We start from the raw sequence: 461,373 nt of genomic DNA on the forward strand, positions 1-461,373 counted from the left end.
CCTCATCAAAACCATTGAATATCAGAATCTTTACAGAAGGAAAATTTCTATCCATCGAAAATAACCTTCAAGTAAGAGAACAGCTTAAAGAAAGTGCGGGAATTGGTTTAGCAAACATCGTTCAGCGGTACGCATTACTTACTAAAGACAATGTATTTATAGAAAAAACAGAACAGACCTTTAAAGTCAAAATACCAATATTAATAGAAAAAAAATCTCAGACAATGACAGCTTACACCACACAAGAAACAGAAAGTATTGCTTACGAAAAAGCAGTAAAAAGAGTAAAAGAAATTAAAGGATTCTACGGAAACTTAATCTCATATTGCATTATCATTCCGTTTTTGGTAATCCTTAACCTAATCACTTCTCCAAGAGAACTTTGGTTTTACTGGCCAATGCTTGGATGGGGAGTAGGACTTCTGGCTCACGGGATGAACGTCTTTGCAATCGGAAAAAATTGGGAAGAAAAGAAAATCCAAGAGATAATGAATAAGGATAACTTCAAAAAATAATTACGATGGAAAACCACATAAACAATTCGAGACTAAAACTAGCCAAAGCTAGAATGGAGGAGGTAAAAGCTTTTTACACGATGTTGGGTGGATTCGTAATTCTGATGCCTTATTTAATCTTTGTTAATCTAAAATCAACGCCTGATTTTCACTGGTTTTGGTTTCCGATAGCAGGATGTGGAATCAGTATTTTCGGATATGCAATTTATCTTTTCGGAGGAAAAAACTGGGAGCAGAAGAAGATTCGTGAAATAATGAATAATCAAAATAACCTTAAAAACTAATCACAATGGAAATCATCAATAAAGAAAATCCACGTTACGAAATGGCTGTGGAAAGAGTACAAAAAATCAAAAAATTCTACAAAAGTCTTCTCGTTTTCGCCATCGTATTTGGAATCGTTTATGGGATTAAATTTGCAAAATATGGATTGAATTATATTTCAGTATTTGAAGTATCGTGGATTTTCATCATTTGGGGATTGATTTTGGCAATCAAAGGAATTAAGCTGTTTTTCTTCAATTCCGATTGGGAAAGAGATATGATTAACAAAGAACTCAAAAAACAAAACAATGGAAATTATTAACAAACAAGACGATATCAAATATCTTGAAGCCAGAAGAAGAGTGAAAAAACTGAAAGGATTTTATACACATTTGGCGATTTACATACTTGTCAATTTGTTGATTGTGTTTATTAATATTCAAGATTTAAAACCTGGCGAGAGTTATTTTCAATATAAGAATTTCATTACATTATTCTTTTGGGGAATTGGTTTGGTAGCTCACGGATTGAGTGTTTTTGTTCCGCAGTTTGTTCTCGGAAAAGATTGGGAAGAGCGAAAAATTCGGGAAATAATGGACAAGAATAAACATAAATGAAATGAACATCATCATTTTTTATTTACTGATGGGAGCTTGGCTTTTTAGCGAGGTCTTTTATAAAAGCCAAATGTCATCCAATAATTCTGACCAAAAAGGGAAGGACAAATCTTCTCTCAGCTTGCTTTGGATTGTAATCATTTCATCAATATCGCTATCAATTTTTGTTGCTAACATTCATTTTGAAGATTTTAGTTTAATGATTACAACCCAAAATTGGATAATTTATCTTGGACTGATTGTCTTATTTATCGGGATTTTGACAAGGTTTTTAATCATAAAATCTTTAGGCAAATATTTTACAGTAGATGTTACGATACGAGAAGGTCATCAAATAAAAAAAGATGGAATATATAGTGTTTTGAGACATCCTTCATATTCTGCTTCTTTGCTAACGTTTCTTGGTTTAGGTTTGTTTTTGAATAATTGGGTTGCATTATTTATAGCATTTATTCCACCATTTTTAGCATTTTTGTATAGAATTAAAATTGAAGAAAAAGCTCTTATAGAACAATTCGGGCAAGATTATATAGATTATAAAAAACAGACAAAAAAATTAATACCATTTATTTATTAAACCAATGAAAATAAGAACGATAATCATCGAAGACGAAAAACCGGCTGTCAGAAGACTTGAAAAATTATTAGGTTTATTTTCTGATTTAGAGTTAGTTGCAAACCTCAATTCTGTGGAAGAATCGGTTGATTGGTTTCAGGAAAATGAACATCCGCAATTGATTTTTTCAGACATCGTTTTAGGTGACGGATTATCGTTTGATATTTTTGATAAAGTCTCAACCAAAGCTTTTATCATTTATACAACGGCTTTTGACCAATACACATTGAAAGCTTTCAAACTCAATAGCATCGATTATCTTCTGAAACCAATTGAAGAAGAAGATTTGGCAAAAGCCATTGAGAAATTCAAATCGTTCTTGCCGGAACAAGGCGCTGTTAATTCACAGGAAATCAGGCAAATTGTTAAAAAAGAGCAGGCAACACTTTCCAGAATTTTGGTAAAAATCGGTTACAATCTGAAAGTCGTTTCCATCAATGAAGTCAGCTGTTTCTACAGCGAAAATAAAATTGTCTACCTCCAAACCAAAGAACGGACTTATCCAACAGATTTCACTTTGGACGAACTGGAAAATGTGTTGGATGAAACCAAATTTTTCCGTGTAAACAGACAATTCATCATCAGCTCAGATTACATCAAAAATATTCACACGTCGCCAAATTACAAAGTTGAATTGGAATTCCAACCCAATGAAGAAATCTCGGTCAGCAGAGAAAGAGTGAAGGATTTTAAAGATTGGCTGGCCGGAAATTAAAAAAACAGACTTTTCGGGAATTCCGTAAAGCCTGTTTTCAATATTTAATTCTAATTACTTCTTAAGAAATCACGCCACTTCCAATCAATTCATCATCGATACACCACGAAGCAAATTGTCCTTCTGCAATCGCAGACTGCGGATTTTCAAATTCCATATAGAATCCATTTTCGAATTGATAAATCGTTGCTTTCTCCAAAGTTTGTCGGTAGCGGATTCTCGCCATAACCTCCATAGATTCTCCGTTTTTCAACCTCAAATCTTCACGAACCCAATGAACTTCAGAATTATCAATTTTCAAAGCGCTTCTGAAAAGTCCCGGAAAATTTCTTCCTTCGCCCACGAAAATAATGTTGTTTTCCATTTCTCTGGAGATAATGAAACAACTTTCTTTGTGTCCACCAATTCCTAAACCTTTACTTTGTCCGATGGTGAAAAACTGTGCACCTTGATGCTTGCCAATCACTTTTCCGTCTTCTTTTTTATAATTGATTTTCGCTGACAGATAGTCCAGCTCTTCTAATTTTGAAGAAAAAGTTGGAGTTTCTTTATGGAATTCAGCAAAATCATTGAAAATTTCTACAATTTCACCTTCTTTCGGAACCAATTGTTGCTGAAGAAAAGTCGGTAAACTCACTTTCCCAATGAAACAAAGTCCTTGAGAATCTTTTTTGTCAGCGGTTACCAAACCTTGTTCTTTCGCAATTTCACGAACTTCTGGTTTTGTTAATTCTCCGATCGGGAACAACGCTTTCGACAATTGGTCTTGACTCAATTGACATAGGAAATAACTTTGGTCTTTGTTATTATCTTTTCCAGCCAAAAGATGAAAAATCTCTTTTCCATTTTCATCAATTGTTGAATGAACTCGTGCATAATGTCCGGTTGCAACTTTCTCAGCACCAAGCGATAAAGCCGTTTTCATAAACACATCGAATTTCACTTCGCGATTACAAAGAACATCGGGATTTGGTGTTCTGCCTTTTTGATATTCGTCAAACATATAATCCACAATTCGCTCCTTGTAGAGCTCGCTCATATCGATGACCTGATAAGGAATTCCTAATTTTTGTGCGACAAGAAGCGCATCATTACTGTCTTCTATCCAAGGACACTCGTCCTCCAAAGTTACCGACGCATCATTCCAGTTGCGCATAAAAAGTCCGATAACCTCGTGACCCTGCTGTTGCAAAAGATAAGCAGTCACGCTAGAATCTACGCCTCCGGAGAGGCCAACTACTATTTTCATTTAATTTCAATTTTACGAAACTCTTGACGGGAGTTCTTAGTTTGATTGCGCAAAAGTACAACTAAAATATTCGCTAAAAAACCATAATTTTAGACATTGAGAAAATCGATAGTGTGAAATAAGCGATAATAATTTTAATTTGGGCAACTATTCCGCCTTCCACTCCCGCTATTTTGCCATCGCTTTTCCAGCTACAAAAATGAGCTCCGTTCAAGTCGGGTTGCAAGCAATTCGGTTTTTCAAATTAGGTTGATAACATTAAAACTCAAATATTATGAAAAAACATTTCACTTTATTATTGATGCTGATTAGCTTTTGGTCGTTCTCTCAAATTGCAATGAGTTCCGGAACTCAAACCAATCGTTGGACTTTTGGTGGTGGCTTAGGCGTAGGATTCGGGAGTAATTCTTATTTTAATCTTCAGGTTTCTCCAAGGGTAGGTTACAAAATCACAGACCAATTGGAAGGTGGAATCATCGGAAATGTTTCCTGGCAAACTTCTGATTATTATAAATCAACAATGTTTGGCGTTGGCCCCTTTGCTAATTATTATTTTGCCCGTTCGTTTTTTGTTGGTGCCAATCTTCAACAATATTTTATTAACTCGAAAGAAAAATTCTCTGGTTATAAATACAATACAGATGAAACTGCGCTTTATATTGGTGGAGGCTATATGCAGAGTTTAGGAAATAATGCGTTTGCACAGTTTGGGATAATGTACAATGTGCTTTGGAAAGAGAGAAGCAGTATTTTCAGTAGTGGATTTATTCCTAGTGTTGGATTTGTGGTAGGGCTATAGAAAAAGCCCTCTTTAGTATCACCATTTGTGTTTAGAAATATTAAGAGGGCTCTTATCTGAGATTGCAAATGTAGAAGGAAAAAACGAAGAAAAAATTTACATTTGTTAATTTCCGCGTAAAATTCTTTTTTTTATTCTACTTAATGAGACAGGAGTGATTCCCAGAAGGGATGCTACATATTTTGATGGTACTTTTTTCAAAACTTCGGCATTTTCTTCCAGATGTTTTTGATAACGCTCTTCAGGATTCAGTAAAACAAAATCCTCAATATTATTTAGTAATATTCCAATCATCATAAGAAACATATTTCCACGCAAATTATTAAGTGAAATGCTTTTCTGAGCGCCTTTGTCTATGGCATCATAAGTCAATTCGAAAACCTCTGTTTCTCCCACAGATTGATAATAAAATCTTGAAGGACGTTTAAAAATAATCCCGCCATAGTTACCGACAAAGCTTTTTTTATTATGAAAAAGCATTGTTTTCTCTGTACCATTTTCCAAAAGATGATAGACTCGGATAATACCACTTTTAATGAAATAAACTTTGGTATTGTTGTCGCCAGGAGAAATAAAAATCTCGCCCGACTTGTACTTTTTAAAATCTATTGATGGCAATAGTAATTCTAAATCCTCTGGAGTAAGTCCGGGAATATTTCTTAATAAATAATCTTTTAATTCCTTTGTCATATTGATATAAAAAGACCACCTAAAATATTTAGGTGGTCAACTTATTTTAATTTTAGTCTTTAATACTTTCTTTAGTATTTTTCTCTTTCTGAGTTTTTCCTTCCAGCCCGTCTTTAGCTTCGTTGACTTTCAGAATAACCGTTTCTCCTTCACTGAATTGCTTATTAACAAGCATTTCTGCCAAAAGGTCTTCGATGTATTTTTGGATAGCACGTTTAAGCGGTCTTGCTCCAAAATCTTTGTCCCAACCTTTTTCTGAGATGAAATCTTTGGCTTCCTCTGTCAACTCTACTTTGTAGCCCAATTTTTCAAGTCTGCTGTAAAGTTTTCCAAGCTCGAGGTCGATGATTTTCTTGATATCTTTTTGCTCCAAAGAGTTAAAGATAACGATGTCATCAATTCTGTTAAGGAATTCCGGCGCAAACGCTTTCTTCAAAGCACTTTCGATAGTAGACCTAGCTCTTGCATCAGAATTGGTTTTCTTCGCATTAGTCCCGAATCCAACGCCATCACCAAAATCTTTGATATCTCTTGTTCCGATATTGGAAGTCAGGATGATAATTGTATTTCTGAAATCGATTTTTCTTCCTAGAGAATCGGTTACGAAACCTTCATCCAAAATCTGCAACAAAATATTGAAAACATCTGGATGTGCTTTCTCGATTTCGTCAAGAAGTACAACTGCGTAAGGCTTTCTTCTAACCGCTTCCGTCAATTGTCCACCTTCTTCATAACCTACGTATCCTGGAGGCGCTCCAACCAATCTGGAAACCGCAAATTTCTCCATGTACTCACTCATATCGATTCTTACCAAAGCTTCATCGGAATCAAATAATTCTCGAGCCATAACTTTAGCCAATTCGGTTTTACCAACACCAGTGGTTCCAAGGAAAATGAACGTTCCAATTGGTCTGTTCGGGTCTTTCAATCCGGCTCTGTTTCTCTGGATAGCTTTCACTACTTTTTTCACAGCGTCTTCCTGACCGATAACTTTTCCATTAAGTTTATCATCCATCTGAGCTAGTTTATCCAACTCATTTTTGCCAACTTTGGTTACTGGAACACCACTCATCATAGAAACAACTTCTGCAACACTCTCTTCAGAAACTTCTTCTTTTTTCTCCTTGACATCTTTGTCCCATTGTTCTTGGGCAAGATTCAATTCGATTTGAAGTCTTTCCTCTTCGTCTTTCAGTTTTCTAGCTTCAAGATAATCCTGAGCTTTCACAGCTTTTTGTTTCAATTCCTTTACTTCTTCGATACGAGCTTCGTGGTCGATGATTTCTGTAGGAACTTTCATATTCTTGATATAAACTCTAGACCCGGCCTCGTCCATCGCATCGATTGCTTTGTCCGGTAAGAATCTGTCTGTTATATATCTTGCTGTCAAATTAACACAAGCATTGATGGCTTCATCAGAATAATGAACATTATGATGGTCTTCGTACTTATCTTTGATTTGATGAAGGATTTGAATCGTTTCTTCAATAGAAGTTGGTTCAACCATTACTTTTTGGAAACGACGCTCCAAAGCTCCATCTTTCTCAATGTACTGTCTGTATTCGTCAAGAGTTGTAGCACCGATGCATTGGATTTCTCCCCTTGCCAAAGCAGGTTTGAACATATTGGATGCATCTAAACTTCCTGTAGAGCTTCCCGCACCTACAATCGTATGCAACTCATCAATGAAAAGAATGACATCTCTGTTTTTCTCCAATTCTGTCATTATCGCTTTCATTCTCTCTTCGAATTGTCCACGATATTTGGTTCCTGCAACAAGACTTGCAAGGTCAAGTGTAATCACTCTTTTGCCATAAAGAACTCTGGAAACTTTTTTCTGCTGAATTCTCAAAGCCAGACCTTCCGCAATGGCAGATTTACCAACACCGGGCTCACCAATCAAAAGTGGATTGTTTTTCTTTCTTCTTGATAGAATCTGAGAAACTCTTTCAATTTCTTTTTCACGACCAATAACTGGATCCAATTTTCCATCTCTTGCAAGAGATGTCAAATCACGGCCAAAGTTGTCCAAAGTTGGAGTCTTACTTTTCTGGCCACCAAGATTCCCGGAAGGTTTCTTCATCTGGCTATAAGGTTCATCCTTCTCATCGTCATCATCGTAAGCACTGTTTTGTGGCAATTGATCGGTGTTTTTCAACATCGTTCTATAAGCCTTTTGAACAGCATCATAATCGATATCATAAGCCTGAAGAATGCTGGATGTCGGGTCTTCCTGCTTGTACAATATTCCTAACAAAAGATGTACAGTATTGATATCTGCAGATTGATATTGACGACATTCTAATTCTGACCTTTTCACAGCCTGGTCTGCCATTTTTGTAAAAGAAATGCTTCCCATATTAGCAGTGAAAGGATTACTGTTCACAGCACTTAGGGTTTCTATTTTTCGTTTTATCTGAGTGAGGTCTGCGCTAAGACTTTCAAGAATCTCTTTCGCAGAATTTTCAGTTTTGATAATTCCTAAAAGGAAATGTTCAGTATTCAGAAACTCACTCTGCAAACGCCTTGCTTCATTTTTGCTTTGCTTGAACACGCGGTTCAAACCGTCTGAAAATTTATAATCCATAATTAAAATTATACACTAAGTTATGTTTTTTATAATCAATCCTACAATAAATATTTGTAAAATTTAAATATTTGGTTGCAAATAGATTGCCATTAGAAAAAAATGGACTTTATGACCTGATTTTTTTATCATTGCAAAATTGATTAGGTTTGTGATACTCAAAAATTAGCCCATGGAAAACTGGTCAGAATATGTTGGATATTTGGCTTCTGCTTTTATAGTTGGAGGCTTTTTGCTAAAGAATATTACTGCCATCAGAACGATTAATTTGTTAGGATGTATTTGCTTTGTGATTTATGGTATTTTTAGCGGAATGCTTTGGCCAGTGATTATTCCGAACGGAATTCTCGCTTTTGTCCAGATTTATTATATTTTAAAAAAAGACTAATATGAAAGTCATTGTAAGTGTTTTTAATAACCTTTACACAGACCAGCGTGTAGAAAAATTCTGTAAAACACTTTATGATAATGGTTATCAGCCTATTTTAATTGGCAATAACTGGATGGGAAAGCCCGAAATGGAAAGACCCTATCCGTTTTTCAGGATTGATTTGAAGTCCAAAAAGTTGAGATTTGCCTACATAGAATTTCAGCAAAAGCTCTACAAAGAAATCAAAAAACATGCTGACAATAAGACCATTTTATTAGCCAATGACTTGGAAACAATAATGCCAAATTATCTGCTTTCTAAAAAATTGAGAATCCCAATAGTTTTTGACAGTCACGAGATTTTCACAGAAATGCCAACAATCCAAGGGCGCTGGGTAAAAAATGTGTGGAAAAAAATCGAAAGCACTTTTGTTCCGAAAATCAAGAAAATGATTGCTGCAAGTGATTCCTACGCCAATTGGTTTGCGAAAGAATATAAAATCAATAAACCGATCGTTATCAATAATCTTCCAAGAAAAATTGAATTTAAAGGTACGACTGAAAATTCAAAAAAAATCATTCTTTATCAAGGTTGGTTGAATTACTCCCGAGGAATTGATAAAGCCATTATTGCAATGCAATCAATTGAAAATGCGGAGCTTTGGGTTGCCGGCGGAGGGCCAATGGAGACTGAATTTAAACAAATTGCTATTCAGGCTAATGTTTTAGATAAAGTCAAATTTCTTGGGAAATTATCTCCGGATGATCTTAGGAAATTGACACCGAAAGCTGATGTTGGAATCAGTATTGAGGAAAATAATGGATTGAGTTATTACTATTCTTTACCAAACAAAATCTCGGATTATATCCAATCGAGAATTCCTGTTGTTGTATCAGATTTTCCGGAAATGAAGAATATTGTGAACACTTTTGGTGTGGGAGAAATTATTGAAAATCATTCTCCTGAACATCTTGCAGAAAAACTAAAAATTGTTCTGGAAAAAGGAAAAGCCGCTTATCTTCACAACCTAAATGTAGCTGCAGATGAACTTTGCTGGGAAAATGAGGAAGGTAAAATCCTCAAAATATTCTCTGACTGTAAAAAAGAATTAGAACACAGCCATTAACCTTCTGCCTTTTCTGTCATCTAAAGATTGTATGATTTTTGATGATTAATCTTTCTAAAATAATGAATATGAGAGCTTTTATATTAATGATAAGTTTTGCGATGATGACAATGAGCTGCGGAAGTCAAATATATCTTGACCCGGTAACATTGAACTCTGCAATACAAAATAAAGAATTCGATTTCAACGCAACGAAGGCATTTCCAACAAATTATGATGTCATTAATGTTTTGAATTCGATGCCAGGTTCAACAGGGACTCGAATTTTGAACCTTGACCCAGGCTACGGTTTTAACCTGAAAAAAGATTTGTTCAGTGTTTATCTGCCTTACTTTGGAAGAGCTTTTACGGCTAATCCCGGCGATGCAAACAACGGCGGGTTAAGATTCGAATCTAAGGAGTTTACGGTAAAACAATCTGCTACTAAAAAAGGAAATACACTTTTGGTCATTACACCAAGAGATGCAAAAGAGAATTATGTTTTCAATTTGGAAATCTTCAAAAACGGAAGTGGATTTTTATCAATTCGATCTGATAATAGGCAGCCAATCAGTTTTGACGGAAATATTTCGGCTCCAAAATAATTAATTCCCCAATAATTTTTTAACAAAATCACTGGCTTCGGAACTTGGATTAGACAACAGTTCTGAAGCATTTTTTTTATGTTCTTGGAAAGAATTTTCTAATGAGTGGTCGTTTTTAGCTTTCTCAAGAATATATTCTCGTACCCAAAATTCAAATCGTTTCTGAGCCTGATTTTTTCTGGTTTCGAGGAAAGTTCCATTCTTCGTTTTCAAAGAAATATAGTCCTCGATTTTATCAAAAACTTCCTCCAATCCGGTTTTTTCCAAAGCAGATCCAAAGAGCACTGGGATTTTCCAGTTTTTTTCTTTTGGTGTTATGAATTGCAATGCTCTTGTCAATTCCGTTTTCGTCATTTTAGCTTTAGATAGATTTTCGTCATTGACTTTATTAATGAAAATCAAATCCGCCATCTCCATTATTCCACGTTTGATTCCTTGTAATTCGTCGCCAGTTCCGATGACTTTCAGAAAAAGAAAAACATCCGTAATATCATTTACCAAAGTTTCACTTTGACCAACGCCAACCGTTTCAATCAAAATATAATCAAAACCTGCCGCTTCACAGATCAAAAGACTTTCAAAGGTCGTATTCGCAATTCCACCTAAAAATCCGGAACTCGGACTTGGCCGGATAAACGCATTCGGGTCTTTTGCCAGTTCTTCCATTCTGGTTTTGTCGCCAAGAATACTTCCTTTGTTGATAGAAGAACTTGGGTCAATCGCCAGAACAGCGACTTTTTTACCTTGCTCAATCGCGTATTTCCCAAAGCTTTCTATAAAGGTGGATTTTCCAGCGCCGGGAACACCTGTAATTCCGATTCGGATAGAATTTCCGGTAAACGGTAAAATTTCTTTTAGTAATTGATCGGCAATTTCCCGATGTTCAGGTTTTTTACTTTCAACTATAGTAATAGCTTTTCCCAAAATCCTTTTATCAGAAGATTTGATTCCGTCGATATAATCTTGTAAACTGATTGTTTTATTCATTAGGAATTTGGAATTATTACAAATTAGGATTTAGGTAATTTTCGGAATCTTATATTTTCTATTTTTGATAAGAATAAAATCCAAAAATATGAAAAAAACGATATATGTCTTATGTTTTGTAGGCGCTATTATCTACTCGTGTACAACAAAAACAGTGGCGACCTCAACAGCTTCTATCAACACGAGCGAAGAATACGTAACTAAAGGAAAAACTGTATTTGATCAGCATTGCGGAAAATGCCACGGACTTCCGGAAGCTTCTGACCACACGCCGGAACAATGGAACAAGATCATCGCAAGAATGGCTCCGAAAGCAAAACTAAATGCGGAAGAAACCAATTGGGTTTTAGCTTACGTAACGGTTAACGCGAAGAAGTAAATTTTGGGCAATCCCTCTCCAAGGCTTTAGCCAACGCTCGGGTCGGGCTATCCACTCATATCTTTTGCTTTTCCCAAGCTAAATCTTACCCGAAAAGCAAAAGGATAACCGTTACTATCCCTATTGCGTCCATTATTGTGTATAAAACAAAAGGAAACCATTAATAGGTTTCCTTTTTCTTGTTGCTTTTCACTTTACTTTTGGTTTTCTTTTTCTTGGGCATTTTCTCTTTGATGACTTTTTCTTTACTCTTCAAAAAGTCCAACATCGATTGGTCATAAGCAAAATTATTAGCTTCTTTCAAAGTTTCCAATGCTTTCTTAAAATCCATTTTTATTTCAAACAAATGTGATTTGTGGATTAGAATTCTACATTTGTCAATTCCTTTTATTTTTAAAGAATAGATAATCAGCTTTTCTGCTTCCTCAAAATCTTCGTTATCCAAAAGACATTTGATATAATATTTTGGCGTATTCAGATTCGTCACATCACATTGCAATGCTTCTTCGAAATAGAGTTTTGCTTTTTCATAATCGATAATCTGTTCAGAGTAGATTCTTCCCATCAGACAAAGCGAATCTGCATCTTCGGGGTCGTAAGAAAGCGCATAATTCAACGCTTCAAGACAATCCGGCAAGCTGTATGGATAATTATCCAACGCTTCGAAATAATATTTACTTTTAGTTAAGGTCATTTCTGTAGTTTTTTAATTCGTTTTTCAGTTGATTTCTTTCTTTTTTGAAAGATTTTTCCTGATGATTCTTTTTAAAATCGCTTCCCGAGAATGTTCTAATCGGATTTCCTCTCTGAACATTTAAATGATTGTTCCACGTTTCCTGCAGTTGTTTTTCCAATTGTTGAATATGAAATTCCATCACTTTTTCTTTTAATCGAATAATGGAAATTTTCTTATTCTCCAGTTGCGAACGGGAATCCTGAACAAAAACACTTTGTCCGGTTCTCGGATAGGTTGCACGAACTGCGGTTTCCACTTTGTTTACGTTTTGTCCGCCGCTTCCTTGACTTCTCATCGTCTGAAACTGAATTTCCTTTTCATTAAATTCAATTTTCTCCAAACCTTCCAGTTCAAAAATCCCGATAAACCAATTGCTTCTTTTATGAAATTTCCTGAAAGTACTTTTCCCAATCCAAAGAATGCTTCCAAGCCAAGATTTTAAAAATTCATTTAAATCTTTTCCTTTTAATAATAAGGTTGCAGATTTCAAAGTAAGGTTTTCATCACCATTTTCGCGATGAATGATTTCGTAATCGATTTTATTTTGTTTTACTTCCTCAAGGAAAACCTTCAGAACTTTGGCAACTACCCATTGACATTCCAAAGGTCCTCTTCCCGAGGTGATTTGTATTATTTTGTCCATTGTTTTTTAATTTGTCGTCGGTTGATGGTTGTCAGTTGATGGTGTTAAAAATCCTAACAACCATCAACCAAAAACTAACAATCATTTTACTTATCCATTCTCACAATTCGAGGTTGGAAAGTTCCCATAATATCCACCAATTCGCTTTGAGCGTTCATCACTTCATTGATGTCTTTGTACGCCATCGGTGCTTCTTCGGCATTTCCGCCCATCAATGTGACATTTTTGAGTTTTAATTCTTTTTTAATGTCATTTTGAGTGAAACGGTTTCTGCATTCTCCTCTCGAAAAAGCACGTCCCGCTCCGTGTGAAGCAGAGTTCAACGAATCCGGATTTCCTTTTCCACGAACGATGAAACCTTTTGCGGTCATCGATGCGGGAATCATTCCCAACTCATTTTCGTTGGCTGGAGTGGCACCTTTTCTGTGAACTATCACTTCTTTTCCGTTGTGGATTTCTTTCCACGCGAAATTGTGATGGTTTTCAATTCTGGCTTTCACTCTACCGCCGACAGCTTTTACCAATCTTCTGTGAATATCGTCGTGACAGGCCGAAGCATAATCTCCTGCGAGATTCATCGCCGTCCAGTATTCTAATCCGAGATGTGTGTTCAAATCCAGCCAGGCAAAGTTTTGCGCTTCTTTTGGCAACGGACATTGTTCTGTCGCCACTCTCGAATAATACTGAGCGATTTCTGCTCCCAATCCACGCGAACCGCTGTGAGAGAGAATCCCGAGGTATTTTCCTTTTGGAAGGTTGATTTGTTCGTCTTCTTCCGAAATTTCTACTTCCCCGAATTCCACAAAGTGATTTCCACCGCCTGAACTTCCCATTTGTTTGATGGCTTTTCCTTTTAATCTTCTCAAAACCGGAATTAAACCGAACGTATCTCTGTCGAAAATTTCGTGGTCGATGTGAGATTTGTGCGTTTCATACATTCCGAATTTGGTGTGTTCGGCAAGCGCTTTTTCATATTTATCTCGCGCGCCGTCCAGATATGAAATTGGCGTATCCAAAATACTGAGACTCATTCTGCAACCGATATCCATCCCGACTCCGTACGGAATCACAGCATTTTCTACGGCGAGAACACCACCGATTGGAAGTCCATAACCGCTGTGTGCATCGGGCATCAAAGCGCCTTGCGTTGCTATGGGCAGTTTTAATGCGGTGTACAATTGGTTTTTTGCTTCATCCGAAATATTGTTTCCGAAAATTTGAAATGAAGCTCGGTTGGTATTGAGCATTCTTTTTTCAGTTTTCTTGGATGACAACAAAGCTTCTGCGATTTGTCCGAAAGTTAAATCTTTCTCGAAGTTCTCCGGATTTTGCTGGATTTCCTTGAGAAGAGATTTCACATAATGAATATTTTTGGTTGCAAAATTCCTCTTCATCACTTCCAAAGCGATGTTGACGCTTTGGTTGTTTGGATAGCCTAATTTTAATATATCTTTTCCTTTTAGTTTTAAATTTCCCATTTTTTTGATTTTAGATAATAGATGTGAGATGTTAGACATTCTCGCATCGAATATTTGAACCAACTATATTTTTAGTTGATTGCTTTTTTGTCACAATAATTTTATGACAAATGTTGATTTGGAGCTGAAATCCTTAGCCCCGATTGTAGTGGAAATCCTTTTTTTTGGCGTTGGCTTGAAAAAAGCGACGGCAAAAAAAGATTGCAACGAAAAGCGGGAAATAGCTCCTAAAAAAAATTATGATTTCGGGGAAACGTTTTGAGTTTGAAATATTGCGCAATAAAAAACCCGAAATCTTACGACTTCGGGTTTTGATATTTCGATATACTGTTATTCTAAGAATGTACCAACCCACGAAGCCTCGCCTTTGCAAAAGGCAATCCTACTGACGTATATAGATTGTATTTGAACATTGCTTCGTTGTTTTTTTGTTGGTTGAACTTGATTCTCAGGTGCAAATATAAAAATAAATTTTAATTATAAGATTTTAAGACAAAAATTTCTCCAAAATCTCCACCGCACTTTTCGGCAAATTAGTCCCAGGACCGAAAATATGATGCGCTCCGTTTGCGTACAAAAACTCATAATCTTGCTGAGGAATTACGCCACCAACAACGATTGTAATATCATCTGCACCGAGTTTTTTTAATTCTTCCACAACTTGCGGAACCAAAGTTTTGTGGCCAGCAGCCAAAGACGAAACTCCCAAAATATGAATATCATTTTCCACGGCTTGTTTCGCAACTTCTTCTGGCGTTTGGAAAAGCGGTGCAACATCCACATCAAATCCCATATCGGCAAATGCGGTTGCTACTACTTTCGCACCACGGTCGTGACCATCTTGACCCATTTTTGCAACCATAATTCTCGGTCGTCTTCCTTCCTGGTCTTCAAATTTTTGACTTAAAGCAACGGCTTTTTCAAAGTATTCATTTTTGCTTGCATTCATTGCGTAAACTCCTGATATGGTTCTGATATTGGCTTTGTAACGTCCGAAACTTTCTTCCATTGCATCGCTCATTTCGCCAAGTGTTACTCTTCTGCGAGCAGCTTCAATACAAAGCTCAAGAAGATTTCCGTTTCCTGTTTTGGCTGTTTCTCGGATTTTGTTTAAAATTTTTTCGAAGGCTTCTGGATTTCGTTCGGCTTTAATTTTTTCTAATCTTTCGATTTGTTTTCTGCGAACTTCTGTATTATCGATGTCGAGGATTTCGATTTCGGTTTGTTTTAAATCTGATTTGAAGGAATTGATTCCGATGATGAATTCTTCTCCGCTGTCAATTTTTGCCTGCTTAATGGCTGATGCTTCTTCGATTCTCATTTTCGGAATTCCGGCTTCGATGGCTTTTGTCATTCCGCCTTCTTTTTCGACCTCATCGATGTACTTCATCGCTTCATCAATCATTTTTTGAGTCAGAGATTCAACTAAATGACTTCCGCCCATTGGGTCAACAACGTCGCAGATTCGACTTTCCTGCTGAAGAATGATTTGGGTATTTCTGGCAATTTTTGCGGAATAATCTGTTGGTAAAGCAATGGCTTCATCCAAAGCATTGGTATGCAAAGACTGTGTTCCGCCTAAAGCCGAAGATAAGGCTTCAATTGTTGTCCGTGTAATATTATTAAAAGGTTCCTGTTCCGTTAAACTCCATCCAGAAGTCTGAGAGTGTGTTCTTAAGGCTAAAGATTTCGGATTCTGAGGATTGAATTGTTTCAGAAGATTTGCCCAAATATATCTTGCCGCTCGCATCTTGGCGATTTCCATAAAATGATTCATTCCGATGGCCCAGAAAAAGGATAATCTTGGGGCGAAATCGTCAACGTTCATTCCTGCTTTTATTCCGGTTCTTACGTATTCTAGGCCGTCGGCTAAAGTGTAGGCCATTTCCAAAACCGGTGTTGCACCAGCTTCCTGCATATGATAACCTGAAATTGAAATGGAATTGAATTTTGGGATATTTTTTGAAGTATATTCGAAAATATCGGCGATGATTTTCATTGATGGAGTAGGTGGATATATATAAGTATTCCGCACCATAAATTCTTTCAAAATATCATTTTGAATCGTTCCTGACAATTTATCCTGAGAAACACCTTGTTCTTCTGCAGCAACAATATAGAAAGATAAAATCGGAAGAACTGCGCCGTTCATCGTCATCGAAACTGAGATTTCATCTAATGGAATTTGGTCAAACAGAATTTTCATATCCTCGACAGAATCAATTGCAACACCCGCTTTTCCAACGTCGCCAACGACTCTTGCGTGGTCGGAATCGTAACCTCTGTGTGTTGCCAAATCGAAAGCTACGGAAAGACCTTTTTGTCCCGCCTGAAGGTTTCGTCTGTAAAAAGCGTTTGATTCTTCTGCCGTAGAAAAACCTGCGTATTGACGAATGGTCCAAGGTTTCTGAACATACATTGTAGAATAAGGACCTCGAAGAAAAGGCGCAATTCCAGCAGAACCGTTCAAAATGCTTTTGTTTTTTATATCTTCTGCGGAATATTTTGATTTAAGCTCCAATCCGTCTTTTTCAAACGTATAATTTTCTGAATTCGAATTGAATTCAATGTTTTGAAAATCAGGGTTTTGGTTTTTTATTTTGTGGCGCATTTTTTCTTTTATCTTCTGAAAGTAAATGTAATAAATTTTGAAACTGTGATGAACCACAAAAGGCACAAAAGTTTTTGTAATAATTTTAAAGGGATATTATAATAATTATTTCTGTGATTCTTAGACGCAAAGGCACAAGAGGGTTTTATGCAATTCTACGTTTTAAGGCACAAAGATTTGACTTCGTCAAATTTTATTATAGTGTTCTTTTTGAATAGCTTTTGTGTCTTTATGTTTTCTATAAAGCGACAATTTGTCATTATTTTTTTGATGGTCTTTTTTTTGAGAAACATTGGATTGACGGCGAAGCTGCGACAGGGATAGTAGTGGAAATCCTTTTGCTTTTAGGTTTTTCGTTTCGTTCGGAATGACAAATGTTCTAAAAAGCAAAAGATTGCAACGGATAGCCCGGTGACAAAATAGCTTTGGAAAAGCTTTGGCTTTTGGCAGTCGCCCACATCATAATTGATAATCGATGAGTGATTGTGATTCGGGAATTGAAATTTTAAGTAAAATAAAAAAATAATATAATATGTCAATAGGAAGTATTAATGTGTCGGTGGAGAATATTTTTCCGCTGATCAAGAAGTTTCTTTACAGTGATCACGAGATTTTTCTTCGTGAATTAATCTCGAATGCGACGGATGCAACGACGAAGTTGAAACATCTGACCGTGATTGGTGAAGCGAAAGTGGATTATGGAAATCCAATCATCGAGGTGAAAATTGATAAGGAGGCAAAAACGCTGACCATCAAGGATCAAGGTCTTGGGATGACGGGCGCGGAAGTTGAGAAATACATCAATCAAGTGGCGTTTTCAGGCGCTGAGGAATTCCTTGAAAAATATAAGGATTCTGCGAAAGATGCGGGAATTATTGGACATTTTGGTCTAGGATTTTACTCGGCATTTATGGTGGCGGAGAAAGTGGAAATCTTCACAAAATCTTACAAAGAAGATAGCAAAGCGGTTCGTTGGATCTGTGATGGAAGTCCGGAATATACTTTGGAAGAAACCGAAAAATCCGACAGAGGAACGGAAATCGTGCTTCATATTGCAGAAGATTCTTTGGAGTTTTTGGAGGAATCAAAAATCCGTGAGCTTTTGACGAAGTATAATAAATTCAATCAGATTCCAATTAAATTTGGAACAAAAACGGAGACTTTGCCTTTGCCGGAAGGTTCTGCGGAAGATGCAAAACCAGAAACAGTTGAGGTAGACAATATCATCAATAATCCAAATCCGGCCTGGACAAAAGCGCCGAGTGAGCTGAAAGACGAGGATTACAATAATTTCTACAGAGAATTGTATCCGATGCAATTTGAGGATCCGTTGTTCCATATCCATTTGAACGTGGATTATCCGTTCAATTTGACGGGAGTTTTGTTCTTCCCGAAATTGGCGAATAACCTTAATATCGAGAAAGATAAAATTCAATTGTATCAAAATCAGGTTTATGTGACGGATGAGGTGAAAGGGATTGTTCCTGATTTCTTGATGCTACTAAGAGGTGTGATCGATTCTCCGGATATTCCGCTGAACGTTTCCCGTTCATACTTGCAGGCTGACGGCGCAGTTAAGAAAATCTCGTCTTACATCACGAAAAAAGTGGCGGACAAAATGGTTTCACTCTTCAATGAAAACCGTGAAGATTATGAAAAGAAATGGAATGACATTAAAATCGTGATCGAGTACGGAATGATCTCTGAAGATAAATTCTACGAAAAATCTGACAAATTTGCGCTTTACCCAACGACAGACGGAACTTATTATCTTTGGAATGAATTGATTGACAAAATCAAGCCAACTCAAACAGATAAAGATGGAAAAACTATCATTCTTTATGCTAACAATGCTGATGAACAACATAGTTATATAGAATCTGCAAAAGAAAAAGGTTATGAAGTTCTGTTGTTGGATTCTCCGATTGTTCCGCATCTCATCCAGAAATTGGAAGCATCGAAAGAGAATGTTTCTTTTGCTAGAGTGGATGCAGACCATATCAATAACCTTATCAAAAAAGATGAGCCTAAGATTTCTAAACTAAATGATTCGGATAAAGAGACTTTGAAGAAAGAAATCGAAGAATCGATTAATGACCAGAAGTTTACGGTTCAATTAGAAGATCTGGATTCTACAGACGCACCGTTTACTTTGACTCAGCCGGAGTTTTTCAGAAGAATGAAAGATATGCAGGCAACCGGTGGAGGCGGAATGTTCGCAATGGGCGGTTTCCCTGAGATGTATAACTTGGTGGTGAATTCTAATTCAAATTTCGCTGAGGAATTGTTGAAAAAAGAAAATGCTGATGAGAAGAAATCAATGATTAATCAGGCTTTGGATTTGGCAAAATTGTCTCAGAATCTTTTGAAAGGAAAAGAGCTGACGGATTTTATCAAGCGTAGTTTTGAGAGCTTGAAGTAAAACTTAGAAAGTAAATATTTGAGAACCATTATAGTTATTCTATGATGGTTTTTTATTTTGAGATAGATTTTATTACGTCAAGTTTTGTCGTTGCCTCAAATTAGCTTTGCTTTTAAGAGATAACTCTAGCGAAAATTTAACTATTAAAATCTTATTTATGAATGATTTGTTACATAACATTGAAGAATTTGATGAAGAAAGTCAAAGGCTTCTTCGTGGTATTGCAACCAGTGTCAGTATTATACGATTAGATGAACTGGAAAGAGGAAGTTATGGAAAGGGAAATGACCCTTTTGAAGGAATAAGGACAAATAAAACTTTTCAAGAGATTTCCAACGAATATGCACTTTCAAGACCTTTTGGGAAAAAGAGCTCTTTTTATTATCCAACAGCAGCAGATTATGATGCATTATCTAAAAATTTTTATACTGGCGGAATTAATTATGAACTTCTAGCAAAAGATTTAAAAGACAATTTGGGACAGATAAAAGATTTTCTATTTGACTCAGAAAAATATTTATTGGAAGATAAAACTATTTATTCTGGTTCTTCTTCATTTGGAACTCCTATATTTAGTAATGTTAAAAATAATAAACCCTTTTTATATAAAAGGGATGATAGAGAAGTCCAAGCTAGTTTTGATGTATCTAAATTGAATATCAGAAAGAATCTATTGAGTAATTCTTACAACTTTGGGATTTATTTTGATAATTACAAGGTAATTTATAATCTCAATTTTATCTATAAAGACGGCGAAGACAAAAAATTCTCTGATACGCAAACAGATAAGACAGAAAGTCCATATGATTTTAAGTTGAATCATGAGTATTTTGCAATAAAGCTTTATACATAAAACTCTGAAACGTTTATTGAGTTTTTGCGAATTATAAAAGGAAATTCAGCAGCCGAGCAGATGAAAAAAGACGTCATCCGATATTATAAACACTTCTTTGCAACTGCTAAAAGCAATCCTAATATTATTGATGCTTTATATGAAAAGATTCCTGATTTTGTTTTAGAAACCCTTACAGATGAAATGCTTTGGAAAGATTTTGTTTCTCTTTCTGAAAGTGCAATTGATACATCTGGGACTAATGAAAATATTTCTGTCATTAATCTGCTGAAAGGAATAAAAAACGGAACTTGGTGGGTCAACCAAATCAACAATAATCCTTCTATTATAAGAAAGGTTTTGAATAAACTTACAGCTAAATATCTTGAAGAATTTATTATTGAATTGACAAAAGTAGGAAGTAAGGTCTGGAAAGATTCTGATTATCAAAATGCGATTACTTATTCTCTTGAAATGAAAGACACATTGAAAAATGGTGTTGTTGAAAACAGATTTGTTTATTGGACTGGATTTTTGGAAAAAGAAAAGAAATTTGAAGTCGGTTTTACCATTCATTCTTATGAAGATGGAAATTGGGCACCTTCAGAAAGTGGTTCTCAAACATTGGGTATAAATGAAGCCTTCACCCCTTTGAGAATACCAGACGATAAAGAAGCATATTTTATACCAACCATTGTTGCTAACTATTTTACTGAAAAACAAATGGATGAAGACCGCTGGACGGTTTTGAACAATATTGCAGCAGGCTTATTACCAGAGTTTGAAGCCAGTGCTTTTAAAAGCTTCTCTTCTTTAGCTACAAAATTAAGATATTCGAAGTATTTAAGAGTTTTAGGAAAAAATCCTGCTTTTCAGAAAATATTAGTTGAACTTTCCAGCACAAGGTATATGGCAAAATATTTATCTTTGGAAGAGGAAGCGGCAGTAAGGCTTTATAAATCAGCATATTATTCTAATTTAAACAGAGCTTTAAGGGGCGAAATTGCAATGACAGAGGAATATAAAGTGTATAAAGAACTACTAAATAATGCTTTAAAAAAACTACCAAAAACTAGTTCTTCTACTTTTTACAGATTAGAGAGAATGTCTCCTGAAATGCTGAAGAAAGAATATGTAGTTGGTAAGGTGATAGAGAAAAAGGGTTTCACATCTTCTACTTATGATTATATGTCTGCAGAAGAAATGATGTATGATGATTTAGGTTTTAATGTATTAATAAAAATCACAGGTAAAAACGGGAAGAATATAGAAGCGACCTCATTATTAAATGCTGAACGAGAAGTGCTTTTTAAGAGTAATACAAAGTTTATAGTTGAGGAAATTAAACCGATACCAAATCCAGTTAATCCAGGTGAAGATATAATGTTTATTAAATTAATTGAAAAATAGAAATGGAAAATATTAAAGAAAAACAGAGACTAGAATATCTACTGTCAAGAAACGAAGTTTTGCGAGAAAAATTATTTTTTGGTGTTCCGAAAGATTTAGATAAGTTTAAAAAAGATAATGAAATTGAATACAAAGAGTATTATTCTAATACAGAAGAAATAAGAGCATTGAAATTAGAATTAATGACACCTGAAGAGAAGTTAGAATACTATCGTCAAAAGGAACTAGCTCAAGAGAAATATAAAAACATCTAAAAAGAAAAAGGAACTCAAATTTGAGTTCCTTTTTTATTATTTGATTTTCGAAAGCACATCTACCGTTTCTTCCAGATAGAAATCTCGTTCAAGATTTTTTCTCCAGTTTTCGGTTTTCTTAGCAAATGCTTCGTCTTTTTTAATTCGTTCTGCTTCGTCAGGATGAATGGTAAATTTCAACCCGTTATTGAATTTATCCAAACCTTTGAACTTGTCAATCTGCGCTTTACGCGTTTTCATCAGCTCATTGAATTTTGTTTGGTTCAGAGTGATGGTTTCTTCTTTATCAAGCGCTTCCTTCCATTCAGCAGATTCTTGTAACATTTTATAATTGTTGTTATCCACCAATTGTTTGTCTAATTCTGCTTGCAATTGAGGAACATTAAGTCCGGTCAATTTTTTATAAGAAGTCGTTTCGATTTTGTCCCAAGGCAAAGCGAATTGGTCAAAACGTTCTCCAACTTCTGCATAAGAGAAGAAATCTTTCATTTTAAGATCCGCTTCTACACCTTTTCTCTGAGTCGATTCTCCGGAAACTCTGTAGAATTTTTGAATCGTCAGTTTTAAAGCTCCGAAATCGTCGTTCGTATTCAGAAATCTGTTAAGCTCTACAAAAGTCTGAACCGTTCCTTTTCCGAAAGAACTTGGCGAGCCAATCACAGCCGCTCTTCCATAATCTTGGAAAGCTCCCGCAAGGATTTCTGAAGCGGAAGCCGATAATTCGTTTTGCATCACTACCAACGGACCTGTCCAGATTGGCTCATTCGATTTATTACTAAGAACTTGGATTTTTCCTCTGCTGTCTTTTACCTGAACATAAGGACCAGCGTTCATAAATAACCCCATAATGTCACCAACTTCGGTTAAAGAACCTCCGCCATTGCTTCTAAGGTCAAGGATAATTCCTTCTACATTTTCTTTTTTAAGTTTGATTAATTCTGCTTTGATGTCGTCAGAAGCATTTCTACCTGTTGGGTCTTCAAAATCTACGTTGAAACTTGGCAGATAAATGAATCCGTATTTTTTACCATTTTTAGAATTAACAACAATACTTCTTGCAAAAGTATCTTCAATAGCTACTTCTTCACGAATCATTGTTACTTCCTTGATGGTTTTATCTTTTTTCTCAACAGTCAAAGTTACAGGTGTTCCTTTCTCACCTCGGATTAGTCTTACAGCTTCGTCAGATAACATTCCGACAACGTTAACGGGTTCTTCGTTTGGTTTTGATTTTACCTTAAGGATTTTATCGCCAGAAGTTAATTGTTTTGATTTCCAAGCTGGCGCACCGATTGTCAATTCTCCAAGATATAAATAACCTCTTTTTTCTTGGATTAAAGCTCCGATGCCAATCACTTTTCCAGTGAATTGCATATCGAATTCTTCTTTATTTTTCGGAGAGAAATAATTGGTGTGCGGGTCAAAAACTTCGGTATAAGCATTCATATAAACTGTAAACCAGTCCATCTTTTTTCTCTTCTTGAATCTTCTGAAAGAATCTGTAATCAAATCTTTAACTTCTGCAGTCGCTTTTTCACGCTTCTTTTCCATAGAAAGTGGCGCGTATTTTATCGTATCTGGAAGTTTGTTGTTTACAACAGAATCTTTTTTCTTTTTCTGAGCTTCTTCTTTACTTGTCAATGTCTCAATTTCCTGAAGGATATTATACTTGATGTATTTTTTCCATTCTTCACGCTGTTGTTTAGCATCAACAGGATTAACTCTTTTCTTTGGTTCGATGGTTAAAACATCATCCTCATCCAAATTGATTGGTTTGGAAAGGATATCCTGAGTCATTTTATCAATCTCATCTACACGCTGATAAAGTCTGTCAATTGTGAGTTTATAGAAAACAAGATTTCCTTGGTTAAGGTAATCATCCAGTTTTGTGTAATGCTTTTTGAACTCATCCATATCAGATTGCAAAAAGTATCTTTTGGAAGCATCTACGCCTTCAAAATATTTATCATAAACATCCTGAGAATAAGCATCGTTGATAGGTTTTGGACTATAATGAAGATAAGAAAGAGTATTTTTCACGCTTACCATAATGGTCTGCATTTTTTCATCATCATTTTGAGGAGAGTTGAAACAGAACATCAGCGTCATCAGCGGCGCAAACATCAGTAGTTTCTTGAACTTGATTTTTTTGAACATATATTTTTAAATCTGTACTTGGATTAGTATTTTTTTTCGTTTTGAATGTTACGAAGATATTCAAAAACGAAACCAAATTTAACACCTTATTTTAATTAAAGTATTATAAATTGGTTATTTTTGAAAGAATTATGAAAATATCGCAAAAAGCGAAAAAAATTAAATAAAATTTATGAGTAAACCATTGATACTGGTAACCAATGACGACGGAATTACTGCGCCGGGCATCAGAAAATTAATTAGCATAGTCAACCAAATTGGAGACGTTATTGTCGTAGCACCCAATTCTCCTCAAAGTGGAAAAGGTCACGCCATCACCATCAACTCAACTTTAAGTTTCGAGGAACTGAATCTGGATGGGCCTCAAAAAGATTTCTCCTGCTCAGGAACGCCTGTGGATTGTGTGAAAATGGCTTTGGACAAAATCCTTCCAAGAAAACCGGATTTGGTAGTTTCTGGAATCAACCATGGAGCGAATTCTTCTATCAATGTTATTTATTCCGGGACGATGAGTGCGGCCGTGGAAGCTGGAGTGGAAGGTTTACAAGCCATCGGATTTTCACTTTCCGATTTGAAGTGGGAAGCAGATTTTGACCAAGCTGAAGATTTTATCAAAGATATTATTCTGAAAACTTTGGAAAATCCAATGCCAAAAGGTGTTGTTTTGAATGTTAATATTCCGAAATTAAACAAGGAAGAAATCAAAGGTATTAAAGTTTGCAAACAAGCCAACGCCAAATGGGAAGAAAGTTTTGATGAAAGAACCAATCCGCACGGAAGAAAATATTACTGGTTGAGTGGTTATTTCAACAATATGGATGAATCCGAAGATGCAGACGAAACGGCTTTGACAAATGGTTATATCAGTATTGTACCTGTGAAATTCGACTTGACAGCTTATGAATATATGAACGAACTCAATTCAATTTATAAATAAAAATGAATGGAGTTTATCAGACAATATTTGCTTTCGAAGGGAATTCCGCTTACCGAAGAAAATTGGAGGCCTTTTGTAGAGAAAAACTTTAGAAAAGAATACAAGAAAAAAGATATAATTCTGAACAAGGGAGAGGTAGATAATTATCTGTCTTTTGTAGAAAAAGGAGCTGCAAGGCTTTTCTTTATGAAGGAAAATAAAGAACTAACGATAAGGTTTGTATTTCATAATCAATTTCTTACGGCTTATGATTCTTTTACTCAAAGAACGCCGTCAAGATGCGATATAGAAGCGTTAACCGATATGGTTGTCTGGCAAATCCATTATGATGATTTGCAGGAAATCTACAAGTCTCAAGCGATTGGTAATTTGATTGGTAGATTGACTGTTGAAGCGCTTTACGTTGAAAAACTTAACAGAGAATTTTCTTTTCTAAGTGAAACTGCCGAAGAAAGATATCTTTCACTTTTAAAAGAGCAGCCGGATCTTTTTCAAAAAATCCCATTGAAACATATTGCTTCTTATATGGGCATTACGCCACAGGCACTTAGCAGAATCAGAAAACGAATTTATTAACCATGGTTCATTTTATTTGAACTAAATTAAGCATATTTTTGCCTAAAATCAATTCTGATTAAAAATCCGAATGAGGGAAGAAAGGCGTTTAGAGAGATCTGAATGCTTTTTTTAGCAATGATAGAAGGGTAGAAACTAATAAAAAAAAACCGCTAATCTAATTAGCGGTTTCTATTTTTATATTAATTAAAAGCATTGTCATAAGTCATTGATGAAAAATCGATTTTCAGAATGGCTTTAGAATCTATTGATGCTCCGTTGCATTTGGCAGGAATCCACGTTTTACCAACTTTTGTTGCGGCGTCTTTCAAATCTTTAAGGAAAGGCTCGCTGTTCGCCACTTTTGGTCCGGCTTCAACTTTAGACAAAATTCCGTCTTTGTTTATGTCAAGTTTTACAAAGAACAATCCATTGATTGAATAAGTACTCCAGTTGACATTTTGCTGCAATTTTTCTTTCAATTCTTTGATATATTTATCCGTTCCGCCAGGATACCTCAAACTTTTGAACTGAGAAGGGTTACAAGACTCGTCTTTTATTTGATAAATTCCTCTTATATTGTAAGTTACGGAACTTGTAGAAGCATCCGCCATAGGAATGTCGATATTCAAGGATTCTTCAACGTCGTTATTTTGAGCAAAAGCTAATGTAGATATCAGCAGGCTCAATGAAAATAGTATTGATTTCATAGTATTTGATTTATAATAATTTTAGAAAGAAATTTTATGCCAAAATAATTCTGATTAGCAACAAATTACAAAACTTCAATCTGGTTTTTTAATAAATCTTCAAATTCGTCTCTTTTTCTGATAAGATGTGCTTTTCCGTCCAAGAACATTACTTCCGCTGGCTTCAATCTCGAATTGAAATTCGAACTCATTTCAAAACCATAAGCACCTGCGTTTCTGAAAACAATCACATCGCCTTCTCTCACCTCATTAATTTTTCTGTCCCACGCAAAAGTATCTGTTTCACAGATGTTTCCAACCACAGTATAGATTCTTTCCGGACCTTTTGGATTAGATAGATTTTCGATAATATGATAAGAATCGTAGAACATCGGACGGATCAAATGATTGAAACCAGAATTCACACCAACAAAAACTGTCGCAGTGGTTTGTTTGATGACATTAGATTTTACAAGGAAATGTCCACTTTTACTTACCAGGAATTTCCCAGGCTCAAACCAAAGCTGGAATTTTTTTCCTGTTGATTCTTCGTGTTTTTTGATGGCAGCATTTACTTTCTTTCCAAGAGATTTCACATCCGTTTCGATGTCGCCATCCTGGTAAGGAACTTTGAAACCGCTTCCCATATCCAGATATTTCAGATTTGGGAAATGTTCTGCCAATTCGAACATAATATCAAGACCTTGAAGAAAGACGTCCGGATCTTTGATCTCGCTTCCCGTGTGCATATGAAGCCCTTCAACATTAATGTTGGTGGATTTCATAACACGTTCGATGTGGCGAAGCTGATGAATGGAAATTCCAAATTTGGAATCGATGTGACCTGTCGATATTTTATAATTTCCTCCTGCAAAAATGTGCGGATTGATTCTCACAAAAATCGGATAAGAACTACCGAATTTATTTCCAAATTGTTCCAAAATCGAAATGTTATCGATATTGATATGAACATTCAGAGACATTGCTTCCTCGATCTCTGCAAGGTCCACACAGTTTGGTGTGAAAAGGATTCTGTCGTTGGAGAAACCAGCTTTCAGACCTAATTTCACTTCATTGATAGAAACACAATCAAGAGATGCGCCCAACTTTTCGACGTATTTCAGGATATTGATATTGGTTAAAGCTTTTGCTGCGTAGAAAAATCTGGTGTTCTTCGAGAAAGAAGAAGTCAGTTTTTCATATTGCTCACGGATGGAGTTAACATCATAAACGTAAACGGGTGTCCCGAATTCTTTTGCTATATTTAGCAAGTCCTGATTGGTCATAATCTTGATTTTTTAAAATAAAAAGGCAGATTCTTATATAAAGAGTCTGCCGCAATAGATATCTTATGCACGCAACTCTTTATACATTCCAAACCTTAGAGAACCTTACAGCTCCCTTTTTTCCGATTTTGCTTTGTTTAAAATATTGCATTGCTTTTGTTAAAATTTTTCGCAAAATTAGAGTTTATCTGTAAATCCTGCAATGTTTTTATTTCAAGATTTAAAATTAGGATAATAGAAAGATTATTTTTTCTTTGTTGGTACTAAATAAACAATTCCGATATTACTTTTAGGAATTCCATCCAGAAAATTATTTGTGATTCTTACGTTGTATCCATAAATCACTTTTACACGCATCAAACCAAATCCAATTTCCGGTCTAAAATATAAATTAGAATTTTTAAAGTCTGTAAAATAAATAAGGTTAGCTCCTAATGCCATCGCTCCAACTCCTCCGGAAACCCAACCTCCAATTTTTGGACCGATGATAAAGTTTTTTCCAGTCAGTAAATTAACTTAAGTCGAAACAAAATAAGCAGAAGAAAGCGGGTGATGACCATCGGTTGAATTCTTGTATTTTGCTAAACCAACTTCTGCAAAAATAGAGTTTTTCCAAAAATTAATTCCTGTAAGAACTGTTAGTCTTCCTGTTTGTAGGGAATCTTTTAAGGATTGAGCAGAAATATTGATGCTCCGAAACATAATAATTAAAACAAAAAACCGAAGAATTCTTTTCATCAATTTTTATTTTTCAGGAAGCGGAGAAACGTCATACTCATTTCTCAAAAGTGCCAACTGCAAATCATTCTGCAACTCCTGTGTAAATCTAGGCACAGGCAACATCAGCTTTTTGATTTTCTCCAAAGACTGAATCTGATGATATAATTCGTAAAAACCAAAACCAGTTAATTTGCCTTTTTCCAAAACCAAAAATGATTTTTCGCCCAAAGTTCTTCCGGATGAAGACCAGATTTCATTCCTTCCTTTGAGATTGATTTTCTGAGTGAATTCTACCAAATCTTTCAGTTCTTCTCTTGATTTGATGTAATTGATTGCCTTCAAACCTTGTGTAAAACTCTTGAATTTCAGCAAAGGTTTATCTTCCTGAAGTTTAATTTTCTCAAGAATATATTTGTTCTTTCTGTAAAACAATCCGAAAGTCAATTGTTGCCTTTTTTGTATGCCTTTGTTTTGCATCATTAGTTTGGCAATCAAATCAGTTCCTGTGAGTTCGTAGGAAATTTTTTCTGTCTCTTCCTGTATTTTTTTATACTTCTCTTTATCAGAATCAAAAATCTTCTTGGCAGATTTATAAAGGTCTTCCACCACATCGGAACTAATGATCTTTCCATCCGAGTTTTGGAAATACAGAATTCCTCTTTCGTTTGGCAAATCTTCCGTCAAAATCTGAACTTTGCTAATGTAGTCTTTCTCTAGATTTTCTTCCTGCTGTGATTGGATTATTTCGTTGTTTTTGTCTTTGATAATCAGTAATTTAAATAAATCCAAAGTTGCTCTAGCATCGCCACTTGCACGATGAGCTTCACTCAATGGAATTCCGATTGACTTACAAAGTTTACTTAAGGAGTAACTTTTCTCATCCGGAATCAGATTTTTAGCTAATGGAATTGTGTCTAAAGTTTTAATTGTGAATTCGTAACCGAGACGTTTGAATGACTGGCGAAGCATCCTGTAATCAAAATCGATATTGTGACCAACTAAAACAGAATCTTTGGTTATTTCGACAATACGTTTGGCAATTTCATGAAATTTTGGAGCAGTAATTACCATTTTTGAGGTAATTCCAGTCAGCTTTTGCACAAAAGAAGAAATCTCACTCTCGGGATTCACGAGTGAGATAAATTGGTCCGTAATCTCGTGACCATCATAACGATAGATGGCAATCTCGATGATGCTTTCTTTCCTAAAAGGCGCTCCGTTACTTTCTATATCTATTACTGAGTACATCTACATTTTTCCTTCTACAAAGTTAAGAAACTTGAGAAACTTCCTTTCTCAAACATTTTGTTGTTGATCAATTCTATTTTCTTTATGGAACTGACAGGCACAATAGTAACAATTTTATGTCCTTTTTCAACGTAAAAAAAATAAGCACTGTTAGAATCAATTAGGTAAATGTCTTTTTGACTTCCAGAGTCATCTGTAATCCTGTGTTTGATTTTCATTTTGTTGTTGACAATCCTGTCTTTTGCTGTCATACCAGTTCCCAAACCACCTCCAAGAAAGAAAGAAGCAACCATAAATGCCACCGCAAAGTAAACTTGCTTTTTGATGTGAAGTTTCAAATCCTCCTCTGTTGCATTGGGATTTTTTTTAAAAAAGTTCTTACCAGCTACAGAAAAACGAACCCATTTTCTATGACTGTTATTTGCAAGGAAATTATAATACAGGACAAAGCCTATGATTAAAATTATTAATGATATTAAGATGATAGGCTGGGACGTAAGTTCGGCAATAGGACTTATCAAAATATCCATTATTGAAGAATATTTCAGAAAATTAACGCCCAACATATAGAAAAAAACGCCGTCTCTTAATATTCCTAAAATAATGAGGTATAGATAGCCTAAAGGCAAAAGTGTCTGTAGTTTTTCAATTATTTTGTAGTCCATTAGTTATTATAGTTTTCTTAAGGTAACATCCCTAAAACTACATTTAAGTTTTGAATCTTAAAAATGTTATAATAACAAATTTACGTTATAAACTGTGGAAAGCTATACTTTCTGTGAAAAATTATTCTTTAATAAACTTTGTACGATATGCTTTTTTATCTGTGATGACATTAATCAAATAATTCCCGACTTTCAAATTTGAAATATTAATCTTATCATTTATGCCAGATGAAGCTTTTATTATTCTTCCACTTACATCAAGAATCTCTACCTTTTTTATTTGTTCTTTTGTTTTGATGCTTAAGATGTCTTTGGCAGGATTTGGAAAAAGTGATAGTTCATCAGTTTGAATTTCTTTCACCGACAGATTGGTATTATTGTATCGCAAAATCACATAATCCTGATTTTTTATGTTAGGAACATTAGGATTAGGCAAGGTTGTGACAGATCCTGCAACAATCACTTTTCCATTATTTGTAACTAAAACTCTGGAGGGAAATTGCTCTTTGAAAACTGGAGTAGAGACATTGGTTATGGCCTCTCCATTTGTTCCAAATGTTAAAGCTTTGGTATAATCTGGATTTACCTTTGCTGTATAAAATGCCATCTGATTAGTTGTTTGGCCAATGATCTTTGAATTTGTCATCAGAAAGCTGCCGTCAGATGATATTGCACTTTGAGAAAAATTTTGGTTAAATGGATTTTTTATTTTTCCACCAGTTCCAAAAGTATTATCCAAGTTTCCGTATCGGTTGATTTTGAAAAAATCTCCACTTATTACGAAAAGAGTTTCATTATTTCCTTTTGGAATTACCAAAGAAATATTAGGATTAGCATTGGAATTACCATAATAGAATTCAGTTGTCCCATTGATGCCATAAGAAGCAGGACTTCCATCAAGATTGAAGGCAGATACAGATATGTTATAATTGGGCATTCCGCCTTCTGAATAATTAATTCCGTAGGCATAGATTTTATTATTCAACAATTGTATTTTTTGGATAAGATTCGTTTTACCACCAATATCTAGAATTATTTTACCATCTGAATTCCAGTTATCATCAAAACTGCCATCCATATTGGCTCCGATTATGAAAATATCCTGATCAATATTTCCAGCAATGTAAATTTTGTCGTTGTAAACTTCCAGACAAGTTACAATTTTGTTATTGCCACCTCCTATTGCAAATCTTGCGATTCCATTAGTTCCGAACGTAGTATCAAGAATACCATTGGGACTGATTTTTATCGCAATGATATCTGCACTGAGATTTGTAGAGTTATTACCGTGACCTGCAATTAAAAAACTTCCGTCTGATAGTCTAAGTAATTTTGATGCAGTAAGAAACAAGTTTTTATTATTCGTATAGGTAGAATAGCTAAAAAAACCATTATTTCCGAAGGTAGAATCTAAAGTTCCATCCATATTCAGTCTGAAAACAGTGCAATAGATTGGTTCGAAAAATCCTGAACTGCTGAAAGATTTTCCTAGATAAACAGTTTTTCCATCGGGTTGCTCTAACACATCATAAATAATCTCTGTATTGCTGTTAGGATAATTAAACACAGTATCTAAAAATAACTTACCATCTTCTGAAAAAGAAGAATCTAATACACCATCCTGAGAATAGATGATAATACTGGCAAAGCAAACTAATGAAATGAATATTTTTTTCATGGCTGTGTGTTTTTATTTGAATTTTTTGATTTTATTATTTGTCATACCTGTAGCAACTGCTCCTTCTTGGTTACTTCCGCCAACCAATATTTTATTGTCAGAAGTAAGATTTATGGCAGTGATTTCTTCAAAAAAATCAATTGAATTGTTGTCAAGATAATCAGAAACGACGCCGTTATTTTTAATTCCGAAAGAGTTGTCCAATGTTCCGTTGAGATTGAGTCTTAAAATAAAACCGTGTATTTCACTGCTTTTTCCAATAATTAATAGTTTGTTATCTGGCTGAACAGCAATGGTAGAAAATTTTAGGTCATTAGGACTTTGAGTTCCATAACCAAATACACCATTGTTGCCATACGACAAATCTGAGGTTCCATTAGATAATATTTTTTCCACTAATATTCTGTAATTAAAATCTGTTGACTTTTCTGATATCAAATAAACATTGTTAGAAACATCAATTACGATTTTTTTAAAGACTTCATAATAATCTGGATTATAATCTTTTTGAAAAAGACCATTATTCCCAAAAGAGGATATCGGCTGACCTTCCAAATCATAAAGATAAATTGAAAGCTTATGTAGACTATTATCTATGTAAACTGTTGCGATGCTGTTGGCACCAACATATAATTTATTCTCATCAGGAGAATATACTGAGTACTGTGACGGTACTTCTATGTAACCTTTGTTTTGGGCAAAGGAATAATCAATACTTCCGTCTGCGTTATATCTGTAAAGGATTGGTTTCGTGGTTTCACTATCATTTGTGAAATCTACGGAAGCAGAAGCATAAAGTTTTTTATTATTTTGATTGAATTTGAAACTAGTGGTGTTGTGTTGGTATATATTTTCAAATTTCTTATATCTATAGTTGGCTTGAATTTTTCCTGATTCCTCAATCAAAGACCCATAAGCAACGACGGCCAATTGCTTGTTTTCTAAAATATCAAAATCACCGACTGGGATGTCATTGAAAAAACCATTGTTGGCAAAGGTTTTATCAAGCAATCCTGTAGGAAGATATTTGTAAAGCCCTTGTGGATTCAAAACATAGAATTTACCATCATCTTGCGAAATTATCTTTCTGATTTTTTTATCAGATTGACTGTTATCCTCCTGTCCACAGCTACTATTAAATACCAAATTGTTAAAACTTCCCCATAATAGTAATGCTTTATTTTCTCTACAAAATCCTACACCTATAGGAGAAATTTTGGTATTATCATTAAAATAGCCAGCTACAAGATAATCGTCATAATAGCTTTGATTGACGACAGTATTTTGTTGGGTTGATGCAGTCCCACCATTTTTGTCGTAGCTGTCTACAACCGAATTTTTATAATTTCCGGATGTTTTATAGCCCAAAATAATGATGTCTTCTAAGCTATTTGTATGAATGTAGTTTATTACATCTTCTTGTGTTCCAAAATTGATGACCTTTTTTCCTGTTCCATTGAAACTTGTTTCTAAGCTGCCATTACTAGTCAGCTTGACTACTGCTGCATCTATCTTACTGTTTGTATTGGTATCGCAAAATCCTGCGAGTAAAATTTTCCCATCGGATAAAACTTTCATGGTATTTGGTCTGTCATTTTTGCCAAAAAAATCGATGATTTTTATCCCATTATTGCCAAAAGAGCTATCTAAAGTTCCATCTGGGTTAAATCTTGCCGCAAAAAAATCTTCTTGAACACCATCAAATGTATAACCTGACGCTAAGATTTTATTGTCGGATAATATATTGAGATTTTTAATTTCAGATTTTTGTCCTAATTCTAGAAAAATAAATCCTTTTTGATTAAAATCCTTATCAATTCGCCCGTTGTTAAAATAATACTTAACGATGACTGCCTTTTTACCAGCTCTTCCACCGATAATAATTTTATCATCTTTAATGTCAATGGCATTCGCAACATCGTCACTTGTAAAATCTGTCACTACTTTTCCGTCTATACTAAATTCTGTTTCACTATCTATAGATGCGGTAGAGGCACTCAGTCTTACTAATGCAATGCTTTTATTACTGTCATCAATAGAATAACCCGCCAGAACAACCTTATCCTTGTAGTATTTTATAGCATTTGCTCTGGAACCGTTATTTCCTATGGAGACAGCCTTCCGAGCGAGTAAACCATTAGAATTTGTTGCATAATAGTAAAAAGCATCTTTAGAGGGAAACTTTAATGCTGAACCATTACCCTCATTAGAGATATTGGTTATGGCATTACTATAACCAGCTATGTATAAACTGTTATTAGTATAATCGATAGATGTTGGAACTTCCTTGAGGTAATTGTCAACGTAGTTATATTCTCCCAAGCCAAAATTGGATTCTATAATTCCTTGTTGGGAAAATAAAGAAAAGGAAATGCTATGGAAGAGTAAAAGAATATATTTTTTCATTTGTGTTATTTTTTAATGATTTTAATGGATTCTGAATAGTTTTCACCAGAGAATTTTAGGACATAATTTCCTTGTTTCAAAAAGGATAAGTCTAAAATCAAATCACCAGAAAAATTTGTGTTCTTACCATTAAGGCCATTTCTTATAAATCTTCCTGATAAATCATAAACACTGATGTCTAAGTTTTTGTTTTGAGTGTTTTTGATTCTGACATTTAAGGTGTTTTTTACAGGATTTGGGTAAGCCAAGGTTATGTTGCGTTCAGAAGAAGGGTTGTCAACATTCAGCATGATGTTATTCAAAAGTTTGAAGACTAAAATGTCATCATTATAAGTTGCTCCACCATAGATACTGCCGTCTTCAGAAATTTGAATATTTTTTAAAATTGCATTACTAAAAGTATTTTTAAAACTTCCATTGTTTGCAAAATTGGTGTTCATAGAACCGTCAAGATTATAGCTTCCTATCCAAAGGTCTTTTGAAGAGCTTGAATATTGAGATCCTGCTAACAATAATTTTCCTTTATAAAAAGCAATATCATTAATGTCGAAAAACTTTCCGTTCCAGCATGGGAAGTATCCCGAAACATCAAAAAAAGTCTTTACTAAGTTTCCGGTATTAAGGTCTACTACCAATATGTTATCATTGCAGTCTTGTATATGCAAAATCACATAGGCATAATTTGAGACAGTATCAATAATCATTTTTCTCAAACTTCCAGCGCTGTAATAATCAGACATAATATATTCAAAATTAAAATTCGGATCCACGCTGCCATCCTGATTGATTTTTTTAAGAATGTTGTATCTGTATTTAGTCGTGTTATTTACAGTGACTTGTTTTGTGCTATTGGCCGCAAGCAATATTTTTCCATCATTTAACAAAATAGCATCGGCTATGTTTTCGTAGTCACCAAAATCATAAACTTGAACACCTTTGTTTCCAAAAGAAAAATCTGAAAAGCCATCCTGAGTAAATTTCTCGATATACAAATCAGTTGTGTTTCCACCAAATGTGTAAAATTTACCATCAGAAAGTTTTAATATTTTGTTAGTTGCTCCCGAAAAAATTTCCTGTTTACCATTAAAAGCAAAAAGAGAATCTAACTTTCCATTAGCTTCAGTCTTTATTAAACCTTTGTCTGTGAGGAAAAGTAATCTTCCGTCATCATATTCGATAAGATCTTTTGGACTGGTGTAAATCTGATACGAGTCAAAATTATTAATGACTTTACCTAGATTACCAAAATCAGCATTAAAACCATTGTTCGGATTGAGCTTCAAAACACTTAAGCCGCTTTTATAATAAAGATAGTCTGTGATATTGGTATATGATGTTGCAATGATAGAATGATCGGACATTAATTTAATCTTTCCGGTTTCATCATAGCTTTTGTACCAGTAATCGGTAACCAGATATCCTGATTGGTTAAAGTTAGTGTCTAAATACTGCGTTTGACCCGATACTTTTAAGCATAAAAATACCAATAATGCAATTGTAATTTTTTTCATAATGTTTCATTTGTATTTAGTTTTTTGGAAATAAGAATGCCTCTAATTTTGGAAACCAAATAATGGTTTCTGCCTTGTTGATTGTTTCCCATTTCATAGTATGAGAATACCCAAATAGTCATCAGAGTGATTGGTTTTAAGCCTTTCCGTCTGATAATATTATAAACTTTAAAGGTTTGAAAATCTGCACTCCAAAGAAAAATAGGAGTGATAAAGAGAAAATTGAGTTTGTTTCCATAATTTGTGTTGTTTGTTGTAAAAATATAAAAAAAAAAGAGGCTGTGTCAAAAGGGCAGTCTTTTTTTGTATTATGTTGCAAAAAAGATTTTTCATTTTTGTGTTTAAAAAAACTTTGAAAATCGGAAGATAAAAGTTTAAAAAGCAGTTTTTTCAGGCTGCTTTTGACATTTTCTTGAGGTTGTGGGCTATCGCAAGTATGTCGATTTCTACCTCGACCTTATTTTCCCCCGAAGCATAAATCGTTTAAAATTTTTGTTGTGTTTGAGTGGGGCAAAAACAGGTTCAACATCGTGACATCGCTGTTTCCGTAGCCTTATACCTTTTTTAGTACAAAGAAGTTTGAAAACCTTTTGCCTGATTTCTGCCAGTTCGGGATTGTTTTTGTGAAGTAGTTATTTGTCCTGATTTTTGATCTTTCCTGAAGTAATTGTATTTCACATAAGCTTTTATTTTATTAGATTTCAGTAAGTTATAGTTTTCTTCCGAGCCATATCCTGCATCCGCTACCAGCTCTTTCGGAACTTTATGATATCTTTCTTTAAAGCCCTGTAAATGAGATTCCAACGTTTTGGTGTCGGTAGGATTGGGATGGATGGAATAGTGTAAAACAAATTGTTTATTGGTGGAAATCTGCAGGTTGTAAGCCGGTTTTAGTTGCCCGTTTCGCATATGATCTTTCTTCTCTGCATAAAGGTAGCATCTGTGTCGGTTTTGGAATAAGAATTTCTACCCTCCAATATTCCCTGTTGTTTCTTGTATTTATCTAAATTGGCAGCCCAGTTTTTCTTAGCATAACTGAGTTTCTGCCGAACTTTTAAAGGCACTTTTTTTATCTCTTAAAACCTCATTGATCTTTGTGATGGCTTGATTTACTTTTTCAGAATCAATCTCTTTAAAATCAATACTTTCTGTATCGTGAAGCTCATCTTTAGCAGCTTTTTCCGCATAATTCCAAAGTTCTTCCAGCTAATGGGAAATTCTCTCTTTATGCTTTTTGATGGCTTTTCCCCAGACAGAAGTATCGCGGTTGGCATTGGCTTCTATCTTTGTGCCGTCCACAAAAGTGGTTTCCAAACTCACCAAACCTTCTTTTTCCAAAAGCAGAACAATTTGTGTGAAAATGGCTTTAATCTCATCCTTCAATCGTTCACTACGAAATCTGTTTAAGGTATTATGGTCGGGACGGCTCATCGCTGAAGGCCACATAAAATGGATGTTTTCTTTCAGAGCCTGCTCCATTTTGCGGCTTGAATAGATATTACTCAAATAGCTGTAAATTAAAAACTTTCAAAAGCATTTTCGGATGGTAGCACGAGGTTCCGCCGGGTTTGTAGGTTTTGATCAAGCTTTTAATATCAAGCTCATCAATAATGCCTAAAACTATTTTCACAGGATGCTTTTCGTCAATCAACTCCGATAAATTCGTAGGAAAAAGCAAATTTTCTTCGGGATTGTAATCTTTAAAGACTACTTTTGAAGCACTTAACACACAGCAAATTACAAAATTTGCTACAATTAGGAAGCGAAAGCTTTCCTTTTTTATGAAAAAGGCTGCCTCACTTTTGAGACAGCCTCGTTTATTTTTTTATTTTATTCTTGCGAGATGCATCACCTGATTATCCTGAGAAATCAGAAGCGAATCGCCTTTGGTTTCAGCCGAAATCGTATTTCTTTCATAGAATTCTCCCTCTGAAGTTTTCTTTTTGAAATCCAAAACAAATTTGTTATTATTAGCTTCCAAAGTAATGGTTTTTGATTTCCCATTATCGGTAAAAGTCGCCTTTGCTCGGCTTCCGTCAACAGCTTTGTAAGGAACCGAATATTCCTGTACTTTCTTACCGTCCACAGTTTTTTCCATAGAAGTAGTTGTTACACTATCGATTTTACCATTCTCATCAGTAACAGTTGTTTCTGTGGAATAAGATTCGGAAGTCATTTTAGTATCATTTTTTTTGCAGGAAACTAATGCTATAGCAACTGCAAAGCCAGAAATTAAAGTGTTTTTTTTCATAGTTATAAAGGTTTTAAATGAGTGATTTTTTTTGTATCAAATTGTTGTCCAAAAACAAAAAATCCCGAAACTAATTTCGGGATTTTTATCATAATAATTGCTATTTTACTTTTTTAGGGATTTGATTCCCATTTCGAACAATGCAAAACTCAAAAGATCAGCATTTTCACCAATTACTTGTTCTGTAGAACGGCCTGCGCCGTGACCTGCATTCTTCTCGATTCTTAACAAAATTGGATTGTTACAAGATTGTTTTTCCTGCAACTCAGCGCCGAACTTAAAAGAATGTGCCGGCACCACTCTGTCATCGTGATCACTTGTGATAATCATTGTGGATGGATAGCAGGTTCCTGCTTTCACTTGATGAACCGGAGAATAAGACTTCAGATATTCGAACATTTCTTTGCTGTCTTCTGCTGTTCCATAATCATAAGACCAACCAGCCCCTGCCGTGAATTTGTTATACCTCAACATATCCAAAACCCCAACACCTGGGAAAGCTACTTTTGCCAAATCTGGTCTGATGGTCATCGTAGCACCAACCAGAAGTCCACCGTTGGAACGGCCGGAAAGCGCCATATATTCCTTCGTAGTATAACCTTTCGACTGTAAGTATTCTCCAGCAGCAATAAAGTCATCAAATACGTTTTTCTTTTGTTGTTTAGTTCCTGCATCGTGCCATTTTTTACCATATTCTCCACCGCCTCGGATGTTTGGAACAGCGTAGATTCCGCCATTTTCCATCCAGATGGCATTCACCACAGAGAAACTTGGCTGAAGACTGATGTTGAAACCTCCATAGGAATAAAGGATTGTTGGATTTTTCCCATCCAGCTTAGTTCCTTTTTTGTAGTTGATCATCATTGGAACTTTGGTTCCGTCTTTTGATGTGTAGAAAACCTGCTCAGAAACATAATCTTCTGGATTGAATTTCACTTTCGGTTTTTGATAGATTTCTGATTTACCAGAAGCAACATTGTATTTATAAATCGTTCCAGGTGTGATATAATTGGTAAAAGAATAGTAAATGTCTTTATCTTCTTTTTTACCTCCAAATCCGGAAACAGTTCCTTTTCCTGGCAACGTGATTTCTCTGACCAATTTTCCTGTTTTATCAAATTGCTTTACAAGGCTGATTGCATCTTTCATATATTTCCCGAAAAAATAGCCGCCAGCTTCAGAGATGCTCAATACATTTTCCGTTTCTGGGATGACATCTTTCCAGTTTTCAGGACTTGGATTTTTGATGCTCACTTTTACCAATCTCATATTCGGTGCATCTTTGTCCGTGAAGATGAACAAGTCGTCGCCTTGCGTATCTACAATATCAGCATTGATGTCAAAACCTTTGTTGATTTGGACAAAATCGCCTCCGTTTTTCAAATCTTTGATAAATAACTCATTTCCATTAGTTGCATTAGCTCCGGAAATAATCAGGAATCTTTGGTCTTCTGAAACATCAGCCGAAATATATCTTCTTGGTATTTTTTCACCACCAAAAATCAATTGGTCTTCAGACTGTTTTGTGCCGAGTTTGTGGAAATAAACTTTGTGCTTATCCGTCATTCCGGAAAGAACTGTTCCTTCTTTCGGTTTGTCGTAGCTGGAGTAATAGAAACCTTCGTCACCTTTCCAGGCAATACCACTAAATTTCACATCAAGCAACGTTTCATCAATTTGTTTCTTGGAAATCGCATCGATAATGATGATTTTGTTCCAGTCACTTCCGCCTTCTGAGATAGAATAGGCAGCAAGATTTCCTTTTTTGTTGAATGATAGATTGGAAAGTGATGTGGTTCCTTTCTCAGAAAAAGTATTGGGGTCAAGGAAAACCTCGATATTTTTGGTCTTAAGTCCGGTTCTGTAAATCACAGATTGAGCCTGCAAACCATTATTTTTGGAATAATAAGTATAATCGCCTTCTTTGAACGGTGCAGAGATTTTTTCATAATTCCAGATATCTCTCAATTGACTTTTGATGGTTTCTCTGAAAGGGATTTTGGAAAGATAATTCTGGCAGTACGCTACTTCTTCATCCACCCATTTTTTAGTCGCATCGGAATCGTTTTCCAAATCGCGATAAACATCTGCCACCTGAGTTCCGAAATAGTTATCGACTTGAGTTCCTTTTACGGCCTTGGGATAATTTGATTTTGACATAGATTGAGCTTGGACACCAACATAAAAAACAACGGCTGCTGTTGCAAAGATTGATTTTACTTTCATTTTTAATTTTTTGAATGTTTCCAAAAATAATGAAATTCTTTGGACAATTATCGAACGAGGATCAAACAAAGGATATAAAAACAGATATAGAATGGATATACAACTATCGAACAAAGGATATACAAGGGATATACAACCAACTACATTATATTAAATAAAAAATTAACTGTCTGAATATCATAAATTTACAACATTGATATTATCGCTCGGTTTAGCTGTTAGAAATCAAAAATTCCCTCGCCAAAGACGAAGGAATTTTAATGAATATGAATGTTTATATTTTATTTCTGACTAAGAAAATATTCTGCTTCTGCTTTTCCCCATTTTGGGTCAAGAGACGATTTAGATTTGTAAGTATTGAACTGCTCAATTGCTTTTTTGAACAACTCGGCGCCCTTTGTTTTGCTACCACCGAATTGCTCCGGCGTGAAATAAGCATCTTCTGCCTGCAAAACTGTAATTCTAGGATTACTCGGATCTAGTTCCTGGGCTTTAGCCAATGCTTGTTGTGCAACTGGAGCTTCGCTCATATATCTGGACATCGGGTCTGCCATCATTCTAAGTCCGCTGGTCATTTTTTTCAGGATAAAAAGCTCGGCATTGTTTGGACTGAGAGCTTCTGCCTTGGCAATATATTTCTCTGCATCGGCGGCAACTGCATCTAAACCAGATTTATCATCTCCTCGCATCAGGATTCTTCCCTTTTGGATGGTTGCAAATGCGGCATAATAATACGGCAACCATTGTGTATTTTCCTTAGTTCCGATTCTGTCAAAATCGTTGGCTAAAGCTGTGAATTCGTCTGGTGTTTTGTGATCTTCCACTTTAGCGATTTTCTCTGTCATTGCTTTTTCAAAAGCTGTTTGTGCAAATGTGATTGTACTTACAAAAAGTAATGCTGCTGTTAAGATTAGATTTTTCATTTGGATATTTTTTAATTGTTTATTTTAAATTTCTGATTCAAAGATAGAATGAGTTTTTATTCGTTGAAATTTTATTCTACCGAACTGTTATTTTTGATGTCTGAGCTGTTGATTATTTAAAATTCTCGCCGATTTAGCTGATTGGATTAGTTAAGAAATTTGCTTGATTAGCTCAATCTGCGAGATAATAAGTCCTTAAAAAATTTGACTAATATACTTTGAAAAGATATACAAAAGAATCTAAGTCTTTTATCTTTCTTCTAATCATCACAAATTATTATTAATTGCATCATTCGTTTTATCAACCCCGAAACTTACAAATACGCCTACAAAAACAAACGTGTTAACAGGCGGTCTAACAGCTGTTCTGCTATTTCCGTCTGCAGAATAATTGTATCCGTAAACATTCTTATTTCCCAAAATATTATTGATGCTCAAAACAAATACTGTAAACGATTTCGAATCTTTCTTTCCAACACTTGGAACATAATTAATACTGATATTCAGTCCGCTGTAATCTTTCAGTTTTCCTTGATGGCGAACGATATTCTCTCCATTTTCTGAAACTAAATCGTAATAAGGTCTTCCTTTCGAATAAGTGTAAGATAAATTAAATCCTGTTTTCCAGTCCATCACAAACTTCTTAGCCACTGCATTGAATGTATGTTTTGAAGCAAAATTAGGCGCTAAACTAAAAGGATAGTTTAAAAAGTCTCTTTTAGAATCCAGATAGGAATAAGTCAGCCAATAATCGATGTCTTTGAAGGTTTTCTTGTCTCTCCAGAATAATTCGATTCCTTTCGCAAAACCTTTTCCTGCATTATTGTTCGCAATCTGATAATATTGGTTATTTGCCGAAGAGACATTGTCTGCCAATGAAATGGTTTTGATCAGATTATCGTATTTTTTATAAAATGCTTCAAATCTCAAGCTTCTCCCATCCGAATTTTTCTGAATCTGAAAGATATAATGGTCTGCTCTCTGAAAATCAAAATTCTTGCTGTAAAGATATTTGCTTTCCGGATTTTGATAGAAGATTCCGTAAGCCAGAGAAGTTGTCCAGTCTTTGGAAATCCTGTAAGCTAAAGCCGCTCTTGGTGAGAAATTCCATTTACCGAGATAAGAAGAATGTTCTGTTCTTGCTCCTATTTTTGCCGTTAAATTATTAGAGAAGATCAAATCGGTTTCTGCAAAAGCAGACGTAATCAAATCATTATAATTTCTTTCGAAAGTTCCATATTTCATATTTTCATCAGCATTATTCAGTTCAAATCCTGCTCTCAAAATGCTTGCTCTATTGATTTTTCTTTCGATAACTGCTTTTGCATTGATGTAATTGGATTGGTTGTTGATTGGCGTATTAGATAGCTCAACATTATCTTTAAAAGTCACAAAATTCAAGCCGCTGGAATTGTATGTATAAGACGTTCCGATATTCAAAAGATACTTCCCGAATTTCTCTCTATAAGACAGGTTATGATACATATTCTGACCTTTCAGACTGACCATATTTTTGTCAGAATCGGGCTCCAAACTTTCTGAACCAACAGCCATTTTGTTTTCATCTACGCTTCCATAATATTTGATAAATCCTCCTTTTTTAGTTTTGATTCTGAAGTTCCCATCGAATCCGTAACCTTTCGGATATCTGTCAAAATCTGTATTGAAGTTGAACAGTTTCCCCATCAATCCGAGATTAGAATAACCGCCTGCAACGCCCCAGGAAGCTGTTTTTTCCTGATTAAGTTTCTGATAATTGGCACTAAGGAAAATCGGAGAAACGCCGAAGTCAAAAGAAGTTGTATCGGGCAAATCCACACTTTCCAAAATCAGAACTGATGACAAAGCCTGCCCATAAACTGCAGAATATCCGCCACTTGAAAACACATTGCCTTTAAACAAAGATGTGTTGAAACGGTCTCTCCCGGCAATTCCCGGAACAGAATTGGTAAAATAATTATTGACCAGATTGCCATCCATAAAGATTTTGGTTTCCGCACCCGTTCCACCACGCACAAACAAACCTTCACTCTCTCCCACTTTCTGAACGCCCGGTAGATAACCTAAAGCGGATGAAATCTGTCCGTTGGCACCAGCTGTTGTATAAACATCCAAAGGCGTCAGTAAAGCCGTCGCGCGTTTCTTGTCACTAGCTTCAATACTTCCAGCAGTAATCACCACCGCATTGATTTCACTAATTTGCTCTTTTAGATTAGCATTCATAGAAATATTTTTTCCTTCAATCTTTACAGGAAGTTCAACTTCATCATAATTTTGTCCTGAAAAAACCAAAGTTTTATCCCCAGTTTCTGTGGTAATAAAAGTGTAATTTCCACTAGCATCTGTAGTTGCTCCGTCGTAAGTATCTTTGAGTGTTACATTGATGTCTTTCAATGCTTTATTCTTATAAGTCACTTTTCCGGAAATGGTAATTTGTGACCAAATATTGATACTTAATAAAAATAATAATAGACCGATGATTTTACCTTGAGTTTTCATATGTAGTTTATTTATTGCTTTTTTAAGGTCATATGGAATCACTTATCATCATAGAAACTTGTGTTTCCAAATTATTGTGATTTCATATCTCTTAATTTTGGTTCAAAGATATTTCGGCGAATGATAATATTAAATTAATTATGACCGAATCGTAGAAATTAATAACCGAACCGTCAATGTTTCACGTAAAACATTAGGTTTATAATATTGGCTTTAAATTTGTTATATCGGAAAAATAACAATTAACTTTAAACAAATAAACTAAACATATGAAAAATTTAATACTTCTTGGTATTGCAGGACTTGCTCTAGCTTCTTGCACAACAGTTTCAAAACAATACATCGTACGTCCAAAATCTCACACGGAGACTCAAGGAACAGTAGCTTTAAAACAAAAAGGCAGTAAAGTTGAAATGGATTTGAGCGTTTTCAAACTCACACCAGGCTCGCACGCCGTTCATATCCACGAATTTGGAAACTGTAGCGCAACCGACGCATCATCTGCTGGTGGACATTGGAATCCATCAAAAGACGACCACGGAAAATGGGACACAGAACACTTCCATATGGGAGATATTGGAAATCTGGAAGCTGATAAAAACGGGCAAGCACAATTGATCTTTACTACGGATAAATGGTGCCTTGGATGTGATGACCCAATGAAAAACATCATTGGAAAAGCAATCGTAATCCACGCAGGAGTTGATGATTTCCATACGCAACCAACTGGAAATGCGGGTGGTAGAGTTGGATGTGTGGAGATAAAGTAAATTGGACTTTTTAGATAATAGACGGATAGATGATAGATTTTCATTCAAAGTCTATCATCTAGCCGCCTATATTCTTTTGAGTATATAACTATATTTCAAAACTTTGGAAAGCATCGATAATATGATGGATTTCCAAAGTTTTTTGTTTGTTTGGAAGCACCGAAATAATATCAAATCTGACTTCCTTATCAATATTATTTTCTTCGATAAAATAATTAGCTGCGGAAATTAACAATTTGATTTTCTTTTTATTAACAGCTTCCTGGGGTTCCAGAAAAGCATCTGTATTTCTGGCTTTTACTTCTACGATAATGATTTGATTTTCAAATTCTGCGATAATGTCAACTTCAGCTTTTAAGTAACGGAAATTGCGAACCAGAATCTTGTATTGATTCTTGATTAAAAAATCAACTGCTAGGTCTTCAGCTATTTTGCCAAAATCGTTGTGGTCAGCCATTGTAAATTATGATTGATGAAACTCAACAATAATTTTTTTACCAACTTTCATATTGATTTCTGAACCGATGATTAAAGGTCTGTTATCAAAAATATGACCGTTTGGAAAACCAAAAACCGTCGGGAAATCATATTTGGAAACTCTTTCAGCAATCAATTGATATGTAAATGAATCGAAGGATTCTTCATATTCTTTGTTGTCGGTTTCGCTTCCCATATTGGTCATTCCGCCAACGATTAGTCCTTTGATTTTTTTGAAAACCCCTGCCAATTCCAGACTCATAATCATTCTATCCAAAGCGTAGAAATTCTCGCCGATATCTTCTATGAATAAAATTTTATCTTTAAAGTCAAAGGAATATGGAGTTCCTAAGAGCGCATAAACCAAAGCTAGATTTCCACCAACCAATATTCCAGATGTCTCTCCTACTCTATTGTTAGCATTTGAATCAATTTTATAATTGAGTTTTTTGCCTTTCAGAATATCGAAAATCAACTCGTAACTTTCTTCTGTAACACCAAAACTTGAAGTCTTAATCGTCTGTCCGTGGATAGATGCAAAACCTTTCTTCAACAAATAGCTTTGAATCACCGTATTGTCAGAATAACCGATATACCATTTTGGATTTTTCTTGAATTCAGTCAGTTTCAAATCCTGCAAAAGATGCTGACAACCATAACCTCCTCTCGAAGCCCAGACCGCAGAAATCTCTGAGTCGTTTAAAGCCCAATTGATATCATTTATCCGCTGTTTTTCTGTTCCGGCGTATGAATAGCCGTTTTGGTATTTTGTGTAGAGATTTTCGCCTAAAATGGGTTCGTATCCTTTTAACTTGATTAATTCTAAAGTTTTTTCCAATTGTGGCATCTTAACAGAACCAGCTGGCGAAATAATGGCTATTTTGTCTCCCTTTTTTAAGGATTTTGGGAAAGTTGTATTTTGCATTTGTGTTGAATTTTGATGATTGGTTTTAAATCCTGTCATTCCGTATGAACCTCAATAGTCTAGATTCCTACGCAATGATAAAAGTATGTTTTTATATTGTCACTTATTTTATGTTGAATCTGCAGCCCGACTTGAGCGGACTCTTCGAGAGCCTCAAAGTGACAATTAGGAGCCCTTCGATAAGCTCAGGATAAACTACAAGTGGATAAAGCTGCCCCAATTTTACTTATCTTTTCTTCGGTTGTTGCTTCTCGGCTTTTTCTAATTTCTCGTCAAACTTATTGAATTTTTTGAAGCTTTGAAGGAAAATAAAAAAACTGAACAACACCAAAATACAACCAACTGCTTTCCTGATTTTGTTGGCAACACGTTGATTAAGTCTATCATGGAATTGTTTTGCTAAAAGGATCTTGGAAAGGTCAATTAACAAATAAGTTCCAATTACAATCCCAATATAAAGTATAAAATCCTGCACTTTTGGATAGGCATTTCGAACGGAAACTACTGTTACGAGCCAGAAAAGGACAACTCCGATGTTCAGTAAATTGAGTAAAAATCCGTTCAAGAATGTTTTGAAATAATTTTGGTCGATGAGTTTTTCTTCGCCTTCGATGTGCATTTTGGTTCTAGAGAGAAGCATATAAATGGCATAAATCAAAATCAAAAATGCTGAAATCCGATAAAATCCGGGATGTTTATCTATCAAACTGACCAAGTCTGCACTGGCATAATAACTGACCAGAATACAAAGAAGGTCAGCTGAAACTACGCCAATATCCAAGGCAATGGCATGTCTGGGACCTCGGGAAAAACTGGTTTCTATCAGCAGGAAAAAAATAGGTCCGATGAAGACCAAACTTAGCATTATTCCTAATCCGACAGCGTATAAAATGAGTTCTAACATTCTTAGTTTTTTGTGGAAAATCAAAATGTATCTTGTGAAAGACGAAGACAAAAATACATTTTACTTTTTAATTAATTTCATTACACAATTTAAACTTAAAATTTTTCAACCACATAGTCTCACATAGTTTTTGGATTTAAAACAGAAAAGCTAAAATAGAAATGATTCTACTTTAGCTTTATTCTATGTGTCTATTAGGTTAATATCTACTCCACAATCTTAAAATCCAATTGTTTTGCAATCAGATTCGCTTTTACCACTTTGATTTTCACCTCGTCTCCAAGCTGGAAAGTGTTTCCCGTTCTGGAACCGATAATCGCATAATTCTTAGCATCCAAAGAATAAGAATCATCCACCAAATCGCGCAGTTTTATCATTCCTTCTGCCCCATTTTCAGGAATCTCTACCCAAAAACCATATTCTGCAACACCAGAAATAACGCCTGAGAAAACTTCGCCAACGTGGTCTTCCATAAATTTGACTTGCATAAATTTGATGCTTTCTCTTTCCGCTTCAGAAGCCAATCTTTCCATTGCCGAACAATGTTTTGCCTTCTCTTCCACTTCCTCTTTATTTGGAGATTTTCCACCGTCTAAATAATGTTGTAACAATCTGTGCGCAATCAAATCCGGATAACGACGAATTGGCGATGTAAAGTGAGAATAATATTCGAAGCCAAGTCCGTAATGTCCAATTGGGTCTGTGGAATAAACAGCTTTGCTCATACTTCTCATTGCAAGCGTTTCAATCATATTTTCTTCGCCTTTTCCTTTGACATCGCTCAATAATTTATTCAAAGATTCAGCAACTTTTTGGGTATTTGCCAAGTCCATTTTGTAGCCGAAAGTTCCTACGAAATCTCGTAAAGCTGTCAATTTCGCTGGGTCTGGGTCATCGTGAATTCTGTAAATGAAAGTGTTTCCAGTTGGTTCATTTCTTTTGTTTAATGAAATAAATTCCGAAACTTTTTTATTGGCCAAAAGCATAAATTCCTCAATCAAATGATTAGAATCTTTACTGACTTTGAAATAAACGCCAATCGGTTTGCTGTTCTCATCAAGGTTGAATCTAACTTCGCTTCTGTCAAACGTAATTGCACCATTTCGGATACGTTCCGCTCTCATTATTTTGGCTAATTTATCTAGTTGAAGAATTTCCTCAACCAAGTCTCCTTCTTTGGTTTCAATTTTTTCCTGAGCTTCTTCATAAGCAAATCTTCTATCGGAATGGATAACTGTTCTACCAAACCATTGTTTATGGATTTTTGCATCTTCATCCAGTTCAAAAACGGCTGAGAATGTGAATTTATCTTCATTTGGTCGCAAAGAACAAACATCATTACTCAAAACTTCCGGAAGCATCGGTACTACTCTATCCACCATATAAACCGAAGTTGCTCTAGCGTAAGCTTCATCATCCAAAATAGTTCCCGGTTTCACATAATGCGAAACGTCCGCAATATGAACGCCAATTTCCCAAAGTCCACTTTCTAATTTTCTGATAGACAAAGCATCATCAAAATCTTTGGCATCTTTTGGGTCAATCGTAAATGTCAGAATATCACGCATATCCCAGCGTTTCGCTACTTCTTCAGCATTGATACTTCTGTCAATTTGGTCTGCGTCGTGTTCTACTTCCGGCGGGAAACTATAAGGCAAACCATATTCAGCCAAAATAGAATGGATTTCTGTTTCGTGGTCTCCAGGAGCACCAAGAACTGTTGTGATTTCACCTTCCGGATTCTTGCTTCCTGGTTTCCATTCCAACATTTTTACAATGACTTTATCGCCGTCTTCTGCTCCATTGAAATGGTTTTTGGAAATAAAAATATCGGTATTAAGTTTTTTCTTATCCAAAACTACAAAACCGAAATCTTTGTCCGCAATTTTCTGAAAAGTTCCAACAAAAACTTCTTTTGCTCTTTCCAGAACTTCTACCACCGAACCTTCCAGTTTTTTACCTTTGAAATTGTAAGTTACAATTAGGACTTTATCTCCTTGCAATGCATCTTTTACGTTTTTCTGATGGACGAAGATATCATCATTGATTCCATCAACCTTTACATAAGCATTTCCGGATTGGTTGAAATCTATAACACCTGTCAAAGTTCCTTCTATATTGAGATTGACAATATATTTACCTTTCTCGGTTTCTTTGATTTTCTGAGTTGCCAAAAGTCTGTGAAGCGCCTGAATTACAAGCTCTCTTTGTCTTGGATTTTTATAATCTATTCCTTCCGCAATCTGTTTGTAATTATAGATTTTGGATGTTTTCTTGCTCATAAAACGAAGAATTGTTCTTCCTAAATCCAGAAGTTTTTGTTCGTTTTTATGACTTATATTTTTTTTGTTTTTCATTGATTAAAATTTAAAATTCATCTTCATTTATATCCAACAACAATAATCCTAAAAGCAGGATCTAATTTTTATTAAAGATAAAATAAAATAGGGGAGTTTGGGAAACCTTTGTATTAATTTATGGTTTCGTGAGAAAGAACTTTCTCTGTGAAATGCGTTGCAAAGATACAACTTTAAAAATAAAGCCTGTAATCTTAGCAATTACAGGCTTTTATGTTTAGCAAAATGCGATTTTGTCCACTCTGTTCTGATGTCTTCCACCTTCAAAATCCGTCGTCAGGAATTTATCGACAATCTCGAATGCCAATTCTTTTGCAATGAATCTCGCAGGAATCGAAATCATATTCGCATCATTGTGTTGTCTTGCCAATGATGCAATTTCCGGCATCCAGCAAAGCGCACATCTTATTTTCTGATGTTTGTTTGCTGTAATTTGAACACCATTTCCACTTCCACAAATCAAGATTCCTAATTCGTTTTCTCCATTTTCTACAGAACTTGCTGCAGGATGTACAAAATCCGGATAATCTACAGAATCAGTAGAGTAGGTTCCAAAATCTTGAACTTCGTACTTACCTTCGAGGTATTTTTTTATTAATTCTTTGTATTCAAAACCGGCGTGGTCTGCGGCTATTGCTATCTTTTTCATTGCTATTTTATATTATTCTTTTATTTCAGTATAAAATTACTACATATTTTGTAATTGTTGGCATAGTATTTTAATATAATCATCAATAATATTTTGAATTAATTATTTAAATATCAATGATATAAAATTTATAATGATAATTAATTAAACAAAATTTATAATCATTAATAAAAAGATAATAGAATGTTAGAAATTGTTAGAAAACCTGTGGATAACTTCTGTCAAATATTTCTTTTAAAAGTTGAACAAATTTTGTAATGAAAACTACCAACTAATTTTTTAACAAAATTTTTAGAAAACTTTTATTGGAGATTCGATTCGTTTATCCGCAAGATAGTTTTGAATAAGAGAGAAAATTCAGAATTATAAACAATTGTTGATAACATTATTAATTAGTTGATTAATAGAATCTTAATTATGTTAAAAAAGTCTTAATTAATTCACATTTCCTGTGACAAAATATTCCCGATTTATTTATCCGCATACTCTCTTCTACAACAATATACTACAATCTTATTTTTTTATAAAAAGAAAAAGAAAGTTGTTTATGAATGTAAAATGGCTTTGTGGATTTTTTTTGAGAATAAAATTTTTAAAAGGAAGGAATTAGTTTTAAATTTGTGAAACAAAGAGAGGAGGATTGATTTCGAATCTCGGTAAAAACCTTAAATTATATTTTAAATGAAAACAATAAAAGATTTCGATTTTAAAAACAAAAAAGCTTTAGTAAGAGTTGATTTCAATGTTCCTCAGGATGAGAATCTTAATGTAACTGATAATACAAGAATTACTGCTGTAAAACCAACTGTAGATAAAATCTTGGCTGACGGAGGTTCTGTAATCCTAATGACTCACTTAGGTAGACCAAAAGGAGAAGTGAATGATAAATACTCTCTAAAACACGTTTTGAGCGAGGTTTCTAAGGTTCTTGGTCAGGAAGTAAAATTTGTGGAAGAATCAGTAGGAGAGAAGGCAGAAGAAGCTGCTAATGCTTTGCAGCCTGGAGAAATTTTATTATTAGAAAATCTACGTTTTCATAATGAAGAAGAAAAAGGCGATGAATCTTTTGCTGAAAGGCTTTCAAAATTAGGTGATGCTTATGTTAATGATGCATTTGGAACTGCTCACAGGGCGCACGCTTCTACAGCTGTAATTGCCAATTTCTTTCCTTCTACTAAATTTTTCGGTTTACTGATGGAAAAAGAACTGGTAGCAATTGATAAAGTTTTGAAATCTGGTGAAAAACCTGTAACTGCGATACTTGGAGGTTCTAAAGTTTCAACGAAAATCACAATTATAGAAAATATTCTTCCAGCAATTGATAACTTGATTATTGGTGGAGGAATGTCTTTCACATTCATCAAAGCACTTGGCGGAAAAATCGGACAATCTATTGTTGAAGATGATAAATTGAATCTTGCTATCGAAATTCTTGCAAAAGCAAAAGAGCATAACGTGAATGTTTATCTTCCGACTGATGTCGTGATTGCCGATGATTTCAACAACGAAGCTGAAAGAAAAGTGGCCGATATCAGAGAGATCCCTGAAGATTGGCAAGGTTTGGACGCTGGTCCAAGATCCAGAGAAATCTTCAATGATGTTCTTTTGAATTCAAGAACGATTTTGTGGAATGGTCCAATCGGTGTTTTTGAAATGCCTAATTTTGCTGCTGGAACTATAGCTTTAGGAGAAAGTATTGCTGAAGCTACAAAATTAGGAGCTTTCTCTTTAGTTGGAGGAGGAGACAGTGTTGCTTTTGTAAAACAATTCGGTTATTCTGATAAAGTGAGTTACGTTTCAACAGGAGGTGGAGCAATGTTGGAAAGTTTGGAAGGATTGGAACTGCCAGGAGTTGCTGCAATTAACAAATAGAAATTTACTTTTCCAAATAAATATTTAAAACCGACAAATTTTTGTCGGTTTTTATTTTATCTATACTTGAATAAGTTTCAGTAAAAATTTTTTAAGAGATTCTCAGCGACTTTAATTGAAAATTAAAAATGACTGAATATTTTCTAAATTTTGTATTTATTAACAATTTTTGAACAAAACGCCTGAAAATTGGCTTTCAGAATTGTATTAAAAATCGATTTTCTATTTTTTTTCGATAATATATATCAAACTTGAAAATTCGTTCGAAAAAAGCGCTTTTACGTTAGAAATCGTTCCGTGAACGACTGCTTTTAACCAAAAAAGAGGTGATTTTTTATATTTTTCACTCAACATTGAGATATAAAATGAATCAAGTAGGAGAGGTTTGATTTTTCTTAATTTCCAATCTGGATTTTTTGAAATGAGAGTTTCCATTCCGTTTTTTGAAAAATGGTAGATGTGTCTTGGAACATCATACGCTGCCCAAAATTCTTTATAATGTTTCGCATCGTAAGAAGTTGGATTAGGAACGGCAATTATTAGCAAACCTTTTTCTTTTAATTTTGAATGAAAGATATCCAGCATTTCTTTCTGATTTTCGATATGTTCGAAAACGTGCCATAATGTAACCGCATCTAAACTTTGACTTTCTATTGAATTTAAATCATTAATAATTTTTGCTTTTTGAGTTTTATTTATTGCTGCATTTCTGGCATCTGAATTGGGTTCAAACCCAAAAGTTTCGAAATCCTTCTCAATATATTTTACAAATTCACCGGCACCGCAACCATAATCTAAAACTTTAGAACCTTTTTTAATTCTATCAACAAGTATATTTTTTTTGTATTGAAGATTAAAAGACTGTAGAAATTTATATAGTTTTTCTTTCAAACTTCCTGAATCCTGATGGTGCGAAATATAATCTTCACTCTCATAATATCTGGAAATATTAGAAGGAATAGGGGAGGTTTTGAAAACACCTTTTGTTTCAGTTCCTATAATTTCAAATTCTTCTTGTGTAAGAAAATGGTCTTTAATTTTCATAAATTAATTCAAAGTTTTTAAACAAAAAGAACAATGAAAAATAACATTGTTCTTTGGAATGTTTCACGTGGAACATTTGTAATTTTATCTACCCAAATATATCAAAAGTACATTAATATCAGCTGGAGAAACGCCGCTGATTCTTCCTGCTTGTGCAATAGTTTTGGGTTTTACTTTACCCATTTTTTGTTTAGCTTCTGCAGAAAGAGAAGTGATTTTTGAATAATCAAAATCTTCCGGAATTCTGATTGTTTCTAATCTATTTAGTTTAGCAACATTTTCCTTTTCTTTCTCTATGTAACCTTTGTATTTGATATTGATTTCAGCTTGTTCTCTTATTTCATTTTCATAAGTAGAAGCTACATCTTTTATAGCTTCAATCCCTTCTAATTTTTCCAAAGTCATATTTGGACGTGTCAAGATTTGAGCAGCTCTGTAAGCTTGGTCAACAGGAGAGGATTCAATCGTTTCAAGAATGGGATTAATAATTCCTGGTTTAAGAGAAGTTTCTCTAAGGAAAGTCTCTAATTCATCACTTTTAGCAATTTTTTCTTCAACTTTTCTTAGTCTCTCTTCTTTTGCTAAACCAAGATTATAAGCCTTTTCAGTTAATCTAATATCAGCATTATCTTGTCTAAGTAGTAATCTGTATTCAGCTCTGGAAGTGAACATTCTATAAGGTTCTTCAGTTCCTTTCGTAATCAAATCATCAATTAAAACACCGATATAAGCTTCATCACGATTAAGAATAAACTCTCCTTTGTCGTGAACTTTATTATGAGCATTAATTCCGGCAATTAAACCTTGTCCGGCAGCTTCTTCATAACCCGTTGTACCATTGATTTGACCAGCGAAATAAAGGTTTTCAACCAGTTTTGTTTCTAATGTATGGTTCAATTGGGTAGGAGGGAAGTAGTCGTATTCTATGGCATAACCAGGACGGAAAACTTTGACATTTTCGAAACCTGGAATGTGTTTCATCGCTTTGATTTGAACATCTTCTGGAAGAGAAGAACTGAATCCATTCACATAAATCTCTACAGTTCTCCAACCTTCTGGTTCTACAAATAATTGATGTCTGTTTCTCTCCGCAAAACGGTTGATTTTATCCTCAATACTTGGGCAATATCTTGGGCCTAAACTCTGAATAGTTCCATTAAACATAGGGCTTCTATCAAATCCTTCACGTAAAATATCGTGCACAGTCTCGTTGGTATAAACGATATGACAGCTTAATTGTTTGGTTAACTTAGGAGTATCTAAATAACTGAATTTCTGAGGATTTTCATCGCCTTTTTGTTCTTCCATTTTAGAATAGTCAAGGCTTCTTCCATCCACACGTGGAGGTGTTCCAGTTTTCATTCTTCCAGCTTCAAAACCTAAAGAAACCAATTGTTCTGTGATTCCGAAAGCTCTTGGTTCTCCCATTCTTCCACCACCTAATTGCTTATCTCCGACGTGAATCAAACCGTTAAGGAAAGTTCCGTTCGTTAAGACAACAGATTTAGCTTTAATTTCGATTCCAAGGGAAGTTACAACACCCTCGACTTTATTATTTTCAATAATAAGGCTTTTTACCATATCCTGAAAAAAGTCAAGATTAGGCGTATTTTCTAGAGTTAAACGCCATTCTTCTGCAAACATCATTCTGTCATTCTGTGTTCTTGGAGACCACATTGCAGGGCCTTTGGAAAGATTCAGCATCTTGAACTGGATTGCAGATTTATCAGCTACAATACCGGAATAGCCGCCCATTGCATCGATTTCCCTTACAATTTGTCCTTTTGCAATACCTCCCATTGCAGGATTACAACTCATTTGTCCAATGGTTTGCATATTCATTGTGACAAGAAGGGTTTTTGAACCAAGATTAGCAGCAGCAGCAGCAGCCTCGCAACCAGCGTGACCTGCTCCAACTACAATTACGTCATATATTTCGCTTATCATATTCTATATTTTAAAGGTAATGTTTCACGTGGAACATTGACCGTAATATTGGAACTAGCCCCGATTGTAGCGGTTACCCCGCAACTAGCTTTGGAAAAAGCATTGGCGTGAGGAGTATGAGCGGAAAGCGGGAAATAGCTCCTAAAAATTTTTAAATTGATTGATATAAAAATCTTCTTTTGCTCGCATTTGAGTCTCTTCTTCCTCGGTTTTATCCTTGTATCCGCAAAGATGAAGAATTCCGTGAGCCAAAACGCGATTGAATTCTGATTCAAAGTTTTGAGATAGGGTAGAAGCGTTGTCCAAAATGCGCGGCAAAGATACGAAAATATCTCCCGAAATGGTTTTTCCCTTTACATAGTCAAATGTGATGATGTCTGTGTAATAATCGTGGTCGAGATAATCCTGATTAACTTTGAGAAGATACTCGTCGTCACAAAATATATAATTGATTTCACCGAGCTTCTTGTTCTCTGCCTGAATCAAGTTTTCCAGCCATTCTGATGTGTTTGAATGGATTTCTACTTTATCAATTTTTTCAAAAAAATAGTTTATCATATTTTTAAAACCAATGCCCTAAGATGACACTGAAAACGCCTTTATGTTTGTTAAGAGATTTGCTGAAGTTGACTTTTATCTGACCGAAAGGAGATTTGTAACCTGCGGTAAGACCAATTGAACTGTAATTAAGTTTAACTGCATCTTCAAATTTGATAGTGCTGAACATATTTGCAAGACTGAAATTTCCAATTAAAAAATAATTTTTACTGAATCTAAGCTGAAAATCATTAGAAGCAATAAAAATATTATTATCAACTAATGAAGCAAACTGGTATCCTGCAAATTGTTTATAATTGGCTATAGGTTGTTCAAAAATTCCTCCAACTCTATATTGATAAAAAGAAGGAAGGTTGTCTCCAATTGTAATCCCTCCATATAAATTCAGACGATATGTGAACATTTTTGAAATGTAAAAATTCATCTTGATATCTGCTTTTATATTAATGGGTTTCTTCTCTAAATCTGAATTGAAAAGATCTATGATTTTTCCTTCAGCATTCAGGTAAAAACCTTTTGTCGGAAAGTCGCGGTCGTTTTGGGTATCGCTTTTTAAGAAGACATACGGATTGAGGTATTTTTCTACAATTTTATTGGCACCGTTTCGTTCGCTTTCAAAATAGTCGTGGCTCAAACCTCCTCCAATTGCAAACTTGTCTTTCCAAACAGACTGAATAAAAACTTCGTTTCTGAACCAATCCCAAGTTTCGGTTGTATTATTATCAAAATTTTTCAGATCGAATGTCATTCCTGAAGAATATAGTCCAAAACCCGGAATATATCCGTTATCTATAAAGTAGTTGAAATAATATCTCGGATTATCACCAATTACTACATCCAGGGATAAATTAGAATTTCTAAATAACAAACGCTTCGCTGAATAATTGAGCAACAATCCTGTCTTGAAAACTTCGTCGTAATGGAGCCCGAATTTCAAAAAATGACGAGATTCATCTTCTGTTACATATAATTTGAGATAACTGCTGTTATTTTCCTGTACGATATCGTAGTTGATGAATTTATAATTGTTGGTTGCATATAATTTATCAATCATCTTATTCACGCTTCCATAAGTCTGCATAGAAGGTAATTTAAGCCCCATTTTTCCACGAATGTAGTTGGACTTATAAATCCGTCCGTTTTCCACCACAAGGCTGTCTATTTTATAAACGCTGGAATAAATAGGATTGATTGATGACCTTATTCTTTCAAAATTTCGTTTCGGTAGCTTGTCCAGAATATCAACATATTTTTGGGCTTCAACATAACCACTGTCCAGGATTTTCCTTTTATCATCATAACTTGTAGCAGTCATTCCGGTAAGATCCGGTTTGATGTTGATATCCGTGTACTTATATTGGTTAAGTGTTTCTTTTTTAATATTGATATCAATGATTTGATTCAGGATAGAAATTATACTGGTCAGATTCTCACGTTTTGCCAAAGGCTGATTGAGGTCAACACCGATTACAATGTCAATTCCTTTATCTTTCAAGGGCTTTGAAGGGAAATTAACCGTCATTGCGCCATCAACATAAATACTATCACCAACCTTTACAGGATCCAAAAGTGATGGAAAAGCAGAACTTGCCATAATTGATGAAACCAAATCACCATTCTCAAAAATCTTCATTTGACCACTTTCTATATTGGTTCCGATACACATAAAAGGAATTGGAAGCTTAGAAAAATCATCAATATTAGAAACATTTCTAAGTAATTCTTTCAGCAGATAAACATTTCTCTGACCTGTGCTAATAGAAGAGGGAAATGTAATCTTTCCGTTTTTGAGAGGAACGGTAAACAGATATTTATCAACGCTTTTATTGAAAAAACTGGTTTCGCGACGAGTTTTTGGATCTGTAATCAATGAATAAAAATCGGTGTCCATTACGATCTTTTCGATGTCTTTTCCTGTATAGCCAGAAGCGTAAAGCCCACCAACAATTGCACCCATACTGGTTCCGGAAATATAATCGATTTTAACACCGAGAGAATCCAGAACTTTCAAGACTCCAACGTGTGTAAATCCTTTTGCGCCTCCGCCAGAAAGAGATAATCCAATCTTAGGATTTTTTGGAATGACAAGATTTTCTTTTACCTGAGAATAACTCATCAGATAAGCTAAAAATGGAATCAGATAAAAGAGTTTCTTAATCATTTTTAATTTTTTATATAAATTCTTTTTACTCTAGGAGAAATCGAAGTTAATACTTCGTAAGTAATTGTACCACAATATTTTGAAAATTCTTCAAGAGTAGGATTTGAATTAAAAATCGTTACAGAATCGCCTTCTTTTGCCACAACATTATCCACGTTAATCATCATCATATCCATACAGATGCTTCCAACAATTGGGCAGAGTTTATTATTAACGCCTATATTTCCGACTTTATTTCCAATCAAACGTGGAATTCCGTCCGCATAACCAACCGGAATGGTAGCAATTTTTGTGTCGTGTTCAGCTTTGAATCTTCTGCTATAACCTACTGATTCTCCATTTTTTACATCCGATATCTGAGAAATAACAGTTTTAAAACTTACAGAATCCTGAAGTTGTTTTTTGATACTTTTATCTGGATTTTCTCCAATCATTCCAATTCCAATTCTTACCATATCATATTGATAATCAGTATAATTGGTAATTCCAGAAGAATTAAGAATATGCCTGATTGGCTGATAACCCAATTTATCAATTAAATAGCTAGAATTTTTTTCAAAAGTTTTTAATTGATTCAAAGTAAATTCTTTTTCGTCTGGCATATCAGAAGAAGATAAATGACTGAAAATACTTTGAACTTTGACATTCATCGAGTTTAATTTTTCAGTTAATTCATCTAATTCAAAATCCTTAAAACCAAGGCGATGCATTCCCGTTTCCAGCTTGATATGAATCGGATATTTCTGCTGATTTCCGGATTTTATCAATTGTTCATTGAATAATTCCAGAACTCTTAGACTGTAGATTTCAGGTTCCAGATTATATTCGATGACACTATCATAGCTGTGCTGTTCAGGATTCATCACGATAATTGGCGTTGTGATTCCCTTTTTTCTCAATTCAACACCTTCGTCTGCAAATGCAACACCAAGATAGTCAATATGATGATGCTGAAGAAATTCGGAAATCTCATAACTTCCTAATCCATAAGCATTTGCTTTTACCATTGCCATCATTTTGGTTTCTGGTTTTAGTAGAGATTTATGAAAATTAATGTTATTAAGAATTGCATTCAGATTGATTTCCAAAACCGTATCGTGTTTTCTGAGTTCAAGAATTTCTTTGATTTTTTCAATCTCGAATTTTCTTGCACCTTTAAGTAAAATAACCTGGTTTTCGATTTCATTAATCACTTTACTTTCAATAAATTGATTGGTATTATTAAAAGTAAAAGTCTCAGAATTAAATAGTTTATAAAATGAGCTTATTTCTTCTCCAATTAGAAAAACTTTATCAAATTTCTGTTCATTAACTAACTCAGAAACTTCAGAATATAATTCTTCCGAATTCTCATTAGAATCTAAGATATCTGTAAGAATCAGAGATTTTTTTGGTTTGTTATATTCACCGATAAACTGAAAAGCAATTTTCAAAGAATCCAAATCCAAATTATAAGAATCATTGATAATCAGATTATTTCTAATTCCTTCGATGCTTTCAAGACGCATTTCAATCGCTTTAAGTGCATCTATTTTTTCTTTGATTTGAAGATTTGATAAATTGAACTGTTTCAGAATTCCAATCAAAGCTAAAACATTAGTTAAAGTCGCTTCATCTCTTTGATTGATTGGCTGAGAAAATTCTTCCTCAAAATATTTGACTTTAATATCCTGCGTTCGGTCATTAACATCAGAAATTATGGAAATATCATTATTGTTTTTTAAACCGTACGATATTAATTTTTTACTTGAGTATAATTGATTGATTAATTTGTCTGTCAATTCGTTATCAGAATTATAAAATATAATTTCCGAATGTTTGAACAACTTTAATTTCTCATTAATTAATTCTTCTTCGGAATTGAAGTTTGCAGAATGTGCAGTTCCAATATGCGTCAATAATCCAATCTTTGGGTGGAAAACATTTTCCTGTTTTTCCATTTCGTTCGGCTTGGAAATTCCAACCTCGAATATTCCTAATTCGTGCTTTTTATCGATTTGCAACAATGACAAGGGCAAACCGATTTGAGAATTAAAACTTTTTGGACTTTTAACCGTAACAAACTCATTAGAAAGACATTGATAAAGCCATTCTTTAAGAATTGTTTTTCCATTACTTCCCGTAATTCCAATAGAATTAATATTAGAATGCTCAAAATGATATTTGGCAAGCGTTTGTAAAAATTCGACCGAATTTTTTGTAATGATTTGATTGATAGAAAGATTATCGATTTTATTTTCAGTAATAATTGTATCGATTCCTTTTTCGATGACAGTCTCGATATATTTCTGTCCAGAATTTTTTTTTGTGCTTATCGCAAGAAACGCAGTATTTTTTGTAGAATAAATCGTTCGGCTGTCAAAAGCAATATTTTTGATTTTGATATCTTGATTTCCAATCACTTCGGAGTTGGTAATTTCTGCAATTTCTTTTGCTGTATAATTCATTGATTATCAAAAAAATAAACTAATTAATTTCATTATCTTTATTAAGAACTTCATCCACAAAAACTCTTCTACTAACTGCATCATAAGCTTCCGTTTCTCCAAGTTCCACCAATTCCTTTCCTGCAGAAGTTCTCATCGAATAATTGGCAAGATTTCCTGTTCTTTTACAAATCGCGTGAACTTTGGTCACATATTCTGCCGTTGCCATCAGATTCGGCATTGGTCCAAAAGGACGACCAAGAAAATCCATATCCAACCCGGCAATCACAACCCGGATTCCGTTATTTGCTAATTGATTGGCAACATCTACAATGCTTTCGTCAAAAAACTGCGCTTCATCTATCGCAACCACATCACAATTAGAACCCAACAAAAGAATCTCAGAAGGACTTTCCACAGCTGTACTTCGGATTTTAGTCTGATTATGGGAAACAACATCTTCCTCAGAATAACGCGTATCGATTTTCGGTTTGAAAATCTCGACATTCTGACCGGCCATTTCTGCACGACGGAGTCTTCTGATGAGTTCTTCCGTCTTTCCGGAAAACATAGAACCGCAGATAACTTCCATCCAACCGCTTTGTTTGGAATGATTAATTGTATTTTCTAAAAACATTATTAATTTAGCAAAAAATTGTTTTAAAATTTATAAAAGAAAAACTTGATGAAACCTTTATTTAGGAACAAAATTGTTCTTAAATTTATAAACATCAAATTTAAGTAAAAATTAATAAGATATATTATGCAAAACCTGCAAGATAAATACGAAGAAATTTTCGGAGAGATTAAGAATCTTTTGTCAGAATTATCAAAATCTGATACTTATGAAGCTATTTTGGCGAAAGAAAATGAAGTCAATCAGCTTTATCAAAAATTTTCTTTTCTTAAAATTTCTCAGAATTTTAATTTTTCGTCAACCGAAGTTGAACCATTACAAATTATTGATAACCAATTTACAAACGTTGATTCGGATTTGATTTCAGTTGAAGAATTTGAGGAAGAAAATAAGGTTGCTGAAATCATTGTTGAAGAAACCGAGGTTCACGATATTTTCGATGATGTTCCGGAAGTAGAAGAAGTTCATTCTTTTACAGAAATTGATGAGCAAGAACATTCTCAAGAAAATGTTGTTGAAGAAATTTCCAATTTTGCAGAAATAGAAACAGAAGAAAATCTGGTTGAAGAAACTATTGAATCTGAAAAAAATGATTTGATTGAAGAAGTTTCTAATCAAACAGAAGAAATTGCAGATGAAGTAGAACAAAACTCCGCAGTTGAAAATGAGACTGATACTTTTGAAGAAAGTCTTTTAGAAGAACCAACTGAAAAATTGGAACCTATGCAGGACAGCCAGTTTTCTTTTGCAATGACGAAAGAAGAGCCAGTTGCAGAAGAAACTTCGCAGGATGATTATGAAGCAAGATTAGCCGAAAAAGAAGCTAAGCTGAAAGAACTTGAGGAAAACAGAAGAAAAATTGTAGAATTTTCCAAAGAAAATACTCAGTCAAAAGAAAAATCTCAAGAAGTTTACGAATCAAATTCTGATGAGCATCACGATAAAAAATTCAAATTAGCGAATATCAAAGGTCTCAAAATTGCCAAATCTTTGTTTGATGATGACCATTTGGAAGAGACAGAAAAACCGGCTCCGGTTCAAACTTCCGGAAGTCTCCTGAAAAATAATGTGCCGACAGATTATATGGAAGCACCGAAACCAAAACCAGAATTCAAGCTTGACCTGAATGACAGAATCGCATTTTCTCAATATCTTTTCAATGGAAGTCAAAGTGAACTGAATCAAGTTGTTTCTGTTCTGAATTCTTTCAATTCTTTGGATAAAGCTCAGGAATTTTTGAGTGATATCTATTACGAAAGAGATTGGAAAAAAGTTGATAGCTATGCGCAGAGATTGTGGACTTTGGTTGAAAATAGGTTTTTGTAGATGAGCGGTATTCTTTATTTTGTTCCGACACCCGTTGGAAATCTGGAAGATATGACTTTCCGAGCTGTGAAAGTTCTGAAAGAAGTAGATTATATTTTGTGTGAAGATACAAGAACTTCCGGTGTTCTTCTCAAACATTACGAAATTTCCAAACCTCTGAAATCCTATCATTTACATAACGAACATCAAGCCACGCAAAAAGTAATTGATGACCTCAAAAATGGCCAAAACATTGCCATAATTACTGATGCAGGAACTCCAGGAATTTCGGACCCAGGTTATCTTTTGGCAAAAGCTTGTGCGGATGAAAATTTGGAAATGATTTGTCTTCCTGGCGCAACAGCTTTGATTCCAGCGCTTGTGGTTTCCGGATTGCCGAATAATGAGTTTCTTTTTGCTGGATTTCTTCCTCAAAAAAAAGGAAGACAAACCAAACTAAAACAATTGGCTGAAGAGAAAAAGACAATCGTTCTTTACGAAAGCCCACATAAAATCAATACAACACTTGAGCAAATCAAGGAATTCTTCGGAGAAGAAACTAGAGCAAGTTTGAGTCGAGAAATTTCCAAAAAATTCGAAGAAACTAAACGAGGGACAATCAATGAGTTAATTGAATTCTCGAAAAGCAAAACTTTAAAAGGTGAAATTGTTTTGATTGTGAATAATTCAATCTAAAAAATGAATTTTCTTAAACTCATATTTCTGTTTTTTCCAGTTTTTTTCTTCACTCAAGTCAGTTATGAAGGGAAAATTGGTAATTATCCAATTGAATTGGTTCTTAATATTGATGGAAAATTTGCTGATGGAATTTATATTTATTCAAAATTCAATGAGCCAATTTCTATTAAAGGAATTATTGAGAATGGACATTTAATATTATTTGAATTGGATGGAGATACGAGGAAGGCAAAATTCTATTTTAATAACTTTAAAGATGGAAAAGAAGAATACCTGGGAACTTGGACAAATCTCAAAACAGAAGTTCAATTGAATGTCTATTTAAAGAAAAAAGCAAATCAAAAATCATTTTTACAATCAGAAAGTACTAAGCAATTTTATTTCAGAGGAACTGAAGAAAATGAAGAGAATTATCTTTTAATTATCGATAAAAAAAGCAATCAAATTTTTCAGAAAATGAAAATGGAAGAATGTAGTTTTGATGGTATTTATGATGTTTCGGTTGGGGATTATAATTTTGATGGTTACGAAGATTTTTCCAGCTGTGTGCAATCTTATGCAGGTCCAAACACTTCAAAAACATATTTTTTGTTCGATAATAAAAAGAATGAATTTTTTGCAAGTGATTTTTCTGGAACTTCTTTGGAATTTGATGAGAAAAATAAATTGATTACAGAAACCAATCAGTGTTGTGCAGGAGCATCGATTGTTAAAAATATCTATAAAGTAAAAGAAAACAAGATGGTTTTAGTCAAAGAACATTGCTATAAATGGAGCGAAAAACTTCAAAAGCATATTGAGAAAAAACCAAAGGATTGTCAATAATTCTTAAAGTATTATTTTTGCCATAACAAATTTTAGAAAACATTATAAAAATATATGGGATTACTACAAGGTAAAGTTGCAATTATCACAGGAGCAACGCGTGGAATCGGAAGAGGAATTGCAGAAGTTTTTGCCAAAGAAGGTGCAAAAATCGCATTCACTTATGCCGGTTCTGTGGAAAAAGCTAAAGAACTGGAATCGGAATTAAGCAAAATAACAGAAATCAAAGGATATCAGTCAGATGCTTCGGATTATGACGCCGCTCAAAAATTAGTTGAGGATGTGTTGGCAGAATTCGGAACAATTGATATTTTGGTAAATAATGCAGGAATCACCAGAGATAATTTGATGTTGAGAATGTCAAAAGACGATTGGGATACGATTATCAAAGTTAATTTGGATTCTGTTTTCAACTTGACAAAAGCGGTTATTAAACCAATGATGAAAGCAAAATCCGGTTCTATTATCAATATGACTTCGGTTGTTGGTGTGAAAGGAAATGCTGGACAAGCAAATTACGCCGCTTCAAAAGCTGGAGCAATTGGTTTTACTAAATCTATCGCTTTGGAATTAGGTTCCAGAAATATCCGTTGCAATGCTATCGCACCAGGTTTTATTGAGACTGAAATGACAGCTGCTTTGGACGAAAAAACGGTTCAGGGTTGGAGAGACGGAATCCCAATGAAAAGAGGAGGGCAGCCGGCAGATGTTGCCAATGCGTGCGTTTTCTTCGCAAGTGAATTATCTTCTTACGTTACAGGTCAGGTTCTGAATGTTGACGGAGGAATGTTGACTTAAGGTATTGAACTTTAATTTATAAAAAATAAAACCGACCTTTCTTGGTCGGTTTTTTGTTAAATCTCTTACAGATTTTTCATTTAATTTTCTTAATCAACACAGCGTCATTTTTATCCAAATAATTGGTTCTTATGAATAATCTTCCATCTTTCTCGGATAGAAAAAATGTGCTTTCATTTTTTCCTTCAAACACACCAGATTGAACTCCCAAAATAAAATCTAATTCATTATTTTCATTTCCCATTTTCCAAAATTCGCCTGAAAATGCTGCTTCTTTATCCGTTTGCTTATCTTCATCATATCTCCAAATCAAGATACTGCTGTCATCAGGAGCGTCAATTTTCAATGATAATTTTATTGGATGGATAGATTTGCTTTTTTCGTCGAAATATTCTAAATAATATTCACCTTTCCATTTTTTTAAACTTTCATCATCGAGTTGTGTTTCATCAATTTGTTTTCCTGAATGTGGAGATTCTTCGTCAGGTTCTTCGGTATTGGAAGTTTCCGCATTTTCATTATGGATTTCCACGGTTTCTGGAGTATTTGTAATATTTCCTGCTTCTGAAATAATATTGTTTTCTTTATTTTTTTGCTAATATTTGTAATAAAAATATCCTCCAAATTCTCCAATAAGAATCATTAAAAGTATTGTAAAAGCTTTTTTCATTTGTGTTTTTTTAAGATAAAGGGCAAACAGCCTAGTCTAATTTTGTTATCGGAAATTTTGGGTTTTCATAATTTTCTGGAACTACCATTTCTGTTTTTATCCAATATTTTCCATTTTTTTCGTAAAGTTTGAAATCATAATTTGTATAAGGATTGTTACCATCGTACAATTTTTTCGGACTGAAAAAAATGCTGTCTGCAACGTTTCCTCTTGCAACGAATTTTCCTTGTAAACGGTAGCCAGCATCTTCTTCTACCTTATCATCTTCAATGTTTTTATAATAAATGTGAGCTTTTACATCTTCAGGATTTGGTGCTTCTATCTCGATGAAAGCTCTATAAGGTCCTTCTCCCTGCGCTTCTATACATTCGAAAAAATAATTTCCCTTCCATTTTTCAAAATCTTCGTTAGAAATCGTTTTACCTTCAACTTCGTCCAATTCAAATTCTTCGTACTGGTTGCCGGACTGTAATGTCATCGGAACAAGATTTTGATTTATACTGATAGAATCTATTGGTATTTTTTCATCATAAAGATATTTTCCTATTGGAGTATTCTCCAAAACTCTAAAACTGAGCAGAAAATATACTGTCATAAAAGAAAAAAGTAAAGTGAGCGAATAAATTAATGTGTTTTTCATCGGTTTTTAATAAAAAAACAAATTTACATTTTTTTGGTCTCAGCTAAATTCCTTTTCCTTTTCTTTACAAAAAGCTTTTTTATAGAAATTATGACAAACAACGGAAAGAATTACAACAATATTTTATTGGTTTTTGCTTTGGAATCCGAAGCAGGGAAAGAGTTTGAAAAATTCAATAAAGTATTTGTAGGAATAGGGAAAGTTAAAGCGACTTATAATCTTACAAAAGCTATTCAGGAAGTGAATCCGGATTTGATTATCAATCTGGGAACTGCCGGGAGTACAATTTTTGACAGAGGAAGTGTTGTGAATTGCAGCCGGTTCATTCAGAGAGATATGGATGTCAGAGCTTTGGGTTTTCAGAAATTTGAAACACCTTTTTCCAATGAAACAATTCTCCTGGAATATGGATTAATTATAGAACATCTCCCCAATGGGATATGCGGTTCCGGAGACCAGTTCGAAATGGAACATATCAATCCGGAATACAATGTCATCGATATGGAAGCTTTTGCGCTTGCCAAAATTGCAGAATATGAGAATATCGATTTTCTATGTCTGAAATATATTTCTGACGGAGCAGACGGAAATGCGGCCGATGATTGGACGCAAGAGGTGAAAAAAGCTTCGATTGCGTTGAGAAGAGAACTAGATAATCTTTAATAGAAAACCAGCCGAATTTGGCTGGTTTTTTTATTTCTTGTTCAAAACTTTATCATAAATCTTCTTGACCTGCAAATCTCCGAAACCAAACATTCCTAATTCTTCTTGAAATTTTTTAAAGACAGAATCAAAATCTGTCAATCCGTTTTCAATTTGATTTTTAATAAAATCTTCCGGCTTAATATTGATATAAGCTTCGATAACTTCTTTTAAAAATTGAAAGCAATCGGATTGATTTTCAGATAATTGTTTCAAAGAATCGATATCATTATTTTGATAAGCTTTCCAAAGATTGAGAGTTAATTTGATATCATTTTTATTAAATAAAACTCTAGATTTCAAAGATTTTTCCAAATCAGAATTGTCTGAATCTGCAAAACCTTTCCAATGATTTTCAGAAGCTGTTTTAGGAAAAACTCGATAGATTTTTAAATCTTTAATAGTTGAGAGTAAAGAAACACAAAACCACAAATTAATCTGACAAAACAAATCATCTTCAAACCAAAGATTGACTTCGGAATCTTCAGAAATATTCAGAACTTTTTCAAATTCCGAAACTGATTTTTCATAATAACTTTCCTTGGAAACATTATAATCTTCAGAAATAGATTTTGCTCTTATTTCCCAAAATTCTTCTAAGGATTCAGCTTTCAAATTTCCAGAAATCAAAGCCTCACGACAAACAATTATCCTTCCTTCGATTGAAGTTTTCTTCAAATCTTCAGCAAGATAGTCGCCATTGGTTATGTGAAAGATATTCTTCAAAAGTTATCCGTTAAAAACCTGATTTTCCTGCTCTTGAACTCGGATAAAAGTTGTTCTTTTAGACAATTCTTTCAACTTAGATGCGCCGACATAAGTACAAGTCGAACGAACGCCTCCCAAAATATCTTTTACTGTTTCTGAAACTGGACCTTTATAAGGAACTTTCACCGTTTTTCCTTCGGAAGCACGATATTCTGCAACACCTCCGGAATGTTTATCCATCGCTGTTTGAGAACTCATTCCATAAAATAATCGGAAAGTTTTTCCATTTTCTGTGATGAGTTCACCGCCACTTTCGTCGTGCCCGGCAAACATCCCTCCCAACATTACGAAATCTGAACCGCCACCAAAAGCTTTGGCCACGTCTCCAGGTACTTTGCAGCCTCCATCGCCGATGATTTGACCGCCTAAACCGTGAGCAGCATCAGCACATTCGATAATTGCAGAAAGTTGAGGATAACCAACGCCTGTTTTCACACGAGTCGTACAAACAGAACCTGGACCAATTCCAACTTTGATAATGTCAGCACCAGCCAAAATCAGTTCTTCTACCATTTCGCCGGTTACAACATTCCCAGCAATGATGATTTTATCAGGAAAATTTTCTCTTGCTTTTTTTACAAATTGAACAAAATGTTCGGAGTAGCCATTCGCAACATCAATACATAAAAACTGAATTTTGGGATTGGCATCCAGAATCGTTTTGATTTTTTCTTCGTCAGCTTTTCCAGTTCCTGTGCTCAATGCAATGTATTGGTAGAAGTCATCGTTTTTATCTTTCAGAAAATCAGACCATTCCTGTACAGAATAATGCTTATGAATTGCTGTAATGATTTTGTCTTTGTAAAGCGCCTCTGCCATTTCGAAAGTTCCGACTGTGTCCATATTGGCCGCAATCAACGGAACGCCGCTCCATTTTTTCTGAGTATGTAGAAAAGTGAATTCTCTTTCTATAGTCACTTCTGAACGGGATTTGAGTGTGGAACGCTTCGGACGAAACATCACATCTTTGAACCCTAACTTGATTTCGTTTTCTATTCGCATACATCAAAATTAGCATTTATTTTTTTGAATTGGGATGATATTGAAACTGATTTTTGCCTTAAATTATAAAATCAATATTTGTCATTCCGTAGGAATCTCAACAGTCTAGATTCCTACGGAATGACAAAGTAATGTTTGATGACAAAAGTTGATTGAATGCTGAATCCGCAGCCCGGCTTGAACGGAAATCCTTTTTTGCGTTTACAAACATTCTCGTGAAATGGAAATCGTCTGCAAAAAAGATTGGGAGTGGAAGACGGAAATAGCTGCCCAAAATATTCAATTAAGAATCTCTATTTTTGTTATTGTGAAACATCTTGTCATTATTGGTCTCGTCATTCCGGAGCCTGCTTCTACAGCTGCAGGTCACAGAATGATGCAGCTCATCCAATTGTTCTCGGAAGCGAATCACAAAATCACTTTTTTGACAGCTTCCAACAATATCGAATTCTCAGAAAAAATTGAAATCGAAAAAATTGAAATCAACAACGAAAGTTTTAATGAAAAAATAAAAAAACTCAATCCTGATATTGTGCTTTTTGACCGTTATGTAACAGAAGAGCAATTTGGCTGGCGGGTTTCTGAAAATTGTCCAAAAGCTTTGAAAATTATTGACACAGAAGATTTACATTTCCTTAGAGAAGCAAGGCGAAAAGCTTTTGTTGAGAAAAGGGAAGTTAATAATGAAGATTTGGTTAATGATATTTTCAAGAGAGAAATAGCTTCGATTTTGCGTTGTGATTTGTCTTTGATTATTTCGGAATTTGAGTTTCAGTTGTTGACGGAGAAATTTAAAATCAATCCGAATATTCTGTTTTATATTCCGTTTTTAACTGAAAAGATTGAGAAAAATAAGACTTCTTTTCAAAAAAGGCAACATTTTGTAAGCATCGGTAATTTCCTCCACGAACCTAATTGGCAAACTGTTTTGAAACTGAAATCTTTTTGGAAATCAATCCGAAAACAACTTCCGGAAGCAGAACTTCATATTTATGGTGCTTATGCTACGGAAAAAGTTTTCCAGTTGCACAATGAGAAAGAAGGATTTTTGGTAAAAGGAAGAGCAGACGATGTTGAATCACTTTTTAATCAATACAGAGTTTTACTAGCTCCCATTCCTTTTGGTGCAGGATTGAAAGGAAAACTTTTGGAAAGTATGCGGTTTGGATTGCCCAATGTAACGTCATCAATTGGTGCAGAAGCAATGCACAAAGATTTGCCTTGGAATGGTTTTATCGAGGATTCTGATGAGGACTTTGTAGAAAAAGCAATTGAGTTATATAAAAATGAATCTTTTTGGAATCAGGCTAATGAAAATGCTTTTGTGATTTTGAATGAAGTTTTTGATAAAAAATTATACGCCAATCAGTTTTGGAAAAAAATTTCTAAAATTGAGAATCATCTGGAAAATCATCGGACAGAAAATTATCTCGGAAAAATCCTGCAACATCATCAATTGAATTCGACAAAATATATGAGTCGGTGGATTGAGGAGAAAAATAAAAAATAAACTATCGATTATGAAAATTTGTAAGAACTGTGGTCATCGTTTTGAAGGGAAATTCTGTAACCACTGCGGACAAACTGCGGAAACCAAAAGACTCAATTTCCAATATCTGAGACATCAACTAACGCACAGTCTTTTTCACATCAATGCTGGTTTGTTTTATACAATCAAACAATTATTTCTAAGACCGGGACACGCTATCAGAGATTATCTTGAAGGAAAAAGAGTGGATTACGTCACGCCATTTTCGTTTGTTCTGATATTGACAGGGTTTTATATTTTGCTTTGTCATTGGCTTCACATCAACTTATTCTCAGCATCAGAAGAGTCTTTGAAATCCGGAATTGGTTCAGGAAAATCTTTGAACCTTGATGAATGGTTTTTGTCGCATTTCAGTTGGGTAACTTTGGCTACTATTCCTTTATATACAATGGGAACCTGGATTTGCTTTCATAACAAAGGTTACAATTTTGTAGAATATCTTGTTCTGAATACTTACAAAGCTGGGCAGAGGCTGATTGTGCAGATTGTCTTTTTACCGTTTATTTTCCTGATCAAACATTCTCTCAATATTGGAACTGTGATGCTGATTGTTTATTTGATTGATTTGGGATTGCACTTTTGGACGAATCTTCAGTTTTTCAAACCAATGAAGGCGTTAAATATTATTGTTAGGTCAATTTTCAGTCATTTGATTATGACAATATTGGTTGGATTAGCGGTTTTAATCTTTATAGTTGTGATGTCATTATAAATTAATCGAATTATGAAACAAAAACTGGCGTTATTTCTCGCAATTTTAGGATGGATATCAATTATCCTGCAGTTTTATTTGATGATGGAAACAAGAACCATTTCCAGGCTTGAATCTGTCATTCGGTTTTTCAGTTACTTTACGATTTTGACTAATATGATTTTAGCGATTTCATTTTCTGTTCAGGCGTTCAAAAAGGAGACAATCAGAATTTTGACGCCTATTACTGTTTACATCACTATTGTTGGCTTAGTTTATCAGATTCTTTTGAGACACACCTGGAGCCCGACTGGACTTCAAATGATTGTTGATGAACTATTACATACTATCATTCCAGCATTGGCGATTATTTATTGGTTTTTCTATGAGGATAATAAACTTAATTATAACCAAATTCCGAAGTGGCTGATATTTCCTTTGTTGTATTTGTTTTACATTCTCATTCGTGGACATTATTCAGGTTTTTATCCTTATCCGTTTGTAGATGTATCAAAATTCGGATTAAATCAAGTATTGATCAATTCGGGGCTTTTAATCGTTGTGTTTATTTTATTCTGTGCTCTTTTTGTTTGGATCAAGCAACCGAAATCTAAAGTGATAGAATAAATATTAGAATTTTAAAGAAAGAAAAGGTATATAAAAACAAAAAACCACTAGACTAATCTAGTGGTTTTGCTCCTCTTGCTGGGCTCGAACCAGCGACCCTCTGATTAACAGTCAGATGCTCTAACCAACTGAGCTAAAGAGGAATGTTTCCATTTGCTTTAAGCGTGTGCAAATATAGAAACTTTTTTTATACTTCCAAAAATTTTTGGAGAACTTTTTTTAATTTTTTTGACTGAAAAATTGCGCTACGACCTTAACTATGTCATTTCCAAATATTAACGCCATAAGGCCTAATAAGAAAATTACACCTACCATTTGCGCATTTTCCAAAATTTTCTGCGGAACTGGTTTTCTTGTGATGATTTCCCATAATGTAAACAAGACGTGACCACCGTCTAATCCTGGAATTGGAATTAAATTAAGGAATGCCAACCAAACAGAGAACATCGCTGTAAAGCCCCAGAAAAACTCCCAATCGATAGAAAAGTTTCCATCCTTGCTTTTTTCAACGTGCATATTATTCACGATGGCGATAGGACCTCCAACCTTTTTATAACCTTGCGTTTTGGTATTGAAAATAATTTTAAACTGCTTAATCTGCATTGCCAACACATCAATAGTTCTGGTGAATCCTCTTGGAATTGCTTGTAAGAAAGAATAATTTTTCGTGGTCTCGCTTTTGTTCAGATAACTTTGAGCCAATTGGAAGTTAGGACCAAATCCTAATTTTCCTTCCTGATTTGCCTTAGCTTTGATTGTAATAGGTTGATCATTTCTAATAATATCTAAACTGATTTCTCCTCCTTTATTTGCCTTTAAAGCATCGGTAACTTGGTCATAGAATTCTGTTTTCTGTCCGTTTACGCCAACAATTTTGTCTCCTTTTTTCAACCCAGCTTTTATTGCAGGCATATTTGGAGTTAAAGTATCGACCACAGCAGGGAAACGATTCATAAAATAAAGTTTTGCCTCGTTAGCGTGTAGAACTTCAGCAACACCATCCTCATTGATTGGGAAAGTCACTTCTTTTCCACCTCTTAGAACAGTTACGTTATCAGCAAAAAGCATATTAACGGTTGAGGTTTCCATTCTTTCTGCTGGTTTTCCGTCTATTTTCAAGATTTTATCTCCTGTTTGCAATCCCATTTTTTTACCAGCGTCAGAAACCGCAATTCCATTCTCGAATTTCGAATTATCGTGATAAGTTTCTCCTGTGAAGTAAGACAGGCAAGAGTAGATCAACCAGGCTAAAAAGAAATTAACCGTTACACCACCCAACATAATAATGAGTCTCTGCCAGGCCGGTTTTGCACGGAACTCCCAAGGTTCAGCAGGTTTAGAAAGCTGTGCAGTGTCCATACTTTCGTCCACCATTCCGGCAATTTTCACATAACCACCCATTGGCAACCATCCGATGCCATATTTTACACCTTCTTGCTTTCTCCAATCGCTGTCCGGTAATTTGGAAACATCGATCGGTTGTGTTATTTTTTTGCCATTGATTTCAACCTCTTCTTCAGTAGGCTGATTTTTTGAAAAGAATTTATATTGCCATTTTCCATTGATTTTCTTCATCGCGAAGATGGAAAAATACGGGTCAAAAAATAAAAAGAATTTGTCTACTTTGGTTTTAAACCATTTCGCTGGCAGAAAGTGCCCGATTTCGTGTAAAGTTACAAGGATAGAAATGCTCAGGATAAACTGAAATATCTTTAATGCTAATTCCATTAATACATTTTAAAATTATAGTTGTCAAAGGTAATCATTTAGTCAGAAACTATACCAATGTAAAAATCAACCTTTTCTCTGCCAAAATAGCATTTAATAGTATTGATGATTTGGGCAGCTATTTCCGCCTTCCACTCCCGCTATTTTTTGCCATTGCTTTCCAGCCACAAAAAAATGAGCTCCGTTCAAGTCGGGCTGCGTGCGATTCGACTTCAAATAATATGTTTAGGATTCAATGGAAATCAGTAATTTTAATCCTATTTAAAATTGAAATTATGTCAAATATCGAGATGATAATCGAGGAAAGAGCAGCTGATATCGGCAATTTTTTGGTTGGCAGATTGTTGCCGTTTTCTCAGAAGAGAAGCATTGGACCATTTGTGTTTATCGATCATATGGGACCGGCTGCGCTCAAGGATTATGAAAATATGGATGTTCCGCCGCATCCGCACATTGGACTTTCCACACTTACTTTTTTGTTTGAAGGAAGTATAATGCACAGAGATTCCATCGGCACAGAAATCGAAATCAAAGAAGGTGCTGTGAACTGGATGACTGCAGGAAAAGGCGTCGCTCATTCCGAAAGAACGCCAGAATATCTTAGAACCACCGACAAACATCTTCACGGATTACAGATTTGGGTCGCACTTCCAAAAGAATTGGAAACTATGGAGCCAGAGTTTTTCCATATCAACAAAGAAGATATCCCAAGTTGGATAGATAATGGCATTAATTATAAATTAATCGCAGGCGAAATCCTTGGAAGAAAATCTCCTGTTCCGGCTTATTCGCCTCTTTACTTTTTGGAAGTGAAGAATACACTTCAGGAAGACAGAGAAATCATTCTTGGTGATTACCTTTTTGGAGAATCATCACTTTACATTCTGGAAGGAAACATCGAAAGCGAAGGCAACCTTTATAACCCAAAACATATTTTGATTGCGAAAGATTCCAAGCTTTGTCATTTTGTTTTGAAACCAAATTCCACGGTTTACATCTTTGGCGGCGAGCCTTTTCCGGAACCAAGATATATCTACTGGAATTTCGTTGGAACTTCCAGAGAAATTATAGAAGATGCCAAAACAAGATGGCAGAACCACGAGTTTCCAAAAGTCATAAATGATGATGGTTATGTTCCGCTTCCGCCACAGAATAAAAATATTAAGCTGAAAGAATAAACTAATACAACAAAAAGCATCTGGATTCCAGATGCTATGTTTGATTAATATCTCTAAGTTTGCGCTTCTAATAAAAATTTAAAGTCAAGCATCGTCAAAACGAATATGGATAAGTTCAGCTTTTTAGAAATCACTGCTTGCATTGGAATTTTCGTCATTCTATTTCTTGCCTTGTTTTTGCTGACTGTGAAAACGAAACATAAATTAGGAAACCGACTTTTCGCTTTTTTTCTTATCGGAAATGCCATAGATGCATTAAAATTTTTGATGCGAGAATTTCCGGTTAATTATATCAATCTCGAGGCATTTCGGTGGAGTTTTGTGTATTTGGTTCCGGCATTGTTTTACCTTTATGCATTATCCGTCTGCTATTCTAATTTCCGTTTAAAAAAGAAACATGTATTGCATGCAATTCCATTCGTTGCGTACAATTTGTATCTGATGTGGGGAATTTATTTTGTAGACAGACCTTCTAAAATACAGTTTATTAACGGCATGAATGATATGCCTTTGATGCAGTTTTTTCAGTTTCTTTTTGAATTTATGTTTCAAGTTTATTTCATCGCGTCATTTTTGGTGATTAGAAAATCTAAAACGGTTTATCTTCAAAATTATACGAATCCAAATATTTCTGTACTCAATGCCCTACATAAAATAACAATTCTCTACTACTTTTTGCATTTCATAGTTCTTGTAAGATGGTTGGTCACTTTTATCTTTGGTTCAGGCGAAATTCGGGTATGGGTTGTAACACTTGATGGGTTTGCATTTTTAATTTGTACTTGTTGGTATTTATTTATTGCACTAAACAATCCGGAATTTTTTCGAGGTGTAAATTCACAGTTAAAAGTTATTGAAGAAATTATCCCGAAACAAAAGTCTTCTCCTATAGTTGATGACGAAAAAAATAGACAAATAGAATCTTTAAAAGATTTTATGATTAAAAACGAGCCTTATCTGGATTCATCGTTGACGATTCAGGATTTGGCAGAGCAGGTGAAAATGCCGGTTAAAGATTTATCGGCTTTGATTAATCTGTATATGAACAAACATTTTTTTGATTTCATTAATGAATATCGAATCGAAAAAGCGAAAGAAATATTGAAAGATTCTTCACAAAAAGACCTGACAATTCTGGAAATTCTCTATCAGGTTGGTTTCAATTCTAAATCTTCATTCAGCACTTCTTTTAAAAAACACACCGGAAAAACGCCTACGGAATTTCGGAAAAATTCATTTTAAGCATCGAATTTATTGAAAAATGAGTTCGACTTTTTTTAATCGGTCGTGTATTCAAGCATTCTGGCGCATCTTTGCATCAAATTATAAAATCAAAATCGATTATGAAAAATTTTCTGTTTGCATTTTTGGTGCTTTCATCACTAAATATTTTTGCGCAAAAAAACGTATCCAATTCAAATAAAGAAAAAGCAAAGAAAATTGATTTGATAATTAATAAATATCACGATTACAATCTTTTTAATGGAAGTGCGTTGGTTGTTCAAAACGGCGAAATTGTATTGCAGAAAAATTATGGAAAAGCAGATAAGAGCTGGAATATTGATGCAACTTCTGACACCAAATTCAGAATTGGTTCCGTAACGAAACAATTTACAGCAATGCTGATTATGCGGTTAAAACAAGAAGGAAAAATCAAACTTGATGATAAAATCAGCGATTATCTGCCTTGGTTTAGCAAAACGGTTGGAAGCAAAATTACCATTCATCAATTATTAACACATACTTCCGGCTTACCGAATTACACCGACTTTCCTGATTTTAAAACAAAAATGGTTTTCGAAAATTTGTCGGGAAAAGATTTTGCAGTTAAATATTTCAAAGATAATCTGGGATTTGAGTCTGGAACTAAACAGAATTATTGTAACACCGGATATTATTTGCTGGGATTAATTATCGAAGAAATTACCAAAAAACCTTACGAAGAAGTTCTGAAGGAAAAAATATTTGATGTCATAGGAATGAAAAATACTGGCATTGAAAATCCGAAAGAAATCATTTCAAATTATGCCCAAGGTTATGATTTTGATTACGATGGCTATCAAAAAACAGATTACATTAATATCAAAACTGCTGTATTTTCTGCCGGTGGAATGTATAGCACGGCAAATGATATGCGAAAATGGGATGATGCTTTGTACACGAATATTTTGTTAAATGAGGAGAACAAAAAAATATATTTCACGCCAAATTTAGGCAATTACGCTTACGGTTTGGTTGTTCAAAAACATCAGAATTTTCTAAGTTCGGGAAAAGAGATTACAACAATGGCGCACAGTGGCGGAATCAACGGTTTTTCCTGCAATATTGCTAGAATTCCAGAGGATAAAATTTATGTGATTTTGCTTGATAATACCAGAGCTGGTAAAAGAGGCGGACAATTAGAAGCTATTATTGATGATGTTTTCGGGATTTTATATAATGCAAAAGTTGATGTACCGAAACCATTAATCATCTTTGAAGTTTATAAAAAAATGAAATCGGAGTCTGTAGAAATAGGAATTGAGTATTTGAAAGACTTAAAGAAAAACAAATTCGATTCTTACAATTTCAATGGTTTTGAAAATGAACTCAATAGATTGGCGTACAAATTTTTAGGCGAAGGAAAACCTGATGATGCTTTGAAAATCATTGATTATGCGGTTTCAGAATTTCCAAAATCATCTAACATTTATGATACGCGGGGCGAAATTTATTTCATTAAAAAAGATTACAACGCTTCCAAAAAGGATTATCAGAAAACGTTGGAATTGAATCCCAATAACGATAATGCCAAAGAAATGCTTTCAAAAATCAATCAAATCCTGTCTCCAAAAAATTAATTAAAATGAAAAAACGATTTTTCTTATTATTACTAACTGTTTTATTTACAAATACGCTTTCTGCCCAAGAATTAAATAGTCCAAAAGAAACAAAAAAGGTACATCAAAATTCGACTGAACAAAAATCAGAAATCAATCAAATTGATTCCTTAATGGCAAAATCTTACGAAAGAGGTTTGTTCAATGGTAATGTCCTTATTTCTAAAAATAATAAAATCATCTATCAAAAATCATTTGGTTTTACTGATGAAACGAGACAAACAGCTCTAACTGATAAATCAATATTTAACATTGGTTCTATTGCAAAGGAGTTCAATGCTGTCGCAATAATGATTTTAGTTGAGCGTGGTCTTCTTAATCTTGATGACCCGATTTCAAAATTTAATTTAGGCTTGCCTAAATGGTCAGAAAAAGTCACCATTCGACATTTGATAAATTACGCCAGCGGAATTCCTAAAATAGAGTCGGGGCTAAATCCGGTAAGTGATGCAGATGCGTGGAAGATTTTGAGAAGCAGTGATAATTTATTGTTTGAACCTGGAACAAGTTACAAATACGATAACGGCAATGTATTTTTGCAAAGAAGAATCATTGAGAAGATAACTGGAGTATCATTTCAAGAATTTGTCATTAAAAATATTGTTAAACCATTGAAAATGACCAATTCGGCATTTGACCCAAAATTTGGTTATAAAAACCGAACATCTTGTTATGATATGGACAATGTCCGATGTCCAGAAATGAATTTCATTAGTGGATGGCTTTGGGTAGATATCAATGATTTATATAAATGGATTGAAGCGATGAACTCTAATCGTTTAATATCCAAAGAATCCTTTCAAACACTTTTGAATAATCCATACGCAAAAGATGAAGGTGGTTCACTTGGAAGATACTTTGAAAAAGAAGAACTACAAAGACACAATGGTGTATCGTATAAATTTGAATCCATCTTTTTAAACGATTTTAAAAATAATATTACAATAATTCTAGTGTCCAATAATCTAAATAGAGTTTGGGATTTAGGGTATACTATTCACAATTTAATGTTAGGAAAAGATTATGAAATCCCTAAAAAATCTGTTTATCAAGCGATAAGAAAGGAATCGCTCTACGACATAAATACAGCGATAGAGATATACTATTTACTCAAGAAAAATTCTAAAAATGAATATAGCTTTGAAAACCCAGGTGAACTTAATAAATTAGGATATGAATTATTAAGAGGCGGTAAAAATAATGAGTCAATAGAAATATTTAAATTGGCTACAAAAGAGTTTCCTAAAGAAGCCAATCTATTCGATAGTTTAGGAGAAGCCTATTTTACAAATAAGCAATACGATTTAGCATTAGATAGCTATTACAAAGCAATCAGTCTTGGTGGAACCAACGGTAATGCGGAAAAAATGATAGAAAAAATCGGGAAGGAAATGGGTAAGTAATACCTACCCGAATGTAATAAACATTTTTCTGAGTTGTCTTATTAATTAGAAATCAATTATTTATATATGAAAAAACTAAATCTAATCCTGCTGCTTTCTTTATCATTGAATGTTTTTGCGCAGAATGTAAAGGATAAAATAAAATCATTCGAAGACAACCTGCTAAGTTGGGATAAAACGAAAACAAAAAAATGGACTCTAAAAGAAAGAATGGCTTTCTACAATATGAATGCGGTAAGCATTGCGGTCATCAAAGATTATAAGGTAGAATGGTCAAAAGCTTATGGTTATGCAGACGTTGCTGAAAATAGAAAAGCAACCCCGCAAACACTGTTTCAGGCTGCGTCTATTAGCAAGTCTATTAATAGTCTTGGCCAGCTAAAATTGGTGGAACAGGGAAAATTAGGTTTGGACGATGATATCAATAATTATTTAAAAAGCTGGAAATTTCCATATGATTCTGTTTCAAAAGGGAAAAAAATTTCTATTGCAAATCTGTTGAGTCATAAAGCAGGTTTGTCTGTTCACGGTTTCGGAGGGTATCAAAAAGGAAAAGAATTACCTACCATAATACAAATTCTCGATGGACAAAAACCAGCCAATTCCCCTGCGGTTAGGTCTGTATTTGAGCCTGGTACAAAGTTTCAGTATTCAGGCGGCGGAACGACAATTTCACAATTAATTCTTGAAAATACTACAGGAGAAAAGTATGAAGATTATATGTGGAAAAATGTTTTAACTCCATTAGGAATGAACGAAAGTTCTTACAATCAACCACCTTCTCAGGATAAAGAAAAATTACTTGCAACGGCTTATAACAACGGAAAAGAAGTAAAGGGCAAATATCACATCTATCCTGAAAAAGCAGCGGCTGGTTTATGGACCAACCCAAATGATCTGGCAAAATATATCATTGAAACACAATTGTCATTATTAGGGAAATCAAATAAAGTCTTATCAAAAGAAATGTCTGTAAAGAGAGTTGAGAACAATTATGGTGTATTTCTGAATGATTTCAAAGACACAAAATATTTTGCGCACAGTGGTGGAAACGAAGGTTTTGTTTGCTATTATATTGGAAGTGTTGAAGACGGAAACGGTCTGGTTGTAATGACTAACGGTAATAATTTTAAATTAATCGATGAAATCCTTTTAAGTATTGCCAGTTTGAACCAATGGAAAAATTACCCAATTGAACCTCAAAAAGAATCCATTGCCTTAACGATTAGAAAAGAATGTTTAAAAAATGTTGACAAAGGAATTGCGTTGTACAAAGAATTAAAAAGAACGAAGCCGAACGACTACAATTTTTCCAATGAAAATGAACTCAATGAATTAGGATATGAATTTTTGAGAGATAATCAATTAGACACAGCACTTAAGATTTTTGATCTGAATGTGAATGAGTTTCCAAAATCGGGTAATGTATATGACAGTCGTGGTGAAGCTTATTTTAATAAAAAAGAATATGCGTTGTCAAAAAAGGATTATCAGAAATCATTGGAACTTGATCCTGCCAATCACAATGCGAAAGAAATGGTTTTGAAAATAGAGCGAGAAATAGGGAAGTAAAATTGCCCACTTAGTAAAAACAAAAAAGCATTCCAGAATATCCGGAATGCTTTTTTATTAAGTTGTGATTGAGTTTAGAAAGAATAAGAAACACCGAAACTTCCATTGTTTCCGGCTTCTATAAAAGCACCCCAGTTTTCTGTGAAAAAATATCTTGCACCAAGATAAACGCCCAAACCGAAGTTTCTGCCGGCTACACCGACATTTAAACCAGGATAAATATCAATTTCTGAAGGTAAAGCCAAGGCTTCCTGCAAGTGGAATCCGATACGTCCAAAAACAAAAGGATTGTCTTCGTCTTCATTAAAATAAACGTTCGCACCACCACCAACAGAGATGAGGTTAGAAAGTCCATAATCATAACTTGCAGTAGGTCCGGTTCCAAATCCCCAAACATTGATTCCGGCTTGTGCCTTTTGGTCGCCGGCACCTTTCCAAGCCTGTGCAGAAGACAAAACGCCAGCCAACAAACCGATGGTCAATAGCAATTTTTTCATAATTTATCGATTGAATTTAAAATGGTTTTCCATATCAAAAATAAAACCACTATCTAAAAAACGACCGTTATATTATTTTATTATTCTGGATCTTTTCTGCTTTGATTGCCAAAAGACATCAACAGATAAAACAAAAATGGCAGAATGAAAATACTTCCCAGAAGAAGAGCCCAGCCAAGAGCTTCAATAGTTTTCGGCGCCGCACTTTCATCAAACAAAGAAAGATGACCGCCGTTGGCAAAAAGAATAATATTAGGATTGTGTTGATAAGTAGCAGCAACCAGAATCATTATAATCTGAAATCCGCCATAAATCCTAACCAACAAAAAATGACCTTTTTTAATGGCCTCGTTGGTAAACAATAAACTGATTGTTGCCAATGTGATGGCGATAATTCCCAAAGCTTTTGAGAAAATCCATTTCAATAATGGAATATCAGAATAATGAGCACTTACGAAAACTAAAACTCCCGTCACTACAACATAAATAGCTGTTTCTCTTGCCTTTTTTTTCATAATTGGCAGCGCATCACTGAATCTCGCTTCGTGAAGAGAAAACAATGAAGCCAGATAAGCACAAAGTGAAACGGTGAAAAATCCCACACAAACCCCGAAAGGATTCAGCCAACTGAAAATGTAAAGACTCAGAAAATCTTTTGCTTCAGTATCAATTGAGCCAGAAATAGTTGCCGCTGCAATAATTCCTAAAAAAAATGGCGTCAACAGACTGGAGTAATAGAAAATTTGTGTGTAAATTTTTTGCCAGTTATCTTCTACAGCATCATAATTTCTGAATGTAAAAGCCGTTCCTCTTGCAATAATCCCAATGAGCATCAGAACCAGAGGAATATGAAGATAAGTCGAAACTGTTGTGTAAATCGTAGGAAATCCAACAAATAAAATCACGACAGCAATAATCAGCCACATATGATTCGCTTCCCAAATTGGTGCGATGGATTTGGACATTATCTTTTTCGTTTGGTTACGATAAGATTTTTTGGAAAATAGTTCGATAATCCCTGCTCCGAAATCTGCGCCACCCGTAATCACATACAAACAAATTGAAACCCAGAGAAATGCAATAACTACGTAAATCATTATTTCTTGTTTTTAGGATTATAATTAGGGTCAGTAGGGTCGTATAATTTTGGAACCATCTTGAGTTGTCTTAATAACAAGAAGATGATAATCAGTGATAATGATATGAAAATCAATGTGAAGAAATAAAACGAATATTGGATTCCCGGCATCGGTGTTACTGCGTCAATCGTTTTCATAATACCGTAAATAATCCAAGGCTGTCTGCCGACTTCAGTCACTGTCCAACCTGCTTCCAGAGCGATATAACCAAAAGGAATTGCTGCAACGAACATTTTCAAGTACCAGCTTTTTGTCAGCCATTCTTTCTTCCAAAATGTTGCAATGAGGTAAATAAAGCCAATCAACATCATCACACTTCCGAAAAATATCATAATCTGAAAAGCATAATGAACAACTGCAACTGGTGGCCAGTGGTCTTTTGGAAAATCTTTCAGTCCTTTCACTTCCGCATCAAAATCGCCCCAAGCCAGAAAACTTAGAACTTTCGGAACTTTTATAGCATATTTGATTTGTTCATTTTCCTCATCCGGAATTCCACCAATCACAAAGCTTGCACCTTTTTCAGTTTCGAAATGCGCTTCCATCGCCGCCAGTTTTATAGGTTGCCGCTCAGCTACAGATTTGGCTGCAACATCACCACTAATAGGAGCAAGCAAAGCCCCGATAATAGCAAATCCAGCAGAAATTCTAAAGGCTTTTGTATGAAAGTTGACATTTTGTTTTTTCAAAACCATCAAAGCGTGAATCCCGGCAACTGCAAATCCGGTAGCAGCAAAAGCAGCAACAGTCATATGAAAAGCCTGTGGAAACCAAGCCTCATTGAACATTGCTTTTATAGGATCTATGTTAAGATATTTTCCATCTATATAATCAAAACCTGCGGGACTGTTCATCCACGCATTAGCTGCAACAACCAAAATCCCCGAAGCCAATCCGCTTACACCAACAACAACGCCGCAAAACCAATGGAACCATTTATTGAATTTTTCCCATCCATAGAGAAAAAAACCAATCGCAATTGCCTCAATGAAAAAAGCTGTTCCTTCCAGAGAAAAAGGCATTCCGAAAATCGGACCGGCGTGTTCCATAAATTTGGGCCACAACAACCCCAACTCAAAAGACAACATCGTTCCGGAAACAGCTCCGGTTGCAAAAAGAATTGCTACACCTTTGCTCCAGGCCTTGGTCAGTCCTTTATAGACTTCGTCTTTGGTTGTTAAATATTTGTAATGTGAAAAAGCCATTAGAAAAGGCATTACCATCCCGACACAGGAAAATATGATGTGAAAGCCCAAGGACATTGCCATTTGAGATCTGGCGGCTAGAAAATCATCCATAATCTACATTTTGCTTCTGTAAAGTTAAGTTTAATTCCAGAGTCTCATTTATGATTTGCCAAGACAATTATCATACTTTTAATATTATCGAATGGAAGTGAGGTTTGGTGGCAACACAATTTTGCATTTAACATAATATTAATGCTTATATATCCTTTGTTCGATGCTCGTTCGATAAGAGACTGTATGATATCAATTTTAGAATGAATGATTTATCTCATAGAATTACTGAAAAAGTCCTTGAATTTTATAAAATTAACTGAAAATTTATGATTTTTTTAAACTTTCCGATAATTTTCATTGGAGGGAAAGTTCTATATTTACCTTTTACCAAAACTAATAAAACATTAAAACATATTTATGGCAATTAATTTACAGAAAGGACAAAAAATTGACATCGGGTTAACCAAAATGACGATCGGATTAGGCTGGGATCCTAATGAGGGCACAGGTCACGATTTCGATTTGGATGCATCAGCAATTATGATCGATTCCAATAGAAAACTGGTTGGTGAAGATTATTTTATTTTCTATAATAATTTGAAGTCTCCGGATGATGCACTTACTCACACAGGCGATGATCCAACCGGTGGAAACAGTGATGGCGACGATGATGAAGCGATTATAATTGATCTTGAAAAAGTTGATTCCAGAGTAGAAGAGATTCTTTTTGTAGTTACCATTGAGGATTTTGAAAGAAGAAAACAAAACTTTGGACAGGTGCGTAATTCTTACATCAGAATTGTAGATAATTCTAATAATGAAGAGATTGCAAAGTACGAATTAGACGAGGACTTTTCAATAGAAACAGGTGTTGAGTTCGGAAGACTTTACAAAAGAAATGGTGCTTGGAAATTCGAAGCTTCAGGTATTGGATATAAGGCAGATTTAGGCTTTTTCTTAGAAAAATATTACAACGGATCCATCATAAAATAAACACATTATGGCTATCAACCTACAAAAAGTTACCATTGAAAAACAAGGTGACACACACTCCATTGATCTTACAAAAAAAGACAACAACAAAGAAATCGTCATCAATCTAAACTGGTCACAAGGCGAAACTAAAAAGGGTTTTTTCGCAAGTCTATTAGGTGGTAATAACGCAATCGATCTTGATCTTGGTTGTTTCTACGAGCTGGAAGATGGACAGAAAAATGTAATCGACGGCGTTCAATTTGCCAAAGGAAACGGTGGATCTAGAGACAGACTCACCCGACAAGGCAGATATACAGATGCGCCTTGGGTGTGGCATACGGGCGATGATAGAGGTGCAGCAGCAGGTTCTGGAGAGAACATCATCGTGAACCCAAATAATAGCATCAAAAGAATGGTCATCTATTGTTTCATTTATGATGGCGTTGCAAGATGGGCAGAAACGAATGGCGTTGTAACCATCAAGGTTTCTGGGAATCCGGATATCGAAGTTGAAATGGGTAAACAGAACGACACCAAAAAATTCTGTGCTATTGCGGAGATTCTATTTTCGCCAACTAGTATGCAGGTGAAGAAACTGGTGACTTTCCATAATTCACATAGCGATTGTGATAAGATGTACAATTGGGGAATGCAATGGGCAGCTGGTTCTAAGTAAATTGTTTGTGGAGATAGATATAGATTCTTACGAGCATTTTTCTTTTGACCTTTGGTTGACAATGATCAAATCAAATCCAGATTTCAAAGCGAAAAGAGATACTTTATTCAGAGATTTTTTTTCCATTGATAAGGACATTGATGAGGTCAGGAAAGTGATAAGGAAATACGATGTTTTATTCAATAGAATATCAGAAAAAACAGGCAATCACATTGAGAGAGAAGAAGTGTTTCTTTTGATGCTGGATGCTTTGGGAAAGGATATTGAGACCGTTGATGACAATCAATTAAAACAATTTTTCCAGCAAGTGGATGAATTGTTTTTAAATAATAAGCCTGTCCTTTTATGGGAAAGTATTGAGGAAATATTAATCAAAATCAAAGAGAAAAACAAAACGGCAAGCATCTTGAGTAACACAGCCTTTATACACGGCGACTCATTGAGGAAAGTTTTGGAACATCTTGGTTTAGCGGATTATTTTTCTTTTATGATTTTTTCTGATGAAGTGAAAGCTTCGAAACCAAATCTTCGGGTTTTTGAAATAATGTTTGATGAAATCAATACTTTCAGAACTCTCGAAAAGAAAGAAATTTTACATATCGGCGACAACAAAACCGCTGATTATGAAGGCGCAAAAACATTTGGGGTCAACTCAAAATTGGTGAAATTTTAAAAAAGTTATGAAAAAAAGATTTAGTTTACATAAAATTGAAAGTGAACTTAAAAGCCCTTTTGATGAGGGAAGTTACAGTAAATTTAAGTTTGGAGATACGGCTGTAGCAAAGCAGTTTGCGAAGGAATTGTTCGAAGGTTTTATTTCAGAATTCAAAGATGAATTATTGGAGCAGGAAGAGATTATTCTTTTCCCAAGTCCTTATCATTCTATCCCGACAGCTTCTAATTTTCTTTGTACTTACTTCAAAGAACAACTTAATTTTTTCCTTTTCGAGAACGGGAAACCTGCTTGTCTGGAAGGTAAAATCCACAGAAAACAGACTTATGTAGAAGATTACGGCAATATGAGTTATGAGGAAAGAATTAATCTCATTTCCAATGATACTTATTATATCGATAAAAGCTTTGTTGATGGGAAATTCTGTTTGTTTTTGGATGATATCAAAATTACAGGAAGCCACGAAAATACAGTGGATAAAATCCTGAAACATTACGATGTCAATGGCGAATTCATCTTTGTCTATTTTGCGGAATTAATGAACAAAGACATCCATCCGAAAATCGAAAATCATTACAATTATTTCAAAGTTAAAACGACTGAAGATTTGATTGAAGTCATTAATGGAAAGGATTTTCACTTCAATACGAGAATTACAAAATACATTTTGCTAATGCAGGATTCGGATTTTGAGAATATTTATAATAATATCTCAGAAGCTAAAAGAAACGAAATCCTGAGCCTCGCAATTAGCAACAACTACCATTTGGTAGAAGAATACAAACAAAATATTAATAAATTAAAAGATAAAATACAATGGCAATTAACTTACAAAAAGGACAAAGACAAAACATTAACGCTCCAAAATTCACTATAGGATTAGGTTGGGATGCTAACAATTCATCTACCGGAGGTGCTTTCGATTTGGATGCTTCGGTTTTTGTGTTGGGCGAGAATAAAAAAATAGTTTCGGACGAGTTTTTTGTTTTTTACAATAACTTACAAACGCCGGACAAATCCGTGACACACACAGGTGACAACCTAACTGGAGACGGCGATGGTGACGATGAACAAATCAAAATTGACTTGACAGGAATCGACCCAAGAGTTAAGGAAATCATCGTGGTTGTAACCATTCACGAAGCGGATTCCAGAAGTCAAAACTTTGGACAAGTAAGAAATTCTTTCATCAGAGTTTTCAATACTGATACCAATGAAGAGATTTTGAAATACGAATTGGACGAAGATTTCTCAATAGAAACTGCTGTGGAATTTGGTAGAGTTTACGAGAGAAACGGCGAATGGAAATTCGAAGCGGTTGGAAACGGACAAAGAGAAGGTTTGGCTAAATACTTAAGTTTATATCAATAATGGAAATGGATTTACCTCAAGTAACAAACGCTGTCATTGATAAAAATGGCAATGTAGATTTGGCGCAGCTTCCGTCAACGGATGTTCAGAAATACGACAGTCTTTCTGGCTCATTAGACGAGCAAAACCCGAATTCGATTATCAATTTCGGGTCGGAATTACAGAATTCTTTGGCTAACCAGAGTGATTCTTTCCTCAATAATGTTAGAAAATCAAATTCTGGAGAAGTTGGAGAATTAATCAATAAATTATTGGTTGAGCTCAACTATGTAGATGTTGATGAAATCGAGGGAAGTTCTGTGAAAAAATTCCTGAAGAAGATTCCGTTTTTGAGCAAAATGGTTTCATCTGTAGAAACTTTGTTTGTGAAATATGACAAAATCGTCAATAATATTTCTGACATTTCGAATAAAGTAAATGCAGGAATCATCAATTCTACAAAAGATAATGCCGTTTTGCAAACGATTTTCACAAGTAATATCGAGTCTGTAAAAAAGATTGAAGATTACATCATTGCGGGAAGTCTCAGAATGCAAAAATCCAGTGAGGAATTGGCTTTGATGGAAATCAATGCGGCACAATATCAGGATTATCAGATTTCTGACAAGCGAGATTTCATCGCAAGATTGGACAGAAGATTGGCTGATTTGAAAGTCGTTCGTTTCATTATTTTGCAATCGTTGCCTCAAATCAGATTGATTCAGAATAACAACGTTTCTATTGCTGAAAAAGCGCAGACGATTTTAACGACCACGCTTCCGGTTTGGAAAAACCAATTGACTTTGGCCGTTGCAATGCACCGTCAACAGCAGAATATTGATATTCAGAAAAAAGTGTCATCTACAACGGAGGAGATTCTGAGAAAAAATGCACAAAGATTACAACAGAATACAATAGATGTTACCCGTGCGAACGAGCAAACTATTGTTTCCATAGATACGCTTCGTGATACGACCAGCACATTGATTAGTACTTTGAACGAGGTAAAACAAATCCAACAGCAGGGTGCACAATCCAGACAACAGCTGGATGTTGAGTTGAAAAATCTTGAAGACACTCTAAAAAAGCAAATTCAAAATTCTTAAATTAAAAATTGAGTCCAGAGCAAACTATTTTAAAGAACAGTAAAAAAAGAATACAAAAACTAAAGCTTCTAAGTAAGTTTTTTCAGAAGGAAGACCTTATCAATATTATCATAAAAACCGAAGTGATTCAGTCTTATTTTGAGTCCAAATCCATTGCAGGTTTGGATATCAATAAGTTGGAATTGTTTCATATCCAATATACTGATAGTCTGATAGTTCTTCTGGATAAAATCAAAAAACAAAAGGAAGCTGGGATTCTTACGGCTTATAAAGAGATTGATGCGAACGAAGATTACATCGCATCATTCATTTCGCAGGAAAAAAATGGCCGTGATTTCAATACTGAACGGAAATATCAGAATGCTTTGGTTTCGGATTTTTTAAGGTCTATTTATGAGAATTTGACGGATATCAGAACGCCGATAGATTACAAAAAGGTTAGGAATCTTTCTAATTTCTATGCTCAGGATTATTACAGAAAAGAAGCGAAAATAGACTGTTTGCTGAGTTTGCCCGATGTCAGATATTATGAATATGATAATGTTGATATCGAGCGAAAATTATTGGGGAAACTGAATTCTAATAACTTCAAAATCAGATTTATCTGTGGTTATATCATTAGCAATCAGATTTTTGAATTATTCCGGATTGTAGATACGAATGAAGATTTTATCTGGAATCTGCAGACCAACGAGTTTTATATTTTGGCAGAAGATATTGCTCTGTTGCTGGACCGTTCTCCGAATACTTCTTCCAAACGTTCTATCGTGAGCGATTTGAGAAACAGAAACGAAGAACTCAAAACAAAAGCGGAAGATATGAAAACCGAACTTCCTGAAGAGGTTATCACACTTTTGGAAAAATATAAAGAAACATTGGACAGTCAGGAAGTCCTGAACCAAGTCATAAGCATCGACGAGGAACTGAATATTCTCAACTCGATGCTGAATTTAAACTTAAATAATAAAATACAATAAAAATGGCAATTAACTTACAAAAAGGACAAAGAATAAGTCTTGTAAAAGAAAACGGGAGCACATTACAAAACGTTTGTGTAGGCGTTAACTGGGGCGCAATCGAAAAGAAAAGCTGGCTGGGAAGCGTTACAAAAGAAGCAGTAGATTTGGATGCAAGCTGTCTTTTGTTTGATGACGCAAAAAACTCGTTGGATGTTGTTTATTTCGGACAATTGAAATCGAAAGATGGAGCTGTAAAACACAGTGGAGACGACCTTACGGGCGATTTGTCCGGCGATGATGGTTTGGACAATGAAATCATTACTTTAGATTTTTCTAAATTAAGTTCTAATGTTCAGTCTGTTGCATTTGTTTTAAATAGTTACAAAGGTCAGGACTTCGGGACAATTCCGTTTGCATCCATCAGAATTTACGAAGGAACACCAAGCCGAGTGAATGAGGTTTTTGCGACTTACAATATTGCAAAAGGCGATAATTTTGGAGGTCACGTGGCAATGGTAATGGGCGTTTTCTACAAGAAAAATGGAGAGTGGAAATTTAATGCAATCGGAGAACCTACGAGAGATAAAAAATTACAGGACACTGTAGAAACTGTGAGACAGAATTATTTATAATTTTATCAAAATCAATGTCTAAATAAAAACTAATAACTATGTCAATCAATTTACAAAAAGGACAAAAAATTGACCTTAGAAAAAGTTCAGGAGAGGCTTTGACCAATTTTTGCGTCGGTGTCAACTGGGGTGCGATAGAAACTACCAAAGCTGGATTTTTAGGATTCGGAACCAAAAAAGTAGTGGAAGATGTCGATTTAGACCTCAGTTGTGTAATGCTGAATCAGAATGGTGATTTAGTGGATTGGATTTATTCGCCGGAGTACAACGGCTGGCTTTCTCAGAACAATTTTCCTTTGGGTAAATTATCCTCAAAAGATGGAGGTTTTAAACATAGCGGAGATGACAGACAAGGCGATGTAGGAGGTGATGATGGTTTGGATAACGAGATTATTTCCGTAGATCTTGGACGTGTAAGTCCAGATGTGGATAAGATTTTTTTCTTCCTTAATATCTATTTGAATCAAGGTCAGAATTTTGACTTTGCCCAAATCCCTTTTGCAAAAATCAGAATGTATGAAGGAACGCCAACCCGTGTGAACAGCGTCCATTCGACTTATGATATCGTAACGGATTCTAGCTACAGAGGAAAAGGCGCTTTGATCTTGGGTAAACTTTACCGTAGAAATGGCGACTGGAAATTTGATGCCATTGGAGATCCTTCGGATGATAAAATTTTTGTTCAGACCATTCAGAGGATTACACAAAATTACAAATAACCAAATTTTATATGAGAAGATTACCCGTTTACTTATTGTTGGACACATCGGGCTCAATGTCTGGCGAACCGATTGAAGCTGTAAAAAATGGCGTTCAGATGATGCTTCATTCTTTGCGTCAAAATCCTCAAGCGATTGAAACGGCTTATGTCAGCATCATTACATTCGATAGTGAAGCTAAACAAATTGTTCCGCTTACCGATCTTGCATCATTCCAAATGGTGGATATCAAAGCGCAAAGCACAACTTCATTAGGTGCTGCATTGGGATTATTGGCAGACAAAATGGAAATCGAGATCACAAAAACGACCACCGAGCAAAAAGGAGATTGGAAACCTCTGACTTTTCTAATGACAGATGGTGTACCGACGGATGATTGGCAAGCTGGTTTTAATAAACTTAAGAACGTCAACAAAGGTTTGATCGTAGGTTGTGCTGCTGGTTCTGGTGCAGATGACAGTATTTTAAAACAAATAACGAGTTCTGTTGTGAGATTGGACAATGCAGATTCCGAAAGTATTTCCAAATTTTTCCAATGGGTAACCGCATCCATTTCTACCACATCAACCAAAGTAGAAGAAACAGGAATTGATTTCGTGGGATTGGATCAGCTGCCACCACCACCATCTGAACTGGTAATCGTATCATAGTTATGAACAGAAGACTGTTAGCTTATTTTTTACTAGACACATCTGGATCGATGCGAGGCGAACCGATTGCTGCGCTTAACAATGGCTTTAATGGCCTGATAAGTATGCTGCGCTCTGATCCTCAGGCAATGGATTCTCTGCATATTAATGTGGTTACGTTCGATCGGGAAGTTAATAATCTGATTCCGTTAGTTGACTTGGCAAGTTTTCATCCTGTCGAGATCAAATGTCCGGACAGTGGGCCTACGCATACAGGTCAGGCTTTGGAAATGATTTATGACCTCGTCAATAAAGATTTGATTAAGGGATCTTCTGACAGGAAAGGCGATTGGAAACCATTACTATTTGTTTTTACAGATGGTAAACCTTCTGATCTGCAGAAGTACAGAGAAATGATGCCCAAAATTAAGTCTTTGGATTTTGGTGTGATTGTAGGTTGTGCAGCAGGACCTAAAGCAGAAGTAAGTTTTCTTCAGGAATTAACAAGTAATGTGGTAAAATTGGATACGACAGACGCTTCCACTTTGACGACATTTTTCCAATGGGTAAGTTCATCCATCGAAATGGGCAGTAAATCGCAAGGCACAGGAGAATCTATGACGCTTCCGCCACCGCCGAGTGAACTCAATATTATCGTATAAAAAACCAAATGCTATGAGAAGATTACCAATTTATTTCCTTCTGGATGTTTCAGAATCGATGATTGGCGAGCCGATAGAACAAGTTCAGGAAGGTATTGCAACCATTATCAAAGAACTCAAAACTGATCCATACGCTTTAGAAACAGTCTGGATCTCTATTATCGGTTTTGCAGGAAAAAGTAAGACGATTACGCCTTTGCAGGATGTGATTGCGTTTTATCCTCCGAAAATTCCGATTGGCAGCGGAACTTCTTTATCAAAAGGTTTGGAAGAATTGATGAATGCCATCGACAGAGATGTTGTAAAAACAACTTACGAAAGAAAAGGCGATTGGAAACCGATCATCTTTTTATTCACAGACGGGATTCCGACTGACGATTCTGAAAAGGCAATCAATCGTTGGAATAATGATTACAGAAGCAAAAGCAATTTGATTATAATTTCAATTGGCGATAATACCAATCTCAATTTGTTAGGAAGATTGTCCGATCAGGTTTTGTTGTTCAATAATACCGACAGCAATTCCTATAAAGAATTCTTCAAATGGGTAACGGCTTCCATAAAAACGACAAGTGAAAATATTAATAATACCAACAAAGAAGGAATCGATTTAAGCAAATCAAATCCTGACATTGTTGAAAAAATCGATTTGACCAAAAATCATTCTTTGCCAGATAATAATTTTGTTGTCCTCAGTGGAAAATGCTCTACTAATGACAGAATGTATCTGATGAAATTTAAAAAATCTTTGGAAGAATCAAATGTTCCGGGATTTCAGACCAGATTTTACAAGATAGAAGGCGCTTATAAGATCGATGAGAATTCTTACAGAGAATATTCTGCAGATTCCGTAACTTCAAACAAGATATCAAGCGAAGAATTGTATGGCAATCCGAGTTGTCCTTCGTGCGGAAACAATTTTGCTTTGGCAACTTGCGTTTGTGGCGGAATCCATTGTATTAACGGCGATGGAAATGCAAAATGTCCTTGGTGCGGAAACACCGGATTTTACGGGATGGCAGAAGGCGGATTCGATATTAATAGAACTTTGGGATAAGAATGGAAAATTTTTTAAATAACATTCTAAAAGAACATCAAATTGAGAGGAATAAAATAGTTGATGCAACGATTTTAAAATTGATGCACAATGCAAAAGTGTCAGAATTATCTCAATCAATTACAGATTTAAAATCCCAAATCCTACAAATTTTCAATATGAATAAAGCTAAAGAAGAATTCAAAGAAGCACAAATCTATATTCCAAATGCCAATGCCAAAAAGGAATATGTTTTTACATTTGATAGGTCTTCCTTTCCTTTGATTAAGATTAATGATATTAAAAATCTGGATCAGGTCGGACTTCAGTTTGACGCAGAAAAAGCCTGTATTTTTGGTACTCCAACCAATGCAGACCAAATCGATATTGTGATTGAATTCTTTAATATTGAGGATGAAAATCTGGAAATAGAAATCAAAACTATTCCTTTCATCGTCAATGCAGACCCAAAAGACCTTTGGCTAAATAAATCAAGTCCTATAGACAGCCGTTTTCCAAAAGAAGAAAACTTGACTTATTCTTCTCAATTTTTGGATAAAAAAGTTGTGGTGGCTTCCAAAAGAGGAAGGTCTCACGCACACGAGGGAACTTTTCGCGATGATGATTTTTTAGTGAAAATTCTTCCTGATGATTGGGCTGTTGTCACAGTTGCTGATGGAGCAGGATCTGCAAAATTTGCCCGAGCAGGGTCAAAATTTGTAACCGAACATATCGTAGAAAGTTTTAATAAAGAAACTTTTTTACAGAGTTTATCATCAGAAGTATTGAGTTATTTCGATGTTCAATCAGCTAATGATATAAAAATAAAAAATAAAACATTCATCGTGAATAGTCTTTACAAAAATGTAAAACAACTTCACGAAGCTTTAAACCAATTCGCAGATTCTGAAGAAATCAATATCAAAGACCTTCATACGACTTTAATCTTTGTTTTAGTTAAGAAATTTGATTTTGGTTATGTTGTTCTTTCATTTGGCGTTGGCGATTGTCCAATCAATGTCATTGATGAAAACGAGGGAAGTGTAAAACTTCTGAATTTTCTGGATGTTGGAGAGTTCAGTGGTGGAACAAGATTTATCACAATGTCTGACATTTTCAGCAGGCCAGATATGGCAGACCGATTTGGAATCAATTGTTTCAATGATTTCTCAAAATTAATTCTGATGACAGACGGAATCTATGATCCGAAATTTGTCGTGGAAAGTAAATTAGAGAATTTAGAAAGCTGGAAAAATTTCCTCAGAGATTTGGATGGCGAAAATGAAGATCAAATAAAAGTGGATTTTGCAGAAGATCAGAATATCGAAAGTCAATTATCTGACTGGATGGATTTCTGGAGCAAAGGCAATCACGACGATAGAACATTAGCTATAATTTATTAAGATTATGAGTACAATCCGAGTTAATTCTATCATTGATCCATCAAAATCTTATGAGTATATAGACGATGGAAATCCGAAAAGAGGTGGTGTGAAAGATGTTTATTTTTCACCTGACCGAAAATATGTGGTTGCGTTTTTCCGAGATCCACTGGATTTTAATCAAAAAGATAGAATCAAACGAATCGTTTCTCTTTATCTGGAAAACATCAAAAAGGGAAACAGTGCGGATTATTTCTTGGACGAGATTTTCCGTTGGCCTTCTGATGCTGTAGAAAAAAATGGAAAAATTGGGGTCATTGTTCCGATTTATAATTCCAAATTCTTCTTCAAAAAAGGCTATTCCAGAGATGAAACGATTAAAGGCGGAGAGAAAGTAGGCAAATGGTTTACAACACCATCATTCCGAAATAATCAATATCCGTTAGCATTAGATAAATCCGAATTGGGAGATTGGTTGAGTTATTTTCAGATTGCAATCAATATTTCCCGAGGTGTGAAAAAAATGCACCAAATGGGATTGGCGCATTCGGATTTGTCGTATAATAATGTTTTGGTAGATCCGGTAACGAAATCAGCTACAATTATTGACATCGATGGACTTGTAGTTCCTGGATTATTTCCACCAGAAGTTATCGGGACAGCAGATTTTATTGCGCCTGAAGTTCTTAAAACCAAGCATTTACCACTTCAGGATTCTAATCGTATTTTACCTAATCAGAAAACCGATTTGCACGCATTAGCGGTTTTGATCTATATGTATCTGCTCAGAAGACATCCTTTACGTGGCGGAAAAATTTGGGATTTGGATTCGGAAAGAGATGAGGTTTTATCGATGGGAGAGAAAGCAATTTTCGTGGAAAGCTCTACTGATACGACCAATCGTGTAAAAGTAGATCATCTCAAAAAGTGGAATCTGTTTTGGGGCGATCCTCAGAAGATTCCATACACAGTTACAGGACCTTATCTGTCAGAATTATTCAAAAGAGCTTTTGTCGACGGTTTGCATAATCCAATGTTGCGACCAATTGCTAACGAATGGGAAACCGCATTGCTAAAAACCGTAGATTTGATCCAGCCTTGCAGCAACCCGAATTGTGATGAAAAATGGTATGTTTTTGATAATACATCGAAGCCGAGATGTCCGTTCTGCGGAACTCAACACAAAGGAACTTTGCCGGTTGTCGATTTGTATTTCAAATTCAAGGATAATGTCTGGAAACCTGAAAATCACAGATTAATGGTCTATCACAACCAATATCTTTTCAAATGGCACGTTTCTAAGAAAGTCATCCGGAACGAAAGTTTGACAACTGAAGATAAAAAACCGGTTGGCTATTTTACTTTTCATCAGAACAAATGGGTTTTGGTGAATCAAAGTTTGCCGGATATGAAAGATATAACAGAAAATAAACCAGTTCCCATCAACTCGATGGTAGAATTGACCGATGGAAAAAAAATAATGTTGTCCGATGAAGAAGGCGGACGATTAATGTACATAACTTTGACAAATAAATAATTAAAATAAACATGGAGAAGAGTATTATCGATTTACATCCAGGTCTCGTAATAGGGTTTGCTATCGTGGTGATAGTAATGTTATTGCTGGATCTTGGAGTTTTTAACAAGAAAGCACACGAGGTGTCTTCCAAAGAAGCGACAATCTGGACCATTGTCTGGATTTCCCTATCAATGGTTTTTTCGGGTGTTGTGTATTGGGTTTTCAATCAGGATGTGGGCGGACACGCTTTGGCAATTGAAAAATTCACCCAGTTTCAGGCCGCTTATTGGATAGAAAAAGCGTTATCAGTCGATAATCTTTTTGTATTCATTCTCGTCTTCGGATTTTTCAAAGTTCCAAGACATCTGCATCACAAAGTCTTGTTTTGGGGGATTATTGGGGCGTTGATTTTCAGAGCGATTTTCATTTTCGCAGGTGTTGAATTGATTGAATTAACCTATTTGCCAGAGATGAACGTTTTCGGACATCCGGTTAAAATCAATGTTGTTATGACTCTTTTTGGATTATTTCTGGTCTATGCAGGAATCAAATCCTGGGGCGGCGGAGACGATGACGATGAGCAGGATTATAGTGAAAGTGCCGGTGCAAAATTAATCAAAAGCTTCTGGAAAGTTTCAGATAACTACGATGGAGACAAGTTCTTCACTGTACAAAACGGAATCAAAATGGCAACACCACTTTTGGTTGTTGTTGCGGTGATTGAGTTCACGGATGTATTGTTTGCAGTGGATTCTATTCCGGCAATCTTTGCCATTTCAAAAGATCCATTTATTCTTTATACGTCTAACATTTTTGCGATTTTAGGATTGAGATCTTTGTATTTCTTGCTATCCAACTTCATCCATATGTTCAGCAAATTACCTTATGGATTGGCTGTGATTTTGAGTTTCATTGGAGTGAAGATGTTGATTTCTCCTTGGTATCATATATCGTCCCCAATTTCATTAGGAATTGTTGGCGGGATATTAATTTTATCAGTGCTGATTTCAATAATGTTTCCAGAGAAAGAAGAAGCAAAATAAAATATTCAAAAAGCTAGGATTAGCTTCTGTATAAACAATGAGAGTGGTATTAGATATCACTCTCGTTTATTTTTATGACCTATTATTTGTCAAAATCGGTAACTCAAAATTTCAATATTCTCATCATTCTTTTATTGCAAAACAATTGTCATATTATGTTAAAAACAATTTAAAACCAAATGGCTAATTTTTCGTAAATTTGCAGGTCTTATAAGAATTTCTTGTAAGTTGATTTTAAATTTAAAACCTTAAAGAATGTTACCAAAAATAAATCCTATTCAGACTTCCGCCTGGAAAGCTTTAGATCAACAATTTGCTAATAACGATTTTGAGTTGAGAACCTTGTTCCAGTATAACCCGAATCGTTTTCAGGAATTTTCATTAGAAACAGAAAATTATCTTTTTGATTATTCTAAGAATTTGGTTGATTCTAAAACTTTGGATTTATTACTGAAATTGGCTGAAGAAACTCAGTTGAAAGAAGCTATTGGAAAAATGTTTTCTGGCGATAAAATCAATGAGACTGAAGGTAGAGCAGTTCTTCATACGGCTTTGAGAGATTTTTCTGATAAAGAAATTTTGGTTGACGGGGAAAATATCAAACCAGCAATCAAGAAAGTTCTGGATCATATGAAATCTTTTTCAGAATCAGTTATTTCTGGTTCTCACAAAGGTTTTACAGGTAAAGAGATTACAGATGTTGTCAACGTAGGAATCGGTGGTTCTGACCTTGGACCGGTAATGGTTTGTTCGGCATTGAAGCATTTTAAAACAAGATTGAATGTTCATTTCGTTTCTAATGTAGACGGAAATCATATGGTTGAGGTTGTTAAAGATCTTAATCCCGAAACAACTTTGTTCATTGTGGCTTCCAAAACTTTTACGACTCAGGAAACAATGACCAATGCCAATTCTGCAAAAGAATGGTTCCTGAAATCTGGTGCTAAAGATGAAGACGTTGCAAAACATTTCGTAGCATTATCAACTAATATCGAGGCTGTCAAAAAATTTGGGATTGCGGAAGAAAATATCTTCGAATTTTGGGATTGGGTTGGCGGTCGTTATTCCCTTTGGAGTGCGATTGGACTGAGCATCGTTTTGTCTGTTGGTTATGAAAACTTTGAACAATTATTGAAAGGTGCAAACGATACAGACATTCATTTTCAAACTAAAGGTTTTAAGGAAAATATTCCTGTTTTGATGGGTGTTTTAGGTGTTTGGTACCGTAATTTTTATGCGGCAGGAACTTATGCGATTTTGCCTTATTCTCAGTATCTTGACCGTTTTTCAGCTTATCTTCAGCAAGGTGATATGGAAAGTAACGGTAAATCTGTAGACAGAAATGGCGAGTTTGTAACTTATGAAACAGGACCAATCATTTGGGGAGAACCTGGAACCAATGGTCAGCACGCGTTTTATCAATTGATTCATCAGGGAACAGAATTGATTCCTGCAGATTTCATCGCTTATGCAAAATCTCCTAATGAAGTAGGTGAGCATCAGGATATTCTTTTAGCTAATTATTTTGCACAGACAGAAGCTTTGGCTTTTGGTAAAACAGAAGATGAGGTTTTTGCTGAATTAAAATCATCTGGCAAATCTGAGGAAGAAACAGAATTCCTATTGCCTTATAAAGTTTTTGCAGGAAATACACCGACGAACTCTTTCTTGTTTAAAGAATTGACGCCGTTTTCATTAGGACAGTTGATTGCTTTGTATGAGCACAAGATTTTTGTTCAAGGTGTGATCTGGAATGTTTTCAGTTTTGACCAATTTGGTGTTGAATTAGGAAAAGTCCTGGCAGGAAAAATCCTTCCGGAATTGGATGCTGAAGGTCAAGTTGAAACACACGACAGCTCTACAAACGGATTGATCAATTTCTATAAATCTAACCGATAAAATATAAAGGTGAAGTGTTGGGAAAGGAACATTTCATTTTTTTTCAAAATAAATCTAAAAAGTAAAAAGAAAGAAAAATGGCACAAATTCTAGATGGACTGAAGGTCTCAAAAGAAGTAAAGGCTGAAATTAAGCAAGAGGTTGAAAAAATTCTTGCCAACAATAGAAGAGCGCCACATTTGGTTGCGATTCTGGTTGGTAACAATGGTGCGAGCAAAGCTTATGTCAACAGCAAAGTGAAAGATTGTGAGGAAGTTGGATTCAGTTCTTCATTGATTAAATTTCCGAGTACGGTTTCAGAGTCGGAATTGTTGGAAAAGATTGATGAGTTGAATAAATCAAAAGCTGTAGACGGTTTCATCGTTCAATTGCCTTTGCCAAAACAGATTGACCAGGAGAAAATCATTATGGCGATCGATCCGAGAAAAGATGTGGATGGTTTCCATCCGGAGAATTTCGGGAAAATGGCTTTGGAAATGGATACTTTCCTGCCGGCAACACCATTTGGAATATTGACATTATTGGAGCGATATAATATCGAAACCAAAGGTAAGAACTGTGTAATCATCGGTAGAAGCAGAATTGTGGGGAAACCAATGAGTATTTTGATGGGAAGAAAAGATTTCCCCGGAAACTCTACAGTTACGCTAACACACTCTTACACAGAACATATAGAAGAATATACAAAACAGGCCGACATTGTGATAACGGCTTTAGGTGACCCGAATTTCTTAAAGAAAGAAATGATCAAAGAAGGTGCAGTTATCGTAGATGTTGGGATTACAAGAGTAGATGATAACTCTGAAAAAGGGTATCATCTTGCGGGTGATGTGGATTTTGACAGCTGTGCAGAAAAAGCTAGTTGGATCACGCCAGTTCCGGGAGGAGTTGGGCCAATGACGCGAGCAATGCTGATGAAAAATACAATCATTGCCTATAAAACGTCAGTTTATAATGACTAAGGAAGAAGAAGATATTTTATTAAAAGAAGGTAAAATGCTCCCTGTAATGGAGCATTTTTACACTATTCAGGGAGAAGGATTTCACGCAGGGAAAGCAGCCTATTTCATTCGTTTGGGCGGATGCGATGTGGGTTGCCATTGGTGTGATGTGAAGGAGAGTTGGGATCCAACCCTACATCCGTTGATGAATACGGAAGAAATTGCAGAAACGGCAGCCAAGTATTGTAAGACGATTGTTCTGACAGGAGGAGAACCTCTGATGTGGAATCTTGAAATCTTAACTTCGAAGTTAAAAGAGTTGGGTTGCACTATTCATATTGAAACTTCAGGAGCTTATCCTATGAGTGGACATCTGGATTGGATTACATTGTCGCCTAAAAAAACAGGACTTCCGTTAGCCGATATTTATAAGGAGGCGAGTGAGTTGAAAATGATTATTTTCAATCAAAACGATTTTAAATTTGCTCAGGAACAAGGCGAAAAAGTGAATGATGACTGTGTACTTTATCTTCAAAGTGAATGGAGCAAACGTGATGCGATGTATCCAAAAATAACAGATTTTATTTTAGAAAATCCAACATGGAGATCTTCTATCCAAACGCATAAATATCTGAATATTCCTTAAATTTGATTTATGCAGAGACTCCGATATTCCCGATATTTCAAAGCATTTGTGATTTTACTGGATATGATTCTGGTATCATCAGTATTTGTAATTTACTATTGGAGGAATTTTGAGGTTAAGTATGATTCGGATTCGCTGGAGCAGAATATTTTATCAATTTTAGTATTGTGTTTCTTTTGGTTGCTACTAAGCGGAAGAACAAGACTTTACCATATTCCCAGAAACGTAACGTACACGATTTATCTGGAACGGATTTTTGTCCACGTTTTTTTCTTCTTTATTGGCGTTGTGATGCTTGGGAAAGTTAGTCAGAATGATTTCCTCAAAACAGAACGATTTTATCTGGCTGGGATTTTGTTGCTTGTAGTAATACCGATTAAAAGTTTCATCTATTTTCTTTTGAAATATATCAGGAGTAAAGGTATTAATCACAGAAACGTGATGTTTATAGAAGAGGGAACTTCTTCTAATGTACTTAGAGATATCATCAATCAGAGAAAAGATTATGGATATAGAATCTACGATTATCCGCAAGGAAATTACGATTTATCCAACATGGTAGAATTCTGGAAAGACAATGGAATTCATACCATCTTTTTGCCGTCAGAACATTGTTTGGATAAGCAGTTTGAGAATGATCTTTTCCGTCAGGCAGAACTTAATAAAGTGAAAATCTCTTTAGTTCCTAATATTATTCAGAATCAGTTTTTTGAGTATGAATTCAATTATATAGAAACAGTTCCTGTATTATCACAGGCAAAATATCCATTGGATTTTTTTACCAATGCCAGTGTTAAAAGACTTTTCGATATTTTATTTTCGTCGATTGTTTTGATTGGAATTTGCTCTTGGCTTTTCCCGTTAATCATTTTATTAATAAAAATGGATGGATCCAAAGGATCAGCATTTTTTGTCCAGAAAAGATATGGCTATCACGACGAAGTTTTTAATTGTTTGAAATTCAGAACAATGAGGTCTGAAGATAATAAAGCTCAAAGTACAACTGCCGTAGATGACAAAAGAATCACTAAGGTTGGAAAATTCTTAAGAAAAACCAGCTTGGATGAGATGCCACAATTCATCAATGTGCTGATGGGCGATATGACTGTTGTAGGACCAAGACCTCATATGCTTTTGGTAGATGATTTTTACAAACCCAAAATCAGCAGATATAGCCTCAGAAGTATGGTAAAACCCGGAATTACTGGACTGGCACAAGTCAGCGGTTTGAGAGGAGATGAGGGTGATATGAATATCGGAATGAAAAAAAGAATCCTTGCAGACTCATTTTATGTGAGAAACTGGAGTTTTAGTATGGATATTGTAATCATTCTCAAAACAATGTTTTTAGTAATCATTGGTGACAAAAATGCACGGTGATATTAATAATAAGAAAAGCACTAATTTAGCCGTATGGTAAAACGATTTTTTGAATCTATTGGAGAATATTTCATGCTGTTGGGAAAAGTCTTGAGCAAACCCCAAAAGAGAAATGTTTATATGAAACTTTTGGTGAGAGAATTTTACGATCTTGGAGTTAACTCTTTCGGATTGGTACTATTTACATCATTTTTCGTGGGAGCCGTTGTTGCTATTCAGATGTTCAATAACTTCGATGCTTCATCATTCCCCATTCCTAATAGTTTTGTAGGCTATGCAACAAAAGTGGTTTTGATTCTAGAATTTTCGCCAACTATTATTTCGGTAATTCTTGCTGGGAAAGTAGGCTCTTATATCGCATCCAGTATTGGAACAATGCGTGTAACGGAACAGATTGATGCTCTTGATATTATGGGTGTTAACTCACCGAATTTCCTGATTTTGCCAAAAATTGTAGCGAGTGTGGTTTTCAATCCTATTCTGATTGCAATTAGTATTGTAATTGGGATTTATGGAGGATACATTGCAGGAGTTGCTACCGGAAGCTGGACAAAAGCAGATTATATCACCGGAATCCAAATGTATATGCCATCTTATTTTATTTGGTATGCCTTTATGAAAACAGCAGCTTTCGCCTTTTTAATTGCAACTATTCCTGCTTATTTTGGATACAACGTAAAAGGAGGTTCTTTGGAAGTTGGACGGGCAAGTACACAAGCGGTGGTTTGGACGATGATTTCTGTAATCATCATGAATTTATTATTAACCCAAATGTTCCTGAGCTAATGATAGAAGTAAAAGAATTAAGAAAGAGTTTTGAGGAGGTTGAAGTTCTAAAAGGTATCACCACAACATTTGATACCGGAAAAGTTAATCTTATCATTGGACAAAGTGGATCTGGTAAAACCGTTTTTTTAAAGTCCCTTTTGAATGTTTATGAACCATCCAGCGGAGCCATTTTATTTGACGGGCGTGATATTATGACAATGTCGCGAGAAGAGAAACAAGGCTTGCGTTCTGAGATTGGAACCGTTTTTCAGGGAAGTGCGCTTTTCGATTCTATGACCGTGGAAGAGAATATCAGTTTCCCTTTGGATATGTTCACGAATCTCACTTATCGTGAGAAAAAGAGAAAAGTTCTGGAAGTAATTGGGAGGGTTAATTTGGATAAAGCCAATAAAAAATATCCGTCAGAAATTTCTGGAGGAATGCAGAAAAGAGTAGCGATTGCAAGAGCAATTGTGAACAATCCGAAGTATTTATTTTGTGATGAACCCAACTCTGGATTAGATCCGTACACTTCTAATGTTATAGATGATTTACTTTTAGAAATTACTAAAGAATATAACACCACAACCATCATTAATACACACGATATGAACTCTGTGATGACCATTGGTGAGAAAATCCTTTACCTGAGATTAGGCATCAAAGAATGGGAAGGCAACAAAGATATATTGGCAACAGCAAAAAATAAAAATCTGATAGATTTCGTTTATTCTTCAGAGCTCTTTAAACAGCTGAGAGAATTTATGTTAGAAAATAATCAAACAAGTTTAATTAATGATAAACCAGAAGACAATGAAAAAAATAATTAGCACGATCGGTGTATTAGCAAGTGTATTTGCTTATTCGCAAGTAACATTTGGATTGAGAGCAAACGCTTTGTTAGACACATCATCTGCAAGTTGGGAGAACTTCAAAGGATCAATCAACCAAGCAGTAGATACAAAAGGAGATAACTCAACAGGTTTTAATGTTGGTTTAGCTGCTAAAATTGACTTCCCCGTTAGTGGATGGTTTGTAATGCCGGAAATCTATTATACTTCTTTCAAAAAAAGTGTTGAAACTACTGGAGATGTTGAGATAAAAGCGAAAAGTAACCGAATTGATGTGCCTGTTTTAGTAGGTCACAACTTTCTGTTAGGAAAATTAGCGGCTTTTGTTGGTCCTGTTGCATCTTACAACCTTTCAACAGACAATACTTATGCTGACTTTAAAGAAAATGGAACTAAAGATTTTACTGTAGGTTATCAATTTGGAGCTCAAGCTACTCTTTCAAAATTTGTAATTAATGCAAGATATGAAGGTGCTTTTTCTAAAGACAGCAGAAAGTTCATCAATACGGTTGCAGATGCTTCTGGAAACAATACAGAAATCAGATATGATAACCGTCCAAGTATGTTTATCGTAGGTATCGGTTATAACTTCAAATAATCATCAAACGATTATATAAAATGAGAAGGCTGGAAAGTTAATTTCCAGCCTTCTTCATATATAGACCTTAAAAATTCACAAATTCAATTCTTTGTGAGAAATTGATTTTGTTATACAAAAGTAAAGGCTATCAATGTAATTTCTTTTAACGCAATAAACAAAAAATAGAACAATATTAATATGTTTTGTTTATTTTTGTTTCATAATAACATTAACTGGAATGAAAGTTATTCTTGAACATATTTCTCCGGATGAAAACAGTTCTTTCAAAGTACTGCATATTAAAGATGTTCCAATCTCTGAATTGAACTGGAAATACCATTATCATTCTGAGATTGAGATAGTTTGTGTTCTTCACGGAAAAGGAACTAGACACGTTGGTTACCACAAAAGCCATTTTGAAGATGGTGCTTTGGCTGTGATAGGTTCCAATATTCCACATTCTGGATTTGGGTTAAATGCTACTGATCCGCACGAAGAAATCGTAGTTTTGTTCAAAGAAGAGATACTGTCATTACCAGAGGGGGAAACTGATGCTAATTCAATCAAGAAATTGTTGGAACTATCCAGATATGGCGTTCTGTTTTCTTCTGAAGTTAAAATGCAAATCATTCCAAAACTTAAAAAACTCGCTGCATCAGAAGGTTATACCAAGTATCTGTTGCTTCTCGAGATTCTCTTTGAACTCTCCAAAACCGAAGATTTTGAATTGATGAATACCGAAGTGATGCCTTACACCATCGTTTCCAGAAACCGGACAAGGTTGGAAGCGGTTTTCACCTACGTGGAAAATGGTTATCAGAATGAGATTGATATTATGCAGGCAGCAGACTTGGCAAATCTTACAAAACCGGCTTTCTGTAATTTCTTCAAAAAAGCAACATCATTAACGTTTGTAGAGTTTGTCAATCGATATAGAATTGATAAGGCTTGTATTCTTTTATCCCAAGAAAAAAGCATAGCAGAAAGCTGCTATGCTACAGGTTTTAATAATATTACTTACTTTAATAAGACCTTTAAGAAATATACCAAGACAACGCCTGGACAATTTATCAGAAATCTGTGATTTTAAAGATTTCCGTTATTAAGATTTTCACTTTTTTGTCTCTCCAATTCCGCTTTTTCTTTTTGTAAAAGCTTGAATTCTTGTTGAATTTTGGCTTGCTTTACCGCATTACCCTTGCTTACATAACCAACTAATCCTCCGATAATTAATCCGATTCCAATCCCACAAAGTGATCCGTAAACGACTCTTAGGTCAACTGCCATATCATTTAAATAAAATAGCAGTGCGCCTAATCCGAATAAAATAATTCCAATAACTACTAAACTTCTCATAGTTTTAAATTTTATCTAAATTAACTAAAAAAAGTTTACAATTTTCCTCCGGCTGCTTTATAATATTCCAGTGCTTTTGGCATATCAGCATTTAGGTCAGCTATTCTGTTTTGTGGATTCGGGTGAGTGGATAAGAATTCCGGTTGTCTGCTACCAGTAGAAGAGGCTTCCATTCTTTGCCAGAAAGCCGTCGCAGTTCTTGGATCGTAACCAGCCATGGCCATTAGTTGCAATCCCATTTCGTCTGCCTCAGATTCCTGTTTTCTTCCGTAAGCTAAAAGTCCAACTTGAGCTCCGATTGGATAAACTTTTTCAAAAACGCCTGCCCATTGGCTGTTAGACATTGTTCCGCCTAAAAGACTTCCGCCATATTGAGCCAGCATCGCCTGCGAAATTCTTTCGTTTCCGTGTCCAGCCAAAGCGTGAGAAACTTCGTGCCCCATTACCACGGCAACACCATTATCATCTTTACACACAGGCATAATTCCGGTATAAAAAGCTACTTTTCCACCAGGCATACACCAAGCATTCAGTTGACTGTCTTGAATCAAATTAAATTCCCAATTATACCCAGTCAAAGCAGACTCACGACCGATTTGCTTATAATAAGCATAAGCCGCATTTTTAATTCTGGCACCAACATTTTTTATCCGGTTAGCATCTGCCGTTCCGGTTACAACTTTTGCTTTGGAAAGTGTTGTCTTATATTCTGATGCAGCAGCAGTTGCGATTTCAGAATTATTAGCAATCTGGATAGATGATCTACCTGTAATTGGGTTAGTGACACAAGCAGTAATTCCTAGTGTCGCAATTACAAAAGCTGAAGTTTTTAAAATTTTCATCGTTTATTTTTTAAATGTTTTACAAGTTTTATTCCAAAGATTTACTCTTTATTCAGGAATGCATCCCAGCCTTGTGCTGTAAACGGAATCAATTGATTTGAACCTCTTGCTACCAAGAAACTGCCTTGTGCTTCTTCAGTTGCATGACCGATGATAGTAAAGTCTGGATGATTCTTAATTTTATCGAAGTCGGAAGGCGCGATTGTGAACAATAGCTCATAATCCTCTCCACCATTAAGTGCTGCCATTGCAGGATTAAGATTCAATTCGTCTGCTGTATGGATTGTAGATTCATCCATCGGTAATTTCTCTTCATAAACATTGAAGCCGACTTTAGATTGATCAGAAAGATGCAAGATCTCAGAAGCCAATCCATCAGAAACATCAATCATAGAAGTAGGTAAAATATCCAATTCTTCCAGTTTTTTCTTGATATCTGTTCTTGCTTCTGGTTTCAATTGTCTTTCGAGGATATAATCATAACCCTCCATTTCAGGTTGCATATTGGGGTTTGCCAAATAAACGGAGTGTTCTCTTTCCAAAATCTGAAGACCAAGATAAGCACCACCCAAATCTCCAGTTACAACTAAAAGATCATTCGGTTTTGCACCATTTCTTTTAATGATTTTTTCTTCATTTTCAAGACCAATCGCCGTAACGCTAATCACTAAACCAGCGTTGGAACTCGTTGTATCTCCGCCAATTAAATCCACTTTGTATCTGTTGCAAGCCAAAGCAATTCCGGCATAGATTTCTTCCAAAGCTTCAACTGGAAAACGATTGGAAACCGCAACGGAAACCAGAATTTGAGTTGGTGTTGCATTCATCGCAGCAATATCGCTGAGGTTGACAACAACAGCCTTATAACCCAAATGTTTCAAAGGAACGTAACCAAGATTGAAATGAACACCTTCCGCCAACATATCTGTTGAAACAATTACTTTTTGATTTTCAGAATCGATGACAGCAGCGTCGTCACCAATAGAAACTTTGGTCGAGGTTTGAACAACAGGGAAATTCTCTGTCAAATGTTTTATTAGACCAAATTCTCCAAATTTGGAAATAGGCGTTAATTCTTGAGATTTATCTTCTAACATAATTTTTCTAATTAATTTTCAAAAATGGATGCATTAACATTTTCTGGTCGGAACGGTAATGTTTTCAAATATTCTCTTGTGATGGTTTGCACATTTTCAGATTTGTATTCGTTCATCACTTCCATTATATCATCTGGCGGCGTTGTCGTTTTTCTTAACATCATATCAATCCAAACGCCTGTTGCTTCGGCTGTCGCACAGTGCGTTCCGTCTGGCAGATAAAATTTGTGAACGAATTGATAAATTGATCCGTCTTCAGACAAAGCAGCAACTTCCAGGGCTACAAAAACTGTTTGATCCGCATAGATTTCTTTGAAGAAAGAATAGCGTTCGTGCAACATTACCGGACCTACACCCCAACGGTTCAGTTGAGTCAATCCGATTTTGTTTTTATTGAGGAAAGCCATTCTTGTTTGTGAACAATAATCAACATAGGTTGAATTTCCAAGATGACGATTCGCATCAATATCACTCCATCTCACTTCAAATTTATGGTAATAAACAGACATTTTTTTCAATTTTAATATTCTTCAAAATTAACCATTTGAGGTGGATATTAAAAATGTAATTTTGTGCATCGAATATAAAGTGTCGAAGACGCGATATGTTGGTAAAAAATATATTACCATATCAAGTAGAGCTCCGAAGGAGCGACATATCGGTTTCATAGAAATTAAAATTGATGTCAAAGAAGAAAAGAATAATTATCATTGGCGGTGGAGCAGCGGGTTTTTTCACGGCAGCCAATCTTGACGAGGAAAAATTCTATGTCACAATTCTAGAGCAAAACTCTGATGTTTTGCAAAAAGTGAAAATCTCCGGCGGCGGAAGATGCAACGTGACGCACGCTTGTTTTGACCCAAGAGAGTTGACTCAATTTTATCCTAGAGGCAATCGGGAATTGCTCAGCGTTTTTACCAAATTCCAGCCAGGCGATACAATGGATTGGTTCGAATCCAGAAATGTACCTTTGAAAATCGAAAAAGATAACAGGATTTTCCCTGAATCCGATTCTTCGCAAAGTATTATGAATGCTTTGATCAATGAAGTTCGAAATAAAAATTTTGAAGTTAAAAATCAGGTTTCTGTTACCGAAATTATCAAGGAAAATGAAACTTATTTAATTAAAACAAAACAAGGAGATTTCATAGCCGATATTGTGATTTACACAACCGGAAGCTCGCCAAAGTCTTTGAAAATTATTGAGAATCTTGGACACAAAATTGTGGAACAGGTTCCATCGTTATTCACATTCAATATCAAAAATAATTTGTTGAAAGACCTGCCAGGAACAAGTTTTGAAAATGCAGAAATCAGAATTCCGAGTTTGAAAACGGAAGAATCCGGACCATTGTTGATTACACATTGGGGACTTTCTGGTCCTGCGGTTTTGAAAATTTCGGCTTGGGAAGCCAGAACTTTAGCAAAGTTGAAATATCAGTTTGAAATTGAAGTTAATTTCATTTCGAAACCAATTTCTGATGCAGAGGAAGAATTAAAAGAATTCAAAAATCAAAATCCTAAAAGATCTATCGGACAATCGAAAATATTTGATGTGACGAATCGTTTTTGGAGTAAAATTCTGGAAATCAATCAAATTAATCCCGAAAAGCAAATTGCTAATCTTTCCGGTAAAGAAATGGCTTTGATTCTTGAAAATCTTTGTCAGAAAAAATTATTGGTTACAGGCAAGTCAACTTTCAAAGATGAGTTTGTAACTGCAGGAGGTGTTGACCTAAAGGAAGTTAACTTTAAAAATATGTCTTCCAAAATTTTGCCTGATTTTTATATTTCTGGCGAAGTTCTTGATATAGATGCAGTTACGGGTGGTTTTAATTTCCAAGCCTGTTGGAGTGAAGCTTGGTTGATTTCTCAACATCTGAACGCTTTGTAACGAAATCTTTTATTAAATTTGAAAAATAAATTTGAAAATGAAATATTCAAAAAATGTTCTGAAAACACTTCTGTTAGCCGTGTTTTTTTTAATGGTTTCTTGTAAGACGACTGTTGTATCTCCAAACAAACCGATGTACGACAATACGTTAGAACTTTACAAAAAATACTCTATCCAAACCAAAGATGCCAAGACTCAGAAAATCGAAGTTTTGAAAGTAGATGCCACCAAAATATATGGAAAAAATAAAGCCGGAGAAATGGTTGAAATTGAAAGAAGCGAAGTGCGTGAAATCAAAAAACCAGATGTTTTAGCATCCATTGCTATTGTTGTAGCAGCGGTTGCAGCCGTTATTTTTGTTCCGATTTAAAAAAAATGCTTGGTTTAGCAAAATCCAAGAATTTTATCTTAAAAATAATTGTTGCAATTACTTTTATTTATTTTTTTTGGCTGATGCTGAACATTACTTTAGATTATGTTCCGATAGCTTCTGATGTTAGTTTCTTAATGATCAAACAGACAGAAGTTACTTCCCGACCGGCATATCTCCCTATTTTTTACATACACGTATACAGCAGTATTTTCGCTTTGTTGGCAGGATTTATTGCTGTTTTTTTTGATAAAAATTTAAAATACCTTCATCGTTTTTCTGGTAGAATTTATGTTTTTGTAACGCTGATTTTTTCCTCTTTATCAGGAATTTATATTGGCATTTTTGCCAACGGCGGATGGACAGCAAAAGTCTCGTTTGTTTTGCTTGGGATTCTTTGGTTTTATACGACCTACAAATCTTATTCAGAAATTCGGGAAAAGAATATTGTCCAGCACAAATTCTGGATGTGGCGAAGTTATGCTTTGGCGGTTTCTGCCATCACTTTGAGGATGTGGAAAGTTATTTTAGTATATTTATTCCAGCCCAATCCAATGGACGTTTATCAGGTTATTGCTTGGCTTGGATGGATTCCGAATTTGTTATTAGTAGAATATTTAATCAAAAAACAAAACCGATGAAAAGCTTAAATCTAATTTTCGCAAGTGTAATTTTGGCAACCTCTGTTATTTCCTGTAAAAAAGACACGAAATCCGAAGAAAAAACAAAAACGGATTCTTTGGCTTCTAAAAAAGAAGTGGAGCAGGAATTTCATAAAGATTGGTACGGAATCTACACCGGAGATTTCAACTCAAAACCAATTACAACGGAGTACGGTAATCAAATTGAAGAGTACAAAAAGATATCAGTCAAAATTAATAGAATCACAAAAGACAGCGTTTATGGTTATTCTGTTGTGAATGGCAATCAAAGACCTTTGCGTGGCATTCTGAATGGAAATACTTTGGGTCTTGTCTTAGATGAACCTGGAAGTGATAAATCGGATGGGCGTTTTCAATTGAAAATCAAGCAAGACAGTTTGGTTGGAGATTGGTCTGCTTACAACAAATCTGATGTGAAATCGCCAGAGAAAACCGTAAAGCTTATAAGAAAAGAGTTTGCCTACAATCCAAATTTTATGCTTTCTAAAAAAAGTTATGAAGAAAGTGATTACGAAAATCCCGTAGATTGGAACGGTGGAAAAGTGAAAACGGAATCTTATGTGAATGATGAAGGTAAAACAGAAACTTACGAAAATACATTCTACCGAAGTGCTTCCGAGAAGGTTTTTGTCATTAATGCCTCCAAACAAAAATTAGCTGAAAAAGATTTGAAAAACCTTCGCAAATTAGATCTTCAGATTATCAGAAATACCGTTTTTGCGCGCCATGGTTATTCTTTCAAAAAAGCAACTTACCGCCAATTTTTCGAGAATACAGATTGGTATGTTCCTGTTTCCAGCAATGTAGATGCTGAACTTTCACCTTTGGAAAAGGAAAATGTTGCTCTTCTTGCCCGCTTGGAAAAATATGCTGAAGATCATTACGATACTTTTGGACGATAGAATTTTTTAGTAAAATATTGTTTTTTGATGAAATGATGAAAAAGTACCAAATCCGGTTTTTGTTTTTTCTCATCGTAAATTGTTTATATTTAGGCTCTTGTAAAAAACAGTCAGAAGATCCCTTCCTGAACAAGCTGTTCATTTCCAAATATACGCACGACACCATTTGGACTGTAAATATGGTTGATAATGTCGATATTATAAACAATCTCACAAAAGAGCTTGAAAAAAATGATTTTTCAATTTACGCATATAAAGTGGAAGAAGACAAACCAGAATATAGTTTTGTGTCGGATTGCGATAAGCAGATACAGTATGACCTCGAAAAGACAGGAATGCGCTCTTATTCTATAAAAAGCAATTTGGAAAGCGTACGATACAAGAGACGAGATTATTCTAATAAGAAATTCAGACGCTACAATTATGAATTCAATGTGTCTGTTTACGAATTTGAAAACGAAAAAGTTGCTAGTAATCAATTTGAAATATTAGAAAATGCAAGCAATTCTGGTCAAGGCTATTGCAATAAAATCTTCAACACAAAATTTGTTCTCAAAAAAAATGAAATATTCGAGTTCTCAACTATGGATGAAAAATCTCTGAATGCAATGCGCAATTATGCTTATTTCATTAAAAATCAATAATTTAATTTGACTTAAGTTTAACTGAAACGATTTCTATAATATACAAAACTACACATCCAGCAAAATAGCAGAGAATATCGATCCAGCTAAATGAGTTGCCAAGAACGATCATCATTACGCGATTGTCTTTGAAGCCCATTAATTCCCCGAAGTGAAAATATTGGGCAAACTCAATCAGGCAGGAAAAAATGAAAATTCCGATAATCAGTTTTGTTGAATTGAAATCGAAGAATGCTTTGATGAAATAATACATTAACATTACTACAAAAACATCGCCCAGATAAGCTCTTACAAAGAACCAATCTTTGAGTTTTGTAGCGATTAGAACTTCTACTATAAAAATGAAGATTGCAATCAGTAAGTTTTTGTAATCAAATTTAAAATTAATTTTCAAGGAATTGTTTTTAACTAAAACAAAAAATCGAGACAATTATTACCTCGATTTTTTTATTTTTTCACTTTTATTGTACAACCAATCGCAACTGTTTTCTCCGTCTTGACAGGTTCATTTTTCAAGAGCTGATTTACAGCATCCTGAACATAATAGTCTGAAACGTCATTTGGATTTTCGTAATTGTTATCGATCGTTCCAATATATTTCACGATATTTTTTCCGTCCTCTTTTTTCAAAATATAAACGTGAGGTGTTTTTGTAGCACCGTAAATCGGATAGATTTTCTGGCCTTCATCCACCAAATAAGGAAACGTGAATCCTTTTTCCCTTGCTCTCGTCTGCATCTCTGCAAAGCCGTCCTGTGGCTGAACTGCCGGGTCGTTTGGATTGATGGCAATCACAGGATAACCTTTGTCTTTGTACATTTTGTCCAGCGCAATGATTCTGTCTTCATACTTTTTCGCATATGGACAATGGTTGCAGGTAAAAACAACGATAAAACCTTTTGCAGACTTGAAATCGCTTAATGAAACCATTTTTCCATCCACGTTTTTCAGTTTGAAATCTGTTGCTTCATCGCCAACTTGGTAACCGGAATTGTAAACTTCGGTAAAACTCAATAATCCCAAAATCAGGATTATACCAAAGGAAAGGCATTTTATTTTTTTCATTTTAAATATTTTTATGGATTGTAATTTTTGTTAATTGCTGATTCTAGCTCTTCCAAGGACATTTCGCCATTATTGAAGAACACTTTTTCGCCATTTTTATAGAAAAACGTTACCGGAATCTCGCCTTCCCAATCTTTCTGGAATTTCGGAATCCAAGTATTCATCCTTTTGTTATCATCCAAAATCACAACTTCTGCAGTCAGGTTTTTGGCCTTGATAAAATTGATGACTTTCTGTTTATCTCTTGCCATATCCAAAGAAACCAACAGCATTTTGAAATTTGGATTTTGAGAATATTTTTTATTCACTTCAATGAAATGAGGCAATTCTTTTACGCAAGGCGCGCAAGTCGTTGCCCAAAAATTAACCACAACAAATTTGTCCTTCTGCTGTCGAATATGTTTTTCCAAATCTTCATATTTAATCAAAGAGACGTCTTTCTGAATCTGAGCATTCATCACAAAAGGAAAAATCAATAACAAGAATTTTACTAAAGTCTTCATATTCAAATTTAAAAAATACTTTTGATAATTTAAGTTATTGAATATCTTTGGAAAAAAATAACGATGAAAAAAATCTTATTACTATTTGTTTTATTATTCAGCGTTACAGCTTTTTCGCAAGAAAAAAATGAAAACGAAGTCTTTGAAGCTGTCGATAAAGCGGCAACTTTTGAAGGCGGAATTTCTTCTTTTAGAAATGAGTTTGCAAAAAATGTTGACACTAAAAAAGTGCAGGGAAAAGGAACTTTTCGTACTGTTATGACTTTTGTTGTAGAAAAAGATGGAACTATTTCTGAATTAAAAGCCAATGGAGAAAATCAAAGCTTTAACGAACAGGCGGTAAAAGCCATGAAAAAAATAAAAACAAAATGGTCTCCGGCAAAAAAAGATGGAACCACAGTAAGGTCAAGATTTAAATTTCCGGCGGCCATCAATATTTAATAATGATTTTCGGTTTGATTTTTGAAAATAGAATCTTAACCAAATCTTATTGTTATGAAAAAGCTATTATTCATCGGAGTATTGTCATCATTAGTTATTAGTTGTGTTCCTGACAAAGACAAACGGGACAAAAGAAAAGCAGACCACAGCGCAGAACATATGAGAAACAAAGGTGTAGATTCGGCTGCTTTATCCCCCAATAAGAATGCTGCAGATACTGTTTCTACGAAAGAGTCTGGAAAATAGAATTACTTTCCAATCATCTTTTTAATCGCATTCAACTTCATCAACGCTTCAATTGGTGTCAACGTATTGATGTCAATTTTCGTCAATTCTTCTCGGATGTTTTCCAAAACAGGGTCATCCAATTGAAAGAATGAAAGCTGAAGATTTTCTTCGGTCACTCGTTTTATTTTCTCTCCGGAATCTTGAGTTGTTCTTGTCGATTCCAAAGTTTTAAGAATCTCATTCGCACGATTAACCACTTTGGAAGGCATTCCTGCCAACTTCGCAACGTGAATACCAAAACTATGTTCACTTCCGCCGGAAATCAGTTTTCTGAGGAAAATAATGTTGCCTTTCGCTTCCTGAATGGAGACGTGAAAATTTTTGATTCTTTCAAAGTTCACAGACATTTCATTCAGTTCGTGGTAATGTGTTGCAAACAAGGTTTTGGGTTGTGTAGGATGCTGATGAAGATATTCCGCAATGGCCCAAGCAATGGAAACACCGTCGTAAGTGGACGTTCCGCGTCCGATTTCGTCCAGCAAAATCAAACTTCTGTCGGAGATATTATTAAGGATATTTGCGGCTTCATTCATTTCCACCATAAAAGTGGATTCGCCGGCAGACAAATTATCCGTTGCACCAACTCTTGTAAAAATCTTATCCAAAGTTCCAATCTCTGCGTGTTTCGCCGGAACAAAACTTCCGATTTGAGCCAATAAAGAAATAATCGCAGTTTGTCTCAAAATCGCCGATTTACCGGCCATATTCGGTCCGGTTACCATAATGATTTGTTGAGAATCTCTGTCCAGAAAAACGTCATTCGGAATGTAAGATTCTCCGAGTGGCAAAGATTTTTCAATGATTGGATGTCGTCCTTCCTGGATGTCGATTGAAAAAGAATCATTCAAAATCGGTTTTGTATAATTATCTTCAACCGATAATTCAGACAAACCAACTGCACAATCTAATTCTCCGACCAATTTTGAATTTTCCTGCAATTGGTCAATATAAATCAGAACATTTTCACAGACATTTCTGTAAAGTTCCAATTCCAATTTTCCAATTTTTTCTTCAGCGCCTAGGATTTGGCTTTCGTATTCTTTCAGCTCTTCAGTGATGTAACGTTCTGCGTTTACCAAAGTCTGTTTCCGAATCCAATCTTCCGGCACTTTGTCTTTATGTGTATTTCTAACCTCGATATAATAGCCGAAAACACCATTGAAATCAATTTTCAAACTTGTAATTCCGGTTCTTTCGATTTCACGCTGACACATTTCGTCCAAGAAACCACGACCTTTATTTTGAAGATTTCTCAAATGGTCGAGTTCTTCCGAGATTCCTTCTCGGATGACATTTCCTTTGTTGATGTTCACGGGAAGTTCGTCATTCAGATGCTCATTAATCAAAGTAATTAATTCTTCAAGATTAATGAAAGGGTCAATCCAAGCCAAAACATCAGGAAAATTCAGAAGTTTTTTTCTGATTTCATTAATATTAATGATACTTTGACGGAGATAACCTAATTCTTTCGGTGAAATCTTTTCAGCGGCTAATTTTCCTATTAATCTGTCCAAATCTGAGATGCCTTTCAGCAGATCTTTGATGTCATATTTCAAAGAATCTTCTTTATTCAGGAATTCAATAAGACTTAACCTTCTGTTGATGTCACTGATATTTTTTAAAGGTAAAATCAATCTGCGTCTCAACAATCTTCCGCCCATTGGCGTACAGGTTTTATCGATGATATCAAGAAGTGATTTCCCATTATGATTAGCAGAATAAACAATTTCAAGATTCCTCAAGGTGAAGTTATCCATCATCAGATAATCATCTTGCGGAATCACTTGGATTCTCGTAATATGCTGCAACAATGCGTGGTGTGTATCTTCAACCAAATAAGCAAAAATGGCTCCTGCAGCCGTGATTCCCAACTTAGAATCCTCGATCCCAAAACCTTTCAGAGATTGTGTTTTGAAATGCGACGTCAGTTTTTCGTAAGCGTAAGGATATTTGAAGGCCCAATCTTCCAGCTTGAAAACATTTTTATTTTTCAACTGATTTGGAGTCTCAGAAGTTCTTTGATAAATAATCTCGCTCGGGTCAAAAGTATGAACAATATGAAGTAATTTTTCAAGATTTCCTTCACTCACGAGAAATTCGCCAGTAGAAACATCCACAAGTGCCATTCCGTATTTTTCTTTTTCTTTATGAAGAGAAAGCAGGAAATTATTTTTCTTAGAAGTCAGAACCTGGTCATTGAACGTAACACCTGGCGTAACCAATTCTGTAACACCACGTTTTACAATTCCTTTGACGGTTTTTGGATCTTCCAATTGGTCGCAAATCGCCACACGCATTCCGGCTCTTACCAATTTTGGAAGATAAGAATCCACCGAATGATGGGGAAATCCGGCCAGTTCAATATGACCTTCGCCATTGGCTCTTTTGGTCAAAACAATGCCAAGAATCTGTGACGTTTTTATCGCATCTGTCCCAAAAGTTTCGTAGAAATCCCCTACTCGGAACAATAGCAATGCATCAGGATATTTCGCCTTAATTGTATTGTATTGCGTCATTAACGGAGTTTCTTTCTTTGCCAATTGTCTGAATTTTAGAAGCGCTAAAATACGAAATTAATAACCAGAAAAAAGAAGGATATTTTGCAGAAAATTATTTTTTCTTCAACTCTTCCAGAGCTTTGGAGCTTTTTCTGTAAGCCCATTCTTCTTTATATTTTACCCATTTTGCCTTGAAGATTTTTCGCATCAGCTTATCCGTGTATCGCATAATGAAAACGTGATAAAGCATACTCAGAAACTTTGAAGGACGATTGGGCAATGCTCTGATAGACAAAGAAAATCCGGGCTCAAGATATCGGTTGTAATGCCAGAAAGCACCAGGAATAAACAGAGCGTCGCCGTGTTCCATCAGGATTTCGGTTCCGGTTGCGTATTTCAGAGCGGGATATTTCTTGTAATCCGGATTGTCGTAATCAATCTCTTCTATGGTATGAACGGACAGTGGAACTTTATAAAGTAATTCATTTTGTTTCTGATCAAAAAGTAAAATCCTTTTTTTACCACCAAAATGCACGTGGAAAAAGTCTCCCAAATCCACATCGTAATGCATCAAAACGTGCGCTTCACTTCCTCCAAAAAATAAAGTAGGAAGTCGTTTAAAGAATTTCATTCCCAAATCCGGATAAGTAAAGTCTTTCAGTAATTCCGGCAATCTGTCGGTGATGATGTAAAAAAAGATCCTGAGGTCGGAAGGTTTACTTTTAATAATGTCAATATAATCCTTCATCTTCATATTAGTTGCTGGTGTGTCAGAGCTTTTGCTGGCGTCAGCAGGTTTGTTGTCATAGATGGGGACAACCTGGTCACCGGCTTTTTCACGGATATAATCCAGATTCCATTTTTCGTAAGCGCCCCATTGTTTTGCAAAACCTTTTATCAGAAGCGGTCTGTGCGGTTTGAAATATTTTTTTTGAAAATCTTCTTTATCAATGTGTTCTACAACGTCAACAGGATTCAGAATCATATTAATTGGTTTGATTCAATAAAAATAATAAAAATGTTCTTTTCAAAAATTAATAAAAATAAGATTCATCAAAAGAAAATTAGGAATAATCCGTTTAATTCTTAAATTTAGCTAATGAAAAAATACCTTTACCTCTTTCTTATATCATTCTCTCTGACCAATTGCTATACTTACAAAGTTAGCACAGAGACGGATGAAACAATGCAGGACAAAAGTGAACCGAAGAGAAAACCTGAGCCACAGGTAAAATCTAATATGCAGCAGCTTGCCGTGAGCGCAATGGCTGATGATGGTCAGGCGAATCCAAAAGTCAATTCTAAAGGTCCTCGAAATGCTAAAATCAATAAAGAAAAAAAACCAAAACCGACTAGCATTACAGAAAAGTTGGAGGCGGGAAAATTTTTTAAAATTGATGTAGCGGACAGAAGCTACAAGATACAGGTCGACAAATGGGAAAGTGACACGTTGGTAGCACATGTTATCCATAAACCGAAAAAGATTCTTAAATTTCATAAAAACCAAATCAATCAATCTACCATTGCAGAAAGACGTTTTTCTCAGCCGGTAGCCGACATCATTACTGTTACAGCGTATGCAGGAATTGGTGTTGGAATTTGGGCTTTGGTTCGATAAGGCTTCAAATCGATTTAGAAAATCAAGCATTTGTTTAATTTTAAATCGGAATCATAAATAATATCAGTTAAAAATTATTTATAGTTAATCCAAATAACCTCATATTTGTATCTGTAAAAAGTTCAAATAATTTAAATTCTAAGTTTTTGAATATAATCTATTGATTCACAATGAAAATCGAACAAATATATACTGGTTGTCTTGCTCAAGGCGCTTACTACATCACTTCTGAAAACGAAGCCGCAATCATTGACCCGCTAAGAGAAGTGAAGCCCTATCTTGAGCGTTTGGAGAAAGATAAAGTAAAACTTAAATATATTTTCGAGACACATTTTCACGCAGATTTTGTTTCGGGACATCTTGATTTATCAAAAAAAACTGATGCTCCAATTGTTTTCGGACCAACGGCGAAACCAGATTTTGAAGCAATTATTGCAGACGATAATCAGGTTTTCGAGATAGGAAAAATCAAAATTAAAGTTCTTCATACGCCAGGACATACTTTGGAAAGTTCGACTTTTCTTTTGATTGATGAAAACGGAAAAGAAACGGCTATTTTCTCTGGTGATACCTTATTTTTGGGTGATGTTGGAAGACCGGATTTGGCTCAAAAAGCGGGCGAAATCACAGAAAAAGATTTGGCTGGAATGCTTTATGAAAGTCTTCAAACCAAGATTTTACCTTTAGATGATTCTATCACTGTTTATCCTGCTCACGGTGCTGGTTCTGCTTGCGGAAAAAATATGCAGAAAGAAACAGTGGACACTTTGGGAAATCAGAAAAGAACAAATTATGCGCTTAACCAACCAAATAAGGAATCTTTTATTAATGAAGTTCTTGACGGATTAACTGCGCCGCCAAAATATTTTGGGATGAATGTCGCAATGAACAAAGGCGGTTACGAAAGTTTTGACCAAGTTCTGAAAAAAGGAAATAATCCTTTGTCTGTAGAAGATTTTGAAACTGCAGCAGAAGAAACCGGAGCTTTGATTCTGGACACAAGAAGTGCATCTGTTTTTCATAAAGGCTTTGTTCCCAATTCTATCAATATCGGAATCAAAGGTGATTTTGCACCTTGGGTTGGAGCGATGATTGTGGATGTTCAACAACCTATTCTTTTGGTTTCTGACGAAGGAACGGAAGAAGAAGCGATTACCAGATTGAGCAGAGTAGGATTTGATAATGTTTTAGGCTATTTGGACGGAAGTTTCGAAGCTTGGAAAAACTCTGGTAAAGAAACTGATGAAATCAAAAGGATTTCCGTAGAAGAATTTGCGGACGAATATTCTGATAATGTGAAAGTTGTCGATGTCAGAAAAGAAACAGAATATGAAGCTGAACACATCAATGAAGCTTACAGTAAACCTTTGGCTTATATCAATGATTGGGTGAATTCTTTAGATAATTCTGAGCATTTTTATATCCATTGTGCAGGCGGTTACAGAAGTATGATTGCGGCAAGTATTTTGCAGTCAAGAGGTTATAGAAATTTTACTGAAGTTGACGGTGGATTCAATGCGATCAAGAAAAATGAGAAATTTCCATTGAGCAATTTTGTTTGCCAAGGTAAAACTTTGTAGAATAAAAAGGGCTTCGAGAGCCTCAGCCTTACAAAGCGGAGTTAAATTTCAGTACCCTAAAATGTTATTCTGAACCTGTTGAAGAATCCTAATAACTAAAATCTAATCTCTAATATCTTTTTATTTTGTCACAGAAATTTCAAGAATTAATACAATCCGAACGTCCTGTTCTCGTTGATTTTTTTGCTACTTGGTGTCAACCTTGCAAAGTTCAGTCTTCCGTTTTGAATTCTGTGAAAGAACAAGTTGGCGAAAAAGCAAGAATCGTTAAAATTGATGTTGACCAGTTTCCTTCGATTGCATCAGAAAATGGTGTTCGCGGTGTTCCGACTTTAGCGATTTTCAAAAATGGAGAATTGCTTTGGAAAGAAAGCGGAGTACACGATGTTAATTCTTTGGTTGGGTTGTTGAAACAATATTCTAATTGATAATTATATTTCCGCTAGAATCATAATTAAACCCCCAATCTTGTACTTTTGTTGAAGTGATATTTCCGTAATAGTCATACTTAATTTCTGTGTATTTTCTAAAATTATTTTTAGAAATCGAACGATAGAAGAACTCATCCAGAAGATATAATCTTTTCCAAGGATTATAAGAATTGTCGTAATCTTCGAAAGTACGAACTATTTTCTCTTTAGTATTTATGCCGTCTTTTTGAAAAATATATTCAGACTTAGTTAAATTACCTTTTGAGTCATAATAGAATTTTTCCAAATATGTCGGAATGTAGTCATCCGGAGGATAATATGGCATTTTCGGCAAAGTCGTGAGTATTTCGGTTAATTTACCAGATTCATACTTGTATTGTTGTTTTTTGTAATTGTATTCGTGACCGTCTTCAAATTCTCTTTCAAAAATTTGGTTATTATTATTCAAAATAAAATATTTGGAATTTTTTGGAACTGTAAAATCAGGTGATGATGAAAAATTTTCTATTAAGACTGTATTTCCGCTGTAAACCAAAGTTGTAAAAACTTTATTTGAAAAGGAACTATCAAATCCTGTTGAGCCAGAAACAGGTAAAAAACCTCCCGTTTTTTTTGTTAAACGCTTGTCATTATCATATTGAAAATAAACATTTAAGTCCATATTACTATTAAATGTAAAACCTGAATATAAGACAAGGCTGCTCATTTTTGTAATTAATGGCTCATTATTTTCGATAATTTCATCTTCATTATCTCTTGAGCAAGAAAACAGAATAAAACTTAAAAAGAATAATGTAAAGATGTTTTTCATTGGTTAAAGCTTTTTTGCAAAACTAAGGAATAATTTCAAACTCATCTCTCTCATTCAAAAAAGGAAACTTACTTCTAAATTCCTTCAATTCATCCAAATTCCATTCAGTTGTGATGAGGTTATTTTTTCTTTCAGAGATTTCTCTTCCATCAGGAAAATAGACTAATGAGCTTTCTTCATATTCAAGATTATAACCATCAAAGCCAATTCGGTTTAATCCAAAAAGAAAAGCCTGATTTTCAATTGAACGTGCTTTTAGCAGAGATTTCCAAGCTTCAACTCTGGATTTTGGCCAATTCGCGACGTATAAAATCGCATCATAATCATTCTGATTTCTCGAAAATACAGGAAAACGTAAATCAAAACAAACCTGTAAAAGAATTTTAAATCCTTTATAGTCAATGATTTTCCGCTCAGTTCCCGCAGTATAAATTTTATCTTCTCCAGAGTAAGAAAACAAATGCCTTTTGTTGTAATATTCGTAATTCCCATTTGGAAAAACAAAGTAAAATCTATTATAGAATTTCCCATTGTCTTCAACAGAAACACTTCCTGCGACAGCCGAATTTTTGCTTTTAGCAAACGACTTCATCCAGGTTAGGGATTCTTCATTTCTGTCCGCCACTTCATCGGCTTCCATACAGAATCCTGTGGAAAACATCTCTGGCAAAAGAAATAAATCCGCTTCTGTTGCAGCAAATTCATTTTCAATTTGTTTGAAATTTTCTTCTTTATTTTTCCAAGCAATATCGAGGTTCAATCCTGCGATTTTAAGTGTTGACATACTTCAAAAGTTTACTGCAATTTATGATTTTAAATTATTATTGAAATAAATTGTAACCAACATTTCGGAGCTTCGCTCCTCCATTTCCTTGTTATACTTCTCTACCAATATTTCGAGACTTCGTCTCTTTATATAAATCCATTTTTGTCGGTCTGAGGTTTTCGAAGATTATTTAGTAACATATAATCATAATAAAGTCTTAATAAAAATCGTTCAAAATGGACTGTTTTGCGTTAAAGTCTCCTAAAAATTAGTTAAAAAAAATGATTATAAAGGACTGAAAATGATTTATATATAATTTTGCCCCACTAAAATAAAAAAACCTAATATTTATAATTAATGAAGAAATTCCCATTATTGTTATGCTTAGTTTATTTAGTAACTACTTCTTTTTATCTTGCGAGTTCTGAGGATTTTTCTCAGCCCAAGATAAGTATCAAAGAAATTAAACTAAGTCCCAAAAAGAATTTCTCACCACAAAATCCAGCAGAAGAAATCTACAAAGAACTTCAGTTTACGGATGAAACATTGAATTTTGAAGTCTTCGAAAAAGCGTTTTTGGGATTTCAAAATTTAAAGAGCTCCGGAAAATTGGAACCGTCGGCTAAGTTGCTATCGGTTTGTGATTTTAGTTTGTCTTCTAATAGAAAACGACTTTGGGTCATAGATTTGGGTGAGAAAAAAGTGTTGTTCAATACATTGGTAGCACACGGAAAAGGAACGGGCGAAGAGTTTGCAACAAGCTTTTCCAACACAGAAGATTCGCATCAGTCGAGTATGGGTTTCTATGTGACAGAACAGACTTACAATGGTGACAACGGCTATTCTATGAGATTATTCGGAATGGACAAAGGTTATAACGATGCCGCTTTGGAACGTTGTATCGTGATGCACGGCGCCAAGTATGTAAGCGAGGATTTTATCAAATCTGAAAAAAGGTTGGGGAGAAGTTGGGGTTGTCCGGCGGTTCCGATGAGTTTGGCAAAGCCTATTATCAATACGATAAAAAACAGAACTTGTTTATTCATTTATTTTCCAGACCAAAATTATCTGGCAAGTTCTCAATGGTTAAAAAATGTGGAGAAAACTGATTCAATACTTGATTCTCCAAAAGAAAATATGGCAACGAATTAAGAATTAGACTCTCGCTGATTGTGCAGAATTAGCTTATTATTAGTAATCAAACCAATCTGTGAGTTGATAAAAAATAAAAACCCTTCAGAAAACTCTGAAGGGTTTGTTTTATTAAGGATTCTTTACTAGCAATCTGAAACCTTCTCCGTGAACGTTGATGATTTCCAAACCTTCATCATCTTTCAGAAGTTTTCTCAATTTTGCAATGTAAACATCCATACTTCTTGCTGTGAAATAATTTTCTTTTTTCCAGATTTTTCTCAATGCCAAATCTCTAGGCATAAAGTCGTTTCTGTGGATGCAAAGCAATTTCAGAAGTTCATTTTCTTTTGGAGAAAGCTTGTATTCATTCTCGCCAACTCTCAGTTGTCTCAACATAGAATCGAAGAAAATATTACTGATTTTAAATTGCTCTTGGTCCTCGTTTTCCAAAACGGCACTTCTTTGTAGAATAGCTTTGATTTTATAAAGAAGTAACTCCGTATCAAATGGTTTTGTAATGTAATCATCCGCTCCAATTTGGTAACCTTTCAAGATATCTTCACGCATATTTCTTGCGGTCAAGAAAATGATCGGTGTGTTTTTATCAATTTTCTTCACATCTTCTGCCAAAGAAAATCCATCTTTTTTTGGCATCATCACATCGAAAATGCAGATGTCAAATTCTTTTTCTGTAAACTCTTTCAATCCCATTTCTCCATCGGTTGCCAAAGTAACCTCGAAGTTGTTGATTGTCAAATAATCCTTAAGAACTGCACCAAAACTCTGGTCGTCTTCTACTAATAATATTCTGTTGCTCATAGCTTTTTGATTTAATGATTAAGTTGAAGAATATGGATTCTTCGTTTAGTAATATTTTGATTTGTTGTTTAAAATTTGATTTCGATTTTTTACTTTACATTTTAGTTCTGCTTCATTCAAATCAGATAATTGTTTATACTATTGGAAGTTTTATCGTAAACGTGCTTCCTTTTCCTTTATGAGAATCTACGTGGATTTGACCTTTGTGATTCTCAATAATCTTTTTCACGTAAGACAATCCAAGGCCTTGCCCTTTTACATTATGAATGTTTCCGGTTTCTTCCCGGAAGAATTTTTCAAATATTTTGGTTCTGTTGGTTGATTCCATTCCCATTCCTTTGTCCGAAATTTCTATCACGTACCAGTTTCCTTCGTTTCTTGTGCTCACCTTTATTTCAGGAGTTTCAGGAGAATATTTGTTAGCATTATCAAGAAGATTGATCAAAGCATTCGAAATATGAAATTCATCGATTAGGAAATTATATTTTGTGGCATTAAACTCTGTTGTCAAACTTCCGTTTCTTTCATTAACGATCAGTCGGAAAGATTCTGCGATGCTTTTTATCAATTCCCTTACATTGGTTTCTTTCAGGTGAAGAGGCATTTCGTTTCTTTCGAGCTTGGACATATTCAAAACGGTCTCTACCTGTTTTTTCATTCTCAGATTCTCTTGCTTTATCAATCCCGAATAGTATTTGACCTTGTCTGGGTCTGTCGCAATTTTATCATTGGCTAAAGAATCCGTTGCAACGGAAATCGTTGCCAAAGGCGTCTTGAACTCGTGAGACATATTGTTGATGAAATCGGTCTTAATTTCCGCAATCTTTTTCTGCCTCATCATATAATTGATTGAGATAATATAAATCCCCAAAATCGTCAATAATGAGATGAAGGTTCCCAGCAACATCGGCAAATTATGCTTTACCAAAGAATAATCTTTTCTGGGAAAAACGATTGCCAGCGTGTAAAGCGTTCTGTCTTTGCTGTCCGTAAAAAGCGGATAGGTATAATTGGTTTTGTCTTTCTGGTCAAGATAGATGTTGTTTGCAACAGTCGTTAACTGATTGGTTTTGTTGATGACACCAAAGCCAAATTTTGTATCAATCCCTTTGAGTCTCAGTTCTTTTGAGATGACGGAATCAATCGTTTTGCTGTCAACACGTTTTTCTATCGGAAGATTGGTTGCGCTCAAACGTGCAAATTCTTTCATCTGATAAGAATTATTGTCGATATCTCTGCTGATATTGGTTGTCAAAGGTTCTGGCGAGCTTCTTTTCAGTTTTAGTTGACCTTCGTCTTTGTAAAGTTTTGTCGTGTACAAAGTATCACCTTTTGCCGAAACCGGAATATTCTGTTTCTCAACAATGCTGGTCTGGAAAAGGATATTAGAACGGTTGGCCGAATCGGAACTTTGCTGGATATAAGTTTTAACAGGCTGGTTAGAAGAGGCTAAAACTTCTTTTCCAACATTACTATAAGTTTCATTCCAATACTTGTTGACCTCGATTTGATTCACTTTCTGAGTCGAAGTTTCTAATGCTGAATAAACCTTGTTAGAAAAATCCTGCTCAAGAGATGTATATAATTCTTTAATCCAATATAGCTGCAGTGAGACGAAAACCACCAAGGAGATTGTCATAAATACAGATATGATAGGAATAAACTTATTGTTCATTATAATTTTTGATTTTGAAAAGTTAAAATTACTCTTTTTAAGAATATCTCGATAATAATAACGCGATGTAATTATTAAATATTTCTTAAAATCAAGTTTTTTAACATTTTATTGTGAATAATCAAAAATGTTGCCATAAGAAAAGTTTGGTGTGATTTTTTTATATTAATTTTATAAAAAGCAAAGTTATGAACTCAGAAATTGTTTTTAATAAGGATTTCGACAGTGGAGTTTACGTAATGAAGGTTTACAAAGCTGATGTTTCCACCCTTTGGGATTATTTTACAAAGTCGGAATTGATTGATCAGTGGTGGGCACCAAAACCCTGGAAATGCGAAACCGAAAAAATGGATTTCCAAGAAAACGGAATCTGGTTGTACGCAATGAAAGGCCCAAACGGCGAAAAAGAAATGGCGTTGGCGAATTACGAAGAAATAATGCCTCACAGAAGTATTGCGTGGACAGATGCTTTTGCTGATGACAAAGGAAAAGTAAGAACAGATTTGCCCCAAACTTCTTGGCTGATCGGTTTCACAGGAATTGATGAAGGCACAAGAATGACTTTCAATCTGCATTTCAACTCTAAAGAAGAAATGAATCAGCTTATCGAAATGGGTTTTGAAGAAGGTTTCAAAATGGGATTGAATCAGTTGGAGGATATTTTGGAAGAAAAATATTCTAAATAGTTTGCTCGCAGATTTAGCGAATAATAACTTTGAAAAATCTGTATTATTTGCTAAATCTACGAGTATAAAACTTTATTCCAAATCAATCTCTTCATCAATAAAATACTGGATAATCGCTTTTTTCATTAGAAGCGATTGTTCGTTAGGTTTCAGTTCTGGCAAATCATCCAACTTTTCAAATTGTGGCCAGCCATCTTCATAATGCGTGAATTTGTAGTAGCCAAACGGCTCAAGCAACCTGCAAACGGCAATATGAACCAAATTGACCTTATCATCTTTGGTGAATTTCTGTTGCCCACTTCCCAATTCCTGAACGCCGATAATGAATAGAAATGTTTCTATTGGCGGATTTTTCTCGGTTTGAAAGTTGACTTCAAAGAAATGTTCTATTTTTTTCCAGATTTCGGATTCGTTCATTTTTTATTTACTTAAATTTTGTCCAGATTTTTCTTCTCAACTTTGGCATTAAAAACCAAAACTCTGGCTAAAATTTTAAACCAGAGCTTTAGTAATCTTACTGCGAATTTACAAAAAATGAATTTTAGTTCACGACTTCTAGAATCATTGCTGTTTTGGCCGGAATATCTATCGTATTTTGAAAGTTAAAATCTTTTCCGGAAATAATATCTTTTGCTTTGAAGCTATTAGAAATCATTTCATTATATCGATTAAGGTCTAAGGTTACTTTATCATTGTTTTTGTTGAGTAAAACCATCACTTTTTGATTTTCTGTGTATCGGAAATAAACATAAACGTCATTGTTTGTCGGCGCATAGTGTTTGAATTTCCCATTGGCAATTGCATCACTCGTTTTTCTCCAATTAAGCAAATTGGTAAAATATTTCTTCGCTTCTTTTTCTTCATTGGTTAATCCTGTTTCTGTCACAGCATTTTTAGAATCACCTTTCCAGCCTCCGTAGAAATCGCTTCTTCGTTGTCCGTCGCTTCCGGCTTTGTCATTGGTCATCAGAACTTCGGTGCCATAGAAAAACTGTGGCGTTCCGCGCATCGTCATATACATCGCTATCCCGAGTTTCCAGTTTTCAAAATTTTTATTGAGACGGGAATAGAATCTGTCCAAATCGTGATTGTCTGGAAAAATCAATTGGTTATCAGGATGTGGAAAAAGGAAATCGTTTGCTACACTTTCGTAAACTTTTCTCCAGGAAGAAAACCAGCTACTTTTTTCATTGAGCGCAGAAACTATATTGTCATTCATAGAAAAATCCATCATCATCGGCATATAACTTTTGTAACCATCATTGTTTTTCTTGTCGATTTGCCAGTAAGAAGTCTGAGCGATATTACGTGACATTTCTTCAGCAACGATGTTCATTTTCGGATATTCTTCCAGAATGGCTTTTGTCCAATCTGCCAGAAAATTTTTGTCAGAATAAGAATAGGTATCAACACGCAATCCGGAAAGTCCAGCGTACTCAATCCACCAGATGATATTCTGGGTCAGATATTTTGCCAATAAAGGATTTTTCTGGTTAAGGTCTGCCATATGACCATCGAACCAACCATTGAGATATTCCTCTTTGTCAATTTCGGTGGCGTAGAGGTCTGTGATTGTGGTTTTAAGGTGATTGGTTCTGATTCTGTTCTTCGAATCAGGATAATTAATCCAGCTTTGCTCAGGCAAGTCTTTGACGAAATAATACTCTGAACCACAGTGATTAAGCACAACATCCCAAATCAAACTAATGTTTCTTTTTTTGGCTTCTGTGGATAGTTTTTTCAAATCTTCATTAGTTCCAAATCTTGGGTCAATCTTGTAAAAATCCGTCGCTGCATAACCGTGATAAGAATAAGTCGGCTCATCATTTTCAATCAAAGGTGTGTTCCAAATCTGAGTATAACCCAATGACTTGATGTAATCCAAATGATTGATGATTCCTTGGATATCACCGCCGTGTCTTGCATCTTCATTGTTTCTGTCAAGTTTTTGTTCCAAAGTTGTTTTGACAATGTCATTCTTTTCATCACCATTTGAAAATCTATCCGGAACAATCAGAAGAATCGCATCTTTTGAACCATAACTTTCCCGATTGGCGCTGTTAGTTTCCCGAGCATAAATTGGAAAATCTTTTGTCAGAACAACTTTTTTGTCCTTTGAGAATTTGATTTTTACATTTCCAGCTTTTGCTTCAGGGCTGATTTGCAAGGTCAGAAACAGATAGTTCTTGTTTTCAACCGTTTTATTTTCAGTAATGGTAATTCCGGGATAAGAAATCGCAGGCTGTAAATCGGAAATGTCCTTGCCATAGATTAACAACGTGACCGAATTGTTTTTCATTCCAACCCACCAATTGGCAGGCTCAATCCGTTCAATCTTTTGAGAAAGGATGAGATTGAAACTGATGAATAGTAAAAGTATTGCAAGTGATTTTTTCATTTTATGATTGAATTTGAGATTGTTATTTTTTCAGAAGAAATTCCAACGGAATTGAAAACCGTTTGCTCCAGGAACTTTCGCTGTGGTCTGCCGATTCAAATTTTTTGGTTGCCGAGTTATTTTTGTCAAAGCCTTTCTCCTTCATTATCTGGTCAACTTTGTTCTGATGTTTTTCGTAATGGCTGTCCAATCCCTCGGTTCCAAAATCGAAATAGATTTTATGGGTTTTCGGATTCGGGAGTTTTTGTTGGAGATAATTTTCAAAAGCAGAAGGGATTTCGTCATTAGAAAGGTCTGTGATTCCAATCCAATGAGTCGAAAGACTAGCTGAACCACCAAAAATCTCTGGATATTCGCAAATCGCATACATCGATATCAGTCCGCCCATACTGGAACCGGCGATGTAGGTATTTTCCCGGTCTTTCAGAGTTGGATAATTTTTATCAATAAAAGGTTTTACTTCTTGTACAATGAATTTCAAATAGTTATCGGATTGAACTTTTCCCAGAAAGTATTTTTCAAGCGTCTGATTTTGCAATTCTTTAGATAAACTTTCAAACGGTTTTTGCGGAAAATACTCCGAATGCCGGGTTGCTCCGGTATTCCATAATCCGACAATGATGCAGTCTTTCAGTTTGATTTTTTTGCTCAGTTCTGTATAACTTTCATCCACTTTCCATTCGGAATTATTCCAATTGATTGACCCGTCGAAAAGCATCTGTCCGTCGTGCATATAGAGAACAGCGTATTTTTTATTGGGATTAAAATTCTCAGGCAACCAGATATCGACATTTCTCGGAGCAACATATTTCGAAGGAAAATTGTTGACTCTGATGATTTTGCCGGAACTCACAGCAGGAATCGAAGTCTGAATGACATCTTTGTAGCGGTCTTTGATATCGACATATTTCTTGATGGCTGTTTTATATTCGTCAAGATTTTTTGGCTTTCTCCAATCCGGGTCCGGAAAATTGTTCTCAATGTAAGTCCAGTCTTTTCCTGTGAAAAAATCGTCATCATAAGTGCAACCTGTCAAATCTTTGAAAGGTTTGAGGAAAATATAACCGTCAAAAAAATCCTCCATTTTGAAATCAGAATGACAAAAACTGAAAAAACTATTGTCTCGTAATTTCCCGACAGGCGTATTAATCAAATCAAAAGCAATCTGAGGATAATCAAGTTTCTGAAGCGCATTTTCCAATTCTCCATTCGCAGGCGAAACATAAGCCGGATTGTATTGCGTTTTGGAAAACATCGGCGTGTGAAACATAATATTGAAAATCTTTCCAGGCATTAGCTTGTAAAGACGATTTCCAACCATTCCTTCATCATAATCACAGAAATCATCGTTGTTCACTTTCAAAATTGGCATTCTGTACTTTGTGAAAACGTGAACGTGTCCCATATAAATCAAGGCTTTTTCATTTTTCTCAATGATTTCTTTTTTAATGATTTCCGTTCGGAACTGGTCAGGCGTTCCCAGATTAAAAACCGCTTTCATATTCTCGGGCGTTCTTGCGCCACCTTTCAAGTTTTCCCAACGGTATTGATAGCTCAAATTGACGATTCGGAATTTTTTCGCATCAGCTTTTAAGGTTTTATTGAATTCCCAAACTGCCTTGTAGATGTCAAAATATTCTTTGTAAGCCCAACCCACATTGTAATAAAAGAACAAATCTTTTGCTTTTCGTTCATCAAATATTTCTGAATTCAGCAATTCGTCCAGTTCTTTTTGCTTTTCAAAAGACCCGAATTCCATACAGAGATTGTAAACGCCAGCTTGATATAATTCTGGAATAATGCTCTTAACAAAATCAAGGTTTTCCTTCACAGCGTGGTCTTCTCCCAACAAAACGAGAGGATAATTTTTGAATTTCGGAACGAGATAATCTTTAGGACTTTTTGGATGTTGCTTCAGATATTCTACAGCTTCAAGCGTTGGTTTATTTTCCTGACCGAATCCTAAAACCGGAAAAAGAAATGCTAAAAATAAAAGTGAAAATTGAATAGGAAGTTTCATTTTTTAGTTTGAATTTTGAACAAAAATATTTCTCCTTTCCTTTTACTACAAGGCTTTTGGACAAACGACAGGTTATTCTGTACAAAAAACAGACTTAGAAATTACTGAAGATTGTTTTAGGATAAATAATTACATTTGGAGAAGATTAAAAAGTATGAACCAATCGTTTTCTGAACATTTCAAATCAAAATTTTGGCTGAAACACGTTTTATATTGGACGGCGTTTGTTCTGTTTTTTGGATTTGTTTGGGGCGTTTCGGATGACAATTATTTACGGAATATTTTGATTCAGATATGTTGTCTTCCTTCGCGGATGTTGTTGGTTTACGTCACGCTTTTTTATCTCTTTCCGAAGTTCTTCAATCAGAAAAAATATTTCAGTTTCTTTGTTTCGTATTGCGTTTTGGTTGCTTTGATAAGTGTGTTTGTCCAGCGTCCATTGTTTCTTTATTTTATTCAGCCGAACTTTCTTCCGGGTTTCAAGAATTCCGGTTTTTTTATCCTATCAGAAATAGTGAATACGGCTTTGGACATCAATATTGCTGCGATGATTCCGATAGCTTACACTTATCTGACAACCATTGAGAATCTCCAGAAAAATAATTCGGAGCTGAATGAAGAAAATAAATTATTAAAGGAAGACTCTGTAATTCAGGATAATAATGATGAATCTTACATCAATCTGAAAATTGATAAAAGTGTGAGGAAAATTAAAATCAATGATATTGTTTTTGTGGAAAGTCTCCGGAATTACTGCAGAATCAAACTGAATGATTCGGAAATCACGGTTCTTAAAACATTGACATCAATTCAGGAATTATTGCCCGAATCAAAATTTGTCAGGATTCATCGTTCTTTTTTGATTAACAAAGACAATATTACCTCTGTTTCTCCCAGCAAGATTGAAATCAATCATATGACAATTCCTGTTGGGAGAAAGTATAAAGATGAGGTTAAAAAGAAGATGTTATTGGTCGATTTTTAGCAAGAATGCATATTCCAAAGCGATTTCCTTCAAACTTTCGAAACGTCCGCTTGCACCGCCGTGTCCAGAACTCATATCGGTTTTGAAAATCAGAATATTGTCATCCGTTTTCAATTCTCTTAATTTCGCTGTCCATTTTGCTGGTTCCCAATATTGAACCTGAGAATCGTGGAATCCTGTGGTAATTAAGATATTAGGGTAATTTTTAGCTTCGATATTATCGTAAGGCGAATAGGATTTCATATAATCATAATATTCCTTTTCATTCGGATTTCCCCATTCGTCGTATTCTCCTGTGGTCAAAGGAATTGTATCGTCCAACATCGTCGAAACCACGTCCACGAAAGGAACCTGCGCCACAATCCCGTTAAAAAGTTCCGGATTGTAATTCATCACTGCGCCAACCAAAAGTCCTCCGGCACTTCCGCCCATTGCATAAAGGTGTTTTGGCGATGTATAATTCTCTGATATTAAATATTTTGCAGCATCGATGAAATCAAAAAATGTATTTTTCTTCTGAAGCATTTTTCCGTCCTCGTACCATTCGCGACCAAGATATTCGCCGCCTCTGATGTGTGCGATTGCATAAATAAAACCTCTGTCCAAAAGAGATAATCTCACGCTGGAAAAACTTGCATCAACGGTGTGTCCATAGCTCCCGTATCCATAGAGTAGAAGTGGTGTGTTTGCTGACTTTGATGTGTCTTTGTGATAAACCAAAGAAATGGCGACTTCTTTTCCATCTCTTGCAGTTGCCCAGATTCTTTCTGAGATATAATTTCCTGCGAAGAATTTACCACCCAAAACTTCCTGTTCTTTAAGAAGTACGGTGGTTTTGTCTTTCATATTATATTCGAAAGTAGAGGCTGGTTTGGTTAATGATGTATAACCGAAACGCAAAATATCAGTATCAAACTCCAGATTGATGCCAATGTAAGCTGTATAGGTCGGGTCGGAGAAGGGTAAATAATAGGAGTTATTGTTTTGATTATCAATAATGTTAATTTGTAAAAGACCTTTTTCGCGTTCTTCGATTACAAAATAGTTTTTGAAAATCTCAAAACCTTCCAGCAAAACATTTTCTCTGTGCTGAATAAAATCCTGCCAGTGTTCCATTGACGGCTTATCAACTTTAGTTTTTACTATTTTGAAGTTGGTAGATTCATCTGCGTTGGTAATGATATAAAAATCATCTTCGTAATGCTCCACCGAATATTCCAAATCCTCTGTTCTTGGTTGGACAATTGTCCAGTCTGCAAAAACATTATTGGCCGGAATAAATCTCATTTCATCTTCATTAGTGGATGAAGCAGCGATGAAAATGTATTCTAAAGATTTGGTTTTAAAGACGCTAACATCAAAAGTCTCATCTTCCTCATGGAAAATCAAAACGTCTTCAGAAGAATCTGTTCCTAATTTGTGACGGTAGATTTGAAATGCTCTGAGACTTTCATCCTTTCTGATGTAGAAAACGTGTTCGTTATCATTGGCCCAAACCGCTTTTCCGGTTGCATTTTCGATAACATCAGGATAAAGTTCTCCGGTTTTAAGATTCTTAAAATAAATCTTGTAAATTCTTCTCCCAACATTATCGGTAGAGTAGGCCATAATATCGTTGTTCACGCTAATAGACATACTTCCAGTTTCGAAAAAAGCTTCGCCTTCTGCCAGAATATTGACATTCAGTAAAATCTCTTCTTCATTATCCAAAGATTGAAATTTTCTGGAGAAAATCGGATACTCTTTTCCAGCTTCATAACGTACGATGTACCAATAACCGTTGAAGAAATAAGGCAAAGACTCGTCGTCTTTTTTGTATCGGGATTTCATTTCCTCATACAAATCGTTCTGAAGGTCTTCTGTATCCTTCATCACAAAATCTGTGTAAGCATTTTCATCCTCCAGATATTGGATGACTTCCGGATTTTCACGTTCATTCATCCAGAAATATGGGTCATTTCTTTTATCGTTATGGATTTCTAGAAGTTTATCTATTTTTTTAGCTTTTGGAGCGTTCATTTTGAAATTGATATTTATTAAAACCACATAGGCACATAGAATTAAAATATTTTGATTTGAACTTTAGAATTATATTTAAGTTTCAGAAACTATGTGTTTATGTGGTAAAAAGTTTTCTGAAGTGATTTTTTCAGATTTTAACAAATTTAAACAAAAAACCATCCCAAAAATTAGGGACGGTCTTGATTTATGTGGTCAATAATTATTTATTGATGCTTTTGATGTATTTTTCTATGGCCATTGTCATAGATGGATTTTCTTTGGTTGGAGCCATTATATTAACTGTCAATCCTGCTTCTTCTGCAGCGGCTTGGGTAGTAGTTCCAAAAACAGCAATTTTTGTATCTTCTTGTTTGAAATCTGGGAAATTAATTCCTAAAGATTTGATTCCCTGATGACTGAAAAACACCAACATATCGTAATCTTTGATGTTGATATCTGTCAAATCACTCGGAACAGTTTTATACATTATTGCTCTTGTCCAGTCTAGGTTAGCAGCATCTAAAACCTTAGGAATCTCAGGTGTTAAGACATCAGAAGAAGGTAAAAGATATTTCTCAGACGGATGCTTTTTGAACAAAGCTGCTAAATCTGAAAAGTTCTTCTCACCAAAGCTGATTTTTCTTTTTCTATAAACAATGTGTTTCTGCAAATAGTTGGCAATTGCTTCTGACTGGCAGATGTAACGCATAGAATCCGGAACGCTGAATCTCATTTCCTCAGCAAGACGAAAATAATGGTCAATCGCATTCTTACTCGTGAAAATAACGCCTGTATATTGCGTCAGGTCTATTTTCTGAGTTCTGAGTTCTTTCGCATCCACTCCTTCTACGTGTATAAAAGGACGAAAATCGATTTTGATTTTCTCTTTTTTCGCTATTTCCAAATAAGGTGAAGATTCATTCGGAGCGGGCTGTGACACTAAAATAGATTTGATTTTCATCTTAAAATGTGTATGTTACATTCAATAAAATAAGAACTTCCAAAGTACCAATACCGGTACTATTTGAAGCGTGCAAATATACAAAAATTTATAATACCAGTTTTCCGGCAAAATGGATTGTTTGTGGAATAAGTATATTAAGTTTTTCAAAATAAAAGAAAAAATAACCAGACCAATGATGAAATAAAAATACTTCACCAAGTCAACCGGAAAGTAATAAAGCGCAAATGATGCCACAATGAAAGCGATTGACTCCAAAAAGTAAAATTTACTCGAAACCAATGTCAGGCCTTTCAGATTTTTACCGCTTCCAACGCTGGAGTAGAAAAAGAAAGTCAGAATGTTTCTAACAATGTCAAAACTTAACAAAGTCAAAAAAGTAAACCCGAATTTATTAATTTCAAAACCAAACAAGTGAAAGTCGGATAAAAACTTTGGAACAATCGGAACAAACTGTGATAATAAAAGCGCTGTCATCACACATTTTACGATAGAAATGATAACCCAGGATGGTGTGAGGTTGTTAGAATCTTCAATTTTTTGAAGTAAAAAATCCTTGATGTTGGCCTCTCTCTGGAAAACAGACAAAAGGATAATGTATATAAAGATACTCCCAAGAATACAATATATCACCCAATCGTTATGTTCCGCGATTCTAATCAACTTCAAAAATTTTTGCAAAAATAGGAATTAGATGTGAGCTATTCGATATTTCATATCAATTAAATGGTAAATTATCTGTTGGCTTTTGTTAATAATTATATCCAAAAATATATTTTCAGAATAGCAGATAAAATTGTGATACTTCTGCTAAAACCAATGGTTCTTCTGTTCAGTCGTTTCAAATGGTTTCTCAACGTGAGATCTATTCTTTCAATGCCATTCGTTCCATATCTTTTGGTGTTATGAATCGATTTCGGAATCAGATATTAATAGTTCTTCAGTTGGTCTGTGAATATTGTTGCTGCTCTGGCATTCAATAAGGTTTTCACAACAGCGTTGAGAGTTTGATTATTTCTTTTTCCAATATAGAATGCTGCGGTTTCTCTCGTCACCTTATCAATTGCATAAACCAGCCACATCGGGTTGCTCTTTTTCATGATAAAAAACCGTATCTCATCACGTTCATAAGTCTTTCCGAATGATAGTACAGGAGGTATAATATTTTCTGCTATGTTCTTAATTCTTCTGAGCAATGTCATAATAGAGATTTTTAAAACCCTTACCACAGAACGGATACCAAGACCTTCTTTGGTTAATTGGATAATTGATGGATTGATATTAGAGTGATAAGCTTTATAAGTATAATAATCCAAAAATCTCTTGTGACATTCTTTACAAATATATTGTTGCTTTCTGGTTTTTGTAGTTCCATTTCTAATGATTCTGCCTGAGTAGCAAAATGGACAAATTCTTGTATCACTAACTTTAGTACATCTATGATGATTCTCAATCATTTGCAATCTGTTTTTTCTCCAAAAATAAACGAGAGCAAGCTTACCTACTCTCGTTTTTAAAATTTTTAATTATTATTTTAATTGGTTTCCAATAACTTAATATTTAAAATCATTACCATCACTAACTTTCGAACATTACCGGTTTCAGATCGACTCTAAAAAAATTATAAAATTGGTTAATAAAATATCAAAAGGTATTTTATAGCTGTCCGATTTATATTTTAGTCATAAGCTTCTCGTTTCTTTGATAAACAATTTTTTCAACATCTATAATTGTACTTTGCTAGAAGTCCTATTTTTATAGTGCCGCAATAAATAGTCGTAAACAATCATTTCAAACAATCGCTGATTTGAAACAAATGTTCTGTTGATATGCATATGGAAAATGCTTTGGAAAAATCCCGATAATGGATTTTGACTGCTTTGAATGACACTTTTAATAGCATTATTGCTCTCACTAATATTTGAAATAATTAGATTCCTAATATCAACGAATTCATTAGAATTTACGAAATCTAAATATTGGGGTTTAAATAATCTGAATTTTTGATCTAATTGTCGGTTGAGGTTTTTATCAGCATTAAACTCATTCTTAAAGGCGGTATTGTAATCGCTGATCCATTCTAATTTTTCCTCATTCGATAGTTTTATTTCTGAAAGAAGCATGTCAATGTAAAACATTGAAACCATAAGCTTTTCTTCATCATCATAATCCAAAAAATTTAAAATCAATTCACTGCTTTTAAAGAATAAATGTTCAGCATATTCAATTGTACTTTCTCCATACCTTTCGATTTCCCGAACATAAGAATCTATTACGAAATTTGATATTTCTCCTGAAGCAATGAAATCTTTAATTACGCTATTTATATTCTCTAAAGCGTTTCGGTATGTAAGTTTTAAACGCAGTCTTAGATGGGGTATAGGATCAGTATAACGGATAAAGAACCATTGATTTATATACTTTTTTTCCTTAAAATATTTCAATAACGGAATAATCGCTTCTTGTAGAATGCCATCAGAAGTCTTTACACCAGTATATATTTTTAGATAAAGCCATTCACTTCCTGGGAGAAATTTTCTAATTGTCATTAATTAAAATTTTTATAAATCGGAAAAATAAATTGATGCGTGAAATTGTGGTGCTCATTGTACAAAAATTCTTCAATGATAATCTCTTTTTCATTTTTTACAGAACTTAAAAACATGACTAACAAATCTTCGTTTTCCAGATTTACCAACAGAGTATTATCAGATTCAACCCATTGAATCCATTTTGGGATTTGTCTCTTTTTTCTCCAGTCTTCTATTTCTTTTATTAATAAATATTTATTCTCATTATTTAGTAGGGAGACGAAGTGGTTTATTTCTTCGGGATTTACTTTCCATTGGGATTTTGACAGAATGATATTTTCATACGTTACTCTTGGCAGAAAATTATAAATATGAGCCAAACCTCCCCAATTAAAAGAAAGACTTGAACGTGTGTTTTGCATATTCAAATCACAAAGAAAATGATAGATCGGCAGAGAGTTAGAAGAATAATTATGCGCGTTGGTCAAATAGGGTATTATCTCTTTATTGTGTTTTTTTGAACGCAATATGACCTGATTATTTTTTATTGAAATATATAAGTCATCAACTGTAATTTGCTGCTCATCAGGCAAAAGAGATTTCGCCAGGTATGGAATTTCGTAATTTCTTACTTCGGGTCTTCTGAGAATATTCCCGATTCTGGATTCAGGAAGGTGTATGATCTCTGCATGGATCTGATCAGGACTTAGCTTTTCTTCTTTCATAGCAATTTCTTCTACCAGTTCCTGGATTTTTGATTTTTCTGAACAGAATCTTGCTAATAATTTTCCGGCATTTCCACTTCCGCCATTTAAAAATAATATTTCTTGGTTATTTTCTGAAATAATCTCTGTCATAAAAGACATCGTTTCCGGCAAATCGTCCCAGTTTTCTTCAAAGCATTTGAAATCATTATCCGAAAGTTCTATTGTACTTTTTCTGTCTGAGATGGCTTCCTGAATTTTTTGATTAAGAATGATCTGAACTGTGTTAAGTTTAATTTCCAATCCTGCCTTTTCTTTAGATGTGGGAATTATCAGATCTTCTAAGTACGGATGAACTCCTTTGGTATCAAAATCCTGCCGATAACCGGTTCCGGCTTCTGTGTCTAAAGCAAAAGACAATGAAACTTCTTCAGATTCAAATCTGTCATAAAATGTTTTTTTGAATTTTTCTAAGTGGGTATCATTATTTTTTTGTGTGAGTTTATTGAGAAATGAAATGCCTTTTTTAAGCGTTTTTTTCCAGTGAAAAGACAAATTTATTTCGGTATCATAATAAAGATCTGTCTGGAAAAGGTATTTCTGTTCATAATCAACGTTTAATGATTGGATAAGTTTTTCGATTTCAGAATAGGAAGAAGCTGGATTTCCAAAACAAGAATCCAGGCCGTTGATTTTATTTTGAATTGAAATTAGAATATCTCTTTCCTTTTCTGCTCCAATTTTATCTAAAACAGAAATAATTGATTCTGAAAAATCAACGCCTTCAACATTCGGTTCAAGCTCACTTACCAAAACCTGATTGTCAATAAGTTCTTCTAAAAATTCTAAAGCTTCTTCTGAAGATATTGCATCATTAATAAGAATATCTTTTATCTGATACAAAGTTTTTCCCTGTTTGGAAAAATTTAATATTTGTTCTAATTCTTCTGAAAGTGGAGCAGAGGAGATAATGTAATCCCTTTTCCCGTCATTGTTTTCATATTCCACAAATCGGATTTTGTTGCCAACTTTGTAGATGCTGTTATTTGGAAAGAATAATAAATTATTTCTTATTCCAGATAATTTTTCAAGAGACTTTGCTAACGAAACAAGAAAATGCATATCCAGTTTTGTGTCACGAATAAGTCCTCGCAAAGTCGGATTATCATTCTCAAATTGTCCCAGACCAACACCCGAAAACAAACCAAAAGGTGTACATCTGTTGCTGATTCGGCCGTAATATTTTAGTATTGTATTTTTGAGTTTTGTAGGCAATTCTTTTCGTGAAAGATGCCATCGGTTTATCTCGTCATATAAGTAAGGAGAAGCTAAATAAACAGCTTCCAGAAACAATGGATCTTCACAGATTTCATAGAACTTTTTATCTTCTATTTTATCCTCTGAAAATATAGTCTGAAATTGATTAAAGGGAAACAAAGGACTTCTAAAAACATAATTTTTACAGAATTGATAAGGAAATTGAGGCATATTATTGTTCTGTAATAGGAAGTTCTATGTAACTGTCATTAAACCATTTGATTTCCAAAAGTTCTTTTGCATCCGCCATAGTTTCATTGCTGACATCTTTGCCTGTGCCATAGTTAATTTGCCAAAGAGGACTTTTATTAATCCCTGCCAGTAATAATAATTTGCTGCCTTTCTCAATTTTTTTACTGATAAAGGAAGTATTTGTAATAGATAGACTTTCCTTTTGATTAGGTATCAGCGCTTGTCTTTTTGCATTGTTTTTTGAATAACTGGCTCTTCCTGTATAGGATGAGAGCAAAAAATACTTTCCATTAGGAAGAACTTCATATAAAAAAAGGGAAATATCACAGTCTTTTTTGTTAATTGAAAAACTTAAATCTCCCGAAAAGCTGCCAGTAAATTCGGCTTCTTTCGTGAAAGGCAGGGTTTCATATTGTAAATAATTTCCTGTATTCAGTAAGCTATCAGTTACGATATTGTATTCGTAACGTAATTGTTGATCCACATCTTTTCTATCTGATAAGTCCACACTCAGATTTGAGAATTTTTGCGGTTTACTTTGGTTTTCGGATAAAATTAAATTGTCACCTAAATAGTATTTCTTTTTAGTTCTCTCAAAACCGGACATAGAATCTGCGCTTTTCCAAACATTTTTTCCTATCACTTCATAATTGATCTTACCTTTTAAAAACTCAGGCTTCTGCTTGTCTTTCAAAATATAGTCAAACCACTCAAAACAAATCTTATTAAGGTTAATATTTGCTACTTCATCAATCTTTAATCCTTGAACTTCATTTTTTATAAATCCTTGTCCGCCAGAATGATTGTATGGGCCGATAATCAGATAATGATTTGCCTTTTGATTATGTTTTAGATGATTGTTATAATAAGATAAGGCGCCAATCTGGTCATCATCAAAATAGCCTGTTGTGGTCAATATGGGGATGTTGATTTTTGAAAATTCCTTTTGGTCAGGTGTCATACCTTGCCAATAACTGTCATAAGAAGGATGTTGAAGCCATCGTTGAAATATTTCGTTACTATTTCCACTAATAGAATCAAGTTTTTTGAATGCCTGTCCGCTGGAATACCATTTTTTGTATATATCCTTCCACTTGTCTTCATCAGAAAAACGCTCATCATTGGTAGTTTTGTTGACGGTTACATAATCAAGCCATTTCGCCATATAACTCATAAAAACATTGTTTACCATCGGATAATCAATGCCTATTCCTACAGCGACTTGTGGTATAATAGTTTTCAAAGCCGGATGTAATTTTTTGGCTGCCGCCCATTGGCTGAATCCCAAATAACTACCGCCTATCATCCCGATTTTTCCGTTGCTCCAGGGTTGTTTTATGATCCAGTCAATTACTTCGTTGATGTCTTCAGCCTCATGTTCAAAAGGTTCAATTTTATCATTACTTAAATATTTTCCTCTTGCATTGATGTAAACGCACATATAGCCGTTGCTTGCGATCTCTTTTGCATCATTGATATCATCGGGACTGGAATAAATTGTATTGACAACAATTGTAGATTCCGGTTTTTTTATTTTATTGTTTAAAACGACCCTGATACTGATTGAATTTTTAGACCTTGTTTTAATAACAATACTATCTTGCACCAGATAGTGTTTTTTATCCTGCTCCTCAAGAAATTGTCTTGCGTATTTAAAAGATGCTTTTGAGACAACATAAGAATTGTATTTTTTACACAATAATATTGCTGTATTTATGTCTACGTTTTCTTTATTATTAAATCTGGATTGCAATAGATCATAGACTTCTTTTTTTGCCTGGTCTGCATCAATATTGAAATAGTTGGATAAGATTATTTGGGATCTTACTGGTAACGATATATACTTTTTATGCAATTCTTCTTTGTACGTATTTGCGAAACCGTTTTTGCTTTTAGAATTTTTTAAAGCATTGATATACACCTCATATTGCATTCCCATCGCACTGGCAACTGCAGGACTGCTTTTGATATAAATATTTCGTACGGAATCTATTTGTTTAAGTGCCAGATCATACTTTTTTCTAACCATGTTTATTCTGAAAAGATTATCATAATATGTTGCAGAATCTTCTTCGTGATATGAATTGATAATTTCAGAACTTAAGTAATCTAATAGCAGGTTTATTTTAGTAGAATCTGTTTTTTTAAATTGATTAATTGATATTTTTTGAGAAAATACAATACAACAAAATAAAATGTTAAAAAATATGAGGCATTTTTTCATTGAAATTTTATATACTGGAAGTTAAAATACAAAAATCAGTAATCTATTTTTAAATTACTGATCTGATTACAAAAAACTGAATTATTTTCTTACGCTGTAGTTACAGTTTTAGGAACTTTTGTTTTATCCTTAATTGTTACATCAGGATCTGCACCACCCTTAATAGAATTTAAGTTGGTTAGTTTTGCTAATTGCAGTTTTTTTAGTGATAGCTTTTTTTCGGTAATAGTTTGTTTTTTCATTATGTATAGAAATTTTCTACAAGGTAGCTCACTATATAATTACACTAAAAAAATGATTGTCGATATTGATCAATTTCGATAATAACTTTTGTTTCACCTTTGATTATCAGGTGATTATTTAGATTTTTCTTGCAGGAGTTTAATATAGTAAGAAGGCAGAGTTCCTGTCATTTTTTTAAATGCATTAGAAAATGATTCGGAATTGTTGAATCCAATATCATCTGCAATAGCTGAAATGGTATATTTTCTGATTTTTTCATTGTTGTTTAATTCCTCAACGATATAATTAATACGTAATTCATTGAGATATTGGGAAAAATTCTTCCCCTTAATTTCATTGACAGATTTTGACAGATAATCACGATTTGTACCCAAGGTTTTTGCTAGACTTTCAACTGTAATATTCTTTTGAAGAAAATCTTTGCTGATTTCAAATGCTGTTAATTTTGATTTTATATCTTCTCTCTTCTCACCAGATATAATATTTTTCACTTTTTCTTCTTTAGGAATATCTCCCTCGGTAATTTTATTTTCCTGAATAGACAACGACGACGTTTCTTGCGACTTCTCCAATAAAAGCTCAGCCTGTCTTTGGTATTCTTTTATTTTCTTTTTATTCTCTCTGTATATGTATACTAAAATGAAAATAATTACAAATCCAAATGCTAATACGCCATATAATAATTTATTTTTATTATTAAGATCAGTAATCAGATCTTCTTTCTGTTCCAACAAAATTGGAGTATCATATTTTTTGTATATCTCCTTGGATAAATATTGTTTGCTGTTATTAATGATACTATCTGCATGAAAAAGTTTGTTGATGTACTTCAGCTGATTCTCCTTATCTCCTTTCTTTTTATAGTAATCTATCAGCATCTCATAACCATTTCTTGCAACAGGTTCAAAATCATTTGATGTAAATGAAAGAGAATCCGATTTTGTGAAATAGCTTACTGCTTGTTCTTCTTTCCCAATTTCATTATTAATCTTACCTAAATAATAATATAAAATTGAAAGGTTAGAGTAATCTTCATTTTTTAGAAGTTGTTTTTCTATTTTCAGAAAATTGTAAGAAGATGCCGGATAATTTTTAAGATAATAATCTGCAATACCAACAGACATAATCAAATAGGGGTAATGAGTACAATCCTTATATTTTTTACATTCGGAAATACCAAGATTTGCATAAAGTTTACTGCTTTTATAATCCTTATTTTTATTATAAGCATTTGATAGAGAAAAAATTGAACCTATGTAACTTTTAATATCTTTTTCTTTGGAGTTTATTTTTCGTTTTTCATAATTATAATATTCAGCAAAAAGAGATAAAGCTTCTTTATTTTCCCCTGTTTCAATTTTTAAAATACCGATCAGCTTTTTAATGTAATAAAACTGATCGGTATTTTTATTTCTACTTAGCTTTTGTGCCTCAATATATTGATCTAAAGCTTCATTATATTTAAAACTGTAATTAAATAGGATGCCTTTGATGATATAAGCTTTCGCCGGATATAAGTTGGTATCGATATTTTTGGTTAAAGTTATCAGGGTGTCGGCATAAGGGTGTCCGTTCTCGGATTTTAAGCCTTTGATATGTGCAATTTTATAGTATCCATCGTATAGGAATTCTTTATTTTTTTCTTGTTTTGCTTTCTTTAATATGGTGTTTGCATACAATTCCCCTTTATTATTATCAATACGAAACACCCTGTCATAATCATTTTGTAATTGGCTGAAATTTCTATTTTTTAAGGAATCAGGTATTTGGAATTCTTTGATACTTTGTGAAAAATGAAGAGATGGTAATAAAATTGAAAGAAAAAGTAAAAAAAAGTATTTCATGAGTTATTCTAATAAACAAATTTAACTAAATAATTTCATTTTATATTGCATTGGCCGGCAACGTAATATAAAATTGCTTAAGTCGAAATTTATCAATGCCTAATAATTCTGGTCGAAATTTACCAATCACGGTATACTTGTTTTGTATTTAGAAAAGGATCTACACATATTTGCCATAACAAAAAACATAGATGCTTATATAAAGAACAAAAATTTGGAATACGCAAATTATTAACTTTTAAAATAAACAATATGAAAAATCTTAAAAAACTTTCAAGAGTTGATTTGAAAACACTAGCAGGGGGTATTACTGGCCGTAAATGGAAATGTTGTGTAGTTGGTGGAGGATGTAGTGGAACTCAAACAGGAGACTTTAGTGTTTGTAATAAAAACGGTGGTATTGTAGTTTATGCCTAAATATTATTAAAAAAATAGAACCGAATGCTTTTTTTATATGTGTACAGTATAAAAATTGACATAAAATGCTGATCAGCAAAAGCCCAATGCCAGGGTTTGTATGGCTAAAACAAATTATTAATTTTAAAATTTAACAAAATGAAAAATCTTAAAAAACTTTCTAGAGCAGAGATGCTAACAGTTAATGGTGGAACCTGGGGCTGGTGGGCGTGTTGTAGCGCTTCCGCTTGTAGCACAGCAACTTATGGGAATTCTACTGATTTGGTATGTGTAACCAAAGGAACTTCGCTACGAATGGTGGCTAGTCCAATATAATTAAAAGGCTGTTTTACAACGGTGAAACAGCTTTTTGTTTATTATTTACAATCGTAGTTTTCTCATTTTAAAATCATAAACTTTTTTTTATGCAGTATATAATTTTTTTGTTCTTTTTTCCTTTAATGTGTTTTTCGCAAGATATTAGATTTACATATAATTACAATTTTGTTTCTGATACTTTGAAGAAAGATTTTAATTCAAATGAAATAGTTGTCTTAGACTTTTACAATAAAGAGCAACGGTCTGTTTTCACCGGAATAAAACATATTATATCTGATTCTATTATGACAGAAGATTTTAAAAAAGGGATTATGTCATATCCTGATACTTCAACTAATGTAAGATATGTTGTTGAAAAATTCAACAATAAAAATCTAGTATTTTTCTATACAGCTGATCATATGCCCGACCCTGTTTTAAAAGTTATAGATGAAAGACAAATTAAATGGCAAATTTCTAATGAACGTTTAAAAATACTAAGTTACTCAGCTCAAAAAGCAACAACTTTTTTTGCTGGAAGACATTGGACAGCTTGGTTCACATCTGAAATTCCTATTTCTGAAGGTCCATATAAATTTCATGGATTACCTGGGCTTATTTTAAAAATTTTGGATGAAACTAAAACTCATTCATATGAAATTGTATCTGTTCAAAAGCTGAAAACTAATTTTTTTATTTTGAATGATAATGCTTATAAAAATGCAAAACAAATTACATTAAAAGAATTCGAAAAAATACCAGATAATCCATATGAACGATTTAAAATATTGGCTTTAGCCGGAGAACTTATTTTTAAAGACGATGAAGATAAACAAGTTTTTTTAAAAGATGTAGATGCTCAAATAAAAGAAAGCAAAAAACATGACAATAATCCAATTGAGCTTTTAAATAAAAAATAATGGGATCGAAGCAAATTATTTCTAAATTAGGCATTAATTCACAAGAGTTTAATTTTCAGTTCCAATCCCACCCAGATTATCCTTCTGTACTAGCTTTCAGTGATACACTTAATTTTTTGAGTGTAAAGAATGAAGCTTACGAATTAAAGAAAGAACATTGGGAGGAATTGCCTGAGGAATTTATCACAATCTATAATGATAATTTCGCTTTAGTGAAAAAAGAAGAGTCTGGGATAAAAGTTTTTTCTGATGACGTACAAAATGTTTCCAAAGAAAAACTTTATGAAAATTCAACAGATTTTGTTCTACTGTTTGAGAAAGAAAATATTTCAAAAGAGAAGAAAATTTTCAATTTTTATTGGTTGTTTAATGGGTTTTTAATTTTTATTTTTGGATATTCTTTATTCTTTTTAAATTTACAAAATACACTTTTCAATCTACTTTCGATAGTAGGATTGTTTATTTCATTTGAAATCATTCGCAAAAAATTCGGGGATAAGTCTACCATTATTAAAAATATATGTGGAAGTAGTGCAACAAATACAACCGCTAAAAATGATTGCAATAAAATTATAAATGCGGATAAAACCGATATTCTTGGATTGAAATTATCGGATCTTGGTTTATTATATTTTAGCGCATTATTGGTTTTGGGAATTTTCAGCCCTTTTACAGATTCTGTCCTAAAATTTTTGTCGTTTGTTTCCTGTTTAGTAATTGCTTATTCACTTGTGATACAAATTTTTATAGAAAAGGTTCTTTGTAAGGTTTGTTTATTAATCATCGGTATTTTAATTGGGCAAATTATTATTTCTTCTTTATATTTTGGAAATGCGATAATATTGAATACTATTGCGTTGTCTGCATTAGCATTTTTAGTTTTATTTTTCGCATTGGTATTCATTAATAACCTTATAAAGCAAAAAGAAGAATATAAAAAATCCGATATTAAAAACTTAAAATTTAAACGTAATTATGGAATTTTTAAACGGGAATTATTAGAAAAAAATCGAATAATTTTTCAAAGTACAGAAATTTTCCGACTTGGAAAATCTGATGCACGACTTCACATTTCTTTGGTTTCAAATCCATATTGCGGTTTTTGTAAAGAAGCTCATAGTATTTTGGAAAAACTTTTGGAAAAGTATCCTGATGATATTTCTGCGCAGATCCGTTTTAATTATTTTCCGGATGCAGCCAATTCAAATTATAAAAATTTAATAAATGATTTCTTGTACGTTTATAATAAAAAAAATAGAGAGCTTATAAAATCCGTGGATTATTGGTTTGAGCATAAGAACGAAAAAAAATTAAGAGAATATTATAATTCTCAATTACATAATTCTGATTTGACTGAAATTCTAAATATATCTATTGAAAATGAAGGCCAAGGCCTCAATTTTACTCCAGTTTTCTTAATAAATGGATATCCGTTCCCAGACAAATACGATCGTAAAGATATTTTCTATTTTGTGGAAGAACTACTTGAAGACGAAGAAATCATAAATGAAGCATAAAAATTTTCCTTTCTACCTCCAACCCGACACCAAAGACTGTGGCCCTACCTGCCTTCGTATCATCGCCAAATACTATGGTAAAACCATTCCGCTGCAACAGGTACGAAATCTTTCCGAGACCACAAGAGAAGGCAGCAGTTTACTGGGACTTAGTAATGCCGCGGAGAACCTGGGTTTTAGGTCCCTTGGAGTTCAGATAGATTATAATACATTGGTAGAGGAAGTTCCGTTTCCGTGCATTATCCATTGGAATAAGCAGCATTTTGTAGTTGTTTATAAAATTGACAAATTAGGTCAGGTTCATATTTCCGATCCAAGCTATGGATTGATAACCTACGGAAAAGAGGAATTCATCAAATCTTGGATTGGAGAGAATGCGGGTGAAGCTACAGAAGAAGGTATTGCTTTAATTCTGGAAACCACGCCTGCTTTCTTCAAAAACGAATTTGATGAACAGGAAAGCAAAGCCACTTTTTCCTTTCTGTCGAAATATGTATTGAAATACAAATCTCTTGTTATTCAGCTTGCAGTCGGACTTTTAGCAGGAAGTTTAATGTCTCTGATCCTTCCTTTCCTTACCCAAAGTATTGTAGATGTCGGGATCCAGAACCAGGATCTTAATTTTATCTACTTGGTTCTGCTTGCACAGGTTCTGCTTTTTTTAGGAAGAATGGGAATTGAGGTTATAAGAAGCTGGATTTTGCTGCATCTCTCTGCCAGGATCAATATTTCCATCATCTCAGATTTCTTTATAAAATTAATGAAACTTCCCATAAGTTTCTTTGACACCAGAATGACGGGAGATATAATGCAACGGATCAACGATCATCACAGGATTGAGCAACTTTTGACAACTTCCTCTCTCAGCACATTATTCTCTCTTGTTAATCTGATTATTTTCAGTATCGTATTGCTATTTTATGATTACAGGTTATTTCTGGTTTATCTGATTGGCGCTACCTTATATATTGCATGGATTACATTTTTCCTTAAAAAACGAAAAGAACTGGATTACAAAAGATTCTCTCAGATCTCTCAGGAACAGAGTAAAGTGATAGAGCTTATCAACGGAATGCAGGAAATAAAAATGCACAATGCAGAAAAGAAAAAACGTTGGGACTGGGAGTTTTTGCAGGTTAAATTATTCAAAATCCAGATCAAATCTTTGTCATTGGAACAATGGCAATCTGTTGGTGGAAACTTCATCAACCAGATAAAAGATATTCTGGTGAGTTTTCTTGCTGCCAAATTAGTTTTGACTGGAAGCCTTACGTTAGGAATGATGCTTTCTGTACAATACATTGTCGGACAACTGAATAGTCCGCTAACACAGCTGATTGATTTTATCAAGCAAACCCAAGATGCTAAGATTTCACTCGAGAGATTGGGAGAAATTCACGATAAAGAAGATGAAGAAAGCGCCGAAGAACATTTTACTTCCGAAATTCCCCAAAAAGATATAGAAATACAGAACATGTCGTTTCGATACATAGGTTCAGATGCTTTTGTTTTTGAAAATCTGAGTTTAAATATCCCTTATCAAAAAACAACGGCCATTGTTGGAGCCAGTGGAAGCGGGAAAACAACTTTATTAAAATTATTAATGAAGTTTTACGAACCTAATGTTGGAGATATCAAATTGGGAAGTACAAATCTTCAAAATATTTCTCCAAGAATCTGGCGGAATCATTGCGGCGTTGTGATGCAGGACGGTTATATTTTCAATGACACGATTGCACAGAATATTGCAGTAGGAGAAGATTATATTGACAAACAAAAATTAAGGAAAGCTGTAGAAATTGCAAATATCAAAGATTTTGTTGAAGGCTTGCCACTAAGCTACAATACGAAAATCGGAAATGAAGGTGTTGGCGTAAGTGGCGGGCAGAGACAAAGATTGTTCATAGCCAGAGCCGTTTACAAATCCCCTGAATATATCTTTTTTGATGAAGCAACTTCTGCTCTTGATGCCAACAATGAAAAGGTAATTATGGAAAATCTGGAACAATTCTTCAAAGGTAAAACAGCCGTTGTGATTGCTCACAGATTATCTACAGTAAAACACGCCGACAAAATTATCGTTCTGGACAAGGGAAAATTAGTAGAAGAAGGGAACCATTCGGAATTGGTTGCAAAAAGAGGAGAATATTATAGACTAGTTAAAAATCAATTGGAACTTGGAAACTAAAAAAGACATATTAGATAACCTGCAACTGCGCAGTGAAAGTGTACAGGATATTCTTTCGCAACCTCCTAATTGGATGATTCGTTGGGGAAATACATTGGTGTTGGGGATTTTGGGAATGATTTTATTGATGAGTTACTTCATAAAATATCCCGAATTTGTCCCATCTTCCATTATTGTAACCTCGCAAAATCCACCTGAAAAATTAGAAGCAAGAATCAACTCTAAAATCGAAAAAATATTGGTTAAGAATCAGCAGGAAGTCAAAAAGAATGACATTTTGATGATTTTACAATCTACAGCCAATTATCAGGATGTTTTAAGACTCAAAAAATTAGTAGACTCCATTTCTCCTAATCAGATTTTTTCTTTTCCGATTAACGAAACCTCGAACTTCAAATTAGGTGAATTACAGAGTGATTACAATACTTTTGCAAAGGCTTTTCAGGATGAGAAATTATATGCTAAACTACAACCATATGCGCCAGAAGATGTTGCTGCTAATCAAGGATTATCGGAATATAATGGTAGAATTGCAACTTTAAAACAACAACTTAGCCTCGAGAATGCAAAATTTGATCTTAGCAAAAAGAATTTCAGTCGTTCGCAATCCTTATTCGATCAGGGTGTAATCTCAAAGATGGAATTGGAAAATGAGAAAATAAAATACCTACAGGCAGAGCAGAATGTTAAGACTATCAATATTTCTCTATCTCAAATGCAGGAGGGAATTTCCAATTTTAATAAAACCAAAAGCGGTGCTTCTATAAACGCACAAAAAGATAAAAGTAATTATGCTTCCCAAACCTTGCAAATGTTAGAGCAATTAAGAAAATCTCTAAAACAATGGGAGCAATCTTATTTACTCATCTCTTCCACAGACGGACTTGTAAGCTTTCAGCAATTTTGGGGAGAGAATCAATTCATCAAAACCAATGACGTAGTTTTATCCATTTTGCCGACAGAAAAAATGGCGATTGTAGGAAGAATGCAAGTTCCTTCAATAAATTCCGGAAAGATAGTTCCCGGTGAAAAAGTATTTATAAAATTGGATAATTACCGCTTTCAGGAATATGGAATCGTAGAAGGAAAAGTACAGAATATTTCTCTAACTCCTGATGATAAAGGAAATTATTATGTGAATGTCATTCTTCCGAAAGGGCTTAAAACGTCTTACAATAAACGTCTTCCTTTTGACAAGGAACTGAAAGGCAATGCAGAAATTGTGACCGAAGATCTAAGATTGATCGAACGATTTTTCTATCAGATAAGGAAATTGCTGGGAAATCAAAATAGTTGAAGGATCTAAATTTATATATCCATTAAGCCTTATTTACCAATAATACTAGATCAAAATTTAGCAATCTCTACTTGCAAAACTGTACGAAAATTTCTACTTTTTACTACGTAAAATTTTTATAATGGATTTTACCACTTTTTGCAAATGCCCTATTCAAGACCTTTCACAAGATGCTATAGCGAAACGCTTATCAATAAAAGGATGAGAAGAAGTTACAAAAACCTCTCTCTCCGCCGATCACATAACCCAAGTCGGTTAAAGCCATCGCCCGGATGTGGTCGTCCTCATTGCCCCCGAAGTTCTTCTCCCATTGAACATTGCCATTCTTATCCAGTTTTACAATCCAGTAATCCCCCTCACCAAATTGTCCGTCGTTTAGAATAAAATCCTAATTTAATATCTTCTTTTGTCATGCTGAGCGGAGTCGAAGCACCTGAATTACTATTCGGATTGCCTGTACTTTGTACTTTAGACATTGTACTTTCTACAGGTGAACTACGCGAATAGATTCCCATCAACACTCCACCATCTTTCGTCGGGATCACTTTCTCCACCTCATCCAGGCCTTTGCCGCCTAAAATCATTTGGTTGATCATCTTTCCCGTTTTATCTAGTCTGGTAACAAAAACATCTTTAGAACCATATCCTAATTTAGGATGATTCGTGGAGCCTGCAACAACAAATCCTTCATCAGTGGTATGGGCAACGTTTCGCGCTTCTTCGCTATACCGAGTACCGATGGTCTTCTGCCATTCTTCTTCTCCATTTTCATTAATCTTGATGAGCCAGATATCGGACGCACCATTAGATTTATCTTTCTTATCCAATGCCTGCGGCGAATAGGAAGTTCTGCTAGTAAAAATCTACCTTCTCGGGTAGAAACGGTAGAACTGAGATAGTCGTGCTGATTACCTTAAAAGTATTTTTCCCAAACATTCTGACCTTGTTGGTCTAGTTTGAGAATATAGTAATCGTAACCTTGATTAGTTGAAGGTTGACCGTTGTTGGTTGATGGATTCTGGTTATTCTGGATAGAACTTCCCGAAACAAGATATTGTCCATCAATCGTTACGGTTAATCCGGAAAGGAAATCATGGGTATTGGACTCAATGTTTTTTTGCCAGGAAACTTTTTGTGAAAAAAGCACGGCAGAAGACAACAGCAATAGCGTGGTAGAAATCTTTTTCATATTTGAGTTTTCTTATTAGTTATGGTTCACGGTGCAATAATAGCACAGCAATGCGTCAAATCTTGTCGCATTATAATTCGTATGCAAAAATAATATTATTTCTTAATCCCCAATTACGGGAAAACCGTAAAACACAAACTTTTACAGCATCTTTTCGGAAATAATGCTGCCATCAAACAGACATCGAACCAACATCGAACAAAGGATATACAACGGATATAGAATGGATATACAAGGGATATACAACCACTCATATTATGTTAAATGAAAACATCACAATCAAAACATTAAAAAAATATTTGCAACTACAAGCCCTTGGTGTCAGAAAGTCACACTGAGCGAAGTCGAAGTGTCTTAAACACTCTATCACTATCAATCAAGAATCACTGTCAGGCTGAGGTTCTCAAAGCCCATCATAAAAACCAATGTTTGATAAGCGAAGCTAAAACACAACCCAAACAAAAACTTTGCGCTTTTGCGTTTAAAAACACCTTAAAAATCCAACAGCATAACACTGTCACACTGAGCGGAGTCGAAGTTTCTTAACATTTCACCATCAATCAAAAAACAAAGTCAAGCTAAAGCTCTCGAAGCCACATAAACAAAATTCCTTGATGAGCGAAGCGTCCTTGCGCCTCCTAAAACATACCCACCAAAAAAAACTTGCGCCTTTGCGTTAAAAAATATTCAAAAAAAATAAATCACGCCACCTTTTGTCGCCACACCCAAATACTTTTGACCCATCAGCTGATACAAAACAATTTTCAACAAATCATTAATTAAAAAAACATCTATTATGGGAAAATTATACGACTCATTACTATCAGGCACTTCAGGACGCGCAGGGCGTATCGTGGTAGCCAATGTTTCCGGAAACGAAATCTCCAGAATTCGTCCAAAAAAACGCTCGGGACAACCAACAGTCAAACAGCTTCTGATTCAGAACCGGATGAAAAAATGCGCCCTTTTTATGCAGTCCTACCGTGGTTACGCCTGCAAATACTTTGGAACCCGTACGGGGATGAAATCCTCTTATAATCTGGCCATGACCAATCTGATGGAAAACTTCAAGATCAATTATGCAGATGAACTATCACACCCGATTATCCGATGCTTTCTTTTTCCAAGGGCAACCTCTTAGCACCGGTTCCGCTTGCTTTGAACCTGGCTACAGCAAGCACACTGGAGGTCACCTGGCAGGATAATTCAGCAGGAAACACAGAAAGGGAAAACGATTTTTTACAGATTCTGGTGGCTATTGAAGAAGAGGATATCTCCATCTTTGTAGAGAATGCTGCAAAACGTTCCGATGCCGCTTATACGGTTAACCTGCCAATCAACTTTCAGAACAAACCGCTTCATATCTGGATGGCTTTCCGGACAGAAGGTGGCGAAATGGCTTCCAACTCGCAATATGCAGGAACTGTTTCTTAAAACAAAATCAGTCGTGGGATTTCTTACGGCTGATTTTTTTTATCTATTTCCGAGTCTGAACTGAAAATAATAAATTCTTAATATTAAAAGTTTGTTAAATATTAGTTTATTACGCTACAAACCTTTATTTTTGTATTGTTATTGATTCGGTCTATTGAAATTAGAAATGATTTTAACGAATATAAATAACAATAAATCAACGTTGAATGGCAAAGTCATACGAAGCTATTTTCGAGAATAACAAAAAGTGGGTGGAGTCTAAAATTTCCGACAATCCGGAATATTTTCACGAACTCGCTAAAACACAAAACCCCGAGTATCTCTACATCGGATGCTCCGACAGCCGGGTAACGGCAGAAGAGATGATAGGAGCTAAGCCTGGTGATGTGTTTGTTCACAGGAACATAGCCAACGTCATCAACACACTGGATATGAGTTCTACGGCAGTCATTCAGTACGCTGTGGAACATCTGAAAGTAAAGCATATCATCGTGTGCGGGCATTACAACTGTGGTGGTGTAAAAGCAGCGATGACTTCACAGGATCTTGGTCTTCTGAATCCCTGGCTGAGAAATATCCGAGATGTATACAGACTACATCAGGCAGAACTGGATTCCATCGGTGATGAAGACAAAAGGTATGACCGTCTTGTGGAGCTTAATGTTCAGGAGCAATGTATCAACGTCATCAAAATGGCTTGTGTACAGGAACGTTATATTTTGGAAGAACAACCCGTTGTCCACGGTTGGGTGTTCGATCTTAGAACAGGAAAAATAATCGATCTCGAAATCGATTTTGAAAAAATATTAAAAGATATTCAGAAGATCTACAACTTGACAGATTCTGACTGGGTAATGAGCAGAAAAAAATAAGCTCAAAAATATATGAAGTATTTAAGTATCATTACATTAACGATTTTTCTCAACTTTACGGTTCTGCCTAGTCTGGCAGCAATCTTGGGTTGGGATTTGCCGAGAACTAATGTTGTGATCAGTGAGGAAGAACATTCCCACTCCAACAATACGATCATTATCTACGAAAAAACCATTCCTAAAACAATGGATATCCACGATTTCCTGAAGTTTTATGAAGCGGATACACATAACAAAATCGCTGTAAGCTGGGAATCTACGCTATACTTTCCACCATCTCTCAGCATCTTCTCTCCACCTCCGGAAGCATAAATAACATTTCTGTTTTTTCTCAGAAAACGCTTGAGCATTGGCTGTAATCACACAGCGAAGAGCATCTGCTGTTTTTTGAATTCATTTTAGCCAATTGTTATTGGTTATCAATTACATCTGTTATTTATATTGATGTTGTCGCCTTTAGGTCAGGTTACGACATCATACAAACTTTATTATTTTCTTATGAAAAAGTCACAATCTTTGTTTGGAGGAATCAAAGAGAACTTTCCATCCGGTCTTGTCGTATTTCTTGTGGCATTACCATTATGTTTAGGTATTGCATTGGCATCCGGAGCTCCTCCATTATCCGGTATTATTGCAGGTATTGTTGGAGGTATTGTAGTGGGATCAATCAGTAATTCCAACATCTCGGTTTCAGGACCGGCAGCTGGTCTTACGGCTATTGTTTTGGTAGCGATTACCGATATTGGTGCATTCGAGTTATTTCTTTGTGCCGGGATTATTGCCGGAGTGATTCAGTTGATTCTAGGTTTTATCCGGGCTGGAAGTATTTCGAATTATTTCCCGAATAACGTTATCGAAGGGATGCTAGCCGGGATTGGAATCATTATCATTTTGAAACAGCTGTCACACGCTGTGGGATTTGATAAGGATTATGAAGGGCATCAATCCTTATTCGATAGTGGTTTTAATATGGGTTATTTCACCGAATTATTTGCAGCCATCCATCCGGGTGCTATCGTAGTGACGTTAGTATCAATGGGAATTCTTCTGGCTTGGGATAATGTAACAGCCTTGAAGAGATTGAAATTATTACCTGGAGCATTAGTAGCAGTGATTGCCGGAATTTTGATGAATGAGTTTTTCAAATTATCAGGAAGCTCATTAGCGATTTCGCCAGAACATTTGGTAACACTTCCTGTTCCAACGACTTTGGACGAATTCAAGAATCTGATTACTTTTCCGGATTTTAATGGATTCACCAATCCTAAAGTTTGGATCACAGGAGCAACTATAGCAATTGTTGCCTCAATTGAAACTTTGCTTTGTATCGAAGCTTCAGACAGACTGGATGTAAGAAGAAGAATCACAGATACCAACCTTGAACTTAAGGCACAGGGAATTGGAAATTTAATCAGTTCATTTATTGGCGGATTACCAATGACATCCGTAGTTGTAAGAAGCTCTGCCAACGCAAGCGCAGGTGCAACGTCTAAAGTTTCAGCAATTATCCACGGGGTTCTGTTATTGATTTGTGTTTTAACCATTCCTGTTATACTTAATTTAATTCCGTTAGCAACATTAGCTGCGGTATTGATTTTGGTAGGATATAAACTGGCAAAGCCGGCAACTTTCAAGCATTTTTGGCACAACGGAAAATATCAGTTCATCCCATTTGTAGCAACTGTAGTAGCTGTTGTAGCAACGGATCTTTTGAAAGGAGTGGGGATTGGCTTATTAATTTCGATTATTTATATCTTACAGGGAAATATGAAACGTGCTTATTACCTAAGCAGAGAAACATTGAACGATGCCGATGAGATTACCATCAAATTAGCAGAAGAGGTTTCTTTCCTGAACAAAGCAGCCATCAAAAAGACTTTGAAGAATATCAAGTCTGGTTCCAAGGTAATTATCGATGCCAAGACGACTTCTTACATAACAACAGATGTATTGGAAATGATTCAGGATTTTGCCAATGTCAGAGCCAAAGAAGAAGATATAGAAGTAGAGTTAATCGGCTTCAAAACGTCGTATAGAGATTATGCGAGCGACCAGGATTCTCACGTGGTAATCAATCACAAGAGAGCAATGTAAATCAATTATTTATTATCAAATTTTAACAAACAAAAAGACACATATTTAAACATTTTAAAAATATGAAAGCACATACATCAGAAACACAGGCAACCATTACTCCGGAAAAAGCTTTGGAAATCCTTAAAGAAGGAAATGCAAGATTCGTGAACAACCTGAAAGCTAACAGAGACCTTTTAGCACAAGTGAATGACACGCGCGCAGGACAATGGCCGTTTGCTGTTATATTAAGCTGTATCGACAGCCGAACTTCCGCTGAACTAATTTTTGACCAAGGTCTGGGAGATATCTTCAGTGTAAGAATCGCTGGTAACTTTGTGAATCAGGATATTCTTGGCTCTATGGAATTTGGCTGTAATGTAGCAGGTTCTAAATTGGTTGTCGTTTTGGGACACTCCAAATGCGGAGCATTGAAAGGTGGTCTGGACGCTGCAGCTATCGAAGGAATGGGAATGGACAATTTGAATCATTTGATAGGACATTTTGACCCAATCATCAAAAATATCATTAAAGATGGTGAAGAACGTTCTTCCAAGAACGAAGATCTTCTGGAAAGATTGAATCACCATAATGTAAAACACGCCATAGAAGACATCCGTGAACAGAGCTCAACTTTGAAAAGGCTGGAAGACGAAGGTAAAATCAAAATCGTTGGCGCAAACTACGACGTCGAGACGGGCGTTGTAACCTGGATATAGAAAACATTTTTTCTTCATACAATTAGGGTGGTAGGCCGGGTAATTTATTATCCGGCTTACTTATTTACCGTTGAATGAAGTCATTGTATTCTGTACGCCTGCAAAAACAAAAGACAAAGCTGCCTGAGAAAACTTATCGATTCTTTCAGGTAGTTTTTCTCTTTCTTCCTCATTCCATTTTCCTAGGACATAATCAGCCTGTTTTCCTTCTGAAAAATCTGCTGATATTCCGAATCGTAATCTGGTGTAATTTTGGGTATTGAGTTGTGCCTGGATACTTTTTAATCCGTTATGACCGGCATCAGAACCTTTCATTTTCATTCTCAAAGAACCGAAAGGCAAAGCCAGATCATCTGTGATAATCAAGATATTTTCCAACGGAATATTTTCTTTCTGCATCCAGAACTTAACCGCATTTCCGGAAAGGTTGACGTAAGTATCTGGTTTTAGAATAAAGACTTTTCTGCCTTTATATTTACCTTCGGCCAAAAGCCCAAAGTTGGAAGATTTGAAAGGCGCTTCTATTTTCTCAGCAATCTTTTCAGCGACTTTGAAACCGATATTATGTCGGGTTTCTGCATACTCTTCCCCTTTGTTCCCGATTCCGACAATCAGATATTTCATTATTTATATAGGAAATTTAATTTATCACCGGCATTAGAAGTCATCTCTGTAGGGTAGCTATCAGAGTTGTATTGATATGTCATTGTAAGAGATTGAGACATTCCCATTGCTGTAACTTTGATAGTTTTGTAGTTATTTGCAGAAAGCCCTAACATACCTTGATTAGAAGTATTATAATGCGTTGATAAAATATTGTAAGCTAAAGGTAACGAAGCAAAAGGATTTTTGTTCGTATCATAGTTGCTTAATGCAGATTCAATAACAATTGGTGGAATTGTAATAGGACCAGCGCTTGCAGTAGTCGTTGCCAATTTCCAGTTAGAAATATTATTTCCGGCATAAGTCAGATTACTTGTCACTTCATATTCTAAAATGAATTGTCCAGGATTATCAGGATCTTCAGCATTCATTTTAGTTAGAACCTTTGTAACTTTTTCACCGCTATATGTCATATCTGTTGTTGATTTATACAAAAGTTTTCCAGCAGATTCTGTAGTTCCGCTGACAGATTTTAATTTCCCAGAATCATAAACTAAATCCAGTTTCGTGAGTTTTGTTTCGCCAGATTCTACATTGGTAATATCCATATGTGTAATCTGATTATTGCTATTGTATGTCAGAACGGCATTTTCATTACCATCGTCAAATTGACTTTTAACTGATGTAAGTTTGCTTCCCGTATAGATATAATCTACAGTCGTTTTTTCTCCGTCAGAATCAACACCAGAAACTTTACTTAAAAACCTAGTTGTGGTCGATCCACCATTGCCACCTCCTGTATTAGTACTCGTATCATATTCAACGCCTCTTAAAAAATCTCCATTCACATCCTGATTAGGACTGCAGGATGACAGGATAAAAAATCCGAATATATAATAAAGTATATTTTTCATTGCTTAGTTTTCTGTTTGCAAAGTTAATTTTTTAAAATAAATATCTATCAAGCCAAAATCCTATTCAAAACCAGATTTACCTCATCCACATTTGTCACATTATCTTTCCGCATCATCAGCTGGTTGTTCTTTTCTTTTAACGTAGCTTCGGATGGATTTTGTGTGAGATAAGATATGATTTTTTTGAATTTCTCGCTTTGGTAAAATTTATCCTGAGGATTCGCAGGGAAATAACCTAAGAAAACTTTGTTTTTAACCACTAATTTATCAAATCCAATTTCCGCCGCCAGCCATTTCAGCTCTACAGATTTCAGAAGATTAATTGCTTCACTTGGCAAATCTCCAAATCGGTCTTTCAACTCATTTTCAAACTGTTGCAGTTCTTTAGCATTCTGAATATCAGCCAATTTCTGATACAAAGACAAACGTTCTTCCGTAGAGCTCACATAATCGTCCGGCAACATCAATTCCAGATCCGTATCGATATTCACTTCCTTGGTTGATTTGAAAAGTTTGTTTCGGTCTTCTTCATTTTCAAAAAGATTCTCAAAATTCTCATCATCTTTCAATTCTTCGAGAGCTTCCTGCATCATTTTTTGATAAGTCTCGAATCCCATTTCGTTAATGAATCCACTCTGTTCTCCACCAAGCAAATCTCCGGCTCCTCTGATTTCCAAATCCTTCATCGCAATCTGAAATCCACTTCCCAGATCTGAGAATTGCTCAATCGCTTCCAGACGCTTTCTCGCATCAGAGGTCATCATATCAAACGGAGGCGTTATCAGATAACAAAACGCTTTTCTATTGCTTCGGCCAACTCTACCACGCATCTGGTGCAGATCTGCCATCCCGAATCTATGAGCATCATTAATGAAAATTGTATTGGCATTCGGGACATCTACGCCACTTTCGATGATGGTTGTAGCGACCAAAACATCATATTTTCCTTCCATAAAATCCAACACATTCTGTTCCATCTGTTTTCCTTCCATTTTGCCGTGTGCGGTAATGACTTTTGCATCAGGAACCAATCTTTGGATTAATCCTGCAATATCTTTCAGATTTTCGATTCTGTTATTGATGAAATAAACCTGTCCGTCTCTCTGTAATTCGTAGGAAATCGCATCTCGCAGAATCTCTTCGTTAAAGCCAACAATACTCGTCTCAACAGGTTGACGGTTTGGCGGAGGTGTTTTGATCACGGATAAATCTCGTGCAGCCATCAATGAGAATTGTAAGGTTCTCGGAATTGGTGTTGCAGTTAATGTCAACGTATCGACATTGGTTTTCATTGTTTTCAATTTATCTTTGACAGAAACTCCGAATTTATGTTCTTCATCGATAATCAATAAACCGAGATTCTTGAATTTCACTTTATCCGAAGCCAACTGATGAGTTCCAATCACAATATCGATTTTTCCGTCTTTCAAACCTGCCAACGTTTCAGATTTCTGTTTTGCAGTTCGGAATCGATTCAAATAAGAAATATTGACCGGAAAATCTTTCAGTCTGTCTTTAAAACTTCTGTAATGCTGGAAAGCCAGAATCGTAGTTGGAACCAGAATTGCCACTTGTTTGCTGTCCGTCGCCGCTTTGAACGCCGCACGAATCGCAACTTCTGTCTTTCCAAATCCAACGTCACCACAAATCAATCGGTCCATCACACCTTCATCTTCCATATCTTTTTTGACATCAATGGTCGCTTTTTCCTGGTCCGGCGTATCTTCGTAAAGGAAACTCGCTTCCAACTCATTTTGAAGATAAGAATCCGGTGAATATTGGAAGCCTTTAGCGGTTTTTCTTTCCGCATATAATTTAATCAAATCAAAAGCGATTTGCTTGACTCTGGCTTTCGTCTTCTGTTTCAGGGACTTCCAAGCAGGCGAACCGAGCTTGCTGAGAACGATTTCTTTTCCGTCCGGACCGTTATATTTTGAAATTTTATGAAGGGAATGAATACTCACATAAAGCAAGTCTCCATTTTTATAACTCAGTTTGAAACATTCCTGAATTTTTCCGTCATTATTGACTTTCACTAATCCCATAAATTTCCCAATTCCGTGGTCGATATGCGCAATGTAATCACCAACTTTCAAAGACATTAAATCTTTGAGTGTCAACTGCTCCGACTTCGCAAAAGTGTCTTTGGATTGGTAACGCTGATATCGGTCAAAAATCTGATGGTCGGTATAAACCAGAATTTTGTTTTCAGAATCTACAAAACCTTCGTGCAATTCGGATTTGAAACTTTTGAACGGAATCTCGTGCTCTAATTCCTCAAAAATCGATTCTAATCTTTCCTTTTGTTTTTCACTAGAAAATGAAATCCATGTGTCAAAACCCTGACTTTGTTTCTCTTCCAAATCTTGGATCAACAATTCGAAATTTTTATGAAAACTCGGCTGTTGTGTTTGGCTGAGTTCTATATTATGAATCTTTGGAAGTTCAAATTGCTGAGAGCTGAAATCAATCGTTTTGAATTTGATTAATTTATTCTGAAATTCCGATTCCGAAATGAATAGTTCGTCAGGCGTTCTATGTTTGATGTCTTTGCTTAATGTCTCAAATTTTTCTAATGCTTTTTCGTGAAAATCCCTGATTCTTTTAGTGGAAAGGTAAAGATTCTTTGAAACTACAAAACTGTCATCCGGCAATAATTCAAACAAAGAAACCTTGCTCCCGGAAACTGAAAAATTCATATTGGAAACCAACTGGAATTCATCTATTTTATCTAAAGAAAGTTGAGATTCTATATCAAAAGTTTTGATGCTTTCGACCTCATTTCCAAAAAATGTGATTCGGAAAGGTTTCTCATTAGAAAAAGAAAAAACATCCACAATTCCGCCTCGGACAGAGAATTCTCCCGGCTCTGAAACAAAATCTGTTTGGTTGAATTGATAATGATTCAGCAACTCATCCACAAAATCAAAATCCAATTGGTCGCCGACTTTTATCTGATGAGAAATTGCTTTGAAATCTTCCTTTTTCAAAACTTTTTCAGATAACGCACCAATGAAGGCAACAATCACTTTTGGTGATTTACCCGAATTAAGTTTATTGATAACCTCGGTTCTCAGAACAAGATTCGCATTTTGGGTTTTCTCAACTTGATAAGGTTCAAGATGTGTTGCGGGAAAGTACAGAACGTTGTCCTTTCCCAACAAATCTTCCATTTCTGCATTCACATAAAGCGCATCTTCTTTGTCATCAACCAAATAAAGAATGGTTTTGTTCTGAGTCAGAAAAAGTTCCGAAGCCAAAATTGAAACCGCAGAACCCGCACTTCCTTTGACCGAAATATGCTGATGTTTTGATATTTGTGAAAAAATCTCGTTCCCGAATTGTTTCTGAAGTAGGTCAGGAAGCAGATTTTGATTGATTTTTTTTAATTCCATTAATATAGGTATAAACGCAAAAAGCGATTCCGAGAAAATTTCGGAACCGTTATTTGTGTTACAAAGATACTATTTTTCAAAAAAATTAGTTTTAATTTTACGACCTTAAACTATGTGCATTTGAAATTCGGTTTCAAAATATTATCCTTTTTCTGTCTGTTATCTATTCTTTTAATGCAATGTAAAGATGATGACGCCAACATTTTCCGTGCTTATGTGGAGGGAAAATTCACTTATTCTGATGGGAAATTTTTAGAAGAGCCTATTCATCTTATCGTCGATAAAAAAATAATCGCAGAAAGCTTCCCGAAAGAAAGCGGAAGTTTTGTTTTGGCCGGACCTTATGACAAAGGTTCTTACAAACTTCAACTCAAGGATTTTAAAATCAAGTCTTTTTCTACCGATACGCCGGGTTGTAAAATATCCAGCGATTCTCTCAGCATCGAGATTCCGGATGGGGTGACATACGTTATTTTCAATGATATTACTTTGAAATAATGAAGAAAATTTTACTTTTTTCTTTAGTCTTAATATCGATCTCTACTTTTTCTCAAAGAAGAAAAAAGCAGGATTGGACAGAAAATGTCCGTTCTTCCATAGACCCGCACGTTAAAGTAATGACTGTACTTGGTGATAATTTTCTCAAAGACACTTTTGATTATTTTTATGGTTTCGGGATTGGCGGAAATTTGAATCTTTATAAAAACTTCGGACTTGGTGTAGAATACACTTACTTCTTAGCTAATGTGAAAAATGCTGAAAAATTCGGTTATCTAGGTGCGCCTTCAATGAACAATTTTGACTGGTATGTTTTTCATAAAGATAAAATCACAGAAGATTTTTTTGTGGAAGAAATCGTAGGTTATAGTACGTACCGAATGAAAAGTCCTTATCTCGACAATTCCGGCAAATTTTCTGAAGGAAATGGCGGACTCAATTTCGGTGCAAAAGCTATTTATACCATTGATAACGAAGGTTTTCAACAGGTAGTCTTCGGAACCAAACTTAATTTCTACAATGCTAAAATCGGAAATCAAAATCCTGATATCGCCGATTATTACTCCAAAGCACTATTTCTCAACTTCAGTTTAGCTTATCGTTATAATTTTTAAGCCGTTTTTAAGTTGTTATAATTTCTGGTTAAAGTTTTTTATTCTTAATTTTAAATCAATTAATAATATAAATTTGTTGAATCAAAACGACACCAAAATGAAAAATTTACTTACAACATTGTTGTTAACATTCGGATTAGGAATGGCTACAGCACAAACAACACCAGCTGCTGCAACTGCAACAAAAAAACAAGCTCAAAAAACAGAGAAGAAAGCAACAAAATCTGTAGAAGCTCAAGCTGCCAAAGTAGCGAACACGCCTGATGTAAAAATGAAAAAAGACGGAACTCCGGACAAAAGATACAAAGCCGCAAAAACGTTGAAAAAGGACGGAACTCCTGACAAACGTTACAAGGTCAACAAATAATTATCCTAATCAGTGAAGAAGAGAAGGACAATTAATTTTTCATAACTTTTATTTTTTTAAGACTTTACAATATTTGTGAAGTCTTTTTTTTGGTTCACGATTTGATTATATCTCTACATCAATCCATAAAAAATATCGTTATGAGCCCAAAACCAATGCTAACTCTGTCGCAAGTTATGGAGAAGCTTAGAGAAAAAGGAATTACAGATGAGATAAGAATGACAGAAGATAAAAGATTTGTCATCTCAGGAACAGAAAAAACCCATCGTGCAGAAGATTTGAAGATTATCCGTGTTTACAGATTCGAAGGGGCGAGTGACCCGGACGACAACGTTGCTCTTTATCTAGTAGAGGATGTCTATGGCAACAAGGCGATGATCATCGATTCTTACGGTGCCAATAGTAATTATGAAGGTCGTGAATTCGATGATTTTTTAAAATCTCTACCGACAGAAGAAAAAGAAGAATATGATTTCTAAACAAGAATCCATATATTAATAAAGCTTCTCTATTTTGAATAGCTTTATTTTTTTATTAAATTTTGATAACGAGAAGCGACTTTTTCAAACCATCTTCTATGCCTTTCCAATAGAAGTTGAAGAACGAGCGTTCTTTGTTTCGTTCCACATAAATATCTACAGATTCAGGGAACTTCTGAGAATCTTTTTTCACGACCAGATTGGCAATGGCTGACAAGAATTTCTTTTTCTCTTTGGTATCTTTATCCAGAACGCTCACCTTTAAATCTTTGTGCGTGATTCTGAATTTTCCATTCATAATATCATTATTGCCCTTGAAATCATAATTGAGACTTGTAATCGTTCCCGTCGCAGTGATGTTCATATAAGGTTTGATGAACGGATTGATGTCATTCGCCGGAAGATTGTTGATATAACCGCCAATTGTAAACTGATCACGCATATTTCCTGTGTCAAAGTTCCAATTCACCTTCATCGGAGAAACGCCCATAAACTTACAATTGATAACTATCGGAACTTTAGTATTAGCCCCTTTTTGTTTATTTGAATTAAGGTTTTTAACGTTCATGTTGAAATCCGTAAAGAACACTTTTCCAGGTCCGTTAGAATCCGGCTTGTCTTCTTCGTACACCAATTTGGACTGAATAAGATTCAGATTTTCAACAACTAGAGGAAATTTTATTGTTCGTAATAATTTGGAATACAACAATTTTTCTTTCGGATTATCTTTCGGGATTTTGCTTCGGAAAATGTTCGCATCTACCTGATGAAGCTTTACTGTTTTAAGAGAAATATTCGGTTTGTCATTTTCAAATTTCCATTTTAATCCGCTTAACTGAATTCTGTTTGCAGAAATATCAAATAAGTCATCTTCCATCGGGATCATTCTTACAAACTCTGCTCTGGAAATTTTTGGATTTAACTTAAAATTCAATAAATCAATATTTTGCGGAGTCATATTGAAGGTTGACAAATTCATTGTGTAATATTCTCCCGCATCGTAAAAAAACTTCTTTCCTGTGATTTTATAATCCTGATAAGTAAAAGGAATTTTACTTTTCGAAGTTTCTTCATCCATCAAAAAATCTTTGATATTCGCATTGAACTGAGCTAAAGAAAGTGATTGGTTTCCATTGGATTTTAAAATCGATAATTTGCCATTAACAATATCTAAATTCTGAAAATCAATATTAAAGTTTGACTTTTTATCATTTGACTTAACAATTTTATTATCACGATTTTGGATGATAAATTCCGGTTCCTGGATCTTTGCATTTTTAAGACTTAATTTTGTTTTGCTAAAAATCAAATCATCAAAAGAGAGATTCTTGCTTTTGATATGAAAAAGACTTTTCTGATTTTTGAAACTCTTCTCCCAATCTTTGAAATCCAACATCGGTTTCAGTTCAAAATCATTGATTGACAATTGACCATTATTGGTAACAACTTTGGAAGAATTGATGGAATAAGCCGGACTCATCAAAAAGAAAAAATCATTGGCCGTGATTTTATAACTGTCCAAAGCAAAAGGCAATTCGCTGGGATTATCGTTGAGACTTAGATTTTTAATATTAAGATTGAGTTTTCTTGATGAGAAATATTTTGTTCCGTTGAATTGTGTCACATCAAGATTTCCGTTTTCTATTTCGATATTTTTGATGAAAAAAGGAGTTGCTTCTTTGGCGACTTTATCAACTTTCGGTTTGGATAAGCGGATTTTTAAATTGGGATTTTTCAGCTTGATAGAATTGGCTTCGATTTGATTATCTTTTAACAATTTAACCAAGCCTAATCTACTGATATACAAATCTTCCAAAGTTCCATCCAAGGCTACGCCTTCCAAATCATCCGGCTGTTTTGTTTTGACTTTGATTTGGTTTGCAGAAATGCTTCCGCTTAAGATTTCGACATTCAGAGATTGATAAGAAATCTCGTAAGGTGTTTTGTTTTTGAGGTAATCAGGAAGTTTGTATTTTAACCAAAGACTGAATCCGATATTCAGCAATAGAGTCAAAGCCAAAAGACTACCAAGAACGATCAGTGAGATTTTTAAAGTTTTTTTCATCGAATTTTTTCTAGTTAATTGATTACTAAAAACCGTTCCAAGTTTAGAGACTCAGTTCTATCACATAACCTTCGTGTCCTCTAACATTGATGAAATCATCTCCCTCAAAATAAAGATATTGCCCTTTGATACCTTTCAAAACGCCATTGAATTCTGGTTTTTTGTCCAAGGTAAAGACATTGATTTTTTCCGGTTTCTCATAAGGAAAATCTAATTTTACAACATTATCTTCTGTTACTGCAAATTTCTTGAAATCGTTGGGAAAGTATTCCGCAATTTTGTTTCGGAAATCAATCAAGTCCAAAGTATCTTCATAATCATCCTGAAGCATTTTTTTCGGATTGGTTTTGTCGGCAATGTGTTTTTTCAATTCAACCTCAATCATTCCGGCTTCATAACGATTATCCGTAACTGCAATTGGCAAAGCGAAAGTGGCGCCTTGGTCAATCCAACGTGTCGGAATCTGATGTGTTCTTGTCACACCAACTTTCACATCGCCCGTATAAGCCAGATATACGATATGCGGAACCAGTTGAATTTCCTTTTCAACCTCCAAATCTCTCTCTGCAACACCAAGATGTGCTGTCGATAATTCCGGACGAATGATTGTATCGCTGGCATAAGGACTTTCGAAAAAGCATTTTTTGCAAAATCCCATTCTGTAGACTTTTTCATCGCTTCCACAATTCACACATTCGTAACCGATATGTTTGATATGAAGTTCTTTCCCGAAAAGCTGATTCATATTAATCAAATCACCTTTCAGATTGAGAAAATATTGAATCGGTTGTCCGTTTTGGGAAATCATTTTTAGAATTTGTCCGGAGAATTGCATCGTTTAAAATTTTAGTAAAAGTACAGAAAAAAAGGTTATTTTTGTTCAAAACACAATTGTAATGGATGACCTGCAAAATGTAAGAAAGCATTTTACTTTTTTATTAAATTACGTTTTAGACTGTTCTAAAAAATCATTTTTGAGTGCAGATGATTTGGTTTTAGTTTCTAATGAAGTTAAAAATTTTAAAAAGTATATTCAAAAAGCGAATATCAATAATGATTTGAAGGAGAAATTGGATGAAATTCATTTTAATTATTCCTCAACCAGAGCCGATCTCTCATCTTCCTTTCTCGTGGCAATCTTAGTAATTTTCACCTTAGGTCTTTATCTTATTTTTATGAAAGTTCAGGAATTGGAAAGAAAACGGCTGCTAACCAGTTTTCTAAATAGATATGAAGATTTATTAAAACTTTTTTAGACGGATTAAAATATTTGCTGAAATAAACATTTGATAATTTTTAATTTGATTTTTAATAATAGATTTGTCAACTTTTAAAACATTTTATATGAAAAATATTTATGCATTCTTATCATTATTAATAACCTCATTCTTTTTTGCACAAACAACAATCTATTCAGAGAATTTTGGAAATCCTGCGGCTACAACTCTTTTAACTGCATATACAGGTTATCAAAATAGTGCTCCAATTACTTATTCTGGCACTGCTGATGTAAGAACCTCTATGCCATCAGACTATACTGGCGCTAGTGGACAAGGTTGTGTTTTCATAGCTGGTGTTACAACAGCCTCTGGTAACCCGGCAAAAACTTTGATTATTAGTGGAATCAACACCACAAATTATCAAGATCTTACGCTTTCTTTTGGTCACCAAAAAGGAACCAACGTAGCAAGCAACGAATTAAAGGTTGAAGTAAGTTCTGACGGAACGAACTGGACACCGCTTACTTACTCGAGACCTACTGGTTCAGGAACTTCTATCTGGATTATAGTTACTCCAACCGGAACAATCCCGGCAACATCTAATCTGTCTATAAGATTTACAAATCCTTTGGATTCCAATGTTGGTTTCCGTGTAGACGATATCAAATTGACAGGAAATCAGACTTTGGCAATAAACAATGCTAAGAAAGAAAAATTCAACATTTATCCAACTGTCGTAACCAACGGAATAATCTGTGTGACTTCTGCAACCAATCAGACCAAGAAAGTAACTATTTATGATTCTACTGCAAAATTGGTAATCAGCAGAGGAACTGATAAAGAAATCAATGTTTCTCAACTTCCAAGCGGAACTTACGTAATGAATGTCGAAGAAAATGGTGTGGTTGAATCTAAAAAATTTATTGTTAAGTAAATAATTAATAAAACGATATTAAAAAGAATCTCTGAATAAGGGATTCTTTTTTTTGTTAAATCCTTATATTCGCAACACAATTGATGTTATGAACTATTTAGTTACCGGCGGAAGCGGATTTATTGGTTCTCATTTAGTAGAACAACTTTTAAAAAATGGACATTCTGTCATCAATGTTGACAGCTTCGACGATTTTTATCATTATAAAATTAAAGTTCAAAACACTCTAGACTCTTTAAACAATAAAATTGGGTTTAGTTTTACTGATAAAGAATCTGACATCAATAATCTCGTATCCTTGACAGGATCAGAATCTTACCAACTTTGTTATCAAGACATTCGTGATAAGCAAGGTCTTGAGGAAATATTCAAAAAACATAAAATTGATCTGGTAATTCATTTGGCGGCTTTAGCAGGTGTTCGGCCTTCTATTGAAAGACCTTTGGACTATGAGGCGGTAAATATCCGTGGAACTCAGAATCTTTGGGAACTTTGTAAAGAATTTGGAATTAAAAAATTCGTTTGCGCTTCATCATCAAGTGTTTACGGAAACCAAGAAAAAATTCCGTTTTCTGAATCTGACAATGTAGACAATCCAATTTCTCCTTATGCAGCAACCAAAAAAAGTGGCGAAATCTTAGGTCATGTTTATCATCATCTTTATAATATAGATATGATTCAGCTTAGGTTTTTTACGGTTTATGGACCAAGGCAAAGACCAGATTTGGCTATTCATAAATTTACTAAATTGATTTTTGAAAATCAAGAAATCCCTTTCTACGGCGACGGTTCTACTGCCAGAGATTATACTTTTATTGATGATATTATTGATGGAGTTCTAAAGTCTATAAATTATCTTGAGAATAATAATGATATTTATGAGATTGTAAATCTTGGGGAAAGCGAAGTTATTACTTTGAATGAAATGGTTTCAACATTAGAAAATGCCATTGGCAAAAAAGCAGTCAGAAAAAATCTGCCAATGCAAGCCGGAGATGTCATAAAAACCAATGCGGACATCACAAAAGCCAAGTCTCTGATTGGCTATAATCCGACCACAAACTTCCAAAATGGCACAAAAAAATTTGTGGAATGGTTTTTGGGAAATCGGCAATAACAGATCTCTGATAACAGAAATTTTGGAAATAAGATGAATTTATTTTTAAATATTATTGAAAATCAGTAGAAATATGTATAAAGTATCACCTAATTTTTTACTTTTGCAAAAATTTTAAATTATGTATTGGACATTAGAATTAGCTTCATATTTAAGCGATGCACCTTGGCCGATGACCAAGGCAGAATTAATTGATTACGCCATCAGAACAGGAGCACCTATGGAAGTTGTAGAAAACCTTCAGGCCATTGAGGATGAAGGAGAAATCTATGACGCTATCGACGAAATCTGGAGCGATTATCCTACAGACGAGGATTACCTTTGGAACGAAGACGAATATTAAGTCAAAAATAAGCTGAACTATAATAGATTTAGCTTAAAAATATATCACACAACAAGTGTAAATTAAAACGCTTTGGATTCTTATATCCTAAGCATAAATCAGAAATTTATGAGTTTTTTAAATACCGTTCTTAAAAGTTTTTTGGGAGACAAAAATGCAAAAGATCTTAAAGAAGTAAAAAAAGTTGTCGCAAAAATAAAAACAGTAGAATCTGGCATCCAATCATTATCTGATGATGGTTTGAGAGATAAAACTGCAGAATTTAAGGAGAAGATAAAATCTGCAACGGCTAAGTTTACAACCCAAATAGACGACATAAAAGAGCAAATAAAAAACTCAACCAACGTTGACGAAAAAGAAGCGCTTTTCAACAAGATAGAAGGTCTTAAAAAAGAATCTTACGAGGTTGAAGAAAAAGTTCTTAACGAGATTCTTCCGGAAGCTTTTGCTTTGGTAAAGGAAACTTCAAGACGTTTGGCACAGAATGGAGAAATCCGTGTTAAAGCGACAGATAAAGACCGTGAATTAGCAGCTACGAAAGATTTTGTTTTTCTAGATGGTGATATTGCTGTTTGGAAAAATACTTGGGATGCTGCTGGAACTCCAGTTGTTTGGGATATGGTACATTATGACACACAGTTTATTGGTGGTGTCGTATTACATTCCGGAAAAATTGCAGAAATGGCAACTGGTGAAGGTAAAACTTTGGTTGGAACTTTACCAATTTATCTTAATGCGCTTCCAGAAAGAGGAGTTCACGTTGTAACGGTCAATGACTATTTGGCGAAACGTGACTCAGCTTGGATGGGGCCATTGTATCAATTCCACGGATTGACGATTGATTGTATCGATCTTCATCAGCCTAACTCAGATGCCAGAAGAAAAGCATATCAGGCAAGTATCACTTACGGAACAAATAACGAGTTCGGTTTTGATTACTTGAGAGATAATATGGTAACCAATCCTACTGAATTAGTTCAGGGAGAATTGAATTTTGCCATTGTCGATGAGGTTGACTCTGTCTTGATTGATGATGCAAGAACACCATTGATTATTTCTGGTCCGGTTCCTCAGGGTGACAGACAGGAATATGATGTTCTTAAACCTTCTATCGACAGAATTGTTGAAGTTCAGAAAAAAACCGTTTCTGGTATTTTTAATGAAGCTAAAAAACTAATCGCCAACGGAAATACCAAAGAAGGTGGTTTCAAATTGCTTCAGGCTTACAGAGGTCTTCCTAAGAACAGACAATTAATCAAGTTCTTGTCAGAAAGTGGAAACCGAGCATTGCTTCAGAAAGTTGAAGGTCAATATATGGCGGACAACAACCGTGATATGCCAATCGTAGATAAGGATCTTTATTTCGTAATCGATGAGAAAAATAATCAAATCGATTTGACGGATAAGGGTGTAGAATATATGTCTGCGGGTAATGAGGATCAACAATTCTTTGTTTTGACAGACATCGGGACAGAAATTGCTGACATCGAAAAGAAAAACCTTTCCAAGGAAGAAGAATTCGCTGCAAAAGAAGAATTGTATAGAGAATTTGCTGTAAAATCTGAGCGTATTCACACGATGAATCAATTGCTTAAAGCTTATACCTTATTTGAGAAAGATGATGAGTATGTTGTAATTGACGGCGAAGTGAAAATCGTAGATGAACAGACGGGTCGTATTATGGACGGTCGTCGTTATTCAGACGGACTTCACCAAGCAATTGAAGCTAAGGAAAATGTAAAAATCGAAGCAGCAACTCAAACATTTGCGACGATTACTTTACAAAACTACTTCCGTATGTACAACAAGTTGGCTGGTATGACTGGTACTGCGGAAACAGAAGCTGGAGAATTCTGGCAAATTTACAAATTGGATGTGGTGGTAATTCCTACCAACAGACCAATCCAAAGAGATGATAGACAAGATTTGGTTTTCAAAACCAATCGTGAAAAATACAATGCAGTAATCGAAGAAATCGAGAGATTGACCTCGGCAGGAAGACCTGTTTTGGTTGGTACAACTTCGGTTGAGATTTCTCAATTACTGTCAAAAGCATTAAGTTTAAGAAAAATCCAACACCAAGTACTGAATGCGAAGCTTCACAAAAAAGAAGCGGAAATTGTAGCTGGTGCTGGTGGGTCAGGCGTTGTAACTATCGCTACGAATATGGCTGGTAGAGGTACCGATATCAAACTGAAAGCTGAAGTTAAAGATGCCGGAGGTTTAGCAATCATCGGAACAGAAAGACACGATTCCCGTCGTGTTGACAGACAGTTAAGAGGTAGAGCTGGTCGTCAGGGAGATCCGGGAAGTTCTCAGTTCTATGTTTCCCTTGAAGATAACCTGATGCGTCTTTTCGGTTCTGAAAGAATCGCTAAGATGATGGACAGAATGGGTCATAAAGAAGGTGAAGTTATTCAGCATTCTATGATTTCCAAATCTATCGAAAGAGCTCAGAAAAAAGTTGAAGAGAACAACTTCGGTGTTAGAAAAAGATTGTTGGAGTATGATGACGTGATGAACAAACAGCGTGACGTGATCTACAAACGTAGAAAGAACGCATTGTTCGGAGATCACTTGAAATACGATATCGTGAATATGATTTACGATACTGCTGCTGCGATTGTTTCTCAAGCCAAAGCAACTGGAAATTATAAAGATTTTGAATTCGAGATCATCAAGCACTTCACAATGGAGTCACCAGTGAGTGAATCAGAATTTGGAAGTTTACAAATCCCTGCACTTACAGATAAAGTATTCAAAGCTGCTAAAGAAGATTATGACTTAAGATTGAATCTTCTTAAAGAAAATGCCTATCCAATTATCGAGAATGTTTACCTTAACCAAGGTTCTATGTTCAAGATGATCCAGGTTCCTTTCACAGATGGCATTAAAACAATGACTATTGTTACGGATTTGAAAGAAGCTTACGAAACCAAATGTGAATCATTGATCACAGATTTCGAGAAGAATATCTCTTTAGCAATCATCGATGAAAACTGGAAAACACATTTAAGAGAAATGGATGATTTAAGACGTTCTTCTCAAGGTGCAGTTTATGAGCAAAAAGATCCATTAGTAATTTACAAACAAGAATCTTTCTATTTGTTTAGCGAAATGGTTGACAAAGTAAATAAAGAAATTGTTTCTTTCCTTTATAAAGGCGAAATCCCTGCTTAAAAAGAGATTTAAAATATAAACAAAATCCTGTTGAGAAATCAGCAGGATTTTTATTTGGACTAATTCTTAATAATCTGATAAAAATCACAATTATTGTTAATTTAGAACAATTAAAAATAATACCTTTGCAAAAAATTATTCCCTTAATGAAGAAACTAATTGTGAGTGCTGTGGTTTTAACTTCCACTTTCGCTTATGCTCAGGAAAATGATACGATTAATAAAGCCAGTGATATAGATGAAGTTGTGGTTCACGGTTATATCACCAGAGACAGAGAATCTGTAAATAAGATGCCTTTGAAGGAAATCGAAAACCCTCAGGTTTACAATACGGTTAATAAAAATGTTATTGCAGAGCAAGTTGTTACGAACTTCAATGATGCTCTTAAAAACGTGACTGGTATTGCAAGATTGTGGGAATCTACTGGTAGAGGAAATGATGGTGGGGAATATTACACAATGAGAGGTTTCTCTCTTCAGCCAACTTTGGTTAACGGAATGCCAAGTTTAAGTAATGGAACACTTGATCCTGCAGGAATTGAAACTATCGAAGCTATCAAAGGACCATCTGGAACTCTATACGGCGGAAGTGTGATTTCTTATGGAGGATTAATTAATGTAATCACTAAAAAACCATATAATTACTTCGGTGGAGAAGTGAATTATATTAATGGAAGTTATGGTCTCAACAGAATTAGTGCTGATGTTAATACGCCATTAAGCAAAAATCTATTTGCAAGAGTGAATGCTGCTTATCAGAAAAACAACACTTTCCAGGATGCTGGTTTTAACGAATCTTTCTATATCGCTCCTTCTGTGAAATTTGTGGCGAATGACAGATTAACATTCTATGTAAATACGGAAATCAAGACTGCTGAGTCTTCAAATGCTCCAATGATTTTCTTGAATAGATATGCACCACTTTCTTTTAATTCGATCGGCATTTTCAAAGAAAATTATAAAAAATCTTACACTAGCGATGATTTGACAATTAATAATAATTCTTTTAATTTGCAAGCAAGCGCTATTTATAAAATATCAGACAATTGGACTTCAAAAACAATTGTTTCCAGAAGTAATACAAAAAGTAACGGATATTATCAGTATCTATGGGATCAATCTAACGGTGGAGATTTCGAGAGATTCATATCTAAAGTAGGTGGAGAGACGAATACGACAGGAATACAACAAAACTTTAATGCCAATTTTAACATTGGTAATCTTAAAAATAAATTGCTAATTGGTCTAGATTATTTCCAAAGAGATTTTATTCAAGCTGGAACTGGATATGTGGGTTATGGAATGGTTAATTTAATCAACCAAAGCGATACAAAAGCAGGTCTTTTATCAAAAGCAGGAGTGGACGCACGATTAGCAGGTACATCTGGAAATCCTGAAGAACCCGCTGCATCTCAATTGCCTAGTAATGCAGAAGCAAAGATCTACAGTGCTTATGTGTCTGATGTTGTGAATATCCTTCCAAATTTATCAGCTATGTTAAGTCTAAGAGCAGACCATTTTACAGGAAGAGCAGATGCTTATGCAACCGAAGACTCTAAAGCAAAAACTACTTTCTCTCCTAAATTTGGTCTGGTTTATCAACCTATCCAAGATAAGGTTTCAATTTTTGGTAATTATATGAATGGTTTCCAATATATTGGTCCTCAAAGCATAACAGATGCTGGTGGACAACCTACAAATGAATTAAGATATTTTGATCCGGAGCACGCAAATCAGTGGGAAATTGGAACTAAAGCAAATTTAGCCGGTGACAAATTCTCTATTACTGCAAGTTATTACGATATCAATGTAAAAAACAAGGTAATGGGTAATGGTGTAGGTACTACTCAAGGAGGAGAAGTAGATAGTAAAGGTTTTGAAGTAAGTGTTTTAGGAAGTCCAATTCCTGGAATGAACTTGATTGCGGGGTACAGTTATAATGATAGTAATGTTGTAAAAGGAGACGAAGGATATCCTGGCAACAGAACGGAAGAAGCAGGACCTAAAAACTTGATCAATTTCTGGGGAACTTATAAAATCCAAAAAGGATCTCTCGAAAATTTTGGAATTGGTTTCGGTGGTAATTCTGCCAGCAGATTTTATACACTAAACCGAGGAAACATTGGTGCTTTCCCACTTCCGAGCTACATCATTATGAATGCTTCACTTTCTTATACAGAAAGCAAATACAGCATCATCCTGAAATTAGATAACATTGCCAACAAGAAGTATTTCTCTGGTTGGTCAACAGTTACACCGCAGAGACTTAGAACTCTATCTCTAAGCCTGAATTACAAATTCTAAAACAATAAAAGGCTAAGTTTGCAACTTGGCTTTTTAGATATTTATGAAGAAAAAACATCATCATAAGAAGAAACCAGGGGTCTTTAAAAAATGGTCAGCCAAACTACATTTGTGGTTTGGCTTATCCATTGGTATCCTGATATTTATTATTTCGATTACAGGAGCTCTTTATGTTTTCAAGGACGAGATAGAAAACTTTACCCGTAAAGAATACATCTACCACAACGAACAAAATATAGAGTCCAAAAAAGTCATTCCGATTCGCGAATTGGAGAAACTGGTAGATCAACAAACCAAAGAAAAATATCCAATCCACTGGGTCAATGTTCCGATTGACAAAAAAATGTCTTATCAGTTTTATTGGTATGAGCATCAGCCGGATCAATGGAATTATTTTGATGAATTTCCGATTTACAAATTAGCTTACGTTAATCCATATAATGGAAGAGTTCTGCAGGTTTATGATGAGAAAAACGGATTCTTTGCCATTGTAAAGTCCATCCACTGGAGTTTTCTTTTGAAACAAGACTGGGGAACTTATGTGGTTGGGATTCCGGTTGTTATATTTTTGATAATGTTAATTACCGGAATTATACTTTGGTGGCCAAAAAACAAAGCCGCAAGAAAACAACGCTTCAAATTCCAATGGAAAGACACAACGCAGTGGAAAAGGAAGAATTATGATTTTCATAATATTCTAGGTTTTTACTCTTCTATTTTTGCTTTGATTCTTACGATTACAGGATTGTTCTACGCTTTCTTTGTGGTTCAGGCAATGATTTACGTCGTATTTTCCGGAGGAGAAACAGTTTATCCTGATTTTTCTAAAATCACGACCAAAGCACCAATTGAAATGAGAACCGACAAAACATTGGATAAAATTTCCGATAAAGTGATTGAGCTTTATCCTGATGCGTTTGCTTTTTCTTTGGACTTAGGACATCCGCATATTGATGATCACGAGCATCCACATTTCGAAGTTTATGTGAAACATCTTTCTTATTCTTATCACAAAAGCAGTAGTTTGATTTTTGATGAGAATTCTGGAGAGCTATTACACAGACACGATCCAAAAGATAAAAATTTTGGAGAAAAAACGGTGGCTGCAAATTACGATATTCACGTTGGAGCTATATTAGGATTGCCAACGAAAATCATTGCTTTTATTGTGAGTTTGATTATTGCATCGATGCCAATTACAGGATTTATGATTTGGTGGGGAAGAAGAAAGAAAACACAAACAAAATAATTGATATTAAAACCTGAATTAAATCATTCGGGTTTTATATTAATTTTAATTCATACTATTTTAGTATAGATTATTTATTTTCTACATTTGCTCATTAATTTTAAACTATGAGCAGACCTTCGACTTTTTGGGGAAAGGCAATCTTTGTCTTTTTCATTTTGTCATTCACATTTTCTTTTGCACAAAATTCCATCTACGGAAAAATTCTTGACAGCATTAATAATAAATCTATCAGCGGTGTAAAAATATCATCGAAATCGGATAGGAATTTATCAATACAAACAGACCAAAATGGAAATTTTGTCTTGAACAATATCGATTCATTTCCTTTCGAATTAAAAATCCAGAAAAAAAGTTTCGAAACAAGATTCGTATCAATAAAAGAAATACCTACAGATACTTTATTCATAAAACTTCTTCCAAATGATGTTGTAATCACAGAAGTTGTTGTAACGGCAAGAAGAAGAGAAGAGACTGCACAGCAAGTTCCGATTCCTATCAATGTAATATCAGGGAAAAAAGCGGAAGAAACGGGCGCTTTCAATGTCAATCGATTGAAAGAATTTGTTCCATCTGTTCAATTTTACAGCTCAACGCCTAGAAACACAAGTCTCAGCATCCGAGGTTTGGGCTCAACTTATGGTTTGACGAATGACGGACTTGACCCAGGTGTAGGGTTTTACGTTGACGGTGTTTATTATGCAAGACCTGCAGCTACAACTTTAGATTTTGTCGATATAGAAAGAATCGAAGTTTTGCGAGGCCCGCAGGGAACTTTGTTTGGAAAAAATACAACTGCAGGAACTTTCAATGTTACGACAAAACAGCCAAGTTTTACAACTGGAGGAACAGCTGAAATCAGTTATGGAAATTATGGTTTCATTCAGGCAAAAACTTCTGTAACTGGAGCAATTACGGATAAATTTGCGAACAGGTTTTCTGCATCAGGAACTCACAGAGACGGAACAATTTATAATTCAAGAACCAATCAGGAGCTTAATGATATTAATTCAATCGCCATCAGAGACCAATTATTATACAAACCGAATGAAAATCTGAAATTCATTCTAACCGGAGATTACAATAGATTAAGAGCCAACGGATATGCGCAGGTCATTGCCGGAGTTGTAGCGACCAAAAGAGCGGCTTACAGACAATTCAATAATATAATTTCTGACCTTGGCTATACTTTGCCAAAAATCGACCCATTTAACAGAACTGTTGATACAGACACACCTTGGAAAGCTGAGCAAGATATGGGCGGACTTTCTTTGAATGTTGAATATAATCTCGGAAAAGGAAAAATTACTTCCACCTCAGCCTGGAGATTCTGGAATTGGAATCCTTCAAATGATAGAGATTTCACAGGACTTGCAGCTTTGGCAAAATCACAAGCACCAAGTAAGCATCAGCAATGGAGTCAGGAAATCCGTTGGTCCGGAAACATCAGTGAAAAATTGAGTGGTGTTTTTGGAGTGTTTGGAATTTGGCAAAGATTAAGAGCCGATAAAAACGGACAAATTGAAGAAGCAGGAAAAGACCAATGGCGTTTCTCTTTGAACTCAACAGACCCATTAGTAGTTGATAGATGGAAAACACCCGGACTATTGGAAGGATACGGAATCAAGTCTTATCCAAGTCTCAATTCCTTCAGTGGAGCAGTGTTTGGACAACTGGATTGGGCTTTTACCGAAAAATTTAGTTTATTACCTGGAATTAGAATTAATTATGATAAAAAAGAAATTGATTTCAAAAGAATCACTTATGGAGGATTGGAAATTTCTGATGATAACCCTGACAAAGATGCTCTGCAAGCAATTAAAACTTCAGTTTACAGCAATCAGGAGTTCAATGCATCAATTGATGATACTAATTTTTCTGGTCAATTGACTTTAGCTTATAAACCAACTAAAAATTATAATCTTTTCGGAACTTTTTCAACTGGCTTTAAACCTGTTGGACTTAATCTTGGAGGACTTCCTACGGACAACGGAAGAGTAATGACAGAACTTGCTGTTGTAAAACCAGAAAGAATTCTACATTATGAAATCGGGCTTAAATCTCAACCACTTAAAAATTTGATTTTCAATTTAACGGTTTATAATTCTGATATCAAGGATTATCAGATACAAGTTCAGGCAGAAAGTTTGCAACTTAACAGAGGTTATCTTGCCAATGCACAAAAAGTACAAGTTCGAGGCATTGAAACTGATATTTCTTATACATTCAACAACTTTTATTTCTTCACGAATTTGGCTTATACAGAAGCGATTTATAAAAAATTTACCAATGCGCCGCCAGCTTTGGAAGATACAGGCGGTGTCAATTATGTTGATATTTCAGGTGGTGTTTTGCCTGGAGTTTCAAAATGGGCAGGTTCAACAGGTGGAGAATTTAATTTTGCAGGAAAATTCTTGAAATATGAAGGGGATTATTTCTTTGCTTTGGACAGTTATTATCGTTCAACTTTTTCATCCAGTCCGACTCCGTCTAAATTTATGAATGTTGCCGGATATGCTTTATTCAATACAAGATTTGGTTTCCGAGTGAGACAAGGCGTTACAACATATATATGGGTAAGAAATATTTTTAACAGAGATTATTTTGAACAATTGCTTCCAGGAGCTGGGAACGCCGGACATTACGCTGGCGTTTTGGGAGACCCAAGAACTTTTGGATTAACGATAAAAGTCAGCTTCTAATTTTAAAATTAAATTAATATTTATAACATATTACATTGATTTTCCCTAAATTTAGGGTCTTAAAAAATTAAAAATTAATGTCATTAATTGATTTATCTAAGCAAATAGCAATAGGAATAGATATTGGCGGAACTAATACTAAATTTGGTTTGGTCAACCATCGCGGAGAAATCCTTGCGAAAGGAAGTATAAAAACTGAAGATTACAAGCAGGTAGAAGATTTTATCGATGCTTTGTACACCAATATCAAACCTCTTATAGATGAGGTCTCTAATAATACGACTTTAGATGGGATAGGTGTTGGTGCGCCAAATGCTAATTATTTTAAAGGTACAATTGAATTGGCTCCCAATCTTCCTTGGAAAGGCGTTGTTCCTTTTGCGGAATTGATGAAAGAAAAATTCGGAGTTCCCTGCAAAATGACCAATGATGCTAATGCGGCCGCTCTTGGAGAGATGATGTTCGGAGCAGCAAGAGGGATGAAAGATTTCATAATGATAACACTTGGAACAGGTGTTGGAAGTGGAATCATCAGCGGTGGAAATCTAATCTACGGGCACGATGGATTTGCTGGCGAACTAGGACATACAATTGTGAAACCTGGAGGAAGAAAACACTGGAGCACTGGTTCTGAAGGAAGCTTAGAATCTTACGCTTCTGCAACGGGAATTGCGATTACGGCAAAAAAATTCCGTGCTGAGTTTCCGGATTCTATGCTGAATCAATATCCTGAGGAATCTATCAATTCCAAAACAGTTTTCGAGTGTGCTGAAAAGGGAGACCCAACGGCAATCGAAGTTTTCAGATATACTGGACAAAAATTAGGAGAAGCGCTTGCAAATTTTGTAATGTTCTCTTCTCCAGAAGCAATATTGTTATTTGGTGGTGTTATCAAGGCTGGAGATTTCCTGCTAAAACCTGCCAAATTGCATATGGAAAGAAACCTGCTTCCTATCTTCCGCTCAAAAGTAAAATTGGTTTTCAGTGAGTTGGATGAGGCAGATGCAGCTATATTAGGAGCAAGTGCTCTTGTATGGGAAAATAAATAATTGATATTCATAAATCCTTTGATGTTTCTTTTTGATAGGAATAATTTTTGCTATTGATGACAAGGAAAATCAAAGGATTTTTTCTTTCTGAAAATGAATCGTTATTTATTATTAATACTTAGTTTTTTCCTCATCAACTGCAATGGGCAGGAGAAAAAAACAAAACCTTTAACAAATCAAAAAATGGATAAGAACAATTTGGAATATGCCACTTTGGCAGGCGGATGTTTTTGGTGTGTAGAAAGTTGTTTTCATATGCTGAAAGGCGTAGAATCTGTAACTTCTGGTTATTCTGGAGGTCACAAGGATAACCCAACTTATGAAGAAGTTTGTACCGGAACTACCGGGCATGCAGAAGTGGTAGAAATTGCCTTTGACCCAAAGATTATTTCTTTCAAACAATTATTGGAAGTATTCTGGTTCCTTCATAACCCTACGACGCTTAACAGACAAGGAAATGATATTGGAACGCAATACAGATCATCAATTTTCTATCATTCTGAAAAGCAAAAACAAGAGGCGGAAGAATCGATGAAAGAATCTGAAGCAAAGCAGGAATGGAACGGAAAATATGTAACAGAGATTGTCCCTTTCAAAAAATTCTGGCCTGCGGAAGCTTACCACCAGGGCTATTATAATGCTAATCCAACTCAGCCATATTGTAGTGCTGTCGTGGGACCAAAAATTCAAAAATTCAAAAAACATTTTGGAGAAATGGGTTGGCTAAACGAAAAAGCGGAGAATTAATCTCCGCTTTTTTTTATTCAAATTTTTATTTCGTTTTCCATTCCTGATTACGTTTGTTTTCCGAACGCTTTTGCCCATTATCAATATTATAAGCCAAACCAATTCCTAAGGTTTGCTTCAACTGTGTTTTCTTGATTTGATTATGATCATACAATAGATCCAAAGTGACGTTGGTCGATATGTACTTGTTGACTTTCATATTCAGAATTCCGGAATAGGACAAAACCAGTCTTTCCGGATGGTCTAGATAATTAGAAAAAACCGAAGCATTGTTTTGCAATGTAATATTTTCCATCAACTTTACTTTGTACTGCGCCGTCCCCAAGAAACCAAATTGGAACAGCATAGAATCGCCGTCATTCTTCAGTCCATAATTCCCTGCCCATTGCAAATCTTTGTCCAAAACAAAAGTAAATCTTGCGTTGGCAGGCCGCAATGTCATTGTGAAATTATCGCTGGGTTTATAAGTAAAACCTGCTCCCACATTAACATAGCCAGGAGACATAAAATTGGATATTTTGGAAGCTTCGGGATTATTACCATCCTCGTAACCTGGAGCAAATTGAGAAATCAACCCAGCCCCAACTGAGGCATACCAATTTCCAGAAATTTTGCGCCCATAATTGGTAGAAAGATTAATCACATCCTGCGTTTTCCGGTTTCCTACGCCTTGGGTATTATTCATCCCATAACCAAGAATAATGAGATTTTCCCAAAGATCTTTGTCTTTCTCATAAGTCATATTGTAATTGACTCCAGCCTGCCAGCCAATATTATTAGCACCACCGGCAACCCAATTGGAAAATGCCGATTGATTGAGCATTAATGTATTTTGTCCGATAATAGACCAAGCTTTGGTAGAATCTTGCACAGGCTGTTCTTGTGCATAGGAACTTAAGGCGAATAAAAGGCTTACTGATAATAGAACTTTCTTCATATTTATTTGTTTTTGGTTAAACAAATATAATAAATAGAAGAATGATTAGTTAATGAATGGCTTTATAACACCTGTATTGCTATCTCTGTCAACCTTATAACCCAGATTATAAGTAACGCCAACTCCTAACGTTTGCTTTCTTTGTACTTTCTGAATCTGGTCGTGATCATACATTACATCTACCGTTACAGAAGTCGTAATGTACTTGTTGAATTTTAGATTAAGAGCGCCGCTGTAATTGATATCAACTCTTTCCGAATGTTCCAGATAATTACTGAAGAAATTGATTTGGTTCACATAGGTTGCATCTTTGAAAAGTTTAATTTTATAAAGAACATTCACCATTGTACCAACCTCAGCTCTCATACTTTGCCCGTCTCTTTCCAAACCATAGTTGCCTTTGGTTTGAAGTTTTTTATCCAATACGAAGGTGAATTTCCCATTCAAAGGACGAACAATCAACTGGAAATTTTCATTGGGGTTATATGAAAGACCAATACCTAAATTAAGGTAACCTGGCGCCATAAATTTAGAAATTCTGTTATCATAAACCGGATCTGGTGTTGCAGAATAATTGAATCCCGGCGTGAACTGTGATAGAAACTGAAAACCGGTTGACAAATAATAATGCTGCGCCAACTCATAGCCGTAATTGGTCATAATGTTGATGTAATCATCTGTTTTTCTGGTAGATTGACCTGTAGAAGAAACAAAACCGTAACCTAACTGGATATTATTATCGAGATAATGTTTATCTTTTTTATAGACAATATTGTAATTCACCTTTCCAATGACACCAATATTGTTATTCCCTCCAGCATACCAATTGGCAAATGATGACTGGTTGAAAACTAAAGTATTTTGCCCAAATATAAACCAACGTTTCAATGTAGGTAAAGTCAAAATAGATGATGGTGTTAGCGGGCTTGCATCATTGTTAGGAACAATCACAACGCTATTATTGATTTGCACTTCATCTCTTTTCAAAGATTTGATATCAATAATCCTCGGATTGGAAAGACTATCAAGATCTATAGATGTAGAGTCCCATTTTTTTTGACCGATAGAGTCGATGATTTTCTGATAATCAGTTACCTGTGCATTAAAGAAAATGCCTAATAATAGGATAAACAACACCAATACCTTTTTCATTAAGATCTAAATTTTAAACAAAAATAATAAAACTAAATTTCTAATAATCTGACTTTATAACCAAATTCACATTTATTGACCTGTTTTTTACAGACAAAATTACCTTTTTTCAAAATTGGCTGTAAAATTGAGAATGTAAAATCAATGTTTTTAAAATCCTTCAATTTGCGATCTATTTTAGTACCAATTATTATGTTGGTTCTGATGTGGAGTTTTTTCCTGTTACAAAACATTGGATTTTTCCAAGGTTGTAATGGAGCTTTGATTCCTCTGATGCCGGAAGGACTAAAAGGCGTTCTCCTCGCTCCACTTTTACACGGAAGTCTGGATCACATTATCGGAAACTCTATGCCGATTGCGATTCTCTTATTTTTACTTTTCGAATTTTATTCTAAAATAGCATTCCGTGTTTTTTTTATTGGCTGGATTGCAGCAGGATTATTGGTTTGGATGTTGCCTCCTATTGATATTACTACCGGAGAATGGAACTACAGCTGTATTATTGGCGCCAGCGGATTGGTTTACATGTTGGCATTTTTCATTTTTTTCAGTGGTGTTTTCCGTTGGAATATGAAATTACTGACCATTTCTATGGTTGTAGCTTTGTATTATGGAAGTTTGATTTGGGGAATTTTTCCGGAAGAATTTTTCTCCAATCTGGAAGAGCCGAGCAGAATCAGTTGGCAATCACATTTAGCAGGAAGTATTACTGGAGTTATTTTGTCAATTATTTTCAGAAAAATTGGCGATAAAAAAAAGAAATACATCTGGGAATTCCCTAATTATTATAACGAAAAGGATGATAAAATCTGGCAAGAGTATATGGCCAATCATCCCGAAGATTTCGAAGAATTACCTCAATTGAAACAAGAATCTATTTGGGATTATCTGGATGAAATTCGGAAAAGAGAAAAATAATTCTTAATTTGGTCATAACACAAATGAGCTATGACTTCCGAAGAATATCTTTACATTCTTGCGCTGAAACAGTGCAAAAACATTGGTAACATCAATCTTAAAAAGCTGATTGCAAATATCGGCTCAGCCAAAAAAGTTTGGGAATCTTCTACCAAATCTCTTCTTTCTACATCCGGAATTGGTAAACAAACAATTCAGAATATCGGGAATAAAGAATTTCTGCTCATTGCTGAAAAAGAAATTAAACTTTGTGAAAAACAAGGCATCAACATTATTTCTCAAACTGATCAACTCTATCCAAAACATCTTTTGAATTGCGACGATTCTCCCGTAGTTCTTTTTTACAAAGGAAATCTGAATCCTGACAGAAATCCTGTTAGTATGGTTGGAACCAGAAAAATGACTTCTTACGGAAAGACTTTTATTCAGGATTTACTTGCCGGATTATCGGGTTCTAAAGTTTCGACAGTCAGTGGTTTGGCTTTAGGTGTGGATTCTTGCGTTCACGAAGAGTCTTTGAAAAATAAAATTCCAACCATTGCTGTTTTAGCACAAGGTTTAAGTTCGATTTATCCTGCCAGGAACAAAACTTTAGCCAATAAAATTCTTGAAAATAACGGCGCACTCATAACTGAATATGCCTCTTTCGAAGGAATGGCCAAAGAAAATTTTTTACAAAGAAATAGAATCATCGCCGGATTTTCTTCCAATCTGATTGTCGTGGAAACGGCTTACGGTGGCGGCTCTGTTACCACTGTGAGTTTTGCCAACCAATACAATCGCGATATTTTTGCGTTGCCAGGTAAAATTACTGACATTTACAGTCAAGGTTGTAACCAGTTGATATCTCTTAACAAAGCCGAACCGATTGTCGATATCAATTCATTAATAAAAAATCTAAATTTCATTCCTCAAACCGAATTATTCCCCAAAGAAGAAGCCAAAATTGAAATTGATCCGGAGAAAAAAGATCATCACAAAATTTTAGCAATTATGACAGAAAATAAAACGATTTCTTTAGACGAATTAGCAGAAAAATCGGGCATTTTACATCACAAACTTTTGCCAATTCTTCTTGATTTAGAGATATATGGCTACATCAACTGTCTTTCCGGACGACAATATCAATTAAATTAACAAAACCTACATTTTCGAAAATTGAAGTTATTTAATATTAAATTCAAATATTGTTAATACAAAAGATGTAATTATACATTATGCAAAAAACTTAATCAATATCATTAAATTTTTAATAAAAATCAAAATATTACTTGCGAAATTCGAAAAAGAAATTAAATTTGTTGTCATAATTGTACAACAATGGAATTATTTAACGTTGAAGAAAAGATTCAGGAGTTTATGGCAAAAATCGAAGCCAAAAACCCTAACGAACCCGAGTTTATCCAAGCTGTAAAAGAAGTTGCGGTAACCGTAATCCCTTTCATCGCTACGAAAAAAGAATATACCGGAATGAAGCTCTTAGAGAGAATGGCAGAACCGGAAAGAGTAATCATCTTCCGTGTGCCTTGGATTGATGATAAAGGAGAAATTCAGGTAAACAGAGGTTTCAGAATCCAGATGAATTCTGCAATCGGACCTTACAAAGGTGGAATCAGATTCCATCCAACGGTAAATCTTAGCGTATTGAAATTCTTAGCTTTTGAGCAAGTCTTCAAAAATAGTTTGACAACATTGCCAATGGGCGGTGGAAAAGGAGGTTCTGATTTTGATCCTCAAGGAAAATCTGATATGGAAGTTATGCGTTTCTGCCAAGCTTTTATGATGGAACTTTGCAAACACATCGGTCCGGAAACCGATGTTCCTGCAGGAGATATCGGAGTTGGCGCAAGAGAAATCGGGTACCTTTTCGGAATGTACAAAAAAATCAGAAATGAGTTTACCGGAGTTTTGACTGGTAAAGGTTTGGCTTACGGAGGATCTTTGATCAGACCAGAAGCAACTGGTTATGGCGTTGTTTACTTCGCTGAGCAAATGCTGAAAACAATCAACGAAAAAATTGAAGGTAAAACGGTTGTAGTTTCAGGTTTCGGAAACGTGGCTTGGGGTGTTATCAAAAAAATTAATGACCTTGGTGGAAAAGTAGTTACTATTTCTGGCCCAGATGGTTATGTTTATGATAAAGACGGAATCTCTGGAGAAAAAATCGAATATCTTCTTGAACTGAGAGCTAGCGGAAACAACAGAGCTGAGGATTATGCTAAAAAATATCCGGAAGCACAATTCTTCGCTGGGAAGAGACCTTGGGAAGTAAAATGTGATATTGCTTTCCCTTCTGCAACTCAAAACGAATTAGATCTGGATGATGCAAGAGCATTGGTTGCAAATGGTTGTCTTTGTGTAACCGAAGCGGCGAATATGCCTTCGACTTTAGACGCTATCAATTATTTCCTGGATAATAAAGTATTATTCTCTCCTGGAAAAGCGTCTAACGCTGGTGGTGTGGCTACTTCCGGATTGGAGATGACACAAAACTCTATCAGACTGAACTGGACTTCCGACGAAGTAGATGCGAGATTGAAAGAGATTATGATTGGCATCCACAAAGCTTGTAGAGATTACGGTAAAGAAGAAGATGGTTTTGTAAACTATGTAAAAGGTGCAAACATCGCAGGTTTCGTAAAAGTAGCTGAGGCAATGTTGGCTCAAGGTGTAGTTTAAACCAATTTCACTTGTTATAAATAAAAATGCAACTCAATGATTGAGTTGCATTTTTATTTATTTTAGAATTGAAAACAATTACTTAGGCAATCCTCTTTTCAAAGCATAATTGGCTCTTGCGATTGCTTTTTTCTCTTTCCAATTCATATAATTAGCTTTGAAATTTTTCTTCATAAAATTATCAAAACCTCTTTGCACTGTAAGATTCCAAAGGGAATTGACTTTTACAGCAAAACTTTTATCCCAAGCTCTCAGAGAAAGAGAAAAACTTCCGTCCAGATATTTCATCCAGTGCCACCAACCTGTTGGCATAAAAAGCGTATCGCCGTGCTCCAAGAAACATTCTATACCTTCTACACCATCCAGTGCAGGGAAATTCTTGAAATCCGGATTCTCTATATCGTAATCTTCCAAAGCATAGGTCGCATATGGCAGACAGTACAACCTTTCTTTCCATTTATAATCAAAAAGAAGAACATGTTTTCTACCATTGAAATGCGTGTGGAAAATATGCGCCAAATCTATGTCATAATGCAAGAAAGTCACAGAACTTTTACCACCGAAAAACATACTTGGATATTTGTCCAGAAAACCACCCATCAATTCCTTTGGAGAAATATAATCATTCAGAATTTTTGGAGCGTGTTTTATGGGATCAAAGAAGAAGATTCTAAGATCAGTCGGTTCTCTTTGGATGAGGTCGATATAATCAGCAAACTTCATCTCGGTAGTCGGCGCATTGATTGGAGCCGCAGGATCCGCTTTTGCACTGTCATACAAAGGAACAGTTACATCGCCTACAACTTCCTTTATATAATCCATCGTCCATTTTTGGTAAGCCGGCCAGTTTCTCGCCATATTTTTTATCACAACAGGCTTGCGTGGTTTGAGATACTTTTCCAGAAAATCTTCTTTAGAAATATCGTCTACTATATCAATTGGTTTTAGAATGATTCCCATATTAATGTAATATTAAGGCACAAATTTATTAAATTAATGTTTCCGAAGAGAAAAAACATTTCCTTTATTTATAACAATTACAAATAGTTTAAATCTATATTATAATTTCTGATTTATAAATTAATCAGTCATTTAACTTTTTATCTTTTTTGCACTCCAAAAAAAACTTTGTAACATTTTGCAATTTTTAATTACTAACTATTTAGTGATACAATTACTAACTATGAAAAAATTATTATCAGTTCTATTTATCCTATCTTTTTCTATGATTGTTTTGGCACAAAAAACAATTTCCGGAGTGATAACCGATGCCGATGGAAAACCGCTTGCAAGCGCAAGTGTAACAGTTGAAGAACCAGGAAAAAATGCAATCCTAGCATACGGAATTTCCAATGCAAAAGGGGAATACAAAGTTTCTGTAAACTCATCGGAAGGTAATCTGGATTTAAAAATTAAAGCCTTTAATCAGAAACCAATTACACAAACTATAAAAAACGAAGATCAAAAACTGAACTTCTCAATGGATTCTCAGGCTACAGAAATCCAGGAAGTGAGACTTAAAACAAAACTAATCACCAAAAAAGGCGACACCATTTCATACGACTTAAAGTCTTTTGAAAATAAAAATGACAGAACCTTAGCTGATGTCTTGAAAAAAATCCCAGGGATTGAGGTTAACAAAGATGGAACTGTACTTTATCAAGGTGAAGCGATTAACAAATTCTATGTTAATGGAAAAGACTTGATGGAAGGCGGTTATGGAACAATCAATAACTCGTTGCCAAAAGATGCTGTTTCCAAAGTAGAGGTTTTGGAAAATCACCAGCCGGTAAGTATTCTTAGAGATAAAGTTCCTTCTGAACAAGCTGCTCTTAACATTAAGCTAAAAAAATCTGTAACAATGACCGGTCGTGGAGAAATTGGAGCAGGCTTCAGTCCATTACTTTGGAATGTGAAATTAACACCAATGTTTTTTGGACAGAAAAATCAATGGGTTGTTAATTACAAGGCTAATAATAATGGTGAAAGTGTTGAGAATGAAGGAAATCTTTTATCTTTTGGCAGTAGATGGGAAGGCAGAAGAAGCCAAGTATCAGCAAACCGTTGGCTAAATGTAGAACAAGCTCAAACACCAGATTTACCAGAAAAAAGGTATTTATTGAATAATGTTCATTTTTTCTCTGCAAACCTATTAACAAGTCCTTTCAAAAATAAAGAATGGGAACTAAAACTAAATGCTAATTACACCAACAATGCTATTGAAAGAGATTCATATTCTAATGAAATATTAGTTAACGGATCTAATATAGAAAGAACGATACATAATGATTTCTATACTAATAAAGCTAAAGGGGAAATGATCTTTACAAAGAATGCAAAAAAAGGCTTCTTTAAAAATACTACAACGTGGACAGGAATGTGGTCAGATAACCAAGCTGATGCTTTTAACCAAATAAGTGCGGACGAAAACCTTAATGCTCCTACATTTAACTTTACAAACTCTTTAAGCACCATATTGCCTTGGAAGGATAAGTTATTCAATGTAATGAGCTATGTGAGTATCCAGAATGATAAACAAACATTAAGTTCGAGACCAGGAAGATATTCTAGCTTTGTCCCAGACCCATTATTTAGCACTCCTGAGCAATTTATTCCGAATAATTTTGAAGCATTACGTCAGTATATTTCTTTAAAAAGTATTAATACAACGCATTCTGCATCAGTTGGATTAAGCTATAGAAAATGGACTTTTACGCCAGAAGCTGGAATTAGTGTTAATTTCAATTCAATGAAATCAAATCTTAATGGAATTAATGGGAATGAATCAACTTTATATGGTTTGGATTATCAAAACAACATCAATTGGAATGAGGTTCAGCCTTATACACAAGTAGGTGTTAATTACAAATCTCAAAATATAAACTTGAATCTAACACTCCCAGTAAACTTTTATGGAATTGATTATAACGATAACTTAAGAGGAACAGGACAAGCGATCAATAAAACCAGATTTGAGCCTACTATGTTTGGTTCTTATGATTTTGCATCGTTTTTCAAACTTTGGATTTTTGGAAGTATTGCTAATAGTTTTGGAAATTTTGGAGATTTATATGCTGGAAATATTCTTACAAATCCAACCTTTGTACAAGTTAAGAGTTCTCAACTTCCTGAGACTACATCTAGAAATGCAAGTTCAAGATTAGAATATAGAAACCCGCTTAATAATTTATTCTTTAATGTAAGTTATAGAATAGGGAACAATACTAATAATTTGGTTACCAATCAGAGAATATCACCAAACGGAACAATCCTGTCAGAAATACTGGAAAGAGATAATACATCTACATCCAATAGTCAAAGAGCAGAAATAGGAAAATATTTTCCAAGTTTCAAAACAAACTTCTCTGTTAATTTTACGAATAGCAACAGTAAAAATTATAGTATGATAAGTGATGTGAATGAAGATTTTGAGACAATCAATGAAAGATTTTATTCAATTAAAAATGAGGGTCAAGCTTTTGGTCTCAAATTCAATAACACATATTTTAGCTGGCTAAGCGTAGATTATAATCTAACAATGAACTGGAGAAAAAGTACAGATAACTCTAGCAATTTAACCAATAAAAACAGTGATTGGAATCACAATTTAGCTACATATATCTATCCTTCGGACAACCATACTTTCGGATTTATATGGGATGATATAACAACAACTCTTGCTATGGAAAGCTATAGAAATTCATTTTTTGATGTTTCCTATCAATATACTTGGGTAAAAAAGAAAATTGATTTTGAGTTTAAGTGGTTAAACATTGGAAATAAAAAAGTTTATGAAACTATTTCTGTGAATACCCTTACCAACTCTATAAGAAGAAACACGTACAACATCCGTCCAAGCCAGTTTATGTTCACTGTAAAATTCAACTTCAAATAACACACTATTTTATTATAACCAAAAAGGTAGCGCGATTTTTTTCGTCTGCCTTTTTATTTTTCTTAATTTTAAATCACTAAATCTTTAGTTATGAAGAAAACATTTTTATTATTGATGATTACTTTGAGCTTAGCATCATTTGCTCAAGGAACAAGGATTATGTATGAGTACAAGTTCGCTTCTAATCTCGAAAAGAAAGATTCGCTTGAGACAGAATTGATGTATCTGGACATCAAAAAAGACGGCAGCAAGTTCTACAGCAGGCAGAAATTTGTAAGTGATTCTACAAGAGATGCCTATTTTAAAAAGCAAATTGCAACAGGTTCTACCAATTTTAACTACCGTGGCGGAAATGGAGGCAAAATTGGATATTCGGTTTCCAAATCTTATCCGGATTTCAATATCGTTTTACATACCGGTATTGGTAACTCTAGATTCAGTGTTAAAAATGAAAATCCTATGGCCTGGAAAATACTTCCTGATAAGAAGACAATTGATAAATTCGAAGTTCAAAAAGCAACGCTCGACTTCGGTGGAAGAACCTGGACGGCTTGGTTTTCTCAGGATTTTCCTTTTCAGGACGGACCTTATAAATTTTCAGGATTACCAGGTTTGATTTTGGAAATGGAAGATTCTACTGGAACGCATATATTCAAGTTTGTTGGCAGCAAAAAGTTTGATGAAGTTGAGAAAATTGAAAAAGAAGAAATCGGAAGTACACGTGGCGGGATTGTTGTAAAAACATTCGGTGTTCCTGGCGGAAAAGAAATCGAGGTTTCTGAAGAGCAGTTCAAAAAACAGTGGAAAGAATACAAAAATGATCCTGTAAAAGATACACGCCAGATGCTATCACAAGGAAATATGAAGCTAACGCTGAATATTGATGGAAAAATGATGTCGGAACCTTCAGAGGTTCTGCGGGCAATGGAAAAAAATCAAAGAGAGGAAATCAAAAATAATAACAACAAAATTGAACCAGCTCTTTACCCTTAATTAGACATAAAACACTATTTTTATAGTCCTCTTTCGAGAGGACTTTTTTGTGTTAATTTTTAAAAATTTAAAATGAGTTATTTACCAAAACTTAAAAATATAAAAGCTTTCGTTTTTGATGTCGATGGCGTGTTTACAGATGGAAGCGTTTACCTTTTGCCAGACCAGAATATGTCTCGTGTGATGAGCGTTTTGGATGGTTATGCGGTGGTTCAGTCTCTGAAACAAGGTTACATCATTGGCATTATCACTGGCGGAAATGACCCAATGGTGAAAAACAGGATGGAGTATCTTGGCATCAAAGATTATTATGCTAAATCTTCTCACAAAGTTTCTGATTACGAAGATTTCAAATCCAAATATAATTTACAAGATTCCGAAATTCTAATGATGGGTGACGATATTCCGGATATCGGGATTATGAAATTAGCTGAGATTTCTGCTTGTCCAGCGAATGCAGTTCCGGAAGTGAAAGCCATTTCAGATTATATTTCACCAATTTATGGAGGCAAAGGAGCTGTGCGTGATGTGATAGAACAAGTGATGAAAGTTCAGGGAAAATGGAATCTGGACGAAGAAACAAAGTCAGCTTAAATAATTGAAAATGAAACGATTTATCGTTCCATTTGACCATTGAAAAATAGAAATAAGCAAATGAAATTATTACTCGCTTCCAATTCACCTAGACGAAAAGAATTATTATCACAATTAGGTTATCAATTCGACATCGTTAAAATCGATGTTGATGAGTCTTATCCTTCTGACTTGAATCCGAATCAAATCGCAGAATATGTCTCAGCCAAGAAAGCAAAAGCTTTCGATGTTAATGAAGACGAAATTCTTTTGACTTCGGACACCATTGTTGCATTAGACCAAAAAATTCTTCTTAAACCAAAAGACGAGAATGAAGCTTTTGAAATGATAAAAAGTCTTTCGGGAAAAATACATCAGGTTTATACAGCTTTTACAATCAAAACATCGGATTTGGAAATCAGTAAAACGAGTAAAACTGATGTGGAATTTTCTGAGATTAGCGATGAAGAAATTAAATTTTATATCAACAATTATAAACCTTTTGACAAAGCCGGATCATACGGAATCCAGGAATGGCTGGGAATGGCAAAGATCAAACACATTTCCGGTTCTTTCTATTCTGTGATGGGTTTTCCAGTGGATTTGGTTTACGAAGAACTCAAAAAACTGAATTGTTTTCCAAGCAATTTGTAAAACTAATAGCTTTAGATAATTTTCCTTACAAAATTTCGTTATTTTTACAGATTCAACCAGAAATTTCATTTTGAAATAATTAGATGAGAAAATATTTACTAATCATACTTGCCGTCGTAAGCGTAATTGCCTGTAACCCGCGCCACAAAAAGAAAAAAACTAAAAGTGGTCCTATTAACCGGTTTATGACGTTTCATAATACTTTATTCAACAGTAGAGAATCTTTTCTTGCCGAGATGGAAAGCAGAGACAAAGCGCACGTTGACAACTTTTACGATCCTTATATTTCTGTTTACACCACAGAAGATAATCTTACTGATGTCCAAAATGGTACAGTCGCAACAGATAATTCTGATTCTGGGCCAATGCCACTAAGAGGAGCTACCAGAAATACTTCTCCAGATGGTAACGAAAGAATGGGAGGCGCAAATCCCAATAAAAAAGGCGCTACAACATTACAAATTACCGAAGCTAAAGCACTGAAAACTATTACCAAATATTCAGTTCTTGTAAACAGCGTAGAGAAGAATAAAAAGATTTTTGACGCTTATATTTTGTTGGCAAAGGCAAGAATGTATCAAGGTAAATATTTGGAATCTCTGGACGCATTGGGTTACATTTTCAACACAATGAGCAAGGATAAAAGATTGCCTTTGGCGAGAATTTATCAAGCGGTTAATTATTCTAAACTAAAAGAATATTATCGTGCTGATGAGGTTTTCAGAGATTTGGAAGAAGATCCGAAGATCAAATTAACCAAAGAACACAAAAGAATTCTGAAAGTTTATCAAGCTGATAATTTCCTGAAATGGGGCAAAAAAGAATTGGCTGCTGAAGTTTTGGAAGAAGCCTTTACTTATAACAAAAACAGAAAAATAAAAAGCAGAATCGCCTATTTACGCGGGCAAATTCTGTCAAATCTTAATAGAAAGGATGAAGCCAGAGAATCTTTTGCTGCAGCTTACAAATATGCAAACAGCTATGAATTTGAGGTTAAATCTCAGATAGAAATCGCTAAAACTTTTGATGGAAAAGCCGATAGCTACGATGAGGCGATGGCTTACCTTGCTAAAATTGCCAAAAAAGGAACTTATGCTTCCCGTAAAAATGAGTTGTACTACGCAAGTGGATTAATTGCTACTTCTGCCACAAAAGATTCTATCGCTGATTCTTTCTTCAGAAAAGCATTGAAGGAAAAACAGTCTGATCCGCAGATTCGTGGACTAACTTATTCCGAATTGGCTAAAAAATATTTTGCAAAAGACGACTATTTGACTGCCGGTGTTTACTACGATAGTGCATTAGCTGTGATGACTTATAAGCCTGAAAAAGACAGATTGACAGATCTAACAGCCAATATCAAGAAGCTTTCTAAGAATTATTACGTTGTTAAAAAGAATGACAGTATTCTGAATCTTTCCAAAATGAGTCTTGATGAAAAAAGAGAATATTTCACAAAGTATATTGAGAAAATCAAACAGAAAGAAGCAGTAGAAGAACTGGAAAAGAAGCGTGCTGAACGCAGCAAAGGTTTTGATAATTCGGATTATAATGCTAATTCTATTTTCGCTAATAACTCTACGGATGCTGGTAGCTTCCAAAATTTTGGAATTAATACCGGAGGCTCAACTTTCTATTTTGCTAATGCCAACAATATCCCAAGAGGAGAAACATCCTTTAAACAAACTTGGGGTAACAGAACTTTGATGGACAACTGGCGTTATTCGGCAAAAACGACAACGATTGAAGAAATGAAGAATGAAGCTTTAGGTATTGCTAATGCGCCGGATCCGAGACGTTTGGAGCCAGAATTTTATATTGAGAAAATCCCAACTTCTCCGGAAGAATTGGGAAGATTAAAAAAAGACAGAGATACTGCAAGTCTTGGGATGGGAAGGATGTATGAGTCGTTTTTTGGAAATACCAAACTGGCAACTAAAACTTTGTATGACCTTGTAGATAATAAACCAGATGAGGAAACCGATTTGATGGCGTTGTACAATATCTTCATCTTCAATTATGAGAAAAATCCGGCTGATGCAGAAAAAGCAAAGCAGTTGATTTTAGAAAAATATCCTTACACTTCTTACGCTGAGTTTGTGAAAAATCCGAAAAACAAGGATTTCAACAAGTCATCAGAAGATGTGGAAAAACTCTATGCGGATGCTTATACGCTTTATCTGACAGAAAAATATGCTGAGTCCAATACAATGATTGATAAAGCTATTGCGGACAATCCAAAGGATGCGCTGGTTCCTAAGTTTTACTTGTTGCAAGCCTACAATGCTGGAAAAACTGCTGGAAAAGAAATAATGATATTACAGTTGGAACAAATTGTTCTCAATTATGGTAAAACACCGGAAGGTAAGAAAGCAAAAGATCTTTTGAAATATCTGAAAAGTGATGTTAAGCTAGAACTTACAGATGAAAGCGGAAATGCAATATCTCAAAAACCGCAACCAACAAATACCGCGTCTGAAGAAGCAAAACAAAGATTGAAACAACAATTGGATGCTAGTGAAGGTAGTGTAGCTTCACCCGCCACTCCTTCGATCAGCAGACCAGGAACTCCTGGAGGTAATGAAACAAATACTCAGCCTCAGCAAGTTGAATTCAAAACAACCAAAGCAGAGCAAGTTAAGAAAAACAAATAAAAAAGAGAGCAATTCAAATTGCTCTCTTTTTATTTTATGCTTTGTCCAATTGAACTGTGAAGTGTCTCAAAATCTCTGGTTCTCGTTTGATTTTGTAACCTTTTGTGATGTCGTTTCTTCTTTCAAAAACATTGATTACTGCTGCAGCAACATAATCCATATGATTATTCGTGTAAGTTCGTCTTGGGATTGCCAACCTCAGCAACTCCAGTTTTGGATAGCGGTTTTCTCTTGTTTCCGGATCTCTGTCAGCCAGTAAAGTCCCGATTTCTACGCCACGAATTCCAGCTTCTTTATAAAGCTCTATTGCCAATGTTTGAGCAGGGAATTCTTCTCTTTTGATATTTGGTAAGAAATTCAGTGCATCTATGAAAACAGCGTGTCCACCGATTGGTTTCTGAACAGGAATTCCGGCTTCCATCAATTTGTTTCCTAGATATTCTACTTGAGAGATTCGGCTTTCCAGATAAGGAAACTCTGTCGCCTCATCTAGTCCTGACGCTAAAGCTGACATATCTCTGCCAGCCATCCCACCGTAAGTAATGAAACCTTCGTAGATGATTGTGAAATTAGAAGCTTGTTCAAAAATTTCTCTGTTCTTCAAAGCGATGAATCCGCCAATGTTTACCAAGCCATCTTTCTTGGAGCTCATCGTCATCCCGTCACCGTAAGAGAATAGTTCTTTGCAGATTTCTTTAATGGTTTTGTTTTCCTGACCTTTTTCTCTTTTCTTTATGAAGTAAGCATTCTCAGCAAACCTCGCCGAATCAAACAAAACAGGAATTCCGTATCGGTCAGACAGTTCTTTTACCGCTTTGATGTTTTTTAAAGAAACTGGCTGTCCGCCAGAAGAATTGCAAGTAATCGTAATCAGACAAAACGGAATCTGTTCTTTCGGATGAGCTTTGTAAACCGCTTCCAGTTTTTCTAAATCCAGATTTCCTTTAAAGGGATGAAGGTCATTGATGTCAAAAGCTTCATCAATTGTACAATCTACGGCGTGCGCTTTTCTGATTTCTATGTGACCTTTCGTTGTATCAAAATGAGAATTTCCTGGAACAATGTCGCCTTCTTTTACCATTACTGAGAATAATACATTCTCAGCTGCACGACCTTGGTGTGTTGGCAATAAATAAGGAAAACCTGTGATTTTTTCAACCGTTTGTTGCAACGCTTCGAATGATCGGGAACCAGCATAGCTTTCGTCGCCAATCATCAATGCGCCCCATTGTTTATCGCTCATTGCGCCCGTCCCGCTGTCTGTCAGCAAATCGATGAAGACATGGGAACTTCTGAGGTTGAATAGGTTATAGTTGGCGTTTTTCAGCCATTCTTCGCGTTGTTCTTGAGTAGATTGATATATTTCTTCGACCATTTTGATTCTAAATGGTTCTGCGTATGGTAATTTCATAATAATGAATAGTTAAGAATGAATAATTAATTTTTAAAAGTTGAAATTAATTGACAAAATTTATTAAAAGTACAAACCCGCAGCCCGACTTGAGCGGAAATCCTTTTTGTTTTTTTGCTAAAAAATAAAAAGATTGGGAGCGGAAGGCGGAAAAAGCTGCCCTAATAAAAAATGAAATTAATTTCGGAAAGGATTGATAATGAACAGAAACATTCATTATTAATTATTAATTAAAAACTACTCCGGCGCTTTGAAAACGTTGTCGTCTGAATGGAAGCCGGCAACACCTCCACTAACTGCAAATTTCATGGCTTCAGCGGCGCTCATTCCGGATACTTCTTTGACGTTATTGAATTTGGTGATGATGACCCAGCCGGAAACCGCGTAGGAATGGGGCAGATAAACGGCGATCATTTGGTCAAGATTAACAACGGACATATCAGCTTGTGTCAAAAATCCAATTCTCCAGATTTCAGGATTCTCATTCGTTTTGACCCAAACCGGAACATTGAATTTTTTCTTATCTCCAACGAAAGATCCAAGAACATCTTTTAGCGAAGTGTAGAGAAATTTGATTCCTGGGATATGTTCCAAAACATAGTCCACACCGTCAACAATGAGCCTTCCAATAATAAATTTGTTACCAAAAAACCCAATGAATGTGGTTCCGAAAATTACGATGAAAAATATAAGTCCTGGGAATTTTCCCGAAACTGAAGGCACCAAATTATCAATACTACTCACGACGCTCCAGATGACCCAAACCGTGATGGCAAGAGGCCCAATAATAATCAATCCCTGAATAAAGGATCGTATAAAGAGTCGAAGATAATCGTTGAGATTTCTGTCCATTTTAGATTTTAGCCGTGGATGGTTTCTTTGTTACCGTAGGATTTCATAATGCTAGCCTCGTATTCCAGCCATTCTTCCCAACGTTTGTTCACAGTTTCCGGGTCGCCCAATTGTCTTGCAAACCCGATAAAGGCTGTATAATGATTGGCTTCTGAAACCATCAGGTCGTGGTAGAATTTCTTAAGTTCTTCGTCTTTGATATTTTCTGTCAAAACCTTGAAACGTTCACAGCTTCTGGCTTCTATCATCGCAGCAAAAAGCATCTTGTCAATAATCTGATCTTCTCGCTTACCACCTCTTACCAGAAACTTCACAAGGTCGTTCACATAATCGTCTTTGCGGGTTCTTCCAAGAACGCCACCTCTTTTCTTGATAATCTCGTGAACCTGATTGAAGTGATCCAATTCCTCCTGTGCAATGGCCAATAGTTCGGTTACCATTTCTGTATATTCTGGAACCATGGTGATAAGGCCGATGGCATTGGTCGCTGCTTTTTGCTCACACCAAGCGTGATCGGTAAGAATCTCTTCCAGATTACCTTCTGCAATGTTAGCCCAACGTGGGTCTGTAAGAAGTTTAAGACGGAACATTTTATATTTTTTGTAAAAATAAGGATTTGATTGATTGTTATTAAATATTTTGTTAATAAAAAATTATTTTTTGAATTCAACTGCCATATAATTATACTATAATTAATTATATTAAAAATTGGCACAGATGTTGAAAAATTATCATCAACCAAATAATAAAATTATGAAAAATTCAATCATTATCAATCGTTCTAGATTATTTCTTTTTAGCTTCTTAACGTTTTTCTCATCTGCTTTGACATTCGCTCAGGATTCAGCCGTTGTAAAAACTACTAATGTAACCACAACTTCTACGGAAGAATGGCAAACCAATCCGACTTATTGGATTATTGGTGGCGTGGTTCTTATCATCATCGTCGCAATTGTAGCGATGAGCGGAAGAAAAAGAAATGATTAAAATTTATAAAGCGCTTTTAGGAGCGCTTTTTTTATGGATTTTTCGAAGTTGTCTTTTCCCTCAAAAATTCCAACACCATCCAACCCAAATCATCTACTTTTTTCAAACCTTTGGAAATCAAAAACGCTAAGAAAATATTCAGTGGATAAATAATCAATACCAACAGATACCAAGGCAGAGAATCTTTCATCGGAACAACAAGGAAATAAATCAAAGATGAACTCATCCCTTGAGCAAAATAAAAGAAGATTGCATTTTGTCCTACATTTGTAATGAAATTTGATTTAGTGATTTTCAATCGGTTATAGAAAACGAATAAAGTTACTAATGAGAATAGTGTCCAAATAATGTAAGGAATCTTCGGTGGGAATTTTTGTTTGTTGAGTTTATAGAACATATCGCCTCCGTAATTCCAAAACATCCAAGCTAAAGCAACAGCTACCAATCCGTACAAAACCGGAACCATTTTCGTTGGAATCATTTTGCCTTTCATTCGGTTTCCAATCAGGAATACAGCCATATAAAATGCAACATAACCGCCTTGCCCATTAGGATAATATTGAGGAAACAAATTGAATATTAAAGTTAAAGCCACACAAACACCAATAAACCAATTGATGTGTTTTGGGAAAAATCTCAGAATCAAAACACCGAGAACTGTCAGGATATAATAAACTTTCAAATACCAAAAACTTCCCATCACCACAGGAAAAGTATCACAGTTGGAGTACTCGTGCAAATACCAATTTCCCAAAATCTGCCATTGCGGTTCAGACGAAATACTTCTCGGAACATATTTGCTTCCAAATGTTGAATAGAAATCTTTGAGCCAATCAAAAGAGAAAAAACTTAATCCAAAAACTTTGAAAAAATAATCGAGGAAAAACAGAAACGTTACAAAAATCATATAGGTAATTTGCAACTTCAGCAATCTGTAAAGTGTCTTTTCGATATTATTCCCAGACGTGATTCCGCTCAATGCGTAAAACAACGCTACATCAAAAACCAGAGAAAAAACGCGCGCTTCCACCGGCATATAAAACTGTCCGCTCCAAAACGCCGTGTGGATAAATATAATGGAAATGGTTGCCAGTCCTTTGGCAAAATCAATATAGAGGTCTCTTTTCATTAAATGTGATTTAAATATCAATAGGATTGAGCTTTAGCCCATTCACAAAAGTAACAACATTAGAGGCTTCAGCCAAAACATATTATAAATTTCGGCTAAAGTCATTTCGTAATCTAATTTTACCATTGGGCTAAAGCCCAAAGCTATTGATATCCGTTATTGTGAATCGAATTTCTATTTATAATTATTTAACTTTCATCGCTCGATTCTTATCCTTATTTTTGAAAGTTCAATTCTAGAGATGTCAGATATCATTCAACTTTTACCAGACCATGTTGCCAATCAAATTGCTGCAGGAGAAGTCGTGCAAAGACCAGCTTCTATTGTCAAGGAATTATTGGAGAACTCTGTGGATGCGGGTTCCAGTAAGATTCAGCTCATTATTCGTGATGCGGGGAAAAACTTGCTTCAGGTTGTTGATAACGGAATTGGAATGTCTGAAACTGACGCCAGATTAGCTTTTGAACGTCACGCAACCTCTAAAATCCGTTCGACGGAAGATATTTTTAAAATTGCGACCAAAGGTTTCCGTGGAGAAGCTTTGGCTTCTATTGCTGCAGTTGCTCAGGTAGAACTCAAAACCAAACAGAAAGACGCGCCAGTCGGAACGAATATTTATATTGAAGGCGGAATTTTCCAGTTTCAAGACCCGATTCAAACCGTTGAAGGTTCCAATTTTTCTGTTAAGAATTTGTTTTACAATGTTCCTGCGAGACGCAAATTTTTGAAGAATGACAATGTAGAATTTCGTCATATCATCGATGAATTTCAGAGAGTTGTTTTGGCTCACGAGAATATCGAGTTCGAAATGTTCCATAATGATGAACCTGTCTTCAAACTAAGAAAAGGCGGTCAAATGCAACGCATTATTGATGTTTTCGGGAGAAAGTTGCAACCGCTTTTGATTCCAATCAAGGAAGATTTGGGTTGGGCCAATTTGCAAGGTTATGTTGCAAAACCAGAAGGCGCGAAAAAAGTCCGTGGTGAGCAATTTTTCTTTGTCAATGGAAGGTATTTCAAAAGTCCTTACTTGAGCAAAGCTGTTCAGGAAGCATTTGATGGATTATTACAACCAGGTTATATTCCTTCATTTTTTCTTTATCTGGAAATGGATCCGGAGAAAATAGATGTGAATATACATCCACAAAAAACGGAAGTTAAGTTTGAAGACGAAGCTTTGATATTCGCTTTGATGCGGTCTACCATCAAACGTTCTTTGGGAATTTATAACGTTGCGCCAAGTCTCGATTTCGAAAGAGATCCAAAAATGGAAGCATTTTTTTCCCCGACGCCAAGCAAAAGCAATTACAGTTCGCCAATGCCTTCTTCCATTAATGTGGATAGAGATTTCAATCCATTTTCTGTAGAAAAAACCACGGAAGAAGAAAGGATTAATCTTGCCGAATTATATCAGGCAACAGCCACTGCGGCACCTTCCAAAATCAACCTTTTTGAAGATGATGATTTGGACGAAGATCTTTTCCGATTGCCCAACGGTTATTGGCTTCTGAACAAGGACGGACAAACTTACATGTTGGATTTGGGCAGAATGCATCGTGTGTTGATGTCTTCTCATCAGGAAAATCTGCCGACGAAAAAAGCGGGGCAAAGTTTGTTGTTTTCGTTAGAATATCATCTGAATGAAATCGAAAAAAACAAATACAAATCCATCAAAAAATATTTGCCGGATTTTGGTTTCGAAATGACTTTGGCTCAGGAAAATGTATTGAGAATCGAAACCGTTCCGGAAGCTTTGAAGGAATCTCAGGTTATCAAATTTCTGGAAAAAATATTCGAAGTTTTGGAATACAGAACCGAGGAAGATTTCTACAAATATTTTGAATACCAATGGGTTAAGCTGAAAACTAAATCAAAATTCGATTTCATTTATAAAACTGAGGTTGAACAATTGGTAAAAGATTTTATCGACCTTGGTTTCCCACAATACACCGTAAACGGAAAAAAATGTTGGATGGAAGTTCCGTTTGACGATTTTAAAAATAAATTTTAAACTATGTTTCCACAAATAACACCTGTTACCCGAAATATAATCATCCTGAATGTCATCTTTTTTGTAGGTACATTGTTACTTGGGAATTTTAACATCAATGTTGATGCGCTTTTAGCAGGATATTTTCCCTTATCTCCAAACTTCAGGTCTTGGCAAATTATTACGCATATGTTTATGCACGGAAGTATTATGCATATTGTTTTTAATATGTTGACGCTTTACAGTTTTGGACCAGTTTTGGAGCAGGTTTTAGGACAAAAAAAATTCATTATTCTATATTTTGCTGCAGGTTTAGGTGGTTTCGTTTTGTACAATATTTGGAACTATGTTGAAGTAAGTCAAATCACAAATTTTTTAACTAGTCAAGCTTACGATATCCACGAAATTTATAAGTACGCAGACATTAACTACAGTGGAGAGATGCCAATTTCTTCTAATTCTGAAGCTGTGAGAGACTCTGCTCAAAGTCTTTTTAATATATTGAGAACACCAATGGTTGGAGCCTCAGGCGCAATCTTCGGAATCATTGCAGCGTTTTCTACATTATTTCCAGATGCCAAGTTGATGTTTATGTTTATTCCTTTTCCTATTAAGGCAAAGTATCTAACACCTGTTATTATTGTGGTTTCAATCGTTTTGGGATTTGGACAATTCAGTGGCGATAATATTGCACATTTTGCCCATCTTGGAGGCGCTTTGATTGGTTTTCTTTACATCAGAAACTGGAAAAAACACCGAGACAGAATCCAATAAATGGGAATCATTCGATTAATTTTAACGGTATTTCATCTGATAATTATTGCTCTGCTTTTCGGAACAATAATTAATGCTTACATCCCGCCAAATGTTTTGGGGTTTCTTAATCTTTTATCATTAGGATTTCCGATTCTCATTATTATTAATATTATTTTATTGATATTCTGGATTATTACTTGGAAAAAAAGAGCGGTGGTTTTTCTTGTTTTATCTTTATTTTTTATCATTCCTACGAGACGCTGGATTAATTTCACACCTACGAAAACCGAAACTCCGAATTTGAAATTGATTTCTCTCAATGGGAAATCAGGGAAATTTGGAGACGAAAGCATTTATAGTTTTCTTAATAGTCAAAATGCTGATGTCGTTCTCACACAAGAATATAGAAGTGCTGAAAATCTTAAAGGCTTTGAATATTTTGAAAGAAATTTTCCCGTTGTTAAAATCCAGTCAAGATTTCCGATTGTAAAAAGCGGAATTGTAGAAACTGATGCAAAAAACGGACGTTGCATCTATGCTGATATCAGGGTTAATGAAAAAATTATTCGATTTGTGAATGTTTACATGGAACCTTTTTACTTACAGAAAGATATGGTAAGACCCACTAAAGATATGAATGTGAATGAAGAAAAGGCCAAGAACATTCTGCACAAACTTGTTCCAACTTTCCGAAAACATCAAAGTCAAATTACTCCAATAAAATCATTTTTGGACAGTTCGCCTTACCCAATTATTCTTGCCGGAGATTTCAACTCGGTTCCAAATTCTTATGAATATTACACCTTATCTGAAAATCTGGAAGACACATTTCTAAAAGTCGGAAAAGGAAGCGGAACAAGTTTCCACGATTTCAAATTTCCTCTGAAAATCGACCACGTTTTCGCATCAGAATCCATCGAGCCTATCAGTTATAAAGTAGACAGAAGTGTCAGAATCTCAGACCATTTTCCTGTGATTGCTGAATTTTATATCAAATAATTTTCGATATTTGTTGATATGAAACAATTCTATTTCTTTTTGATTCTTGCTTCAATGTTATCTTGTTCAAAAAATGCACCGGTTCTGAACAATTCAGACCAATTGGATGCTGCACCACAAATCACGTATGATACAACAGCTATTGATTCTTTTGGTCCGGGTGCAACTTCCGAAGCTGTGATGGCAAAAATCAATGCTGTGGCGATAAAACGAGAAAAAGATAGTCTTGCCGCGATTGCAAAAGTTGAACAGGAAAAACTCGACAAAGAGAAAGCAAAAAAAGAAGAAGAAAATAAAACAGACAAAAAAACCGAGGACAAACCTACTGAAGAAGTAAAAACGAATTAACAACCGTTATATACTTCTCACAAAATCATCCAGACTGTCTTCTTCTTTCAGCATCAGTTTTTTCTTTAGACGATAGCGCCCGTTCTTGACTGTTTCTCCTGAGACATTCAGTATTGTAGCCACCTGCTTTGTTGTCATCCCCATTTTGAAATAGGCGCACATCCGCATATTATTCTCTGTAAGATCTTTGCATATTACTTTCAATTTATTAAAAAAATCAGGATGCACTTCATTAAAATGATGAATGAACTTGTGGCTTTCTGCTTGTGTATTGAGATTATTTTTCACCACTTCTATGATATTGTCATAGATTATCTGCTTTTGATTTTCTCCATTGGCTTGACCAGCTTTATGTAGAACTTCTTTCAGCACAGTGTTTTTACTTGAAAGCATTAAAGAGTATGATGCAACCTCTCTTTTTTTTGCATCCAATAATTCTTTATGTTTTTCTTCCTGAAGCTGTTTTAAATTTTTCTCATAAAGCAATTGTTTTTGAAGCGATTCTTTTTCAGACTCTCTAATAATTGCTTGTTGTCGCCTTTTTTGATAGAAAATAATAAGGAAAGCTGAACCTAAAAGAATAATGAAGATAGAGGAGATCAAAGTTATCAGGAATCTACGTTTTTCCAACATTGTATTTTGTTTAGAAATCACGACTTCTTTCTCCGCCGATGCCAGAAAGGTTGACATGTAAGTTTGGTAAGAATCGATGGTTTTAGAGTTACTAAGGATTTTTTCCTTTTGCTCATTGTATTTTTTCAGATAGATAAAAGCTTCTTTTGTATTACCTTTCTTCTCAAAAATCAATGATTTAATCTGATAAACCAAGGACAACTGTTCTACGTCTCCTGTTTCAATAGATAACTTTTCTGCTTGATCAAGGTCTGATTCTGCTTTTTCAAAATTGCTGTTTCCCAAGGCATAAGAACCTAAATTAATTAGCAAAGATGTGGTAAACGATTTGTTATCAATTTGATTTCCAATATTTAAAGCTTTACCAAAATAAATATTTAACAAATCTTCTCGATTTTCCAAAGAATAACAACATCCGATATTAAGATAAACCACTGCCAACAGACCCAAATCATTCAGCTTTTCTACTACAGGAATTAATTTTTCCAGTTCTTTCAATGCGATTTTGCGACCATTATTGTCAAAAGCCTGACTGCTGTAGAGATTGATAGCAGACTTATAATATTCTGCTTTTGGAAGCGCCTTTACCAAGGACTGCTTAGAAAACTGGCGTGACATATCATAGTTCCTCGTCCTAAAGCAGATAATTCCGAGTAATTGATTGATCCTGGCCACAAATAATTGATTTCCTATTCTTTTATAAATTATTAAAGCTTTTAGAGAATTGGTAAAACTATCTGTGTAATTGCCGGTAATAGCATTATTTAAAGCTAGGGCATGAAGCAACAATGCATTTTCGAAAGGAAATTTATTTTCATCAAAAATCTTGAGTTTAGAATTGATTTTAGAATTAATTTCCAAATCCGATTTACCTTGCGCATAATTAGCCACCGATTCCCAATATAGATATTGCGGAATTAGCTCAGAATGTGTATCGGCAATCTTTTCCAACCTGGATAAAAGATTCCTCGTTTCTTTATTTTGGATGAAGGCTTTCCTATTAATTTCAGAAGCAATAGTATTAAAATTTTGCAAATAAGTTGAACAAAAAATATTGGTAAAACTTAATAAAACAAAAATCGAACTCAGAAAAAAACGCATTTTCATAATACGCTGATGAGATATTTAATCAATAACATATTGACGGACAAATTAAAAAAACTTAAAGTAGATGAAAGGTAAGGAAAACATTTAATTCGACTGATTATCAACCATAAATAAAATTCCACATATCAAAGATAAGCAATATTTTATGAGATGCACACTCTTTGCACACCTCCTTTTTTTGTCCAAATGATAGTTTTCCCAATACTTTTGTGAAATATTTCTAACAAAGTAATTACATGCAAAGAATCAAATTTATTTTTTCAGCATTTGTATTTTTATTGATATCTTTTAATACAAAAGCTCAGTTTTCAGGATCAGGGAACGGAACGGAACAAGAACCTTATCAGATCTCTAACTCAACCCAATTGGATGAAGTCAGAAATTTTCTAGGGCAAGCCAATAGCAATATCCATTTTGTAGTGATGAACGATATTGATTTAGCTTCATTAATCGCCGATAAATATCCCATTGTAGGATGGGAACCAATAGGAAATGCAAGCGATGTGGAATCAACCTCATTTTATGGCTCATTCCAAGGAAATGGATTTACAATTAAAAACCTTTGGTTCTCGAGAACCGAAGCAGATAATCTAGGGTTATTTGGTGTTACCAAAGATGCTATTATCAACAATCTGAATATCCAACTTTCAACCTCTGGCATCATAGGAGGAAATTATGTCGGTATTCTTGCAGGACAAAGCGAAGGAGGCAGTATCACAAATGTAAAAACATTTGGAACAATCACTGCTTTAAGTTATTCCGGTGGACTTTTAGGAAGTTCAACAGGTAATACTTTAATTCAAAATAATTCTGCTAATGTAATCATTAATGCTACAGGTAGCTATGTTGGCGGATTGATTGGGGAAAGCTCATCGCTAGTAAGCGACTGTCAGTCTTCCGGCGAAGTCAATACAGAAGGAGATAACGTAGGTGGATTGATTGGAAAAACATCAGCCGAAGTTTCAGGTTCTAGTTCTTCCAGTAATGTTAAAAATACAGGCGGTTCTTTTACAGGGAACTTTATGGGAGGATTAATTGGTGTTAATCAAGCACCAGTTAATAACTCTAACGCTTCAGGAAATGTAACGGGAATCAGTACACTTGGTGGGTTAGTTGGAGATTCTTATGCACCTATCAGTAATTCTTATGCCACAGGAAACATCACAGGAAGAATGTGGGTTGGTGGTTTAGTCGGTGCTTCTGATTCAGTTACTAATTCCTATGCAACAGGTATCGTTTATACAGACCAAAAGATTGGAGGTGGATTAGTTGGACAATCCTATGGAGCAATTACAAGTAGCCACGCAAGCGGATTTGTGAGCGGAAGTCAATCACTTGGAGGATTAGTTGGGGTTATGGGAGGCACTGTTTCTTTTAGTTATGCGACTGGAAATGTGACGCAAATTGTTTCCGATAGCACTCCGGAAGGAGGTTATGTTGATATAGGAGGTTTGGCAGGCTCTAGCTTCAGTAATTCTTTTATTGAAAACTGTTTTGCTTCTGGTGATGTAACGGCAACTGACAATACTGCGATGTATGTTGGCGGTCTGATAGGACTTAGTAACGGTATTTCTAATAGTTATGCTTATGGAACAGTGACCGGCGGATATTCACTCGTGGGAGGTTTGGCTGGAACTACTTGGGCTCCGATTGTAAATTCTGCAGCTCTTAATCCTTGGATTAAATCTTCAGCAGAAGGAAATCTTAACAAAATCCACAGACTAGTTGGCGATATAGAGTTTGAAACAGAAGTAATTAATAGTTATGCGCTTGATAATATGCTGGTTAACGGTGCAATTGTTACCGATGGTACCAGTGATTTTTGGTCTGGAGAAAATAAATCTATTGAAGAATTCCAAAAACAATTAACGTATGGGAATGGATTGAATTGGGATTTCGAGAACGTTTGGAAAATACGCGAAAACCACGGATATCCTTACCTGCAATCAAGCGAGTATCTTACAAGCATCATCTCTTCTGATATCAATAATAAAACTTGGGGAGCTGTTTCACCAATGGGAATTGTGGCTGTAAATGACGGTTTATCCAAGACTTTCGAATTCTCTCCAGCTGATGGATACGAGATAGAATCCGTTTTAGTAGACAATGAAAACATTGGAAAACCAAATAATTATACTTTTTCAAATGTGATAGAAAATCACACAATAATGTTGATTTTCAAACTAAAACAACTCGGTACAGACGAAATAAAAAACAAAAACATTACTGTTTATCCTAATCCAACTGCAGATTTTATTTATGTTTCTGGAAACAAAAAAATTACATCTCTGGAGCTTTATAACAGCAATGGACAAAAAGTTTTGAAAACTAGCGACAGTAAAATGGATTTAGCTCCCGTAACAGTTGGAGTTTATATCTTGAAAATAGTTACAGAAAATGGTGAAATCTCTAACAGCAAAATCATAAAAAAATAAACGGCATTTCAATTCAAATTCAATAAAAAAACCACCAAATTTTGGTGGTTTTGTCTGTTATCTAGTGTCTAGAATATTTCAGTCTATTTGTTATAAAGCTCTTCAACCTTATCCCAATTAATCACATCAAAAAACGCAGACACATAATCTGGTCTTCTGTTTTGATAATTCAGGTAGTAAGCGTGCTCCCAAACATCCAATCCAAGAATCGGAGTTCCTTTTACATCAGCAACAGGCATTAGTGGGTTATCTTGATTCGGAGTAGAAGAAACAACTACAGAACCATCAGCGTTTTTAACTAACCAAGCCCAACCAGAACCAAATCTAGTTTTAGCCGCATTAGAAAAATCTTCTTTAAATTTCTCAAAACCACCGATTTTCTCGATTTCAGCTTTCACGCTTCCAACTGGCTCTTTGCTTCCGCCCGGAGTCAAAAGTTCCCAGAAAAGTGAATGGTTGTAATGTCCGCCTCCGTTATTTCTCACGGCTGGTTTATCTGTACCTGTTTTTTGGATTTCTTCAAGAGATTTTCCTTCAAGGTCTGTTCCTGCAATTGCATTATTAAGATTATCCACATAAGCTTGGTGGTGCTTAGAATGGTGGATTTCCATTGTTTTCGCATCGATTGTTGGTGCCAACGCATCGTATGCATAACCTAGTTTAGGTAATTCGAATGCCATAGTTTCGCTATTTATTTGTTAATAATAAATGAATTGCCCAAAAATACTCAATAATTGTTCCTAAAAACAAGAATCACACTCATTTTATAAATATTTAACATCGAAATTTTTAATAAATTTTGCCGTAACTTTGACACATTCTAAATAATTAAAACAACAAGATTAATTATTTGGGCAGCTTTATCCGCCTTCCGCTCCCAATCTTTTTTGCAGACGGTTTCCAGTTCAATAGAACTTGAGTACAAGCAAAAAAGGATTTCCGCTCAAGTCGGGCTGCAAACATTCAACGTTTAATTATTGATTTTAAATTTTGCAATTAGTCTAAAATCTAGCTTCTAACATCTAAAACAAAATGTTCGACATCAATCATATCAGAGCACAATTTCCAATTCTGAATCAACAAGTTAACGGTAAACCACTAGTTTACCTGGACAACGCCGCAACTTCTCAAAAACCGATTTCAGTCTTAGAAACTTGGAAAAAATATTACGAAACCATCAACGCCAATGTTCACCGTGGCATCCACACCTTGAGTCAATTGGCGACAGAAGAAATGGAACTTTCCAGACAGAAAATCCAAAAGTTCATCAACGCCAAACACGACTACGAAGTGATTTTCACCAAAGGCACAACAGAAGGAATCAATTTGGTGGCTTATGCATTGACGAATCAAATAAAAAAAGATGATGAGATTATCATTTCCTATCTGGAGCATCATTCCAACATTGTTCCTTGGCAGATGCTTTGCGAAAGAACTGGTGCAAAACTGAAAGTCATTCCAATGGATGAAAACGGAATCCTTCAAATCGATGTTTTGGATTCTTTTCTTAATGAAAAGACTAAAATTGTATCTCTCAATCAGGTTTCTAACGCCTTGGGAATCGTTAATCCAATCGAACAAATCATCGAAAAAACAAGACGACTTTCCAATGCTTACGTTTTGATAGACGGCGCACAATCTGCTCCACATTTTAAAATTGATGTTCAGAAATTGGATTGTGATTTCTTCGTTTTCTCGGGACACAAAATGTACGCACCAATGGGAACTGGAATTCTTTATGGTAAAGAATCTGTTTTGGAAAATCTTCATCCATTCCACGGTGGTGGCGAAATGATTGCAGTTTGCAGTTTCGAGAAAACAACTTATGCCGGCTTGCCTTTCAAATTCGAAGCTGGAACACCTAACGTTGGTGGAAATATCGCTTTGGGTTCAGCTGTTGATTTCATCAATCAAATTGGTCACGACAGTCTTCAAATTCACGAAAACGAACTTCTGACTTACGCTCAGAAAAAACTTCTGGAACTTGACGGAATCAAAATTTATGGAGAAAAAGCCAACAGAACTGGTGTTGTTTCTTTCAATCTGGAAGGCGCAGGAATTGCTTCTGACACAGGAATGATTCTCGACAAAATGGGAATTGCTGTGAGAACCGGACATCATTGTACACAACCAATTATGGATTTCTTCAATATTGCCGGAACTGTTCGTGCAAGTTTTGCAGTTTACAATACTTTGGAAGAAATTGATATCTTGGTCGAAGGTGTGAAAAAAGCACAGAGAATGTTGGTGTAATTTATATAAAAGTATATTTCTCGCAGATTAGGCTAATTTTGCAGATGAACTTTATTGAAAATCTGTTTAATCTACTGAATCAGCGAGAATAAATAATACTTACAACCCTTTCAGAGTTTCAAACTCTGAAAGGGTTTATTATTAAACTGACAAATTGTATTATTTTTTCTGATGGCATAGCTCTTGCGAAATTATAATCCAACATAGAACCAGATTGATTTTCTAAGAAATATAGAGAATCAATCTTTATATCAATTAAGATTAATGACAATATGTCATCAACTATATTATGACAGAATTTGAAAATATCAATTTTGAAGAGATTCTTGACGAAGGTCTTGGAATAATTGCTGAAGAAATTAATTTTTCTGACTTCGATACTAAGGAAAGTGATGAATCTCAAAATCTTTTCCCGATTCTTCCCGTAAGAAATATGGTAATGTTCCCCAAAGTGGTAATTCCAATTACAGCAGGAAGAGAAAAATCCAAAAAATTGCTGGAGGAAGCTCAAAAGGAAAATAAATTCATTGGAATCATCAGTCAGAAAAATCCGAATGAGGAAAATCCAACTGAGAAAGACCTTTACACTATCGGAACTTTGGCAAAGATTATCAAAATCATCAAACTTCCGGAAGGCAATATTACAGCTATTACGAGAGGTGTTCAGAGATTCAAAGTCAAAAAAATGGTTTCTCAGGAGCCTTATTTTCTTGCTGAAATCACAAAACAAAAAGACTCTCAACCAAAAGATAAAGAAGAATTTTCTGCATTGATGGACAACATCAAGGATTTGGCAGAAAAAATCATCAACATCGACCCAAACATTCCGAATGCGGCGCAGTTTGCTCTTAAAAATATTGACGGACAGGAAGATTTATTGAATTTCGTTTCAGCCAACGGTAATTTTTCTTCGGATAAGAAACAAAGATTGCTAGACGAAAAAACCTTGATTGGACGTGCAAAAACATTGTACGAATTGATGCACGACGATTTCCGTCATTTGGAACTGAAGAATCAGATTCATCAGAAAACAAGCAAAGACCTTGATAAGCAACAACGTGAATATTTCTTGAATCAGCAAATCAAAACGATTCAAGACGAATTAGGTGGCGGTGCAGAATCTGACGCAGACGAATTCAAGAAAAAAGCTGAAAAAATAACTTGGAACGCCGAAGTTGAAAATCATTTCCAAAAGGAACTTCAAAGACTTCAACGCCAGCATCCTAATTCTCCGGACTATAATGTTCAGAGAAATTATCTGGATTTTTTCACAGACTTGCCTTGGGAAAAATATTCCAAAGATCATTTTGATTTGAAAAAAGCAGAAAAGCTTTTGGATAAAGAACATTTTGGACTAGAAGATATCAAGAAAAGAATTTTGGAACACATCGCGGTTCTGAAATTAAAAAACGATATGAAGTCGCCAATTCTTTGTTTGGTTGGTCCTCCGGGAGTTGGTAAAACCTCACTTGGGAAGTCGATTGCGGATTCTTTGGGAAGAAAATATGTTCGAGTTTCTCTTGGCGGATTACACGACGAAAGCGAAATCCGTGGACACAGAAAAACTTACATCGGAGCAATGGCGGGAAGAATTCTTCAATCCATTAAGAAATCCGGAACATCGAATCCTGTGATTGTTTTGGATGAGATTGATAAAATCGGACAAGGTATTCACGGTGACCCAAGTTCAGCGTTGCTAGAAGTTCTTGACCCTGAGCAAAATAGTAATTTCTATGATAACTTCTTGGAAATGGGTTACGACCTTTCCAAAGTGATGTTTATTGCGACAGCCAACTCACTTTCGTCTGTTCAACGTCCGCTTTTGGATAGAATGGAAATCATTAGCATTGCAGGTTATACTTTGGAAGAGAAAATCGAAATTGCTAAAAGACACTTAATCAAAAAACAACTTCAGGAAAATGGTTTGGATGCTAAATCCTTAAAACTAGGAAATACTGAATTGAAACATATTATCGATGCTCATACTTCGGAAAGTGGAGTAAGAACATTGGAGAAAAGAATTGCTGGCGTTGCCCGTTGGGTCGCTTTGCAGTTGGCAATGGAAAATGAATTTGACCCGAAAATCTCCGTTGAAAAGGTGGACGAAATCCTTGGAGTTCCAAGACCAAAAACTTTAGCTGAAATCACAGATGTTCCGGGTGTTGTAACTGGATTGGCTTGGACAAGTGTCGGTGGTGATATTTTGTTCATCGAAAGTATTCTTTCCAAAGGAAAAGGCGGACTGACAATGACCGGAAATCTTGGAAACGTGATGAAAGAATCTGCAACGATTGCATTGGAATTCATCAAAGCTCATTATGAAGAATTAGGAATTTCTGAAGAAGATATTGAGAAGAAAAACATCCACGTTCACGTTCCGGAAGGCGCAACACCAAAAGATGGACCTTCTGCCGGAATTGCAATGTTAACATCAATGGTTTCAAGCTACAAAAACAAAAAAGTGAAATCTCATCTGGCAATGACCGGCGAAATTACACTCCGTGGAAAAGTGTTGCCTGTTGGCGGAATCAAAGAAAAATTGTTGGCTGCAACTAGAGCAGGAATTAAGGAAGTAATTCTTTGTGAGGCTAATAGAAAAGATGTTGAGGAAATCAAAAAAGATTATCTTAAAAATCTAAAAGTTAACTATGTCAGTAATATGAGCGAAGTGATTGAAATCGCTTTGAAATAAACTTTAGACTTAATTTTATAAATATTATCCGTTCAGAAATTCTGAGCGGATTTTTTTATTTTCAAATTCAATCCAAAATTTTTATAAATTCGTCAATTATATCGTTTCATATGAAAAAAATTTATTCCGGATTTTTATTTTCTTTGCTTTTTCTGAATTCCTTTAATGCTCAGGAAGTTCTTCCAAAAGGTTTGACACAAGAAGAAAAGCTTCTTCTTCCAAATTATAAGTTTACAGAAACCAAAAGAACACCTGCTCCGACTTCTCCTGTAAGAACATCGGCTCAATGGGAAGAAGTTGAATATCTGGTTATTAGATGGACCACTCAATACCAAAATATTCAAAGGCAGATTGTACAGGCTGCTGTTAAAGAATGTAAAGTTCTGATTGCCACAACTTCCGAAAATACAGTTCGCACTTATTTGACAAACAATGGCGTTGACTTAACGAATGTCCGATTTCTGAATGCCAATACAAACAGTATCTGGATTAGAGATTACGCTGCGAACACGGTTTATTCTAATGATGTTGGAGAACGTGCTTTGGTAGACTGGATTTATAATCGTCCGCGTCCTTTGGATAATACTTTGCCGACAAGTCACGCAGCGTATGTCGGCGTTCCTCTTTATGTGACCGATACTTCACCCAACGATTTGGTAAACACAGGAGGAAATTTTATGTCAGACGGAATGGGAAATGCATTTGCATCGAAATTAATTTTGGATGAAAATAAAACCGGAAATTCTTACGGCGTAAGTGCAAAAACCGAAGAACAGGTCGATAAAATTCTCAAAGATTATATGGGAATCAGTTCTTATCGTAAAATGACTGTTTTGCCTTACGACGAGATTCATCATATTGATATGCATATGAAATTGTTGGATGAGGAAACGATTCTTGTGAGCCAATATCCGGAAGGCATTGCAGATGGACCTCAAATCAAACAAAACATCGATTATATTAAAAATACCTTCAAAACACCTTTTGGAAATGATTATGACATCAAATGGATTCCGGCTCCGGCAAGTACAACCGGCGCTTATCCGAATACCGGCGGAGCATACAGAACTTATACGAATGCCGTAATCATTAACAAAACTATTTTGGTTCCAACTTATCGTCCAGAAGTGGATGAACCGGCTCTCAATATTTATAAACAACTGATGCCGGGTTACACGGTTGTGGGGATAGATGTTGACAACTCTGGCGAGGATTTGATAAGTTTAAGTGGTGCGATTCATTGTATTACGCACACGATTGGCGTGGCTGACCCGCTTTGGATAGCACATTCTAAAATTAAAAATGTCAATAGTTTAAGTGTTCCTGTGGAAGCTCAAATCAAGCATAATTCCGGAATTGCTCAAGCCAAAGTTTTTTGGAGAGAATCCGGTGATATCGGTTTTCAGGAAACGAGTATGAATAATTCTGTTGAAAGCAAATGGACTGCTAATCTTTCCCTTCCTTCAACCTCGAAGAAAATCGAATATTATATCTGGGCTCAGGCCAATTCCGGAAAATCTATAACGAGACCTATTGTTGCTCCGGAAGGTTATTGGACATTTGATGTGGCTCAACTTTCTGTAGAAGATTTGAACAGTAAAAACATCGAAGGACCTTTTCCAAATCCTGCCAATAATAAAGTTTCATTTAATTTTAAAAATATCTGCGGAGACATCAATGTTTCTATTCATAATGTTCTTGGACAAAAACTTTCTGAACAAAAAATAAATAGTAGTAATGGAACTATTTCATTAGACTTAAATCCAAAATGGAGTGGCGTACTTTTGATAACTTTGGAAGGAAAATTTGGAAAAGTGACAAAGAAATTAATCAAGAAATCTGATTTGAATTAAGACTAACTTTAAAACTATATTATATGAAAATTGTAAAATTCGTTCTTTGCTTACTTTTCGGATTTATGTTTATCAATGCCGGATTAGACAAGTTTCTGCATTATATGCCAATGCCGGAAATGAAACCGGAGCAAATAAAATTGTTTGCTGCTTTTGGAGAAATCGTTTGGTTGATGCCATTAATTGGTTTAGTCGAATTGATTGGAGGAATATTGTTCATCATTCCAAAAACCAGAGCTTTGGGCGCAATAGTTATCTTACCCGTACTGGTAGGAATTGTACTTCACAACTTCACTTTATTTCCAACAAATGAAGGTAGAATTATCGCAGTTATTCTTTTATTAATCAATATTTGGGTACTGATTGATAACCGAGAAAAATACAAAGCCTTATTAAGCTAAAAAATAAAAGGGAAGATTGATTTAATCTTCCCTTTTCTATTATAATTGCTCAATTGCTTTTACAACTCTATCTTTGTCAACAACCATCGCTTGGATATGTTCTCCAGAAAATTCTAAAAACTGTTTAGGTTCTGGTGCATTATTATAAATGACTTGCCCGTGTTCAAAAGGAACTGTCGAGTCGCCTTTGCTGTAAAGAAATAATTTTGGAAGTCCTTTCAAAGCTTTAACATCTTCTTTCGCCGAGTAAGGAGAAATCACATATTTCTCAATAACTTCTTTCATTTCCGGTTTAAATTTGATGGCAATATCTGTGAAAGAGGACATTCCGCCGTCCAAAATCAGTCCTGAGATTTTAGCCTGATTATCTTTAGCCAGGTGTGTCGAAATCTGAGAGCCCAAAGAAGCTCCATAAATATAGATTTTTGTATTCTTGATATCTTGTCGGGTCAATAGATAATTGAACATTTTTTGACCATCTTCTGCCACATTCTGGTGTGTTGGTTTTCCTGTTGATTTTCCGTAACCTCTAACATCTACCATTACAACCTGAAATCCATCTTCAACCAAGGGTTTAGTAATATATTGATAAGTGGAGATATTTCCTGCCGCTCCATGGAAAAATAAAATGGTTTTTGAGATTGATTTTGATTCTGGCTTCAAAACAACTGCTGTAATGGTATCATTTTCTACAGGCAGACTTACATTTTCGATATTTTTGAATTCCAAAGGTTTCATTTCTTTTTTTGGCTGATAGAATTTGTCATCCATTTGAGCTCTAGAAAAAAATGATAATAAAATTAAGAATAGAGAAAAGAATACTGATGTTTTCATTGTTTTAAATTTATTTGATGGTTCAAAAGTAGAATGCCTGAACATCAAAAAGAAAATTATCCGACCGAACCTGCGAAAACTCCGACCGAACTGTAGAATTCTCGGATAAAAAAAGAGACTTAATTAATTAAGTCTCTTTTAATTTATATTGATGAAATATTAATCTTTCATTCTTGCGATAACGTCCAAACCACCTTTGGTCTTATCTCCGATTTTACAAAGGATTTCTGTATCCAAAGGAAGGAAAACATCCATTCTGGAACCAAACTTAATGAATCCGAATTCGTGTCCTGCTTTCGCCGTATCCTGAACATTACAATAGAAAACAATTCTTCTCGCCACATAACCCGCAATCTGGCGGAAAACCACTTGATGATTGGTCAAACTTTTTACAGCGACTGTAGTTCTTTCGTTCTCTGTAGAAGATTTTTCGTGCCACGCAACCAGATATTTTCCTGGGTGGTACTTTTTGTAATTCACTTCTCCACTAACAGGGTAACGGCAGATATGAACATTCAGCGGTGACATAAAAATAGAAATCTGAATACAGTTAGCTTTCAAAACCTCATCTTCGAAAACTTCTTTTATCATTACCACTTTTCCGTCAACAGGGGCGATTACATTTTCTGTGTGGTCCAAAATAGCTCTTGTAGGAACTCGGAAAAACCAGAAAATCAATCCTAACATCACCAATAATGGAATTAGAATAACCAAAGACCATAATTGTAAATAATAAATAGATATGGTTCCGATAAATGCAATGAACAAAATTGCAACAATCAAGGTTCCTTTCGATTCTTTATGAAGTTTCATATAATTAATTTTAAACCAATTTTTCTAAAATAAAATATAAGTAAATAACCGGCGCACAAATGATAAAACTGTCCAATCTATCAAGAATACCACCGTGACCCGGAATAATATTTCCACTGTCTTTAACCGCAAAACTACGCTTTAACTGACTTTCTACCAAATCTCCCAACGGAGCGAATACAGAAACAAGGAATCCAACAATCATCCAATTCCCTCTCAGTTCAGGGAAATATTGTTCTACAAAGAAGCCTAAAACTAATGTCAGAATTACACCCCCGGCAAAACCTTCCCAAGTTTTTTTAGGCGAAATTCTTGGTGCCATTTTATGTTTTCCGAAGAATTTTCCTGTGAGATAAGCAAAAGTATCACTGCTCCAAATCAAAACAAAAAGCATAAAAACTTCTAAAGTAAAAGGCTTACTTGGATCCAGTGTACTAAATTTTGGCAACCCTAAAGCAAAACCAAAAGGCAAAGCCAAATAAACGACTGTGAAAATCAGTTTACCATTCTCGAAGTAAAGTTCTCTGGAATATTTGAAAAGAGTAATCGCTGCAATTGGAATTAACGCCAAAGACAACATCTCGCTGAAGTTATAATCAAAGAAAAAACCGTGATAGAAAAAGCGTTTCGTGAATTTGTAATAGATAAATGCAGCAATAGGGAAAACCAGCCATTTGTAAATGCTGTTATCAAATTTCATAATCTTGATACATTCATAAAGTCCTACAACTAGGAAAAATGTTATCAAACCATAAAAAAGATATTGCTGCTTGACTTCTGGCAAAAAGCTGCTGAACAGATATTCTCCCAAAGGTGTGGTACAAATCGCTATTACCAGAACATATACAAGTCCTGAAATAGAACGCTGAATGAAATTTTTATCCAAAACTGAAATTTAATCTTCCAGCAAAAGTAAGAAAAGTTTGGTATTATCCTTATTAGGAGTATCCAATTTGGACTGGCTTCCGCTGATAGAAGTCAAATTCTTAAGGTTTCCTGCACGTTTTACCTTCATCATCGCTTCGTTCAAATTGCTCGCAATCTGAGAAACATTGGCCATAATGATGATTTTGCTTGGTAGGCGTGAGGAGTGATAATGAAGAATATTATTATGAGAAAGCATTATTCTGCCATCAAAAGCAATCAGATATTCGCAAGTGATAAAAGCGGCGTCGTTATCTTCTGTGAGTTCAGGAGAGTTTGTTGTTTTGATAACATCCAGAAAATTTTTCAAGTCCTGATCCCAGCAAAACACGTTATTAATTTGCTCGATTTTTACAATCTGATTAAGCGTCTGCAAAGCTTCTGACTCATCAGCACAATAATTGAAAAAGCCACCAGAATGCGTAAAAAGCTGCGCAAATTTATAATCCAAATCTGCATCACGAAGCTGATCCGCCAGTTTTGTTACATCTGGTTCGACCTCTTCGGGCTGGTTCATTATCTTATTTACGATTTTCTTAAACAGACTCAATTTCTGTGCTTTTTTTATTAATTATTACAAATGTAAAGAATTATTATAATACTCTAAAAACCAAAACTTTATTTTAATAAAAAAATCCTAAATTATTTAGGACTTTTTTATTGTATTTTCAATAGATTTAGAATTAACTCTCTGTATTCAAGACATTTCCAGCGTCTGCAGGATTATCTAAACTGGATACAGGTTTTTCAGTTAATTCCGGATCCCAGGCACGTTTTCCAAAGATTTCTTCTAAGTCTTCTCGGAAAATTACCTCTTTTTCCAAAAGTTTACTTGCCAAAGCATCTAACTTATCTCTATTTTCAGTTAGAATTGTAACCGCTCTTTGATATTGAGTTTCTATTAACTTCGAAATTTCTTCGTCAATCAATTTTGCGGTTTGCTCAGAGTAAGGTTTTCCAAAACTATATTCAGACTGACCTGAACTGTCGTAGTAAGAAATGTTACCAACCTTATCGTTCAGTCCATAAATTGTAACCATAGCCTGTGCTTGTTTCGTAACTCTTTCAAGGTCAGACAAAGCACCTGTAGATATATTTCCGAAAACAGCTTGTTCAGCTGCTCTACCTCCAAGCGTTGCACAGATCTCATCCAACATTTGCTGAGTTGTTGTCAATTGTCTTTCTTCCGGAAGATACCAAGCTGCTCCAAGAGAGCGTCCTCTAGGAACAATTGTCACTTTAAGAAGTGGCGCTGCGTGCTCTACCAGCCAAGAGATCGTTGCGTGACCAGCTTCGTGGAAAGCTACTCTTCTCTTTTCTGAAGGTTTGATAGCCTTATTTTTCTTTTCTAATCCACCTATGATTCTGTCAACAGCATCCAGGAAATCTTGTTTGTTAACTGCTTCGTGAGAGTTTCTTGCTGCGATAAGTGCAGCCTCATTACAAACATTTGCGATATCAGCTCCACTGAAACCTGGTGTTTGCTTTGCCAAGAATTCTCTATCGATAGAATCGTCTAACTTGATTTTTTTCAAATGCACATCGAAGATTTGTTTTCTCTCGTGCAATTCCGGAAGGTCTACATAGATAGAACGGTCAAAACGTCCAGCTCTCATCAATGCTTTATCCAAAATATCAGCTCTGTTAGTTGCTGCCATTACGATGACATTCACATCTGTACCGAAACCATCCATTTCTGTAAGAAGTTGATTCAATGTATTTTCACGTTCGTCATTGCCACCTTGGAAACCACCTTTTCCTCTTGCTCTACCAATCGCATCAATCTCATCGATGAAGATAATTGCCGGTGATTTTGCACGAGCCTGAGCAAAAAGGTCTCTAACTCTGGAAGCTCCAACCCCAACAAACATCTCTACGAAATCTGAACCTGAAAGTGAGAAGAACGGAACTTTAGCTTCCCCTGCAACAGCTTTCGCCAATAAGGTTTTACCAGTTCCCGGAGGACCTACCAAAAGAACACCTTTCGGAATTTTACCTCCCAATTTTGTATATTTTTCAGAATTCTTCAAGAAGTCTACAACTTCCTGAACTTCTTCTTTAGCACCTTCCAATCCTGCAACATCTTTGAAAGTAACTTGCAGTTTGTCTTTCTCATCAAATAATTTAGCTTTGGATTTTCCGATACTGAAGATTTGTCCGCCAGGACCTCCAGCACCACCGCCCATTTTTCTGAAAATAAAGAAATAAATCAATGCGAAAAATCCTCCCCAAATCAAAACCGTGAAGAATATCTCAGACATTCCGCTTTGGCTTTTTCCAAATTCCATTGTAGCTTGTTTCGGAAGTTTGGAATTGATTGTATCAAATTTTTCCTGAAAATATCTCAAATCACCGTAAGTCAATACAAAATCCGGATTAGGCTTGATATTGATTACAGAAAGCGGATCGCTTTTTTTCTCTCCTTTTTCTAATTCTGCCTTTGCTGCTTTGGTAAGATAAACATCGGCTTTGGAATTGTCCTTGAAGACCATTATCTCGTTTACCTTGCCTTGTTGCACAAGACTGTAAAAATCTTTTTCATCTATATTTTTCACCATAGAATCTCCCAAAAGTCCTGGAAGAAATATCAGTAAAATAAGTCCCAACAAAACCGGTATAAACCAATTGAATCCTTTGTTATTCATTCTTATTTTTTAAAATTGTTGATGCAAAACGCATCTGTTTTTAGCTTTCTATTTTCGTGATTTTGGCATCTCCCCAAAGTTCTTCGATATCGTAATACTCGCGGATTTCTTTTTGGAAAATGTGAACCACTACAGAAACGTAATCTACCAAAACCCACATAGAGTTCTCAGTCCCTTCTACGTGCCAAGGTCTGTCGTTGAGTTCGTTTCTAACTTTTTTTTCTACGTTACCAGCGATTGCAGAAACTTGCGTGTTTGAGTTTCCACTGCAGATGATAAATGTACCTGCTGCTGCATTTTCTATGTTTGATAAGTCGAAGATTTGAATGTCTTCTCCTTTTGTATCTTGAATCGCTTCTACGATTTTGTCTACCAATAATTGTTTTTCTGTACTTTTACTCATTCAAAAAATTGTCTAATTTGCAAATTTATTGATTTTTATCTATTTATCTCCCGTTTTCCATCGCAATAATCTCTTAAAGTTTTCATAAATGAGCCGCATTATACATCTTGAAGAATGTTTTTCTACCAATGACGAAATTTTGTCTCTTTTAAGTGATGACGAATCAACTGCCGTTTTTACTTTTAATCAAACCAAAGGTCGTGGACAATATGGAAATGAATGGCGAGTAATTCCGAATCAGAATCTGGCTTACAGTATTGCTGTAAAATCTTCTAAAATCAATATCTCTGGTACATCCCTCAATTATTATACCGCTATTATTGTTCGGGATTTCCTTGCCAATCTGACCAATGCCAAGGCTAAAATAAAATGGCCAAATGATGTTATCCTCAACGGAAAAAAAGTTTGCGGTATTCTTATCGAAAAAAAGAAAATTAATTATCAGGAATTTTACATTTTGGGCATTGGAATCAATATTTTACAAGATGATTTTTCCCATATTCCTAAAGCCGGTTCGGTTTTGACTACCACAGGACTCAATTTTGACATGACAGAATTTGCAATTCAATTTCATCAAAGTGTGATTTCAAGATTAGAAAACTTTCCTTCTGAAGAGGAAATTTTGGATGATTACAACCAGAACCTGTTCAGAAAAGAAGAGATTTCGGTTTTTGAGATAAATGATGTGCGCCAAAATGGCATAATACAAAATGCTGACAAAAATGGTTTTCTTTGGATTGATTTAGAAAATGAAGGCTTGCAGAAATTCTTTCATAAAGAAATTGCGTTGCTTTATTGATTTATTTGAACGCAAATCTCGCAAAGATTTTATTCCATATTACATTTATAAGTTTGCAAAGGCACTTACGCTCAGCAAAAGTGTAAAATTTGAAAATCTTGAAGTTACTGATTTGCTCTTTTAATGTAAAGATAAGCTGCAATCGGTGCAAAAACGATGTTGGGAAGCCACATTGCCAATAAAGGCGTGAGTGTTTTGTTTTCGGAAACGACATTCAGAACCTGAAAAGAGAACACAAATAAAAATGCCAAGGCAATTCCTAACGCCAAGTTCAAACCTAATCCACCACGTTTTTTTTCAGATGACAAAGACAATCCTAAAAATGTTAAAATAATAATAGAAACCGGCATTGACGTTCTTTGATAAAGCTCATTGTAAAAGGAAGTTACGTTATTATTCCCTTTCATTCTTTCACGCTTTATCATCTCCAATAATTCTGGCGTTGTTTTGTTTTGAGCTACCAGTTTGTCAGGAAATAATTCGGACGGTGGTAATTTGAAATCCTGAATCTTAGTTGGTCCGCTTCCAAGAATCTCGGTATTATCTTTTTTGACCGTTCGCTCTGTATAATTGCTGATGGCAAAATTCTTTTTGTTTGCGTCCCATTGGATGTCCGTCGCGGTAATCTGATAAATCAATTTCTTATTTTTATCAAATTTCTGATACATGTAACCAGTTCCCCGGTTTTCCTTTTTGTTGTAGCTGTTGACAAAAATATATTCGCTGGGATTGATGTTGGAGGCAATGCTCATGTTTCCCAGAAGTTTTTCTTTATTAATAGCGTTGTAGGTGTAAGGCTCCAAAACATTTTTCTTGATATTGGACCAAGGTAAAATGAAGTGATTAACTGCTAAAGTGATAAACGCAATCAGCAAAGAAGTCACAAGATAAGGCCTTGCAAATCTATGGAAACTAGCTCCACTACTTACAATAGCAACAATCTCTGTGTTATTCGCCATTCTGGAAGTGAAGAAAATTACGGTAATGAAAACGAGAATCGACATAAATGTCAGAATCAAATTCATAATCCAAAACGGATAGAAATTCAATAAAAAATAACCAACCGTAAATCCGTTGCTCTCAATCCTTGGGGTTTTTGCCTGAACGTCCACCACCATAATAATCACAGATAACAACACCAACATAAAAATGAGGGTTCCCAAATATTTTTTGATGACGTAAAGGTCTATGATTTTCATCTAGTTATAATTGATAAATGATGATTGATAATTGATTAAATCTTGATTCTTTTTACTTTTTTCTTGTCTTTTTACAGCCTTTGCTTCAACTGCGGAATAACCTGGTCTTTCCACTGATAAAAATCGCCTGCAACAATATGTTCTCTAGCCACTTTTACCAAATCCAGATAAAATGCCAAATTGTGAATCGAAGCAATTTGTTTTGCCAAATATTCTTTCGCTACAAAAAGGTGACGTACATAAGCTTTGCTGTATTCTTGGTCCACATAGCTTGTTCCAAACTCATCCAACGGTGAAAAATCTGCTTTCCACTTTTCGTTTTTCATATTCATCACTCCTTGCCAAGTGAAGAGCATTGCATTTCTCGCATTTCTCGTCGGCATTACACAATCCATCATATCAACACCAAAACCAATACTTTCCAGAATATTCCAAGGAGTTCCAACACCCATCAAATATCTTGGTTTATCTTTTGGTAGAATGTCTGTTACTTCGTTTGTGATTCTGTACATTTCGTCTTCAGGTTCACCTACGGAAAGTCCACCAATAGCGTTACCTTCTGCTCCAGCTTCTGAAATTACCTCAGCCGAAATTTTCCTTAAATCTGAATAACAAGACCCTTGAACAATCGGGAACAATCTTTGTTTATGACCGTACAACTCTTTATTTTCTTCAGTCCAATCGATACATCTTTTCAACCAACGATGCGTGAGTTCCATTGAGGTTTTCACAGCATTATAATCACTCGGATAAGCAATACACTCATCAAAAGCCATAAAAATATCAGCTCCAATCTGTCTTTGGATTTGCATAGAAACCTCTGGCGACATAAAATGCATACTGCCGTCGATATGTGATTTGAATTTCACACCTTCTTCAGTGATTTTTCTGCTTTTTGCCAAAGAAAAAACCTGATAACCGCCAGAATCCGTCAAGATTGGTCTGTCCCAATTCATAAACTGGTGAAGTCCGCCCGCTTGCTCCATAATATCCATCTTGGGACGAAGCATCAAATGGTAAGTATTTCCTAAAATAATCTGGGCTTTTATATCTTCTTTCAGTTCTCTCTGATGAACGGCTTTCACCGATGCAACAGTTCCAACCGGCATAAAAATCGGGGTTTGGATTTGTCCGTGGTCTGTCGTAATGACTCCAGCTCTCGCTTTGGACTCTGAAGTTTTTTCGATTTCAAAAAATTTCATTCGTATATCTTAATTTTCGCTTCGGTTATTATTTTACCGAATAGAACTTGATTTCCACAACGATTATCTCGCTTGTGCAGGAACAGTTCCGTTTGCGTTAGTTTCTTTTAATTTTTTATTGATGTAAGCTTCTGCTTTTGGGTCTTTTGACTTGATGATGTCCTGAGCTTTATTCATAATATCTTTCAAATCTTCCGGCTTCGTCATATAATATTTATAACTGTCCGAAAATAATTGACCTTTGATATTATATTTCTTAAGAATAAATCTCGTCGCATTTTCCGTATTGATATTTCCTCCGATGTTATAACTCTGGTCATTGATGGCAAAATCTGCAATAATCTCAGACATTTTCTCTTCGGGCAAAATATGTTCAGGTTTCTGTATTGCTTCTTCGCAAGACAACACGCAGAAAATCATTGATATATAAAATAAATATTTCATAATCACTACAATTTTCCGATGAGGTTTTTCCATTTGAGATTCAGAACACCAAAAACGGCTTCCTGGATGATGCCGCCATTCATTTTGCTTTCACCTTCTGTTCTGTCTGTAAAAATAATTGGAACTTCTACAATTTTCAGGTTTTTCTTGAAAACTCTATATTTCATCTCAACTTGGAAACCGTAACCTTTCAATTTGATTTTGTCTAAACCGATTGCTATCAATGTTTCTTTTCTGAAACAAACAAATCCCGCAGTCGTATCGTGAATAGGAAGCCCAAGAACAAAACGTACATATTTCGAAGCAAAGTAAGACAGCAAAACTCTTCCCATCGGCCAGTTCACCACATTCACACCCTGCGAATATCTGGACCCAACGGACATGTCTGCATTTTTGCAGGCTTCATAAAGTTTGATTAAATCCTTCGGATTGTGAGAAAAATCGGCATCCATCTCGAAAATGAAATCATAATCATTATGAATTGCCCACTGAAATCCGTGAATATAAGCTTTGCCCAATCCATCCTTGATTTTCCTAACAGTCAAGTGAAGCTGAACCGGATATTTTTCCCGCAAACTTTTTACAATTTCCGCAGTTCCATCCGGAGAAGAGTCATCTACAACCAAAATGTGAAAATCCTGTTGCAAATCAAAAACCGCCGAAATGATTTTTTCGATGTTTTCTTTTTCGTTGTAAGTTGGAATTATGACAAGTTTCTTCATCCTAGAAATAATTCGCAAAGATAATCTTTAATCGCTAATGATTTTTTGATGGATTGTAAATTAACTTTTTTTAATAGAAAAAGCTGTGGCTTATCAAAGATTGATTTTTAAGTGGGGCTTCGGGAGCTGGTAATGTTTCAAAGTTAGTTATAAGTGTGATTTTTTATATTAACTCATTAAAAATCAAATAAAATAATAATTAATAGATTTAAAAACGAGAGTAGGAATTACCTACCCTCGTTTATTTTTGGAGAAAAAATAGAATGCAAATGATTGGGAATCATTATAGATATGTCAAAGTTAGTGATACAGGAATTTGTCCTTTTTGTTATTCAGGCAAGATCATTAGAAATGGGACTACAAAAACCAGAAAACAACAGTATATCTGTAAAGGTTGTCATAAAAGGTTTTTGGACTATTATACTTACAAAGTTTATCACTCTAATATCAATCCATTAATTATCCGTTCTATTGCAAGAGTATTACAAATATCAGCTACGACATTGCTCAGAAGAATTAAAAATATAGCATAAAATATTGTACCTCCTGTACTATCATTCGGAAAGACTTATGAACTGGATGAGATGCGATTTTTTATCAGAAAGAAAAGCAACCCGATGTGGCTGGTTTATGCTATTGATAAGGTGACGAGAGAAACCGCAGCATTCTGTATTGGAGAAAGAAATAATCAAACCCTGAACGCTTTAGTGAAAACTTTATTGAATGCCAAAGCAAAAATGATATTCACCGACCAGCTGAAGAACTATCAATATTTAATTCCAAAAGTGGTTCACCATTCCAAAAGATATGGAACGAATAGGATTGAAAGACTGAACCTCACTCTGAGAATACATTTGAAATGGTTGAACAGGAAGAAGATCTGTCTTAGCAGAAGTCATATCATTCTATCTGCTGTTTTGAAAATCTACTTCTGGCACTAAACTTTATTATTAATATAATTCTCCGTTGCATTGGCTTTTGAAGAAATAACAGCGGGATTACCAACCACTACAGAATTATCAGGGACATCTGTTGTGACGTAAGCATTAGGAGCAATCAAAACATTATTACCGATAACGACATTTCCTACAATAACAGCGTTTGGACCAATCCAGACTTCGTTACCAATCACAGGAACGCCTTCATTTTTTCCACGATTAGCCTGAGCGATGGTTACACCTTGAGCAATGTTGCAGTTTTTTCCGATTTTAGCCTTTGGGTTAATGACCAATTGTCCCCAATGTCCAAGATAAAGTCCTTCGCCAATCTGAGTCTGTGGGTAGATCTGAAATCCGTATTTGATTTGGTAATGCCGCAGGATCAGCTTGTAAAGTGAGCCAATGATTGATTTTTTGTAATGCTTTTGTGTTTTTCTGAAAATATAAATATAATGCAGATTGGGGCTGAAACACTTTTTCAGAATCTGAAAAGATGACAGATATTTTCCACTTTCCCTGTAAAAATCTTTTTGAATAACAGAATAACCCATTGGATAAAATTACAAATTATCAATGATTTCCATTATCGAATGGACAGAATTTTCCAAATTGAAAGGCATCTCATAATTCTGCAAGTTGTCCTGATAGGTTTGGAAAGTTTCAGGATTGTTTAAAGCCTGTTTCATTCCGCTATAGATTCCCTCTTCAGAATTTTCTGTAATTAAGCCTAATTTCCCGCCTTCTAACATTTCTTGTACGCCGGAAACATCGGTTGCAATAATGTTCTTTTTTAAAGTGATTGCTTCAAACAAAACAGTTGGAAAGCCTTCGTAACGGGAACTCAGAATATAAAAATCTGCTGCTTTGAAATAAGGATAAGGATTGTCTGTAAAACCCAGCATTATTGCTGATTCATCAACTGCTAATTCTGTTTTCAGCTTCTTTACATTTTCAAAATCGTAGCCGTCGCCTACAATCAATACTTTATGCTGGAAACCTTCATCCAAAAGTCTTTTATGAACTCTTAGTAATCTGTCGAATCCTTTCTGAGGGAAAACCGTGCCTACGGAAATGAATAATGGATTGTTATTGGTTGATAATTGATGGTTGATGGTTGATGGAAGTTCGGACTGAGATTTGGTGAGAATTTCATCGGTGTCCAAAGGATTATAAATTCTAATAATCTTTGATTTTTCTTCTTCGGTTTTTGCTAACGATAAAAAAGTGTTCTGAATCTTTTCAGAAATTACCATCACCTTGTCATAATTGAAAAAGCGTCTGATTTTTTCCGGCGTGTAGCCACTCACTTGAGTCAGGTCATTGTGGATCCACATCAGTTTTTTGGAGGACTTCAACGGACTGTTCAGCACTTCGTCCATAAAACCGTGGATTGCGGCAAACTCGATGTCGTATTGTTTGTTCTTGAGTTTTCTTTTGTAAAGAATCTTTGGATATTTCTTCAGCAGCTGCTGATAAACAACACGGTATATTTTTTTAGGAATATCTTTTGGGCGGTTGGTCGTGATCATCTCGCCACGGTTGAGGAACATTACATTCACCCAATCAGGAACATCTGTCAGATATTTTCCCGAATAGAGATTCAGTAACAGATCGACTTCGTATTTGTCTTTAGGAAGGTTTTTTAAGAAAGTCACCAGAACTTTTTCTGCGCCACCGTGACGAAGAGAACCAATTCTGATAAGGATTTTCTTTTTCAAATTTTAGAATTCTAAAACTCCCGCTCCCCAAGAATAGCCAACGCCAAAACCTGCTACCATGACTTTGAATCCTTCTTTTATTCTGCCTTGTTCAAAAGCCAGTTTCAAAGCGATAGGAATGCTTGCCGAGACTGTGTTGCCAATATTTTTCATATCAACAAAAAATTTTTCTTCAGGAATATTACAAAGGTTTCTGAGATAATTCAGCATGTAAGAACTCGCCTGGTGGAAAACAAATAAATCAATCTCATCCAATTTGAGTTTATTCTTTTTAAGCGTATCCTGAATCAAATTCGGGATGTTTTCTACAGCAAAAGTGAAAATCTTTGGTCCTTTCATAAAAAGGGTAGGCTGCTCTTCTGTTTTGTTTCGGGAAGCTCCTTTTTCTACAATCAGATTGTTGAAACCACTGCCGTCTGTCCCTACAGAAAATTGATAATGCTCTTTAGAATCATCCTTTTCAACAATAGTTACGGCTGCTCCGTCTCCAAAAATAGTTCTGTTGGATTTATCACTTTTATCCAAAAATTTGCTATAAGTTTCGGAGGTCACCAATAATATATTTTTTGCAACGCCAGAAGCGATAAGCCCTTGAGCAAGGGTTAGTCCATATACAAAACCAGAGCATCCAAGATTGAAATCCAATGCGCCAATGTTCTTGGCAAGACCTAATTTGTCTTGTAAAATACAGGCTGTCGTGGGTAAAAAATAATCGGGACTCTGCGTGCAGAATAAAATAAAATCTACTTTGCTTTTGTCGTATTTTTTGAAAAGTTTCTCACAAGCCTGAACTGCCAAATCCAAAGCCGTCTCAGACTCATCAGCAATATGTCTGGACTCTACACCAATCTTTGCCTTGATTTTTTCGGCGCTCCATTCCGGAAACTCTTTCGAAATATCCTCGTTGGTTAATATATTTTTGGGCAAATAATACTCTATTGCTGCAATATTAATCATTATACTCTTTCCTAAATTTTTGCAAAGATAAGCATCTTAAAAATAAATATTAGGATATGAATAGTTTTTGAATGATTAAAATTAATAAATCATTCTCTTATTTTACTGGTTTGTAATGGTGAGGCAAGTTTTCGTGGATGTATTTATCAAGCTGCGGTCTGTTTTTTTCCAGTTCGCGGGGATATATAACGTTATTCTGCAGTGCTTTGTCTCCATATTCTTCTATAGTACATATATATTTTGCAGGAGTTCCTGCAAACACTGTGTTGTCTGGCATAGAGGAGTTAAGAACCGATCCTGCTCCCAGAATACAATTGTTACCCATCTGAGCTCCCGGAAGGAAGATGCAGTTATTGCCAACAAAGCAATTATTGCCGATTTTTATTCTTCCAAAATTTCTTGCATCAGCATATTTTTCCATACTGCGTATGACATACATTGCACCGTCGTGATTGATGAATGTACAACCTGCGGTAATCTTTGTGTGATCTCCAATTTCTATCAAATAAGGTTCTGAACCGAAAGCAGGAGCTTCTATGAAAATGACATTTTTTCCCACTTTCATGCCGCGTGATTTACAAATCTCTATATAAGCATTTTTATAGATGTCTTCCCAAACAGTATGGATTTTTAGAATGATTCTGTAAATGAAATTCATTAGTTATTTTCCAGCTAAATTAATCAAGATATTTTCTACGGCATCAAAAATCTTCTGATTGTCAAATTGCTTTTCAGAATTTTTTAAATTGTCCTTTAAGCTGTTAATCAGGTTTTTATTGGTCATAAATTCTTTCATTGCATTGTAAATCTCCTCCGAATCATAATTGATAAGGAGTCCGTTCTCCTTATGGATTATCATTTCCGGAATGCCACCAACAGCAGTCGAAATAATAGGTTTCTGGAGAATGAGAGTGTCTGCAATAATCAAAGGCCAGCCTTCTGATTCGGACGGCATAATGAAAAAGTCTGCATTTTTTACATAAGGATAAGGATTGAGCAAAGATCCCATTAGAATAAAAGATTGGTCTACACCTAATTCTTTTGCAAGATTTTCAAGGTTTTCTTTTTCTTCGCCGTCACCAATAATAATAATTTTGTGAGAGAATCCGTCTCTAATCAATTGAGAGTGGACTTCAATCAGTTTTTTATACCCTTTTCTGGAATGCAATCTTCCAACAGAAACAAAAACAGGATCAGAAGTCTTAAAGTCCGGAACAAATTCTGTCGCTTTTTGCTTAATCTCTTGGATTGGAATTGCATTAAGAATGACTTTATTTTCAGGCAAATCAAGGTTAGGATAAGTTGCTTCTAAAATATCTTTGGTCTGTTGTGATCCAAAAATGAAATAATCAAACTTTGGGATCTGACTCAAGATTTTTGGAACAAGAGGTTGTAATTTTGGAAAAGTGATGTCTGAATGGAACCATCCTATCTTTTTCGATCTGTGATTTGAACTCCCCAGAACAGGAGCAAAATCTGAATAAGTTGATGCGATTTCTACATCAAATTTTTCATTCAGATAAATTTTGTCAACCCAAGTCGGAAATTTTTCAAAGAATTTAATCTTTAAACTTCTTAATGAAAGTTGAATCTTATGGATCGAAGGGTTAGTCGAAAAGTCTTCTCTCCCTTTATTCATTTTAATATAACGAATATGAGAAGGAACTTTGTCACGCAGTTCGCCCTGATAAAGGCTAACGATATAGGTAATGTCAAACTTGTTTTTATCAAGATTTTCCAGAAGGCTCAGAATAACTTTTTCTACGCCTCCTATTTCCATTGAGCGGTGTCGGAAAAGGATTTTGATTTTTCGATGCATTTGTATTTTTCAAAAAAAATTCTCAAAAAACAAATATAAGCATTGTTTGTGCAATTCTTTTGTATTTTTGCAACTCAAAACATATTTGTATGAGTAAAATCTCCGAAATTGCATCTACTTTCTTTGCGTATCTGAAACGCCCGGATCTTTATCCTGAACTTAGAAGAAAAATCTGGAAAAATATATTCAATAGATCTTCTGCTTTACGAGGTAAGGAAGATGCAGAAAAGTGGTGTGCATCCTTGGCCATCTCGGAAAAAGATTTTATAGAAAATGTTTTGAAGACATCTTTTATCCCGTTTGAGAAGCTATTTCCTCAGGAGTTTGCAGATGCGCTTCAGGTTCAGGCAAAAGCACCTGTGAAATTAGGAGGAGCAGGATCTTTAAGTGTTATCTATTATATTAATGAATTTACCAATGCTCAGAAAACTGTTGAAACAGGTGTAGCTTATGGCTGGTCATCTTTTGCAGCTTTGGCCTCATTGGTTCACAGAAACGGAACACTTTACAGTTCGGACATGCCGTATTTACTGCAAAATCAAAGTGAAGATTTCGTAGGTTGCGTCATTCCGCAGAAGTATAGAAATAATTGGGATCTTTATCGTTATGCGGATAAAGAATCCTTACCTAAAATTTTCGGTAAAGCCAATTCTTTTGATGTGGTTCATTACGATAGTGATAAATCTTATAATGGCAGAATTTGGGCTTACAATCTATTATTCAGTAAGGTAAGAAAAGGTGGGATTTTTATGAGCGATGATATTGGAGATAATGCTGCTTTTAAAGATTTTTGTGAGTCGAAGAATCTGCAGCCTTACATTGTAGAATTTGATGGTAAATATGCGGGTCTTATTATAAAAGACTAGATCTAAAATAAAAAACTCCGAAAATTACTTCAGAGTTTTTTTATTCTGTCTGGCAGCCCATATTTTCATACTGTTTCCGGAATTGGTCTGCCCATTTTTGGAATTCTGGAAATTTGATTTTATCAGCAACAAATTTCTTAAAGTAATTCAAAGAGAAGTCTTTAGGGAAATTTTCCATAGCATCAAATTCACCTCTCAGCCAAGCTTCATTGATTAAATGATTGAATAGGTTGACATCAAAATCGAAACCATATTCGTGATAGGAATTAGTAGCGGATGATTGGAAAGTGGTTTTCATCGATTCTGTTTTCAGCCTTGAAATAAAATTTGGGTTTTGTTGATGTTTTTTATAAAAAACAGATGCATTCGCTAATTGTTTTTTTTCGTCAACTTTTCCATCCATATTTTTCCATATTTCTAACCAATAGTCTTTTTTGTAAAACCCCATCAATATGGAGTTAAGTGACCAATATTTTAACGGTGTCAGATTATCTACGATTTTTAATTTGTAAAGAATTGTGAAAAATTTGTACTGATTATGAAAAAAAGCTTCCATTAACTTTTTGTTTAACAGCAAAAGATCCTTCGGTTTTGCAGATTCAATCTCATTTGAAATGGATTTTAAAATCAGATCTTTTCTTTCATTTTCATTACCAAGCCAACCTAACTTAAGCAGATGGATATCAAATTCTCGGGCTTGTTGTTGTAACGCCTCTAGATTTACAGGTTTTGTGAACCACACGTCATCCTCTGTTACAATGACGTAGTCTGAAGCATTTTTAACATTCTCGTACCAGAATTTGGTGGGAATTTTTATACCATTAATAGGCTTGCCGGAAAGTAAATTCTCTCCAATAGCATTAACTTTTTTATCATAATTGTCCGATAAAAGAATCTCGACATCAGGATGCCTTTTGCGAATCTGATCTAAAAATTTTGCAGGTGTTCCATCATCCAAAATTTTAATTTTGAAATCTCCGGACACATATTTTTCGATGGAAGAGATACATCTGTCCAAATAAAATGGACGGTTGAAAGACTTAATAATTATATCCATTACTGCAGCTTTCTTTGGATTTTTTTAAAAAAAGTGTTTTGATTCTTAAAAATGAACTCTGGCAGGTCATTTATATCCTGAATATTTTTACCATATAATCTTCCAATATTTCTTCTTTTTGCTGTGTCTAGAATTACTTGTTGCCAGTTTTCATTCAGTTTACCTTTTTTGGATTTTTCCTGTGAAACACCTTTTTCGTGCAATCTATAATAATATAAAGCCTCATTAATGAAAGTGAAATTGCCAATCTCATATAATTTTAAGTACAAATCCTGATCAACGGCTGAAGTGAGTTCCGGATTGATTCCTGATGTTTTGTTATAAGCAGATTTTTTAAAAGTAAAAAAGTGATTAGCTTCTAAGAAAATATTGAAAAATTTCTGATCACCATTTTTAATGGCTCTTGATTGTGGGAAAAGTTTTAAATGATTAAGATTACTATCGCACAACAAAAGCCTAGAATAGGTTACTACATTTTTTTCTGTATGATTTTTCATACTTCTTTCTATTGCATTTTCAGATATTGCATCATCGGGATCAACAAAACCACAAATCTCTCCTTTTGCTAAATCTATACAACGTTTTTTTGTAAATCCCACACCTTGGTTTTTGTCATTTCTATATAGACGAAACCTTGAATCATCTCTCGTGAGTTCTTTTATTTTTTCAAAAGAGTCATTGGTAGAACAATCATCTACCAAAACGACTTCAAAATCTTTGCAAGTCTGGAGCGTAAGACTTTTGTAACAATCTTTGAAATATTCAAAATTATTGTAGTGCGCAATTAAAACAGAGAAAGTTTTCATCATTTAATAATATGCTCAAAATTAACAAAATAATCTTAGATTTGTGTCTTAATATTGCTATATGTGCGGAATTGCAGGGATTGTTAGGAAAAATATTCTTGAAGAAAATTTTTATAAAAAGACTCTGAAAAATATGACCGATTCTATCATCCATCGGGGTCCGGATGATGAAGGTCAAGAGTATTTTCAAAACTGTTTTTTAGGTTTCAGAAGATTAGCTATTGTTGATCTTTCCAAAGATGGTCATCAACCAATGTATTCTAATACAAAGAATGAATGTATTGCCTTCAATGGTGAAATCTACGGCTACCGCGAACTGAAAAAAAATTTATCAGAATATCCTTTTCAAAGCAATACCGATACAGAAGTTATTCTGTCTTTATATCAAAAGCATGGTTCCGAGCTTCCTAAGCATCTCAATGGGATGTTTGCAGTTGCAATCTGGGATGAAAAAAATCAAAAGCTGTTTTGTGCAAGAGACCGTTTTGGAGAAAAGCCTTTTTATTATGCTATTGGAAAGAATGGAGAATTCATTTTTGCTTCTGAAATCAAAGCCATTCTTGCGTCGGGATTGGTTGATGAAGAGCTGAATAGTGAAGCCCTCTATCATTTTTTGAGGCATATGTATGTCGACAGCCAGCAAAGCATCTATAAAAATATCAAAGTTTTACCTCCTGCCCATCAGCTTATTTATAATGACGGAGAAATTAAGATTTCTCAATATTGGAATTTTCCAAATAATGAATTGCAAATCTCCGAAGAAGAGGCTATTGCTAAGTTTAAAAATTTAGTTGAACGTTCTGTTGAAAAACAGTTAGTTGCAGATGTAAAAGTTGGCGCTTTTCTCAGTGGAGGTTTAGATTCTGGAACTTTGGTTGCCCTTTCTTCACAGAAAAATCAAAACTTGATAACGTTAGGCTTTCAATATGAAGGTGATTGGGACGAAATGCCAGATGCAAGAAGTATTGCTGAGAAGTATAAAACGGCTCATAAAGAAGTTGCACTTCAAAATTCTGAAATCTCCACAACTTTGGTTGAAGTTCTTAAAAATATGGATGAACCAATTGCAGATACTGCAATTTTGGCTACCTATACTATCTGCAAAGAGGCGGCAAAAAATATGACTGTTGTAATTACAGGTAACGCCGGGGACGAATTATTTGGTGGTTACGGATGGTATCAAAAAGAAAAAGAAATTCTAGAAAAAGGTAGCGCAAATTCTGCTTTTTTACCAATGTATAAAATCGGTTCTACAATCAGCGGGAAGTTAGGTTTAGAAAAGTCCAGACAATATTTTCTGGATAAAATTTTCAGAGCCAAATTCCCTGATATCGTGGCTTATCAAAAAGGAAAGGTTCATAACAATTTTTCTAAGGAAGAAACCTCATTATTGCTCAAGATCGATTCAGATTATGAGCATCAGTATCCATTTGAACTAGATAAAAATAACCTGAACACCTGCATGAAAATGGATCTTACAAATGTCATCTCCGGAGATTATCTTGTAAAAGATGACCGTATTGCCATGATGCATTCCATCGAACTGCGAACGCCTTTTTTAGATAAAGAATTAGTTGAATTTTGCTCTGCACTTCCTGCAAAATATAAAGTTAATTCCAGTCAAACAAAAATGATATTAAGAAAAGCATTTGGTAACTTATTGACTTCAAATATTCTGAATAAAAAAAAGCAGGGATTCGGAGCTCCAATTGTAGATTGGCTAAAAATCTCTGAAATGGAAAAATTGACAACAGAAATTCTCAAAAATCCATCTTCAAAAATATTTACCAAATTAAATTTTAGTGAAGTTCAGAGGCAGTTGAACTACAATTACAAACATTGGTCGTTATTGGTTTTAGGAATCTGGATGGAGGAGCATTTATAATTTGACTATAGTTCGGATTGCTTTTTCAATTTCTTCGATGTGTTTTTTCATCGAAAAATTTTCGAGAATAAATTGTCTGCCATTTTGCCCAAATTCTTCGATAAGTTCCGGAGAACGCAAAAGTTCTTCCATTCTATTTCCCATTTCTTCCCAGTCATTTTCATCCACAAGATAACCGGTTTTTCCATCGATTACTGTATCAACAATCCCTCCGTGTTTTGTTGAAACTATCGGAAGTCCTGCTGCAGAAGCCTCCAATATTGCTACTGGTGTACCTTCTGCATCCCCAATAGAAGTTGTGACAGAGTGCTGGATAAAGATGGCACTTTTGGAAAGCAAATTAATTTGTTCTTCAGGTGAAATCCAACCTACAAATTCTACTGAATCCTGAATACTCAGTTGATCAACGAGATTTTTTGTGTCTTCAAAAAGTTCACCGTCACCAGCAAAAGTAAGTTTTGCATTAGGGAAGTTTTTTAAAACTTTATGAAATGCTTTAATTGTTGAAAGGGGAGACTTCATCTCTGCAAATCTACCTATCGCAATGAATCTTTTCGATGAATAATCTGGATTGATCTCGAAAAACTCATCTCTAGCACCAAGAGGAGAGAATATAATTTGACTGTCTAAGAAGCCAACATTCTTCAGCTTAGGAATCATATTTTTTGCAACGGGTACAACAATAGATTTATAGTTGGCCAATTTTCTATATTCCTGGTGGTTTTTTTCTACAACTGCATCCTGATGGATTTCATATCCCAAAACATTAGCAACAATAGGAATATTCAATTCCTTACATGCTTCTCTTATTGCTGATCCGGTATTCATAAATTCAGCTAAGACACAATTTACTTTCTCTTTTTGTAGAATCTTCTTGAACCTGTTTTTGATCAACTTATCCAGTTTTGTCTGATTTTTTAGTGATAACAAGGAATACCAATATCTAAGAATTTTTTGTTGTTTCTGAGATGTCCCCATATAAAAATAAGGAATAAAACCTCCGAAAAGCACTATTTTTGCAAAAGGTAAATATTCTATATAATTTCTGCTAAAGGTTCCCATTGGTTTCAATCTCCCGTTTGTTGCAATGGCAATTTTTATTCTCTTATCCATTAGAAAAATTTGCGTTTATAATAAATGAAACTCTCTTTTAATGAAAAAAGGATATTGAAAAAATAGTTTTCTCTTTTCAGCAATTCTTCCAGTTTTTTTTTGTTATTATAGATTTGATTTTCAAGATTATTTAAAACATTATTCCTTTCGGAAAAATATTCTGTTAACAAGAATAACATTTCATTTGTAGTTTCTAGCTGTTTTGTTTTGGAAAGAGATGACTGTATCCCAACACCTTCTCTATAAACTGCAAAAATATTTGGGAAATAAATAATATTACCTTTTTCTGCCAATAGCATCCATAGTGGATAATCACCAATTTTAGAAGTCATTACTGTGGTATCATAGTGAACTAGATTATTTCTAAATACTACACTCGGTGTATTGATATAATTAATCTTTGAAAGGTTTTCTATATTACTAATGGTTACTTCATTTTTACCTTCATGATGAGGTAATATGATTTCTTCATCATTCCTAAGGTATTTCACCCTATGATATGAAAGAGAGATTTCCGGATTTTTTTCTAAAAAATCAACTTGAAACTGTAACTTATTACTATCTATCCAATAGTCATCTCCCTCACATACGGCGATATATTTTCCTTTTGCTTTATTCAAAGAATCTTGAAAATTAAGAATAGGACCAAGGTTTTCTATATGCTTTATATATTTTACAGAAATATTGGCTGGAGCAGATGGAACTATTCTATTAATAATTTCATCGGTATTATCTGGTGAGGCATCATTAGAAATAATCAATTCTACAGGAAAATTGGTTTTTTGCAAAAAAACACCTTCAATTGCTTTGGAAATATAACGTTCTTGGCCATAAGTAATCATTATGACACTAAGCATTGGTGAATTATTTTTCATGGGCAATAGTAGATAACTCGATTATATTTTTGATTATCATATTAGCCGGAATATCTTTATGAATAAGGCAACCTGCACCAATAATACAGTTATCACCAATCGTAACACCTTTCAGAACTGTGACATTACTCCCCAACCAACAGTTCTTACCGATTTTTATAGGAGAAGATTTGAATTTGCGATGTTCAACAACTTTCCCATTATATTCGTGGTTGTGATCGTAGAGTTTTACGCCTTCGCCAAACAAAGTGTTTTCCCCGATTTCTATTCTTTCTATAGCATTAATAGAACAATAATTATTCATAAAAACATTCTCTTCCAGAATAACTGTCGCGTTTTCTCCCAATACAAAATTGCAATAGTTTCTAAGATTAACCCGACTGCCAATCAACAAAGAAGCAGACGGATGAATAGAAAAATGAGAATAATTCCCAATTCTGAATGCGTTCCCAATTTTGGAATTTTTGTTTTTTCGGACGACCTCGAGAGAATTCTCTTTCAGTATTTTAAAAATAATTTTGGAAAATAAGCCCATTGTGTTTCTATTAATGCAAAGATACTGTTATGCCAGATTTTTATTTCTATTTTTGCCTAAATTTAATAAAATTAAAATACACCTGATGAGTCCGCTTGTTACAATCGTAATTCCTGTCTATAAAGTTGAACAATTCATTGAAAGATGTTTGCAGTCGGTTGTTAATCAGACCTACAAAAGTATTGAATGCATCTTGGTGAATGATGTAACACCAGATTCGTCTATGGAAATTGCTGAGAGATTTATTCAGAGAAATCCGGATTATGATTTTATTATTTTCAATCAGCCAACCAACCAAGGTTTATCTATGGCTAGAAATGCGGGAATAGATCTGGCAAAAGGAAAGTATATTTATTTTCTGGATAGTGATGACGAGATCACAGATTATGCGATTGAACATCTTGTAAAGCTTGCAGAAGAAACCAATGCAGAAATGGTTTTGGGACAAAGTGTCTGTATCAATGAAGAAGAAAACTGGAAAAGAAATTATTTCCCAATCGAATCTAAAATAGATATTCTGGAGGGTAACAAAGAAATTGTCTGGAACTTTGTGAAAGGACAATATCCTGTAATGGCTTGTGATAAGCTTGTAAGAATGGATTTTTTAATGAAACATCAATTGTATTTTGTGAAAGATCTCTTTTCTCAGGATGTTCTTTGGAGTTTCCAGAGTATGCTGAAGTTTGAAAAAATTGCGTTCCTTAGAGAGAATACTTATCTATATTATTTCCACGGCGCTTCAATTATTCATAATAGGGGGGAGAAGCATTTTGGGAATTGGATTACGATTGCGTCTTATATGGACAAGGCTTATCGTGAAGAGAAAGATGCTTACAACAAGAAATTAATTTTGGAATATCTGGTTGATTTTAAAGCAACAACTTTACAAATGAATTGGAAAGCGCAGAAAAATGAAAAGCTATGGAAAAGAAGCTACAAAGCTTATAATCAAATGAAATCTTTGAGTGTTACAGATTATTTCTCTTCAAATTATTCTGCAAAACTAAAAAAGCAGGACTTATTTTATCGCCTGCCTTTGTTTGTCGGATATAACTTTTTCCGATGGAGATTTGACCGCTGATTACAGTCTTTTTACGCCATCTTCTTTTGCCAAAATTCCTTTTACATCATAAATAATTCCTTTTTCGGATAGAAGATTTTTGATGTTAAGATCTTCGAATTCTTTATGAGAAACTGCTAAAACTACAGCATCATATTTTTTGAAAGGTGTTTTTGTGGAAGTTTCCAAACCATATTCATGCTTGACTTCTTCCGGATTAGCCCAAGGATCATAAATTGAAACATTGATTCCATAATCCTCAAGATTTTTGACAACATCTACGACCTTTGTGTTTCTAACATCAGGACAATTTTCTTTGAAGGTAAAGCCTAAAACCAAAACATCAGAACCATTAACTTTTAGATCCTGCCTTAGCATTTGCTTCACCGTTTCACTGGCTACGTATTGTCCCATAGAATCATTCATTCTACGTCCAGCTAAAATAATTTCCGGATGATAACCAAATTCCTGAGCTTTCTGAGCCAAATAATAAGGATCTACACCAATACAGTGCCCACCAACTAAACCTGGTTTGAATGGTAAGAAATTCCATTTTGTGCCGGCAGCAGTTAAAACATCGTGCGTATCAATTCCCATCAAGTTGAAAATCTTTGCCAATTCGTTAACGAATGCGATGTTAATATCTCTTTGAGAATTTTCTATCACCTTAGCCGCTTCTGCAACTTTAATCGTTGGCGCCAAATGAGTTCCTGCAATAATCACCGATTTGTAAAGATCATCTACGATTTTTCCGATTTCCGGAGTAGAGCCGGCAGTTACTTTTAATATTTTTTCAACGGTATGAAGTTTATCGCCTGGATTGATTCTTTCCGGTGAATAACCCGCAAAGAAATCAATATTGAATTTCAATCCCGAATTTTTTTCCAACACAGGAATACACTCTTCCTCTGTTACACCAGGATAAACTGTCGATTCATAAATTACAATGTCACCTTTTTTAAGCACTTTAGCAACTGTTTCACTGGCTTTGTAAAGTGGCGTAAGATCCGGACGATTATTTTTGTCAACAGGCGTCGGGACGGTTACAACATAAATGTTAGAATCTGCAATATCTTCAAATTTATTGGAACAGAATAATCCTGTTTCTCCAAAATTTGGATTGTTTGGAACCAATGCAGATTTCAACAAATCATCTTCGACTTCCAACGTATCATCTTTTCCTGCGTTGAGATCTGCAATTCTTTTTTCATTAATATCAAATCCTACAACAGGATATTTTGTAGAAAATAATCTTGCTAAGGGCAGACCTACATAACCAAGACCTATGATTGTAATTTTATGATTCATTGTTTTATTTAAGATTGTTCCAGTACCATTTTACAGCTTCTTTCAAACCTTCTTTCATAGAGTGTTTTGGCTGATATTCTAATAAATTTTTTGCTTTGTCGATACTCGCAAGAGAATGCGGAACATCACCTTTTCTATAATCGCCGTAGATAACTTCTACTTCTGCAATTTTAGGGTCGAAATCGGATAGGTATTCTTTTAGATTACTTACAAGATCATTGAGAGTTGTTCTTTCTCCGAAAGCTGTATTGTAAACTTGATTTACAGATTCTGAGTTGTCGGAAGTTAAAGCCAAAAGATTCATCAAAATAACATTGTCGATGTAAGTAAAATCTCTTGAGTATTCTCCACCGCCGTTGATAACAGGAGATTCGTGATTCATCAATTGCATTACGAATTTTGGAATAACAGCTGCATAAGCGCCGTTTGGATTTTGCTTTCTTCCAAATACATTGAAATATCTCAAACCAATGGTGTCAAAATCATAAGTTCTTTTGAAAACATCAGCATATAATTCGTTGACATATTTTGTAATCGCATAAGGCGACAATGGTTTTCCAATTTTATCTTCAACTTTTGGAAGACTTTCAGAATCGCCATAAGTTGATGAACTTGCAGCATAAACAAATCTTTTAACGTTGGCATCTCTAGCTGCTACAAGCATATTAAGAAATCCACCCACATTCACGTCATTACTTGTAATGGGGTCATTGATTGATCTTGGAACAGAACCAAGCGCTGCTTCGTGCAATACAAAATCCTGGTTTTCACAAGCTTTTTTACAATCTTCCAAATTGCGGATATCGCCTTCAATTAATTTAAAATTCGAATGGTCTTTTATGGATTCCAGATTTTCTCTGAAACCTGTGGAGAAGTTGTCAAGGCAAGTTACATTTGCGCCTAGACTTATAAGTTCTTCACAAAGATTGGAACCAATAAAACCAGCTCCGCCTGTGACTAAAATATTTTTACTATTAAGTTTATCTTTAAAATCGTTCATAGTTTAAGAGTAATATTTCTCTAAGATTCGGCAAAGATAAGATTCTTTGTTATTAAGATTGTTAATTCTAAAATAATCTTCAACATCGGGAATGTTAATATCATAACCAGAGCCGTTTTTGATAAGATTAAGATGAATCTTAGTGTCGTAAAAACGTTCAATGATTTCTAATATTTCAATGATGGTATAATTTTGAACATAAGCCACATTCACTATTTTATTGAACTCTGATTTTTCAATTAATTGAAAAGTAATGTTCTTAATATCTTCTGCATCAACTAAATTTCTTGTTGCTTTTGTATGAACATTAATCGTTTCATTATTATTGATGGAACGGATAAGATAATTCATTAATAAGTTAGGATTACCACCTTTTCCAACGGCATTACTTACTCTTAGAATCAAATATTTTTCGCAGGAACTTTTGATTAATTGTTCCATTTTGAGTTTATGAAGAACATAATCACTTCCTGTTTTGGAGGAATCGTAAACGCTACATGTTGAGAAATAAATGAATAACTTTTTGGGGTATTCCGATATTGTTTTTCTGATGAGGTTTTCTTCTCTCAGAAATTCTTTCGGACGATCTTCTAACGAATTAGAAACTCCAGATGCAAAGAAAATAGTATTCTTATAATCATTTTCTTTGAATAAAGAAGCTATTAGACCGTTGCCTACAATCATTTTGTAAAGTGTTTTTTTTGTTGAATTTGCTTTTAAGCAAGTGATTAAGATTATGATCTTAAGATATTTTGAAAATTTTTCAGAACCTCTCTCCGATAAGTGAATCAAATCTGAAAAGTAAGTTTTGTTATAGCTAAAATATGTAAAATCTATGAAATCAATATTACAATAGTTATATTCATAATACTTTTTAAAAGTTGGGTGTTATAATCTGAAAAATTATTTGCGTTTGAATTTTTGGGAAAATTAGTTAAAATTAATTTTATTTTATTGATCCCCACAAAATTTTACAACCTTAATATGTTTTTTTACAATCTTTGTATTTATTGAATTCTTGCCAGTTGAGTCGCTTAACAATACAATATTATTCTTTTTACTCCTGGCTTTTGTCAGCCAATACAAAGCAAAAACTAGGGGTAAAATATCGCAAAACTAACAGAATTAAATAGCATAAATTAGTCCTCCAACACTTTTTTGATATGCTCAATGGTAACTTTATTATCCATCCATTGCAGATAATCAGATTTAACTCTTGAGGCTAATGACTGCAAAAGTTTACGATTATCATATAGACTGATAATTTGATTTTCTATTTCTCTAATATCACGATTAATGAGAAAGCCGTTTTCAGCATTTTTTATTCCCATCAATGGCAAGCCAACTTTTGTAGATATACTAGGAACTCCGGACAAGCTCGCTTCACCATACATAGATGGGCCGGAATCTGCGTCAGAAGCAATAATAATAAGATCTACATCTTTGTAAAAAGTGAATAGTTCTGTGTATGGACCAGAGAATTTGGTTTTTAATCTGATATCTCTTCCTGTTTTTTTTACATTTTCTATAGCAGGAACAATATATTCTTCAAAACCTTTCATGCTCCTCGTAGGGTTTCCTGTCCAGCCTATAGTTAGAAAATCATTTTTGCCTACATTTTTGTTTTCAACGAAGTTTTCTTGACCATAAATACCGTAAACAAAATCAACTTTATTAGTCAATTTTTTATATCGTGGCAAAAGATTGCCACCACCCACGATGAGTCTATCATAAGGTTTAATATATTTTTTAAAAAATTCTTCCAGATTCAGTAGGTTTCTATCAATATCATTTTTTACATCATTGTTAGGACCTTCGTGAGGAAATTTGTCTGTAAAGATGCCAACAATATTTTTATCAGCAGTAAAAGGGAATTCTGCCATATACTGGAAATAATAAGCCATTTCGACTTTAATATCAAAATTCTTTCTGGTTGTCAATTCTTTTGTAAGATCTGTTTTATATTTATAAACTTTATCATTAATATATCTCGGATAATAATATTTTGCACTTTTGTGAATGAAGTGCACAGATTCATTTTTATTGAGAAATTTAAAAAACCATAACTTAATAAGACTTTTAATATTATAAGTTATTCGGAATATTAAGCTTTTAGAATTATTTTTTTTGATGGAATAATCATCATCATAAGCTATAAAACAGTCATAATCTTTTAGTAAAAAAGGCAGCCAGGCTTTTATCATAAACTCGTATGCCCAATCTGGTCTGTCCGCAATGAAAAGCAATGTTTTTTTCATTATTGTAATCTTACATTATAAAATTGAGCAACGGAAGGATGGCCAACATGAAGTATAACCTCATTTCCTAAGCCTTCATTACCACGACAAACACAAAATTCTTTTGGAAGTAAATATGGATAGTTGCCAGTTTTCCATGCTGCTTTCCACATCACAATTGATGCACGAGAAGGTTCCTTTTCCATTATTTCACAACAATTTTGATAAAATATTTTTCCCACTTCTGATTTTTTAGAAAGAGTCATCGGCGTAATATTACTAGTTGTTCCAAAACCTTTACTTTCATCAGTTATAGGAATTGTATCAAGAGATGTTTCGATTTCAAAATTCATACTCTGGGCGGAACTGTTTGGAACACAGAAGCCAAATTTCTCTGTCAGATAAATCAGGCTGTAAACATTGTCATTCAAAACATACATATCAGAATCAATGGAAATTGCAATATCAGCTTCTGATTCCAGCATCCCTTTGAATTTGTAATAATCTGCCAAATGATAAAAATGTCTTTTCAGATTTTTTTTATCCTGCAGAACAGGATTTTCAATTTTTTTCAGATTGATACCTTCTATTTTCAAATCAAAATCTGAGTAAACCGTATATTTTGCATTAGGAAAATATTTTTTCAATGTGCTGAGACTTGGGTCTAATCTTAATTGCTGACTGAGATCTGCACCACCTGCGTTCACTCTTTCTTCATTAAACTCACTAAAAATGAATTCAATTGATAATCCTGATAAAAATTGATTTAGTTTTTCATCATTGATTTTGAATGGTTTGAGGTTTGTCAAATTTTTCTCAGAAAAGTTTTGTTTTGGCAACTCTTTTTGGGTTTTCTTTCTTCCCAACAAAACAGCAGTCGCTTCTCTTACTCTCCATATTAATGTTCCTAGCATTTGTAGATTTTAAAAAATAATTCAATTTCCATAATAGGAAATACTAACTTTCAACACTCTTTTTAATTTTTGCAGGTACCCCGGCAGCCATCGAATTTTCCGGAACGTTATTTCTGACAACCGCTCCGGAAGCTATAACCGAATAATCTCCAATCTCCACATCAGGAAAAATAATAGCGCCAGCTCCAATTTTTACAAACTTTCCAATTTTACATCTCCCTAACAAAGTTGCGCCAGGAGAAATTTCACAAAACTCTCCAATCGTCACATCGTGAGTAATGATAGAATTATAGTAAACAATGGTTCCTCTTCCAATTTGTACATCATTGGAAATTCTTACACCTCCTAAAATATTAGAACCATCTCCAATTTCAACACCGAAGCTTCCTATTTCTGCAAAATTACTAATAGATGATATCAATGTTCCGCCAAGATTTTGGAATTTTTCAGTCAGTTGATATCGTAATTGGGGATTTCCAATTCCTATAACAAATTCAGTTGAGGTTTTTTCAAAAAGTTCTTTAGCTTCTTGTTCGCTTTTCAAAACTTTAAATTGATTGTAAAGAAAATCAGGAATATCCGAGGATACATCATCATAGAAATGTAAGTTTTCTGTTTCATCTTTTTGATGAAAAATCTCCAAAACTTCTTTGGCGAAACCTTTTGCTCCTACAATCAACATATTTTAATTGTTTTGAATTCTTAGCATCAACCTAGAAATCATATCTACTTCCTCCAAAGTCAAATCGACATAAAGCGGAAGACAAAGCACACGTTTTGCAATATCTTCTGTAATTGGCAGATTGCTTTCAGATTTTACATAAGGTAAAGAATTGGCAAGCGAAGGATAAAAATATCGTCTTGTATAAATCTCATGGAGCTTAAGATGTTCAATGATTTTCAACATCAGTTCTTCACTCTCAAAAACGATGGGGTAGTAAGAGAAATTATTTTCAGAATCAGAATGCCAAACAGGTCTTACAGCTTTTAGATTATGTAATTTTTCATCATATCTTTCTGTAATTTCCTTTCTTTTTTTATGAATAGAGTCAATGTATTTCAAATTTGCCAATCCCATTGCAGCATGAAATTCTGAGTTTTTTCCGTTAAGTCCAAGTTCTGCAAAATTCTCAGGCCCGTCAAATCCAAAATTTCTAATATATGCTAGTTTTTTTAGTAACTCGGGATTTTTTGTAATGACTAATCCACCTTCTATTGAGTGGTAAAGTTTGGTTGCATGAAGAGAACAAGTGGAAATATCGCCGTATTCAAAAATAGATTTTCCATTGATTTCTACTCCAAAAGCGTGCGCCGCATCATAAATCACTTTCAAGTTATTTTTCTTTGCTATTTCCTCAATCTTCACAACATCGCAAGGATTTCCATAAACGTGTGTTGCTAAAATTGCTGAAGTTTTATCAGTAATTGCAGCTTCAATCTTATCCGCATCAATATTTAATGAATCTTGGTTAATATCGACAAAAACAGGCTGGCAGTTTTCCCAAACAATAGAACTTGTAGTCGCAACAAAAGAAAAAGGTGTTGTGATAATTTCTCCTTTCAGGTTCAATGCTTTGATAGCCATTTGTATAGCAACTGTTCCATTAGTCACAAATAGTAAATGACTGACTTTCAAAAATTCCTTTAGTTTCAGTTCGAGGTCATTGGCAAGCGGACCCATATTGGTAAGCCATTGTCTTTTCCAAATCCCTTCCAAATAATATTGATAAACTTGTTGGGGCGGTAAAAATGGTTTCGTTACTGGAATCATTGTGCTTTAAAATAAAAAATAGTTTAAATATTTATGTAAAAGTACAAAGATATTTGTCTGTTTGAAACAAATAATCCTTCAAATTTTATTATTTGATAAAGTATTTTTTTGTGTTTCTTAAATATTAATAAATTTGTAGAAATGAAAACGTTTTTAACCATTTTTACTCCTACTTATAACAGAGCTTATATTCTTCCAAAATTATATGAAAGTTTAAAGACTCAGACCAATAAAAATTTTGTTTGGCACATTGTAGATGATGGTTCTTCCGATGAAACAAAAATGTTGGTACAAAATTTCCAAAATGAAGATCAGATAGAGATACAATATTTTTTTCAGGAAAATATGGGGAAACATTTTGCAGTTAATCAGGGGCTGAAAAAAACAGAAACTGAATTTTTCTGCGTTATTGATAGTGATGATTATTTAGCTGAAAATGCGGTTGAAGAGATGGAATCACTTTCTCATAAAATAAAAAAAAATGATCAAATTGCTGGCTTTACTTTCATAAGGTTTTCTGAAAAAATAAATTATGATAAAGCAAAATATGGAAAGAATGAGTGGATCTCTTCTAGGAGAATAAATTATGAATGGGAATTTCCTGGTGAAATGATATTTTGCATCAAAACAAATGTTCACCAACAATTCTATTTCCCCGAATTTGAAGGTGAAAAGTTCTGCCCAGAATCATTAATTCTCAGGAGAATAGAAAGGCAATTTAAAATATTAGTAACAGATAAAGTTCTGGCTTTTGGTGATTATCTTGAAGATGGCTTAATGAACAACTACTATCAACTTCTTCTGAAAAGCCCCAAAAGTTCTCTACTGAATATCAAAGAACGTTTTCAAGATGAAATATCTCCAGAAGAAAAGTCCAATCTTGTAAAAACCTACTGGGATATTGCCTCAAAAACCAAGCAGCCATTTTTCACGAAGTTTTTTGGTATCAATCCTTTTCTTATTTTAAATTTTCTGATCAATAAAAAGCTAAAACATCAATGAAAAAAATATCTATTGTTATTCCTGTCTACAACGCTGAAGATTATATTCTTAGATGTCTGGATTCTATTAAAAATCAGAGCTACAAAAATTTTGAAATTATTCTTGTTAATGACAGAAGTTCTGATAATACATTAGATGTTTTGAATCGTTATAAGCTTATAAACAACGATTTAGATGTAAAAATATTTACAAATGAGAAAAACTCAGGTCCCAGTATTAGCAGAAATTTGGGAATCGAAATGTCAACAGGAGAATACCTGTTTTTTATAGATGCTGATGATGATTTGGTAGATTCTACCGCATTAGAAAGTCTTATTAATAAAACATACGATAAACCCGATATTGTAATGGGGGGAAATAATTTTTTTGTAGATGGTAAGTTGACAGTTAGCAACTATCACACGCTTAAAAATAAAAAAGAAACTTATATAAATAATGAAATTCTAAATGGTTTTTTCTCAACAGAATGGGCTTCTGTTGTTTGGAACAAATTATATGATATTCAGTTTGTAAAAAAAAACCATCTGAGATTTGCGGAAAGATTACTCCATGAGGACGAGTTATGGGTTTTTCAGGCATCTGCACTTGCGCAAAAAGTCAATTTTGTAAATAAAAAGACTTACAATTATTATTATTCTAATAAAGGTTCTATTACTGCAAATGTTGGTATCAAAAACCTGAATGATTATAAAGCAATTTTAAAAGAAAAACTAAAATTTTCCGAGGAGTACGATTTATATGATATTAATAATCAAACACAAAATTATGTCAAGAATTTTGCAAAAAGAATTTTATTAGCAAAAGTAGCATTGCTGGATTATAAAACCTTCCGAAGTTTTTATTCCGATCTTAAAGAAGATTTCAAAAACTATTTTCCTGCAAAAGAAGAGTTTAGTTTAAATTCTTTATTGGCATACTATCTTTATAAAATGAAGTTTGATAAGGACTTCTTCTTGTATGGTAAATTTCCAAAATATATCAATCCGCTTTTGAAAATCTAATCGATATATTTTCTCTCGTAATTTCTTTTGCGATAAATCAAATTGTAGATTTTGTCTTTGAAATTTCTCAGCATTGTTCCTGGTTTTCCGTTGTAGAATTTAGAGTATTCATCAAAATATTTTGCCATATTCTGGATTTCCTCAGAAACATTTTCGGCCAGATATTTTTTCTGCTCACTGAAACTCAAATCCGTATTGGTATTGCTGATTCCAGTTTTTTCGAAGATACTTATAAACTCGTTAATATACTTTTGAGAAATATTATGATGAATAAAAATATCCATCATAAAAGTCCAGTCAGAAGCAATTCTATTACCCTCATCATACATCCCATATTTTTCGAAAAGTTCTTTTTTGAAAAAAGCCGACTGATGGCAGATTGGTTCTTTCAAGAGTGACCCAACAGTTATTCGGGACGGTATTCTATATTCATATTTTTTACGGTTTTCCAGCTCATAATAAGCATTTCCGTAAATAATATCTTCGTTATTAAAATGAGGTACTATTTTTTCTAAAATTTCCGTTGAAGAAAAACGGTCACCACTATTCATAAAAATCAAATAATCTCCTTTTGAGTTGGTAATTCCTTTGTTCATTGCGTTATAAATTCCTTTGTCAGGTTCGCTGATCCAGAAATTAATTTGAGACGAATACGACTCTAATAATTCTTTGCTTCCATCATTAGAATTACCATCAATTATAACAAATTCAAAATCTTTCCAGGTTTGCGAAATGATACTTTTAATCGTTTCTTCCAAACCAGATTTGTTGTTATAAGCTACAGTTATGATAGAAATCAGAGGTTGATTTTGCATAGAATTATTATGAATATTTATAGAGACGGAGAGAAAAATCTCTCCGCTATTTTGTTTTTACATTATTTTCAAATCTTCCTGCATCATTTCTTTTACAAGACTGGCAAGATCATATTTTGGTTCCCAGCCAAGTTTTGTTTTTGATTTTGTAGGATCTCCAATTAATAAATCAACTTCTGTGGGTCTGTAATATTGAGGATCAATTTTCACAACAGTTTTACCAATTTCTAATTGATATTCCGGATTGTTACATTTTGCCACTTTTGCCACTTCATTTTCATTCTTTCCTTCAAATGTTAATTCTATTCCTGCTTCTGCAAAAGCCATTCTTACAAAATCTCTTACGTAAGTCGTTTTTCCTGTTGCAATTACATAATCTTCTGCTACATCCTGCTGCAGAATTCTCCACATCGCTTCAACATAATCTTTGGCGTGCCCCCAATCTCTTTGTGCATCAAGATTTCCAAGATAAAGAACTTCCTGTTTTCTTTTTGCGATTGCTGCGGTTGCCATCGTTATTTTTCTAGTTACAAAAGTTTCTCCTCTTCTTGGAGACTCGTGATTGAAAAGTATTCCGTTGCAAGCATACATATTATAGGCTTCACGATAATTTTTAGTAATCCAAAATCCGTAGATTTTCGCTACACCGTAAGGAGATCTTGGATAGAAAGGCGAATTCTCATCATAAAAACCAGCAGCATTTTTATTTTCTTCCAAACCACCATAAAGTTCTGATGTTGAAGCCTGATAGATTCTGGTTTTCTTTTCCAAACCAAGGATACGAACAGCTTCCAGAATTCTCAAAGTTCCTATTCCATCTACATTGGCCACATATTCCGGAGAGTCAAATGATACTTTCACGTGCGACATTGCACCAAGATTATAGATCTCGTCTGGCTGAACTTCTTGGATGATTCTAATGATGTTTGTAGAATCTGTCAAATCGCCGTAATGTAATTTGAAATTCACATGATTTTCGTGCTGATCTACATAAAGATGATCGATTCTCTGAGTATTGAATGAAGATGCTCTTCTTTTGATTCCGTGAACTTTATAGCCTTTTTCTAAAAGTAGTTCTGCCAAATAAGAACCATCTTGCCCTGTTACGCCTGTTATTAATGCCGTTTTCATCTATTTTGTTTTGTATTTGTAACCTCCTATTTCGTTAATTATTTTGTCTTTCGTAATCGTTTCTTCCGGATCATAGATGTGATAATAAGGAACTTCACCCATTACACTTGCCCATTGAGAAAATGTTGAAGGTGCACCTAAAAGATAATGTGCCTGAGACATTAGGTATTGATCTTCGATTGGTCCTTCTTTGGACTGAATTACATTTCCAAATTCTTGTATATATCGCTCCAAATCAAAATTTTCATCATTGGTACAAATCAGAAATTTATAATTTTCTTTCGGGAGGGATTTTAGAAATTCTTTTATTTTCTTAATGTAAAGATCATCATCAAAGAAAAATTTTCCTTCCATAAAGTCTTTATAATCGCCTCTCCTGATATGAATAATGATGATTTTTTCATCAGTATTATGCTGAAGATATTTTTGCCTCAAAGTATCTTTATCAACTTTTGGTTCAAACAGTTTTTGATAATGTCTGATATCTTCTTCTCTGTAAAGATCATTATTAAAAAACCAACCGTAGCAGAAATTGACCAAATAATCTTTTTTTACTAGCTCTCTATATTTTGGAATCTCTCTTTCGTCATTAAAGCCGATAATACAATTTGGATTAAGTTTTCTGTAATATCGATTATATAAAAATTTCTTAACTATATAAGGCGTTTTTGGGGATTCTGGAAGATTTGGAAAATCCTTACAATATTTCTCTGTGAAAGTCGGAGAATAAAAAGTCACATCATTTCTTCTGCAAAACGCATCTGCGTGCATAAACTGGAAAAGATCATTTCCACGACCACCACCTAATATAGAAAGACAAATCAACATTTAGTTTTTAAATTTTTTCTCATAAACATCTCTAATACCTTCTTCCAATTCTATTTTTGCTTTCCAACCCATATCATTGATTTTTGTAACATCCATCAATTTTCTAGGTGTTCCGTCCGGTTTTGAAGTGTCCCAAACAAGACTGCCTTCGTAACCAACAATTTTCTTTACCAATAAAGCTAAATCCTTAATGCTGATGTCTTCGCCTATACCCACGTTAACGTGTCCAAAATCATTATAATTCTGCATCAGAAAGATACATGCTTCCGCAAGATCATCGGAATGTAAAAACTCACGAAGTGGTGTACCTGTTCCCCAGACTACAACTTCCGGATGATTTTGTTCTTTAGCTTCGTGGAATTTTCTTAACAAAGCAGGCAAAACGTGAGAATTATTCAAATCATAATTGTCATTGGGCCCATACATATTGGTTGGCATTGCCGAAATGAAATTAGAATTGTACTGACTTCTGTAAGCATCACACATTTTGATTCCCGCAATTTTGGCAATAGCGTATGGTTCATTGGTTGGTTCCAAAGTTCCAGTTAATAAAGAATCTTCCTTCAAAGGTTGAGGAGCCATTTTTGGATAAATACAGCTTGAACCTAAGAACAAAAGCTTTTTAACATCGTTGGTGTGAGCCTGATGAATCACATTGTTCTGGATCATCATATTTTCATAAAGAAACTCTGCTCTGTATGTGTTATTAGCTTGGATTCCACCAACTTTTGCTGCTGCTAAGAATACATATTCCGGTTTTTCCTGTGCAAAAAAATCTGCAGTTTGGTTATAATCTCTCAAATCAACTTCATTGGAAGTTCTTGTGATAATATTCGTAAAGCCCTGCTTTTCCAATGCTCTTAGAATTGCACTTCCTACTAGTCCGCGATGACCGGCAACATATATTTTGGAATTCTTTTTCATTATTTTTTTATTCTATAATAAAGTTTTTTTAATTGGCTTTTAAGTTTGTTGTCTGGGACATAATCCAATCTTCTGCTTGCTTTTAGAATTTGATCTGGATAGTCACCTTCACTCAATTCATCTTTAACTAAGATATTAATTTTGTCTTCGTAATATCGAACAATTATTGATAAAACAGATTGGTCGTGCCGATGTGATGAAAATTCGGAACTTTGTTTTTCAAAAAGCAAAGGATCCGCTACGAGATCAGGACGAAGGATCATCACATCCAGCCATTGTTTTATAAGCATCATTGTATCAGGTGTTTTCTTTACGATGATGAATCCTGCCATTAACTTATTTTTTTCTAACCACGTTTCATTGTCAAAAATGGGTTGAAAAGTTTCTTGCAGATTTTTTTTCATCCAATATTTTAACTTAGGACTGTCATTAAAAGCAGGGTTAAATTTGCTAAAAGCATAATTACGGTTTTCACTGTATTGGTAGAAGATAGCGTTTTTATGATTCAGTATTTCTAATTCTGCCTTCCAACCATCAGGGTTTTTTAGTTCACATCCAGAATCTGAATAAACCAGAAGATCTCCGTCTTTCAATTTTGAAAGACTGTCATATATAACATAAGCTTTCCATATCCAGAAACCTCCTTTTTTCTTATCTAAAAACAAAGGAGAAGATTGAATGGATAACGGTAAGTCCTTGTAATCATATCGCTGTGTTGCATCGAAGATATTTAAAGATTTGGCTTCTTCGATAATTCTTTTAGCAGAATGAACGAAAGCGTTGCTACCATATGTTATGAATTTTTTTTTCATATTACCAATATGCAGAGAAATCTAATTTGTCAGTAGTTGCAAAGTCAGGGGTTTCCTCTCTCGAAGGTCTTATCCAATAATCATTTTTAAAATGAAATATATCTTTCCAACCTGTGGTTTCCCAACGTGTACCAATAATTCCAAAAAGTAGCTGAGTAGCACCACCAAGATGAATTGCTTTTTTGCCACGACGCTTGGCGTGAGCTGCAAGATGGAAACCATATGGTCCACAACCTATAATTGCTATGTCATAGTCTTCCTCATCCATCTGTGACTTCATAAAGTTTAGAACTTCAAACCAATCCTCAAATTTATTTTGATTGATACCGAGAAAGGTATGAAATGTATTGATCGTTTTTAACTCAAATTGAGGCAGAACATTCTTATCTTTAAAAAGCAGTTCTCTTTTTTCGTACTGTTCCTGTATACTTTTCGTAAATGGATGTATGACGAGAATTTTTTTATTTTTAAGAGTTTTGCTCCATGGATTCTTGTGATAATAAGGTTCAAGATCCTTTAGATCTACAGTAATCAATTTTTTTGGATAATATTTTTTAACTCTTTTCTCACTTTCCTGCCAAGAACCAAGAATATCCAGACATTCTATATCCTGAAGGAAAAGCTTAGAAAATTTTTCTATGAGTTGATACCTATCTTCATTTTTTTTAGAGAATAGATTAAGTTTATCAATAGCTTGTTCGTTCCATCCAAAATTATTAAAATCACCTTTAATGTAATCCAATGTTTGGAATATCTTAGGTTTTTTAATTTCCAGATAATTGGTTAAAACGTCGAGTTCGATTCCTCCAAATCGAGCAATCATACTTGACTTTGAGCTTAGAACCTCCCTTTCAATAGCATCCGAAGCTTCTTGTTCTGTGAGATCTGATGCAAATGTATGCGCAAAATAATCGTTAAAATTAATTTTGTTCCTATACGTATATGATCTTCTGAGTCTCTCGATAAGCCAATTCATAGTCAAAGTTATTTTAGATATAACATCCCGGCATTATCAATCATAAATACCCATCCATTTTTCATTGGAACGCCCTCAAACTCTACCTTTATTTTAGATGTTAGTTCCATAAATGTTGTTTTACCTGGGTCGCAAAGCGTTAACGACATATACATGCTCCCTTTATTTATATCAGCAGGTAAAGTGATAGTTCTTTCTAATGAAAATTCGCCCGGTTCAAACTTTTGGGTTTTACCACCATAGTGGGAAGGACTGTAGAATGCAAAAGGGGTATCATAATTATTAAAGAAAAAGCTTTCAACATCAAAATGCATAGGTTCTTTTATTTGCCCCTTGATTGATATATTAATCTCATTAACATCATTCGGAATGAAAAGCGAGGTTTGAGACGAGCCGTTAATTTGTATATCATCTATTATAAGGGATGGGGATTTTGTCTTGACATAGTCCATCAAAGAGTTTCCCTCAAAAGAATTACTATTAGAATAAAGTTCAACACATCTATCGATGTTTCCTTCATAATTCAACGTTCCCTTATCTAAAAAGATTCCTTTATTACAAAGCTGCTTGATAGATGCCATGTTGTGGCTGACAAATAGGACGGTTCTCCCTTCTCCAGAGCTTACATCCCCCATCTTTCCCAAACATTTTTTCTGAAACTCCAGATCTCCTACCGCTAAAACTTCATCTACAATTAAGACTTCTGATTCCAAATGTGCAGCTACTGCGAATGCAAGACGCACATACATTCCTGAACTATAGCGCTTTACTGGCGTATCAATGTATTTTTCTACACCTGAAAAATCTACAATTTCATCAAATTTTCTTGTGATCTCTTTTCTCGTCATACCAAGAATTGCACCGTTCAAAAATACATTTTCACGACCTGTCATCTCCGGGTGAAAACCTGTTCCTACTTCTAACAAAGAAGCAATTCTTCCACTAGTATATATTTTTCCAGTAGTTGGTTTTGTAACCTTACTGAGTAATTTTAATAAAGTTGATTTTCCTGCACCGTTTCTACCAATAATTCCTACAGCATCACCTTGCTCTATTTCAAAATTGATATCCTTCAAGGACCAGACATAATCACTTCCACCTTTTGTTGTTCTGTCATTAACTTCTCCAATCCTTAAGTAAGGATCCTCTTTTCCTCTCACCCTGTGCCAGAAACGATTGAGATCGTGAGATAAAGTCCCCGTTCCAACTTGTCCTAGACGGTATTGTTTAGAAATGTGTTCTGCCTTTATTGCGATAGGTTTCATTTTTGTGTTTGTGTTAATTGGTTCCAGTTGCCCGAGAAGTTGTTTTATTATACAGTATCCATAAAACCCTTTTCAACTTTGTTGAAAATGACGGTTCCGATTGCTAAAATAATGAGAATGATAACTGAACTGATAATCAGCATCGTTGGACTAAAATCGCCGACACCCAGCCAAGCATATTTAAAACATTCAAAAATTCCTGTTAGAGGATTATAAAAAGCTATTGTTTTAAAAATCCCTTTTAAACTGGAGACAGGATAAATTACTGGTGTCGCGTACATATAGAGGCTCACTCCGAATGATAAAAGCATTTGAAGATCACGATATTTTGTAGTCAATGATGAAAATATCATTCCCAGACCTAAGGCAAAAAGTGCCATAAGAGCAATTAAAAATGGTGTTGCTAAAATCCACCAACTTGGTTGTACCTCACCTTTAAATAAATAATAGAAGAATACTACCAGGAATAGCATCATTTGTACGCCTAACCTCATTAGATTTGAAAAAACAATTGAGATTGGCATAACCAAACGAGGGAAATATACTTTTCCAAATATGCCTGCATTTGCAGTAAAAACATTGGAAGTAGAGGTTAAACAAGTGGAAAAATAATTCCACAAAGTAATTCCCGATAGATAAAACAAAATTTTTGGTGCGCCATCAGTTGATAATTTAGCAATATTCCCAAATACAATAATATAAACAATTGTTGTGAAAATAGGATTAATAAAAAACCAGATCGGCCCCAGAATCGTTTGTTTAAAACTAGAAACAAAGTCTCTTTTTACGAACATATAAACCAGATCCTTGTATCGCCAAACTTCTTTAAGATTAAGATCAAAAAGTGAATGACTGGATTCAATCGTTTCTGTCCATTCTTGTTTATGAGAATCACTCATTTGTGTCTATATTAAGTTTATTTTATAAGGTTTTTTAGATACTCACCATATCCGCTTTTACCATATTTTGCTGCTGTTTCCAGAAGCTTTTCTTCATTTATGAATTTGTTTCTGAAGGCAATTTCTTCGATACACCCGATTTTGAAACCTTGTCTTTTTTCAATGACACTTACAAATTCTGAAGCGTCCTGAAGAGAATCGAAAGTTCCTGTATCTAGCCAGGCAGTTCCCCTATCCAAAACGCCAACTTCAAGCTTGCCTTTACTTAAGTAAACATTGTTAACGTCAGTAATTTCCAATTCGCCTCTTGGAGATGGTTGGATGTTTTTGGCGATTTCTACAACATCATTATCATAAAAATATAATCCAGGAACAGCATAGTTTGACTTTGGCTTCAGAGGTTTTTCTTCAATAGAAAGTGCTTTGAAATCATTATCAAATTCTACAACACCATATCTTTCAGGATCAGAAACGTGGTAGGCGAAAACAACACCTCCATCTGGATTGGTTTTGTTTTTCAGTAATGTCCCCATTTCGGAACCATAGAAAATATTATCACCTAAAACCAAAGCTGCCGCATCATTTCCAATGAACTCATCACCAAGAATAAAAGCTTGTGCCAATCCGTCTGGGCTTGGCTGTACTTTATATTGGATGTTACAACCAATCTGAGAACCATCTCCCAAAAGCTTAATGAATCCCTCCTGGTCGTGCGGTGTTGTGATGATTAAAATATCCTTAATTCCTGCCAACAATAGAGTTGAAAGTGGATAATAAATCATTGGTTTGTCATAAACAGGCATCAGTTGCTTGCTTACAGCGATTGTTAATGGATAAAGTCTTGTTCCGGATCCTCCGGCTAGAATAATTCCCTTCATCTTGAAATTAGTTTTTTGTGTTTTTATGAATATTGACCTTCGTAATATTTTTGATAATCGCCAGAAGTTACATTATCCAGCCATTCTTTGTTTTCCAAGAACCAGTCAATAGTTTTTCCTAATCCTTCTTCAAAAGTTACAGATGGCCTCCATCCTAGATCTTTATTTAATTTTGAAGCATCAATAGCATATCTCTTATCATGTCCAGGTCTATCTTTGACGTAAGTAATCAGTTTTTCTGAATAACCTTCTGGTTTTCCCAATTTTGCATCCAATTGTTTGATTAATTCCTTAACCAAATCAATATTCTGCCACTCGTTAAAACCTCCAATATTGTAAGTTTCTCCGGTTTTAGATTCATTAAAAATCTGATGAATTGCTTTAGCATGATCAATCACGAATAACCAATCTCTTGTATATTTTCCATCGCCATAGATTGGTAATGGTTTTTCATTCAAAATATTAGAAATACAAAGAGGAATCAATTTCTCGGGGAAATGATTTGGTCCGTAATTGTTGGAACAATTAGACAAAATAAAAGGCATCCCATAAGTATTTCCATAAGCTCTTACCAAATGGTCAGAAGCTGCTTTTGATGCTGAATATGGTGATTGCGGATCATAAGGCGTCGTTTCTAAAAAGAAACCAGTTTCGCCAAGACTTCCATAAACTTCGTCTGTTGAGACATGATAAAATAAGTTTTTCCTTGGTTCATTAGGAAATCTTCCGTGAGTATGATCTGGGTTTAAAGTCCAGAATTCGATACAAAGATTTAGAAGATTAGCAGTTCCGTTAACATTCGTATTAATGAATGCGTTGGGGTCTGTGATACTTCTGTCCACATGACTTTCAGCAGCTAAATGTACCACTGCATCGGGATTATATTTTTCAAAAACTTTTCTAAGTTCTTCTGGTTTTGTAATATCTGCTTTTTCGAAAACATAATTAGGTTCGTTTTCGATATCTTTCAGATTTTCAAGGTTTCCAGCGTAAGTTAAGGCATCAAGGTTGATGATTTTGGAATCTGGATTGTTTTTCACAAATTCTCTAACTACGTGAGAACCTATAAAACCGGCACCTCCGGTAATTATAATGTTTTTCATAAATGCTTTTATAAAATAGTTTTTAATTTTAATCGTTTCCGAATAAATCTCTGGTATATACTTTGTCTTTTACATCATCCAATTCTGGAGTTTTTCGGTTAGATATGATAATATCACATTCTTGTTTAAAAGCTTCCAAATCCCGAGTTACCTTCGAGCCAAAAAAAGAATCTTCTTTCAGAACGGGTTCATAAACAACTACTTCCACGCCTTTTGCTTTGATCCTTTTCATAATACCCTGTATTGCAGATGCCCGAAAATTGTCTGACCCAGATTTCATTATTAAACGATAAACACCAACTTTCTTTGGCTTTTTTTCCAAAATAGAATCCGCAATAAAATCTTTTCTTGTGCGATTAGCATCCACAATCGCTTGGATAAGATTGTTGGGAACTGAATTATAATTGGCTAGCAATTGTTTTGTGTCTTTTGGAAGGCAATAACCACCATAGCCAAAAGACGGATTGTTATAATGAGAACCGATTCTTGGATCTAGTCCCACACCTTCTATAATTTGACGGCTGTCCAATCCGTGTATTTGGGAATAACTGTCCAACTCATTGAAGTAAGCTACACGCATTGCCAAATAGGTATTCGAGAATAATTTGATAGCTTCTGCCTCTGTTGCATTGGTGAAAAGAGTTGGTATATCTTTTTTTATAGCACCTTCTTTCAAAAGATTTGCAAAAACTGTTGCCCGCTCACTTTGTTCACCAATAATAATTCTCGATGGGTAAAGATTATCGTAAAGTGCTTTTCCTTCCCTCAAAAACTCTGGAGAAAATATAATATTGTCAAAGTCTAAATCTTTTTTCAGATTCTCTGTGAAGCCAACAGGAACAGTAGATTTTACAATGACAACTGCTTTTGGGTTGTTTATTTTAACCTCTTTTATCACATTTTCAACGCTACGGGTATCAAAATAATTTGTAGAAGCATCGTAATCTGTTGGTGTCGCTACTATAATAAAATCTGCATTTTTATAAGCCTCTTCTTTATCAAGAGTCGCTTTTATATTGAGACTTTTTGTTTTTAGAAATTCCGTAATTTCATTGTCGTCAATTGGAGATTGCTTATTGTTGAGCATTTCAACTTTTTCTGGAATAATATCCAAAGCAATTACATTATGATGTTGTGCTAGCAAAACAGCATTAGACAGCCCAACATATCCGGTTCCAACTATTGTAATATTCACAAAGAATAAGTTTTAAAATTCAGGCAAAAATAGGAAAAAATAGTTTGCGGTACGTATAATTGAAATAATTGGTTTCTTGTATATTAAAGAAAAAATATTTATCTTTGCAAAAGATTTACGGGAAAAATGGGAAGGCTTTCGCAAGAATGCCTTTTTTCGTAAATATATTTAGGGATGATATTATGGATTTTAAAACAGAAGTTAATCGGTTAATCGGCGAGTTTCTTGAAACAAGACCCGATCTCTTTTTGGTGGATCTTAAAATTTCTGCAGCCTCTGATGTTACAGTTATTCTTGATGGTGATAGTGGGGTTACGCTTCAGGATTGTTTGGATGCCAGTAGAGCAATAGAGTTCAATATGGATCGTGAAGAGCACGATTTCAGTCTTCAGGTAATGTCTGCTGGATTGAGTGAGCCACTTGAGTCGCCAAGACAATTCAAGAAAAACATTGGAAGATCAATTGAAGTGTTGTTGAATAATGAAACTGAAAAAATCGAAGGGGAACTGGTTAATGTAGATGAAGAAAAGATTGTGCTTCGATTAGAATACAGAAGACCAAAATTAATCGGGAAAGGAAAAGAAGATGTTGTAGAAGATAAAGAAATCCCTTATTCCGAAATTAAAAAAGCATTAGTAGTAATAAAATTTTAACATAACGATGGATTGATGTTGATCCAAAAATCAATTGTCAGTCGTCATTTATCAATTATATATTAAATATGGATAATTTAGCTTTAATAGAAGCCTTTGGTGATTTTAAAGAAATAAAGAATATCAGCAAAATAGACTTAATGGCTATTATCGAGGATTCTCTTAAGACTCTTCTTAGAAAAAGATATGATTCTGATGATCATTTTGATGTAATTGTAAATCCTGATAAAGGAGATTTTCAGATTTTCTTGAACAAAGTCATTGTTGAAGATGAGATGTCTGAAGATGATGATTTGGAAATAGAAATTTCTGAAGTTAGAAAGATAGATTCAACATTTGAAGTTGGAGAAGAATATACACAAGAGATTCCTGTTTCCAAATTGGGAAGAAGAAATATCTTGACACTTAAACAAATCTTGGCAACGAAAATCCAAGAGCATTTTAATGCAGCTTTGTATGACCAGTTCCGTGATAAAATCGGAGAATTGATTGTAGGTGAAGTTCACCACATCCGTCACAAGCACGTGATTCTTTTGGATGATGAAGATAACGAATTTATTTTACCAAAAGAAAATCAAATTCCTTCAGATTTCTTCAAAAAAGGAGATAATGTAAGAGCAATCGTAGAAAGTGTTGATTTCCGAGGTTCTAAACCACAAATTACAGTTTCTAGAACAGCGCCTAAATTCCTAGAAGAATTATTGGAGCTTGAGATTCCTGAGATTCAAGATGGAACAATTATTCTTAAGAAAGTAGTAAGAATCCCTGGTGAAAAGGCGAAAATTGCTGTTGATGCTTACGATGATAGAATTGATCCGGTTGGAGCTTGCGTTGGTGTGAAAGGTTCAAGAATCCACGGTGTGGTAAGAGAATTGAGAAATGAAAATATCGATGTTATCCAGTGGTCAAAAAATCCGGAAATTCTTGTAAAGAGAGCATTAGGAAATATTACCATTAATAAAATTGAGGTTAATACGGAAACTAATTATGCTTTGGTTTACACACCAGTAGAAGAAATATCGAAAGTGATTGGTAAGCAAGGTCAGAATATCAAATTGGCTTCCTGGTTGTCAGGTTTCGAAATTGATGTTTACAGAGAAACTTCTGATGATGATGATGTAGAATTGGTAGAATTCTCAGACGAGATAGAATCTTGGATTATTGATGAGTTCAAGAAAGTGGGTCTTAATACAGCAAGAAGTGTATTAGATAAAGATACGGACGCATTGTTGAAGATTGTGGATTTGGAAGAAGAAACAATCGAGGATGTGAAGAATATTCTAAGAGAAGAATTAGAAGGATAGGAAATAAATCTGGTCGAAAGAATCTTTCCGAGACCAAAACTTAATAAAAAGAAAAATAATAAGCTTAAAACGCTAAAGCCAAAAGCAAATTTATATTTATGCCAAAAATAAGATTAAATAAAGCCGTTAAAGAACTGAACATTTCTATACCAAGAGCTGTGGAATATCTGCAGAGCAAAGGGATAGGTGTGGACAGTAACCCTAACGCTCTATTAGAAGAACAGGCATTTTCTGCATTGGAAGCTGAGTTCCGAAAAGATGGAGAACAAAGAAAAGCTTCTCATGAGGTAGTGATTTCTAAAGTTCCTGACGAAAAATTAGCGATCGAAGAAAAAGCACCTGAGGTTATAAGAGCCAAAGCAAATGTAAAACCAGAGACCAGGATTTTAGGAAAAATAGACCTTAATCCAACAAAGTCTGTGGAAGAAGTCGTTCCAAATGTTCCCACCGCTGAACCTGTTCAGAAAGAAGAACCAAAACCAGAAGTGGTTAAAAGAGAAGATAAACAGGAGTTCAAAGTTTTAGATAAAATTGACTTGTCTAAACTGGAGAGCAATAAGCCTAAAGCTTCTGAAAAACCAAAAGAGCAACCAAAGCCGGTTGTAAAAGAAGAGGTTAAAAAAGAAGAGAAAGCTGTAGAAGCTGTAAAACCTCACACTGAAAATACAGAGTCCAATGATTCTGAAGAACCTCAGAAAATAGAAACGGTTTATCAAAAACTAGACGGCCCTAAAATCGTTGGCGAGAAAATAGATCTTTCTCAATTCAATAAACCAAAGCCTTCTGCTAATTCTAATAATAACGCGGCTAAGAAAAAAAGAAAGCGTATTACTAAAGATGTTCCTGGGCAGAATAATAATGGCAACCAAGGCAACAATCAGCAAGGAGGAAATAACCAAGGTGGTGGTAACCGCCAAGGTGGAAATAATAATAACCGTCCACAAGGACAAGGAGGAAACAACCAAGGAGGTAATCGCCCAGGCGGAAACAATAACCGTCCTGGAGGAAATAACCGAGGTGGAAACAACCGAGGTGGACAAGCTCGTACAATGCCGGTTGAATTAACGGATGAGCAAGTTAAAAATCAAATTAAAGAAACTTTAGAGAAACTGACTAATAAAGGTGGTAAGTCTAAAGGTTCTAAACATAGAAAAGATAAAAGATCTTGGAGAAGAGAGCAGGACGAAATCCAACAGGAAATCGATGCACAAGATAGAACTCTTAAAGTAACTGAATTCATCACTGTTAGCGATTTGGCGAGTTTGATGAATGTAAGTGCAACAGAAGTTATTTCTGCTTGTTTCTCTCTAGGTGTTATGGTTACAATGAACCAACGTTTGGAGGCTGATACTCTAATGCTAGTTGCTGACGAATTTGGTTATAATATTGAGTTCTCTGATGCTGATGTTGAAGAAGCTGCAGCCGACGAAACACCTGACTTAGAAGAAGATCTATTACCAAGAGCTCCGATTGTTACCGTAATGGGGCACGTAGATCACGGTAAAACATCCTTACTGGATTACATCAGAAAAACCAACGTTATCGCTGGTGAATCTGGAGGAATCACGCAGCACATTGGTGCTTACAACGTGAAGTTGGAAAGTGGACAAAGAATTACATTCTTAGATACACCGGGTCACGAGGCATTTACGGCGATGAGAGCCAGAGGTGCACAAGTTACCGATATTGCAATTATTGTAGTTGCTGCCGATGATGATGTAATGCCTCAAACCAAAGAAGCAATTGCTCATGCGCAAGCTGCGGGTGTTCCAATGATTATCGCAATTAACAAAGTAGATAAAGCTGGAGCTAATCCAGATAACATTCGCCAACAACTTTCCGGAATGAATATCCTTGTAGAAGAATGGGGAGGAAATGTTCAGGCGCAAGAGATTTCAGCTAAATTCGGTAATAATATTGATTTGTTATTAGAGAAAGTTTTACTTCAGGCTGAAATGCTGGAATTAAAATCAAACCCGAATAAACAAGCTAGTGGAGTTGTCATAGAAGCAGCTTTGGATAAAGGTCGTGGATATGTAGCCACAATGTTGGTTCAAAATGGAACTTTAACTGTTGGAGATTATGTCTTAGCAGGTAAAAATCACGGTAAGGTAAAAGCAATGTTGGATGAAAGAGGCAAACCAATGGAAAAAGCAGGGCCATCAATTCCTGTAACAATTCTTGGTTTGGATGGGGCGCCAACAGCTGGTGATAAATTCCGAGTTTTTGCTGACGAAAAAGAAGCTAAAACACTTGCAAATAAGAGAGAACAACTTCAGAGAGAGCAATCTATCAGAACTAAGAAACATTTGACACTTGATGAAATTGGTCGTCGTATCGCTTTAGGAGATTTCAAAGAATTGAATATTATCCTTAAAGGTGATGTGGATGGATCAGTTGAAGCATTGGCAGATCAGTTACAAAGATTATCTACCGAAGAGATTCAGGTTAATATCCTTCACAAAGGCGTTGGTCAGATCTCTGAAAGTGATGTATTATTAGCAGCGGCTTCGGATGCGATTATGATTGGATTCAACGTAAGAGCAAGTGCAAATGCTAAAGATATTGCTGATAGAGAAGAAGTGGAAATCAGAACTTATTCTATTATTTACCGAGCAATTGACGAAGTTAAAGAAGCGATGGAAGGAATGCTTTCTCCGGAGATTCAGGAACAAGTTATTGGTAACGTAGAAATAAGAGAAGTTTTCAAGATTTCGAAGGTTGGATCTATTGCAGGTTGTATGGTTCTTACAGGAAAAGTAACAAGAAACTCTAAAATCAGACTTCTTAGAGATGGAATTGTGAAATTTGACGGAGAGTTAGAAAGCTTAAAACGTTTCAAAGATGATGTAAAAGAAGTAACCAAAGGTTATGAGTGTGGTCTTAATATCAAAGGCTATAACGATATAGAAGTTGGAGATATTCTTGAAGTCTACGAAGAGGTAGCCGTTAAGAAAAAGTTGAAATAATTATAAAGTTAATAAAGAAACCGCTAATCTGTTAGCGGTTTTTTTTTATTCAATTTTATTATTTGTAATAATTCTAAATAATAAAATTTTAATTATTAATTTTTGACTATTACTATATCAATAAAGTATAGTATGTTTGATAATAGAATGATTTATTTATTGAATGTGTAAAAAAAATATAGTTTTAAAATAATAAAATTAAAACTTATAGAATATTAAATGAAATTTGATAATTCTGTTTTTGTGGTGTTAATTTTTTTTAACATATTTGCAGATTATAATTAAATAGTGTTAATATGAATGTAAAATTACGAGTTCTTAGTGCAGGGGCAATTTTCTTCTTAGGAATTGCAGCAAATGCGCAAAAAAAGAAAGCTGATACTGTTACTAAAACTAATGACATTGAAGAGGTAGTGGTGTTGGGAACATACGGTATTAAGGAAACACAAGAACAAAAGGTAGGTTCTTATTCTCTTGTAACTTCAAAAACTCTAGAAAAACCAAATGCTTTATCTGTAGATATGGCTATTGCAGGACAAGTTTCTGGAACTGTTATCACTGCAAATAGTGGTCAGCCAGGTTCTAATGCAAAAGTTTTAATTCGTGGTGTAAGCAGTTTGACGGGAGACAATCAACCATTATACATTGTAGATGGTGTTCCTGTTTTGGTTGGTGATCAGGCAGGTGTTGCAACTACGTCTAATGCGTTGGCAATGATTGATCCTACAGATATAGAAAGTGTAGAAGTGTTGAAAGATGGTGCTACAACATCTATATATGGCTCGCGAGCTGCAGCAGGTGTAATTATAATCAAAACTAAATCTGGTAGAGGTGGGAAAGGAAAATTGACGATGATGGCAGAATACGGTTTTGGAACGCCAGCATTCGAGAGATATAAATTTCAGACAGCACAAGAACAGGTTGATGCTTTGATCAAGGGTTACATGGCTTTGGGTCAATCGCAAGCGGCTGCTACGAGTACAGTTTTGAGCCCTTCAACTGGTTTGCTAAGAGGTTGGGATGGCGTTTCCAATACAGATTGGGAAGATGCTACAAGAAGATCTGCTACCAGTTCTTCCAAATATAATCTAAACTATTCATTTGGGAATGAGAAAATCAAGGGTTATGCTTCTATAGGAAACACTGAGCAAGACGGTATCATCCGTGATGCATCATACAAACGAGCTAATGCTTCTATTAAAATTGATGCTAAAATTAATGATAAAATTTCGATAGTCTCTTCGAACATGATTTCCAGAGCTACTCAGTTTGGTCCTTTGGATTATGGATATTTTGCGAACCCGATATTATCTGCAAGATTTACACCTAGTACTAATGCTATCTATAACGCAGATGGTAGTTATAATTTATCAATTAATGGAGGTACAGGTAATGCTGGATTCAATCCCGTAGCAATTCAAAATGTGAATCTTAGAAAATCTGTTTTCACAAAGATCCTATCTTCTTTCGGTCTTAATTATAATATACTTAAAAATCTTAGATTTTCTTCTAATTTAGGAATTGATTATAATTACTATGATGAAAATGAGTATAGAAATCCAGATTTTGGAGATGGTAACAATCCTGCTGCAGGAATTACGGGACTCGCTATACAAAGTAATTATACCTATACTACGGTAAACTGGTCTAATTTCTTCAACTATGATTTCAAAATTAATGATGATCATAAATTTACCGCTACTGCAGGATCAGAAGCAACTATCAAGATTTCGAAATATCCATACCAAGCTTCTACAGGATTTAAGTCTCAACATTACGAGCAAAATAATGTATCTTGGGGAACAACACCTTTTGCAACACAATCTTACACAGAGAGATATCACTTAATTGGATATATTGGTAGATTGTCTTATGCTTTCAAAGATTATTTTAACTTGATGGGCTCTTTCAGAAGAGATGGCTATTCTCATTTTGGTGCTGATAGGAAATATGGTAATTTTTGGGCAACAGGTGCAAACATCAATCTACATAATATAGTAGACATTAGCACTGTATTCGATAACTTAAAAATAAGGGGTAGTTATGGAGAAGTAGGTAACATTGGAAATCAGAATTACAAAGATAGAGCTACATTAGGACAATCTTCTTATCAATTGCTTGGAGGATATACTATCAATAATCCTGGTAATCCAAATCTACAATGGGAAGTTTCTAGAAAAAGCAATATCGGTTTAGATTTAGCTTTTGCAAACAATACGTTGAAAGTTTCGTTTGATATTTACAAAAATTTGGTTAGTGAGCAACTAACCAATGATATACCCAATGCCCCTTCTACGGGCTTCGGCACTTTAACAGGTAACTCTTTGAAACATGAAAGTAAAGGTTTTGAGAGTTCCTTGACCTATGATCCAATCAAAAATGATAATTTTTCTTGGTCTATCAATGGAAACTACTCTTATAACCGTTCAAAAGTACTTAACCTAACAGGTCCATATCTAGATGCAGATTACTTTAAAAGATTTGGTGTTGGTCACGATCCTTCTGAATGGTTCTTAGCAAATTATGCTGGTGTAGATCATACCAATGGAGATGCATTGTGGTATACAAATTCATCTCAAACAACTTTGAGTAATGGAACTGCTACTGCTCCTACAATTTCTAGAGATTACGTTGGCAAAAAGTCTATACCTACCCATACTGCTGGACTTACCAATAGTTTTTCTTATAAAAAACTTACCATCAGTTTTTTAGCAACCTACGCTGGAGATTTTTCTGTGTATGATATATGGGGAAGATATTATGATGCAGATGGGCAAGATGTTGGTATAAGACAAGTTGCAGATGTGGCAAACGCTTGGAGCCCTGACAATGTTAATGCTACTAGACCACAATATAGACCAGGTAATAGTGTTGCAAAAACACATTCTACAAGGTATTTGTATAAAGGAGATTACATAAAATTAAAAAGTGCAGAAGTTGGTTTCAGACTTAATAAAGATGATTTGAAAATCAAAGATTTAAATAGCATCTATTTGTACGTTAGAGGTATCAATCTACTCACCTTCGCTTTCGACAAAAATCTTCCATTTGATCCAGAATCAAATAGTAATACTGTTCCTAGTTATGTGGGAGGGTCAGGAGTATATGATCAAACTCAGCCCTTACTAAGACAGATAATGTTTGGTGCGGTAATAGATTTCTAATTATTAAAATTTAAAAAATGAAAAACAAAATATTTATTTTAGGAGCTTTTGTGGCATTACTAGGAATGTCGTCTTGCTCTGATAGCTTTTTAGAAGAAAACTACTCGGAAGCGTTGAACATACCATTAGATGCTAACACGATCAAAACTAATGATGATTTGCAAAACTCAATCAGAGGACTTTATGCATCCCTAGCTAATACTAATGGTTTCGGAGGAGGTTATTTTACCTATCAAGAACTTACTGGAGATATTGGATTTGTAAGTATCAAAAATTCTGGATACTTCGTGTCTACTAATGCATTGAATCATCTTCAGGTAGATGGAGGTGCCAGTGAAGGCATATGGACCGCATTTTATAACACAATTGCAAATGCAAATCTTGTACTGTCATATGAAGGTAAAATTCCAGACGGAAAAGATGGAGTTGTAAAGTCTAATACTTTATTTGCACATGCGAAGGTAATACGTGCATATAATTATTTGGCTCTTTTGGGTCTGTTTTCCCCTAATTATGGAGAAGGGGATCAAAGTTTAGGTGTTCCATATACGACTGCCTATAATATAACTGCTAAATTACCCAGAGAAACAGTTCCTAATGTTATAAACTCTGTGATTGCTGATTTAGAATCTTCTTTAGCTTTTTTTAAGGCTGATGGTTTTTCAGCAATTTATGCAGATAATAAATCTTTCAACACAAATGCTGTAAATTTATTACTTGCGAGGGCTTATTTATTTAAAAAAGATTATACTAAAGCACAGCAATATGCTCAGACTGTTATTGATGTAGGGGGACTACTTAGTACAACTAGTACTTCGAGTCCATTTTCATCAATGTTTTTAGTAACGGGTGAAAATAACGCAGAAGTTCTCTTTCAAATAGATTTTACTAATCCAGGTGGGTCAAACTCTCTTTCTACTTATTGGGGAACGGCAGGAACTTATAAGCAAAATTTTATGGCAAAGCCATTCTATGATTCATTTGTATCAGCTACAGGTAATGATATCCGTGTGAAAAATACGGCGTGGTATCAAAATAATGCAACAACATACCCGGATCTACCACTGCCAATTAATGTCAGAAAATACAATAATGGATTTAGAGATGTAATTCAATTGAGAAAAACGGAGGCTATTTTTATCAAGGCAGAGGCACAATATCATTCTGATCCTTCAATTGCGTTTCAGACTCTAAAAGATTGGGTTTTAGCATATAGAGATACAGGCTACAGCAAGATGCCAACCGGGACAGGAGTTCTAGATGAAATCTTAAGACAAAAAGGATTTGAGTTTTTCCTCGAAGGAACAAGATTTACTGATTTAAAAAGAAATAACAAACCAATTATTAAATATCAGACTGGTGTAGACGGGAATACTTTAGGATCTATTCCGTTAGGCGACAGACGATTTATTTGGCCAATACCTTTGGCAGAGAAACAAAATAATCCTAATATTTCTCAAGCTCCAGGATATTAATAAAATGAAGCTGTCTCTGTAAAGAGACAGCTTATGTTTGAATATCAAAAGTTTCAGAATGCTAAAACTCTGCATTAAAATAATAGAAATTTAAAAATCATTTTAGTGGAGTGCTTTTTTTTGAGATTTAACATTTTTTTTTAAAGTTATTTAAAAAAAAAATTATAATTTAGTCAATATTTAAAAATTAAAATTATTTATTATGAAAAAAATCTATCTTATGGCAAGCATTGTAACAATGGTTGCTGCCAATGCGCAAGTTTCCATTAATGACAACTTTGAAAGCTATCCTGTTGGATCTTATTTTGGAGGTACTTGGTCGAATTGGTCTGGAGCATCAGGTGCTGAAAATTTGCGTATTACAACTGCACAAGCCGCAAGTGGTACAAAATCAGGGACTATTAGCGTAGATGGGCAAGATGTTATCATGAAAGTGCCAACTGCAGTTTCAGGGGTACATACTTTTCAGTGGAAAATGCTAGTTCCTGCAGACAAATCTGCATGGTTGGCATTTATGGAAGATACTTCAAACCCTGCTAATTATGGTACTGACTCAATGCCATTTAAACTCAATTTCAATACAAATACAGTAATTGGAACGGATAATTATGATAACAAGATGTATCTTTCGCTTTATGCTTCTGACACATCTGTATCTTTAACTCCTCCAATTGACTACCCTATCGGGCAATGGGCAACTTACAAGGTGGTTTTTGATTTGGACAGCGCTATCGTTTCATTTTATATAAACGGAACAAAAATTATTGAAACAGATTATACAGCTCCAGGGTTGTCTGTAGGAGGTGCTGACCTTTGGAAATTTGATACAGGCAATATATTTATAACAGGATCTACAAGTACAAACGATCCTTGCGAATGGTATATTGATGACTTCGTGTATGGTGAAGGAGATTTGGCTACTACAGAAGTAACAGCAAATTCTTTCTCTGTTTATCCTACACTTGTTAGCAATCAAGTGTTTAATGTTTCAGGAAAATCAAAAATTTCAAGTGTAGAAGTGTATAACATTGCAGGTCAGCAAGTATTGAAATTAGCTCCAAATGCAACTTCAGTTGAAGTGAATACTTCTAAGCTTGTGCCAGGAACATATATTGTAAATGTAACCGGAGAGCAAACTAAACTTAGTAAGAAGATTATTGTTAAATAATAATTCACAATATTCGAATTTTAAAGACTGTCTTTTAGATGGTCTTTTTTTATTTATTATTTTTCCATTCGTTTGTTGATTTTTAAGTATAAGATTTAGTATATTTCTTAGAGAGGCTCTGTTGAAAACACTAAAGTTATTAAAAAATAATCCAGATTATTTTTACATAATCAAACCCCGCAATCTGCGGGGTTTTTTATTTACGGATAATTAGTACTTTTGTAGTCAAATTTCCTTGATGAAATATTTATCAATACTGTTACTTGTTTTTAGCGTTTTTATTAATGCACAGCAAGTCAACAAAACAGATTCTAATAAACTGCCTTCGGATACACTAAAAGTAGATTCTGGAGAACAAGATTCATTAGAAATTTATAAACCAACCATTTATGATTATCAGGTCAAGAAAAGATTTTCTGAGAAAAAAATCTATGATACTACGTTTGCTATTGAGAGATCATACATTGTAATACAGTACAACAAAAAAGATAATTTCGGAAAAATCCAGTATGCTAATATTGGATCGGGATTTCAGAATTTGGTTTATGAAAAAAATGCGGAGCAAAATCTCACACTTCTTCCGGAAAACAAATCATTCTATCTTATAGGTGAAAATGACATCAATTACTATGATGTAAAAACACCAACCACCACATTTTTCTATAACAATGCAATGAAAAATGGAGGACAATTACATACAACCTATACGCAAAATGTTGGAAAGAATTTCAATTTTGCGATAGAATATATGGGATTAAGGTCTCAAGGACTCTATACAAATAGTTTGGCTTCGAGTAACAATACTATTTTCAGCGGGCATTATATTTCTAAAAATAAAAAATACGAAGCTTACGCCCATTACATCCATCAGAATGTCAACAATCAGGAAAATGGAGGGATTGCAGACTTAGACGTTTTCTTAGGAGGCGATTCAAGGTTCAATAACCGTCAAAATCTTGAAACCAACTTAGCTGGCGCCGAATCCAGATATGCTTATAGAAGATATTATTTCAGTCAGGAGTTTGCGCCTTTTGATCCTGCTAAATATCCCTTCAAGCTAAGACACACTATTTATCATCAGGGTAACAAATATTATTTTTCAGAAACAGCTTCGGATATAGATTTCTTTGGAGGCATAGATAATACAGCATTTCCATTAACCAATAAAAAGTTCTCCAACAATCTCAGTAACACTTTTAGCTTGGTTTGGGATAACGAGAAATTCAAATTGGATGCTGGATTCCGTCATCAGTACATTACTTTCGGGAATAAAAATGCCTATCCTCTTTTAGAAATTCCGGGTTATTTCAAAGAACAAAGATTCGGGGCTGTTGGGAACTTACAAATTAAATTGCTAGACAAAATCCAACTGAAATCCTTTTTGGAAATTTCCAAAGGTTCAGAATTTGGAGATTATATCAAGACTACCAACGAATTAGTTTTCGAGCCTATCAAAGACTATCTGATAGAAGGACGAGTTAATTTCCAATCGGCTTATCCAAGTTTCAATTATCTGGTGAACTCTTCGCATTATCTCAATTACAACTATTATCTACAAAATCCAAATAACGAAGCCGTAACCCAAATCGGAGGAACTTTGAAATTGGCAAAATGGTTTAACACGCAGCTTTTTGTAGATTATTTCAGAATCGATAATTACACTTATTTTGATAATTCAGCAAAACCACAACAAAGTTCTTCTTCACTCAATATTTCGCAAATTGGAGGTGAAACAACTTTGAAATACCACAGATTCAATTTCAACGGAAGAGTGCTTTTCCAAAAAGCTTTGACCAATGACAATTTGTTGCCAATGCCTGATTTCATCGGAAGATTGAATATTTATTATCAGGCGCCAGCGTTCAAAAAAGCGGCAGAAATTCAGGCTGGTGTAAAATTGTATTACTTCACCAAATTTGCTTCCAGAGAATTTTCACCAATTCTCAACGAGTACATTTTGCCGGGAACAAACGCTTATTCAATTGGAGGGCAGCCGATTGCCGATGTTTACATCAATATGAGGGTGAAACGTATGTTTTTCTATGTAGAAGGACAGCACATCAATCAGACCTTTATGCAGAATAAATCGTTCACGGCGCCAAATTATCCTATTTATGATTTTCGATTGAATTTGGGCGTGGTTTGGTATCTTTTCCACTAATTTTGTTAGAATAATTATGGTAGCTTTATCCGCCTTCCGTTCCCAATTTGTCACACTGAGCTTGTCGAAGTGTCCGCTCAAGTCGGGCTGCGAGTCAACAACCATCAACCAACAACAGACAACCAAATGACCATCGGTTTCGAAAATATAGACAGCATTCCAAAACTCGTAAAAGACTTTCTTAAAAAAAATCTGGACGGATTTCAAGGAAAAGTTTTTGACTTGGAGAATTTCAAAAATCAGATTGTGGAAAAACAAAATTCCTATTCTGATGACAAAAGACAAATTCTTCATAATGCGATTTTCTCTCAGAATCAAGAAGAGCAGATGTCTCCAAAACAATTAGAATTTCTCTTTTCTTTGAAAGATAAAACTACTTTCACCATTACAACCGGTCATCAGCTCAACTTGTTTACAGGTCCTGTTTTCTTTGTTTATAAGATTTTGCAGACTATCAAAACAGCAGAATTTCTTAAATCTAATTTTCCGGAATTCAATTTCGTTCCTGTTTTTTGGATGGCAACGGAAGACCACGATTTTGACGAAATCAACCATTTCAAAACCAAAGAACATTATTACGAAATCAAAGGAAATGCCGGTGGTGATGTTGGAAATATAAAAATCGATGAAACGTTTTTCATTCAGGAATTTGAGAAAGAATTCAAAGACAATCTCTATGGAACGGAACTGATTCTTTGGATTAAAAAAGCGTATCAAAAAGGCAAAACACATACACAAGCGATTCGATATTTGGTGAATCAATTGTTTTCGGATTACGGATTACTGACAATTGATGGAAACGAAAAAGAACTGAAAAATCAGGTAAAAGATATTTTCAAAAAAGAATTATTATCGAATCAACTTTTTGAAACAACTAAAAATCAAAGACAATTTCTGGAAGATAATTATGGCAAAGTCCAAGTCAATCCGAGAGAAATCAATCTTTTTTATTTGACGGAAACCAGAAACCGAATCGAAAAAATCAACAATGAATATTTCATTCTTGACACAGATTTAAAATTATCGGAAGAAGAGATTCTTCACGAATTGGAAAATTATCCCAAAAAATTTAGCCCGAATGCGGTTCTTCGTCCTGCTTATCAGGAAACCATTATGCCGAATCTAGCATATATTGGCGGAAATGCCGAGATTATGTATTGGATAGAATTGAAAGATTATTTCGAATCCATTAATCTGCCTTTCCCGATTTTGATTCCAAGAAATTCGATGTTGTTTTTGGAAGAAAAAACCTTTAGTAAAATTGAAAACTCAGGATTGAAAATCGAAAATTTCTTCGGGAATTTTGCAGAAGTTATCAATCAAAAAATATTAGATAACAACGAAATTAAACAACTTCTTGAACGGAAAGAACAAGATTTGATTAATTCGTTTTCAGAAATAAAAACAAAGGCTGAACAAACGGACAAAACTTTTGCAAACCTTGTGAATGCAGAGGAAACTCGACAATTAAAATCATTCAAAAGAATGCAAAAACGTCTTTTGAAAGCTGAGAAAATAAAGCAATCTGAGAAATTTGACCAGATGCAAAATCTGTTTCTGAAAGTTCATCCCGGCGGAACCTGGCAGGAAAGAGTATTGAATTTCAGTGCGTTCTACGCGGATTTTGGAAAACAATGGATTGCCGGTAGTTATCAACAAATGGATGTTCAAAAATCGGAACTGATAATTTCTTCCATTTAATCTGAAAGCATTATTTTTGTAACATTATATAAAAAGGATGGTTAAAAAGATTTTCATTTTATCAGGACTTATCGGATTTTTAGGGCTTTCGGCACAGAAAACCCACACTGTTGCGCCAAAGGAAACACCTTATGGGATTTCTAAACAATATGGTATCACGATTGATGAATTGTATCAATTGAATCCTTCCAAAAAAGAAGGTGGTCTTAAAATTGGCGATGTTATCGTTGTTTCAAAAGGAGGTAGCGGTACAAAAGCTGTACCTTCAACGCCAACACCTGCAACTTCTGTAGCTAAAACAGGAAAAACAGGAACCATTACCTTACAGCCAAAGCAAACCATTTACGGAATTACAAAACAGTATCAGATTTCTGAGGCAGACCTTAGAAAACTGAATCCTGAATTGGATTCTCATATGAAAATCGGTGACAAGATTACCCTGCCATTAGATAACATTCAGAAATTTGGCGGCTCTGCGCCTGCAACTGTTGTTCAAGCAACTACTACTACGACAGAAAAACCCGCTGAAGTAAAAACAGTGACTAAAACTGAAACTAATTCTTCTGACAAAGGTCTATATGTTGTTCAGGCAAAGGATAATTATTATAAAATCTCGAGACAATTCAACCTGACTCAAAAGCAGTTATTCGCTTTGAATCCGGGATTGGAAACAACAGGTTTGAAACCGGGAGAAGCGATTAGAGTTTCCGGTTCGGATTCTGCAGCAAGTTCTTCTAATTCTATCAAGGTTGAGGATAATTCTCAAAGCAATGCGACATCAGCTCCGGTCACTGAAACGACAAGGCAAACAACGGTTTCGGAGCCAACGAAAACTTCTTCATCTGTAACTTCTTCGGAAGATGATTATGTGACTTACACGGTTCAGAGTGGCGATACAATGTTCAGTATTATGAACAGATTCAATGTGACACTTGACCAATTGATTAGCCTTAATCCAAATCTTTCTGATGGATTGAAAGCCGGGATGACTTTGAAAATTAAGAAACAAGACCCGATGTATTCTAAGAAAAGCGGTGATGTTTTGAGTGTTGTTTTGATGTTGCCTTTCGGGTACGATGCGAACGATGCGAAGTACAGAACAATGTCTATGGATTTCTTGACCGGCGCAAAATTAGCAGCTGAGAGAAATGCAACAAACGGACAAAAATTGGACATCAAAGTTGTAGATGCTGGAAATGAAACAACTTTCAAAAATAGTCTTTCCCAGATCAATCCGGATAATACAGATTTGATTGTGGGGCCTTTTTTCAAATCAAGTGTTCTTGAAGTTCTAAGATTTGTGAATGATAAAAAAATTCCTGTAGTTGCACCTTTTGCTAATTCGGAAGACCTTTTTGATTACAGCAATTTGATTATCATCGAAACTGAAAATTCAATTTATTCGGACAGAATCGTGAAAGAAGTTGGTCAGGTTTATCAAGACCAAAAAATCTATATTGTTGCAGATAATTCCAAAGCAAATGCTAATGCAATTAAAGCTGGTTTGGAAAAGTCATTATCAAAACCTAATGTTGTTATCGTTAATTCTTCATCAGAGATTCAGTTGGAAAATAATATGATGACAGGACAATCGGTTCCTGTGATTGCGGTTTTAGCGGACGATGACGAATCTGCAGGTGCTGCTTTTGCTTCAAAAATTATTGCTCTTGGAAAACAGACAGAAGGCGTGAAAGCTTTCAGTATGTTTTACAGTCCAAGCTTTGAGAAGAATGTAGACGACCTTTCAAAAGCGAGTTTGGTTTATCTGATGGATAGAAAAATCAATTACGATGGCGATTTTGAAAAAGAAATTCTTGCAGCTTACAAAGGCAAATATTGTAAAACGCCTTCAAAATATGCTGTAATTGGTTTTGATGTAATGAATGATATGCTGACAAGAGAAAACAAAAGAGGAGAAATTTTCAAGCAAATCGGTAAATCCCAAACACAACTAGCTACAAAATTCGAATTTGTAAAAGCAAAACCAAACGGAGCATATATCAATAACGGTTACAGAGTTGTCAGATTGATGCAGTAATATTGATTTGAAAATTTAAATAATAGTTAAGAAAAATTAAATGGATAAAACGCCGACTGGCGTTTTATCTGTCAAAAATTAGATATAATAAATGAAACTCGAAAGAGTTCCATCTATCCTAAAAAAAATAATAGTTAATTAGATGAAAGCACTTGTATTTCCTGGGCAGGGTTCACAGTTTGTCGGGATGGGAAAAGAACTTTACGATTCCCGAAAAGACGTGAAAGACCTGATGGATTCTGCCAATGATATTCTTGGTTTTGATATTGTTTCTGTGATGTTCAATGGAACAGACGAAGACCTTAAAAAAACGAGCGTAACCCAGCCAGCTATTTTCCTACACTCGGTTGCTGCTGTAAAAGTAGCGAACGGTTTGGGTGCAGAAATGGTTGCTGGACATTCTTTGGGCGAATTTTCCGCTTTGGTTGCCAACGGCGTTCTATCTTTCGAAGACGGACTGAAATTAGTTTCCGAAAGAGCGCAGGCAATGCAGATGGCTTGCGATATTAATCCAAGTTCGATGGCTGCCATCCTTGGCTTAGAAGATGTTAAAGTTGAAGAAATCTGTGCAGAAATCGAAGGCATTGTTGTTCCTGCAAATTACAACTGTCCTGGACAATTGGTAATTTCCGGAGAGACAACAGCTGTTGAAAAAGCTTGCGAAGCTTTGAAAGCGGCTGGTGCAAAAAGAGCTTTGTTGTTGCCTGTAAATGGTGCTTTTCATTCGCCATTAATGATGCCGGCTCAAGAGAGATTGGCTGCCGCAATTGAAAAAACAAATTTCCGAAAAGCAACAATTCCTGTTTATCAGAACATCACGACAACTGCAGTTTCTGACCCGGAAGAAATCAAGAAAAATTTGATTGCTCAGCTGACTGGTCCTGTAAAATGGACTCAAAGTGTGCAGAATATGATAAAAGACGGTGCAACTAATTTTATAGAAGTCGGACCTGGAAAAACACTTCAAGGTTTGATTAAGAAAATCAATTCAGAAGTTAATGTTGCGTCTGCTATCTAAGAATAGAATTTTTAGGGCAGCTTAATCCGCCTTCCGCTCCCAATCTTTTTACTTTTTAGCAAAAAAGCAAAAAGGATTTCCGCTCAAGTCAGGCTGTATAAGATTCTATGTTTAAAATAAATTAAAAAATAATCAACAAATGAGCAGGATATTTTCACCAGGCAAGTTAATGCTTACCTCAGAATATGTTGCTGTTGATGGCGCTCTTGTTCTAGCTATTCCAACGAAGCTGGGACAAGAGCTTTTTTATACAGAGAATGAAGACCAGAAGTCATTGATTTTTTGGGAAGCTTATCACCAGAATCAATTATGGTTAAAGGCTACGATTGATTATAAAAATTGGGAAATCCTTGAAACCAATGATTCCAAAGCTTCAGAATTCATTCTTAAAACGCTCAAAAATGTTCAGAATCTTTCTGATACCAAACTAAAAAGTGATACTTCTTATCACATTAAAACCAATCTTCAATTTCCTTCAGACTTTGGGTTAGGAAGCAGTTCTACCTTGATGAATAATCTTGCAGAGTGGGCAAACATCGATGCCTTTACTCTTAACGAAATCAGTCTTGGCGGAAGTGGTTATGACGTTGCTGTTGCCAAAGAAAAATCTGCAGTTCTCTACAGCCGTTTTCCGGAAAGGACTTATCATAAAATTGATTTCAATCCGAGTTTCAAGGATGAATTAATTTTTATTCATCTCAATCAAAAGCAAGATACGAGAGAAGGAATTTCTCATTACAAGTCTAAGCCAACTTCAACGGGATTAATCAATGACTATTCTAAATTAACCAAAATGATTGTCAACAGTCAGAATTTGGAAGAATTTTCAGAATTAATGACAATTCACGAGCAAAAAATGTCCGATTTTCTCGAAATCCCAACTGTGAAAGAAAAATATTTCCAAAATTGCCCGAGCTTTGTCAAAAGTTTGGGAGCTTGGGGTGGAGATTTCGTTCTTGCGTCCAAATTTGGAGATTATGAAAGCTATTTCAAAAAGCAAGGTTTCTACAGAATATTCTCTTGGTCAGATTTAATTAATTGATTATTAATTAATTATAAATTTTATTTTAACTGATGAATGTCAGTTTATAAAAACTTTGATAATTCGCTGATATTTTTACATTTGTCGCAACACCTTTAATCTTCAAAAAAAATTAAAAATGGACAAGTTAAAATCTTATCTTGAACACCAAGGTATTCTCAATCCGAAAGAGATCATCCACAATCCTACTTACGAAGAAATTTTCCAGGCAGAAATGGACCCGAACAATTCCGGATTTGCTAAAGGCGTTTTGACAAAGTCGGGGGCTGTGGCTGTAAAAACCGGAATTTTTACCGGCAGGTCTCCAAAAGACAGATATATTGTAAAAGACAATATCACTCGGGATACGATTTGGTGGGACGGAAACATCAATCGTCCAACCACAGTCGAAGTTTTTGATGAGTTAAAAGACATCGTAACCAAAGACCTTTCTGGCGACAGAATCTATGTTATCGATACATTTTGTGGTTCTAACGAAGACACGAGATTGAAAGTAAGGTTCGTGACAAAAGTGGCTTGGCAAGCTCATTTTGTGATGAATATGTTCATTCGTCCTTCTCATTATGACCTTCAAAATTATGGCGATCCGGATTTTGTAGTCATCAATTCTTCCGAATCTGTCAATCCAAATTGGGAACAACACGGACTTAATTCTGAAGTGTTTGTAATGTTCGATTTGACCAAGAAAATGCAGATCATCGGTGGAACTTGGTATGGCGGAGAAATGAAGAAAGGAATGTTCGCGATAATGAATTATTACCTTCCATTGAAAGGAATGGCTTCTATGCATTGTTCCGCAAACGTAGGCGAGGACGGCGATGTAGCAGTTTTCTTCGGACTTTCCGGAACTGGGAAAACAACGCTTTCTGCTGACCCGAAACGCTATTTGATTGGTGATGATGAGCACGGTTGGGATAACAACGGTGTTTTCAATTACGAAGGTGGTTGCTATGCAAAAGTGATTGACCTTAGTAAAGAAAAAGAACCGGATATTTACGGCGCAATCAGAAGAGATGCGTTGTTGGAAAATGTGGTTACGGATGACGAAGGTAATGTAGATTACACCGACGGCTCGATTACGGAAAATACAAGGGTTTCCTATCCAATTTATCATATCAGCAAAATTGTTTTGCCTTCCAAAGCTGGTCATGCGAGTAAAATCATTTATTTGTCGGCTGACGCATTCGGGGTTTTGCCTCCGGTTTCTATCCTGACAGACCAACAGGCGCAATATCATTTCCTTTGCGGATATACATCAAAATTAGCAGGAACAGAACGCGGTATCACAGAACCGACACCTTCTTTTTCACCGGCATTTGGAGAAGCATTTTTGACATTGCATCCAACAATGTATTCCAAAACGTTGATTGGAAAAATGAAGGAGCACGGCGCGAAAGCTTATTTGGTAAATACAGGCTGGAACGGAACTGGAAAGAGAATTTCTCTCAAAGATACCAGAGCGATTATCGATGCTATTATTGATGGAAGCATTGATAAAGCTGATACGAATAAAGTTCCAGTAATGAATTTGGAATTCCCTGTTGCATTACCAAATGTTTCCGAAAACATTCTTGACCCAAGAGATACGTATGAGAATAATTCTGATTGGGAAGCTAAAGCTAAAGATTTGGCTGCAAGATATATTAAGTATTTTGAGCAGTTTACAGATAATGATGAAGCTCTGGAGTTGGTTTCTTCGGGACCGATTTTGTCAGAAGTTCATCAGGACTAAAAATAGAAACGCTTCCAATTTTGGAAGCGTTTTTTTATTGTATTAATTTTCCGTCTTGTTGTAGGATAACTTTATTGTTTTGTTCAACGGTCAAATCGATTTCCGGTGCATCTTTTTCGCCAATAATTCCTCTGTAAATAATGTAACTGAACTCGCCTTTTTTGAAAGTAATTGTATGATTACCGCCGCTTCCTTCCATTCTGATCTCGCCATTAGTCAGAATCAAATCGGGTTTTGTAGATTCTTTTTTACCTAATTTCCAAGAAGCATAACGGTATTTTCCATTGCTCAGTTCATCAATTCTAATCAAATAACTTTTAGTGGTCATTTTATAAACTGGCGATTTATATTGTCTCAAAGTGGAAAATAGATTTTTCTTTTCGTTAATAATAATGTTGTTCTTTTGATTTGTTTCGAATGGACTCTGGTAATTTAATGCTGTAATTCTTCCTTCTGTATCAATCCAAAAATCTCCATTATCAAGCATTATTCCTCGCCAGCCGACTTCTGACCATTGTTCTATTTTCGAATTTGAAATTTTATTAATGATTTTCGAATCAAAAATCTGATTGAATCTCTTCTTGAAATCAGACTCGTTTTTAACATCAGGAATTGGATATTCTCTGCTCAGAGGATAATTAACAATTTTAGAAATTCCGTCAATATTTTTAGTCTGAAATAACTTAATTACTTTCTGAATATTCTCGTTTTTAGTTTTATCCAGCTTTTCGTTTTGAGAAAATACAACACTGGAAATTAATAAAAAGAAAAATAAAATCTTGTATTTCATTACAAATCAGTTTTTATTTAAGGAAAGGATTATGTTCTTTTTCAAAACCAATTGATGTTGGTTCTCCGTGACCACTGTAAACTTTGGTATTTTCTGGCAAAGTCAACAATTTATTTTTAATACTTGAAATTAATTGGTCATAATCGCCTTTGTGAAGGTCGGTTCTCCCAATGCTCATCATAAAAAGTGCATCACCTGAAATTACAAATCCATTTTCCTGATTATAAAAAGCCACACTTCCAGGCGAATGTCCAGGAACGTCGTAGATTTCAACGGTTTCTAAACCTAAGTTTAATTTTTCTCCTTCTTTAATATGCTGAATTTCCCCTCTGAAAGCAGGAAAGAAAAAACCATAATTTTTAGCTGTAAATGAAGCGCGGTCAAGAATTTCCATCTCATCAGAATGAATCAAAACCGGAACATCAAAAGTATCATAAGCCCATTGTAAGCCAATAATATGGTCAATGTGAGCGTGCGTCAACAAAATATTTTTGATTTTAAGTTCATTTGCTTTGATGAAGCTGTGCAAAGTTTCGGTTTCAGCTTCGGGCATATTTCCCGGATCTATAAGAAAAGCTTCCTTTTCATCGTTATAAATGATGTATGTATTCTCAGAAAACGGATTAAATGCAAAGGATTTTACGTGCAACATTCTTTTTAATTTAGATGTAAAAATATAAAACATTAACTTAGCAAGATGAAGGTAATTAAACTATTTTTTCTTTTTTTAAGTGCAATTTCTTTTGGACAGGAAATTAAAAGTATCCAAATTTTTAATCCTAAAACCAATGATGAAACGCCAGTTATTGCTCAAGGTGGACAATTGATTTTGAGATTTGATGATTTGTCCAACAGCAGCCAATTGTATAGATATACTTATAAACATTACAACAAGAATTGGGAAGAAGACGGTTTGTTTTTTACCGAATTTGCCAATGGAAGTATGAATGCTTTGATTGAAAATTTCCAATATTCTTTCAATACGTACCAGAAATATACGCACTACGAATTAGCTTTCCCGAATGAGAAAATTCAGCCAAAAATTTCTGGAAATTATGAGATTATCGTTTACAAAGATTCTCAGGAAAAACCTTTGTTTACAAGACGATTTTGTATCTATGAAGATGGCGCTAATTTGGGAATCAATGTCACAAGATTTATTGATGCAAAAAATCCTAATGCAAAACAACGAATTGAAATTCAGGCGACTGGAAACGGCTCAGGAATTACCAATAATTTGTCGTCGCTTTCATTGAGTGTTATTCAGAATAACAATTGGGATATTTCTTTGAAAAACCTTCGTCCAAGTTCTACAATGGGAAATCAGCTTTTGTTCCAACAATTGAATTTAGCTTTTCCAGGAAATAATGAGTTCTATTATTTTGATAATAAAGTGATGAATCAAGCTTTGGATATGGTTGCCAATACGGAAAATATCGATGGCAGAAATTATACTTATCTTCATCCTGTTTGGGCTTATCCAGGAGATTATCAGTACCAACCAGACGTGAATGGCGCTTTTTATTTCCGTAGAAATGATTTGGGGATTGAAAGAAATGCGGACAGAGAAGCAGATTATTCCTGGGTTTATTTTGCTTTAGACAGTCAGAAATCAGATAAAGAATTCTATGTTCTTGGGATGTTCAATGATTATAAAGCCGATAAAACCAGCCAAATGCAATACGATGAAAAGTCTCAAAAGTATATTGCAAAAATCTATCTGAAGCAAGGTTTTTACAGTTACATCATTGCGACAAAAGGAGCAGACGGAAAACTGAATTATGGTGAAGTCAATGGAAACTTCTGGCAGACAGAAAACCTTTACCAAGCCTTTCTATATTACACGCCATTTGGAAGAAACTTCGATGGATTGATTGGTTATGGCGAATTGCGAACGCCTGTAAGATAAGTAAAATACAAAATTAAATTAATATCCCGAAGATTGTCAATTCAATTTTTTGGAATAATTTTAGCTAATAACTTCAAAACAAATTTTTATGGAGCTTCTTTTCGAAAATAAAAAATCTGGGAATGGTGGTTTTATTACAATGAAAAATAATCAGGAAGAGATCGGAAGGTTGACCTATACTATTGTTCCTGAACTTAAAAAATTAATCGTGAGTTATGTTATGGTTTTTCCAAAATTCGAAGGCAAAGGATTGGGAAAAACTTTGGTAGAGAAGTCGGTAGAATTTGCCAGAAAAAATGGATGGACGATCAAAGCCCATTGCTCTTATGCTCACGCTGTTCTAAGCAGAAAAGCAGATGTAGAAGATGTCTTCGTCGCTTAAGATAAATTTATTACCTTGGTAATACTAAAGTTACGGCTCGCAATTGCGAGCCGAGCTTTTTTTATTTAATCTGAAAAAATTATCTGTTCATAGACATCAGGAATTCTTCATTGTTTCTGGTGCCTTTGATTTGTTTTTGAACAAATTCCATCGCTTCCAAGGGATTCATATCGGCCAGATATTTTCTCATAATCCACATACGTTGCTGCGTCGCTTCGTCCATCAAAAGGTCATCTCTTCTTGTACTGGAAGCCACTAAATCTACAGCTGGATAAATACGTTTATTAGCAATCTTTCTATCCAATTGCAATTCCATATTTCCGGTTCCTTTGAACTCTTCGAAGATAACTTCGTCCATTTTGGAACCTGTATCAATCAAAGCAGTTGCGATAATTGTCAAAGAACCTCCATTTTCAATTTTTCTCGCCGCTCCAAAGAAACGTTTTGGTTTGTGAAGAGCGTTGGCATCCACACCTCCGGAAAGAATTTTCCCAGAAGCCGGTGTTACAGTGTTGTATGCTCTTGCCAAACGTGTGATAGAATCCAAAAGAATCACAACATCGTGACCGCATTCTACCATTCTTTGCGCTTTTGATAAAACCAAATTTGCCACTTTTACGTGCTTATCTGCCGCTTCATCAAATGTAGAAGCAATAACTTCTGCATTCACACTTCTTTGCATATCCGTAACTTCCTCTGGTCTTTCATCGATTAGAAGAACCATCATATAAGCTTCCGGATGATTGGCAGAAATGGCGTTAGCGATATCTTTCAGTAAAATTGTTTTACCGGTTTTCGGCTGTGCAACAATCATTGCTCTTTGTCCTTTTCCGATTGGCGCAAACAAATCCACGATTCTTGTAGAAAGAGTAGCGTTTTTACCAGCCAGATTGAATTTTTCCTGAGGGAAAAGCGGTGTCAGATATTCAAAAGCAACTCTGTCTTTGATAAAAGCTAAATCTCTTCCGTTAACTTCTGTAGGTTTCTGAAGCGAGAAATATTTTTCGCCTTCTTTTGGCAATCTCACGATTCCTTTTACGGTGTCTCCGGTCTTCAAACCATAATTTCTGATTTGATTAGTAGAAACATAAACGTCGTCTGGAGAAGAAATATAACTGAAATCTGAAGAACGTAGGAATCCGTAGTTATCCGGAAGAATTTCCAAAACACCTTCTATCGTTACAATTCCATCAAAGTTAAATTCCTTCTTTGGAGCTGGAGCTTCTGGCTGTTGTGCTTCGGATTGTTCTTTATGATTGTTGTGTTGTTGAGAATTGGGGTTTTGTGTTTTTTGCTGACCTCTGTTGTTATTGGTCTTTTGCTGATGCTGCTGATTGTTTTGCTGCTTAGGCTGTTGCTTTTGTTGAGGCTTTCTTTCCTCTTGCTCAGGCTTTTCATCAATCTTTGGAGAAGTTTCGTCTATAGAAACTGGAGTTGTTGAAACTTGTTCTTCTGTCTGCACTGGAGTGATTCTCGCTCTAGGTGTCTTTTTCTTTGGAGGATTTGGAGCTTTCGCTTCTTCCTTCACAACCGTTGCAGGAGCTTCCTCTGTGACAGCAATAACAGGAGTTTCTGCTGGAACTGAGTTTTCTTCTTTCGGTTTCTCTGCCGGCTTCCTGCCTCTTTTCTTTGCAGGAGCTGCATTTTCCGTAGAATTCTCTTCTGTTTTTTTCGTCATATTCTCTTGAGTAGCGTTAAGATAATCTTTAATGATTTTTGGATTAGAAGCCTGATAGTCCAGAATTGCGAAAACAGTGTCTTCCGGAGAGCTTTTCTTTGCCAATTTAACGCCTAAATCTTTAGAAAGTTGAGCCAATTCCTCATCGGATTTTGACCGTAGCGTTTCAATATTAAACATATAAATACGTAAAAGGTAATTTTTATTTGTGTATAAGTAAGAATGAAAACCAGGAGGTTATCATTTTTATTGAGTGATTACAATGCAAATCTACATTAATTTTTGAATTACGCAAAAATTATTTTATTTTTGCAATCTATTTTAACCTTTTTTATAAAGGATTTATAATAAATATGTTACAAAGAATACAATCTGTCTGGATATTTTTAGCTGTTTTGGGAAGCGTTTTCCTTAATATTACCGCACAAGATTTTGATATCCTTGGAAGATATTTGACAATCAATGCTTCCACGGTAATTTTAATATTATTCGGAGTGTTGAGTATTTTTAGTTTCAAAAACAGAAAAAGACAAATATTGCTGAATAACATCAGTCTTATTATAAACGCTTTGTTGGTTGGTCTTTTGATTTACTGGTTACTAAATTTATCCGGAGGAATTCAGTTTCCTGAGAAGGGTATTGAGCCAATTTTCCCGTTTATTTCGATGATATGTTTGCTTTTGGCAAATGTTTACATTAGAAAAGATGAGAGGCTCGTAAAATCTGTGGACAGACTTCGATAGGCTTACGACGATTTTTTTGAGTGAGAACAGCTTCCTTTTGGAAGCTGTTTTTTATTGGTAAGAATTATATCTTTAACTTTAGAGCATTAGTAACAAAAAGTATAATTATGGTACTTATAATTCTTAATAAATCAATTTAACTATGAAAAAAGTAATCTCCATTGTTTTAATTGCTCAATCGTTTCTGTCTTTTGCTCAGAATATTTCCAAAGAAAGGGTTGTAAACATTGTTTCGACTTTAGCTTCAGACGAGATGAAAGGTAGGAAATTCGGAACATTAGAAAATGATAAAGCGGCAGAGTACATCGCTTCGGAATTCAAAAAAAATAATCTGGATTACTGTTTTGGAGATTCTTACTTGATTCCATTTGAGTATAAAGACAAAAAAGGTTATAATGTCTGCGGTATCAAGAAAGGAAAATCGGAACAGAGTTTAGCTTATTCAGCTCATTTTGACCATATCGGAACCAATAACAAAGAAGGCGATAATATCTACAATGGGGCAGATGACGATGCGAGTGGAGTAGCTACAGTAATCGGTTTGGCGGATTATTTTAAAGATAAAAAAACTGATTTTTCTATGGTTTTTATGGCTTTCAATGCAGAAGAAATTGGATTGATTGGTTCGAAAGCTTTGGCTGAAAATGAAAAATTGAATCCAGTTTTCAGTAATATCAAAGCACTTTTCAATTTTGAAATGTTGGCAACGGAATCTCAATTTGGTAAGAATGCAGTTTTTATGACGGGCGACGAGTTTTCAGATTTTGATGAATTGATTAATAATAACGCAGTCAACGGTTTGAAAGTTTATCCAGACCCATATCAAGGTCAGCAGTTGTTTTACCGTTCGGACAATGTGAATTTCGTTAAAAAGAAAATCATTGCGCACTCAATCTCAACTGTTGATATGAACAAAGCAGTGCACTATCACGCTGTGAATGATGATATTAATATTGTGGATGCCGATAATTTGACGAGCATCATCAACAATTTAGCAAAAACAATCGAGAAACTGAATACCAAAAACTTCACACCAAAATACAACGACAAAGTAAAATACGATTTCTAACGTCTTGATAAGCTAAGCTATTTATTTTCCGTAATTTTGCATTTCCAATTTTTTTGAATGAAACCATTTCAACGTATTATCAGTATTGCCAAACCACATCAAAGATTTTTGTGGGGCAGTATGTTTTTCAATATTCTTTATTCTCTTCTTCAGATTGCTTCTATTGGTACTTTATTGCCAATTCTCAGCGTGATGTTCGGAACTTCTGACAAAATCGACACGTCAAAAGTGCCTGTTTGGAGTGGCAGAATTGCAGATTATTTTGGCTATGTCAAAGACTTGGCATATTATACAATTCAGATTAATATGGATAAGCACGGCGGTATTAAAGTTTTAGCCGTTCTTTGTTGCATTACTGCAGTTGCGTTTTTATTGAGGAATATTTTTAGATATCTGGGGTCTTATCTATTGGTCAACTATCGTGTTGGAATTACCAGAGATCTTCGAACCTTGATGTATGATAAATTTCTGAAACTACCAGTCTCGTTTTTTACAGAACAGAGAAAGGGTGATATGATGTCACGAATATCCAATGACATTGGCGCTGTAGAGGGTGGAATTATGGGGTCTTTGGTCGATATTGTGAATTCGCCTTTTATGATTATTTCGTCATTGACAGCATTATTCCTTTTATCTCCGAAACTGACTTTATTTTCATTAATCGTTTTCCCAATTATGGGCTGGATCATCTCTTGGGTAGGAAAAAGTCTGAAAAAACAGGCCAAATTTGCACAGGAAGAATTAGGAAATCTCTTCTCTTTGGTTGATGAAACTTTAAAATCTTCAAAGGTCATCAAGATTTTTAATGCGGATAAAATCCTGAAAAACAGATTTAATAAAACAACAGACCAATGGCAACATCACGCCATTTCTATGAGCAGAAGACGTGAATTGGCTTCTCCAATGAGTGAATTTCTTGGATCTGTAACGATGTTGCTCATCACTTGGTACGCCGGAACAGAGATCATTAATGGAACCAATAAGGATCCCGCGACTTTCCTTGCATTCATAGCTGTATTTTTTCAGGTTTTGGATCCTGCGAAAAGATTGTCAAATGCTATTTCTGCAATCCAGGGTGGAATGGCGAGTTTAGAAAGGGTTTCCGAAGTTTTAGATTACGATTTGAAGGTTGATGAAATCCTGAATCCAACACCTATTTCTGAGCTAAATGATAAAATTGAATTTAAAAATATTGGTTTCTATTACGAGAAATCAAATCTAATTCTAAAAAACGTTTCGATTACTTTGCCAAAAGGAAAAACAGTTGCTTTAGTTGGACAATCCGGAAGTGGAAAAACTACGATTGCTAATCTATTAGCAAGATTCTATGACGTTTCCGAAGGCGAAATTTTAATCGACGGTCACAACATCAAAAATCTAAAACTAACAGATTATCGAAAACTTCTGGGAATGGTAACTCAGGAGTCAGTTCTTTTCAATGATTCGGTTTACAATAATATTTTGATGGGTAATCCAAATGCAACAGAAGCACAAGTGATTGAAGCTGCGAAGATTGCCAATGCTCACGATTTTATCTCTCAACTTCCGGAAGGTTATGATACCAATATCGGCGACGACGGAAACAAACTTTCTGGCGGACAAAAGCAACGTGTTTCCATCGCCAGAGCTGTGCTGAAAAATCCACCAATTATGATTCTTGATGAAGCAACTTCTGCTTTGGATACAGAGTCTGAAAGATATGTTCAGGACGCATTGGAAAAAATGATGGAGAACAGAACATCTTTGGTTATTGCTCACAGATTATCAACTATTCAGAAGGCTGATCATATTGTTGTAATGGAAAAAGGTGACATCATAGAGCAAGGCTCTCATCAGGAATTGATGGAACAAGACGGCACTTATAGAAAGCTGGTTGAGCTTCAGAATTTTGACTAATGAATCCAGTTCAGGAATATTTTTATCGGATTGATGAACCTGCGAGAAGTGCGCTTTTGTTTATCCGAGAGAAGATTTTAAATTCCGATGAATTGATAACCGAAACGTTCAGTTTTGGACTTCCTTTCTTGAAGTACAAAAAGAAAATGCTCTGCTATTTCTATTATAGCAAACAGCATCAGAAGCATTATCTCAGCTTTTATCACGGCGACAGAGTGGATTATCCCGAACTTTTATCCGAAGGTAGAAAGAAATTCAAAATCCTACTTTTGGATATGGATGAGGATTTGCCAATGGAATTGATTTTCAATATTCTTGATGAAGTGAAAACTTATATCAAATAAATTTTTGATTTTAACTAAATTTCACCCGACTTCCAATCCGTTCTTCACTGGCAAACTCGGACTCAACAAAGTCACTTCACTTTTATTGTCGCCATAAACTCCTAGAACAAGACATTCGCTGAAGAAATTGGCGATTTGTTTCTTCGGGAAATTCACAACAGCAAGAATCTGTTTTCCTATCAATTCTTCTTTCGAATACAAAGCTGTGATTTGAGCAGAAGATTTCCGAATGCCCAAATCTCCAAAATCGATTTCCAATTGATAAGAAGGATTTCTGGCTTTTTCAAAATCATTCACAGAAATAATGGTTCCAACTCTAATGTCTATTTTTTCAAAATCGTCCCAGGATATTTCAGGTTTTGTCGTTTTTAGATTGTTTTAAGTTTAATTATCAAGATTTATCATATACCAATTCACTTGGTAAGGGTATTTTTCATAAGGCGAATCTCCTTCAGTAAAAGTTAGACCCTTATCAAAATCCCTTTTTGCTAATCTTGCGCTTTCCAGATAGTTTGTATAATCGTTATCAATTTTGTAGAGATTCAAAGCTTTATAATATTCTGCATCAGAAAAGTTGGGGTAAACTTTTAAGGCTTTATCAAACTCTTCAATCGCTTTTTTATAATCTCTTTTTTCATAATAAATAACACCAGTGTAAAAATAACAAAGAGCTGAGACCCAATCTTCTCCGCTTTGTTTTTTTGTTTTTTCAATTTCGATTTGCATCAAGTTTAAAGCTTTATCATATTGATTGAGTTGCAAATAGCAAATCGATTTATAAAAATCATAGGAATGATCATTCTGAATTCCGTCTCCGAATTCTTTCGTTACATCATTAAAATCTTTCAAAGCTTCCGAATAATTTTTAATAAAAATACATTTCAGAAAACCTCTTCTTCCCAGATATTCTTTTCGATTATACAAAACGGCTTTATTATAACTTTTTAAAGCCAGTTCATACTTTCTTGTTTTCCAAAGTGGAAGGGCTTTATGATGCCAAAAAATGGCAATTGTTGAATCTGCTTTTATCCCTTCATTGATGCAATCTTCCCAACCTTGAGATAAGTAATGAAATTGATAAGCACATTTTTTTGTGTATTTTTCTATGATTGAGTCTTGTTTTAGGCTTTGTGAAAAAGAATAGCTGAATATATTTATCAGTACTAAAAATAAAATTCTTTTCATATCAAGCTTTATTTTTAATGTCTTGCAAAAGCTTTTCAACCTCGAGTTTTTGCTCCAAATATTTTAATTGAAGTTCACTTCCTTCGCCCATTCTTCCATAATAAATCAAAGCTTTTTCACCAAAGAAGTTTTTGTAGTAGTCGGAAAGCTCCGGAATCTGCGGAAAATTGGTGTGAAATAACATTTCGTAGTAAGCCTGCCATTCGCGTTCGTTCTTGTCCAGAATCATCATTTTTGGCGATTTCTGACGAACATGCAACATCTCGTGAGCGAGCATATTGAGAACTAAAGTCAAATCAAAGTCGAAAAGATTTCTTGGAATCAAAACTTCCTGCATATCTCCGATTTCTCCATTGGCAGTTAATAAAATCGAGTTCTTTTCTAATTCATCCCTAAAACCAAATCCTAAAAAGTTCTCATCATCCAATTCGAATTCGTGGATGAGGAATCTTGCACCATCTAGAATTTCGCCGGTTTCTTTGTAAGCGTTGAGGTTGAATTGTAATTTTTCGTAGTTCATTTGTGATTTTGTAAATTCTAATTTAATCAAATTTACAATTTAAAGACAAATGTTCAAAATATGTTGAATCCGCGACCCGGCTTGAACGTACTCTTCGAGAGCCTCAGAGTGACAATTGGGAGCGGAAGACGGAAATTGTCGCCCAAAAATAAAAAATCCCGGAAAATTTCGGGATTTAGATTGTTTATGTTGAAGTTTTAGAATTCCATTTGAACTTCCAGTTTTTCTGCCAGAAGTTTGGAAACTTTTACTTTGAGTGGCTCGATGTCGATGTTTTGCATCGCATCGTTGGCGAAAGCGTAAAGCAGCAATGCTCTTGCTTCCTTCTTGGAAATTCCACGAGCTCTAAGGTAGAACATCGCATCCTCATTCAACTGTCCAACAGTACAACCGTGCGAACATTTTACATCGTCTGCAAAAATTTCCAGCTGAGGTTTTGTATCGATAGTTGCGCCCTCATCTAACAAAATATTGTTGTTCTGCTGATAAGCGTTGGTTTTCTGAGCAATCTTGTTTACGAACACTTTTCCATTGAAAACGCCGTGTGATTTATCTTTGAAAATCCCTTTGTAATTCTGGTAAGATTCGCAGTTTGGCGTGTTGTGATGAACAGCCGTGTGGTGATCTACCAATTGGTCTTTCCCGATAATCGTAATACCGTTCATAAACGAGTTGATATTCTCTCCGTTGTGAATGAAATCCAGATTGTTACGAACCAATTTTCCTCCGAAGGAGAACGTATTCACAGTCGTTAAACTGTCTCTTTCCTGCTTTGCAAATGTGTGATCCACAAGGTAAGATGTGTCGCTGTCGTTCTGTAATTTGTGCCAATCTGCTTTTGCATTTTGGTAAGCGAAAATCTCCGTCACAGAGTTTGTGAAAACGAAAGATTCATCGAAATTATGATGACTTTCAATCACTTCTACTTTTGCGCCAGCTTCTACAATCAATAGGTTTCTTGTGTTGTAGAATGTGTTTTCTTTCTGACTGTCAGAGATATAAAAAACGTGAATCGGTTTTTCAATAACGATGTTTTTAGGTACTTTCAGAAAAAATCCTTCGTTGAAATAAGCCAGATTCAAGTTTGTGAAAGCTAAATCTTTGTTTGCAATCGTATTGAAATATTGATTAAAAGTTTCCCTTTTTGCTGAATCACTTAGAGCTTCATTCAGCGTCAGGAATTCTGCATTTTCAATCGAAATGTTAGAATATTCTTTGTGAAGTTTCCCATTGATAAACACAATCCAGTCAAAATGTTCCTCGCCCAAATGCAATTCGTCCAATTGCTCTTTGGTAATATGATGAGCTTCTGAAGGGAAAAAATTGTAATCTTTTTCCGTGATTTCCTTCAGATTCGTGTATTTGTATTCTTCATCTTTTTTGGTTGGAAAACCTTTTTGCTCAAATTTCTGAAGAGCGGTTTTTCTTTCGTCATTCAAAAAAGAATGACGAAGCGTTTCTAAAAATGAAGTGTGATTATTTATAATTTGTTCTTGTAAACTCATTTTTTATTTATATCCAATTCAACTGATGTTTGGTCAAGTCGCTTTCTGTATTTCCTGTATTGAGTGTTGTTGCAGGTTCAAACAACATTACCAAAACCTCGTTTTCTGCAATAGGTTTGTGCTCTATTCCTTTCGGAATGATTAAAAATTCTCCTTTGTTCAGCGTGACTATTTTATCACGAAATTCAATATTTAAAGTTCCTTCAGCAATAAAAAACATTTCGTCTTCATTATCGTGTTTATGCCAGACAAATTCGCCTTTGAATTTTGCCAGCTTTACTTGTTGCCCATTAAGCTCTCCTACTATTTTTGGCGACCAGTATTCTGAAAACAACTGAAATTTTTCTGCTAAATTTACTTTGTCCATTTGATTAATTCAACAACCAATCGTAACCTTTTTCTTCCAGTTCCAGTGCAAGAGATTTGTCACCTGTTTTAATGATTTTTCCATCTGCCAAAACGTGAACGAAATCTGGCTGAATGTAATTTAAAAGTCTTTGATAATGTGTGATTAACAAAACTGCATTACCCTCACTTCTGAATTTGTTAACACCATCAGCAACGATTCTCAACGCATCGATATCCAATCCTGAATCAGTTTCGTCAAGAATTGCCAATTTCGGATTCAACATCATCATTTGGAAAATCTCGTTTCTTTTCTTTTCACCACCGGAGAAACCTTCGTTCAAAGAACGGGAAAGGAAATCTTTTCTTATGCCTAATTTCTCAGAGTTTTCACGAATTAATCCCAACATCTCTTTGGCTCCCATTTCGTCCAATCCATTTGCTTTTCTTGTTTCGTTAAGAGCGGCTTTGATGAAATTGGTAACGGTAACGCCAGGGATTTCTACAGGATATTGAAAAGAAAGGAAAATTCCTTTATGAGCTCTTTCTTCAGGCGCATCTTCGCCGATTTCTTCTCCTTCGAAAAGAATTTCGCCTTCCGTTACTTCGTAATCTTCTTTTCCTGCAATTACAGAAGAAAGAGTGGATTTTCCGGCGCCGTTCGGTCCCATAATAGCGTGAACTTCGCCTGGTTTTATTTCAAGATTGATTCCTTTTAAAATTTCTTTGTCGCCGTCTTCAATTTTGGCGTGTAAGTTTTTGATTTGTAACATTCTAAGTTGTACTTTTCTTTAAACGATTGATGTTAGCTTCCTCTGTATGTTGAGTATCCAAAAGGTGACAAGGTGATTGGCACGTGGTAATGTTGATTATCTTTAATCTGAAAAACCACTTCAATAAATGGATAGAAGCTTTCTATGTTTTTATTTTTATAATATTCCTCTGTCAGGAATATCAACTTATATTTTCCGTAATTACTTTTTGAATCTTTATCTTTTTGTAGGAAGTCTCCAATTCTACCATTTTTATCAGTTTGTTTCTTACTGACGGCAATCCATTGATTGATAGTCTCATCAAACTTCTCGAGTCGAACTTCAACATTCTCAACAGGTTTTCCGACTGTAATATCTAAAATATGGCTGGAAAGCTGAAACTCCTTTTTCTCCTGTGCATACACAATGGTGAAGAAAACTACAAAAAAGAGATATAAAATTTTTTTCATACCCTTATCCAACACTTCCTTCCAAGGAAATCTCAAGTAATTTCTGAGCTTCAATAGCAAATTCCATTGGAAGTTTATTCAAAACTTCTTTGCTGAATCCGTTGACAATCAGGGCAATTGCTCTTTCTGTGTCGATTCCTCTTTGGTTACAGTAAAAAATCTGGTCTTCTCCGATTTTCGAAGTCGTTGCTTCGTGTTCCAATTGTGCAGTCGGATCTTTTATTTCGATGTAAGGGAAAGTGTGTGCACCACATTCATTACCCATTAACAAAGAATCACACTGAGAAAAGTTTCTCGCTCCTTTTGCAGTTGGCATTACTTTTACCAAACCACGATAAGAATTATTGGATTTTCCGGCAGAGATACCTTTTGAGATAATGGTTGATCTGGTATTCTTCCCGATGTGAATCATCTTTGTTCCCGTATCGGCATATTGATGATTATTGGTAACTGCAATCGAATAAAATTCACCAACCGAGTTATCACCTTTCAAGATACAACTCGGATATTTCCAAGTCACAGCGGAACCTGTTTCAACCTGGGTCCAGGAGATTTTTGCATTTCTTTCGCAAAGCCCTCTTTTCGTCACAAAATTGAAAACACCGCCTTTTCCTTCTTCATTTCCGGGATACCAATTTTGAACGGTAGAGTATTTGATTTCAGCATCGTCCATTGCAATTAATTCGACAACAGCCGCGTGGAGCTGATTTTCATCTCTCGAAGGAGCAGTACAACCTTCCAAATATGAAACATAGCTTCCCGCATCAGCAATTACCAAAGTTCTCTCGAACTGACCAGTTCCAGATTGATTGATTCTGAAATAAGTAGATAATTCCATCGGACACTTCACACCTTTTGGAATGTAGCAGAAACTTCCGTCAGAAAAAACTGCGGAGTTCAAAGCAGCGTAGAAATTATCGCCTCTTGGAACAACTTTTCCAAGATATTGTTTTACTAATTCTGGATGTTCTTTGATTGCCTCGGAAATTGAACAAAAGATAATACCTTTCTCTCTCAAAGTTTCTTGAAAAGTCGTCTTTACCGATACTGAATCTATTACGATATCAACAGCAACATTCGCCAATCGTTTTTGTTCCTCGATATTGATTCCCAGTTTTGCGAAAGTTGCCAATAATTCTGGATCTACTTCATCAAGACTTGCCAATTCTGGTTTTGCCTTTGGAGCAGCATAATATCTGATTGCTTGAAAATCAGGTTTTTCATACTTGATGTTTGCCCAATCCGGTTCTGTCATTTTCAGCCAGATTCGGAAAGATTCTAGACGCCATTCGGTCATCCATTCCGGTTCTTCTTTCTTTGCAGAAATTGCTCGCACGATATCTTCATTCAGACCAATCGGGAAATCTTCGTACTCGATATCCGTTTCAAATCCGAATTCGTACTTTTGATTTTCGAGATCGACTCTTAGGTCGTCTTCGGTGTATTTAGACATATTTTATAAACTAAAAGATTCTCCGCAACCGCAAGTTCTTGCAGCATTCGGATTATTAAAAATAAAACCTTTTCCATTCAAACCTCCTGAATATTCCAGAGTTGTACCTGCAAGATAAAGAATCGATTTTTTCTCGATGATTACACGTACGCCATTATCTTCAAAGATTTGGTCGGTTTCATTTTTTACATTATCAAACTTCAAAACGTATTCTAGTCCGGAACATCCGCCACTTTTTACGCCCACTCTTATATAGTCGGTCTCAGGGTTGAAGCCTTCTTCAGTCATCAACTGAGCCGCTTTTGATTTTGCCTGATCGCTTACTTGTATCATTGTTTTTATTTAGACTGATTTTAGTCTACAAAAGTACGAACTAATTTCCGCAATCTCAAATTGATGACATCTATTTTAACGATTTTAAATAGACTTTATCATTTCGTTTCATAATGAAATACAGTTTGTTAATGTTAAATTCTTATCAAAAAAGAAACAATTATTAATTCTGATTGTTCTTATAATTAACTTTGCTGAGATTTGTTAATCAAACAATTAGTTTATGAAGAAGATTTTTATTTTGATGATGCTGTTTTTCTTTTTTGGAGAAATGATGAGCCAGACCGAAAGATATGTTTATCGTACGGAAGTGAATCCTGATACGATAAATCTTGTAGATATGAAGGTTGAGACGACTTTTCTGGATGTGAAAAATAATCAATCGTTATTCATCAGTGAAAGCAAATTGTTGAGAGATTCTTTGGTCGCAGTCTTGAAAAGTCAGGGAAATCTGGATGTGAAAAAATCAAAAAAGAATAAGCAGGAATTCCCAAAATTAGCTAACGGAAAATCAATCCAACCTACTTTCTTCGAATATTTCATCAAGAAAAATTATGAAAACAGAGCGATAAATCTTGTAGAAAATATTGGCTCGAGACAGGTTTATTATCAGGAAGACCGAAAAATGAATTGGGATGTTTCTCAACAGACTTCGGATTTTAATGGTTATAAAGTTCAGAAAGCGACTGTAAATTTTGGTGGAAGAACTTGGACGGCTTGGTTTGCTCCGGAAATTAAAATCTCTGATGGGCCTTACAAACTATCAGGATTGCCAGGATTGATTTTGAAGCTGGAAGATGATAAAGGCGATTACAAATTTAATTTTGTTAAAAAAATATCAATTCCGAATACTTTTACGGAAGATATAAAAGCAGACGCTAGAAAATCAACAAGAATTAATTTCCAAGGTGATAAGGCTTCTGTAAAAATGGAAATGGCGAAGAGTAAAGATTCGGAAATTGATTTGGATAATTTCAATCCAGGTGGTGGAAGAGGGATGCATCAAAGAGGTGGAATGAACAGCGGATTTGGTGGTCAACCCGGACAAGGAATGAATGGTGGAACGCCAGGTAACGAAGTAGGAAACGGACAAGCTGATATACAGATGGGCAATTCACAAGGGAACTCAGGTGGAAATAACGCTTCTACGATAAATTTCGGAAACTCCAATCCAATTGAACTAAGTAACAAATATTAATATGAAATTATTAAAAATATTAAGCGTATGTGCAATGCCATTGCTTATGGCGCAACAAAATACACGCTTTGTTTATCAGGCAACATTATCTCCTGATTCTACTAATGTTGAGAAAAAGACGGAGTTGGCTTATCTGGATACAGATGGAAAAAAATCTGTGTTCTATGCAGAAAATTCTATGAAAAGAGATTCTTTGATGGAAAGGATGCGTGCAACCAAAAATTTTGACAGAGAACAAATGCAGAATTTGAGAAGCAATCTCCAATTTACTATAGAAAAGGATCTTACTAATCAAAGCTTGGTTTATAAATCAAGAATTGGTAGAGATAATTATTCTTATCCGGAAACACCCGTTTTTGAATGGAAAATCTTACCAGAAACTGTGAAAATTGGAGATTATCAAACGCAAAAAGCAGAAACAAAATTTGGTGGCAGGACTTGGTACGCTTGGTTCACACAAGAAATTCCTTTTCAGGATGGACCTTACAAATTCTATGGTTTACCAGGTTTGATTGTAAAAGTTCAGGATGCAAAAGGCGATTATTCCTTCGATTTGATGCAAACTAAGAAGATTGCAGATATATATCAACCTTTGAACCGAGGGCAAATTATCACGCTTTCCAAATCTAAATATACCGATATGGAGAAGAAAATGCAAAAAGACCCGGCAAGTTTTGTGAATGCTCAAAGAAATACTGGTGGGCGAGGTGGCGGAAACCGACCAGGAATGGACCCAAAAGAAATGCAGGAAAGACAAAAACGAATGGAGGCTGAAATCAAAAGCCGAAATAATCCTATTGAATTGAAATAAAAAAAGTCCCGAATTTTCGGGACTTTTGGTTTTATGATTTTCTGATTTCTTTTATCTCTTCGATTTTTTCTTCGAAGTAATCTTTTCTATCCGGATGTTTTTCAGAAAGTATTTCGTAAGCTTTTATAGCTTTAGAATATAATTTTTGCTCTGTATATAACTTTGCCAGAGTTTCCGTCATCAAATGAGAAATATCGTCTTTCTTTTCCTTCACAACATAGTTGCTTTCCTCTTTCAGTTGCGAGATTTTTGGATTAGTTTCTATGAAATTATCGATGATTTTTTCTTTGACTTTAGCAATTTCTTCTGTTTGTGCTGGTCTCTCGATTTTTAACCAACTTTGCCAAGTATTGATGAATGTTCCGACATTACTTTCAGGAACTTCTTTTGTTTCAATTGTTTCAGGAATTGGGATAATTTCTTTTTTCTTCTCGATTTTAGAAACATCATTTCCAAAGAACGAAACGTTTAAAATTGGTCTTTCTTCTTCAGAAATCTCAGTTTTATTTTCCTCTACTAGAATTTCTTCTGCAATGATTTCTGGTTGAATTTCAACTTCTTCAACTATTTCCGGCTTTGGAGCAACATCAACTTTTGTAATGATTTTCGGAATTTCTCTTTCATCAGGTTTACTTTTACCAATCAAAGCATCTGGCGTATTTGCAGAGAAAGACATTGGTTTCCATTCAGAAACTGGTTGTTCAGCTTCGATTTTTGTTTCAGTAATTTTTGGTTTGATTTCAACCTGAGCAACTTCCGTTTTATCTTCATTAATGTCGAAAGTCTGTGTATTTTCAAAATTAATTTCAGTTTCTTTTGTCTCTTCCTGAATTGGATTTTCTGATTTTAAATCTGTTTCCCCAGCTTTTTTAGGTTCAGAGACTTCAAAAGATTGCGTGTTCTCAAAACTAATTTGGCTGTCATCAATATCATCTTCCGAAATATTTTCTACAAACGTCTCTTTAAATTCTGATTTAATGGCAGGTTTTTCTTCTATTGTTTTTTTCTCTTGCTTTTCTTTTTTCGGAGGATTTAAGTAATCTAAATGATTTTTTGGAATCGAGAATTTTACATTGGGGAGAAACTCCTGAGCGCCACCAAAACTGATGTCATTAGAAGAAACTTCCGGTTCTGATTCTTGTTCTACAGCGATTTCCTCAACTTTAGTTTCTTCTAAAGTCAAAATATCTTCAATATGTTCCGGCTCAGAAATCGATTCTTCCGCAGGATTTTCATCGATGATGATTTGAGTATCAACAGTTTCAGTTTCCTCTTTTAGAACAAGTTGTCCGGATTCTTTCGAAGCTTCCAAATCAACTTCCGAAGGTTTTTCGTCCAAGAAATTTTCCTCGCCATCATAAAGCAAACGATTCTTCTCGCCATCTACAACTATGAATTCCGAATTTTCTGCATTTTCAGTTTCAATGATTTTCTCAACATCAAATTTATTCAGAACAGAATGCGTTTCTGTATTTTCAATTTCAGTTATAATCTCAGATTCTGCAGGTTTTGCTTCTTTCGTTATTTTGTAGTTAGTTGATTGATTTTCAGTTTTTTCTTCTGATGCAATTGATGTTGACGTCAATTCTTTCTTAGAAATTTTTTCAGAATTTATGAAGTGATAAAGTATTTTTTTATCTGTCGTATAAGCTGCTGTTTTAGAAAGGTTTTCTTTATAATTCTCTGGTTTGTAAAGATTGATTCCGTAAAGATAAAGCGCTCTTATACTTTGTGCATAAGGCGTTTTTTCTGACTCCGATTGCAGAATTTGCAAATCAGATTCAGTGATTATTTTTGGATTCTTTATTAATTCTAAAACTCTAGTATTCATTATTTTACCAATTGGCTACAATATCATTGAAAATTTTGACGATGATTCTCTCGTTCACGATTTTTACCTGTGAGGTTTCTATTGTGTTCAAGTCCAAATCACTGTTGAAAACCGCTTCATCACTGTAAGTTCTGTCAAAACTCAATGTCGGATCTTTGCTGTTTTCGTAATGTACTTTTACAGTAATCGTTAACTTGTTTTGTTGTGCCTGAACTACATTTCCAGTTGTAGAAGTGGTCGCAGCACCAATACTTGTTGGCGTGATATTATAATCTGTTATTTCACCTTCTATCAACAAATCCGGATTTTCCAAAGCGCCTTTCAAACCAGATCTTTGAAGAAAACGATTTTGCAAAGCTACCGTAAAATCCTGACTTAAACTTGGGAGATTATTGGCCGCATTGTTCGGAAACATATTGATTTTTATAGTTTTCATATCTTCTCTCAAAGAAGAACCTGAGAAACTATAACAGCTTGTAAGTACTAAAAATAAAGAGAAAAGAGAAAAAATTACAATTCTTTTCAGACTTCTGACTTCTGATTTCTGACTTCTGACCATTACTCTTCTAGATTATATTGTTTTATTTTTCTGTAAAGTGTTCTTTGCGAAATTCCCAATTCGTCCGCAGCTTTGTTTCTTCTTCCTTTGTGCTTCTCCAAGGCTTTGATAATCAAATCTTTTTCGTTGTTTTGAAGTGATAAAGATTCTGGTCTTGCTTCCTCAATCTCAATATCTTCTACATCGTTATAATGATGGTCTTCGTCCTCAGAAATAATCGTTGGATGATGAATCTGACTTTGATTATTGTTATTATTTTCGAAGTAAAGCAAAGAATTCGGGTTTGCACTCTGAGCTGATTCCGGCGTATAAATCCTGTTAATCAGATTTTTTTCCTGAGAACTAAGGTCAGAACTTCCTCTACTTTTAATAAGTTCCGAAGTTAAGGATTTTAAATCATTGATGTCGTTTCTCATATCAAAGAGAACTTTGTACATAATTTCTCTCTCCGAACCGAAATCTGAGCTGGAACTTCCGCCGCCACCTTTTTGAACAACAGCTGGAAGATTAGCATTCAACGGGATATATTCGGCTAATTTTACAGAATTAACTTCGCGGTTTTGCTCCACAACTGTCATTTGCTCTACCAAATTTCTCAGCTGACGAACGTTTCCTGGAAATGCATAATTTTCGAGATAGGCAACAGCATCGTCTGTTAATCTCAATTCCGGCATTCTGTATTTCTCAGCAAAATCTATCGCAAACTTTCTGAATAACAAATGAATGTCGCCTTTTCTTTCTCGCAAAGCTGGCATATCAATCTGAACCGTGTTCAAACGATAATACAAATCTTCACGGAAACGTCCATCTTGGATAGCTTTCATCATATTGACATTCGTTGCAGCCACGATTCTTACATTCGTTTTTTGAACTTGGGATGAACCAACTTTCATAAATTCTCCACTTTCCAAAACTCTCAAAAGACGAACCTGAGTTTGTAAAGGTAATTCTCCAACTTCGTCAAGGAAAATTGTTCCACCATCTGCTACTTCGAAATAACCTTTTCTCGTAGAAGTTGCGCCAGTAAAAGCGCCTTTTTCGTGCCCAAACAATTCTGAATCAATTGTTCCTTCTGGGATTGCACCACAGTTTACGACAATGTAAGGCTGGTGTTTTCTTCTGGATTCTGAATGTATAATTTTCGGTATAAATTCCTTACCAACACCACTTTCCCCAATTACGAGAACGGAAATATCTGTAGGTGCTACTTGTATAGATTTTTCTAAAGCGCGGTTCAAAGCGGGAAAATTCCCAATGATTCCGAAACGTGCTTTTATGGATTGTAAGTCTGCCATTTTTTTAATTTTTTGTCCGAAATCTGTATTTAGAAATCGGAGGATTTTTGATTTTGAATTTTAAAATTGAGTCTACAGTTCAGTGATTTGAACTCTGTAAATCTTGTTGAAGTGATGGGTGTAAGCATCTTTCATTGTTTTACCTTCGTCGTAGGACTTTAAGGCTAAACTTTTCAAATCCAAATAATCTTTGTTCCTGATTTTAGAAACTTTGCTTCTAAAATATATATTTTCTGCAAAATCGTAAACTTTGCTTTGTTTTTCAAAATTTTCTAAGGCTTTATCGTATTTCCCAGTTTCAAAATAAGTAACGCCTAATTGATAATAATCGTAAAGTCCAAAATGATAATCCTTAGTTTTAAAAAGATTTTCTAAAATTTGAATTGCTTTATCTTTTTGATTGATAGCACTGTAACAGATTGCTTTTACGACATATAAGTTGTAATCTCCGTTTTTGGAATATCCTAAATTATCAGGATAATATTTTTCAAGCTCATCAAAATCCTGAATCGCGCCTTTGTAATCTCTCAGAAACTGATATCCACACCAAGCACGATATCCCAAATGTTCTTTAGGATTAAGCTCCACTGCTTTGTCAATCAGAGCTTTCCAAGTGATGAAATCTCCGTTTTTGAGATAAGGAACAGATTTTTCAAAATAAGCATTGTCGTAAGTTGGACAAATTTCTATGGCTTTGTCAAATGCTAATTGTGACAAAGAAAGTCCTTGGTATTCTCCTGCTTGATTGGAAATTTCACAGGCTTTCCTGCAATTTTCTTCTGTGAAAATATTGCAATTAGCCTGTGCGGAAATCTGAGAATATATCGCAAGGAAAATTAAACTAAGGTAATATTTCTGAAACCTTTCCATTGGTAATTTTGTAGGTTAAATATTGGTAATAATCTAATTTTATTCCTCGACTTTCTTTGGGAGTCCAACCGTTTAAAGATTTGGTAAAGTTTAAAAGCTTCACGGAAAAATCTTTATCCAAATTTTCTTCCAAATAATTTTCATTCATCTGCTGAACGCGGAATAGTCCTGTTTTTCCTTCACAATTGATTACAAATCGAATGGTAATGTAGCCATTTGTTTTTTTAGAAGAAGAAAGATTTAATTTTTCTAATTCTTGAATGATTGCGAATTTTTCGCCTTCATATGGAAGACCGCCTGAATTGTTAATACTGTAATACTGAATTCCATAATCTTTGTCCATACATCTTTTGAAATCTGGACTGTCTATGTTTTTATCAAAAACAATATCTCCAACTTTATTCGGATAAATGGTTACTCTTTTCTCAGATTGACAACTGAAAAGTACTGGTAGAAGAAAAAATATGTATAAAAGATTTTTCAAAAATTAATGATAACTTTTTATAAATTCAAAAACGGGGTCTATACCATTAACATAATCATTAAAGGATGTTTCTACAAGATAATCCGGTTTTATGGTGTTGACATTTTTCTTTTTTGTTCTGATGAAATAATAAGTGGAGTAAGTCAATTTTAGCTTGGAATTTGGTAATTCAAAACTTTGGATTTCTCCATAATGATTTGGTTTCCCCGAAGTTTCTTCTCCTACGAATATTGCTTTGGTTTCGTCTTGGAAATCTGTTGCGTTCAATATTGCAGAAGAAAAAGTATCACGACCCAAAACCACAAAAAGATGACCTTTTTTATTAATGTCACGATTCTGAGACAGTTTTTTAACAAATTCTCGACCTTGTTTTGAGCTTCCGCCACCATTTTGACGCATATCAAAAATCAGCTTATCGACTTTATTATCCTTGATGATTTTAAAAACCGAATCTTCAAATTCTTCAAAACTCAACGGATTCTCAGAAGACGAATTACGCTTTTCGTTGGTTGTACAAACATTGTAAAGTACATACAGGATTTTCTCTTGGTCAAAATATTTTTTCTCGAAATATTTCTTCTTGTTTTCCTGAACGAAAGTCAAGGTTTTTGGAGTGGTTTTTACTCGGTTTTCCTTTGTTATTATAGATGGAAAAACGGTTTTTTCAGCTATTTTTCCATCCTTTTCATATTTTATCTTTACAGCATCGGTTTTGGAAAAGCCAAAGTTTCTGAGAACTTGATTAAGAGGTAAAATCTCCGGAATACGATTTCTGAAAATCCCTGAGTTTTCATTAGGAAAAAGCGTAGATAAACTATCTGTAATTGTTTTAATATCAAAATCATTAACAGCCAATATTTTTCCACCCATCAATTCTTTATTTTCAGAAGTTGTAAGTGTAATGTGTATATCATTCCCAAAGAAATACAAACCCAAAGGCAAGATTTCATTTTTATCAATGAACTTTTTAAATGACAAATTGGTGTGCGTATCGCCTTGTTTTGCAAGAGCTTGTTGTACCTTCAAAGCAACTTGAAAATCAGTAAGATTATTCGATTTAGCAATAATATTATTAAGTTCTTTTGTGAAATCCGCTTCAGAACGGAGTGCAAAAAGATTGTAATGCTTATTGGTAAGATTGCTTTGTAGGTATTTTATGTCCTCATTCCACTTTTCATTACCCATTTGCGCAGAGATGCTCAAGGATAATGTTAGAAATAAGAAAATTAAAACCAGTCTTTTCATTTGTGTTCTAGAAATTTACAAAACTGTTTCTCCCAAAAGCGTTCCTTGCGTATTCCCGTGGACGAAAACGGAAACAATGTCACCAATTTTTTGTCCTTCCAACATATCGAAAACACAAACTGCATTCTGGGAATTTCTACCTTTCCATTGGTTTTTGTTCTTTTTAGAAACACCTTCAATCAAGATTTCGTGAACTCTACCAACATATGAAGCCATTCTTTTTTTGGACAATTCGCCTTGTAAAGCGATCACTTCCGCTAAACGTCTTTGCTTGACATCAGCAGGAATGTCGTCTTCCATCTTTTTGTGAGCAGGCGTTCCCGGTCTTTCAGAATAAGCGAACATATATCCGTAATCGTATTCCACTTCTCTCATTAATGATAATGTATCTTGATGGTCTTCCTCTGTTTCTGTACAGAATCCGATAATCATATCTTGTGAAAAAGAAATGTCCGGAACGATTTCTTTAGCTTGTCTGATTAAATCCAAATATTCCTGACGCGTGTGTTGACGATTCATCAGGTCAAGAATTCTATCACTTCCACTTTGAACCGGTAAATGAACATATTTGCAAATATTGTTATGTTTTGCCATCACTCGGAAAACATCCAGACTCATATCCTGAGGATTGGAAGTCGAGAATCTGATTCTCATATTAGGGACTGCATTCGCAACCATTTCCATCAATTGAGCAAAATTCACAGCTGTCAATTTTTGCATTTCGGATGCTTTTGCAAAATCTTTTTTAGGACCACCTCCATACCAAAGGTAAGAATCCACGTTTTGTCCAAGCAATGTAATCTCTTTGTAACCATTATTCCAAAGGTCAACGCATTCTTCTATAATAGAATGTGGGTCACGGCTTCTTTCACGACCTCTTGTGAACGGAACAACACAGAAAGTGCACATATTATCACAACCTCTTGTAATTGTAACAAAAGCTGTAACGCCGTTTCCGCCTAAACGAACAGGATTGATGTCTGCATAAGTTTCTTCTTTTGAGAGAATTACGTTGATGGCGTCTCTTCCGTCATCGGTTTCTTTAAGAAGATTTGGAAGGTCTCTGTAAGCATCCGGACCAACTACCAAATCCACGAGTTGTTCCTCATCTAAAAATTTGGTTTTCAATCTTTCTGCCATACAACCAAGAACACCAACGGTCATATTGGGGCGTTCTTTTTTAAGATTCTTGAATTGAGCCAGACGCATTCTCACGGTTTGCTCAGCTTTTTCACGGATGGAACAAGTATTTAAAAGAATTAAATCCGCTTCTTCTACCTTCAAAGTCGTATTATAACCTTGTTCATTAAGAATGGATGCAACAATCTCGGAATCAGAGAAGTTCATCTGGCAGCCATAACTTTCCAAAAATAGTTTTTTCCCATTTCCAGGTCTTTCTGCTATGGCGAAGGCTTCTCCTTGTTTGGTCTCGTCTATATATTTTTCCTGCACTACATTTATATTTAAAGCTCAGTATTTTAAAAATCCAATGTTAAATGAACTTTGAACCTAAAACTTAGAACTGTTTAAGTCTGCAAAGATACAAAATATTGTGACAGAATGGCAGGAGTATAAAGTGTAAAAGTAAATGATAATTATTAATTTTAATAATTATCATTAGGATTTGGTGAATTGAAATTTATAGAAAAATTCAAAGGGAAAGCCATTCTTTGTTTAATGGGAAGATTAGAATATAAAGCGGGAACCCATTTTTTGTTTATTCTTTTTAATGCACGGAAAAAGTCTTTATTGAAATCTTTATTATCGATTTGCGGATAAATTCTAGCATTGATTATTTCTCCAATTTCATTGATGTAAAATTCTATATTGATATCTCCATTGATGTGATAATCTTGAAATAATGCCATAAAATTATCATGAAAGTCTTTATCAAATTGTGTCTTTCCTTTAGAATATTTTGCGTTAGTGATGTAATCGCTGGCTTTATAATTCTCATTGTAATTGCTCATTAAATCTTTGGGATAAAAAACGAAATCTGTAATTGCTCCAAATTTTCCCCCTTTTACTTCTGCTGGACTCCAATTATGTAAACCTTTTAGAATAGACATTGCCAGATTATATGCACATTTGTTTTTGGAGATGTTAAGAGTATCGTTGTCCTGCACTACTTTTACTTTTGCTTCTGCAGTAACCAAAATTCTTGGAACATAAATTTCCTTTGAATCACATTCTTTTGCATTGGTTTTTACCAAAAATTCGTGAGCTTCTTTGTAAAAATTTACTATTCCATCTTTATAGAAAGTTTGGCCTTTTGGATATTCATCTAAAGTTTGGGAATAAAATAAATTCGGTAGTAACAACAGAAATAGATAATTTTTTTTCATAATTTTAATACTCCTCATTAGAATGTTCAGACGTAAAATTGATATCAAAAATAATATTAGAGCTCACAGGAACACCATTTGTGATTGCCGGTTTCCATTTTTTCTTAATACGTTTCATCGCAAAATTCATATCCTGTTTGAATTCTTCATCGTTTCTGACTTTTGGATAGATTTTCATCTCGCTCATTTTCCCTTTTTCGTCAATGGTAATGATAAAAGAAAATTTTCCGTTCACAGCGTAAGCCGTAATATCAACATAAGCGTGAACCATTTTCATAAATTCTTTGCGGAAGGCATCTTGCCCGCCGGGGAATTCTGCTTTTGAATCTGCTAATGTTGAGGTTTTGGTTGTTTCGGATTGTGAAAAAGCGACATTGCTGATCAATAAAGAAATTATCAATAAAAAAGCTCTCATTTTACAGGATTAAAAGTTTTGTCAAATATATTAAAATAGCGAATGAAATTAACCGATGCTGTTTTATGATTTTGTAATTTTGATTTTAATTTAACATAATGAAAATTACACTTAATAGAATCAATGATGATTTTTTGTTTGAATGTTCCAACGAACAAGGAAATTCTATCTTACTAGACAATACGACTTTACCAAATGCAAAAGGAGTTTCTCCAATGCAATCGGTTCTGATGGCGGTTGCTGGCTGTAGCGGGATTGATGTAGTTTCGATTCTGAAAAAACAACGTCAGACAATTACAGATTTCAAAGCGGAAGTGGAAGGTGAAAGAGTTCAGGTAGATGAAGCAAAACCTTTCAAATCTATCAAAGTAAAGTTTTTCCTAGAAGGTGAAATTGACCCAAAAAAAGCAAAAAAAGCAGCTGAATTATCTTTCGAAAAATATTGCTCGGTTTCCAAAACGCTTGAGCCAAATGTTGAAATCACTTATGAAGTCAGCGTGAATGGTGAAATTGTAGAATAGTTTTTTCGATGAAAGTTTATTTATCAAATCAGAAAAATAAATTCAAAAAGCATTTAGAAGATTTGAAATCTAAAAATGTGATGATTTATGATAAATCTAAACTGGTCGAAAAAATCACTCAAATATCGATTGATACAGGAAAGACTATTGATGAAATTGATTTAGAATTTCTTATCGATTATAATATTTTCCCAAGCAATATTTTGATTTTCACAACTCAATGGAACGATGAAAATCGAGAAATGAAAGTTGGCGATACAATTCTTCAACAAGTTTTCTTACCACCAATAAAATCTTTTTCACAGAAGATAATTTTCGGAGTCAGAATCAAAGAGATCATTAATGAAGAAAATAAAAAAGGTTTCAGTTACGAAACGTTGGAAGATCACGTAGAAAAAGGAATTTCAACATTTACAATTGAAAAATTGAATCAAAAAATCATTTTCAAAATTCATACATTTTCAATACCTGGAAATATATTCTCAAAATTATTGGCGCCAATATTTTCAATTCCTTATCAAACTTATTGTACAAAACAAGCTTTGGAAAATGTGAAGCAACAAGTTGAAAATCAATAAAAAACCTTATCAAAATCTGATAAGGTTTCTTTTTTATAATTCTATTTATGCGTCAACCTCGGCTGAATCAACTTTGCAACCGTAGAAGTCCATCCGGTTTGATGGGAAGCACCAACGCCTCGGCCATTGTCGCCGTGGAAATATTCGAAGAACATAATGTAATCCTTGAAATGCGGGTCGTTATTGAATTTATCCACGCCACCGTTGAATGCTCTGTTTCCATTCTCATCTTTCAGAAAAATACCACAAAGTCTGTCGCTGATGTCTTTGGAAACTTCTTCCAGATTCTTCTGAACACCACTTCCTTTTGGATATTCAATCGTCAAAGCATCGCCAAAAAAGAAATGAAAACGTTGCAGACTTTCTACAATCAAGAAATTAATAGGAAACCAAATTGGTCCGCGCCAGTTACTGTTGCCACCAAACATTCGGCTGTCACTTTCTGCAGGCGTGTAATAAACCACGTGTTCCTGGTCATGAACGGTAAATCGGAAAGGATTTTCTTCATAAACTTTAGACATCGCACGGATTCCGTAATCACTCAAAAATTCAGATTCATCAACCAATCTTGTCAAAACTTTGGTCAGTCTTGTTTTTCTAAGAATACTCAAAAGATGTTTGTTTCCTTCGCCTTCCACATACCATTGGGAAACGAGTTTCGTAAGGTCTTGTTTGTTTTTGAGAATCCATTCCATTCGTTTTTTGAACTGTGGCAATTTCTCTAACATAGTGTGTTCTACCACTTCTACCGCAAACATCGGAATCAATCCAACGATGCTTCGAAGTTTCAAACTCACACTGTCTCCATTGGAAAGCTGAAGCACATCGTAGAAAAACCCGTCTTCCTCATTCCAAAGTCCTTGTTTGCCGTCACCAATATTTTCCATCGCTTCTGCGATATAAAGGTAGTGTTCAAAAAACTTGATGGCCATATCCTCATAGACCGGATTATATGTGGCGAGTTCCATCGCAATCCTCATCATATTCAGTGAATACATCGCCATCCAGCTGGTTCCGTCGGCTTGTTCCAGATGTTCACCTTCATTGAATTCCATATTCCGGTCAAACGCTCCAATATTATCAAGACCCAGGAATCCGCCTCCAAAAAGGTTGTTTCCGTTGTAATCTTTTCGGTTAACCCACCAGGTGAAATTCAGTAATAATTTTTTAAAAAACCCTTTCCAGAAAAGCCAAATCCGGTTTCCCATTATTTTTTTCATCGATTTTAAAAACCCTGAAAGTTGCCCACGCGTGAACAGGCGGATTCACATCATCGAAGTTCCATTCGTAAGCTGGCATTTGTCCATTTGGATGCATATACCATTCTTTCGTCAATGTAATCAACTGGTCTTTAGCAAATTCCGAATCAATCACGCAAAAACTAACGCAATGAAACGCCAAATCCCAAGTCGCATACCAAGGATATTCCCATTTGTCGGGCATCGAAATAATGTCTTTATTATGAAGATGTTCCCAATCGCTGTTTCGTACAAAACCTTTTCTTTGAATCGGGAAATTTGGGTCTCCTTTCAGCCATTTTCCAACATTGTAATGATAGAACTGTTTGTTCCAAAGCAAACCTGCAAAAGCCTGTCTTTGAACGTTTCTTTCGTCCTCGTTTTCAATATCTTTCTGGATGTTCGCATAGAAATTATCCGAATCCTGCTTTCTGTGATTGATGATTTCATCAAAATCCCAAAACGCATCCTCCATAATATGCGGAGACAATCGGAACTCGAAAACCTTGTTGCTGTGCGCTTCCACGATTTCTTCGCAATGCAAAGACGCTTTAGTTCCGGTTTTCTTAGGATTAATGGTGTCTAAACCTTTCGTAATATATTGATTGATACCGTCTTTGAAAAAACCTTCTGTTTTAGGAAGATTGAAAAGTCTTGCTCTGTTCGTTTCATTTTCACAAAACAAAGCGTCCACATTTCTGTTTCTGGAATATAACTTCTTGATGCTCAGACTATCGTGATGAATATCAATTTCACCTTGCTTAGAAAAACCAAGATTCGCTTTATAATCATTGTACCCCCAAACCCAATTATTTCGGTACCAAACCGTTGGCAAAACAACAATTGGGGCTGGTTTATCGCTTCGGTTATGAATATCAATCCTGATTAAAAAATCATCTTCGCCAGCCTTTGCATACTCAATGAAAATATCGAAATATTCATCGTTATCAAAAATTCCTGTGTCAATCAGTTCATATTCCATCTCATTTTTGGAACGCTGACCATTCACGCTGATGAGCTCCTCGTATGGAAATTCATTGATTGGATATTTGTAAACCATCTTCATATAGCTGTGAGACGGCGTGTTGTCCAAATAGTAAAAAATCTCCTTTATATCTTCCCCGTGATTTCCCTGATAATTGCTCAGTCCGAAAAAACGTTCTTTAATTCTAATATCTTTTTTGTTCCAAAAGGAGAAGGCGAAACACATCTGTTGCTTCTCATCCGAGATGCCTGCGATGCCTTCCTCAGCCCATCTGTAAGACCAAGCTTCTGCTGTATCGTGGCCTGTAAATCCCCACGCATCGCCGTTGGTGCTGTAATCCTCCCGCACATTTCCCCATTGGCGATGGCTCACATAAGGTCCCCATTTCTTCCAACGCGGATTCCTCAATTTTTCTTCCTCGTTCATATGTTTCTAATTATTTTTTGGATAATTATTCGTTTTTAATTTAGGAGCATCACGTTTCGACTTTTGTTCGAACTGTCCAACCCGCTGTCCACTATATCTTTTTTTGCTTAGACGATTGGTAATCCAAAGAAAACTTCCCCAAAAGCAAAAAAAGGATGCCGTTCCCATCGGGGCTATGTTGAAGATTTGTCATTCTATCAAGTTTTTAAAATTACAAAAACCATCAACTAACAACAGTCAACCAACAACCAACAACCAAATTACCCGTTATCCGCAAAACTTTCCAACGTCGTCATTCCACCATCCACATAAATACTCGCTCCCGTAATGTAATCCGAATAATCACTCGCCAAAAATACGGCTAAATTTCCAATGTCTTCCGGTTGCCCGATTCTATCGTACGGAATCAGCGTCATCAGCGCATCCAAAGATTTTTCATTATCCCAAGCAGATTTATTGATTGGCGTTTGGATGGCGCCCGGACAAATATTATTCACACGGATTTTTTGCTTTCCATATTCCTGCGCTAAAGTTTGCATCAGCATTCTCAATGCACCTTTACTAGAAGCATAATTTGCGTGTCCAGCCCACGGAATCGTCTCGTGAACACTGCTGATATTAATGATTTTCCCCAAAGCTTTCGATTTGTCATTCATTCCACGTTTCAAAAATTCTCTAATAGCTTCTCTTGAGCACAGAAAATGACCTGTAAGATTCACGTCAATTACTTTTTGCCATTGCGCCAAAGTCATATCAATAAAAGCCGCATCTTGTTGCAAACCAGCATTATTTATAAGAATATCTACAGTTCCATATTTTTCAATCGTGGTTTTGAACATTTCCTGAACCTGGTCTTCCTTGCTCACATCACATTGAATAATAAAACCTTCACCACCATTTTCCTCAATGGTTTTCAAAGTGTCTTCCGCTTCTGTTCGAGAATTTTCAGATGAATGATTAACTATAGTGATTGCGCCGGATTTTGCCAGACTGATTGCTATTCCTTTCCCGATTCCGCTGCTGGAACCCGTTACGATGGCGACTTGTTTATTAAGATTGATTTCCATAATTGATTGTAAAAAGAAATTTTAACTACAAATACTATACGCAAGTTCCGAGAAAATTTATTCTTAACAAATATTTATTTTAGAATTTTCAACCGAAATTTGGAAAAAGTGAACATTGTGAAGTATATTTGCAGTCAGAATTGTTCATTTACATATTGAAAATGTTATCGAGAAAGGTGGAGAGATTAGACTCTGTGAAACCTTGGCAACCCTTCGGAAACGAAGAAGGTGCTAAATTCTATCCGCATAGACGGAAAAGATAACCAAACATTTATTCTACATTTCCTGTAGCATTTTCAATTTTTTATCAGATAAAATTGGAAAATAAGTTACAACATCTTCAGACATTACATTTCACGACACAAGTCGGAAAGGTTTATGATATTCCATTAAGCTATCAGCTTTTTGGAAAAGAACTGTATTCTGCTCCTATCATTCTGATAAACCACGCTTTGACAGGAAATTCTGACGTTGCAGGAGAAAACGGCTGGTGGAAAACCTTGGTCGGAGAGGGAAAAGTTATCGACACAAACCAATTTACAATAATTTGTTTCAACATTCCAGGAAACGGTTTCGACGGCTATTTCATTGATGATTACGAAAACTTTATCGTTCAAGATATCGCCAAAATTTTCATCGAAGGGTTAAAACTTCTGAAAATTGAAAAACTTTTCGCTTTGGTTGGCGGTTCGGTTGGCGGTTCTATTGGTTGGGAAATGCTCGCTTTGGAAAATAATTTAGCAGAGAGATTTATTCCTATTGCAACAGATTTCAAAACCTCGGATTGGTTGCATTCTCAATGCTTGGTTCAAAAATATCTTTTGGAATCGGAAGAAAAACCATTGGAAAAAGCCAGAGTTCACGCAATGTTATGTTACAGAACACCCCAATCTCTCAACTCAAGATTCAAAAGAGAAACCGATAGTGAAAAGCAGATTTTGAAATCCCACGACTGGCTCAATTTCCACGGAAACCGATTAAACGAAAGATTTAGTTTAAAAGCATACAAACTCGTTAATCATCTTCTGATGAATATCAATGGGAAGGAAAATGAACTGGAAAATATCAATGCAGAAATCCATTTGGTTTCGGTTGACTCAGACCTTTTTTATCCGGCTTTTGAGATTAAAAACACTTACGATTTTTTAAAACATAAAAACAAAAACGTTCAGTACCACGAAATCAAATCCATCCATGGACACGATGCTTTCCTGATGGAATACGAACAACTGAACACAATTTTAACACCTCTATTTTTGAACTGATGACAGACAAGAACACAATTAATATTTATAGAAACAAAGCTTTGGTCAACTTCGAAGGAAAAAATTTCCTCGGACAAATCGGTGTGGATTCACGCATCTTCCAAGCTTTAAATGAAGGCGGAATCAGCGTTGGCGTTATTTCCCAACAAGCGATAGAAAACGGAATTTCTGTTCTTGTAGATGAAGTGGATGCAGAAGATGCGGTCAAGTTTCTGAAAAAAGAATTTGAGAAGGAAGCGAAGGAAGGTCACGTCAGCAATATTTATAGCATTGATAATTTGAGCGTTATCGGTTTTGTTTCGGATAATTACAATAAGATTTTATCGGAACTTCAACGCAACAAGATTTTTCCTTTATTATTAAGTCAAATCGCTTCTGCTGGAAGAGTGAACATTGTGGTGACCGAAAACCAAACCGAAATCACCAAAAACATCATCGAAACCGAAATCTACGGAAAACCAAAAACCGTTCACCTCGCTTTGATTGGACACGGAAATGTCGGCGGAACTTTGGTAGAGCAAATTTTAGATTCAGCTTACGATATTCTGAAAAGAAAAAGAGTGGATTTGAAAATCGTAGCGATTGCCAATTCCAAGAAAATTGCTTTCAACCAAACCGGTTTCGGAAGTGACTGGAGACAGAAAATCAAATTTTCCCAAACAGATTCCAGTATAGAAAGATTAGTTGAGTTCGCCAAAGAACATCACTTGGAAAACCTTGTAATGGTGGACAATACAGCGAGCAAAGATTTTGTAAAACATTATCCAACTTTTGTAGAAAATGGTTTTGATGTTGTAGGTTCAAACAAAATTTACAATACTTTACCAATTTCAGAATACCGCGATTTCAGAAAATTATTAGAAAAAAACAAAAAGAAATATCTTTATGAAACCAACGTTGGTGCAGGTTTACCTTTAATTGACACGATAAAACTTCTCCATCTTTCAGGCGAAAATATCACCAGAATCAAAGGTGTTTTTTCCGGAACCTTAAGTTATGTTTTCAATAATTTCTCCCTTCGAAATGACAAATATTCTGTTGTCATCCGAGAAGCGATGGAGAAAGGTTTTACAGAACCAGACCCACGCGAAGATCTATCCGGAAATGATGTTGCGAGAAAACTTCTTATTTTAGCAAGAGAATTAGATTTGATTAATGAGTTTCAGGATATTAATATTCAAAATCTTGTTCCAGAAAATCTTTTAGACATTGATAAAAATGAATTCATTTCCAGATTGGAAGAATTAGATTCAGAATATCAAAGCGTCAAAGAAAACCAAAAGCCTGACCACGTTCTACGTTACGTCGGCGATTTGCACGGCAATCTTCAGGAAGAAAAAGGAGAACTGGACGTGAAACTAATCTCCGTTCCAGCAAATTCCGCACTCGGACAATTGAAAGGTTCAGATTCAATCTTCGAAATCTACACAGAAAGTTACGGCGAAAATCCAATCGTCATTATGGGCGCAGGAGCTGGAGCCAAAGTAACTGCCCGAGGCGTTTTTGGAGATATTTTAAGATTGAGCGAAACAAAATAATCAACGAATCCGAAGGATTCAATATCAGTAGCCGTAGGTGAAACCTATGGAACGAGACAAAAACAACAACAAACAACCGTAAATAAAACCTACGGAAAATATAGAAATGGAAAATCAAAATTTCGAAACATTAGCCATCAGAACCCAAACCGAAAGAACTCAGTTTGACGAGCATTCCACGCCTTTATACCTCACTTCGAGCTTTGTTTTCGAAGATGCAGAAGATATGCGCGCAAGCTTTGCGGAGGAAAAAGACAAGAATCTTTACAGCCGTTTCAGCAACCCGAACGTCACAGAATTCGTGGATAAAATCGTGAAAATGGAAGGCGCAGAATCCGGTTACGCTTTTGCGACGGGAATGGCCGCAATTTATTCCACATTTGCAGCTTTGCTTGACGCTGGCGACCACATCGTTAGCTGTCAGTCGGTTTTCGGTTCTACGCACACCTTATTCACAAAATATTTTCCAAAATGGAATATCGAAACCACTTACTTCAAAGCAGAAGACGCTGAGAATGTTGAAAAATACATCAAACCGAATACAAAAATCCTGTACTTGGAAACCCCGACAAATCCGGCAATCGAAATATTAGATTTAGACTACTTCGGACAAATTGCCAAAAAACACAATCTGATTTTGGTTGTAGACAACTGTTTCGCAACACCTTACTTGCAACAGCCGATTAAATACGGCGCAGATATTGTCGTACATTCCGCAACGAAACTCATTGATGGCCAGGGTCGTGTGCTCGGTGGCGTTGCCGTTGGAAAAGCCGATTTGATTCGTGAGATTTACCTTTTCGCAAGAAACACAGGTCCAGCGATGTCGCCATTCAACGCCTGGGTGTTGAGCAAGAGTCTGGAAACTTTGGCGATTCGTGTCGAGAAACATTGCGAAAATGCGCTTAAAGTAGCCGAGTTTCTGGAAAACCACCCGAATGTAGAATTGGTAAAATATCCTTTCCTAAAATCTCATCCAAGCTACGAAATCGCCAAAAAACAAATGAAATTAGGTGGAAATATCGTCGCTTTTGAAGTCAAAAACGGCATCGAAGGCGGACGCAATTTTCTCAACCGAATCAAAATGTGTTCCCTTTCCGCAAACCTCGGCGATACGCGGACAATTGTCACGCATCCCGCTTCTACAACACATTCCAAGCTTTCCGATGACGAACGAAACGAGGTTGGAATCACCGCAGGATTGGTGCGTTGCTCGGTAGGATTGGAAAATGTAGATGACATTATCAACGATTTGAAACAAGCTTTGGATTAATTCAATGATGAAAAAATAAAAAGAATGAAAAATTTAGAACAATTATATAAAGCACTTTCCGAAAGAATATTAATTCTCGACGGCGCAATGGGAACAATGCTTCAGCGTTACAAATTCGAGGAAGAAGATTACCGTGGCGAGCGTTTCAAAGATTGGGAACACCCTGTAAAAGGAAACAACGATTTGTTGTCGCTTACCCAACCAGAAGCCATTGCCGAAGTTCACAGAAAATATCTGGAAGCTGGAGCAGACATTTTAGAAACTAATACTTTTTCTGGAACTACCATTGCAATGGCAGATTATTTTATGGAAGATTTAGTTTATGAATTGAACTACGAATCTGCAAAAATAGCCAGAAAAGTCTGCGATGATTTCACTGCTCAGAATCCTAACAAACCAAGATTTGTTGCCGGTTCAATCGGACCAACCAACAGAACTGCGAGTTTAAGTCCAGATGTGAATGACCCAGGTTACAGAGCTATTACTTTTGAAGAATTGCGCTTAGCTTATAAACAACAATGTGAAGCTTTGCTAGACGGCGGTTCAGACATTCTTTTGGTAGAAACTATTTTCGACACTTTGAATGCAAAAGCGGCGCTTTTTGCCATTGACGAAATTCAGGAAGAAAGAGGAATCGAGATTCCAATTATGGTTTCCGGAACCATTACAGATGCTTCTGGAAGAACATTGAGCGGACAAACTGCGGAAGCATTTTTGATTTCTGTTTCTCATCTTAATTTGTTGAGCGTTGGATTCAACTGTGCTTTGGGTGCAAAACAATTGACACCTTATTTGGAAGCAATTTCGTCTCAATCAGACTTCGGAATTTCCGCTTACCCAAATGCTGGTTTACCCAATGCTTTTGGACAATACGACGAAACGGCTGAGCAAATGGCAGAGCAAGTGAAAGAATATTTGGAAAAAAGTCTCATCAATATTATTGGTGGTTGTTGTGGAACAACGCCAGAACATATCAAAGCAATTGCTGATTTGGCAAATAACTACGAACCTAGAAAAATTGGTCAATTTAAAAATGCATCGATTTAACAGTTATTGAAATTGTTAGATTGATGTATTTTCATTTTGATACATTATAATTATGAAATACTTGAAATTATCAGGTCTAGAACCTTTAATCATAACGCCCGAATCCAACTTTATCAATGTTGGAGAGAGAACCAATGTTGCTGGTTCCAAAAAATTTCTTCGATTAATCAAAGAAGAAAAATATTCTGAAGCACTCGATATTGCCAGAAATCAGGTTGAAGGCGGTGCTCAGATTCTTGACGTCAATATGGACGACGGACTTTTGGACGGAAAATATGCAATGGTAAAATTCCTTAATTTGATTGCTTCAGAACCTGATATTGCCAGAATTCCAATTATGATAGATTCATCAAAATGGGAAATATTGGAAGCTGGTTTGCAAGTCGTTCAAGGAAAACCTGTTGTTAATTCCATCAGTTTAAAAGAAGGCGAAGAAGAGTTCATCAATCACGCAAAAGTCATCAAAAGATATGGCGCAGCGGCAATTATTATGGCTTTTGATGAAGTTGGGCAGGCTGATAATTATGAAAGAAGACTTGAGATTTGCCAGCGTAGTTATGATATTCTGGTTAACCAAGTCGGTTTTCCTTCAGAAGATATTATTTTCGATTTGAATATTTTTCCTGTTGCGACAGGTATGGATGAACACCGCAAAAATGCCATCGATTTTATCGAAGCGACTCGCTGGGTTCGTACCAATCTTCCAAACGCTTCCGTGAGTGGAGGTGTTTCCAATGTTTCTTTTTCGTTCCGTGGAAATGATTCGGTGAGAGAAGCGATGCATTCCGTTTTCCTTTATCACGCGATAAAAGCCGGAATGAATATGGGAATCGTAAACCCGACAATGTTGGAAGTTTATGACGAGATTCCGAAAGATTTGTTGGAATTGGTAGAAGATGTGATGCTCGACAGAAAAGATGATGCAACAGAGAAATTGCTGGATTATTCTGAAAGAGTAAAATCGACCAAAAAAGAAAAAGTTGAAGATTTGTCTTGGCGAGAAATGCCTTTGCAAGACAGGATTACACATTCTTTAGTCAAAGGAATCGACCGTTTTATCGAGGAAGATACAGAAGAGGCAAGATTGGCATCTGAAAAACCACTTCACGTTATAGAAATTAATCTAATGACAGGAATGGGTGTTGTCGGCGACCTTTTCGGAAGCGGAAAAATGTTTTTGCCTCAAGTTGTAAAATCTGCGAGAGTAATGAAAAGAGCTGTTGCATATCTTCAGCCTTTCATCGAAGCAGAGAAAGACCAAACTCAAAAATCCAATGGGAAAATCCTGATGGCAACGGTAAAAGGCGATGTTCACGATATTGGAAAAAATATTGTCAGCGTAGTTTTGGGTTGTAATAATTATGAGATTGTGGATTTAGGCGTGATGGTTCCTGCTGAGAAAATTATTCAGACTGCGATTGATGAAAAAGTGGATGTGATTGGATTAAGCGGATTGATTACACCAAGTCTGGATGAGATGGTTCATTTAGCTTCTGAACTGGAAAGAAGAAATCTTGATTTCCCCTTATTAATTGGTGGTGCAACAACTTCTAAAGCACATACTGCTGTGAAGATTGCGCCGAAATATACAAATACCGTAGTTCACGTAAATGATGCTTCCAGAGCGGTTGGTGTTGTAAGTTCTCTTTTGAATAAAGAAAAATCCAGCGTTTATTCTTTGGAATTGAAAAAAGATTATGACGAATTCCGTGAGAAATTCCTAAATCGCCAAGTTGACAAAGAATATGTTCCGATTGCAGAAGCTCGTGAAAAGAAATTCAAAATCGATTGGGAAAATGAAAATATTCCGACTCCTAAAAAATTAGGAATTACAATTATTGAAGACCAAAATTTGGATGAATTAGTTGATTTTATTGACTGGTCGCCGTTTTTCAGAAGCTGGCAATTGTTTGGAAAATTCCCAGAAATTCTGACTGATAATGTTGTTGGAGAACAGGCAACGATTTTGTTCAATGAAGCACAGACAATGCTCAAGAAAATTCTTAAAGAAAAGAGTTTTGGAGCAAAAGGAATTTTCGGAATTTTTCCAGCGAATGCAAATGAACAGGACGATATTTTGGTTTATGATGACAATCAGAATGTGATTTCGACTTTTAGAACCCTTCGTCAACAACATAAAAAATCAGAAGGAAAAGAATATTTTGCTTTAAGTGATTTTATTGCGCCTGAAAATTCTGGAAAACAGGATTATTTTGGTGTTTTCTGTGTTTGTACAGGTTTTGGAGCCGATGAATTGGCAAAAGAGTACGAAGAACAAAACGACGATTACAACGCCATTATGGTAAAAGCCTTGGCAGACCGTTTTGCAGAAGCCTTCGCAGAATATCTTCATAAAAAAGTCCGAACCGAATATTGGGGCTATTCTGAAAATGAAACTCTGGATAACGAGGAATTAATCAAAGAAAAATATTTGGGAATTCGTCCTGCTCCAGGTTATCCGGCTTGTCCTGACCATTTGGAAAAACTGACCATTTGGGGTTTATTAAAAGTCGAAGAAAATATTGGAGTGACTTTGACTGAAAGTTTGGCAATGTGGCCAACAGCGGCGGTTTCTGGTTATTATTTTGGAAATGAAAAATCAAAATATTTTGGGGTTGGAAAAATCGATGAAGACCAATTGAAAGATTTCGCTGAAAGAAAAAATGTTGAATTGGATTATGCCAGAAAATGGCTTGCTCCGAATTTGGCGGATTAATATTATTTAAAATTATTGAATGAAAATTACTGACCATATAAAAAACGCCAACGGCAAAACGCTTTTCTCATTTGAGATTGTTCCTCCGCAAAAAGGCGTTGGAATTGCTGATTTATATAAAAATATAGACCCGCTGATGGAGTTCAAACCGCCATTTATAGACGTTACCACTTCTCGGGAAGAATATATTTTTCTGGAAAGAGGAAACGGTTTGATGGAGCGAAAAATCACAAGAATGCGTCCTGGAACTTTAGGAATTTGTTCGGCAATTCAGAATAAATATAATGTTGATACCGTTCCGCACGTTCTTTGTGGCGGATTTACCAAAGAAGAAACCGAATATCTTTTGGTGGATTGTATGTATTTGGGAATTAATAACATTGTTGCTTTACGAGGTGATGCGATGAAAGGAGAAAAATATTTTGAACCTTCTGTTGGAGGACACAAATATGCTTCGGATTTAGTGAAGCAGATTCATGATTTGGGAATTGGGGAATATCTTCACGGTAAAATAGAATCGGACGTTGATAATAGTTTCTGCATTGGTGTTGCGGGTTATCCTGAAAAGCATATTGAGGCACCATCTATGAATTATGATCTTCAGATGTTGAAGAAAAAAGTAGAAGCTGGAGCAGATTATATTGTCACTCAAATGTTTTTTGATAATCAAAAATTCTTTGAATTCGTAAAACAAGCCAGAGAAATTGGTATTGATGTTCCGATTATCCCGGGAATCAAACCAATTGCTACCAAAACGCATTTGCAAATGTTGCCTCAGGTTTTCAAAATCGATTTACCGGAAGCTTTGATTAACGAAGTTTTAAAATGTAAAACCAACAACGACGTTCGCGAAGTCGGAATAGAATGGGCAATTAACCAGAGTAAGGAATTGTTGGATTTTGGAATTCCTGTTCTACACTTTTACTCGATGGGGAAAAGCGATAATATTCTGAAGATAGGAAGAGAGATTTTTTAAATAAAAAGAGATGCAATTGCATCTCTTTTTTTAATTTTACGATTCAAGATTATATATGAAGTTAACAGGTCCATTCAAGCAAATCATTACACTCAATAATCTTCCACTGAAGGGAAAATTACAAGACGAATCTTTAGAAATAATTCCCAATGGCGGAATTTTAACAGAAAATGGAAAAATTTTAGACGTCAACAATTTCGATTCTTTAAAACAAAAATTTCCAAATTCTGAAATTGATTTGATTGAAAGTGAGCAAATTGCACTTCCGGCTTTTGTGGATGCGCATACACATATTTGTTTCGGAGGAAATCGAGCTAACGATTTTGCGATGAGAAATGCAGGTAAAACTTACCTCGAAATTGCCGAATCCGGCGGTGGAATTTGGAGTTCCGTTCAACATACAAGACAAGCTTCGGAAGATGATTTGGTTAATGGAATTCTTGAACGCACCAATATTTTACTAAATCAAGGCATCACAACCATCGAAATTAAAAGCGGTTACGGATTAAATGTTGATGAAGAACTAAAAATGTTACGAGCAATCAACAAAGCTCAAGGTTTAACAAAAGCTACATTAGTTCCAACTTGTTTGTCAGCTCACCTCAAGCCAAGAGATTTTGAAGGAACCTCGGAAGAATATCTAAATTATATTTTGGATGAAATTCTACCAAAAGTAAGAGAAAAAAACCTTGCTAACCGTGTTGATATTTTTATTGAAAAATCTGCATTTCAGCTAAAAGAAAGCAAAAATTTCCTTTTGAAAGCTAAAGAATTAGGCTTTCAAATTACCGTTCACGCTGACCAATTTACGGCTGGAAGTTCAAGAATTGCTGTTGAGGTTGGTGCAAAATCTGCTGACCATTTGGAAGCGACTATCGATGAAGATATTGAATTTTTGGCGAATTCAAATACTGTGGCAATTGCTTTACCAGGTGCAAGTCTAGGTTTGGGCGAACCATTTGCTCCGGCAAGAAAAATTCTTGACAAAGGTGGCATTTTAGCCATTGCAACCGACTGGAATCCTGGTTCGGCGCCAATGGGAAATCTCGTTACTCAAGCCTCGATTTTGGCGACATATCAGAAGTTGACTACAGCGGAAGTTTTAGCGGCAATAACTTTTCGAGCAGCTTATGCTTTGGATTTAGATGACAGAGGGATTTTAGCAGTAGGGAAGAAAGCAGATTTCATTACATATGAAACTGATAATTTCCAGAATATCCTTTATCATCAAGGAAGTTTGAAACCGAAAAATATTTATATCAACGGAGAAAAAATCTAAATTATGTTTGAATGGACTGGCCGTTTTGATGGCGACGAAGAATCTTATCACAGAATTTTCCAACGAGTGAAAACAGAAACGGATTATGAAACTATTAATCCCAATGATTTCGTTTTACACGGTTTTGCTGTAGATGAAGGCGTGAAGCGTAATAAAGGTAGAGTAGGAGCCCAAGAGGCACCAGATTTGATTAGAAAAAATATGTCCAATTTTCCCGTTGTTAATCCCGAATTTTCACTGAAAGATTTCGGAAATATCAAATGTGAGAATAATGACCTCGAAACAACTCAGAATTTGTTAGCTGAAAAAGTTTCGAAAGTGTTATCAAAACAAGGGAAATCTGTCGTTTTAGGAGGTGGGCACGAAGTCACTTTTGCTCATTATTCCGGAATCAGAAAAGCTTTTCCTAATCAAAAAATCGGAATCATCAACTTCGATGCTCACTTTGATAACCGCGAGCCGGAAAACGGATTGGCGAGTTCCGGAACTGGGTTTTGGCAAATTGCTCAGGAAGGCGAGATTTATTCTTTACATATTGGGATTCAGAAAAATAGCAACACTAGAAAGTTGTTTGAGATTGCGGATGATTTTGGAATGAAATATATTCTCGCTGACGAAATTTACTCCGAAAATATTCCGAATATTATGTTCACAATCAATTCTTTTTTAGAAGATGTGGACATGGTTTACGTCACGATTTGTATGGATGTTTTCAATACGTCCATTGCGCCTGGTGTTAGTGCGCCGGCTTATAACGGAATTTTTGCTGACCGTCAATTTATGCAGATTTACCATCATATTTTATCATCAAAGAAAACAAAAGCATTGGATGTGGCAGAAGTTAATCCCAATTTTGATATACAGGAAAGAACCGCAAGATTAGCTGCAAGTCTTGTGAACGAATGGTTTATGATTTAGATTATGAAGAGAGACAGTATTATTTTTGACTTAGACGGAACACTTTGGAATGCTTCAGAAACTGTTGTAAGAGCTTTTAACGACAGCATTCAGGCGATTGGATTCGATATCAATATCACTTCTCAGACTGTTAGAGATTTCTCTGGGATGAAGATGGACGATATTTTTGCGCAACATTTCAGTTTTGTTCCAAAAGAAAAGCTAAAGGAATTTGAAAAAAATTATGCAAAAAAAGAAAACCAATATCTTAAAAAATATGGTGGCGAATTGTTTCCAAAAGTCAAAGAAACACTTGAAAAATTAGCAGAAAATTATAGACTTTTCATTGTTAGCAATTGTATGAAAGGTTACATCGAGAATTTCATCGAGTTTTTTAGTTTTGAAAATTTGTTTGAAGATTTCGAATGTTTTGGCAACGACGGTTTACCAAAAGACAAGAACATCAGATTAATTGTGGAGTGAAATAATCTGCAAAATCCTGTCTATGTTGGCGATACCATTTGGGACAAAGAATCTTCTGAGAAAGCGGGTGTTGACTTTATCTATGCAGCTTACGGTTTTGGAAAAATTGAAAATCCAAAAGCTCAGATTCAAAACTTCGAAGATTTATTATTGTTAGATTGATTTGGGGCAGCTTAATCCGCCTTACGCTCCCAATCTTTTCACTTCACTTCGTTACGTAAAAAGGATTTCCGCTCAAGTCGGGCTGCGTAAGATTCTCTGTTCCAGACTTTGAACATAAAAAAGCCTTATCAAAATTTGACAGGGCTTTTTTATAAATTGTTGAAAATTATTTAAACTCAATCGGGAATTTAACCTGAGAATTATCCCAACCAGCGTACAAATCTGCTCCGGATTTTGTCTGTACAAAAGTCACAGAAAAATACTCGATTGGAGAAGCTGTTTTCTCAACCGGAACATTGAATCTCACAACATCTTTGCTTTTGTCATAGAAATAAGCGCCCCATTTATCGATTTCAGAATTTAGAACAATCGTCCATTCTTTTTCAAAAGGAATGGCAAAAATACTATAAGTTCCTGCAGGAATTTCCTTTCCTCCAATTTTCACTGGTGTATAGAATTTGATTTCAGAATTTTCATTCGCCCCGAATCTCCAGATTTCTCCGTATTTGATAAGGTTACCGAAAACAACTCTGTTTTTTTTCTGTGGACGAGAATAGACGACTTTCACTTTCGGAGTTTCCGTTTTAGATGAAGTCACTTGAAGAGGATAGTAAACTGCATCCATTGGACTCACGTCAACTGACATATAATTCAGTTTGGTTGGATCGATTTTCGCTTGTGAAAATGCACTGACTCCCACTAATAATGAAGCGACTAAAATTAATTTTTTCATTAAGATTTATTTTATTTTTAATAATTGTTCTATAGCTTTATCCAAAGTTTTCTGTTCTTTAGCAAAACAAAAACGAATCACTTTTTCATCGGTTTTGTCTTTGTAAAATGCAGAAAATGGGATAGTTGCGACTTTATATTCTTTAGTTAACCAATAGCAAAAATCCTTGTCTTGCATATCAGAAATTGCGCCAAAATTAGCAGACAAAAAATAAGTTCCTTCGCAAGCCAATAATTGGAAAGGCGTTTCTTTCAAAGCGTTTTTAAGATAATCTCTTTTTGTTTGGAAAAATGTTGAGATGGATTTGAAATCATCAATATTCTGCAAATATTTAGAAATCGCAAATTGTGCTGGCGTATTCACACAAAACACATTGAACTGATGAACTTTCCTAAACTCATTCATCAAATCCGAAGGCGCACAAACATACCCGATTTTCCAACCGGTGATATGCAGTAATTTTCCGAAAGAACCAACCACAAAAGTTCTTTCTTTCAGTTCAGGATATCTGGCTAATGTCAGATGGGGTTTTTCGTCAAAAGTGATACTTTCATAAACTTCATCACTTAGAATGATAATGTCTGTATTTTTTACAATAGCAATCAGTTCATCAATATCTTTCTGTTTAAGGATTTTTCCGGCAGGATTATTCGGGTTGTTGATGATAATCATCTTGGTTTTTTCAGAAACCAGATTTTTAACTTCATTCCAATTGATTTCATAATCCGGATAAAGCATTTTGACATTTTTTACGATTCCACCATTCAAAATAATTGTTGGTTCATAACAATCGTAAGCCGGTTCAAAAATAATGACTTCATCACCTTTTTCCACAAATGCAGAAATAATGGTGAAAATCCCTTGAGTTGCGCCAGCTGTTATATTAATTTCAGAATCCGGATGATAATCAACTTGATTTTGAAGATTGAATTTCCTTGAAATCTCTTCCCGAAGTTCTTTGATCCCAAACAAAGGTGCATATTGATTGTGACCTTTTTTTGAAAATTCACCTAGGTATTTGATTAAATTTTCATCAGGCTGATAATCTGGAAATCCCTGGGAAAGATTGACTGCGTTTTCTTGTTGTGCTAATAAGCTCATCTCTGTGAAAATCGTCGTTTTCACATCAGGAAGTTTGGAGTTTGGTAATTTGAATGCCATTCTGATTGTAAAAATAAGTAATTGTTGAATGTTTTTATCGCAAAGGCACAAGTATTTTTTCAAAAAAGGATATTTCAAGTCGCAAAGAGCAACTTTAATCTTTGCGACCTGAATAAAATTACGTTTTGGTGAACATTTTCCGACTTTGCGATAAGATTGCAATCAGTTATCATAATTCGTAAGTTTGCAAAAAAAATTTGTTGAAACGTCTTATTTCTATTGTCGGCACTACAGGAATCGGGAAAACCCGATTGGCAATCGATTTGGCTAATCATCTAGATACTGAAATTATTTCCTGTGATTCTCGCCAGTTCTACAAAGAAATGAAAATTGGAACTGCAATGCCAACCGATGAAGAATTAGCAGAAGCAAAACATCATTTTGTCGGAAATCTCAGCATTGACGATTATTATTCGATAGGACTTTTTGAAGAAGAAGCTCTTAAGAAATTAGACGAAATTTTTGCCAAGAAAGATTTCGCAATAATGGTTGGCGGCAGCGGAATGTACGAGAAAGCTGTTGTGGAGGGAATGAATGATTTGCCAGTAGCAGACGAAGAAAATCAAAAAAAACTAATTTCGATTTTTGAAAATGAAGGCATCGAAGTTCTACAAGAAACGCTGGAGAAATTAGACCCAGAATATTTTTCGGTTGTAGATAAAGATAATCCTAGAAGATTGTTTCGAGCAATTGACATCATTTGGCAAACCAATAAAACTTATACCGAAAATCTTAGTACACCAAAAACTAAAAGAAATTTTGAAACTATTAGAATTGGAATTGATGCGCCAAGAGAAGTGATTTATGAAAGAATCAATCTTCGTGTTGATAAAATGATGGAAAACGGATTGCTGCAAGAAGCAAAAAGTTTGATTGCGGATAGAGATAAAGTGGCTTTGCAAACGGTTGGTTACTCAGAATTGTTCCGATATTTTGATAGAGAATGGGATTTGGATTTTGCTGTTTCAGAGATCAAGAAAAACTCCAGACGTTATGCCAAACGCCAAACGACCTGGAATCGGAAATTGGAAAATGTAAATTGGGTCAACTATGATAATTCTCTACAAGAAGCATTATCTTTGCTGAATAAAATAGATTAATCATCACATTAATAAATCAAAACAATGTCAAATACACCTTCGAATATGCTGGCTTTAGGAACAAAAGCTCCGGACTTTAAACTTCCTAATCCGTCAAAAAATAACGAATTGCAAAGCCTTGAATCTTTGAGAGGGAAAAAAGGAACTTTGGTTGTTTTTATGTGTAACCATTGTCCGTTCGTTCTTCATATCATTGATAAATTAGAAGAATTGTATGAGGATTACAAATCTCAAGGAATTGAGTTTATAGGAATCAATTCTAATGATGTGGATCGATATCCTGCAGATTCTCCAGAGATGATGGTGGACTTTGTAGATGAAAAGAATATCAAATTTCCCTATTTATATGACGAATCTCAAGATGTCGCAAAATCTTTTGAAGCAGCTTGTACACCAGATTTTTACTTCTTTGACGAAAATCTAAATTTGATTTATCGTGGTCAAATGGATGACTCGCGTCCAGGAAATCAAAAGGAAATTACAGGCGAAGATTTGATTATCGCTTTCGAAAATCTTTTGGCAGGAGCTGAGCAGGAAGATTTCCAGAAGCCAAGTTTAGGTTGCAATATCAAATGGAAATAAAATCAAAACTCCGGAAAGTAATTTCCGGAGTTTCTTTTAATTAAAAACACTGTCAAATGACAGCTAGTTTTTTGTAATATAATTTTTCAAAAATCGTTTCTGAGATTCAAAAGCAATCTTATCCAAATCAAGTTCTGAAGCTTTTATCCAAATAGTTTCAGAGATTTCGGATTCTTCTAATTGGATTTCGAATTTTTTCTCAACTTCATACAGATAGAACAAATCCAAAGTATTGTAATCAATATTTTTATAAGGATAAATATTCGGCTGACTTCCAAGATATTTGAAGTTTTCTGGATTAATATTTAATCCTAATTCTTCATTCAGTTCTCGGGAACAGGTTACTTCAGATGTTTCTTTCGGGTCTGTAAAACCGCCGGGCAAATCCCATTTTCCTTTTCCGGGTTCTTGATTTCGAACTGTGAAAAATAATTCATCTTGATGTTTTATGATTACCGCAACAGCTGCAGCAGTATTGTGATACAAAACAAAATCACAATTGCTGCAACTAAATTTGGTAATATTATTCCATAGTAGTTTTTCCTGACCGCATTTTGGACAGAACTTTAAATTTTCCATTGGATAAATTTAAAGAAAAAACTTAAGCTATATTTCTATTTCTTGGATGGAAATTTAAAATAACATCTCTCAGTTCCTCAGTTTTCAGATGTGTATAAACTTGCGTTGTGGTAATACTGCTGTGCCCCAACATCTCCTGAATAAACCTCAAATCAGCTCCATTTTGTAACAAATGCGTTGCAAAAGAATGTCTGAAAGTGTGTGGGGAAATACTCTTGTTGATTCCCGCTTTCTGCGTTAATTCTTTGATGATGATGAAAACAATCACTCTGGACATATTAGTTCCTCTTGTATTCAGGAAAACAATATCCTCGTGTTTTTTGTTGACCTTGATTTTCTTTCTAACGTTTTGGATGTAATCGTGAAGATACTCTGCAGTAGAACTTGCAAGAGGAACCAATCTGGTTTTCTCACCTTTACCTTCTACAATAATGAATCCTTCTTTGAAATTGATATTGGAAATTTTCAAATCTACCAATTCCGAAACGCGAAGACCGCAACCGTACAATACTTCCAGAATGCATTGGTTTCTTTGTCCAATGTCTGTTTTTTTATCAATACTGTTGATGATTTTGTCAATGTCATCCATACTCAAAGTATCAGGAAGATAAAGACCCAACTTCGGACCTTCTAAAAGTGAAGAAGGATTGTCTTCTCTGTATTCTTCTTCCAAAAGAAATTTGAAAAAAGCCTTGATAGAAGAAATTCCTCTAGCCTGGGAACGTTCACTGATTTTCTTTTTAGAAAGTTGATAGATGAATTCTTGTAGATTTTCGTAAGAAATGTCGTGTGGAGAAACCTCTTGTAATTCTGTAGTTGCAAAGCTTTCCAGCTTTTTGATGTCTCTAACGTAAGCGTCTAGTGTGTTGTCAGAGAAGCTTTTTTCAAATTTTAGAAAATTTGAAAAATCTGTAATTTTTTCGGACCAATTCATATTTGTGTTTTTTAATTGTTTTATAAAATATAATATTTATCTCATACGATATATAATTCTTGTTCTGTAATGTTTAAAATCTCAATTCCTGCGTTTTTTAAAAATTCTAATCCACTGTCGTCAGAATAGCCGGTCATATAAACCACTTTTTCGATTCCAGATTGTAATATCAATTTACTGCACTCTTTGCACGGAGACATTGTTATATATAACGTTGCGCCTTTGCAAGATTGTGTGCTGCTAGCTATTTTCAATATAGCGTTGGCTTCTGCGTGAAGTACGAACCAATTGGTTTTTCCGTCTTCATCTTCACAATTATTCTCGAAGCCAGAAGGTGTTCCATTGTAGCCGTCAGAAATTATCATTCTGTCTTTTACGATAAGCGCACCAACTTTTTTTCTCTTACAGTAAGATAGATTTGCCCATTCAGACGCCATCTTAAGATAAGCAATATCGAATTTGTTATAATTCATTCTACTAATTTAGTTGAAGGCAGGCTTTCTTTTTTCCAGAAAAGCCGAAACTCCTTCTTTAAAATCCTCACCTGAAAATAATTCTCCAAAAGAATCAATCTCAGTTTCCATCCCATTTTCTTTGTCACTTGCATTCACCGCTTTTATCGCTTTTGCAATACCGAGTGGCGAATTTTTCACAATTTGCTCAGCTAATTCCTGAGTTTTTGAAAACAATTCTTCCAAAGAAAAAACTTCATTCACCAAACCAATGGATTTGGCTTTTTCAGCAGTAATCATTTTTGCTGAGAAAATCATTTCATTAGCCAAACCTTTCCCTACCAATTTTGGCAATCTCTGGGTTCCACCATAACCAGGAATCAATCCTAAAGTTACTTCCGGTAAACCTAATTTTGCATTTTCCGAAGCGTATCTGATGTGGCAAGATAATGCCAATTCCAATCCTCCACCAAGAGCAAAACCATTGATTGCTGCAATCACAGGTTTGTTCAAATCTTCTATTTTTTGAAAAACAGAATGTCCTCTTTTTGATAGTTCTTTCGCTTTTTCTGAGCTGTAAGCAGAAAATTCTTTGATATCTGCACCAGCAACGAAAGATTTTTCTCCACTTCCAGTAACAATCACACAGTTTACATTTTTATCAGAAGCCAAATTATCAAACACATTTTCCAAATCATTAAAAACCTGAGCGTTCAAAGCATTTAAGCTTTCTGGTCTGTTGATTGTTACAACTGCAATTTTTCTTTCTATCGTTAATTTTATACTTTCGTAACTCATTTCAAAAAGAAGATTTTGATTAATTCTAAAATGATTTAGGAATCTAATTTAGAAATTCCTGCAATATAAACAAAATATTAATGAATAATTAACATTTATATTGTTTATTTATTAATCTTTGTAAATTATAATAATGAAAACTTTTTACAGAATATCCCAATATGTCTTTAAAACATACATTTTGCTACTCACTATATTTGTAATTTCTTGTGGAAGTCGTAACTCAAGTTCCAGTTACAAATCCACATCTGTATCCTATTATGCTAATAAATTTGATGGAAAAAAGACAGCAAGTGGCGAAACTTATAGACATTCTAAAATGACGGGTGCTCACAAGTCACTTTCATTCGGCACACGAGTAGAAATCGTGAATGTTGAGAATGATAAATCTGTCATCATTACTGTAAATGACAGAGGCCCATTGAAATATTCGAGAGAATTTGATTTGAGTCAAGGTGCTTTCAAAAAAATTTCAAATCTGAATGCCGGAATCGTGAAAGTAAAATATAGAATCCTTAAATAATACTGCATTTTATTATATGTGATAAATGTTAAGAAATGATTCATCACATAATATTTTAAAAATGTTTAAATTTGCATAGCTTTTTAAAAGCAAACAAAATAAAAATCTTAAAAAATAACATCAAGACAATGAGTTACATTTCATTTATCGAAGCAAGACAAATTTTAGATTCCAGAGGGAATCCTACAATAGAAGTAGATGTTTTCACAGAAAGTGGAGCAATGGGACGTGCGGCTGTACCTTCTGGTGCATCTACAGGTGAGCACGAAGCGGTAGAATTGAGAGACGGGGCACCGGAATTCTTAGGAAAAGGTGTTTTGAAGGCGGTAGAGAATGTGAAAGAAGTTATCGCTCCGGAATTAATTGGTCTTTCAGTTTTCGAACAAAATTTGATTGATGCTGTGATGATTGACCTTGATGGAACTTCTAACAAAGGAAAATTAGGTGCAAACGCAATCCTAGGTGTTTCTTTGGCTGCTGCAAAAGCTGCTGCTGCTGAATTGAGAATGCCTCTTTATAAATATGTTGGTGGTGTAAACGCAAACACACTTCCTGTTCCAATGATGAATGTGATCAATGGTGGTTCTCACTCCGACGCGCCCATCGCTTTCCAGGAATTTATGGTAATGCCTGTAAAAGCAGATTCTTTCTCTCACGCTTTGAGAAAAGGAACTGAGATTTTCCACAGCTTAAAATCTATTCTTCACGGTAGAGGTTTGTCTACTGCAGTAGGTGACGAAGGTGGATTTGCTCCAACTTTCACAGGAACAGAAGATGCTTTGGATACTTTATTACAAGCTATCGAGAAGGCAGGTTATAAGCCAGGTGATGATGTAATGATTGCTTTGGATTGTGCAGCTTCAGAATTCTATAAAGATGGCGTTTACGATTATAGAAAATTCCAAACTCCGGATGCGCCAGTATTCTCTAGTAGTGAACAAGTTTCCTATCTTGCTGAATTAGCAAACAAATATCCAATTATCTCTATCGAAGATGGTATGCAGGAAAATGACTGGGCAGGTTGGAAAGAATTGACAGACAAAATTGGGGACAGAGTTCAATTGGTTGGAGACGATTTATTCGTAACTAATGTTGAGAGATTGTCTAGAGGTATCAAAGAAAATACAGCGAACTCCATTCTTGTAAAAGTTAACCAAATCGGTTCTCTTTCTGAAACAATGGCGGCTGTACAAATGGCTCAGCAAAACAGATATACAACAGTAATGTCTCACAGATCTGGTGAAACAGAAGATGCTACAATTGCTGATTTGGCAGTGGCGCAAAACTGTGGACAAATCAAGACTGGTTCTGCTTCCAGATCTGATAGAATGGCCAAGTACAACCAATTATTGAGAATTGAAGAAGCTCTTGGAGAAACTGCAATTTTCCCTGGTTTGGAGGCATTCAAAATCAAAAGATAAGATTTAACAAAAATTTATAATTTAAAGCATTTGGAATTTTCCAGATGCTTTTTGTTTTTATTTATTTGAAAATCAATTTGTTAATTATTTGATTTTTTCATAAACAATTATTTTTTTTATTCAATTATTGATATTAATAGAATCGATTGTGAGATATGACTTTTGTCAGTTGAGCATTAAGACTGAAAGTGTTATATTTAGCAAATAAATTTTTTTAAAATGTCAGATAATAAAGTTATATTAAATTACGACGGGAAAAGCTTTGAATATCCAATCGTAGATAGTACTATCGGAGACAGAGGAATTGATATTTCCAAATTGAGAGACCAGACAGGTTTAATTACTATGGATCTTGGTTATAAAAACACAGGTGCTACAATCAGTGAAATTACATACTTAGATGGTGATCAGGGAGAATTGTTCTACAGAGGTTATCCGATAGAGCAGATTGCCGAAAAATCTAATTTTACGGAAGTAATGTATCTTTTACTTCATGGAGAATTACCTACTACTGAGCAGTTTAATACCTTCAACGGTAACATCAAAAAATATAACTTCGTAGCAGAGGAGATGAAGAAAATCATCGATGCTTTCCCTCGTTCTGCACACCCAATGGGCGTTTTGTCTACGCTTACTTCTGCATTGACAGCATTTAATCCTAAAGCGGTTAATGTTCAGTCAAAAGAAGAGATGGATCTTGCTGCTGAATTGTTGATTGCAAAATTTGCTCACCTAGCTGCTTGGACGTACAGAAAAACACTTGGTTTACCATTAAATCACGGAGATAATAACTTAAGCTATGTAGAAAATTTCTACAAAATGGCATTCAGATTACCAAATGAAGATTTCGAAATCAATCCTGTGGTAACGGCTGCCTTGGACAAATTACTAATCCTTCACGCTGACCACGAGCAAAACTGTTCTACATCTACAGTAAGAATGGTAGGTTCTGCTCACACAGGTCTTTTTGCATCAGTTTCTGCAGGTATTTCTGCACTTTGGGGTCCACTTCACGGTGGAGCAAACCAAGCGGTTATCGAGATGCTTGAATTGATTGAAAAAGATGGTGGCGATGTTTCTAAATATGTTGCTAAGGCTAAAGATAAAAACGATAGTTTCCGTTTGATGGGCTTCGGGCACAGAGTTTACAAAAACTTCGACCCAAGAGCAAAAATCATTAAGAAGGCGGCTGACGATCTATTAGAAGCATTAGGAATTCAGGATAAGGCTCTGGATATTGCAATGCAGTTGGAAAAAGTAGCTTTGGAAGACGACTACTTCATCGAAAGAAAATTATATCCAAATGTAGATTTCTATTCAGGTATCATCTACAGAGCATTGGGAATCCCAACAGAAATGTTCACCGTAATGTTTGCATTAGGAAGATTACCGGGATGGATTGCTCAATGGAAAGAAATGAGACTGAAAGGTGACCCGATCGGAAGACCAAGACAGGTTTATCAAGGTGCTCAAAAAAGAGATTACGTAGATATCAACAACAGATAAGATATTTAATGAAAATTAATAATCCCCGGAATGTAAGTTTTGGGGATTATTTTTTTGTAACAATCAGAATTGGAACATCAAAAGTTGAGGCATTAATTATATCAACAGATATTATTCCTAATTTATCCTTTATTGCCAAGCTTTATTTATATTTGCTCAATTCTCAGAATTTATGAATCTTAATATCAAAAACGAAACTGGAAGACTGAAATCTGTAGTTTTAGGACAACCAAAATCTAATGGATCAGTTCCTACACTTGCAGAAAGTTATGATGCAAAATCGTACAACACAATCGAGAATGGTATCTACCCGAAAGAAGAAGATATTGTTTTCGAAATGACAGAGTTCGAAAAAGTGTTGAAGAAATATGATGTTGAGGTTTTTCGTCCAAAAATTATCAAAGACTACAATCAGGTTTTTGCCCGCGATGTAGCTTTTGTGATTGAGGATAAAATGATAATTTCTAATATCATCCCCGACAGAGCAGACGAGCAAGAAGCTTATCGACATATCATTGACAAAGTTTCTTGGAGAAATGTGATTAATCTTCCGGAAAAAGCGCATATCGAAGGGGGCGACGTAATTGTTTGGGACGAATTTCTTTTCGTAGGAACAAGCTACAGCCCAGATTACCGAAATCTAAAAACCGCCAGAACCAACGAATACGCTATCGAAATCCTGAAAGAATATTTCCCAAAAAAGAGAATCATCGACTTGGATTTGAAGAAAAATGATACTAAACCTTACGAAGGAATTTTACATTTGGATTGTACATTCAACCCGATTGGAGAAGACAAATGTGTGATTTACAAAAATGGATTTGTGGATGAGGATGATTATCAATTAGTGATAGATATTTTTGGCGAAGAAAATTGTTTCAATATCAATGATGAAGAGATGTTCCAGATGTTCCCGAATGTTTTCTCAATTGCTCCAGATGTTGTCGTTTCTGACAAAGCTTTCACGAGAATGAACGACCATTTCCGCAACGAATGGGGAATTACTGTAGAAGAAATTCCTTACCGCGAAATTTCTAAAATGGGTGGATTGTTGAGATGTTCGACTTTGCCTTTAGTAAGAGAATAATTTGTATGGTGAGTACAAAAATTTTATTCAATAACAAATGGATTGCTTTTTTGTTTTTAGCAATTTCATTTTCTTTAATTTACAATCCATTTACAAAGTTTCCATATACTTTTTGTGTAATTATTTTGGCTATCCTTTTATTCACATTTCTACAAGACGGGAATTTTAAAGGTCTAAAATTCAATAAAATAAAATTTTCTGACATTAAAGTAATATTAGTTTGCTATCTAATCTTAGAGCTTTCTATGGATTTTATTTTTCAGCCTTTGGTCAGTAAAATTTTTAATGAGCCGGCGGATTATTCTTCATTTAAAATGATAGAAGGAAACTCTGCCAAATATTTTAAATGGCTCTTCAATATGTGGATAAGTGCGGCTATTGGGGAAGAACTCCTGTTTCGTAGTTTTGCCTTTTTACAGTTTAGAAAGATATTTGGTGAGAAGAAAATATGGCTTGTTTTATTAAGTGCAGTAATGTTTTCTTTACCACACTTATATCAAGGAATCTCAGGATTGGTAATGACTTTTTTATTTGGATTGGCGTTCGGCTTTATCTATTTAAAATTTAATAATATTTGGATTAATGTTATTATACACGGTCTCGTAGATACTGTTTTTCTCACTTTGAGTTATTATGGAATGACCGACTTTTATTCAGGATTTTAATCATATTAGTTAAAAATGCAAACAACAGATACAGTTTTGATGATAGAACCAGTCGCTTTTGGATTCAACGAGCAAACGGCGGTTAACAATTATTTTCAGGTTCAACAAGAAGGCAATGTTCAAGGTGAAGCTTTGAAAGAATTCAATTCTTTTGCCGAAAAATTGAGAGCAAAAGGCATCAATGTCATTACGATAAAAGATACGCTTGACCCAAAAACACCAGATTCAATTTTCCCGAATAACTGGGTGAGTTTTCACTCTGATGGAAAAGTGGTTCTGTATCCAATGTTTGCAGAAAACAGACGTTTGGAAAGACGTGAGGATATCATCAATCAAATTAAAGAACAATTTGAGATAAAAGAAATCATCGATTATTCTGACATCGAAAAAGACAACAAATTTCTGGAAGGAACGGGAAGTATGATTTTCGACCACGATAATAAGATTGCTTATGGTTCTGTCTCGTTGAGGTTGGATGAGGATTTGTTTAGAAAATTCTGTAGCGAGTTTGGATTCAAACCTGTCGTTTTCCATTCTTATCAGACAGCTGGCGAAGAAAGATTGCCAATTTATCACACCAATGTAATGATGTGTGTTGCTGACCAATTCGTTGTGATTTGTCTGGATTGTATCGACGACGATTTGGAAAGAGAAAAAGTCATTGAAACGATTAAAAATTCAGGAAAAGAATTAATAGAAATCTCTGAAGACCAAATGCAGAATTTCGCAGGAAATATGCTTCAGGTTCAGAATAATTCAGGAGAAAAATTTTTAGTAATGAGCCAAAGCGCTTACCAATCTTTGAACCCAGAACAAGTTTCTGCCATCGAAAAATATTGTGAAATTATTTACTCCGATTTGGAAGTTATTGAAACCAATGGTGGCGGAAGTGCAAGGTGTATGTTGGCTGAGGTTTTCTTGCCGAAGAAATAAATTCATTTAAATAAAAATCAAAAATCCCGTCTTGTAATAAAACTCGACGGGATTTTCTTTTTGAAAAATTTAACTTGATATATAATGTAGTTATCTGGTGCGGTTTTTAATGTCTTTGTCTGCGCTGCTGATATCTCTTATTTTCTGAACTTTTTTGTTCCCGAAATTATAAGTGATGCTGAAGTTCACGCTTTGATTATATTGATTTTGATTGATGTAATTGAAGTTTCCGTTATCTTGTTGGTCGGTAATTACAACTTTATTTGTTTTCAGAATATCATAGATTTCCAGAGCAAATGTCCAGTCGTTCCATACTTTTTTAACATTGAAATCAAGGCTCATTAATGATTTCAGGTAACCAATTTCAATTTGTTGATTGTCAACATACCAATAGTTGACGCCAAGAAACCAAGTTTTATTTTTATCTAGTCTTACGGTGTTATTCGTTTGGATTAGTAAACTGTTAGATTTGATTTTGTTAACGTAATCTGGAAAAACATCACCTGTTAATGGGTCTGTGTTTAGGAATCCATTATTCACATTTCTTTGTACACCAATGTTGAAATTACTTGTCAGATATTGCTTGAAGAAAGATTTCTGCATTCCCAACATTGCGGACATCTCTTGTCTGTCTCCGAAATTGGTTCTGATATATCTTAATTCCTTGGTCGTAACACCATTTTTGACAACTTCTCTTTGGAGAGGAACTTGGGTAATAACATCTTTTGATAATGAATGATTCACGATGAAGAAGTATGAATTCTTGAACATATAAGTGAACTCATTCGTATAAACTGAAGATGCTTTTACAAAAGGGTTATTCTGAGTATAATTCACATCTGTCAGAATATTTTTCACAGGATTCAATTCCCAGAAACTCGGTCTTCTCATTCTGCTGGAGAAAGCGTAAGAAATATTATTTTTATCATTAATGGCATAGTTAAGACTTACATACGGAAGAAGATTATTGTAATTTCTTTCGATATTGCTGAAGTCTGCATTGTCTGATTTTCCTACACTATTCGTAATTTCATATCTCGAACCTATTTTTCCTGAGAATTTTTCCGAGAATTTCTTTTCCATTGTCAAATAGAAACCGTAGATGTTTTCGTCATAAATGAAATGGTTTGGATTATTTTTCGGATTATCTATACGATTTCCATCATTATCAAATAATTCTGCCAGGTTTTCATTTTTGTCAAAAATAGAAGTTGTACTTTTTGTATCGTTATCAGTTTTTGTTTTATTATAATTTCCACCAACAGAAACTGTGAAATCATTTTTGAATTTCTTGATATAATCGCCTAAGAAAGAAAAATTGTTGATGACTTGTGGTGTACTTTGTGTGATTTGTACCATCTTGTATCCTAGGTTCTGATTCAAGCTTGAATTATAAGTGATGTTGTCTGCATTCTGAAATCTTTTATAATTCAGATATGCGGCGTTCAAATTTAACTTACTTCCAAGCGTATCTGTTTTCCATTCATAATTCAAGTTCAAAGAATTGTTGTATGAACGTGAGTTTTCTACATTCTTAGTGTAATTGTAACTGGTTGCCTGTTCTCCTTTATCATTAATACTTTTAACGGTATTGAAAAGATTGGACGTGGAACCATAACTTCTATTTGCCCAAGAATTGTAAGTCAAAGCCAAATTACTGTTGTCATTCAATTGATAATCAATGTTTAAATAGCCACCCAGGTTTTTGTTTGGGTCACTCACTCTACCTTCGGATTGATTGCTGGATTTATCATTTCCGTTTCTCAAAATATAATATTGCTCCTGAATATTCTGGCTTGTATTGATGTTAGAGCTAATTCCCAGTTTATCCTTTCTGTAATTCAGCGAAACACCCGCATAAGAAGAGTTATAATAACTTTGGGAATTTCCCATTCTCATATTCCCGTTCAGTCCGTCGGTCATTTTTTTCTTTAGAACGATATTAATGATTCCGTCAGAAGATTCAACCTGATATTCACTTCCGGGAAGCGTAATCACTTCGATTTTCTGGATGTTTTCTGCCGGAGTATTTTTCAGGAATTGAGTTAATGACTCAGCATCCATATTGGTTTTTCTTCCATTGATGAAAATCACAGCATTATTTTTTCCAATGATTTTCAAAGTTTTATCATCCGTTGAAGAAACCAAAGGTGTTTGTTTCAAAAGATTAAAAGCAGTATTTCCTTTTGCAACCGGCGATGCGGCAACATCATATACAAAACGATCACTTTGTTTTTTGAAGACTTGTTTTGTCAGCGTTACAGCTTCTATGTTTTTTGTGGTCGCAGTATCTTTTTTAGGTGTTTCTTGTGCATAAATCAATCCGGAGAAAAATATGGCAGCGATGAGAGTTTTCGTTTTCATAATTTATTTTTTGAGAGTAATAGTTTATTTTTTCTTGATTAAGTTCTTGAGCGGATGGCATCGTTAGCCGATTTCACTTCTCTTGCTTTTTTCAATTTTTGGTTTCCGAAGTTGTAAGTCACATTGATGTTCAACTCTCTTCCGTATTTGAAACTTCTGACCGTGTTGTAGCTTCCGTTGGCCTGTTTTGTTCTGATGTCATCAATATTGGAGTTGAAAATGTCGTTCACTTCTACTAGGAATGTGAAATTTCCCATTATTTTTTTGACACTCAAATCCAGACTTTGTTGTGAGTAAAATGTCCCCATTTCCACTTCTCTTGTTGGCATCAACCAGTAATTTACACCTAAGAACCAATCTTTTTTCGCAGATAATCTTACCATATTGTTAGCCTGGAAAAAAGTATTCAGCGTTTTCACATCGATAACAAAAGGTTCCAAAGTTTCTGTAATTCCTTCTATTGGTTGAGAAGTTGGGTCTTTCGTTACACCACCTTTGAAAGTAGCATACTCGAAGTTGGCAGAATAATTGGTTGTCCAGATATCACCAAACCAAGATTTGTTCATTCCTAAAGTCAATCCGATCTGCTTGTTGTTACCATAATTCGTTCTGATGTATCTTAGGAAATCAATTTTTTCGCCTGTAAGATTATTGATAGTTTGTCCTTGTAACGGAAGCTGTCCATAAGCATTATCAGCATAATTGAAACTCACATTAGCATAGAAAGCATTCTTGTACATATAATTGATTTCCTGATTATAATTTTTGGAAGCCTGCATAAAAGGATTATTCTGAATATAGTTGGTCGGTGTAAAGTACGTTCTGGAAGGATTCAGTTGTCCGAATCCAGGTCTTCTCACGCGGCTGGAAAAACTATAAGTAATGTTGTTGTTTTCATTGATGGCATAATTCAAAGTAGCATACGGCAAAAGATTGTTATAATTTCTTTCAAAACCGATGTCAGATTTTCCAACAACATCGCCCGTACTCAATGTAGCTTCGAATCGTGTTCCGATTTTTCCTGAGAATTTGTCAGAGAATTTTCTTTCAAAAGTGGCATAAGCACCGATGATATTTTCTTTATAAATGAAATGATTGGAAAGCGTATTATTGGTTACAAATTGAGTTCCGTCAAAGTCATTTTGTCTCGTATCGCTGTCTGTATTGGTGTAGTTGTAGCTGCTTCCGATAGCAAATGTACTTTCATTTCTGAATTTCTTGATGTAATCAATATTCGCAGCGTAATTATTAATAATCTGAGGAACAGCTTGCTGGAAAGCGCTATATGAGCCGTCAGCTTTTAGCGGGAAAGATTCTCCCAGACTCACCTTGTCTCTGTTGAACCACAAGTAGGAAACGTTTGAACTCAATTTACTTCCAAGCGTATCGGTTTTAACTTCATAATTCAGGTTGAAGTTATGATTTCTGGTTTGCGCATCTTCCTGATTGATAGTTCTGTTGGAAAGGATTCCGTTTTCGTAGTTCGTCATATCCAATACAGAACCGAAACTCTTATTGTATCGCATATTATAGCTGAAACCAAGATTTTGTTTTTTGTTGATTTCGTAATCGATGTTGATACTTCCGCCATAGTTTTTATTCGGGTCATCCATTGTTCCGACAGAATTATTCTGGAAGGTAGAGTTACCATTTGTCAACGTATAATTCTCTCTTTCTCTGTAGCTTCCCATATTGAAGTTGGAATTGAAAGACCATTTATTCTGTCTAAGGTTAAAAGCCACACCAGACGAAGGGTTGTTGTAAAAACTCTGGCTGTTATTCATTTTCAAAGTTCCGTTGTAGCCATTTGTTTTTGATTTTTTCATCACGATGTTGATGACACCTTCATTGGCTTCTACCTGAAACTCACTTCCAGGAACGGTTACGACTTCTATTCTTTGGATATTTTCTGATGGCGTATTTTTCAGCATTTCTGTAATCGCTTCGGCATCCATCAACGTTTTTTTTCCATTGATGTAGAAAACCACGTTGGATTTTCCCATTATTTTGAAAGTCTTTCCGTCTGTGCTGGACAACATTGGCGTCTGCTGAAGAAGATTGAAAGAATTGGTTCCCTTTGCAATAGGAGAAGAAGCCACATCGTAAACAAATCGGTCAGACTTTTTCACGAAAACTTTTTTGTTAAGTTTTACTTCTTCTATCGTTTTTATCTCCTCTGTTTTTTTCTGAGTCTGTTGCGCAGAAATCATTCCTGAGAAAAAAATAACTGCAATTAGGATTTTAGCTTTCATAATACTTGGTTTTAGTAAAGTAGTTTGTAGTTTCTAATATTTTACATTGCAAAGATATATATTAATTTAAGTATTATGCAATACAAAGTAGTAAGTAAAATTTATGATTGATTTTAACTTGTTGATTGTCAGCGATAAAATTTTTAAACTGATTTATTATTAAGACAACTGTTGCTAAAGAATTGTTACATCAACAATTAAAAAAAATGAAAAAAGCCCTTGCAAAATGTTACAAAGGCTTAGTTATCCGCTAGTTCGGACAGGAATTTTTAATGTTTTATTTCATTATTTTGATAAGATTCTAAACCAAAACGGCATTCGGATTTTCAAATTCTTCATTCTTTTCGAAATGAGAAAGACTTGTCAAAGTTGAATTTGCAATTTGGTCAAGCGCTTCCTGTGTGAAAAAAGCCTGATGCGCCGTAACCAAAACATTCGGGAAACTCATCAAACGCTGGATGGTATCATCTTCGATAATTGTATGAGAAAGATCCCGGAAAAATAATTTTTCTTCCTGCTCATAAACATCGATTCCCAGATAACCAATGTGCTTAGACTTTAGACCATCAATCACAGCTTTGGTATCAATCAAGCCGCCACGACTGGTGTTGATTAGCATTACATTTTTCTTCATTTTTTTGATTGAATCGGCATTAATCAAATGACGAGTAGAGTCCATCAAAGGGCAGTGAAGCGACACAATATCAGATTCAGAAAGTAATTGTTCCTGAGAAACATATTCAATTCCTAAATCTTTAAGTTCCTGATTTTCTGTAATGTCATAAGCTAAAACTCTCGCACCAAATCCCTTTGCAATCTTAGCAAATGCAGCACCGATATTTCCAGTTCCTATAACGCCGATGGTTTTTTGATAAAGATTAAAACCCATCAATCCGTTCAGAGCAAAATTCTGTTCGCGAACGCGGTTATAAGCTTTATGTGTTTTTCTGTTAAGCGTAAGAATCATTGCCATTGCGTGTTCTGCAACCGCTTCCGGAGAATAAGCTGGAACTCTGCTGACTTTCAAACCAAGACGTTTGGCAGCTTCCAAATCTACATTGTTGAAGCCCGCGCATCGCAGTGCAATATATTTTACGCCTTTTTTGGCAAGATGTTCTAGAACTTCTGCATCTAGTTTGTCATTCACAAAGGCACAAATAGCATCTGTATTTTCGATGAGATTGAGAACGTGTGGACCTAGATGCGTTTCGAAATAATCCAGTTCAAAATTGAATTGCTGATTCGCTTTATTAAAAAATTCTTTGTCGTAAGGTTTGGAAGAGAAGAATGTGATTTTCATATTTAAAGTTATTATCATTTAATTTTTAATCACAAAAGGCACATAAGATTTTCATCTTTCTGCTCACGAAAAAGTACAAATTAGTTTTATTAGACATTTCCTTTTTTGCTCTCTATATCAATGTGAGTTTAAATTTAATTCATTCCTTTTGTGACTTTTGTGGTCAATGAATTTTAGATTATTCTTAGTTGCTATTCGTTACTCAACTCGATTTTTTCGGGCTAACTTTTTATCAACCCAAATCGTAGCAAAAGGAAAAAAAGCACCCATCAATGCAAAGATAAAATCCTCATCATCCCAATCATATATTTTTCTCGTTGCTGGAAGGAAAATAAGATAAAGCGTGAAGAAAAGTCCGTGGATACTCCCAATAGTACTGATGTAAATAATGGCGAAAATATCTTCCGGCTCAATGCGAATCCAAATCATTGCTGAGAATAATAAAAGCCACGAAACGGCTTCGGCAAAACAAATTTGCTTAAACCATTTGATGAGCTTCTCTTCGGGATATTTTGAGTAATATTTTTCTATGACGTTCATATTAAAGCAAAGATAAAAGAATAAAGAACAAAGAAAACCGATTGATGATTAAACTCATTTATTTATAAAAACTACTTCCATCCAAATATTCAAAAACCTCTGGAGGTAACATTGGTCGAGTATTTTTACCTTCCTTAATCATATTACGGATTTCCGTCGCTGAAAGTTCTATGACGGGTGCTTTGATTAGCGAAATATTCTCGTGCTGCAAATAGTCCGAATCTTTTTTCTCTTCACCGAAAATTCTAGGATAAACAATGATTTGATGATTTTTTAACAGCAGTTCATAGTTTTTCCATTTGTGAAGGCTTCCCAGATTGTCTTCACCCATTATCAAAGAGAAGGAATAATCCGGATATTTTTCGTTCAGATAAGTTAGTGTATCAATCGTATAACTGGGAACCGGAAGTGAAAACTCGACATTGGAAGCCCGCATTTTTGGATAATTTTTGATGGCCAATTGCACCATATCCAATCGGTTGTGGTCTTTCAAAAGTGATTTTTTGTCTTTGAAAGGATTTTGCGGACTTACGACAAACCACAATTCTTCCATATCAGAATTCTCTAAAATATAATTCCCAAGAATCAAATGCCCAATATGAATGGGATTGAATGAGCCGAAAAATAATCCGATTTTTTTACGTTTTTCCAAGATAGAGTAGTCCTTTTATACTTTTCAAATTTAGAAAATAATAATTGAAATCGAATTCTAAGTCAAATCATTAATTTTCTCATTTGACCATTTAATAATCAATAATTTATGATTATTTTTGCAACAAACATAATTGATGAGAAAAATCCTACTTTTTCTGATGCTCATTCCTGCCATTTGGATTTCTGCGCAATCTGCGGTGGATTCTCTGTTGGCAGTTCTTAAAAAAGAAAAAAATCCAAACCAAATTACGGCTTTACAAAATCAGATTTCGGATTGTTATAAACATACGGATCCTGAGCAGATGCAGAAATTTGCATTGTTGGCGCTTGCAAACTCCAGAAAAAATAAAAACATTTATCAGGAATCGGTTGCTTATCAGAATATTGGTGTTTCATTTTTTATTTATGGCGATTACGAAAAAGCACTACAAAATTTTGATTCATCAGAAAAAATTCTTTTAAAAATCAATTCTGAGAAAAAAGAAATCAGGGAAACATTAGCCAAAACTCTGGGAAGCAAAGGCGTTGTTTATTCTCAACAGAACAATTATGCTGCAGCTTTGGAAAATGATTTTCGGGCTTTGAAAATTTATGAAGTGACTAAAAATAGTCTTCAGACTTCAAAGCTTTATAACAATATTGGAGTGATTTATAAATCCATTGATGATAAGGAAAAAGCACTAGAATATTTTCTTAAAGCCAACCAGACTTCGAAGAAAATTAACCCAGAAACTTTTGCTGCAAGTGCATCTAATATTGGATTGATTTATTTGTTTCAGAATAAGTTAGATCAGGCGAAAAAGTATTTTGACGAGAGTCTAAAATCTTATCTGGAAAATGAAAATCCACGAGGTTTAGGAGAACTTTATAACAGCTATTCTCAATATTACATTCGTAAAAATCAGAAACAAGAAGCCAAAAATAGTCTTCAAAAAGCGGAAGAAATATTTTTGTCGGTTGAAGACAAGTTTGGGTTATCAGACACTTATATGTTTCTGGCAAAAATTTATTTTGATGAAGATAATCTGGACAAATCACTTCAGTTTTCGAACAAAAGCCTTGAGCTTGCTAAAGAACTGAATTTGACGGAAGCCCGAATGAACGCCGAAAAACTACTTTCCCAAATCTATGATCAAAAAGAAGATCAGAAGTTGGCTTTGCATCATCTTAAGAATTATGATGTTGAGAAAGAAAAATTTGACGCTGTTAAAAATGAACAACAACGTCTGAAAACGGAACTCAATTTCCAATATGAAAAACAACAGTTGGAAAAAAGAGAAAATGCAAGCCGGGAAAGGCTAAAATGGATTTTTACAGTTTTAATTGTTGGAATAATTTTACTCGGATTGTTTCTTTTTTACAGGAATAAAGAAAAGCAAAAAACCTTGCTCCTACAAAAACAACTGACAGAGTTTGAGCATAAAGCACTGCATCTACAGATGAATCCTCACTTCGTTTTCAATTGTCTGGCGGCGATTTCGGCATTCGTAGTCCAAAACGGAAAAGATGAAGCGATACGGTATCTGGCGAAGTTTTCCAAATTGATGCGGCTGACTTTGGAATTTTCAAAAGAATCTAATATTACCATAGATAAAGAAATCGAAGCGCTTCAAAATTATCTTGAACTCGAACAATTGCGCTTCAATAACAAATTCGATTTTAATATTTCCAAAGAATCTAATATCGAAGATGATACAGCAATTCCTTCTTTGCTTCTGCAGCCTTACGTGGAAAATGCAATTATTCATGGAGTAGTTCCTTTGGAAGATAGAGGCTTTATCAAAATTATTTTTCGTCAAATTGAGAATCAGCTAATTTGTATCATCACAGATAATGGTGTTGGAATAGAGCAATCGAAGAAAAATAAAGAAACGTTTGTCAACGCTCATAAGTCTATGGCAATGGAAATTTCTAAAAAGCGATTGGAAACTCTGGAACAATTGGAAAATAAAAAAATAGAGCTAAGTATCACAGAACTAAGAGATAACGAGAAGGTTTTGGGAACTCAGGTTTTGATAAAATTACCATTAGAATTTATAGAAAAATGATAACAGCTGTTTTAATAGACGATGATCATAATCTCCGCAATGGGATGAGAGCAATGCTGGCTCTGTATGCTCCTGAAATCAATATTTTAGGCGAAGCTGATAGCGTGAAAACCGGAACTAAACTGATCGAAGAAAATAACCCGAAAATTGTTTTTCTGGATATTATGATGAACGATGGTTCTGGCTTTGATATTCTGGAACGGCTCAATAAAAAGTATGGAAAAATCTCTTCGCATATTGTTTTTGTAACAGCGCACGAGAAGTTTGCTATAAGAGCTTTTCGTTTCAGTGCTTTAGATTTCCTATTGAAACCGATTGATCCGGAAGAGTTGCAAAGTGTCATCCGGAAAATTAAAAATATTACAGATAACAGTTCCGAGAACAAAACGATAGAACTTCTATTGGAAAATATTTCAAAGAAGGCAGATGGTTTTAAAAAAATTGCTTTGTCAACGTCGGATGGAATTCATCTTTTTGAGATTAAGGATATTATCCGCTGTGAGTCTGTTGATAATTATACCAAATTTCATTTCAAAAATCACAAGACAGTCCTGATTTCCAAAACGCTGAAAGAGTATGAGGAATTGTTGTCTGATCAAGGTTTTGAAAGAATACATCAATCCCATCTCATCAATCTGAATGAACTGAAATCTTATATCAAAAAAGATGGCGGATTCGTCATAATGTCGGATAATATACAAGTTCCTGTTTCTCAAAGAAAAAAAGAACGATTACAGGAAGTGATCGGAAGGTTATAAATTCTAATTCAAACCTTTCTAATTCTAAATGTAACGAACACAACACAATGATAAAAATTAATTTTAAACCATGAAAACACAAATGATGAAAACAAAATTACTCCTAGTGATAATTGCTCTCTTTTCTCTGGGAGCCAAGTCACAAAACATCAATTTTCCTGATGCGAATTTTAAAGCTGCTTTATTGGGAACAAATTTTAACAATTACGTTATTTGCTATGATCACAATAACACCAATTTCCTATTAGATCAAAATCAAGACGGCGAAATCCAAATGTCAGAAGCATCTTTGGTAAAAAGAATGGTGTTTTTTCAAAGATCAAATTATACAACTCTGGAAGGAATCAATTCCTTTGTTAATCTGGAAACGATTCTGTATGAGAATGATGGTTCCTCTTCCCATATTCACGGGAAAATTGATGATATTAATATTGATGGACTTAACAATTTCAAAACATTTAATTTATCGGGATGTGATATCGGAAAAATAAGTATCAAAAATTGTCCTAATCTTATTGAGATAAAATCTGCCTACACAGATACTTATAATGCATCGAATTTCAATGTTCATGGGAATACACAGGAGATGACGATTGATAACTGTGCAATTACAAAAAATTCTATGGACCAATAATAATTTAGGAAATGCAAATATTACTAATTCCCCAAGTCTTATCCATTTAGAACTACGAGGGAATTCTTTGTCTGCTTTTGATGCATCACAACTTGTAAACCTTGAAGATCTTGATTTGTCCAATAATCAACAGACTTGGGGACCAATTTCTGGCGAAGCTAATTTTGATCCAACATTATCAAGTTTGAATATTAATGGTTTGTCGAAATTAACATATCTCAATGTCACTAATCAGTTGCTTGCTAGTTTGGATTTGACTCAATCACCACTTTTGGAAATAGTGGATTGTAAGAACAATAAAATCGAAAATTCTTTAGATATATCCCAAAATTCTAAATTAACATATCTTGATTGCTCAATTAATCAAATTAAAGCCATATTATTTCCTACTACTTCAGATATTAGTACATTCTACGCCAACAACAATTTATTAGAAAATAATGGTATGGATTTTTCTAAATTGTTTGCAGTAAACAACATTAATAGAGATATTAATTTGTCATTCAATAAGTTTGATCAGAATATTATTTTTTCGTTTCCTGTAAGTTTTGCATCTTTAGATTTAAGTAATAATAAGATATCTGACTTTGAAATTTCAGGAAATTTCTCTAGCTGGCCTACTCAAGCAATCATTTCATTAAATAATAATTTATTAGAAAATATTAATTTAAGTGGTATTGATAGTTTAGAAAATTTTTTTATTGCAAATAATCCTATTACTGAACTTAATATGCCAAATCTTAGGATAGTTAATTATCTTGACTTTTCCTCTACTAATATATCCTATTTAAATTTAGGTTTGTCTCCTGATTCCTCTGCCATTTTTCTTGCGACAGGACTCAAGTCTTCTACACTGAAAATTGATTGCCAATCAGGAAGCATTGATGCAATAAGTGATAGTGAAAATTTAGAGAGTATAGATTTGAGCAATTCTAAAATGAGGATTGAACTAATTTCTAATATTTCATCGTTGAAAAATCTATACATGAAAAATGGGATTGATGATGTAATTTATGGATTCCATAATCTTCCAAATTTAAAATTTGTTTGTGCTGATGAAAATGAAATTGAGAGCATTAAAGCTAAACTTTCTCAAACAGAAATCATAAATGCTAACGTCAACTCTTACTGCTCATTCATACCAGGCGGAAATTACAATACTATTTCAGGAACAGCAAAAATTGATACTGATAACAACGGTTGTGATTCTACAGATAACCCATTCGAATATCTAAAATTGAAAATTGATGATGGAACCACTTCTGGTGAAACTTTTGTTCAGAATGATGGAAAATATGAGTTTTATACACAAACAGGTAATTTTAATGTAGCTACACTTGCAGAAAACCCAACTCTATTCACGGTGTCTCCTGCTAATTTCTCTACTTCTTTTGCAGATGCTAACAATAACATTTTTACACAGGATATTTGTGTAACAGCTAACGGAAGTCAAAATGATGCGGAAGTAGTAATTGCACCGTTAACCAATGCAAGACCAGGGTTCGATGCGGTTTACAATTTGGTATGGAGAAACAAAGGAAACACGACTTTATCCGGAAAAGTGATAATGAATTACGATTCCAATAAAATGACCTTCCAGAGCAGCTCTTTGCCGTATTCTATATTGAGTAATGGGTCGATAGAGTTTAATTATACCGACCTAAAACCATTTGCTAACACCGCTTCGGAAATTACATTCAAGATTAATACGCCAACGGATTCAACTAATCCTGTGAATATGGGAGATGTATTGGTTTTTAATGCACAGATTACGCCTACCAATGCAGATATTACTCCAGAAGATAACCTTTTTGGTTTCAACCATACCGTTGTTAATTCCTTTGACCCGAATGATATCGTATGTTTGGAAGGAGAAACAGTTCCTGTGTCAACAGTGGGTAAGTACCTGCATTATGTCATCAATTTTGAAAACACAGGAAATGCAGAGGCGGAAAATATTGTAGTGAAAATGGAAGTAGATCCAAATGAATTCGATATTAATACATTACAATTACAAAATGCTTCAGCAAGTGTTGATACAAAAATTGTTGGAAACCAGATAGAATTTGCATTCAAAAAAATAAAATTGCAAAGTGGAGGTCACGGCAATGTGTTGTTAAAGATGAAATCAAAGTCTGATCTTGTCGAAGGTGATACAGTCAATAACGTGGCAGAAATCTATTTTGATTACAATTTCCCGATTGAAACCAACGATTATGTAACAACTATCTATAATGCAAGTGATGTTCTTGCTGCTAAAATCAATTATTCGGCATCCAATTTTAGTCAAAATAATTATCCAATTAACTTTGATGCAAGCCTTAGTTCAGGTAATATTACAGCTTATCAATGGGAGTTTTTAGGAAACTCTTCAATCAGTTCAAGTGCGGATGTGAAACCTGTGGTTACTTATAACACACCAGGAAATTATACAGCGAAATTGACCGTTTTTGACTCCAATGGAGCATCTTCTTCACAGGCAATTACTTTCAGCGTTGGAGGGAATGTCGCAGATTTGTCAACCGGTAAAAATTCTGAAAATAACTTCATAGCAATTGATGCAGATGAAGATGACTGGAAAGGCTATGATATCAATGGTGTGGAGATCACTCCAAAAGTAAGACAAACTTATACAGGCTGGAGCTATGCAGATATAGAAAACGGAAGAAACAGCCAATGGATTACGCTTAACAATTTGGAAGGCTACTATACTTACAAAAGCAGAGAGTTTACAATTCCGGATAATGCAACCGATGCCAAACTGAATTTAAGATCATTATCATTTGTAAGAAACTGGACATACCTTGTGAAAGTAAATCCTGATGGAAGTGAAACTGAAACAGAAATTACAAAAACACAATGGATGAATGATGGGTTCAAGGGTTGGTTGAACAGCAGAAGTCCAAAAGTTGATAATTATTCTCTGTCTCCGGGCAGATATTACATCAAGGTGTTTTTATATTCCAATAACAATATGGTAAGACAATCCATAGATGTGAACGCTACTGTGTCCTGTTCGGAAGGATTAATATTTGCCAACAAAATGGTTCAGAAAGAACCGACTTTGGATGTTGAGAATTCTAAAAATTTGGAGGTGCAAGTTTATCCGATTCCAACCAAAGGATTGATTAATATTATTTCCGATGAAAAAATTAATGCTGTCGAAGTTTATGATGCTGCAGGAAGAATTATACAAAAGCAAATGCACAGTGCGGCTTCAAAAGAATCTAAAGTTAATATTAGTGCTTCAAAAGGAATTTATTATCTGAAAATAAAAACCAATAAAGGAGACTCAATTAAGAAAATTATTAAGGAATAAAATAAAAATCCCGCTTCAAAAAGAGGCGGGATTTTTTATTTAGTCGTGAAACTTCACATCTCGTATATTCAGGAAATGGGAAACATTGCCTTTCCAATGATTCTCTTCGATGGTGAATGCCAAATCGAAAGTTTTCGTTTTAAAATTGTCTGCAAATTGTCCGAAACGGAAACCAACGCATTCTACATTTCGTCCTGTATTAGGTTGTAGAATATTGAATTTTAAATGCGTGCTTTCTTTCCCCATCAATCTTACATAACCATTGACTTTCACATTTTTCAAAACCAGAATTGGCTTCATATTCTGAGGTCCGAATGGCGCTAATTTTCTGTGGAAGTTAATGAACTCGCGGTTTAAGTCTTCAGGATTTACAATACTATCAATGTAAATTGTCGGTTCTTTTTGGTGATCCTGAATGTTATTTTTCACATAATCCTCAAAACGAATTTTGAATTCCTCAAACTTTTCTTTCTCCATAGAAAGGCCTGCAGCAGCTTGATGTCCTCCAAATTTCATAAAAAGATCAGAACAATGTTCCAACGCTCTGTGAATGTCAAAATCTGAAACAGATCTCGCAGAAGCCACTAATTCGCCATTATTACCTTCGGTAAAAACCAAAGTTGGTTTGAAATAATTTTCAATCAAACGGGAAGCTACAATACCAATAACGCCTTTGTTCCAGCTAGGATCATAAACGATGGTTGAGAAACATTCGGTTTTCTGTAATTCCAAAGCCTGACTCATTGCCGATTGTGTGATGTTGATATCCATCTCGCGACGTTCGTCATTCAGGTTGATAATCTCATCAACAATTTGCTGAGCTTGTTTCAGGTTGTCAGAAATCATCAATTCTACCGAAGCTTTTGCGTGTGAAATTCTTCCTGCTGCATTGATTTTTGGAGCGATATCAAAAACGATATTCGAGATTTCGAAATGGGCTAATTTTTCCTCAGGAATCAAAAGCCTTAGTCCAAATTTTCTTGTTTTTCTAAGGAATTTCAAACCTTGCATTGCTAAAACTCGGTTTTCACCTGTCATTGCAACAATGTCAGAAGCGATGCTGATTGCCAAAAGATCGGTCAATTCAAACAACTCGCTTTCCGGAATTTTATAAATTGTATTGAGGCCTTGGCAAAGTTTGAAACCAACGCCGCAACCACTCAGTTCTTTATAAGGATATCTGCAGTCTTTTCTTTTTGGATCTAGAACGGCAACTGCTTTTGGAAGTTCATCGCCAGGTAAATGGTGATCACAAATAATAAAATCTACACCAACAGAATTGGCCAAATCGATTTTATCAACTGACTTTATTCCGCAGTCTAATGCAATAATCAAAGAAAATCCATTGTCTTTTGCGAAATAAATTCCTTCATCGGAAATTCCGTAGCCTTCAACATTTCTGTCGGGGATATAAAAATCAAGGTATTTTTTATCGACAATTTTACTCAGATAAAGATACATCAGCGCAACAGCCGTTGTTCCATCTACATCATAATCGCCATAAACTAATATTTTTTCACCGTTTTCTATTGCTGTTGCAATGCGTTCTACTGCTTTTTGCATATCAGCCATCAGAAAAGGATTATGGATGTCGGTTCCGTTTGGTTTGAAGAATTCGCGTGCTTTTTGATAATTATCAATCTCACGCATCACCAGGATTTTGGATTCTAAAGTTCCAAAACCAATCGAAGAAATCAGTCCATCAACAATTTCTTCATCAGGCTCGGTTTTATAAATCCACTTTTGACTCATAGTTACAAAAGTAACGAAAAAAAACGGCTTTGAGAAATTAAAACGGTTGCTAAATCAATAACAACCGTTCCTGTATTTTATTTAATAATCTGTTTATTCTTTGATGATTTTTTTAGTCTCGAGTCCAGATTCGGTTTCGATAGAGATAATATAATTTCCTTTTGGAAGAGCAGAAATATCAATTTTTGATGAATTGCTAATCTCAGTTTTGATTAAAGCTCCGGAAGCATTATACAGTTGAACTGATTTGATGACTTCATTAGATTTGATATTGATGAAATCTGAAGCTGGATTTGGAAATACGTTAACCTCAGTTTTCGCAACATCAGAAACTTCAAGATAATCCATATCTTTTACGATAATATTATCGACTATAAAACCGCTTCCGTCATTATCGAATTCAAAATTCAAATCATTTGCTCTTACAACTTTGGAGCTGAGTGGTGATGTGTGAACCAATTGATTGTCAAGATAATATTTTATGTTTTTTTCGCCGACGTGATCGATTTCGATTTTTAGATTATACCATTTGCCGGGAATCCACGTTCCGAGCGCTTGAAAATTGAGATCGTTATCAGCATAAAAATTTCCACTGATTAAAAAATTAAATCCACCAGCCCAAGAATAATTACCATTATTGTTGTAGTACAATGACAGCATATAATATTCTGAACTGTCCAGTTTTTCCAATTTCACGTCTGCAGAAACAGAAAGTCTTTTATATTCCGGAATTTTTTTGAACAGATAAGTCATATTTTCTGTGTACGCATTCGTGCTTGTGACTTCCACAGAATGATTGCCATCTGTAGCTTTTCCAGAAACGACCTGGAAACTACTGTTTGGAACATTATCCGTTTTTACCGTCCATTCTTTTTGACCAATAACACTTCCAAGATTATAACCTTCCGAAGCTTCGAAAGAAATTTTATGTTGTTGAGCTGATAATGAAACTGAAAATAAAGCTATTGCTAAAGAGAATAAAGTTTTCTTCATACATAAATTAAAAAGGGAAGCGAATTTAGAAAAATAATTATTAATTCACTTATAATCAATAAAAAAAACCTTCCGAAAAAAATCGAAAGGTTCTATTTAAAAGTCTATATTCTGTTATCTCAAAGTCTACTTAGTGTGATTCATCGCATTTGCATCGATATTAACCCCAAGTCCTTGTGCGACTCTCATTCCTAGTTCAATATTTGCTCGGAAGAAATGACAAAGCTGACGATTAATGATTTCGTCTCTCTTTGGTCCATCGATTCCGCTCATATGTCCAACAATATTATTAACCAAAGCTGTTCTCGCTTCTTGGTTCAGAGCTTTTGTGTAGAATAATCCAGGTTGTGTATAATGGTCGTCATCATTTTGATTTCTGTTGTAATTAGCAACGTGATTGTTGTCCAAATCATAATCAAAAGATTTGTGAGATTCACTTGGTTCTACATCACTGAAGCTGTTGGGATAATAATTCGGTTTGTCGCCATAATCAGAATCGTCTGCCATAAAACCGGCTCTTTGGAAATTATTGACAGCAAACGGACATTTGTTAACTTCAAGCTGATGAGAATTTACGCCTAATCTGTATCTGTGAGCATCGGCGTAAGAAAACAATCTTCCTTGTAACATTTTATCCGGTGAAAAACTGATTCCATCAACCAAATGACTTGGCGCAAAAGCCGCTTGCTCTACGTGAACGAAGTAATTTCTTGGAACTTCATTCAGCTCCATTACACCAACTTCCTGTAACGGAAACTCATCTTGGAACCAAACTTTAGTTACATCAAACGGATTCCAACGCCATTCTTTTGCTTGCTGTTCCGTCATTGTCTGGATGTAAAGTGTCCATTTTGGAAAATCTCCTTTTTCTATAGCATTTACCAAATCTTCCTGAGAAAAATCCGGATTTTCACCTTTCATTTTTGTGGCTTCGTCATCAGAAAAATTCTTGATGCCTTGTTGCGTTTTAAAATGAAATTTAACCCAAGTTCTTTCATTATTTTCATTAATCATAGAAAAAGTGTGAGAACCAAATCCGTGCATATGTCTGTACCCGTGAGGCGTTCCTCTGTCTGACATCAGAATTAAAACCTGATGAAGAGATTCTGGATTCAGAGACCAAAAGTCCCAAACCATTGTTTTGCTTTTCAGATTGGTTTTTGGAACACGTTTTTGCGTATGGATAAAATCTGGAAATTTTTTGGCGTCCTTAATAAAGAAAACAGGCGTGTTGTTTCCAACCAAATCCCAGTTTCCGTCTTCAGTGTAGAATTTCAAGGCGAAACCTCTCGGGTCTCTTTCAGTATCGGCACTTCCCATTTCTCCACCAACGGTAGAAAATCTAGCAAACATTTTACAAGAATTTCCAACTTTAGAAAACAATTTTGCTCTCGTATATTTAGAAATGTCGTGAGTCACCGTAAAAGTTCCGTAAGCACCAGAACCTTTGGCGTGAACAATTCTTTCGGGAATTCTTTCTCTTACGAAATGTGCAAGATTCTCTTGAAGAATAAAATCTTGTAAAAGTACCGGACCTCTTGGTCCAACAGTTTGTGAATCCTGATGCTCGTAGTAAGGTGAGCCTACAGAATTGGTGAGTTTTTTCTTATTGTCCATATTTTCTGATTTTGATTTATTTCTAATTTTAAAGCGAAATTCGATAAAAAAACTTATTTATGAAACAAATTAATAAGTATCTTTGTAATAGATAAAATTAATTAGAAGTCGTGAACATACAACAACTAGAATATCTAATTGCAGTAGATAAATATAAACATTTTGGTAAAGCTGCGCAAGCTTGTTTTATAACTCAGCCAACACTTAGTGCAATGATTCAGAAATTTGAAGATGAGCTGGATGTGAAAGTTTTTGATAGAACAACGCATCCCATTAGGACGACAGATGCGGGAGGCGAAATCATCAAAGAAGCACAAAAAGTAATCGATTCTGTAATGGAATTAAAAAACAAAGCGAATTTCCTGAATAATATTCTTGCAGGAAAATTGAACCTCGGAATCATCCCGACAGTTTCCAGCTATATTTTACCAAACGAAATTTTTAGTTTTCTAAAAAAGAATCCTCAAATCGAACTGAATATCAAAGAAATGACGACAGAAAGTATCATCAAATCTTTGAAGTCTGGTGAATTGGATGCGGGAATTATTTCTACGCCTTATTCTGCAGCAGACGAGTTTTATCAGGATTTTCTTTTCAATGAAGAGTTGATGCTCTATTCTGCAGGTCAGGAAGAAGGAACAAAAAAAGATTGTTTCGTCGTTCCGGAAGATATTGACGTGAATAAAGTCTGGCTTTTGGAAGAAGGAAACTGCCTGAGAACACAATTCGAGAATATTTGTCATCTGAAAGAGAATTCTTTGAAGCCTAATAACTTAGAATTTTTAGCTTCCAATGTCAATACATTAATTCAAATGGTTGATAAAGTAGGAGGAATTACAATTCTGTCAGAAATGGGCGTTCAACAATTATCAGCGGAACAGAAAACTAAGGTTTCAAGATTTATTAAGCCTTTCCCTTACAGAGAAATGAGTGTGATTTATTATAAACCAACTTACAAGCAAAAAATCATCGATGAGTTGATTTCTGAAATCAGAACATCAATGGAGCAAAGACTTAATTATTATAAAGATCCGGAAAATTATACGAGTATTAAACCTGAATAAATTCATACTCAATTAATAGGAATTGATTTTGAAGTTTGAGAATTACTTTGTAAATTTGCCCTCGATTTTTGAATAAACGGAGGAGAACTTTGACTGATTGCAACCTCAATAAAAAATGCTAAAACAGATTTTTCTCTTTTAGTTCCTTTTTACAATCAGTAGTTTATCCTTAAACAAATTAATATAAAAGGAATTTATTTATGTCTTATTTATTTACGTCCGAATCAGTTTCTGAAGGGCATCCGGATAAAGTTGCAGATCAGATTTCTGATGCACTTATCGATCATTTCTTAGCTTATGACAAAAACTCAAAAGTAGCTTGTGAAACGCTTGTGACGACTGGTCAGGTTGTTTTGGCTGGAGAAGTGAAGTCTGATGCTTATCTAGATGTACAGCATATTGCGAGAGATGTGATCAACAAAATTGGTTACACGAAAAGCGAATATATGTTCAATGGTGATTCTTGTGGTGTGATTTCTGCGATTCACGAACAGTCTCCGGATATCAATCAAGGTGTTGACAGAACTTTGGACGAAACAGATTTTGAAGCTAGAGCTAATGCTCAAGGTGCTGGGGATCAGGGAATGATGTTCGGTTACGCAACCAACGAAACTGAAAATTATATGCCTTTGGCTTTGGATCTTGCGCATCAAATTCTAAAAGAATTGGCTGACCTTAGAAGAGAAGGAAACGCAATTCCTTACCTTCGTCCAGATGCAAAATCTCAGGTAACCATCGAGTATTCTGACGATCACAAGCCTGTAAGAATCGACAGTATTGTGGTTTCTACGCAGCACGATGATTTCGGAAGCGAAGAGGCGATGTTGGCTAAAATCAAAAAAGATATTATCGAAATTTTAATTCCTAAAGTTAAGGCTAAACAAAAGCCGGAAATCCAGGAATTGTTCAATGGGGATATCAAATATCACATCAATCCAACAGGAAAATTTGTAATCGGTGGTCCTCACGGAGATACAGGTTTGACGGGAAGAAAAATCATCGTTGATACTTACGGAGGAAAAGGTGCTCACGGTGGTGGTGCTTTCTCTGGAAAAGATCCAAGTAAAGTGGACAGAAGTGCCGCTTACGCAACAAGACACATTGCGAAAAATTTAGTTGCTGCAGGTGTTGCGGATGAGATTTTGGTGCAGGTTTCTTACGCAATTGGTGTTGCAGAGCCTTGTGGACTTTACATCAATACTTACGGAACTTCAAAATTGGATATCAATGATGGAGAATTGGCTAAGAAAGTTCAGCAATTGTTTGATCTTAGACCTTATGCAGTTGAGAAAAACCTTAAATTAAGAAATCCTATCTATATAGAAACTGCAGCTTACGGACATATGGGGAAAGATTATTATGTAGCTGATAAAACCTTCAACAAAGGACAGAAAAACGAATTAACTTTGAAAGATCTGGAATTTTTCACTTGGGAGAAACTGGATCGAGTAGAGGATATTAAAAAAGAATTCGGATTGTAAAATTCGGAATTTTAGAAATCTGGAAACTGCTTTATCTTTTGGTAAAGCAGTTTTTTATTTTAAACTTCTATCTGGAACATAAAAACTCTCTAAAATTTTATGTTCCTTTGCTCAGATAAAATTTTCAAAATCCCTTTTGTTAATTTTGTCGTATATAATATCAGATAAAAATGAAATCTAGACTTTACACTATTATATCATTAATTGTTTTTTGCGGATTGGCAAAAGCTCAACTTACTGTTCATAAAATGTTGAATGTAGGCTATACTTATCAGAATCAAAGTTTTGGTGAAATTGGCGGGAAGTTACTTTTCCTGAGTAATGATGATGTGATTTTCAGAACGGGAGTTTCTGCTTTGATGGGTTCAGCAAACCAAAAATTTGCTATAATGCCAAAAGTCCAGGCTGATTTTCTTTTAAATTTTGAGAAAAATGTAGACTTCTATCATTCTTATTATTTTGTTGCCGGAGCAGAAGCTACCAACAAATATATTGCGCCGAAAATTGGTTTCAGTCTTTTTGGGATTGTTGATTTGATGGGAGGCTACGCATTTTCTCTAGATAAAGATGGAATTAATGGAAAAGAGCTGAAAGGACTTAATGTTAATTTCACAATAAATATCCCTTTAGTGGTTATAAAATGATTTAACTTTTTTCATTTATTTACATCAAATGAAAAGAAATTGAAGATTTAACAATCCTTTAACATTTTGTTTAATCTTTTTTATTACTTTTACAGACCTAAAAATAATTGCGTATAGAAAAAATTTACTCTTAAAAAAATAATAACAGAACCGAAACTGTCAGATTGATTACATTGTAATTGATGGCTGCATAGGTTCAAATATTTAGGAGTGAATATGAAAACGCAAACCGATAGCCAACTAATCCTGCTTTATCAGAACGGAGAGGAAAAAGCCCTGTCAACACTAATTAATAAGCACAAGAAAGATCTTTTTTCCTTTATTTTTTACAAATTGATGGATGAAGATTTGGCCAATGATATCTTCCAGGATACTTTTATCAAAATTATTATTACGCTGAAAGAAGGGCGCTACAAAGAAGAAAACAAATTCATTCTTTGGGCCAAAAGAATTGCCCATAATCTGATCATAGATCATTACAGATTACAATCTAAAAATATTAAAATTTCTGAAACTTCTTACGAGAATGAAGAGTTCTCCATCTTTGATATCATCAAAGAACCGGAAAATAATATTGAGGATAAATTAATAGCTAATCAAATAAATGAAGATTTGCTAAAAATGCTTGTGATGTTGCCAGACAACCAACAAGAGGTGATTAAGCTTAGATTTTTTGATGGTTTGAGCTTCAAAGAGATTGCAGATCATACAGATACGAGCATCAATACAACGCTTGGAAGAGTGAGATATGCACTCATTAATTTGAGAAAAATAATGGATGAACATAAAATTATTTTAACAAAATAATAATTAGTTAATAATAAAGATTTTTTTTTGGCGTTATTGTTGTAAAAGTCAGCCTATGAAAAAAAACGACACTTTAACAACAAAAGCTTTGATGCCTAAAAAAGAAATAATCGATTTTTTATTGAGTTATTCTAAAAATATCGATACGCTTAAAACTAAAAACAGAAAAACAATTTTGGTTTCTAAAAACTAGAATTTTTTCGATTTTAATAATTGATTTTTTATGATTGAACTTTCCTACGTGGATCAAAAATGATTAGATTTGTGCCTTATGAAAAACGTAAGGCACATTTTTTTTGATCTTGACAATACACTTTGGGATCATCGCAAGAATGCATATTTGACAATACAAGAACTGTTTAAAAATCAGGATATTTCTGAGAAATATATGATAGATTTTGAGGAATTTCACAGCACTTATCACATCATCAATGAAAAACTTTGGGAGCAAATCCGAGATGGAGAAATTGATAAAGAGTATCTAAGAAAACATCGTTTTTACGACACATTCCTGAATTTCGGGGTGGACGATGCCAATCTTGCAGGTTATTTTGAACATCATTTCTTAGACGAAATTCTAAAGTATAATGAGTTAGTTGATGGCGCGTTAGATTTACTTAATTATCTGAAAGACAAAAATTACAAAATGCACATTATTTCCAACGGTTTCCAAGAAGTGACCGAAAGGAAATGTATTTTATCCGAAATTGCTGATTTTTTTGAAACGATTACAAGCGCAGATTCTGTCAACATCAGAAAACCAAGACCAGAAATTTTTGAATATTCTCTTAATCTTGCAAAAGCTGAAAAAGACGAAAGTATTTTAATTGGAGACGATTGGATTGCGGATGTAAAAGGCGCACAAAATTTCGGAATTGATATTATTTTCTTTGATGTTTTGGATGAGAATCCTTTGGAAGAAGGCTTGAAATTCGTCAAGCATTTATCAGAAATCAAACAATATTTATAAAATAAAAGCCTTTCAAATTTGAAAGGCTTTTTTATATTTTAAAGTTCAGAGAATTAAATTCCCAAACTTTTTCTAACTCTTTTGATCGTTTCAGTGGCGATAACTCTGGTTTTTTCTGCGCCTTCCTGCAATTTTGCTTCCAGCTCATCTAGATTGTTCATATAATAAGTGAACGTCTCTCTTTCTTTCGCAAATTTCACCAAAATCAAATCCAAAAGTTCCTTTTTAGCGTGCCCGTAACCATAATTTCCAGCCAAATATTTTGCTCTCAATTCTTCGGTTTGTTCAGGAGTAGCAATTAATTCGTATATAGCAAAAATTTTATCTGTTGATGGATCTTTTGGTTCTTCCAAAGTTTTAGAATCACTTTCAATAGACATCACTTGCTTCTTCAATTCTTTTTCCGGTAAGAAAATATTGATGATGTTTCCTCTCGATTTAGACATTTTGTGTCCGTCTGTTCCAGGAACATATTTGGTGTTTTCCTGCAATTCTGCCTGAGGCAAAACCAAAACTTCACCCATTTGATTATTGAATCTTGAAGCGACGTCACGTGCGATTTCCAAATGTTGTAATTGGTCTTTCCCAACAGGCACAATCTCTGCATCGTACAACAAAATATCAGCTGCCATCAATATTGGATAAGTGAAAAGTCCAGCGTTTACGTCTTGTAACCTGTCCGCTTTATCTTTGAAAGAATGTGCCAAAGTCAATCTTTGGTAAGGGAAAAAGCATGACAAATGCCAAGAGAGCTCGCAAGTTTCCGGGATATCGCTTTGTCTGTAAAAAAACGTTTTTTCTGTGTCTAGTCCGCAGGCAAGCCAAGCTGCAGCAATCTCGTAGGTGTTTTGTTTAAGCTCTTTTGCATCTTTGATCTGTGTTAAAGAGTGCAGATTGGCGATGAAAAGAAAAGACTCATTTCCTGCTTGTTTTGACAATTCAATTGCGGGGATAATGGCTCCCAAAAGATTTCCCAAATGTGGGGTTCCGGTGGCTTGTATTCCGGTTAAAATTCTAGACATTGTTAATGTTATTTTGACTCAGACAAAAGTATGAAAGTTGAAGTGTGGAAACAAATTCTTTTTGAATAAGTATTTTTAACACATCCTTTATGGTTTTTGATTATATTAGTAAAAACAATTTTAGAAATGGAGAATAACGACGTTTTATCACATAAGATATTCAAATCAATTCAAAAACTTTGGATTTTTCTAATCATTTTTATCGGGATAGATTTTGTAAGCAATTATTTTTATCCAGAAGTTACAACATCATTTCTTGCAAAATTCTTAGACTTTTTGTCTTCCGCATTATCTTGTTTGTTTTTCTCTTATTATTTTGTTGTTAATAAGCGTTGGAAACCACTTCTGATGGTTTTACCATTTTTAATTATTTCTTTCTTTTTTCTGAAAGATTTCAAACAAACTTTGGATTATTATATTCCTTTTGAAACTATTATTGATTCTAAAACCCTCAAAAATTACACATCACTTCTGCTAACATTGGCAACAGTTTTTGTTCTTTCCAAAAATTATTTGCGAGAAGAAAATATAACGGGAAAACGGTCTTTTCTCAAAGTTTTCCTGCTTGTTTTAGGCTTGTTTTCACTTTATAATTCCGATTTGGATTTTATAGAACAGATTGTGTCCTCGGCAACATTTAGCTCAAAAACTACAGAATTTTTTATCACGTTATTATTTTACATTCTTACATCTGTCAGAAGTGTAGCATTTTTAGGCACATTTTTATTTTTAATGAGTTGCCTTGCAAACAAAGAAAATATATATACATTCTCCAATAAAATACTTCAATTTGCCAATCGTTATTTTGGTGTTACAGTTTTGATTGTTATCAGCTGCATCATTTTTTCTTTTGGTTATCTGATAGAAAGTGCAGTATCGCTGGAACTCGATTTTTTTGGTAAGAAACTGACGATTTTTGGCTGGCTGAATAACATTTCTGTCATCGCAGTCTTCATTATTTGTACAAGATTTGTTGGTCAGCTTTTGAAAGAAAGAAGTATTCTGAAACAAAAATATTACGGGATTGTGGGAAGTACGGTCTGGATGCCGATTGTCAATATTGTGCCTCTGTTAATGATAAAATTTGATGATAAAATCAAATTTTTATCAGTAGAAAACATCAGTAAACTCAAGAAAATCCATTTGATTATTGCATCAATTCTGATCTTGTTTTACTACAAAAATGATATTCTTGATAATGATAAAAGGGTGGAAGGACTCTTGCTGAGTTTTATTTATATAGCAAGTGTATGGATTGTAGCTTATATCAAAAAATACAACTGGATTTTTGCAGTGCTTTTGGCGGCAATTGTTACAATGACTAAGGTTTTCCCTTTTTATGGAGGGCTTTATTCAACCGAATTTATTTTTAAAGACTACATTTTAGATTTGGTAAAACATACATTTTCCATAGCGATGATTATGTTGACGATCGTTTTCTACGGTATTTATTATATCGCCTATCAAACTTTGAATAAAAAATAAATTTATTTCTTTCGTATAATCACAGAAACTTTTGTAAACATACTGTCAGCAGCTTGATCTGAGCTGTTGGCTTTATAATCTAATGTGTATTTACCATCTTTTTCGATTGGGATTTGGATAACTTCCTGTTCAAAAGTCCAATCTGATTCTGCAATTTTTTCTGGTTTCTCGGTTGAAGATTCTTCGTTGGTGGAAGTATCTTCAAAAACATCTGCATTATTTTCTTCCTTTTCCTCTTTTCGGATTTCGTGGGTAGAATTAATAATTCTGCTGTTGTCCGCAAACATCCCTACGGTTTTGTTTTCAATCGTTTTATCATCAAGGCTAAGGTTATAACTTAGATGAAAAATAGGAACATTGTCATTCTTCAGAAAAGAAGCATCCATTTTTCCCCAGATTACAAGAACATCTCCTTTTTTGAGGTCAAGGTTTTCTACAGTGTTGACCAATTGTGGATCGAGTGGTGTTTCTTCGGTTACAATTTCGCCAACAGGATTGCAGGAAATTGTGACAATGGACAATATCAGAAGTGAAAAAATTGCTTTCATCATTAGATTTTTAAATTTTTACTAAAATAATCATTCATCAAAGAAGTCAAATCATCGCCATTTTCGTTAGTCGGACTGATGAGATAAAACTGTCCTTTTTCAGTTTTTATGGAACTAATGATGTAATAATTAATGGTATCCGAACTATAACCAATATGAGTTGTTTTTACCAAAATGCTGTTGTCGCTGATTTTTCTAATGACTTTGAACTCGTCATCACGATCATAAATTCTGTGAAAATAACCACGATATAATCGATTTTGAAAATCTAAATTGTCGAAAGTGCCAGTGAACTCAGAATTTCCCAGAATCGTAACTTGATCAAAAGTGTTTTTCGTATGATCTTCATCACGATAAAGATAGAGTTGAATTTTCCCCTTTTCGATGTTGACGCTGTCATTATCCTTGAGGAAATATTTCAGATCCTTTGCCAGAGATTTGTAGAAAGCGTCATAGTTTTTTAATTCCGGTTCAGAAATGCTCGGTTTTACCTTCTCCCAACTTAGATTTTCTGCCGGTGTTTCTTTGTTAAAAGCCAGTAGGTTTTGAGTTTTTTTGTAAATCGAAAATAACGCTGCGTATTGTAATTTCTGATCATTGTATTTTGGAACTTCTGCGGTGTAGAGATAATACATAGAAGTTGTTGGATTGTAGATCCGATAGTACAATTTTTTTCTCCCAAAACCATCTATAAACATCAATGCATCTTTACTTTCAAATAGAATTTTCTCTGTTTCATTGTACTTTTTGATGTCAGAAACCGGAAAAATATTAGGGTTTGAAGATTTTCCAATCAACAAAACTTCCCCCGAATCACCTTCAGAAAAAGGATTTTGAACACCAACACTCATCGGACTTTCCGCTTCATCTATTTCCGAAGTTGAGTTGGGGTCTGCAATGTTAATGTCGCTTGAAAATGAATATTCTTTCAGAAAATTTCCAATGGGAAGCATCAAATCAACCGTTGTGACAGAATCCAATTCGTAAGAGTGCTTTCTCAGAAGCACTTGTTTTTTCTCTTCACTCTTTCGAATAGAATCTATCTGAGCTTGCGGAATTCCCAAAAGAAGATTTTGATAATCTTCAGAATTGGCAAAGTCATCAGTCTCCTTATTTCCTTTGCAGGAAAACAGAAAAAGCATACCACTGAAAACCAAAAATAAGAATCTTGTCATAAGTAGAATATTGATTCTAAAAATAACAAAAATTATTTGATTTCAATCTTCTCGCCGCCAAACTTGGGTTCAACATTAAACCAAATATCCAAATAAGCCTTTGCCTTTGCGAGATATTCGCGAAGATTGGTTTTCAGTCCAGCATATTTGTTGACGTCTTTTGCATTATATCCAAAGGCTTCTATCCCAAATTTTTGAGCCAAAAAAACCGCCCGTTCATTATGAAATTTCTGTGAAATGAAAATAACTTTGTTTTGTCCAAAAATCTCTTTCGCTCTCACAACAGAATCCAAGGTTCTAAAACCGGCGAAATCTTCATAGATTTTGTCCGCAGGAATTCCATTGGCGATAAGGTCTAGCTTCATCTGCTCAGGCTCATTATAGCCTTTTACAGAATTGTCACCGCTTACAATGATTGATTCTATCTTTCCTGATTTGTATAATTCTGTGGCAGCATCGATTCGGTATTTGAAATAAAGATTGGGATTTCCGTTGCTCAGGCTTTTATTGGTACCTAAAACTACCGCAGTTTTCACCTTCGGAAGTTCAGAAACCGAATACGAAATAAAAGAATCGCTTTCTTTTTTGATGGAATAATTGGCAAAAACGATAAAAAGAAATCCTGCTACAATAAGCAACAGGAATATTTTGATTAAGTTTTTAAGTATTTTCATTTGTGTTTTAATTTAGAATTCTTTAAAAATCCAATCCGTTCGGGAATGCTTTTTTTCTAAAGATATAAAGAAATAATGCACCAAGCGTAATAGAACTATCCGCAACGTTGAAAATATATTTGAAGAATTCAATTCTGTTGCCTCCAAAAATAGGAACCCATTCTGGCCAAGTTGTATCAACCAAAGGGAAATGCAGCATATCAACAACGCAACCTTTCATCAAATCCGAATAACCGTGACCGAATTGAGTCAGTTTAGAAATCCCGCCATAATCAATCCATCTTCCGGATTCTGCATCATAAAAAGTTCCGCTGTCGAAAATTACACCGTAGAAAACCCCATCAAAAACATTACCTATTGCACCGGCAAATATCATTGCCATTGGAATAATCAAATAATTGGAAGCGCCTTCTCTCAGCCATTTTTTGAATAGAACAACCATTCCAATCGCTAAAACAATTCTTAAAAGAATCAAAGCATATTTTCCCCATAGGCCTCCGAAATGCAACCCATAAGCCATTCCAGGATTCTCCACAAAAGTCATCTTGAACCAGTTGAGTCCGAAAACATTCACACTTTCTCCAAGATAGAAATGGGTTTTAACGTAGATTTTAGAAAATTGATCAATGAAAAGTATCAATAGAGTAATGGCAGCAATCTTTTTCATTACAATCCTTTTGGTTTTTGGTTTCGGGTAATTTTTTTGTCTTTTCTTTCACTGATTTTTTGGATGGTTTTCTGGTTATGAAAATTATTTTTCGTGTGAAATTTTTCAAACTCAATTCCCATATCTTTCAAAACACTTTTCAGTGCTGTCAGCTCCATAGAATTTTTTGGATGTACAATGATTGATTCCATTTCTGAATGTTTTTAAATTAATTTTTCTTCAAGAAAAATTTTTGCAAATGTAATTCAAATTACTTATTTCTTAGACAATTCGTCCAGCCTTTTGCGTTCTTTTTCGGACAAATCAGCCAAGCCATTTTTTCCCATTTTTCCAAGGAGTTTATCGATTTCGTCTTCCCGATCTTTTCTTTTAGCATTATATTCATCATCAATCGTATAATATTTTTTCTCAGGGTTGAAGATATTTTTAATCGATTTGTTTCTGCTTAATGCAAAACCGATGACGATAATCAAAAGAAAAATAATTAAAAAAGTCATTTTGTTATAAGAAAAAAGTCCCAATTTCCAATCTTTAGAATCAGAAATTCGGACTTAATATTTTGATAATTAGTGATTTATCTTTGCATGTTCTTAGCTTCGATACTCAAAGTAGCATGAGGTACTGCTTTTAATCTTTCTTTTGGGATTAGTTTTCCTGTTACTCTGCAAACACCATACGTTTTGTTCTCTATTCTGATCAAAGCGTGTTTCAAGTCACGAACAAATTTTTCCTGTCTGGATGCCAAGATAGCATTTTGTTCTTTGCTCAGCGTTTCTGCACCTTCTTCAAACGCTTTGAAGGTTGGTGAAGTATCATCTGTACCGTTATTTTGATTGTTGATAAAACTTTCTTTAATAAGGCCAAGGTCATTCTCAGCTTTTGAAATTTTATCTTGGATCAGTTTTTTAAATTCCTGAAGTTCAGCATCACTATATCGTAATTTTTCGTCTGCCATTTCCATCGTTATTAATTGTTCAAATTTTTATTTTTTGGCTTTCCTTAGCAGCCACACATTTTTAAATCAGCAAGAATAAAGATAAAATTTGAATTAATTCTTGTAATACTTTCAATTAATAAATTCTTAACAGAAAGTAAATATTGATTATTTTTTCTCAATTTTTACTTTGAATTGTTCTTCATCTATCTCTATTTCGTCATAATTTGAAAGTGAATTTACAAATTCTATTTTATCCGACAATACTTCTGCAGAAATATATGCATCATTGTTAATAAATTCTTCTTTGTAAGGGCAAGATTCTTCCAACTGGATTGATATTCTGTCCGTTAATTCAAAATCTTTGTCTTTTCTAAGGTTTTGAACCCTGTTGATGAACTCTCTTGCGACTCCTTCAGCCTTCAATTCATCCGTCAATACCAAATCTAATGCCACAGTTGTTTTTCCTTCACTTGCAACAGTCCAACCCGGGATATCTTTCGTAGAAATTTCCACATCTTCTATCGTAATTTCGTAGCCTGCAACCTCTACTTTTCCTGATTTTTCAAGTTCAGCAATTTGCTCAGAACTGAAGTTTGAAATCTCTCCAGCAACCGTTTTCATATCTTTTCCTAATCTCGCACCAAGTGTTTTGAAATTTGGTTTTATCTGTTTTACAATAAGATGCGACGCTTCTTCTGCATTAATCAATTGTAATTCTTTAACGTTAACTTCTTGTTTAATTAATTCTGAAACTGCCAAAATTTGCTCTTCTGTCTTTTTGTCCAAAACAGGAATCATCACTTTTTGAAGTGGCTGACGAACTTTTACATTTTCTTTTTTTCTCAATGAAAAAACCATAGAAGTTATTTGTTGAGCCAAATGTGTTTTCTCAACCAAATCTTGGTCAATCAAACTTTCATCTGCAACAGGGAAATCCGTCAAGTGAACAGAATTTACCAAATCTTTGCCTGTCACTTTGTTCAAATCCTGGAACAATTGGTCCATAAAGAATGGTGCAATTGGCGCAGAAAGTTTAGCAATAGTTTCAAGACAAGTATATAAAGTCTGATAAGCAGAGATTTTGTCATCAGAATAATCACCTTTCCAGAAACGTCTTCTGCACAATCTCACGTACCAATTGGACAAGTTGTCATTAACAAAAGTATTGATAGCTCTTGATGCTTTTGTCGGTTCGTAATCTTCGTAGAAAGATTTTACTTCTTTGATTAATAAGTTTAATTCGGATAAAATCCATCTGTCAATTTCCGGGCGATTTTCTACGTTGCTTTCAAGATATTTAAATCCATCAACATTGGCATACAAAGCGAAGAAAGAATAAGTATTATAAAGTGTTCCGAAGAATTTTCTTCTCACTTCATCAATTCCCTCAATGTCGAATTTCAGGTTTTCCCAAGGATTCGCATTGGAAATCATATACCAACGCGTTGCATCCGGTCCGTAAACAGAAAGCGTTTCGAATGGGTCAACAGCATTCCCCAAACGTTTAGACATTTTCTGTCCGTTTTTGTCAAGAACCAAACCGTTCGACACTACATTTTTATAAGCTACAGAATCAAAAACCGTTATTGCAATAGCATGCAAAGTATAGAACCATCCACGTGTTTGGTCAACGCCTTCCGCGATAAAATCTGCAGGGAAAGCTTTGTTGTTGTCAACTTGTTCTTTATTTTCGAAAGGGTAGTGCAACTGCGCATAAGGCATCGAACCTGAATCGAACCAAACATCAATCAAATCACTTTCACGCTTCATAGGTTTTCCAGAAGCTGAAACCAAAGTGATTTGGTCCACAATATTTTTGTGAAGGTCAACTTTTGCATAGTTTTCTTCTGACATATCGCCAATCACAAAACCTTTGAAAGGATTTTCTTTCTGGAAACCGGCTTTGATGGATTTTTCGATTTCGTTGTACAATTCCTCAACAGAACCGATTAAAACCTCTTCTTTTTTATCATCTGTTCTCCAGATTGGCAACGGAATTCCCCAATATCTTGAACGGGAAAGATTCCAGTCGTTGGCATTTTTCAACCAGTTTCCGAAACGGCCTTCACCAGTAGATTTTGGTTTCCAGTTGATGGTTTCGTTCAAATCGAACATTCTGTCTTTGACATCTGTGACTTTGATGAACCAAGAATCTAACGGATAATACAACAAAGGTTCATCGGTTCTCCAACTGTGCGGATAACTGTGAACATATTTTTCAACCTTGAAAGCTTTGTTTTCTTTTCTTAATTTAAGTGCGATTCTCTCATCAACAGATAAATAAACTTTTAAATCTGCGATAATTGATTTTAAATTCTCTTTCTGAATATTGAATTCAACATTCTTTTCTTCATCATTGAGATACTCAGACTTCACATATTCATTAGCAAAACCGTAGATTTCATCATTAACAACAGATAAAAATTTACCTTGTAAATCTACCAAAGGAACCGGATTTCCGTTCTCATCCAAAACCAACATTGGTGGAACTTCAGGCGAAGCTTCTTTTGCTACTTTAGCATCGTCCGCACCGAAAGTTGGTGCTGTGTGAACGATTCCCGTTCCGTCTTCCGTTGTTACGAAATCTCCGGCAATTACGCGGAAAGCATTTTCTGGATTTTGATAAGGTTTTGCGTAATCTAAAAGTTGCTCATATTTGATTCCAACCAAATCAGCACCTTTGAATTCAGCTAAAATCTGATAAGGAATTGTTTTGCTTTCTGAAGTGTAGTTTGCAAAATCTTCATCGGTTCCTTCAACATATTTCTTTCCAAATTGTTTTCCGGTTAAGGCTTTCGCTAAAACAATATTAATCGGCTCAAATGTATATTGATTGAACGTCTTAATTAAAACATAATCGATTTTTGGACCAACCGTCAAAGCGGTATTGGATGGCAAAGTCCAAGGCGTTGTTGTCCAGGCCAGGAAATGAACATTGCCAAAACCTTGTAAAAATGAAGGCAAAGTTTCCGGCAAAGTCTTGAATTGTGCCACAACAGTCGTATCAGTCACATCACGATAAGCCCCAGGTTGATTAACCTCGTGGGAAGATAATCCTGTTCCGGCTTTAGGTGAATAAGGTTGGATGGTGTAGCCTTTGTAGATAAGACCTTTGTCATACATCTGCTTCAAAAGCCACCAAACCGTTTCCATATATTTTGGCATATAAGTCACGTATGGATTTTCCATATCAACCCAATAACCAATTTTTTCGGTCATATCGTTCCAAACGTCGGTGTAACGCATCACGGCGTTTTTACAAGCTTCGTTGTATTCTTCGATTGTGATTTTTTTCCCGATATCCTCTTTGGTAATTCCCAATTCTTTTTCAACACCCAATTCTACAGGAAGTCCGTGCGTGTCCCAGCCAGCTTTACGAAAAACCTGTTTCCCGTTTTGTGTTTGGTAACGGCAAAAAATATCCTTAATCGCTCTTGCCATAACGTGGTGAATTCCAGGCATTCCGTTGGCGGAAGGCGGTCCTTCGTAAAAAACAAACTCCGGTTGTCCTTCACGAAGTTCTACGGATTTTTTGAAAGTGTCGTTATTTTTCCAAAATTCTGCAATGTTTTTAGCAGTTTCGGTAAGGCTAAGATTTTTATATTCGGTAAACTTGCTCATTTTTAATGTGTCAAATCTGTTTCTTGTGGATTAAGTTTGCGAATTTAGTGATTTTTGTCGATTTTTAGCACATCTTTTGAGTGGTTTTTGAATGTTAAAAACTTCAAATTCAGAATCATAAAATTGTATTATGTTTTATAAATTTGTGTCATAAAATTACATCCTTGGAACTATACCCAATTATTGAAAAATCAGATTCAGATTCAATCAAAAGCTTTCAGGAAGGCAAATTGAGAGAACTTTTGGTTTACCTGGAAAATCATTCGCCCTATTACCAGAAACTTTTTAAAGAGAACAATATTGATATCAGTCGGATTAACTTTTTAGAAGATTTACAAAAAATTCCTACGACTTCTAAAAATGATATTCAACAAAATAATGATGATTTTTTCTGTGTTCCGCAAAGCGAGATTGTTGATTATAGTACGACCTCGGGAACTTTGGGTGATCCTGTAACTTTCGGACTTTCGGATAAAGATTTGGAGAGATTAGCTTATAATGAGGCAATTTCCTTTGCTTGTGCAGGAATTCAAAAAGGTGATGTTGTGCAAATGATTACGACCATTGATAAAAGATTTATGGCTGGTTTGGCTTATTTTCTTGGACTCAGAAAAATGGGCACAAGTGTCGTGAGAATGGGACCCGGAATTCCGGAATTGCAATGGGATTCGATTTTCAGATACAAGCCAAAATATCTGATAACCGTTCCATCTTTTCTTTTGAAAATGATAGATTACGCCGAGAAACATCATATTGATTATAAAAACTCCAGCGTTTACGGCGCAATTTGTATTGGAGAAGGACTCAAAAATCAGGATTTTACAGATAATATTTTGTCTCGAAAAATTAAGGAAAGATGGGGTATTCGGTTGTTTTCAACTTATGCTTCTACGGAAATGAGCACGGCTTTTACAGAATGTGAATTCCAAGTTGGCGGACATCATCATCCTGAATTGATTATCACGGAAATCCTTGATGAAAACGAAAATCCTGTGGGAGAAGGAGAGAGTGGAGAATTAACGATTACAACTTTGGGTGTTGAAGCGCTTCCATTGTTGAGATTCAAAACCGGAGATTTGGTAAAAGCGTATTACGAACCTTGCAAATGTGGACGAAATACAATGCGATTAAGTCCTGTTATAGGAAGGAAACAACAAATGATTAAGTACAAAGGAACGACACTTTATCCACCGGCGATGAATGATATTTTGAATGATTTTAATAATATTCTCTGCTATCAAATCGTTATTCAATCGGATGAAATTGGCTTGGACGAAATCATTATCAAACTAAGTACGAACAATGAAGACGAGAGTTTTGTAAATGAAGTCAGAGATCATTTCCGCGCAAAACTGAGAGTAAGTCCAAAAATTGAAGTTGTGGATTTTGATGTATTGTCGAAAAATGTTTATAATCCAAACAGCCGAAAACCAATTAATTTTATAGATTTACGACCATAAAAATTATACTCAATAAAAAACTATGAAAAAACTCTTATTAATTCTATTTGTAGCAGTTACAACAACTGTATTTGCTCAGAATCAATTAAATTTTGAATTTGGGACATTTGATTTTCTAAAAGACCAGACAGAAGTTAATGTTCAACTTAAATTTGAAAATGTACTTTTCCAAGCTGATAATTTTACAGAAGCTCAATATCTTGAAAGAAGAAAAACGGAAATCCTAGCAAAGAAAAATCAGGAAGAATGGAAAAAATGGTCGCAATCTTGGCAGGAATTTAAAGATACAGAATACTTGGATTATTTTTTGAAAGGTGTTAATGGCTGGTCAAAAAAAATTGCTTTCAAAAAAAATGTTAATACAAAATATACTTTGATTATTGATACAAAATGGGTCTATGCTGGCTGGCACGCAGGTTTGGTAGCTCAGGAAGGAAAGCTTACAGCAGATTTGATTTTTGTTGAAACGGATAATCCAAGCAAAGTTTTAATGAAATTGCAAGCAGCACAAATACTAGGAAAACAAAGTAATAAACACTTTACAATGGAGTATGGTAGAATTGCTGCAGCGTATGAAGTGACAGGCAAGCAATTGGGAAAAGCTCTGAGAAAAGAAATTAAATAAAACAAAAAGACCGCCAATCGCGGTCTTTTCTATTGTTGTTCTAACTTTTCTATTTTGATGTAATTTGCAAGATTAATCACTGCAGAATCGTGCAATCTCACAAACGGATTCTTTTTGTTCCAAACATAACCTGCGAGAACTGCACAGATTTTCCTTTTCACATCAGGATTTTCGGGTTGATGAAAAAATAATTCCTGAAGATTTCCTGTATACCATTCTTTCACGTAGGTTGTGAAAACGTTCACGCCATATAAAATATAATCTGAGTATTCTTTTTGCCAGTCGATGGTTTCACCGTTCAGTTGCCTTAAAGCCAATTTTGCAGCCAACATTCCGGATTCTGTAGCGAAAGCCATTCCGGATGAGAAAACCGGATCCAGGAATTCCGAAGCATTTCCAGTTAAAGCAAATCCGTCTCCGAATAAACTTTTTACCGAACAGGAATAATCTTTTAAATGTTTCGGCTCAAATAGAAATTTAACATCACCAAAACGTTTGACGTAATAATCGGAAAGAGAAATCGCTTTTCTTAAGGCCGATGTTGCGTCTCCGTTTTCGATTAAACTTTCAATATATTCAGTTGGTCCAACTATTCCCAAACTTGTATTGCCATTTGAGAAAGGAATTACCCAAAGCCAGACCTCGGTTTCGATAATGTCAAATGAAATCAAAGTTCCTTCAACACCTTCTTCTCTATTAATATCATCAACGTGGGAAAATATAGCTGAGTGTGGAGATAACTTCGAAGGTTTTTCTAAATCTAAAAGTCTCGGTAAAACCCGTCCATAACCACTGGAATCAATAACAAATTTAGCATGAATTTCCTTGGTTTCTCCGTCTCTGTTCTTAACTGTTGTAATAGAATCAGTTCCGTTAAATTCAATTCCAACAACTTCAGTTTCAAATTCAAGATCGATTCCTTTATTAATAACTTCCTGAGCTAATGTATTGTCAAAATCGGCTCTCGGAACCTGCCAGGTCCAATCCCAGCCTTCTCCAAACTTGTTGCTGAAATCGAAAATGCAAACTTCATCACCTCGCATAAAACGAGCACCCAATTTCTTCTCAAATCCCATTTTGTCCAATGCCGGAAACAATCCAGCTTCTTCAAAATGATCCATCACGCGGGGAATCAAACTCTCGCCAACAACCAGTCTTGGGAACTTTGTTTTTTCAACAACTTTGACGTTGATGTTGTTATTTTTCAGATATGCAGAGGAAACGCAACCCGAAGGTCCTGCGCCTATTACGAGAACATCAACAAATTCTTTACTCATTTGTTTAATAAAACTTTTATCTTTGCGCAAAATTAATGACAAATATTTAATTATATTCCAAATTTGTCTTTTATTCCTATAATTAATGAAAATTAGCAACCATTTAAGCATTCGGGATTTCCAAAGGGTAATTGTTGAAAATGAAAATGTAGAGTTGGATGATTCACTTTTGCAGAGAGCCAATGCCAGTTTCCAATTTCTAAAAGAGTTTTCAAAAAACAAAGTCATTTATGGTGTCAATACTGGTTTTGGACCAATGGCGCAGTTCAAAATCAACGATAGCGATACACATCAGCTTCAGTATAATTTGATAAGAAGCCATTCTTCAGGTATCGGAAATCCTTTGCCAACGGATGAAGTTAAGGCTTGTATGTTGGCAAGATTGAATGTCTTGTCGCTAGGACACTCTGGTGTTCACGATTCGGTTATTCATTTACTTAAAGAATTAATAAACAGAGATGTTACGCCCTTGATTTTCGAACATGGCGGTGTTGGCGCAAGTGGAGATTTGGTTCAGTTGGCACACTTGGCTTTGGTCCTTATTGGAGAAGGTGAGGTTTTTTATAAAGACGAAAGAAGATCAACAAAAGATGTTTTTGCTGAACTAGGATTAGAACCTATAAAAGTTGAAATCCGTGAAGGTTTGGCTTTGATGAACGGAACTTCTGTGATGTCAGGAATCGGGATCGTGAATGCATATAAAGCCAATCAACTAACTGATATTTCTATTAAATTATCTTGCGCAATCAATGAGCTGGTTCAGGCTTACGATGACCATTTTTCGGAATCGTTGAATGCAACTAAAAAGCATCTCGGACAACAAAAGGTTGCTGAGAAAATGCGAGCTTATTTATCTGATAGTAAGTTAATTAGAAAAAGAGAAGACCACTTATATACAAGTTTTGAGGAGCAAGATAAAGTTTTCAAAGAAAAAGTTCAGGAATATTATTCTTTGAGATGTGTTCCTCAGATCTTGGGGCCAGTTCTTGATACGTTGGAATACACAGAAAATGTACTTGAAAACGAGATTAACTCTGCGAACGATAATCCAATTATCAATGTTGAAGATCAACACGTTTATCACGGCGGGAATTTCCACGGGGATTATATTTCGTTGGAAATGGACAAGCTGAAAATTGTTGTTACAAAGTTGACAATGTTAGCAGAGAGACAACTAAACTATCTTTTGAATTCTAAAATCAATGAAATTTTTCCTCCATTTGTGAATTTGGGGAAATTAGGTTTCAATTTTGGGATGCAAGGCGTTCAGTTCACGGCAACTTCTACAACGGCAGAAAGTCAGATGTTGTCCAATCCGATGTATGTTCACAGTATTCCTAATAATAATGATAATCAGGATATTGTAAGTATGGGAACCAATGCTGCGGTTATTTGCAGAAAAGTAATAGAAAATGCTTTCGAAGTATTATCAATTGAATTGATTACCATTGTCCAAGCTATCGAATATCTTGGGTTTCAAGAAAGGATTTCATCTTCAACAAAAGAATTGTATGAGGAAATCAGAAAAATAATTCCAGCTTTTTCAGATGATATGGTAATGTATCCATATTTGCAAAAAGTAAAAGAATATCTGATGAAAACCGAAGGTTTACATCAATAATCAAATTAATCGAAGAAGATTATGAAATGTGCAATCGTAACTGGAGGTTCCAGAGGAATTGGTAGAGCGATCTGTTTGAAGCTGGCAGAAGAAAATAATTATCATATTTTGATTAATTATACTTCCAATCAGGCTGCTGCAGAGGAAACTTTACAAGGTGTTAAAGAATTGGGATCTACTGGCGAAATTATTAAATTTGATGTAGGAAATGCTGAAGAAGTACAATCGGTTCTTGGAAATTGGCAGGAAAAAAATCCGGATTCTGTAGTTGAAGTCATTGTCAATAATGCAGGAATCACGAGAGACGGCTTATTTATGTGGATGAAGCACGAGGATTGGAATAATGTTGTCAATACAAGTTTGAATGGTTTTTTCAATGTGACTAATTTCTTCATTCAGAAGTTGTTACGTAACAAATATGGAAGAATCATCAATATGGTTTCTGTTTCCGGAGTGAAGGGAACAGCGGGCCAAACCAATTATTCAGCAGCAAAGGCAGCAGTAATTGGTGCGACGAAAGCTTTGGCTCAAGAAATTGCTAAGAGAAATATTACAGTTAATGCAGTGGCGCCAGGTTTTATCAAAACCGACATGACTCAGGATTTTGATGAGAACGAATTGAAAGCAATGATTCCGGCAAACCGTTTTGGAGAAGCAGAAGAAGTAGCAGATTTGGTAGCATTTTTAGCATCAAAAAAGTCGTCTTATATCACTGGGGAAGTCATTAATATCAACGGAGGTATCTACTCATAAATAATGTGATCTGATTACATTATTAAAAATAAAAGAATGGAAAATAGAGTTGTGATTACCGGAATGGGAATTTACTCCTGTATTGGGATTTCTTTGGAAGAAGTAAAGAAGTCACTCTATGAGGGTAAATCCGGAATTGTTCTGGATCAGGATAGAAAAGAGTTTGGATATAGATCAGGTTTAACAGGAAGTGTTCCGAAGCCGGATCTCAAAAGTCTTCTCAATAGGAGACAGCGTGTCAGTATGGGCGAAGAAAGCGAATATGCTTATCTGGCAACCATAGATGCGTTGAAACAAGCCGGTATCGAACAGGATTTTCTGGATGCTAATGAAGTAGGAATTCTTTACGGTAATGATAGTGTTTCTCAGGCAGTTATAGAGGCAACTGATATTGTAAGAGAGAAAAAAGATACAACCTTAATGGGTTCTGGTGCGATTTTCAAATCAATGAATTCTACCGTTACAATGAACCTTTCCACAATTTTTAAATTAAGAGGAATTAATTTGACCATCAGTGCGGCTTGTGCAAGTGGCTCCCATTCTTTAGGATTAGCTTATCTGTTGATTAAGAACGGGATGCAAGATGTTGTGGTTTGTGGCGGTGCACAGGAAACCAACAAATATTCAATGGCAAGTTTTGATGGATTAGGCGTTTTTTCGGTAAGAGAAGACGAACCTGCTAAAGCCTCAAGGCCATTTGATTCAGGAAGAGATGGATTGATTCCAAGTGGCGGTGCAGCAACTTTGATTGTAGAAAGTCTGGAATCTGCGCAAAGACGAGGCGCAAACATCATTGCAGAAATTGTCGGTTACGGTTTTTCATCCAACGGCGGACATATTTCTACACCTAATGTTGACGGACCGGCCTTGGCAATGGAAAGATCTCTGAACCAAGCGGGATTAACAGCAAAAGATATCGATTATATCAACGCGCACGCAACGTCTACACCTTTAGGCGATGCGAACGAAGCCAAAGCAATTTATGAAATTTTCGGTAATGAGATTCCCGTAAGTTCTACTAAATCTATGACAGGTCATGAGTGTTGGATGGCTGGTGCAAGTGAGATTATTTATTCAATTCTAATGATGCAGAATGATTTTATCGCTCCGAATATCAATCTCGAAAATCCGGACGATGACGCGAAAAAGATAAATTTGATCTCAGAAACAAAAAATCAAAAAATTGACGTATTTTTGTCGAATTCTTTTGGTTTTGGAGGAACCAATTCGTCACTAATTGTTAAAAAATTTGTTTAAAAACACTATGGAAAGAGAAAAAATTGTTACGGTTGTTAATGATTTTCTTGTCAATGAGTTTGAGGTCGACCGCGATGATATCGTTAACGATGCCAATTTTAAGGAAACACTGGGCTTAGACAGTCTGGACTATATCGATATGGTTGTTGTAATTGAGTCTAATTTCGGTGTGAAATTAGGCGAAGCCGACTTTAAAAGAGTTATTACTTTCGATGATTTTTATGATACGATAGAAACCAAAATTTCTGAAAAAGTAGCATAATTAATAATTCAAGGATATACCAATATTTCGGATAAATTGGTAAACATCATTATATGAACAAGTGGAAAGGTAAATCCAAAGGAACGATACTCGGTTACAGAATTTTCGTTTGGAGCATCAAGAATCTTGGCGTCCGCAGTTCATATTTTGTACTGTATTTTGTAGCAACTTATTACTTCTTGTTTCTTAAGAAGAGCAACCAATACATTTCTTACTATTTCTCAAAAAGATTAGGTTATAGTTTTTGGAAATCGAAACTGTCTGTTTTCAAAAGCTACTTTGTTTTTGGGAAAGTTTTGATTGACAAAACGGCCATTTCAGTAGGTTTACGAAACCGATTTACTTATGAGTTTGACGGAATAGAAAATCTCAAAAACCTTCTAAATGAGAAAAAAGGAGGCGTTTTGATTAGCGCGCATATCGGTAATTTTGAGATTGCAGAACACTTTTTTGCCGACATCGATTTTGATGCACAAATTAATTTAGTTACAACAGATCAGGAAGTTACCATCATAAAAGAATACCTGGATAGTGTTGCGATTAAAAAAAGCAATATCAAGTTCATTTATGTCAAAGACGATATGTCCCACATTTTCGAGATTAATCAGGCTTTGTCAAACAACGAATTGATTTGTTTCACGGGCGATCGCTATTTCGAAGGTTCCAAATTTCTTGAAGCAGAATTGCTAGGTAAAACTGCCAAATTTCCTGCTGGTCCGTTTCTCATTGCATCCAGACTGGGTGTTCCTGTTGTTTATGTTTATGTAATGAAGGAAAAAAATCTCCATTATCACTTGTACGCAAGAGTGGCTCAGAACATCAAAAACCGCGATTCTCAGGGCTTGCTCAATTCCTATGTTCAAAATCTGGAAACGATGCTCAAAAAATATCCGCTCCAGTGGTTCAATTACTTTGACTTTTGGGACGATATTGATTAATTTTCAATATTTTTATGGCAGCTTAATCCGCCTTCCGCTCCCAATCTTTTTATTTTTTAGCAAAAAAACAAAAAGGATTTCCGCTCAAGTCGGGCTGCGAACGATTCAGTGTTTAAAGCTTATTTTATCTAACATCTAAAGTCCTACATCTCATTTCTAAAAAAATTGGAAAAAGAATACGACATATTGGTTATCGGAAGCGGTTTAGGAGGTCTTGTTTCGGCACTTGTTTTGGCGAAAGAAGGTCTTAAAGTATGCGTGTTGGAAAAGAACAATCAATACGGAGGCAATCTGCAGACTTTTTCCAGAGACAAACTCATTTTTGATACAGGTGTTCATTATTTAGGCGGATTGTCAGAAGGTCAAAACCTCAATCAATATTTCACTTATCTTGGAATCATGGACGGTTTGAATCTGAAAAAATTGGACGAAAATGGCTTTGATAAAATCACTTTTGATAATGATGAACTAGAATATCCACATTCTCAAGGTTACGATAATTTCGTGGAGCAGCTTTCCAAAATTTTTCCTGAAGAAAAAGAAAATATCATCAAGTATTGTGATGGAATTCAGGAGGTTTGTGCACAGTTTCCTCGTTACAGCCTTTACAGAAAAGAAAAGTATAGTGACGAAATTCTTTACACTAATGCTAAAGAATTTATAGACTCTGTCACCTCAAACGAAAAGTTAAGAGCTGTTTTAGCAGGGTCTAATTTTCTATATGCAGGAGTTGGCGAGAAAACGCCGTTGTATGTTCACGCACTCACGGTCAATTCTTACATCGAAAGTGCTTTCAAATGTATTAATGGAGGAAGTCAGATCACAAAATTATTAATCAGAGAACTCAGAAAACACGACGCTGAAGTTTACAAACATTCTGAAGTTTGTCAATTTATTTATAACGAAGAAAATCATCTGAAAGCTGTTGAAACCAAATGTGGCAAACAATTCTTCGCCAAACAATTCTTCGCCAAACAATTCATTTCCAATATCGACATTAGAAGAACAGTCGAGCTAATAGGAGAAGATAAGTTGAAGAAATCTTATCTCAACCGTGTCAATGATTTGGAACCGGTTGTATCTTGCTTTTCGGTTTATATCAAATTGAAAGAAAACTCATTACCTTATTTTAATTGCAACTTTTATAATTATTCTTCCATAGAAAAAGTATGGAGTGCCAGTTTTCCGGCACCCGAAAATTGGCCAGAATGGTATATGCTTTCCGCCACACGATCCAAACAAAATCCCGATTTTGCCGAAAGTCTTACTGCTCTTGCTTATATGAATTTTGATGAGGTTAAAGAATGGGAAAAAACACAAAATACCGTTGCTGAAAGTGAATATAGAGGTAAATCATACGAAGAATTTAAGAGTGAAAAAGCTAAAATTCTGATTCAGAAAATGGCTGAAAAGCATCCTTATATTTTAGATTCGATAGAAGAGATTTATACTTCAAGTCCATTATCATATCGTGATTACATCGGCTGTTACGAAGGCGGAATCTACGGTTATGTAAAAGATTCTCACAATCCGTTGAAAACCGTTTTCTCTGCCAAAACAAAAATCCCAAATCTTTTATTAACAGGACAAACCGTTAATATGCACGGCATTTTGGGCGTAACGATTGGCGCATTTGTAACTTGTTCTGAGATTATTGGGAAAGAAGTTTTGGATGAACGTTTGATGCAAGTTTTAAATAAGAATTGATGAAAAAAGCATTACTATATTTTTTATTAATTCTGAATCTCACTTCCTGTGGAATTTCCAAATCTGTTCGTCACGTTCCAGATATTAAACAATATTCTCTTGAAATTCCAAAGGTTAACAAAATCAACGATTCAACTTTTAGCTTCAATCAAAATTACTTAACAAAAAATAAACAACAGCTTTGGGAGCTTTACATCAAAGGGAATCCTTTGCAGTTAGGTTACAATAATGGTGCATTGACGCAAGATCTGATGCAGAAACAGGAAGACATCTTCTTTTCCAAGGTTGAAGGTTTTGTGCCATCAAAGTTCAAACAAAAATTATTACGAAGTTTTCTAAAATGGTATAATCGTAAAATGTATTTGAATGTTCGAGATGATTTCCAAGCTGAATTATACGGATTATCTCAGTATTCATCAGGTAAATATGATTTCATCGCTCCCAAATTCTTGAGAAATATGTATCTGCACGGTGCGCACGATATCGGTCACGCAATGCAGGATTTGATGATGGTTGGCTGTTCTTCTCTTGCCGTTTGGAATGAAAACTCAATAGATGGCGATCTGTTGATTGGGCGGAACTTTGATTTCTATGTCGGCGACGATTTTGCCAAGAATAAATTAATCGAATTTGTAGAACCTGAAGACGGTATTCCTTATATGTCTATCAGTTGGCCAGGAATGATTGGCGTTGTTTCCGGGATGAATAAAGAAGGAATTACAGTGACAATCAATGCTGGAAAATCTAAAATTCCATTGACGGCGAAAACACCGATTTCTCTAGTGACAAGAGAAATTCTTCAATATGCAAAAAATATTGATGGAGCCATTGCAATTGCAAAAAAGAGGAAGGTATTTGTCTCGGAATCTATTTTAGTCGGAAGCGCAAATGATAAAAATGCGATAATTATAGAAGTTTCTCCTGATAATTTTGGTGTTTATAAAGTTGAAAATTCAAGTAAGATTTTTTGTACTAATCATTTTCAGTCCGACGCTTATAAAGATGACAAGCGAAATCAAAAGCATATATTAGAAAGTCATTCGGAATACCGCTATGAAAAATTACAGAAACTTCTGCAGGAAAATCAAAAGCTTAATCCTGAAAAAATGGCTGCGATTTTAAGAGATAAATCGGGTCTTAAAGGAGAGAAAATTGGTTATGGAAATGAGAAAGCACTTAATCAGCTTTTATCGCATCACGCTGTAATTTTTTCGCCTCAGAAAAAATTGGTTTGGGTTTCTTCAAATCCTTATCAGTTAGGAGAATTTGTCTGTTATGATTTGAATGAAATATTTACTGATAAACGTTTGCAAAATGGAAAATTTGCCAAGTCAGAACTGAATATCGCAAAAGATCCTTTTGTCGATTCTCAGGAATTTGAAAATTATGAGATTTATAAATTAATGCAATCAGAGATTATTTCAGCAATTGAAAAAGATGATGTTTTGTTGAGTGAAGATTTTACTAAAGAATACCAATCTTTGAATCCTGACTTTTGGTTGGGTTATTATTTGGGCGGAAAATATTATTTCAAACAAAAAGAATATTCTAAAGCCAAAACTGAATTTGAAAAAGCTTTAACAAAGGAAATTACAACAATTTCAGACAAGCAAAATGTAGAGAAATACTTGAAGAAAACCTTAAAGAAATTAAATTAAGGTTTGTCCGGATTCACTTTATTCAAGAAAAAATAAAATCCCAATCCGAAAATTGTGGCAACAGTAGTCGCAAGAATAAAACTCCCAATTACATATTGCAGCAGATTGTTTTTTACCAATTCAAAATCTAAATCGTGATTCAGAAAATCGCTTTCTCCACTCACAAACGGCGCTCCAATGAATAAAGAAGCCGCAATAATGAATGGAATGAATGGCGGCAAACTGATATTTGAAAATACAAAAGCCAATACTTTATTCAGTTTAAAAACGACTGCTAAAGAAATGACAATCAACGTCTGAAATCCCCAAAAAGGAGACAAACCAATGAAGGTTCCAAGCGCAATGGAAAATGCTTTGATTCGGTTGCTGCCGTCGCTTTCCAGAACATCTTCTTTTATGAATTTTCTAAGGCTTTTTTTTTTGAAATTCCTGAAAAAATTTCTCGGAATAATGTAGAAAATGGTAATGAAAACCAAAATGGTGTTCAGAATACTGATTCTTGTAAAGTCCCGAAATGGTCGGAAATGCGAGACTCTTTCCGCAGGATCATAAAGTACTTTTACAGGAACATTCTTTACAGGAACGTGCTTCCAAGCTGTTCTCACGATGATTTCAATTTCGAACTCAAATTTGGGTGTGAAATATTTTTTCGGAATCTTTTTTAAAGGATAAAGTCGGTAACCGGATTGTGTATCTTGTAACTTAATTCCTGTCTCAAACCAAAACCAAAAGTTGGAAAAATTATTGCCGAAACTGCTTTTTCTGGGAATTCCGTCCTGAGACATATTCCGGTTTCCAATCAGAAGAACATCTTCTTTTTCGCTAAGCAAAGCTTCTACAAAAACAGGAATATCATCAGGATAATGCTGACCGTCCGAATCAATGGTTATCGCATAATGATAACCCAATTCCTGAGCTTTTCTGAAACCGATTTTCAAACCGTTTCCTTTCCCTTTGTTTTCAGGTAAAGAAACAACTGTGATTTGAGAATAATTTTTAAGGATTTCCGAAGTAGAATCCGTCGAACCATCATTGACTACAATAATATTTCCAGTGTAATCCAAAACACCGTCAATCACTCTCTTCAGAGTCTTTTCGTTATTGTAAGTCGGTATTAAAACACATATTTTCTTTTCAGAAATGGCGTTTTGCACTTCGGAGATGGTCATTGTTTTATTTTAAGGTCGCTTTTTCTGCAGCCGTCATTGTTTTGGATTGTGCAGCAAATTTTTTGATATAGCTTTTCAGTGCAGCATTTTGCTTGCTGTAATTGCTGAGGACGAATTCTTTATCTTCCTTCAAGTTCTTATGATAACCTACAATTTTAGGCACATTTTCCTGAACACTTAATCTTATTAATCTTAATTCTGTATTGTTAGGATTACTTTTTATTAGGCTTTCCAGACTAGTTGCTCCGGTTTTTACTAGCGATTTTCTTTTGCCCTCTGTAGACACTTTAGCCTCCAAAACTTTTGCCGCTGCTTTGTAACCGGAAATCACAGGATCAGAAGATGTTTTTTTGTCAGCAATTTCTATGAAATTTTTAGCATTTTCTTTGGATTGATTGGCGACGGCGTAACTGTCTCTCAAAGCTTCCAAATCCGAAGATTGAAAGAACATCACGAAAGCTGCCAGTAAGGATAACATCAGTTTCATAACTATATTTTTTTATAGGTAACTGACAATTTCAATGCAATAGTTTCGCCAAAAGTGGTGGTGTTTTTTACTTTTATTTCGTCTTCGTTCTCGTTGATGTCCAATTCTAAAACCAAATCCGGCGTTTCAAATGGATTGATGATCGCCATAAACTTCACGTTAGAAGCCGATTTCAGGAACAGTTTAGAATTGGTAAATTCTTCTGTCAAATCTTTCACAATCTGCATCATACAAACACCTGGAGTAACTGGATTTCCCGGGAAATGGCCATTGAAAATTTTGTGATCTTTGTTTAAAGTAATATTAGCCGTAAAACCTTTTTCAGTTTTTTCGTGAGAGGTAACAGCATAAAAATCATTAAGAATGCTCTGCATAATTATTCGGTATCCGTGATTTGAAATAGTTTGATGTTGATGTTAAAATCTTTGTGTTGTAAATCAATACTATCTGCGAAGATATGTTTTTTCGCATCAAAAGTAAAATCGATTTTTTCCTTGTTGTTCTTTGTGTAAATCACTTTTTTCAATAGAGAATTATCCTTGTTATAGAATAAATAATAAGATTGATCCTCGATTTTGGAAAGATAAATTTTAGAATTATCGTCTTCAAAACTTTCTGTGACCTGGTATTCTCTTTTTAGCAATCGTTGAAAATCATTTTTTAAGAAATTAATCACCAATTTTTTATCCAGATCAGGAAGAACATAATTGAGTTTAAAATCATTATCAGAAATCTCAAAATCAATTAGCTTGTTTCCAAAATCTGATGTTATTACAACGCGATGTGTTGTTTGGCCAATCTTCTTAATGATTAAAATTCCGCTAACGTGATTGTTATAAATATCCATTTGACATTTATAAACATAATCTTCATTAGATGAAAAATAAAGATTTTCAACCGTTGTTTCAGAATTAGAAATAGATTTTACGCCTGTCAGTTTATAGGTTTTGCACGAGCCAAAAAATAAAAATATCAGACTATAAAGAAAACTCTGAAGCAGAAATCGGCGCATTGATTTTTGTGTTTTTGAAAACAATATTCGTAGTATCTCCCGATGCTTCCGTCATATTAACCTGAGAAACCGTCGATTCGTTTTTCGGGAATTGCAGTTCAATTTGCTTGATATATTTCAGTAATTGAGCAGACTTTGGAGTGAATTTAGCGATGTTGAAATTCGCATTTTTGAAATAACTTACAGAAAATTCTGGGTCGTTGAACATTTGTCCGTTTGAACTTCCTACAATCAGTTTATTAATTTTTTCAAAGGTTTTGCTTTTCGCATCAACAGACGATTTTTTCCCTTGGTCATTGATAAATATTTTATTGTCCTTAAAAATAATGCTGTATTGATAAGGTTTTGTGTATTTCCAACTCAGTGAATTTGGAGATTTTAAAGACATTTTACCGTAAGTCACGATACTTTTGTCTAAGAAATCCATTTTTTTGGTTTGAGTAAAATCACTTTGTAATGTCTTTATATTTCTGGTTTCGGAAGAAACTTTTGAAACGAATGCTTTTGATTCTGCTGCGGACATTGTTGTATTTTGCCCAAAAAAGAAACCTGAAATCAATAAAAATGTGCCTAAAGCTATATTCTTAATCATTATTTTTAGAATTATTCATTGAATCAATTGTGAAGGTCGAATACTTTTCACGTCCCAAAAATAGCAATAAATCTACCAAAACGTTGTAGGTTTTCTCCGAAGTGTCGTGAAGCAGAATAATGCTTCCTTTATTGAGATTTTTCGTAATCCTGTTATAGATTTTCTTTTCGTCGTCAATCACCGTATCAAGAGAACGGACATTCCAGCCAATACTTTTTTTCTGAGTTTTATTGATCGCTTTTGCAATATTCGGATTGGTGACTCCGAAAGGCGGACGATAAAAATTAGTTTTAATATTCCCGATTTTAGCAATTACTTCATCACATTTTTCAATTTCCTCAATCATTTTTGAACTCGATAAAAATCCGGTGTTATTGGAATGAGAATAAGTATGATTTCCGATTGTGTGACCTTCAGCAATAATTCTTCGAAATGTTTCGGGATATTTTTCAATCTGTTTTCCGATGCAGAAGAAAGTTGCCTGTATGTTTTTTTCTTTTAATAAATCTAAAAATTTCGTCGTCAATTCCGTAGGTCCATCATCAAAGGTCAAAGCCACTTCTTTGATTTTTGTTTTTTTCTGAGTAATAGAATTAATGAAATATTTTAATTGAATATCAAAAGAACCCCAAACAACAATGGCTGAGAAAAAGAAGAAACACGCAACATACATCCAGAAACTTGCCTGAAACATATAAATTATAAAGTTCCAGAAAATATAAACCAGGATGAATGAATAATGCTTCATCTATTATTTGGTTGAATTAAGCTTTTTCCAGCAGAACCAAACTATGATCATTTCCACCAAGATGATTGTAAAGAAGAATGTTTTTAATTTCTGAATTATTTACAGAATTAATTCTCATCACTTCCGGAATCTCTTGTTTTTTCAAAATATGACAAGCCATAAACGTCGAGAATCCACTTGCTGTATTGAATTCTCCACTCAAATGTTTGAAATATAGCTGTGATGAATTTTGGAATAATTCGGAAGCATTTTTGTAATAACTATCAGATTCAGAATCTCCGCTAAAACCTAAAATCATAGCATCAATATCATTCGTCGTTAAATTGTTTTTAACTAAAAAATCTTCAATAAATTTTTCAGTTTCATCTAAATCTAATTTGTTAACGATTTGAATATCTTTTAGCTGAGCATAAGAATCTTCAGTTTTGTCTTTTCCTAGAACAAAAAAGCTCGAACCTTCACCCCAAATCACACCTTCTGTCGTCGAATTCAAATAATCAACCGGAAGATTTTCTTCTTTTTTAATGGTTTTGTTTAATTTGTACAATTCCATCGTTCTGTCGGTTTGCTCGTCTGTAGAACCAACCAGGATATTTTCCGCTTCGTCATCATTAATTTGAAGTTTCGCATCTAACATCGAAAATTCCAAAGACGAAGATGTATTCACATAAGTGAAATTATAAGCGTGACATCGCAATCCTAAAGCGATTTGACCAGAAACGGTATTGTGGGTGGATTGAATAAAGAATGTAGGTGTTAAAAATTCCTCGTTATTTTCGAGCACATTTTTTAAAAATCTCTCGGAATCCTGAGAACATCCCATTCCTGTTCCTACAATAATCGCATCCGGATTTTCGATTCCTGCTTCTTTCAAAGCATAATTTGATGCCACAGAACTCATTTTTACAGTTTTGGACATTCTCCTAATCATCGCAGGCGGAATGAATTCTTTGTAATTGGGCTGAATTACTTTTAAAACCTGAGAAGAATTTTGAGGTTGTAAATTGTCGAAGAAATTATCATTTAAAGTGTCCTGAACCGAGATGCAGGCTGCACTGTTGATGTAAACTGCACTCACGATTTTGAAAATATTAAGGTTGAGCAATTGCCTCCAAAACCAAATGAATTTGAAAGAACGTGATTGATATTTTTTTCTTTCAGCTCAGTTACAGGAGTCAAATCAAATTCTTCCATTTTAGTTTTAAAATTCAGATTCGGAAAAATCAAATTATTTTGAATCGCCAGTAAAGAATAAATCGCTTCAATTCCCGCCGCTGCAGCCAAAGTATGACCAGTAAACGCCTTCGTAGAACTGAATTCCGGAACCTGATCTCTTCCAAAAATCCGAATCATCGCAATGCCTTCAGATAAATCATTATTTGGTGTTGCTGTTCCGTGAACGTTGATATAATCAATATTTTCTTTCTCTAGACGAGAAACTTTCAAAGCTTTTTCCATCGCTAGATAAGCACCTTGCCCGTTTTCCGAAGAAGCAGTTTGATGATGCGCATCATTAGCATTTCCATAACCTGAAAGATAACCGAGCACTTTTTTGTTTTCTTTTTTTACGACCTCGTCAGATTCCAAAACCAAGAAAGCAGCAGCTTCGCCTAGATTTAGTCCTTTTCTGTCATTATCAAAAGGCGTGTTGTAAGAATCGGTCAAAATCATCAAGGTATTGAAACCATTCAAAGTGAATTTTGAAAGAGAATCAGTTCCGCCGACAATCACACGATCCAAAACTCCGTTTTTAATCAATTTTGCTCCCATCATAATCGCATTCGCTGCAGAGGAACAGGCTGTACTAATAGTTGAAACCATACCTTTCAAACCCAAATAATCAGCAATCAGCAAAGATGAATTTCCGGCATCGTGTGCGTCAATATATTTTTGCTTTTCAGGAAAGTCTTCGTAAGAGTAGAAATATTTTTCGGTAACGTCCATTCCTGCAACGCTTGTTGAGGAAATGAATCCAGTTTTATACTCATTAATGTCGGAAATTCCGGCACTTTCTACAGCTTCTTTAGCGGCAACCATTCCTAATAAAGAAGTTCTTGTCGCATTATTATCCTCATTTAACTGAAGTTTTTGCACCAATTCTTCATTAGATAATTTGATTTCACCGGTTTTTATTTTTCCAGAATGACGTGTTTCAAACAAGCTAATTTCTGAAATTCCGTGCTTTCCGGTTTTTAGTGACCTCAAATTTTCCTCCACATTGTTTCCAATCGCAGAGATGATGCCCATTCCTGTTATGGCAATTTTTTGACCCATTTTCTACAAAATGTAACATTGTACCAATATAACAGTTTACCAATTGCTAGACTGCTACATTGATACATTAGTATATTAATTTATTTTGTACGATTTTCTTCAATGAATTTCGCCATTACTTCGATAGATTGGAAGATTTCTTTCCCTTTTTTCGGGTCAGATAATTTGATTCCGTATTCCTTTTCAAGAAGAACGATTAATTCCAAAGCGTCGATTGAATCTAATCCAAGACCACCTCCGAAAAGAGGATCGTTGTCTTTGATGTCTTCTACAGCAACATCTTCCAGGTTAAGAACATCTACGATTTTGTTTTTTAATTCTAATTTTAAGTCGCTCATAATTTTTTATTTGTCAGTGTATAATTCTTGTCAAATACACTTTATATTATAGTTTAATTATTTACTTGTTTAGCAAATATACGAAAGCATTATAATTTTCCTGATATAGTTCTACCCAGCCACATAATACTTTGTTGGCCTTTCCCGACTGCAAAATCTGTTCCGAGTAGTTGTTTAAAAATTCTTCATCAAATTCATCCAGAACGAAAAATGCGTTTTCAGTCTGCATTTTATGTTTAATACTGATTTCACCCACGCAAATATTCGGTAATGTGTAAACGAAAACAGCGGGACTCGGGAAATAATTTTCCTGAGAATTGATGCTTTCCTGATATTTAAAATCGGTGTCGAGGCTTGAGGATCTGTTGGCGAAAACCAAAGCTGTTTTGCTATGGTTTTCGTTTTTTAGAATCATTTCGGAAGCTAAAAAAGCCAATTTACTCAAGTTATCCATCTTATGAAATTTTGGATAATTCAGTTCCAAACTTTTATAGGCTTCTTTCGCGAAATCTGAGAAATTTTCGGTTTCGGATTCAAAAATAATTTTTTCGTTGACGATTATTTTTGAGTTTTCTATGGTGCAAATATCTGTCTTCTTCATTGAGGGTTTTCAAAAAGTTTAAGGCTTTTTTGTTGGGTTTTGATGAGTATTGAAAACAGCGAAGACAATAATTTCATTTCCTACAATTTCATAAATGATAATAAAAGGGAATTTTTGGATGTAAGCTTCACGCAAATTTCCATTTTTCAAAGGATAGTGAAGTGGATTATTTTGAATTCTAGAAAAATACGCTTCAACCTTTTTTGTGAATTTTTCTCCCAGTCCAATTTGTCGGCTTTCGTACCATAGTGCTGATTCAAGCAAATCTACTTCAGCATTTGGAGATAATGAAAGATTATATTTCATAGTTTTTCCATCAGTCTTGCTTTCACTTCTTCCCACGAAGAAGTCTTTAGCTCGCCTTTCAAATATTTTTTGCGTTCTTCTTCGATTCGCTCATAGACATAATCCGGAACTTGCGGATATTCGGACGGCTCCAATTCTTCCTCTTCCTCTTCTGCATCAATTATTGCATTGAAAATACGCAGAATACGTTCATCTGCGTCATCAATATAATCGTGAATTCTTTGTCTGATTTCTAAAGTAGATTCCATTTCCTAAAACTTTAATTCTATCAAAATTACAATTTTTTTTTATGCTTTTTCCAAAACAATTGCCGCATTACAACCTCCAAAACCTGAAGCCGTTTTCAGAATATATTTAATTTCTGCAGACTGATTTTCCTTTATAATATTCAAATCCTCAGAAACACCCATTTCTTTAAAATTTTTGGATGGGATTAAAATACTATTCAAAGCAGATTCCAGTGAAATAATGCTTTCCAAAAGTCCTGAAGCTCCCAAACAATGTCCGTAATAACCTTTCATACTGTTCAACGGAACATTTTGCAAATCCATTCGGTTGAAGGCGATGGCTTCCATTTCGTCGTTGTAAAGCGTTGCCGTTCCGTGAGCCGAAATAAAATCGATTTGTTCCGCTGAAACTTTTGCTTCTTTCATTGCATTTTGAACGCTGGCAAACAATCCATCGCCGGTTCTCGATGGTCCGGAAATGTGATTGGCGTCGTTAATCGCTGAGTCGCCTAGAACTTTAAACTTGAATTTTTCGTCTTCTGATGGAGTGGAAGTTATATATACTGCAGCCGTCGCTTCACCCAGATTAATTCCGTTACGGTTTTTGTCGTACGGTTTGCAAGGTTCGCTTCCAATTGCCTGAAAAGAATTGAAACCCGAAATCACAAATTCAGAAATCTCATCTCCGGCAACCACAAAAGCATCTTTATATTTTCCTGCCTGAATCATATTTTTTGCCACAGAAATCACCATAACACCAGAAACACAGGCGTTTGAAACGACAATCGGTTTGGTTTTAAATCCAAAAAAATCTGCGAGTTTCTGAGCTAAGTTTGAAAGGTAAACACCTTCCGGTAAAGTGCTTTCGTTTTTTAATAAACTGATGTTTCCTTTTGTTGTTGACAAAATAAAAGCCGTTTCATCTGAAATCTGATGTCTTTCCACCAAAGGTTTCAGACTTAATAAAAACATTTTTTCAAGTCTTGTGAAATTCTGATTATCAAAGAGTTTATTAAATTCCTCTTCCAATTTTTCAGAATCAATTTTAGAAATAAAGAAAGCTTCGTGATTATCAATGATTCTATGCAAAGCAACACCGGATTTTCCTTCCACAAGCGCTTTCCAGTTTGATTCCACATCAAAACCCAAAGGCGTGACGCAGTTATAATCTGTAATGTAAATTTCCTTCATCATAATTCCATTTTATCTTTCCAGGTTTGAAAAAACTCGGGATTGTACAGACATAAATTATTCTCAGAATCCAGAAAAACCTGAATGGTTTCTCCGCTGCAAACCAATTGATTGTTTTGGTTGAAAATCTCGTATTTATAAATCAGTTTCGCTGAAACAGAATTCACGAAAGTCGTTACAATATTGAATGTTTCGCCATATTTTAAAGGAAGAAAATGTTCGCACGTACTTTTCACAATTGGCGTGGTAAATCCTGCTTTTTGAATATCGAGGTAGGTCAAGCCGTGTTGCCTTCCGAAAGCTTCTCTTCCGTCCTCAAAATACATGATGTAGTGACCGTGCCACACGATTCCTAACGGATCGGTTTCGTTGAAACGTATACGTACTTCTTCGGTACAGGTTAAATTTTTAGACTGCATTTTTCTTTCGGTTTTTACTGTAAATTAAGAATAATAAAAACATTATTTTTTTAAATATTCTAAAATTTTTGTCTTTAAATATTCTCTTTCAGTTTCGTTTGCATCATTGTCCATACTGCTGTGGTTTATGTCAGTAAATTGGACAATTATATTATATTTTTTCAACTCTTCTTTGGTTGGCAAAACATTTTCGTCGGCTGGATAATCTTTCGAACGTAAAGTAAATATTTTGGGCTTAAAAGTTCTTGGAAATTCCATTCGTCTATTATCCATTGAAATTATTTTATTTGCAAGATTCGGATATTTGTGAGCAAATAAAACCGTCATATCTCCACCATTTGAATGCCCAATTAATGATAGTTCATTATATTTTAATTGCGGATAATCTTGCTTGATTTTTTGTAAAACATAAAATATATTTTGAGAACCTCTTTCCCAATTTGGCCTTCGAGTTTCTTGAAGTTTACCGGTCATCGCTAAAAGTTCGTCTGTTTTCAACTCGTGTTGAATGCTAACAACAAAATAACCTTTTGAAGCTAAAAACTCTGTCAAATAGGTATAAGCTTGCAAATAATCACTTCCATTATTTTCTCCGTAACCGTGACTGAAAAAGATGGGGATTTTATTTGCTTGTTTTATGTCTTTTGGTTGGTAAATCGCAATTGGAATTTTTCGGTTTCTGCTTTGGTCAAATAGAGATAAAGTATCAAGTTTAAATCCCAATTTTTCGTTTTCTGATGAAATTGCTTTTTTGTTGCTTGAGCATTGAATAAGTACAAAACTTAATATGATGATTAGAATATTCTTCATTTTTAATAGTGTTTAAATATGGGAGGAATCTTATTTAAATCAATCATTATAAGTTAAACACTGTTTTGTTTCCTTTCATAAAGTAAAGAAACAGTTACCATCGCAATATAAAATAAAAATAAGAAAATCAGTTCTTTGGCAATCTCGCCAATGCCGCTGTTTCTTAAAATAATATCGTAATAGGCATTCAGTCCCCAGTTCATCGGGGAGAACTGCGCAATTTTCTGCATAAATTCGGGCATCAGGAAAACAGGAACCCAAATTCCGCCAATCGCTGCCAAAACTACCACAGAAGTCGCTCCAAACGGCGCCGACTGTTCCTGAGTGTCGGATACGGTGCCGATTAAAACCCCAAAACCAATCGCTGCCAATCCTGCAAAAAGCGTGACAATCAGAAGATGGAACATTTTTCCGGTTACATCAAACTGAGGTAAGTCCATCAGCGGGAAAAGCCAGATTCCTACCGCAACCATCAGCAAAAACTGGATGACGCAAATAATCAGATACGTAAATGTTTTTCCTAAAATATGAATGTAATACGGGGTCGGACTCACACGAACTCTCACGCTCGTTCCCTGACTTTTTTCTTTAACTAAATTAATCGACAACGGTACCACAATAAAGAAAATCGCAAACAGCGCCCACGCAGGAACGTTGTGCTGAACGGAATTTGGCATTGCTTCTTCTTTGCCTTTGTTCGGTGTAATTTCTTTAAAGGTAATTAAGCTTTTATTTTCAAGGTCTTCCGTTGTTCCCAATTGGTCTTGGAAGGCTTTGTATATTTTTTTATTCTCGATTTCGAAAACCATTTTATTAATGGCATTCATTACCGAATTTTTAAAACCAGCATTCGTCGCAGGATCGAAATAAAGATGAATGTCTTTTGTTTTTGAAGCTATAACTTTAGTCGCAGTCGAATCTGTTTCTAAACCAAATGAACTTACTACGGTTTGAACTTTAGAATCAATATTTGAATTTAAATCTTTCGATAAATTTTCAGGAATGACGATGGCCATCTGATAATCTCCCGTGAATACTGCTTTTTCAGCTGCTTTTTCATTGTAATTCGTAACAAGTTCAAATGTTTTGCTGGTTTCCAGCTCTTTTTTGATGACTTTGGAAACTTCTGACTTATCGTTATCAATAAAAATAATCGGAATTTTGGAACCTTCCAGATTTTTGAATGTTGAATCCTGAATTAAAGTAATGGTAATAATCAACAGCAACGGCATCAGGAAAATAATCACAATTCCGCCCGAATCTCGCTTCAATAACTGAATTTCCTTGATGAAACTTCTCCACAATTTATACAACATCTCTCAATTCTTTTCCGGTTAATGAAATGAAAACATCCTCCAGGTTTTCCGCATTGGCAACTCTTTCCACCAATTCTTGAGGTGTTCCGGTTGCGTGGATTTTTCCGTGGTCGATGATGGCGATTTTTGTACAGAATTCCTCAGCCTCAGAAAGGTGATGCGAAGTGTAAATAATGCACGTTCCTTTTTTATTTAAATCTAAAAGATAATCGATGATGGCTTTTTTTGATTGAACATCTACGCCAACCGTCGGCTCATCCAGAAACAGAACTTTCGGGTTGTGAAGTGTTCCGGCAATTAGGTTGCAACGGCGTTTCATTCCACCAGAAAACTGGTCGACTTTTTTATTGGCAAATTTCGTTAAACCCATCAATTCTAAAGCTTCGTCGATTTCTTTGTGGAGATTTTTATGTTTTAAACCATACAGACTTCCGAAGAATAATAGGTTTTCTTTCGCCGTCAAAGTCGGGTAGAGCGCGTATTCCTGAGGTACAACGCCGATGATTTGTTTGATTTTTGAATTGTCTTTTTTTGGCGACAATCCGTTGATGGTAAAACTTCCTGAGGTTGGTTTAATCAAACCTGAAAGCATAGAAATCAGCGTGGTTTTCCCCGCTCCGTTGGGACCGAGAATTCCGTAGATTTCATTTTTATCGATGTTCAAAGAAATATCATTAACCGAAAAGTCTTCGGAGTTTTTGTATTTCTTGTAGAGGTTTTTAATTTCGATGATATTCTCCAAACTAGATCGCTTTTCTCAGTTTTTTATAAAAAGCCTCCTCCAAATCAGCAATGTGCAACATCGATTTTGAAAGCTGATTGTAAATATCGCTTTTCGAATTCCTGTTTTTATAAACTCTTGCAATATCCACTGCAAAATCTCTCCAAAGGTCACCGATGGCTGTAATTTCTTTAGATAATTCTTTCAACTCGTCATTTTTTAGAATCACAGCTGCTTCCTGTAAAAAAGCACCATAAATAAATCTGAATCCGCCACCACCGGTACCGATTTCCTCCTGCATTCTAATCAATTGTCCGAGATAATGATTGGTCACTTTCGTGCCTTTTTTTTCAGCCCATTTCGGGATGCTTTTTGCAACCCAACGCATTGCTTTTACGCCAATTAATGGAACCGGAGCCAGCATATTTTTGCAGGTATCTTTGATTCCTTTTTTGATGGCTTCTTCCAGATGTACATTTTCCGGAATGTGTGTAGGGAAATACATATGACCTTTCGGAGCGAGTGCGCCTTTAGCATAACGAACTTTTTCGAGTTCAGCTTCGGTTAAAGTTGTCGCAAAATCCATCACAGGGTCGCTGATCAGGAATTTACCATCTTCTTTTCCGTAAACCACAAGATTGTGTGCGTTGAAATGGAATTTATATTCTTCCGGAAAATAGGTAAGGTTGAAAACACCAACCTGTAAACCTGTTGGGATATTCTGTTCTAAATTTTTCTCCAAAGCTGCCTGTGCTTCTTTTGGATTTGAAAATTTTATTCTTTTGATTTTAATTCCAAGCCTTTTTGCAGCCTTGCTGAAAATAGCTCCCGGCATCGGACGATAACTGAAACCCGGTGCAAAATTAACTTTCAAAAAAGGAAGATATACGAAAAACAGACCAGAACCGATTCCGAAAATCATTGGTTCGCTGAGTTTCAAACCTCTGTTGAGAAGTAAATTGGATGCAACACCGTTTTCGCAGTGGGCTGTCTGGTGGTGTTCAAAGTTAATCTGCATAATTATTTACCGTCGAAGTTTTTTAATTCATCTACCGAAATTCCGAATGCGTCGGCATATTTTTTCAGGGTAGAGTCGCTGAGTTTTTTGAAAATTTTGGGTTTTGCGTGTCTTTTGACCGTCCATTGCCATTTGTCAACATAAGCTGAGAGAACCTGTAGATCCATTTTATTCAATTCCATAAAATAGATGATTGGACTTACTATTCCATTGGCAACATTCTGTTTAGCTTCTGCGATACGCTCGTAAATCAATTCCATTGATTCGTCCAACGCCGCTTTTTTCGCTTCCCAACCAATGCTTTGAGCAGTGGTGTAATTGTTATTTTCATCCGTCACATATAACATTTCGGTCATATTTGCGGACTGCAAATTACTTTCGTCTTGGGGAATATCCTGTTTTTTCATCGTTATTGTTTTACTTCTTGGATAAACAAATTAATTTCAGCTCTGATTAATATTTTATCATTAAGAAAAGTTTCGCAAAAAATGTTGCAGACGTTTTCAAATTGGGAGATTAATGATGCTTTTGAGATGATGATGTCGTCCACTTTTGGCAAAGCAAAAATTTCTATTTTTTTGATATTCGTAATGAAACCAATTACTTTTGTTTCAACATCCGGATTTTGAAAAAAACTTTGTCCGAGGATTGATGAACAAGTTTGAGCGAGATTTTCTATTAATCCAGCTTCTACAAATTCATTATCAGAAACAAAAATATTATCTTCAGTAATTTTAAAAGAAGTAGTGACTTTTTCTTCCGTCAATTCCAAAATATAATCCGTCATCAGCATTGGTTCACGATGGGGCAGGAAATTGTGGATGTTGATTAAGCTTTGATCTTTCAGTTCCATTTAAAATTATTTCACAACGGTTTTCATCTGCGATTTTGCAATCACATTATCATTAATTTTAGTAATAATTTCTACCAATGTTACGCCCATCATTTCATTAACAATAGTCACTTCTGATTTCAATACATCTCCGGTTTGAGGTAAATTTTCAGCTTCAAAAGATTTGATAGCACCGATGTAACCTGTTGGAGACTCTTTGCCTAAAAGAAAGTATTTGTAACCTGTATGTAAAGCCACACTCTGCGCCTGATGTTCAATCAAACCAGAAGCTTGAAAAGTATTTTCATTAACAAAAATATTGTCTTCTTTAATGACAAATTCGGAAATCAAATGATTTTCCGAATATTCCAAAAGTCCGCTTACCATTACAAAAGGAAACTTTTGCGGGATCAGACCTTCTATAAAGTCTTTGTCAGAATTTGGTAAAGTGCTTCCCATTAACAAACCGTCAATAATGCACAAGAATAAGCGAATCTTCCACTCTCCGGAACACAAAGAAGAATTTTTTCTCCTTTCTTCAGTTTGCCAGAATTCATCAGTTGTTCAACAGCAATGAAGATTGATCCAGCACCAATATTTCCAACCTCGGAAAGATTATAGAACCATTTTTCCCAAGGGAAATCCAAACCTACATTGGCAAATTCTTCCTTCAAACCGTCTTTGAAATAACCGGAAGAGATGTGCGCCAATACGTGATCTACAGATTCCGGATCCAGCTCGTGTTTGTCAAAAGATGCTCTCAAACTTTGCGCACCTTTTACAAGGATATATTGATCCAGAATTTTTGTGTCTTGCTTCAAAGCGAAAATCGATTGCTTCAACCACTCGTCAGAAGGATAATCTGCCCAGGATTTTAAGCTTCCGTCTTCCTGCTTTTCACATCCTGAGTACATACAAGCTTCGATCTCGTGAGCGTAAGAGTAGAAATCAATCCATTCGATTCTTAAAGACGTCTGGTTTTCTCTTGGTTTGTTTTCCAATAAGAATGCACCCGCACCGTCAGAAAGCATCCATCTCAAAAACTCTCTTTTGAAAGCGACGATTGGTCTTTCTTCCAATAGCTTCAGGTTTTCAGCTTCGTGATCAAATTTGTCCGCTGTCATCCAAGAAGAAAATCTCTCAGAACCTACGCAAACGGCATTGTTCTTAACACCAGCTTTTACGGATAGGAAACCGTAATTAAGTGCGTTCATTCCAGAGTTGCAAAGTCCCATAGAAGTGTTGATTTCTACAGATTTATTGATGTTCAACTCACCGTGAACCATTGATGCGTGAGATGGCTGGATTTGGTCTGCAGAAGTCGTCCCACAAGACAGGAGTTCCATATCTTCTTTTTTGAAATTCTCATCAAAAAGCCCGTTAATCGCACTAGCTGTAATCTGAGCATTGGTATGAGTGGGTTGTCCGTTTTTGTCAAGAGCATAATATCTGGTTTTGATTTGATTATTCCTCAAAATCAATGCTCTTGCTTTAGAAGGTGTGTTGTTTACCAAACCAAGATAGCTTTCCATATCGTCATTGGCTATCGGTTCGTTTGGTAGGTATGTAGAAGATTTGGTGATATAAACGTTACTCATTTTTTATTTTAAATTAATTCCTTGTAAATATTCTCTTTGTTTTTTTCTTTTAAACCACAATATTGGTGTCATAAGGATATGTGGGACCAAAACTATGGGCGAAATAATCCAGATCGCTGCCATCAAATATACCTTAAAGAATTTTATCAGCAAAGGACGCTTTTCTTTTTTCTTGATAATGAGATTGGACCATACGGTGAAAATTTTGTTCCCGACTTTCTCTACTCTTACCAAAAAAGGTCTTATTTCTACCGCTCCGTTTTTTACCAGCTCGGGCTGAAGATCCTTAAAGTTATTTTCGCGCAAATGCCCTTCAATAATCTTACCATACTTGACAGAACCAGAAATTTCTTCATCAGAAATTCCGGCTGCAGGTAAAATTCCAGATTTTTCTTTTTGGCCGGTTGTCAGCCAACGCAGGATTGTAAGAACGCTGGTATAATTGTCGTGTCTGTCAACCAACGCAATATTTCCAACTAATTGAGCTTTCAAATCACGCAGATAGACTTTTAGTTTTTCCTGAGAAAGCATCCACATATTTCTGGTTCCTGAGATAGTAACAACAGGAGTATCTTTCAAAATATTTTCTGCATAACCGCTTTTCAGAAATGAAATAATTGGAATAGAAGGTGTTAAATACCAAACCTGATATCCGAAAAGGATGAGATCAAATTTTTGATTCAGAACATCTTCTGGCGGAGGTAATATTTCACTTGGGATTTGCAGATAAGATTCTGGAAATGTATTGAAAAAAACATCACTTGGCCACGGAAAAGGGAAGTCCTTTTTGAGCTGGATGTTGTAATAAGTGACACTATATTCGTCTTTTTTTTCCTCAAAAGGCTGAGCTATATTCTTCACAATATCCTTCAGTTGTCCGGTTTGTGAATAGTATATGACAAGAATTTTTTTAGGCATTAAAAAAATGGTTTTATACAAAACTATGATATTTAGCCCTTATTCTCATTTTTTTTGTAAACTTTTATGGTGTTTGAGTCAAATATTAAAGAATAATTCTTGTTAGAAAACAATAACACTTTTGTTTTTAATAAAATAACAGTTTCCGGAAAATCAACAATTTTTGAGAGATCGAAGTGGTCATCAGAAATCAAAAGCACATCAATGTTTTTATTGACCTTAGAAATGTTGTTGATATAATTGATTTTTCTTGTCTTAACAACATAACTCTGTTCAGCAACTTCTCGTTTTTCTTCATTACTAACAAAGCTGAAAATCTTTCTACTTGCGTGATAAAGACTTAAAAGAACATCTTTTTGACCAAAGTCATCCGCAATGTGTAGAATCACTGCGTCTTTTGAAATGCGTTTGTCCAGTTCAAAATAAACCGATTTATTCGCTTCGAAATCTTGTTTGATTTCTTTTACAACGTGGTTTTCTTTATAAAGGAAACTCAAGAATAATTTTTTTCTGAAGTAATTTTCATCTTCCAATTCTGTTCTCAATTCTGAAAATTTTTCTCTGAACAATGCATTGATTTTCTTCGTTCTTTCAGAATAATTTTTCCCAAAACTCAAATCACTTTTATCGATTCTATCACCAACTTTGATTGTAATGGCGCCATCGTAAATAATGAAATCGCCTTTGGGAAGAACTTCGGAATTTCCGTGAATGTAAACTGGAACAATATCCAAATCAAATTGCTCTGCAAGATAAAATGCACCTTTGTGAAATCTTTTAACATCATTGTCGAAAGAGCGTTTCGCTTCAGGAAAAACCATCAAAGAATAGCCGTTTTTCACTTTTTCTTTCAGTTTTTCCATTCCATTTTCGATGCCTTGAGAAACAGGATAGAAGCCTAAAGCCTTCACGAGTTTCCCAAAAACCGGAGACTCGTAGACCCAATCATTAACAAGGTAAACGATTTTGTGAGTTGTCATCGCCATTGCCAATGTGTCAAGAAACGATGTGTGATTAGCAATAATAATAGAAGGTTTGCTAAAGTCTTCATTCGGATTTCTGATAACAGTTTTTTTAACAAAAGGGTTGGTGTATAAAACCGAAGCAAGAAACTTTGCAATGAATTTTTTAATGAAAATCAAAGTGTTGCCTTTTGCATTCTTCACAAAAATACTTCCGAAAACCGAAAATAAAAAGCCACCTAAGCCATAATATATGAACGATAAAACAGAGTGCAAAAACAGTCTTAAAGTAATTGGCGATAATCCTTTTTTCTGTCGATTAATAATTAAAAACCTGAACCAAAACGGATACAAAGTTGAGGTAATCACAATCACAGAAAACATTCCGATCAAAGCAACCAAAGCTAAAGAATGTAAAGCCGGATGTTTTGCGAAAATCAAAGAGCCGATGGATAAAATCGTCGTGAAAACTGCCAAAATAATAGAAATTCTGTACGTTGGAAGTTCATTTTTTCCGGTTGTATGTTCTTTCTGCATCGCTTTGGTTAAGAAAATACTGAAATCGTCACCAACTCCAAAAACCAAAGTACAGACAACGGTGCTGAAAATATTTAATTCCAAACCAAGAAAATACAATATTCCCGCCGTCACAACTCCCGTTAAAACAATTGGGAACATTGTGAGAAGCGATAATTCGAAATTTCTGAAGAAAACGATAATTGTTAAGACAATTGCTAAAAGAGAATAATTAATCAACGTATTGAAATCATTTTTCAGCAAACCTAAAAAGTTCTCATTCATCTGTTGACGGTCGATTGCCAAAGCTTCGTGACTTTTTTCGACATCTTTTATGAAAGCATCTCTTTTCTTTTCATCCACTTTTACCACATTCGAAACGGTATAAAAACCATTTTCATTGCTCAGAAATTCAGAAATTTGTAGTGCTTTTATTTTTTCGTAGTCTTTTAAACTTAAAGTGGAATAGGGTTTATTTAAATTTTCATTAAACTGATCAAATGCAGAAGAATTAAAACCAAATTTATTTCCGTTTTGAACCAATTCAGAAATTGTTTGATCTTTTTTGTCTTGATTCCAAAACTGATTCCATTTTTCAACCTTTTTTTGCTGATCTTCTTTCGATAATACAACATTTCCAATTGAATTGTAGCTTAAAATTTTACCTTCTTTTTTTTCTTTTTCTAAAAACTGACTCAATTGGGAGTTTCTTTCTAAAGCTTCATTTTCAGAATTTCCATAAGAAATCGTATAAATGGATTTCGAAGTGATGTCTGATAACTTTTCAAGCTTGGCTTCACTGATTTTTAAATCTTTCGGAATGTAATTTAAATCGCCAATATCTTCATTAAAACCAACGTGGCGAAACCCAAAAAGACACGCAATAATCATAATTGAACAGACAATAATCAAAGGTTTGTTCTTTTCGTAAGGGTAATTACCAATTTTATCGATGAAGTTCGTGCTTACTTTATCTGATTTTTCTTTCGGATGATACAATTGCGGAACAATAATTAAAGCAGCAAACGAAGAAAGGAAAACAGTAATTGCAGCAAAAAGCCCGAGATCTTTCAATGCTTCAGAACGAACGAAAACCAAACATAAAAATGAAACGGCAGTCGTTGCGCTACTCAGAATGATTGGTTGCGTGATTTCTTTGTAAAGCTCTTCAATATTGTTGTTGTGTTTGTAATGCGTTAAAATATGGAGCGCATAATCAATTGTAATTCCGATGAGAATCGCACCAACACTTAATGAAATTGCCGAAATTTTATCTTTAATAAAGTATAAAATCATCAGTGAAATGAAAACGGCAAAAACAGTCGGTAAAAAAACAATGAGCGGCGTAAAGAAATTCCTGAAATAATACATTAGTAAAATCAACAAAACTGTCATCGAAATAATGACTGTATTCTGAATGTCTTTTTTGATCTGTTGAGCATTGGCAACCGCAATTACAGGCGAACCGAAATAACTGATTTCTGTTTTTCCTTTAAAACTTTTGTTGATGTCGTCTTTGATTTCATTTAAATTGTTGACGAAAACTTCGTTGTTTTTGGTGTCGTTGCTTTTGTTTTTCGGATCGATGAAAAGCAGAAGGTTTTTTCCGTCTTTGGTAACGATGTAATTGTCTTCGAGTTTAAAATCTTTGCTGATATTTAAAGCATTCAGTTTCTTGATTCCGAGAAAAGTAATTCCGAGCGGATCTTTTTTGATAAATTCTTTTGTAACTAAACTTGTCGGAGAAACTAGCGATACATAATTACTTTCAACCTGTCTTGCTATGCTGTCTTCATTGAGCTTTCTTTCAATTTCTTTATAATCGTTTTCATCCAAAAACAAAGGCAAATTCTGATTCACGAAATCAAAAGTCTCAGAAATTTCATTGTCATTTACTTTCCCCTGAACCGAACCGATGTATTTTTGTAAAGGTTCAATTTTATTTAAAAAAGTATCTGCAGTTTCTGAAAGTTGGAAATTGTCGTCTTTCGATTTGTTTTCGATGATGACAATGATTTTGTCTGAAAAATTGAGTTGTTTCAGAACTTTGGCCGTTAAATCAGACTTGTCATTTTTCGGAATAATCTGATTGATGTCTTCCTCAAAGTTAATTTTGGAAGCAAAAAATCCGCAAATGACAAGAATTCCCAAAGCTGCTGCAATGGAAATGAGTCGGTTTTTAGAGATAAAATAATATAACTGGATGAAAAAGCGATGCATTTCTGATTATAATAATATGATTACAGATATGATGGCGTTAAGGTTTTTTGTTTTTTCTAAAATCAACTCAATGCACCATTTATTGATGAAATGATCATTAAGTTGGCAAATTTAATGATTTTTGATTTGGAAAGACTTGAGAAATAAGATTAAATATTTATATTCGTTGTCAAAAAACCATAATTAATGAAAAAAATCTATTTTTTATACATCGTATCACTTTTTTTATTGTTTTCCTGTAAAGAAGATGATAATTCTGTAATAGAATCTTCAATTTCAGGACCTACCGTCAATTTTGATATTAATGCTGTTCCGTATTCAAAATTATCGACCTATTCTTTTTTCAGTGGAGATTTGAAAGATTTGATACCAGTAGCTAAAGTGATTCCTTATGAGCCGGCAAGTTCTTTGTTTACGGATTATGCTCTGAAGAAAAGATTTATTTGGATGCCTGAAAATACAAAAGCTAAATACATAGAAGATGGCAAAATACTAGATTTTCCGGTTGGAACAACTTTGATAAAGAATTTTTATTATAATACTATACAACCCAATAATGCAACGAAAATCATCGAAACAAGATTGATGATCAAAAAATCCACGGGATGGGTCTTTGCAGAATATGTATGGAATGATGCCCAAACAGAGGCTACTCTTTTAACCGGGGAAGATTTTGAAAGCGGAAGTTCTAAGGAAATTACTTTCAAAAAACCAAATGGCGAGAGCATCACAACAAATTATAGAATACCATCGGAAACTGAATGTTTTGCCTGCCACAGATTAGATGGTAAAGCAATTCCAATTGGTACAAAACCTCAAAATTTGAATAATATATATAGTTATTCTACCAAGAATATTAAAAATCAGTTACAAAAACTGGTAGATGAAGGTTATTTGGCGAGCTATCCTTCTACTATTAATTCCACAGTAGACTATCGTGATAAAAGTAAACCTGTGGACATACGCTTACGGTCTTATCTTGATGCAAATTGCTCCCATTGCCATCAACAAAATGCCCGTTGTGATTATCGTGCGCTAAGGCTGAATTTTAATCAGACCACAAACTTGACAAATCTTGGTGTATGTGTCACAGCAGCCGAGCCTGTGAGTTCAACCATTTCAAAAATTGTTGCTCCAGGAAATTATAATAAATCGGTAATGCACTATAGACTGCAATCCACAGATGGGAGTAACATGATGCCATTGTTAGGAAGAACAGTGGTGCACGACGAAGGTATCCTATTGGTGCGGGAATGGATCAATTCACTAACACAAACTTGTAATTAAAACTGATAACAGACATGAAAAAACTATTACTATTTACCTTCTTGTACTCTATAACTATTGTGACAGCACAATCATCCTGTAATAATGCGGTGAATCTTACAGGTGTAGGAACATATACGGTTAGTGGGATCACCGGAACGGCAGCTCCTTCTGCATGCGGATTGGAGTATGGTATTGGAACAGCCGGAGCATGGTACAAATATACGCCAACTCAAGAAATGAATGTCACTGTGTCTACCGTAATTGCAGGACAAACAAATGATACGAGGATAATGGTATATTCCGGAGATTGTACAACATTAGCTTGTTTAGTTAGTAATGATGATTATTCCGGATATTCTGCGCAGGTAAATTTCAGAAGTTCAGCCAACACTACATATTATATCGTCTTTGATAATAAATGGAGCAGCTCCGGATTTCAATTCAAATTATCAGAATCTGTAGTGGTACCGGATAGGCTTTCTTTCACTTCCCAAATCGTAAGTGGGGCTTCTGCGGCATATAATAATTGCATAGTTGACATGAATGGAGATGATCTGGATGATATTGTCTCTGTGGTCAATAAAACAAAAATTGTCATTTCTCATCAAAAACCGGACGGAGGATTTACCGATGTTACTTATACGATTCCAAGTACCATAGTAGAACCAGAATGGAGCATTGCTGCAGGAGATTATGATAATAATGGTTTTAATGATTTGCTCTATGGTTCATCAACCGGTGTCACTTTTGTGAAAGCAAATGCTACCGGAACTGGCTACACTATTGAGAGAAAGACCCAAAACTATTTGACACAGCGTACCAATTTTGTAGATATCAATAATGATGGAAAATTGGATGCTTTTGTTTGTGATGATAATGGTCCTAACAGATATTACCTGAATGACGGAACCAATATGAATCATAATCGTGGTGGCTTAGGCGATTTTCCTTCAGGCGGAAACTATGCTTCAACTTGGACAGATTATGACAATGACGGAGACCTTGACCTTTTCATCGCAAAATGTGGAGAAGGCGGTTCAGGAGTTGGAGGTAATATTGATGAGTTGTACAGAAACAATGGTAATGGAACCTTTACTAATGTAGCAAACTCCGCTAATTTGGCAGAACCTTCCCAGAGTTGGTCTGCTGCTTGGGGGGATTTTAATAATGATGGATATATGGACACAATGATCGGAATCAATTCTGATACTGATGGACTAAATAAGGTTATGAAAAATAACGGAGATGGAACATTTACAGACGTTACCGCAGGATCAGGATATGAAAACATTACGGACTCTAGCCGAGAATATGTAACATACGATTTTGATAATGATGGTTTCCTGGATATATTAGGGGCTGGAAATACCATTATGTTCGGCGATGGCAACTTCAAGTTCACTCCCAATGGTAATCCCTACAACCTGAATATCTACCGCAGACCCGTTGGAGATCTTAATAATGATGGATTTTTGGATATCCAGAGTGGACAGAATATCTTGATCAATAAAGGAAATAGTAATAAATGGTTGAAAGTTACATTGAAAGGGGTTCAAAGTAACAGAAATGGGATTGGTGCAAGAGTGGAGATTTATGGCGCTTGGGGGAAGCAGATCCGTGACGTACAAAGCGGGACAGGATTCGGTAATATGAGTACACTAAATACCCATTTCGGGATTGGGCAAGCCAATGCAATTGCTAAAGTTGTAGTAAAATGGCCGTCCGGAAAAGTAGATACTGTTGAGAACGTAACGCCTAATACGACATTAAATATTGTAGAAGGTTCTACATTAGGAGTTTCTGATGTGCAGGTTGACAAAGACTCATTTACTGTCTACCCTAATCCAAGTCATGATCTTGTTAACTTCAGAACAGAAAAAGGATTTTTACCTATTCAAGTAAAGCTATATGATATGAATGGAAAAATAGTTCTGCAGAAAGACGTTGTCAAAAATTCAATATCTATTAAGCAATTAAGTTCAGGGACATATTTGCTTGTTGCAAATGACAAGACAGGAAATTCCTATTCGCAGAAAATTATAAAGAAATAGCAAAAAGCCTACGTCAAACGATGTAGGCTTTTTTATATCAAAAATATAGATTTTGTATCCGATAGTTTTTTTGAATAATTACAAATACACTATATAAAATAAAAAACCCCTACTTTTGCAAAAATTTTTCTAGAATGCCAAAAAATTTAGTGATCGTCGAATCTCCGGCAAAAGCAAAAACAATTCAGAAATATTTAGGCTCAGATTTCGAGGTTAAGTCCAGCTTTGGGCATATTCGTGATTTGCCTAAAAAAGGAATGGGAATCGACTTGTCGAATTTCACACCGGACTATGAAGTGTCTGCTGATAAGAAGAAATTGGTGACAGAACTAAAAGCTGCAGTTAAAAAAGCAGAAATGGTTTGGCTGGCTTCCGATGAGGACCGCGAAGGAGAAGCGATTGCTTGGCATTTGGCAGATGAGCTAAAACTGAAGCCGGAAAATAGAAAAAGAATTGTTTTCCACGAGATTACTAAAAATGCAATTCTAAAAGCCATCGATAATCCAAGAGATATTGACCAGAATTTGGTTAATGCACAACAGGCTAGAAGAGTTTTGGACAGAATCGTAGGTTTTGAGATGTCGCCAGTGCTTTGGAAAAAAGTAAAAACTGGTTTGTCTGCTGGTAGAGTTCAGTCTGTTGCGGTACGATTGGTTGTAGAAAGAGAAAAGGAAATCAGAAGTTTTGTTCCAAAGCCAAGTTTCAAAGTGGAAGGGACTTTTCTTAACAATGCAAAACATGAGATTGCTGCTAAACTGAAAAAAGATTTTGAGAAAGAATCTGAGGCAGAAAAATTCTTGGAATTAGCAAAAACAACAGATTTCAAAGTTCTGAATGTTGAGACCAAACCTGGATCTCGTACAGCATCTGCTCCGTTTACAACATCTACGTTACAACAGGAAGCTTCTTCCAGATTGGGTTATGGTGTGACGACAACGATGCGTCTGGCACAAAGGCTTTACGAGGAAGGATTCATCACATATATGAGAACGGATTCCGTGAATCTTTCTCAGGAAGCGATCAATGGAGCAAAGACACAAATCATCTCAGAATACGGTGAGAATTATTCCAAGCCGAGAAATTATACTACAAAATCGTCGTCTGCACAGGAAGCGCACGAAGCGATTCGTCCGACAGATTTTTCTGTGAAATCCATTGGTGATGCGCAATTGAACAAATTGTATCAATTGATTTACAGAAGAACTTTGGCGTCGCAAATGGAGAATGCTAAAATCGAGAAAACTGTTATCGAAATTGGGAATTCAAAATTGCCACAACACTTCGAAGCGCAAGGTGAAGTTATTGTTTTTGATGGTTTCCTTAAAGCTTACGGCATTGTAAAAACTGAAGATGATGATGACGAAAGCAACGAAAAACTGTTACCGAAAGTAGCAATTGGCGAAGCTTTAGACTATAAAAAAATAACAGCAACAGAAAAATTCACGAGACCATCAGCTAGATTTACCGAAGCTGGTTTGGTTAAAAAACTGGAAGAATTGGGAATCGGTCGTCCATCGACTTATGCACCGACTATTCAAACCATTCAGAATCGTGAATATGTTGATAAAAGAGAAATAGAACCACAAACGAGAGAAATCGTAAAAATGACTTTGGGCAAAACCGGAGTTAAAAAGGAAGTTCTTGATGAGAAGTTTGGTGGTGATAAAAATAAATTTGTTCCTACGGATATTGGTGAAGTGGTGAATGATTTCCTAATCAATAATTTTGCTGAGATTTTAGATTATGGATTCACGGCCAGAGTAGAAGAGGGCTTTGATGAGATTGCCAACGGTGACCAGAAATGGAAGGAAATGATGACGGATTTCTATTCGAAATTCCATCCAAGGATTGAAGACGTTGAGGAAAATGCAGACCGTGCCAATGGCGAAAGAATCTTAGGTGTTGACCCTAAAACCGGTAAAAACGTTCACGCAAGAATTGGAAGATTTGGACCGATGATTCAGATAGGCGAGCAGGACGATGAGGAGAAACCAACGTTTGCTTCACTGATGGCGAATCAAAATATTGCGACCATCACACTGGAGGAAGCTTTGGAATTGTTCAAGTTACCTTTTGATTTGAAAGAAGTGGATGGTCAGCCCGTTTCTGTGGGGGTTGGTAGATTTGGACCTTATGTGAAATGGGGCGAGACTTACATCAGTGTTCCGAAAGGGGAAGATCCATTATCTATTGACCAAAATAGAGCAGAGGAAATCATCAATGAAAAGAAAGTGGCAGATGCGCCGATTGCTAACTACAAAGGTGAGCCTGTAACCAAAGGAACGGGAAGATTTGGACCTTTTATCAAATATCAAAGTATTTTCATCAACGTTCCGAAACGTTATAACTTCGATAATCTTTCTCAAAACGACATCAATGAATTGATTGATGCCAAACTGGAGAAAGAAGCCAACCGATATATCCAACATTGGGAGGCTGAGAAAATCTCTATCGAAAATGCTAGATGGGGACCTATTGTAAAACACGGCAAAAATATCTACAAAATCCCGAAAAAGAAAGATGACTCTAAATATGAAGCAGAAGACTTGAAAGGTGTTTCTTTGGATGAGGTAAAAAAATGGATCACGGCACAAGACCCGAAAGCTTTTGCTGAAAAGAAAAAACCAGCCGCTAAAAAGCCCGCTACGAAAAAAGCGACAACAGCTAAGAAAGCGCCGGCGAAGAAGAAGTAATTAGACTTTATAAAAATAGAAAGCACAGATTTTTGGTCTGTGCTTTTTAATTAGTTGCTGATGATTAGCACTTTGTTGTATTGCTCAAAGTCAGGAGACTTTGCGCAGCGGGGCATATTTATGAAAATATTATTTTTTACTTTTCTTTTCAAGTAATGATTTCATACTATCAGTAAATCCTTTTGCTGATTCTTTGCTTTGAATAATTTGATTTATCAAAAATGTCAATATACTTTTCACGTGGCTTGCGTTTTCTAAACAAGCTTGGTCTGTTTCAGCGTGAAGACCCTCGCTAAGTTCACTATGTAAAACTCCAAGTGGATTCATTCCATTAGGTTTTAGAATCGATGGAAGCAGGTCTTTAACTAAGTCGATTTTGTCTTGAGTTACTCTCGTTTGTTTCGTTTTTTCTAATGCAATTTTGTATGCTACTTTATTTACTTCTTCAACTAAATCGGTAATAGAGTCAAGAAGCTCGTCAATTATTTGTTCAGTAATTCTTCGATAATAAGAAAATGCACCAATGCCATAACCTTGAGATTCGCAAACAAGCCCTTTTCTAAATGTCTTCGCGTGTTTACCAAGAATGCTTTCAAGATTTTTATCCATCTTAATTTCCCATTCAGGATATTGTCCAAATTTATAAACATAGTCTAACTCTGGACTGATATATACGTCAAACTGTCGTGTAAACTGTCTACAAGATTGACACAGATATATAAGTCTCACTTTTTCGTCAGCACTACTTGGATTTGAATATTTTTGAAACTCCGCATATCTATTAGTCATATTAAATGTTTGCAAATTTCCACAGTTCCTACAAACCATATTTATTGCAGGTGTAGGAATTCTATCCATTGTTTGTGGAACAGATAAATTAAACTTTCTAAATAGTGAGTATTCCTCTAAAAATTCTTTATTCATATTTTATGTTTATGTAATGACCGTAAAATTCAAATATACGTATTGCTTCAATATAAAATATAAACCACTTGGCTTATCCTAAAATTGGAAGAATTAATGATTTGTTTTTTTATCTAATCCACCCAAAAACACTCACCAACCAATCTTTTACACTCATCATCTAGTCTCCTAGACTCATCATCTAGTCTCCTAGACTCAAAAACGAGTCTTTTATACTGGATTTCAAGTCTTTTTCACTCAACGTTGAATCTCGGAGACTGGAATTTTAGTCTTTTATACTAAAAACGAACCTTTTATACTGGTTTTTGAGTGTAAAAGAGTCGTTTAGATAGTTTGAGAAGTGAATTTACTCTGTGTCAGGTTTCTTTTTGTTGCCTTTTCTCGTGAATCTCTTGCTGAGGTCGGCGTAAATTGGTGTTGCGGTTGCTACGCCTTTATTGGACGCTTCTTTTACTGCACCATAATAAAGGAGGGCTGCCAAGAGCGCTTCGTTGCCTGCAATGGTAATCGTGTCGCTGAGGTCGGATGCCAATTGTTCCGCTAGATTACGAATTGGCGAAAGTCCGGTTACCACGGCTTCATCCTTTAGGAACTCTGGTCTATCCATATAATTAGGAGCAAATTCCGAATTAGTGTTCGTGTAGTCTTTTACTTTTTGTACGGTAGCAACTGTCTTGTCGCCCATTTTGAAAATTGATGCTTTCTCACCTGGCGCCAAGGCTTGCACATAAGGTGCGACTAGAATTCTTACTTCTTGTAGTTTTTCGGTGGCTTTTGCCAATATTGCAGGCGGAATCACGATACTGATTTGATTTTTTGTGCTCATCGTTTGTGATTTTTTTGTTAAACAATCAAATGTAGTAAACTACAATAGACGATAGATTTACAAAAGTTAATTTTTAAAATTTTAATAAAATTTTGGATGAAAGATTTTGATTATCCAAGCCGAAACCGCAGGATACTTCCCTGAACCGATTGCTTTAACTTAGCTGAAAATCAAAAGATATGAGCGCATCTAGAAACTTTAGCCGAAAAGATTTTATCCAAACCTCTGCTTTGGGAATGGCTGCGATGTTTTTTGGTTCGTCATTTACCAAGGTACTTGATTTTTCGGAGAAGCCCTATTTCAATTTGAAACCGATTGGGCGGCAGTTTTCTTTGGATGGTTACTACATCTGGTGCAGCTCACCCATCTGGGGAGACGATGGTAAGGTTCATCTTTTCTACTCCCGATGGAAGAAGGAAAAAGGGATGGGCGGTTGGCTGAATGGCTCCGAGATTTGCCGTGCAGAGGCGGATTCGCCGTTTCATCAATTCGAACATAAGCAGGTAATTCTAAGTCCAAGAGGTGGTGGGTTCTGGGATGCGACGACTTGCCATAATCCCTTAATCAAAAAGGTGGATGGCGAGTGGCTGTTGTTTTTTATGGGAAATTCTAATGGGAAAACCAACACCAAAAGGATAGGATTAGCAACGTCCAAAACTCTGGACGGCGATTGGCAAAGACCAGAACAACCTTTGTTGCTTCCAGGAAAAGAAGGCGCTTGGGATGATCATTGTACCACCAATCCTGCTTTTGTAAAAGGGAATGATGGTAAATACTGGCTGTTCTACAAATCCTGGAACACCTACGAGTATGAAACCCAAAAAGGCGCAGTGAGGGGTAACCGAAAGTATGGTTTAGCAAAAGCTGATTCACCTCTGGGACCTTACACCCAAGTCTCCGAAAATCCCGTCATTGACTTTTCGAATATGCCAAACAATGCCCAATTGGAAGATGCTTTTGTCTGGCAACACAATGGAAAGTTCCACCTTGTGGCGCGCGATATGGGATTTTATAACCACGAATTTGGCTTGCATCTAACCTCCAAAAATGGTGTGAGCTGGACAAAGCCAAAAATCGCCTATCTCGATATGAAATCTTATGTCACAGAACCAACGCCTCCAAAACATTTGAAACGATTTGGCAGACTGGAGCGCCCGATGCTTCTGATGAGCAAAGATGGAAAGAAACCTCAGTTTTTATTCGGAGCTACACAAGGCGGAGCGTTTGAAACTTCTACCACTTTTGTGTTTGAGATTTTGAATAAATAGATTAAAAACAGGTGTCACGAGAAAACTTCATCAAATTTTGTGTGCTTTGTGATGAACTTTGTGTCTTTGTGTTTAGCAAATCACAAAAAATTAATGAACAGTCTGAAGTTTTATTAATATTTTTGCCCTTAAAACCAAGAAAACACATTTCCTGATGGGTGGAAAATTACAATTGGCAAATCTTAAAAACTTTCCCTGGCTGATTTTTTTCGTAGCGATCGTTATTTGGGTTGCAATGGCAGGCGCCAATTTTTATTACCAGAATCAAGGTGGTTACACCGGCACAGGTATCCTTTTCCCGATTTCTGTCATCTATCCCAATCAGTTTTTGTGGAGTGGATTTGTGTTTGCATTTCTATTTTTGATTGCGGGGATTTTCGCTTTCATGTATTCTGAAAGACTGAATGTCGTTCTTCTTTTTGTTATCGCTATTGTTTTGGTTTTATTAGGCAATCTGAGTCAAGGGAATTTTGATATTGCTTTCCTGCAACCGTTTTACCTGAAAGGGAGACAATATTATACCGACGCTTTGGCGATTACCGACGGACAAATTTGGTTAAGAGATTTCTCCAAAAATCTGGAGCATTTCCAGATGCACACCAAAACGCATCCGCCATTTGTAACGCTTTTGCATTATTGGATTCTGAATATTTCTAATATCGAGACTCTTGCAATTGTGTTTTTTGCGATTGGAAGTTTGTCTTTCCCATTGTTTTATAAGATTCTGCTTTATCTAGGATTTGAAGAAGCCAGAAGGAAATGGATGCTGCTTTTGTTGGCGGTAATTCCTTCCGTTAATATCTATCTTTTGGTCTCTATTGATGCATTGGTTCTGACATTAACCTTGATTTTTCTATTAGGATTTGCGAGAATTTTTCATCAGAAGAGAATTGATTCTATTTCATTTTTGTTAATTTCTTCTGGATTGATTCTGACTAATATTTTGACATTTTCAGGGTTATTTCTATTCGCATTTCTTGGCTATATCAGTTTCTATTTTTTAGTCAAAGGAAAATGGAATTTTGTTTGGCTAAGTTTGATGAGCGCTGTTGTTTTTGTTTTGACTTTCACAGTAATTTATTCAACAACCGGATATAATCAATTAGAGACATTTCTACTAGCATCGCAATCCGAAAATCCGGATGGCTTCCGATTATTCCATCAGCCATTTGTTTATCTGATGACAAGATTGGAAGATATTGGAGAGATTTTTCTGTTTCTGTCTTTTGGTTTTTTAGCCGTTTTCTTTTCCAAGAAATCAGGAACGGAAGTTTTTGAAAACCGGAATATCAATATTTTGTTTTTCTCAGCCATCACGGCCATTTCGACAATGCTTTTGACAGGTGCTTACGGAACCGGAGAAACGGCAAGAGCTTGTTTGTTTTTGGTGCCTTATTTCCTCATTTTGTTGAAGGATATTAGTTCTGATCAATTTAAAACCTTGTTTTATCTATGCCTTCTCCAAACTTTTGGGATGCAGATGATTGGGAATTTTTATTGGTAAAACACTTTTGCTATGCTGAACAATTTAACAGGACTGAGATTCTATACTGCATTTTGGGTTTTCCTCTACCACTTTTGCGTTTATACCGGAGGATTGGATAATTTCTTCGTGAAGAAAGGCTATTTGGGTGTTGATATTTTCTTTGTGTTGAGTGGTTTTATTTTGACCTATGCTTATCATAAAAGCTTTATTTTGGAAAAAGTAACCTCAAAGAAATATTATAATTTTCTGGTTAAAAGATTTGCAAAAATCTATCCGCTTCAGATATTGACTTTTGTAATTGTTGGAGCGCTTTTGTTTGTTGGAAAATATGTTTTTCATCAAAAAGATCTGATTATAAGACCTGATCATATTGTTTCAAATCTCTTGATGATTCACGCCTGGAACATCAATGATGCATTGAGCTGGAACACACATTCCTGGAGTTTGTCAGATGAATGGTTTGCTTATCTGTTCCTATTCATTATAGCAGCTTTTATCATCAAATTGAGTAAATTTTGGGGCAGAATTGTTCTTGGTGCTGTTGTTCTTTTCTTTATTGTAAGATGGTTCAATATAGAGAATTTTGACCTTAATGAATATACTTTTAACGGAATCGAAAGGATTGTTCCTGAGTTTTTCCTGGGAATTTTAATAGGATTATTAAGATTTGATTTTAATATTTCGAAAAACGCAGCGAGTGTGATTTTTGCGGCTAGTGTTTTGGCTTTATTGACTCTTACAATCACAGATTACAAAGTTGATGCTTTGTGTATGTTGCTGTTTGCTGGGATGATTTATTCATTATCATTTCCAACGTATTTTGATAAGTTATTCAATTCAAAAAGGATGGTTTATCTGGGCAATATTTCTTTTGCTTTTTATATGTTTCAGCTAACGGCGTTTTATTTGTTCAAGCCGTTTCAAAACTATATCGGAAAACTGAATGTCTCAGGATATATTTCCAGTCCTGTAGAGTTGTTGATATTGGTTTTGATTAATTTGACGATGGCTTCTTTGGCTTTCAAATATTTTGAAGAACCGGTAAGATTGTATTTATTAAAAAAAATGATTAAAAAATAATTAATATCAGAAAAATTAAACCAAATTAATACTTGTTTAATAATCTTAAAATAAGAATTATATTTGAAGATTCTAACGAGAAAAACACATAGCACAAAGGCAATTAATGGCATTTTTACACCCCATTTTCACCATTATTTTTGTTTTTTTAATTCTTTATAGTTTTGTAGAGGTTAACAGAGACGAGAATTCTAAAACTCCGAAATTTATTTTTTGGACGATTGGTGTATATATGATTATTGCGATTGGTTACAGGCGTTATGTTGGAGCAGACTATCCGGTTTACGATTCGATGTACAGCCAATATTTTCCTACAATTGAATATGGACAATTGGTAGATAAAATGCTGTTCCGACAATCCAGAATAGATATCGAGTGGATGTATGCGATGCTCAATAAGTGGGTATATGCAACAGGTTTTCCTTTCAAAGAATTTACATTGATAAGCGCAATTATAACCATTGGAGGAAAGCTGATGGTTTTCTACAAAGACTCCAAATATCCTGTTTTTGCTATTCTTTTATTTTTTATTCCAGGGTATTTCATTGCAGATAGCGGGCATATGAGACAAGCATTGGGCATGACGATGTGTATGCTCTCATTCACATTTATCAAAGATAGAAAAGTATGGTGGTTCCTTTTATGTATGTACGTTGCATACGGATTTCATAAATCAACCATTATCTTTTTGCCGGCTTATTGGATTGCAACAATTCCAATGAACTCCAATAAGATTTTTTATTCTATTCTTGCCTGTGTAATATTATCGCCTTTTCAAGTATATAATCTATTTTCTTCCTTTTTGGAAACACTTAATGTTCAGGACGTTTCTAATGGGTATAATGGATATATCAATTACGAAGCTTCAGGATCCAGTTTCATGGACGGTCAAATCTTAGTTTTCAGCTTTTTGTTGATTACTTATGATAAAGTTGCCTGTGAGAAAATATATTATTATGAGTATATGCGAAATCTCTTGGTGATGGGTGTCTGTCTTTATTTTATAATGAGAAGTAATCCTGTTTTTTCTACAAGATTGGTGGGCTCATATTTAGCATTTGCATCGCTTGTAATTACTAATATTATTGCGGCTATGGATAATAAAAATATCAAAAAGTTGGCACACCTGTTCTTTGTAGTTTTTATGATATTTTACTATTTTGTATTTGTAAAGTATCAGGGAGATGCTGGACGATTCACACCAGATAAATATCAAAACTTCCTTTGGTTTCCTCAATAAAAATAAATGAAAAATAACATAACACTTTTAATAATATTTCTAATTCTTGGATTATTGATTTTTTTCAATATTCAGGTGGTTATGGATTTTGCGGGAAGATATATTTATCCCTTGGATGATGCGTACATTCATCTTTCTATGGCGAAGAATTTTGCTGAATTTCAAACCTGGGGAATTACCCAATATGAATTTTCTTCCACAACATCGTCTCCGCTTTTCACATTTTTATTAGCAATTCTGATTAAAGTGTTTGGAAATTGGGAATATATCCCGCTGGTTGCGAATAGTGTTGCAGGAATTGGATTAATTCTGATTTTTCATCGGTATCTGAAACGATTTTCCCCGACAACTTATATCATTGTTTTATCATCTGTAGTTTTATTAATGCCATTGCATCTGATGATAATGACAGGGATGGAACACGTTTTTCATACATTGGCGATGGTTTTGGTTTTACTAGGATTTCAAAAATACCTTGAAGATAAAACCCCGAGAAACTTTTCGAATCTTGCTTTATTTTCTATCATTGCCGTAGGTTTCAGATATGAGAGCTTATTTTTCATTTTCTCTATTTGCGTTTACCTTTTCTTTCTTAAGAAAGATTATGTCATAAGCATTGCTTTAGGACTCTTTGCAATCGTTCCGGTTGTGGTTTACGGATGGATCTCATTGGATCACGGTTCGTTTTTTCTGCCTAATTCTTTAATTTTAAAGGGCAATACGAACGATGGAATTGTCGGATTCTTTACCAGAGTTGCAGGAAATGCTTATCGTGGAATTTCGGTTCTGGTATTGATTTTAATATTATTAATCCAGATTTTCAGAAACGTAAAAACTCATAAACTCAAAAACCCTCAAATTCTCCAACACTCCAAAAATGCTGTTCCTTTTGTTGTGTTTTGTGGATTTGCAATTCATCTTTTGTTCGCCAATTTTGGCTGGCTGATTAGATATGAGTCTTATCTGGTTGTCATTGTTTTATTTACGATTACTCCTTTTATTGATGAGGTTTTTCAGAAAAATGTGGCTAATAACGTTTTAAAATTCGGAACAGTTTTTATTTTATTGATAGCACTTTATATGAGATTCGGAACGATGTTGGAAAAACAGCCGATTGCTTCTAAAAATATATTTGACCAGCAGATTCAACTGGCAGATTTCCTACATCAATATTACAGAAACTCGAGAGTTGTTGCCAACGATATTGGTGCGATTACTTACTTTAATAATATTCATCTTTTGGATACTTACGGTTTGGGAAGTATTGAAGTGGCAAAACTGAGAAAAAATGACCATGCCAAATTTACAGATAACAAAGCTTTGCAAAAGTATGTTTATAATGCCGCAAAAAATCAGATGTTTGATGTGGCTTTGGTTTTTGATGAATGGGTAAAAATGCCGGATTATTTTTCAAAAGTTGGAACTTTGACGATTCAGAATAATTATATGGCTGGCGGAACAACTGTTTCTTTTTATTCTGTGCAGAAAGAAAATACACTTAGACTTAGAAATCAATTGATTGAATTTTCCAAAAAGACACCAAAAGATGTTATTATAAAAATTGTAGATTAGAAATTATGAACTTCGAAGACTTTATCATTGCGCCAAGATCATTCCGAACCGAGAAGTGGCAAATCGGAAATAAAATAACAAGCGAAATCAAAGAAGATAGTATTGTTTTGCTTTTCGTTTCAGATTATCGTGGTGCGAATGGCGATGCAGAAAGTCAGGATTTTACAGGGATCAGAAGAGAGTTTTACAAATTATCACAACTAGATTTCGATATTCCGATTATTGATTTAGGTGATCTGGTTTCCGGAAAAACGCCTCAGGATTCGCATTATATTCTGCAGGAAGTTTTGTCGGCTTGTCATTACAAAGGCGCGGTTCCCGTAATTATTGGAGGTAGCAACGATTTGGCTTTTTCGCTGTTTTCAGCGCTCAATTTTCATCAGAAAGATATTAATTATACTCAGATTAGCAACGTAGTTTCTTTGAAGCAGGATGAGGAAATCCACGAGTCCAATTTCTTGAGCAAAATCTTAGGATCCAAAAATTTCTCAATAAAAAATTATCATCACTTAGGTTATCAGAAACATCTCAACGAAATGGATTCTGTGAAATTGATTAAAGAAGTTCAGTTCGACATCATCCGTCTAGCGGAGATGATGAATTCTACGGAGAAAACTGAACCTTATTTCCGAAAGGCAGATTTGGTTACAATTAACTGCGATGCGATTGAAACTTTTGCCGAAGCTTTTTCTATGAATCCACAAGTCAATGGACTGAATAGAAGGGAAATTTGTGCTTATATGAAAGAAATTGGTTTGAGCGAGAGACTGAAATCTGTTGGGATTTTCAATTATAATATTTATTCTGATTCTCAACTCAATCATCAGCTTTTGGCACAAATGATTTGGTATTTGATAGAAGGAATCAATATTCAAAAATCACATCCGAAAGAGAAAACTTATGAGACTTTTTATGTTTTGATTAATGATGAGCAATACGCTTTCAAGAGAGAGGTTTTCAGCAATCTTTGGTATTTTGGCGAGGATGAAAATATCGATAATTGTATTCCGTGTTCAAGATCGGATTTTGATGAAGCTAAGAGAGGCTTTTTAGGTTCAAGATTTACAAGAAATTAAATAAAGCGACGAAGTCTCGAAATATTGGTAGAAAATAATATTCATATATTGGGAGCAACGAAGTTGCGACATATAGGTAATGATAAATCAAGAAAATTTGTTTAAAGTTTCGATCATTGTTCCGGTTTATAACGTTGAGTTATATCTGGAAAAATGCTTGTTGTCATTAGTTAATCAAACTTTGCAGGAAATAGAAATTCTTGTCGTGAATGATGGTAGTCAGGATCAGTCTCAAAAGATTATTGATAAATTTCAGCAAGAATATCCGGACAGGATTTTTGGCTTTATGAAAGAAAACGGTGGATTAAGCGATGCACGAAATTTCGGAATAGATCGAGCGAAAGGACAGTATTTAGGCTTTGTTGATAGTGATGATTATGTTTCCGAAATGATGTTTGAAGAGATGTACAATCTTGCTGAAAAACACAACGCCGAAATGGCAATATGTAATCTTCAAAAGGTGGATGAAAATGGAAATACCACTCAAAAATTAACACAACTTCCAAACTTTCCGGAGAAAATTGTTCTGGAAAATAATCTTTCGGTTTTTTCGGATATTTCTTATTTTGCTTGTAATAAGCTTTTCAGGAGAGAATTATTTCAAGATAAAAGATTCAAAAAAGGAATTCATTTCGAAGATATTGAATTGATTCCTCAATTGTTGCTTCAGTGTCAGACCTTAGCATTCACGCCTAATTATCATTATCAATATTTGGAAAGACAGGATTCTATCAGTAAAAGTCATACTATAAAAGGTCTTGACATTTTGAAAGCTGTAGAAACTGTGAGCAAGAAATTTAGTCAAAGTCAATTTTCTAATCAATTGGAAGCTTTGAAAGGATTTCAGATTTTGGAAGGCGTTTATACATTTCTGGCTTATTTGGCTTTCGTAAAAGATGCTGGCGATTTTGATAAAATGTCACAAGAACTGGATACTTTTATCAAAACTAATAGCTTAAAAATTAAAGATATATTGCAATATAAGCGGTTTGGTAGGAATTATCTATTATCTTTGCCCCTGAAGAAAAAAATTTATTACACCCTAAGTCTGTTGAGATTGAAGAAGCTCGTCAGGTTATTGATAAATTAATAATAAGCCATAAAAACACTGAATGAATAATAATTTCGAAACTTTTTTAGAAAGCACCGGAATATCTTTCTTTTATTTTAAGCTCTTGCTCGGCTTTGCATTCTCGTTTCTCATTACTTACGTTGCAATTCCTACAATCATAAAAATTTCCAGAAGAAAAAATCTGATGGATGAGCCTGGCGCAAGGAGTTCTCACCTGAGAAAAATCCCCAATCTTGGTGGAATTGCCATCTTTTTTTCATTAGGCGTTTGCGCTCCAATCTTCGCATACGAATTATTTGACCGTTATAAATTCTTGTTTGCCTCCTTCATTATTCTGTTTTTTGTTGGTGTAATGGACGATATTATGGTTCTGCGGGCTTATAAAAAGCTGTTGGCTCAAATATTAGTTTCAGCGCTGCTTGTTATAGGTTCTGATGTACGTATCAGAAATCTTTTCGGGGTTTTTGGGGTCTATGAGATTAATTATTATGTGAGTGTTGCCTTCAGTATATTGACATTTATTATTTTGATTAATGCTTTTAACCTGATTGATGGAATAGACGGATTGGCGGGCAGTTATACCATTGCCACAAGTGCCTTGTTTGGGATCAGTTTTTTTAGATTAGGAAGTCACAATGATCCTTTGGTTATTCTTTGCGGTATTTTGATTGCCGCTTCTTTAGGTTTTCTATTTTATAATTTGTCCAATAAAAGAAGTACCAAAATATTTATGGGTGATACAGGTTCCATGATATTGGGCTTTTTGTTGTCGTTCACCGGAATATCTTTTATTGATATTTTTATTGCGAAAAGAGATGACGTCTTTTATCACTTACAATCTGCTCCGGTAATTGCAGTGGCTATTTTGATTTTACCAATTATAGACACGCTTACAGTAATTATTACCAGAATTTATCACAAAAAATCAGTATTATCTCCGGATAAAAATCATATCCATCACAAACTATTGAATCTTGGATTAACTCACCGCAGATCTACTGCTTACATTATTGCTTACTATCTTTTTATAATTATAGCGGCCTATTTTTTAAGACATCTTAATGTAAATCAATTATTACTAATTATTGTAACATTAGGTTTTTTAGGAGCTTATATTCCGATATTTTTGTTACGATTCAAAAAAGATTAAAATTGTTATACTTTTGCAAAAAGAAACATTGATGAAACACCGTTATATTTTTAACATATTTTTATTACTTATTCTTGTGGGAATTAGTTCTTCCTGCGTTACAAAAAAAGATGTTCGATATCTACAGCCTAGCGAAAGTCTCACTATTAATGAGGAGGGTCTAGTCCCTTACAATGTTCCAGAATACAGAGTTACAAAAGGAGATATATTAAGTTTAAATGTTGTGACAACTCCAAAAGGTGATGCTGCCCAATTTTATTCTTCACTCAACGCATCTGCTGCTGGCAGTAACAATACTGGTCAGACAGGAGGAGGGCAAACTGGTGGTGGCAATGGCAATGGGGGTAATGCTACTTTTTATTTTAATGGATTGAAAGTAGATTCTAAAGGAGATGTTAATATTTTCGGGATCGGATATGTCAAGGCAGAAGGCAGAACTTTGGAAGATATGACCAAAGAGATACAGGAAAAGGTAAACGAAAATTTCTTACAGGGCAAATCCGAAGTTAGACTGAATCTTGATGGTATCCGTTATTATCTATTGGGTGACATGGAAACTGTTGGAGTAACTGGAGAAAAAACAGCTTATGTAACTCAACTTAATATAATGCAGGCCATCGCTATGAATGGTGGTCTTAATCGTACTGTTGATCGTAAAAATATAATGATCCATAGAAAATATCCTGAAGGTATAAAAACCGCAAGATTAGATCTTACAAGAGAAGATGCTATGAATTCGCCTTATTACTGGTTACAGAATGGTGATATCATTTATCTTAATACTAATGGCAAAAGTATCAACGGATTTGGGAAAGAGCCACTACAGACTTTGACAACAGGAGTATCATTGATTACTACAGTGATGTCTATTTATCTAATTATTACCAGATTATAATGATTCCTGATAAAAACGGAAATAAAGCACAAGATGCAGCTCAGGTAGCTGAAAAAATGGGATCTTTCAATTTGTTTGATCCAGCTCATTTTGTACAAAGGGTTATTCGTAATTGGTATTGGTTTGTGATTCTTGGATTTATAGGGTATTGTATTTCTTATGTTTATAGTAAATATTATGCTCAAAGAGTTTATTCTTCAAGTTTATCCTTAAGTATTTCTAATAATACAGCTAGTTATTTTACACCCAATCAGTCTATTAACTTCATTTGGGGGCAAGGCGGAAATCAGGACGGCGTTTATCTGAAGAAAATATTATTGTCAAGAAGTCATAATGAATATTTGGTTAAAAAACTGAATTTAATTACCAATTACACTACAAAAGGATTAATCAAAACTACTTATTTGGATCAGGAAGACAGTCCTGTGTTTTTGGAAATTGATAGAAATCACCTGCAGCAGGTTAATTATCCTATTAGCTTAATACCAAAGGACAAAAATAAATATGAGGTAGTTTTACCGGAAGAGGGGCAATCTCCATACTTGTATAATTACGATACAGAAAGTATGGAAACTATACCCGCATATCCTAGACCAAAAAATAAAATTTTGGGGCTGAATGAATGGTATGAGACTCCTAATCTTAAGTTTAAATTAGTTCCGAATCCGACACCAAATAATTTAGGACTTGATAATATTATTGTCACTCTGGTTCCGGTAAATCAGGCTGTTAATGGAATTATTGGCAGTTTGGCTGTAGAATTTGACAAAGAGTTGAGTTCTATAATGATTATTACAAAAACTGGTTATAACCTCAACAATACCGTTAGTTTCCTTAATAATTCGGTACAGGAATTAATCAAAAAAAGATTGTTGGATCAAAATATGGTGGATAAAAACACTGTAGAATATCTTAATGAAAATCTTTCTTTAATAAGGAAAAAATTAGATTCGAGTGGCACTGTTCTTAATAATCTAAAAATTAATAACCGTCTTTTCGATATGGAAAATATCGATTCTAAGACATTAGCAAAATTGACGGATCTAGAAACTCAAAAAGCTGAATTAGTTACAAAAATCAATTCTCTCAATGATGTTAGATCTTCTGTTAATACAAATAATATTGAGAAAATCATCAGCCTGAATATTGCAGGAATTGAGGACGGAAGCTTCAATGCGTCAGTTTCAGAATTAAAGCAACTTTATGCAAAACGCAGAGAGATGGCTCAAATTTATACGCCTAACTCTGAGCCAATGCGTGAAATTAATCGATTGATTAATGAAGCTAAATTTACTTCCCAAGGTGGATTGAAAAAATATTTCCAAGGTTATAATGATAGACTTGCTGATATTAATGCCCAAATTGGAAAAATAGATCAGGAACTTGTTACGCTTCCGGAAAAACAGAGGATTTTCTTAGATGCTCAAAGAGGTTATAACATTATTGAAAATACTTATAATACTTTATTAACAGAACAGGCAAAATCTCAAATGCGTGTCGCGACCAATCAAAGTAATCTCAATATTATTGACAGTGCAAAAAATCTTGGACAGGGACCTATTGCTCCGGATGTAAAGGGCACAAAAATGCAGATTATAGGAGGGTTGTTATTGATTCCGCTTATTTTTCTTCTTCTTGCCGAATTATTAGATAATAAAATCAGAAATCTGAAAGAGTTGTTGACAGTGACTAAAATCCCATTACTTGGCGTAATTGGTCATAATAGTTATGATAACAATTTAACAGTTTTAGAAGAACCAAAATCTTCCATTTCAGAAGCATTCAGAGCCGTGAGAGCTAATCTTAGATTCTTGTTTGATGAAGAACACAAAAGTAAAGTTATTCTGGTGACATCTTCTATTAGTGGAGAAGGTAAAACATACGTTTCGATCAATATTGCTTCGATTCTAGGATTAAGTGGGAAAAAAGCAGTTTTGTTAGGAATGGATCTTAGAAAGCCAAAGATTTTTGGTGATTTTAAAATTAATAACAAAAACGGAATTTCTAATTACCTCACAGGTCAGGTAGAACTTGACGAAATCATCAATCATACAAGTATTCCTGGATTGGATGTTATTACTTCAGGTCCTATTCCACCGAATCCTTCAGAATTATTAATGAGTGATAACAATATGAAGTTCATAGAAAGATTGAAAGAGATCTATGAATATGTTATTATAGATTCGCCACCTGTAGGATTGGTTGCCGATTCTTTTGAGTTGATTAAAAAAGCAGATACCACAATATATGTTGTTCGTCACGAGTACACGGAAAAACATATGTTGAAGATGATTACCGAAAAATACTTCAATAAAGAAATAGCGAATCTGGGATTAGTTTATAATGATTTTGTAGTAAAGCAAGGTTATGGCTACGGTTACGGCTATGGTTACGGTTATGGCTACGGCTATGGTTACGGCTATTTTGATGAAGATAAAAATTATAAAGAACCAACAATAATTAAAATAAGGAATAAGCTGAAAATGTTTTTTAATAAAAAATAGAAGTCTTTATCAAGGCTTTTATTTTTTTATAGACTATTTTGGGAATAAGTTCGTTTTTATAACAATAAATTATATTTTTTTGTTTTTATTTAACTAAACTTTAAGAAGTTCCTTAATCTAAAAATGTTTTATATTTGCACCAAATTTTTGAGTAATAGACGTTTCAGTATATTGAAAATGAAGAGAGAATTCACCTATGCCCTTGTCGCTATATTTTGTTTTTTGAGTTTTGCAAAAGCTCAGAGACACGAGATCGGGGTACAATTAGGAATGAGTAATCTTGTTGGAGATATCGGGAGAACAAACTATATTCTTCAAAAACCTCTCGGAAATGTATCTGAGAACGGGCTTCCATTTTATGGAGGCGTAATGTACAGAATGAATTTTAATCCCTATCAAACCGTCAGGCTTAATGTGGGATTTAGTAACATTCAGTTTGATGATAGGTATGCGAAAGAAGATTATCGGAGAATTAGGCAGTTGAGAGGAACCAATTCGGTGATATCAGCTGATTTGCTTTTCGAGTATAATTTTTTGCCAGTGAATGACGAGCAGATTAGCATGATAAGTCCGTACATATTTGCAGGTATTTCCGGGTTATATATGGATGCGGCAAAAGCAGATTTAACAATCACGAATACTACTGTAGAAGCTAAATACAGACAAGAAAAGGCTTTCACAATGGGACTTCCTTTTGGTGTAGGCCTCAAATATAAATTTAATTATAACTGGGCATTGTCAGGAGAATTTACGTTCCGCCCGACTTTCTCAGATCAGGTGGATTATAGTATGTTGAAAGATGGAGATGTGACAGTGAAAAGTTCTCTTGGAAAAGACGATACAGCTGTTATTGTACAGGGTTTTATGAATCAAAGAAATGTGGGTAATGTCAATTCTAAAGATTGGGTTAATTCTGCAACATTGATTTTGTCTTACTCTTTTGGAAGACCACCTTGTTATTGCAAATAAAATTATGCAGGACTTAAAAAAGCTAATAAATAAAGACAAATTACCGAAACACGTTGCTGTTATAATGGATGGAAACGGTAGATGGGCAAAATCCAGAGGTGAAGAAAGAACCTTTGGACACAAAAATGCTATCACTGCCGTTCGTAATGTTATTAATGCCTGTAACGAGATTCACATACCATATCTTACGCTTTATACATTCTCTTCAGAAAATTGGAATCGACCGAAAGAAGAAGTAGATACTTTAATGAGTCTTTTATCCGAAACCCTATTGCTGGAGGCAGAAGAGATTTTTACGAAAGGATTGAGAATGCATGTAGTTGGAGATATCACGCAGCTTCCGGAATTAGTTAGAGATCAACTACTTAATGTGATTGAACTGACTAAAAATAATGACAAAGGAAATCTGATTCTGGCTCTGAATTACGGTTCACAAAAAGAAATTCTGAAAGCAGTAAAAGAAATCAGTCAAGATGTGAAAGATGGGATTGTAGATGTTGAAAATATTGATGAAAAAATATTCGAAAGTCATCTTTATACCAAAGATTTCCCAGCGGTTGATTTGATGATAAGAACAAGTGGCGAAGTCCGTATCAGCAACTTTTTGCTTTGGCAGATTGCTTATGCAGAACTTCAGTTTTTAGATGTACTTTGGCCGGACTTTACAAAGGACACTTTTTTTCAGTGCATATTAGACTATCAAAATAAAGAAAGAAGATACGGGATGACCAGCGATCAGATTTCTTCATAAAATATATTAGAAAAGAGAACAACTTCAATAAGAATGAAATTAAGATTTATACCCATTATTTTGTTGACAGCTTCAGTGTATTTTCACGCTCAGGTTGTTCCACAGGGTAACAATGCAGAAAGCACAGAACTTGCAGGAAACCAAAACCAAGAGTATGTTCTGAAAGATATCGTTGTAGACGGTGTCAAAAGATACACACCAGCTCAGATTTTGCGTTTTACAGGTCTTGTGAAAGGAGAGAAGTTAGAAATTCCGGGGCAGAGAGTCAGCAATGCTGTCAAAAAACTTTGGGAAACCCAATCTTTTTCTAAGGTTGAGGTCTATATTCAGGATGTTGAAGGGCAAAACGTTGTCCTGCAATTCTCGTTACAAGACCTTAAGGAATTAGGCGAAGTCAAATTCACGGGTAAAGGAATTGGAAAATCCAAGAATGAAAAACTGATCAAGGATAACAACTTGAAGCCGGGAACTAAGATTAATAATAATCTGGTTTCTAGTTTACAAAATAAAATTCCTCAGGAATATGTTGCAAAAGGCTTTGCTGATGCAAAAATCAATATTCAGGAAAAAGCAAATGGTACAGATGCTAATCTTGTAGACTGGACTATTGAAGTTGCTAAAGGTAAAAAAGTCAAAATCGATAAAATCGAGTTTGAAGGCAATGAAAGTGTGTCTGACAGAAAACTGAGAAAAAAAGGGTTCAAAGACACCAAGCAGAAAAGATTTTTGTTGGGTATTCTTAAACCTTCTAAATTTATCCAGGATAAATATGATGAGGATAAGAAAAACCTGATAAGCTACTATAACTCATTAGGTTTTAGAGATGCTACAATTGTTTCGGATTCTGTTACCAGAAACGAAAAAGGTTATAATATCAATGTAAAGCTGAACGAAGGTAAAAAATACTATATCGGTGATATCAACTTCATCGGAAATACCACTTTTACTACAGAGTTTTTGCAGAAAATTTTAGGCTACAAAACCGGAGATATTTATGATGCAGTAGGATTCAATAAAAAAGTTGGAGAAGATGGAGGAAAAGAAGATGATTCTGATTTGAAGTCCATTTATATGAATAATGGTTTCTTGTTCTCCAATGTTACACCGATTGAAAAATCAATCAAAGGTGATTCTATCAATTTGGAAATCAGAATTAATGAAGGGGAAAAAGCAACTTGGAATCGTGTAACCTGGTCTGGAAATACTACGACACACGATCACGTGATTTTGAGAGCGCTTAGAACTAAGCCTGGAACATTGTTCGCAAAATCTGATATCAAGAGAACTTATTTCGAATTGGCTGGTATGCAGTTTTTCGATCCTCAACAAATCGGAACAGATGTAAAACCGAATCCACAGGATAATACCGTTAATATGCACTGGACGTTGGTTGAAAAAGGTTCTTCTCAGGTGCAGTTACAAGCTGGTTATGGTGGAGGTTCTTTCATCGGAACATTAGGATTAACGTTCAATAACTTCTCTTTGAGAAACTTTTTGAAGTTCAAAGATTTCAAACCGGTTCCACAAGGTGACGGACAAACTTTATCGCTTCAGGCTCAGGCAGGACAATATTTTAGGAATTATGGAGTTTCTTTTACAGAACCTTGGGTATTTGGAACAAGACCAACCGCTTTGAGCGTCGGTTTGAATTATTCTAATGTGAATTATTCTTACTCTACAGGAGATCAAACCATGAACATTTTCTCCGCAACTGCAGGTCTTTCTAGATCATTGAAATGGCCGGATGATTATTTCTCTCTTTATACTGGGATACAGTATCAAAGTTATAACTTCAGCAATTATCCATTCTATTTTGGTGATGCATTGGAGTATAATGGTAGTACAAAATCATTCAGTTTCAATATTGGTTTGAGTAGAAACTCAGCTGGTTTGGATCCTGTTTTCCCAACTTATGGTTCTAATATAGAAGCGTCTTTGAAGTTTACGCCGCCATATTCTTGGTTCAGTAACAAAGATTATTCTACAATGAGTACTTTGGACAAGTACAAGTGGATGGAGTTCTATAAAGTGAAGTTAAAAGCTGATTTCTATAACGAAGTTATTGGAAAATTGGTTCTTAGAACAACTGGAGAAATGGGATTCTTGAACGGATATAGCAAAGAATTAGGTCCACCACCATTTGAAAGATATTATGTTGGAGGTGTAGGTTTGTTCAATGGTAGATTTGATGGTAGAGAATTGGTGCCGTTGAGAGGTTATGAAAATGCTTCTTCTACAGGATTCAGTTCATCTTCAACTTATGATATCACGCCTTATGGTGGAGCAACAATCTACAATAGATTTGCAGCAGAATTAAGATATCCGATATCAATGAACCAGACGGCAAAGATTTTCGTTTTGACGTTTGCAGAGGCAGGAAATGCTTGGAACAGCTTCGGAACTTACAATCCATTCAAATTGAAAAGATCTGCAGGTTTAGGTATCAGAGTATCGATGTCAGCATTCGGATTGATTGGATTTGATTTCGCTTATGGATTTGATAAAACATTAGGAAGCTCAGAACCATCAGGATGGCAACAACACTTCTTGATGAACCAACCATTATAAAAAATAAATACTATTTTTATAGGATGAAAAAATTAGCATTAATTGTAACAATTCTTTTTACTACTACACAAATCTATGCACAAAAGATAGGTGTTGTAGATACGAACTATGTGTTGAGCAAATTGCCTCAGTATAAAGAAGCTGAAAACAGACTCAATACTCAAGTCGAACAATGGCGTTCTGATTTGCAACAATTACAGGCAGAATACGAAAGAAAAAAAGAAGCTTTCGAAAATGAAAAAGTTTTGCTTGTTGGCGATCAGTTGAAGCTAAGAGAAAAAGAAATCGTAGATTTGGAGGCAAGTGTACGTAATACTATTGGTGCGAGATTTGGAACCAACGGAGAAGTTAATCAGTTGCGTTCTAATTTGACGAAACCTTATCAAGATCAGATTTGGAATGCTATCAAAACTGTTTCTACAAAGAATAATTTGGGAATAGTTCTTGATAAAAGTAATAACATTAGTGTTATATTTTTAGATAAAAAGTATGACTACACGGATGCTGTTTTAGCTTTGTTGGGAAAGAATACACCTAAAGTTGAGGAAACGAAAGGTAACAATATATCAAGCCCTAACAGTAAAAATGAAAGAGGAGGAAAGACCAATTTAAAATCAAAGGTTAATGCCTTAAAGAAAAAAGTGATGTCAGAATGATCATCAAATTAAAATTAATATAAATTATAAACATAACTTTTTAAAATGAACAAATTAAGTGTATTATTAGTAGCAGTTGTAATGGTTTTTGCAACAGGATTTGCAAACGCTCAGAAAATTGCTTCTGTAGATATCAACGCAATTTTCACGGCTATGCCAGAAATGAAAGCTCTTGATCAGCAATTGCAAAATTTGCAGACTGCAAAGCAAGGTGAATTAGAAAAACAAGGAAAGTCTCTTCAGGACTTGATGAAAAAATATCAGGATGAAGCTCCTAAGCAGACAGCAGCTATCAATGAGCAAAGAAGCCAGGAAGTTCAAAAACTTCAGGAAAACCTTCAGCAGATGTATTCTGCAGCTCAGAAAGATATCGCAGAAAAAAGAGATGCAGGTTTAGCTCCACTTGAGAAAAAAATCAATGATGCTATCTCTAAAGTAGCTAAAGCAGCAGGTTACGAGTATGTATTCGATGCTTCTACGCCAGCTTTAGTTTACAAGGCAGGAACAGATGCAACACCAGCAGTTAGAAAAGAATTAGGTCTTTAATCAACAAAGACAATTAATATCTAAAACCGTCTCGTTTCTTGTAACGAGACGGTTTTTTAGGAATAGTAATTATGGAAAAAGAATTTTCATCAACCTTTAAAATCCGTTTTGCAGATTGTGATCCGATCGGACATCTCAATAATGTCAAATATTTGGAATATATGCTCAACGCAAGAGAAGATCATGTAGAACAAAACTATGGTTTTACTTACGAGCAATACACTAAAGAAACGGGCTGCACTTGGGTTACCATTCAAAATGAAATTGCTTATCTAAAGGAAGTAAGATACAATTCTACAGTTGAGATTACCAGCAAAACAATTGCGGTGAATAATATGACATCAGTTGTAGAATTATTGATGAAAGATGAAAATGGTATAGTTCATGCCGTTTTTTGGTTAACAGTGATTTACTTCAATATGAAAACCAGAAAAGCTGAGATGATGTCTGATGAGAGCTTAGAAAAATTCTCTAAGTTCTTGGTTGAAATCGATCATAAAACATTCAAGGAAAGAGTCGGTTATTTGAGACTTCAAAATAAAACAAAATAGTTATGAAAAGAATACTTGTTATAGGAGGTAACGGTCAGTTGGGACATTGTCTGCAAAAGTTAGCGCCCAAATACCACGATCAATACGATTTCAATTTTACCGGATCATCCGTTGTAGATATCACGAATTTTGAACAAGTAGAGACTGTTTTTGCAGAATATCAACCCGATTTTGTGATTAATGCTTCTGCTTATACAGCTGTAGATTTGGCAGAGACAGAAACTGAAAAGGCTTTTGCGATTAATGCAGATGGTGTTGGGAATTTGGCTCAGGTTTGCAAGGATAACAATGCAATTTTGATTCACGTTTCAACAGATTATGTTTTTGATGGTGAAACTAATTTGAGTTATTCTGAGGATGATTTTACAGATCCAATTGGCGTCTATGGTGCTTCAAAAAGGAAAGGTGAAGAATTGGCTTTGGAAAACAATCCGGAGACTGTGATTCTTAGAACATCTTGGTTGTATTCGGAATTCAATAAGAACTTTGTGAAAACAATGCTTCACTTATTTGAGATTAAAGATGAATTAGGAATTGTAGGCGATCAATTCGGTCAGCCAACCAATGCTAATGACCTTGCCGAAGCTATTTTAGAAATTATTGATGCTAAAAATAAAACGTTCGGAATTTACCATTTCTCCAATTATCCGGAAACTACTTGGTTTGATTTTGCGAGTAAAATAAAAGAATTTTCAGGTTCCAACGTTATATTAAAATCAATTACAACACAAGAGTTTCCAACGCCGGCAAAACGTCCAAAAAGAAGTACAATGTCTCTAGACAAAATCGAAAAAGATTATCAAATCGAACCAAAACATTGGGAAAATAGTCTGAGAGATTGTGTAGAAATCTTAAAATTAACGAATGCGTAAATTATTATTTTTAATTTCATTTTTTTGTTTTCAGTTCTTTTATCTTCAGACGGTTATCCTTAACAAAGTCGATAAAACGAATGATAACAAAGACAAAATTTTCTATAAAATATCGGATGTCTCTAAATCGGAATTTTTAGGAGAAATATTAGTGAATGGATTTTCCAATGATGATGTGAAAATGTTTGGAGAAATTTATAAAAAAGCCAAACAAGTAGGAGCTAATACATTTTCTCTGAAACCCATTGAGAGCGTTGACGGAACAATACAAAAATTTGATCCGGCTTATTATATTCTGAATTTATATTATACCAAAGCTGATGAAATCGCAGACGAGCAGAATGTTGCTTTCCTGATTTCTTCAGCAGACAAAACCCAGAAAATCAATATCGATAACAAAACAACCGAAATTCAACCAAGAAGCTTTCTTAAACTGAATTTAGTAGATAATGAAGTTCTGACAGTCTCTACCCGAAAATTATTGGGATCAACGGTAAAATTGGCAGGAAAAGCGGGGCAACAATCTTTATATTTTTCTTTGTCCAATTTTAAAATTCGTAGCAATGACAGTATCTACGGCGGCGTTAACCTCAAATCCGGCGATATTACGGGATTAGAAAAGTCTTTTGGTATGTTTTTGACTACTATATATACAGAACAGAAAAAGGATTAATGTTAATAAATTGTCATACTCAAATAGTTTATTTTCAAAATTAAATTGAGTAATTTTATAAAAGAAGATTTAAGACCGGGCAATTGTAATTTATTTACAGATCTCACATTGCAAAACAATCTGAGCGGAGCTGAATCTCAAATCTAAATCATACATATTGGAAGAATTTTTTGAAAACGAACTTGCTAAAAAGTTCGAAGAAATGATAGAGAATAATGATGAATTCTATTTCGATACCGAAGAATATATAGAAATTATCATCTATTATCTGGAGCTCGGAGATTACAGCTATGCTGAAATGGCCGTGAATCACGCTCTGAAAATACACCCTAATTCTTTGGAAATCAAAACTAAGCAATTAGAGGTTTTCTTGGAGTTAGAGCGCTATGCGAAAGCAAAAGAACTGATTGATGAATTACATCAGTCGTCTTTGGAAGACACAGACTTTTTGGTTTGTTGTGCTAAATATTATTCCAACCTTGGAAACCCGAAAAAATCAATTGAATATTGTCAGAAAGCTTTGGAGTTGGAAGAAGAAGAAAATTTCCTTCACAATTTTATTGCGGACGAATATGTCAATCTGGACGATCCTTTCAATGCGCTGAAACATTACACTTCGGCTCTGGAGCACGATCCTTACGACGATTATTCTTTGGAAAACGTAATGGTTTGTTATAGTAAACTGAACCGTTCACAAGAAGCAATAGACTTCCTGAATCAATATCTTGATAAGTTTCCATTCTCAGAAACCGCTTGGTATGAGTACGGACAGTTTTTCTTCAACAAAAAAAATTATGACGAAGCCATCAAAGGATTCGATTATATTTTAGCCATCAACTCAAGTGCGGTTGGCGTTTATGCAAACAAGGCATCTTGCTATGAAGCAATGGGTGAATGGGACAAAGCAATTGCGGTTTATGAAGAAATGCTGGAGTTAGAATATACAAAAGCATTCACCTTCTATAAAATTGGATTGTGTTACAAAGAAGCCAAAAAATTGGTTCCTGCGCTCACGTCTTTCCAAAAATCACTCAGAGAAGATCCTCAGTTTTATTTGGCTATGATGGAGCAATCCAATATTTATGAAGAGATGGGTAATACCAAAGAAGCACTTTATTTTGCTCAAGAAGCGGTTGCTCTTAACGTAGGGAATCTGGAATATCAGAAACGTCTAGCTTTTCTTTACATCACTTGCGGTGAGTATGAAGAAAGTCTGACTTGCCTGAAAAAGCTAACCGAATCAGAACCAAGCAGGTTTTACAATTGGTATGCTTATTCGGAGGTTTTGATGTTGATAGGTGAATACGAGGAAGCGATTACAATTCTGGAAAAAGCTTTGCAAACACATCAGCGTGCCGAATTATATTATCAGTTGAGTAATTGCTACTTCAACCTGAAAAATGATTCAGAGGGTATTGCCAAGCTGGAAAAAGCCCTGAAGCTGGATCCTTCGTTAAGCAAAGATATGCAGCAGAAATATCCGTTCATCAAAGAACAGGTTAAAAAAATAAAGACCAAAAAGAAATAAGAGAAAAGCTCAGATAATTCTGAGCTTTTTATTTTTTATGAGCCGGGAAACTGCTTTCTGTTACATTTCCTCGCTCGGTCGGCTCCGCTGCGGGATTTTTCTCTACAAAACGAAGTTTCGACGATTCCATTAAATAATTAAAAAAGAAAGAGTTAATCAGGGCTATGGCATTCGACATCAATTCAAATTTCGACAATTTTAATTAGCATAATCTGTCAAATTAACGGAACAATAAAGTTAAGAAACTACTTTCGGCTTACTCCTCAAAAATATCAATCCAGTCAAAATCACCAAAGCACCAACAGATTGCTGCGTCGTCAATTTTTCACCATCCAAAATTCCCCAGATAATCGCTACGATTGGCATTAGCAAAGTAACTGTTGATGCAAAAAGTGGCGTAGAAATACTAAGTAATTTGTAATTCATCATCATTGCTAATCCAGTTCCAAAGATGGATAACATTGCTACAAAACCCAGTCCTTCAAGCGTACTTTGATTAAAGCTGAAATCTTGGAAAAATCCGGAAAATACCAATGCAATTAAAGAAGGTAATAATAAAACGAAAGAAAAGATAAAAGCTGACATCAGAATAGCCGGAACTTCCTGTAGTTTTGATTTTATTGTCGTTGTACTGATTGCATAAAGTAGAACTGCTAAAACCAGCAAAAGAATAGGGTAGATTTTGATTTCGCCACTTTCACCACTTCCCAAAGCCAAGATACAAGCCCCAATAAAACTGATTAAAACGCCAATCATTTGTCTTTTGGTGGTGGAGAACTTCCAAACCAAAGAACCTACTATAATCACGAATATTGGCATCATGGAATTAATGATTCCTGCAATGCTACTGCTAATCTCAGTCTCTGCTAATGGAAACAGAAACATCGGAATAAAACTACCAGTCACAGCAGCTAAGATCAACCATTTTGTGTGCTGTTTTGGAAATTGTTTGATTTTAGTAATGGCGTAAGGCATCAATACAATTCCGGATATCAGAACTCTCAATGCTCCGACTTCATAAGGATTGAAATGTTCTAAAGATTTTTTTATTAATATGAAGGATGATCCCCAAATCACCGATAATGCGATGAGAAGAATCCATTTTTGCTTTTCGGTATTCAAGGTTTTTGTTGTTTTAAGATGTTTAAATAATCGATTTTCGGAATCATTTTTGCGCCCAGACTTTCCAGATGTTCAGAGTGGATTTGGCAATCGATGAGTTCCCATTGATTTTGATATTTGGTTGTGAAATGGATAAAGCCGGCTTTGGAAGCATTAGAAACTTTGGAAAACATACTTTCGCCGCAGAGAACGTTACCAACTAAAATTCCATAAAAACCACCAACCAATTCGCCGTTTTGCCAGACTTCAAAACTTTTAGCTTTTCCATAATTGTGAAGTTTTACAAAAGATTCGATAAGTTCTTCATTAATCCAAGTTCCATCCTGACCTTTTCTTTCCAAAGTTTTGCAATTTCTCATCACTTCTTCGAAACATTGGTTTTCGGTAAACTCAAAAACCTTATCTCGCAGAATTTTTCTCATCGATTTTGAGATTTTAATTTCATTTGGGAATAAAATAAATCTTGGATCTGGACACCACCAAAGAATTTCTTCTCCCTCATTATACCAAGGAAATAATCCAATTTGATAGGCAAACCAAAGTCTTTCTGGTCTCAAATCGCCTCCGAAAGCCATCAACCCATCCTCCGAATCATAATGTTCAGGATTTGGAAAAGAAATATCGTTAGGATCAAGTTTAAGCATTGGATGATTTTGGGTTTATAAAAAATAATCCCTGCATTTTAAAATAAAGTGCAGGGAGATTTATGTGATATTATTCTATTGATATTAGAAAGGCAAGTCATCATCTTCATCCTCAGCAAAAACATTTTTGTTTTCTGTTGCAGGTGAATTTTGAGAAGGCGTAGCTTCAGTCGGTTCGTTAAAATCGCTGGAACCATCTTTTTCCATTCTCCAAGCTGTGATAGAGTTAAAATATTTTACATCACCTTGTGGGCTTGTCCATTCTCTACCTCTTATATTGATATGAACTTTTACTTTGTCACCTACTTTATATGTATTCAGTAAGTCAACTTTTTCTGATAAAAATTCAATATTAATAGGTTGTGGATACTGCTCTTCTGTCAAAAGAACCAATTCTTTCTTTTGAAATCCACTGTTAAAAGTTTGTAAATCAGAAATTTTCTTTATCGTTCCTGTTAATTCCATATCTCGAAAATGTTTTAAGTGTGTAAAGGTAATAAAAAGTATTGATGTTATTGAAAAAACGGGTGATCAAAAAACTTTAAAAAAATGTTGATTTTATTTTGGAGAGAATACAAAAGAGTTATATATTTGCACTCACCAAAACGAAAGAAAAGGAGTTCTTAAAAATAATGCGGATGTGGTGTAATTGGTAGCCACGCCAGACTTAGGATCTGGTGCTTCACGGCGTGGGGGTTCGAGTCCCTTCATCCGCACAAAGAAAGAATTTCTAAGCAATTAGGAATTTTTTTTATGCGAAAATAGCTCAGCTGGTAGAGCACAACCTTGCCAAGGTTGGGGTCGCGGGTTCGAGTCCCGTTTTTCGCTCCACCGTCGCCCTGGTGGTGGAACTGGTAGACACGCAGGACTTAAAATCCTGTGTCCGCAAGGACGTACGGGTTCAAGTCCCGTCTGGGGTACTTAAAAACTCTCTGAATCGATTGATTACAGAGAGTTTTTTATTTTTAGGGTAGTTAAAAAGCTGGCTTTTATGTAATTGATTTGTATTATATAAACAGTTGCCAATAATTCCATTGGAACCAAGCTTCCACTTCGGTTTTTAATTTAGCTGTTAGTTTTTTATAATTTTTTCCTTAATGGTCTCAATTTTTCCAGTCAAATCAAAGTTTGCTGTTTCTCCGACATTCTGTTCTTGAGCGGCTACCATCAAAAACAGTGTGCATCATCATTATCTCGCTTAGTTTGGGTTCTGAATAACTCTTTTCGATTGAAAATTGTGTAGTGTTTTAAAATTATTACAAAAGAAAATGCAACCAATTTAAATAAGACTTCTTTTTTCTGATTAAGAAAATATAAAATCTCTATAAAAATCAAACCTTACTTATCCACTGATATTCTATTTTAATTTTTTTGTATTAAATTGTTTTCTATATTTGTTTATTAATATTTATTTGATATTTTGGTAATATTTTAACTAATATTCAATTAATTTGCTAGTGAATATCTTTATTTTTTGATTCTGTGAAAGCGAATTGTTTCATATTATTTTCATTGATAGCATTTTTTTCTTCCTTAGACTTAAATGCGCAAAGCTTATCTAAAAAACAGATTGACAGTATGCTTGATAAGACCAATATTGGATGGGATTTGGAAAGAAATATAAAAAACCTGAAGCAGATATATGGATATGCAGAAAAAATAAATTATGAGAAAGGAAAATATCGGGCACTCATGCATATGAGTAACTGGTATATGTTGAAAAGACAATATAAAACGGCAATTCCAATATTTGAAAATGTAGAATCTTTGCCTATTGAAAACCCTGACAATTATATATACAAAATCCAGGCATTACAAGATAAAGCTTCCGCTTATATTGAATTAGGATTTTTTGATGATGCCCGTACAGCCATTAATAAATCTTTGAACGAAAGCAGGAATTTGAAAAATGACAACAAGTTTCTCATAATAGGACGCGCTTATCATCTGAAAGCTACACTTTGTATAGAACTGAAAAAACCGGAAGATTCTGTTTTGTTTTATACAAAAAAATCAATACTATATTTTCAAAAAATTCAAAAAACTGCTTTAAGAGAAGGAAAACTACAAAGCGCGTATATCAATATCAGTACAAGCTTTTTTGAAGCGAAGAAAATGGATTCGGCTTTATTCTATTCCTATAAAGTGAAATCTATGAAGAATTTGGGGCTGGAAGCCCAATCTTATTTGTTTCAGACTATTGCCCAGGTTCATATAGAAAAAAAACGTGTGGACAGCGCCCTTTTTTATTACAAAAAATCCGAGACCATATCCAAGATATTAGAAGATCCGGCTACGTTGAAAGTAGCTTATACTACCTTGTCCGGACTGTATGAAAAATTGGGAAACAAAGACAGTTCATTATTATACAGTAAAAAATATTCTCGGTTAGTAGATAGCATTGCTTTGCTTGATAAAAAAGGGGCAACAGCTGCATCTCAGGCTATAAAAAAGGAAGTCCGGGAAGAAAATACAGAAACAAAACAGAGACTATATATCATATTGCTATGCATCTTTGTCTTATTATGCGTCCTTATAATCTTTCTTTGGTTTTTCTTCAAAAATTATCATAAGGAGAAAAAAGAAAGAATGAAAAAAGATGAGATACTTTTAGAAAAAGATGATGAGCTTACTAAAACAAAATCTATAATAAATGATGCTTTTGAGGAAGTAACAAAGCTTGCAAAAAATAATGACCCTGCTTTTTTAGGCAGGTTTAAAGAAGTATATCCTGCTTTTTGTGATGAAATTCTGAAGATATGCCCGGATATGATCAATTCCGAGCTTGAGTTTTGCGCTTATCTTAAACTCAATTTTTCTACCAAAGATATTGCAACCTATACTTTTGTAACACCAAAAGCAGTACAAAATAGGAAAAACAGAATCCGAAAAAAACTGAATATTCCTTCGGATGAAGACATCTATTTTTGGATGAATAAAGTTGAGAAAAAATAAAAAGAACCGGTAGATTCCGGTTCTATAATTAGTTTTTGATGAATTTAAGACTTTGAGGATGATTATTAAATATTCCTTTTAAAATATAAGCTCCCTTTGGAAGATTGCTGAGATCAATATTATTTCTATTGTCATTAACCCTGTTTATTTTTTTTCCTGCTGCATCATATATTTCTATATTGGAGATGCTGTTGCTACCTTTAATATGAAGAATGTCTTTCACCGGATTGGGATATATTAGGACTTTCTCTTTATCTGCATTAGTAACAGCCATATTGACATCAGGCAATTGAAGGCGGAATCCTATGGGAACCCCGTTCTGTCTTCCCCATCCTACAATATACTTTCCATCAGGGGAGATTGCTCGCGGTAGACTAAAGGTGATACCTTGTGTATCGATTCCTAGACTCTGCGCATAAGCCGTAAGCTCTACACGCCCTGTTGTGGGAGTCCAGATAAAGCCTTCGCCACTATCAGGTGCAGGGTTTACAAAGATGTTACGAAAATATCCCACTGCTATGCTTCCATCTGCATTTATAGCAGTTGTTGCTCCTGAAAAGCCTGTTTCCAAGCTGACATCGGGATGGTCAATTTTTATTACACCGCTCGTCTCACTCCATATGATAGCGTATCCTAACATACTACTTCCTGTTGCCCATACACCATTATCAGAAATTGCTGCAACTTCGTTCAGGGGCAGAGTTCCATATTCTGTTTCTTCTGTAACTAGTTTCTGAACACCATTTTTCCACACAGCAAAAGATCTGTAACCTGTATCACTCATATCTTGCCATCCTCCGATTACAGTTCCATCTGCACTTAAGGCATTTGCTCTCGCACTTTTTCCTTCTTGCGTGCTACCCATATCGGAAACTCCTGTCTCCTGTGTCCATTTAACAGGATGTCCTACACCCTCATTATACCACCCAAGCCCTACTATGGTTTTGCCATCTGATGAAATATTAAATGCACTGCTGGTATGTTCTCCTGAACTGGCTCCTATGCCTCCAAGATAATTAGGGCTTTCTGTAGCAACATCATACAGTGTTATTTCATTAAGATTGGTTGAAGGATTCGTGATGCTGAGAGCGATTTTGCTACCGTCGGATGAAATAGAAGCATTACCTGCAAGCGAAACTCCGTTAGTGACTTGTCCTATATTTTTAAATCCGTTTTCCGAAGTCCACATAAAATAGCTATTCCCTATACTTCCGGTTACTGTTCCTGTATTGGAAACATCATCAGGATGAACTGCAATACCAAGATTCGTGACCTGTGCACTGACATGAAAGCATAATGCTGTAATTGACAAAGTTAAAATTTGTGTAAATTTTTTGTTCATAATTCGGTATTAATAATTGTTTAAAATTCTGTCTGCAAATTGCAAATTATTTCTCGTTTCCTAGATACCATAAAGATACCACAAGTTTTTAATCTGCTGTTTTACAGTTTGTTAAAAATTATTTACATGTATTCGACGTTTTGTAAAATGTGGCAGCAAAGTGATTTAAGATTTCTTTTCATATTGATCCCAATACTATTTCCTTGTGCATCTTAAATATGATTGCAACATCACAATACAAATGAATTATATGTTATACGCAGATGTCTTACTTTATGTATATAGTGGGAAATTGTTTAGTTTCTTTTCTGTTTCATTATTGATTGTAATATTTGGAGTTATTGATCTGTTTTATTTACTTCATAAACAGCGGAAAAGAAAACCCAAAAACTTCAACAGAAAATAACAGAAAGTCTATTTGCCGACAGTACTTGATAAAGTTATTTATGATGTAATTATTTCTCTGGCACAATATAACTCTCCTGAAATTCTATATCGTTTCACAAGAGCTAATCCAAAGTTCTTTAAAAAGCTTCTGCAAATCGAACCGAATCTCAAAACATCAGAACTGCTTTTTGCGCCCATCTCAAATTATAATTTTCCACAAAAGAGATTGAAGCATACACTTTTGTAACTCTCAAGGCAGTGCAGAATAGTATACGGGCAAGGCTTAATATCCCTTCTCAGGAAGACCTGTAGGTATGGTTTGATAAGTTTTAATATGCTAATAATCAATTTTTTTTGGCTTTTGTGGCATCTATGTGGTATGTGTTTTTTTCGGGAATAATGATTGATGGTATTTCTTTGCCCATCTAACAAGATCGGAGCTAAAACACACACACACAAATGAATTTTTCTTTAAAACAAAAATTATGGACATTTTTTGTCCTGATTATTCTACTGATTTTATTAAAATCCTATGCTTTTTTTGTTTCAGGTCGTAATGATAATGATTCATTAAAGATCAATAATCTTCTGATCTCAGCCAAAAAACAATCTACGGAATTTAATTTTAACGAGAGTATTTTTTTAAGTAAAAAGGCATTACGCGCTTCGGAAAATCAATCTTACAGAATAGGAATTATTAAAAGTAATTATCAGATAGCTTTTGATCTTTGCAATCTTGGAAGTTATGATGAAAGTATCAAGTACATTAATATACTGGAAAAGTCATATGGAGATTACATTCAGGATGATTTTCAGCTTAACATTGATTTGGCAGATCTGAAGGGGAGGAATTTTCTTGCGCAGGGTTTCAAAAAAAGGGCAAAAGAAGAATTCAGAAAAGAGCTTGGTTTAGCCTATTTGTATAAAGATTCTGAAAAAAAATATCAAGCAGCAATCCACGCATATACCAATTTGTCGGCAAGTTGTGAGACAGACAGCGCTTATTTCTATATGAAAAAGATACTTTCTTTTAGAGATAAGGTTAAAGACAAAAAAGCATTTTACATCACCTATATCAATATTTCAGACTATTATTATAAGGAAAGAAAAGTCAATATAGATTCTGCTTTGTATTATAATAGCAAAGGAATTCAATTGGCAGAAGAAAACAATTCTACCTATATGTATATTGCAATTTTGCAGAAGGCAGAACTTCTTTTTCTCCAAAAGAAGTATCACGAATCTCTTCAGTATACTTTAAAAGGTATCAGACTTTCCAAGGAAAGAAACAGGAGCGAAGAGGTATTGCTTTCTTATAAACTCTTGGCGGATAATTACAGGGAATTAGGCGATTATAAGTTGCAGTCCAAATTTTTGGACAAATATTCCAAAATGAATGACAGCATCTTCAATGCAAGACAAACGGGTATACAAGCATCTGCAGATGTGATTTTTAACGAACAGGATCAAAATAAAAAAAGCCAAAGAACATCATCGCTTTGGTACATCATTTCGTCGATATTTATAATCTGTGCCATTGGCCTGGGTTTGTTTTTCTATTTTAAAAAGAATAAGAAACCTATTGAGAATTCTGATTCTGTTGTAGAAAATAAATCAGAAACCGAATTACCAAATGTTTCTTATGAAGAAATAATTGCGCTGGCAAAAGGAAATTCTTCTGATTTTCTATTCAGATTCAAAGAGATCTATCCCAGTTTTTTCGAAAAGTTATATGAAATTGAACCGGAACTCATCACTTCCGAGCTTACATTCTGTGCTTATCTGAAATTACAATTCTCCACAAAAGAAATTGCTTCTTACACTTTTGTGACGCCCAAAGCTGTACAAAATCGAAAAAACAGGATCAGAAAAAAGCTCAATATTCCATCCAATATGGATATCTATACTTGGATTGGTAGGCTTTAATGATTTGATAATCAGTTAATTGTAATTATGTGGTATCGATGTGGCAGGTATTTTTATTGATTTAGCAGACAACTGTATTTTCTTTGCCTTCTAGAAACACAATAAACATAACACACACACAAATGATGAATCTTCTTGAGAGGCATTCGGAGAAGGGGTTTAATTTCCCCTCTTTTGGATGTTTTACTTTTCACTCATTCTCACAAAGATTCATTTGATATGAACTTCAAATGTTTAAGAATACTCCATATTGCTTATGTTCTTTTCCCAGTTTGATATTGGGAAGATTTACATTAGTACTCTTTTTTATTTTATTTTCCTTTTCTGCTAATGCACAAACTGTGATAGTAGGATTGGAACATATTGTTGTTCAGGAAGGTGCAATGATTTATGTTGATAGTACAGAAGCTAAACCAGGTCTGGATGAAGTGGTCTTAGTAACAAAAAATGCTGAAAATAATCCGGTTGTCAGCAGGGAAAAATTACTAGCTGTTTCTAAGGCAAATAAAGAAAGCAAATCTCGGATCAAAAAGGGTTTACCTAAACAAATAGAATTCACTTATCAGCCTAAAGAAAATAATTCTTCTATTTCAGAAACTTCTACTCAAAAAATAGTTGCTTCCAGTTCAAATTTCCAATGGAATCTGATAGGAATCGTTGTAGAAATAAAATATAGTTTTCTTCAGGTTTTATGGAATAAAGGAAAAACTTCCGAAAAGGAAAACTTCTTCGCAGAGCAGTCTATTGCTTACAAATCTTCCCGCGCTCCTCCATATTGCTAATACAATCATAACCTGATATTGCAGAAAAAACATTTTCAAAAATCTATTGAAAATGATAATTCAGTATTCTTTTTTAACAATTAAAAAAATTAGCAAATGTCAGCACTTCATAAAATAAAAGCTTATCTGTATGATAACCTTTTGACCAAAGATGAACCAGAGATGGCAAATCTTTGATAGGTTTCTTGCAGTAGCATAACAGTCACAGATAATATCCGCCCGTGAGGAGAAGAACATCCCTGAGGGTTAGAGAAACCGCCTCAAACGGGCGATAGGAAATCTTCCATCCGTTCGTGAGGAATGGTTCCTAATAAAAGCACATTTATTTACTAAAAACAATTTGAATGAAATTTAAAATACTGATGAGTCTTCTTTTTATTTTAGGCTTTTATCAACAATCATTTTCACAATCCCGACCAGGATCATCTATGCAGCTACAAAAAAAGAGGCTGCCAAATAGTGGAGCGGGCAATGCTATTACTGGTAATCCGATACGAAAGAATTCCCCATCTCAAATTCGTTATCAAGAAACATTACAGGGAGGTGCAACAATAATTGGGAATTCATGGTATTATAGCTTACCAGCTGATAATACTGCTATGTTAATAGCAGATGTTGATGACGACAACTCTACAAATATGTCCAGCTCTGCAGACTTGATTTTGCCTGTAGGATCAAAAATTGAGAAAGTATTTCTATCAATCGAAAGCGGTTATTATGATTATGCCAATTTTACAGCTGTAAAACTTAAAGTGCCTGGAGCTGCGAGCTACACTACTTTGATATCGGCCACCAGTTTAGCGGACAATCTTTTATCGGATCTGGTTGACAGCACGATTTCCGGAGGTTATGGTCAGATGATTTGGGATATTACATCTATGGTTCCTGCTAACGGATACGTAAGCACTGCAGGAGGAGGTGTCGGTGGTCGCTTTTATTTGGCAGATCCCAATCCACAGCCTTATAATATGGGTGGATGGTCAATGATTGTGGTATATTCTAATCCCAATTCAAAATTTAGAAGCATAACAGTTGCAGATAATTGGCAGTATTTTTATGATTCTTCTGTAGAAACTAATATTTCCGGCATAAAAGTACCTTCTTCAGGTAATGTAAAAGCTGTAGTAGGGGTTACAGGCACTTATGGAGACAGAGGGTATGAGGATTATGTAAAATTTGGAAAGCAGGGTGATATTTTGACATCCCTAAAGGATCCTATGACGGGCTTGGATACGGATGCTCTAAACAGCTCTATAGCCTGGACCTCCGAAAATAATGTTTCAGCCGACGGAGGACCCGCAATTTCCGGTAATTATGTTGCACGTAACCCAATTAGTGCAGGACATATTTATGGACCTGCCGAATCATGGGATTTTGATGCTGACATATTTGATGCTTCAGGTATTTTAACAGCTTCAATTAACCCTATAGATGTAACGTTTATTCAAGAAAGCACTGGCGGCGATGTTTTGGCCAGCGGTTCTTACTTTATATCCGTTGATTTGGCTCTTGCTCCAAAACTATTAAAAACATTATCGCCTACTTCTATCTATGATGGCGGGACAGCTACCTATACATGGACAGTAACGAACACATTGTCTGATGCCATACTCCAGACCATTTCTTTTACTGATAATTTACCTGCAGGTATAAAAGTAGCATCCGTTCCAAATGCTTCTATCACTGGCGGTATAGGCGGAGGCATAGCTGCTGCGCCAGGATCGGGAACTGTTACTATTTCTAATTTACAGCTAAACCCAGGGCAAAGTGCAACAATAAAGGTAGATATTACAAATGTTCCCGGACAACTGAATGCGACTTGTACTGGTTTGCCATCCGCATTTACAAATAGCTTTTCCAATATTTCGTTAGGGGATGATGTAAGTCTGGATGCAAGCGGAATTGTACCGCAATGTTTAATTGTCAAATGTAAAGCGAATGTTACGCCTCCTCCTGTTCAGGATCTGAGTGCTGTCTGCCCGGCAAATACAGTCAATTTGGCAAGTGCTTTTACTGGGACCGTACCCGCAGGCTTATCCTTGGTTTGGTTTACAAACAATACCCATTCTGGAACGGCATTATCGGGAACACAAATAACTCAGGCTGGTGCTGGATCGTATTATGCATTTTACTATGATAGTGTCTCACAGTGTTATAGTGTAGCTTCTTCTTTAGTTAATGTAACTGTTTTTAATCTTGACTCAGACGGGGATGGCGTACCTGATGTGTGTGATCTTGACAATGATAATGACGGTATTTTGGATACTGACGAATGTGGGTCGGCTAATAGAATTGTTAGAGGAGATTTTTCAAACCTACCGACACCTTCCGGTAACATAAACGCAGCCCAAGTAGCCGCGGCAACTTCAAATAAATGGGTATATAATGGTACAAATGGAGTAAATCTTTATTGGGGTAATGTTACTTCCGGTTTTGGTAATGGTATCACATTGGACAAAGATAACCAGACACAAACCCTTACCCAATCATTGACTGGCGTAGGTTATGTTTTGCCAGGTTTCAAGTCGCAGCTTCTTATTACAAAGTTTATGGCAAGAAATGGTGTTGGAGGAACTGGGTCTGGTACTCAGAAAGGAAGGTCATCCACCTTGACCATTAGCTATGCAGGAGTGGAGTATGTCAAACTGGTTACGGCTGATGGGGTAAATAGTAACTCTACGCTTACATACAGTAATGGGGCTACTGGGAATATCTCTACAATATTAGTGGATAGTAACTATGATAATTGGACGATCACACTTCCGTCGAACATTTCCCATTCGGGTGATTTGGTAATTAAAAATGTAAATGGTGTTGGAAATGCTCTTGGAGGTGCTGATGATTTTGTAATGGCAGATATTGTTTTAAACTCTTGCAAGGATACCGATGGTGATGGGATTCCCGATTATCTGGATCTGGATTCAGATAACGATGGCTGTTTGGATGCTATCGAAGGTGATGAGAATGTAACTAGTTCACAGTTGGTCACAGCAGGAGGGGGCTTGACTGTTGGGATAGGTTCTACCGCTGCTAGTCAAAACCTTTGTGCAAATGGTACTTGTGTCAATGCCAATGGAGTTCCAAATATTGTGAACCCTGGTGGTGCTGCAGATATTGGAAATGACCAGGGGCAGGGTGTTGGTACTTCACAAAATGAAAAACTTACTGCTTGTCTCCCTATCTGTGGTTTTGATAATACAAATGGCGGAAATACGACGCCTGTTCCAGTAGCAAAATCTAATATAAGTGCAAATGCCGCTCCTACTATTACATATTTACAAAATGCCTCTGCTTCCGCATCCAGAACCAATGAATTTGATTTTGGCGGAGTAAATCTTACCAATTCTACAGGGAATACAATACCAAATGTATTGATCGATATAAGCAAGTTAGGTTTCTGGACGCAGAATGTATCTGGAACTACCTTCAAAATATATGCATATAACCAGGCCAACCAAGCTTGGGAAGGGACTTTGGGTAATGGGCAGACCGCTTATTTCAAGATATTGGGTATTTCGGTAAACGGTGCTCAAATAACAAATCCGAACATCAGGTTGCTTCCCGTCCAAAATTCTGCATCGGTAACAGGATATCATTTTGCTTCTACAAGTGATACCGTTTCTGACGTTGCGACGTCTTTTACAGATGGAGGCACAGGAACTAGTTACTCTATTACTGGTTCTACGGTTTCTCTTCCTCAAAATCTGCCTGTAATAGATTTAGGAGCTTTAGCCAATGGATCTACGCTTACAAATGTTAAGATCAGAATGGGTCTGGTAATGCCGAATAATGCAGATGCCTGGGTAAACAATCCGGATACGGGGACAGGTGATATTGATTATTATGTATATGGGTTTGCGGATGTTTGGGGTACAGGTTACGATTTTGGAGATGCCCCATCAAGTTACGGGATAGCACAGCATGCTCCTTCATTATGTAGTCCGGCAATTTATATAGGACCAAACAGACAGGATTATGAAAGTTCTGTTACAGGAAATACAACAGCTGATGCCGATGACCTGAATATGCCAAATTATGATGATGAGAACGATAGCCTACCTGATTTTTCAGCAGGTCAAACTTCATATTCTATTACTTTACCATATGTAAACAACGCTGCTTCCGGTACTGTAAGTGCCTGGATAGATTGGAACAACAACGGCGTTTTTGATGCTTCGGAACGGGCCAATACAACCATATCTACAGGAAGCGGAAATATAGTTCTTACTTGGAAAACCTCTGGAGCTGCAAGCGGAGAAGGGGTAATACCATCCGGAATCACGACAGGGTATAAAATGGTGCGCACCCGTATAGGGACTATAAGTTCAGAAATATTGAGTGTGTCCGGCATAGCGACAGATGGTGAGGTAGAAGACAGGCTTCTATTTGTTTCTGCATATTGCACCAAACCAGGAGATTTCACAACAGGAGGTACACCTACAAAAATAGGTATCACAGTTCAGGAAAAACTTTCGGGTTGGCCAGAGTCTATTCCTAATGGTCATATAGCTTTGGAATCAAAAGAAAAAGGATTTGTGATTACGAGAGTTTCGCACGTGAGTACAACACCGGATCTCACAAATGATTCTATCAAAGATCCTAAAGAGGGAATGCTGATCTATGACATTCAGGACAAATGTGTAAAATTATTCAATGGGATTACATGGAATTGTATCCGTAGGACATGTAATGACACTAATTAAAAACGACATCAACAATGAATTATAAAATAATAATCAATAGTCTAATACTTGTTTTGCTGGCAGATTTTGCCAGCGGACAAGTCTCTATGGGAGGCAAACAAAGTGTAGAAGGAACAGCCACAATTCTGGATTTTAATAGCCAAACTGGTAATATAAAAGGAATAATCCTTCCGGCAGTGGATGATGTTTCCAACGCATTGTCTTCTGACCCTGCGAGTAATAATGGTACATTTTTATTCAATAAAAGCAATCAAAAAGTTCAGGTCTACGAGAACAACGTATGGAAAGATCTTTCGGATGCCGGAAGCAGTAGTAATCTTGTTATTAACACTTCTGATGAGAAAAGTGGAGGTGTGGTTATAGGTGCTTCAAGCAGTCCTGCAAAAGGGGTTCTTATCCTGGAATCGTCGGATAAGGCAATGATCTTACCAAGAATATCAGAACCGCATAAAAATGTTAAAAGCCCATATCCAGGAATGATGTGTTTTGATACCGTAAGCAGAACACTTGCAGTATTTGATGGTGCAAAATGGAATTATTGGAATTAGAGTAAAATGGATTTCTTTGAAATCCATATAAACTATTAATTAATCAGAGAGTTGCGGAAAGCGCGAGAGAAATTCCAGGACTGCACCTAGAATAAGCTCACACAAAGCTTTTTACAAACTGCCTATTGTATAATAGTGATCATGGGAAGGACTCCTTGAGGTAAGAATTAAAAAATATTCTAAAAACAAACAAATGATAAAAATAAATTTTTTTAAACAAGCAAAAAGCAAGATATCTCTCTTTGTGATATTGCTTTGTTTACTATTGTCTAACAATATTAATGCGCAAGCAGTTGGATGTACCAATACAATGTACCTTTCTCAGGGCACATTCAGTCCAAGTACTGAAGTCGGTTTTTACCGTATTAATAACTCTACGAATCCTTTTACATATCCGTTGATGAAACAACATGCAGGTTTGATAATTAATGCAATTGGCATAAATCCTGTTGATGGAAATATGTATGGGATGCGTTATTCTAATGCTAATCTCGTAAGAATTGACACTAATGGTAACTTTATAAACTTAGGGACTATTCCAGGTTTACCTATTTTAGATTATAATACTGGAGAAATAGATGTGGCAGGTAATTATTATGTGAAAGCTACTGGACTTAATAACAAGTTCTATAAAATTAACCTGAGTACAAATGCAGTAACTTCATTAACTTTAAGTGCAACCTTAGAACTTTCTGATTGGGCGTTTAATAACACAGATGGACAATTATATTCTGTAAATCTACCAGACGGAAGATTGTATAAAATAAATCCAAGCACCGGAAATGCAACACCGATTGGTGCTGCTTACAGTATGCCGGATGCTTTCGGGGCAATGTTTGGAGCAAGTAATGGAGAAATTTATGGAGCAATAAACAGTGGTGGTTTTTATCAATTTAATACCGTTACTGGAGCACGGACATTAATTTCTGCATCACCAGCAGCAGACCAAAATGATGGTGCTCATTGTGTTACTCAGCCCATAACCTTCAATGTAAATTTATATGTGTCTAAAACAGATAGCAAGACAACTTACACATCGGGAAGTTCCACAACTTATACTATTGTTGCAGGAAATACCGGACCGTTTGGTGTAGTTAATGCAAATGTGACAGACCCTGTTCCGGCAGGTATTCCTTCTGCAAATGTAACCTATACAGCAGTAGCTTCTGCGGGAAGCAGCACCCAAGTTGTAGGGACGCAGACTGGTGCAATTAATGATTTTGTTTCTTTACCAGTTGGTGGGACGGTGACTTATACTGTTACGGTTAATATACCAACTACTTTTACAGCGGATTTAGTAAATACTGTTACGATTACTGCGCCTATTAATTCTGTTGAGACTAATAGTGCAAATAATTCAGCAACAGATACCAATACAAGAGTTTGTGTTACTCCCCCTACGCCAACGGTTTCAGCAGGAGGGCCAACCACATTCTGTGCTGGCGGAAGTGTGACTTTAACTTCATCTTCTGCCTCTGGCAACCAATGGTACAAAGACGGCGTTATCATTTCCGGAGCAACAGGACAGACCTATTCTGCGAATGCTTCCGGAACATATACGGTTATTGTGACTACTATTGGCTGTCCAAGTCCTGCATCAGCGGGCACAACGGTAACGGTTAACCCAATACCACCAGCCTTAACTGTTTCAGCAGGCGGACCTACCACATTCTGTACAGGCGGAAGCGTGGTTCTTACCTCTACCTATAACACTACAGGTGCTTATCAATGGTACCTTAACGGCACAGTAATTCCTGGGGCGGTTTCTTATCAATATACAGCAACTGGTTCAGGGACTTATACAGTTACAAGAGAATTAGGAGGCTGTACCAGTCCTGCATCGGCAGGTACGACGGTGACTGTAAATCCTACGCCACCAGCATTGACGGTTTCGGCAGGTGGTCCTACAACTTTCTGCGCAGGCGGAAGCGTTGTCCTGACCTCAACTTATAATACTACTGGAGCTTACCAATGGTACCTGAATGGAACATTGATTTCTGGTGCTACCTCGTATCAATATACAGCGTCTGCATCAGGCACCTATACTGTTACAAGGGAATTGGGCGGATGTACCAGTCCTGCATCGGCAGGTACGACGGTGACTGTAAATCCTACGCCACCAGCATTGGCGGTTTCAGTAGGCGGACCTACCACATTCTGTACAGGTGGAAGTGTTGTGCTGACCTCAACGTATAATACTACTGGAGCTTACCAATGGTACCTAAATGGGACATTGATTTCTGGTGCTACCTCGTATCAATATACAGCGTCCGCACCAGGCACCTACACAGTTACAAGAGAATTAGGAGGCTGTACCAGTCCTGCATCGGCAGGTACGACGGTGACTGTAAATCCTACGCCACCAGCATTGACGGTTTCGGCAGGTGGTCCTACAACTTTCTGCGCAGGCGGAAGCGTTGTCCTGACCTCAACTTATAATACTACTGGAGCTTACCAATGGTACCTGAATGGAACATTGATTTCTGGGGCGGTTTCTTATCAATATACAGCAACTGGTTCAGGGACTTATACAGTTACAAGAGAATTAGGAGGCTGTACCAGTCCTGCATCGGCAGGTACGACGGTAACGGTAAATAATTGTACGGGTATTGCTTGTAATACGAAGTTCTATTTAACGCAATATCCTGTATCAGGACCCACTACTTTGTATGAACTAGACAATACTACCAACCCTTTTACGATAACTTCTATAGGTACATCTCCTGCCAATATGCATGTAAATGCTATTGGTTACAATACAGTAGATAATCTGATTTATGGGATAAGAACCGATGCTGGTTTTATGAACTATATGGTAAGGATAGACGGCAATGGAGTATTTACCAGCTTGGGAGCTGTGACTAATTTACCCACAGGTGGTTATAACTCTGGTGCATTTGATAATAGTGGAAATTACTATGTACTTAATTCCGGGTCAACGAGGTTTTATAGAATAAATGTAACAACCAATACCGCTACATTGATTACACTTTCAAGATTGTTAAATGTGAACGATATTGTTTATGATAAAACGACAGGGAAGATGTTCGGCTACGAAGGAGTATCGGGAGCTAATATATTGGTTTCTATTGACCCTGTTACCGGAACGGTTACCAATATCGGAGCAAGCGGATTACCGGGTGGTACTCTCGTAGGAGCTTTGTATGTCGATGCCTCTGGAGATATTTTCGGAAATGCAGATAATGGTTCAGGCTTTTATCAGTTCAACAAAACCACAGGTACAGCTGTAAAAATTTCCAACTCGATTGGTGCCAATGGAAACGATGGGACAAATTGCCCTGATGCGGTAATTACTTTCCCAGCAGACCTAAGTATTACTAAAACAGACGGCAAAACAGTTTATACACCGGGTACAACCAATACCTACACTATTGTTGTAAGCAACAACAGTGGTCAGTATGGTGTGCTTGGTGCTACGGTTTCAGATCCTGTACCGGCAGGTATCCCTGCTGCGAATGTATCTTATTCCGTACCGGTATTAACAGGCGGAGCAACCACCAGCATTACCGGAACTCAAACCGGTGCTCTTAATGATGTGGTAGGACTTCCTATAGGTGCTACAATCACCTACACCGTTACTATCAATGTTCCTGTTGCATTTACAGGCGATCTGACTAATACCGTTACAGTAACTCCACCTGTAAATTCTACAGATCCTAATAATGCTAATAATTCGGCGACAGATGTAGATAGTTTTAACAATCCTTGTGCGATTACTGCTTCCAATCCTGATTCAGACGGAGATGGAATAGCTAACTCTTGTGATGTAGATGATGACAATGACGGGATCTTGGATACGAATGAATGTGGTTCTAATAACAGAATCATTAGAGGAGACTTCTCAAGCCTCCCGACGCCTTCCGGTAACTTAAATGCTGCTCAGGTTGCAACAGCAACTTCAAATAAATGGATATATAATGGTTCAAATGGTGTAAATCTTTATTGGGGTAGTGTAGCAGGAGGTTTTGGCAATGGGATTGTGTTAGAAAAAGATAATCAAACAGAATCTTTAACACATTCTTTAAGCGATGTTAATTATTCTTATTCTGGTACTCCACCTCAAATTCTTATTACAAGATTTGCTGCAAGAAATGGTATTGGGGGAACTGGATCTGGTACTCAGAAAGGGAGATCATCCACCTTAACCATTAGCTATGCAGGAGTGGAGTATGTCAAAGTGGTTACGGCTGATGGGGTAAATAGTAACTCTACGCTTACATACAGTAATGGGGCTACTGGGAATATCTCTACAATATTAGTGGATAGTAACTATGATAATTGGACGATCACACTTCCGTCGAACATTTCCCATTCGGGTGATTTGGTAATTAAAAATGTAAATGGTGTTGGAAATGCTCTTGGAGGAGCTGATGATTTTATGTTTGCAGATATTGTTTTGAACTCTTGTAAAGATACCGATGGCGATGGCATTCCGGATTATCTAGATTTAGATAGTGACGCAGATGGATGTTCCGACGCTATGGAAGGCGGTGCAAATGTTATCGAGTACTGGTTGGTAACGGCTGGCGGTGTAGTGAATGGTGGTAGTACCACTGTGAATCAAAATTTATGTGCAAGCTCAAGCTGTATAAGTACCGGAACTGGTAATAATGGATTGCCTAAGGCAGCGTTTGCTGCAGGATATAGCAACACAACAGGTCAGTCTGTTGGGAACTCTCAGAATGCATTGGTAAATGACTGTTTCTGCTATGAATCTCCTACTGATCTTACTGCAATAGTTCCAGTAAATCACGGCATATCTGCACTAGGAAGAGCAGGCGCAGAAAATGGCAACTGGCCAATGTTGAGAAATTCTGCATACACAGCACTAGAGGCTAAAACCAAAGGTTTTGTTGTAACCAGAACTACCAGCCCGGAAACGACTGTTGCAATTCCTGTTGTAGGGATGATGGTATTTGATACAGATGAGGATGGAGGCAAAGGCTGTCTGAAAATCTACACCGGATCAGGAGTAGGAGAAGGATGGAAATGCTTTACAACACAGGGCTGTCCGCCACCTCCAAGTAACTAAATCGGGCAATAGCCAATTTTTTACAATTTGCCATCGGATTCAGATAATTAAAATCTGATGGCAGTTGTAATAATTAACTTTAAAATATAAAAACAAAATGAACAAGATAATTTCAATCATATTAATAAGTGTTTCCGCCACTGCCTTTTCTCAGGTAAGAATAGGAAAGTCTGACGCAGCCAATCTTAGCAGCACTTCAGTTTTGCTGGAGTTTGGAGATACAAAAGACAAAGGAATTGTATTGCCATATGTAGAAACAGTTCCTGCAGAAGGAAGTACACAAGCCACAGGTGGTACCATTATTTTTGATGTTTCTGCAAACACTGAGTACAAAATAAAAGTCAAAAATCAGAATGCAGGTTGGCGAGACCTCAGTGTGCAATCCGGATATTCCACATCGGTAGAAACTATTGTAAAGCCAGTACAGGCAACGCCATTGGCGGATAATACAAACGCAAAAGCAATCATTGGTTCGTCAACTTCTGCAGCAGATGGCATTTTGGTGTTGGAGTCTACGGACAAAGCAATGGTGCTGCCAATTGTAGATGATTATAAAGCTATCAAAAATCCTTCCCCCGGTATGCTTGCATTCCTGAAAGGCCTTACAGCAAATGAACATCGCTTGATAGTTTTCAACGGACAGAAATGGACGTTCTGGAGACCAAAAGTGAACTAAGACAAGACTACTATTTAATTTTTTAGCCGGGCAGTTTTTTATATTACGACTACAATTTCTTTCATAACTATTGTGCTGTTCGGCTTTTTTTCTAAAATGTGATTTGAATGAACTGCTTTGAGGCTAAAAGTAGATAAGAATATTTTTAAAGTTAACTTCACCACAATGAAAATTAATAATCTGAAAAATGTAAATCTAATAATCCGAGTACTTGCTTTTTTGATGTTATTGAATATTGGATTTTTTCTCTTGGCAATCTTGCTTTTAAAATCGATCTTGATTCCTGTAATCATTGGGGCGATAATATTAGCTGAGATTGTATTCTATTTTCGGCTAAGGTATATAGAGTTTGATGATTCTGGAGAAGTTTTGATTCTGAAAGCCTATCACCCTTTAAAAAATAAAATCCACTTGCAAGGAAATGCGAATATAGAAATTCCTAAAAATTGCATTGAAAAATATGTTGTGAACGGCGGAAAACTGATGTTGTGGGGAACCCATTTGGGGAGAAACAAACCCTTTACAATAGAGTTCCGGATTCCCTATTTTGGAAATATCAATCAAAATAAAATTGATTCAAGATTAAAAGAATATCTAAATAGATATGAGTGATTTCATTAACATCAATATAGGAGCTTTGATTCACCAGCGGGTTTCGGAAAAAAACTGGAAATCACAAGGATTTGTAATTTTTTCAACAGTTCTGAGGATGAGGTTTTAGAAATGTATCTCTCAAACTCTGGAAACAGAATTATTATTGAAATGGAGCAAGATTCTGGATTATGATTTTTTCAGGATCTATACCCAGCATCAAGCTTACTTACTTTCTCTTCTATCTCTTGTAATTCCTGATTTATAAACTCAAATGTTACATAATTAAAAAAAGCAGACCTAGGCCTGCTCTTCCTAAATAAATTTTAATTATGGAAAAATTGAATAGTTACTCCGTTATTGAGTATATCTTCTTTAATTTTTATTTCTCACACTCCATATAGAAGTTAGTTTCATCAATATAAACTGATTTATAATTACAGAATCCCAATGTAATAATCTCTTAATTTACCTTTGTGAAAATAGAGATGTATTTTTTTTGAAAATATCCCCAAACAATAAGTTTTCAATATATAAGTTCTCTCATTACGTGTCTTATAATCTGCAGGTCTCCCGAAAAATTTTTGAGTCTCGTGCCGAGATTTGCCAATCATGGTTTCTTCTAAAATTTTATCAAGTATTTGTGTGTCCATCATTTAAGATTTTAATTTTAGGGTTTCCAAAAAGACCAAACGGTTCCGTTGTAAACAACAAGCTGTTTTTTCACGGTGTCATAAACCATCATTCCTGGCGCAGGGCTAATGATGTTAAGATGAGGGCTTGCTACTTTTGGTAAAATCATCGCTTTGTTGGTATCAGAAAGTACTAAAATCCCGTTAGCTGGGTCTGATGTATTTGTTCCAATCATAGTTTTAGCTGTGGTAAGCTCGGTTTTGGATTGCTGTATAGCAATGTTAGCCTGGCCGGTAGTATCAATACTCAAATCAAACCAACTTCCTTGTTTCAGGTATTTCATCTTGTGATCGGTCACATCATAAATAATAGTTCCGTTTTCAGTACTGCTGGCTGTGCTTTCAACATAAGGGACGATCATTCCTTTGTTTTCTGTATTGGCGAACTCCAACGAAACCGATGTGTTGGTAACGTTGGTTTTGCCAATAGCGACTTGAGATTTAATAACAATTGTTACAAAAATCAATACTACTCCTAAATTTTTTTTCATTGTACTGTCTTTAGAATCTGTTATTCTCATCACAAATGTTTTTTTATATTAATGAATTGTGTTCTTAGTCCGGGCATGTCTGTGTAGAAATACAATACCAATGATAGTTGACACCATTATCTGTAGAGGTGTACATTTTCAAACAATGATTAGTGGCATCATAAACTACCATTCCCTCTACAAAGTTCCCTGACGGTATTTCTACAGGAACATCCGGCGTTGAGGGGTTGCTGTCAGCATCACTGAAAGCGACTCTGTTTACAACCAATCCTTTTGTTTTGGATTCTAATGCAATCCATCCTCCTTTTCTTACCATTGGCCAATTGTCGGCATCTGTTTCACCTGCTCTTGCCAGAGAAGTAATTCCAACTTTGGTGTCCAAAATAGTTCCGCCGGTTGTGAGTCCTGGTTTGTAACAAAATGTAGGACAGCTATTTATCAGCGCATTTTGCGAATCTCCTATGCCTTGTCCCGTAGTATTACTATATCCTGTTGGTAGAGTTAAAAACTGAGGAACACCATTCGCATTAACACAAGTTCCCGTAGCACATAAATTTTGATTAACAGGCGTACTGCCTCCTGTTACAGTTCCTCCAGCTGTTACAAGCTGACCTGTTGAGATATTTGCTGCACCTTCTATCGCATCAGAGCATCCATCACCATCAGAATCTAGATCTGACTGGTTAGGAATTCCATCAGTATCCGTGTCACATATTTTTTTAGAAAAAATAGAATACTGAGTGCGCTCTCCTGCTCCAACTCCGGAGTTTGTTAATTCAATAGAAGAAACAAGCGTATTACCAATTCCTTTTAACATAATCATTTGATTATCCACGTTACCAGAACTCGTTATTTTTCCGCTAGATACATTATAAATCATACGAGGAAAGGCTGTGGTAATATTGGCTGAATAAAAAGCGTTATTTGCAGTTCCTCCATTTACACTAAAAGTATAATCAACAAACGAAGGAGAACTTGAAACAACATCTAAATCATTCAGGTAAAATGCAATTTCACTTGCAGGAATAGCAGGGCTAAATGTAATTGTATAACTAATTCCTCCTACTCTTTCTATTTGCTGTCCTCCTCCCGATTGATTTACAAAAAATCTGTTTTGAGAATCGTTCAAACTATTTGTAGTAGTTACAAGAGTACCATTAGTTGTAACAGTTACAGTTGATGTAGTCTGCCCCGTCCATGCCCCGGAAGTATTTTGGGAGAGATAAGGAGTACAATCTTCTGTGATATCTAAGATACCATCATTATCATCATCATAATCACACATATCTGGGATGCCATCTCCATCAGAATCTACACCAATGCAATAAAGTGTATTTGTATCTGTCGAAGTACTATTTGCTGTATTGGCATCATTAATATTGGCTGGGGCTGTTATTGTTACTGTATTTGCAAGATTTCCTGTAAATGTTGAAGGGATATTTACTGTCACAGTGTAGGTGACTGTTCCATTTACAGGGAGCGATATCAAATCATTAATTGCACCCGTTTGTGTGCCTGTTACAGAAGTTGTACTTCCGGCAGAAGCCACAGCCGTGTATGACATGTTTGCAGCTGGAATTCCGGCCGGTAACAGATCGGATACGGTAGCATTTTGTACCCCAAAAGGACCATTATTTCTTGCTACAATAGTATAAACGGTATTTGTTCCAGCTGAATAAGTGCTTGTTCCATCTGTTTTGGTAACAGATAGATCTGCATCAAATGTAATTGGAGCAGTAACGCAATGGGCACCGTCGTTATTTCCACTTGCTGGTGCAGAGGAAACCTGCACTCTGTTTCCGTTTGTCAAATTAAATTGAAAAAAACCACCGGCATTATTAACCCCGTAGATTTCGCCGGTACTTGAACCAAAAAGGGCTCCAAAGGTTGCCGCTCCGGGAGAGGTACCTATAAAACTTACTGTTCCGGTCGATGGGTTAATAGAAAATAGCCTGCCATCTAAAGCAACGCCATATAAGAGATTTGTAACCACGTTGTATGCTAAGTCAGAAGGATCAGTAGCTTGTGATAAAGTAATTGGTACAGCCGTCAAAGATGCTATATTAACTCTGTATATTGTACTATTGGAGCCGGAGTGCTTAATGTAGTAATTCCCGAGATGATCTATCTCTCCACTGTTATAATTAGTGGTTCCGGTTGCAGCGGGTAACCCGGAGATGGCTCCTAAATCTGTAATGGCTCCACTGGAATCAATCCTAAGAAGATTATTACTAAAGGTTCGCATCGCATAGATATATCCATCTATTGGATTAAGCCCGGTTGCATTATATTGATAGCCTGCCGGTGAACCAATAATAGGATAAGTAAATGGATTGGTAGAAGAGATGATATTGTATATTGCACTGTTGGCATTTTGAACCAGATACATTTTAGAGTCGCATGGAAAAGGTGTGGGCGATACAATTAGACATACATTACCTATACTGTTTGTGATATTGCCACTAAGGTTTGATATGTTTGCTGATGTATTAGTAAAGGCAGTTGGGTTACTTTCGCAACTCGGATTGCCTTGACCGGGCATATTGGTAACATTAACAGTGATGGTGGCAGTTGTATTAGCTGCTTGATTATAACCGGCAACTGCTATGGATGTTCCGCCTGGATTTGCAGTTACGGTTCCAGCTGTCAATCCTGTAACTGTAACATTAGGATTTGCGGCAAGCCTAAGTCCACTTGGAAGGTTGTCTGTAAATGAAAGATTAGTCTGTGCAACACTACCGGCAGCCGTATTGTTAAGAGTAAAAGTATATGTTGCTGTACCATTAGAAACAATAGTAGAAGGAGATACACTTTTAGTAAGCACTGTAACTGGAGCGAGAGATGGCGAAAAATTATCATACAGATAATATACTCCCTGTGCATTGGCCAAAGTAGTAGCTCCACCTTGTCTAAGCTGACCTACTGTCATATACTCTTCACCTCCTACCGCAGTATATTGCAATGTTACCTTTACCCAATTATTACGGGATGTTGCTCCATAAACATCGGTATTGCTTGCGGGGATTAAAACTCTGCCACTACCAAAGGAATTAAGTAGTGGTGCAAAGCTTCCTCCACCCACTGTATTGCTATTTGAAGGAGATGTTGTCGAAAATACTGCACCGATAAAGCCTTGTTCTGATGCTGGAAGATCGACATATGTTAAAACAGGTAAAAATGCGGAAGGCGACCCGCCGAACATGTGAGCTACATAAAAAGAAAAACTATAAGTAATACCTGCTATCAGGGGAGATGATAACCTATTGGTAAGATATTCTTTGTAATTGTTAAGTGGAGAGTTATTTACTTCCGCATAACCTCCTACAAAACCAGTTCCGCTTTGGGCTGTAAGTGTCTGTGGGCTAAGTGTAAGGCTAGACCCGCTAGTTGGAGTACAGACATTCATATAATCCGGAGTACCTGCAGTTGTAGGCTGTGTCCATCCTGTAGCTCTGGTTAGCTGGCTTTGGGCATTAGGGCATTGTGAGAAATTCTCAAAATCCGGATTACTGATGTTTTGCGCACCAATATAACAACCTATTAATATTAAACAAAACCTTATAAGATTGTTTCTCAAGATATGGTTCTTGATTTGATTTCTTTTTAAAATTATATTTTTCGTCACATTTTGCGTTATGTCACGACCAGATACTATTAATTTTAGCAACGCAAATAAGTGTTTAGAATAGAATTTAATCATAATATGTATTTTTAATAGTAATGGTCAAAGGTTGATTACGTTTGTGCTGAGATTCTCAGTAAGATTCCTTATTCTTAAAACACTATCAACATCCAGGTTTTCCGTAGGAGAGGGAATGTTTACAGTATAGTTTTTGGTACGTAATTGATCTCCAGTTATTATTGGAAGGATGATGCCGTATAAAATAGTGTCGTTTGCTGGTTTTAAGGTAACACCTAAAATGGTTTTGGCCGTAGTAGTATTGACGCCAACCTGAGCATGTGTAAAAAATCCTGTAAAAAGAAGAATTTTCACCAATAGTGCTGTACTCATCTTCAATATTTTAAAATTACTTGAATTATTTATCAATCTTGCTAAGCCTGCAAACGTGCCGCTGTTGTAATAGTCTATCTTTGAAAGGTTTATTAAGCTTTAAGGATCTTTGCGATTTCCTAAGCAATTTACCAAATGTGTTAAAATATTGTTAAATAAGCATGTGAGGATTTCTGAAAAATGATACCGTTATCACTAAATTAAACTACTTGTTAAATTCTCGATTTTTTAATGATAAGTATCTATTCTTTGCGGATGTTTTAATTTTATCTAATTATTTTGAGAATATGATTAAAATAATAATCTATAATAATGTTTCATCAATTCTTTTTTTTCTTACACCATTAGAGCATAAAAAAGTAATGACATCTAAGACATCATTACTTAAAAACAAAAACAAATTCTAAAAGAAAATTCTCTCAGAGATATTTTATATATATAAAACTATTTGATTAGAAAACTAAAGTGATTGTGAGTTATATTAAAAATGCAGTCAGGTAATTCATTTTCTTGGTAAGCAAAATATCCTTGAATATTAAAATATTGATTAAGAATTTAATGAGCCTGCCCGATATCCAGACGGTCGAATTTGCCATCAGTATTTAGATGAAATTTGAAGAATACTTTAAAAGTTCCCCAACTTCCGGCTTTGAAATTTTCTGTGATATCTTTCCCATCGTTTTCCACCTTGTCAATTGTGAGAAATTTTTCTTCACCCAAAGCTTTTGAAAAGAAAGATTTGAAATCAACCTTATTACCATCATCCGTCATCGTCGGGTTTTCTGTAAAGAAAGAATACCAGCTTTTATCTCCGGATTGTAACGCTTCAACGGCACTTTTTACTGTTGAATTAGTGATTTTTGATAAGTCCATAGTTTGTTGTGTTTTTTTAATTGTTGAGTTTTTATTGCCAGACATTTTATCTTTATTTTTATTCTGAGCGCAAACTGTTACATAGCAGCAAGTAACAAAAATCGGGAATTGAAGCTTTTCCAATTCCTGATTTTGAAAGAGCTTATGAATACTCTATTACCTCGTCGTGTATCCGTCGTTAGCGAAAATAGTCTGACCACTATTCACCATCCGGATCATAAGTTAGTTTTTTGGTAACAGCACTTGGTTGCATATCTTTTTCCCCAAGCATATCTTTAGCTTTTTAATAATTTTTTCATCGTAGAAAAAGCAAGGGTACTTACCCAAAACTTTCTTTATAGTATCTGTAAAATGGGTATGCGATGCGGCTAGGGTAGAGGCAATATGCTTGATACGGAAGAATTCCTGTTCCTTGCCTTTGATGACATCATCAATGTGCCTATCCAGAAAGGTAAGGTACTTTTCAGCGATTTCGTTTTTACGTAAAGTAGGCTTATTCATTAGAGTAGTGGTTAAAGAAAAAATCCCTAACAGATTTTCAACAAACTAATGGCCGAAAGCTCTGTTAGGGAAAAGGTCTATCTATAATAACAGTATTCTGTTTTGTAGTGTCAGGTTATGGCTTCCAAAAAGACCAAACTGTCCCGTTGTAAACGGCAAGTTGCTTCTTTGTGGTGTCATAAACCATCATTCCTGGTGCCGGATTGATGATATTAAGGTGCGGGCTGGCTACTCTTGGAAGGATCATCGCTTTGTTGGCATCAGACAGAACCAAAATGCCGTTGCTATCCATTGCTGTATTGTTTCCTATGGTTGTTTTAGCAGTACTAAGTTCCGGTTTGGAGGTCTGGATAGCGATATCAGATTTACCCGTGGTATCCACAGAGAGATCAAACCAGCTGTTATCTTTTAGATACTTTACTTTATGATCTGAGTTGTCAAAGATTACAGATCCGTTTTCTGTAATAGCAGATTTGTTTTCTATATAGGGTAGTATCATTCCTTTGTTTTCTGAATCTGAGAATTCCAAAGAAACGGAATTGTTGCTGACACTGGTTTTTCCAATAGCCACCTGGGATTTAATAGTAATAGCCGCTACTATTAATAAACAGGTTAAAATATTTGTTTTCATTGTGTGTTTTTTATGTGAGATAATTAATTTGTTCTTTGATCAAAAATAGGAGGAGTAGTACCTGCCGCACACGCTTTGAGACCAAAATTATAATTGGTAAAACTAGCATTGGTTACCGTAGCAGATAATGTTCCGTCAGGAGTTCCGTCTCCACTTCCTGTATTATTGTTTTTGTTTTCACCAGTCGTTACCCATCCCGCGATGTTATGGTTAATTGGGGTTGTTGCAGTATTAGTTCCTATTGGATAAACGTTAGGAGACAACTGCAGGGTGTAATTGCTATTAGCACCTACGTTGATGGTGTAAGTTCCATTGGAATTAACGGGTGTGCTGTTAGCGATGATACCGCTGCTGTCTACCAGATAGATATAACTTCCTCCTGCAGAAGTACCAGCTTCACCACTGTCGATTACAGTATTGCCATTCGCATCGTTAAAGACCGTACCGGAAATTGTAAGACAAGCCTGAATGGTAACGTTGACATCATCTGTACTTACACAGTCGCCAGTGGTAATAGTCCATCGGAAGGTATATGTTCCTGCAGCACTCAAAGCGGATACCGATGTCTCAGGTGATGATGCGTTAGAAAAGACAGGCGACGTTCCTGCAGGTGAGGATATAACTGACCATGTTCCTGTTCCTGAGCTGGGATCGTTGCCCACCAATGATACGGCAGTATTGCAGATCACATCCTGATCACTTCCCGCATTGGAATTAATCTGCGGAGCTACCGTAATGGTAAATGTTCCCTCTAATGATGTTCCGGAGCATGCGTATTCTTTATCTAAAAATGCTCCTATGCCCCCAACACTGGGAACTAGCTTTATTTTGAAGGTGTACACACCGGCTTTCGTTAGGTTACCAATTACTGTAGAAGTGGAGGTAAAAGATCGTAGATTGGAAGCTTCAAATGTAGGGGACGCAGCTCCGTTTGGTACTGAAACGGTTGTAAAATCATATTTTCCCCCAAAATCCTGAAAATAGCTGCTGTTAACCACACCTTTATATACGGTAGGCAATTGAACGGTTGCTGTTACAACGCCTGAACCCGGATAACATACCACTGTATTGTTAACGCTAACATTAGGACGTGCACCATCAGATATGTGAATATAATAATACTGAGTAGCACCAATACAACTTCCATTGCTTGTATAGACTGTAAATCTGTAAGTTCCTACACGCCATCCGCCTGATGGAGGCGTCACTGTCACACTTCGGTTAGCGGTGCCAGCACCGCTTGTAGTAAATCCTGGAGCACCTCCTGGCGGGATAACACCCGATACTAATACGGTTGAAATATTGGTTACAGGATCAGAAGAATCTAATCTGTAACCGAAAGTGATAGGTGTGGTGCTGCCTGCCATACCACACTGTACTTCTCCGCCACTATTAGCATTAAAATATGAAGTCATCTGATCGGGTTCAGAAGCTACAAGAAAAGAAACAGGTTTTGGCGTAATACCTGTGATAGTGTAGGTAATCTCTGGGGTAACATAAGTACCCGAAGCATTAGTAATTGTCAGGTAGAATTTATACACTCCCGGTGTGGTGGCTCCCGTGAAGTATAATGCGCCATCAAAAATTCTCCAATAAGTAATATTACCTCCTGACGGCTGGCTGTTTACCGTCATAGCGATGCTTGTACCATAGGTAGGATTACCAGCTGCACCTGCTGTAGTTGTATTGAAAATAGGAGAGGTGCTGCTAAGATTAATAAAAGTAGCCCCCGTTGCGCTCAGACATTCACTTCTTGAAGGGATGATAAGTTGAGGATTGGGGATAAATCTTACCACTGCCGTATCCTCGTAAAAACAATTAGGATTAGTATTCGAAGTGATACGTAAGGTAACAATATAGGCTGGATCTTCATTATGGTCTGCCTTTTTTGTCAATGAGAATGTGGTGGCTCCAGAGGTTGGCGATCCAAATGTTGCATTGTTATTAACTTTGGTTCCCGAGGTTCTTTCGTAAGTATAGATATTATAAGCAGACCATTGTGCTGTATAACCTGCGGGTACCACACCATTTAGGTTTACGGTACCCACTGTTGCATTAACATTAGTAATATCCGGACCGGCTGTAAATGTTGAAGCATCACCCGGTGCCAGAATGGTTACCTGAGAAGTGCTTGTCCCTAAATTACAGACCTGTGAGATTTGGAACACATAATTTCCGGGATAGGTCATACCCGTCACAGTAGGTGTAAGGGCATTCACATTACTGATAACAGGATCTGGAGCGCCAGATGGTTTGGATACAACAGACCAAGTTGGGTTACCTACAGGGGAACCTGTACGGGTGCCTTGCAGCGTATAGCTGGTACCGCATATTGTTGCAGTACCGCCAGCATTTACACTACAGTTCTGTGCTGATGTCATAGACGATCCTACTAACAGAAATACGAAGAATAAAATATATGTATTAAAAAATTTCATTGTGTTGTGTTTTAATAATAAAATAAACGGTTATTTCTTTAATTAAGGATTTCTATTAATCCGGACAAGTTGGAGTAGAGATACAATACCATGCATAGCTGAAACCATTATCCATAGTTGTATAGAGCTTCATACATTTGTTGGTGGTATCATACACCATCATACCTTCTACAAAATTAGCTGCAGCTATACCCACTGGAACGTCCGGTGTAAAAGGATCATTATCCGCATCCGAGAATGCTACACGGTTTGGTACAAAAGCTTTGGTTTTAGATTCCAATGCGATGTGTCCGCCTTTACGGGTCATTGGCCAGTTATCAGCATCTGTTGCGCCAGCTCTTCCCAAAGCTGAGATACCTACTTTGGTGTCTAACACTGTGCCTCCGGTTGTTGCTCCTGGCTTATAACAAGCACACAGATCGTCAATCGCAACTAATACAGGTGCACCTGCCATAGTGTACGTGTTGGTAGAAGCATTAAAGAAGTAAGGCCAATAAACGCCTTCACCTACAGCCGCAGAATTATTGACAAGAGTTCCATTCAAATGGTTTCTTGTGCTGTACCATACCAATGTAGAACCATCTGGTGGCGCAACATATTGTGTCGTATTAAGATTAACCGTAGGGATATTACAACAAATATTAGTGACCGTAATCAATTTGCTTCCAGGGCTGTAGCAGTTGGTAGAGGTGTTGTAATAATACACCCAATACTCTGTAGGGGTAGAGCTTACAGATATAGTAGTACTGCTCAACAAACTTGTTGAAGAAGGGGTTGCTGAAGTATGCCATTGGATCACAGAACCTGATGGTGCTGCATTAACATCAAATACTAAGCTCAAATCCCTTGGCTGCGGATCGGCTGGTGCTGTACATGTTGAACATACAGCAGCTATAACGTTAACCTCGCTGGAAGCTGGAGAATAGCAATTACCCGCAGTACTGTAATAGAAAGCGTAGTAGACTCCGGCACCTACAGCGGTAGGATTGGATACAGGATCTGTATGGGCTGTATCTCTGAACCATACCAGACTTGCATTGGCAGGTATAGTTCCTGTATGGGCATCGTTTAGATTGGCTACTCCACTAGGACAAGATGTGAACAGAGGCGAACTTACTGCAGGAGCTATGCTACCTACTGTACAAGCTGCTGTTACATTAACTTGGACTGCTGCCGATGCTGTACCACATCCTGAACCGCTGCTTGCCACATAATAGTAATATATTGTGCCTAAGGCATTAGTTGGTGGTGTGTAGGTAGAGGAAGTAGCTCCGGCTATCAGAGCTCCTCCGGTATTACTATTGGTCGTATTGCTATACCATTGGTAAGTAGTAGCGCCTGTTGCTGTAGCTGTAAGATTGGTAGGTGTACTATTAATGGTTACTGTCTGTGTTGTCGGGCTTATCGATACAGAAGTAGGATAAGCATTAACTGTAACTGGGGTACGAGGCGATGAGGTTACAGAACCACAAGTTCCTGTTACGATTACGAAATAATATCTTGTTGCAAAAGCTGCTACAGTAGGCGGTGTGTAAGTGAATGATGTAGCACCGGTAACTGTTGTTACAGATCCGCCTGTTGCTGCATTACTGTAATACCATTGATAACTTATTGCATTATTAGCTGTAACGCTTAATTGTGTAGCCGTACCATTCACACAAATGGTTTGCGGCGTGCTATCTGGTTGTGCAGTAATGGTTGTTGTGTCTATCGTTACATTCACAGGTTGAGATGGCGCAGAATAGCAATTGCCACCCGAGCTATAATAGAAAGCGTAATATGTACCTGCTCCTACCGATGTAGGATCTGCTACCGCAGTAGTATGTGTAGGATCTGTATACCACAATAAAGTACTACCTGAAGGTACTGTACCCGTATGTGCTTGTGTATTAAGGTTAACTGTGCCAGAAGAACAATTTGCCGTCACAGAAGGGTTAACAGCTGGCGTTGTGCCTGCTGCGGAACAAATCGCAAGTCCAAAGTTATTTGAACAGCTGGTTTTATAACCGCTAAATGCTACTGCATAACCTTTCTGCGGTGATACAGGCAAAGTCTGGTAACTGTTAGCAGGCAAAGGTTCTGCAAGCTGTACAATGTAATTAACAGTTGGTATAGACTGTATTGCTACATTATCGATATAAAAGAAGTGATTGCCAGCTCCTGTTGTTCTGAAACGAATGGTTGTACCTATATTTACAACCGAAGCCGGGATATTATAAACCTTTTTCCCGTTTGTATACCCTGTAGTACTATATAAATACCCAAGAGTTGTCCAAGGTCCTGTAGCGCTTGGTGCTACCTCTACTAACAGTGTTTTATATGGAAGACCATCCAGGTTGGCAGTTCTGTAATCAAATGACAACAAGGCATTAGTAGTTGGTGCACTAACAGATCTTCTGACAGCTACGGCAGTATTACCTGTAATACGAAGCTCACCTGACACTATCTGAATGTTCCCAGTAGTTGCAGCTGTTGCTTCACCTTCTTCTATCCAGTTAGTAGACCATCCTGTTCCTGCGCTATAGCTGGCTGTAGCAAAATCATGGGAAGCCTGAGTGGTTGGTACAGGAGTAGCACGATCAAAAACGTATGCACCGGTATTATTGGTGGTTACAGATTCTACCGGAGTGTTCTCAGAAGTATCTAAAACACCATTTCCATTAGCATCAAGATACAGATTAACTGTATGGGCAATGCCTCCTTCTCCGTTGTCATTAGCACCATTCCTGTTGACATCGTCAAATATTTTACCTGTCAGGATATGCTTCATCTCAGCATCAAGACAGCCTACGTTTACAGTCACAACAGCGGTGCTGCATAATGATCTGTCAGAATTACAAACCTGGTAGTTAAAAGTATCGGTACCAGAGAATCCAGGGTTTGGTGTATAAGTTACCGTTCCGTCCGGGTTGACTACTACTGTTCCATTTGTTGGTTGAGACACTATAGTAACAGTAGTTGGAGATACTCT

The 461,373-nt window shown here is 35.2% G+C and carries 411 protein-coding genes, 4 tRNA genes, 4 pseudogenes and 1 riboswitch (2 of these 420 cut by a window edge); of the genes and pseudogenes, 212 read left to right on the forward strand and 207 right to left on the reverse strand.

Annotated elements, in window-relative coordinates:
- The 6 genes in view from BUR19_RS13110 to BUR19_RS13135 are tightly spaced (at most 5 nt apart) and all read left to right on the forward strand, a layout consistent with a single transcriptional unit that may run on beyond the window.
- Nucleotides 1-515 carry the 3' portion of a 2TM domain-containing protein gene (locus BUR19_RS13110; RefSeq protein WP_074235909.1) on the forward strand. It extends 814 nt beyond the left edge of the window, so only the last 515 of its 1,329 coding nucleotides appear in the window; its start codon lies off the left edge, out of view; its stop codon occupies nucleotides 513-515.
- 5 nt (nucleotides 516-520) lie between these two features.
- Entirely contained in the window at nucleotides 521-799 is a 279-nt protein-coding gene (locus BUR19_RS13115) for a 2TM domain-containing protein (RefSeq protein ID WP_074235910.1), read from the forward strand.
- Between the two features lie 5 nt (nucleotides 800-804).
- Complete coding sequence (locus BUR19_RS13120) at nucleotides 805-1,101, forward strand: 2TM domain-containing protein (RefSeq protein WP_074235911.1); 297 nt, start codon at nucleotides 805-807, stop codon at nucleotides 1,099-1,101.
- Nucleotides 1,088-1,396 carry a 2TM domain-containing protein gene (locus tag BUR19_RS13125; protein ID WP_074235912.1) on the forward strand — a complete coding sequence of 103 codons (309 nt, stop codon included), beginning with the start codon at nucleotides 1,088-1,090 and terminating at the stop codon, nucleotides 1,394-1,396. The genes BUR19_RS13120 and BUR19_RS13125 overlap by 14 nt, the downstream gene beginning before the upstream one ends.
- A gap of 1 nt (nucleotide 1,397) precedes the next feature.
- Entirely contained in the window at nucleotides 1,398-1,973 is a 576-nt protein-coding gene (locus tag BUR19_RS13130; protein WP_074235913.1) for a methyltransferase family protein, read from the forward strand.
- A gap of 4 nt (nucleotides 1,974-1,977) precedes the next feature.
- Nucleotides 1,978-2,727, forward strand: a complete 750-nt coding sequence (locus BUR19_RS13135) for a LytR/AlgR family response regulator transcription factor (protein WP_175565908.1) — start codon at nucleotides 1,978-1,980, stop codon at nucleotides 2,725-2,727.
- A gap of 61 nt (nucleotides 2,728-2,788) precedes the next feature.
- On the opposite strand, the gene mnmA is transcribed toward BUR19_RS13135, so the two are convergent.
- On the reverse strand, nucleotides 2,789-3,976 hold the full coding sequence (gene mnmA / locus BUR19_RS13140; protein WP_074235914.1) for a tRNA 2-thiouridine(34) synthase MnmA: 1,188 nt from the start codon (nucleotides 3,974-3,976) through the stop codon (nucleotides 2,789-2,791).
- A 274-nt stretch (nucleotides 3,977-4,250) separates the two neighbouring features.
- Between mnmA and BUR19_RS13145 the strand changes: the two genes are divergently transcribed.
- Nucleotides 4,251-4,775 carry a hypothetical protein gene (locus tag BUR19_RS13145; RefSeq protein ID WP_074235915.1) on the forward strand — a complete coding sequence of 175 codons (525 nt, stop codon included), beginning with the start codon at nucleotides 4,251-4,253 and terminating at the stop codon, nucleotides 4,773-4,775.
- A 105-nt stretch (nucleotides 4,776-4,880) separates the two neighbouring features.
- Here BUR19_RS13145 and BUR19_RS13150 read toward each other — a convergent pair whose 3' ends face one another.
- Nucleotides 4,881-5,465 carry a Crp/Fnr family transcriptional regulator gene (locus BUR19_RS13150; RefSeq protein ID WP_074235916.1) on the reverse strand — a complete coding sequence of 195 codons (585 nt, stop codon included), beginning with the start codon at nucleotides 5,463-5,465 and terminating at the stop codon, nucleotides 4,881-4,883.
- 52 nt (nucleotides 5,466-5,517) lie between these two features.
- Nucleotides 5,518-8,052: an ATP-dependent Clp protease ATP-binding subunit gene (locus BUR19_RS13155; RefSeq protein WP_074235917.1), complete on the reverse strand. Its 2,535-nt coding sequence runs from the start codon at nucleotides 8,050-8,052 to the stop codon at nucleotides 5,518-5,520.
- Between the two features lie 172 nt (nucleotides 8,053-8,224).
- On the opposite strand from BUR19_RS13155, the gene BUR19_RS13160 reads away from it, so the two are divergent.
- The 3 genes from BUR19_RS13160 (at nucleotide 8,225) to BUR19_RS13170 (ending at nucleotide 10,132) form a co-directional block, all read left to right on the forward strand.
- Nucleotides 8,225-8,440 (forward strand): uroporphyrinogen decarboxylase, encoded by a 216-nt coding sequence (locus tag BUR19_RS13160; protein ID WP_074235918.1) that lies wholly within the window; start codon nucleotides 8,225-8,227, stop codon nucleotides 8,438-8,440.
- Nucleotide 8,441: 1 nt separating this feature from the next.
- Nucleotides 8,442-9,548, forward strand: coding sequence for a glycosyltransferase (locus tag BUR19_RS13165; RefSeq protein WP_074235919.1), 1,107 nt, complete (start codon nucleotides 8,442-8,444; stop codon nucleotides 9,546-9,548).
- Between the two features lie 68 nt (nucleotides 9,549-9,616).
- Entirely contained in the window at nucleotides 9,617-10,132 is a 516-nt protein-coding gene (locus BUR19_RS13170; RefSeq protein ID WP_074236488.1) for a DUF4251 domain-containing protein, read from the forward strand.
- On the opposite strand, the gene meaB is transcribed toward BUR19_RS13170, so the two are convergent.
- A complete protein-coding gene (gene meaB / locus BUR19_RS13175) occupies nucleotides 10,133-11,119 on the reverse strand; it encodes a methylmalonyl Co-A mutase-associated GTPase MeaB (RefSeq protein ID WP_074235920.1) in 987 nt (328 codons plus the stop codon). It abuts the gene before it with no gap.
- 88 nt (nucleotides 11,120-11,207) lie between these two features.
- On the opposite strand from meaB, the gene BUR19_RS13180 reads away from it, so the two are divergent.
- Entirely contained in the window at nucleotides 11,208-11,498 is a 291-nt protein-coding gene (locus BUR19_RS13180; RefSeq protein ID WP_074235921.1) for a c-type cytochrome, read from the forward strand.
- 160 nt (nucleotides 11,499-11,658) lie between these two features.
- Here the strand turns inward: BUR19_RS13180 and BUR19_RS13185 are convergent, their stop codons facing one another.
- The 4 genes from BUR19_RS13185 to scpA all read right to left on the reverse strand — a co-directional run bounded on the left by BUR19_RS13185 (nucleotide 11,659) and on the right by scpA (nucleotide 16,966).
- Entirely contained in the window at nucleotides 11,659-12,192 is a 534-nt protein-coding gene (locus BUR19_RS13185; protein ID WP_074235922.1) for a tetratricopeptide repeat protein, read from the reverse strand.
- The gene (gene prfH / locus BUR19_RS13190) at nucleotides 12,179-12,877 is read right to left on the reverse strand and encodes a peptide chain release factor H (protein ID WP_074235923.1); all 699 of its coding nucleotides are present in this window, start codon (nucleotides 12,875-12,877) and stop codon (nucleotides 12,179-12,181) included. The genes BUR19_RS13185 and prfH overlap by 14 nt, the downstream gene beginning before the upstream one ends.
- Before the next feature lie 86 nt (nucleotides 12,878-12,963).
- On the reverse strand, nucleotides 12,964-14,355 hold the full coding sequence (locus BUR19_RS13195) for an RtcB family protein (protein ID WP_074235924.1): 1,392 nt from the start codon (nucleotides 14,353-14,355) through the stop codon (nucleotides 12,964-12,966).
- 487 nt (nucleotides 14,356-14,842) lie between these two features.
- Nucleotides 14,843-16,966, reverse strand: coding sequence for a methylmalonyl-CoA mutase (scpA, locus tag BUR19_RS13200; protein WP_074236489.1), 2,124 nt, complete (start codon nucleotides 16,964-16,966; stop codon nucleotides 14,843-14,845).
- Between the two features lie 532 nt (nucleotides 16,967-17,498).
- Between scpA and htpG the strand changes: the two genes are divergently transcribed.
- The 4 genes from htpG (at nucleotide 17,499) to BUR19_RS13225 (ending at nucleotide 21,884) form a co-directional block, all read left to right on the forward strand.
- Nucleotides 17,499-19,388, forward strand: coding sequence for a molecular chaperone HtpG (gene htpG / locus BUR19_RS13210; protein ID WP_074235926.1), 1,890 nt, complete (start codon nucleotides 17,499-17,501; stop codon nucleotides 19,386-19,388).
- Between the two features lie 157 nt (nucleotides 19,389-19,545).
- On the forward strand, nucleotides 19,546-20,241 hold the full coding sequence (locus tag BUR19_RS13215; RefSeq protein ID WP_074235927.1) for a hypothetical protein: 696 nt from the start codon (nucleotides 19,546-19,548) through the stop codon (nucleotides 20,239-20,241).
- A 60-nt stretch (nucleotides 20,242-20,301) separates the two neighbouring features.
- Nucleotides 20,302-21,630, forward strand: a complete 1,329-nt coding sequence (locus BUR19_RS18735; protein ID WP_083600783.1) for an ADP-ribosyltransferase — start codon at nucleotides 20,302-20,304, stop codon at nucleotides 21,628-21,630.
- Between the two features lie 2 nt (nucleotides 21,631-21,632).
- On the forward strand, nucleotides 21,633-21,884 hold the full coding sequence (locus tag BUR19_RS13225; RefSeq protein ID WP_074235928.1) for a hypothetical protein: 252 nt from the start codon (nucleotides 21,633-21,635) through the stop codon (nucleotides 21,882-21,884).
- A gap of 36 nt (nucleotides 21,885-21,920) precedes the next feature.
- On the opposite strand, the gene BUR19_RS13230 is transcribed toward BUR19_RS13225, so the two are convergent.
- Nucleotides 21,921-24,041, reverse strand: a complete 2,121-nt coding sequence (locus BUR19_RS13230; protein WP_074235929.1) for a carboxy terminal-processing peptidase — start codon at nucleotides 24,039-24,041, stop codon at nucleotides 21,921-21,923.
- Between the two features lie 172 nt (nucleotides 24,042-24,213).
- On the opposite strand from BUR19_RS13230, the gene surE reads away from it, so the two are divergent.
- Together surE and BUR19_RS13240 are read left to right on the forward strand one after the other, a co-directional pair.
- Entirely contained in the window at nucleotides 24,214-24,978 is a 765-nt protein-coding gene (surE, locus tag BUR19_RS13235) for a 5'/3'-nucleotidase SurE (RefSeq protein WP_074235930.1), read from the forward strand.
- 6 nt (nucleotides 24,979-24,984) lie between these two features.
- A complete protein-coding gene (locus BUR19_RS13240) occupies nucleotides 24,985-25,554 on the forward strand; it encodes a Crp/Fnr family transcriptional regulator (protein ID WP_074235931.1) in 570 nt (189 codons plus the stop codon).
- Nucleotides 25,555-25,736: 182 nt separating this feature from the next.
- Here the strand turns inward: BUR19_RS13240 and BUR19_RS13245 are convergent, their stop codons facing one another.
- The 14 genes and pseudogenes from BUR19_RS13245 to BUR19_RS13310 all read right to left on the reverse strand — a co-directional run bounded on the left by BUR19_RS13245 (nucleotide 25,737) and on the right by BUR19_RS13310 (nucleotide 43,635).
- Nucleotides 25,737-26,243 carry a hypothetical protein gene (locus BUR19_RS13245; protein ID WP_139297348.1) on the reverse strand — a complete coding sequence of 169 codons (507 nt, stop codon included), beginning with the start codon at nucleotides 26,241-26,243 and terminating at the stop codon, nucleotides 25,737-25,739.
- A 65-nt stretch (nucleotides 26,244-26,308) separates the two neighbouring features.
- Nucleotides 26,309-27,508 carry a diaminopimelate decarboxylase gene (lysA, locus tag BUR19_RS13250; protein ID WP_175565909.1) on the reverse strand — a complete coding sequence of 400 codons (1,200 nt, stop codon included), beginning with the start codon at nucleotides 27,506-27,508 and terminating at the stop codon, nucleotides 26,309-26,311.
- Nucleotides 27,509-27,751: 243 nt separating this feature from the next.
- The gene (locus BUR19_RS13255) at nucleotides 27,752-27,949 is read right to left on the reverse strand and encodes a hypothetical protein (RefSeq protein WP_074235934.1); all 198 of its coding nucleotides are present in this window, start codon (nucleotides 27,947-27,949) and stop codon (nucleotides 27,752-27,754) included.
- 75 nt (nucleotides 27,950-28,024) lie between these two features.
- Nucleotides 28,025-28,246: a hypothetical protein gene (locus BUR19_RS13260; RefSeq protein ID WP_139297350.1), complete on the reverse strand. Its 222-nt coding sequence runs from the start codon at nucleotides 28,244-28,246 to the stop codon at nucleotides 28,025-28,027.
- A gap of 6 nt (nucleotides 28,247-28,252) precedes the next feature.
- Nucleotides 28,253-29,476 (reverse strand): 3'-5' exonuclease, encoded by a 1,224-nt coding sequence (locus BUR19_RS13265; protein WP_074235936.1) that lies wholly within the window; start codon nucleotides 29,474-29,476, stop codon nucleotides 28,253-28,255.
- 14 nt (nucleotides 29,477-29,490) lie between these two features.
- Entirely contained in the window at nucleotides 29,491-30,141 is a 651-nt protein-coding gene (locus BUR19_RS13270) for a hypothetical protein (protein ID WP_074235937.1), read from the reverse strand.
- A 121-nt stretch (nucleotides 30,142-30,262) separates the two neighbouring features.
- Nucleotides 30,263-31,819 carry a T9SS type A sorting domain-containing protein gene (locus tag BUR19_RS13275; RefSeq protein WP_074235938.1) on the reverse strand — a complete coding sequence of 519 codons (1,557 nt, stop codon included), beginning with the start codon at nucleotides 31,817-31,819 and terminating at the stop codon, nucleotides 30,263-30,265.
- A 12-nt stretch (nucleotides 31,820-31,831) separates the two neighbouring features.
- Nucleotides 31,832-34,225 carry a hypothetical protein gene (locus tag BUR19_RS13280; RefSeq protein WP_083600784.1) on the reverse strand — a complete coding sequence of 798 codons (2,394 nt, stop codon included), beginning with the start codon at nucleotides 34,223-34,225 and terminating at the stop codon, nucleotides 31,832-31,834.
- A gap of 5 nt (nucleotides 34,226-34,230) precedes the next feature.
- Nucleotides 34,231-35,736 (reverse strand): T9SS type A sorting domain-containing protein, encoded by a 1,506-nt coding sequence (locus tag BUR19_RS13285; RefSeq protein WP_074235940.1) that lies wholly within the window; start codon nucleotides 35,734-35,736, stop codon nucleotides 34,231-34,233.
- Nucleotides 35,737-36,126: 390 nt separating this feature from the next.
- Nucleotides 36,127-37,465, reverse strand: a pseudogene (locus BUR19_RS13290) (IS1182 family transposase).
- Nucleotides 37,466-37,561: 96 nt separating this feature from the next.
- Entirely contained in the window at nucleotides 37,562-37,987 is a 426-nt protein-coding gene (locus BUR19_RS13295; protein WP_074235941.1) for a hypothetical protein, read from the reverse strand.
- A 105-nt stretch (nucleotides 37,988-38,092) separates the two neighbouring features.
- On the reverse strand, nucleotides 38,093-40,147 hold the full coding sequence (locus BUR19_RS13300; RefSeq protein ID WP_245799096.1) for a prolyl oligopeptidase family serine peptidase: 2,055 nt from the start codon (nucleotides 40,145-40,147) through the stop codon (nucleotides 38,093-38,095).
- Between the two features lie 347 nt (nucleotides 40,148-40,494).
- Nucleotides 40,495-41,136, reverse strand: a complete 642-nt coding sequence (locus tag BUR19_RS13305) for a hypothetical protein (protein WP_074235943.1) — start codon at nucleotides 41,134-41,136, stop codon at nucleotides 40,495-40,497.
- A 267-nt stretch (nucleotides 41,137-41,403) separates the two neighbouring features.
- Nucleotides 41,404-43,635 carry a TonB-dependent receptor gene (locus BUR19_RS13310; protein ID WP_074236491.1) on the reverse strand — a complete coding sequence of 744 codons (2,232 nt, stop codon included), beginning with the start codon at nucleotides 43,633-43,635 and terminating at the stop codon, nucleotides 41,404-41,406.
- Between the two features lie 269 nt (nucleotides 43,636-43,904).
- Between BUR19_RS13310 and BUR19_RS13315 the strand changes: the two genes are divergently transcribed.
- Nucleotides 43,905-44,405, forward strand: coding sequence for a superoxide dismutase family protein (locus BUR19_RS13315; protein ID WP_074235944.1), 501 nt, complete (start codon nucleotides 43,905-43,907; stop codon nucleotides 44,403-44,405).
- Between the two features lie 88 nt (nucleotides 44,406-44,493).
- On the opposite strand, the gene BUR19_RS13320 is transcribed toward BUR19_RS13315, so the two are convergent.
- The 5 genes from BUR19_RS13320 to rpiB all read right to left on the reverse strand — a co-directional run bounded on the left by BUR19_RS13320 (nucleotide 44,494) and on the right by rpiB (nucleotide 49,717).
- Nucleotides 44,494-44,862 (reverse strand): YraN family protein, encoded by a 369-nt coding sequence (locus BUR19_RS13320; RefSeq protein ID WP_074235945.1) that lies wholly within the window; start codon nucleotides 44,860-44,862, stop codon nucleotides 44,494-44,496.
- A 6-nt stretch (nucleotides 44,863-44,868) separates the two neighbouring features.
- Nucleotides 44,869-45,807, reverse strand: coding sequence for a S66 peptidase family protein (locus BUR19_RS13325; RefSeq protein WP_074236492.1), 939 nt, complete (start codon nucleotides 45,805-45,807; stop codon nucleotides 44,869-44,871).
- A gap of 226 nt (nucleotides 45,808-46,033) precedes the next feature.
- Nucleotides 46,034-46,711, reverse strand: a complete 678-nt coding sequence (locus tag BUR19_RS13330; protein WP_074235946.1) for a LysE family translocator — start codon at nucleotides 46,709-46,711, stop codon at nucleotides 46,034-46,036.
- 206 nt (nucleotides 46,712-46,917) lie between these two features.
- Nucleotides 46,918-49,068, reverse strand: coding sequence for a ribonuclease R (gene rnr, locus BUR19_RS13335; RefSeq protein ID WP_074235947.1), 2,151 nt, complete (start codon nucleotides 49,066-49,068; stop codon nucleotides 46,918-46,920).
- A 217-nt stretch (nucleotides 49,069-49,285) separates the two neighbouring features.
- Nucleotides 49,286-49,717 (reverse strand): ribose 5-phosphate isomerase B, encoded by a 432-nt coding sequence (gene rpiB, locus BUR19_RS13340; protein ID WP_074235948.1) that lies wholly within the window; start codon nucleotides 49,715-49,717, stop codon nucleotides 49,286-49,288.
- Nucleotides 49,718-50,398: 681 nt separating this feature from the next.
- Between rpiB and BUR19_RS13345 the strand changes: the two genes are divergently transcribed.
- The gene (locus BUR19_RS13345) at nucleotides 50,399-51,589 is read left to right on the forward strand and encodes a phosphoglycerate kinase (protein WP_074235949.1); all 1,191 of its coding nucleotides are present in this window, start codon (nucleotides 50,399-50,401) and stop codon (nucleotides 51,587-51,589) included.
- 222 nt (nucleotides 51,590-51,811) lie between these two features.
- Here the strand turns inward: BUR19_RS13345 and BUR19_RS13350 are convergent, their stop codons facing one another.
- The 6 genes from BUR19_RS13350 to BUR19_RS13375 form a co-directional block, all read right to left on the reverse strand.
- Nucleotides 51,812-52,633, reverse strand: a complete 822-nt coding sequence (locus tag BUR19_RS13350; RefSeq protein ID WP_074235950.1) for a class I SAM-dependent methyltransferase — start codon at nucleotides 52,631-52,633, stop codon at nucleotides 51,812-51,814.
- Nucleotides 52,634-52,717: 84 nt separating this feature from the next.
- Nucleotides 52,718-54,580 (reverse strand): tRNA uridine-5-carboxymethylaminomethyl(34) synthesis enzyme MnmG, encoded by a 1,863-nt coding sequence (gene mnmG / locus BUR19_RS13355; RefSeq protein WP_074235951.1) that lies wholly within the window; start codon nucleotides 54,578-54,580, stop codon nucleotides 52,718-52,720.
- Between the two features lie 141 nt (nucleotides 54,581-54,721).
- Entirely contained in the window at nucleotides 54,722-55,138 is a 417-nt protein-coding gene (ybeY, locus tag BUR19_RS13360; RefSeq protein WP_074235952.1) for an rRNA maturation RNase YbeY, read from the reverse strand.
- A gap of 4 nt (nucleotides 55,139-55,142) precedes the next feature.
- Nucleotides 55,143-57,299 (reverse strand): patatin-like phospholipase family protein, encoded by a 2,157-nt coding sequence (locus tag BUR19_RS13365; RefSeq protein ID WP_074235953.1) that lies wholly within the window; start codon nucleotides 57,297-57,299, stop codon nucleotides 55,143-55,145.
- A 2-nt stretch (nucleotides 57,300-57,301) separates the two neighbouring features.
- Nucleotides 57,302-59,746 carry a bifunctional UDP-N-acetylmuramoyl-tripeptide:D-alanyl-D-alanine ligase/alanine racemase gene (locus BUR19_RS13370; protein WP_074235954.1) on the reverse strand — a complete coding sequence of 815 codons (2,445 nt, stop codon included), beginning with the start codon at nucleotides 59,744-59,746 and terminating at the stop codon, nucleotides 57,302-57,304.
- A 19-nt stretch (nucleotides 59,747-59,765) separates the two neighbouring features.
- A complete protein-coding gene (locus BUR19_RS13375; RefSeq protein WP_074235955.1) occupies nucleotides 59,766-60,362 on the reverse strand; it encodes a thymidine kinase in 597 nt (198 codons plus the stop codon).
- A gap of 126 nt (nucleotides 60,363-60,488) precedes the next feature.
- On the opposite strand from BUR19_RS13375, the gene BUR19_RS13380 reads away from it, so the two are divergent.
- From BUR19_RS13380 to fabG (BUR19_RS13395), 4 genes are read left to right on the forward strand one after another with little or no spacing between them, the layout of a single operon-like run.
- Nucleotides 60,489-61,688 carry a hypothetical protein gene (locus BUR19_RS13380; protein ID WP_074235956.1) on the forward strand — a complete coding sequence of 400 codons (1,200 nt, stop codon included), beginning with the start codon at nucleotides 60,489-60,491 and terminating at the stop codon, nucleotides 61,686-61,688.
- Nucleotides 61,689-62,363, forward strand: a complete 675-nt coding sequence (gene rsmI / locus BUR19_RS13385; RefSeq protein ID WP_074235957.1) for a 16S rRNA (cytidine(1402)-2'-O)-methyltransferase — start codon at nucleotides 61,689-61,691, stop codon at nucleotides 62,361-62,363.
- A 3-nt stretch (nucleotides 62,364-62,366) separates the two neighbouring features.
- Nucleotides 62,367-63,191 carry an XAC2610-related protein gene (locus BUR19_RS13390; protein WP_074235958.1) on the forward strand — a complete coding sequence of 275 codons (825 nt, stop codon included), beginning with the start codon at nucleotides 62,367-62,369 and terminating at the stop codon, nucleotides 63,189-63,191.
- A gap of 54 nt (nucleotides 63,192-63,245) precedes the next feature.
- On the forward strand, nucleotides 63,246-63,989 hold the full coding sequence (gene fabG / locus BUR19_RS13395; RefSeq protein ID WP_074235959.1) for a 3-oxoacyl-[acyl-carrier-protein] reductase: 744 nt from the start codon (nucleotides 63,246-63,248) through the stop codon (nucleotides 63,987-63,989).
- Between the two features lie 76 nt (nucleotides 63,990-64,065).
- Here the strand turns inward: fabG (BUR19_RS13395) and BUR19_RS13400 are convergent, their stop codons facing one another.
- Complete coding sequence (locus BUR19_RS13400; RefSeq protein ID WP_074235960.1) at nucleotides 64,066-64,521, reverse strand: hypothetical protein; 456 nt, start codon at nucleotides 64,519-64,521, stop codon at nucleotides 64,066-64,068.
- A gap of 169 nt (nucleotides 64,522-64,690) precedes the next feature.
- A complete protein-coding gene (locus tag BUR19_RS13405) occupies nucleotides 64,691-65,299 on the reverse strand; it encodes a hypothetical protein (protein WP_074235961.1) in 609 nt (202 codons plus the stop codon).
- Between the two features lie 90 nt (nucleotides 65,300-65,389).
- Between BUR19_RS13405 and BUR19_RS13410 the strand changes: the two genes are divergently transcribed.
- Nucleotides 65,390-65,962, forward strand: coding sequence for a 5'-methylthioadenosine/S-adenosylhomocysteine nucleosidase family protein (locus BUR19_RS13410; RefSeq protein ID WP_074235962.1), 573 nt, complete (start codon nucleotides 65,390-65,392; stop codon nucleotides 65,960-65,962).
- A gap of 30 nt (nucleotides 65,963-65,992) precedes the next feature.
- Here BUR19_RS13410 and BUR19_RS13415 read toward each other — a convergent pair whose 3' ends face one another.
- Both BUR19_RS13415 and BUR19_RS13420 read right to left on the reverse strand, forming a co-directional pair.
- Nucleotides 65,993-66,727, reverse strand: a complete 735-nt coding sequence (locus BUR19_RS13415) for a DUF1835 domain-containing protein (RefSeq protein WP_074235963.1) — start codon at nucleotides 66,725-66,727, stop codon at nucleotides 65,993-65,995.
- 3 nt (nucleotides 66,728-66,730) lie between these two features.
- Nucleotides 66,731-67,771, reverse strand: coding sequence for a GMP reductase (locus BUR19_RS13420; RefSeq protein WP_074235964.1), 1,041 nt, complete (start codon nucleotides 67,769-67,771; stop codon nucleotides 66,731-66,733).
- A 220-nt stretch (nucleotides 67,772-67,991) separates the two neighbouring features.
- Between BUR19_RS13420 and BUR19_RS13425 the strand changes: the two genes are divergently transcribed.
- Genes BUR19_RS13425 through BUR19_RS13435 form a run of 3 tightly spaced genes read left to right on the forward strand, consistent with a single transcriptional unit; the run spans nucleotide 67,992 to nucleotide 70,638 of the window.
- Nucleotides 67,992-69,281 (forward strand): glycosyltransferase, encoded by a 1,290-nt coding sequence (locus BUR19_RS13425; RefSeq protein WP_317041452.1) that lies wholly within the window; start codon nucleotides 67,992-67,994, stop codon nucleotides 69,279-69,281.
- A gap of 10 nt (nucleotides 69,282-69,291) precedes the next feature.
- Nucleotides 69,292-70,032 carry a DUF3667 domain-containing protein gene (locus BUR19_RS13430; protein WP_074235965.1) on the forward strand — a complete coding sequence of 247 codons (741 nt, stop codon included), beginning with the start codon at nucleotides 69,292-69,294 and terminating at the stop codon, nucleotides 70,030-70,032.
- A gap of 12 nt (nucleotides 70,033-70,044) precedes the next feature.
- A complete protein-coding gene (locus BUR19_RS13435; protein WP_074235966.1) occupies nucleotides 70,045-70,638 on the forward strand; it encodes a Pr6Pr family membrane protein in 594 nt (197 codons plus the stop codon).
- A gap of 69 nt (nucleotides 70,639-70,707) precedes the next feature.
- Here the strand turns inward: BUR19_RS13435 and BUR19_RS13440 are convergent.
- Both BUR19_RS13440 and rseP read right to left on the reverse strand, forming a co-directional pair.
- Nucleotides 70,708-70,781 (reverse strand) — tRNA-Asn (locus BUR19_RS13440).
- Nucleotides 70,782-70,857: 76 nt separating this feature from the next.
- The gene (gene rseP, locus BUR19_RS13445) at nucleotides 70,858-72,366 is read right to left on the reverse strand and encodes an RIP metalloprotease RseP (protein ID WP_074235967.1); all 1,509 of its coding nucleotides are present in this window, start codon (nucleotides 72,364-72,366) and stop codon (nucleotides 70,858-70,860) included.
- Nucleotides 72,367-72,641: 275 nt separating this feature from the next.
- On the opposite strand from rseP, the gene BUR19_RS13450 reads away from it, so the two are divergent.
- The 5 genes from BUR19_RS13450 (at nucleotide 72,642) to BUR19_RS13470 (ending at nucleotide 79,398) form a co-directional block, all read left to right on the forward strand.
- Entirely contained in the window at nucleotides 72,642-73,544 is a 903-nt protein-coding gene (locus BUR19_RS13450) for a pirin family protein (RefSeq protein WP_074236494.1), read from the forward strand.
- A 105-nt stretch (nucleotides 73,545-73,649) separates the two neighbouring features.
- The gene (locus BUR19_RS13455) at nucleotides 73,650-74,786 is read left to right on the forward strand and encodes a helix-turn-helix domain-containing protein (protein ID WP_074235968.1); all 1,137 of its coding nucleotides are present in this window, start codon (nucleotides 73,650-73,652) and stop codon (nucleotides 74,784-74,786) included.
- 101 nt (nucleotides 74,787-74,887) lie between these two features.
- Complete coding sequence (locus BUR19_RS13460) at nucleotides 74,888-76,384, forward strand: serine hydrolase domain-containing protein (RefSeq protein ID WP_074235969.1); 1,497 nt, start codon at nucleotides 74,888-74,890, stop codon at nucleotides 76,382-76,384.
- 5 nt (nucleotides 76,385-76,389) lie between these two features.
- Entirely contained in the window at nucleotides 76,390-77,826 is a 1,437-nt protein-coding gene (locus BUR19_RS13465) for a serine hydrolase domain-containing protein (protein WP_074235970.1), read from the forward strand.
- A 66-nt stretch (nucleotides 77,827-77,892) separates the two neighbouring features.
- Nucleotides 77,893-79,398, forward strand: coding sequence for a serine hydrolase domain-containing protein (locus BUR19_RS13470; RefSeq protein WP_074235971.1), 1,506 nt, complete (start codon nucleotides 77,893-77,895; stop codon nucleotides 79,396-79,398).
- 74 nt (nucleotides 79,399-79,472) lie between these two features.
- Here BUR19_RS13470 and BUR19_RS13475 read toward each other — a convergent pair whose 3' ends face one another.
- The 3 genes from BUR19_RS13475 to BUR19_RS13485 all read right to left on the reverse strand — a co-directional run bounded on the left by BUR19_RS13475 (nucleotide 79,473) and on the right by BUR19_RS13485 (nucleotide 82,332).
- On the reverse strand, nucleotides 79,473-79,895 hold the full coding sequence (locus BUR19_RS13475; RefSeq protein WP_074235972.1) for a DUF6646 family protein: 423 nt from the start codon (nucleotides 79,893-79,895) through the stop codon (nucleotides 79,473-79,475).
- An 80-nt stretch (nucleotides 79,896-79,975) separates the two neighbouring features.
- A complete protein-coding gene (locus BUR19_RS13480) occupies nucleotides 79,976-80,992 on the reverse strand; it encodes a cytochrome d ubiquinol oxidase subunit II (protein WP_074235973.1) in 1,017 nt (338 codons plus the stop codon).
- Entirely contained in the window at nucleotides 80,992-82,332 is a 1,341-nt protein-coding gene (locus BUR19_RS13485) for a cytochrome ubiquinol oxidase subunit I (RefSeq protein ID WP_074235974.1), read from the reverse strand. The genes BUR19_RS13480 and BUR19_RS13485 overlap by 1 nt, the downstream gene beginning before the upstream one ends.
- A 360-nt stretch (nucleotides 82,333-82,692) precedes the next feature.
- On the opposite strand from BUR19_RS13485, the gene BUR19_RS13490 reads away from it, so the two are divergent.
- The 23 genes from BUR19_RS13490 to BUR19_RS13600 all read left to right on the forward strand — a co-directional run bounded on the left by BUR19_RS13490 (nucleotide 82,693) and on the right by BUR19_RS13600 (nucleotide 103,785).
- Nucleotides 82,693-83,268, forward strand: a complete 576-nt coding sequence (locus BUR19_RS13490; RefSeq protein ID WP_074235975.1) for a TerD family protein — start codon at nucleotides 82,693-82,695, stop codon at nucleotides 83,266-83,268.
- 7 nt (nucleotides 83,269-83,275) lie between these two features.
- A complete protein-coding gene (locus BUR19_RS13495; RefSeq protein WP_074235976.1) occupies nucleotides 83,276-83,926 on the forward strand; it encodes a stress protein in 651 nt (216 codons plus the stop codon).
- 7 nt (nucleotides 83,927-83,933) lie between these two features.
- A complete protein-coding gene (locus tag BUR19_RS13500; protein WP_074236495.1) occupies nucleotides 83,934-84,599 on the forward strand; it encodes an HAD family hydrolase in 666 nt (221 codons plus the stop codon).
- 7 nt (nucleotides 84,600-84,606) lie between these two features.
- Nucleotides 84,607-85,476, forward strand: coding sequence for a phosphoribosyltransferase family protein (locus BUR19_RS13505; RefSeq protein ID WP_074235977.1), 870 nt, complete (start codon nucleotides 84,607-84,609; stop codon nucleotides 85,474-85,476).
- A complete protein-coding gene (locus BUR19_RS13510; RefSeq protein ID WP_074235978.1) occupies nucleotides 85,416-85,970 on the forward strand; it encodes a TerD family protein in 555 nt (184 codons plus the stop codon). Before BUR19_RS13505 ends, BUR19_RS13510 begins: the two co-directional genes overlap by 61 nt.
- Nucleotides 85,971-85,975: 5 nt before the next feature.
- The gene (locus tag BUR19_RS13515) at nucleotides 85,976-87,055 is read left to right on the forward strand and encodes a toxic anion resistance protein (RefSeq protein WP_379955728.1); all 1,080 of its coding nucleotides are present in this window, start codon (nucleotides 85,976-85,978) and stop codon (nucleotides 87,053-87,055) included.
- Between the two features lie 8 nt (nucleotides 87,056-87,063).
- A complete protein-coding gene (locus BUR19_RS13520) occupies nucleotides 87,064-88,032 on the forward strand; it encodes a hypothetical protein (RefSeq protein WP_074235980.1) in 969 nt (322 codons plus the stop codon).
- A gap of 2 nt (nucleotides 88,033-88,034) precedes the next feature.
- Entirely contained in the window at nucleotides 88,035-88,646 is a 612-nt protein-coding gene (locus BUR19_RS13525; protein ID WP_074235981.1) for a TerD family protein, read from the forward strand.
- A gap of 38 nt (nucleotides 88,647-88,684) precedes the next feature.
- Nucleotides 88,685-89,365 carry a TerD family protein gene (locus tag BUR19_RS13530; protein ID WP_074235982.1) on the forward strand — a complete coding sequence of 227 codons (681 nt, stop codon included), beginning with the start codon at nucleotides 88,685-88,687 and terminating at the stop codon, nucleotides 89,363-89,365.
- Between the two features lie 11 nt (nucleotides 89,366-89,376).
- Nucleotides 89,377-90,015, forward strand: a complete 639-nt coding sequence (locus BUR19_RS13535) for a vWA domain-containing protein (protein WP_074235983.1) — start codon at nucleotides 89,377-89,379, stop codon at nucleotides 90,013-90,015.
- Nucleotides 90,016-90,017: 2 nt separating this feature from the next.
- Nucleotides 90,018-90,656 carry a vWA domain-containing protein gene (locus tag BUR19_RS13540; protein ID WP_074235984.1) on the forward strand — a complete coding sequence of 213 codons (639 nt, stop codon included), beginning with the start codon at nucleotides 90,018-90,020 and terminating at the stop codon, nucleotides 90,654-90,656.
- A 13-nt stretch (nucleotides 90,657-90,669) separates the two neighbouring features.
- Nucleotides 90,670-91,713: a TerY-C metal binding domain-containing protein gene (locus BUR19_RS13545; RefSeq protein WP_074235985.1), complete on the forward strand. Its 1,044-nt coding sequence runs from the start codon at nucleotides 90,670-90,672 to the stop codon at nucleotides 91,711-91,713.
- A gap of 2 nt (nucleotides 91,714-91,715) precedes the next feature.
- Complete coding sequence (locus tag BUR19_RS13550; RefSeq protein WP_074235986.1) at nucleotides 91,716-93,095, forward strand: PP2C family serine/threonine-protein phosphatase; 1,380 nt, start codon at nucleotides 91,716-91,718, stop codon at nucleotides 93,093-93,095.
- 4 nt (nucleotides 93,096-93,099) lie between these two features.
- Entirely contained in the window at nucleotides 93,100-94,611 is a 1,512-nt protein-coding gene (locus tag BUR19_RS13555) for a helix-hairpin-helix domain-containing protein (RefSeq protein ID WP_074235987.1), read from the forward strand.
- 11 nt (nucleotides 94,612-94,622) lie between these two features.
- Nucleotides 94,623-95,636 carry a TerC family protein gene (locus tag BUR19_RS13560; RefSeq protein ID WP_074235988.1) on the forward strand — a complete coding sequence of 338 codons (1,014 nt, stop codon included), beginning with the start codon at nucleotides 94,623-94,625 and terminating at the stop codon, nucleotides 95,634-95,636.
- Nucleotides 95,637-95,891: 255 nt separating this feature from the next.
- Nucleotides 95,892-97,535 carry a glucose-6-phosphate isomerase gene (gene pgi, locus BUR19_RS13565; RefSeq protein ID WP_074235989.1) on the forward strand — a complete coding sequence of 548 codons (1,644 nt, stop codon included), beginning with the start codon at nucleotides 95,892-95,894 and terminating at the stop codon, nucleotides 97,533-97,535.
- 77 nt (nucleotides 97,536-97,612) lie between these two features.
- The gene (locus tag BUR19_RS13570) at nucleotides 97,613-98,497 is read left to right on the forward strand and encodes a bifunctional 5,10-methylenetetrahydrofolate dehydrogenase/5,10-methenyltetrahydrofolate cyclohydrolase (protein ID WP_074235990.1); all 885 of its coding nucleotides are present in this window, start codon (nucleotides 97,613-97,615) and stop codon (nucleotides 98,495-98,497) included.
- Entirely contained in the window at nucleotides 98,490-99,122 is a 633-nt protein-coding gene (locus tag BUR19_RS13575) for a 7-carboxy-7-deazaguanine synthase QueE (RefSeq protein ID WP_074235991.1), read from the forward strand. Before BUR19_RS13570 ends, BUR19_RS13575 begins: the two co-directional genes overlap by 8 nt.
- Nucleotides 99,123-99,131: 9 nt before the next feature.
- On the forward strand, nucleotides 99,132-100,502 hold the full coding sequence (locus BUR19_RS13580; protein ID WP_074235992.1) for an exopolysaccharide biosynthesis polyprenyl glycosylphosphotransferase: 1,371 nt from the start codon (nucleotides 99,132-99,134) through the stop codon (nucleotides 100,500-100,502).
- A 33-nt stretch (nucleotides 100,503-100,535) separates the two neighbouring features.
- The gene (locus BUR19_RS13585) at nucleotides 100,536-101,288 is read left to right on the forward strand and encodes an MlaE family ABC transporter permease (protein WP_074235993.1); all 753 of its coding nucleotides are present in this window, start codon (nucleotides 100,536-100,538) and stop codon (nucleotides 101,286-101,288) included.
- Nucleotides 101,288-102,100, forward strand: a complete 813-nt coding sequence (locus tag BUR19_RS13590) for an ABC transporter ATP-binding protein (protein ID WP_074235994.1) — start codon at nucleotides 101,288-101,290, stop codon at nucleotides 102,098-102,100. Before BUR19_RS13585 ends, BUR19_RS13590 begins: the two co-directional genes overlap by 1 nt.
- A complete protein-coding gene (locus tag BUR19_RS13595) occupies nucleotides 102,084-102,719 on the forward strand; it encodes an outer membrane beta-barrel protein (RefSeq protein ID WP_074235995.1) in 636 nt (211 codons plus the stop codon). Before BUR19_RS13590 ends, BUR19_RS13595 begins: the two co-directional genes overlap by 17 nt.
- Before the next feature lie 220 nt (nucleotides 102,720-102,939).
- On the forward strand, nucleotides 102,940-103,785 hold the full coding sequence (locus BUR19_RS13600) for a helix-turn-helix domain-containing protein (protein ID WP_074235996.1): 846 nt from the start codon (nucleotides 102,940-102,942) through the stop codon (nucleotides 103,783-103,785).
- 2 nt (nucleotides 103,786-103,787) lie between these two features.
- On the opposite strand, the gene BUR19_RS13605 is transcribed toward BUR19_RS13600, so the two are convergent.
- The 4 genes from BUR19_RS13605 to BUR19_RS13620 are packed head-to-tail and all read right to left on the reverse strand — an operon-like array spanning nucleotide 103,788 to nucleotide 106,505.
- A complete protein-coding gene (locus BUR19_RS13605; protein WP_074235997.1) occupies nucleotides 103,788-104,057 on the reverse strand; it encodes a hypothetical protein in 270 nt (89 codons plus the stop codon).
- A gap of 35 nt (nucleotides 104,058-104,092) precedes the next feature.
- Nucleotides 104,093-104,899, reverse strand: coding sequence for a M48 family metallopeptidase (locus BUR19_RS13610; protein WP_074235998.1), 807 nt, complete (start codon nucleotides 104,897-104,899; stop codon nucleotides 104,093-104,095).
- A gap of 41 nt (nucleotides 104,900-104,940) precedes the next feature.
- Nucleotides 104,941-105,996 (reverse strand): thiamine-phosphate kinase, encoded by a 1,056-nt coding sequence (gene thiL / locus BUR19_RS13615; protein ID WP_074235999.1) that lies wholly within the window; start codon nucleotides 105,994-105,996, stop codon nucleotides 104,941-104,943.
- A gap of 11 nt (nucleotides 105,997-106,007) precedes the next feature.
- Entirely contained in the window at nucleotides 106,008-106,505 is a 498-nt protein-coding gene (locus BUR19_RS13620; protein ID WP_074236000.1) for an acyl-CoA thioesterase, read from the reverse strand.
- Nucleotides 106,506-106,678: 173 nt separating this feature from the next.
- Between BUR19_RS13620 and BUR19_RS13625 the strand changes: the two genes are divergently transcribed.
- Genes BUR19_RS13625 through BUR19_RS13645 form a run of 5 tightly spaced genes read left to right on the forward strand, consistent with a single transcriptional unit; the run spans nucleotide 106,679 to nucleotide 110,468 of the window.
- Nucleotides 106,679-107,890, forward strand: coding sequence for a BaiN/RdsA family NAD(P)/FAD-dependent oxidoreductase (locus BUR19_RS13625; protein ID WP_074236001.1), 1,212 nt, complete (start codon nucleotides 106,679-106,681; stop codon nucleotides 107,888-107,890).
- Between the two features lie 37 nt (nucleotides 107,891-107,927).
- Nucleotides 107,928-108,260: a bacteriophage spanin2 family protein gene (locus BUR19_RS13630; RefSeq protein WP_074236002.1), complete on the forward strand. Its 333-nt coding sequence runs from the start codon at nucleotides 107,928-107,930 to the stop codon at nucleotides 108,258-108,260.
- A 5-nt stretch (nucleotides 108,261-108,265) separates the two neighbouring features.
- Nucleotides 108,266-108,901: a DUF2306 domain-containing protein gene (locus tag BUR19_RS13635; protein WP_074236003.1), complete on the forward strand. Its 636-nt coding sequence runs from the start codon at nucleotides 108,266-108,268 to the stop codon at nucleotides 108,899-108,901.
- Entirely contained in the window at nucleotides 108,898-109,824 is a 927-nt protein-coding gene (locus tag BUR19_RS13640) for a YARHG domain-containing protein (RefSeq protein ID WP_074236004.1), read from the forward strand. Before BUR19_RS13635 ends, BUR19_RS13640 begins: the two co-directional genes overlap by 4 nt.
- A 35-nt stretch (nucleotides 109,825-109,859) precedes the next feature.
- Complete coding sequence (locus BUR19_RS13645) at nucleotides 109,860-110,468, forward strand: hypothetical protein (protein WP_175565910.1); 609 nt, start codon at nucleotides 109,860-109,862, stop codon at nucleotides 110,466-110,468.
- Nucleotide 110,469: 1 nt separating this feature from the next.
- Here the strand turns inward: BUR19_RS13645 and BUR19_RS13650 are convergent, their stop codons facing one another.
- Genes BUR19_RS13650 through BUR19_RS13660 form a run of 3 tightly spaced genes read right to left on the reverse strand, consistent with a single transcriptional unit; the run spans nucleotide 110,470 to nucleotide 112,036 of the window.
- Complete coding sequence (locus tag BUR19_RS13650) at nucleotides 110,470-110,862, reverse strand: ribosomal maturation YjgA family protein (RefSeq protein WP_139297353.1); 393 nt, start codon at nucleotides 110,860-110,862, stop codon at nucleotides 110,470-110,472.
- Nucleotides 110,863-110,915: 53 nt separating this feature from the next.
- On the reverse strand, nucleotides 110,916-111,533 hold the full coding sequence (locus BUR19_RS13655; protein WP_074236006.1) for a thioredoxin family protein: 618 nt from the start codon (nucleotides 111,531-111,533) through the stop codon (nucleotides 110,916-110,918).
- A gap of 11 nt (nucleotides 111,534-111,544) precedes the next feature.
- Nucleotides 111,545-112,036: a TlpA family protein disulfide reductase gene (locus tag BUR19_RS13660; protein ID WP_074236007.1), complete on the reverse strand. Its 492-nt coding sequence runs from the start codon at nucleotides 112,034-112,036 to the stop codon at nucleotides 111,545-111,547.
- 63 nt (nucleotides 112,037-112,099) lie between these two features.
- Between BUR19_RS13660 and BUR19_RS13665 the strand changes: the two genes are divergently transcribed.
- Together BUR19_RS13665 and BUR19_RS13670 are read left to right on the forward strand one after the other, a co-directional pair.
- Nucleotides 112,100-112,477, forward strand: a complete 378-nt coding sequence (locus tag BUR19_RS13665) for an energy transducer TonB (RefSeq protein ID WP_074236008.1) — start codon at nucleotides 112,100-112,102, stop codon at nucleotides 112,475-112,477.
- 54 nt (nucleotides 112,478-112,531) lie between these two features.
- A complete protein-coding gene (locus tag BUR19_RS13670; protein ID WP_074236009.1) occupies nucleotides 112,532-112,723 on the forward strand; it encodes a hypothetical protein in 192 nt (63 codons plus the stop codon).
- A 2-nt stretch (nucleotides 112,724-112,725) separates the two neighbouring features.
- Here BUR19_RS13670 and mutS read toward each other — a convergent pair whose 3' ends face one another.
- Both mutS and BUR19_RS13680 read right to left on the reverse strand, forming a co-directional pair.
- Complete coding sequence (gene mutS / locus BUR19_RS13675) at nucleotides 112,726-115,281, reverse strand: DNA mismatch repair protein MutS (protein WP_074236497.1); 2,556 nt, start codon at nucleotides 115,279-115,281, stop codon at nucleotides 112,726-112,728.
- Nucleotides 115,282-115,375: 94 nt separating this feature from the next.
- Nucleotides 115,376-116,248, reverse strand: a complete 873-nt coding sequence (locus BUR19_RS13680; RefSeq protein WP_074236010.1) for a cupin-like domain-containing protein — start codon at nucleotides 116,246-116,248, stop codon at nucleotides 115,376-115,378.
- Nucleotides 116,249-116,362: 114 nt separating this feature from the next.
- Here BUR19_RS13680 and BUR19_RS13685 point away from each other — a divergent pair, with 114 nt between their 5' ends.
- From BUR19_RS13685 to BUR19_RS13695, 3 genes are all read left to right on the forward strand, one after another.
- Nucleotides 116,363-116,881, forward strand: a complete 519-nt coding sequence (locus BUR19_RS13685) for a hypothetical protein (protein WP_074236011.1) — start codon at nucleotides 116,363-116,365, stop codon at nucleotides 116,879-116,881.
- Between the two features lie 170 nt (nucleotides 116,882-117,051).
- Complete coding sequence (locus BUR19_RS13690) at nucleotides 117,052-118,461, forward strand: MBL fold metallo-hydrolase (RefSeq protein WP_074236012.1); 1,410 nt, start codon at nucleotides 117,052-117,054, stop codon at nucleotides 118,459-118,461.
- A 125-nt stretch (nucleotides 118,462-118,586) separates the two neighbouring features.
- A complete protein-coding gene (locus BUR19_RS13695) occupies nucleotides 118,587-118,889 on the forward strand; it encodes a thioredoxin family protein (RefSeq protein ID WP_074236013.1) in 303 nt (100 codons plus the stop codon).
- Here BUR19_RS13695 and BUR19_RS13700 read toward each other — a convergent pair.
- Nucleotides 118,882-119,703 (reverse strand): hypothetical protein, encoded by an 822-nt coding sequence (locus BUR19_RS13700; RefSeq protein ID WP_074236014.1) that lies wholly within the window; start codon nucleotides 119,701-119,703, stop codon nucleotides 118,882-118,884. The genes BUR19_RS13695 and BUR19_RS13700 overlap by 8 nt on opposite strands.
- Before the next feature lie 22 nt (nucleotides 119,704-119,725).
- Nucleotides 119,726-120,487, reverse strand: a complete 762-nt coding sequence (locus tag BUR19_RS13705) for an amidohydrolase (RefSeq protein WP_074236015.1) — start codon at nucleotides 120,485-120,487, stop codon at nucleotides 119,726-119,728.
- A gap of 339 nt (nucleotides 120,488-120,826) precedes the next feature.
- On the opposite strand from BUR19_RS13705, the gene BUR19_RS13710 reads away from it, so the two are divergent.
- Complete coding sequence (locus BUR19_RS13710; RefSeq protein WP_074236016.1) at nucleotides 120,827-121,621, forward strand: murein L,D-transpeptidase catalytic domain family protein; 795 nt, start codon at nucleotides 120,827-120,829, stop codon at nucleotides 121,619-121,621.
- Nucleotides 121,622-121,732: 111 nt separating this feature from the next.
- Here BUR19_RS13710 and BUR19_RS13715 read toward each other — a convergent pair whose 3' ends face one another.
- Together BUR19_RS13715 and BUR19_RS13720 are read right to left on the reverse strand one after the other, a co-directional pair.
- Nucleotides 121,733-122,422 carry a response regulator transcription factor gene (locus BUR19_RS13715; RefSeq protein ID WP_074236017.1) on the reverse strand — a complete coding sequence of 230 codons (690 nt, stop codon included), beginning with the start codon at nucleotides 122,420-122,422 and terminating at the stop codon, nucleotides 121,733-121,735.
- A gap of 133 nt (nucleotides 122,423-122,555) precedes the next feature.
- Nucleotides 122,556-124,097: a sensor histidine kinase gene (locus BUR19_RS13720; RefSeq protein ID WP_074236018.1), complete on the reverse strand. Its 1,542-nt coding sequence runs from the start codon at nucleotides 124,095-124,097 to the stop codon at nucleotides 122,556-122,558.
- Between the two features lie 188 nt (nucleotides 124,098-124,285).
- On the opposite strand from BUR19_RS13720, the gene BUR19_RS13725 reads away from it, so the two are divergent.
- Complete coding sequence (locus BUR19_RS13725; RefSeq protein WP_074236019.1) at nucleotides 124,286-124,783, forward strand: SRPBCC family protein; 498 nt, start codon at nucleotides 124,286-124,288, stop codon at nucleotides 124,781-124,783.
- A gap of 72 nt (nucleotides 124,784-124,855) precedes the next feature.
- Here BUR19_RS13725 and BUR19_RS13730 read toward each other — a convergent pair whose 3' ends face one another.
- From BUR19_RS13730 to BUR19_RS19165, 3 genes are all read right to left on the reverse strand, one after another.
- Nucleotides 124,856-125,200: a hypothetical protein gene (locus BUR19_RS13730; protein ID WP_074236020.1), complete on the reverse strand. Its 345-nt coding sequence runs from the start codon at nucleotides 125,198-125,200 to the stop codon at nucleotides 124,856-124,858.
- 124 nt (nucleotides 125,201-125,324) lie between these two features.
- A complete protein-coding gene (locus tag BUR19_RS13735) occupies nucleotides 125,325-127,181 on the reverse strand; it encodes a glycoside hydrolase family 13 protein (protein WP_074236021.1) in 1,857 nt (618 codons plus the stop codon).
- A 22-nt stretch (nucleotides 127,182-127,203) separates the two neighbouring features.
- Entirely contained in the window at nucleotides 127,204-129,201 is a 1,998-nt protein-coding gene (locus tag BUR19_RS19165; RefSeq protein ID WP_245799082.1) for an alpha/beta hydrolase, read from the reverse strand.
- 154 nt (nucleotides 129,202-129,355) lie between these two features.
- Between BUR19_RS19165 and BUR19_RS13745 the strand changes: the two genes are divergently transcribed.
- Nucleotides 129,356-130,186, forward strand: coding sequence for a LytR/AlgR family response regulator transcription factor (locus tag BUR19_RS13745; RefSeq protein ID WP_074236022.1), 831 nt, complete (start codon nucleotides 129,356-129,358; stop codon nucleotides 130,184-130,186).
- Here BUR19_RS13745 and BUR19_RS13750 read toward each other — a convergent pair.
- The 9 genes and pseudogenes from BUR19_RS13750 to BUR19_RS13785 form a co-directional block, all read right to left on the reverse strand.
- Entirely contained in the window at nucleotides 130,169-132,205 is a 2,037-nt protein-coding gene (locus BUR19_RS13750) for a S9 family peptidase (RefSeq protein WP_074236023.1), read from the reverse strand. The genes BUR19_RS13745 and BUR19_RS13750 overlap by 18 nt on opposite strands.
- A 202-nt stretch (nucleotides 132,206-132,407) precedes the next feature.
- The gene (locus BUR19_RS13755) at nucleotides 132,408-133,148 is read right to left on the reverse strand and encodes a uroporphyrinogen-III synthase (protein WP_074236024.1); all 741 of its coding nucleotides are present in this window, start codon (nucleotides 133,146-133,148) and stop codon (nucleotides 132,408-132,410) included.
- A 21-nt stretch (nucleotides 133,149-133,169) separates the two neighbouring features.
- Nucleotides 133,170-133,811, reverse strand: a complete 642-nt coding sequence (locus tag BUR19_RS13760; protein WP_074236025.1) for a DUF4271 domain-containing protein — start codon at nucleotides 133,809-133,811, stop codon at nucleotides 133,170-133,172.
- Between the two features lie 95 nt (nucleotides 133,812-133,906).
- A pseudogene (locus tag BUR19_RS13765) lies at nucleotides 133,907-134,605 on the reverse strand (IS1 family transposase).
- Nucleotides 134,606-134,872: 267 nt separating this feature from the next.
- The gene (locus BUR19_RS13770; protein WP_074236026.1) at nucleotides 134,873-135,697 is read right to left on the reverse strand and encodes a thiopeptide-type bacteriocin biosynthesis protein; all 825 of its coding nucleotides are present in this window, start codon (nucleotides 135,695-135,697) and stop codon (nucleotides 134,873-134,875) included.
- Nucleotides 135,697-137,871: a lantibiotic dehydratase family protein gene (locus BUR19_RS13775; protein ID WP_074236027.1), complete on the reverse strand. Its 2,175-nt coding sequence runs from the start codon at nucleotides 137,869-137,871 to the stop codon at nucleotides 135,697-135,699. The genes BUR19_RS13770 and BUR19_RS13775 overlap by 1 nt, the downstream gene beginning before the upstream one ends.
- A 1-nt stretch (nucleotide 137,872) precedes the next feature.
- Nucleotides 137,873-139,921, reverse strand: coding sequence for a CocE/NonD family hydrolase (locus BUR19_RS13780; RefSeq protein WP_245799083.1), 2,049 nt, complete (start codon nucleotides 139,919-139,921; stop codon nucleotides 137,873-137,875).
- Nucleotides 139,922-140,205: 284 nt separating this feature from the next.
- The gene (locus BUR19_RS18975) at nucleotides 140,206-140,358 is read right to left on the reverse strand and encodes a hypothetical protein (RefSeq protein WP_175565911.1); all 153 of its coding nucleotides are present in this window, start codon (nucleotides 140,356-140,358) and stop codon (nucleotides 140,206-140,208) included.
- Between the two features lie 114 nt (nucleotides 140,359-140,472).
- Nucleotides 140,473-142,203, reverse strand: coding sequence for a helix-turn-helix domain-containing protein (locus BUR19_RS13785; RefSeq protein WP_074236029.1), 1,731 nt, complete (start codon nucleotides 142,201-142,203; stop codon nucleotides 140,473-140,475).
- Nucleotides 142,204-142,455: 252 nt separating this feature from the next.
- On the opposite strand from BUR19_RS13785, the gene BUR19_RS18980 reads away from it, so the two are divergent.
- The 6 genes from BUR19_RS18980 to BUR19_RS13805 all read left to right on the forward strand — a co-directional run bounded on the left by BUR19_RS18980 (nucleotide 142,456) and on the right by BUR19_RS13805 (nucleotide 148,839).
- Nucleotides 142,456-142,620: a bacteriocin-like protein gene (locus BUR19_RS18980; protein ID WP_175565912.1), complete on the forward strand. Its 165-nt coding sequence runs from the start codon at nucleotides 142,456-142,458 to the stop codon at nucleotides 142,618-142,620.
- 138 nt (nucleotides 142,621-142,758) lie between these two features.
- On the forward strand, nucleotides 142,759-142,935 hold the full coding sequence (locus BUR19_RS18985) for a bacteriocin-like protein (RefSeq protein WP_175565913.1): 177 nt from the start codon (nucleotides 142,759-142,761) through the stop codon (nucleotides 142,933-142,935).
- 89 nt (nucleotides 142,936-143,024) lie between these two features.
- Nucleotides 143,025-143,837, forward strand: a complete 813-nt coding sequence (locus BUR19_RS13790; protein WP_074236030.1) for a GLPGLI family protein — start codon at nucleotides 143,025-143,027, stop codon at nucleotides 143,835-143,837.
- Nucleotides 143,837-145,354, forward strand: coding sequence for a vitamin K epoxide reductase family protein (locus BUR19_RS13795; RefSeq protein ID WP_074236031.1), 1,518 nt, complete (start codon nucleotides 143,837-143,839; stop codon nucleotides 145,352-145,354). The genes BUR19_RS13790 and BUR19_RS13795 overlap by 1 nt, the downstream gene beginning before the upstream one ends.
- Entirely contained in the window at nucleotides 145,344-147,542 is a 2,199-nt protein-coding gene (locus BUR19_RS13800) for a peptidase domain-containing ABC transporter (protein ID WP_074236032.1), read from the forward strand. Before BUR19_RS13795 ends, BUR19_RS13800 begins: the two co-directional genes overlap by 11 nt.
- Nucleotides 147,532-148,839, forward strand: a complete 1,308-nt coding sequence (locus tag BUR19_RS13805) for an HlyD family secretion protein (protein WP_074236033.1) — start codon at nucleotides 147,532-147,534, stop codon at nucleotides 148,837-148,839. Before BUR19_RS13800 ends, BUR19_RS13805 begins: the two co-directional genes overlap by 11 nt.
- 356 nt (nucleotides 148,840-149,195) lie before the next feature.
- Here BUR19_RS13805 and BUR19_RS13810 read toward each other — a convergent pair whose 3' ends face one another.
- Together BUR19_RS13810 and BUR19_RS13815 are read right to left on the reverse strand one after the other, a co-directional pair.
- Nucleotides 149,196-149,666 (reverse strand): hypothetical protein, encoded by a 471-nt coding sequence (locus BUR19_RS13810; protein WP_074236034.1) that lies wholly within the window; start codon nucleotides 149,664-149,666, stop codon nucleotides 149,196-149,198.
- A gap of 86 nt (nucleotides 149,667-149,752) precedes the next feature.
- Nucleotides 149,753-150,028 carry a hypothetical protein gene (locus tag BUR19_RS13815; protein ID WP_074236035.1) on the reverse strand — a complete coding sequence of 92 codons (276 nt, stop codon included), beginning with the start codon at nucleotides 150,026-150,028 and terminating at the stop codon, nucleotides 149,753-149,755.
- 853 nt (nucleotides 150,029-150,881) lie between these two features.
- Here BUR19_RS13815 and BUR19_RS13820 point away from each other — a divergent pair.
- The 6 genes from BUR19_RS13820 to BUR19_RS13845 all read left to right on the forward strand — a co-directional run bounded on the left by BUR19_RS13820 (nucleotide 150,882) and on the right by BUR19_RS13845 (nucleotide 155,126).
- Nucleotides 150,882-151,169 (forward strand): hypothetical protein, encoded by a 288-nt coding sequence (locus BUR19_RS13820; protein ID WP_139297355.1) that lies wholly within the window; start codon nucleotides 150,882-150,884, stop codon nucleotides 151,167-151,169.
- Nucleotides 151,170-151,186: 17 nt separating this feature from the next.
- Nucleotides 151,187-151,462 (forward strand): DUF6266 family protein, encoded by a 276-nt coding sequence (locus tag BUR19_RS13825; RefSeq protein WP_139297357.1) that lies wholly within the window; start codon nucleotides 151,187-151,189, stop codon nucleotides 151,460-151,462.
- 206 nt (nucleotides 151,463-151,668) lie between these two features.
- Complete coding sequence (locus BUR19_RS13830) at nucleotides 151,669-152,334, forward strand: carbonic anhydrase (RefSeq protein ID WP_074236038.1); 666 nt, start codon at nucleotides 151,669-151,671, stop codon at nucleotides 152,332-152,334.
- Between the two features lie 12 nt (nucleotides 152,335-152,346).
- Nucleotides 152,347-152,646 (forward strand): hypothetical protein, encoded by a 300-nt coding sequence (locus tag BUR19_RS13835; RefSeq protein ID WP_074236039.1) that lies wholly within the window; start codon nucleotides 152,347-152,349, stop codon nucleotides 152,644-152,646.
- Nucleotides 152,647-152,832: 186 nt separating this feature from the next.
- Nucleotides 152,833-154,428 carry a SulP family inorganic anion transporter gene (locus BUR19_RS13840; RefSeq protein ID WP_074236499.1) on the forward strand — a complete coding sequence of 532 codons (1,596 nt, stop codon included), beginning with the start codon at nucleotides 152,833-152,835 and terminating at the stop codon, nucleotides 154,426-154,428.
- A 62-nt stretch (nucleotides 154,429-154,490) separates the two neighbouring features.
- Nucleotides 154,491-155,126 (forward strand): carbonic anhydrase family protein, encoded by a 636-nt coding sequence (locus BUR19_RS13845; RefSeq protein WP_074236040.1) that lies wholly within the window; start codon nucleotides 154,491-154,493, stop codon nucleotides 155,124-155,126.
- 60 nt (nucleotides 155,127-155,186) lie between these two features.
- On the opposite strand, the gene pth is transcribed toward BUR19_RS13845, so the two are convergent.
- The 3 genes from pth to mfd are packed head-to-tail and all read right to left on the reverse strand — an operon-like array spanning nucleotide 155,187 to nucleotide 160,038.
- Nucleotides 155,187-155,750 (reverse strand): aminoacyl-tRNA hydrolase, encoded by a 564-nt coding sequence (gene pth, locus BUR19_RS13850; RefSeq protein ID WP_074236041.1) that lies wholly within the window; start codon nucleotides 155,748-155,750, stop codon nucleotides 155,187-155,189.
- The gene (locus BUR19_RS13855; RefSeq protein WP_074236042.1) at nucleotides 155,750-156,643 is read right to left on the reverse strand and encodes a hypothetical protein; all 894 of its coding nucleotides are present in this window, start codon (nucleotides 156,641-156,643) and stop codon (nucleotides 155,750-155,752) included. Before BUR19_RS13855 ends, pth begins: the two co-directional genes overlap by 1 nt.
- 47 nt (nucleotides 156,644-156,690) lie before the next feature.
- The gene (mfd, locus tag BUR19_RS13860; RefSeq protein ID WP_074236043.1) at nucleotides 156,691-160,038 is read right to left on the reverse strand and encodes a transcription-repair coupling factor; all 3,348 of its coding nucleotides are present in this window, start codon (nucleotides 160,036-160,038) and stop codon (nucleotides 156,691-156,693) included.
- Between the two features lie 174 nt (nucleotides 160,039-160,212).
- On the opposite strand from mfd, the gene BUR19_RS13865 reads away from it, so the two are divergent.
- The 4 genes from BUR19_RS13865 to BUR19_RS13880 all read left to right on the forward strand — a co-directional run bounded on the left by BUR19_RS13865 (nucleotide 160,213) and on the right by BUR19_RS13880 (nucleotide 161,996).
- Complete coding sequence (locus tag BUR19_RS13865) at nucleotides 160,213-160,536, forward strand: hypothetical protein (RefSeq protein WP_074236044.1); 324 nt, start codon at nucleotides 160,213-160,215, stop codon at nucleotides 160,534-160,536.
- Nucleotides 160,536-161,150: a hypothetical protein gene (locus BUR19_RS13870; protein WP_074236045.1), complete on the forward strand. Its 615-nt coding sequence runs from the start codon at nucleotides 160,536-160,538 to the stop codon at nucleotides 161,148-161,150. Before BUR19_RS13865 ends, BUR19_RS13870 begins: the two co-directional genes overlap by 1 nt.
- 97 nt (nucleotides 161,151-161,247) lie before the next feature.
- Nucleotides 161,248-161,517, forward strand: a complete 270-nt coding sequence (locus BUR19_RS13875) for a hypothetical protein (RefSeq protein ID WP_074236500.1) — start codon at nucleotides 161,248-161,250, stop codon at nucleotides 161,515-161,517.
- A 140-nt stretch (nucleotides 161,518-161,657) separates the two neighbouring features.
- Complete coding sequence (locus BUR19_RS13880; protein ID WP_074236046.1) at nucleotides 161,658-161,996, forward strand: hypothetical protein; 339 nt, start codon at nucleotides 161,658-161,660, stop codon at nucleotides 161,994-161,996.
- Between the two features lie 55 nt (nucleotides 161,997-162,051).
- Here BUR19_RS13880 and BUR19_RS13885 read toward each other — a convergent pair whose 3' ends face one another.
- Both BUR19_RS13885 and BUR19_RS13890 read right to left on the reverse strand, forming a co-directional pair.
- The gene (locus tag BUR19_RS13885) at nucleotides 162,052-164,061 is read right to left on the reverse strand and encodes a hypothetical protein (protein ID WP_074236047.1); all 2,010 of its coding nucleotides are present in this window, start codon (nucleotides 164,059-164,061) and stop codon (nucleotides 162,052-162,054) included.
- A 43-nt stretch (nucleotides 164,062-164,104) separates the two neighbouring features.
- On the reverse strand, nucleotides 164,105-164,896 hold the full coding sequence (locus BUR19_RS13890; protein WP_074236048.1) for a DUF2797 domain-containing protein: 792 nt from the start codon (nucleotides 164,894-164,896) through the stop codon (nucleotides 164,105-164,107).
- Nucleotides 164,897-164,957: 61 nt separating this feature from the next.
- Here BUR19_RS13890 and BUR19_RS13895 point away from each other — a divergent pair, with 61 nt between their 5' ends.
- The 10 genes from BUR19_RS13895 (at nucleotide 164,958) to msrA (ending at nucleotide 178,905) form a co-directional block, all read left to right on the forward strand.
- Nucleotides 164,958-165,317 (forward strand): hypothetical protein, encoded by a 360-nt coding sequence (locus BUR19_RS13895; protein ID WP_074236049.1) that lies wholly within the window; start codon nucleotides 164,958-164,960, stop codon nucleotides 165,315-165,317.
- Between the two features lie 88 nt (nucleotides 165,318-165,405).
- Nucleotides 165,406-166,215, forward strand: a complete 810-nt coding sequence (locus BUR19_RS13900) for a T9SS type A sorting domain-containing protein (RefSeq protein WP_074236050.1) — start codon at nucleotides 165,406-165,408, stop codon at nucleotides 166,213-166,215.
- Between the two features lie 88 nt (nucleotides 166,216-166,303).
- Nucleotides 166,304-167,332: a GDP-mannose 4,6-dehydratase gene (locus tag BUR19_RS13905; protein ID WP_074236051.1), complete on the forward strand. Its 1,029-nt coding sequence runs from the start codon at nucleotides 166,304-166,306 to the stop codon at nucleotides 167,330-167,332.
- 121 nt (nucleotides 167,333-167,453) lie between these two features.
- Nucleotides 167,454-167,675 (forward strand): DUF2795 domain-containing protein, encoded by a 222-nt coding sequence (locus BUR19_RS13910; protein WP_027382805.1) that lies wholly within the window; start codon nucleotides 167,454-167,456, stop codon nucleotides 167,673-167,675.
- Between the two features lie 108 nt (nucleotides 167,676-167,783).
- Entirely contained in the window at nucleotides 167,784-170,855 is a 3,072-nt protein-coding gene (gene secA / locus BUR19_RS13915) for a preprotein translocase subunit SecA (RefSeq protein WP_074236052.1), read from the forward strand.
- Nucleotides 170,856-171,001: 146 nt separating this feature from the next.
- Entirely contained in the window at nucleotides 171,002-173,158 is a 2,157-nt protein-coding gene (locus BUR19_RS13920; protein WP_074236053.1) for a TonB-dependent siderophore receptor, read from the forward strand.
- Nucleotides 173,159-173,201: 43 nt separating this feature from the next.
- Nucleotides 173,202-174,407, forward strand: coding sequence for a PepSY-associated TM helix domain-containing protein (locus BUR19_RS13925; RefSeq protein ID WP_074236054.1), 1,206 nt, complete (start codon nucleotides 173,202-173,204; stop codon nucleotides 174,405-174,407).
- A gap of 107 nt (nucleotides 174,408-174,514) precedes the next feature.
- Nucleotides 174,515-177,109: a TonB-dependent receptor gene (locus BUR19_RS13930; RefSeq protein ID WP_074236055.1), complete on the forward strand. Its 2,595-nt coding sequence runs from the start codon at nucleotides 174,515-174,517 to the stop codon at nucleotides 177,107-177,109.
- A 77-nt stretch (nucleotides 177,110-177,186) separates the two neighbouring features.
- Nucleotides 177,187-178,158 (forward strand): ROK family protein, encoded by a 972-nt coding sequence (locus tag BUR19_RS13935; RefSeq protein WP_074236056.1) that lies wholly within the window; start codon nucleotides 177,187-177,189, stop codon nucleotides 178,156-178,158.
- A 93-nt stretch (nucleotides 178,159-178,251) separates the two neighbouring features.
- Nucleotides 178,252-178,905 carry a peptide-methionine (S)-S-oxide reductase MsrA gene (gene msrA, locus BUR19_RS13940; RefSeq protein WP_074236057.1) on the forward strand — a complete coding sequence of 218 codons (654 nt, stop codon included), beginning with the start codon at nucleotides 178,252-178,254 and terminating at the stop codon, nucleotides 178,903-178,905.
- A gap of 25 nt (nucleotides 178,906-178,930) precedes the next feature.
- Here the strand turns inward: msrA and BUR19_RS13945 are convergent, their stop codons facing one another.
- Both BUR19_RS13945 and BUR19_RS13950 read right to left on the reverse strand, forming a co-directional pair.
- The gene (locus tag BUR19_RS13945; protein WP_074236058.1) at nucleotides 178,931-179,842 is read right to left on the reverse strand and encodes a DUF3078 domain-containing protein; all 912 of its coding nucleotides are present in this window, start codon (nucleotides 179,840-179,842) and stop codon (nucleotides 178,931-178,933) included.
- 45 nt (nucleotides 179,843-179,887) lie between these two features.
- Nucleotides 179,888-180,994: a DUF3078 domain-containing protein gene (locus BUR19_RS13950; protein ID WP_074236059.1), complete on the reverse strand. Its 1,107-nt coding sequence runs from the start codon at nucleotides 180,992-180,994 to the stop codon at nucleotides 179,888-179,890.
- Between the two features lie 144 nt (nucleotides 180,995-181,138).
- Between BUR19_RS13950 and BUR19_RS13955 the strand changes: the two genes are divergently transcribed.
- The 3 genes from BUR19_RS13955 to gdhA all read left to right on the forward strand — a co-directional run bounded on the left by BUR19_RS13955 (nucleotide 181,139) and on the right by gdhA (nucleotide 184,591).
- Nucleotides 181,139-181,912, forward strand: coding sequence for a rhomboid family intramembrane serine protease (locus BUR19_RS13955; RefSeq protein WP_074236060.1), 774 nt, complete (start codon nucleotides 181,139-181,141; stop codon nucleotides 181,910-181,912).
- A gap of 30 nt (nucleotides 181,913-181,942) precedes the next feature.
- Entirely contained in the window at nucleotides 181,943-183,049 is a 1,107-nt protein-coding gene (gene dprA / locus BUR19_RS13960; RefSeq protein ID WP_074236061.1) for a DNA-processing protein DprA, read from the forward strand.
- A gap of 183 nt (nucleotides 183,050-183,232) precedes the next feature.
- Nucleotides 183,233-184,591 (forward strand): NADP-specific glutamate dehydrogenase, encoded by a 1,359-nt coding sequence (gdhA, locus tag BUR19_RS13965; RefSeq protein ID WP_074236062.1) that lies wholly within the window; start codon nucleotides 183,233-183,235, stop codon nucleotides 184,589-184,591.
- 78 nt (nucleotides 184,592-184,669) lie between these two features.
- Here gdhA and BUR19_RS13970 read toward each other — a convergent pair whose 3' ends face one another.
- Nucleotides 184,670-185,551 (reverse strand): cupin-like domain-containing protein, encoded by an 882-nt coding sequence (locus BUR19_RS13970; protein ID WP_074236063.1) that lies wholly within the window; start codon nucleotides 185,549-185,551, stop codon nucleotides 184,670-184,672.
- A 223-nt stretch (nucleotides 185,552-185,774) separates the two neighbouring features.
- On the opposite strand from BUR19_RS13970, the gene BUR19_RS13975 reads away from it, so the two are divergent.
- From BUR19_RS13975 to porW, 5 genes are all read left to right on the forward strand, one after another.
- Complete coding sequence (locus BUR19_RS13975; protein WP_074236064.1) at nucleotides 185,775-188,486, forward strand: carboxypeptidase-like regulatory domain-containing protein; 2,712 nt, start codon at nucleotides 185,775-185,777, stop codon at nucleotides 188,484-188,486.
- Nucleotides 188,487-188,576: 90 nt separating this feature from the next.
- Nucleotides 188,577-189,479, forward strand: a complete 903-nt coding sequence (locus BUR19_RS13980; protein WP_074236065.1) for a GLPGLI family protein — start codon at nucleotides 188,577-188,579, stop codon at nucleotides 189,477-189,479.
- Between the two features lie 72 nt (nucleotides 189,480-189,551).
- Entirely contained in the window at nucleotides 189,552-190,073 is a 522-nt protein-coding gene (locus BUR19_RS13985; RefSeq protein WP_074236066.1) for a KdsC family phosphatase, read from the forward strand.
- Nucleotides 190,074-190,133: 60 nt separating this feature from the next.
- Nucleotides 190,134-190,706 (forward strand): Maf family nucleotide pyrophosphatase, encoded by a 573-nt coding sequence (locus BUR19_RS13990; RefSeq protein ID WP_074236067.1) that lies wholly within the window; start codon nucleotides 190,134-190,136, stop codon nucleotides 190,704-190,706.
- Between the two features lie 83 nt (nucleotides 190,707-190,789).
- Nucleotides 190,790-193,360, forward strand: a complete 2,571-nt coding sequence (gene porW / locus BUR19_RS13995) for a type IX secretion system periplasmic lipoprotein PorW/SprE (RefSeq protein ID WP_074236068.1) — start codon at nucleotides 190,790-190,792, stop codon at nucleotides 193,358-193,360.
- A gap of 34 nt (nucleotides 193,361-193,394) precedes the next feature.
- On the opposite strand, the gene BUR19_RS14000 is transcribed toward porW, so the two are convergent.
- The 3 genes from BUR19_RS14000 to miaE form a co-directional block, all read right to left on the reverse strand.
- Nucleotides 193,395-194,771: a tryptophanase gene (locus tag BUR19_RS14000; RefSeq protein WP_074236069.1), complete on the reverse strand. Its 1,377-nt coding sequence runs from the start codon at nucleotides 194,769-194,771 to the stop codon at nucleotides 193,395-193,397.
- 237 nt (nucleotides 194,772-195,008) lie between these two features.
- Nucleotides 195,009-195,623 (reverse strand): DUF502 domain-containing protein, encoded by a 615-nt coding sequence (locus tag BUR19_RS14005; RefSeq protein ID WP_074236070.1) that lies wholly within the window; start codon nucleotides 195,621-195,623, stop codon nucleotides 195,009-195,011.
- Between the two features lie 8 nt (nucleotides 195,624-195,631).
- Entirely contained in the window at nucleotides 195,632-196,213 is a 582-nt protein-coding gene (gene miaE, locus BUR19_RS14010) for a tRNA-(ms[2]io[6]A)-hydroxylase (protein WP_074236071.1), read from the reverse strand.
- A gap of 163 nt (nucleotides 196,214-196,376) precedes the next feature.
- Here miaE and BUR19_RS14015 point away from each other — a divergent pair, with 163 nt between their 5' ends.
- The gene (locus BUR19_RS14015) at nucleotides 196,377-196,610 is read left to right on the forward strand and encodes a hypothetical protein (protein WP_139297358.1); all 234 of its coding nucleotides are present in this window, start codon (nucleotides 196,377-196,379) and stop codon (nucleotides 196,608-196,610) included.
- A 31-nt stretch (nucleotides 196,611-196,641) separates the two neighbouring features.
- On the opposite strand, the gene BUR19_RS14020 is transcribed toward BUR19_RS14015, so the two are convergent.
- Nucleotides 196,642-197,739 carry an acyltransferase family protein gene (locus tag BUR19_RS14020; protein WP_074236073.1) on the reverse strand — a complete coding sequence of 366 codons (1,098 nt, stop codon included), beginning with the start codon at nucleotides 197,737-197,739 and terminating at the stop codon, nucleotides 196,642-196,644.
- Nucleotides 197,740-197,980: 241 nt separating this feature from the next.
- Between BUR19_RS14020 and mutL the strand changes: the two genes are divergently transcribed.
- Genes mutL through BUR19_RS14040 form a run of 4 tightly spaced genes read left to right on the forward strand, consistent with a single transcriptional unit; the run spans nucleotide 197,981 to nucleotide 201,832 of the window.
- Nucleotides 197,981-199,750 (forward strand): DNA mismatch repair endonuclease MutL, encoded by a 1,770-nt coding sequence (gene mutL / locus BUR19_RS14025; protein WP_074236074.1) that lies wholly within the window; start codon nucleotides 197,981-197,983, stop codon nucleotides 199,748-199,750.
- Nucleotides 199,751-199,753: 3 nt separating this feature from the next.
- Nucleotides 199,754-200,503 (forward strand): rhomboid family intramembrane serine protease, encoded by a 750-nt coding sequence (locus BUR19_RS14030; RefSeq protein ID WP_074236075.1) that lies wholly within the window; start codon nucleotides 199,754-199,756, stop codon nucleotides 200,501-200,503.
- Nucleotides 200,504-201,484 (forward strand): endonuclease/exonuclease/phosphatase family protein, encoded by a 981-nt coding sequence (locus BUR19_RS14035; protein WP_074236076.1) that lies wholly within the window; start codon nucleotides 200,504-200,506, stop codon nucleotides 201,482-201,484. It begins immediately after the preceding gene.
- Nucleotides 201,485-201,502: 18 nt separating this feature from the next.
- Nucleotides 201,503-201,832: a hypothetical protein gene (locus BUR19_RS14040; RefSeq protein WP_074236077.1), complete on the forward strand. Its 330-nt coding sequence runs from the start codon at nucleotides 201,503-201,505 to the stop codon at nucleotides 201,830-201,832.
- 6 nt (nucleotides 201,833-201,838) lie between these two features.
- Here the strand turns inward: BUR19_RS14040 and BUR19_RS14045 are convergent, their stop codons facing one another.
- Nucleotides 201,839-203,500, reverse strand: coding sequence for a helix-turn-helix transcriptional regulator (locus BUR19_RS14045; RefSeq protein WP_175565914.1), 1,662 nt, complete (start codon nucleotides 203,498-203,500; stop codon nucleotides 201,839-201,841).
- Nucleotides 203,501-203,808: 308 nt separating this feature from the next.
- Between BUR19_RS14045 and BUR19_RS14050 the strand changes: the two genes are divergently transcribed.
- Nucleotides 203,809-206,007, forward strand: coding sequence for a T9SS type A sorting domain-containing protein (locus tag BUR19_RS14050; protein WP_074236079.1), 2,199 nt, complete (start codon nucleotides 203,809-203,811; stop codon nucleotides 206,005-206,007).
- Between the two features lie 83 nt (nucleotides 206,008-206,090).
- On the opposite strand, the gene BUR19_RS14055 is transcribed toward BUR19_RS14050, so the two are convergent.
- On the reverse strand, nucleotides 206,091-206,687 hold the full coding sequence (locus BUR19_RS14055; RefSeq protein ID WP_074236080.1) for a superoxide dismutase: 597 nt from the start codon (nucleotides 206,685-206,687) through the stop codon (nucleotides 206,091-206,093).
- A 352-nt stretch (nucleotides 206,688-207,039) separates the two neighbouring features.
- On the opposite strand from BUR19_RS14055, the gene BUR19_RS14060 reads away from it, so the two are divergent.
- The 4 genes from BUR19_RS14060 to BUR19_RS14075 all read left to right on the forward strand — a co-directional run bounded on the left by BUR19_RS14060 (nucleotide 207,040) and on the right by BUR19_RS14075 (nucleotide 213,206).
- Complete coding sequence (locus tag BUR19_RS14060; RefSeq protein WP_074236081.1) at nucleotides 207,040-208,260, forward strand: aminotransferase class V-fold PLP-dependent enzyme; 1,221 nt, start codon at nucleotides 207,040-207,042, stop codon at nucleotides 208,258-208,260.
- A 289-nt stretch (nucleotides 208,261-208,549) separates the two neighbouring features.
- Nucleotides 208,550-210,952, forward strand: coding sequence for an endopeptidase La (gene lon, locus BUR19_RS14065; RefSeq protein ID WP_074236082.1), 2,403 nt, complete (start codon nucleotides 208,550-208,552; stop codon nucleotides 210,950-210,952).
- A gap of 110 nt (nucleotides 210,953-211,062) precedes the next feature.
- Nucleotides 211,063-212,805, forward strand: coding sequence for an agmatine deiminase family protein (locus tag BUR19_RS14070; protein ID WP_074236083.1), 1,743 nt, complete (start codon nucleotides 211,063-211,065; stop codon nucleotides 212,803-212,805).
- Nucleotides 212,806-212,828: 23 nt separating this feature from the next.
- Complete coding sequence (locus BUR19_RS14075) at nucleotides 212,829-213,206, forward strand: MauE/DoxX family redox-associated membrane protein (protein ID WP_074236084.1); 378 nt, start codon at nucleotides 212,829-212,831, stop codon at nucleotides 213,204-213,206.
- A gap of 39 nt (nucleotides 213,207-213,245) precedes the next feature.
- On the opposite strand, the gene BUR19_RS14080 is transcribed toward BUR19_RS14075, so the two are convergent.
- The 6 genes from BUR19_RS14080 to rsfS all read right to left on the reverse strand — a co-directional run bounded on the left by BUR19_RS14080 (nucleotide 213,246) and on the right by rsfS (nucleotide 218,825).
- Nucleotides 213,246-214,040, reverse strand: a complete 795-nt coding sequence (locus BUR19_RS14080; protein WP_074236501.1) for an alpha/beta hydrolase — start codon at nucleotides 214,038-214,040, stop codon at nucleotides 213,246-213,248.
- Nucleotides 214,041-214,199: 159 nt separating this feature from the next.
- Nucleotides 214,200-214,853, reverse strand: coding sequence for a phosphatidylserine decarboxylase family protein (locus BUR19_RS14085; protein ID WP_074236085.1), 654 nt, complete (start codon nucleotides 214,851-214,853; stop codon nucleotides 214,200-214,202).
- Between the two features lie 10 nt (nucleotides 214,854-214,863).
- The gene (locus tag BUR19_RS14090) at nucleotides 214,864-215,739 is read right to left on the reverse strand and encodes a phosphatidate cytidylyltransferase (protein ID WP_074236086.1); all 876 of its coding nucleotides are present in this window, start codon (nucleotides 215,737-215,739) and stop codon (nucleotides 214,864-214,866) included.
- Nucleotides 215,740-215,748: 9 nt separating this feature from the next.
- Nucleotides 215,749-216,327 carry an LUD domain-containing protein gene (locus BUR19_RS14095; RefSeq protein WP_074236087.1) on the reverse strand — a complete coding sequence of 193 codons (579 nt, stop codon included), beginning with the start codon at nucleotides 216,325-216,327 and terminating at the stop codon, nucleotides 215,749-215,751.
- 133 nt (nucleotides 216,328-216,460) lie between these two features.
- Nucleotides 216,461-218,422 carry an ATP-dependent zinc metalloprotease FtsH gene (ftsH, locus tag BUR19_RS14100; RefSeq protein ID WP_074236088.1) on the reverse strand — a complete coding sequence of 654 codons (1,962 nt, stop codon included), beginning with the start codon at nucleotides 218,420-218,422 and terminating at the stop codon, nucleotides 216,461-216,463.
- A 40-nt stretch (nucleotides 218,423-218,462) separates the two neighbouring features.
- A complete protein-coding gene (gene rsfS, locus BUR19_RS14105) occupies nucleotides 218,463-218,825 on the reverse strand; it encodes a ribosome silencing factor (RefSeq protein ID WP_074236089.1) in 363 nt (120 codons plus the stop codon).
- An 88-nt stretch (nucleotides 218,826-218,913) separates the two neighbouring features.
- Between rsfS and BUR19_RS14110 the strand changes: the two genes are divergently transcribed.
- A complete protein-coding gene (locus BUR19_RS14110) occupies nucleotides 218,914-219,624 on the forward strand; it encodes a biotin--[acetyl-CoA-carboxylase] ligase (protein WP_074236090.1) in 711 nt (236 codons plus the stop codon).
- A 104-nt stretch (nucleotides 219,625-219,728) separates the two neighbouring features.
- On the opposite strand, the gene BUR19_RS14115 is transcribed toward BUR19_RS14110, so the two are convergent.
- The 4 genes from BUR19_RS14115 to BUR19_RS14130 form a co-directional block, all read right to left on the reverse strand.
- The gene (locus BUR19_RS14115) at nucleotides 219,729-220,823 is read right to left on the reverse strand and encodes an LptF/LptG family permease (RefSeq protein ID WP_074236091.1); all 1,095 of its coding nucleotides are present in this window, start codon (nucleotides 220,821-220,823) and stop codon (nucleotides 219,729-219,731) included.
- A gap of 71 nt (nucleotides 220,824-220,894) precedes the next feature.
- Nucleotides 220,895-222,025, reverse strand: coding sequence for a tRNA guanosine(34) transglycosylase Tgt (gene tgt / locus BUR19_RS14120; protein WP_074236092.1), 1,131 nt, complete (start codon nucleotides 222,023-222,025; stop codon nucleotides 220,895-220,897).
- 63 nt (nucleotides 222,026-222,088) lie between these two features.
- Nucleotides 222,089-222,469: a DUF4296 domain-containing protein gene (locus BUR19_RS14125; protein ID WP_175565915.1), complete on the reverse strand. Its 381-nt coding sequence runs from the start codon at nucleotides 222,467-222,469 to the stop codon at nucleotides 222,089-222,091.
- A gap of 5 nt (nucleotides 222,470-222,474) precedes the next feature.
- Nucleotides 222,475-223,191: a polyprenol monophosphomannose synthase gene (locus tag BUR19_RS14130; RefSeq protein WP_074236094.1), complete on the reverse strand. Its 717-nt coding sequence runs from the start codon at nucleotides 223,189-223,191 to the stop codon at nucleotides 222,475-222,477.
- A gap of 269 nt (nucleotides 223,192-223,460) precedes the next feature.
- Here BUR19_RS14130 and BUR19_RS19310 point away from each other — a divergent pair.
- Nucleotides 223,461-224,132 (forward strand): annotated as a pseudogene (locus tag BUR19_RS19310) (IS1 family transposase).
- Here the strand turns inward: BUR19_RS19310 and BUR19_RS14140 are convergent.
- The 5 genes from BUR19_RS14140 to BUR19_RS14160 form a co-directional block, all read right to left on the reverse strand.
- Nucleotides 224,129-224,680 (reverse strand): serine O-acetyltransferase, encoded by a 552-nt coding sequence (locus BUR19_RS14140; protein ID WP_074236095.1) that lies wholly within the window; start codon nucleotides 224,678-224,680, stop codon nucleotides 224,129-224,131. The pseudogene BUR19_RS19310 and the gene BUR19_RS14140 overlap by 4 nt on opposite strands.
- Before the next feature lie 9 nt (nucleotides 224,681-224,689).
- On the reverse strand, nucleotides 224,690-225,847 hold the full coding sequence (locus BUR19_RS14145; RefSeq protein WP_074236096.1) for a glycosyltransferase: 1,158 nt from the start codon (nucleotides 225,845-225,847) through the stop codon (nucleotides 224,690-224,692).
- 3 nt (nucleotides 225,848-225,850) lie between these two features.
- Entirely contained in the window at nucleotides 225,851-226,804 is a 954-nt protein-coding gene (locus tag BUR19_RS14150) for a 3-oxoacyl-ACP synthase III family protein (protein ID WP_074236097.1), read from the reverse strand.
- Nucleotides 226,805-226,901: 97 nt separating this feature from the next.
- Nucleotides 226,902-227,462, reverse strand: a complete 561-nt coding sequence (locus BUR19_RS14155; RefSeq protein WP_074236098.1) for an acyltransferase — start codon at nucleotides 227,460-227,462, stop codon at nucleotides 226,902-226,904.
- Between the two features lie 3 nt (nucleotides 227,463-227,465).
- A complete protein-coding gene (locus BUR19_RS14160) occupies nucleotides 227,466-228,623 on the reverse strand; it encodes a glycosyltransferase (protein ID WP_074236099.1) in 1,158 nt (385 codons plus the stop codon).
- A gap of 89 nt (nucleotides 228,624-228,712) precedes the next feature.
- Between BUR19_RS14160 and BUR19_RS14165 the strand changes: the two genes are divergently transcribed.
- Entirely contained in the window at nucleotides 228,713-229,489 is a 777-nt protein-coding gene (locus BUR19_RS14165; protein ID WP_074236100.1) for a class I SAM-dependent methyltransferase, read from the forward strand.
- A 40-nt stretch (nucleotides 229,490-229,529) separates the two neighbouring features.
- Here the strand turns inward: BUR19_RS14165 and BUR19_RS14170 are convergent, their stop codons facing one another.
- Both BUR19_RS14170 and BUR19_RS14175 read right to left on the reverse strand, forming a co-directional pair.
- Nucleotides 229,530-230,546, reverse strand: a complete 1,017-nt coding sequence (locus BUR19_RS14170) for a glycosyltransferase family 2 protein (RefSeq protein WP_074236101.1) — start codon at nucleotides 230,544-230,546, stop codon at nucleotides 229,530-229,532.
- The gene (locus BUR19_RS14175; RefSeq protein WP_074236102.1) at nucleotides 230,546-231,355 is read right to left on the reverse strand and encodes a glycosyltransferase family 2 protein; all 810 of its coding nucleotides are present in this window, start codon (nucleotides 231,353-231,355) and stop codon (nucleotides 230,546-230,548) included. Before BUR19_RS14175 ends, BUR19_RS14170 begins: the two co-directional genes overlap by 1 nt.
- Before the next feature lie 58 nt (nucleotides 231,356-231,413).
- Here BUR19_RS14175 and asnB point away from each other — a divergent pair, with 58 nt between their 5' ends.
- Nucleotides 231,414-233,237, forward strand: a complete 1,824-nt coding sequence (asnB, locus tag BUR19_RS14180) for an asparagine synthase (glutamine-hydrolyzing) (RefSeq protein ID WP_074236103.1) — start codon at nucleotides 231,414-231,416, stop codon at nucleotides 233,235-233,237.
- Here the strand turns inward: asnB and BUR19_RS14185 are convergent.
- The 3 genes from BUR19_RS14185 to BUR19_RS14195 are packed head-to-tail and all read right to left on the reverse strand — an operon-like array spanning nucleotide 233,232 to nucleotide 235,760.
- Nucleotides 233,232-234,350, reverse strand: a complete 1,119-nt coding sequence (locus BUR19_RS14185) for a glycosyltransferase family 4 protein (RefSeq protein WP_074236104.1) — start codon at nucleotides 234,348-234,350, stop codon at nucleotides 233,232-233,234. The genes asnB and BUR19_RS14185 overlap by 6 nt on opposite strands.
- Nucleotides 234,350-235,225 carry a glycosyltransferase family 2 protein gene (locus BUR19_RS14190; protein WP_074236105.1) on the reverse strand — a complete coding sequence of 292 codons (876 nt, stop codon included), beginning with the start codon at nucleotides 235,223-235,225 and terminating at the stop codon, nucleotides 234,350-234,352. Before BUR19_RS14190 ends, BUR19_RS14185 begins: the two co-directional genes overlap by 1 nt.
- Nucleotides 235,215-235,760 carry an acyltransferase gene (locus BUR19_RS14195; protein ID WP_074236106.1) on the reverse strand — a complete coding sequence of 182 codons (546 nt, stop codon included), beginning with the start codon at nucleotides 235,758-235,760 and terminating at the stop codon, nucleotides 235,215-235,217. Before BUR19_RS14195 ends, BUR19_RS14190 begins: the two co-directional genes overlap by 11 nt.
- 85 nt (nucleotides 235,761-235,845) lie before the next feature.
- Here BUR19_RS14195 and BUR19_RS14200 point away from each other — a divergent pair, with 85 nt between their 5' ends.
- Nucleotides 235,846-236,841: a glycosyltransferase family 2 protein gene (locus BUR19_RS14200; protein WP_074236107.1), complete on the forward strand. Its 996-nt coding sequence runs from the start codon at nucleotides 235,846-235,848 to the stop codon at nucleotides 236,839-236,841.
- Here the strand turns inward: BUR19_RS14200 and BUR19_RS14205 are convergent, their stop codons facing one another.
- The 7 genes from BUR19_RS14205 to BUR19_RS14235 all read right to left on the reverse strand — a co-directional run bounded on the left by BUR19_RS14205 (nucleotide 236,842) and on the right by BUR19_RS14235 (nucleotide 244,050).
- The gene (locus tag BUR19_RS14205; protein ID WP_074236108.1) at nucleotides 236,842-238,128 is read right to left on the reverse strand and encodes a nucleotide sugar dehydrogenase; all 1,287 of its coding nucleotides are present in this window, start codon (nucleotides 238,126-238,128) and stop codon (nucleotides 236,842-236,844) included.
- 4 nt (nucleotides 238,129-238,132) lie between these two features.
- On the reverse strand, nucleotides 238,133-239,128 hold the full coding sequence (locus tag BUR19_RS14210) for an SDR family oxidoreductase (RefSeq protein ID WP_074236109.1): 996 nt from the start codon (nucleotides 239,126-239,128) through the stop codon (nucleotides 238,133-238,135).
- A gap of 3 nt (nucleotides 239,129-239,131) precedes the next feature.
- A complete protein-coding gene (locus BUR19_RS14215) occupies nucleotides 239,132-239,812 on the reverse strand; it encodes an NAD-dependent epimerase/dehydratase family protein (RefSeq protein ID WP_074236502.1) in 681 nt (226 codons plus the stop codon).
- A 455-nt stretch (nucleotides 239,813-240,267) separates the two neighbouring features.
- Nucleotides 240,268-241,386, reverse strand: a complete 1,119-nt coding sequence (locus tag BUR19_RS14220) for a glycosyltransferase (protein ID WP_074236110.1) — start codon at nucleotides 241,384-241,386, stop codon at nucleotides 240,268-240,270.
- Nucleotides 241,386-242,279, reverse strand: coding sequence for a hypothetical protein (locus BUR19_RS14225; RefSeq protein WP_074236111.1), 894 nt, complete (start codon nucleotides 242,277-242,279; stop codon nucleotides 241,386-241,388). The genes BUR19_RS14220 and BUR19_RS14225 overlap by 1 nt, the downstream gene beginning before the upstream one ends.
- 43 nt (nucleotides 242,280-242,322) lie before the next feature.
- Nucleotides 242,323-242,961 carry an acetyltransferase gene (locus BUR19_RS14230; protein WP_074236112.1) on the reverse strand — a complete coding sequence of 213 codons (639 nt, stop codon included), beginning with the start codon at nucleotides 242,959-242,961 and terminating at the stop codon, nucleotides 242,323-242,325.
- A 3-nt stretch (nucleotides 242,962-242,964) separates the two neighbouring features.
- Nucleotides 242,965-244,050 (reverse strand): DegT/DnrJ/EryC1/StrS family aminotransferase, encoded by a 1,086-nt coding sequence (locus tag BUR19_RS14235; RefSeq protein ID WP_074236113.1) that lies wholly within the window; start codon nucleotides 244,048-244,050, stop codon nucleotides 242,965-242,967.
- 141 nt (nucleotides 244,051-244,191) lie between these two features.
- On the opposite strand from BUR19_RS14235, the gene BUR19_RS14240 reads away from it, so the two are divergent.
- Both BUR19_RS14240 and BUR19_RS14245 read left to right on the forward strand, forming a co-directional pair.
- Nucleotides 244,192-245,052: a glycosyltransferase family A protein gene (locus BUR19_RS14240; protein WP_074236114.1), complete on the forward strand. Its 861-nt coding sequence runs from the start codon at nucleotides 244,192-244,194 to the stop codon at nucleotides 245,050-245,052.
- Nucleotides 245,049-246,053 carry a glycosyltransferase family 2 protein gene (locus BUR19_RS14245; RefSeq protein WP_074236115.1) on the forward strand — a complete coding sequence of 335 codons (1,005 nt, stop codon included), beginning with the start codon at nucleotides 245,049-245,051 and terminating at the stop codon, nucleotides 246,051-246,053. The genes BUR19_RS14240 and BUR19_RS14245 overlap by 4 nt, the downstream gene beginning before the upstream one ends.
- Here the strand turns inward: BUR19_RS14245 and BUR19_RS14250 are convergent.
- Genes BUR19_RS14250 through BUR19_RS14300 form a run of 11 tightly spaced genes read right to left on the reverse strand, consistent with a single transcriptional unit; the run spans nucleotide 246,050 to nucleotide 256,879 of the window.
- Nucleotides 246,050-246,868, reverse strand: a complete 819-nt coding sequence (locus BUR19_RS14250; protein ID WP_074236116.1) for a glycosyltransferase family 2 protein — start codon at nucleotides 246,866-246,868, stop codon at nucleotides 246,050-246,052. The two genes, BUR19_RS14245 and BUR19_RS14250, sit on opposite strands and share 4 nt — an antisense overlap.
- A gap of 57 nt (nucleotides 246,869-246,925) precedes the next feature.
- The gene (gene gmd / locus BUR19_RS14255) at nucleotides 246,926-247,999 is read right to left on the reverse strand and encodes a GDP-mannose 4,6-dehydratase (protein ID WP_074236117.1); all 1,074 of its coding nucleotides are present in this window, start codon (nucleotides 247,997-247,999) and stop codon (nucleotides 246,926-246,928) included.
- On the reverse strand, nucleotides 248,000-248,827 hold the full coding sequence (locus BUR19_RS14260; RefSeq protein WP_074236118.1) for an alpha-1,2-fucosyltransferase: 828 nt from the start codon (nucleotides 248,825-248,827) through the stop codon (nucleotides 248,000-248,002).
- A complete protein-coding gene (gene fcl, locus BUR19_RS14265) occupies nucleotides 248,828-249,751 on the reverse strand; it encodes a GDP-L-fucose synthase (RefSeq protein ID WP_074236119.1) in 924 nt (307 codons plus the stop codon).
- The gene (locus tag BUR19_RS14270; RefSeq protein WP_074236120.1) at nucleotides 249,751-250,563 is read right to left on the reverse strand and encodes a hypothetical protein; all 813 of its coding nucleotides are present in this window, start codon (nucleotides 250,561-250,563) and stop codon (nucleotides 249,751-249,753) included. Before BUR19_RS14270 ends, fcl begins: the two co-directional genes overlap by 1 nt.
- A gap of 1 nt (nucleotide 250,564) precedes the next feature.
- The gene (locus tag BUR19_RS14275) at nucleotides 250,565-251,539 is read right to left on the reverse strand and encodes a hypothetical protein (protein WP_074236121.1); all 975 of its coding nucleotides are present in this window, start codon (nucleotides 251,537-251,539) and stop codon (nucleotides 250,565-250,567) included.
- Between the two features lie 8 nt (nucleotides 251,540-251,547).
- Entirely contained in the window at nucleotides 251,548-252,804 is a 1,257-nt protein-coding gene (locus tag BUR19_RS19175) for an ABC transporter ATP-binding protein (RefSeq protein WP_245799085.1), read from the reverse strand.
- A gap of 47 nt (nucleotides 252,805-252,851) precedes the next feature.
- On the reverse strand, nucleotides 252,852-253,703 hold the full coding sequence (locus BUR19_RS14285; RefSeq protein WP_074236122.1) for an ABC transporter permease: 852 nt from the start codon (nucleotides 253,701-253,703) through the stop codon (nucleotides 252,852-252,854).
- A 17-nt stretch (nucleotides 253,704-253,720) separates the two neighbouring features.
- The gene (gene rfbA, locus BUR19_RS14290) at nucleotides 253,721-254,581 is read right to left on the reverse strand and encodes a glucose-1-phosphate thymidylyltransferase RfbA (RefSeq protein WP_074236123.1); all 861 of its coding nucleotides are present in this window, start codon (nucleotides 254,579-254,581) and stop codon (nucleotides 253,721-253,723) included.
- A 23-nt stretch (nucleotides 254,582-254,604) separates the two neighbouring features.
- Entirely contained in the window at nucleotides 254,605-255,684 is a 1,080-nt protein-coding gene (gene rfbB, locus BUR19_RS14295; protein ID WP_074236124.1) for a dTDP-glucose 4,6-dehydratase, read from the reverse strand.
- Between the two features lie 28 nt (nucleotides 255,685-255,712).
- Entirely contained in the window at nucleotides 255,713-256,879 is a 1,167-nt protein-coding gene (locus BUR19_RS14300) for a nucleotide sugar dehydrogenase (protein WP_074236125.1), read from the reverse strand.
- A 182-nt stretch (nucleotides 256,880-257,061) separates the two neighbouring features.
- Here BUR19_RS14300 and rimP point away from each other — a divergent pair, with 182 nt between their 5' ends.
- The 12 genes from rimP (at nucleotide 257,062) to pckA (ending at nucleotide 277,304) form a co-directional block, all read left to right on the forward strand.
- The gene (gene rimP / locus BUR19_RS14305) at nucleotides 257,062-257,532 is read left to right on the forward strand and encodes a ribosome assembly cofactor RimP (RefSeq protein ID WP_074236503.1); all 471 of its coding nucleotides are present in this window, start codon (nucleotides 257,062-257,064) and stop codon (nucleotides 257,530-257,532) included.
- 68 nt (nucleotides 257,533-257,600) lie between these two features.
- Nucleotides 257,601-258,836, forward strand: a complete 1,236-nt coding sequence (nusA, locus tag BUR19_RS14310) for a transcription termination factor NusA (protein ID WP_074236126.1) — start codon at nucleotides 257,601-257,603, stop codon at nucleotides 258,834-258,836.
- 98 nt (nucleotides 258,837-258,934) lie between these two features.
- Complete coding sequence (gene infB, locus BUR19_RS14315; RefSeq protein ID WP_074236127.1) at nucleotides 258,935-261,805, forward strand: translation initiation factor IF-2; 2,871 nt, start codon at nucleotides 258,935-258,937, stop codon at nucleotides 261,803-261,805.
- Between the two features lie 296 nt (nucleotides 261,806-262,101).
- Complete coding sequence (locus BUR19_RS14320; protein WP_074236128.1) at nucleotides 262,102-264,969, forward strand: SusC/RagA family TonB-linked outer membrane protein; 2,868 nt, start codon at nucleotides 262,102-262,104, stop codon at nucleotides 264,967-264,969.
- A 17-nt stretch (nucleotides 264,970-264,986) separates the two neighbouring features.
- Nucleotides 264,987-266,444: a RagB/SusD family nutrient uptake outer membrane protein gene (locus BUR19_RS14325; RefSeq protein WP_074236129.1), complete on the forward strand. Its 1,458-nt coding sequence runs from the start codon at nucleotides 264,987-264,989 to the stop codon at nucleotides 266,442-266,444.
- Nucleotides 266,445-266,646: 202 nt separating this feature from the next.
- Complete coding sequence (locus BUR19_RS14330) at nucleotides 266,647-267,612, forward strand: T9SS type A sorting domain-containing protein (protein ID WP_074236130.1); 966 nt, start codon at nucleotides 266,647-266,649, stop codon at nucleotides 267,610-267,612.
- A gap of 238 nt (nucleotides 267,613-267,850) precedes the next feature.
- Complete coding sequence (locus BUR19_RS14335; RefSeq protein WP_074236131.1) at nucleotides 267,851-269,773, forward strand: putative porin; 1,923 nt, start codon at nucleotides 267,851-267,853, stop codon at nucleotides 269,771-269,773.
- Between the two features lie 69 nt (nucleotides 269,774-269,842).
- Nucleotides 269,843-271,474: a bacillithiol biosynthesis cysteine-adding enzyme BshC gene (gene bshC, locus BUR19_RS14340; RefSeq protein WP_317041454.1), complete on the forward strand. Its 1,632-nt coding sequence runs from the start codon at nucleotides 269,843-269,845 to the stop codon at nucleotides 271,472-271,474.
- A 37-nt stretch (nucleotides 271,475-271,511) separates the two neighbouring features.
- Nucleotides 271,512-273,512: an amino acid ABC transporter substrate-binding protein gene (locus BUR19_RS14345; protein ID WP_074236132.1), complete on the forward strand. Its 2,001-nt coding sequence runs from the start codon at nucleotides 271,512-271,514 to the stop codon at nucleotides 273,510-273,512.
- A gap of 142 nt (nucleotides 273,513-273,654) precedes the next feature.
- Complete coding sequence (gene fabD, locus BUR19_RS14350) at nucleotides 273,655-274,530, forward strand: ACP S-malonyltransferase (RefSeq protein ID WP_074236133.1); 876 nt, start codon at nucleotides 273,655-273,657, stop codon at nucleotides 274,528-274,530.
- 139 nt (nucleotides 274,531-274,669) lie between these two features.
- A complete protein-coding gene (locus BUR19_RS14355; RefSeq protein ID WP_074236134.1) occupies nucleotides 274,670-275,572 on the forward strand; it encodes a GYDIA family GHMP kinase in 903 nt (300 codons plus the stop codon).
- Nucleotides 275,573-275,690: 118 nt separating this feature from the next.
- Entirely contained in the window at nucleotides 275,691-277,304 is a 1,614-nt protein-coding gene (gene pckA / locus BUR19_RS14360; RefSeq protein ID WP_074236135.1) for a phosphoenolpyruvate carboxykinase (ATP), read from the forward strand.
- Between the two features lie 34 nt (nucleotides 277,305-277,338).
- On the opposite strand, the gene BUR19_RS14365 is transcribed toward pckA, so the two are convergent.
- Together BUR19_RS14365 and BUR19_RS14370 are read right to left on the reverse strand one after the other, a co-directional pair.
- On the reverse strand, nucleotides 277,339-278,094 hold the full coding sequence (locus BUR19_RS14365; RefSeq protein WP_074236136.1) for a hypothetical protein: 756 nt from the start codon (nucleotides 278,092-278,094) through the stop codon (nucleotides 277,339-277,341).
- A gap of 13 nt (nucleotides 278,095-278,107) precedes the next feature.
- Nucleotides 278,108-278,746 carry an MBL fold metallo-hydrolase gene (locus tag BUR19_RS14370; protein ID WP_074236137.1) on the reverse strand — a complete coding sequence of 213 codons (639 nt, stop codon included), beginning with the start codon at nucleotides 278,744-278,746 and terminating at the stop codon, nucleotides 278,108-278,110.
- A 45-nt stretch (nucleotides 278,747-278,791) separates the two neighbouring features.
- Here BUR19_RS14370 and BUR19_RS14375 point away from each other — a divergent pair, with 45 nt between their 5' ends.
- Entirely contained in the window at nucleotides 278,792-280,003 is a 1,212-nt protein-coding gene (locus tag BUR19_RS14375; RefSeq protein WP_074236138.1) for a type IX secretion system plug protein, read from the forward strand.
- Nucleotides 280,004-280,091: 88 nt separating this feature from the next.
- Nucleotides 280,092-280,385, forward strand: coding sequence for a GNAT family N-acetyltransferase (locus BUR19_RS14380; RefSeq protein WP_074236139.1), 294 nt, complete (start codon nucleotides 280,092-280,094; stop codon nucleotides 280,383-280,385).
- A gap of 79 nt (nucleotides 280,386-280,464) precedes the next feature.
- Here the strand turns inward: BUR19_RS14380 and rho are convergent, their stop codons facing one another.
- Complete coding sequence (gene rho, locus BUR19_RS14385) at nucleotides 280,465-282,243, reverse strand: transcription termination factor Rho (protein WP_074236140.1); 1,779 nt, start codon at nucleotides 282,241-282,243, stop codon at nucleotides 280,465-280,467.
- A gap of 173 nt (nucleotides 282,244-282,416) precedes the next feature.
- Here rho and BUR19_RS14390 point away from each other — a divergent pair, with 173 nt between their 5' ends.
- The 4 genes from BUR19_RS14390 (at nucleotide 282,417) to BUR19_RS14405 (ending at nucleotide 286,115) form a co-directional block, all read left to right on the forward strand.
- Nucleotides 282,417-282,806: a DUF4293 family protein gene (locus tag BUR19_RS14390; RefSeq protein ID WP_074236141.1), complete on the forward strand. Its 390-nt coding sequence runs from the start codon at nucleotides 282,417-282,419 to the stop codon at nucleotides 282,804-282,806.
- Nucleotides 282,807-282,948: 142 nt separating this feature from the next.
- Nucleotides 282,949-283,875, forward strand: a complete 927-nt coding sequence (locus BUR19_RS14395; RefSeq protein WP_074236142.1) for a M28 family peptidase — start codon at nucleotides 282,949-282,951, stop codon at nucleotides 283,873-283,875.
- 57 nt (nucleotides 283,876-283,932) lie between these two features.
- A complete protein-coding gene (locus BUR19_RS14400; protein WP_074236143.1) occupies nucleotides 283,933-285,771 on the forward strand; it encodes an ABC transporter ATP-binding protein in 1,839 nt (612 codons plus the stop codon).
- Complete coding sequence (locus tag BUR19_RS14405; protein ID WP_074236144.1) at nucleotides 285,771-286,115, forward strand: DUF1801 domain-containing protein; 345 nt, start codon at nucleotides 285,771-285,773, stop codon at nucleotides 286,113-286,115. The genes BUR19_RS14400 and BUR19_RS14405 overlap by 1 nt, the downstream gene beginning before the upstream one ends.
- Nucleotides 286,116-286,136: 21 nt before the next feature.
- Here the strand turns inward: BUR19_RS14405 and BUR19_RS14410 are convergent, their stop codons facing one another.
- The 9 genes from BUR19_RS14410 to BUR19_RS14450 form a co-directional block, all read right to left on the reverse strand.
- Nucleotides 286,137-286,466, reverse strand: a complete 330-nt coding sequence (locus BUR19_RS14410; RefSeq protein ID WP_074236145.1) for a tRNA-binding protein — start codon at nucleotides 286,464-286,466, stop codon at nucleotides 286,137-286,139.
- A 33-nt stretch (nucleotides 286,467-286,499) separates the two neighbouring features.
- Nucleotides 286,500-287,300: a tetratricopeptide repeat protein gene (locus tag BUR19_RS14415; RefSeq protein WP_074236146.1), complete on the reverse strand. Its 801-nt coding sequence runs from the start codon at nucleotides 287,298-287,300 to the stop codon at nucleotides 286,500-286,502.
- Between the two features lies 1 nt (nucleotide 287,301).
- Complete coding sequence (locus BUR19_RS14420) at nucleotides 287,302-287,820, reverse strand: hypothetical protein (RefSeq protein ID WP_074236147.1); 519 nt, start codon at nucleotides 287,818-287,820, stop codon at nucleotides 287,302-287,304.
- A 197-nt stretch (nucleotides 287,821-288,017) separates the two neighbouring features.
- Entirely contained in the window at nucleotides 288,018-289,325 is a 1,308-nt protein-coding gene (sufD, locus tag BUR19_RS14425; RefSeq protein WP_074236148.1) for a Fe-S cluster assembly protein SufD, read from the reverse strand.
- Nucleotides 289,326-289,332: 7 nt separating this feature from the next.
- Nucleotides 289,333-289,692 (reverse strand): cupin domain-containing protein, encoded by a 360-nt coding sequence (locus BUR19_RS14430; protein WP_074236149.1) that lies wholly within the window; start codon nucleotides 289,690-289,692, stop codon nucleotides 289,333-289,335.
- 4 nt (nucleotides 289,693-289,696) lie between these two features.
- On the reverse strand, nucleotides 289,697-290,443 hold the full coding sequence (sufC, locus tag BUR19_RS14435) for a Fe-S cluster assembly ATPase SufC (protein WP_074236150.1): 747 nt from the start codon (nucleotides 290,441-290,443) through the stop codon (nucleotides 289,697-289,699).
- A 32-nt stretch (nucleotides 290,444-290,475) separates the two neighbouring features.
- The gene (uraH, locus tag BUR19_RS14440) at nucleotides 290,476-290,892 is read right to left on the reverse strand and encodes a hydroxyisourate hydrolase (protein ID WP_074236505.1); all 417 of its coding nucleotides are present in this window, start codon (nucleotides 290,890-290,892) and stop codon (nucleotides 290,476-290,478) included.
- Between the two features lie 4 nt (nucleotides 290,893-290,896).
- A complete protein-coding gene (gene sufB, locus BUR19_RS14445; protein ID WP_074236151.1) occupies nucleotides 290,897-292,345 on the reverse strand; it encodes a Fe-S cluster assembly protein SufB in 1,449 nt (482 codons plus the stop codon).
- Nucleotides 292,346-292,348: 3 nt separating this feature from the next.
- The gene (locus tag BUR19_RS14450) at nucleotides 292,349-292,678 is read right to left on the reverse strand and encodes a HesB/IscA family protein (protein ID WP_074236152.1); all 330 of its coding nucleotides are present in this window, start codon (nucleotides 292,676-292,678) and stop codon (nucleotides 292,349-292,351) included.
- 223 nt (nucleotides 292,679-292,901) lie between these two features.
- On the opposite strand from BUR19_RS14450, the gene BUR19_RS14455 reads away from it, so the two are divergent.
- Together BUR19_RS14455 and BUR19_RS14460 are read left to right on the forward strand one after the other, a co-directional pair.
- Nucleotides 292,902-293,876 (forward strand): GLPGLI family protein, encoded by a 975-nt coding sequence (locus tag BUR19_RS14455; protein ID WP_074236153.1) that lies wholly within the window; start codon nucleotides 292,902-292,904, stop codon nucleotides 293,874-293,876.
- A 1-nt stretch (nucleotide 293,877) separates the two neighbouring features.
- Nucleotides 293,878-294,687 (forward strand): GLPGLI family protein, encoded by an 810-nt coding sequence (locus BUR19_RS14460; protein WP_074236154.1) that lies wholly within the window; start codon nucleotides 293,878-293,880, stop codon nucleotides 294,685-294,687.
- Between the two features lie 31 nt (nucleotides 294,688-294,718).
- Here the strand turns inward: BUR19_RS14460 and BUR19_RS14465 are convergent, their stop codons facing one another.
- The 9 genes from BUR19_RS14465 to BUR19_RS14505 all read right to left on the reverse strand — a co-directional run bounded on the left by BUR19_RS14465 (nucleotide 294,719) and on the right by BUR19_RS14505 (nucleotide 303,731).
- The gene (locus BUR19_RS14465) at nucleotides 294,719-296,518 is read right to left on the reverse strand and encodes a hypothetical protein (protein ID WP_074236155.1); all 1,800 of its coding nucleotides are present in this window, start codon (nucleotides 296,516-296,518) and stop codon (nucleotides 294,719-294,721) included.
- A gap of 4 nt (nucleotides 296,519-296,522) precedes the next feature.
- Nucleotides 296,523-297,077 (reverse strand): LptE family protein, encoded by a 555-nt coding sequence (locus tag BUR19_RS14470; RefSeq protein ID WP_074236156.1) that lies wholly within the window; start codon nucleotides 297,075-297,077, stop codon nucleotides 296,523-296,525.
- Nucleotides 297,077-298,372 (reverse strand): sigma-54 interaction domain-containing protein, encoded by a 1,296-nt coding sequence (locus tag BUR19_RS14475; RefSeq protein ID WP_074236157.1) that lies wholly within the window; start codon nucleotides 298,370-298,372, stop codon nucleotides 297,077-297,079. Before BUR19_RS14475 ends, BUR19_RS14470 begins: the two co-directional genes overlap by 1 nt.
- 72 nt (nucleotides 298,373-298,444) lie before the next feature.
- Nucleotides 298,445-299,242 (reverse strand): tetratricopeptide repeat protein, encoded by a 798-nt coding sequence (locus BUR19_RS14480; RefSeq protein WP_074236158.1) that lies wholly within the window; start codon nucleotides 299,240-299,242, stop codon nucleotides 298,445-298,447.
- Nucleotides 299,214-299,726 (reverse strand): hypothetical protein, encoded by a 513-nt coding sequence (locus tag BUR19_RS14485; RefSeq protein WP_074236159.1) that lies wholly within the window; start codon nucleotides 299,724-299,726, stop codon nucleotides 299,214-299,216. The genes BUR19_RS14480 and BUR19_RS14485 overlap by 29 nt, the downstream gene beginning before the upstream one ends.
- A 3-nt stretch (nucleotides 299,727-299,729) precedes the next feature.
- Nucleotides 299,730-300,971: a S41 family peptidase gene (locus BUR19_RS14490; RefSeq protein ID WP_074236160.1), complete on the reverse strand. Its 1,242-nt coding sequence runs from the start codon at nucleotides 300,969-300,971 to the stop codon at nucleotides 299,730-299,732.
- Nucleotides 300,972-300,986: 15 nt separating this feature from the next.
- Nucleotides 300,987-302,423, reverse strand: a complete 1,437-nt coding sequence (gene miaB, locus BUR19_RS14495; RefSeq protein WP_074236161.1) for a tRNA (N6-isopentenyl adenosine(37)-C2)-methylthiotransferase MiaB — start codon at nucleotides 302,421-302,423, stop codon at nucleotides 300,987-300,989.
- Between the two features lie 152 nt (nucleotides 302,424-302,575).
- Nucleotides 302,576-303,316 (reverse strand): hypothetical protein, encoded by a 741-nt coding sequence (locus BUR19_RS14500; RefSeq protein WP_139297363.1) that lies wholly within the window; start codon nucleotides 303,314-303,316, stop codon nucleotides 302,576-302,578.
- A gap of 4 nt (nucleotides 303,317-303,320) precedes the next feature.
- Nucleotides 303,321-303,731 (reverse strand): energy transducer TonB, encoded by a 411-nt coding sequence (locus tag BUR19_RS14505; RefSeq protein ID WP_074236163.1) that lies wholly within the window; start codon nucleotides 303,729-303,731, stop codon nucleotides 303,321-303,323.
- 98 nt (nucleotides 303,732-303,829) lie between these two features.
- Between BUR19_RS14505 and BUR19_RS14510 the strand changes: the two genes are divergently transcribed.
- Together BUR19_RS14510 and BUR19_RS14515 are read left to right on the forward strand one after the other, a co-directional pair.
- Nucleotides 303,830-304,252, forward strand: coding sequence for an OsmC family protein (locus BUR19_RS14510; protein WP_074236164.1), 423 nt, complete (start codon nucleotides 303,830-303,832; stop codon nucleotides 304,250-304,252).
- 8 nt (nucleotides 304,253-304,260) lie between these two features.
- Nucleotides 304,261-304,830, forward strand: coding sequence for a DUF1990 family protein (locus BUR19_RS14515; protein ID WP_221407793.1), 570 nt, complete (start codon nucleotides 304,261-304,263; stop codon nucleotides 304,828-304,830).
- Nucleotides 304,831-304,871: 41 nt separating this feature from the next.
- Here BUR19_RS14515 and BUR19_RS14520 read toward each other — a convergent pair.
- Nucleotides 304,872-307,479 (reverse strand): annotated as a pseudogene (locus BUR19_RS14520) (MGH1-like glycoside hydrolase domain-containing protein).
- 260 nt (nucleotides 307,480-307,739) lie between these two features.
- Nucleotides 307,740-308,546, reverse strand: a complete 807-nt coding sequence (locus BUR19_RS14525; RefSeq protein ID WP_074236165.1) for a glucose 1-dehydrogenase — start codon at nucleotides 308,544-308,546, stop codon at nucleotides 307,740-307,742.
- A gap of 161 nt (nucleotides 308,547-308,707) precedes the next feature.
- A riboswitch (SAM riboswitch) is annotated at nucleotides 308,708-308,812 on the forward strand.
- Between the two features lie 51 nt (nucleotides 308,813-308,863).
- Here BUR19_RS14525 and BUR19_RS14530 point away from each other — a divergent pair.
- The 9 genes from BUR19_RS14530 to BUR19_RS14570 all read left to right on the forward strand — a co-directional run bounded on the left by BUR19_RS14530 (nucleotide 308,864) and on the right by BUR19_RS14570 (nucleotide 320,020).
- Nucleotides 308,864-309,811: an alpha/beta fold hydrolase gene (locus BUR19_RS14530; protein WP_074236166.1), complete on the forward strand. Its 948-nt coding sequence runs from the start codon at nucleotides 308,864-308,866 to the stop codon at nucleotides 309,809-309,811.
- Nucleotides 309,811-311,349, forward strand: coding sequence for an ACT domain-containing protein (locus BUR19_RS14535; RefSeq protein WP_074236167.1), 1,539 nt, complete (start codon nucleotides 309,811-309,813; stop codon nucleotides 311,347-311,349). Before BUR19_RS14530 ends, BUR19_RS14535 begins: the two co-directional genes overlap by 1 nt.
- A gap of 106 nt (nucleotides 311,350-311,455) precedes the next feature.
- Nucleotides 311,456-312,622, forward strand: a complete 1,167-nt coding sequence (locus tag BUR19_RS14540; RefSeq protein ID WP_074236168.1) for an O-succinylhomoserine sulfhydrylase — start codon at nucleotides 311,456-311,458, stop codon at nucleotides 312,620-312,622.
- A gap of 24 nt (nucleotides 312,623-312,646) precedes the next feature.
- A complete protein-coding gene (locus BUR19_RS14545) occupies nucleotides 312,647-313,669 on the forward strand; it encodes a homocysteine S-methyltransferase family protein (RefSeq protein WP_074236169.1) in 1,023 nt (340 codons plus the stop codon).
- 52 nt (nucleotides 313,670-313,721) lie between these two features.
- Nucleotides 313,722-316,385: a methionine synthase gene (metH, locus tag BUR19_RS14550; RefSeq protein WP_074236170.1), complete on the forward strand. Its 2,664-nt coding sequence runs from the start codon at nucleotides 313,722-313,724 to the stop codon at nucleotides 316,383-316,385.
- Between the two features lie 19 nt (nucleotides 316,386-316,404).
- On the forward strand, nucleotides 316,405-317,361 hold the full coding sequence (metF, locus tag BUR19_RS14555) for a methylenetetrahydrofolate reductase [NAD(P)H] (protein WP_074236171.1): 957 nt from the start codon (nucleotides 316,405-316,407) through the stop codon (nucleotides 317,359-317,361).
- Nucleotides 317,362-317,416: 55 nt separating this feature from the next.
- Nucleotides 317,417-318,640 (forward strand): imidazolonepropionase, encoded by a 1,224-nt coding sequence (gene hutI / locus BUR19_RS14560; RefSeq protein ID WP_074236172.1) that lies wholly within the window; start codon nucleotides 317,417-317,419, stop codon nucleotides 318,638-318,640.
- A gap of 3 nt (nucleotides 318,641-318,643) precedes the next feature.
- Nucleotides 318,644-319,558: a formimidoylglutamase gene (hutG, locus tag BUR19_RS14565; RefSeq protein ID WP_074236173.1), complete on the forward strand. Its 915-nt coding sequence runs from the start codon at nucleotides 318,644-318,646 to the stop codon at nucleotides 319,556-319,558.
- Nucleotides 319,559-319,561: 3 nt separating this feature from the next.
- Nucleotides 319,562-320,020: an HAD family hydrolase gene (locus tag BUR19_RS14570; RefSeq protein WP_083600786.1), complete on the forward strand. Its 459-nt coding sequence runs from the start codon at nucleotides 319,562-319,564 to the stop codon at nucleotides 320,018-320,020.
- A gap of 328 nt (nucleotides 320,021-320,348) precedes the next feature.
- On the opposite strand, the gene BUR19_RS14575 is transcribed toward BUR19_RS14570, so the two are convergent.
- A complete protein-coding gene (locus BUR19_RS14575) occupies nucleotides 320,349-320,915 on the reverse strand; it encodes a DUF2911 domain-containing protein (protein ID WP_074236174.1) in 567 nt (188 codons plus the stop codon).
- Between the two features lie 6 nt (nucleotides 320,916-320,921).
- On the reverse strand, nucleotides 320,922-322,076 hold the full coding sequence (locus tag BUR19_RS14580) for a methionine aminotransferase (protein ID WP_074236507.1): 1,155 nt from the start codon (nucleotides 322,074-322,076) through the stop codon (nucleotides 320,922-320,924).
- Nucleotides 322,077-322,273: 197 nt separating this feature from the next.
- On the opposite strand from BUR19_RS14580, the gene miaA reads away from it, so the two are divergent.
- Both miaA and BUR19_RS14590 read left to right on the forward strand, forming a co-directional pair.
- Nucleotides 322,274-323,176, forward strand: a complete 903-nt coding sequence (gene miaA / locus BUR19_RS14585) for a tRNA (adenosine(37)-N6)-dimethylallyltransferase MiaA (protein WP_175565916.1) — start codon at nucleotides 322,274-322,276, stop codon at nucleotides 323,174-323,176.
- Nucleotides 323,177-323,200: 24 nt separating this feature from the next.
- Nucleotides 323,201-323,758, forward strand: coding sequence for a thioredoxin family protein (locus tag BUR19_RS14590; protein WP_074236175.1), 558 nt, complete (start codon nucleotides 323,201-323,203; stop codon nucleotides 323,756-323,758).
- A gap of 63 nt (nucleotides 323,759-323,821) precedes the next feature.
- Here the strand turns inward: BUR19_RS14590 and BUR19_RS14595 are convergent, their stop codons facing one another.
- Genes BUR19_RS14595 through BUR19_RS14610 form a run of 4 tightly spaced genes read right to left on the reverse strand, consistent with a single transcriptional unit; the run spans nucleotide 323,822 to nucleotide 326,521 of the window.
- Nucleotides 323,822-324,337, reverse strand: coding sequence for an NUDIX hydrolase (locus BUR19_RS14595; protein ID WP_074236176.1), 516 nt, complete (start codon nucleotides 324,335-324,337; stop codon nucleotides 323,822-323,824).
- A gap of 22 nt (nucleotides 324,338-324,359) precedes the next feature.
- Nucleotides 324,360-325,271: a site-specific tyrosine recombinase XerD gene (xerD, locus tag BUR19_RS14600; RefSeq protein ID WP_074236177.1), complete on the reverse strand. Its 912-nt coding sequence runs from the start codon at nucleotides 325,269-325,271 to the stop codon at nucleotides 324,360-324,362.
- A 41-nt stretch (nucleotides 325,272-325,312) separates the two neighbouring features.
- Complete coding sequence (locus BUR19_RS14605) at nucleotides 325,313-325,744, reverse strand: deoxycytidylate deaminase (RefSeq protein ID WP_074236178.1); 432 nt, start codon at nucleotides 325,742-325,744, stop codon at nucleotides 325,313-325,315.
- Between the two features lie 9 nt (nucleotides 325,745-325,753).
- Nucleotides 325,754-326,521, reverse strand: a complete 768-nt coding sequence (locus BUR19_RS14610) for an enoyl-CoA hydratase/isomerase family protein (RefSeq protein WP_074236179.1) — start codon at nucleotides 326,519-326,521, stop codon at nucleotides 325,754-325,756.
- A gap of 181 nt (nucleotides 326,522-326,702) precedes the next feature.
- Between BUR19_RS14610 and BUR19_RS14615 the strand changes: the two genes are divergently transcribed.
- The 6 genes from BUR19_RS14615 to ctlX all read left to right on the forward strand — a co-directional run bounded on the left by BUR19_RS14615 (nucleotide 326,703) and on the right by ctlX (nucleotide 332,656).
- Nucleotides 326,703-327,044, forward strand: a complete 342-nt coding sequence (locus tag BUR19_RS14615; RefSeq protein WP_245799086.1) for a septal ring lytic transglycosylase RlpA family protein — start codon at nucleotides 326,703-326,705, stop codon at nucleotides 327,042-327,044.
- Between the two features lie 128 nt (nucleotides 327,045-327,172).
- Nucleotides 327,173-328,465, forward strand: a complete 1,293-nt coding sequence (eno, locus tag BUR19_RS14620; protein ID WP_074236509.1) for a phosphopyruvate hydratase — start codon at nucleotides 327,173-327,175, stop codon at nucleotides 328,463-328,465.
- A gap of 219 nt (nucleotides 328,466-328,684) precedes the next feature.
- Nucleotides 328,685-329,971: a citrate synthase gene (locus tag BUR19_RS14625; RefSeq protein WP_074236181.1), complete on the forward strand. Its 1,287-nt coding sequence runs from the start codon at nucleotides 328,685-328,687 to the stop codon at nucleotides 329,969-329,971.
- Nucleotides 329,972-330,143: 172 nt separating this feature from the next.
- Nucleotides 330,144-331,058: a dimethylarginine dimethylaminohydrolase family protein gene (locus BUR19_RS14630; protein WP_074236182.1), complete on the forward strand. Its 915-nt coding sequence runs from the start codon at nucleotides 330,144-330,146 to the stop codon at nucleotides 331,056-331,058.
- A 314-nt stretch (nucleotides 331,059-331,372) separates the two neighbouring features.
- Complete coding sequence (locus BUR19_RS18990) at nucleotides 331,373-331,723, forward strand: CPBP family intramembrane glutamic endopeptidase (protein WP_175565917.1); 351 nt, start codon at nucleotides 331,373-331,375, stop codon at nucleotides 331,721-331,723.
- 15 nt (nucleotides 331,724-331,738) lie between these two features.
- Nucleotides 331,739-332,656, forward strand: coding sequence for a citrulline utilization hydrolase CtlX (gene ctlX, locus BUR19_RS14640; protein ID WP_074236184.1), 918 nt, complete (start codon nucleotides 331,739-331,741; stop codon nucleotides 332,654-332,656).
- Nucleotides 332,657-332,746: 90 nt separating this feature from the next.
- Here the strand turns inward: ctlX and BUR19_RS14645 are convergent, their stop codons facing one another.
- The 5 genes from BUR19_RS14645 to nadD form a co-directional block, all read right to left on the reverse strand.
- A complete protein-coding gene (locus BUR19_RS14645) occupies nucleotides 332,747-335,020 on the reverse strand; it encodes a TonB-dependent receptor domain-containing protein (RefSeq protein ID WP_074236185.1) in 2,274 nt (757 codons plus the stop codon).
- Nucleotides 335,021-335,058: 38 nt separating this feature from the next.
- A complete protein-coding gene (locus tag BUR19_RS14650; RefSeq protein ID WP_074236186.1) occupies nucleotides 335,059-337,272 on the reverse strand; it encodes a TonB-dependent receptor domain-containing protein in 2,214 nt (737 codons plus the stop codon).
- Nucleotides 337,273-337,573: 301 nt separating this feature from the next.
- Entirely contained in the window at nucleotides 337,574-338,572 is a 999-nt protein-coding gene (locus BUR19_RS14655) for a 2-hydroxyacid dehydrogenase (RefSeq protein ID WP_074236187.1), read from the reverse strand.
- A gap of 198 nt (nucleotides 338,573-338,770) precedes the next feature.
- Nucleotides 338,771-339,112 (reverse strand): DUF3817 domain-containing protein, encoded by a 342-nt coding sequence (locus BUR19_RS14660; RefSeq protein ID WP_074236188.1) that lies wholly within the window; start codon nucleotides 339,110-339,112, stop codon nucleotides 338,771-338,773.
- Between the two features lie 58 nt (nucleotides 339,113-339,170).
- Nucleotides 339,171-339,764 (reverse strand): nicotinate (nicotinamide) nucleotide adenylyltransferase, encoded by a 594-nt coding sequence (nadD, locus tag BUR19_RS14665; RefSeq protein WP_074236189.1) that lies wholly within the window; start codon nucleotides 339,762-339,764, stop codon nucleotides 339,171-339,173.
- A gap of 136 nt (nucleotides 339,765-339,900) precedes the next feature.
- Between nadD and BUR19_RS14670 the strand changes: the two genes are divergently transcribed.
- From BUR19_RS14670 to BUR19_RS14685, 4 genes are all read left to right on the forward strand, one after another.
- Entirely contained in the window at nucleotides 339,901-341,814 is a 1,914-nt protein-coding gene (locus BUR19_RS14670) for a tetratricopeptide repeat-containing sensor histidine kinase (RefSeq protein ID WP_074236190.1), read from the forward strand.
- Nucleotides 341,811-342,572, forward strand: a complete 762-nt coding sequence (locus tag BUR19_RS14675) for a LytR/AlgR family response regulator transcription factor (protein ID WP_074236191.1) — start codon at nucleotides 341,811-341,813, stop codon at nucleotides 342,570-342,572. Before BUR19_RS14670 ends, BUR19_RS14675 begins: the two co-directional genes overlap by 4 nt.
- 85 nt (nucleotides 342,573-342,657) lie before the next feature.
- Nucleotides 342,658-343,206: a hypothetical protein gene (locus BUR19_RS14680; protein WP_139297366.1), complete on the forward strand. Its 549-nt coding sequence runs from the start codon at nucleotides 342,658-342,660 to the stop codon at nucleotides 343,204-343,206.
- Entirely contained in the window at nucleotides 343,175-346,525 is a 3,351-nt protein-coding gene (locus tag BUR19_RS14685; protein ID WP_139297368.1) for a DUF7619 domain-containing protein, read from the forward strand. The genes BUR19_RS14680 and BUR19_RS14685 overlap by 32 nt, the downstream gene beginning before the upstream one ends.
- A 39-nt stretch (nucleotides 346,526-346,564) precedes the next feature.
- Here the strand turns inward: BUR19_RS14685 and recJ are convergent, their stop codons facing one another.
- The 3 genes from recJ to BUR19_RS14700 all read right to left on the reverse strand — a co-directional run bounded on the left by recJ (nucleotide 346,565) and on the right by BUR19_RS14700 (nucleotide 350,887).
- A complete protein-coding gene (recJ, locus tag BUR19_RS14690) occupies nucleotides 346,565-348,277 on the reverse strand; it encodes a single-stranded-DNA-specific exonuclease RecJ (RefSeq protein WP_074236194.1) in 1,713 nt (570 codons plus the stop codon).
- A 93-nt stretch (nucleotides 348,278-348,370) separates the two neighbouring features.
- Nucleotides 348,371-349,270, reverse strand: coding sequence for a T9SS type A sorting domain-containing protein (locus BUR19_RS14695; RefSeq protein WP_074236195.1), 900 nt, complete (start codon nucleotides 349,268-349,270; stop codon nucleotides 348,371-348,373).
- Nucleotides 349,271-349,396: 126 nt separating this feature from the next.
- The gene (locus BUR19_RS14700) at nucleotides 349,397-350,887 is read right to left on the reverse strand and encodes a catalase (RefSeq protein WP_074236196.1); all 1,491 of its coding nucleotides are present in this window, start codon (nucleotides 350,885-350,887) and stop codon (nucleotides 349,397-349,399) included.
- A 110-nt stretch (nucleotides 350,888-350,997) separates the two neighbouring features.
- On the opposite strand from BUR19_RS14700, the gene BUR19_RS14705 reads away from it, so the two are divergent.
- The 6 genes from BUR19_RS14705 to BUR19_RS14725 all read left to right on the forward strand — a co-directional run bounded on the left by BUR19_RS14705 (nucleotide 350,998) and on the right by BUR19_RS14725 (nucleotide 355,853).
- The gene (locus tag BUR19_RS14705; RefSeq protein WP_074236197.1) at nucleotides 350,998-351,951 is read left to right on the forward strand and encodes a hydrogen peroxide-inducible genes activator; all 954 of its coding nucleotides are present in this window, start codon (nucleotides 350,998-351,000) and stop codon (nucleotides 351,949-351,951) included.
- A gap of 200 nt (nucleotides 351,952-352,151) precedes the next feature.
- Complete coding sequence (gene metK / locus BUR19_RS14710) at nucleotides 352,152-353,432, forward strand: methionine adenosyltransferase (RefSeq protein WP_074236198.1); 1,281 nt, start codon at nucleotides 352,152-352,154, stop codon at nucleotides 353,430-353,432.
- 170 nt (nucleotides 353,433-353,602) lie between these two features.
- The gene (locus BUR19_RS14715) at nucleotides 353,603-354,076 is read left to right on the forward strand and encodes a hypothetical protein (protein WP_074236199.1); all 474 of its coding nucleotides are present in this window, start codon (nucleotides 353,603-353,605) and stop codon (nucleotides 354,074-354,076) included.
- Nucleotides 354,077-354,292: 216 nt separating this feature from the next.
- A complete protein-coding gene (locus BUR19_RS14720) occupies nucleotides 354,293-354,883 on the forward strand; it encodes an RNA polymerase sigma factor (RefSeq protein ID WP_074236200.1) in 591 nt (196 codons plus the stop codon).
- Nucleotides 354,884-354,938: 55 nt separating this feature from the next.
- A complete protein-coding gene (locus BUR19_RS18995; protein ID WP_175565918.1) occupies nucleotides 354,939-355,076 on the forward strand; it encodes a hypothetical protein in 138 nt (45 codons plus the stop codon).
- A 78-nt stretch (nucleotides 355,077-355,154) separates the two neighbouring features.
- Nucleotides 355,155-355,853 (forward strand): YjjG family noncanonical pyrimidine nucleotidase, encoded by a 699-nt coding sequence (locus BUR19_RS14725; protein ID WP_074236201.1) that lies wholly within the window; start codon nucleotides 355,155-355,157, stop codon nucleotides 355,851-355,853.
- Nucleotides 355,854-355,906: 53 nt separating this feature from the next.
- On the opposite strand, the gene trpS is transcribed toward BUR19_RS14725, so the two are convergent.
- Entirely contained in the window at nucleotides 355,907-356,875 is a 969-nt protein-coding gene (trpS, locus tag BUR19_RS14730) for a tryptophan--tRNA ligase (protein ID WP_074236202.1), read from the reverse strand.
- 126 nt (nucleotides 356,876-357,001) lie between these two features.
- Here trpS and BUR19_RS14735 point away from each other — a divergent pair, with 126 nt between their 5' ends.
- The gene (locus tag BUR19_RS14735) at nucleotides 357,002-358,360 is read left to right on the forward strand and encodes a hypothetical protein (protein ID WP_074236203.1); all 1,359 of its coding nucleotides are present in this window, start codon (nucleotides 357,002-357,004) and stop codon (nucleotides 358,358-358,360) included.
- Nucleotides 358,361-358,362: 2 nt separating this feature from the next.
- Here BUR19_RS14735 and BUR19_RS14740 read toward each other — a convergent pair whose 3' ends face one another.
- The 8 genes from BUR19_RS14740 to ileS form a co-directional block, all read right to left on the reverse strand.
- Entirely contained in the window at nucleotides 358,363-358,911 is a 549-nt protein-coding gene (locus BUR19_RS14740) for a hypothetical protein (protein ID WP_074236204.1), read from the reverse strand.
- Complete coding sequence (locus BUR19_RS14745; RefSeq protein WP_074236205.1) at nucleotides 358,911-360,083, reverse strand: hypothetical protein; 1,173 nt, start codon at nucleotides 360,081-360,083, stop codon at nucleotides 358,911-358,913. Before BUR19_RS14745 ends, BUR19_RS14740 begins: the two co-directional genes overlap by 1 nt.
- A 32-nt stretch (nucleotides 360,084-360,115) precedes the next feature.
- Nucleotides 360,116-360,757: a SanA/YdcF family protein gene (locus BUR19_RS14750; protein WP_074236206.1), complete on the reverse strand. Its 642-nt coding sequence runs from the start codon at nucleotides 360,755-360,757 to the stop codon at nucleotides 360,116-360,118.
- A 22-nt stretch (nucleotides 360,758-360,779) separates the two neighbouring features.
- Complete coding sequence (locus tag BUR19_RS14755) at nucleotides 360,780-361,424, reverse strand: lipoprotein signal peptidase (protein WP_074236207.1); 645 nt, start codon at nucleotides 361,422-361,424, stop codon at nucleotides 360,780-360,782.
- On the reverse strand, nucleotides 361,424-361,615 hold the full coding sequence (locus tag BUR19_RS14760; RefSeq protein WP_074236208.1) for a DUF2683 family protein: 192 nt from the start codon (nucleotides 361,613-361,615) through the stop codon (nucleotides 361,424-361,426). Before BUR19_RS14760 ends, BUR19_RS14755 begins: the two co-directional genes overlap by 1 nt.
- A gap of 63 nt (nucleotides 361,616-361,678) precedes the next feature.
- Nucleotides 361,679-361,921 (reverse strand): DUF6576 domain-containing protein, encoded by a 243-nt coding sequence (locus BUR19_RS14765; protein WP_074236209.1) that lies wholly within the window; start codon nucleotides 361,919-361,921, stop codon nucleotides 361,679-361,681.
- Nucleotides 361,922-361,998: 77 nt separating this feature from the next.
- Nucleotides 361,999-362,379: a TraR/DksA family transcriptional regulator gene (locus tag BUR19_RS14770; RefSeq protein ID WP_074236510.1), complete on the reverse strand. Its 381-nt coding sequence runs from the start codon at nucleotides 362,377-362,379 to the stop codon at nucleotides 361,999-362,001.
- A 147-nt stretch (nucleotides 362,380-362,526) separates the two neighbouring features.
- Nucleotides 362,527-365,982 (reverse strand): isoleucine--tRNA ligase, encoded by a 3,456-nt coding sequence (gene ileS, locus BUR19_RS14775; protein ID WP_074236210.1) that lies wholly within the window; start codon nucleotides 365,980-365,982, stop codon nucleotides 362,527-362,529.
- 164 nt (nucleotides 365,983-366,146) lie between these two features.
- On the opposite strand from ileS, the gene BUR19_RS14780 reads away from it, so the two are divergent.
- On the forward strand, nucleotides 366,147-367,442 hold the full coding sequence (locus tag BUR19_RS14780; RefSeq protein ID WP_074236211.1) for a phenylacetate--CoA ligase family protein: 1,296 nt from the start codon (nucleotides 366,147-366,149) through the stop codon (nucleotides 367,440-367,442).
- Nucleotides 367,443-367,464: 22 nt separating this feature from the next.
- On the forward strand, nucleotides 367,465-368,067 hold the full coding sequence (locus tag BUR19_RS14785) for a hypothetical protein (RefSeq protein ID WP_074236212.1): 603 nt from the start codon (nucleotides 367,465-367,467) through the stop codon (nucleotides 368,065-368,067).
- A gap of 29 nt (nucleotides 368,068-368,096) precedes the next feature.
- Here BUR19_RS14785 and BUR19_RS14790 read toward each other — a convergent pair whose 3' ends face one another.
- Complete coding sequence (locus BUR19_RS14790) at nucleotides 368,097-369,344, reverse strand: NAD(P)/FAD-dependent oxidoreductase (protein WP_074236213.1); 1,248 nt, start codon at nucleotides 369,342-369,344, stop codon at nucleotides 368,097-368,099.
- Nucleotides 369,345-369,429: 85 nt separating this feature from the next.
- Between BUR19_RS14790 and BUR19_RS14795 the strand changes: the two genes are divergently transcribed.
- The 7 genes from BUR19_RS14795 to BUR19_RS14825 all read left to right on the forward strand — a co-directional run bounded on the left by BUR19_RS14795 (nucleotide 369,430) and on the right by BUR19_RS14825 (nucleotide 377,540).
- Entirely contained in the window at nucleotides 369,430-370,965 is a 1,536-nt protein-coding gene (locus BUR19_RS14795; RefSeq protein ID WP_074236214.1) for an HAL/PAL/TAL family ammonia-lyase, read from the forward strand.
- 21 nt (nucleotides 370,966-370,986) lie between these two features.
- Nucleotides 370,987-371,718 (forward strand): 3-oxoacyl-ACP reductase FabG, encoded by a 732-nt coding sequence (gene fabG, locus BUR19_RS14800; RefSeq protein WP_074236215.1) that lies wholly within the window; start codon nucleotides 370,987-370,989, stop codon nucleotides 371,716-371,718.
- 36 nt (nucleotides 371,719-371,754) lie between these two features.
- Nucleotides 371,755-372,975 (forward strand): beta-ketoacyl-[acyl-carrier-protein] synthase family protein, encoded by a 1,221-nt coding sequence (locus BUR19_RS14805; RefSeq protein WP_074236216.1) that lies wholly within the window; start codon nucleotides 371,755-371,757, stop codon nucleotides 372,973-372,975.
- A gap of 7 nt (nucleotides 372,976-372,982) precedes the next feature.
- The gene (locus BUR19_RS14810) at nucleotides 372,983-373,237 is read left to right on the forward strand and encodes an acyl carrier protein (protein ID WP_074236511.1); all 255 of its coding nucleotides are present in this window, start codon (nucleotides 372,983-372,985) and stop codon (nucleotides 373,235-373,237) included.
- Nucleotides 373,238-373,290: 53 nt separating this feature from the next.
- Nucleotides 373,291-374,175, forward strand: a complete 885-nt coding sequence (locus tag BUR19_RS14815) for an LpxL/LpxP family acyltransferase (protein ID WP_074236217.1) — start codon at nucleotides 373,291-373,293, stop codon at nucleotides 374,173-374,175.
- A 165-nt stretch (nucleotides 374,176-374,340) separates the two neighbouring features.
- Nucleotides 374,341-375,882: a phytoene desaturase family protein gene (locus BUR19_RS14820; protein WP_074236218.1), complete on the forward strand. Its 1,542-nt coding sequence runs from the start codon at nucleotides 374,341-374,343 to the stop codon at nucleotides 375,880-375,882.
- Nucleotides 375,882-377,540 (forward strand): C45 family autoproteolytic acyltransferase/hydolase, encoded by a 1,659-nt coding sequence (locus BUR19_RS14825; protein ID WP_074236219.1) that lies wholly within the window; start codon nucleotides 375,882-375,884, stop codon nucleotides 377,538-377,540. The genes BUR19_RS14820 and BUR19_RS14825 overlap by 1 nt, the downstream gene beginning before the upstream one ends.
- Here the strand turns inward: BUR19_RS14825 and BUR19_RS14830 are convergent.
- The 24 genes from BUR19_RS14830 to BUR19_RS14950 form a co-directional block, all read right to left on the reverse strand.
- A complete protein-coding gene (locus tag BUR19_RS14830) occupies nucleotides 377,537-378,709 on the reverse strand; it encodes a DUF2062 domain-containing protein (RefSeq protein ID WP_074236220.1) in 1,173 nt (390 codons plus the stop codon). The two genes, BUR19_RS14825 and BUR19_RS14830, sit on opposite strands and share 4 nt — an antisense overlap.
- A 4-nt stretch (nucleotides 378,710-378,713) precedes the next feature.
- Nucleotides 378,714-379,196 carry a hypothetical protein gene (locus BUR19_RS14835; RefSeq protein WP_074236221.1) on the reverse strand — a complete coding sequence of 161 codons (483 nt, stop codon included), beginning with the start codon at nucleotides 379,194-379,196 and terminating at the stop codon, nucleotides 378,714-378,716.
- Nucleotides 379,197-379,198: 2 nt separating this feature from the next.
- Entirely contained in the window at nucleotides 379,199-379,570 is a 372-nt protein-coding gene (locus tag BUR19_RS14840; RefSeq protein WP_074236222.1) for a 3-hydroxyacyl-ACP dehydratase, read from the reverse strand.
- A gap of 2 nt (nucleotides 379,571-379,572) precedes the next feature.
- Entirely contained in the window at nucleotides 379,573-380,208 is a 636-nt protein-coding gene (locus BUR19_RS14845; RefSeq protein WP_074236223.1) for a hypothetical protein, read from the reverse strand.
- Nucleotides 380,174-380,800, reverse strand: coding sequence for a LolA family protein (locus tag BUR19_RS14850; RefSeq protein ID WP_074236224.1), 627 nt, complete (start codon nucleotides 380,798-380,800; stop codon nucleotides 380,174-380,176). Before BUR19_RS14850 ends, BUR19_RS14845 begins: the two co-directional genes overlap by 35 nt.
- Nucleotides 380,793-381,548 carry a polysaccharide deacetylase family protein gene (locus BUR19_RS14855; protein WP_074236225.1) on the reverse strand — a complete coding sequence of 252 codons (756 nt, stop codon included), beginning with the start codon at nucleotides 381,546-381,548 and terminating at the stop codon, nucleotides 380,793-380,795. Before BUR19_RS14855 ends, BUR19_RS14850 begins: the two co-directional genes overlap by 8 nt.
- A gap of 16 nt (nucleotides 381,549-381,564) precedes the next feature.
- Nucleotides 381,565-382,626: a beta-ketoacyl synthase N-terminal-like domain-containing protein gene (locus tag BUR19_RS14860; RefSeq protein ID WP_074236512.1), complete on the reverse strand. Its 1,062-nt coding sequence runs from the start codon at nucleotides 382,624-382,626 to the stop codon at nucleotides 381,565-381,567.
- Nucleotides 382,623-383,822 carry a beta-ketoacyl-[acyl-carrier-protein] synthase family protein gene (locus tag BUR19_RS14865; RefSeq protein WP_074236226.1) on the reverse strand — a complete coding sequence of 400 codons (1,200 nt, stop codon included), beginning with the start codon at nucleotides 383,820-383,822 and terminating at the stop codon, nucleotides 382,623-382,625. The genes BUR19_RS14860 and BUR19_RS14865 overlap by 4 nt, the downstream gene beginning before the upstream one ends.
- An 80-nt stretch (nucleotides 383,823-383,902) precedes the next feature.
- Complete coding sequence (locus BUR19_RS14870) at nucleotides 383,903-384,160, reverse strand: phosphopantetheine-binding protein (RefSeq protein WP_074236227.1); 258 nt, start codon at nucleotides 384,158-384,160, stop codon at nucleotides 383,903-383,905.
- A gap of 61 nt (nucleotides 384,161-384,221) precedes the next feature.
- Entirely contained in the window at nucleotides 384,222-384,761 is a 540-nt protein-coding gene (locus BUR19_RS14875; protein WP_074236228.1) for a 3-oxoacyl-ACP synthase, read from the reverse strand.
- A gap of 18 nt (nucleotides 384,762-384,779) precedes the next feature.
- Nucleotides 384,780-385,067 carry a type II toxin-antitoxin system RelE/ParE family toxin gene (locus BUR19_RS14880; RefSeq protein WP_074236229.1) on the reverse strand — a complete coding sequence of 96 codons (288 nt, stop codon included), beginning with the start codon at nucleotides 385,065-385,067 and terminating at the stop codon, nucleotides 384,780-384,782.
- A complete protein-coding gene (locus tag BUR19_RS14885; RefSeq protein ID WP_074236230.1) occupies nucleotides 385,064-385,315 on the reverse strand; it encodes a hypothetical protein in 252 nt (83 codons plus the stop codon). The genes BUR19_RS14880 and BUR19_RS14885 overlap by 4 nt, the downstream gene beginning before the upstream one ends.
- Nucleotides 385,316-385,354: 39 nt before the next feature.
- On the reverse strand, nucleotides 385,355-386,488 hold the full coding sequence (locus BUR19_RS14890) for a beta-ketoacyl synthase N-terminal-like domain-containing protein (RefSeq protein WP_074236231.1): 1,134 nt from the start codon (nucleotides 386,486-386,488) through the stop codon (nucleotides 385,355-385,357).
- Nucleotides 386,485-386,904, reverse strand: a complete 420-nt coding sequence (locus BUR19_RS14895) for an acyl-CoA thioesterase (RefSeq protein ID WP_074236232.1) — start codon at nucleotides 386,902-386,904, stop codon at nucleotides 386,485-386,487. Before BUR19_RS14895 ends, BUR19_RS14890 begins: the two co-directional genes overlap by 4 nt.
- Before the next feature lie 42 nt (nucleotides 386,905-386,946).
- Entirely contained in the window at nucleotides 386,947-387,714 is a 768-nt protein-coding gene (locus BUR19_RS14900) for an alpha/beta hydrolase (protein WP_074236233.1), read from the reverse strand.
- A gap of 53 nt (nucleotides 387,715-387,767) precedes the next feature.
- A complete protein-coding gene (locus tag BUR19_RS14905; RefSeq protein WP_074236234.1) occupies nucleotides 387,768-389,030 on the reverse strand; it encodes an ABC transporter permease in 1,263 nt (420 codons plus the stop codon).
- Complete coding sequence (locus tag BUR19_RS14910; protein ID WP_074236235.1) at nucleotides 389,020-389,772, reverse strand: ABC transporter ATP-binding protein; 753 nt, start codon at nucleotides 389,770-389,772, stop codon at nucleotides 389,020-389,022. The genes BUR19_RS14905 and BUR19_RS14910 overlap by 11 nt, the downstream gene beginning before the upstream one ends.
- A 1-nt stretch (nucleotide 389,773) precedes the next feature.
- Nucleotides 389,774-390,769, reverse strand: a complete 996-nt coding sequence (locus BUR19_RS14915) for a BtrH N-terminal domain-containing protein (RefSeq protein WP_074236236.1) — start codon at nucleotides 390,767-390,769, stop codon at nucleotides 389,774-389,776.
- A 2-nt stretch (nucleotides 390,770-390,771) separates the two neighbouring features.
- Nucleotides 390,772-391,176 (reverse strand): hypothetical protein, encoded by a 405-nt coding sequence (locus BUR19_RS14920; RefSeq protein WP_074236237.1) that lies wholly within the window; start codon nucleotides 391,174-391,176, stop codon nucleotides 390,772-390,774.
- Nucleotides 391,177-391,178: 2 nt separating this feature from the next.
- On the reverse strand, nucleotides 391,179-391,622 hold the full coding sequence (locus BUR19_RS14925) for an ABC transporter permease (protein ID WP_074236238.1): 444 nt from the start codon (nucleotides 391,620-391,622) through the stop codon (nucleotides 391,179-391,181).
- A gap of 6 nt (nucleotides 391,623-391,628) precedes the next feature.
- Nucleotides 391,629-392,060 carry a hypothetical protein gene (locus tag BUR19_RS14930; protein ID WP_074236239.1) on the reverse strand — a complete coding sequence of 144 codons (432 nt, stop codon included), beginning with the start codon at nucleotides 392,058-392,060 and terminating at the stop codon, nucleotides 391,629-391,631.
- A complete protein-coding gene (locus tag BUR19_RS14935; RefSeq protein ID WP_074236240.1) occupies nucleotides 392,060-393,199 on the reverse strand; it encodes a beta-ketoacyl-ACP synthase III in 1,140 nt (379 codons plus the stop codon). Before BUR19_RS14935 ends, BUR19_RS14930 begins: the two co-directional genes overlap by 1 nt.
- 3 nt (nucleotides 393,200-393,202) lie before the next feature.
- The gene (locus tag BUR19_RS19315) at nucleotides 393,203-394,117 is read right to left on the reverse strand and encodes a hypothetical protein (RefSeq protein ID WP_083600788.1); all 915 of its coding nucleotides are present in this window, start codon (nucleotides 394,115-394,117) and stop codon (nucleotides 393,203-393,205) included.
- A gap of 32 nt (nucleotides 394,118-394,149) precedes the next feature.
- Complete coding sequence (locus tag BUR19_RS14950; RefSeq protein ID WP_074236243.1) at nucleotides 394,150-397,815, reverse strand: MMPL family transporter; 3,666 nt, start codon at nucleotides 397,813-397,815, stop codon at nucleotides 394,150-394,152.
- Nucleotides 397,816-398,001: 186 nt separating this feature from the next.
- Between BUR19_RS14950 and BUR19_RS14955 the strand changes: the two genes are divergently transcribed.
- The 3 genes from BUR19_RS14955 to topA all read left to right on the forward strand — a co-directional run bounded on the left by BUR19_RS14955 (nucleotide 398,002) and on the right by topA (nucleotide 403,828).
- Nucleotides 398,002-399,102, forward strand: a complete 1,101-nt coding sequence (locus BUR19_RS14955) for a hypothetical protein (protein ID WP_074236244.1) — start codon at nucleotides 398,002-398,004, stop codon at nucleotides 399,100-399,102.
- Between the two features lie 14 nt (nucleotides 399,103-399,116).
- Nucleotides 399,117-401,135: an FG-GAP-like repeat-containing protein gene (locus tag BUR19_RS14960; protein WP_074236245.1), complete on the forward strand. Its 2,019-nt coding sequence runs from the start codon at nucleotides 399,117-399,119 to the stop codon at nucleotides 401,133-401,135.
- A 134-nt stretch (nucleotides 401,136-401,269) separates the two neighbouring features.
- Nucleotides 401,270-403,828, forward strand: coding sequence for a type I DNA topoisomerase (gene topA / locus BUR19_RS14965; RefSeq protein ID WP_074236246.1), 2,559 nt, complete (start codon nucleotides 401,270-401,272; stop codon nucleotides 403,826-403,828).
- 129 nt (nucleotides 403,829-403,957) lie between these two features.
- On the opposite strand, the gene BUR19_RS14970 is transcribed toward topA, so the two are convergent.
- Nucleotides 403,958-404,752 (reverse strand): hypothetical protein, encoded by a 795-nt coding sequence (locus tag BUR19_RS14970; protein ID WP_074236247.1) that lies wholly within the window; start codon nucleotides 404,750-404,752, stop codon nucleotides 403,958-403,960.
- 346 nt (nucleotides 404,753-405,098) lie between these two features.
- Complete coding sequence (locus BUR19_RS14975) at nucleotides 405,099-405,578, reverse strand: hypothetical protein (RefSeq protein ID WP_074236248.1); 480 nt, start codon at nucleotides 405,576-405,578, stop codon at nucleotides 405,099-405,101.
- Between the two features lie 179 nt (nucleotides 405,579-405,757).
- On the opposite strand from BUR19_RS14975, the gene BUR19_RS14980 reads away from it, so the two are divergent.
- The 19 genes from BUR19_RS14980 (at nucleotide 405,758) to BUR19_RS15070 (ending at nucleotide 428,035) form a co-directional block, all read left to right on the forward strand.
- Nucleotides 405,758-406,846, forward strand: coding sequence for a glycoside hydrolase family protein (locus BUR19_RS14980; RefSeq protein WP_074236249.1), 1,089 nt, complete (start codon nucleotides 405,758-405,760; stop codon nucleotides 406,844-406,846).
- Between the two features lie 154 nt (nucleotides 406,847-407,000).
- Nucleotides 407,001-408,350 carry a hypothetical protein gene (locus tag BUR19_RS14985; protein ID WP_074236250.1) on the forward strand — a complete coding sequence of 450 codons (1,350 nt, stop codon included), beginning with the start codon at nucleotides 407,001-407,003 and terminating at the stop codon, nucleotides 408,348-408,350.
- A gap of 12 nt (nucleotides 408,351-408,362) precedes the next feature.
- Complete coding sequence (locus BUR19_RS14990; protein WP_074236251.1) at nucleotides 408,363-409,412, forward strand: acyltransferase family protein; 1,050 nt, start codon at nucleotides 408,363-408,365, stop codon at nucleotides 409,410-409,412.
- Nucleotides 409,413-409,518: 106 nt separating this feature from the next.
- Nucleotides 409,519-410,652, forward strand: coding sequence for an EpsG family protein (locus tag BUR19_RS14995; protein ID WP_074236252.1), 1,134 nt, complete (start codon nucleotides 409,519-409,521; stop codon nucleotides 410,650-410,652).
- Nucleotides 410,653-410,658: 6 nt separating this feature from the next.
- On the forward strand, nucleotides 410,659-412,224 hold the full coding sequence (locus tag BUR19_RS15000) for an EpsG family protein (protein WP_074236253.1): 1,566 nt from the start codon (nucleotides 410,659-410,661) through the stop codon (nucleotides 412,222-412,224).
- Nucleotides 412,225-412,229: 5 nt separating this feature from the next.
- Nucleotides 412,230-413,300, forward strand: coding sequence for a formimidoylglutamase (locus tag BUR19_RS15005; RefSeq protein WP_074236254.1), 1,071 nt, complete (start codon nucleotides 412,230-412,232; stop codon nucleotides 413,298-413,300).
- 79 nt (nucleotides 413,301-413,379) lie between these two features.
- On the forward strand, nucleotides 413,380-414,390 hold the full coding sequence (locus tag BUR19_RS15010) for a glycosyltransferase family 2 protein (RefSeq protein ID WP_175565919.1): 1,011 nt from the start codon (nucleotides 413,380-413,382) through the stop codon (nucleotides 414,388-414,390).
- Nucleotides 414,391-414,412: 22 nt separating this feature from the next.
- Entirely contained in the window at nucleotides 414,413-415,522 is a 1,110-nt protein-coding gene (locus BUR19_RS15015) for a glycosyltransferase family 4 protein (RefSeq protein ID WP_074236255.1), read from the forward strand.
- Nucleotides 415,523-415,553: 31 nt separating this feature from the next.
- Complete coding sequence (locus tag BUR19_RS15020; RefSeq protein WP_074236256.1) at nucleotides 415,554-416,417, forward strand: polysaccharide biosynthesis/export family protein; 864 nt, start codon at nucleotides 415,554-415,556, stop codon at nucleotides 416,415-416,417.
- Nucleotides 416,417-418,921: an exopolysaccharide transport family protein gene (locus tag BUR19_RS15025; RefSeq protein ID WP_074236257.1), complete on the forward strand. Its 2,505-nt coding sequence runs from the start codon at nucleotides 416,417-416,419 to the stop codon at nucleotides 418,919-418,921. The genes BUR19_RS15020 and BUR19_RS15025 overlap by 1 nt, the downstream gene beginning before the upstream one ends.
- 177 nt (nucleotides 418,922-419,098) lie before the next feature.
- Nucleotides 419,099-419,890: a type IX secretion system protein PorG gene (porG, locus tag BUR19_RS15030; protein ID WP_074236258.1), complete on the forward strand. Its 792-nt coding sequence runs from the start codon at nucleotides 419,099-419,101 to the stop codon at nucleotides 419,888-419,890.
- Between the two features lie 4 nt (nucleotides 419,891-419,894).
- On the forward strand, nucleotides 419,895-420,641 hold the full coding sequence (locus BUR19_RS15035; protein ID WP_074236514.1) for an isoprenyl transferase: 747 nt from the start codon (nucleotides 419,895-419,897) through the stop codon (nucleotides 420,639-420,641).
- A 33-nt stretch (nucleotides 420,642-420,674) separates the two neighbouring features.
- Entirely contained in the window at nucleotides 420,675-423,209 is a 2,535-nt protein-coding gene (bamA, locus tag BUR19_RS15040; protein ID WP_074236259.1) for an outer membrane protein assembly factor BamA, read from the forward strand.
- The gene (locus tag BUR19_RS15045; RefSeq protein ID WP_074236260.1) at nucleotides 423,173-423,865 is read left to right on the forward strand and encodes an OmpH family outer membrane protein; all 693 of its coding nucleotides are present in this window, start codon (nucleotides 423,173-423,175) and stop codon (nucleotides 423,863-423,865) included. The genes bamA and BUR19_RS15045 overlap by 37 nt, the downstream gene beginning before the upstream one ends.
- A gap of 45 nt (nucleotides 423,866-423,910) precedes the next feature.
- Nucleotides 423,911-424,411: an OmpH family outer membrane protein gene (locus BUR19_RS15050; protein ID WP_074236261.1), complete on the forward strand. Its 501-nt coding sequence runs from the start codon at nucleotides 423,911-423,913 to the stop codon at nucleotides 424,409-424,411.
- 71 nt (nucleotides 424,412-424,482) lie between these two features.
- Nucleotides 424,483-424,962 carry an acyl-CoA thioesterase gene (locus BUR19_RS15055; protein WP_074236262.1) on the forward strand — a complete coding sequence of 160 codons (480 nt, stop codon included), beginning with the start codon at nucleotides 424,483-424,485 and terminating at the stop codon, nucleotides 424,960-424,962.
- Nucleotides 424,963-424,964: 2 nt separating this feature from the next.
- On the forward strand, nucleotides 424,965-425,834 hold the full coding sequence (gene rfbD, locus BUR19_RS15060) for a dTDP-4-dehydrorhamnose reductase (protein WP_074236263.1): 870 nt from the start codon (nucleotides 424,965-424,967) through the stop codon (nucleotides 425,832-425,834).
- Entirely contained in the window at nucleotides 425,827-426,507 is a 681-nt protein-coding gene (locus BUR19_RS15065) for a hypothetical protein (protein ID WP_074236264.1), read from the forward strand. Before rfbD ends, BUR19_RS15065 begins: the two co-directional genes overlap by 8 nt.
- A 157-nt stretch (nucleotides 426,508-426,664) precedes the next feature.
- Nucleotides 426,665-428,035 (forward strand): tetratricopeptide repeat protein, encoded by a 1,371-nt coding sequence (locus BUR19_RS15070; protein WP_074236265.1) that lies wholly within the window; start codon nucleotides 426,665-426,667, stop codon nucleotides 428,033-428,035.
- A gap of 237 nt (nucleotides 428,036-428,272) precedes the next feature.
- On the opposite strand, the gene BUR19_RS15075 is transcribed toward BUR19_RS15070, so the two are convergent.
- From BUR19_RS15075 to BUR19_RS15085, 3 genes are all read right to left on the reverse strand, one after another.
- On the reverse strand, nucleotides 428,273-429,157 hold the full coding sequence (locus BUR19_RS15075) for a DMT family transporter (protein ID WP_074236266.1): 885 nt from the start codon (nucleotides 429,155-429,157) through the stop codon (nucleotides 428,273-428,275).
- A complete protein-coding gene (gene aat / locus BUR19_RS15080) occupies nucleotides 429,154-429,801 on the reverse strand; it encodes a leucyl/phenylalanyl-tRNA--protein transferase (RefSeq protein WP_074236267.1) in 648 nt (215 codons plus the stop codon). Before aat ends, BUR19_RS15075 begins: the two co-directional genes overlap by 4 nt.
- An 84-nt stretch (nucleotides 429,802-429,885) precedes the next feature.
- Nucleotides 429,886-430,266, reverse strand: a complete 381-nt coding sequence (locus BUR19_RS15085) for a DUF3127 domain-containing protein (protein WP_074236268.1) — start codon at nucleotides 430,264-430,266, stop codon at nucleotides 429,886-429,888.
- Nucleotides 430,267-430,435: 169 nt separating this feature from the next.
- Here BUR19_RS15085 and BUR19_RS15090 point away from each other — a divergent pair.
- The 4 genes from BUR19_RS15090 to BUR19_RS15105 all read left to right on the forward strand — a co-directional run bounded on the left by BUR19_RS15090 (nucleotide 430,436) and on the right by BUR19_RS15105 (nucleotide 432,756).
- Nucleotides 430,436-430,517 (forward strand) — tRNA-Leu (locus tag BUR19_RS15090).
- Nucleotides 430,518-430,556: 39 nt separating this feature from the next.
- A tRNA-Gly gene (locus tag BUR19_RS15095) sits at nucleotides 430,557-430,632 on the forward strand.
- A 5-nt stretch (nucleotides 430,633-430,637) separates the two neighbouring features.
- Nucleotides 430,638-430,721: transfer RNA gene (locus BUR19_RS15100), tRNA-Leu, on the forward strand.
- A 658-nt stretch (nucleotides 430,722-431,379) separates the two neighbouring features.
- A complete protein-coding gene (locus tag BUR19_RS15105) occupies nucleotides 431,380-432,756 on the forward strand; it encodes a tetratricopeptide repeat protein (RefSeq protein ID WP_139297370.1) in 1,377 nt (458 codons plus the stop codon).
- A 28-nt stretch (nucleotides 432,757-432,784) separates the two neighbouring features.
- On the opposite strand, the gene BUR19_RS15110 is transcribed toward BUR19_RS15105, so the two are convergent.
- Complete coding sequence (locus BUR19_RS15110) at nucleotides 432,785-434,098, reverse strand: T9SS type A sorting domain-containing protein (protein WP_074236270.1); 1,314 nt, start codon at nucleotides 434,096-434,098, stop codon at nucleotides 432,785-432,787.
- A gap of 418 nt (nucleotides 434,099-434,516) precedes the next feature.
- Between BUR19_RS15110 and BUR19_RS18855 the strand changes: the two genes are divergently transcribed.
- From BUR19_RS18855 to BUR19_RS15145, 8 genes are all read left to right on the forward strand, one after another.
- Nucleotides 434,517-434,732 (forward strand): hypothetical protein, encoded by a 216-nt coding sequence (locus BUR19_RS18855; protein WP_139297371.1) that lies wholly within the window; start codon nucleotides 434,517-434,519, stop codon nucleotides 434,730-434,732.
- A 212-nt stretch (nucleotides 434,733-434,944) separates the two neighbouring features.
- Nucleotides 434,945-436,411: a tetratricopeptide repeat protein gene (locus BUR19_RS15115; RefSeq protein WP_074236271.1), complete on the forward strand. Its 1,467-nt coding sequence runs from the start codon at nucleotides 434,945-434,947 to the stop codon at nucleotides 436,409-436,411.
- A 341-nt stretch (nucleotides 436,412-436,752) separates the two neighbouring features.
- Entirely contained in the window at nucleotides 436,753-437,193 is a 441-nt protein-coding gene (locus BUR19_RS15120; RefSeq protein ID WP_139297373.1) for a hypothetical protein, read from the forward strand.
- 344 nt (nucleotides 437,194-437,537) lie between these two features.
- On the forward strand, nucleotides 437,538-441,896 hold the full coding sequence (locus BUR19_RS15125; RefSeq protein WP_083600789.1) for a thrombospondin type 3 repeat-containing protein: 4,359 nt from the start codon (nucleotides 437,538-437,540) through the stop codon (nucleotides 441,894-441,896).
- A 14-nt stretch (nucleotides 441,897-441,910) separates the two neighbouring features.
- On the forward strand, nucleotides 441,911-442,444 hold the full coding sequence (locus BUR19_RS15130) for a hypothetical protein (protein ID WP_074236274.1): 534 nt from the start codon (nucleotides 441,911-441,913) through the stop codon (nucleotides 442,442-442,444).
- 193 nt (nucleotides 442,445-442,637) lie between these two features.
- Complete coding sequence (locus tag BUR19_RS15135; protein WP_083600790.1) at nucleotides 442,638-447,497, forward strand: beta strand repeat-containing protein; 4,860 nt, start codon at nucleotides 442,638-442,640, stop codon at nucleotides 447,495-447,497.
- A gap of 97 nt (nucleotides 447,498-447,594) precedes the next feature.
- Nucleotides 447,595-448,173: a hypothetical protein gene (locus BUR19_RS15140; RefSeq protein WP_074236276.1), complete on the forward strand. Its 579-nt coding sequence runs from the start codon at nucleotides 447,595-447,597 to the stop codon at nucleotides 448,171-448,173.
- A gap of 165 nt (nucleotides 448,174-448,338) precedes the next feature.
- The gene (locus tag BUR19_RS15145; RefSeq protein WP_074236277.1) at nucleotides 448,339-448,785 is read left to right on the forward strand and encodes a hypothetical protein; all 447 of its coding nucleotides are present in this window, start codon (nucleotides 448,339-448,341) and stop codon (nucleotides 448,783-448,785) included.
- Between the two features lie 649 nt (nucleotides 448,786-449,434).
- Here the strand turns inward: BUR19_RS15145 and BUR19_RS15155 are convergent.
- From BUR19_RS15155 to BUR19_RS15190, 8 genes are all read right to left on the reverse strand, one after another.
- Complete coding sequence (locus BUR19_RS15155) at nucleotides 449,435-449,947, reverse strand: hypothetical protein (RefSeq protein WP_074236515.1); 513 nt, start codon at nucleotides 449,945-449,947, stop codon at nucleotides 449,435-449,437.
- 64 nt (nucleotides 449,948-450,011) lie between these two features.
- Complete coding sequence (locus BUR19_RS15160) at nucleotides 450,012-453,647, reverse strand: DUF11 domain-containing protein (protein WP_074236279.1); 3,636 nt, start codon at nucleotides 453,645-453,647, stop codon at nucleotides 450,012-450,014.
- 24 nt (nucleotides 453,648-453,671) lie between these two features.
- On the reverse strand, nucleotides 453,672-453,959 hold the full coding sequence (locus BUR19_RS15165; protein ID WP_139297375.1) for a hypothetical protein: 288 nt from the start codon (nucleotides 453,957-453,959) through the stop codon (nucleotides 453,672-453,674).
- Between the two features lie 555 nt (nucleotides 453,960-454,514).
- Complete coding sequence (locus BUR19_RS15170; RefSeq protein ID WP_245799087.1) at nucleotides 454,515-454,832, reverse strand: hypothetical protein; 318 nt, start codon at nucleotides 454,830-454,832, stop codon at nucleotides 454,515-454,517.
- Nucleotides 454,833-455,054: 222 nt separating this feature from the next.
- The gene (locus tag BUR19_RS15175; RefSeq protein ID WP_074236282.1) at nucleotides 455,055-455,333 is read right to left on the reverse strand and encodes a hypothetical protein; all 279 of its coding nucleotides are present in this window, start codon (nucleotides 455,331-455,333) and stop codon (nucleotides 455,055-455,057) included.
- 115 nt (nucleotides 455,334-455,448) lie between these two features.
- Nucleotides 455,449-455,964: a hypothetical protein gene (locus BUR19_RS15180; protein ID WP_074236283.1), complete on the reverse strand. Its 516-nt coding sequence runs from the start codon at nucleotides 455,962-455,964 to the stop codon at nucleotides 455,449-455,451.
- A 23-nt stretch (nucleotides 455,965-455,987) separates the two neighbouring features.
- Nucleotides 455,988-458,345, reverse strand: coding sequence for a hypothetical protein (locus tag BUR19_RS15185; protein ID WP_074236284.1), 2,358 nt, complete (start codon nucleotides 458,343-458,345; stop codon nucleotides 455,988-455,990).
- Between the two features lie 112 nt (nucleotides 458,346-458,457).
- Nucleotides 458,458-461,373 carry the 3' end of an Ig-like domain-containing protein gene (locus tag BUR19_RS15190; RefSeq protein ID WP_139297376.1) on the reverse strand. The gene runs 3,660 nt beyond the window's last position, so the window shows 2,916 of its 6,576 coding nt (coding positions 3,661-6,576); its start codon lies beyond the right edge, outside the window — the gene reads right to left on this strand; its stop codon occupies nucleotides 458,458-458,460.

The sequence above is a fragment of the Epilithonimonas zeae genome (assembly GCF_900141765.1).
Lineage (GTDB): Bacteria > Bacteroidota > Bacteroidia > Flavobacteriales > Weeksellaceae > Epilithonimonas > Epilithonimonas zeae.

Coding starts and splice junctions, on each gene's coding strand:
- BUR19_RS13115 (WP_074235910.1), top strand. CDS start 521: ATGGAAAACCACATAAACAATTCGAGACTAAAACTAGCCAAAGCTAGA.
- BUR19_RS13120 (WP_074235911.1), top strand. CDS start 805: ATGGAAATCATCAATAAAGAAAATCCACGTTACGAAATGGCTGTGGAA.
- BUR19_RS13125 (WP_074235912.1), top strand. CDS start 1,088: ATGGAAATTATTAACAAACAAGACGATATCAAATATCTTGAAGCCAGA.
- BUR19_RS13130 (WP_074235913.1), top strand. CDS start 1,398: ATGAACATCATCATTTTTTATTTACTGATGGGAGCTTGGCTTTTTAGC.
- BUR19_RS13135 (WP_175565908.1), top strand. CDS start 1,978: ATGAAAATAAGAACGATAATCATCGAAGACGAAAAACCGGCTGTCAGA.
- mnmA (WP_074235914.1), bottom strand. CDS start 3,976: ATGAAAATAGTAGTTGGCCTCTCCGGAGGCGTAGATTCTAGCGTGACT.
- BUR19_RS13145 (WP_074235915.1), top strand. CDS start 4,251: ATGAAAAAACATTTCACTTTATTATTGATGCTGATTAGCTTTTGGTCG.
- BUR19_RS13150 (WP_074235916.1), bottom strand. CDS start 5,465: ATGACAAAGGAATTAAAAGATTATTTATTAAGAAATATTCCCGGACTT.
- BUR19_RS13155 (WP_074235917.1), bottom strand. CDS start 8,052: ATGGATTATAAATTTTCAGACGGTTTGAACCGCGTGTTCAAGCAAAGC.
- BUR19_RS13160 (WP_074235918.1), top strand. CDS start 8,225: ATGGAAAACTGGTCAGAATATGTTGGATATTTGGCTTCTGCTTTTATA.
- BUR19_RS13165 (WP_074235919.1), top strand. CDS start 8,442: ATGAAAGTCATTGTAAGTGTTTTTAATAACCTTTACACAGACCAGCGT.
- BUR19_RS13170 (WP_074236488.1), top strand. CDS start 9,617: ATGAGAGCTTTTATATTAATGATAAGTTTTGCGATGATGACAATGAGC.
- meaB (WP_074235920.1), bottom strand. CDS start 11,119: ATGAATAAAACAATCAGTTTACAAGATTATATCGACGGAATCAAATCT.
- BUR19_RS13180 (WP_074235921.1), top strand. CDS start 11,208: ATGAAAAAAACGATATATGTCTTATGTTTTGTAGGCGCTATTATCTAC.
- BUR19_RS13185 (WP_074235922.1), bottom strand. CDS start 12,192: ATGACCTTAACTAAAAGTAAATATTATTTCGAAGCGTTGGATAATTAT.
- prfH (WP_074235923.1), bottom strand. CDS start 12,877: ATGGACAAAATAATACAAATCACCTCGGGAAGAGGACCTTTGGAATGT.
- BUR19_RS13195 (WP_074235924.1), bottom strand. CDS start 14,355: ATGGGAAATTTAAAACTAAAAGGAAAAGATATATTAAAATTAGGCTAT.
- scpA (WP_074236489.1), bottom strand. CDS start 16,966: ATGCGCCACAAAATAAAAAACCAAAACCCTGATTTTCAAAACATTGAA.
- htpG (WP_074235926.1), top strand. CDS start 17,499: ATGTCAATAGGAAGTATTAATGTGTCGGTGGAGAATATTTTTCCGCTG.
- BUR19_RS13215 (WP_074235927.1), top strand. CDS start 19,546: ATGAATGATTTGTTACATAACATTGAAGAATTTGATGAAGAAAGTCAA.
- BUR19_RS18735 (WP_083600783.1), top strand. CDS start 20,302: ATGAAAAAAGACGTCATCCGATATTATAAACACTTCTTTGCAACTGCT.
- BUR19_RS13225 (WP_074235928.1), top strand. CDS start 21,633: ATGGAAAATATTAAAGAAAAACAGAGACTAGAATATCTACTGTCAAGA.
- BUR19_RS13230 (WP_074235929.1), bottom strand. CDS start 24,041: ATGTTCAAAAAAATCAAGTTCAAGAAACTACTGATGTTTGCGCCGCTG.
- surE (WP_074235930.1), top strand. CDS start 24,214: ATGAGTAAACCATTGATACTGGTAACCAATGACGACGGAATTACTGCG.
- BUR19_RS13240 (WP_074235931.1), top strand. CDS start 24,985: ATGGAGTTTATCAGACAATATTTGCTTTCGAAGGGAATTCCGCTTACC.
- BUR19_RS13245 (WP_139297348.1), bottom strand. CDS start 26,243: ATGAAATCAATACTATTTTCATTGAGCCTGCTGATATCTACATTAGCT.
- lysA (WP_175565909.1), bottom strand. CDS start 27,508: ATGACCAATCAGGACTTGCTAAATATAGCAAAAGAATTCGGGACACCC.
- BUR19_RS13255 (WP_074235934.1), bottom strand. CDS start 27,949: ATGGCATTAGGAGCTAACCTTATTTATTTTACAGACTTTAAAAATTCT.
- BUR19_RS13260 (WP_139297350.1), bottom strand. CDS start 28,246: ATGAAAAGAATTCTTCGGTTTTTTGTTTTAATTATTATGTTTCGGAGC.
- BUR19_RS13265 (WP_074235936.1), bottom strand. CDS start 29,476: ATGTACTCAGTAATAGATATAGAAAGTAACGGAGCGCCTTTTAGGAAA.
- BUR19_RS13270 (WP_074235937.1), bottom strand. CDS start 30,141: ATGGACTACAAAATAATTGAAAAACTACAGACACTTTTGCCTTTAGGC.
- BUR19_RS13275 (WP_074235938.1), bottom strand. CDS start 31,819: ATGAAAAAAATATTCATTTCATTAGTTTGCTTTGCCAGTATTATCATC.
- BUR19_RS13280 (WP_083600784.1), bottom strand. CDS start 34,225: ATGAAAAAATATATTCTTTTACTCTTCCATAGCATTTCCTTTTCTTTA.
- BUR19_RS13285 (WP_074235940.1), bottom strand. CDS start 35,736: ATGAAAAAAATTACAATTGCATTATTGGTATTTTTATGCTTAAAAGTA.
- BUR19_RS13295 (WP_074235941.1), bottom strand. CDS start 37,987: ATGAAAAAAAACACTTTAATTTCTGGCTTTGCAGTTGCTATAGCATTA.
- BUR19_RS13300 (WP_245799096.1), bottom strand. CDS start 40,147: ATGTCAAAATCAAATTATCCCAAGGCCGTAAAAGGAACTCAAGTCGAT.
- BUR19_RS13305 (WP_074235943.1), bottom strand. CDS start 41,136: ATGAAAAATCTAATCTTAACAGCAGCATTACTTTTTGTAAGTACAATC.
- BUR19_RS13310 (WP_074236491.1), bottom strand. CDS start 43,635: ATGAAAACTCAAGGTAAAATCATCGGTCTATTATTATTTTTATTAAGT.
- BUR19_RS13315 (WP_074235944.1), top strand. CDS start 43,905: ATGAAAAATTTAATACTTCTTGGTATTGCAGGACTTGCTCTAGCTTCT.
- BUR19_RS13320 (WP_074235945.1), bottom strand. CDS start 44,862: ATGGCTGACCACAACGATTTTGGCAAAATAGCTGAAGACCTAGCAGTT.
- BUR19_RS13325 (WP_074236492.1), bottom strand. CDS start 45,807: ATGCAAAATACAACTTTCCCAAAATCCTTAAAAAAGGGAGACAAAATA.
- BUR19_RS13330 (WP_074235946.1), bottom strand. CDS start 46,711: ATGTTAGAACTCATTTTATACGCTGTCGGATTAGGAATAATGCTAAGT.
- rnr (WP_074235947.1), bottom strand. CDS start 49,068: ATGAAAAACAAAAAAAATATAAGTCATAAAAACGAACAAAAACTTCTG.
- rpiB (WP_074235948.1), bottom strand. CDS start 49,717: ATGAAAAAGATAGCAATAGCCGCAGACCACGCCGGTTTTGAATACAAA.
- BUR19_RS13345 (WP_074235949.1), top strand. CDS start 50,399: ATGAAAACAATAAAAGATTTCGATTTTAAAAACAAAAAAGCTTTAGTA.
- BUR19_RS13350 (WP_074235950.1), bottom strand. CDS start 52,633: ATGAAAATTAAAGACCATTTTCTTACACAAGAAGAATTTGAAATTATA.
- mnmG (WP_074235951.1), bottom strand. CDS start 54,580: ATGATAAGCGAAATATATGACGTAATTGTAGTTGGAGCAGGTCACGCT.
- ybeY (WP_074235952.1), bottom strand. CDS start 55,138: ATGATAAACTATTTTTTTGAAAAAATTGATAAAGTAGAAATCCATTCA.
- BUR19_RS13365 (WP_074235953.1), bottom strand. CDS start 57,299: ATGATTAAGAAACTCTTTTATCTGATTCCATTTTTAGCTTATCTGATG.
- BUR19_RS13370 (WP_074235954.1), bottom strand. CDS start 59,746: ATGAATTATACAGCAAAAGAAATTGCAGAAATTACCAACTCCGAAGTG.
- BUR19_RS13375 (WP_074235955.1), bottom strand. CDS start 60,362: ATGTTTTTAGAAAATACAATTAATCATTCCAAACAAAGCGGTTGGATG.
- BUR19_RS13380 (WP_074235956.1), top strand. CDS start 60,489: ATGCAAAACCTGCAAGATAAATACGAAGAAATTTTCGGAGAGATTAAG.
- rsmI (WP_074235957.1), top strand. CDS start 61,689: ATGAGCGGTATTCTTTATTTTGTTCCGACACCCGTTGGAAATCTGGAA.
- BUR19_RS13390 (WP_074235958.1), top strand. CDS start 62,367: ATGAATTTTCTTAAACTCATATTTCTGTTTTTTCCAGTTTTTTTCTTC.
- fabG (WP_074235959.1), top strand. CDS start 63,246: ATGGGATTACTACAAGGTAAAGTTGCAATTATCACAGGAGCAACGCGT.
- BUR19_RS13405 (WP_074235961.1), bottom strand. CDS start 65,299: ATGAAAAACACATTAATTTATTCGCTCACTTTACTTTTTTCTTTTATG.
- BUR19_RS13410 (WP_074235962.1), top strand. CDS start 65,390: ATGACAAACAACGGAAAGAATTACAACAATATTTTATTGGTTTTTGCT.
- BUR19_RS13420 (WP_074235964.1), bottom strand. CDS start 67,771: ATGCGAATAGAAAACGAAATCAAGTTAGGGTTCAAAGATGTGATGTTT.
- BUR19_RS13425 (WP_317041452.1), top strand. CDS start 67,992: ATGGAAATCGTCTGCAAAAAAGATTGGGAGTGGAAGACGGAAATAGCT.
- BUR19_RS13430 (WP_074235965.1), top strand. CDS start 69,292: ATGAAAATTTGTAAGAACTGTGGTCATCGTTTTGAAGGGAAATTCTGT.
- BUR19_RS13435 (WP_074235966.1), top strand. CDS start 70,045: ATGAAACAAAAACTGGCGTTATTTCTCGCAATTTTAGGATGGATATCA.
- rseP (WP_074235967.1), bottom strand. CDS start 72,366: ATGGAATTAGCATTAAAGATATTTCAGTTTATCCTGAGCATTTCTATC.
- BUR19_RS13450 (WP_074236494.1), top strand. CDS start 72,642: ATGTCAAATATCGAGATGATAATCGAGGAAAGAGCAGCTGATATCGGC.
- BUR19_RS13455 (WP_074235968.1), top strand. CDS start 73,650: ATGGATAAGTTCAGCTTTTTAGAAATCACTGCTTGCATTGGAATTTTC.
- BUR19_RS13460 (WP_074235969.1), top strand. CDS start 74,888: ATGAAAAATTTTCTGTTTGCATTTTTGGTGCTTTCATCACTAAATATT.
- BUR19_RS13465 (WP_074235970.1), top strand. CDS start 76,390: ATGAAAAAACGATTTTTCTTATTATTACTAACTGTTTTATTTACAAAT.
- BUR19_RS13470 (WP_074235971.1), top strand. CDS start 77,893: ATGAAAAAACTAAATCTAATCCTGCTGCTTTCTTTATCATTGAATGTT.
- BUR19_RS13475 (WP_074235972.1), bottom strand. CDS start 79,895: ATGAAAAAATTGCTATTGACCATCGGTTTGTTGGCTGGCGTTTTGTCT.
- BUR19_RS13480 (WP_074235973.1), bottom strand. CDS start 80,992: ATGATTTACGTAGTTATTGCATTTCTCTGGGTTTCAATTTGTTTGTAT.
- BUR19_RS13485 (WP_074235974.1), bottom strand. CDS start 82,332: ATGGATGATTTTCTAGCCGCCAGATCTCAAATGGCAATGTCCTTGGGC.
- BUR19_RS13490 (WP_074235975.1), top strand. CDS start 82,693: ATGGCAATTAATTTACAGAAAGGACAAAAAATTGACATCGGGTTAACC.
- BUR19_RS13495 (WP_074235976.1), top strand. CDS start 83,276: ATGGCTATCAACCTACAAAAAGTTACCATTGAAAAACAAGGTGACACA.
- BUR19_RS13505 (WP_074235977.1), top strand. CDS start 84,607: ATGAAAAAAAGATTTAGTTTACATAAAATTGAAAGTGAACTTAAAAGC.
- BUR19_RS13510 (WP_074235978.1), top strand. CDS start 85,416: ATGGCAATTAACTTACAAAAAGGACAAAGACAAAACATTAACGCTCCA.
- BUR19_RS13515 (WP_379955728.1), top strand. CDS start 85,976: ATGGATTTACCTCAAGTAACAAACGCTGTCATTGATAAAAATGGCAAT.
- BUR19_RS13525 (WP_074235981.1), top strand. CDS start 88,035: ATGGCAATTAACTTACAAAAAGGACAAAGAATAAGTCTTGTAAAAGAA.
- BUR19_RS13530 (WP_074235982.1), top strand. CDS start 88,685: ATGTCAATCAATTTACAAAAAGGACAAAAAATTGACCTTAGAAAAAGT.
- BUR19_RS13535 (WP_074235983.1), top strand. CDS start 89,377: ATGAGAAGATTACCCGTTTACTTATTGTTGGACACATCGGGCTCAATG.
- BUR19_RS13540 (WP_074235984.1), top strand. CDS start 90,018: ATGAACAGAAGACTGTTAGCTTATTTTTTACTAGACACATCTGGATCG.
- BUR19_RS13545 (WP_074235985.1), top strand. CDS start 90,670: ATGAGAAGATTACCAATTTATTTCCTTCTGGATGTTTCAGAATCGATG.
- BUR19_RS13550 (WP_074235986.1), top strand. CDS start 91,716: ATGGAAAATTTTTTAAATAACATTCTAAAAGAACATCAAATTGAGAGG.
- BUR19_RS13555 (WP_074235987.1), top strand. CDS start 93,100: ATGAGTACAATCCGAGTTAATTCTATCATTGATCCATCAAAATCTTAT.
- BUR19_RS13560 (WP_074235988.1), top strand. CDS start 94,623: ATGGAGAAGAGTATTATCGATTTACATCCAGGTCTCGTAATAGGGTTT.
- pgi (WP_074235989.1), top strand. CDS start 95,892: ATGTTACCAAAAATAAATCCTATTCAGACTTCCGCCTGGAAAGCTTTA.
- BUR19_RS13570 (WP_074235990.1), top strand. CDS start 97,613: ATGGCACAAATTCTAGATGGACTGAAGGTCTCAAAAGAAGTAAAGGCT.
- BUR19_RS13575 (WP_074235991.1), top strand. CDS start 98,490: ATGACTAAGGAAGAAGAAGATATTTTATTAAAAGAAGGTAAAATGCTC.
- BUR19_RS13580 (WP_074235992.1), top strand. CDS start 99,132: ATGCAGAGACTCCGATATTCCCGATATTTCAAAGCATTTGTGATTTTA.
- BUR19_RS13585 (WP_074235993.1), top strand. CDS start 100,536: ATGGTAAAACGATTTTTTGAATCTATTGGAGAATATTTCATGCTGTTG.
- BUR19_RS13590 (WP_074235994.1), top strand. CDS start 101,288: ATGATAGAAGTAAAAGAATTAAGAAAGAGTTTTGAGGAGGTTGAAGTT.
- BUR19_RS13595 (WP_074235995.1), top strand. CDS start 102,084: ATGAAAAAAATAATTAGCACGATCGGTGTATTAGCAAGTGTATTTGCT.
- BUR19_RS13600 (WP_074235996.1), top strand. CDS start 102,940: ATGAAAGTTATTCTTGAACATATTTCTCCGGATGAAAACAGTTCTTTC.
- BUR19_RS13605 (WP_074235997.1), bottom strand. CDS start 104,057: ATGAGAAGTTTAGTAGTTATTGGAATTATTTTATTCGGATTAGGCGCA.
- BUR19_RS13610 (WP_074235998.1), bottom strand. CDS start 104,899: ATGAAAATTTTAAAAACTTCAGCTTTTGTAATTGCGACACTAGGAATT.
- thiL (WP_074235999.1), bottom strand. CDS start 105,996: ATGTTAGAAGATAAATCTCAAGAATTAACGCCTATTTCCAAATTTGGA.
- BUR19_RS13620 (WP_074236000.1), bottom strand. CDS start 106,505: ATGTCTGTTTATTACCATAAATTTGAAGTGAGATGGAGTGATATTGAT.
- BUR19_RS13625 (WP_074236001.1), top strand. CDS start 106,679: ATGTCAAAGAAGAAAAGAATAATTATCATTGGCGGTGGAGCAGCGGGT.
- BUR19_RS13630 (WP_074236002.1), top strand. CDS start 107,928: ATGAAATATTCAAAAAATGTTCTGAAAACACTTCTGTTAGCCGTGTTT.
- BUR19_RS13635 (WP_074236003.1), top strand. CDS start 108,266: ATGCTTGGTTTAGCAAAATCCAAGAATTTTATCTTAAAAATAATTGTT.
- BUR19_RS13640 (WP_074236004.1), top strand. CDS start 108,898: ATGAAAAGCTTAAATCTAATTTTCGCAAGTGTAATTTTGGCAACCTCT.
- BUR19_RS13645 (WP_175565910.1), top strand. CDS start 109,860: ATGAAAAAGTACCAAATCCGGTTTTTGTTTTTTCTCATCGTAAATTGT.
- BUR19_RS13655 (WP_074236006.1), bottom strand. CDS start 111,533: ATGAAAAAAATAAAATGCCTTTCCTTTGGTATAATCCTGATTTTGGGA.
- BUR19_RS13660 (WP_074236007.1), bottom strand. CDS start 112,036: ATGAAGACTTTAGTAAAATTCTTGTTATTGATTTTTCCTTTTGTGATG.
- BUR19_RS13665 (WP_074236008.1), top strand. CDS start 112,100: ATGAAAAAAATCTTATTACTATTTGTTTTATTATTCAGCGTTACAGCT.
- BUR19_RS13670 (WP_074236009.1), top strand. CDS start 112,532: ATGAAAAAGCTATTATTCATCGGAGTATTGTCATCATTAGTTATTAGT.
- mutS (WP_074236497.1), bottom strand. CDS start 115,281: ATGACGCAATACAATACAATTAAGGCGAAATATCCTGATGCATTGCTA.
- BUR19_RS13680 (WP_074236010.1), bottom strand. CDS start 116,248: ATGATTCTGAATCCTGTTGACGTTGTAGAACACATTGATAAAGAAGAT.
- BUR19_RS13685 (WP_074236011.1), top strand. CDS start 116,363: ATGAAAAAATACCTTTACCTCTTTCTTATATCATTCTCTCTGACCAAT.
- BUR19_RS13690 (WP_074236012.1), top strand. CDS start 117,052: ATGAAAATCGAACAAATATATACTGGTTGTCTTGCTCAAGGCGCTTAC.
- BUR19_RS13700 (WP_074236014.1), bottom strand. CDS start 119,703: ATGAAAAACATCTTTACATTATTCTTTTTAAGTTTTATTCTGTTTTCT.
- BUR19_RS13705 (WP_074236015.1), bottom strand. CDS start 120,487: ATGTCAACACTTAAAATCGCAGGATTGAACCTCGATATTGCTTGGAAA.
- BUR19_RS13710 (WP_074236016.1), top strand. CDS start 120,827: ATGAAGAAATTCCCATTATTGTTATGCTTAGTTTATTTAGTAACTACT.
- BUR19_RS13715 (WP_074236017.1), bottom strand. CDS start 122,422: ATGAGCAACAGAATATTATTAGTAGAAGACGACCAGAGTTTTGGTGCA.
- BUR19_RS13720 (WP_074236018.1), bottom strand. CDS start 124,097: ATGAACAATAAGTTTATTCCTATCATATCTGTATTTATGACAATCTCC.
- BUR19_RS13725 (WP_074236019.1), top strand. CDS start 124,286: ATGAACTCAGAAATTGTTTTTAATAAGGATTTCGACAGTGGAGTTTAC.
- BUR19_RS13730 (WP_074236020.1), bottom strand. CDS start 125,200: ATGAACGAATCCGAAATCTGGAAAAAAATAGAACATTTCTTTGAAGTC.
- BUR19_RS13735 (WP_074236021.1), bottom strand. CDS start 127,181: ATGAAAAAATCACTTGCAATACTTTTACTATTCATCAGTTTCAATCTC.
- BUR19_RS19165 (WP_245799082.1), bottom strand. CDS start 129,201: ATGAAACTTCCTATTCAATTTTCACTTTTATTTTTAGCATTTCTTTTT.
- BUR19_RS13745 (WP_074236022.1), top strand. CDS start 129,356: ATGAACCAATCGTTTTCTGAACATTTCAAATCAAAATTTTGGCTGAAA.
- BUR19_RS13750 (WP_074236023.1), bottom strand. CDS start 132,205: ATGAACGCTCCAAAAGCTAAAAAAATAGATAAACTTCTAGAAATCCAT.
- BUR19_RS13755 (WP_074236024.1), bottom strand. CDS start 133,148: ATGAAAATCAAATCTATTTTAGTGTCACAGCCCGCTCCGAATGAATCT.
- BUR19_RS13770 (WP_074236026.1), bottom strand. CDS start 135,697: ATGACAATTAGAAAATTTCTCCCAGGAAGTGAATGGCTTTATCTAAAA.
- BUR19_RS13775 (WP_074236027.1), bottom strand. CDS start 137,871: ATGCCTCAATTTCCTTATCAATTCTGTAAAAATTATGTTTTTAGAAGT.
- BUR19_RS13780 (WP_245799083.1), bottom strand. CDS start 139,921: ATGGTTAGAAAAAAGTATGATCTGGCACTTAAACAAATAGATTCCGTA.
- BUR19_RS18975 (WP_175565911.1), bottom strand. CDS start 140,358: ATGAAAAAACAAACTATTACCGAAAAAAAGCTATCACTAAAAAAACTG.
- BUR19_RS13785 (WP_074236029.1), bottom strand. CDS start 142,203: ATGAAATACTTTTTTTTACTTTTTCTTTCAATTTTATTACCATCTCTT.
- BUR19_RS18980 (WP_175565912.1), top strand. CDS start 142,456: ATGAAAAATCTTAAAAAACTTTCAAGAGTTGATTTGAAAACACTAGCA.
- BUR19_RS18985 (WP_175565913.1), top strand. CDS start 142,759: ATGAAAAATCTTAAAAAACTTTCTAGAGCAGAGATGCTAACAGTTAAT.
- BUR19_RS13790 (WP_074236030.1), top strand. CDS start 143,025: ATGCAGTATATAATTTTTTTGTTCTTTTTTCCTTTAATGTGTTTTTCG.
- BUR19_RS13795 (WP_074236031.1), top strand. CDS start 143,837: ATGGGATCGAAGCAAATTATTTCTAAATTAGGCATTAATTCACAAGAG.
- BUR19_RS13800 (WP_074236032.1), top strand. CDS start 145,344: ATGAAGCATAAAAATTTTCCTTTCTACCTCCAACCCGACACCAAAGAC.
- BUR19_RS13815 (WP_074236035.1), bottom strand. CDS start 150,028: ATGAAAAAGATTTCTACCACGCTATTGCTGTTGTCTTCTGCCGTGCTT.
- BUR19_RS13830 (WP_074236038.1), top strand. CDS start 151,669: ATGGCAAAGTCATACGAAGCTATTTTCGAGAATAACAAAAAGTGGGTG.
- BUR19_RS13835 (WP_074236039.1), top strand. CDS start 152,347: ATGAAGTATTTAAGTATCATTACATTAACGATTTTTCTCAACTTTACG.
- BUR19_RS13840 (WP_074236499.1), top strand. CDS start 152,833: ATGAAAAAGTCACAATCTTTGTTTGGAGGAATCAAAGAGAACTTTCCA.
- BUR19_RS13845 (WP_074236040.1), top strand. CDS start 154,491: ATGAAAGCACATACATCAGAAACACAGGCAACCATTACTCCGGAAAAA.
- pth (WP_074236041.1), bottom strand. CDS start 155,750: ATGAAATATCTGATTGTCGGAATCGGGAACAAAGGGGAAGAGTATGCA.
- BUR19_RS13855 (WP_074236042.1), bottom strand. CDS start 156,643: ATGAAAAATATACTTTATTATATATTCGGATTTTTTATCCTGTCATCC.
- mfd (WP_074236043.1), bottom strand. CDS start 160,038: ATGGAATTAAAAAAAATCAATCAAAATCTGCTTCCTGACCTACTTCAG.
- BUR19_RS13865 (WP_074236044.1), top strand. CDS start 160,213: ATGCAATGTAAAGATGATGACGCCAACATTTTCCGTGCTTATGTGGAG.
- BUR19_RS13870 (WP_074236045.1), top strand. CDS start 160,536: ATGAAGAAAATTTTACTTTTTTCTTTAGTCTTAATATCGATCTCTACT.
- BUR19_RS13875 (WP_074236500.1), top strand. CDS start 161,248: ATGAAAAATTTACTTACAACATTGTTGTTAACATTCGGATTAGGAATG.
- BUR19_RS13880 (WP_074236046.1), top strand. CDS start 161,658: ATGAGCCCAAAACCAATGCTAACTCTGTCGCAAGTTATGGAGAAGCTT.
- BUR19_RS13885 (WP_074236047.1), bottom strand. CDS start 164,061: ATGAAAAAAACTTTAAAAATCTCACTGATCGTTCTTGGTAGTCTTTTG.
- BUR19_RS13890 (WP_074236048.1), bottom strand. CDS start 164,896: ATGCAATTCTCCGGACAAATTCTAAAAATGATTTCCCAAAACGGACAA.
- BUR19_RS13895 (WP_074236049.1), top strand. CDS start 164,958: ATGGATGACCTGCAAAATGTAAGAAAGCATTTTACTTTTTTATTAAAT.
- BUR19_RS13900 (WP_074236050.1), top strand. CDS start 165,406: ATGAAAAATATTTATGCATTCTTATCATTATTAATAACCTCATTCTTT.
- BUR19_RS13905 (WP_074236051.1), top strand. CDS start 166,304: ATGAACTATTTAGTTACCGGCGGAAGCGGATTTATTGGTTCTCATTTA.
- BUR19_RS13910 (WP_027382805.1), top strand. CDS start 167,454: ATGTATTGGACATTAGAATTAGCTTCATATTTAAGCGATGCACCTTGG.
- secA (WP_074236052.1), top strand. CDS start 167,784: ATGAGTTTTTTAAATACCGTTCTTAAAAGTTTTTTGGGAGACAAAAAT.
- BUR19_RS13920 (WP_074236053.1), top strand. CDS start 171,002: ATGAAGAAACTAATTGTGAGTGCTGTGGTTTTAACTTCCACTTTCGCT.
- BUR19_RS13925 (WP_074236054.1), top strand. CDS start 173,202: ATGAAGAAAAAACATCATCATAAGAAGAAACCAGGGGTCTTTAAAAAA.
- BUR19_RS13930 (WP_074236055.1), top strand. CDS start 174,515: ATGAGCAGACCTTCGACTTTTTGGGGAAAGGCAATCTTTGTCTTTTTC.
- BUR19_RS13935 (WP_074236056.1), top strand. CDS start 177,187: ATGTCATTAATTGATTTATCTAAGCAAATAGCAATAGGAATAGATATT.
- msrA (WP_074236057.1), top strand. CDS start 178,252: ATGAATCGTTATTTATTATTAATACTTAGTTTTTTCCTCATCAACTGC.
- BUR19_RS13945 (WP_074236058.1), bottom strand. CDS start 179,842: ATGAAGAAAGTTCTATTATCAGTAAGCCTTTTATTCGCCTTAAGTTCC.
- BUR19_RS13950 (WP_074236059.1), bottom strand. CDS start 180,994: ATGAAAAAGGTATTGGTGTTGTTTATCCTATTATTAGGCATTTTCTTT.
- BUR19_RS13955 (WP_074236060.1), top strand. CDS start 181,139: ATGTTTTTAAAATCCTTCAATTTGCGATCTATTTTAGTACCAATTATT.
- dprA (WP_074236061.1), top strand. CDS start 181,943: ATGACTTCCGAAGAATATCTTTACATTCTTGCGCTGAAACAGTGCAAA.
- gdhA (WP_074236062.1), top strand. CDS start 183,233: ATGGAATTATTTAACGTTGAAGAAAAGATTCAGGAGTTTATGGCAAAA.
- BUR19_RS13970 (WP_074236063.1), bottom strand. CDS start 185,551: ATGGGAATCATTCTAAAACCAATTGATATAGTAGACGATATTTCTAAA.
- BUR19_RS13975 (WP_074236064.1), top strand. CDS start 185,775: ATGAAAAAATTATTATCAGTTCTATTTATCCTATCTTTTTCTATGATT.
- BUR19_RS13980 (WP_074236065.1), top strand. CDS start 188,577: ATGAAGAAAACATTTTTATTATTGATGATTACTTTGAGCTTAGCATCA.
- BUR19_RS13985 (WP_074236066.1), top strand. CDS start 189,552: ATGAGTTATTTACCAAAACTTAAAAATATAAAAGCTTTCGTTTTTGAT.
- BUR19_RS13990 (WP_074236067.1), top strand. CDS start 190,134: ATGAAATTATTACTCGCTTCCAATTCACCTAGACGAAAAGAATTATTA.
- porW (WP_074236068.1), top strand. CDS start 190,790: ATGAGAAAATATTTACTAATCATACTTGCCGTCGTAAGCGTAATTGCC.
- BUR19_RS14000 (WP_074236069.1), bottom strand. CDS start 194,771: ATGAAATTACCATACGCAGAACCATTTAGAATCAAAATGGTCGAAGAA.
- BUR19_RS14005 (WP_074236070.1), bottom strand. CDS start 195,623: ATGGACAGAAATCTCAACGATTATCTTCGACTCTTTATACGATCCTTT.
- miaE (WP_074236071.1), bottom strand. CDS start 196,213: ATGTTCCGTCTTAAACTTCTTACAGACCCACGTTGGGCTAACATTGCA.
- BUR19_RS14015 (WP_139297358.1), top strand. CDS start 196,377: ATGAAAAATTCAATCATTATCAATCGTTCTAGATTATTTCTTTTTAGC.
- BUR19_RS14020 (WP_074236073.1), bottom strand. CDS start 197,739: ATGAAAAGAGACCTCTATATTGATTTTGCCAAAGGACTGGCAACCATT.
- mutL (WP_074236074.1), top strand. CDS start 197,981: ATGTCAGATATCATTCAACTTTTACCAGACCATGTTGCCAATCAAATT.
- BUR19_RS14030 (WP_074236075.1), top strand. CDS start 199,754: ATGTTTCCACAAATAACACCTGTTACCCGAAATATAATCATCCTGAAT.
- BUR19_RS14035 (WP_074236076.1), top strand. CDS start 200,504: ATGGGAATCATTCGATTAATTTTAACGGTATTTCATCTGATAATTATT.
- BUR19_RS14040 (WP_074236077.1), top strand. CDS start 201,503: ATGAAACAATTCTATTTCTTTTTGATTCTTGCTTCAATGTTATCTTGT.
- BUR19_RS14050 (WP_074236079.1), top strand. CDS start 203,809: ATGCAAAGAATCAAATTTATTTTTTCAGCATTTGTATTTTTATTGATA.
- BUR19_RS14055 (WP_074236080.1), bottom strand. CDS start 206,687: ATGGCATTCGAATTACCTAAACTAGGTTATGCATACGATGCGTTGGCA.
- BUR19_RS14060 (WP_074236081.1), top strand. CDS start 207,040: ATGTTCGACATCAATCATATCAGAGCACAATTTCCAATTCTGAATCAA.
- lon (WP_074236082.1), top strand. CDS start 208,550: ATGACAGAATTTGAAAATATCAATTTTGAAGAGATTCTTGACGAAGGT.
- BUR19_RS14070 (WP_074236083.1), top strand. CDS start 211,063: ATGAAAAAAATTTATTCCGGATTTTTATTTTCTTTGCTTTTTCTGAAT.
- BUR19_RS14075 (WP_074236084.1), top strand. CDS start 212,829: ATGAAAATTGTAAAATTCGTTCTTTGCTTACTTTTCGGATTTATGTTT.
- BUR19_RS14080 (WP_074236501.1), bottom strand. CDS start 214,040: ATGAAAACATCAGTATTCTTTTCTCTATTCTTAATTTTATTATCATTT.
- BUR19_RS14085 (WP_074236085.1), bottom strand. CDS start 214,853: ATGAAACTTCATAAAGAATCGAAAGGAACCTTGATTGTTGCAATTTTG.
- ftsH (WP_074236088.1), bottom strand. CDS start 218,422: ATGAATAACAAAGGATTCAATTGGTTTATACCGGTTTTGTTGGGACTT.
- rsfS (WP_074236089.1), bottom strand. CDS start 218,825: ATGAGTAAAAGTACAGAAAAACAATTATTGGTAGACAAAATCGTAGAA.
- BUR19_RS14110 (WP_074236090.1), top strand. CDS start 218,914: ATGAGCCGCATTATACATCTTGAAGAATGTTTTTCTACCAATGACGAA.
- BUR19_RS14115 (WP_074236091.1), bottom strand. CDS start 220,823: ATGAAAATCATAGACCTTTACGTCATCAAAAAATATTTGGGAACCCTC.
- tgt (WP_074236092.1), bottom strand. CDS start 222,025: ATGAAATTTTTTGAAATCGAAAAAACTTCAGAGTCCAAAGCGAGAGCT.
- BUR19_RS14125 (WP_175565915.1), bottom strand. CDS start 222,469: ATGAAATATTTATTTTATATATCAATGATTTTCTGCGTGTTGTCTTGC.
- BUR19_RS14130 (WP_074236094.1), bottom strand. CDS start 223,191: ATGAAGAAACTTGTCATAATTCCAACTTACAACGAAAAAGAAAACATC.
- BUR19_RS14140 (WP_074236095.1), bottom strand. CDS start 224,680: ATGGGTTATTCTGTTATTCAAAAAGATTTTTACAGGGAAAGTGGAAAA.
- BUR19_RS14150 (WP_074236097.1), bottom strand. CDS start 226,804: ATGATTAATATTGCAGCAATAGAGTATTATTTGCCCAAAAATATATTA.
- BUR19_RS14155 (WP_074236098.1), bottom strand. CDS start 227,462: ATGAATTTCATTTACAGAATCATTCTAAAAATCCATACTGTTTGGGAA.
- BUR19_RS14160 (WP_074236099.1), bottom strand. CDS start 228,623: ATGCATCGAAAAATCAAAATCCTTTTCCGACACCGCTCAATGGAAATA.
- BUR19_RS14165 (WP_074236100.1), top strand. CDS start 228,713: ATGAGTAAAATCTCCGAAATTGCATCTACTTTCTTTGCGTATCTGAAA.
- BUR19_RS14170 (WP_074236101.1), bottom strand. CDS start 230,546: ATGGATATAATTATTAAGTCTTTCAACCGTCCATTTTATTTGGACAGA.
- BUR19_RS14175 (WP_074236102.1), bottom strand. CDS start 231,355: ATGATGAAAACTTTCTCTGTTTTAATTGCGCACTACAATAATTTTGAA.
- asnB (WP_074236103.1), top strand. CDS start 231,414: ATGTGCGGAATTGCAGGGATTGTTAGGAAAAATATTCTTGAAGAAAAT.
- BUR19_RS14185 (WP_074236104.1), bottom strand. CDS start 234,350: ATGGATAAGAGAATAAAAATTGCCATTGCAACAAACGGGAGATTGAAA.
- BUR19_RS14190 (WP_074236105.1), bottom strand. CDS start 235,225: ATGAAAAATAATTCACCAATGCTTAGTGTCATAATGATTACTTATGGC.
- BUR19_RS14195 (WP_074236106.1), bottom strand. CDS start 235,760: ATGGGCTTATTTTCCAAAATTATTTTTAAAATACTGAAAGAGAATTCT.
- BUR19_RS14200 (WP_074236107.1), top strand. CDS start 235,846: ATGAGTCCGCTTGTTACAATCGTAATTCCTGTCTATAAAGTTGAACAA.
- BUR19_RS14205 (WP_074236108.1), bottom strand. CDS start 238,128: ATGAATCATAAAATTACAATCATAGGTCTTGGTTATGTAGGTCTGCCC.
- BUR19_RS14210 (WP_074236109.1), bottom strand. CDS start 239,128: ATGAACGATTTTAAAGATAAACTTAATAGTAAAAATATTTTAGTCACA.
- BUR19_RS14215 (WP_074236502.1), bottom strand. CDS start 239,812: ATGATTGTAGGCAACGGTCTAATAGCTTCTTTATTCAAAGAAAATGAT.
- BUR19_RS14220 (WP_074236110.1), bottom strand. CDS start 241,386: ATGAAAAAAACATTGCTTTTCATTGCGGACAGACCAGATTGGGCATAC.
- BUR19_RS14225 (WP_074236111.1), bottom strand. CDS start 242,279: ATGCTAGGAACATTAATATGGAGAGTAAGAGAAGCGACTGCTGTTTTG.
- BUR19_RS14230 (WP_074236112.1), bottom strand. CDS start 242,961: ATGTTGATTGTAGGAGCAAAAGGTTTCGCCAAAGAAGTTTTGGAGATT.
- BUR19_RS14235 (WP_074236113.1), bottom strand. CDS start 244,050: ATGATTCCAGTAACGAAACCATTTTTACCGCCCCAACAAGTTTATCAA.
- BUR19_RS14240 (WP_074236114.1), top strand. CDS start 244,192: ATGAAAACGTTTTTAACCATTTTTACTCCTACTTATAACAGAGCTTAT.
- BUR19_RS14245 (WP_074236115.1), top strand. CDS start 245,049: ATGAAAAAAATATCTATTGTTATTCCTGTCTACAACGCTGAAGATTAT.
- BUR19_RS14250 (WP_074236116.1), bottom strand. CDS start 246,868: ATGCAAAATCAACCTCTGATTTCTATCATAACTGTAGCTTATAACAAC.
- gmd (WP_074236117.1), bottom strand. CDS start 247,999: ATGAAAACGGCATTAATAACAGGCGTAACAGGGCAAGATGGTTCTTAT.
- BUR19_RS14260 (WP_074236118.1), bottom strand. CDS start 248,827: ATGTTGATTTGTCTTTCTATATTAGGTGGTGGTCGTGGAAATGATCTT.
- fcl (WP_074236119.1), bottom strand. CDS start 249,751: ATGAAAAAGAATTCCAAAATATATGTTGCCGGTCATCGCGGACTAGTA.
- BUR19_RS14270 (WP_074236120.1), bottom strand. CDS start 250,563: ATGAAAAAAAAATTCATAACATATGGTAGCAACGCTTTCGTTCATTCT.
- BUR19_RS14275 (WP_074236121.1), bottom strand. CDS start 251,539: ATGAATTGGCTTATCGAGAGACTCAGAAGATCATATACGTATAGGAAC.
- BUR19_RS19175 (WP_245799085.1), bottom strand. CDS start 252,804: ATGAAACCTATCGCAATAAAGGCAGAACACATTTCTAAACAATACCGT.
- BUR19_RS14285 (WP_074236122.1), bottom strand. CDS start 253,703: ATGAGTGATTCTCATAAACAAGAATGGACAGAAACGATTGAATCCAGT.
- rfbA (WP_074236123.1), bottom strand. CDS start 254,581: ATGAAGGGAATTATTCTAGCCGGAGGATCCGGAACAAGACTTTATCCA.
- rfbB (WP_074236124.1), bottom strand. CDS start 255,684: ATGAAAAACATTATAATTACCGGAGGTGCCGGTTTTATAGGTTCTCAC.
- rimP (WP_074236503.1), top strand. CDS start 257,062: ATGGATTTTAAAACAGAAGTTAATCGGTTAATCGGCGAGTTTCTTGAA.
- nusA (WP_074236126.1), top strand. CDS start 257,601: ATGGATAATTTAGCTTTAATAGAAGCCTTTGGTGATTTTAAAGAAATA.
- infB (WP_074236127.1), top strand. CDS start 258,935: ATGCCAAAAATAAGATTAAATAAAGCCGTTAAAGAACTGAACATTTCT.
- BUR19_RS14320 (WP_074236128.1), top strand. CDS start 262,102: ATGAATGTAAAATTACGAGTTCTTAGTGCAGGGGCAATTTTCTTCTTA.
- BUR19_RS14325 (WP_074236129.1), top strand. CDS start 264,987: ATGAAAAACAAAATATTTATTTTAGGAGCTTTTGTGGCATTACTAGGA.
- BUR19_RS14330 (WP_074236130.1), top strand. CDS start 266,647: ATGAAAAAAATCTATCTTATGGCAAGCATTGTAACAATGGTTGCTGCC.
- BUR19_RS14335 (WP_074236131.1), top strand. CDS start 267,851: ATGAAATATTTATCAATACTGTTACTTGTTTTTAGCGTTTTTATTAAT.
- BUR19_RS14345 (WP_074236132.1), top strand. CDS start 271,512: ATGGTTAAAAAGATTTTCATTTTATCAGGACTTATCGGATTTTTAGGG.
- fabD (WP_074236133.1), top strand. CDS start 273,655: ATGAAAGCACTTGTATTTCCTGGGCAGGGTTCACAGTTTGTCGGGATG.
- BUR19_RS14355 (WP_074236134.1), top strand. CDS start 274,670: ATGAGCAGGATATTTTCACCAGGCAAGTTAATGCTTACCTCAGAATAT.
- pckA (WP_074236135.1), top strand. CDS start 275,691: ATGGACAAGTTAAAATCTTATCTTGAACACCAAGGTATTCTCAATCCG.
- BUR19_RS14365 (WP_074236136.1), bottom strand. CDS start 278,094: ATGAAATACAAGATTTTATTTTTCTTTTTATTAATTTCCAGTGTTGTA.
- BUR19_RS14370 (WP_074236137.1), bottom strand. CDS start 278,746: ATGTTGCACGTAAAATCCTTTGCATTTAATCCGTTTTCTGAGAATACA.
- BUR19_RS14375 (WP_074236138.1), top strand. CDS start 278,792: ATGAAGGTAATTAAACTATTTTTTCTTTTTTTAAGTGCAATTTCTTTT.
- BUR19_RS14380 (WP_074236139.1), top strand. CDS start 280,092: ATGGAGCTTCTTTTCGAAAATAAAAAATCTGGGAATGGTGGTTTTATT.
- rho (WP_074236140.1), bottom strand. CDS start 282,243: ATGTTTAATATTGAAACGCTACGGTCAAAATCCGATGAGGAATTGGCT.
- BUR19_RS14390 (WP_074236141.1), top strand. CDS start 282,417: ATGTTACAAAGAATACAATCTGTCTGGATATTTTTAGCTGTTTTGGGA.
- BUR19_RS14395 (WP_074236142.1), top strand. CDS start 282,949: ATGAAAAAAGTAATCTCCATTGTTTTAATTGCTCAATCGTTTCTGTCT.
- BUR19_RS14400 (WP_074236143.1), top strand. CDS start 283,933: ATGAAACCATTTCAACGTATTATCAGTATTGCCAAACCACATCAAAGA.
- BUR19_RS14405 (WP_074236144.1), top strand. CDS start 285,771: ATGAATCCAGTTCAGGAATATTTTTATCGGATTGATGAACCTGCGAGA.
- BUR19_RS14415 (WP_074236146.1), bottom strand. CDS start 287,300: ATGAAAAGAATTTTATTTTTAGTACTGATAAATATATTCAGCTATTCT.
- BUR19_RS14420 (WP_074236147.1), bottom strand. CDS start 287,820: ATGAACTACGAAAAATTACAATTCAACCTCAACGCTTACAAAGAAACC.
- sufD (WP_074236148.1), bottom strand. CDS start 289,325: ATGAGTTTACAAGAACAAATTATAAATAATCACACTTCATTTTTAGAA.
- BUR19_RS14430 (WP_074236149.1), bottom strand. CDS start 289,692: ATGGACAAAGTAAATTTAGCAGAAAAATTTCAGTTGTTTTCAGAATAC.
- sufC (WP_074236150.1), bottom strand. CDS start 290,443: ATGTTACAAATCAAAAACTTACACGCCAAAATTGAAGACGGCGACAAA.
- uraH (WP_074236505.1), bottom strand. CDS start 290,892: ATGAAAAAAATTTTATATCTCTTTTTTGTAGTTTTCTTCACCATTGTG.
- sufB (WP_074236151.1), bottom strand. CDS start 292,345: ATGTCTAAATACACCGAAGACGACCTAAGAGTCGATCTCGAAAATCAA.
- BUR19_RS14450 (WP_074236152.1), bottom strand. CDS start 292,678: ATGATACAAGTAAGCGATCAGGCAAAATCAAAAGCGGCTCAGTTGATG.
- BUR19_RS14455 (WP_074236153.1), top strand. CDS start 292,902: ATGAAGAAGATTTTTATTTTGATGATGCTGTTTTTCTTTTTTGGAGAA.
- BUR19_RS14460 (WP_074236154.1), top strand. CDS start 293,878: ATGAAATTATTAAAAATATTAAGCGTATGTGCAATGCCATTGCTTATG.
- BUR19_RS14465 (WP_074236155.1), bottom strand. CDS start 296,518: ATGAATACTAGAGTTTTAGAATTAATAAAGAATCCAAAAATAATCACT.
- BUR19_RS14470 (WP_074236156.1), bottom strand. CDS start 297,077: ATGGTCAGAAGTCAGAAATCAGAAGTCAGAAGTCTGAAAAGAATTGTA.
- BUR19_RS14475 (WP_074236157.1), bottom strand. CDS start 298,372: ATGGCAGACTTACAATCCATAAAAGCACGTTTCGGAATCATTGGGAAT.
- BUR19_RS14480 (WP_074236158.1), bottom strand. CDS start 299,242: ATGGAAAGGTTTCAGAAATATTACCTTAGTTTAATTTTCCTTGCGATA.
- BUR19_RS14490 (WP_074236160.1), bottom strand. CDS start 300,971: ATGAAAAGACTGGTTTTAATTTTCTTATTTCTAACATTATCCTTGAGC.
- BUR19_RS14500 (WP_139297363.1), bottom strand. CDS start 303,316: ATGAAAAAAAATTATCTATTTCTGTTGTTACTACCGAATTTATTTTAT.
- BUR19_RS14505 (WP_074236163.1), bottom strand. CDS start 303,731: ATGAGAGCTTTTTTATTGATAATTTCTTTATTGATCAGCAATGTCGCT.
- BUR19_RS14510 (WP_074236164.1), top strand. CDS start 303,830: ATGAAAATTACACTTAATAGAATCAATGATGATTTTTTGTTTGAATGT.
- BUR19_RS14515 (WP_221407793.1), top strand. CDS start 304,261: ATGAAAGTTTATTTATCAAATCAGAAAAATAAATTCAAAAAGCATTTA.
- BUR19_RS14525 (WP_074236165.1), bottom strand. CDS start 308,546: ATGGAAATCAATCTTAATAAACAAGTCGCCATCGTAACGGGTTCCAGC.
- BUR19_RS14535 (WP_074236167.1), top strand. CDS start 309,811: ATGACAGACAAGAACACAATTAATATTTATAGAAACAAAGCTTTGGTC.
- BUR19_RS14540 (WP_074236168.1), top strand. CDS start 311,456: ATGGAAAATCAAAATTTCGAAACATTAGCCATCAGAACCCAAACCGAA.
- BUR19_RS14545 (WP_074236169.1), top strand. CDS start 312,647: ATGAAAAATTTAGAACAATTATATAAAGCACTTTCCGAAAGAATATTA.
- metH (WP_074236170.1), top strand. CDS start 313,722: ATGAAATACTTGAAATTATCAGGTCTAGAACCTTTAATCATAACGCCC.
- metF (WP_074236171.1), top strand. CDS start 316,405: ATGAAAATTACTGACCATATAAAAAACGCCAACGGCAAAACGCTTTTC.
- hutI (WP_074236172.1), top strand. CDS start 317,417: ATGAAGTTAACAGGTCCATTCAAGCAAATCATTACACTCAATAATCTT.
- hutG (WP_074236173.1), top strand. CDS start 318,644: ATGTTTGAATGGACTGGCCGTTTTGATGGCGACGAAGAATCTTATCAC.
- BUR19_RS14570 (WP_083600786.1), top strand. CDS start 319,562: ATGAAGAGAGACAGTATTATTTTTGACTTAGACGGAACACTTTGGAAT.
- BUR19_RS14575 (WP_074236174.1), bottom strand. CDS start 320,915: ATGAAAAAATTAATTTTAGTCGCTTCATTATTAGTGGGAGTCAGTGCA.
- BUR19_RS14580 (WP_074236507.1), bottom strand. CDS start 322,076: ATGGCATTCAAATTACCAAACTCCAAACTTCCTGATGTGAAAACGACG.
- BUR19_RS14590 (WP_074236175.1), top strand. CDS start 323,201: ATGTCAAATACACCTTCGAATATGCTGGCTTTAGGAACAAAAGCTCCG.
- BUR19_RS14595 (WP_074236176.1), bottom strand. CDS start 324,337: ATGGAAAATTTAAAGTTCTGTCCAAAATGCGGTCAGGAAAAACTACTA.
- xerD (WP_074236177.1), bottom strand. CDS start 325,271: ATGAATTGGTCCGAAAAAATTACAGATTTTTCAAATTTTCTAAAATTT.
- BUR19_RS14605 (WP_074236178.1), bottom strand. CDS start 325,744: ATGAATTATAACAAATTCGATATTGCTTATCTTAAGATGGCGTCTGAA.
- BUR19_RS14610 (WP_074236179.1), bottom strand. CDS start 326,521: ATGAGTTACGAAAGTATAAAATTAACGATAGAAAGAAAAATTGCAGTT.
- eno (WP_074236509.1), top strand. CDS start 327,173: ATGAGTTACATTTCATTTATCGAAGCAAGACAAATTTTAGATTCCAGA.
- BUR19_RS14625 (WP_074236181.1), top strand. CDS start 328,685: ATGTCAGATAATAAAGTTATATTAAATTACGACGGGAAAAGCTTTGAA.
- BUR19_RS14630 (WP_074236182.1), top strand. CDS start 330,144: ATGAATCTTAATATCAAAAACGAAACTGGAAGACTGAAATCTGTAGTT.
- BUR19_RS18990 (WP_175565917.1), top strand. CDS start 331,373: ATGATAGAAGGAAACTCTGCCAAATATTTTAAATGGCTCTTCAATATG.
- ctlX (WP_074236184.1), top strand. CDS start 331,739: ATGCAAACAACAGATACAGTTTTGATGATAGAACCAGTCGCTTTTGGA.
- BUR19_RS14645 (WP_074236185.1), bottom strand. CDS start 335,020: ATGAAAACGAAAACTCTCATCGCTGCCATATTTTTCTCCGGATTGATT.
- BUR19_RS14650 (WP_074236186.1), bottom strand. CDS start 337,272: ATGAAAGCTAAAATCCTAATTGCAGTTATTTTTTTCTCAGGAATGATT.
- BUR19_RS14655 (WP_074236187.1), bottom strand. CDS start 338,572: ATGAAAATCACATTCTTCTCTTCCAAACCTTACGACAAAGAATTTTTT.
- BUR19_RS14660 (WP_074236188.1), bottom strand. CDS start 339,112: ATGAACGTCATAGAAAAATATTACTCAAAATATCCCGAAGAGAAGCTC.
- BUR19_RS14670 (WP_074236190.1), top strand. CDS start 339,901: ATGAGAAAAATCCTACTTTTTCTGATGCTCATTCCTGCCATTTGGATT.
- BUR19_RS14675 (WP_074236191.1), top strand. CDS start 341,811: ATGATAACAGCTGTTTTAATAGACGATGATCATAATCTCCGCAATGGG.
- BUR19_RS14680 (WP_139297366.1), top strand. CDS start 342,658: ATGAAAACAAAATTACTCCTAGTGATAATTGCTCTCTTTTCTCTGGGA.
- recJ (WP_074236194.1), bottom strand. CDS start 348,277: ATGAGTCAAAAGTGGATTTATAAAACCGAGCCTGATGAAGAAATTGTT.
- BUR19_RS14695 (WP_074236195.1), bottom strand. CDS start 349,270: ATGAAGAAAACTTTATTCTCTTTAGCAATAGCTTTATTTTCAGTTTCA.
- BUR19_RS14700 (WP_074236196.1), bottom strand. CDS start 350,887: ATGGACAATAAGAAAAAACTCACCAATTCTGTAGGCTCACCTTACTAC.
- metK (WP_074236198.1), top strand. CDS start 352,152: ATGTCTTATTTATTTACGTCCGAATCAGTTTCTGAAGGGCATCCGGAT.
- BUR19_RS14715 (WP_074236199.1), top strand. CDS start 353,603: ATGAAATCTAGACTTTACACTATTATATCATTAATTGTTTTTTGCGGA.
- BUR19_RS14720 (WP_074236200.1), top strand. CDS start 354,293: ATGAAAACGCAAACCGATAGCCAACTAATCCTGCTTTATCAGAACGGA.
- BUR19_RS18995 (WP_175565918.1), top strand. CDS start 354,939: ATGAAAAAAAACGACACTTTAACAACAAAAGCTTTGATGCCTAAAAAA.
- BUR19_RS14725 (WP_074236201.1), top strand. CDS start 355,155: ATGAAAAACGTAAGGCACATTTTTTTTGATCTTGACAATACACTTTGG.
- trpS (WP_074236202.1), bottom strand. CDS start 356,875: ATGTCTAGAATTTTAACCGGAATACAAGCCACCGGAACCCCACATTTG.
- BUR19_RS14735 (WP_074236203.1), top strand. CDS start 357,002: ATGGAGAATAACGACGTTTTATCACATAAGATATTCAAATCAATTCAA.
- BUR19_RS14740 (WP_074236204.1), bottom strand. CDS start 358,911: ATGATGAAAGCAATTTTTTCACTTCTGATATTGTCCATTGTCACAATT.
- BUR19_RS14745 (WP_074236205.1), bottom strand. CDS start 360,083: ATGACAAGATTCTTATTTTTGGTTTTCAGTGGTATGCTTTTTCTGTTT.
- BUR19_RS14750 (WP_074236206.1), bottom strand. CDS start 360,757: ATGAAAATACTTAAAAACTTAATCAAAATATTCCTGTTGCTTATTGTA.
- BUR19_RS14755 (WP_074236207.1), bottom strand. CDS start 361,424: ATGAAAAAGATTGCTGCCATTACTCTATTGATACTTTTCATTGATCAA.
- BUR19_RS14760 (WP_074236208.1), bottom strand. CDS start 361,615: ATGGAATCAATCATTGTACATCCAAAAAATTCTATGGAGCTGACAGCA.
- BUR19_RS14765 (WP_074236209.1), bottom strand. CDS start 361,921: ATGACTTTTTTAATTATTTTTCTTTTGATTATCGTCATCGGTTTTGCA.
- BUR19_RS14770 (WP_074236510.1), bottom strand. CDS start 362,379: ATGGCAGACGAAAAATTACGATATAGTGATGCTGAACTTCAGGAATTT.
- ileS (WP_074236210.1), bottom strand. CDS start 365,982: ATGAGCAAGTTTACCGAATATAAAAATCTTAGCCTTACCGAAACTGCT.
- BUR19_RS14785 (WP_074236212.1), top strand. CDS start 367,465: ATGAAAAAACTCTTATTAATTCTATTTGTAGCAGTTACAACAACTGTA.
- BUR19_RS14790 (WP_074236213.1), bottom strand. CDS start 369,344: ATGAGTAAAGAATTTGTTGATGTTCTCGTAATAGGCGCAGGACCTTCG.
- BUR19_RS14795 (WP_074236214.1), top strand. CDS start 369,430: ATGAAAATTAGCAACCATTTAAGCATTCGGGATTTCCAAAGGGTAATT.
- fabG (WP_074236215.1), top strand. CDS start 370,987: ATGAAATGTGCAATCGTAACTGGAGGTTCCAGAGGAATTGGTAGAGCG.
- BUR19_RS14805 (WP_074236216.1), top strand. CDS start 371,755: ATGGAAAATAGAGTTGTGATTACCGGAATGGGAATTTACTCCTGTATT.
- BUR19_RS14810 (WP_074236511.1), top strand. CDS start 372,983: ATGGAAAGAGAAAAAATTGTTACGGTTGTTAATGATTTTCTTGTCAAT.
- BUR19_RS14815 (WP_074236217.1), top strand. CDS start 373,291: ATGAACAAGTGGAAAGGTAAATCCAAAGGAACGATACTCGGTTACAGA.
- BUR19_RS14825 (WP_074236219.1), top strand. CDS start 375,882: ATGAAAAAAGCATTACTATATTTTTTATTAATTCTGAATCTCACTTCC.
- BUR19_RS14830 (WP_074236220.1), bottom strand. CDS start 378,709: ATGACCATCTCCGAAGTGCAAAACGCCATTTCTGAAAAGAAAATATGT.
- BUR19_RS14835 (WP_074236221.1), bottom strand. CDS start 379,196: ATGAAACTGATGTTATCCTTACTGGCAGCTTTCGTGATGTTCTTTCAA.
- BUR19_RS14840 (WP_074236222.1), bottom strand. CDS start 379,570: ATGCAGAGCATTCTTAATGATTTTTATGCTGTTACCTCTCACGAAAAA.
- BUR19_RS14845 (WP_074236223.1), bottom strand. CDS start 380,208: ATGCGCCGATTTCTGCTTCAGAGTTTTCTTTATAGTCTGATATTTTTA.
- BUR19_RS14850 (WP_074236224.1), bottom strand. CDS start 380,800: ATGATTAAGAATATAGCTTTAGGCACATTTTTATTGATTTCAGGTTTC.
- BUR19_RS14855 (WP_074236225.1), bottom strand. CDS start 381,548: ATGAAGCATTATTCATTCATCCTGGTTTATATTTTCTGGAACTTTATA.
- BUR19_RS14865 (WP_074236226.1), bottom strand. CDS start 383,822: ATGGGTCAAAAAATTGCCATAACAGGAATGGGCATCATCTCTGCGATT.
- BUR19_RS14870 (WP_074236227.1), bottom strand. CDS start 384,160: ATGAGCGACTTAAAATTAGAATTAAAAAACAAAATCGTAGATGTTCTT.
- BUR19_RS14875 (WP_074236228.1), bottom strand. CDS start 384,761: ATGAAGAAGACAGATATTTGCACCATAGAAAACTCAAAAATAATCGTC.
- BUR19_RS14880 (WP_074236229.1), bottom strand. CDS start 385,067: ATGAAATATAATCTTTCATTATCTCCAAATGCTGAAGTAGATTTGCTT.
- BUR19_RS14885 (WP_074236230.1), bottom strand. CDS start 385,315: ATGGAATCTACTTTAGAAATCAGACAAAGAATTCACGATTATATTGAT.
- BUR19_RS14890 (WP_074236231.1), bottom strand. CDS start 386,488: ATGATGAAGGAAATTTACATTACAGATTATAACTGCGTCACGCCTTTG.
- BUR19_RS14895 (WP_074236232.1), bottom strand. CDS start 386,904: ATGCAGTCTAAAAATTTAACCTGTACCGAAGAAGTACGTATACGTTTC.
- BUR19_RS14900 (WP_074236233.1), bottom strand. CDS start 387,714: ATGAAGAATATTCTAATCATCATATTAAGTTTTGTACTTATTCAATGC.
- BUR19_RS14905 (WP_074236234.1), bottom strand. CDS start 389,030: ATGTTGTATAAATTGTGGAGAAGTTTCATCAAGGAAATTCAGTTATTG.
- BUR19_RS14915 (WP_074236236.1), bottom strand. CDS start 390,769: ATGCAGATTAACTTTGAACACCACCAGACAGCCCACTGCGAAAACGGT.
- BUR19_RS14920 (WP_074236237.1), bottom strand. CDS start 391,176: ATGAAAAAACAGGATATTCCCCAAGACGAAAGTAATTTGCAGTCCGCA.
- BUR19_RS14925 (WP_074236238.1), bottom strand. CDS start 391,622: ATGGAACTGAAAGATCAAAGCTTAATCAACATCCACAATTTCCTGCCC.
- BUR19_RS14930 (WP_074236239.1), bottom strand. CDS start 392,060: ATGGGAAGCACTTTACCAAATTCTGACAAAGACTTTATAGAAGGTCTG.
- BUR19_RS14935 (WP_074236240.1), bottom strand. CDS start 393,199: ATGAGTAACGTTTATATCACCAAATCTTCTACATACCTACCAAACGAA.
- BUR19_RS19315 (WP_083600788.1), bottom strand. CDS start 394,117: ATGCCTAAAAAAATTCTTGTCATATACTATTCACAAACCGGACAACTG.
- BUR19_RS14950 (WP_074236243.1), bottom strand. CDS start 397,815: ATGCATCGCTTTTTCATCCAGTTATATTATTTTATCTCTAAAAACCGA.
- BUR19_RS14955 (WP_074236244.1), top strand. CDS start 398,002: ATGAAAAAAATCTATTTTTTATACATCGTATCACTTTTTTTATTGTTT.
- BUR19_RS14960 (WP_074236245.1), top strand. CDS start 399,117: ATGAAAAAACTATTACTATTTACCTTCTTGTACTCTATAACTATTGTG.
- topA (WP_074236246.1), top strand. CDS start 401,270: ATGCCAAAAAATTTAGTGATCGTCGAATCTCCGGCAAAAGCAAAAACA.
- BUR19_RS14970 (WP_074236247.1), bottom strand. CDS start 404,752: ATGAATAAAGAATTTTTAGAGGAATACTCACTATTTAGAAAGTTTAAT.
- BUR19_RS14975 (WP_074236248.1), bottom strand. CDS start 405,578: ATGAGCACAAAAAATCAAATCAGTATCGTGATTCCGCCTGCAATATTG.
- BUR19_RS14980 (WP_074236249.1), top strand. CDS start 405,758: ATGAGCGCATCTAGAAACTTTAGCCGAAAAGATTTTATCCAAACCTCT.
- BUR19_RS14985 (WP_074236250.1), top strand. CDS start 407,001: ATGGGTGGAAAATTACAATTGGCAAATCTTAAAAACTTTCCCTGGCTG.
- BUR19_RS14990 (WP_074236251.1), top strand. CDS start 408,363: ATGCTGAACAATTTAACAGGACTGAGATTCTATACTGCATTTTGGGTT.
- BUR19_RS14995 (WP_074236252.1), top strand. CDS start 409,519: ATGGCATTTTTACACCCCATTTTCACCATTATTTTTGTTTTTTTAATT.
- BUR19_RS15000 (WP_074236253.1), top strand. CDS start 410,659: ATGAAAAATAACATAACACTTTTAATAATATTTCTAATTCTTGGATTA.
- BUR19_RS15005 (WP_074236254.1), top strand. CDS start 412,230: ATGAACTTCGAAGACTTTATCATTGCGCCAAGATCATTCCGAACCGAG.
- BUR19_RS15010 (WP_175565919.1), top strand. CDS start 413,380: ATGATAAATCAAGAAAATTTGTTTAAAGTTTCGATCATTGTTCCGGTT.
- BUR19_RS15015 (WP_074236255.1), top strand. CDS start 414,413: ATGAATAATAATTTCGAAACTTTTTTAGAAAGCACCGGAATATCTTTC.
- BUR19_RS15020 (WP_074236256.1), top strand. CDS start 415,554: ATGAAACACCGTTATATTTTTAACATATTTTTATTACTTATTCTTGTG.
- BUR19_RS15025 (WP_074236257.1), top strand. CDS start 416,417: ATGATTCCTGATAAAAACGGAAATAAAGCACAAGATGCAGCTCAGGTA.
- porG (WP_074236258.1), top strand. CDS start 419,099: ATGAAGAGAGAATTCACCTATGCCCTTGTCGCTATATTTTGTTTTTTG.
- BUR19_RS15035 (WP_074236514.1), top strand. CDS start 419,895: ATGCAGGACTTAAAAAAGCTAATAAATAAAGACAAATTACCGAAACAC.
- bamA (WP_074236259.1), top strand. CDS start 420,675: ATGAAATTAAGATTTATACCCATTATTTTGTTGACAGCTTCAGTGTAT.
- BUR19_RS15045 (WP_074236260.1), top strand. CDS start 423,173: ATGGCAACAACACTTCTTGATGAACCAACCATTATAAAAAATAAATAC.
- BUR19_RS15050 (WP_074236261.1), top strand. CDS start 423,911: ATGAACAAATTAAGTGTATTATTAGTAGCAGTTGTAATGGTTTTTGCA.
- BUR19_RS15055 (WP_074236262.1), top strand. CDS start 424,483: ATGGAAAAAGAATTTTCATCAACCTTTAAAATCCGTTTTGCAGATTGT.
- rfbD (WP_074236263.1), top strand. CDS start 424,965: ATGAAAAGAATACTTGTTATAGGAGGTAACGGTCAGTTGGGACATTGT.
- BUR19_RS15065 (WP_074236264.1), top strand. CDS start 425,827: ATGCGTAAATTATTATTTTTAATTTCATTTTTTTGTTTTCAGTTCTTT.
- aat (WP_074236267.1), bottom strand. CDS start 429,801: ATGCTTAAACTTGATCCTAACGATATTTCTTTTCCAAATCCTGAACAT.
- BUR19_RS15085 (WP_074236268.1), bottom strand. CDS start 430,266: ATGGAATTAACAGGAACGATAAAGAAAATTTCTGATTTACAAACTTTT.
- BUR19_RS15105 (WP_139297370.1), top strand. CDS start 431,380: ATGCTTGATAAGACCAATATTGGATGGGATTTGGAAAGAAATATAAAA.
- BUR19_RS15110 (WP_074236270.1), bottom strand. CDS start 434,098: ATGAACAAAAAATTTACACAAATTTTAACTTTGTCAATTACAGCATTA.
- BUR19_RS15115 (WP_074236271.1), top strand. CDS start 434,945: ATGAATTTTTCTTTAAAACAAAAATTATGGACATTTTTTGTCCTGATT.
- BUR19_RS15125 (WP_083600789.1), top strand. CDS start 437,538: ATGAAATTTAAAATACTGATGAGTCTTCTTTTTATTTTAGGCTTTTAT.
- BUR19_RS15130 (WP_074236274.1), top strand. CDS start 441,911: ATGAATTATAAAATAATAATCAATAGTCTAATACTTGTTTTGCTGGCA.
- BUR19_RS15135 (WP_083600790.1), top strand. CDS start 442,638: ATGATAAAAATAAATTTTTTTAAACAAGCAAAAAGCAAGATATCTCTC.
- BUR19_RS15140 (WP_074236276.1), top strand. CDS start 447,595: ATGAACAAGATAATTTCAATCATATTAATAAGTGTTTCCGCCACTGCC.
- BUR19_RS15145 (WP_074236277.1), top strand. CDS start 448,339: ATGAAAATTAATAATCTGAAAAATGTAAATCTAATAATCCGAGTACTT.
- BUR19_RS15155 (WP_074236515.1), bottom strand. CDS start 449,947: ATGAAAAAAAATTTAGGAGTAGTATTGATTTTTGTAACAATTGTTATT.
- BUR19_RS15160 (WP_074236279.1), bottom strand. CDS start 453,647: ATGATTAAATTCTATTCTAAACACTTATTTGCGTTGCTAAAATTAATA.
- BUR19_RS15165 (WP_139297375.1), bottom strand. CDS start 453,959: ATGAGTACAGCACTATTGGTGAAAATTCTTCTTTTTACAGGATTTTTT.
- BUR19_RS15170 (WP_245799087.1), bottom strand. CDS start 454,832: ATGGACTTATCAAAAATCACTAATTCAACAGTAAAAAGTGCCGTTGAA.
- BUR19_RS15175 (WP_074236282.1), bottom strand. CDS start 455,333: ATGAATAAGCCTACTTTACGTAAAAACGAAATCGCTGAAAAGTACCTT.
- BUR19_RS15180 (WP_074236283.1), bottom strand. CDS start 455,964: ATGAAAACAAATATTTTAACCTGTTTATTAATAGTAGCGGCTATTACT.
- BUR19_RS15185 (WP_074236284.1), bottom strand. CDS start 458,345: ATGACATCAGCACAGAACTGTAGTGTAAATGCTGGCGGTACTGCAACA.